This window comes from Pelagibius marinus (assembly GCF_014925385.1).
Classification (GTDB): domain Bacteria; phylum Pseudomonadota; class Alphaproteobacteria; order Kiloniellales; family Kiloniellaceae; genus Pelagibius; species Pelagibius marinus.
Genome location: NZ_JACSDK010000001.1, coordinates 168921 through 613934 on the forward strand (window position 1 = coordinate 168921; position 445014 = coordinate 613934).

Below are 445014 nucleotides of genomic sequence, written 5' to 3' on the forward strand. Positions count from 1 at the left end.
GCAGGCCGCCGCCGACGGCTACAAGGCGGTGCGCCAGATCGGCAACGCGGCCATGGCGGCCGCGGCCATTTCCCTCGCCGTCCTGGGCCTGGCCTTCGCGCGCCGCCGCATCGCACCTTCCCTGCGCGCGCGCAACCTGGTCGAGCGCACCGTCTCGGTGCTGATGATCCTCGCCTCGACCATCGCCATCCTGACCACCATCGGCATCGTCTTGTCGCTGGCCTTCGAGGCCTGGCGCTTCTTCGCCCGCGTGCCGATCACCGAGTTCCTCTTCGGCCTGAGCTGGAGCCCGCAGACCGCCCTGCGCGAGGACCAGGTCGGCTCCTCCGGTGCTTTCGGGGCGGTCCCCCTCTTCGCCGGCACCCTGATGATCACCTTCATCGCCATGTGCGTGGCGGTGCCCATTGGCCTCTTCTCGGCCATCTACATGTCGGAATACGCATCGCCGAAGATACGCGCCACGGTGAAGCCGATGCTGGAGATCCTGGCCGGCGTGCCCACCGTGGTCTACGGCTTCTTCGCCGCCCTGACCGTCGCGCCCTTCATCCGCAACAGCGGCGAGGCCATCGGCCTCGACGTCTCCTCGGAATCGGCGCTGGCCGCCGGCGCGGTCATGGGCATCATGATCATCCCCTTCGTTTCCTCCTTGAGCGACGACGTGATGAACGCGGTGCCGCGTTCCCTGCGCGACGGCGCCTACGCCCTGGGCGCCACGCGCTCTGAAACCATTAAGCAGGTGGTCTTTCCGGCCGCCCTGCCGGGCATCGTCGGCAGCGTTCTGCTGGCCATGAGCCGCGCCATCGGCGAGACCATGATCGTGGTCATGGCCGCCGGCCTGGCCGCCAATCTCACCGCCAACCCCCTGGAGGCGGTAACCACGGTGACCGTGCAGATCGTGACGCTGCTGGTCGGCGACCAGGAGTTCGACAGCGCCAAGACCCTGGCGGCCTTCGCGCTGGGCCTGCTGCTTTTCGCCGTCACCCTGGCGCTGAACGTCGTCGCGCTGCACGTGGTCCGGAGGTATCGAGAAAAATATGACTGAGAGTACGATCCCCACCACGACCCTGCGCCGTGTCGACCTTTCGGAGGCGCGCCTGAAGCGGCGCTACGCCGCCGAGCGGCGCTTCCGCCTCTACGGCATCGCGGCCATCGTCACGGCGCTGGGCATCCTGGGCCTGCTGATCGGCACCATCGTGGCGAACGGCTACACGGCCTTCCAGCAGACCTACGTGGCGATCCCCGTTTACCTCGACGCCCAGGCCATCGACCCGCAGGGCAGCCGCGACGCCGAGACCCTGCGCAGAGCCGACTACCAGAGCCTGGTGAAGCAGTCGCTGCGCGACCTCTTTCCGGAGGTCACGGGACGGCGCGACAAGATCAAGCTCTATGGCCTGGTCTCCAACGCCGCCGGCGACGACGTGCGCGACCAGGTGATGGACGATCCCTCGATGATCGGCACGACGCAGACGCTGTGGATGCGTTCCTCCGACGACATCGACAGCCTGATCAAGGGCGCCATCGACCGCCGCCTGCCCGAGGACGACCGCCGGGTGAAGGACAATGAGATCGGCTGGATCGAGACCTTGGAGGCGCAGGGCAACGTCGAGCTGCGCTTCAACAAGGCTTTCTTCACCTCCGGCGACTCGCGTGAGCCGGAGCAGGCGGGCATCTGGGGCGCCGCGGTCGGTTCCGCCTACACCCTGATGATCACCCTGCTGCTGAGCTTCCCCATCGGCGTCCTCTCGGCGGTCTACCTGGAGGAGTTCGCGCCCAAGAACCGCCTGACCGACCTGATCGAGGTCAACATCAACAACCTGGCCGCGGTACCCTCGATCATCTTCGGCCTGCTCGGCCTGGCGGTCTTTCTCGGCACCTTCGGCCTGCCGCGCTCGGCCCCGCTGGTCGGCGGCATGGTACTGGCGCTGATGACCCTGCCGACCATCATCATTGCCGCGCGCGCCGCCCTGAAGGCCGTGCCGCCGTCGATCCGCGAAGCGGCGCTGGGCATCGGCGCCTCGCCGCTGCAGGTGGTCACCCACCACGTGCTGCCGCTGGCGCTGCCCGGCGTCATGACCGGCACCATCATCGGCATGGCCCAGGCGCTGGGCGAGACCGCGCCGCTGCTGATGATCGGCATGGTCGCCTTCATCGTCGACGTGCCCGGCGGCGTCACCGACCCGGCGACGGTGCTGCCGGTGCAGATCTACCTCTGGGCGGATTCCCCGGAGCGCGCCTTCGTCGAGAAGACCAACGGCGCCATCATGGTGCTGCTGGCTTTCCTCATCGTCATGAACGCCCTGGCCGTTCTGCTGCGCAAGCGCTTCGAGCGCCAGTGGTAAGGGAGACCGTTATGGAAGCAGTCCTCGAATCCGAAGCGCCGCGCGGCGCCCTGCGCAACACGGCGAAGATGACCGCGCGCGGCGTGTCGGTCTACTACGGCGACACCAAGGCCCTGAAGGACGTCGACCTGGACATCGGCGAGAACCAGGTGACTTCGCTGATCGGCCCCTCGGGCTGCGGCAAGTCGACCTTCCTGCGCTGCCTGAACCGCATGAACGACGTCATCGACATCTGCCGCGTCGAAGGCGACATCACCCTGGACGACATCGACATCTACCGCAGCGGGCTGGACGTGGTGCAGCTGCGCGCGCGCGTCGGCATGGTGTTCCAGAAGCCGAACCCTTTTCCGAAGTCGATCTACGACAACATCGCCTATGGCCCGCGCCTGCACGGCATCGCCGAAAGCAAGGCGGAGCTGGACGACATCGTCGAGCTGAGCCTGACCAAGGCCGGCCTCTGGGACGAGGTGAAGGACCGCCTGCTGGGGCCGGGCACGGGCCTGTCCGGCGGCCAGCAGCAGCGTCTCTGCATCGCCCGCGCCATCGCCGTGAACCCCGAGGTTATCCTGATGGACGAGCCTTGCTCGGCCTTGGACCCCATCGCGACGGCAAAGATCGAAGAGCTGATCGACGAGCTGCGGCAGAACTTCACCATCGTCATCGTCACCCACTCCATGCAGCAGGCCGCGCGCGTCTCTCAGCGCACCGCCTTCTTCCACCTGGGTGTCCTGGTCGAGGTCGGGGAGACGGAGCAGTTGTTCACCAACCCGCGCGACGAGCGCACCCAGGGTTACATCACCGGCCGCTTCGGCTGATCCGGCCCTGCAACGCAAAAGGTCCGAAGGACAGGCAAGCATGAACAGCGATCACATCGTCAAATCCTTTGACGAGGAACTGCAGCAGCTCAATGCCGTGGTGCTGCGCATGGGCGGCGTCGCCGAGGCGCAGCTGGCCGGCGCCATCGATGCCCTGGTGCGCCGCGATTCCGACCTGGCACAAAAGGTCGTGGCCAGCGACGAGGCCATCGACGAGATGGACCTGGAGCTGGACGAGAACGCGGTGCGCACCCTGGCGCTGCGCCAGCCCATGGCCAACGACCTGCGTGAAGTGATCTCGGCGCTGAAGATCTCCAGCGACCTGGAGCGCATCGGCGACTACGCCAAGAACGTCGCCAAGCGCGCCCAGGCGCTCAACCAGCTGGCGCCGCACGAAGCAACGCGCTCCATCCCGCGCATGGCCAAGCTGGTGCAGGCGATCATCAAGGACGTGCTGGACGCCTACGCCAACCACGACCCCAACCGCGCGCTGGACGTCTGGCACCGCGACGAGGAAGTGGACGAGATGTACACGGCGCTGTTCCGCGAGCTCCTGACCTATATGATGGAGGACCCGCGCAACATCACGCCCTGCACGCATTTGCTGTTCATCGCCAAGAACATCGAGCGCATCGGCGATCATGCGACTAACATTGCCGAGACAACGCACTATCTGACGACTGGAAAGCGCATCCAGGGCGGCCGTCCGAAAAGCGATCTTTCCAGTTTCCAGGTCGTGAACCCGGAAGATGCGCAAGAAGGCGGCACGGAGGATAAGGAGGGCGCGTGAGACCTCTTGTTCTGATCGTCGAGGACCAGGAAGCCCTGGTCACGATGCTGCGATACAACCTTGAAGGCGCGGGCTTCCGCGTGAATACCGCGGGCGACGGCGAGGAGGCCCTGGTGGCCGCTGCCGAAGAGGTGCCGGACCTGATCCTGCTGGACTGGATGCTGCCGCTGATGTCGGGCATCGAGGTCTGCCGCCAGCTGCGCAACAAGCCCGAAACCAAGCCCGTGCCGATCATCATGCTGACCGCGCGCGGCGAGGAGACCGACAAGCTGCGCGGCCTGGACAGCGGCTGCGACGACTACATCACCAAGCCCTTCTCACCGGCCGAGCTTATCGCGCGCATCAACGCGGTGCTGCGCCGGAGCAAGCCGGAGCTCAGCAGCGAGATGCTGACCTTCGAGGACCTGGCCATGGACCTGGCGGCCCATCGCGTGAAGCGCAACGGGCAGGACATCCACCTGGGCCCGACGGAGTTCCGCCTGCTGCGCCACCTGATGCAGCACCCGGGGCGCGTCTTCACCCGCGAGCAGTTGCTCGATTCCGTCTGGGGCCGCGACGTCTACGTGGAGCCGCGCACCGTCGACGTGCACATCCGCCGCCTGCGCAAGGCCCTGAACCAGAGCGGCGAGGAAGACCTCATCCGCACCGTGCGCTCGGCCGGCTACTCCCTCGACCGTCCCAGCGCCTAGGCGCATCTCATCCGGTCGACGGCCTGTCCCGGCCGTGGCGGCCTTGCAGACCGGCAAGGGGTCGTCGAGAGGAATAAATGTGCTGCGGGCGACCATTTGCCGCCCTCGGATATGAGGATCGCTGAGCGAGACTGGGCGTCAGACAAGGGAGTGACGCCCATGCCCTCAGCTGATCTGCTGATCCCCTTCTTCCTGGCATCCGCCGTTTTCGCCTGCCTGCCCGGTTCGTCCATGCTCTATGCGGTGGCGCGGACCCTCGCCTCCGGACGGAAAGTCGGATGGGCTTCGGCGCTTGGATTCCACGTTGCCGGCCTCGGCCATACCGCTGCAGCCGCCCTCGGCGTTTCGGCGCTTCTCGTTCTGCTGCCCACGCTCTTTACGGTGATGAAGTTCGCCGGTGCGGCCTATCTGATCTGGCTCGGCCTCAGATATCTAAAAGGCGCTCCGCCGAGAAGTCCGGCATCTTGCAAGCCGCCTGTGGCGACGGCGCGGCGTGCGCTCCGCGACAGCGTGATCGTGGAAGCCATGAACCCGAAGTCGGCGCTCTTCTTCTTTGCATTCCTGCCGCAGTTCACGGACCCGGCGGCGACATTCCCCATCTGGCTGCAGATCGTCGTTTTGGGAATCATCGTCAACGGGATGTTCAGCCTGACCGATGCCATCCTGATCGAGATGTCTCATGCGCTCGCGTCCCGGCTGCGCGCTTCGGCACGCCTCCTTCGGGTGCTTCAAAAGCTCGGCGGGGGACTGCTCATTGCTCTGGGAATAAACCTGGCCCTGGCGAGAAATCCCTAGCCGGGGCCGCTCAGTCGGAGGCGAGCGCGCCGCGCAGCCGCCGGCGCACGTGGACGATGCCGTCCTCCCGCCGCCCGCGCTCGAAGCCCAGGTCGTCGCAGAGCGCCAGCATGCGGGCGTTGTCGGCCAGGACGTCGCCCCAGATCTCGCCGATGCCGCGCTTCACCGCGTAGTCCATGATGCGCTCCATCAGCGCGCGGCCCAGGCCCCGGCCCTTGGCGTCGGAGCGGATGGTGATGGCGAACTCGGCGCGCTGGTTGTCGGGATCGGCGACCAGGCGCACCACGCCCAGGCCGCCGCGCTCCTCGCCTTCGGCGGGGAAGGCGGCCAGCGCCATTTCCCGGTTGTAGTCGAGCTGGGTGAGGCGCGCGGCCATGGCCGGCGACATCTCGCGCATCTGCGCGAAGAAGCGCATGCGCACGTCCTCCGGGTCCATGCGCCGAAAGCCCTCGCGCAGGGCCTCGGCGTCGTCGGGGCGCAGCGGGCGCAGGAAGATCCGCTGACCGCCGGGCAGGGTAAAGCTCTGCTCCAGCGCCTTGGGATAGGGGCGGATCGCCAGGCGGGCGGCGCCGTTCGGCTTTCCGGCTTCTGCAGCATCAAGGCGGATGCGCGCATCCAGGGCGATGACGCCCTCGCTGTCGGCCAGCAGGGGGTTGATGTCGACCTCGGTGATCTCGGCCACGTCGATGATGAGCTGCGACAGGCGGATGAGGCAGGCGGCGATCTGCTGCCGGTCGGCGGGCGGTCGGTCGCGGTAGCCCTGCAGCAGCTTGTCGACCCGGGTCTGCTGCATCATCGCCTCGGCCAGCACCGGGTCCAGCGGCGGCAGGGCGAGCGCCTTGTCCTTGATCACCTCCACGGCGGTGCCGCCCTGGCCGAACAGCATCACCGGGCCGAACTGCGCGTCGTTGACCACGCCGAGGATCAGCTCCTCGGCCCGGGGGCGGCGGCACATGGCCTGCACCGTGAAGCCCTGCAGGCGCGCCTCGGGCGCCGCCTTGGCGATGCGCTTCAGCATGGCCTCCGCCGCCTGTTCCACCGCCTCGGCGCCTTCCAGGTCCAGCGCCACGCCGCCCAGGTCGCTCTTGTGGGTGATGTCGCGCGACAGGATCTTCAGCGCCACCGGGCCGCCGGTCCGCGCGGCGGCTTCGCCGGCTTCCTGCGGCGTCGCCACCACCTCGGCCAGCAGTGCCGGGATGCCGTAGGCGGCCAGCACCTGCTTGGCCTCGGCCTCGTTCAGCCACTCGCGGCCCTCGCCGATCGCCGCGGCGACGAGGCGGCGCACCAGGGCGGTGTCCGGCGCCGCGCTCTCCGGCACCGAGGGCGGCACCCGCATCAGCAGCGACTGGGCATGGCGGTAGCGCTCCAGGTGCATGAAGGCGCGCACCGCCTGCTCCGGCGTCGGGTAGTGGGGCAGGTGGTGTTCGGTGAAGAGCCGCCGCGCCTCGCCCACCGCCTGCTCGCCGACCCAGGCGGCGAAGACCGGGCGGTGGTGGTTCTTCTCGTTCTCGGCCTGGGCCTCGATCACCGCCTCTGCCGCCTCGTTGGGATCGGCGATGGCGACCGGGCAGTGCATGGCGAGCACGGCATCGGTGTTGGGGTCGTGCAGCAGGGCCTGCATGGCCGCCTTGTAGCGCGAGCCCGGGGCGTCGCCGATGATGTCGACCGGGTTGCCGCGGCTCCAGGTCGCGGGCAGGTGCTGGTCCAGCGCGGCGATGGTCTCCGGCGCCAGCTCGGCCAGCTTGCCGCCCTCCGCGATCAGGGCGTCGGTGGCGAGCACGCCCAGGCCGCCGCCGTTGGTGAGGATGGCGAGGCGGGAATCGCCGCTGCGCGTGGAACTGACCGCCGCGTAGTTGGCCAGCGTCTCCGCCGCGTCGAACAGCTCCTCCAGGGAATAGACGCGCAGCATGCCGGCGCGCGCGAAGACCGCGTCGTAGACCGCGTCGGCCCCGGCCAGCGCCCCGGTGTGGGAGGCCGCCGCCTTGGCGCCCTCGGCGAAGCGGCCGCCCTTGATGACGATGACCGGCTTGTTGCGCGCGGCGATGCGCGCCGCCGACATGAACTTGCGGGCGTGATCGATGGATTCCACGTAGAGCAGGATCGACTTGGTCTCCGGGTCCATGGCCAGGTAGTCGAGCAGGTCGCCGAAGTCCACGTCGGCCTTGTCGCCCAGGGAGACGATCTTGGAAAAGCCGATGCCGCGCGGCGTCGCCCAGTCCAGCATGGCCGTCACCATGGCGCCGGACTGGGTCACGAAGGCGAGGCCGCCGGCCAGCGGTGCGATGTGGCTGAAGCTGGCGTTGATGCCCAGGCCCGGCACCATCATGCCCAGGCAGTTGGGCCCGACGATGCGCAGCAGGTGGGGCCGCGCCGCGTCCAGCATCTGCTGGCGCAGCCCGGCGCCGCCGCTGTCCCCGCCCTCGCCGAAGCCGGCGGTGATGACCACGGCGGCGCGGGTGCCGCGGGCGGCGAAGTCGGCGATAAGCTGGGGCACGCTGTCCGGCGGGGTGGCGATGATCGCCAGGTCCGGCGCCAGCGGCAGGGCCTCCACCGAGGGGTAGGCCAGCACCCCTTCCAGGCTCTCGTGCTTGCGGTGCAGGGGCAGGATCGGCCCCTCGAAGCCGCCGTGGAAGAGGTTGCGCGCCAGCACCGCCCCCAGGGAACCGTCGCGCCGGCTGCCGCCCACCAGGGCGATGGAGCGCGGCTTGAAGAGGGCGTCGAGATTGCGGATCGTCACCGGCGGCTGTCCCTGAAACCCGTTCGAGAACAAAGCATTACCTTGACCCTCAGCCTACCACGCCGGGATGACGGCACGATGATCTGGATCAGCCGGGGCGCGGGTCAGCGGCCAAGCTCTTTGCGGTAGGCCGCCTCGGCTTCCGCCCCGAAGGTGCAGAAGACCACCTTGTCGATGGCCTCGTCTTCGGCCAGGAAGTCGCGCACCGTCGCCACGGCGATCTGCGTCGCCCGCTCCAGGGGGAAGGCGTAGACGCCGGTGGAGATGGCCGGAAAGGCGACCGAGCGCGCGCCGATCTGCTTGGCGATCTTCAAGGAGGTGCGGTAGCAGGAGGCCAGCAGGCCGTCCTCGTTCTGCTTGCCGCCGTGCCACACCGGACCGACGGTGTGGATCACGAACTTCGCCTTCAGCTCATAGCCGTCGGTCGCGACCGCGTCGCCGGTCTTGCAGCCGCCGATCTTCGCGCAGGCCTCGCGCAGGTTGCGACCCGCCGCGCGGTGGATCGCGCCGCAGACGCCGCCGCCCGGCCTGAGCTGAGCGTTGGCCGCGTTCACGATGGCGTCGACATCCAGCTTGGTGATGTCGCCGGGGTGGATTTCGATCCGGTCTTCAGTCGCTTTGCTCATGTACCGCCTCGCGGACTGCCGAAGGGAGACGTTCCTTCTGCCGCTGATGGTACATGAGAAAGAGCACGAGCAAAATCGCCGGGATGCCGAGGACCGATGCGTAGATGAAGAAGAAGACGTAGCCCTCGGCATCGACGACAGCGCCGGAGAAGCCTGCGACCATCTTGCCGAAGAGCGTGAAGAGCGAGGAGAAGAGGGCGTACTGCGTTGCAGAGTAGTGCCGGTTGGTCAGGCTCGACAGATAGGCGATGAAGGCGGTGCCGGCGATGCCGGCCGAGAGGTTGTCCGCCGATATGGTCCAGGCAAGCATCCAGATGTCCTTGCCATGAACCGCCAGGTAGGCAAAGAGCAGGTTCGTGCTCGCCACCAGGATCGCGCCGAGCAGGAGGATTCGCATGATGCCGTAGCGGGCCACCAGGATCCCGCCAACCAGAACGCCGCCGATGCTGACGAAGAAGCCGAAGGTCTTGCTGACGTTGGCGATATCAAAATAGGTGAAGCCCAAGTCGTCATAGAAGACATTCGCCATCACGCCCATGGTGATGTCACTCAGCCGGTAGACGGAGATGAAAGCCAGGATGATCAGGGCGAACTTGCCGTTGCGCTCGAAGAAATCCTGGAAAGGGCAAATCACGGCGCCATAGAACCAGCCCAAGAGGCGGCGCTGGCGCTCGGGCAGATGCTGCCGGCCTGTCATGAAGGCCACCACGTGCTCTTCCTGCAGGATAGAACCCGCGGTTCGGCTTGATTCAGGTTCGCGAATGATAAGAACCGTTGCCATGCCGACCAGCATCAGTGCCGCCATGACCGTGTAGGAAACCTGCCAGGACCAGATCCCCGCGACGTAGAGCGCGCCGGCGCCGGCGGCGAGGAGGCCGATGCGATAGCCGAGCTGATAGGTCGCGGCCATGCCGCCCTGCAGGTCGTCCGGCGCCGCTTCGATTCGGTAGGCGTCAAGCGCCACGTCCTGCGTGGCCGAGCAAAAAGCGACCCAGAGTGCGGCAAGGGCAACGCAGACGACCCAGACGCGGTCCGGCGAGACCACGTTTATGAGCTCGGTGTCCGGCATCACGATCGCAATCGCCTGCAGATTGATGAGGGTGATGGCGAGCAGACCGATCATGATGCCCAGCTGTCCGGCCAACATCCAGCTGCGCCGCTTGCCGAGCAGCCGTGTCAGCACCGGAACGGGCAGGTGGTCGATCACCGGCGCCCAAAGCACCTTGATAGAGAAAGTAATGCCCACCCAGGCGAAGAAACCGACAGTGGTTCGGCTCACGCCTGCGTCACGCAGCCAGAGCGACAGGGTGGTGAAAAGCAGCAGAAAGGGCAGACCGGCGGAGAAGCCGAGGAACAGCATCCCGATGATGCGCGGGTGCCGGTAGATTGCAAAAGCTTCCGACCAGGAACGCCGGGCAGCCTTTACGCCTTGATCTGCTGCCTCAGACGGCATCCTTCAGCCGGCTCTCCTTCTTGCGCGCGTGCGGGTCGAGCAGGCGCTTGCGCAGGCGGATCGACTTGGGCGTCACCTCCACCAGTTCGTCGTCGGCAATATAGGCCAAAGCCTGCTCCAGCGACATGACGCGCGGCGGGGTGAGGCGCACGGCCTCGTCCTTGCCGGAGGCGCGCATATTGGTGAGCTGCTTGGCCTTCATCGGATTGACTTCCAGGTCGTTGCCCCGGCTGTGCTCGCCGATCACCATGCCTTCGTAGACCGGCTTGCCCGGGTCGATGAAGATCTCGCCGCGCTCCTCCAGGTTCCACAGGGCATAGGGCACGGCCTTGCCGGTGCCGTTGGAGATCAAGACGCCGTTGCGCCGGCCCTGGATCGGGCCCTTGTAGGGGGCGTAGCTGTGGAACACGCGGTTCATGATGCCGGTGCCGCGGGTGTCGGTCAGGAACTCGCCGTGGTAACCGATGAGGCCGCGCGCCGGCGCCAGGAAGGTGACGCGCGTCTTGCCGCCGCCCGAGGGGCGCATGTCGATCAGCTCCGCCTTGCGCAGGCCCATTTTCTCGACCACCACGCCGGAGTAGTCGTCATCGACGTCGACCTGCACCTCCTCGATCGGCTCCAGGCGCTGGCCGGTCTCCGGATCGTTGCGGAACAGCACGCGCGGGCGCGAGATCGACAGCTCGAAGCCCTCGCGGCGCATGGTCTCGATGAGCACGCCGAGCTGCAGTTCGCCGCGCCCGGCCACCTCGAAGGCGTCCTTGTCCTCGGTCTCGGTGATGCGGATGGCGACGTTGCCCTCCGCCTCGCGCAGCAGCCGGTCGCGGATCATGCGGGAGGTGACCTTGTCGCCTTCCTGGCCGGCCAGGGGCGAGTCGTTCACCGAGAAGGTCATGGCCAGGGTCGGCGGGTCGATGGGCTGCGATTCCAGGGCTTCGGGAAATTCCGGCGCGGCGATGGTGTCGGCCACCGTCGCCTCGGCCAGGCCGGCGATGGCGACGATGTCGCCCGCCGCCGCTTCCTCCACCGGCTCGCGCTTCAGGCCGTCGAAGGACAGCAGCTTGGTCAGCCGCCCGCCGGCCAACACCTTGCCGTCGCGGCGCATCACCTTCACCGGCATGTTGAGCTTGGCGGTGCCGCTGTAGACACGCCCGGTCAGGATGCGGCCCAGGAAGTTGTCGGCCTCCAGCGTCGTCGCCAGCATGGCGAAGGGCGCGTCGGGGTCGGCCACCGGCGGCTGCACGTGCTTGACGATGAGGTCGAAGAGCTGGTGCAGGTCCTTGCGCTCCTCCTCCAGGTCCTCGACCGCCCAGCCCTGCTTGGCCGAGGCGAAGAGAGTCGGGAAGTCGAGCTGCTCGTCGGAGGCCTCCAGCGCCACGAAGAGGTCGAAGACCTGGTCGTGCACCCAATGCGGGCGGGCGTCGGGCTTGTCGGCCTTGTTGACCACCACGATGGGCTTCAGGCCGCGGGCCAGCGCCTTGGCGGTGACGAACTTGGTCTGCGGCATGGGACCTTCGGCCGCGTCGACCAGCAGCAGCACGCCGTCGACCATGGAGAGGATGCGCTCCACCTCGCCGCCGAAGTCGGCGTGGCCGGGGGTGTCGACGATGTTGATCTTCACGTCGCCCCAGGTGACCGCCGTGCACTTGGCGAGGATGGTGATGCCGCGCTCACGCTCCAGGTCGTTGGAGTCCATCGCCCGCTCGGTCACCTGCTGGTTCGTGCGATAGGTGCCGGACTGCTTCAGCAGTTCGTCGACCAGGGTGGTCTTGCCGTGGTCGACGTGGGCGATGATCGCAATATTGCGAATGTTACTGGCCTGAACCGTCATGCTGTCGTTCTGCTTTCTGGATAGAGGATCGGCTGAAGGGGCCTCATGCCCGCTTCGCCTGTGCCGGCCCGAGCTGCGCGGCCACCAGGTCCGCGAGGGTCTGCTCCGGGCGCGCGCCGACGTGGGAAATCACTTCGGCGGCGGCGAGGGCGCCGATGCGCCCGCTGTCATATAGGGATTGGGCGTTGGTGATGCCATAAAGGAAGCCGGCGGCGAAGAGGTCGCCGGCGCCGGTGGTGTCCACCACCTGTTTCACCGGGGCGGCGTCGACCACGTGGACTTCCTCGCCCGAGACGATGACCGCGCCCTTCTCGCTGCGGGTCAGGGCGGCCACGTCGCAGTGAGCGCGCACGCATTGCAGGGCGGCGTCGAAGTCGGCGGCGTCGTAGAGGCTGCAGACCTCTTCCTCGTTGGCGAAGACGATGTCCACGTGCTTTTCCATGAAATCCTTCAGCTCGTCCTTGTAGCGGTTGACGAGGAAGGGGTCGGAGAGGGTGAGGGAGATCTTGCGCCCGGCGCCATGGGCCAGCCGCGCGGCCTTGAGGAAGGCCGCCTTGGCCGAGGGCGAGTCCCAGAGATAGCCCTCCATATAGGTGACGGCGGCGGCCTCCACCTGGGCCTCGATCACATCGTCGGGGCCGAATTCCACGGCCGCGCCCAGGAAGGTGTTCATGGAGCGGTGGGCGTCGGGGGTCACCAGGATCATGGAGCGCCCGGTGGCCGGCCCGGTGGTGGCATGCGCCACGTCGAAGGCAACGCCGGCCGCCCGGATGTCATGGGTGAAGATGGCGCCCAGCTGGTCGTCGCGCACCTTGCCCAGGAAGGCCGCCCGGCCGCCCAGGGAGGCGATGCCGGTGGCGGTATTGCCGGCCGAGCCGCCGGAGACTTCCACCGCCGGGCCCATGGCGTCGTAGAGCTGCAGGGCGCGCGGCTCGTCGATCAGCGTCATGCTGCCCTTGGGAATCCCGTGGGTTTCCAGGAAGGAGTCTTCGGCCTTGGCGAGAACGTCCACCAGGGCATTGCCGATGGCCACGACGTCGAGGGTCTGTGCAGTCATGAAAAACCGTGTGTCTTAAGTGGTGCCGTGGAGCGCAAAGCCGCCGCCCCGGGAAATGCCTTACGGGGGAGTGGCGGTCTCCGGCAGGCACCGTCCTCGGGCCCGCTCCGCCCTCTCAGGGGCCGCTTCGCATACCTACTAAATCGCGCGAAGACCCTGGCGACGCGGCCCCTTTTAGCCGTGAAGGGCGCCGGCGGCAAGCCCGACGCACCTTGTAGGGGGCTCCAAGGAGGGTTAAATACCTCCATCATGTTCAAATCGCTCTCCCGCGCTTTCAGCCAAGCCTTCGATCCGGCCTTCCGCCGGGTGTTCAACCGTTCCCTGCTGTATTCGGCTGTCACCTTCGTGGTGGTCTGGCTGGCCTCCTGGTTCGCCCTGGACTGGGCCGGGGAGTGGCTGATTGCCTGGGTCCGCGACTGGGCCGGCGAGGGCTTCTGGCTCGGCGTCATGGAATGGCTGGTCGACATCGCCGCCATCGGCGCCATCGCCATCGCCTCTTTCTTCCTGTTTCCCGCGGTCATGGTCTCGATCATGGCGATGCTGCTGGACGACATCGCCCAGGCCGTGGAGCGCCGCTACTACCCGGAGCTGGCGCCGGCGCGCGAACAGCCGCTCAGCGAAGCGCTGCTCGGCAACGTCATTTTCGTCCTGGTAACGTTAATACTTAATTTACTCGTCCTGCCCCTTTACTTGATTCTGATTTGGATACCGCCGCTCAACCTAGTGCTGTTCTACCTGTTGAACGGCTATCTGCTGGGGCGGGAGTACTTCGAGATGGTGGCCGTCCGGCGCCTCGACCTGGCGGCGACCAAGCGGCTGCGGCGCAATAACCGGGGTCGCGTGATCCTGGCGGGGGCGGTCATCACCTTCCTGCTGACCATTCCCCTGGTCAACCTGATCACGCCGATCATCGCCACCGCCTTCATGCTGCACGTTTTCGAGGACCTGCGCCGGCGGGCCGCCTGACGATCCCGGGTGACCGCCAGGCGGCGCCACCAGGCTTAACAGGCGCCAACCATATCGTAAGGGTTGAGCCTTAGACTGCGGGATCAAAGCCGGGCGGCCCAGTTTCCAGGGGGGCGCCAGGGGCCGCCAGAAGCTGGCGGGGCAACCGGAAAGGACAGTTTATGTTTGGCAAACGCAAAGGTCCCACCTCTCCCAGCGAACCTGCCGGGCCGCAACTGGCGGACGCGGGCGCTCAGCCGGGAGGCGAGGAAGCCCTGGCGCGGCCCCAAACCGTGACGCCCACCGTCAAGTCCACGCCCCTGGGCGCCAACACCGCCGCCAGCGCCGGCAGCGCCCCCGCGGGCAGTGCTTCCAGCGGCGTCACCGCCGGCAAGGCCGCCACGCGGCGCCCGGAAGGACGCCTGCCCAGCGGCGTCGAGGGGCGCAAGCTGGTGGTCGGCCGCGAAATCTGCCTGGCCGGCGAGATCAAGACCTGCGAGAAGCTGGTGGTCGAGGGCAAGGTGGAAGCCGACCTCAGCGACAGCCACAGCCTGGAAATCAGCGAGCCCGGCCTGTTCAAGGGCAACGCCACGGTCGAGGACTGCGAGGTCAGCGGCACCTTCGAGGGCGAGCTGACCGTCACCGGCACCCTGGCCATCACCCCGACCGGGCGGGTCAGCGGCAAGATCCGCTATGCCGAGCTGGAAATGGCGCGCGGCGCGCGGCTTTCCGGCGACATCGACAGCCTGGACGGCGCCGCCCGTGATGGCCGCCCGGCGCGCGGTGAAGGCCCGAAGCTGGCCCACGCCAACGATCCCGAAAGCAAGAGCCGCCTCGGCTGAGCCCCCCGGGCTGAAACATCTACAGCGACGGAAAGTTCCATGAGCCGCCTGCTGCGTTCCTCCGCCTTTTTGCTGATCACCGCCCTGGCGGTGAGCGCCTGCCAGACCGCGCGCAACGAACCGCCCCAGACCACAGCGACTCCCTCCGCCACGCCCGCGCCCGAACCGGCCGCCACGCCGGCGAGCCCGATGGCGCCGGCGCCCGCGCCGCAGGTGACGCTGCGGGCCCCGGAGCCGCCGATCAACGACGATCCCGGGCAGTTCATGGGCCTGGACCGCGGCGGCGTTGCGGCCCTGCTGGGCGACCCGGCGCTGATCCGCCGCGAGGAGCCGGCCGAGATCTGGCAGTATGTCACCTCGGGCTGCGTCGTCGATGTGGTGCTCTACGCGGCCGGCCAGCGCTATGCCGTGTCCTACCTGGAGGCCCGCGACGAGACCTCCGCCGCCGTGCAGGAGGTGCGCCCCTGCCTCAACAAGCTGCTGCGCGCCCGCCAGTCCGCGCCGGTGAGCTAAGGCCGAGCGACACCTCCCCCTCACCCAGCTCCGCCTGAGCGCGATCTTCGATCTCGCTAAGGCTTCACAACCCTCTCCCGCCAAGGGAGAGGGTTTGTTGTTTTGCCCTCTCCCCTGGTGGGAGAGGGAGGGGCCCGCGAAGCGGGAGGGTGAGGGGGGGGAGCCGTCTAAGCCTTGCGCACTGCCGCCTTGCGCGCTTTCGCCGGCTTCTTGGGCGCCGGCTTCCTTTTCGTTGTCTTCTTCGCCGCCCTCTTCTTCGGGGCCGGCGCCTCCAGGGTGGTCTTGCCCTTGAAGGCGCAGAGGTCGTTCACCACGCAGGCAAAGCAGTCGGGCTTGCGCGCCTTGCAGACATAGCGTCCATGCAGGATCAGCCAGTGGTGGGCGTGCAGCTTGCGGTTCTCCGGCACCACCTTCTCCAGCTTCTGCTCCACCGCCAGCGGCGTCTTGCCGGGGGCGAGACCGGTGCGGTTGGAAACCCGGAAGATGTGGGTGTCGACGGCGATGGTCGGCTCGCCGAAGGCAATATTCATCACCACGTTGGCGGTCTTGCGCCCGACGCCGGGCAGCTTCTCCAAAGCGTCGCGGTCGGCCGGCACCTCGCCGCCGTGCTCGGCGATCAGCATCTGGGACAGGGCGATGACATTCTTGGCCTTGGAATTGAACAGGCCGATGGTCTTGATGTAGTCCTTCAGACCCGCCTCGCCGAGTTCCAGCATCTGCTCGGGCGTGGTGACCTTCTTGAACAGGGGCCCCGTCGCCTTGTTGACCCCCACATCGGTGGCCTGGGCCGAGAGCACCACGGCCACCAGCAGGGTGTAGGAATTCACGTATTCCAGCTCGCCCTTGGGCTCCGGCAGGGCCGCGGCGAGACGGTCGAAGAAGGTGACAATATCGGCTTTTTTCATGGCCCGGCGAGTGTAGCCAGATATGCCGGGAAGGGAAGATGCTATGCTTCTTCAATCGTTTTCAAGCCGCAGGTGGACGCGCAATACTTCGCAATAGCTCAGTGATGGGTTTTGAAATGCCGAACGGAAAACCTGGTGATCATCCATTTACCGATATCGTTGTCCACGGGCGGGACGTCTATTCACCCAAAGCAGCAGAGTTGGTGCGGGAGATCGCCAATTTGGCAGATGACAAACAGCGGCGAGCTCTCGCAGATCTTCTGTTTTCTGAGTTCAACGAGTTTTATGATCCTGACGTTGAAAAGCTTGAGCGTTTCCTTACTGACATGCGGAACAAGCTGCTCGAGGAAGCCCGAGAACGCGGTTTCGAGGTATAGCTCCCGAGAGGCCGCGAGCGCATTTGAAGCAGCTCCGGCCTTTGTCTATATTGATTAGATGACCGCCATCTGCAGACCCGCGCCCGTCGATCCGGCCCGGCTCGGCCCCGAAGGCAAGCTGCTGCCCGAGGCCCGGGACAAGACGCTGTTCGACGCCGAGCTGCGCCCACACCGCAGCCTCTCGCCGCGCGGCTTCCTGCTGCTTATGGCCGGCGTCTGCGCCATCAGCTTCACCGGCGGCCTGGCCTTCTATCTGGCCGGGGCTTGGCCGGTGGTCGGCTTCCTGGGCGCCGACGCGCTGCTGATCTACCTGGCCTTCAAGATCAACTACCGCAGCGGCCGGCTGGTGGAGACCCTGCACCTGACGCCCCGGACCCTGACCGTGCGGCGCATCTGGCCCGGCGGGCGCAGCCGCAGCTGGGAGTTCCAGCCCGCCTGGCTGCAGGTCGACCTAGCCGACCCGCCGCGCCACGACAGCCCGCTGGTGCTGCGCTCCCACGGGCGCAGCCTTTCTATCGGCAGCTTCCTGACCAAGGAGGAGCGCGCCGAGGTGGCCGAGGCTCTGCGCGCGGCCCTCGTGCGCGCCCGCGCCGCCTGTAAGCCCGCCTGAGCAAGTTTTTCGCCTCGCCCTTCGAGACGCGGGCCTTATGGCCCGCTCCTCAGGGTGAGGCTCATTGGATAAATTGACCTCATGCTGAGGAGCCCCGAAGGGGCGTCTCAAAGCACGAGGTCAACTGCGCTTCAGTCCGCCAGCCCCAGCACGTCGCGCATGGAATAGAGCCCCGGGTGGCGGCCGCGCCCCCAGAGGGCGGCCTTCAGCGCGCCCTTGGCGAAGATCTCGCGGCTGCCTGCCTTGTGGCTCAGCTCCAGGCGCTCGCCCTCGGTGGCGAAGATCACCGCGTGCTCGCCCGGCACGTCGCCGCCGCGCAGGGTGGCGAAGCCGATCTCGCCGCGCGGACGCGCGCCGACCTGGCCGTCGCGCGCCTTGCAGGCCACGTCGTCCAGGTTCACGCCGCGCCCGGCGGCGGCGGCCTGCCCCAGCATCAGCGCCGTGCCCGAGGGCGAGTCCACCTTGTGGCGGTGGTGCATCTCCACGATCTCGATGTCGTAGTCCGCGTCGAGGGCCTTGGCCACCTGCTCGGTGAGGATCTGCAGCAGGTTCACCCCCAGGCTCATGTTGGCGGACTGGATGACCACGGTCTGGATCGCCGCCTGCTCGACGACCGCCTGGTCCTCGGGCGCCAGGCCGGTGGTGCCGACCACGTAGACCACCTCCGCCTGGGCGGCCAGCCCGGCATGGCGGCGGGTCGCCTCCGGCGTCGTAAAGTCGATCACCGCGTCGGCCTGGGCGAAGAGCTCCACCGGGTCGTCGGTGACGGTGACGCCCAGCGGCTCGACACCGATCAGGCCGCCGATGTCGGCGCCGATGGCCGGGCTGCCCGGCTGGTCGCTGCCGCCGGCGACGACGCAGCCCTCGGTGGCGTGGATGGTCGCCAGGTTCATGCGGCCCATGCGGCCGGCGCAGCCGACCACGGCCACGCGATAGGGGGGGTTCATTTCGCCTCTCCCGAGGAAATCTCTTACGCGGCAGCCGGTTTAGCACGGCTCACGCCCGGGACAAAGGCGCCAGGGTACTCTTGACGGCGGGGGCCGGGCGATGGCTTGCTCGCCCCTCCAGCGGTTTAGCCCGAGAGAGTCCCCGCCATGCCCGCGCCCAGTTTCGATTCCGACGGTTTCGTCCGGCTCTGGCCGACGACCCTGCTGCGCCGCAGTCTGCCAAGCCACGACCTGGCCAATGCGGAGCTGCTGCGCCTGGTGACGGAGATGGAGGCCGGGAAGACCGGCGAGGGAAAGCAGGACTTCACCACCGACTACCGCTCCGGCAACATCCTGACCGTCGACAACCCGGCCATCGGCTGGCTGCGCGACTGCATCAACAAGACCATCATCGACTACCTGAAGCAGGCCGGACTGACCTACCCGGTGAACTGGGGCCTGCAGGGCTGGGCCAACGTGAACCGGCGCGGCGACTACCACGACCCGCACAACCATCCCCACGCCTATCTGAGCGGCACTTACTACGTGGCGGTGCCGCCGGGCAGGGAGGCGCCGCCGGAGAACCGGCCGGACCTGCGCCCCGGCGCCATCACCTTCTACGACCCGCGCGGCTTCGCCAACATGACGGCGATCCGCGGCGACCGGCAGATCGAGGCCGAGTTCACCCACCGCCCGCAGGCCGGCGACCTGCTGCTGTGGCCGGCCTTCCTGATGCACTTCGTCCACCCCAACCTCTCCGATGAGAAGCGGGTCAGCATCTCCTTCAACGCCACCCTGAAGTGGTCGGACGACTACCTGCCACGCCAGGGTTAGCGCAGGGGCAATGCAATGCGGCGTGGCCGCCTCAGGGGATTGGCGGCGAGACCGCCTCGATGGCGCGCTTCTGCGCGGCAATGCGGAACTGTGCATTGGCCGCGCCGTAGCCGCTATAGCCGCCCTGCCGCTCGACGACTTCGAAGAAGAAACCTTCGCCGTAGTGCGGGCTGTAGAGCTGGAAGTATTCGCCGTGGTTGTCGCGGTCGTAGAGGATGTTGCCTGCCCGCAAACGGTTGATAAGCGCCCCGTCCAGCGCGAAGCGGGCCTCCAGGTCGTCGTAGTAGTTGGAGGGAATCTCCAGGGGCGTGAAGCCGCCTTCCGCCAGGCGCGCCGCCGTGGCGAAAATGTCGTTGCTGCGAAAGGCGATGTGCTGCACCGCCGAACCGAAGCTTTCGGTGATGAAGCGCCCGGCCAGGGTACGGCGGTTTTCGGCCCCGTTCAGAGTGATCCGGAGCGAGCCCTCGGCGTTCTCAATGACCTGGCTGCGCACCAGGCCGGCGGGGTCGACCACGTCGACCATCGGGGTCTTATGGGTGGCGAAGATCGAGGTATAGAAGAGCAGCCAAGTTAGCATCTCCTCATAGTTCATGGTCTGGGCCAGGTGATCGACGGAAAGAAGCCCCGCTTCCCCGCCGGCTTCTTCGGCGGTCGGATCGAACTCGATCTCCCAGACGCGGGAGAGTTCGCTGCGGTCGTCGAGGAAATAAATCACGCCGCCGCCGACCCCGCGGATCGCCGGGATCTTCAGCTCGCCCGGGCCGACCGGTTGCTCGAAGAGGTCAGCGCCCAGGGCACGGGCCCGCTCCACGGTTGCCTGCGCGTCCTCCACCTTCAGTCCGACGGCGCAGACCGTGGTGCCGTGCACCAGGTAGGAGGAATGGGCGAAGCCCTCGCGTTCGGTATTGATGACGATATTGATTTTGCCCTGCCGCCAGACCTCGACGTCCTTGGAGATATGCCTGCCGGCGCGCCGGAAGCCGAGGTGACGCAGCTGTGCCGCGAGTTCCCCCGCCTCGCGCTCGTCGGCGGCGAATTCCAGGAATTCGATGCCGGTGACCGGAACACGATCGGGCATAGCGGGCACCGAAAGGGCGATGCCGGGCTCCTGGCGCGAGACCTGGTCCATCAGGTAGAGCAGGGAGCGGTGGCCATCCACGGAAATGGTCTTGGGCGAGCCGCCGCGGAACTGGTCGTTGAAAATCTCGAGAGAAACCACGCCGTCGTAGCCGGTCGCCGCCACCGCACGCATGAAGCCGATGACATCCAGATCGCCTTCGCCGGGCATGTTGCGGAAGTGCCGGCTCCAGTAGAGCGGATCCATGTCGATCAGCGGGGCGTCGGCGAGCTGCACGAAGAAGATTCGGTCACCGGGAATCGCGCGGATGCTGTTGAGATCGACTTTGCGGGCGAGGGTATGGAAGGAATCCAGAATCAGGCCGACGTTGGGGTGGTCGGCGCGGCGCACGATTTCCCAGGCATCGCGGTGATCGTTGACGTGACGCCCCCAAGCCAGAGCCTCGTAGCCGACGCGCAGGCCGCGCTTGGCGGCACGCTCGCCCAATTCGGCGAAGTCCGCCGCGGCACGGTCAATGCCACCCAGCGACAGCGGCGAGACGTTGGAACAGACGAGCATAAGGTCGGTGCCCAGCTCCTCCATCAGGTCGAACTTGCGCTCGGCCCGATCAAAGGTGCGGCTGCGCTGCGGTTCCGGCATACCTTCGAAATCGCGGAAGGGCTGGAACAGCACAATCTCCAGACCATAGTCGCGAACCAGCTGCCCGATCTCCCGCGGTGAGCCGGCGGAGGCCAGGAAGTCGTTCTCGAAGATTTCAATGCCGTTGAAGCCCGCCGCGGCAATGGCCGAGAGCTTCTCTTCAAGGTCGCCGCTGATCGATACGGTTGCGATTGCCGTCTTCATAGGGATGCCACCTCCGCACTGGCGCTGTCGCCGGACCACAGCCCCAGGTGCCGCATCTGAAACGGCAGCTGCGCGTCCGCCATGTCGTTGCCGGTCTGGATGGTCAGGCCGCTCTCGGCCGCCCGCTGCAGCAGCGGAGTCATCACCGGCTTGGTGACCACGTCGGCGACGATGCCGCCGGAACACAACCACGCTGGATCGAAAGGCAAGGGATCGTCCGGACGCATGCCGAGAGGCGAGGCATTGACGGCAAGGTCGAAGCCGGCCTCATGCTTCGCCAGGCTCAGCGCTGGAAACGTGCCGGCCAACAGCGCCGCTGCTTTCGCGCGCCGTGCGGCATCCGGCTCCAGCAGGGTGAGACCGGCGACACCCGCTTCGGCCAGCGCCGCCGCGATGGCGAGACCGGCCCCACCCCCGGCCCCGGCCAGCAGCACCGAAGCACCCTTGAGTTTGATGCCCTTCGTCTGCAAGGCGGCGACGAACGCCAGGCCGTCGGTCATGTCGCCGCTCAGTCGGCCGTCGGGTCTGCGGCGGACGATGTTCACCGCACCCACCTGGCGCGCCCGTGCGGTCACTTCGTCCATCGCATGAAAAGCCGCCTGCTTATGGGGGACCGTCACCGAACAGCCGCCGCAGTTGCCCCAGCCGCGCAGGCTGGCGAAGAACGCCTCGACGGCCGCCGGAACGATATCGGCCGGGAACATTGCCGCGTCCACCCCTTGCGCCGAGAACCAGGCGTTGATTGCCGGCGGCGTGCGCACCTGGGCGACAGGGTGGCCTATGAGCGGGTAGCAGATCGTCGTTCCGCTGATCGTCATACCTGGGCGGCATCCGGCCGTTTCGCGAAGAGCCGGGCCTTGGCCCAGGGGCCCAACGGCGTCTGCGACAGCAGCATGAAAATGAAGAAAACCGTCAACACCAGCGAGATCGGGTGGGAGACGAAGTCCCAGAGGAAGAGGCCGATGTCGCTCTGGGCGCCGATCATCGCGCGGCGGTAGTTGGCGTCCATCATCGGCCCCAGGATCACGCCCAGGATCACCGGGCCGACCTGGAAGCCGTAGATCTTCATGAAGTAGCCGACCACGCCGAAGCCCAGCATCCAGTAGATATGGGCCGGGTTGTTCTGGATCGCGTAGGTGCCGACGGCGGAGAGCACGACGATCAGCGGAAAGAGGATGGCCTTGGGACACTCGACGATCTTAGCGAAGAGGCGGATGCCGGTAAGCCCGAAGATCAGCAGAAAGATGTTGGCCAGCACCAGGTTGCCGACGGTAAACCAGAACAGGTGCGGCGTTTCCACCAGCAGCAGCGGACCCGGCTTCAGGCCATGGATGAAGAGGGCGCCGATGATCACCGCGGTGACCGCGTCGCCGGGAATGCCGAGTGTCAGCATGGGGATGAAGGCGCCGCCGACCGCCGCGTTGTTCGCCGCCTCCGGCGCGACTAGGCCCTCCTTGCAGCCTTGGCCGAAGGGCACCTCCGGCCTCTTGGTCGACCGCTTGGCATGATCGTAGGCCAGCAGCGCGGCAATGTCGCCGCCGGTGCCGGGCAGGGCACCGATGATGGTGCCGATGCCCGAAGCACGCATCGCTAAGCCAAAGTACCGCTTCACGTCGGCGGGATGCGGGATGATACGCTCGACCTTTTGCTTGATCGCGGGCACATGAAGGCTGTGCAGCTGGACCAGCGCCTCGGCAACGCCGAAGAAGCCGATCATCGCGGCCACGTAAGGGATGCCGCCCATCAGTGTGATCGAGCCGAAGGTGAAGCGGCCCTCCGCCGTCATGGGATCGAGCCCGACCATGCCGATGAGCACACCCAGCGCGCCGGCAAAGACGCCCCTGGCGAAACTCTCGCCGGACAGCGTGCCGACCAGCAGGATACCGATAAGGCCCAGCAGCAGGTAGTCGCGCGAATTGAACTGCAGTGCGAAGCTGGAGATCACCGGCGCGAAGAGCGCCAGCGCCAGGATGCCGATGAAACCGCCGAAGACCGACATCACGGTGGTCAGGCCGATTGCCTCGCCGGCCTCGCCGCGCTGGGCCATGGGGTAGCCTTCCAGGGCGGTGGCGATGGCGCTGGGCGCGCCGGGGATGTTGAGGAGGATCGCCGTACGCGAGCCGCCGTAGACGCCACCCATGAAGATACCGGCAATCAGCGCCAGGGCCTCGTTGACCTCCCACTTGAAAGTGAAGGAGATGAGAATTGAGACGGCCATGGTGACCGAGAGCCCCGGAATCGCGCCGACATAGATGCCGGCGAAAGTCCCGGCGCCGGTCAGAAACAGCAGCCAGGGATCGAACCAGGAGATCGAGAGGTTGGCCAGCGCGTCGGTCATCTCAGAACACCCCTTGCAGCAGGCTGCCTTGGGGCAGCACCACCTGGAAGACGACGCGGAAGATCACATAAATCGCTCCCAGGGAGACGGCCGTCAGCAGCAGCGAGACAAGAAAGCTGCGCCGCCAGAGATAGGCGAAGGAGACGAAGAGGAAGCAGCCGGAGCTGGCGGTGAAGCCCAGCCAGGGCATGGCCACCAGGTAGACGAGAATAAGCGCCAGCATGGCCGCGTGGCGCAGCGGCGTCACTTCGCGCAGGAAACGGCCGAGCAGCGCTGCGGCGCCGCCTTCGGATCCCCGTCGACCGGCGGTGCGCATAAGGATGACGAGCGCGGCGAGCACCATGGTGCCGGAAGCCAACATCGGAAAGACGCCGGCGGTGGTGAGGCCGCTGAAACCGGAAATCTCATAAGCCTGCCAGAAAGCGGCAAGACTGAAGGCCAAAAGCACTACAGCAAAGACCAATTCGCCTGGCCGCCGTGAGGAGCCGCTCTGCATGACGCGCTTCTCCGCTCTCACTCTGATGCCGGAGCCGGCCCCCGAGGCGAGGGGGCCGGCTCTCTCGGCCCCGTCAGGGACGGGGAATGCCCAGGCTCTCCGGGCTGACCTTGGCCGCGCCGGTATCCTGCAGCGCCCAGGCGGTGACCTGCTGCCACTTCGTCAGGAACGCCTCCGCCTCGTCGCCGGAGATGTTCATCACGACGTTGCCGCGGTTCCCCATCAGGGTTTGGAACTCCGCGCTCTTCGCCGCCGTGGCGAAAGCGGAAACCAGCTTCGACTTCACGTCGTCCGGCACGTCCTTTTTCACGAAGACGCCGTAGAAGGGACCCCAGGGCAGGAACTTCGCCATCGAGGGCACCGCGTCGGTGATCGCCGGCACGCCGGGCAGGGAGTCCACCGGCTCGCCGTTCACCACCGCCAGGGCGCGCATCTTGCCGGCCTTGATGTGCTCGGCCGCCGCAGAGATCCCGGCGGGCATGAAGGCGACCTCGCCGCCCAGCATCGCGGTGAGTCCCGGCCCTTCACCGTCGAAGGGGATCGGGATCACGTCGAAGGGAATGGCGTTCTTCACCAGCGCGCCGACCGTGCTGGGCAGGCCGCCCGGCCCGGTGGAGCCCATCTTCACCTGGCCGGGATTGGCCTTGATGTCGGCCAGCAGATCTTCCATCGACTGGTACTTGGAGTCCGCCGGGACGACGATGACCGCCACGCCACGGCCCAGGATGTTGACCGGGTAGAAGGCTGAGTAGTCCAGCTGGGAAACACCCATCACCGGGTGAAGCTGCGGGTTCTCCGCACCGTAGAGGAAGGTATAGCCGTCGGCCGGAGCCGCGTTCACATAGGCGGTGGAGATTGCGCCGGCACCGCCGGACTTGTTCAGCACCACGATGGGCTTGCCGAGCGCTTCTTCGGCAGCCGGGTTGACCGCCCGCGCAACGGTGTCGGTGGCGCCGCCGGCGCCCCACATGACGACGCCCAGGACTTCACGTTCGGGATAGTCGGCCGCCAGGGCCAGGCTGGACGCAGCCATGCCAGCCGCAAGGGTGAGCGCAGCAAGCGCTCCGAAAAGCTTACAGGTCATGTTTTCCTCCCAGTGGCGGCTTCGCCGCCCTATTCGTTGACCGGCTCCATGGGAAAGGATCCCGGTGCGCCAGCGCGGCTCCAATGAGAGTCAGCGCCATCTGAGCGTCCATAGATGGCAAACATCTGAAATTAACTCAAATACCAAAATATCACCAAAACATACCATTATGTTATAGATGTTCTGCCGTCGGCGGTCCCCCCCTGGCCATCTCTGCCTTCAAAAACGCCACGAACCGTTCGGCAAAGCCCGAGAGCTCCACGTCCTTGCGCACGGCCACGTAGGTTTCGAAATCAGTCTGCGCGCGGATCGGCAGCACTGCCACCCCTGAAACGCCGTCGCCATCTTCCTGCTGTTCAAGGACGTCGGCGATGGTAAAGCTGTCGATGACGGCGATCCCCAGGTTCTGCTTGACCAGTTGCACCACCGTGGTGCCGAAGCGGGCGCGGATACCGATGTCGTAGTCGAGGCCGTGTTCGTCGAAGATCCGCGCCATGATCGCACCATAGGGATCCTTGGGATCGATGCCGATGAGGGGATGCTGCACGATGTCCGCCGGCGTGACCGAATCCAACTTGGCCAGCGCGCTTTCGCGCCCGGCGATGCAGACCAGGCGGCCGGTCGCCAAGGGCAGAAAATCGATGGAGGGGTGGTCGAAGCGATAACTCATGCAGACCAGCTCTCCGCGGTCCAGCATCAGGAAATCGATCGCCTCCTCGATCTTCAGCAGTTCGATGTTCAAGCGGATGTCCGGAAAGAGCCGCTTGAGGGTTGCCGTGGCCCGCGGAACCATCACATGGGCAATGCTGGGTACCGAGCCGATGGAGAGTTCGACGTCCTGGCCGCGGCCGAGCTGCGTCAAGGCGAACTGCAGGTCATTGAGCTTCTTGTGCACCTCCTGCAACTGCGTGAAGACGCCGAGCGCCTCAGGCGTCGGTACGAAACGACCGCCCTGGCGCATGAAGAGCTTTATGCCGAGGACCGAGTCCAGATGCTTGATGGTGCGGCTGACACCGGGCTGCGAGACGTTCAGCAGCCGCGCTGCACCGGCGATGGACCCGCTGACCATGACCGCGCGAATGACCTCGATCTGCCTCAACGTCAGGGATTTCTCCAAGGGCATGCGGTATCCGGCTCCTCCCTCGCCCCCTGCTGCCGCGTGTCCTGCGGTCTCCGGCGGCCTTGGCGCCATGGTAAGGGGGCAACGGCAGGAGGGACAAGAATGCGGCGTGGTACGCAGCTCGCAGCTTGGTCCGGCGAGCAGACCAAGTATATGAAAAAGCAGGCATTGTCGCCTCAATGTCGGCTAGACTGGCCGGCAGGCGCCCCGGACGAAAGGAAGCCCCCTTCAGTGGACAAGATCGAGCCTGGACTGACCGGCCACGCGGAGATGGTGGTGGGGACGAGCGACACCGCGCCGCGCATCGGCTCGGGCCGCATCGCCGTGCTGGCGACACCCAAGATGATCACCCTGATCGAGGAGGCCGCGCTGGCCGCGATCGAGCACCTGCTGCCCGAGGGCAAGCAGTCGCTGGGCACGCACCTGGACGTGACGCACATCGCGGCGACGCCGGTCGGCATGACGGTGAAGGCAGAGGCCAAACTGATCGAGGTCGACGGCCGCAAGCTGCTCTTCGCCGTCGAGGCGCGCGACGAGATGGACCTGATCGGCGAGGGCAAGCACGAGCGCGTCGTCGTCACCGGCGCGTCCTTCCAGAAGCGCGTTGATGAAAAGGCGAAACGCTGAAGGCTGAATTGGTCAAACATTTGCTTGCCTCCCCAAGGCTGGCTGGGTCGCCTAGAGTGGCGTTCAGGATCGATTGAGTGATGAGTGCCAACGAAGTCATGGGTCCCAGGTGCGAGGCTTGCCGCACGGAGGTCGCGATGGTCCTTGTGGGAGACGACGACCCTTCGCAGCCGTATCGCCTATGCGCAGGGTGCAGCAAGAGACTCAGGCAGAAAGCGTTGCGCCCGCTTGAGTGGTTCAATCTTGCCGCCATTCACGGTCAGTGGAAATACCTGCTGCACGACGACTTCTATGACGAACAAGGAACTGCCCTTCAGTCAGAGGCATCCGAGCACTCTGCGGTTGGACCTCCCGCCCCTTCTCTCGCTCTCGCTGCCAGATCACTCGAGCGATTAGTTGACTACTGCGTGACGCGCTGGTGGGTTGATGCAGAGGTCTATGAAGAGTTTGCGGCGTTTGCCAGTGAGGCCATTCTCAAAGAGCTTGAGCGCCGAACCGAAGTCCGTAACTGGCAGGTATTGAGTACATGCCTCGGTATTTGCGCCAACGCCCTTGGAAATCATGCTGGAGAATGGGTGCGATGCAAGTTTGGGCGAGCAACCGAAGAGGGCATCTTATCTGCTTGGGCCAAAGCAGCTGCTAGTTGCCTGCCCCATCCAGAGGGTCTGCATATGGCAATGCAAGCGCTCGGAAAGCTCAATAATCGAGACCTGCGGGAGCAGAAGATGGCGCTGATGTGGTTTCGATCTCCTGATGTCTTGGACTGGATTGAGGCCCATGTGCCAAGCACGAACATTTCTGAGGATTGGGGCCGCCTGGCCGCACTCTCGGCTCTTGAGTGGAGCAGGGCGCAGAAATGGCTGGAGCGCGGCAGACCTTTGAGTCTGGTTACAATCGACGCGCTTTCTGAGTTCATCCCACGGCCCGGCCAGGCGCCTATCATTGGTCAACTGGCGCCGGCTTTGCAGGGCTGCGATGTCAGATCAGAGATCGGCCAAGAGCTCCGACGCTATATGACCGTGGATGACGTGCCTCGGGTTACTCGGAAATGCAGCTTTATCATTGAGCAGCTTGGTCAACTGCGATTGGCATGAAACAGCCAGTTCCCGATCTCAGTCCGTTAGGTCTTCCCAGAATTCCTTCACGCGGCTGAAGAAGCCGGAAGACTCGGGCGAGGTGTCGCGGCCTTCGCCGGCCTCGTCGAATTCCTTCAGCAGTTCCTTCTGGCGCTTGGTCATGTTGACCGGCGTCTCCACCCCGACCTCTACGTACATGTCGCCCACGGCCTTGGAGCGCAGCACCGGCATGCCCTTGCCCTTGAGGCGGAACTGCTGGTTGGTCTGGGTGCCGGCGGGCACGGTGATCTTGGCGCGGCCGCCGGAGATGGTCGGCACCTCCACCGCGCCGCCCAGCGCCGCCGTGGTCATGGGCAACGGCACGCGGCAGTAAATGTTGGCGCCGTCGCGCTGAAACAGGCGATGGGGCGCCACCGAGAGGAAGATGTAGAGGTCGCCCGGCGGCGCGCCGCGCATCCCGGCCTCGCCCTCGCCGGCGAGACGGATGCGGGTGCCGTCCTCGACGCCCTCGGGGATGTTCACCTGCAGCGACTTCTCGCGGTGTACGCGCCCGGCGCCTTCGCAGGAGCGGCAGGGTTTGTCGATCACCTGGCCCGCTCCCTGGCAGGCGGGGCAGGTGCGCTCGATGGTGAAGAAGCCCTGCTGGGCGCGCACGCGCCCGTTGCCGCTGCAGGTCTGGCAGGAGACCGGCTGGGCGCCGCCTTCCGCGCCGGTACCGCTGCAATCGTCGCAGGTGACCGAGGTCGGCACGCGGATCTGTGCGGTCTTGCCGTGGAAAGCGTCCTCCAGCGAGATTTCCATGTTGTAGCGCAGGTCGGCGCCGCGCGCCGCGGCGTTGCCGCGCCGTCCGCCCATGAGGTCGCCGAACATCTCGTCGAAGATGTCGGCGAAGCCGCCGGCGGAGAAACCGCCGAAGCCGGCGGCGCCCGGATGCCCGCCGCCGCCATTGGTGAAAGCCTCGGAACCGAAACGGTCGTAGGTCGCCCGCTTCTCCGAGTCCTTCAGGATCTCGTAGGCCTCGTTGATTTCCTTGAACTTCGCTTCGGCCTCGGCGTCGCCCGGATTGCGGTCCGGGTGATACTGCATGGCCAGCTTACGGTAGGCGGACTTCAGCGCGCCGGCATCGGCATCGCGCGCCACGCCCAGTGTTTCGTAATAGTCTTTCACGGCTTCGTCTGCTGCCCCCACAGCTCGGGTCGCACGCTAGGCCTCCGGCATCGGTCACCGACAAAGCAAAGGCCGGACAGGGAGGGGCGCAAGGAGCGCAGCGGTCGCCTCTGTCCGGCCTGCTTTGTCATAGCCGGCGCTCTTTAGGCCTGACCCTTCTTGTCGTCGTCGACTTCTTCGAAGTCGGCGTCGACGACCGTGTCGTCGCCCTCGGCGGTCTCCCTCTCGCCGGCCGCGTCGCCGCCGGCACCGGCAGCCTCGCCGCTGGCCTCGCCGGCGTCGCCCTGCTCGTAGAGGGCCTGGCCGATCTTCATGGAGACTTCCTGCAGGGCCTGCATCTTGGCGTTGATCGCCTCGATGTCGTCGCCTTCGGCCGCGGTCTTCAACTCGGCGATCGCCGCCTCGGCCGTGGTCTTGTCGGCCTCGGCGACCTTGTCGCCGGCCTCGGCAAGCGTCTTCTCGGTGGCGTGGATCAGCGATTCCGCATGGTTCTTCGCTTCCACCAGCGCGCGCCGTTCCTTGTCCTTCTCGGCATTGGCCTCGGCGTCCTTGACCATGTTCTCGATCTCGTCGTCGCTGAGACCGCCGGAGGCCTGGATGCGGATCGTCTGCTCCTTGCCGGTCGCCTTGTCCTTGGCGCCGACGTTGACGATGCCGTTGGCGTCGATGTCGAAGGTGACCTCGATCTGCGGCACGCCGCGCGGCGCGGAGGGAATGCCGACCAGGTCGAACTGGCCCAGCAGCTTGTTGTCGGCCGCCATCTCGCGTTCACCCTGGAAGACCCGGATGGTCACCGCCTGCTGGTTGTCCTCGGCGGTGGAGAAGACCTGGCTCTTCTTGGTGGGGATGGTGGTGTTGCGGTCGATCAGCTTGGTCATCACGCCGCCCAGGGTCTCGATGCCCAGGGACAGCGGCGTCACGTCCAGCAGCAGCACGTCCTTGACGTCGCCCTTCAGGACACCGCCCTGGATCGCCGCGCCGATGGCCACCACTTCGTCGGGGTTCACGCCACGGTGCGGGTCCTTGCCGAAGAAGCTCTTCACCGTCTCATAGACCTTCGGCATGCGGGTCATGCCGCCGACCATGATGATGTCCTGGATCTCGCCCGGCGAGACGCCGGCGTCCTTCAGGGCGGACTTCACCGGGCCCATGGTGCGGGCGACCAGGTCCTCGACCAGGGATTCCAGCTTGGCGCGGGAGAGCTTGATGTTCAGGTGCTTCGGCCCGGAGGCGTCGGCGGTGATGAAGGGCAGGTTGATCTCGGTCTGGTTGGCCGAGGACAGTTCGATCTTGGCCTTCTCCGCCTCTTCCTTCAGGCGCTGCAGGGCCAGCTTGTCCTGGCGCAGGTCGATGCCCTGCTCGTTTTTGAACTGGTCGGCCAGGTAGTCGATGATGCGCGCATCGAAGTCCTCACCACCCAGGAAGGTGTCGCCGTTGGTCGACTTCACCTCGAAGACGCCGTCGCCGATCTCCAGGACCGAAACGTCGAAGGTGCCGCCACCCAGGTCGTAGACCACGATGGTGCCGGAGCCCTTCTTGTCCAGGCCGTAAGCCAGCGCCGCGGCGGTCGGCTCGTTGATGATGCGCAGCACGTCCAGGCCGGCGATCTTGCCGGCGTCCTTGGTGGCCTGGCGCTGGGAGTCGTTGAAGTAGGCCGGCACGGTGATCACCGCCTCGGTGACCGTCTCGCCCAGGAAGCTCTCCGCCGTCTCCTTCATCTTCTGCAGGATGAAGGCGGAAATCTGGCTGGGGCTGTATTCCTTGCTCTGCCCTTCGACCCAGGCGTCGCCGTCGTGATTGATGATCTTGTAGGGGACGAGGCCCATGTCCTTCTTCGTCATGGGGTCGTCGAAGCGCCGTCCGATCAGGCGCTTGATGGCGAACAGCGTGTTCTCCGGATTGGTCACCGCCTGGCGCTTGGCCGGCTGGCCGACGAGGCGCTCGTCGGAGTCCGTCAGGGCGACCATCGACGGCGTCGTGCGCGCGCCCTCGGCATTTTCGATGACCTTGGCGTCCTTGCCATCCATGACCGCGACACAGGAGTTCGTCGTGCCGAGGTCGATACCGATTACCTTACTCATCTTTGCTCCTCACTTCGATCAGCAGACCCCTTGGACAGCCCGCTGCAACGGCACCGCCCGGCGGATCCCCGCCAATGAGAGTTCATGACCATGGGTTCTGGGCTTATATAAGCAGCCGGCGCCCCGCTGCAAGTCGCAATGGGGGCAGATTTCGGGCCCTAAAGCCCTGTTTTTGAGGGTTAAGGGGCTCCCGGCGCCCGCGCAGAGGCAACGAAAGCAGAACCTATGGCAGACCCCCCGGAAAACCGCCCTTCTCCCCAGGGGCCCCGGCCGGACCCCCGGCAAGACCCCCTCTACCGCATGATCCTGGCGGTTCTGGCCGCCAGCGTGATCGTCGGGGCGCTCGTCACCCTGACCGGCGAGAGCCTTTTCGGCAGCCGCGCCCTGGCCAACGCGGGCCTGGGCATGGCGGTGCTCTGCCTGGTGCTGTACTGGGTTTTCCGCCTGCTGGGCCGCCGCGCCGCGCGCCGGCGGGAGGACGGGCGGGACTGAGCCGCAATGACCGAAACCGATTTGGCCGAAGGTTTTCGCTACCTGCCGGGCTACCTCGGGCCCGAGGCCCAGGCCGCCCTGGTGGCCGAGCTGCGCGCCCTGCTGGCCGAGGCGCCGCTCTACCGCCCGACCATGCCCAAGAGCGGACGGCCCTTTTCGGTGCGCATGACCAACGCCGGCAGCCACGGCTGGCTCTCCGACAGGCAAGGCTACCGCTACGCGCCGCGCCACCCGCAGACCGGGCGGCCCTGGCCGGCGATCCCGGCGGTGATGGAGCGGATCTGGGCCGAGGTGGCGGACTATCCCGCCGGGCCCGAGTGCTGCCTGATCAACTTCTACGCCCCCGAGGCCCGCATGGGCCTGCACCGGGACCAGGACGAGGAGACCTTCGAGGCTCCGGTGGTCTCCCTCTCCCTGGGCGATTCCGCGGTTTTCCGCCTGGGCGGGCCGACACGGCACGGGCCGACCCGCTCCCTGAAGCTTCATTCCGGTGACGTAATGATCCTCAGCGGCCCGGCCCGCCTGGCCTACCACGGCATCGACCGAGTGCTGGGCGGCTCCAGCCGCCTGTTGCCGGATGGCGGGCGGATCAACCTCACCCTGCGCCGGGTCACGCGCCCGGCGGGGGAGTGAAGCCTGGGCTCTAGGCCGAGGTGTCGACGGTGCCGCCGGGCTCGGCGTCCCCCTCCGGCGCGCCGTTCGACCCACTGCTCGACTTGGCCCCGCCCTTGGAGATACCGACCCGGGCCGGGCGCAGCAGGCGGTCGTGCAGGCGGTAGCCGGCCTGGATCACCTGAACCACGGTGCCGGCGGGCTTGTCCGGGTCCTCGACCTCGAACATGGCTTCGTGCAGGTGCGGATCCAGCTTCTCGCCCAGGGGCTCGATCACCCGGATGTTGTGGCGTTCGAAGACGGTCTGCAGCTCCTTCTGGGTCATCTCGACGCCGAGGCGCAGGTTCTTCACCGCCTCGTTCTGCTCGGCCAGCTCGGCCGGCACGCTCTCCAGCGCGCGCTGCAGGTTGTCGGCGACGCCCAGCAGGTCCTTCACCACCGCGGCGGCGGCGTACTTCACGCCGTCCTCGCGCTCGCGCTGGGCGCGGCGGCGCACGTTCTCCGTCTCCGCCATGGCGCGCAGCAGCTGGTCCTTCAACGAGGCGACCTCGCCTTCCAGCACCGTCACCGGGTCTTCGTCCGGCGACAGGTCGTGGGCGTGCTTGACGTTGGAGAGATCGACCAGCGGCTCGTCACTGACATCGACGGGGCTGCTGTCCGCCGGGCTGTCGGCGGCGGTCGTTTGATCTTCGGCCTCGGGGCCGGTTTCCTGGTCCTGCTTCTTATCCTGAGCCATCACGGGACGGCTGCTCCTTTCCAAACTTACGCTTCTCGTTCTTTGGGGCGATCGCGACGCGGCGGGGGCTTAGCCGACCAGCCGGCCGATCAACTTGGCGGTGTAGTCGACCATGGGAATGATGCGGGCATAGTCGATGCGCGTCGGGCCGATGACGCCGATGGCGCCGACGACCTTCTGCTGCGAGTTGCTGTAGGGCGCGATGACCATCGAGCAGCCGGCCAGGCCGAAGAGCTCGTTTTCCGCGCCGATGAAGATCTGCACGCCTTCCGCGCCGCCGGTCAGGTCCAGCAGCCGGATGAGGGCGTCCTTGGTTTCGAGCATGGCGAAGAGCTGGCGGATGCGCTCCAGGTCCTCCAGCGCGTTCACATCCTCCAGCAGCTGCGACTGGCCGCGCAGGATGAGCGCGCCGCTCTTGCCGCCCTGACTGCCGCCCCAGCTCGCCAGGCCGCGTTCGATGACCCGCGAGGTGAGCTGATCCAATTCGGCGCGCTGCTGATCCAGCTCCTTCAGGATGTCCGAATGCGCCTCTTCCAGGGTGCGGCCGGTCAGGCGCGCGGAGAGGTAGTTGCTGGCCTCCACCAGGGAGGAAGCGGGCAGGCCCGCCGGCACGTCGATGATGCGGTTCTCGACCACGCCGGAGACGGTGATCAGCACCACCAGGGCGCGCCCGGGTCCGAGGGAGACGAACTCGATGTGCTTCAGCGGGTCGCTGAGCTTGGGCGCCACCACCAGCCCGGCGCAGCGCGACAGGCCGGAGATGGTCTCCGAAGCCTCTTCCAGCACCTCGGAGAGCGAGCGGCCCTCGGCGGCCACCTGGCCTTCGATATGCGCGCGCTCGTCCTGGGTCAGGTTGCCGATCTCCAGGAGGCCGTCGACGAAGAGGCGCAGGCCCATGTCGGTGGGCAGCCGCCCGGCGGAGGTATGCGGCGCGAAGAGCAGGCCGAGGTCCTCCAGGTCCGCCATGACGTTGCGGATGGTCGCCGGCGACAGCCCCAGGCCGAGGCTGCGCGAGAGCGTGCGCGAGCCGACGGGGGCGCCGGTATCCACGTAGGCGTCCACGATGTGCCGCAGGACCTCGCGCGAACGGTCGTTCAGGCCCTGGAGGGCTGCGGCTTTGGCGGCGGCGTCGAGCGGTTTGGTCATTGCCTTCGGAATGTAGTGAGGCCCCGGGCGGGGGTCAACGCGGGCCGCAAGGCGCGAAATCGCCGGCCGGCCGCCCGCCCAACTGGACGATGCCGGCCGCATGGTCTAGCTTGCGCGCCGCTGGAGGGCCCAATCCGACCGCCGAACGGCGCTCCCGCAGCCCAAATCCCGCCGCAAACGCCCCGGAAGGGGCCCCAAAGAGGTAGATTTCATGCGTCCTTCCGGCCGTAGCGTCGACCAACTCCGCCCCATCGTGCTGGAGACCAACGTCAACAAGTACGCCGAGGGTTCCTGCCTGGCGCGCTTCGGCGACACCCACGTGCTCTGCACCGCCTCCATCGAGGAATCCATTCCGCCCTGGCTGCGCAATTCCGGGCGCGGCTGGGTCACCGCCGAATACGGCATGCTGCCGCGTTCCACCGGCAGCCGTACCGACCGCGAGGCCGCGCGCGGCAAGCAGAGCGGCCGCACCCAGGAGATCCAGCGCCTGATCGGCCGCTCCCTGCGCGCCGTCACCGACCTGACCGCCTTCGGCGAGCGCCAGGTGCGCATCGACTGCGACGTCATCCAGGCCGACGGCGGCACCCGCACCGCCGCCATCACCGGCGGCTACGTGGCCCTGCACCTGGCCTTCCAGCACCTGAAGGAGATCGGCGCCATCGAAAAGCTGCCCTTCACCGACCAGGTCGCCGCCGTGTCCTGCGGCATCTTCGAGGGCCAGGAAGTGCTGGACCTGGACTACGCCGAGGACTCCACCGCCCAGGCCGACGCCAACTTCGTGCTGACCGCCGCGGGCGGCGTGGTCGAGGTGCAGGGCACCGCCGAGGACCTGCCCTTCAGCCGCCAGCAGTTCGAGGAGCTGCTGAACCTGGCCGAAAAGGGCGTGAAGGAGCTCTGCGACCACCAGGCCAAGGCCCTGGGCCTGGCCTGAACCGGAAGGGCCAAAGAGAGAGGCCCGAGAGAGGAGAAGATGTCCCCGCGCCCTTTTCAACCCGGCGACAAGCTGGTGCTGGCAACCCACAACAAGGGCAAGTACCGCGAGAACGCCGCCCTCCTGGCGCCCTTCCGCCTGGAGGTGCTCTCGGCCGGCGACCTGGGCCTGCCGGAGCCGGAGGAGACCGGCTCGACCTTCCAGGAAAACGCGGTGCTGAAGGCCCGCGCCGCCTGCGAAGCCACCGGCCTGCCGGCCATCGCCGACGATTCCGGCCTGGAAGTGCCGGCCTTGAACGGCCAGCCGGGCATCTACACCGCGCGCTGGGCCGGGCCCGGCCGCGACTTTTTTGTCGCCATGAAGCGGGTGCACGAGGAACTGGGCGACAACCTCGACCGCCGCGGCTTCTTCTGCTGCAACCTTTCGGTCGCCTGGCCGGACGGCGCGACGGCATCCTACGAGGGTCGCGTGGAAGGGACACTGGTCTGGCCGATCCGCGGCGAGCGCGGCTTCGGCTTCGACCCCATGTTCCAGCCCCAGGGCTTCGACATCACCTTCGGCGAGATGGACCCGGACAAAAAGGAACGGATGAGCCACCGCGCCCGGGCCTTCGCCCAGCTCGCCGAGGCCCTGCTGGAAAAGGCCTGAGAGCATGACGGGCGCCCCAGCGGTCACGCGGCCGGAAACCGGCGCGCAGGGGGAAGCCGGCTTCGGCATCTACCTGCACTGGCCCTTCTGCCGGTCCAAGTGCCCCTACTGCGACTTCAACAGCCATGTGCGCGAGGCCGTGGACCAGGACCGCTGGCGGGCCGCCCTGCTGGCCGACCTGGCGCACGCGGCGGAAAAGAGCGGGCCGCGCGAGGTCACCTCGGTCTTCTTCGGCGGCGGCACCCCCTCGCTGATGCCGCCGGAGACCGTGGCCGCGCTGATCGAGAAGATCGACGCGCTCTGGGGCCTCGCCCCCGGCACCGAGATCACTCTGGAAGCCAACCCGACCTCGGCGGAGGCGGAGAGCTTCGCCGGCTTCGCGCGCGCCGGGGTCAACCGCCTGTCGCTGGGCGTGCAGGCGCTGGGCGACGAAGCCCTGAAGTTCCTCGGCCGCCAGCATACGGCCGCCGAGGCGCTGGGCGCCCTGGAACTGGCGCGCGCCGCCTTTCCGCGCATCTCCTTCGACCTGATCTATGCCCGGCCCGGCCAGAGCCTGGCGGCCTGGCAGGCGGAGCTGGCCGAGGCCCTGGCCCTGGGGCCGGAGCACATCTCGCTCTACCAGCTGACCATCGAGGAGGGCACGGTCTTCCACGGCGCCTGGCGGCGCGGCGAGCTGCGCCTGCCGGAGGAAGAGGCGGCGGCGGCGCTGTTCGAGGCCACCGCTGGGCAGCTGGAAGACGCCGGGCTGCCGGCCTACGAGATCTCCAACCACGCCCGCCCCGGCGCGCAGTGCCGCCACAACCTGACCTACTGGCGCTACGGCGACTACGTCGGCGTCGGTCCCGGCGCCCACGGCCGCCTGACCTTCGGCGGCACCAAGCAGGCGACGCGCGAGCACCGCGCCCCGGAAGCCTGGCTCGACCTGGTGGAGCGCCAGGGCCACGGCTGGCGCCAGGTCGAGGCGGTCACGCCCGAGCAGCGCCTGGCCGAGATGGTGATGATGGGCCTGCGCCTGACCGAGGGCATCTCCCGTGCCGCCCTGGCGCGCGAACTGCAAGGCGCGCCGGAAGAGCTGCTGCCGGTCGAGCGGCTGCAGCGGCTGAGCGGGGAGGGCTATCTGGAGGTCGACGAGACCGGACTGCGCGCCACCGCCGCCGGGCGGCAACGCCTCGACGCCCTGCTGGGCTACCTGCTGGCTTAAGTTTCTCTAGTTGATGCCGGCGGGGAAGGAGCGCGGCGCGGGATCGCGCTCGACGAAGCCGGCCTGCCGGATTTCCAGCACCGCCAGGCCGCGCTGCACCGTGCCGCCGGGCAGGAAGCGGAAGATGCCGTCGATGCCGGCAAAGCCCAGCGCCTGGGTGATGGTCTCCGCCGTGTAGGGCAGGAAGGAACCGCCGGCGCCGGTGCGCTGCTCCAGGACGGCGGCCAGCGCCACGGCGTCGTAGCCCAGCGAAGCGACGCGCGGCGGCGTGTTGCCGAAGCTGTCCTCGTAGCGCTTGCGGAAGGTGTTCCACAGGGCCGGCGGCGGCGCCGGGAACCAGCCGCCCTGCAGCGTCGGCTCCCTGAGCAGCGTCGGGTCCTCCCACAGCGCGGTGCCGAGGAAGCGCACCTCCGCCGGGTCCACGTCGTAGTAGGCCAGCAGCGGCGCCACGGAGAGCAACTGCTGGCCGCTGGCCGGCAGCAGGATGGCGTCGAAGGGCAGCAGGCCGACCGTCTCCACACCCTGCAGGCGCTGCAGCGCGCGCTGCGCCGCCTCGTCGCTGCGCCCTTCCAGGTCGCGGCGCTGCGCCTCGGCGGCGGCGCGGCGCTGGTTGAAGTCGGCCAGGACCTGGACCTCGGCGGAGACGTCGGTCGCGCGCGGGTCGTAGTAGACCACGCGGCTGAGCTCGACGCCGTTGCGGAACACCGCTTCCTGCAGGGCGCGGACCACCACGTTGCCGTATTCGTTCTCCGGCGCCAGCACGGCGAAGCGGCGCAGGCCCTGGGCGACGGCGTAGTCGATCACCCGGTTGACCTGGGTGCTGGGCGTCACGCCCATGACGAAGGTCTCGGGACCCGCGATGGCGGTGTTGTTGGAGAAGGTGATCATCGGCACCGCGGCGGCGGCGGCCACCGGCTTCACCGCCTCGGCGGAGGTGGAGAACAGCGGCCCGAGGATCAGCTCGGCGCCTTCATCCAGGGCCGCCTGGGCGGCCGCGGCGGCGCCTTGGGGCGTGCCGCCGGTGTCCCGGATCACCAGGGCGAAGCGGTCGCCGGCCAGATCGAAGAGGGCCAGCTGGGCGGCATTCAAGATGGCCTGGCCGACGTCGGCGCGCGCGCCGCTCAAGGGCAGCAGCAGCCCGACCTTCACCTGCTGGTGGCCGATGACTTCTTCCTCGGCCACCTCGGGCAGGGTCTCTTCGGGCAGGTCGCCGGTCTCCGCGGCCTGCGGGACCTCGGGCACGCTCGGCGGTTGCGCCTGCGGCTCCGGCGTGGGTACGCTGGGCGAGGCGCAAGCGGCCAGCGTGAGGGCCAGCCCTGCCACAAGCAAAGACCGCCACCCCAGAAACCCAACAGCTTTCGGCGCGAAGCCCCGGTGCGGCCCTGATGTCAGCAAAACCAAAGAACCATCCATCCGTCACGGAGAGCGCTGAGCCTAGCGAGGCGGGAGAGCGAAGTAAACCGCCGCAGGGCGCCCAGGATTCCGCAAATTTGGGGCGGAAAGAAGGCGCCGAACCCGGCACTCGAGCACGCCTGGCCGCCGGGCTCTACCTGGTGGCGACGCCGATCGGCAACCTGGGTGACATCAGCCGCCGCGCCTTGGAGGTGTTGCGCCGCGCCGACCGCATCGCCTGCGAGGACACCCGGGTCACCCGCAAGTTGCTGAGCGCCGAGGGCATCGCCACGGCGGTCACCACCTATCACGACCACAGCGGCGCGCGCGATCGCCGCCGCCTGCTGGACGGCGTGGCCGCGGGCGAGGCCGTCGCCCTGGTCTCCGACGCCGGCACGCCGCTGGTCTCCGACCCCGGCTTCAAGCTGGTGCGCGAGGCCATCGCCGAGGGCCTGGCCGTCACCGCGCTGCCCGGCCCCTCGGCGCCGCTGGTGGCGCTGCTGCTCTCCGGCCTGCCCAGCGACCGCTTCTTCTTCGGCGGCTTCCTGCCGCCCAAGAGCGCCGCGAGGCGCGAGGCGCTGCAGGGCCTGCGCGACCTGGACGCCAGCCTGATCTTTTTCGAGGGCGCCTCGCGGGTAGCATCCTGCCTGGCGGACATGGCCGCGGTGCTGGGCCCGCGCGAAGCGGCGGTGGCGCGTGAGCTGACCAAGCTGCACGAGGAGGTGCGGCGCGGGCCGCTGGCGGAACTGGCGGCGCACTACGGCGAGGCCGGGCCGCCGCGCGGCGAGATCGTCATCGTCGTCGGCCCGCCGGCGAAAGGCGCGGCCGAGGAGGGCTTCGACCTGGACGCCGCCCTCACCGACGCCCTCACCCACGCCAGCCTGCGCGACGCCGCCGCCACGGTGGCCGCGGCCAGCGGCCTGCCCAGGCGCCAGGTCTACGCCCGGGCCCTCCAGTTGGCAAAGGGCGGCGGGGAAGACCCGGAAGGGGAAGGTGGGGAGTCATGACCCAGGCCGCCCGCCGTCGCGCCTTGGTGCGGGGCCGGCGCGCCGAGCGTATCGCCGCCTGGTGGCTGCGCCTGCAGGGCTACCGTATCCTGGAGCGGGGCTTCCGCGTGCCGGTGGGGGAGATCGACCTCATCGCGCGGCGCGGCGGCACCCTGGCCGTCATCGAGGTGAAGCGCCGGGCCAGGCTGGCGGAGGCCGGGGAAGCGATCCGCCGGCGCCAGCAGCGCCGGGTCGTCCACGCCGCCCAGGCCTACCTGCAGCGCCACCCGGAATTGTCGAGGCTGCAGCTGCGCTTCGACGCCTTGCTGCTGGTGCCGCGGCGCCTGCCGCACCATATCAAGGACGCCTGGAAGGCCGACAGCTTCTTGCTATAAGGCGCGGGCAGTCTTTAGAACGCTCTTTCAACCCGACGCCGGGCGCCCGCGCCCTGGGTCCGGCGTCTGCTTCGGAGTTTCCCGACATACGAGGTTGCCGTCCTTCATGAGATTTCGCCTTTCCTTCCTCACCCTTCTTGCCCTGCTGGCGCTTCTCGCCGCGGGCGGCTGCAGCTTCTGGGGCGCGGCCGCCGGCGGCGCCGCGGCCGGTGTCACGGCGGCGCAGAAGGAAAAAGGGTTCCGGCGCAGCATTACCGACACCGAGATCCGCATTGCCATCAACGACCTTTGGCTGCAAGCCGACGAGGAGGTATTCCGCAAGGTGAACCTTCAGGTGCAGGAAGGCCGGGTGCTGCTGAGCGGCAACGTGCGCCGGCCCGAGCAGCGCATCGAGGCGTTGCGCCTGGCCTGGCAGGCGCCGGGGGTGCGCGAGGTGATCAACGAGATCGAGATCAACGACACCTCGACCCTGGCCGACGCCGCCCGCGACACCTGGATCACGACGGAATTGGAGACTACCCTGCTGTTCGACCAGGACGTTTCCTCCATCGATTATTCCGTCGAAACCGTGAACCAGGTGGTCTACCTCATGGGCGTGGCGCAGTCGCAAGCCGAACTGGACCGGGTGGTCGGCCACGCCAAGGACATTTCCTACGTGCGCCGCGTCGTCAGCTATGTCCTGCTGAAGGACGACCCGGCGCGGCCTTCGTGACGCCTTCTTTCGTGAACCAGAACAGCGAGCCTCAAGCCCCCTCATGAGTTGGTCGAGCGCAAGCAACCGCCGGGACCTGGAAAGCCGCCTGCGCCGCATCGGCGGCCAGGAGGATGCGGAGATCGACATCGCCCAGGCCGCGTTGCTGCTGGCGGCACTGGACCGGCCGCAGCTGGGCCTGGAGCGCTACTACCATCACCTGTCGCTACTGGAGCGCGACGTCGCCGATATGGCGGCCAAGGAAGGCGCGGAGACCTCGCTGGAGCAGCGCGTGGCGGTGCTGAACGCGGTGCTGGTCGACCGCTACGGCTACCAGGGCGACAGCGAGACCTACGACGACCTGATGAACGCCAACCTGATGCGCGTCATCGACCGCCGCCGCGGCCTGCCGGTTGCGCTCGGCATCCTCTACCTGCACGCGGCGCGCGCCCAGGGCTGGGAAATCTACGGCCTCAACTTCCCGGGCCGCTTCCTGCTGCGCCTCGACCTGGGCGGGCAGCGCCTCATCATCGACCCCTTCAACGGCGGCGAGACGCGCGACGCCGCGGCGCTGCGCTCCATGCTGAAGGCCATGGCCGGCAGCACCGCCGAGCTGAAGCCCGAGCACACCGCGCCGGTCGAAACCCGTGACATCCTTCTGCGCCTGCAGAACAACATCAAGCTGCGCCTCATCCAGGAAGAGCGTTCGGGCGACGCCCTGGAGGTGGTCGAGTCCATGCTGATGATCGCCCCCGACCGGGGGGAGCTGTGGCGCGAGGCGGGGATCCTGCACTCCCACTTCGACAACATGCGTGCAGCCATCATGGCCTTCGAGCATTATCTGGAACTGTCCGGGCCGGAGCCGGGCCGCGAGGAAATCGCCGAACTGCTGGCGCAGCTTCGCACGCAGCTCAACTGACCCCCACGAGACACGACACGGGAACAAAGCAATGAGTCTGGCGGTCGCCATTCAGATGGACCCCATCGAGGCCATCGACATCGAGGGGGACAGCACCTTCGTCCTGGCGCTGGAGGCGCAGCGCCGCGGCCACGGCCTCTATCACTACCTGCCGCAGCATCTGAGCCTGAAGGACAGCCGTATCTACGCGCAGATGCAGCCGCTGGAGGTGCGCCGCGAGAAGGGCAACCACTTCTCCCTGGGCAGCCCGCAGAGCGTCGACCTGGCGGCCATGGACGTGGTGCTGATGCGCCAGGACCCGCCCTTCGACATGTCCTACATCACCGCCACGCACCTGCTGGAGCACGTGCACCCGGAGACCCTGGTGGTGAACGATCCCGTGCAGGTGCGCAACGCGCCGGAGAAGCTCTTCGTCACCCACTTCCCCGAGCTCATGCCGCCGACGCTGATCACCAGCGACAAGCGCGAGGTCGTCGCCTTCCGCGCCGAGCACCAGGACATCATCGTGAAGCCGCTGTTCGGCAACGGCGGGGCCGGCGTCTTCCACCTCGGCCCCGAGGACGAGAACCTGAACGCACTGCTGGAGCTCTTCACCGACCTCTATCGCGAGCCCATCATCGTGCAGCGCTACCTGCCCGAGGTGCGCCAGGGCGACAAGCGCATCATCCTGATCGACGGCCACCCGGCCGGCGCCATCAACCGGGTGCCGCCCCAGGGCGAGGCGCGTTCCAACATGCATGCCGGCGGCCGCGCGGAGCCGGCCAAGCTGACGGGCCGCGAGATGGAGATCTGCGAGGCCATCGGCCCGACCCTGCAGGAGCGCGGCCTGATCTTCGTCGGCATCGACGTCATCGGCGACTACATGACCGAGATCAACGTCACCTCGCCGACCGGCCTGCAGGAAATCAACCGCTTCGACGACGCCTGCCTGGAAGCGCAGATCTGGGACGTCATCGAGCGCCGCTACGGCGCCGGCCACACCGCGCCGAGCGCGTGAGGCGGCGCGGGCGCCGCTCACCCCCACCCTGACCCTCCCCCATCAAGGGGGAGGGGGTGATTTGTTGAAGCTGCCCAAGATCAGTTCCTCCCCCCTTGATGGGGGGAGGTTAGGAGGGGGGTGAACCCCCGCAGCCTACTTCCCGGCTTCTTCTTCCTCGCCGTTGAGGCCGTGCAGCGTTTCCTTGGTGCGCGCCTGCACCGGCGCCCAGCAGGACTGCTGGATGCGCGCGAACATGGCGATCAGCTTGCTGGTCTCCTCGGCGTACTGTTCGGCGGCGCGCTGGGCGAAGGAGCATTGCTTCTCGAACAGCTCCTCCGGCGACGTGGCGCGGGCGAAGTCCTCGGCCACCTCCATGTCCTGGCGCAGCCGGTCGCCGGCGAAGGTCATCATCTCCTGGCTGACCTCGGCCATGCCCGCCAGCACGGCCTCGCCGGCGCTCATCACCGCCGAGACGTTCTCGCCGTTCTTGCCGACCAGGGCCTCGTAGGCGGTGTCGCGGTAGCGCTCGGCGATAATCTGGCCCGGGCTCTCGACGGGTGCCTTCTTCGCAGCGCTCTCGGGCGCGGCTTTCGCAGCGGCCTTCTTCGGCGCCGTCTTGGCGGGCGCGGCTTTCTTGGTGGTGGTGGGTTCGTTCGGGGTAGGGGTGCTGGCCATCTCGAGCAGTCTCCTGCTTCCATAGGGTTGCGCTGGGCCGGCGCGGCGCGCCGGTCCACTCTGGTCCCCCCAGAAATTTAAGAAAAATCCCAAACCGCGGCTGCGTTCCGCCGCTTTGGCCCTGCCGGCAAGCTGCGGTACCCCCTGCGGGCGACCGCACGGCAAAGGCGAGGCGCGGAACTCCCCAACAGCCGTATCACTGCGGACGCTAACATAGTCCCGCCTAGGTTAACCATAATTGATCTGTGACAGTTTGGCGGAGAATCGCAGGAGATTTTTCCGCTGCCCGGGCGCCAGGAGGAAATCCCTTTGGCCGCGCGGCGGCTTCTACCTATGATTGACCATCCCGCCCCTTTCCAGAACCTTGGGGAAGCCGGCGCGGCCGACAGGAAACCAGCGAAAGAGGCCCGCCTTCGCCATGGGATGGTCGAAATGTCCGGACAAGATCGTCCCATGATGAAACGCGGCTTCGACATTGTCGGGATTCTCGCCCTCGCAGCCCTGCTGGCCGGGTGCGACAACACTCCGCCATCGGATCAACAGATGATCGATCTGTTTAAGGCTCAAAGGTCTGCTTTCGAGGAAATCCGCATGAGGATTTGCGAGAAGACCCGCCGCGACGGATTGGAAGCAGACATAGGTTCCGCTCAAGAGATCCTGCGCTCTCAGGTGGTCATGATGGACCCGGAGTGGTCCCGCCCAATGGTCAGTGATGCAGAGCGGGGCCGATATTACGCCCTGTTCGAGCAGATCGACGCCAAGGGAGTGCAAGCGGTAGTCGACGCAAACAACCACTGTGAAGTGTCGATCGAATATTGGAGTGTCGGTTGGGCCGGAGACGCCGACTACAAGAAGTTCGTGTTTGGGGCGCCTCAACATCGGGAGCAAATCGTCGATTCGCTGGATGACGCTCAGATGGGGACTGAGATCGTATTCTATCGACGCCGGCTGGAAGCGGGGTGGTGGCTGGCCCTGCAGCATTGGCCATGACCGCCCGCATCACCACTGTCGCCTTCGCCGGGGTCGAGGTCCTGGACATCGACGTGCAGGTGCAGATGGGCAGCGGCCTGCCGGCCTTCACCGTCGTCGGCCTGCCCGACAAGGCGGTGGCCGAAAGCCGCGAGCGGGTGCGCGCGGCGCTGACCGCCCTGGGCCTCGCCCTGCCGCCCAAGCGCATCACCGTGAACCTGGCCCCCGCCGACCTGCAGAAGGAAGGCAGCCACTTCGACCTGCCTATCGCCCTCGGCCTCTTGACCGCCATGGGCGTGCTGCCCGGCGACGAGCTGGCCGGCTACACGGCGCTGGGCGAGCTCTCTCTCGACGCCCGCATCTCCCCGGTCGCCGGGGTGCTGCCCGCGGCGATCCACGCCCTGACCCGCGAGCGTGGTCTGATCTGCCCGGCCGCCCAGGGCGGCGAGGCGGCCTGGGCCGAGGGGCTGGAGGTCCTGGCCCCGGCCTCGCTGCTGGCCCTGGTGAACCACTTCAAGGGCAGCCAGGTGCTGACGCCCCCGAAGCCCGCCCTGCAGGAAGTCGAGCCGGGCGGCCCGGACCTGAAGGACATCAAGGGGCAGGAGAGCGCCAAGCGGGCGCTCGAGATCGCGGCCGCCGGCGGCCACAACCTGCTGATGGCCGGGCCCCCGGGGGCCGGCAAGTCGATGCTGGCCGCGCGCCTGCCCGGCATCCTGCCGCCGCTCTCGCCCGCCGAGGCGCTGGAAGTCTCGATGATCCATTCCGTCGCCGGAAGTCTCACCGGCGGCAAGCTGCTGCGCCAGCGCCCCTTCCGCGACCCGCACCACTCGGCCTCCCTACCGGCGCTGGCCGGCGGCGGTCTGCGCGCCAAGCCGGGGGAGATTTCGCTCGCCCACCTGGGTGTGCTCTTCCTCGACGAGCTGCCGGAGTTCCAGCGCGGCGCCCTGGAAGCCCTGCGCCAGCCGCTGGAGGCGGGCCGCGTCTCCGTCGCCCGCGCCAACGCGCACGTCACCTATCCGGCGCGCGTGCAGCTGGTCGCCGCCATGAACCCCTGCCGCTGCGGCTACCTGGACGACCCCTCGCGCGCCTGCGCCCGCGCGCCGCGCTGCGCCGCCGACTACCAGGCCAAGATCTCCGGCCCGCTGTTCGACCGCATCGACCTACACGTGGACGTGCCGGCGGTCTCAGCCTCCGACCTCTCGCTGCCGCCGGCGGCGGAGGATTCCAGCGTGGTCGCCGCGCGCGTCGCCGCCGCCCGCGCCCGCCAGAGCGCGCGCTTTGCCGCCCTGCCGGAAGAGAACCGCCCGCGCAGCAATGCCGAGGCCGACGGCCGGCTGCTGGAGGAGGTCGCCGCGCCCGACGCCGAGGGCCGCAAGCTGCTGACCCAGGCCGCCGAAGCGCTGAAGCTCTCCGCCCGCGGCTACCACCGCGTCCTGCGCGTCGCCCGCACCCTGGCGGACCTGGAAGGGGTCGAGAATGTCCGCCGCCCGCAGATCGCCGAGGCGCTGACCTACCGGCGCACGCTGCCGGGGCGGTGAGGTCGTAGCTGCGGCTCTCACGCCCGAACAACCCGAACCGTCCGGCATGACAAAGCCGGCCAGGCGGCGCAGAATTGGCGCCGAGGCCGGAGCGGGGCCATCCGCGACACCCGCGCAACGGAGGCCGCCATGAAATTCCTTATGCTATGCCTCGTCGCCGCCCTGGTCGTCGGCGGCATCCTCTATCACGCTGAAATCGAGGCGTACGTCGCCGACCTCGCCGACGCCTCTTCCGACGCCGGCAGCGGGTCCTCGGTCACGGGGGCGATGAAGAACCTGGGCGAGGCGGCCAGCGGCGCCATGAACAAGGCCAGCGACGCCCTCAGCCGCTAGGCAAATTTCGGAGCGGTTCAAACCTTTCGAGAGTGCGCATTTTGGCGGCCGGCGACAGGAAGCGCGCAGAGCGCCGAGGCGCTGATCTATCGCCGGACGCTGCCGGGACACCGGCCTGCCGTCAGGGCTTGTCAGTCTCTTTTGCTTCTTCCTCTGCCAAGCGGCGAAGCTTCCGGCGCAGGAAAACCTTGCGCACTTCGCTCTTCAGCCATTCTTCCTCCGAGAGGAGCAGAGCCGACTTCTCGATGAGATAGAGATTGAAGCTCAACAGGGCGGCGAAAAAGGCGAGGAAAAGGGCCATGCCGAATTTGCCTTTGCCGAGAGCATACAAAACCAACAACAGCATGATCGCGATGGCACCACTGTTGGCAAAGCGGGCGATCAATTTCAGATATTTCGGCATAGATCCCTTCCTGCTCGCTCGGTCGACGCAGACTGCGGCAATCTTACATCAACACGCGCTATCAGGGAGTCAAAGCCGGGCTATGACCGCATCGCGCTTGCCGTCATTGAGCACCCGCTCTGCCGGGGCGGTCCTAGTTCAGAATCTCGAAGGCCACGATCAGCCGCGAGATCTCGCCGTCGCCGTCCTGCAGCGGCATGACGACGCCTTCCCAGCTCATGCGGCGGCTGTCGGCAGTCAGGAGTTCCTCGATGAGAACCACCGGCTGTTTGGAGAGGGTGGCGCGGGTGAAGACTTCCCGCACAAAGCCGCGGTATTCGGGATTGGGGTAGTCCTCGATGGAGCGGCCCGTCAGGTCGCGGCCGACGTAGGTTGCACCGTTGGCCGAGTGAACCCGGAAGACGAAATCGAGCGGATCCCTTTCCACAGCAACTAGGTTGAGGTTTCCCACGGCAGGGCGGTAATCGAGGATGTCGAAGTCGTCGGCATCGGGCAGACGGTCCGGGCCGCCGCATTTTTCCTGCCAGATCGCGAAAGTTTCCCTGAGGCGCGGAGAGTTCAGTTCGTCGACGCGCCGCGAAGGAATCTTGACGGGGCCGTCCGCGCCTTCTGAGCGCGCCAACCTCATATCCCCGCCCGTCGGTCCCTTGTCGCCTGGTCGCGGCATCGTGCCATCCCGTCCAGTCCCCAACACCGCAACTTTGTCGCCGCGCAGCGCGGCAGGCAACCGGCGCGACGGCCATTCAGCCCTCAAATGCGGAGAATCCAACCGCAGCGGGAAACCCTGTGCCGATCTTTCGATGAACCAGAGAGTCCGCCAGACGGGTCGAAGGCGATTGCGGCGCCTTCCGTTCCGCGCTATGGGCATCCCATGGACACGCCCGGGACCCTGACCGACATCACCCTTCAGCTCGTCGACCTGGACGAGACCTTCGAGCTGCGCCGCGCGGTGCTGCGGCCCTGGCTGACGCCGGCCGAGGCGGCGGCGACCTATGCCGGAGCGGGGGAGCATTTCCATGTCGGCGCGCTGCAGGGCGGCCCCCAGGGAAAACGTCTGGTCAGCACCGCCGGCTTCATGGCCGAGGCGCAGCCGGACTACGCGGAGGACTTCGGCCCCGAACCTTGGCGGCTGCGCGGCATGGCCAGCGATCCCGCCGTGCAGGGCCGGGGCCTGGGCGGCCGGGTGCTGGAGTTCGGCATTGCCGAGCTGGCGCGGCGGCTGGCGGCGCGCGGCGAGGACAGCGCCGTCGTGTGGTGCAACGGGCGCACGGGCGCGCAGACCTTCTACGAACGCCACGGCTTCCGGCCCATCGGCGCGCTCTTCGAGACGCCGGGCACCGGGCCGCACTACGTCTTCTGGCGGCGGGTCGCCGCGCGGTCTTCTGGCGGAACCTAAAGGCGCGGCAGCGCAGCAACCACGTCGTCACCCTCGGGCTTGACCCGAGGGTCCATGGTGCCACCACCCGGTCGCGGGCCAATGGATGCTCGGATCAAGCCCGAGCATGACAAGTGGTGTCAAAGCCCTTCGAGGAAATCCTGCAGCAGTCCGTTGAAGGCTTCCGGCTGTTCCAGGTTGGGCAGGTGGGCGGTGCCGGGGATGACGCTGCCGGTTGCCTGGGGCATGGCCTGCACCAGATGGACGCAGCGCTGCTGAATGTGCGGGAAGTCGCCGTCGCCCCAGACCACCTGGGCCGTCATCTGCAGATCGGCAAGGCGGGAGTGGGCCACCGGAAAGGCGGCGGGGTTGGTCTCGCGCCCCGGGTCCTCGGCATAGAGCGCGGTGGCGTTCATCGTCAGGAAGAGATCGCGGACCGCGCCGCCGACGCGGCCTTCCTCGCTGCCCGGGCCGTCGAGCCACATCCAGGCTTCCAGCAGGTTCAGGCGCTCGAGGTCTTCGTCCTCTTCGGCTTCCTCCATCAGTTCCAGCAGCGCCTCGACCGGCGGCGGGAAGTCCTCCGGCGAGGGCGCGCCGGTCACCGCCGGCGCGACCAGGAAGAGCGCCGCCACGCGATCCGGATGGGTCAGCGCAAAGTCGATGGCGATGCGCCCGCCCTGGGAACAGCCGACCAGTGCGGCCTTGGCGATGTCGCGTTCGTCCAGCACCGCCAGCAGGTCGTCGACCTGGGAGAAGATCTCGGCGCCGTAGCGCGTCTCACCGAAGCCGCGGCGATCGTAGGCGACGGCACGATGCGACCCGGCGAGCGCGGCGAGCTGCGCCTCCCACATGCGCCTGTCGGCGACACCGGCATGCAGGAAGACCACCGCCGGACCGGCGGCACCGTCGGCTTCAACACCTGCCAGCGTGGCTTTGCCGCTGGCGACCCGGAAATCCGTCAAGAGATGTGCCTTTGCTGCGGCCGATGCGTCCATGCGAGCGGCCTCACACCCGCGGCGGCTTGATCATGCGGCCGAGCGGCTGGCCGCCGAAGAGATGGAGGTGGAAGTGCGGCACCTCCTGGTGGCCGTGCGCGCCGGTGTTGGCGAGGATGCGGTAGCCGTCGCCGTTGAGGCCCAGGTCCTTGGCGATCTTGCCGGCGGCGCGGAAGAAGCCGGTGATCTCCGCCTCGCTCGCCTGCTCCGAGAAGTCCGCGAAGGAAACATAGGCCCCCTTGGGGATGACCAGCACGTGGACCTTGGTCTGCGGCTGGATGTCGTGAAAGGCCAGGACGTGGTCGTCCTCGTAGACCTTGTTGCAGGGAATCTCGCCGCGCAGGATCTTCGCGAAGATGTTGTTGTCGTCGTAGGCCATGACGCTTCTCCCCTTATCTCGTCGCGCGCTTCAATCTTTAGAGCGCGCGGCCTTCTCGGCAATACCGGAAGTGCCCTGGCGCGCTTCCAGCGCCGCCCAGACCTCGCCCGGCGTGACGCCGCTGGCCGCCCAGAGCACCAGCAGGTGATACAGCAGGTCGGCGGACTCGCCGACCACGCCGTCCTTGTTCCCCTGCGCGCCCTCGATGATGGTCTCCACCGCTTCCTCGCCGACCTTCTGACAGATCTTGGCCGGGCCGCGGTGCAGCAGCTTCGCGGTGTAGGAGCTTTCCGGGTCGGCGCCGCGGCGGCTTTCGATCACCTGATAGAGGCTGTCGAGAAGCGCGCCGTTGAGAATTTCCTTGGACATGATTCCGACTTTCTCTAGGCGACCTGCTGTTCGACCGGGCGCACGGGCAGGCCGTGCGCGGCGAGGCAGGCTTTGGCTTCGGCGATGGAATAGGTGCCGAAGTGGAAGATGGAAGCGGCCAGCACGGCGGAGGCATGGCCTTCGATGACGCCCTCGGCCAGGTGCTCCAGGGTGCCGACGCCGCCGGAGGCGATGACCGGCACCGGCACCGCGTCGGAGACCGCGCGGGTCAGCGGCAGGTTATAGCCTTCCTTGGTGCCGTCGCGGTCCATGGAGGTCAGCAGGATCTCGCCGGCGCCCAGCGCGCACATGCGCCGCGACCATTCCACCGCATCGATGCCGGTTTCCTTGCGCCCGCCGTGGGTGAAGATCTCGAACTTGTCGGGGCCGACCGACTTGGCGTCGACCGCGACGACGATGCACTGGCTGCCGAACTTTTCCGCCGCCTCGCGCACGAAGTCCGGATTGTGCACGGCGGCGGTGTTGATGGAGACCTTGTCGGCGCCGGCCAGGAGCAGCTGGCGGATGTCCTCCAGCTTGCGCACGCCGCCGCCGACGGTCAGCGGCATGAAGCAGTGCTCCGCCGTGCGCCGCACCACGTCCAGCAGGATGCCGCGGTCTTCGTGGCTGGCGGTGATGTCGAGAAAGCAGAGCTCGTCGGCGCCGGCGGCGTCGTAGACCTGGGCCTGCTCGACCGGATCGCCGGCGTCCACCAGGTCGACGAAGTTCACGCCCTTGACCACGCGGCCGTCCTTCACGTCCAGGCAGGGGATGACGCGCACGGTGAGCATCACGCGGCTCCTGAAGGTTCTTTGGCCAGAAGGGCCAGCGCCGAGGCCGGGTCGATACGGCCGTCGTAGATCGCGCGGCCCGAGATCACGCCCTCGATGCCCGAGTCCTCGATGGCGAGGAAGGCGGCGAGGTCGTCCAGCGAGGCGACGCCGCCCGAGGCGATGACCGGTGTCTCCAGCGCCTCGGCAAGGGCGCGGGTCGCTTCCACGTTGGCGCCCTGCAGCGCGCCGTCGCGCTCGATGTCAGTGTAGACGATGGCCGCGGCGCCGGCGTCCTCGAAGCGGCGCGCGAGTTCCAGGGCCTCGATCTCGCTGACCTCGGCCCAGCCTTCGGTCGCGACCCTGCCGCCGCGCGCGTCGATGCCCAGCACCACCCGGCCGGGGAAGGCGCGGCAGGCCTCGCGCACCAGGTCCGGGTTCTTCACCGCCACGGTGCCCAGGATGACGCGCCTGAGGCCGAGATCCAGCCAACGCTCGATGGTCGCCATGTCGCGGATGCCGCCGCCCAGCTGCGCGGGGATGGCGACGGCCTTGAGGATCGCCTCCACCGCCGGCGCGTTGACCGGTCGGCCCTCGAAGGCGCCGTTCAGGTCGACCAGGTGCAGCCACTGGAAGCCGGCTTCGACGAAGCTCTCCGCCTGCGCCGCCGGGTCGTCGTTGAAGACCGTGGCGCTTTCCATCTCGCCGCGCAGCAGGCGCACGGCCTGGCCGTCCTTCAGGTCGATGGCGGGGAAGAGGATCATTGCTCGTCGTCCTAGGCGTCTTGTGGAGCCGTCCCTTCAGGGAGGGCGCCGTTGCCGTGCAGGTCCTTGTAGTAATAGTAGCCGGTGACCCAACGGTCCTCGACCCAGGCGTAGTGGGGGTGGGTGCCCCAACGCACGAAGCCGGCTTCCTCGACCACCTCGATGGCACGGGCCTGGGTCTCGCGCACGTCCAGGTTCAGCACGCGCAGGCCATTGGCGCGGGCGGCTTCCTCCACCCGGGCGACCAGCGCCGGGGCGAGGCCGTGGCCGCGCGCCCAGGGTGCCACGAAGAAAGTGGTGAGCTGGCCGGTCAGGCTCTGGGCCTCGTTGTTGCGCGGCGGGCGCACCAGCTGGGCCGAGCCGGCGATGGTGCCGTCCAGGCGGCCGACGAAGAGCTCGCGCTCCGGCACCAGCAGCACGCCCTGCCAGTAGGCCTCCATGGTCTGGCGCGGCGGCGGGGTCAGCCAGCCGAAGCCGCCGCCGTGCTGGATCGCCGCGTCGGCCGCATCGCAGAGGTCGTGCAGGTCCGGCCCGTGGAAACCGGTCAAGCGATCCATGGTGATGGTTGCGCTCGAATCGTTCACGGTCATGGACGCCACCTCAAGAAGTTTGCAAGCAGCCGGAGTCCCACGCTTTGGCTTTTCTCCGGGTGGAACTGGGTTCCGGCCAGGTTGTCGTGCGCGACCATGGCGGTCACCGGCCCGCCGTAGTCGACGCTGGCCAGCAACTGGGCCTCGTGGGTCGGGCGCAGGTGATAGCTGTGCACGAAGTACACATAGGGGGTCTCCCCGAAGCCTGCTACCAGGGGATGAGTTTTGTCACGCAGGTTCAGCGCGTTCCAGCCCATGTGCGGCACTTTCAGCGGCGCTTCCGCCTCCGATCCCCCTGTAGCCGACTGGGGGGCAGGGTCGAGGGCCACCACGTCGCCGGGGATCCAGCCGAAGCCCCGGTGCTCGCCGTGCTCCAGCCCGCGCGTCGCCATGAGCTGCATGCCCACGCAGATGCCGAGGAAAGGGTGCGCCCTGTGGAGCACCATCTCCTCCAGCGCTTCCACCATGCCCGGCACCGCATGGAGACCGCGCCGGCAGTCGGCGAAGGCGCCGACGCCCGGCAGCACCACCCTGTCGGCGCGGCGCACGGCCTCGGGGTCGTCGGTCACCAGTACCGGGCCGCCGCCCGCCTCAACGGCGGCGCGCTCCAGGGACTTGGCGGCCGAGCGCAGATTGCCCGAGCCATAGTCGATGATCGCAACGGTCATTGAGAGACCTTCTTGATTCTTGCGTTTGGCGATCCGGGGCGGCCGCCCCAAGCGGGGGCCGCCCCATCAAGGGGATCGTCTAGAGGGAACCCTTGGTCGAAGGCACGGCATCGGCCTTGCGGGGGTCGATCTGGATGGCCTCGCGCAGCGCGCGGGCCAGGGCCTTGAAGCAGGATTCGACGATATGATGGTTGTTGGTGCCGTAGAGGTTCTCCACGTGCAGCGTCAAACCGGCGTTCTGGGCGAAGGCCTGGAACCACTCCTTGAACAGCTCGGTATCCATGGTGCCGAGCTTGTCGCGGTTGAAGCCCACCTTCCAGATCAGGTAGGGCCGGTTGGAGGCGTCCAGCGCCACCCGGGTCAGCGTCTCGTCCATGGGGATGAGGGCCGAGCCGTAGCGCCAGATGCCCTTGCGCTCGCCCAGCGCCTGGGAGAAGGCCTGGCCCAGGGCGATGCCGCTGTCCTCGGTGGTGTGGTGATAGTCGATATGCAGGTCGCCCTCGGCCTTCAGCGTGATGTCGATCAGGCTGTGGCGGGAGAGCTGTTCGAGCATGTGATCGAGGAAACCGATGCCGGTCGAGACCTCGTAGGTGCCCGTTCCGTCCAGGTCGATCGTGGCGGTAATCCTGGTTTCCTGGGTATTTCGCTCAATGGTTGCCCGGCGCATATCGTTCCGACCGCCCGAAAGCGGGTCCTTTGGCTGACAGGTCTTTTAACGAAGGCGCCGTTTTATCAGGAAGGGCGGGGGGATGCCAGCGCCGATGACGCCCCGGTCACGGCCCGGTCATACAGGGGGAAAAGCCCCCGATTCCGGTGCTCCGGCGGGGGCCCCGGCCAGAAATCCGCCTTGACCCGGCCGCCCGTTTCGCCCATCTGACAGTCCATGTCAGAGAATTCCCCTCCCCAGTGGCACGGCACTACGATCCTCTCGGTCCGCAAGGGCGACAAGGTGGTGGTGGCCGGCGACGGCCAGGTCAGCTTCGGCGACACGGTCATGAAGTCCAACGCCCGCAAGGTCCGCCCCCTGGGCAAGGGCAACGTGATCGCCGGCTTCGCCGGGGCCACGGCCGACGCCTTCACCCTCTTCGAGCGCCTGGAAGCCAAGCTGGAGACCTATCCCCACCAGCTGACCCGGGCCTGCGTGGAGCTGGCCAAGGACTGGCGCACCGACCGCTACCTGCGCCGCCTGGAAGCCATGATGGCGGTGGCCGACGGCACCACCTCGCTGGTGCTGACCGGCAACGGCGACGTGCTGGAGCCCGAAGACGGCCTGATCGGCATCGGCTCGGGCGGGTCTTTCGCGCTGGCGGCGGCCCGCGCCCTGATCGACATCGACGACCTGGACGCCGAGGCCATCGCCCGCAAGGCCATGAGGATCGCCGGCGACATCTGCATCTATACGAACGAAAACATCACCATCGAGAGCCTGCCCAGCACCGCTGTCCCCGGCAGCGGCACGTCAGAGGCCTGAGGCTCGGAGCACCATGACCGAAAGTACGTCCACGACTTCTTCTTCCTTTTTCACCCCGCGCGAGATCGTTTCGGAGCTGGATCGATTCATCGTCGGGCAGAACGACGCCAAGCGCGCGGTGGCCATCGCCCTGCGTAACCGCTGGCGCCGCCAGCAGCTGCCCGAGGAGCTGCGTGAGGAGGTGCTGCCCAAGAACATCCTGATGATCGGCCCGACCGGCGTCGGCAAGACCGAGATCGCGCGCCGCCTGGCAAAGCTGGCCCAGGCGCCCTTCATCAAGGTCGAGGCCACCAAGTTCACCGAGGTCGGCTACGTCGGCCGCGATGTCGAGCAGATCATCCGCGACCTGACCGAGGCCTCCATCCACATGACCCGCGAGCGCCAGCGCCAGCAGGTCAAGGCCCAGGCCGAACTGCACGCCGAGGAACGCGTGCTCGACGCCCTGGTCGGCGAGAACGCCAGCCCCGACACGCGCCAGAAGTTCCGCGCCATGCTGCGCCAGGGCGAGCTGGACGACAAAGAAGTCGAGGTCGACGTACAGGACAGCGCCGGCATGCAGCTGCCCACCATGGAGATCCCCGGCATGCCCGGCGCCTCCATGGGCATGCTCAATCTGGGCGACATCTTCGGCAAGGCCATGGGCGGGCGCACCAAGAAGCGCCGCATGAAAGTGGGCGAGTCCTACGACGTGCTGATCGCCGAGGAGAGCGACAAGCTGCTGGACGAGGAGTCCGTCATCAGCGGCGCCATCTCTTCGGTCGAGCAGAACGGCATCGTCTTCCTGGACGAGATCGACAAGATCACCGCGCGCGCCGAACGCAGCGGCGCCGACGTCTCGCGCGAGGGCGTGCAGCGCGACCTGCTGCCGCTGATCGAAGGCACGACGGTGGCGACTAAGCACGGGCCGGTGTGCACCGACCACGTGCTGTTCATCGCTTCGGGCGCCTTCCACATGGCCAAGCCCTCGGACATGCTGGCCGAGCTGCAGGGCCGCCTGCCGATCCGCGTGGAGCTGGACGCGCTGACCCGCGACGACTTCAAGCGCATCCTCACCGAGCCGGAGAACAGCCTGATCCGCCAGTACAAGGCGCTGATGGAGACCGAGGAGGTGACCCTCGACTTCGCCGAGGAGGCCATCGACGCCCTGGCCGATCTCTCCGCCGAGATCAATTCCTCGGTGGAGAACATCGGCGCGCGGCGCCTGCACACGGTTCTGGAAAAGCTGCTGGAGGAGATCTCCTTCACCGCCACCGACCGCGGCGGCGAGACCATCCTCATCGACGCCGAGATGGTGCGCAGCCGTGTCGGCGAGCTGGCCAAGAACGCCGACCTCTCCAAGTTCATCCTCTAAGATCGCGCCGCCGAGGGAGCCGTCCTACGGCAACCGGAACTCGACTTCTTCGGTGATGGTCGGCGGATTGGCCTTCCAGGCCGACGGCCCCCTGCTGAAGAGGCGATCGGCGGTCTGGCCGATCAGCATCATGTCGATGGCCAGGCCGTCGCCGGCCAGCGGCATGAAGAGGCGGCTGATGCTGCGCGGCCCCTCGATCTCCGTGTAGGCATAGGCGCTGCGGCTGTAGAGCGCGCCGGGCCCCGCCGCGCCGCGCCGGAACAAGGCGCTGATGTGGTCGCGGTAGATGCCCTCGGGCAGTTCCTCGTGCTGCAGCTTGCCGGTGGGATCGACGCCGATGGCGACGTCGTCGCCGATCAGGCGGAAGCGGAAAAAGCGTCCATCCTGCAAGACGTCGACGATCATGACATAGGGCAGCAGCGGACCGAGCTCGGCGGTGTCGATATCATCGCCCGCCGGCCAGGACCGGCCGTTGCGCTTGTCGTGCCAGTAGAGATAGAGGTCGCGCAGATGCGGTTCGGGAATCCTGCTGGCGTCACCGGGGCGGGTCATAGGGAGCCTCAGTCCTCCCCGCCGTCGCCGTCGGTCTTCATGAGCGCGTCGCGCCGGCTGCCCGACGGGTCGACCTGCTCGAGCAGCCGGTCGAGCGCCGCCTCGTCCATCGCCGAAACCCGCTCGGCCAGCAGGTTGGCCAGCAAGGTCGCCTTGGCGCTGAGGCCTGCGGTGTCCACCACCACGCGCGGATGCGACAGGTCGGCGAGCTGCTGCAGTTCCTCCGCCTCGTCCCAGATGATGCCGAGGAACTGGCAGACCCGGTGCACGAAGCGGCGGCTCGGCTTGCCGCGGCGGCCGTGCTCCATGGCGGAGAGGTAGGCCGGCGAGACCTGCAGGCCGGCGGCCATGTCCTTCAGCGCCAGGCCGCGGGCGGCGCGGATGGCGCGCAACTTTTCCCCGAACGGCGTCATCTAAGGTTCCGACTCGTCATAGAGGCCGTGGGCCTGGTGCCACTCGGCCAGTGATTCTTCCGGATACTCGGCATAGCGGTTGGTGCTCTTGGCCTCGGGCGGCAGCTTCACCCAGGAGGGCTTGGAATCCAGCATGATGAAGACGCTCTCCGGCGCCGCCGGCAGGGGCGTGTCGATGGCCGAGGCAAAGGGGTGCACCAGCTCCGGCCAGCGTGGATCGTAGGCATAGAGCGCCGAACCGCAGTGCTTGCAGAAATGGCGGCGCGCCGGGCTGACCTCGTCCGGCCCGGCCCCGCCGGCGCCGCGCGCCTGGTAGACCGTGACGTGCTCCTCGCCCTCGACCTTCAGGGTCGCGAAGACCCCCGAGAGGTTGATGGCGTAGCCGCCCCCGCCCGCCGTCTTGCGGCAGATCGAGCAGTAGCAGCGCATGTAGGGCACCGCGGCGCGTGAGAACACGGAGAACGTGACGGCGCCGCAGTGACAGGATCCTTTCAGGTGCGGCATGGCAGACCCCGCTGTCACCCAGACGAAACTGTCTGGCGCATAACCGGATCGGAGTTTAGCGGGTTCCGCGGCGGAAGGCGATTCCTCGTTGCGGCGCGCAAAAGTGCCGCCGCCCCCGAAAGATCAGCGCCGGCGGCGCAGCAGGACGTAGAGGGCCCCGGTGCCCCCGTGCTTCTGCTGGGCGTAGTCGAAGGACAGCACCCGCGCCCGGTTCGGCGTCTCGTTCAGCCAGCGCGGCACGTTGGCGCGCAAGACGCCGCCTTCCTCCTTGTGCAGGCCCTTGCCGGTGACGATGAGGACGCAGCGCTTGCCGGCCGCCTGACAGTCGGCCAGAAAAACCTCCAGGCGGCGGTGCGCCTCGGCCTGGCGCAGGCCGTGCAGGTCCAGGGTGGCCTCGATGGGCAGCTTGCCGCGGCTGAGGCGCTCGGCCTTGCGGCGGTCGATGTCGGCGCGGCTGCCGTGGGTCAACTCCGGCTGCGGGCGGGGACGGGGCGAGGGCGCGGCGGGCACCGGATGGGTCGCGGCGGTACCGGTGGCGCGGCGTTTCTTTGGCGCGGCCTGGGGCTCGCCGGCCTGGGCCGCCGCCGGGTCGTGCAGCAACTCCGCGGCGCGGGAGTAGAGCCGGTCGCGCCCACTCAGCGGCTTGATCTGGCCGGCCATGTGATCCCAGAGGCGCCGGTCCTCGGGCGAGAGAACCGGGTCCTTTCGCTTGCCGCTCATCGCCCCTCCGCCATCACCTCGCGCCGTCCCGCCTCAGCCCGCGGCGGTGTCGCGGTCGTCCACCAGCAGCACGTGCAGGCGGCGCGGCCCGTGCGCGCCCAGCAGGATGGTCTGCTCGATGTCGCCGGTGCGCGAGGGGCCGGTGATCATGTTGACCGCGCGCGGCATCTTGCCCGGCCCGACCTCTTGGCGCAGCCGCACCCAGGCCTCCTCGTAGGTGCCGGTCACCTGCGAGGCGCGCAGCACCACGACGTGGTTCTCCGGCAGGAAGTTGAGGGTGACCGGGGCCTCGGGACCGGAGGCCATCATCAGCGTGCCGGTCTCGGCGATGCCGGCGAAGGCGCCGGTGACCGAGGTGGCGTCCTCGGCCGCGGCGATGCCCTCGGCGATTTCCAGCAGCGGCTGGCCGTCCCAGGGCAGCTGGCGCAGATCGTCGCGCGGGGCCATGCGGACCTGCGGCGGCAGGTTCTCGTTCTTCAGGTAGTCGGCGACCGCCTGCGGCACCTGGGCCTCGCTGTCGAGACGCACCACCGTCGCCGAGAGTTCCTTCAGCATGCTCTCCATCATGTCGAGCTGTTCGGCGTGCGAGACCTGCGCGCGCTGCGGCACCAGGTTGGCATGCGGCGCGCCGAGACGCTGCTCCAGCTCGGCCCGCGTCGCCTCATCCGGCTGCTCGCGGCGCAGGGAGCGGCGCACCGCGGCCAGGATCTGCTGCTTGGAACTGCTCATGATGCGGACTTGCCTTTCGCCTGGCTTTCCTGGCGCTCGGCCCAGAGCTGCTGAAAGGTCTTGCCCTCAGGCGCCGGGAAGTCGCGGTGCTTGGTCCAGCCGCGCGCCAGCGGCAGGGCGTCGAAGCGTCCGCGCGCGCGCCCGAAACGGGCCAGCAGGCGCGCCTGCCAGCCGGTGACGAAGTGGTAGAGCTTCGGCCGGCGCGCGAGGAAGGCCCAGAGGCCGAGGCCGATCCGCACCGCGGGCGGCGAGAGGTGGCGCTCGAACTCGCGCTCGCGCCAGTGGCGCATCATCTTCGGCAGGGGGATGCGCATGGGGCAGACGGCCTCGCAGCGTCCGCAGAAGGTGGAGGCGTTGGGCAGGTGTCCGGCCTCGTCGACGCCGATCAGGTTGGGCGTCAGCACCGAGCCCATGGGTCCGGGATAGACCCAGCCGTAGGCGTGGCCGCCGACCGCGTGATAGACCGGGCAGTGGTTCATGCAGGCGCCGCAGCGGATGCAGCGCAGCATGTCCTGGAAGTCGCCGCCCAGCATGTTGGAGCGCCCGTTGTCGAGCAGGATGACGTGGTACTCCTCCGGCCCGTCCAGGTCTTCCGGGCGGCGCGGCCCGGTCGACAGCGTGGTGTAGGAGGAGAACTCCTGGCCCGTCGCCGAGCGCGCCAGCACGCGCAGGATGGTGGTGGCGTCCTCCAGGTTGGGGACGACCTTCTCCAGGCTGGCGACCACGATGTGGACCCGCGGCAGGGTCTGGGTCAGATCGCCGTTGCCCTCGTTGGTGACGATGATCGAGGTGCCGGTCTCGGCCACCAGGAAGTTGGCGCCGGTGATGCCGACGTCGGCTTCCAGGAAGCGGCGGCGCAGCATCTGCCGCGCCTCGGCGACCAGCTGCACCGGCTCGCTGAGCTGGCGTTCGGAAGGCAGCTCCTGGTGATGGTGGCGGAAGTCGGCCTCGACCTGCTCCTTGGTCAGATGCACCGCCGGCGCGATGATGTGGCTCGGCGGCTCCTTCCTCAGCTGGATGATGTATTCGCCGAGGTCGGTCTCGACGACGTCCAGCCCGGCGTCCTCCATGGCCTGGTTGAGGGCGATCTCCTCGGAGATCATCGACTTGCCCTTGGTCACCACCTTGGCGTCGACGCGCCGGCAGATGTCGAGCACCGCCTTCACCGCATCCTCGGCGGTGGCCGTCCAGTGCACCTCGCCGCCGCTGGCCGTCACTTTCTCCTCGTAGCGTTCCAGGTAGAAGTCCAGGTTGGCCAGGGTGTGGTTCTTGATGTCGCGCGCCTCATCGCGCAGGGCATCGAACTCCGGCAGGCGGGCGCGGGCCTTGGCGCGCTTGTCGATGAAGCCGCTCTTCACGTGCTTCATCGCCTTCTGCAGCGTCTGGTTGGCGAGCGCCGCGCGGGCGTTGTCCTTGAAGGCGTGGGAGGTGCTCTGCATGGCGCTCAGTCGCTCCCCCCGCTGGCCGCTTCACCTATGGCAGGCTGATCGGTCATGTCGGCCAGCACCTCGGCCACGTGGCGCACCTCCACCTCCGCGCCGCGGCGCTGCAGCTTGCCGGCCATGTTCATGAGGCAGCCCAGATCGCCGGCCAGCAGGGTTCCGGCGCCACTGGCCATGATGTTGTCGGTCTTGGCCGTCACGATCTTGTTGGAGATGTCCGGATACTTCACGCAGAAGGCGCCGCCGAAACCGCAGCAGACGTCGTGCTCCACCATCTCGGTCAGCTCCACCCCGGGAATGGAGCCCAGCAGCTTGCGCGGCTGGTCCTGCACGCCGAGCTCGCGCAGGCCGGCGCAGGAATCGTGGTAGGTGACCTTGCCCTCGAACCGGGAGTCCACCGTGGTCATGCCGCGCACATCGGTCAGGAAGGAGACCAGCTCGTAAGTACGCCCGGCCAGGTCCTCGGCCGCCGCCTGCATCTGCGGATCGTCCTCGAAGAGGGTGGGGTAGTGCTCGCGGATCATGCCCGCGCAGGAGCCCGAGGGCGCCACCACGTAGTCGAAGCCCTTGAAGGCCTGGATGGTCTGTTCGGCGAGCGCCCGGGTGTCGGCCCGGTCGCCGGAATTGTAGGCCGGCTGGCCGCAGCAGGTCTGCGCCTGCGGCACCTCCACAGTGCAGCCCGCCTGTTCCAGCAGCTTCACGGCCGCAAAACCGACTGAGGGCCGCATCAGGTCCACCAGACAGGTCACGAAAAGTCCGACGCGCGGTTGCCCCTCGGCCATGGATGATCCTCCCAGATCCCGCCCTTATCGCTTTCGGGGATAATGGTATTACCACTTGGGAAAAGCAAGCGGCGGGAGAGCTTTAGGCACCCCGCAGGAAAGGTCAGCGGGAAACCGACTGCGGCGGCCGGGCCGGGTCGAAGGTCTTCATGATGCCGGAAATGCCGGGATAGTCCGCCAGCGCCTGCCGGGCTGCGGACGCGTCCTGCTGGTAGTTGATCCCCCGGAGGCTGTCGATGTAGCCCCACTTCACGAACTCGAAGTGCCCGATGTAGAGGATTTCTCCCGGCGAGACCGTAAAGAGGTAATTACCACGCGCCACCTCCGCCGCTGGATCGATATGAATGCGGGGATCGACGGTGAAATGCCAGGACTGCCCGCGGCCCCGGTAGTCCTTCTGCCCTTCTTTGGAGCGGACGAAGGTTGTCATCAGATGGGGAAATCCGGCCCCGATCAACGCATAGGCGCCGGGATCGACCTCCAGGACCGACACCTTCGGCGTCACGTAGGCGGGCTCTTCGGTGAACGCGCTGGCCACGATTGAGGTCTCAAAGGTCGCACCATCGGGAACCAGGCGCTCGGTGGCGGGGTCGTATTCCAACCAGAAGGTCGAGAAACTCCTACCGGCCCTGATCTCCTCCTGCTGCTCTTGGGTCACGCTGGTGCCCAGGATCACGATGGCCTTGTCGCTCGTGGCATCGAATGTCAGCGAGTGGGAGACACCGGGGGCGCCGCTGCAGCCCGACACCAAGGCGCCGGCAACCGCCAGCGCCGCCAGCCCGCGCCAAAAAGATCTCATGCCCAACCCCCATCAGGATCTGTCCGACATCACTTCGCGCAGCAAGCCGGAGCGGCCCCTTCGCGCGGAATACGATCTTTTTAGCGGCCCGCTCGTCCTTTTGGCTAGGCGCAATGCGCGCGGCTCGTTCAAGAAGGCGGGGGAATTCGCGCGGAAGGCGCGTCAGCTCGCGGTCTCGCGGCGCTCGGCGACGGCCTTGGGCAGGAAGAGGTAGTAGCTGCCCTTCTGCTTCATGCGCCCGGCCTCGGCCAGGGCCTCGTCGCCGGAGCCCCAGAAGAAGTCGCCGCGCACCGCGCCCTTGATGGCGCTGCCCACGTCCTGGGCCACCATGAGGCGCCGCAGCGGCCTGTCGGTCGCCGGCCAGGTGGTATCCAGCCACAGCGGCACGCCCAGCGGCAGCAGGGCGGAGTCCACCGCCAGGCTGCGCCCGGGGGTAAGCGCCACGCCCTGGGCGCCGATCGGCCCCTCACCGGTGATTTCGCGGAAGAAGATGTAGCGGGCGTTACGCTGCATGACCTCCTCGGCCTTCTGCGGATGGGCGCGCAGCCAGTCGCGGATCTTCTGCATGGAGGCGCTCTTGCGGTCGATCACCCCTTCGTCGATCAGCGCCCGGCCGATGGCGTAGAAGGGATGGCCGTTGGAGCCGGCGAAGCCGACCCGCGTCACCCGGCCGTCGGGGAAGACCACCCGGCCCGAGCCCTGCACGTGGAGGAAGAAGGCGTCCACCGGATCACCCGCCCAGACCAGCTCCAGCCCGCGGTCGGCCAGCGCGCCGGCATCGATCTCCTTGCGGGTCAGGTAGGGCACCAGGCGGCCGTCCTGGACCCGGCCGACCAGCTTCTCGCCGCGCAGGTCGGCGCGGAAGAGGGCGAGGTCGACGGTCACCAGGTCATCGGGGACCCGGTAAAGCGGTGTCGCCCCGGGGGCGTCGGGCCCGGCGGCGGCTTTCAATTCGGCTTCGTAATAACCGGTGAAGAGGCCCTCTCGCGCGCCCGCGTTGGAGACGGCGAAGGGCCGGAAATGCTGCTCCAGCGCGGCCCGCAGCGCCGCGTCATCGCCCGCCGTGATCTGGCCCAGGGCGTCGCAGGGCACGCGCCAGTCCGCCACGCTGCCGGCCAGGGCATCGGGTCCCACCGCGCGGTCATCGGGCTGAGCGAGCAGGCGCCCGCAGGAGCGGGTCAGCGCCGGCAGGGCCGCCGCCAGATCGTCCTCCTCCCAGCCGGGCAGGGCCGCGAAGTCCACCGGCTCCAGCAGCAGGGCGGGTTCGGCCGGCGGCAGCTCGGCCTCGGCCTTGGGGGGTTCGGGAGGCTCCTTCGGGGGCGCGGGCTCCTCGCCGCCGCAGGCCGCCAATAGCAGCCCCGCGAGCAGCAAGGCGCCGGCCAGCGGCGCGGCTTTCATTCCGGTCCCGATGCGGCCCATCGGGAAGGGCTCAATTGGGGCTGCGCGTGGCAACCAGCGCCCAGTTGGGGTCGCGGCTGCGGGTATTGCGGGCGAAGGTCCAGATGTCGGTGACCTTGGCGACGTGGTTGGGGTCGCCATCGACGATGCGGCCCTCGGCGTCGCGGGTCACGTTGACCTGCTCGGATACGAACTTCACGGTCACGAAGGCCGTCTTCTGCTGCATTTCGGCTTCGATGATCTCGGCCGAGGTGATGCCGATCAGCGTGGTCTCAAGGGTTTCCTTGTTCTCCTCGCGCTCCTTGATGGCGCCGGCGAAGTCGTCGTAGACCTCGTTGGCCAGCAGCGGGCGCAGGGTCTTCACGTCGGCCTGGGCGAAGGCGCCGACGATCATCTCGAAGGCGGCGCGCGCACCGCCGACGAACTCGCGCGGATCGAAATTGCGGTCGGCGAGCCTGATCTGGGTGATGCCGGCAGCCAGGGGGCTGTCGGCGATCTCTTCCTCCAGCGCCTCGGCCTCTTCCGGCGGGGCCTCGAAGACCTCGTCCTCGGCCAGGGGCCGGCCGGCCCCCCGCTCCCCCGCCCGATCGGGAAGCTGGATGACTTTATCGTCGCCGCTCTCGCCTTTGCGGTCCTCTGCCTGGGTGAAAGGATCATAGTCCGGTCGCTTCTCGTGACCGGTCCTCTTACCCAACACCGAGCGGAGCTTGAGGATAAAAAAGGCTGCGACCGCAGCGAGAATGACTATTTCTATGAAAGTGCCGTCGCTCATCCGTTCACATTCGTTGAGGCGCCCCCACTTATGGTACGCCGGGGCGGGCACTGGCGCGAGCTGGCTGGCGTTACCGCCGGGTGATGCGCATTATGTAGGTAATTGGTAGGGAAAGAGCAAGCATGGCCCTTATTCTCCTGGCCCTCTTTATCGGCCTGCCGCTGCTGGAAGTGGCGGTTTTCATCCAGGTCGGCGGGGCCATCGGTGTCTGGCCGACCATTGCCGCCACCATCGCCACGGCCTTGGCGGGCTCCCTGCTGCTGCGCGCCCAGGGCCTGGCCACGCTGATGCGCGCCCGCGCCCAGATGGACCAGGGCCAGCTGCCGGCCCGCGAGATGTTCGAGGGCGTCTGCCTGGTGCTGGCCGGCGCCCTGCTGCTGGTGCCGGGCTTCGTCACCGACGTGGTCGGTCTGCTTTTGTTCATCCCGCCTTTGCGCGAATTGCTGCGCCTGATGATCGCCCGCTACGTCGACGCCAAGGCCGCCCGCGGGGAGGCCCGGGTCTTTGTCGACGGCGTCGAGGTGCGGCCGGGCGGTCAGCAAAGGGGCGGTCGGGGGCGCGGCCCGGTGATCGACGGCGACTACCAGGACCTCTCGCCGGATGACGACAAAGGCGACGACGACGACCAGAACGGCCCGGATCTCAGGAGAATCGGCCGGTGATCCTGGTGCGTCATGGTCAGTCCCACTTCAACGTCCACTTCGCCAAGAGCCGTATCGACCCCGGCATCGTCGATCCGCGCCTGACCGAGGAGGGCGAGCGCCAGGCCCGCGAAGCCGGCGAAAGCCTGGCGGACTGCGGTATCCGGCGCATCGTCGCCAGCCCCTACTGGCGCACCCTGCACACCGCGGAGATCATCGCCGAGGCCCTGGGCCTGCCGGTCGATATCGACCCCCGGGTGCGCGAGCGCTATTCCTACACCTGCGACATCGGCAGCCAGCGCGCCGAATTGGCCCGCCGCTGGCCGCATTTCAGCTTTGGCGACCTGGCGGAACGCTGGTGGCCGCAGCAAGAGGAGAGCGAAGCCGCCCTGGCCGAGCGCTGCCGCGGCTTTCGCGACAGCCATGTCACCGAGGACAGCTGGGACGGCCTGCTGGTGGTGAGCCACTGGGGCTTCATCCGCGGATTGACCGGCCAGGCGGTGGGCAACGGCGCCGCCCTGCGTTTCGATCCGGTGGCCGGGGCCGCCGTGCCGGCCTTCTGAGGCCGCCGCCGGAAGTTGTCAGCCGCCGTTGTCTCGCCCCGTTGTCACCCCGGGCGATACGTGATAGCCAAGCCGCCTCGCGATCAAAGGAGCCGGATATGGCCGAAGAAGCCGCTCAGCCGCAGCTGACCATCAACACCCAGTACGTGAAGGATCACTCCTTCGAGAACCCCAATGCGCCGGGCATCTACGGCAGCATGCGAAACGGCAAGCCGGACATCAACGTCAGCGTCGACGTGACGCCGACGCATCTGCAGGACCAGGTCTACGAGGTGGTGCTGTCGCTGCGCGCCGAGGCCAAGATCGGCGAGACCGCGGCCTTTCTGGTGGAACTGGACTACGCGGCGGTGGTCAGCCTGGGCGCCGACCTGACCGAGCAGCTGCGCGAGCACCTGATCATGATCGAGGTGCCGCGCCACCTCTTCCCCTTCGCCCGCGCGATCCTGGCCGACGACACCCGCGACGGCGGCTTCCCGCCGCTGATGATGGGCCCGATCGACTTCGCCCAGCTCTACATGAGCCGCACGCAGGGCAGGGCCGCCAGCGAAGGCGCCGCCGAAGAAACTTCCGGCGAAGAGAGCTCCGTCAACGGGGCCAACGGCCAGGGTTAAGTCCCGCAATCCGGCGCTCAGACGCCACGCGGGGGATCTGCGCTCAAGCGCGCCAGAGCGGGTCGCTCAGCTTTTCCAGCATGGTCTCGTGGGCGGCCTTTTCCTCGGCGCTGGCCGCGTGGGGCCGCGGCGGCCGCACCTCGCGGTCGACCGGGGCGGCGGCGCGGGCCGTCTTGCGTTGGCTTTCCAGCACCAGGCCCGGCTGGCGGCCGCCGCGCAGTTCCAGGTAAACCTCCGCCAGCAGCTCGCAGTCCAGCAGCGCGCCGTGAAAGGTGCGCGCCGAGTTGTCGATCTCGAAGCGGCGGCAGAGCGCATCCAGGTTCACCTGGGCGCCGGGAAAGCGCTCGCGCGCCAGGGCCACGGTGTCGATGGCCCGCTCCATGGGAAGACGCTCCAGACCGGCGCTTTTCAGCTCGGCATTGAGGAACTTCATGTCGAAGCTGGCGTTGTGGATCACCAGCTTGGCGTCGCCAATGAAGTCGAGAAAGCTCTGGGCGACCTCGGGAAAGACCGGCTTGTCTTTCAGGAACTCCTCGCTGAGGCCGTGAATGCGCTCGGCCTCCGCCGGTATGTCGCGTTCCGGGTTGATGTATTCGCGGAAGGTGCGCCCGGTCGGGATGTGGTGCAGCAGCTCGAGGCCCGCGATCTCGACGATGCGGTGGCCGGCCGCCGGATCGAGGCCGGTGGTTTCGGTATCGAGAACGATCTCACGCATGGTGCTTTCCCCGACGGTTGGCAGTGGGGCGGATGGCGATGGGGCGGCGGCGCTGGGCCTCTTGCCGCAGCAGTGTGACGATGGCCGCGAGCTGGCGCAAGCTGTGGCCCTTGGTAAGACCGGTCTGCACCACGAAGTTGGCGCGCCGGCGCTTTTCCGCATCGGGCATCTGGTGGGCGAGAATGGCCTGCATCTTCGCCTCGGTCATACCCGGGCGCGAGAGCACGCGGGCGCGCTGCACCGCCGCCGGCGCCGAAACCACGATGACCGCATCGCAGAGCGCATCGCCGCCGGTTTCGAACAGCAGGGGGATGTCGAGCACCGCCAGCGGCAGATGCCGGCGCGCCTGCCTGGCGAGGAAAGCCCGCGCCTCGGCGCGGACCAGGGGATGCAGAATGGCTTCCAGCCGCTTCAGTTCGGCGTCGTCGCCCAGCACCTTGGCGCCCAGTAGGCCGCGGTCGATCGCACCGTCCTTCTCGACGCCGGGAAAGGCCGCCGCCACCTTCTTCACCGCAGCGCCGCCCCGCGCCATCAGGCGATGCACCGCCGCGTCGGCGTCGTGCACCGGCAGGCCGAGGCGCCGCAGCGCGGCCGCGGCCGTCGTCTTGCCCATGCCGATGGAACCGGTGAGGCCGACGACGAGCATGGCGGTCTAGTCTCCGCTCAACACGTAGGCGCGCAGCTGCGGCGTCACCTGCGGGTCGGTGCCGAACCAGGCGGCAAAGCAGGGCCGGCCCTGGTGCAGCAGCATGCCGAGACCGTCGACGGCGGTGCAGCCCTTGGCGCGGGCCTCGGCCAGCAGCGCCGTCTCCAGCGGGCTGTAGACCAGGTCGGCGACCACCGCGCCGGCTTCCAGGTCGCCAAGGGACATCTCGAGCGCGGGCTGGCCGCTCATCCCCAGGCTGGTGGAGTTGACCAGCAGTCCGGCGCCGTCCAGGGCGGCGCAGCGCTCCTCCCAGGCGCAGACGGTGACCGCATTGCCGAGATCGGCCGCCAGGCCTTCAGCACGCTCGCGGTTGCGGTTGCAGAGACGCAGCTCGGGCACCCCGGCGTCGAGCAGCCCCACGGCCACGGCCCGCGCGCCGCCGCCGGCGCCCAGCAGGACCGCCGGCGCCCGGGTTGCGTCATAGCCGGGCGCGCCCGCTTTCAGGTTCTCCATGAAGCCGAAAGAGTCCGTATTGGTACCGCTGATCTTCTCGCCGTCGAAAGTCAGCAGGTTGACCGCGCCGATGCGCCGCGCGATGTCGTCCACTTCGTCGCAGAGCCCCAGCACCGTCTGCTTGTGCGGGATGGTGACATTGACGCCGCGCAGGCCGGCGGCGGCGAGGCCGCGCACCGCCACCTCCACCCTGGCGGGCTGCACCGGCAGCGGCACATAGGCGCCGTCTATGCCGTGCTCGGCCAGCCAGTAGCCGTGCAGCCGCGGCGAGCGCGAATGGGAGACCGGCCAGCCGATGAGGCCCGCGACCTTGGCTTTGCCGGAAAGGGGAGGAAGCGAGACGGTCATGACGGCAGGGCCTTGTTCAGCCTGAGGAAGTCGAGCAGCGGCAGCAGCGGCAGGCCCAGCACTGTGAAGAAGTCGCCCTCGACCTTGTTGAAGAGCTGCGCGCCCAGGCCCTCAAGCTCATAGCCGCCGACGCTGGCGGTGACCACCGGGCCCGCGGCCTCGAGGTAGGCGTCGATGAAGGCGTCGCTCAAAGCGCGCATGGTGAGCTGCGCCGCGGCGTTGTGGTGCCACATGCGGCTGCCGTTGCGCACCACGCAGACGGCGGTCCAAAGGGTGTGGGTCTTGCCGCTCAAGGCGCGCAGCTGAGCGGCGGCGTGATCGCGGTCCGGCGGCTTGTCGAACCAGACATCGTTGCAGGAAAGCATCTGATCGGCGCCGATGACCAGCGCGCCGGAGTACTTCGCCGCGACGCGCTGCGCCTTCAGCTCGGCCAGGGTCTCGGCCACCTGGGCCGGAGTCGCGCCCTCGGCCTTCAGGGAAGCCTTTACGCCTTCCTCGTCCACCGCGGCGGCCTGGCAATGCATCTCCAGCCCGGCGGCCCGCAGCATCCGCGCGCGCGCGGCGCTGGCCGAGGCCAGCACCAGCGGCGGCGGCGCGGGGGCCATGAGGGCGCCCGGAAGTCCCGCTGCCTCGGCCATCACGCCTCCGCGCCGACGTGCTTGGCGTAGTAGTTCATGATGGTCGCCGCGGTTTCCTCGATCGAGCGGCGGGTGACGTCGATCAACGGCCAGCCGTGCTCGACGCAGAAGCGCCTGGCCTGGGCGATTTCCTGGCGCACGGCCTCCAGGTTCACGTAATCGGTTTCCTGGCGGTCGTCCGTCAGCATGCGCAGGCGGTTTTGGCGCACCTGCACCAGGCTGGCGGCGTCCTTGGTAAGACCGACGATGAGCGGCCCCTTGGCGCGCAGCAATTCCTCGGGCATGGGGCAGCCGGGCACCACCGGCACGTTGGCCGCCTTGATGCCTCGGTTGGCAAGGTACATGCAGGTCGGCGTCTTCGAGGTGCGCGACACGCCGACCAGGATGATGTCGGCCTTGTCGATGTCGCTGCAGTGCTGGCCGTCGTCGTGGGCCAGGGCGTAGGTCATGGCGTCCATGCGGCTGAAATATTCCGCATCGAGGACATGCTGCAGCCCCGGGGTGCCGCGGATCTCGACCCCGAAGTAATTGGCCAGGGCGTGGATCACCGGGTCCAGCACCGGAATGCAGGGCAGGCCCAGCGAGGCGCAGCAGGAGGTGAGCTGGTCGCGCAACTCACGGTTCACCATGGTATAGAGCACCGGACCGGGATTGGACTCGATGCCCTGCAGCACCTTGGTCATCATCCCGCGGGTACGCACCAGGCTCCAGACATGCTCGATGGGCTCGACACCGCCGAACTGCACCAGGCAGGCGCGCGCCACGGAGTTGATGGTCTCGCCCGTCGCATCGGAGACCAGGTGCAGGTGATGGCTCGTCATGCAGGCGACTCCGCCCGGCGGCGATCCCCGCCGCCGCACCGGAAGGGCTGTGCATGAATCGCCCCGACTGTGCGAATAACGGGGACAAGCCGCCCCTCGGCCTGCATCGAGAAAAAAGCCCTCACCTCAGCCTCGCAATGCTCCAGAACCTTCTTTCGTTCCGGACAGTTTCGCCCCACAGGCCGAACCGCTTCGGGATAGAACACCCGCCCCTCGACCTTTTCCCCGTTATCCCCTGCCTGCGGATTTGGCGCAAGGCGTGGGATCACCCTGGTTTTTACCACCCTTCGCCCACAGATAGAGGAGGCAAGAGCGCGTTTGCGGATGACTCGCGGGATAACCCGAAGGTCATCGGCAATCCCCAGGATTCACAGGGATCAACAGCAATCACAAAAAGCTTTTTAATAATTCTTTTAGGAAGAAGGGGGGTTTGCTCGGCCCACGGAAAAGTCCATCTTGTCGGACCTTGAGACCTCCTGAAACGTTCAGGCAGCGACCCGGAAAACAGATCTTCCTTCGATGACCCAGAGCCCCGAAACCCTTCCGCTTCCCGAAAAAGCCATGCTGCGCGCCCTGAAGGGCGAGACCCTGGCACGCCCGCCGGTGTGGCTGATGCGCCAGGCCGGGCGCTACCTGCCGGAGTATCGGGAACTGCGGGCCCGGGCCGAGGGCTTTCTCGATCTCTGCTACACGCCGGACTACGCGGTGGAGGTGACCCTGCAGCCGATCCGTCGCTACGGCTTCGATGCGGCGATCCTGTTCTCCGACATCCTGGTGGTGCCCCACGCCCTGGGCCAGAAGGTGTGGTTCGAGGAAGGCGTCGGGCCGCGGCTCGAGGCGCTGGAAAGGGCTGAGGACCTCGACCGGCTGGACCGCGCCGCCCTGCACGATCGCCTGGCCCCGGTCTATGAGACCGTCGGACGTCTGAGCCGGGAACTGCCGGCCGAGACCACGCTGATCGGCTTTGCCGGAGCGCCCTGGACCGTCGCCAGCTACATGCTGGAAGGCGGGTCCAGCAAGGACTTCGCCGCCGGCAAGCGTTGGGCCTATGGCGATCCCGCGGCCATGCAGCGGCTCATCGACCTGCTGGTGGCCGCCACCGGCGACTACCTCATCGCCCAGATCGATGCCGGTGCCGAGGCGTTGCAGATCTTTGATTCCTGGGCCGGGGTCTGGCCGGAGGCGCATCTGCGGCGCTGGTGCCTGGAGCCGGCCAAGGCGCTGGTGAAGCGCTTGAAGACCGAGCGGCCGGGCGTGCCGGTGATCCTCTTTCCGCGCGGCGCCGGGGTGCTGTACGAGACCTATGCCGCCGAGAGCGGCGCCGACGCTCTGGGCCTGGACACCACTGTGCCGCTGGCCTGGGCGCGCGAAACGCTGCAGTCGAAGGTCTGTCTGCAGGGCAATCTCGATCCTCTTCTGCTGGTCGCCGGCGGCGAGAGCCTGCGCAGCGGCGTCGACACGATCCTGCGGGAGCTTGGCGGCGGCCCCTTCGTTTTCAACCTGGGCCACGGCATCGTGCCGCAGACGCCGCCGGAGCATGTCGCCCGGTTGATGGAGCAGCTTCACGCCTGGCCTGGCGCGGGAGGCGGTGCGGGATGAGCAAGACGGCCGTTGTGCTGTTCAACCTCGGCGGGCCCGATCGCCGGGAAGCGGTGCAGCCCTTCCTCTTCAATCTCTTCTTCGATCCGGCGATCATTCGTCTGCCGCTGCCCCTGCGCTGGCTGCTGGCAAAGGTCATTTCGAAGAAGCGGGCGCCGCTGGCCGAGGAGATTTATCAGGAGATGGGGGGCGGCTCGCCTCTGCTGCCCAATACCGAAGCGCAGGCGGCGGCCCTGACCAAGGTCCTGCGCGAGCGCGGTCTGGGCGATGTGCAGGTCTTCATCGCCATGCGCTACTGGCGCCCACGGGCGTCGGAAACGGCCAGGCAGGTGGCCGCCTTCGCGCCGGACCAGGTGATCCTGCTGCCGCTCTATCCGCAGTATTCGACCACCACCTCGGCCTCCTCTCTGAAGGAATGGGAGAGTGAGGCGAGGGTGGCGGGTCTGACGGCGCCGAGCCGCAGCGTCTGCTGCTACCCGCAGGACGCCGGTTTCGTGGAGGCGACGGTGGTGCGTCTGCGCGAGGCCCTGCGCGAGGCCGGCCAGGATAAGCCGCCGCGGGTGCTGTTCTCCGCCCACGGCCTGCCCAGGAAGATCGTCGACCAGGGCGATCCCTACCAGTGGCAGGTGGAGCAGAGCGTCGCCGCGGTGGTGCGCCGGCTGGGCGAGGTGAACCTGGACTACCAGATCTGCTACCAGAGCCGCGTCGGCCCCCTGGAGTGGATCGGTCCGCCCACCGACGAGGAGATCGAGAAGGCGGCGCGCGAAGGGCGGACGATCGTCGTGGTGCCCATCGCCTTTGTTTCCGAGCATTCGGAAACCCTGGTGGAGTTGGACATCGAATACCGGAAGCTGGCGGAAAACGCCGGGGCGGCAGGCTATCTGCGGGTGCCGACGGTGATGGCCGACGCGCCCTTTATCGAAGGCCTGGCCGAGCTTGTGGTGGCCGCCGCCGGGGGGGAGCGGGCCATCTGTTCCCAGGCCGGCGACCGCATCTGCCCGGCGGAGTGGCGCGGCTGCCCCCAAACGGCGGGCGCCTGAGAAGAAAAACGAAGGGTATCAAGGTGTTATGGCGGGGTTTCTGGGCGAAGCCTATCTCTGGGTCAAGGCGGCGCACATCCTGGCGGTGATCGCCTGGATGGCCGGTTTCCTCTACTTGCCGCGGCTCTTCGTTTACCACTGCCGGGCCGAGCCCGGCTCGGTCCAGTCCGAGACTTTCAAGGTGATGGAGCGCCGCCTGCTGCGCGGCATCATGAACCCCTCGATGATCCTGGCCTGGATCCTGGGGCTGGCGCTGATGGTGAACATCGAGGCCTGGCAAGGAGGCTGGTTCCACGCCAAGGCGACGATGCTGGTGGTCCTGACCGTGCTGCACATGATGGCGGCGCGCTGGCGCAAGGACTTCGCGGCCGACGCCAACCGGCATTCCGAGCGCTTCTACCGCATCATGAACGAGGTGCCGGCGGTCCTCATGGTCGGCATCGTGATCATGGCGGTGGTGAAGCCGTTCTAGCGGCTCCGGCCGCGGCCCGCCGCCCGCACCGCTGCTGATCGGGCGCCGATCGGGGCCCAGGCCGCTTGACTTCGGGCGCGCCTTGCATTAACGGTCTGGAATCTTCTGAACCTTGCCGTCCGGCAAAGTGCGTCCCATATATGGTTAACGAATAGGTAACCAGCCAAGCGTAGGCTGCAGTTTACATACCTCCCCCGCGTTGCGGTTTTAATCCCGCATTCCTGGCACCTTCTCCAGCAGCATGCGCTCTGGTCCAGGCCCGATCCAAAATCTTCCCCTTTCCGACTAATGCGAGCACAGGCGTAAGCGCCCATGAACCTTCAAGAACTGAAAGCCAAGAGTCCGGCCGATCTCTTGGCCTTTGCCGAGGAACTGGAAATCGAGAACGCGAGCACCCTGCGCAAGCAGGACATGATGTTCGCGATCCTGAAGCACCTGGCCGACAACGACCAGCCGATCTACGGCGGCGGGGTGCTGGAAATCCTGCAGGACGGCTTCGGCTTCCTGCGCTCGCCGGAATCGAACTACCTGGCAGGGCCGGACGACATCTACGTGAGCCCCAGCCAGGTGCGCCGCTTCGGCCTGCGCACCGGCGACACGGTGGAAGGGCAGATCCGCTCGCCCAAGGACGGCGAGCGCTACTTCGCCCTGCTGAAGGTCAGCCAGATCAACTTCGATCCGCCGGAGAACTCGCGCCACCGCATCAACTTCGACAACCTGACGCCGCTGTATCCGGACGACCGCATCAAGCTGGAAGTCGAGGACCCGACCATCAAGGACCTGACGCCGCGGGTCATCGACCTGACGGCGCCGATCGGCAAGGGCCAGCGCGCCCTCATCGTCGCGCCGCCGCGCACCGGCAAGACGATGATCCTGCAGAACATCGCCCAGTCCATCGCCAAGAACCATCCGGAGATCTTCCTCATCGTGCTGCTCATCGACGAGCGCCCCGAGGAAGTGACCGACATGGACCGCTCGGTCCAGGGCGAGGTGGTGAGTTCCACCTTCGACGAGCCGGCCCAGCGCCACGTGCAGGTCGCCGAGATGGTGATCGAAAAGGCCAAGCGCCTGGTCGAGCACAAGAAGGACGTGGTGATCCTGCTGGACTCCATCACCCGCCTGGCCCGCGCCTACAACACCGTGGTGCCGTCCTCGGGCAAGGTGCTGACCGGTGGTGTCGACGCCAACGCCCTGCAGCGTCCGAAGCGCTTCTTCGGCGCCGCGCGCAACATCGAGGAAGGCGGTTCGCTGACCATCATCGCCACCGCGCTGATCGATACCGGCAGCCGCATGGACGAGGTCATCTTCGAAGAGTTCAAGGGCACCGGTAACAGCGAAATCGTCCTCGACCGCAAGCTGGCCGACAAGCGCACCTTCCCGGCCATCGACATCGGCAAGTCCGGCACCCGTAAGGAAGAGCTGCTGGTGGACAAGGGCACCCTGTCGAAGATGTGGGTGCTGCGCCGCATCCTCATGCCGATGGGCGTTACGGACTCCATCGACTTCCTGGTCGACAAGCTGAAGCACCAGAAGACCAACCAGGACTTCTTCGATTCCATGAATCAGTAAGCCTGGGAATCAGTAGTCCGCGAAAAGATCGCGCGCAAAGAAAACCCGGAGCGGATCTCTCGCTCCGGGTTTTTTCTTGTCCTGGTGAGGCAGGATGCGGATCAGTCGCCGGGCTGCGGGCCGTCGTAGCCTTCGATGATGACGAGGTCGCTTTCCGAAGCGTTCTGCCGGAACCCCATCGCCTTCTGATAGGCCGGCGAGCGGTAGCAGGCCAGTGCCGCGTCGTAGCTGGGGAACTCGATCACCACGTTGCGGCTGCGCGACCCGCCTTCGACGGTTTCGAACTGCCCGGCGCGCACCAGGAAGCGCGCGCCGTATTCCTTGAAGGCTTCCGCGTTGGCGGCGACGTACTTCTTGTAGGCCTCCGCGTCCTGCACGTCGACGCGCGCCACCCAATATCCCTTGGCCATGTCCTTTTCCTTCTTGGCTACGGCAACAGCACGGTGGAGCCGGTGGTCTTGCGCGCTTCCAGATCGCGGTGCGCCTGGGCGGTTTCGCTCAAGGGGTAGGTCTGGTTCACCTCGATCTTCACCTTGCCGGAGGCCACCTTGTCGAAGAGCGCCGCGGCCGAGGCCTCCAGCTCCTCGCGCTTGGCGTTGTAGACCATGAGCGAGGGCCGCGTGAGATAGAGGCAGCCCTTCTTGGCCAGCACCTGCGGATCGAGCGGCGGCACCGGGCCCGAAGCCGCGCCGAAGAGCACCATCATGCCGCGCGGCCTGAGGCAGTCGAGCGAGCCGTCGAAGGTGTCCTTGCCGACCGAGTCATAGACGACAGGCACGCCGGCGCCGTCGGTCAGTTCCTTCACCCGCTCGACGAAGTTTTCGCTGCGGTAGTTGATGGTGTGGTGGCAGCCGTGCGCCTTGGCGAGCTCGGCTTTCTCTTCCGAGCCCACGGTGCCAATGACGGTGGCGCCGATGCTGTTCAGCCATTGGCAGGCGATGAGGCCGACGCCGCCGGCGGCGGCGTGGAACAGCACCGAGTCGCCCTTCGACACCTTGAAGGTGCGCTGCACGAGATACTCGACGGTCATGCCCTGCAGCATCATGGCCGCGGCAGTCTGGTCGTCGATGCTGTCGGGCAGCTTCACCAGGCGGTGCCAGGGCATGATCCGCGCCTCGGCATAGGCGCCCGGCGGCAGGTCGGCATAGGCGACGCGGTCGCCGGGCTTGAAGGCCGCAACGCCGTCACCGACCGCCTCCACCACGCCCATGCCTTCCATGCCGATGGCCGCGGGGTAGTCCAGCGGGTAGGCGCCCATGCGGTGGTAGACGTCGATGTAGTTGAGTCCGCAGGCCTTCTGCTGCAGCAGCACCTCTCCTGGCCCGGGGGCCGGCACCTCCACGTCTTCGTACTTGAGGACTTCGGGGCCGCCTGGTTCGTGAATGCGGATTGCCTTGGCCATTACGCGAGATGCTCCTTGAAGAAACTGATCGTGCGGCCATTGGCGAGAGTCGCCGCCGCCCGGTTGTAGTGTTGACCGCCGCGGCGCGCGAAGGCGTGGTCCTGGCCGTTGTAGACATGGACGGTGACGTCGGCGTGAGACGCCAGGGTGTCTTTCACCGTGGCGATTTCCTCGGCCGAGGAGAACTGGTCCTGCTCGGCTATGTGCAGCATCAGCGGCTTGGTGATGTTGCCGGCCTCGCCCAGCAGGTCGCCCAGGCCGACGCCGTAGTAGCCCACGTTGGCGTCGGCATCGGAGCGCGTGGCCATGAGGAAGGCGATCTTGCCGCCCAGGCAGTAGCCGACGGAGCCGACCTTGCCGTTGCAGGCGTCATGGACGCGCAGCGCCGCCAGTGTCGCCTTCATGTCCTCGATGCCCTTGTCGACGTTGAACAGACCGAAGAGCTCGAAGGCTCGGTCCCATTCCGCCTGCGTCTTGTCGGTGATGTCGATGCCGGGTTGGATGCGCCAGAAAAGATCGGGGCAGACGGCGACGAAGCCCTGGCTGGCGAGCCAGTCGCAGGTTTCGCGCATGACCTGATTGACGCCGAAGATCTCCTGGGCGACGACGACGCCCGGCGCCGCGTCCAACTGCCTGGGCACAGCTAGATAGGCGTTGAAGCTGCCGTCCGGCACTCTGATGGTGAGTTCAGCCATGACCTTCCCCTTGTTTGCTTCCCAAGTCCTGCATTTCCCTTGGCCGGTCGGGGCGCGCGGGCTTCCCGCCAGCCGTATTGCGAACTTTGCCTTAGCCTAGCCGAAAGCCGGCGCCCGCGCAGCGGCAGCGCGGGGGCTATAGCGGCAGGGCGTGCTGCAGCGGCCAGGCGCCTTCCAGGGTCAGCAGGAAGGCCTTGGTCTCGGGACCCTTGCCGCCGGAGAAACCGCCGAGCTGACGGTCGGCGGCGAGCACGCGGTGGCAGGGGATGAAGATCGGAATGGGATTGGCCCCGCAGGCGGTGCCGACGGCGCGCGCGATGCCGCCGGTCGCCTGCGCCAGATCGCCGTAGGACTTTGTCTGGCCGTAAGGGATGGCCAGCATTTCGCGCCACACCGCGCGCTGGAACTCGCTGCCGCGCGGCTTCAGCGGCAGGTCGAAATCGCGGCGCCCGCCGGCGAAGTACTCGCGCAATTGCTGCGCAGCATTTTGCAGCAGGGGCGTCGCATTATTTTCATGCTGCGATGCAGCAATACGCCCCGAGGCATCCCATGTGACGGCGATGATGGCGCCGTTTTCCTCGGTGAGGGTCACCGGGCCGGTCTCGGTCTCGACGGTGAGGCGCTGGCGGGTCATAGCGGATTTTCGCGCGGAGCGAGGGCCGCGGCAAGGGCGCCGGGATCGGTGAGCGGCAGGGAGCAGCTCGGGCCGTGGCAGACGTAGGCGGTGGCTTTCCCGTCGACCTGGCCCTTGCCGGCGGCGGGGTGATCCGCCGGCAGGCTCTCACCCGGGGCCAGCACCTGGAGCACCCGGTTGGGCAGGCAACGCTCGGTGACGGTTTTCACCAGGGCTGCGGTCTCCGGTGCGCCGCCGTCGCCGACGACGACGACCTGCACCGCGCTCTCAAGGATTTCGGCGCCGTTCAGGAGGCTGGCCAGGGGGAAGAAGTTGCGCAGCAACTCGCCCGAAAAGGCAGTGACCAGGGCCTCGGCCCGCTCCCGGTAGGCCGCCTTGCCGGTCAGGTAGAAGAGCCGCGCCAGCACCGCCAGGATTGTTCCGTTGCCGGAAGGAGTGGCGTTGTCGTAGACCGTCTTGGTGCGGACGATGAGATCCGAGGCGTCGTCGGCGGTGAGGAAGTAGCCGCCCTGTTCGGCGTCCCAGTAGTGGCGGTCCAGGGTTTCACACCAGGCCTCGGCCTGTTCCAGGTAGGCGGCCTTGCCGGTCGCCTCATAGAGGGCGACGGCGGCGCCGGCCATGTTGGCGTAGTCGTCCAGGGTCGCCGGGTGCTTCAACTGGCCGTGGCGCCAGGCGTGGTGGAGCCGATCGCCGCGGACCATTTCCCGAGTGACGAAAGCGAAGGCGGTCTCGGCCGCTGCCAGCCAGGCGGGCTCGCCGAAGACCGGCGCCGCTTCGGCCAGGGCGGTGATCATGAGGCCGTTCCAATCGGCCAGCACCTTGTCGTCCCAGCCGGGCCAGACCCGCTTGCTGCGCGCGGCCAGCAGCTTTTCGCGGGCGGCGGCAAGCCGGGCCTCGGTCGCGGCGTCGGCCGGCTCCGGCGCGGCCGAGCGGTTGAGGATGGTCTTGCCTTCCCAGTTGCCGCCGGGGCGCACATCGTAGTGCTGCATGAAGAGTGTCGCCTCGGCGCCCAGCAGGGCGTCGATTTCCTCGGCGCTCCAGACGTAGAACCTGCCTTCCTCGCCCTCGCTGTCGGCGTCCAGGGTCGCGGCGAAGGCGCCGCAGGGCCGGCTCCCGCTGCCGTCGGCATCGGCGATCATCTCGCGCAGCACCCAGGCGACAGTCTCGCGCGCCCGCTGCTCGTAGAGGGGCTTGCGCGTGTCCTGCCACAGCCAGGTCAGCACCTCGAGCAGTTGGGCGTTGTCGTAGAGCATCTTCTCGAAGTGCGGCACCAGCCAGTAAGCGTCCACGGCATAGCGGGCGAAGCCGCCGCCCAGGTGGTCGTAGATACCGCCCTGGGCCATCCTGGTCATGGTCAGTTCCACCGCTTCACGCAGGGCCGTGTCGCCGCTGCGCTTCCAGGCGCGCCACAGCAGTTTCAGGATGTTGGGCTGCGGGAATTTCGGGGCGCCGCCGATGCCGCCGTTGGCCTGGTCGATCTCGCCCAGCAGGCGCTGGGCCACCTGGTCGAGGGCGGAGAGCGGCACGGCCTCGCCGCGCTGGTTCTGCGACAGCTTGCCCAGCGCGTCCTTCAGCGCGGTGGTGTTCTTTTCGATGCGCGCCTTGTCGTTGGCGTAGATCTCCGCCACCGCCTTCAGCACCTGCGGGAAGCCCGGGCGGCCGTAGCGCGGCTCCGGCGGGAAGTAGGTGCCGCCCCAGAAGGGTTCGCCCTCGGGGGTCAGGAACATGGTGAGCGGCCAGCCGCCGTGCTCGCCCAGCAGCGCCAGGGCGGACTGGTAGATGCTGTCGACGTCCGGGCGCTCTTCGCGGTCGACCTTGATGTTGACGAAGAGCTCGTTCATCAGCTGGGCGATGTCCGGGTCTTCGAAGCACTCGTGCGCCATGACGTGGCACCAGTGGCAGGCGGCGTAGCCGACGGAGAGCAGGACCGGCTTGTTGGCGGCGCGGGCCTCGGCGAAGGCTGCGTCTCCCCAGGCCTGCCAGGCGACGGGGTTGTCGCGGTGCTGCAGCAGGTAGGGGCTGGTTTCCGCCCCGAGCCGGTTGCCGGGGGATGCGGGGGTCTCGGTCGGCGGGGTCTGCGGGGCGTCGGCCTCGGCCATCTGCGGGTCTGTCCCTCTGTCGGCGCTGCATCGGCGCTGCGCACTGGCGCGGCGCGGAAAAAAGCAGCCGCCCCCCGGGGCGTGGTCGTGGCTGGGGATTGCGGCGGCTGGTGGCTGGCATGTAGTCTCAGGTTTTCTATTTGGGCCGTAGGTCCTTGTTGGCTCAACCATAAATGCTGAATGGGTTTGTCTTGGCGGGACGCGGCGGGGACCGTCCGCGGGAGCGCCGGCCACAGAGTGCCGCTCCGATGATCTTTTGCAGGGAAGGGCGACGGCGATGAAGATTCACATCGATATAGAATGCACGCCGGAGGAGGCCCGCGCCTTTCTGGGGCTGCCGGACGTGGCGCCCATGCAGGAGGCGCTGATGGCCGAGCTGCAGAAGCGGATGATGGCCAACATGCAGGCCATGGAGCCGGAACAGCTGTTCAAGACCTGGCTGCCCGCCGGCCTGCAGGGCTGGGAGCAGCTGCAGAAGGCCTTCTGGGCCCAGATGTCAAGCGGGGCATCCGGGAAAACCGAGGAAAAACAATAGGGTATGGATGATTCCGTGAAAGAGGAGGGCTTGCGACAGGACGTCGGAGAAAGCCCCGGCGGCGATCCGGCACCCTATTTCCGCTGCCATGTCTTCTGTTGCATGAACGAGCGCCCGCCGGGCCACGAGCGCGGCTGCTGCAAGGAGAAAGGTGCCGTGCGCCTGCGCAACTACCTGAAGGCGCGGGCCAAGGAGCTGGGTCTGGAAGGGCTGCGCATCAACCAGTCCGGCTGCCTGGACCGCTGCGAGCTCGGCCCGGTCATGGTGATCTACCCTGAAGGGGTCTGGTACCACTACCGCAGCATCGAAGACGCCGAGGAGATCCTGCAGACCCATCTGGTCGAGGGCGGCCGGGTGGAACGTTTGATGTTGAAGCCCGGCGACGAGACGCCGCCGGGCGATTAGCGCCCGCGGCGCGCCTGACGCCCCGGGGCGCAGAGGCCCTCCAGAGGCCCCAATGTCATGACCGACGACACCATTTTCGCCCCCTCCACGGCCCCGGGCCGCGCGGGCGTCGCGGTGATCCGCATTTCCGGCGCCCAAGCCGGCGCCGCCCTGCGCGCCCTGGCCGGCGATCCTCTGCCGGCGCCGCGCCGCGCCGTCCTGCGGCGCATCGGCGACCCGGCCTCGGGCGGCGCCATCGACCACGGGCTGCTGCTGTGGTTTCCCGGGCCGCGCAGTTTCACGGGCGAGGACCTGGGCGAGTTGCAGCTGCACGGCGGGCGCGCCGTCATCGCCGCGGCGCTCGAGGCCCTGGCGGCGCTGCCGGGGCTGCGCCCGGCCGAGGCCGGGGAGTTCACCCGCCGCGCCTTCGACAACGGCAAGCTGGACTTGAGCGCTGTCGAGGGACTGGCTGACCTCATCGACGCGGAAACCGAGGCCCAGCGCCGCCAGGCCCTGCGCCAGATGGAAGGCGGCCTGGCGCGGCGCACCGGCGACTGGGCGGCGCGCCTGACCCGGGTGCTGGCCCATTTTGAGGCGGCCATCGACTTCGTCGAGGAGGAACTGCCCGAGGACCTGGGGGAAGCGGCCCTGGCCGAGGCGGAGGCCGTGGCGGGCGAGATCGCCGCGGCCCTGGACGACCGCCACCGCGGCGAGCGGCTGCGCGAGGGTCTCTCGGCGGTGATCCTCGGCGCGCCCAACGCAGGCAAGTCGTCGCTGCTGAACGCCCTGGCGCGGCGCGACGTGGCCATCGTTTCGGAGACCGCGGGCACCACCCGCGACATCGTCGAGGTGCACCTGGACCTGGGCGGCTACCCAGTGACGCTGGCCGATACCGCGGGACTGCGCGCCCTGGAGAAGGCCGACGACCCGCAAGCCGCCATCGAGCGGGCGGGCATGGCGCGGGCCCGCGAGCGCGCCGAGCGCGCGGATATCAAGCTGCTGCTGGTCGATCTGGAAGCGGCGCTCTCCGACGAAACGGCGCTGGACGGGGTCGCCGCCCTGCACGACACGCGCTCCCTGGTATTGCTGAACAAGGCTGATCTCTGCGAGGCGGCGGCGGTGCAAGACCTGGCCCGCCAGATCGGCGATTGGGATCCCATTGCCGTGTCGGCCAGGACCGGCGCTGGCCTCGATCAGGTGCTGGACCGCCTGGTGGAGTTGGCGGGCGAGAGCTTCGGCGGTGCCGAGGCGGCGGCGGGGATCACCCGTCACCGCCACCGTCGCGCGCTGGAGGACTGCCGCGACGCCGTGGCGCGGGCGCGGTCGGCGGAGCTGCCGGAGTTGGTGGCCGAGGAATTGCGCCTGTCGCTGCGCGCCCTGGGCCGGGTGTCCGGGCGGGTCGACGTGGAAGACCTACTAGATATTGTGTTCGCGGACTTCTGTATCGGCAAGTAGTAGGGGGTCCTACTAGATGTTTCACGTGAAACATTGAGGGCACCGACTGGCTGTATGGCGCGCCTGGCCGGCTATTCCGTCCTTGATCGGGCCCGGCGGCTTGCTATAACCCGCGGCAACGTGAGGATGGCCGGATATGGCTCAGACCAAGACTTTTGAGGTGATCGTCGTGGGTGGCGGGCACGCCGGCTGTGAGGCCGCGGCGGCCGCGGCGCGCCTGGGCGCGCGCACGGCCCTGGTCACCCACCGCCGCGACAGCATCGGCGTCATGTCCTGCAATCCCGCCATCGGTGGTCTCGGCAAGGGCCACCTGGTGCGGGAGGTCGACGCCCTGGACGGCGTCATGGGCCGGGTGGCCGACGCCGCCGGCATCCAGTTCCGCCTGCTCAACGCCAGCAAAGGCCCGGCGGTGCGCGGACCGCGCGCCCAGGCCGACCGGGCGCTGTACCGCGCGGCCATGCAGGATCTGCTCGCCGAGCAGCCGGGCCTGACCATCGTCGAGGCGGCGGTGGAGGACCTGGTGATCGACGCGGGCGGGACCTGCTGCGGCGTGGTGACGGCGGCGGGCGAGACCCTGGCCGCCGGCGCCGTGGTTTTGACCACCGGCACTTTCCTGCGTGGACTCATTCATATCGGCGAGGAGCGGATCCCCGCCGGGCGGGTCGGGGAGGCGCCGGCGGTCGGGCTGGCCGCGACTCTGGCGCGGGCCGGCTTCGCCCTCGGCCGCTTGAAGACCGGAACCCCGCCGCGCCTGGACGGCCGCAGCATCGACTACGCGGGCTTGACCGAGCAGCCGGGCGATCCGGAGCCCGAGCCCTTTTCCAGCCTGACCACGTCGATCACCCAGCCACAGGTGAGCTGCCACATCACCTATACGACCGAAGCCGGGCATGCGCTGATTCGCGACAACCTGGACCGGGCGCCGCTCTATTCTGGCCAGATCGAGAGTGTCGGGCCGCGCTACTGCCCCTCCATCGAGGACAAGGTGGTACGCTTCGCCGAGCGCGGCCAGCACCAGATCTTCCTGGAGCCGGAAGGGCTGGACGATCCGACGGTCTATCCCAACGGTATTTCGACCTCGCTGCCCAAGGATGTGCAGCTGGCGTTGCTGAAAACCATTCCGGGCCTTGAGACCGCGGTGATGCTGCAGCCGGGCTACGCCATCGAATACGATTATGTCGATCCGCGCGAACTGAAGGTCTCCCTGGAGACCCGGCGTCTGCCGGGGCTGTTCCTGGCCGGCCAGATCAACGGCACCACCGGCTACGAGGAGGCGGCGGCGCAGGGCCTGATCGCCGGGCTGAACGCGGCGCTGCGGGCGGGCGGCGCGGCAGCGCCTTTCGTGGTCGACCGCTCGGAAGCCTATATCGGCGTGCTCATCGACGACCTCGTGACCCGCGGCGTCAGCGAGCCCTACCGCATGTTCACCAGCCGCGCCGAATACCGCCTGCGCCTGCGCGCCGACAATGCCGACCAGCGCCTGACCGGCCGGGGCCTTGCCCTGGGCTGCGTCGGCCCGGCCCGGCGCAGGGCCTTCGAGACCCGGATGGCGGCGCTGGAGGCCGGGCGGGCCCTGGCGGAAACCCTCACGGCGACGCCCAACAGCCTGGCGGCCGCCGGGATCGCCATCAACCAGGACGGCGTGCGGCGCAGCGCCTTCGAGCTGCTGCGCTATCCGGCGCTGGATCTGGCGCGCCTGGCGGAGATCTGGCCGGAGCTGCGGGGCCTGGAACCGGCGGTGGCCCGCCAGATCGAGATCGAGGGCCGCTACCAGGGCTACATGGCCCGCCAGGAGGCCGACATCCGCGCCTTCCGGAAGGACGAGGCGCTGGAACTGCCGGCCGGATTGGACTACGCGGCCGTGGGCGGCCTCTCCAACGAGGTTAGGCAGCTGTTAACCAAAAGCCGCCCGGCAACCCTGGGGGCCGCGGCGCGGATCCCCGGCGTGACCCCCGCCGCGGTCATGGCGCTGCTGCGCCATGTCAAGAAGCGCGGCTCCAGGGCCGGAGAGGCGGCAGGCGGCGGCGCGCCGTCACACCCCTCGGCGGCCTGAGGGCAGGGGATGTCCGCAGCCAAGGCCGGCGCGGCTGCGCCGATGACGCCAGAAGAGTTTCAGGCCCGGCTCGCTGTTTCACGTGAAACACTGGACAAGTTTCTCGAGTATGCGGCCCTTCTCACCAAGTGGAATGCCGCCATCAACCTGGTGAGCCCCAAGTCGCTGGAGGATCTCTGGCGCCGCCACTTCCTGGACTCCGCCCAACTGCGTGCCTATCTGCCGGACGCGCCGAAATCCGCCGAGCGGGTGATCCTGGACGTCGGCGCGGGGGCCGGATTTCCCGGCATGGTTCTGGCACTGCTGGGCTGCGGCCGGGTCCATCTGGTGGAAGCCGACCAGCGCAAGGCCCAGTTCCTGCGGGAAGTGGCGCGCGTCACCGGCGCGCCGGTGGAGATTCATCCGCTGCGGGTCGAAAGCCCGGCCCTGGCGGCGGCGCTGCCCGCCGCCGATGTGGTGACCTGCCGTGCCTTCGCCCCCTTGCCGCGGCTCCTGGCCCTGACGGAGCGGTTTTTGGTGGCGAAAGATGGGGATAAAGCGGCTGTCGGGCTGTTTATGAAGGGCCGCCGGGTCGATGAAGAATTGACCGAGGCAGGCAAAAAGTGGAGACTGCAGCTAGACCGCTTTGAGAGCGAGACGGATCCTGAAGGCTCAATCTTGCGTCTCAGACTTCTATCTCTTGGGGATGGAGCGTCTTGAACCTACAACATATTGAAGCAACACCGGAGCGCGGGACGATCCCGCCGGCTCCGGCCGTGACCCGTGTCCTCGCCGTGGCCAACCAGAAGGGCGGCGTCGGCAAGACCACGACGACGGTCAACCTGGCGACGGCCCTGGCCGCCTGCGGCAAGCAGGTCCTGATCATCGACCTGGATCCGCAGGGCAACGCCAGCACCGGCCTGGGGGTGACGAGCGAGAAGCGCGGCCACAGCGTCTACCAGGTGCTGCTCGACGAGATGCCGATCAGCCAGGCGGTCACCAGGACCCTGGTGCCGGGCATGGACATCGTGCCTTCCGGCGTCGACCTGTCGGGGGCCGAGCTGGAGCTGATCGACGTGCCGCAGCGCGAGTACCGTCTGCGCAACGCGATCCAGGCGATCCGCGGCAAGTACGACTTCGTGCTCATCGACTGCCCGCCGGCCCTGGGGCTGCTGACCCTCAACGCCCTGGTGGGGGCGGACTCGGTGCTGGTGCCGCTGCAGGCGGAGTTCTACGCCCTGGAAGGCCTCAGCCATCTGATGCGGACCATCGACCGGGTGCGCCGCGGCCTCAACCAGGCTCTGACGCTGCAGGGCGTGGTGCTGACCATGTTTGACCGCCGCAACAACCTTTGCGAAATGGTCGCCGCCGACGTGCGCGACTACCTGGGCGACCGGGTCTACCAGACCATGATCCCCCGCAACGTGCGGGTTTCCGAGGCGCCTTCCCACGGCAAGCCGGTGCTGCTGTACGATATGCGCTGCGCCGGCGCCCAGGCGTACATCCGCCTGGCGCGGGAGATTCTGCAGCGGGAGAACGATCTGGCCGGCGAACCGGCCCTGGCGTCCTAGGCTGGGAAAACCTAGGCCGAACAAAGGGTTATTTGTTCCGCTATCGGAACAACTACAAAGGTGTCGTGACGGGCTGAAGGGGCCCTTCCGCAGGCACCGTAAGGCTGCAAGATCCCGGACGGCATCCTGATGCCGGGAAGAGAGCCGGGATAGGGAAGAACGTGACATGACTGACGGGCCATCATCGGATCACGCCAAGCGTACCAACCTGGGCCGCGGCCTGGCCGCCCTCTTCGGTGAAGAAGAAGAGGACTACGCCTCGCTCGACAAGGTGCGGTCCACCAAGTCCGTGCCCGTCGAGCACCTGCGCCCGGGCCGCTTTCAGCCGCGCCACCATTTCGACGAAGCGGCGGTCAACGCCCTGGCCGAATCCATCAAGGCCCAGGGCATCCTCCAGCCCATCCTGGTGCGCCGCCTGGCGGACCGGCCGAACGAATTCGAGATCGTCGCCGGCGAGCGGCGCTGGCGCGCGGCCCAGATCGCCAAGCTGCACGAGGTTCCGGTGCTCATCCGCGACCTTTCGGACGCGGAATCCCTTGAGCTGGCGATCGTCGAGAATGTCCAGCGGCAAGACCTGACCCCATTGGAAGAGGCCGAGGGCTACAAGCGCCTGATCGACGAGTTTCAGCACACCCAGGAAGACCTAGCCCGCACCCTGGGCAAGAGCCGCAGCCACATCGCCAATACCCTGCGTCTGCTGGGCCTGCCGGAAGGGGTGAAGCTGCTCCTCGACGAAGGCAAGCTGACGGCCGGCCATGCCCGCACCCTCATCGGCTGCGAGGGGGCCGAGGAGCTGGCGCAGAAGATCATCAGCCGCGGGCTCAACGTGCGTCAGGCGGAAAAGCTGGTGCAGAACACCAAGGCGGCGCCGGCCGGGGCCAAGCCGGCGAAGCTGGCCGATGCCGACAAAGCCAAGGACACCGACACCCTGGCGCTGGAGCGCGATCTCACCGCGTTGCTCGGCCTCAAGGTCAGCATCAATTTCCAGGGCAACGGCGGCTCGCTCACCATCCACTACCGCACCCTCGAACAGCTGGACGACGTACTGCATCGGCTGAACCAGATGCCGCCGCCCGGAGCCTGATCAGCGTAAACAGCCGTTTGTCGAATCCGACTTAGCCGGCGCGCCGCCGCCGGCCGGGCGCGTTGGCCGCAATCTCCAGGAGCGCGCGCGACACCAGGGTTTCGGCCGGCGCCCCCGTGCGTTTGCAGGCGGCCTCCGCTTCGAGCAGCTTGTCCATGGCGCGCACCAGGTGCGCCGGCCGCCAGGCCTCGGCCTGGGCCTTGAAGGCGCCGGCCGTCTTCCAGAACACCGGCGGGCGCAGCCGTTTCATGGCGTCTTCCACCGAGCCGACGGCGCCGGCCACCGCGTGGACCCGCTGGAAATGCCGGGCCACGCCGCGCAGCAGGCTGATCGGGGAATTCCCTTCCGTAAAGCTGCGCGTCAGCGCCCGTTCCAAGGCCGGCAGGTTCCCGCCAGCGGTCGCCAGCGCAACGTCTTCCAGGCTCAACAGCGCAGAATCGCCAACACAGGTCTCGGCATCCTCCAGTGTCACCTCGCCGGCCTCGGGGCCTTTGAACAGCAGGACCTTTTCCAGCTCGCGGCGGGTCAGCGCCCGGTCGCCGCCCAGCTGCGTCGCCAAGAAGCCGACAGCCTCGCGGCTGATCCCGACCCCCGCCTCGGCAAAGAACTCCCGCACCACCGCCTCCAGGCCGCGGCCGTCGTCGTGGTAGCAGGCCAAAGCGGCGGCCTTCTTGTCGCCCTCGAACAGCTTGCGCAGGCTGGAGCGCGCCGGCAGGTCATCGGCCTCGATGACCACGAAGGCTTCGCCCGGAGAGTCCGCCAGGAAATCCTTCACCACCGAAGTGATCCTGTCGCCGGCCTCGCGTACGCGTACGAAGCGGCGTCCGCCACCGAACACCAAGGCGGCGGCCTCGTCAGCCAGCCGCGCGGGATCATCGGCCAACTGCCCGCCGGTCAGCTCGCTGACGGCAAAAGGATCGGAAGGGTCTTCGACGGTCTTGGCCAGCAACGCGGCGCTGCGTTCGCGGCGCAGGCCCGCATCGGGCCCGTACAGCAGGACAGCGCGTACTGCCGGGTCGGGCGACCGGACAAAGCTTTCGGCCTGCTTGGCGTTGAGCTTCACCGTCGCCGCTCCCCGCGTTCAGGTCCTGGTGAAGTAAATCGACAGGCGGGTCTGGATGTCGTCGGCGACTTCCCGCAGAGCACGCTCCCGCGCGTCGTCTTCCGACACCGTGGTGGCATAAGGATTTTCCAGGATGTCGTAGCTGGTCGTCGAGGTGGAGCGTCCGGAAAAGAGCGGCGCGCCGCTGCTGAAGTCGACCAGCGAAAACTGGGCGTTGATCCGCAGGTTGGCGCGGGTCGCCGTCTCGTCGCGACGCACGCCCAACTCGCTCAGCTTTTCGGTGATCTGCACTCGCAGGCGATAACTCGGCGCCGCCGGCTGACCCTGGGGATTGAGCCGGTCGCGCAGGAAGTTGTGCATCTGCTGACCGACCCGGTCGCGCAGCGGCTCGACGCGCACCGCCGAGAGATCGGCGGCAACCGAAGACCCGCTGTCCTGCCGTTGGTGCAGCGGCTGGAATCCACAGGCGCCGAGCCCGCCAAGCGCTAGCGTCGCAAGGCCTCCCAAGCCCAAACGGCAAACAGTTCTTCTAGACCACGACATTGACGATCCGGTTCTTCACCACAATGATCTTGCGCGCCGACTTGCCGTCCATGGCCCGCTGCACCGCAGGCTCGGCCAGGGCTGCGGACTTGGCCTCGTCCTCCGCCGCGTCGACCGACAGGCTGATGGTAGCACGTTTCTTGCCGTTCACCTGAACCGCCAATGTGGCTTTTTCGTCGCTGACCAGGGACGCATCGGCGCTGGGCCAGGCGACATCGACCAGGTAGCCCTCGTGCCCGAGCTGCTCCCAAAGCTCTTCGGCCAGGTGCGGCATCATCGGGCCGATCAGGCGCACCACCAACTCCAGGCCTTCGCGCAAAGCCCAGAGGCTTCCGGCGTCGCTCGCCTTAAAGGCGCCCAGGCTGTTGGCCAGTTCGTAGATCCGCGCCACCGCACGGTTGAAGCGGAACTGCTCCAGGTCGTCGCCGCAGGCATCGACCGTCTTGTGCACCCTGCGGCGCAGCTCGACCGCGGAGTCGGAGAGGTCGCCCGGCTGGGGCGCGCCGGCCGGCGGCAGGCTCTCCAGGTTTTCGTCGACCAGGCGCCACAGTCGCTGGGTGAAGCGCCAGGCGCCCTCGACGCCGGCGTCGGTCCACTCCATGTCGCGCTCGGGCGGCGAGTCCGAAATCATGAACCAGCGCGCGGTATCGGCGCCGTAGGTGCTGATGATGGCTTCCGGGTCGACCACATTGCGCATCGACTTGCTCATCTTCACCGCACGGCCGACGCTGACCGGATTCTTTGTCTCCACGTGAACGGCCTTGCCTTCGCCGGTCTTCTCGACCTCCTCGGGGAAAAGCCACTTGCCGTCGCCGTCCTTGTAGGTCTCGTGGCAGACCATGCCCTGGGTGAACAGTCCGGCGAAGGGCTCGGCCACGCCGACGTAGCCGACTTCGGCCAGGGCGCGGGTGAAGAAGCGGGCATAGAGCAGGTGCAGGATGGCATGCTCGATGCCGCCGATGTACTGGTCGACCGGCAGCCAGTAGTCCACGGCGCCCCGGTCCATGGGTCCCTCGGCACGCGGGCTGCAGAAGCGCGCGAAGTACCAGGAGGAATCCACGAAGGTGTCCATGGTGTCGGTGTCGCGCTCGGCCTTGCCGCCGCAGGATGGGCAGGTCGTATGTTTCCAAGTCGGGTGATGCACCAGCGGATTGCCCGGCCGGTCGAAGGTCACGTCATCGGGCAGGCTGACCGGCAGGTCCTCGGCCGGCACGGCCTGCGGGCCGCAGCCGGCGCAGTGGATCACCGGGATCGGGCAGCCCCAATAGCGCTGGCGCGAGATGCCCCAGTCACGCAGGCGGTACTGGATGGTGCCTTCGCCGTCGCCCTGCGCCGCCAGCTTGTCGATGGCCGCGCGCTTGGCCTCGGTCACGCCGAGGCCGTCCAGGAAGCCGGAGTTGAAGGCCTTGCCGTCGCCGGTGAAGGCTTCGTCGCCCACGTCGAAAGTGGCCGGATCGGCCTCGGGCGGCAACACCACCGGGATCACCGGCAGCTTGTACTTGCGCGCGAAGTCCAGGTCGCGCTGGTCGTGCGCCGGGCAGCCGAAGATGGCCCCGGTGCCGTACTCCATCAGCACGAAGTTGGCGATGTAGACCGGCAGCTGCAAATCGGCCACGAAGGGATGCTGCACCGTCAGGCCGGTGTCGAAGCCCTGCTTCTCGGCGGTCTCGATGGCTTCCTCGCTGGTGCCCAGGCGGTTGCACTCGGCGATGAAGGCGGCGGCCTCCGCAGAGGTCTCGGCGATCTCCGTGGCCAGCGGATGGTTTGCCGCGATGGCGCAGAAGGAGGCGCCGAACAGCGTGTCCGGGCGGGTGGTGAAGACCGTCAGGCGGTCGTCACGGCCCCCGGACTGATTGGTGATCTCGAAATGGATGGTCGCGCCCTCGGAGCGGCCGATCCAGTTGCGCTGCATCAAGCGCACCTTCTCCGGCCAGCGGTCCAGCTCGTCCAGCGCGGCCAGCAGCTCGTCGGAAAAGGCGGTGATCTTGAAGAACCACTGCGACAGTTTGCGCCGCTCGATGGGCGCGCCCGAACGCCAGCCCTTGCCGTCGATGACCTGCTCGTTGGCCAGAACGGTCTGGTCGACGGGATCCCAGTTGACCGAGGACTCCTTGCGATAGACCAGGTCCTTCTTCATCATCTCGACGAAGAGGCGCTGCTGCTGGGCGTAGTAGCCGGGATGGCAGGTCGCGATCTCGCGGTCCCAGTCCAGGGAGAGGCCCATCAGCTTCAGCTGGTCGCGCATGGTCGCGATGTTGTCGTAGGTCCAGCTCGCCGGGTGCACGCCGCGTTCCATGGCCGCGTTTTCCGCCGGCAGACCGAAGGCGTCCCACCCCATGGGATGAAGGACGTTGAAGCCCTTGGCCTTCTTGTAGCGGGCCACCACGTCGCCGATGGTGTAGTTGCGTACGTGGCCCATGTGGATCTTGCCGGAGGGGTAGGGGAACATCTCCAGGACGTAGTATTTTTCCCGGGAGGGATCCTCCTCGACGGCGAAGCAGCGCGCCTCTTCCCAGCGCTTCTGCCACTTCTCCTCGGTTTCCTTGGCGTTGTAACGGCTCATTTCAGGTCATGAACTTGGGGGGCGGCGATCGCCCCCTGGAAGCTGACACGCGCAAAACGCCTCGGCGCGGACGTCAGCGAAGGGTGGGATGAGGGGCCCCGGCGCGGGCCGTCACGGGCGCGCGCCGGGCGGTGGTCCTACTGAAGCGAGGCGATGCGCAGCTGGCGCGCCCGCGTCAGGATGGCGTTCTCGATGTCGGTCGGGGTCTGCTGTTCGACCGAGGCGTCGATCCAGCTGCCGTTCTGCGGATCACGCAGCTGGCGGAAGACCGCCGCCCGCACCCCGTCGGCGCGCAGATCGCGGCCCAGGATGTAGACGTTGATCTTGAAGCGCTCGTTGGTGGACTCCGGCGGTGAAAACCAGTCGGTGATGATCACCCCGCCGAAGGGATCCGCCGAGGCGAGCGGCATGAAGGAGACCGTATCCAGGGAAGCGCGCCACAGATAGGAGTTAACACCTATCCCGGAATCGCCACCGCTGGCGTCCGGCCGGTCGGCATCGTTGTTGATGCCGATCCGGTCGTTGCCGAGGAGCGACCCGTTGGTCTCCTCGTACTTTTCCGCCGTTTCGTCGCGATATTTGGCCTCGCCGCCAAGGCCGCAGCCGGCGACGGTCAGCGCCAGGCCCAGCGTCAGCCAGCGCCAGGCGGCGGTTTTCTTGCCAAGGGTCGTGCCAAAGGCCGTCGGTTTCATCGCTTCCATGTCCCTGCGTGCTGCAAAGAGCGGCCCGCCCGCGCTGGTGAACGCCGGCAGCCGCAAAGTCTCCTTCGAGTAGATATCATAGGGCCCAGAGGCGGGCAAAAAAGAAATAGCGCTAGGCTCTTGGCCGCCTGGGCGGCCCGGCAGGGCGGAAGCGGACTTCATGGGCGCCCGCCCGGCGGCTGCGCAAAAGAATGGGGCGGCACCCGAAGGCGCCGCCCCATCAAACGACGGTATGTCGCTACAGCAGTCTTAGAAGGAGAGCTTCAGACCGCTGGTAACCGCAACGATGTCGTTGTCGTCGCCGTTGACGTCTTCCTCACCGATATAACCGGTCAGGAAGACGCTCACGCCCGGCGCCAGGTTGTAGCCGACGTTGGCAGAACCACCCAGCAGGTCGGTGTCGGAATCGTCATCCTCGGAGTAGATGCCGTTGATGGAGAAGTTCCACGGGCCGGTCGCATAACCGATACCGAGGTCAACCGCCCAGCCTTCGCCGCCGTTGCCGTCAGCGTCGTCCCAGATCACACCACTGGCGATGGTGAAGCCGGAGAAGCTGATGGCAGCGCCACCGCCGATGCCATAGACATCGTCTTCCGGCTCCGCATCAGCCGAGCCGAAACCGGCAACCAGGCCGAGTTCGACGCCGATGCCGTTGAACTCGCCGTCGTAGCCGGCGCCGACACCGATGTGATCATGGATGCCGCTGTCATCCGCGGCATGGAAGGAATTGCCGTCGTTGCCGTCAGCGGTGTCCGGCGTGTAGCTGATGCCGGCGCTGAAGCCGTTGAAGTTCGGCGTGGTGTAGGTGATCTTCGTGGCGTCCGAGCTGTCGACGCCATTGGCGAAGTCGACAGAGGTGCGGGTGTTGCCGCTGAACGCCCGCTGCAGGAAGTTCGAAGTCGGGTTGCCGACGCCGCCGTAATCAACGCCGGAGTTCGAGCCGTTGACCATGAAGGTGTCTTCGGCGCCGTCGTTGTTGCCGAACTCGAGCTTGCCGAAGCCGCCCGACGCCCAGATGCTGTTTTCGTCGACGTTGTTGCTCTCACCGGAGTCAGCTTCGAACTCGACCCGGAAACCGAAGGTGATGCCGTTGTCGGCCATGATCGAGCCGTTGACGTGCACCTCAGTGTTGGTCGAGAAAGCGAAGCCCCGATCCGACGAGTCGAGGTCAGAGTCACCACCCGAAGCCATGAACTGCTGGAATGCAGACAGTTCAAGCTCCTGAGCGGCAGCAGGGCTGGCCACCAGGACCGCGGCCCCGACAATGGCGCTGCTAGCCATCAAAACGTTTTTCATCCGAAAAGCTCCAAATACGGTGTCTATTGTGGGTACCCCAAGCCACGGGATGCCTTGTTGGTACTAGTCTGGGCGGCGGATCGCAAGGCTTGGCAACGGTGTTAAGTTGTTTTTCCGACACACTGTGTTTTTCCAGCAACAGTGAGCGTTTTGGCCGCTAAGCCAAAGACTTCGCCGCAACGGCTACGGTCCTGATGTAGAGAGGTTCTACGCCTTAAGCGTTCTTTTTGACCTAGAGAACACGCTTAATGCGCGAATTCTAAACACCTCGTTAACCTTCGATGCCGAGTCCCTTGCATCGTTGGGCACATTTGCCTAGAGGGAGAGCGGCGGGCCGGTCACGTGTCGGGGGCGGTCGGCGACTCTCAGGCCTCCGTCAAGGGGCCGGCACCGGCAGCCCGTTGCTCGCATTACTGATCAAGGCTCGAGACACATCATGTCAGGTATCCTCTGGCTCGCCTCTTATCCGAAGTCCGGAAACACCTGGATGCGGGTCTTCCTGGCGAATCTGATCCTCAACGAGCCCGAGCCTCTGGCGCTGAAGCGTATCAACGAGGTCTGTTCCAGCGAACCCAACGAGGTCTGGTTCAAGTCGCTGACCTCGAAGCCGGTCAGCGAGCTGAGCGAAAAGAAGGTCGCGGCCCTGCGCACCAAGGCCCAGGAGCACGCGGTGCGCCTGAATAAGAACATCATCCCAATGAAGACTCACAGCTTCTGCGGCAAGGACTACGGCTATCCGACGATCTCGGTGAAGGCCACCATCGGGGTGATCTACATAATCCGCGATCCGCGCGACGTGGTGATCTCGGCCGCCGACCACTATGGCCTCACCATCGATCAAGCGATCGAGATGATGAACGACAAGAAGACGCGCGGAAAAGGCATGCCCGGAAACACGGTCCACGAGCGCATGAGCAGCTGGTCGGAGCATGTGAAGTCATGGACCGCCTGGAAGCACACGCCGCTGCAGGTGTTGCGCTACGAGGACCTGCTGGCCGAGCCGCTGGCGCACTTCGGCGGCGTCGCCCGAAAGCTGGGCATCACCGACGACGAGGCACGCATCAAGCGCGCCGTGGAATTCTCCTCCTTCAAGACCCTGCAGGCCCAGGAGGCCGAAACCGGTTTCATCGAGAAGTCGGTGAACAGCGAACGTTTCTTCCGCTCCGGACGGGCCGGGGGCTGGCGCGACAAGCTGAGCGCCCGCCAGATGGCTGCCATCGAACGGGACCATGCGGTGCAGATGCGCCGCTTCGGCTACCTGCCGCCGGAAGCGGCGCGGAAGAAGGCGTCCTGACGTGCCCGGCATTCTCTGGCTGGCTTCCTACCCGAAATCGGGCAACACCTGGATGCGGGCCTTTCTCGCCAATCTGATCCTCGATGCGCCGGAGCCTTTGCCGCTCAAGCATATCGGGGAGGCCTGCCCCAGCGAACCCTCGGAGATCTGGTTCGAACCCTTCGCCGACAAACCCGTGGCCGAGCTGACGGCCAAGGAGATCGCCCCCCTGCGCACCCGCGCCCAGGAACGCGTCGTCAGTCTCAACAAGAACGTCGTGCCGATGAAGACCCACAGCTATCTGGGCGAGGACTTCGGCTACCCGATCTTCTCCATGAAGGCGACCTATGGGGCGGTCTACATCATCCGCGATCCCCGCGACGTCGCGGTCTCGGCCGCCGATCACTTCGGCAAGACCCTGGATGAGATGATCGCCTACATGGACGACGCGCTGGCCACCTGCGCGCCCATGGCCGGGCAAATCGTCCACGAGCTGCAAAGCAGCTGGTCCAACCATGTCGAATCCTGGACCAAGTGGAACCACCCCCGGATATTTGTCGTGCGTTACGAGGATCTGCTGGTGGATCCTCTGGACCAGTTCGGCCGCATCGCAGAACGCTTCGGCATCAGCAAGGACCGCGCCAGGATCGAGAAGGCCGTGGAGTTCTCTTCGTTCAAGCAACTGCAGCAGCTCGAGGAAGACCAGGGCTTCGTCGAGCGCTCGATCCATAGCGAGAGGTTCTTTCGCAGCGGCCGCTCGGGCGGCTGGCAGGAAAAGCTGACGCCGGCACAGGCACGTAAGATCGAAAGCGACCATGCAGTCCAAATGAAGCGTTTCGGCTATCTTTAAGCCCCACCATCGTTTAGCCCCCGCCTTTGGGGCCGGGACAACGGAACAGCGATCTATGGCAGAGTCCCTGCACAGCGATATTGCCGGCAATCTGGCCGAGGTGCGCGCGCGCATCGCCGCGGCGGCGCAGGAGGCCGGGCGCGACCCCCGGGCGGTGACGCTGGTGGCCGTCAGCAAGGTGCATCCCGCGGCGGCGGTCGAGGCGGCCCTGGCCGCCGGTCAGACGGTCTTCGGCGAGAACCGGGTGCAGGAGGCGCAGGGCAAGTTTCCGGCCCTCAAGGCCGCCCATCCGGACTTGCGGCTGCATCTCATCGGCCCCCTGCAGACCAACAAGGTGAAAGACGCCCTGGCGCTGTTCGACGTCATCGAGACGGTGGACCGCCCGAAGCTGGCCCGCGCGCTTGCCAAGGAGGCGGCCAAGCGGGGCGCCGCGCCGGCCTGCTACATCCAGGTCAACACCGGCGAGGAGCCGCAGAAGGCCGGCATTCCTCCGGGCGAGGCCGACGCTTTCATCGCCGAGTGCCGCGACCTCGGCCTCGACCTGCGCGGGCTGATGTGCATCCCGCCGGTCGAGGAAGAACCGTCGCTGCACTTTGCCTTCCTGCGCGAGATCGCCCAGCGCAACGGCCTGGAGGGCCTCTCCATGGGCATGAGCGGCGACTACGAAACGGCGGTGCGCTTCGGCGCCACCCTGGTGCGGGTCGGCACCGGCATCTTCGGCGCCCGTCCCGTACAGGCCTGAGCTCTCTGCTTCGCCTGTCCTAGTCGCAGAAGCGGAAGATGCAGTCGTCCTGGGTGACCGGATTGCGGCGCGGCATCAGCTTGCGCCCCAAGAGGCCGACGAACTTCGAAAAGCCTTCCCCGCTGATGTCCGGGCTTACGCCGGGCGAGCCTTCGGCATAGGCGACGGCCTTGGTGCCGCGGCATACCCCCGCGAGGGTCCGCGTCGCGTCCTTGTCGCCCGCGCCGCGCGCCGCTTCCACGGCGGCGCTGCTCATCTCCGCCTTGCAGAGGCCCTGGCCGTTGAAGGCCTTGGGAACGCCGTAGGCGATGCGCAGGACATAGGCGGGCCGCTCCACGTCTGCGGGATTGCCGCTGTAGTGGCGCGGCATCCACGAAGGGCCGTGGTTGCGCAGCCCCTGAACACTGGCGGCGGTCACGGCTTCCTGCGCCAGGTTCGGCGCCGGGGCGCCATAGGTCTCCACCAGCAGCGGGCCGCTGGCGGCGAGGCTGGACGGCACGTAGCCCGCGGTGAAGTTGGTGAAGTAGACGGTGCCGCCGCCCGATCCCGTCGCGGCGCAGGCCGCCAGGCCGAACAGGCCTGCCGCGGCCAGGCTGCGCGGCATCGTCAAACGGCGGGGTTTTCCGGCGGCGCTGTGTTCTGCCTGCTGTTGCTGCATGGCTCGGCCTCCTGGTTGCCTAGGCCTGATATCTGGTACTTACGCAGCCCGCAGGCAATTGGTGCCATTATTCTGCCGCAAAATGGGCTGCGGCAAAGCCGCGCGCTGCCCCGGACGATGGCCCTCAGGGCGCCAGCACATGCACGGCGCTGCCGGGTCCGGCGGCTTGCAGCACCTCCCGCAGATCGGGCAGCGCCAGGGCCACGCAGCCCTCGGTGGGGCCGTAGTCGTCGCGCGCCACGTGCAGGAAGATGGCGCTGCCGGCCCCGGGCACCACGGGGGCGTCGTTGTGACCCAGCACCACGACCACGTCGTAGAGCCCGTCCTCCCGGGTCATGCGTTCGTGACTGGCGGCATAGGGCAGGCGCACCGGCCGGTTATAGGCCGGGTCCGCCGGGTCGTCGCACCAGCCGTCGTCGGGGCCGATGGCCGTGCAGTCGAAGCAGGTCTCCGGCTTCGCCAGCCGGTCGGCGCGGTAGAGCACGCGGCGGATCGGCCAGCGTCCGACCGGCGTGACCCCATCGCCCTCGCGCTTGTCCAGGGCGATGGCGCCGCGCCCGATGGCGCAGCGCAGGCGCCGTTCGCCCCACTGCGCAAGCGCTTCGCCGTCTTTCAGGCAAACCACCAAGTCGAGGGGAGGGGATGAAGACGAAACCGGCATGGCGACCAGACTAGCGCTCCCCGGCGCGCAGCGGCCAGCGCTTATCGCTCAGCGGCGGTCCCGGGGACGGGCGCGGGAAATAGGCTCAGGAGCCGGCGGCGGGCACCGCGGGGTCGAAGCGCCAGGGGTCGTCGGGATTGGGGTCGGCGTGCCACTGGGCCTTGTCGGCGCGGTCATCGGTTTCGCTGGCGCCGGCCTGCCGGCTCATCCTGCGGTACTTGTCCAGGCCGTTCATCATGCGCTGGGCGATGTCCGCGTCCGACGCGTCCTGCGCCAGGATCAGCGGATGCGCGGCTGCGCCCTCGCCGCTGGCGCCCTTGCCGCTGGCGTCGGCAGCCGCCCTGTCAGCCGCTGGAGCGGGCGGCTGGGATCGTGGCGGCAACGGATAGGACTTCATGGCGGCGCCGCGCCGGGGCAAGGGCAGGGCCTCGGCCTGGCTGCCGTCCGGCGGCAGGGCCGGGCCCGCCGCCGGGGTGCGTCTCAGATCGTTGAACAGCGCGTTCAAGGCGTCCTGCCCGGTCAGCATGCCGGTCATGGCGGGATCCTCCGCCGGTGGCAGTCCGGCGGGACCTGCCGCTTGGCCCGGGGCGTGGCTTGGGGTCCCGGCCATCGCGGCGGCGGCGACGGGCGTGGAGCCCGCTGCGGTGGTGAGAGGCGCCCCGGCGGGGATCACCAGGTCGGGTTCGGGGCCGGCGGCAGGACCGGCCTGGCCGTTGGAGCCGGCGGCCAGGGGATCCAGGTTGCCGGGCGCCTCGCCGCCCGCGAACTGCGGCTCGGCGGTGTCCTCCTCGCCGGTGAAGAAAGCGATCACGCTTTCCCCGAGGTCTTCGCCGGCGACCTCTTCGTAAAAGGCGTTGGCGGCGGCGGCGATGAAGCCGGAGGGGCCGCCGAACAGGGTGTCGCCCAGGATGCGGGCGTGCGCGCTGATCTCGTCGCCGGTGATCTCGCGGTAGAGCGTGGAGACGAGGGGGATATGCTGCAGCGGATTGATGATGTCGAGGAAGTCGTCGAAGGTGAACTCGCCGTCGCTCTGCCCGTCAAAGCCGAGCTCGCGCTGGCGCGCGGTCAGCGGCTGCGGGTTGCGATAATCGCCAACGAATTCCAAGTCGACCATAGATCCTCCAGCCGTTTCAGCAGCAAGAAGCGGGCCAGAGGTCGGAACGTATGTTTATCAAGGGGTTAGATGAAACGCTCTCGCGCCGGGGGCAGCTTCTGCCCGGCGCGAACGGCCCGGCGGCGGGCGAGAATTGCCGCCCTTGCTGCCCTGTTCCACCTAGAACAGGTGGCCGAAACGCGCCGCCTTGGTGGCCAGGTAGAAGTCGTTGTGGGCGTTGGAGGGGAAGCTGTGCTCGACGCGCTCCTCGACCGCGATGCCGAAGCGCGCCAGCGCGGCGACCTTCTGCGGGTTGTTGGTCATGAGGCGCACCTTGCGGAAGCCCAGATGGTGCAGCATCTGGGCGGCCGGCAGGTAGACCCGCTCGTCCGCGTCGAAGCCGAGCTGCTCGTTGGCGTCCAGGGTGTCGGCGCCGCCGTCCTGCAGGGTGTAGGCGCGCAGCTTGTTGACCAGGCCGATGCCGCGGCCTTCCTGCATCAGGTACAGCACGATGCCGGCGCCGGCCTCGGCCATGGCCTGGATGGCGCCGCGCAGCTGGTCGCCGCAGTCGCAGCGCAGCGAACCCAGCAGATCGCCGGTGAAGCACTCCGAATGCAGGCGCAGCAGCACCGGCTCGTCGGCCTTGGGCTCGCCGACGATGATCGCCAGGTGCTCCATACCGCCGTCGTCGGGGCGGAAGGCGACGATGCGGGCCTGCTCGGCGCCGGCCAGGGGCACCGCGGCATTGGCGACCTGGGTCAGCCCGCGCGCGGCGGCGTAGCGGTATTCGGCGACATTGGCGGCGGAGACCGCCATGAGGTCACGGGCGTCGGCCCAGGCGACGGGGCTCTGCACCGGTTGTTTCGGCAAGGGGGCCAGCAGCGCGGCGGGCAGCAGGCGGGCCAGCTTGGTCAGCTCCACCGCGGCGACGTCGAGGCCCGCCGGCGCGGCGACGACCTGGCGCGGCTGCAGGGCGCTGTCCTGCGGGCTGGTCGGGTCGGCCAGCGCGCGGATGCTCTCGGCCTGCTGCTCCTCCAGGGCCAGCGCCATCACGCCACCGCTGGCGATCAGGCCCTCGGCTTCCGGCAGGCCCAAGGCCTGGGCGCGGCGCGCAGTCAGCAGCAGCATCGGCTCGGTGCCGGTCAGCTTGGCGAGCGCCGCCAGACCCTCCGGGGTCGCTTCTTCGGCCGCCTGCACCAGGGCGCCCCCGCCGGACCAGTCGTGCAGCACCACGCTGGCGCCGCGGCGCAGCTCGGCGAGCGCGCGCTCGACCGTCTGAAGGACGGCGGCATCAGGGGATTTCGGGTGCTTGGCGGGTTGCTGCATCGCTCGGCCAGGGTCTCAATAGTCACTTTACGGGCCGGGCGGCGCTGTGTCACGGTGGCGCCCGCCCGGACGTCCCCGAACCCTGAAAAGGGGGGGCGGGACGCCGTTCCACGCAACACATAAGTGCCGCCGCCGGAAAACGCCAGCGTTTCGGTGGCGGAACGATCGGGAGCGGCCCGCCACGGCTGACTGTCCGGCGAAAGTCAGGGAGAGGGCCCGGTGGATGGCAAGTGAGCAGAGCGGCGGCCCGGTGTTCCGTGACTACGACCAGGCGGCGTTGGACCGGGAGCTGAACCTGCGCGCCCGCTGGCCGGACCACCCGCAGTTCTTCGAACGCTGGGCGCGCGACAGCGGCGCCGTGCGCGACCGTCTCACCGCCCATCTCGACCTGGCTTACGGTGAGGATCCGGCCGAACGCCTGGATCTCTTTCCGGCGGAAGGCGGCAGGAACGCGCCGCTGCTGGCCTTCATTCACGGCGGCTACTGGCAGGCCCTGGACAAGGGCGACTACAGCTACATGGCGCCGGCCTTCGTCGAGACCGGCGTCGCCTTCGCCAGCCTGAACTACGGCCTGGCGCCGGACTGCAAGATCGGCGAGATGATCGACCAGACGCGCCGCGCCCTGGCCTGGCTCCACCGCCACGCGGGCGACTACGGCGTCGATCCGGCGCGCATCGTCGTGGCCGGCCACTCCGCCGGCGGTCACTTGGCCGCCATGGCGCTCTCCACCGACTGGCCGTCCTTCCAGGCCGGCCTGCCCGCCGGCCTGCTGGCCGGCGGCTGTTCGATCTCCGGCGTCTACGACCTGGAGCCCGTCCGGCTCAGCTATCACAACAAAGTCCTGCATATCGAGGCGCAAGAGACTCTATCCTGGAGCCCGCTGCACTGCCTGCCAGCCGCCGACCGGCCGGGTGGGGCGCCGCCGCTGCTGCTCGCCGTGGGTTCGGAGGAAACGAACGAGTTCCTGCGCCAGCACGCCGAATACGCCGCCGCCTGGCAGGCGCGCGGTCTACCCCTGGGCGAAGTGGATATGACCGGGCTGCATCACTTCACCGCTGTCGACGCCTTGGCGGACCGCCGGCACGCGCTTTATATTGCGGCGCAACAACTGCTCCACCGGGGGTTGCCTTGAACCCCGGGGGGAGCGGTGCTATCTGAGGAAATCACGGGTTTTGGGTGGGTTAGGGAATCGGACGTCGCAGATGACCGGCGCAAGCGGCAAGAAAATCCTTTTGATCGATGATGACGAGGCGCTTCGCCAATCATTGAGCGAGCAGCTGCGGCTGCACGAAGAGTTCGACACGGCCGAGGCGGCGACCGCCGCCGACGGCATGGAAAAGGCCAAGGCCGACTACTACGACCTGATCCTGCTGGACGTGGGCCTGCCCGATATGGACGGGCGCGAGGTCTGCCGCCTGATGCGGCGCGGCGGGGTGAAGTCGCCGATCATCATGCTGACCGCGGCGGAGTCCGACGCCGACACCATCCTGGCGCTGGACGCCGGCGCCAACGACTACGTGACCAAGCCCTTTCGGCTGGGCGTCCTGCTGGCGCGCATGCGCGCGCAGCTGCGCCAGCACGAGCAGAGCGAGGACGCGGTCTTCACCATCGGCCCCTACACGTTTCGCCCCAGCGCCAAGCTGCTGACCCACGGCGAGTCGAAGAAGAAAGTGCGGCTGACGGAGAAGGAAACCTCGATCCTGAAGTACCTCTACCGCAGCGGCGACGCGGTCGTCGGCCGCGACAAGCTGCTGGGCGAGGTCTGGGGCTACAACGCCGGGGTCACCACCCACACCCTGGAGACCCACGTCTACCGGCTGCGCCAGAAGATCGAAGAGGATCCCTCGGCGGCCGAAATCCTGGTCACCGAGCCCGGCGGATACCGACTGGTTCCCTGAGGCCTTTCGCGCCCGCCTGCTGGGCTAGCCGGCGGCGCTGAGCGCCGGGCGCAGCATGTGCGCCTCGACGCGGGGCACGATGAAAAGCAGCAGGGCACTGACCACCACCGCCAGGGTGGTGACGCCGGCGAAGAGCAGGCTGCCGGCCAGCCAGCCGCCACTCAGCTCCACCGCCAGGGCCAGCAGCAGCGGCCCGCCGAGCACTCCCAGGTTTCGTCCGGTCATGGCGACGCCGAAGGCGCGCGCGGTTTCGTTCGGGTTGGCCACCAGATGCGCCGACAGCGCGAAGAGGCAGGTCGGTGCGATGCCCGAGGTCACGCCGTAGACGACCAGCGAGGCCAGCCCGCTCCAGCCGCTCCCGGTCACCGGCAGCAGCCACCAGATCCCCGCCTGGATAACCACGGCGCCGAACAGGAGGTGCTGCGGCTTGCGGCCGCGCTGCATCAGGATGCCGGTGGTGACGTTGAAGACGCCGACCAGCACCACCGGAACGAGATAGCCGTAGAGCGCGCTGTCGACGGCCAGTCCCTGCACCTCCACCAGGTAGGCCGGCAGCCAGGTCATGTAGGCGAGATACTGCCCGGTCCACAGCATGAAGGTGCAGCCCACCAGCAGCAGGGAGAGCCATTGCGCGCGGGTCCAGGCCGGCGCCGGCGCGGCACCGGTGTCGGCGCGTCGGGTGGTGCCGCGCGGTCCGCTGCGCAGCATGATGAAGGTCCAGCCGACCAGCGCTGCGGCCAGCAGCAGGCAGACCCACCAGAGGCCCTGCCAGCCCGTGGTGTTCAGCGCCAGCGGGCCGATCAGGGTGGCGAGCAGCTGCCCGCTGGGCACCCAGGCGGCGATGAGCCCGATCACCAGAGCCCGATGTTGCGGCGCAGCATTGGCGGTTGCCAGCGCCGGGCCCGCCACCGCCAGGGTGGCGAAGGCGGCGCCTTCCAGGCCGCGGCCAATCAGCATCACGGTCCCGGATTCCGGCGCCAGCAGGCAGACGGCGGTGCCCAGCCCCATGACGGGCAGGGCCGCCATGACCAGCCGCAGCGCGCCGCGCCGCGCCACCAGGCGGCCGATGGGCACCGACAGCAGGATGCCGAAGACGGCGAAGATCGACATAAAGCCGCCGGCCAGCACCCGCCCGTAACTGTAGGTGTCCAGCAGAACGGGTAGGACAACCGGAAGCTTGAACTGGCTGAAGGCGGCGTAGACGACCAGGGCGAGCCCCAACACCACCAGGGCCGGCTGCGTGCGCTGCGGCTCGCTCACGCCAGGGGTCCCAGCGGGCCCCGTCGCGGGCCTCCCAGCGGCCTGGGCGGCGGCCGAAATTTCGTTGGGGCGTTCTCGATCAAAAGGTTAGAGTACCGCAATTACCACAAAGAATTTGACTGGCCGGCCGGGCATTCGGGCCTAGATTGTCAGGCTTTGATATAGAGTGTCGGGCCGAAGGGATACTGGCATTTTGCAGAACGGTTCTGATTTTTTCGTTCGCTTTTGGGGCACCCGCGGTTCGATCTCCTGTCCCGGCGACAGCTACTTGCGATACGGCGGGAATACCTCCTGCCTGGAAGTACGCTGCGGGGAAAAGCTGCTGATCTTCGACGCCGGCACGGGCCTGCGACCGCTGGGCAAGCAGCTCTGCGAAAACGGCGCGCTGGAAGCCGATATCTTCCTGACCCATACCCATCACGACCACATCGTCGGCCTGCCCTTCTTCGCGCCGCTGTTCGACAAGCGCAACCGCATCCGTCTCTGGGCCGGGCACCTGGTGCCGGAGCTGACCCTGCACGACGTCCTGGTGCAGTTCATGAACGCGCCGCTGTTTCCCGTGCCGCCGAAGATCTTCGCGGCCAACGTTTCCTTCCATGACTTCACAGCGGGCGACGTGCTGGAGCCGAAGCCCGGGGTGCGCCTCATCACCGCGCCGCTCAACCACCCCAACGGCGCCACCGGCTACCGCATCGACTTCGACGGCAAGTCGATCTGCTACGTCACCGACACCGAGCACGTCGAGGGCAAGCCGGACCGCAACATCCTGGAGCTGATCGACGGCGCCGACTTGGTGATCTACGACAGCACCTACACCGATGAAGAGTTCCCCAAGTACCGCAACTGGGGCCACTCCACCTGGCAGGAAGGAGTGCGCCTCTGCGACAAGGCGGGGGTCGAACGTCTGGTCATCTTCCATCATGACCCGGGCCACGACGATGCTTTCATGAACCAGGTCGCCAAGGAGGCGGCGGCCGCGCGGCCCGGCACGGTGGTGGCGCAGGAAGGCCTCGTTCTGCACCCGTGAGGGCCTGCCGCCGCCCGCCGGTCACGCAGAAGTGACGTGCAGGTGAGCGGCCGCCGCCGCCATATCCGGTTCAGCGCGGCGCCCCGGCCTCGGCTCCGGGCGCGCCGGCGGCGAGGGGCAAAGAGGACAGCGGCATGTTGAGCTGGTGGCGCAAGGATCCGGAGGCCGGCCTGCCGGAGCGGGTGCGCGCAGCGGTCCGTGCCCAGGAGGACGCGACGGAGCGTCTCATCTCCTGGGTGCAGCTCGCCGTCGTGCTGACCTTCGGCACGCTTTACTTCGTCTCACCGAAACCGGAAGAGCTGGACTTCGCGCCGGTGCCCTGGGCGCTCGGCATCTATCTGGTGCTGACCCTGCTGCGCGCCGCCTGGGCGCATCTCGGCCGCCTGCCGGACTGGGCGCTGGCCGCGTCGGTCTTCGTCGACATCACCTTGCTGATGGTGCTGATCTGGTCGTTCCACATCCAGTACATGCAGCCGCCCTCGTTCTATCTCAAGGCGCCGACGCTGCTCTACGTCTTCATCTTCATCGCGCTGCGGGCGCTGCGCTTCGACGCGCGCTTCGTCGTGCTCGCCGGGCTGCTCGCCGCGCTCGGCTGGGGCGCGCTTATCGCCTACGTGGTCTATGCCGATCCCGCCGACACCATGATCACCCGCGACTACGTCGCCTACCTCACCTCCAACACGGTGCTGCTGGGCGCGGAGTTCGATAAGATCATCTCTATCCTCGTGGTCACCGCTCTCATCGCCGTGGCGCTCTATCGGGCGAAGGGGCTGCTGGTGCGTGCCACGGCGGAAGGCAGCGCGGCGCGCGAGCTGTCGCGCTTCTTCGCGCCGGAGATCGCAGAGCGCATAACCGGCGCCGAAGACCGGATACGCGCCGGCAGCGGCGAGATGCGCGACGCGGCGATTCTCAATCTCGACATGCGCGGCTTCACGCGCCTGGCTGCCGACGCGCCGCCGGAAGAGGTCATGCAGCTGCTGCACGAATACCAGCAACGCATGGTGCCGGTGATCCAGCGCCACGGCGGCAGCATCGACAAGTTCCTCGGCGACGGCATCCTGGCGACCTTCGGCGCCGCGCAACCTTCGGACAGCTATGCCGCCGATGCGCTGCGCGCGCTGGAGGAGATCGTCGCCGTCGCGGCAGATTGGCAGGCCGACTGCGAAGCGCAGGGGCGCTACTGCCCGCAGGTCAACGGCGCCGTGGCCACCGGCCCGATCCTGTTCGGCGCCGTCGGCGACGACACCCGCCTGGAATACACCGTCATCGGCGAGGCGGTGAACCTCTCGGCCAAGCTGGAAAAGCACAACAAGGAACTGGGCGTGCGCGCGCTCTGCGACCGCGCCAGCTACGACAAGGCGATTGCCCAGGGCTATGCGCCGGCGGCCGACAAGCCGCGCGCCGCGGCGGTCGAGGTGGCCGGGGTCGACACGCCGCTCGATCTCGTGATCATCGCGCCCTAAAGGCGCCGGGTGATCATCGCGCCCTAAAGGCGCCGGGTGATCATCGCGCCGTAAAGGCGCCGGCGATCATCGCGCCCTAGGGAGAGCTACTTGTAGGGGTCGGCGGCGTCGCGCAGACCGTCACCCAGGAAGTTGAAGGCCAGCACCACCAGGAACAGCGGCACCACCGGCAACAGCAGCCAGGGAAAGACCGCGACCACGGTGATGTCCTGCGCCTCGTTCAGCACCACGCCCCAGGAGGTGACCGGCGCGCGCAGGCCGATGCCCAGGTACGACAGCGCCGTCTCGCCGAGGATCGCCGTGGGAATCGACAGGGTGACCGAGGCGATCAGGTGGCTGGTGAAGCTGGGCAGCAGGTGGCGTCCGATGATGCGCGCCGGCGAGGCGCCCATCAGCTGCGCGGCGGTGGTGAAGTCCTCCTCGCGCAGCGAGAGAATCTTGGCGCGCACGGCGCGGGCGAGGCCCGGCCATTCCAGGAAGCCGATGATGATGGAGATGCCGGCGAAGACGCCGATGGGACTCCAGGTCACCGGCAGCAGCGCCGAGAGGGTCATGAACAGCGGGATCTCCGGAAAGGAGCGGATGATCTCGATGGAGCGCAGGGTAAGGGCGTCGATGAATCCGCCGAAGTAGCCCGCGGCCCCGCCGATGACGACGCCGAGCACGAAAGAGATGGCAACGGCGATGAGGCCGATGGTGAGTGAGATGCGCGCGCCGTAGATGATGCGGCTCATCATGTCGCGGCCCAGCCGGTCGGTGCCGAAGAGGAAGGCGGTGCCGCGCTCGGCGGGGCAAAAGAGGTGCAGGTCGGCGTCGACCTGGCCCCAGAACTTGTAGGGGTCGCCGCGGCAGAAGAAGCGCAGGGGCTGCACCTTGTCGGGGTTCGGTTTGTAGACGCGCTGCAGGTTCTCCATGTCCATCTCGGTATCGAAGCCGTAGACGAAGGGGCCGATGAATTCCCCCTCATGGAAGAAGTGCAGCGTCTGGGGCGGCGCAAAGATGTGCTGAATGTCGCGGCTGTGAAGGTTGTAGGGCGCGACGAACTCGCAGATGACGACGCTGGCATAGACCAGCAGCAGAAACACGCCCGACCACAGGGCAACACGGTGGCGGCAGAAGCGCCACCACATGATGCGCCACTCGCTGGCCCGGTAGTAACGCTCCTGTTGCGGGGTAAGCTTCTCGACCTCGTAGGGATCGAAAGGCCCGTCGTTGACGTAGTGATCCAGGCGCTCGCCGGGCAGCAGGTCGCGGTCGCTCATTTCGTCGCTCCCTCGCCCAGGCGGATGCGCGGATCGAGCATCGCCAGCAGGACGTCGGAAATGAAGACGCCGATCACCACCAGTACCGCCTCGAACATCAGGAAGGCGCCGGCCAGGAACATGTCCTGACTCTGCAGCGAACGCAGCAGCAGCGGCCCGTTGGTCGGCAGGTCCATGACGATGGAGACCAGCGCCGCGCCAGAAATGACGGCCGGCAGGATCTGGCCGATGTCGGAGATGAAGTGGTTCAGCGACATGCGCAGCGGGTACTTCACGATCGCCTTCACCGGCGAGAGGCCCTTGGCGCGCGCCGTCACGACGTATTGCTTCTGCAGCTCGTCCAGCATGTTGGCGCGCAAACGCCGGATCATGGCCGCGGTGCCGGAGGTGCCGATGACGATCATCGGAATCCACAGGTGGCTGATCACCGAGCCCACCTTCTCCAGGGACCAGGGCGCATCGAGGTACTTGGGGTCCATCAGTCCGCCGATCGACAGGTCGAACCAGACGTTGGCGTAGTAGAGCAACACCAGGGCGAAGAGGAAGTTCGGCATGGCCAGGCCGAAGTAGCCGATGAAGGTCGCCGCGTAGTCGCCGATAGAGTACTGCCGCACCGCCGAGTAGATGCCGATGGGAAAGGAGACAACGTAGGTGAACAGCGTGGTGGAGAGGGCCAGCAGGGCGGTGAACCAGAAGCGGTCGCCGATCACCTCCACCACCGGCAGCTCGAACTCGAAGGAGTAGCCGAGGTCGCCGTGCAGCAGCCCGAAGAGCCAGACCCAGTACTGTTCGATCATCGGTTTGTCGAGACCGTACTGCTGGCGCAGGAACGCGATGCGCGCCGGGTCGACGTTCTCGCCCTGGGCCTGCATCTCGCCGATCAGGGTCTCCAGGTAGTCGCCGGGGGGCAGCTGGATGATGACGAAGACCACCAGGCTGATCACCAGCAGGGTCGGGATCATCACCAGAAGGCGTCGGGCGAAATAGCTCAGCATGGGATCAGACTTCGGCCTTCTGGGTTGCTGCGGTTGAGGACGATATCTGCGCGTAGCACCGGGTCAGTTCCTCGGCGGCGTTCTCGTGCGCCCGCACGAAGTGGCCCTCGCCCAGCTCGATCATGGTGAGGCGGCTTTCCCCGCTGATGCGGAAGGGCTCAGGCCAGGCCCCGGGTTCCGAGGCGCGGCCCTGCAGCAGCGCGGTGAGGTCGAGGCGCTGGTCCAGGCTCGGCTCGGGCACCGCCGCCAGCAGCGCCTTGGTATAGGGATGGATCGGCGCGCGAAACAGCTGCGCGCGCGGCGCCACTTCCACCAGGCGGCCGCAGCACATCACCGCGATGCGGTCGGCGATGTAGTCGACCACGGCCAGGTTGTGGCTGATGAAGATATAGGTCAGGCCCAGGTCGCGCTGCAGGTCCTTCAGCAGGTTCAGCACCTGGGCCTGGATCGACACGTCCAGGGCGGAGACCGGCTCGTCGCAGATCACCAGCTGCGGGTGCAGGGCGAGCGCGCGGGCGATGCCGATGCGCTGGCGCTGGCCGCCGGAGAAGCTGTGCGGGTAGCGCCGGATGTGGTTGCGGTTGAGGCCGACGACCCCCATCAGCTCCTCGACGATCTGGCGGCGCTCGGCCGCCGTGCCGACGCCGTGGATCAGCAGCGGCTCGGCCAGGATGTCGCCGACCGTCATGCGTGGATTGAGGGAGGAGAAGGGGTCCTGGAAGACGAACTGGATCTTGCGGCGGAAGGCCATCAGGTCGTCGCCCTCCAGCTTCAGCACGTCGGTCTCGCCGCCGCTCTCCTTGTCCATGTAGGTAATGCTGCCGCTGTCGGGCTTCAGCGCGCGCATGATCATCTTGGACAAGGTGGTCTTGCCGCAGCCGCTCTCGCCAACCAGGCCCAGGCACTCGCCGCGCCGGACCGTGAAGCTGACGTCGTCGACCGCCAGCAGGCTGCCAGCCTTGTCGTTGTTGAAAAGGCCGGCCTTGCGGATGGTGAAGTTCTTGCTGACGTGCTCGACCTTCAGCAGGGTGCCGCCGCCTTGGTTGTCGTGCGCCTTGGCCTTGCCCAGGAAGGCGCTGTCGTCGCGCTGCCTGATTTCGCGGATCGGCACCAGGCGCTCGCCGGGCTTCATGTGGAAGCGCGGCACCGCGCGCAGCAGCGCCTGGAGGTAGGGGTGCTTGGGTTCGTGGAAGATGTCTTCCAGAGCGCCGCTCTCCATGACCTCGCCGTGGTACATCACCACGACCTCGTCGGCGACGTTGGCCACCACGCCCAGGTCGTGGGTGATGATCAGCACCGCCATGCCCAGCTCGGCCTGCAGGTCCTTGATCAGTTTCAGGATCTGCGCCTGGATGGTGACGTCCAGCGCGGTGGTCGGCTCGTCGGCGATCAGCAGCGCCGGGCGGCAGACCAGGGCCATGGCGATCATGGCGCGCTGGCGCAGGCCGCCGGACAGCTCGAAGGGGTAGGTCTTCAACGCCTTGTCGGGATCCGGGAAGCCGACCAGGCGCAGCATCTCCGTTGCCAGGGCGCGGCCCTCGGCGTCGCTGACCCGGCGGTGCAGCTGCAGGGCCTCGCAGATCTGGTTGCCGACGGTGTGCACCGGCGACAGCGAGGTCATGGGCTCCTGGAAGATGATGGAAATGCGTCCGCCGCGGATCGCCCGCATTTCGGCGCTGTCGGGGTGCAGCGCGGCGATGTCGATCATGGTCTCGGCGCGGTCGGCGGCCAGAACCGGATCGTGGAACAGAATGCGTCCGGCGTCGATGCGCGCCGTGCGGGGCAGGATGCCCATAATCGCCTGGCTGACCACGGACTTGCCGGAGCCCGACTCGCCTACCAGGGCGACGGTCCGGCCGGCGGGCACCCGGAAGCTGACGCCGCGCACTGCCTCGAGCCGGCCTTCCGGCAGATCGAAGCTGATCCGCAGATCTCTTATACGCAGCAGATCCCGCACCCTCGTTCCCCGTTCCCCGTCAATCTCGCCTGTTCTACCTGTAGCTTCTTATATGTCTGCGCAGCGTTTATAGGACGTTTGGCGGGGAATCGCACCCGTCTGGTGATCCGCCGGTGCCGTCCCCCCTGCCGCCGGCCGCTCCGTCGCCTTCCCCGCCGGCCGGATCGATGCCCAGTTCGATGAGGTTGCTGCTGGTCGCCGGGTCCAGCGCGAGGCCCCGCGACCGCATGGCCATGGCGGCCTGCCCGGCCAGCCAGTCGAAGCCATCGATGGAGGATTCGAAGGTCATGGCGATGCCACCGCCCTTCAGCGTCAACTGCATGAAACCGCTGCCCGACGGCCGCCATTTGCTGCGCCGCGCGCCAAAATAGCGCAGTTTCATGGCCTCGATCCGGCTCCAGGGCATGACCTTGGTGGTGACCCCGCGGCAGGCGATCTCGTCGCCGGTGACCGCCACCCGCAGCTTGTGGCGCAGGGCCGTGCGCAGGCCGAAAACGGCGAAAAGCGCCGCGATGGAGCCGAAAATGGCAAGCACGGCCGGGGATGGCGGCACAGCCAGCAGCACCCCGAAGCCGACGAAGAGCCCGGCGGCGCTGCGCAGGTAGTCGCCGTAGAGGGCCCGCGGCGGATAGCGGAACAGCTTCATCTGGCCTCCTCCCGCGCGAAAACGGTCGCCGCCGGCAGCAGGCGCACGGCGCGGTGGCCGGCGAGGCGGGCCAGCAGCTCGCCCAGGAAATCCCAGGCCGCGCCGTCGTGGACCAGGTGGTGGCTGAGGATGCCGCTCGGCTCGCCCGGGTCGGCCCTGCCCTGCCGCTTGGCGGCCAGGTGCCCGTTCAGCAGGCCCAGCGCGGCCTCGGTGCCCAGAAAGCGGCGCTCGGGCCGCCACTGCATGATGTCCAGGTGGCAGTTTACCTGGGGCACGCCAGGGGCCGCCTCGGCGGCGGCGCGGGCCCGGTAGGTGGAAAGCCCGGTAAAGCCGAGGCCCGGCAGGCGCGGCAGCAGCGCCGCGGCGATGCGGTTCCACGGCGGCACCAGAACCGGCAGGAAGCGCCGCCCGAAGCGGGCCGCCAGGCCCTCTTGCCCGCGGCGCAGTTCGTCCAGCACCGCCGGCCGCCGCTGCGGGTCGATCAACTCGCACTTCTTGGCGCCCGGTTCGCCAAGGCTGCCGGCGTTGTTGGCGTGGGCGAAGCCGTGCTGCAGGACGGCCGTCTGCGCGTCCTGGCCGTCCAGCAGATCGGCCAGGGCGTCTTCCGCCGTGGCCGGGATCACCGCCAGGGCCAGGGGCGCGGCCCGGGCGGCGGCCAGGTCGAGCAGCCGCTCCAGCGCCGGCGAGGGGGCGGCCGCATCGTCGTCGCGCCACCAGATCCGCGCCTCGCGCCCGGCCGCCGCCCAGGCGTCCAGCTCCGCCTCCAGGGCCGCCCAGGCTCCGGCCGTTCCCTTCCCTGGCGCCGGCGTCCTCATCAGGCGGCCTCCTTCATCCGCGAGACAAGGTGGCGGGCGGTTTCCTCGGCGCCGTCCAGGCGGAAGGGGGTCTTTCCGTGCGCGCCGCCCTGGGGCAGCGCCTTGGCGATGCCGGCGGCCAGGCTTTCCGGGGACAGGCCGTCCTCGGCAACGACGGTGATCAGGTCGTTCTCCGCCAGCATCCGGGCGCGCTGAAGCTGCTCGGTCTCGGTGCCGCCGGCGAAGGGCACGATCACCGCGGGCACGCCGCTGGCCAGGACCTCCATCAGGGTATTGTAGCCGCCCTGGCTGATCGACAGCCGGGCCCGGCTCAACAGGGCGACGAAGTCGGGCCGCGCCCGCTCCACGGTGACGCCTTCCGGGGCCGTCTCGGCGATGGCCCGGAATTCCGCTTCGGGCAGGTTGGGACCGATCAGCAGGCGCCAGGGCGCCGCGGCCAGGGGCGACAGCGCGCGCGCCGCCAGGGCGGTGCGCAGCAGCGCCGCGCCGACGGCGCCGCCGCCGGTCGACACGACGACCTCGCCGCGCCCCGTGGTGTCGTCCGCGCGGCGCGCGGCGGCGACGGCCCGGCCGGCTTCGGTCACATAGCCGGTGTAGTGCAGGCGCCGGGCAAGCGCGTCGCATTCCGGGAAGCTGTCCTCCAAGCGGAAGAAGCGCGGGTCGCCGTGCATGTAGACGATGTCGAACTGCCGGGTGAAGCGGTCGATCATCCAGGCGGCCTTCTCCGCGCTTTCCGGCCGGACGACGACGTCGCGCAGGGAGCAGGCGATGAGCGCCGGCGGGCTGTCGGCGCGTGCCGCCTCGATCAGGGGGTCGAGTTCGAAGCGCATCTTGCGGCGGCCGAAGGGATAGAGCTCCGTCATCACGACCCTTGGGCGGCAACGCCGGTAGACCTCCAGCAGCAGCGCGCGCCGCCGCGCCTTCCAGGCCTCGTCGATGGGCCGGCCGTGCTCGTCCAGGATGACGGCGAAGCTTTCATCCTGGGCGCGCGCCGGGGGCAGCTGCACCACCTCGACGTCCTCCAGGCCCAGACCGCCGACCGGCAGGCCGCCGGTGACGAAGACCACCTTCAGCCCGGCGCGCCGGAAGGCGCGGGCCAGCACCGCGGCGCGGCGGACATGCCCGATGCCGAGCAGATGCTGCACGTAGAGCAGGACGTCGACTCGTTCGGGGGCGCGTTCGGTCATGAGGCCTGTAGGGGCATGTTGAGGGTGTCGATTGCGGGCTGGCCGCCGGCGGCCAGGGTAAAGGCCTGGGCGCAACCGTCGCGCAGTTTCACCGGCGGCTTGGCGCGCATGTCCCAGCCTGAGGCCAGGGCGTAGACCGCGCGGATCACGCCCTTGTGGGTCACCGCGACGACGGTGCCTGCGCTCCCGGTGGTCTCTTGGGCCAGCTTCGTCAGCAAGGGCCGCAGCCGCTGCTGCACGTCGCGCGGGCTCTCGCCGCCGGGCGGGCGGAAGTCCAGGCCGCGGGCCTCGTTGTCGGCCATGTCGGGCCCCAGCTCATCGCGCAGCTCGGCCAGACTGCGCCCTTCCCAGGCGCCCCAGTCGGTCTCGATCAGCAGCGGTTCGCTGTCCACCGGCGCGCCGCGCAGGATCTCGGCGGTGTCGCGCGCGCGGGTCAGCGGGCTGCAGATCCAGCGGGCGCCCGCGGCCTCGGGCGGCAGCCGCCAGCTTTCCACCGCGGCGCGGCCGGCCGGCGACAGCGGCGGGTCGCTGCGCCCCTGGATGCGCCCGGCCTCGTTCCAGGCGGTCGCCCCGTGGCGGATCAGCAGCAGGCGGCTCAAGGGTTGCTCGCTTCGTCCAGGATGGCGCTGAGGCGCTTGGCGGCGGCGGTCAGGCTGTGCTGCTCGGCGATCACCCTGGGGGCGGCCCCGCCCATGGCGATGCGGCTCGCTTTCTGGGACAGCATTTCGCGCACGCTGGCGGCGAAGGTGGCCAGGCCCGGATCGGCCAGGTAGCCGGTGACGCCTTCGGCCACCACGTTCTCGACGCCCGGGCTGCGCCCGGCGACCACGGGGATGCCCGCGGCCTGCGCCTCCAGCAGGGCCATGCCAAAGGCCTCGTTCACGGCCGGCCAGACCAGCAGGTCGCAGGCGGCATAGAGCGGCGGCATGACCTCCGGCTGGACAAGGCCCAGGAAGCGCACCCGCCCCGGCATCGCCCAGGTGAAGGCCTGGACCACGGCGTCGTAGGCCTGGCCCTCCCCGGCCACCACAAGCTGCCAGGGAATATCGGGAATGGCGCGCAGCGCCTGGGCCAGGATCTGGTAGGACTTCAGCTTGTCGCCCGGGCGCATCATGGCCGCGGCCAGCAGCCAGGGAAGTTCCGGGTCCAGGTGCTGCTCGCTGGCCAGCACCGCCCGGTAGTCGTCGCGCAGCGGCCGCACCGCGTCGAAGGGGGCGGTATCGATGAAGGGCTTCAGCGGGCGCACCTTGGCCTGATCGGGGATCAGCTTGGCGTCCAGGGGGTTGAGGGTGATCACCGCCGCGGCCTGCTCCAGGGCCGCCAGCACCGCCTTGTGGCCCACCGCCCAGGGGCCTTCGGCCCGCTTGTAGGCGACCGAGGCCTCGGCCACCACGTAGGGGATCTTCAGGGCCTTGGCCACCTTGGGGCCGATCCAGTCCGGCGCCTTGTAGTAGAGGTGATAGGTGAACCACAGCTGCGGGCGGCGGCGCGCCGGCAGCTTCTTGTAGCGGCGGATCAGGCGGTCGGCGAGCTTCGTGCCCAGCGCCTGCAGACGCGCCTGGCGGCTGCTGTCCCCCTCGCCCTCGCGGCTGCGCAGGCGGCTGGCCAGCTCCACGTCGTGGCCGGCCTGCTCCAGCGCCTGGAGGAACATGCGCGCCATCTTCCGGTCACCCGACGGGTTGGGGTGGGTCGGCGGCTTCAAGGGGGCGTAAAACGCGATGCGCATGGTGGTCCGGGGTAAAATTTCGTCGCTACGCTGCGGGTTACTCGGCGGCCTCGCGCCCGAGGGGCGGCGGCAGAAGTTCCGCCAGGCAGTCGATGCCGCTCTTCATATCAAAGTCCGCCCGGATGCGCTGCTGTCCCGCATCTCCCAACCGGCGCCGCTCGGCCGGCGCGGCGATCAGGCGGGCCAGCGCGGCGGCCAGCGCCGCCGGGTCCTCGGGCGGCACCAGGGCGCCGCTGGCCCCGTCCTCGATCAGCTCGGGGATGGCCGCGACCCGGGTGGCCAGGCAGGCCAGGGCCTGACTCTGGGCCTCCATCAGCACGTTGGGCAGGCCGTCGCGGTCGCCGTCGCGGGCGATGCGGCTGGCCAGGACGAAGAGGTCGGCCGCGCGGTACTGCGCCAGGATTTCCGTCTGCGCCTGGCTGCCCATCCAGGTGATGCGGCCGGCTAGGCCCAAGGCGGCCGCCTGGCGTTCCAGCGCCCCGCGCAGCGGACCGCCGCCGATGTGGGTCAGCCGCCAGTTCAGGGCCTCCGGCAGTTCGGCCAGGGCCTGCAGCAGCACATCGTAGCCTTTCTTTTCCACCGCCCGGCCCACCGAGAGCAGGCGCACCGGCTGTGCCGGGTCGCTCCCGTCCCGCAGATCCCCGGCGCGTGGCGCGGCGGCGAAGCGGGCGAGGTCCAGGCCGTGGTAGAGCAGGCGGACGCGCCCCGGCCCGGGGTCCGCTTGGGGCGCCAGGGCGCGCAGGTGATCGGCCCCGAAACGGGTGCAGGTTACCAGCCATTCGGCCTCGGCCAGCTTCTCGCGCTTTTCCCACGCCGGGATGGTCCAGATGTCCTTGGCGTGGGCGGAGACGCTCCAGGGCAGGCCGGTCATCAGGGCGGTATAGCGCGCCACCGAGGCGGGGGTGTGCAGGAAATGGGCGTAGAGCCAGGTGACCTCCGCCGGCAGTTCGGCGGCCAGCACGCAGGCCTGGCCGAAACGGCGCGGGCGGTTCGGCGTCCGGTCGCGCCACAGGTCGCGCAGGAAGGCGCGCCGCGCCGCCGCGTAGCCGGGCAGGCGCCGGGCCCGCCACCAGCCGCGCAGCACGCGCAGCGGTTCCTGGTAGAGATATTCCGGCAGATAGCTGACCGGGGCGCGGATCTCGTCGTGCACCGGGTGGCGCTTGCGGTCGGTGGGATGGCGCATGGAAACGAGGCGCAGCGTGAAGCCACGGCGCTCCAGGGCCAGGATCTCCTGGGCGATGAAAGTCTCCGACAGGCGCGGGTAGCCCTTGAGGACCACGGCCACGGCGCCCGGGTCTTGCTGGGCCCGGCCAACCGGCCTGTTGCGTTCCTCGGTCATTTCGGCGGGCACGAAGGCTGCAGTCACAGCCGTCCCTTGCTCGGGGCTTCGGCGACGCTCAGCTTGCTGGCGCCGTGTTCCAGCCAGTATTCGGCCAGGCGCACGACGTTCTCCGGACCGTCCAGCAGCCCCGGCACCACCACTTCCGACGGCTGGCGCTGCTGCGGCAGGTTGCGCAGCGCCGTGGCCATAAGGTGGGGGTTGCGGGCGCCGTCGTCGCGCAGCATGCGCACCAGGCCCAGGTCCTGCGCGCGCGATGCGCGGATGTGCTGTTCCATGCGCGGCTTGGTGCGCGGAATCACCAGGGCGCGCTTGTCGAAGGACAAAACCTCGCAGAAGGTGTTGTAGCCGCCCATGCAGACCACGCCGATGGCACGGTCCATCAGGCTTTCCAGATGGGTCTCGAAGGTCACGGTCTCGACGTTGTTCAGCTGCGCTGCGCGCGCCTGGAAGCTGCTCTGGGCTTCGCCGTTCATGAAGGGTCCGAGCACCAGCAGCGCCGGGTGGGGCAACTGGGGGTCGCTTTCATAGGCGCTCAGCACCCAGTCGATGATGGCCTCGCCGTCGCCGCCGCCGCCGACGGTGACCAGCAGGAAGGGATCCTCGATCTTCTCCAGCACCAGATGGGAATGGACCTTCGGCAGCCGGCGCCGGAGGTAGCCGGTGTAGGTCATCTTCTTGCGAACGGAATCCGGCAGGTCGATGCCTTCCAGGGGATCGCAGATCTGCGGCAGCCCATAGACCCAGATGTCGTCGAAGTAGCGCTGCAGGGCCGGGACCACCTGCTTGCGCTCCCACTCCGGCGCCAGCAGGCCGGGCTCGTCCATCACGTCACGCAGGCCCAGCACGCAGGGCGTGCCGCGCTCGCGCAGCATGGCCAGCGTGCCCTCCACCTCGCCGCGCAGGCCCAGCGGCTCCTTGTCGACGATGAACAGGTCGGGGTCGAAGGCCTCTGCGGTGTGCTCGATGATCGAGGCCCGCATGGCCATGGTCTGCTCGACGTCGATGTGCAGCGCCAGCGAGGTATAGTCGCCGTTGCGCAGCTTGATCACCCCCGGCACCCGCACGAAGTCGACGCGGGAGCGGAAATCGAAGGATCCGATGATCGGCGAGCCGGAGAGGATGAGCACCGAAAGCGAGCGCTGCGCCTCCGCCAGGGTATGGGCGATTTCGCGGCAGCGCCGCAGGTGGCCCAGACCGAAGCTGTCGTGGCTGTAAATAAGGACACGCTTGCCTTTTCGGCTGTCCTGCATGCCGCAGTCTCCCTTTTCGCGGTCTGCCGGCGCGACTATGGCACAGGGGCGCGCGGGCCGGAAGAGCGCTCTGGCGCGCCCGATTCAGGGGGTCGGAAGCGGCCTCCGGCCTCCCATGCGGGTTTCAGAATGTTTCATTTCCGGCGGATCATGCACTAAGTTGCGAAGATCGCAGGTCTGGCGGAGTCCGCAAGGGCGGGCCGCGCCGCCGCCCGGCAACGAGGGCCCATGGAACCGAACATTTTCAAGTACGTATGGCGCCACAGCCGGGCCGAGCAGTTGGTGATCCTGCTGCTGGTGGTGGTTTCGCTGCCCTTCTACTACTTCTCCCTCAATCTGCCTAAGCAGATCGTCAATGAGGGCATCCAGGGCCAGGGCTTCGAATCCCCGGGGTCGACCCAACCGATCTTCCGCTTCGACCTGCCCTACGGCGAAGAACTCTTCGGCGCTCCGGTCACCCTCTTCGACGGCATCGACCTGGTGCAGCGGGACATGCTGCTGGCGCTCAGCTTCTCCTTCCTGGCGCTGGTCTGCGTCAACGGCATGTTCAAGCTGGTGATCAACACCCGCAAGGGGCGCATGGGCGAACGCCTGCTGCGCCGTCTGCGCTTCGAGCTTGCCGACCGCATCCTGCGCTTTCCGCTGCTGCACCTGAAGCGCGTGAAACCGTCTGAAATGGCCACCATGATCAAGGACGAGGTGGAGCCGCTGGGCGGCTTCATCGGCGACGCCTTCGCGACGCCCCTGTTCCTCGGCGGCCAGGCGGCCACGGCCATGCTGTTCATCATGGTGCAGTCGTTCTGGCTGGGTCTGGTGGCGGCGGGCGTGGTGATGTTCCAGTCTTTCCTCATCCCGCGGCTGCGCCGGCGCATCCTGGTGCTCGGCCGCGAGCGTCAGCTCACCGCGCGCCAGCTTGCCGGGCGCATCGGCGAGATCATTGACGGCGGCGTCGAGGTCCAGGCCAACGACGCCAGCAACTTCGAGCGCGCCGACCTGGTCTCGCGCCTCGGGCACATCTACAAGATCCGCTACGAGATCTATCAGAGGAAGTTCTTCGTCAAATTCCTCAACAACCTGCTGGCCCAGATGACGCCCTTTGTGTTCTACGCCGGCGGCGGCCTGCTCGCGATCTCCGGCCACCTGGACATCGGCGCCCTGGTGGCGGTGATCGCCGCCTACAAGGACCTGCCCTCGCCGATCAAGGAACTCATCGACTGGGACCAGCAGCGCCTCGACGTACAGATCAAGTACGAGCAGGTGATCGGCCAGTTCCAGCCGCCGCAGCTCATTGACGCGGCCCTGCAGTCACCGGACAACGAGCCCGGCCCGCCGCTGGCGGGGGAAATCACCGCCTCCGCCCTGACGCTTCTCGACGAGACCGACCAGCCGCTGCTGCGCGCCGTCAACTTCACCGTCGGCGTCACCCAGCACGTAGCCGTCGTCGGCCCCAGCGGCAGCGGCACCGAGCAGCTCAGCTACATGCTCTCCGGCCTGGTCTGGCCCAGCTCCGGCAGCCTGCGCATCGACGGCCGTGACATCGAGCGGCTGCCCGCGGCGGTGACCGGCCGGCGCATGGCCTATGTGGGCCCCAGCGCCTATCACTTCCCGGGCTCGCTGCGCGACAATCTGCTCTACGGCCTGAAGCACCGGCCGGTGCGCCCGGCCGAGTCCGATCAGGCGGCCGGCCACGACTTCCTCGCCGAGGCCAAGCGCGCCGGCAATCCGGACCTCGACATCAACGCCGACTGGATCGACTACGCCGCGGCGGGCGCCGAGGGTCCGCAGGACATCAACGCGCGCCTGCTGGACGTGCTCGACGTCGTCGACCTGAAAAGCGACGCCTACCGCTTCGGGCTGACCGGCACCATTGATCCCGAACGCAGCCCCGAAGTGGTCGAGGGCGTCCTCATGGCCCGCGCCGCGTTGATCGAACGCCTGACGTCCGGCGGCAACGACGACCTCGTCGTGCGCTTCGAGGCCGACAGCTACAACGGCAACGCCAGCGTCGCCGAGAACCTGCTGTTCGGCACGCCGCGGGTGCCGGAGTTCGCCTCCAAGGCGCTGGCCCAGAACGGCACCGTCGCCGCCGTGCTGCGCGAGGCCGAACTGACGGAGGCCTTCGTCGGCATGGGCGTCACCATTGCCAAGACCATGGTCGAGATTTTCGCGGACCTGCCGCCGGGCCACCCCTTCTTCGAACAGTTCAGCTTCATCAGCGACGACGACCTGCCGGAGTTTCGCACCATCATCACGCGGGTCGAAAGCGCCGGTGTCGAGGCCCTCGACGAGGCAGCGCGCAAGCTGCTGCTCGGCTTGCCCTTCAACTACGTCGAGGCGCGCCACCGCCTGGGTCTGGTCGACGAGGCCATGGCCGAACGTCTGGTCGCCGCGCGCCACCGCCTGGCCGAGCGCCTGGAGCGGGACCTGCCCGATGCCGTTGAGTTTTACCGCGCCGACGCCTACAACGCGGCCGCCTCGCTGCAGGACAACATCCTCTTCGGGCGTCTCGCCTTCGGCCAGGCCGGCGCCGAGCAGATCATCGGCGACACCCTGGCCGAGGTGCTGGACGACCTGGGCCTGCGCGAAACGGTGATCGAGGCCGGGCTGGACTACAACGTCGGCCTGGGCGGCGGCCGTCTCAGCGCCATCCAGCGCCAGAAGCTGGCCCTGGCCCGGGCGCTGCTGAAGCGCCCCGATCTGCTGATCATCAACGGGGCGACCGCGGCCATGGACGGCGCCGGACAGCAGCGCCTGGTCGAGCGCATTCTCGACCTGCGCGAGGGACAGGGCGTCATCTGGGTGCTGCAACGCCCTGAGCTGGCGTCGCTTTTTGACACCATCCTCGTCATGCGCGACGGTCGCCTGGTCGAGCAGGGCAGCTACGGTGAGCTGACCAAGAGTGAATCGGCCTTCAAGGACCTGGTCGCAGCGGAATAGGCGAGGACACAGCAACAAGGCCGCCTCTTGCCTGCGGTGGCCGCAATAGCAGGGCCCCAGGGTTCGAACAAAAGGGTCCGCAAACAGGGAAGGCACGAGGGAGCAGGAAATGAGCATCGACCAAGAAGTGGAGATCCTGCGGCGCATACCGATTTTCGCGAAGATCGACCCGCCGAAGCTGAAGCTGATGGCCTTCGCCAGTGAGCGGGTGACCTACAAGCCGGGGCAGACGCTGTTCAAGCAGGGCGAAAGGGGGGACGCGGCCTTCATTGTCCTGCACGGCACGGCCGATGTACTGATCAACGCGGCCAACGGCCCGCTGCGCGTCGCCTCCCTCTCGGAAAACGAGATCATCGGCGAGATCGCCATTCTCTGCGATATCCCGCGCACTGCCACGGTTCAGGCGGCGACCGAGCTGACGACCTTGAGGATCACGGCCGAGCTTTTCTTCCGCATGATCATGGATTTCCCCGAAATGGGGGTCGAGGTGATGCGCGTGCTGGCGCACCGCCTGGAGCAGACCACCGCCCAACTGCGCGAAGTGCAGGCGGCGCGGTGAGCCGCCTGGACAGTTTTCTGCGCCGTCTCCAGGCGCAGCGGGACTGCCTCAACGTCGCCGTCGCCATGATCGCCAAGGTGCCGGGCCCGATCTTCGAGCTCGGCCTGGGCAACGGGCGGACCTACGATCACCTGCGCGAGGCCTGCCCGCGGCGGGAAATCTTCGTCTTCGAGCGCCAGGTCTCCGCTCACCCGGACTGCATTCCCGATGCGGCGCACTTGCTGAAGGGCGATGTCGGCAAGAGCCTGGCGGCGGCGCAGCAGCGCTTTGCCGGAACAGTGGCCCTGGCGCATGCCGATCTGGGCAGCGGCAATCCGCCGCGCGATGCCGAGACCGCGGCGATGATCTCCGCCCGCCTGCCGGCCGTGATGGCGCCCGGGGGCGTGATCATTTCGGATCAGGAACTAACTTTGCCCCAGGCCGAGATCCTGCCGCTGCCGCCGGGCGTACAGGCAGGGCGCTACTTCATGTACCTCTGGCCGAAAACGGCGGATTAGCCGTACGTACGGTCCCCGGTCGCGAGATCATTTCAGGTCCAAAACGACCGGGACATGGTCGGAGGGCTTCTCCCAGCTCCGCGTTTCCCGCACGATCTCCAGCGATTTCAAGCGCTTCTTCAGGGGCGGCGTCACCAGGACGTGGTCCAGCCGCCAGCCGTAGTTCTTGGCGACCGACTGGGCGAAGCGGTAGCCCCACCAGGTGTAGAGCGGTTCCGGTTCCGGAACGAAATACCGGGCGACGTCGATCAGCTCCCCGGAGGCCCACAGCCGGGCCATGTGCTCTACCTCGACCGGCGTATGCCCGACGTTCCGGCGCAGACGCTTGTGGTTCCAGACGTCATGCTCCAGGGGCGCGACGTTCAGGTCGCCGACGATGACCGCCTTGCGCTCGGCCAGCTTGTCCTTCTTGGCCCAGGCCGCCATCTCGCTGAGGAACTGGAGCTTGTGGGCGAACTTGTCATTCTGATCCGGGTCCGGAACGTCCCCGCCGGCGGGGACATAGAAATTGTGCAGCTCGATGCCGCCGACGGAGACGGCGGCGTGGCGGCAGTCGTCGCGGTCGCACCAGACCTCCTTGCGCGGCGTGGTAATGCGCCGGCGCGACAGGATCGCCACCCCGTTGTAGCCCTTCTGGCCGTGGATCACGGCGTGGGGAAAGCCGATGTCCTGCACCTTTTCCAGCGGGAAATCCTCGGTCTGCACCTTGATCTCCTGCAGGCAGAGCACATCGGGCTCGTGGCGCTCGCAGAAGCGCGCCAGGTGGTCCAGGCGCTGGCGGACCGAGTTGACATTCCAGGTGGCGATGCGAAGGGGCATGAGGGACTCCAAGGCGGGCAGGCGATAACGTTCCGTATACGGAATAAGTGAGGCAATTCGTTCCGCAACAGGAATGACGGCGCTTTTCCGGGCGCCAGGGCGGCCGGCCAAGGTAGTGCTTTTGCGCCGGGGTTTGAAGTCGGCGGCGGCTGCTTGGGCGGGGAAAACGGGGAAAAAGGGGCCCGGAGACGGTGGAACGCCCGGTCGGGGGGGATCCGGGCGCTCCATTTCTCCGCGGAGAAGCGAAAGGAAGGCAGGGGAATGCATCCTTCCGCAGTGGCCGGCGCCTTTGCGGCGCCAGCTGTTAGCTCTAATTTAGGTGTGTTTGCCGGCTTTACAATCTTACTTCTGCATGGCGGCGGCCGAATTTCTGCATGGCAGCCGGGAAAACCGCAAAACCCGCAAATCCCCATGAAACTTGCGGCTCCGGCCGGGCAAACGGGCGGCCGGGCATGGGTTTTCGCGGCTTTTGCCGCAAGCGATCAGGCCTGCCCCAGGGCCGCCAGCGGAAAAACGTCGTCGGAAGGCCGGCCCGCGGCCCGGGCCCGCGCCGCGGCGCCGAAGGCCTCGAAAAGCTGGCGCGAGAAGGGGTTCTCCCAGGCCTTGTATTCAGGATGCCACTGCACGCCCAGCGCAAAGGCCTTGGCGTCCTTCACGCTGACCGCCTCGGGCGTGCCGTCCTCGGCCTCGGCCTCGATGACCAGCCGCTCGGCGATGCGGTCCAGCGCCTGCCAGTGCAGGGAGTTGACCATCAGCTCGCCCTCGACGCCGGCCGCCTTGGCCAGGGCCGCGAAGGGGCCGCCTTCGCGCAGCTTCACCGGATGGCGCGGCCCGTACTGCACGTCCAGCTCGGGGTGCTGCGGGCGGCGGTGATCCATGCGCCCCTCCAACTCGTGGACCCGCGCGTGCAGGGTGCCGCCCAGGGCCACGTTCAGTTCCTGAAAGCCGCGGCAGATCACCAGCAGGGGCACGCCTTCCTCGATGGCCAGACGGATCAACGCCAGGCTGGTGGAGTCGCGCGCCGGATCGAAGGGCTCGGCCTCCGGGGTCTCCACCTTGCCGTAGTGGCTGGGGTGCACGTTCGAGGGGCTGCCGGTCATCATCACGCCGTCCAGGCTCTGCACCAGGCGGCGCAGCTCCAGCAGCTCTCCACCCAGCGAGGGGATCATCAGCGGGGCGACGCCGGCGGAGATGGCCAGGGCGCGGACGTATTTGTCACCGACGGTGTGGAACGGCTGGCCGTCGACGTCGCGCACGCAGGCCGGAACGCCGACCAGCGGCAGGGGAGAGGCTTTTGTCATGCCGGTCTAGGTAGCGCCGCGCGCGGGACCTGACAAGCGTGGAGGCCGGGGGGCAGGGTTGCGTCCCGGCCGCCAAGCCGCCCGCGCGGGCCCGGAAGGCCGGTGCGGCGCCCGGGCGTTTCCGCCTCCTCCAAACATTTTTGAACCTTCGGCCCCGGGGCGGCGACAACCTTCCATAACAGGCAATTTCGCCGCGCAAAATCAACCAGAGGAAAATTCAATGCGTATCGTGACCCTGCTGATGATGGGGGCCATCGCCCTGTCTTCCGCCGTCGACGCTTCGGCCCAGACCCGCATGAAACCCAGCCAGCCGACCCCGCCGGCGCGCGCCCTGCCGAAACAGGCTCCGGCCCCAACCCCTCTGCCGCAGGACGTGGCGCCGCTCAAGTCGGACCTGGTGGTTGTCGACCACATGAAGTCCGGACCCACCAAGGTTCTGCTCCGCATCGAGAATCACGGCGCGGGACCGGCTCCGGCGAGCACCCTGTGGATCCGCAACGAGCAGAACCTCGGCGCTCACTCCTACCAGGTCGGCATGATTCCGGCGGGCCACGGCAAGTGGGTCGAGGCGGAAGTCTGGCCCCAGGTGAAGGCGGGCGACCTGTTCTTGGTCGTCGCCGACTTCACCAAGAAGGTCGTTGAGACCAACGAAAACAACAACAGGTACCGTTTCACCTGGTAGGCCGCTTCCTCAAGCCATCCATGCCGAAAAGCAGCGCGGCACCCCGTCCCCGGGGTGCCGCTTTCCGGCCGGCGGCCTGGGCCATTCCCCGCCGCTCCAAACCCGCAGAAAACTGCGATTTCCACAGTTGAAAAGGATTTTGAACCCCTTACCGGCTTCCTGCGACTAACCTCCTGAAACCCGCAATTCTCGCCGCTTCACGCCAATCCGGAGGAAAACCCCATGCGATCCGCGACCCTGGCCCTGATGGCCGCCCTTGCCGTGAGTTCCGCCGCCCTGGCGACCGCTGAGGATGCTTCGGCCCAGACCCGACTCAAGCCCGGCCAGCAGGTGCAGCCGATCCCGACGCCGACCCTGAAGAAAAAAGCGCCGCCGGAGGCCAAGCCGGACATCGTCATCACCCAGGCCGAGAAGACCGGGCCGGACAGCTTCCGCTTCTTCATCGAGAACCACGGCACCAAGGACTTCATGACCTGCGGCGTGCAGATCGAGAACAAGACCAGCGGCGGCGCCGGCATCATGACGGTGCGCGGCCTGCAGGCGGGCGGCAGCGGCTGGCGCGAGGCGAAGATCTGGCCCAACGTGAAGGCTGGCGACAAGTTCGATCTCTACGCCGACTACGGCAACAAGATCGCCGAGACCAACGAGACCAATAACGCCTTCAGCTTCAACTGGTAGCCTCGCCGGAGGTTCCTTCCCAAGCCACTTTGATCCGAAAAGCAAAAAACGGCCCCTCCGCAAAAGGAGGGGCCGTTTCGCTGTCCTTGGCGCGCCGGAAGGCGGCCTACTGGTCCTGGTTCCTACCGCCCTGCCAGACCTCCAGGTCGCCGGTCTTGAACAGGTCGGGATCGACTTCCACGCCGAAGACGGGGTTGACCAGCGACACCTGGGTCTCGATGCCCTGGGGGTCGGTGATCTCCCACTTCCTGAGGCTCAAGGGGTCGTCACTGAAGATCAGCGTCACCGCGCCGCTGTCGGGCGTCTCGGCGTCGCGCAGCGTGAGGCGCAGGGTGCCGAGCGCTTCCTCGATGGCGACGACCTCGACGTTTTCGTCGAGGCGAACCTTTTCGCGGATCAGGAACCACAGCGGCGTTTCCCACAGCGGCAGGAAGGTCGCCTCCTTCAGCTCCTTATCGTAATAGAGCAGCGACAGGCCGTTGGCGATCATCAGCACCGGCGTGGGCGGGTCGTAATCGAAGCGCAGGTGTCCGGGCCGGTCCAGGTAGACCTCCCCTTCGGCGTAGGCGCCGTTGGAGGAGACCTGCACGAAGCGCGCCTGCATGGTCTGGATCTCGTTGAGGTAGCGCTCGACCCGGGTCACCGCGGCGACATCGTCGGGCGACAGCGAGGCGGTCTGCGCGCGACTGTCGGCAAGACCGGCCGGGGCGGCGCCCAGCAGCAGGACCGTGGCGCCCAGCGCGCCCAGCAGGCGCCGGCGCAGGCTCGTCCGGGTTCGGGTCATGCGTCGCCGCCGCCCGGCGGCAGCACTTCGCGTTTACCCACGTGGTTCGCTGCGGAGATCAAGCCTTCGGCCTCCATGCGTTCGATGATCCGGGCGGCGCGGTTGTAGCCGATCTGCAGGTGACGCTGCACGAAGCTGGTCGACGCCTTGCGATGCTGCAATACCACTTGTACGGCGCGGTCGTAGAGGTCATCCCCGCTGCTCTCGCCGCCCGGGCCGACGCCACCGCCGCCACCGTCGAGATCCAGCTCGCCTTCGTCGGTGATGGCTTCGATGTAGGAAGGCTCCCCCTGCTTTTTCAAGAAGGCGACCACGTCTTCCACTTCCTGGTCGGTGACCAGCGGCCCATGCACGCGCAGGATGCGCCCGCCCTGGGCCATGTAGAGCATGTCGCCCTGGCCCAGCAGCTGCTCGGCGCCCTGCTCGCCCAGGATGGTGCGGCTGTCGATCTTGGAGGTGACGTGGAAGGAGATGCGCGTCGGGAAGTTGGCCTTGATGGTGCCGGTGATGACGTCCACCGAGGGGCGCTGGGTGGCGACGATCAGGTGGATGCCCGCCGCCCGCGCCATCTGCGCCAGACGCTGGATCGCGGCCTCGACATCCTTGCCGGCGACCAGCATGAGGTCGGCCAGCTCGTCGACCACCACCACGATCAGCGGTAGCGGCTCCAGGTCGAAGGGCTCCTCCTCGTGGATCGGCTGGCCGGTTTCCGGGTCGAAGCCGGTCTGCACCTTGCGGGTCAGCACCTCGCCCTTGCGGCGCGCCTCTTCGACGCGGGCGTTGTAACCCTCCAGGTTGCGCACGCCCAGGCGCGACATGGCGCGGTAGCGCTCCTCCATCTCGCGCACCGTCCACTTCAGCGCCACCACCGCCTTCTTGGCCTCGGTCACCACCGGGGCCAGCAGGTGCGGGATGCCGTCGTAGACGGAAAGCTCCAGCATCTTGGGGTCGACCATGATGAACTTGCAGCGGTCAGGGCCCAGGCGATAGAGCAGCGACAGGATCATGGCGTTGATCGCCACCGACTTGCCCGAGCCGGTGGTGCCGGCGACCAGCAGGTGCGGCATGCGCGCCAGGTCGACCAGCGAGGGATTGCCGCCGATGTCCTTGCCCAGGACCAGCGGCAGCTTGCCGTTGTTTTTCTCGTAGTCCTCGGCGGCCAGCAGTTCGCGCAGGTAGACGGTCTCGCGCTTGGCGTTGGGCAGCTCGATGCCGATGACGCTGTCGCCCGGCACCACGGCGACGCGCACCGAGACCGCGCTCATGGAACGGGCGATATCGTCGGCCAGGCCGATCACGCGACTGGTCTTGGTGCCCGGCGCGGGCTCCAGCTCGTAGCGCGTGACGACCGGGCCCGGGCGCACCTTCACGATCTCGCCGCGCACGCCGAAGTCCTCCAGCACCGTCTCCAGCAGGCGGGCGTTCTTCTCCAGGGCGTCACGGTTCAGGCTTTCGCCCTTGCCCGCGCCCTTGGGCAGGTCCAGCAAGGTCAGCGGCGGCGTCTCGTAGACGCCGGTCGCGCCCAGGTCGAGGCGGCCCTGCGCGGCGGTCCTGGCGCGCTTGCCGGGCCGGGTCTTCTGGCGCGGGGCGGCGACCAGCTCGGCCTCTTCCTCGTCGTCCTCGGCGCGCGCGGCCGCCCGGCGCAGGGCGGGGGCCAACTCGTCGCCGTCATCCTCCTCCAGGTCCTCGTCCAGAACCGGCTCCAGGCGCTGGCGCCTTGCGGCGGCGCGCGCCTCGCCGGGCTCGACCGGGTTCTGGCGCTCCACGACGCTGATGATGCCGCGGCGCGCCCCGCCGAAGACCCAGGCGACGCCGCCGCGCAGCACGCGCCATTCGCCGGCGGTGAGGCCCAGGGCGAAGAACAGCGCGGCGAGGCCGAGTGGAAAGGCGACAAGGGCCAGCAGCCAGACCGGCAGATCGCTGAGGCTCTGCGTCTGACCCAGCACCAGGTCGCCGACGAAGCCGCCGAGCTTGTTGTCCAGCGGCCAGCTGGCCGGGCGCGGGAAGGATTCCAGCGCCATGGCCAGCAGGATGAGGCCGGCGGGAAAGGCGGCCAGGCGCCACCACCAGCGTGTCGGCAGCTGGCGCTCGCGCAACAGGCGCCAGCCCCAGGCGAAGAGCACCAGCGGCGCCAGCAGGGCGGCCATGCCGAGGGATTGCATCATGACGTCGGCGCTGTAGGAGCCGAGGACGCCCAGCGGATTGCTCACCGCGACGCCGGTGGAATCGTTCCACGAAGGGTCCTGCGGATTGTAAGTCAGGCAGGCGATCAGCAGCGCGAAGGCGAGGACCGCCAGCAGGCCGCCGCCCAGTTCGATGGCGCGCTTTTTGAAGAACTCATTGGTGCCGCTGGGCAGCAGCGTGGTGCGTCCCTCGCGGGTCGAGCTGTTGGAGCGCAGGACCATGACCTAGCCCTCCGCCGCCGCGACCTGCGGCGCGGCGCTCACCGCCGCGTCGTCGTCGCCCACGTCATCGCCAAGCACCTGCACGATGCGGTTGAGGCCTTCCTCGGTGGTCGCGGCGTCATAGACCAGGGCGACGCGGATGTAGCGCGCCCCGGGATTGACGCCGTCGGGTCCCGGCTCGCTCATGTAGCCGCCGGGCACCACGCGCACGCCGGCTTCGCGCCACAGCTTCAAGGCCGCGGCTTCGCCGTCGCCGACGTCGAGCCACAGGAAGAAGCCGCCGTCGGGTTTGCGGAAGCCGAAGCGGTTGCCGAGGATGCGCGCGGCCAGTTCGAAGTTGCGGCGGTAGTAGTCGCGGTTGGCCTCGACGTGCGCCTCCTCGCGCCACAGCCGGGTGCCGGCGGCGAGGATCGGCAGCGACACCCCGGCACCGCCGACGCGCAGGGCGGCGTCCAGTTTGTCGATCAGGGCAGCGTCGCCGGCGGCGAAGCCGCAGCGCAGGCCCGGCGCGGAGGACCGCTTGGAGAGGGAATGGAAGGCCAGGACATGGTCCAGGGCGCCGCCGCTCTCGGCGATGACCTCCAGAACCCCCGCCGGCGGCGTCGTGTCGTAGATCTCCGCGTAGCACTCGTCGAAGCCGACGATGAAGTCGTGGCGGCGGGCCAGCGCGACGAGGCGGGCCAGGTAGGCGCGGTCGGCGGCCGCGCCCTGCGGGTTGGCCGGGGAGTTCAGGAAGCAGAAGACCGCGCGGTCCAGCACCGCGGGATCGAGCGCGCCGTAGTTCGGCATGAAGCCGGTCGCGGCGGTCGCCGGCACGAAGACCGGCTCGGCGCCCATGGCCACGGCCGCGCCGGCGTAGACGTGGTAGAAGGGGTTGGGCATGAGGATGACCGGCGGTGCGCCGTCCCCCTTGCCCTCGACCGCGTGTTCCTGCACCGCCGAGACCACCGCGAAGAACAGGCCCTCACGGCTGCCCGGCAGCGGCAGGACGTGGCGCTGCGGATCGATCATGCCCTGGGGCAGGCCGTAGCGGCGGGTCAGCCAGTCGGCGCAGGCGCCGTTGTATGCCGCGGTGCCGCGCGGCGGCGGATAGCTCGACCACTTCGCCGCGGCGCCGACGATCTCCTCGGTCACGAAGGCCGGGGGCTGGTTCTTCGGCTCGCCGATCGACAGCAGGATCGGCGTGTCGTGGCCGGCCGGATGGGCATCCAGCAGGCGGCTCAGCCTGGCGAAGGGGTGGAAGGCTTGAAAGCTGCGGCGTTCGGGCAAGACGGCTCGGTTCCGAATGGTTTCCTGGAATTGCTCCCGGGAGTTCTCCCCCGGGGGTTCCTCCCGGCGGGCCCATCGTCGGCGTCGGTCACCCCCCGCCGAAACCGGCGGTGATGACCATGGCGGTGCGGCGCTGCTTCGCGCGGCGGTACAAAACGCAAACGACTCCGGCGGATTCTATCTGCGCCGCCGGGGCGCGACAAGCCTTGGCCCAAGGCGTCCCGGGCGGCGGCAGGGGCAAGGCTAGGGGCGAAATGTGGCAGAAAAAGAGGCCCCAAAAATAAGACCCCAAAAAAGAGGCCCCAAAAAAGAGGCCTGGGAGCGATGGCTCCCAGGCCCAGTCTTGGCAGAGGATAATCGTGTTCCTGGAGGAGCTCGATTATCAGGTGGGTTTCGGAGAAACCCGGTCAGAGGGAAATCCCTCTAGAGCGATTGCGACCCGTGGCCGAACTCGGGATAGGCTTCCATCCCCAGTTCCGCCTTGTCGAGACCCATCTCTTCGGCTTCCTCGTCGACGCGCAGGCCGACGGTGTACTTCAGGACGAGCCAGACGATGGCGCTGGTCACGATCATGAAGATGCCGACCGCGACGATGCCGATGACCTGCGTCACCAGGCTGCCGCCGCCGAAGATGCCGACCGCCAGGGTGCCCCAGATGCCGGCCACCAGGTGGGCGGAGATGGCGCCGACCACGTCGTCGATCTTCAGCTTGTCGATCAGCGGCACGGCGAAGACCACCAGCGCGCCACCGATGCCGCCGACGATGATCGACAGGAAGTGGTTCTGCAGGTCCGGACCGGCGGTGATCGCGACCAGGCCGCCGATGGCACCGTTGAGGGCCATGGTCAGGTCGATCTTCTTGTAGATCAGCTGGGTCAGGATCATCGCGGCCACCACGCCGGCGCAGGCCGCCATGTTGGTGTTCACGTAGACGATGGCCATGGCCGAGGCGTCGAGGGCCGAGCCCAGGGCGAGCTGTGAGCCGCCGTTGAAGCCGAACCAGCCGAGCCACAGGATGAAGGTGCCCAGGGTGGCCAGCGGCAGGTTGGCGCCCGGCATGGGGTGCACGGAGCCGTCGGCGCCGAACTTGCCCTTACGCGGGCCCAGGATGATGGCGCCCACCAGGGCCGCCCAGCCGCCCACGGAGTGGACGATGGTCGAGCCGGCGAAGTCGGAGAAGCCCATCTCGCTGAGCCAGCCGCCACCCCAGGTCCAGGCGCCCTGGATCGGGTAGAGGAAGGCGGTCAGGATGACCACGAAGATCATGAAGGGCCAGTACTTGATGCGCTCGGCCAGGGTGCCCGAGACGATCGAGGCGGCCGTGGCGACGAAGACCATCTGGAAGAACCAGTCGGACATCACCGAGTAGCCGTTGTCGGTCACCGCGGCGATCAGCTCCGGCGTCGCCTCGTCGGCGCCCAGCAGCGCCAGTTCAGCCGAGCTCGTGTTGTAGAGCAGGCTGAAGGAGCCGATGTAGCCCGAAACGTCGACGTACATCAGGTTGTAGCCGATGACGTAGTAGCAGATGCCGGCGACCGAATAGAGCGCGATGTTCTTCAGGCAGATGGTCGCGGTGTTCTTGGTGCGCACCAGGCCGGATTCCAGCATGGCGAAGCCGGCGGCCATCCACATGACCAGGAAGCCGGATACCAGGAACGCAAAGGTGTTGAAGACGAAAGCCGTCTCTGCGGAGACCTCCGCGCGGGCCGGCGCGCTGGCGACCAGCACAGCTGCGGCGGCGAGGCCCGCGAGGCCAAGCTTGCGGCCGAAAGAAGTGCCCATAACTCTCATTTCCCTAAATCCCTTCTACAGAGCCTCAGCATTGGTCTCGCCGGTGCGGATGCGCACGGCGTGGCCAACGTCGAGAACAAAGATTTTTCCATCCCCGATCCGGCCGGTGTTGGCCGAATTCTGAATGGTCTCCACCACCTGCCCGACGGCGTCGTCGGACACGGCAACCTCGATTTTCACCTTGGGAAGAAAGTTCACCGAGTACTCCGCGCCGCGGTAGATCTCGGTCTGGCCCTTCTGTCGGCCATAGCCTTTCACTTCACTGACCGTGAGGCCCTCGATCCCAATTCCCGTGAGTGCTTCTCTCACATCATCCAGCTTGAACGGCTTGATGATGGCCATAACCATCTTCATGCGCCGGTATCCCCTCTTCCTCTGTCGCACCGGTGTTTTCCAGACGGTCCCCGGTGCAGTTGAGCCGCCTGCCGGACAAAGTCCGGAACGCTATGCCGCCGCCCGAAAACGCCGGCACTTGGCCTCACAGAGTCAAGAAGCGTGCCAAGTCGCATCGTCTGCATAAAAACGACTGGATTCCGCCATTTCGGCTGCGTCGCCGACGGCCGGCTGCTCAAAAGGAGATCGTTTGCGTGCGCCTATTTTTTAGGCAGGAGTTAAGGGTTGTCTAAAAATTGTGCACCGCGATACGACAGATTCGGAAAGCCCGCGGCGCCGGGCCGTCGCCCTGCGGCAAGCGGCGTCTGGACAAGCCCGGCTGGCGGCGTAAAGCTGCGGAATCGGCGGAAAAGGAAGGAATTCATGGCACAGGACGAGGCAGCCCCGAAAACAGGGTCGCGGGACGCGGAAGTGCTGGTCGCAGGGGGCGGCATGGTGGGCCTGGCCTTCGCCGTGGCCCTGGCCGAGGCCGGGCTGGAGGTCGTGGTGGTCGACCACATGGATCCGGCGCAGTTCCGTGAGGAGGCCTTCGACGGCCGCTCCTCGGCCATCGCCCGGGGCTCGCAGCAGGCCCTGGAGGTGTTGGGGCTGTGGCAGGACATGCTGCCGGCGGCCGCGCCGATCCTCGACATCCGCATCTCCGACGGGCGTTTAGGCACCTTGCGGCGCGGCGGCGCCTCGGCGCTGCACCTGCACTTCGCCAGCGAGGACGTGGCGCAGGATACGCCGGAGGCGGGGGCTGCCCCCCGGCCGCTGGGCTACATCGTCGAGAACACGGCGATCCGGCGCGCCGGCCTGGACAGGGTGCGTGACTTGAAGACCCTCGATTTCCGCGCGCCCGCGCAGCTCGCCGGGGTGACGCGCGGTTCGGGCGGCGTCGAGGCGCGCCTGGCCGACGGTTCGGTGATCAAGGCGCGCCTGCTGGTCGCCGCCGACGGGCGCCGCTCGGCCCAGCGCGAGGCGGCGGGCATCAAGGTGATGGAGATCGACTACGGCCAGACCGCCATCGTCGCCACCGTCGCCCACAGCCGGCCGCACCACGGCGTGGCGCACGAGCATTTCCTGCCTTCGGGTCCCTTCGCCCTGCTGCCGATGACCGATGCCCCCGGCGAAAGGAAAGAGGGCGAGAAGGGCGAGACGGTACACCGCTCCTCCCTGGTGTGGACGGAGAAACGCCACCTGGTGGCGGCCATGATGGCGGTCGACGACGCGGCCTTCGCCGCGGAGCTGCAGCGCCGCTTCGGCGACTCCCTGGGCCGGCTTTCGCTGTGGGGCGGGCGGCGCTGGTCCTATCCGTTGTCGCTGCTGCACGCCGAACGCTACATCGACACGCGCCTGGCGCTGATCGGCGACGCGGCGCACGGTATCCACCCCATCGCCGGGCAGGGCCTGAACCTGGGTCTGCGCGACGTGGCGGCGCTGGCGGAGTGCATCGTCGATGCCCGCCGCCTGGGCCTCGACATCGGCAGCGCCACGGTGCTGGAGCGCTATCAGCGCTGGCGGCGCTTCGACAACATGGCGCTCATCGCCGCGACCGATTCCCTCAACCGGCTGTTCTCCAACGACCTGCCGCCGGTGCGTCTGCTGCGCGACCTGGGCCTCGCCGCGGTGAACCGCGTGCCGCCGCTGAAGCGCTTCTTCATGCGCCACGCCATGGGCCTGGTCGGCGATCTGCCGCGTCTGGTAAAGGGCGAAGCGCTTTAGTCAAAGAAAGTCAAGGGCGGGGAAGGTCAAGGGCGGGACGTTCTAGATCTCCCGGCCCAGCAGCGCCTCTTCCAGGGGGAAGGTCGACAGCAGTTCCGCGCCGTTCCCGGTGATCAGCACCTGCTGCTCCAGTTTGACACCCTCGTGGCCGCCTTCCTCGCCGATGTAACTCTCGACGCAGACCGCCATGCCGGCCTCGAAGACACCGTCATAGCCGGCGGCGTCGTAGTCCTGCAGGTAGACCACGGCGGGATACTCGTCGCAGAGGCCGACGCCGTGCACCACGACGGAATAGCGGTTGGCAGCGCAGCTTGCCGGCAGCTTCCAGGCGCGCTCGGCCAGCTCGCGGTAGCCGAGGCCGGGTTTCAGGAGTTCCATGTTGAACTGGATCTGCTCGGCGGCCAGGCGGTAGAGGCGGCGCTGCTCGTGGCTCGCCTTGCCGTCGCCGCAGAGGAAGGCGCGCGAGACGTCGGCGCAGTAGCCGTAGGGGCCGATCATGTCACTGTCGAAGCTGACCATGTCGCCGGCTTCGATGATCCCCTCGCCGCATTCGTGGAACCAGGGATTGCTGCGCCCACCGGCGGCCAGCAGCCGGGTCTCGATCCACTCGCCGCCCTCAGCGGCGTTCACCTGGTTCAGGATCGACCACAGCGCGTTCTCGCTCATGCCGGGGACGAGGGCTTCGCGCATCGCGCCCATGGCCCGGGCGCAGACGGCGACCGAGGCGCGCAGGCAGGCGATTTCTTCCGGCCCTTTCAGGCGGCGCGCGCGCTCCAGCACTTCCTGGCCGTCGAAGACCTCGATGCCCTCGGCCCGCAGCGCGGCTATGCCGCGGAAGTCGCACTTGTCGACGGCGAGGCGCCGGTTGCCGGCGCCGTGGCGGGCGACCAGGTCGGCGATCTCCGCCGCCCAGCGCCCGGCGAGTTCCGCGCCCCGCTCGCCGGCGGCGAAGTAGTGCCAGGCCACGGCGGGGCGCACCTCGGCAATCACCTCGTTGCCGGCGGAGAGGTGGCTGCAGTTGTGAAAGTCGAAGAGCACCAGCGGCCCTTCGGCGGGCACGAAGACATAGCGCACCGCGTTGTGCAGGCACCACACCGCCATGTTGCGGGAGTCGCAGGCGTAGCGGACGTTGATGGGGTCGTAGAGCAGGGCGCCGGCGTAGTCGCGTGCCGTCAGCTCATCGCGCAGCCGCGCCAGGCGCCAGGCGCGCAGCGCCGGCAGGTCGATCTCACGGTCTGCGAGACGTTCGGAATTGAGGCTGTCGGGCGCCATGGCACGGCCTCCCCTTGACTGATGCGGCGCTTCAGCTTCGCATGTCTTGGGGGCAAGCCGTCTTGCCGCCCCGCGACACGGGGCAGGGCGGAATTACGCTAGCGATCGGGTTTGCGTCGGGCGTTAGGGATCGCGGCTGAGGCCCTTGGCGGCCAGGTTCTCGAGATAGGCCTGCCAGAGGGCGTCCTGGTCGCGGCCCAGGCGGTAGAGGTACTGCCAGGAGAAGATGCCGCTGTCGTGCAGGTCGTCGAACTTGATGCGCACCGCGTAGTTGCCCACCGGCACGATCTCCATGATGCCGACGTGGCGGCGTCCGGCGACGGTCTGCTTCTGGCCGGGCCCGTGGCCCTGCACCTCGGCCGAGGGGCTCTCGACGCGCAGCAGTTCGGCCGGATAGGTGAAGCTCTCGCCGCTGTCGAAGGCGACGTGCAGCGTCTTGTCCCCGGCGCTGTAGCGGATCTCCGTCGGCCAGTGCTCGGTGTCGAAGCCCTGGGCGGACTCTTCCTGCAGGACCTTGCCTCCAGACGCCGAATTGTCAGTCATCGATCTGGCGGGCCTCGTCGACCAGCATGATCGGGATGCCGTCGCGGATCGGGTAGGCGAGATGCGCCTGGCGGCTGATCAGTTCCTGCGCCTCGGCATCGTAGTCCAGCGGCCCCTTGGTCAGCGGGCAGACCAGAATTTCCAGCAGCTTGGGATCGACGGTGTGGGTCATGGGCTTGTCCTGACGCCCCCTTCGGGGGCCTTGGGGTCAGTGGTGCTTGCTCTCGGTCGCGCCGTCGTGGTCGTGGGTGGCCATTTCCATGATGGCGGTCAGCGCCTCGGCGCGCTCGGTGAGCGTCATGGATTCCAAGAGCGCCTGCTTCTCCGGCGCGCCCAGCGGGCAGATCATCGCCAGCGAGGTCACCAGGCGCTCGTCGCTGGTCTGCTCGATGGCTTCCCAGTCGCCTTCGATGGAGTTGGCCTCGAAGTAGGCGTTCAGCACCTTCACCAGGCGCTCTCGGTCGATCTCGCCCTTGTCCTCGCTCATGTCCTCGGCGAAGCGCGTGTAGTCCGGCTCCACCAGGCGATAGCTGCCGGACGGCAGCTCGCGCGTCACGTCGAAGCGGATGAGGCCCGACAGCGTCACCAGGTAGCGACCGTCGTCGGTTTCGTTGAAGGAGGTCACGCGCCCGACGCAGCCGGTCTCGTAGACCTTCGGCGTCTCCTCGTCGCGGCACTCCTCGCAAGGCTGGATCATGCCGATCAGCCGGTTGCTCGCCATGGCGTCGTCGAACATCGCCAGGTAGCGCGGCTCGAAGATATTGAGCGGCAGGCGCCCGCCGGGCAGCAGCAGCACGCCTTCCAGCGGGAAGATCGGTAGGACCTTCGGCAGGTCTTCGAAAGCAGGATCGAAGGCGGTGCGGCTCATGAGAACATCTGGCTATGCCAACCGGGGTCAGGCGAACAGCAGGGAGGACAGTTGCCGCCGGGTCTCGATGGTCAGCGGATCGGTCGGCCCCCAGGCCTCGAAGAAGGTGACCAGCTGCTTGCGCGCGCCTTCCTCGTTCCAGTTGCGGTCGCGGCGGATGATCTCCAGCAGCTCGTCGGCGGCGGCCTGGCGCTGGTTGGCACCGTGCAGGGCCATGGCCAGGTCGAAGCGTGCCTGGTGATCGTTGTGGTCGGCGGCGACCTTTTCCATCAGCTGCGGGATCTCGCCGGCATCGGCGGCCTGTTCCTGCAGGTTGATCTGCGCGGCGACCGAGGCGAAGGCGGGATCGGCGCGCATCTTGTCGTCCAGGCCCTCGTAGACCTCCCGCGCGGTGTCGAGATCGTCCTTGGCCAGGTAGCAGGCGATCAGCCCGGCCAGGGCCGCGGCATTCTCCGCGTCGTGCTGCAGCACCTGGCTGTAGATGGCTGCGGCGGTGTCGGCATCGCCGGCTTCCAGCGCCCCCTGGGCCTGCTCGAGGGCCTGCTCGATGGGGCTCGGCCCCTGGCCCGCGGCACCGGCCTGGCGCAGCCGCTCGACGAAGGCCTTGATCTCGCTTTCCGGCTGCGCGCCCTGGAAGCCGTCGACCGGCTGGCCCTGGAAGAAGGCGTAGACCGTGGGGATCGACTGGATGCGCAGCTGGGCGGCGAGCTGCTGGTTCTCGTCGACGTTGATCTTGACCATGCGCACGGCGCCGCCGGCTGCCTTCACCGCGTTTTCCAGCATCGGGCCAAGCTGCTTGCAGGGGCCGCACCAGGGCGCCCAGAAGTCGACGATCACCGGCACCGTCATGGAGGCGTCGATGACGTCGTGAGCGAAAGCCTGCTGGTCGCTGTCCTTGATGGCGTCGGCGCCGGCCTGTCCTGCGCCCCCGGGGCCGCCAGGGCCGTTGGGTCCGCCGATGATCGGTTCCATACCTATGTTCCGTTCTGACTGCTGAATTTACGTCCCGCCGCCGGGGTTTCCGGCCGCCGTGGACAGTTCCACACCATAAATGGCGGCTTTCGGGTCCGAGGGCAAGCCCACCCGCCCCAAAGGGGCCGTTTCCCGGGGCCTTTCGGGCCTAGCCGGCGGCGCCCATGTCCAGCATCTGGGGGGCGTGGCCCTCGGCTTCCAGGAAGCGGACCAGGTTCTCGGGCGAGACCGCGGTGGTCATGGTGTTGACCAGGGGGTGGCAGTTCACCGGCCCGCCGTCCATGACGCCCGTGTCCAGCACCATGGTGACCTCGTGGTTCTTGTCGTTGATCACCGCGAAGGGGGTTACCGAGCCCGGCAGCACGCCCAGGTAGGTCATCAGGCGCTCGGCGCTGCCGAAGGAGAAGCGTCCGGCCTCCAGGCGCTGGCCCAGGGCCTTCAGGTCGACCTCGCGGTCCTCCAGGCAGGTGACCAGCCACATCCTGCCCTTCTTGTTGCGCAGGAAGAGGTTCTTGATGTGGGAGCCGGGCAGCTCGCCGCGCAGGGCCTTGGCCTCCTCCACCGTGAAGACCGGCGGGTGGGTCACGGTCTGGGCGGTGATGCCCAGCTCTTCCAGGCGCGCCAGCAGCGCCTCGGGCGAGGTCGGCAGGGTGGCCTCAGCGCTCTCAGTCTCGGACATGATCGTCTACCTTTTCCGGTGCTTTTTCCAGAACCCCTTCGCAGCCTGGGGCCGTAGCAGACTGGCGGCGGTTTGTCACCCTGCCGGGCGCGATTCGGGCCGCTCTGGAGCCGGTTTTCCCTCTATTTTCCGGGCTTTTAAGTCTTGAGTAGCACTCAGCGCCTAGTCTGGTCCCCGGCCCTTCCCGGGGTGGCTTCCGGCCGCCTCAATGAGGGGCTTGCAAAGTCCTCAGAAAGCGGGTATCCACCCGCTCTCCGGTGCGGGCGTAGCTCAGGGGTAGAGCACAACCTTGCCAAGGTTGGGGTCGTGAGTTCGAATCTCATCGCCCGCTCCAATTTCCCGCCTTTGGGCGGGGTAAGTGCAGAAAAGGCGGCCTTCGGGCCGCCTTTTGCGTTTCTGATTTCCGTGCTTGAGAAGCCGCCGCCGACCGATTCGCCCCGTCCTTCCACAAGCCTTGAGCCCCTGCTGGATACATAGGAAGACGTTCTCTTGCCCGCAGGGGCGAGCAGCAAGCCCGGGGGTTTCTGGAGTGCATGCCGGATCAACCGGCCGAGAGTGAATCAAGGCGGGGCCGATGCTAAGCTGCCGTAAGAATGGGGTCGGTACCGCCGATTGGGTGCGCCGACGGCGATCTGGCCTGACTTGATGGCAAAATGAGCAACGCGTTCCAGATTTGGCGGATCTCGCGCGAGTCGCAAAACCCATCGCTGACCATTTGTCCGGTGAAAGAGCTTTCGAACCAGCGATGAAAAATGAAAACTTGCCGGCGCTGCGATACGTGCTTTCCGCAGGCAGAACGGGCACCGTTTTTCTCGAGCGGCTGATGAACCGCCAGTTTGCCGGGACGGTTACCGCGGCCCATGAGCCCGCCGAGACCCGCTATCAGATGATGCTGGGTAATCTTCGCAACGACTGGGGCCTCGGCGGAGGCCTTCTCAAGTGGCTGTTCGAGCGCGCGCGGACCGCGCGTGTTGATGAAGCCGGCGGCGTCTACGTCGAGATCAATCCCTTTCTCTGCGCGATTACCGACCTCTTGCCGCAGCAGGGCCGGCCGCTGAGGGTCGTGCATGTGGTCCGCGACCCCGCGAGCTGGGCACGCTCGATAGCCACATTCAAGGCCTCAGACCGCTATCGCGCGGTCATCGACTGGCTCCCCTTTGCACGGCCTTACCCTTCACCGCGGCCCGCCGGCTGGAGAGCATGCAGCGACTACGAACGCGCTCTGTGGCGCTGGAACTGGTGCAATCAGCGGATCCACAACCTGCGCGCCCAGACGACCAGCTTCGCACTCGTGCGCTATGAAGACCTTTTCTCCCAAGATGAAGCGGTCCGCGCCGTCGCGTTTCAAGCCATTTCAGATTGCCTCGACTTGCCCGGTCTGCTGGAAGCGGGACCCGCCGACTTGAACAACAAGGAAAACCCCTACGCATGGGTCGGTCAGCCCGGTGACCGGCAAGCGGCTGGGCGGATTTGCGGCGTTCTGGCGCGTCAGTGCGGCTATGATTATTAACAGGCGCAAGCTGCTCCTGGCGGGGCTGATCAGTGCGGGCGCCCTCGCCTTGTTGCTGCATCTGGCGGACTTCACCTTTCTCGATCTCGAGCGGCGAAATCTCCCTTGGCTCGCGGGGCTTCTTTGCGCACACCTGGTGATGATCACCGGCAGGGGAATTCTGCTGCGCACCCTGGCACCGAGGGTCGATCGCGCCGGGCAGCTGTGCTGGGTTCAACTTGCCGCACGTCACCAAGCTGTTTTCACCCTGGCTCCAAGCGGGTTCGGCGATCTCGGCTTTCCGCTCCTGGCCAAGCACATCACGGGGCTGGCCGGTAGCACCGCATTGCGGATCATCGCGCAGTGCCGGCTGCGCGATACGATAGCCCTGGCGGCGATCGGACTCCTGGGCGTTGTCCTCATCGGTATCCCCGTTGGTTTCGGGTGGCCGGTCATCCTATTCACCCTTCCGCTGATCTGGTTCGCCGACGAGCTGGCGGTGATTTTCCTGCGTGTCGTCACCTTGGCTGTCCCGAAGAGCCGGATCGCAACCTTTCTCCGCGAGGCGGCGCGCCAGGAAGACGTATCCCTTCGGGATCGCATGGTGCGGACCCTTCTGGTCGCGCTGGTGTGGAGCGCCGCGCTCGCCGGGGTCATGGCGGCTTTTCGTGTCCTCGGACTGCCGATCGGGCTGGGAGAGGCGATGCTCTTTATCGCCGCGGTAAACTTGGCCGGTGCCTTGGCGATCTCTATCGCGGGCCTCGGTGTTACCGAGGCAGGCGCCACCGCCGCGCTGGTCGCTGTCGGCATCAAGCTTGATGAGGCGGCATCCATCGCCTTGCTTGTCCGTCCGCTGCTGCTTGTTTCGGTCGTTCTGTCAAGCCTTGCTCTGGACTTGTCGATCGCAGCGATCAGGGTGCGGCGGAACGCCGGCGCTTCCACGCCGTGATTCGAAACAGCGGAATACCAAAGGGCACAGTTCGCTGCCGAACCCTCTGAAGATGACGGGCGGCATCGCGCTCTATGTCAAAGATCGTCGTAAGATGGTAGTCGCCTTGAAAGCCGGCAACGCGGCGACCTAAACGGTAAAACGCGTTTTCGGTGGGACCTGAGAGTATGAGAGTGCCGTCTGGAGCCAGGCGCTCGGCCAGCGCAGCTAAGAGATCGGCATAGTCTTCATTGTGTTCCAGAGAATCGATGGCGAATACGGCATCGTACCCGCCCTTGGGCGCCTCCTCCAGAGTCACGCGGTGGGCGCGCTCGTTGTTCGCGAGCAGGTAGTTGGCCGCGGCGGCGTCCTGTTCCACGAAATCATAGTCGCCGGCGAACTTCAGGAGATGTGATAGCTCGCCGACAGACGACCCGAAGTCCAGGACGCGGCGGCAGTCGGGTACGAATTGTGCCGCCAGCTCGGCTGCAACGAACAGCCTCTGCCAGCTCACGAAGGCGGCAAGGAAGTTTGAGTGCAGATAGGAGGGAACGCAGGACTCTTCCCATTCAGCGAAATTCTTCTCTACGTCGATGGCATGGCGCAGGACGCGCCGGCGTTCGCGGATGTGGGAAAGCATGGACGTCATGATCTCTCCGACCCGTCATGATCATCTGTTGCCAAGGTCTTGAAGCGGTTGATGCGGGGGTGGATCGGAGTTCGCGGCGTACGGGCGACATCGTGATGGGAAAAAGCCAGCAAGAGCTGAAAGCCAAGCAACAGGGGCGTGACGCTCAGCATCACCGTCCCCGTGGTCGCAGGCTCTCCAGAGCGTGCACTTTCCATCCAGGTGAGCGCCCCGAACATCGCTCCCGAAAAGCACAGCGCCGCTCCGCCCAGTAGGTAGAGCGAGGCGATGTCGAAGCCTCTCAGGAAGTAGTTGTAAAAGAGACGCTTCGTAAAATTGCGCAGATGCAGGAAGGGAAAGGTAATCAGCGAATGCCCGATATTCAGGTGGCTGTCTTCGTTGCCGTAACGGGTCTCGATCGGCTGCTCGATGACTCTGGCGCCAAAGGAATTGAGCCTGAAGAGCATGTCGGACTCGAAGAAGTATCTTTCATGCAGTTTTTGCAGCGGCAGGATGGCCGCCACATCGGCGTGTATGGCGGTGAATCCGTTCGTCGGATCGGAAACGTTCCAATAGCCCGAAGAAACCCGCGACATCAGAGTCAGCCCTGCATTGCCGAACAACCGGAGACCGGGCATGGCGCGGACCCGTTCTATGTCGAAGAAGCGATTGCCCTTAACGTAGTCGGCCTCGCCGCTCAGGATCGGGGCGGCCATGGCGGGAATGAATGCGGGGTTCATCTGATTGTCGCTGTCCAGCTTAACGATCACCCGTGCACCTTTCTCGATCGCACGGAGGTAGCCGGAAATCGTCGCCGCACCAACACCTCTGTTTTTCTCATGGCGAAGGACCTCGACACGCTTCTCCTGCGAGGCCAGTTTGCGCAGGACGTCGATCTGGTTGTCTCCGCTGGCGTCATCGACACAGATGATTGCGCCGACCTCTCCAGGCACAGCCCTGACGACCTCTTCGATCGTTCCCGCGCTGTAATAGCAGGGGATGACGACGGCGATGTCGGCGCCCTTGTTTCCCTGATCCGCTTCGCTCATCGCCTATTCCTTCTTGCGCCTGAATGCAGCGAACCCCTTCGGCGCGGAGGGTAGCTGCTCATAGTTGCGCCAGGTCGCTTCGAATGCCGCCTGCTCCAGATAGAAATCCAGGAAGTCGAATCTGCTGCTGCCGATCGCGTGACGGAAGTCCTGCTCGTCGACCAGCACGAGGTCCGGTGCCAAGGCCAGGTCGCGCTGCAGGGCTTCACGCGCTTTCTTCTCCGCAAAAGCCAGGGTTGCGGGATCGGTATCTCCTCCTGACTCTCTCAGACGAACCACGGCGGGCAGGAATATCGCACTGTTGCTTGCCGAAGCCCAGGTCCGCTCGGCGTAGAGCGCTGTGGGAAAGCCCGGGTAGGGATGAGTCGAAATGGCGAGAAATGAACCGTCTTCCGGTACGTTCGCCTTCACGAAAGAGATTACCGAATGAATTTGCTGACCGAATTTTCCGTCCTCGGAGCGGGCCTTGAGTCTGAAGATCGATTCCGCCATGTCCTGTGTCAGGAAGATGGTCACCAGGCCGATGGCCAGGAACTTCCAAGGCTTGCCCAGGCCGGGAATTCCGATGACGGCGGCAATCGCCAGCAGAGCATAGGCCGGGTAGACATGGTAAGTGTAGTACTTCGCCTGCAATGCGGCAGCGCCGAAGAACCCGATTGCTGCCAAGACCAGCACAACGCCGCGCGGCGAGGGGTTGAAGCGCAGCACGATCAAGGCAGCTAAAGCCGGCAGAGCGAACTTCTCGGCAATCGGCATCGCAAGGCCGCCGAGCGACCGCGCAAAAGCCCAGTACACGCGCGAGATGTCCGGTGCTACCTCGAACAACCAGGGCCCTGCCAGCACAAACAGAGCGATCGCATAGGCGACGATGGCGAGGATGGCGCCCAGCGCTTCCGGGCGAAACAGGTTCGACAGCGACCGCGTGCGCCACCACAAGGCTGCTTCCAGCAGGAGAGGCACGAGGACGAAATAGGGCTTGAAAGCGACGCCGACAGCGGCGGCCGCGCCCAGGACGAGGGCCCCGATGGGAGTGATCGGCCGTCCCTCCATGCGGTGGGCGACGGCAAAGAGGTAGGGAAGTAAAAGCAGGACCGCCAGGTGCTCGCGTTGGCCGAAATCCCTGTCGACTGCGACGGCCAGAAGGTAGACACCGAGCACCACGAAAAGCGCCTGCTCAGCTAGGGACGCACCCTGGCGGGCGAGGAAGCGGTTCGACACGATGAGCGCAGCGCCGATGCCCAGCGTGACCAGCAGGCGGAAGCAGGGAATAACCGGAAGCCCTGAAAAGTCGGAGAGCAGGTTGGGGATCATGGAGATCCACCAGATCAGTGGTGGATTGGCGGTGATGATGTCCTGCCCGAACTCCGCGCCGCCCAGCATCAGATCCGATGAATAGAGGATCCAGCCGACGTCGTGGTTCAGATAGACTGACGCCTGCCCCAGCAGGCCGGCGGCGAGAACAGCCGTCGGCAGCGCGATGAAAACGATGAGCCGCACTGGTTTCTGCAGGTTTTGTGAGTCCTCCGTAGTCCCTTGCAAGAAACGCTCCTGCCCTGATCGTGGTCCAAGCGGCCGGCGGCGTGGCTTCCGCAGCGCACAGACAAAGCATCATACATTACCGACTCCGGCGTTTACGAAATATGAGTTGATTGCGCCGCCTGGCGGTAGCGGTCCAGCCTGTCGGTTGCTCAGCAATCATTGCGGTGAATGCAAAAAAGGCGGCCTTCGGGCCGCCTTTTGCGTTTCCGGGTGATCTCCGGGCCGGGGCTCAGGGCGCTTCATCGGCTTCGGCGAAGGCGGCGAATTCCTCGCGCAGCCAGGCCTCGAACTTCTGCACCTTGGCGGTCTTGGGGCGCTGCGCCGAGGTCACCAGCCAGTAGGCGTAGCCGGTCTTGTGGCGGCCGGGAAAGGGCGCCACCAGCTGGCCCTCGGCGAGGGCGTAGGCGGCCAGGGTCGGCCAGGCCAGGAAAACGCCCTGTCCGGCGATGGCCGCCTGCAGGCAGAGGCCGGCGTCCGAGTAGAGCGATCCCTCGGTCAGCTCCAGGCCGCTCAGCCCTTCCGGCGCCAGCCAGGCCTCCCAGGTGAACATGGCGCCGCGGTCGCGCAGCACCGGGATGCTGGCCAGGTCCTCGGGCCGCGTCAGGGTCTCGGCAAGCGCCGGGCTGCACAGGGGAAACACCACCTGGTCCAGCAGGTGCGCCGCCGTGACGCCGGGCCAGCCGCCGCTGCCGATCCGCACCGCCAGGTCGATGTCGGCATGGTCCAGGTCGACCAGCCCGGTGGAGGCGTCGATCCGCAGCCTCAGTTCGGGCGCCCGTTCGGTGAAGCGGCTGAGGCGCGGGACCAGCCACTTGGCGGCCAGGATCGGCGGCACCGAGACGGTCAGGGTGTTGGCCGTTTCGTCGCGGCCGAGGGCCGCCGCCGCGGCCAGATGGCGAAAGCCCTCCTGCAGGTGCGCCAGCACCTGGCGGCCGAAGGCGGTCGGCTCTAGGCCCTTGGGGCCGCGGACGAAGACGGCCTGGCCCAGCTGGGCCTCGGCCTTCAGCACCTGATGGCTGACCGCGCCCAGGGATACGCCCAGCTCCTCGGCGGCCGCGGTCAGGCTGCCCAGGCGGCCGGCGGCCTCCACCGCCCGAAGCGCGTTGAGATACAGGCGCGACAGCTCACTCATATAGAAAATTTATATGAGTTCAGGCAAAAACGGCAGTGAAATAGGTATGAGCCTATTTCAAAATTATAGGCATGGTTTGGAGCATTCAGATCCCCTGGCTGCCTTGGCCCGGCCTCCCCCGGCGGCCGCGGCACGCCCGGCGGCCGGCCGGCGGGGCGGGGGGCGCCGCCCGGCGGGGGGGGCCGCTCTCGGCCCCCGGCCCCCCTGGGGGCGTGCCGGGGGAGCTGGACGACCTGCCCATCGACCCCCGTGCGCTGGCCGACGAGTAGGTATATTGTCTCTACCTAGACGGTGTGGCGCAGGTGGAAGGACTTGGGCCGGGTCAGCATCTCGTAGCCGACCTGCGACAGGGTGGCGCCGCGCCCGGTGTCCTTCACGCCGGTCCAGGCCAGCATGGGGTCCAGGTAGTCGGCGCGGTTCATGAAGACGGTGCCGGTCTCGACCTCGCCGCCGATGGCCTCGGCCGCGGCCAGGTCCCGGGTCCAGATCGAGGCGGTGAGGCCATAGGCGGAGTCGTTCATCAGGCGCACCGCCTCCTCGTCGCCCGAGACCTTCATGATGCCGACCACCGGGCCGAAGCTCTCCTCGGTCATGACCGACATGTCGTGGGTGACGCCGGTCAGCACCTGCGGGGCCAGGTAGGGCGTGTCCGGCTTGTCGGCGGGGAAGTCCTTGGGGTCCAGGTGGGCGGTGGCGCCGGCCTGCACGGCGGCGGCGATCTGGCCGCGCACGAAGTCGGCGGCGGAGGTCTTCACCATCGGCCCCAGGGTGGTCTCCGGGTCCAGCGGGTCGCCCAGCACGTAGCCGCGGGTCAGCTCGACGAACTTCTCGACGAAGGGGTCGAAGAGGCTGTCGTGCACGTAGACGCGCTCGATGCCGCAGCAGGATTGGCCGGAATTGAAGAAGGCGCCGTCCATGATGTTCTCGGCGGCGAAGTCGATGTCGGCGTCGGCGCGCACATAGGCCGGGTCCTTGCCGCCCAGCTCCAGCCCGACGCCGATGAACTGCCCGGCGGCGGCCTGCTCGATCACCTTGCCGGCCTCGACCGAGCCGGTGAAGTTCACCTGGTCGGCCAGCCGCGCGGCGATGATCTTGCCCACCTGGCCGTGGCTGAGGCAGAGGTTGGTGAAGAGGCCCTCGGGCAGGCCCGCCTTGTCGGCCGCCTGCTGGAAGCGCTCGCCCACCAGCAGGGTCTGGGCGGCGTGCTTCAGCACCACGGCGTTGCCGGCCATCAGCGCCGGGACGATGGAGTTCACCGCCGTCAGGTAGGGGAAGTTCCAGGGCGCGATGGTCAGCACCACGCCCAGGGGCTCGCGCTTGATGTAGCGCTTGAAGCCGTCCTTGGGGTCGGGGACCACCGGGGCGAGGGACTGCTCGGCGATGCCGATCATGCCGCGGGCGCGCTCCTCGAAGCCGCCCAGCTCGCCGGCGCCGAACTTCACCGGACGGCCCATCTGCCAGGCCAGCTCCGGGATGATGTCGTCCTTCAACGCCAGCATGGCGTCGGTCAGCGCGCTGCAGTAGCGCGCGCGCTCGGCGATGGGCAGGCGCGCCCAGTCGCGCTGGACCAGGCGGGCGCGCGCGAAGACCGCCTCCACCTGGTCGTCGCCGGCCACCGGGCGGCGGGCGTATTCGCTGTTGTCGACGGGGGAAATGCAGATGGTCTCGGTCACGGTGGAACTCCCAGAACAACCCCTGTTGGGAACTCGGCTGCCCGGAAACGTTCTCCGGGGCCGTCCCTCTCTTCATGATGCGGCGGTTCGATAGCACGACTTGACCCGCTTTTGCATCGCTCACGCGACGCAGGGCGGCTATGCGTTCAGCTACTCAATCGAAACGGAAGGCCGAGAGCGCGACTTCCATGACCCGGTCGGTGAAGTCGCGCCGCCCGGGGCCGCCGGCGCCGGCCGCCACCATGAGGGGAAGCAGGTGCTCCTCCTGCCCGCGCGGGTGGGACTGCAGGCCGCCCGGCGCCTCGGCCCAGGCGTCCAGCGCTTGTGCGCGGGCCGCCGGATCGGCGGCGTTTGCCGTCAGCCAGGCGTCGAAGCTCTGCGAAGGCGCGGTAAAGCGCGGATCGCCGTAGCCGCGCATGTTGTGGAAGCTCATGCCGGAGCCGAGGATCAGCACGCCCGCCTCGCGCAGGGGGGCCAGGGCGCGCCCGGCGGCCAAGTGCGCGGCCGGGTCCAGGTCGGCGCGCAGCGACAGCGCCACCACCGGCACATCGGCCTCGGGGAAGACCAGCTTCAGCGGAATGAAGACGCCGTGGTCGAAGCCGCGCCTGGCGTCTTCGGCGGCGGGCAGCCCCGCGTCCTGTAGCAGCGCGGCGACCCGCGCGGCCAGCGCCGGGTCGCCCGGGGCCGGATAGGTCAGCTGGTAGGTGTGCGGCGGAAAGCCGTAGTAGTCGAAGATCAGCTCCGGCGCGGCGGCGCTGGTGACGGTGAAGGTGGGCGCCAGCCAGTGGGCGGAAACCACCAGCACCGCCTTGGGGCGCGCCGGCAGTCCGGCGGCGAGGCCGCGCAGGTAGGCGGCCATGCGGTCCCAGGCGTCGGGCGGCGTCCAGTCCATGAAGAAGCAGGGGCCGGCGCCGTGCGGCAGGAAGAAGCTGGGCAGTGGTGGGGCGGTGTCTTGCGGCATGGGGCCTCGCGCGGCGGGAAGACTTCAAGATATAGGCGCGGGCGCGGCAATTGCCATGCCGGCCCCGTTCCACCTCTCAAGGTCGTTTGACACGCCCATTTGACAGGCGGGGGCAAAGCATCGGACAAAGAAGGACCCCTTTCCCGCCGAGAGGTCATGTCATGTCCCAGTCACGCCTGCCGCTCTGGCAGCGTCTTCTCATCACGGTTCTGGTGATGCTGGCGGCGAGCTATATCGCCGGCCTGATCTGGAACGCCGTCTTCGGCTTCGCCCTGCCGCCCTATGTCGCCGGGGTCATCGGCGGCTTGAGTGCGATCCCGGTTTGGGACCTGCTGCAGCGTATCCGCCCGAACGGCTGAGCCTTAGGGACCTAAGCCGCCTCGACCGTCTCCAGGATGGCGTCGCGCACCGCTGTGACGCGCTCGCGCAGCTGGCCGAGCTCACGGGCGCTGCATTGCGTGGCGGCCAGGACCGACTTCGGCACCTGCTTCGCCTTCTCGCGCAGCCGCCGTCCCTTCGGGGTCAGGCGGATGGTGACCTGCCGCTCGTCCTCGCGGCTGCGCTCGCGGCGCAGCAGTTCCGCGGTCTCCATGCGCTTGAGCAGCGGCGTCAGGGTGCTGGATTCCAGCATCAGCTGGGCGCCCAGGCTGCCGACGCTGCGGGCGTCCTCTTCCCACAAGGCCAGCAGGACCAGGTACTGCGGGTAGGTCACGCCCAGGCGGTCCAGCAGCGGCTTGTAGGCGCGGTTCAGCGCGTGCGCCGTCGAATAGACGGCGAAGCAGAACTGCTCGTCCAGCCCCAGGGAGTCGGTCTTCTTCGCGGCCATGAGTCGTCTCCGAGAATCCATTCTTCTCCTCAAATATATGCGCCAATAGATCGCGCGCAAGCTAATCGCGCAGAAAATACATGTTGCTTATCAGGGTGTTGCGAAAAAGTTGGATTATGCCTATTGCACGATTAGATCGCGCACGACATATATTCTGCATCCCAAGGCGGAATGGCTCCGCCGGAAAGGCAGAACAGGAGTACGCGAGATGAAGGTTCTCTACACGACCGAAGCCAGCGCCACCGGGGGCCGTACCGGCTCCGCCGCGACCAGCGACGGCGCTTTTTCCGTTGCCCTGACGACGCCGAAGGAGCTCGGCGGCCCGGGCGGCGAGGGCAACAATCCCGAGCAGCTCTTCGCCGCCGGCTACTCGGCCTGCTTCCTGGGCGCGGTGAAGTTCGTCGGCGCCCAGAAGAAGGTGAAGATCGCCGAGGACAGCAAGGTGACCGCCACGGTCGGCATCGGTCCGCGCGACGACGGCGAGGGCTTCGGCCTGGATGTCGCCCTCGCGGTCAGCCTGCCGGGCCTGGAGCGTGACGTCGCCCAGGCGGTGGTCGACCAGGCGCATATCGTCTGCCCCTACTCCCACGCCACCCGCAACGGCCTGGATGTGCGCGTGACCCTGGTTTAAGGCCGCAAGGCCCCCTAAGTAAGGAATGACAGACAGACGCAAGGCCGGGGCGCGGCAGGAACCCGTTCCGGCTTTTGCGTCACTTGCCGTTACCTGAAGGGAGGACTGCGCGATGGCCGAAACCGTTCTCATCGTCGGCGCCGGGGCGGGGCTCAGTGCCTCGGTGGCGCGGCGCTTCGCCAAGGATGGGGCGCAGATCGCCCTGGCGGCGCGCAATACCGACAAGCTGGCCGACCTGGCCGGGGAGCTGGGGGCCGGGGTCTATCCCTGCGACGTCACGGAGCGGGCGGCCGTTGATGCCATGGTGGGCGCGGTGACCCGGGACCTGGGCGTGCCGGACGTGGTGCTGTTCAACGCTTCGGGCCGCCAGCGCGGCCCCTTCACCGAGCTGGACCCCGAGGCGGTCAAGCAGGCCCTGCTGGTGTCCTGCTACGGCGGCTACCTGCTCTGCAATGCCGTGGTGCCGGCCATGCTGGAGCGCGGCAGCGGTACCATCCTGCTGACCGGCGCCTCGGCCAGCGTAAAGGGCTATCCGCGCTCGGCGCCCTTCGCCATGGGCAAGTTCGGCCTGCGCGGCCTGGCCCAGTCCCTGGCCCGCGAGCTGCAGCCCGAAGGGATTCACGTCGCCCACTTCGTCATCGACGGCGGTATCCGCTCGGCGGCGCGCCCCGACGACGGCCGCGACGCCCTGCTGGATCCCGACGCCATCGCCGAGACCTATTTCCAGGTCGCCCGCCAGCACCGCTCGGCCTGGACCTGGGAGGTGGAGCTGCGCCCCTGGGTCGAGAGCTTCTAGCCCCACCTCTCCATTCAGTCTTCAGGCGGTGAAGCCCCCGCCCCTAGGCGGTGAAGCCCCCGCCCCTAGGCGGTGAAGCCGTTGTGGATGGCTTCCAGCTTGTTGCCGAAGGGATCGCGCACGAAGGCGGCATAGACGTCGGCCTTGGGATAGCCCGGGCGCGGGCCCGGCGCGCCCTCGTCGCTGCCGCCGTTGTCGAGCGCGGCCTTGGAGAAGGCGTCGACCGCCTCGCGGCTGGCGGCGGCAAAGCAGATGTGGGTGCCATTGCCGGCGCTGGCCGCCTGCTTGTCGAAAGGCAGGATGATGACGAACTGCGGCACGCTGGTGCCGTAGGCGGCAAGCCCGTCCAGGGCGGCCAGGCAGTCGCAGCCCAGCGCCTTCATCACCGGGTCGTAGAACTTGCGGGCGGTTGCGATGTCGGGCACGCCGACGCTGGCATGATCGATCAGGGTCATGGTCGTTTTCCTATATTGAAAGGGAACAAGGGTCAGGGCGCGACGACGATCTCGCCGCGCATCATGGGGTGGAAGGCGCAGAGGTAGGCGAAGTTCCCGGCGGCGCCGAAGCTGGCGCGAAAGCTTGCCTGCCTGGCAAGCTCACCGCTGTCCCAGGCGCCGTCCACGTCGCTGGCGGTATGCGGGGCGAGATCCAGGTTCACCCACTCGACGCTGTCGCCGGGGCGCACCTCCAGGCGCTGCGGCCGGAAGGCGAAGTCCTCGATGATCACGCGGTGCAGCCTGGGCGCCCCGCCGCCGGCGGCGCCGGAAGAGCCCGGAAGCCCCCCCGACACCGGCCCGGCGACCAGCAGGGCCAGCAACGCCGTGACGGCGATGCGCGCCATGGTTCAGCCGCAGTTCAGCGAGGCGACCATGCCCTCGGCATGGCCTTCGTGGACCTTGAAGGTCACCAGGGCGTCGGACAGCAGGTCCTTCAGCTCCGGCACCGTGGCCTGGGGAATGAAGCTGCCTTCAACGGTCTGGTTGACGACCTGGTGATAGCCCAGCTCGTTGGTCGCGTAGGCGCAGTCGAAGGCCTGCCCCTTGAGGGCGACCAGCTCGGCGCGCTTCTGCCCGGCGCCCTTGACCAGAGCGCGGCTCAGGTCGTTGTCCTGGGGCGTCACCTTCAGCTTGGTGATCAGCGCCACGGCCTCGTCGTTCACCGCGCTGTGGTCGCGGATCATGGTGGCGGCGAAGTCGCGCACCGTCTCGTTCTCCGACAGGGCCAGCGCCAGGTGCGCATAGCGGATATCCAGGTTGCCGGCGGTGTAGGCGCTGTGGGCAATCTCCAGGTCGTTCATGGCTTTTTCGTCGGCCGAGGCGCAGCCCGCGGCGGCGACGGAGAGCACAGCGACGGTGGTAAGAAGCAATCTGCGGGGCATCTGTCTTTCCTTTTCTTGGGATAAGGGGATGCCTTGCCCGCCGCGCGGTCGGCGGCGCGCGGGGCGGGCGGTCCCCCCCCCCTGTCTGTTGAGACTCGGAAGTCAATTCCTGCCGACAGGGCGAAGCTGGGCCCGGAGGGACGATCAATCAATCTAGGCAGGAGAATGCGGGACTAGCGGCAGCTTGTTCGGGACGATCTGCAAAGAATCGCCGGTCTATGACCTCAGGCGCTGCGGCGCCGGTAGGCGGAGGGCGCGACCCCGAACTTGCCGGTGAAGGCCCGGCTGAAAGCCGCCGGCGACTTGTAGCCGGTCTGGCTGGCGACCTGCTGCACGCTGCTGGCGGGGCTGCGCTCCAGCAGCGCCAGGGCTTTCTGCAGACGCCAGTCGGCCAGGTAGGCCATGGGCCCCTGGCCGACCAGGGCGCTGAAGCGTTCGGCGAAACGGCTGCGCGACATGCCGACCTCGCCGGCCAGGCGGTCGACGGTCCAGGTCTCGCCCGGCTGCGCGTGGATCAGCTGCAGGGCGCGGCCGACCTGGCGGTCCCGGAAGGCCTCGACGAGGCGCTTCAGCTCCTCGCACTGCTCGACGCCGATCCGCAGCACCTCGATGAAGACGATCTCCGACAGGCGCGTGACCGCGGCGGTGCTGCCGATTTCCTCGGCGAACATGCGGCGCGCCACCAGGCGCAGCACCTCGTCCAGCCAGGGCTCGCGCGCCCGCATGGCCGCGGTGACCACCAGGGCCTCCGGCAGGGCGCGCAGCAGCGGGTGGTCGGCGGCGGCGCGGAAGGTGAAGTGGCCGCAGATCAGCTGGGTCGAGGCCTGCGGGTCGCCGTGCCCGACGACCAGCGCGCCCTCGCCGTCATAGCCGCTGTCCTTCAGGACGGTCTCCAGGTCGCTGGCATGGCGCCCGGCGCTGTCGGCCAGCACGTGGCTGCGCCCGCCCGGGATCAGGATCAGGTCGCCGGGGTTGAGCTCCAGCGCGGCGCCGGAGGCGAGGCGGACGTGGCAGCTTCCCTGGACCACCAGGTGAAAGCGCGCGGCCTGCGCATAGTCGGGCACGGCGATGGCCCAGGGGGCCGAGCAGTCGGTGCGGAAGTAGAGCGCGCCCTTCAGCTCCAGGGTGTCGAGGATATCGTTCAGAACGTCCATAGCGGCGGTGATCCCGGCCAATTCTTTGCGCCGCGTCCTGTCAGGAAGGACGCCAGCACATGAATTTAGGGCGTTCAGCGGGATTGGAAAGGGCGGGGTATCAGCGGGCTTCCCTGACCCGGGTCGTGCGGGCGGCGGACTTCTTGGGCGCCGGCTGGCGCTCCGGGCGGGCGCCGGCGCGCGGCTGGGTGCTGGCGCGGGCGCAGAGATGGAAGCCCAGATCGACGACCTTCTCCTCCGGCGGCTCGCCGGCGATGGTCTGGGCGATCATGTCCATGGCGGTGACGCCCATTTCATAGCGCTCGGTCGCCATGCTGGTGATCGGCGGCTCCGCCGCCGCCGACATCTCGAAGTCGTTGAAGCCGGCGATGGCCAGGCGCTCCGGCACCGCGATGCCCATGCGCTGGCATTCGAAGAGCGCGCCCAGGGCGACATCGTCGTTGTTGCAGAACACGGCGTCGATATCCGGGCGCTGCGCCACGATCTCGCGCAGCAGCTCGCAGCCGACGCGGACCGAGGAGGGCGCCTTGGTCTGGACGACGAGGCTGTCGTCGTCCAGGCCGTGCTCGGCCATGACGGCGCGGTAGCCGGCCATGCGGCGGTTGCTGCGCGGGTCCAGGCGGGCGGCCAGACAGGCGATGCGGCGGTAGCCCGCCTCCAGCAGGTGCTCGGTCATGGCCCGCCCGGCGGCGGGCTGGTCGAGGCCCACCATCATGTCGAAGGGATCGGGCCCCAGCTCCATGATCTGCACGATGGGCAGCTTCGCGGCGCGCAGCATCTCGGCCGCCGCCGCCGTCTGGTCAATGCCGGCCAGGATCAGGCCCGCCGGCGACTGACTGAGGAACAGGCGGATCAGGCGTTCCTCTTCCTGGGGCGAATAGCGGGTATTGGCGAACTGGACCTGCAGGTCGGTCTTCTCGGCGCGGTCGTGGATGCCGCGCAGCACATCGGCGAAGACGGAGTTGGTCAGCGAAGGGATGATCACGCCGACCACGTTCGTGCGCGCCGAGGCCAGGGCCCGGGCATGCAGGTCGGGGACATAGTCGAGGGCCTGCACCGCCGCGGCGATGCGCTTGCGCAGCGGCTCGGAGACGCGGGCCGGCTCACGCAGGGCGCGCGAGACGGTGATCGGGCTGACCCCCGCTTCCGCGGCCACGTCGGCAATTGTCGTACGGCCCTTTTTGCGTCGTGTCATGCGTACCCCTTGGTCAATCCCCCTGGTCATGGCGCCGCATTCCACCACTTTCCGCCAGGAAAGGCCAAATTGCTAGCGCTATCACGAATCTTCTTTCGGTTGGCTGTTCTGCGCGGCTGCTTCCGGCGGTCCCGGTGAGCGCTGCGGCGGGTGGCCACGGCGGGTTTTCCACCGGCCGTTCCGGCCGCCCCGCTTTCGGCCCTTAGATTTCGGTGCAGGAATGGTTTAGCGTGTGATTCAGGTGGTTTGCGTCGCCGCCGCGAGAGTCGGCGCCGCCGCCGCCCGGCAGAGTCACAGCATCACCGGCTAAGCAGACAGTCCATAAACTGCGGCAGGGGGAGAACGTCATGGCAGGCAAGAGCGCGCAAGCGCGGTCCCGACTCATCAGCCAGGTCGCGCAGGCGGTGGGCAAGCGCCTCAGCGCGGCCAAGGCCAAGCGCGCGGAAGTCTTCGTGCGGCAGTTCTATGCGAACGTGCCGCCCAGCGACCTGCGCGGCGAGTCGGCCGAAAACCTCGCCGGCGGCGCGCTGGCACTGTGGGACAGCCTGCAGCAGCGCCCGCCCGGCAAGGCCAGCGTGCGCGCTTACAACCCCGATCCGGAAACCGACGGCTGGGAGTCGTCGCACAGCATCATCGAGATCATCAACGACGATATGCCCTTTCTGGTCGACTCGGTGACGGCGGAGATCAACCGCAACGATGTCGAGGTTCGGCTGGTCATTCACCCCGTCGTCTCTCTGCGCCGCGACGCCAAGGGCAAGTTGCTGGAACTGATCGATCCCAAGTCCAAGGAGGCGGCGAAGCCCAAAGCCGGCGCCCCGGAGATGATCGGCGAATCGGCAATGCAGATCCAGATCACCGAGCAGCCGGACAAGCGCCTGAGTGAGATCGCCAAGCGCATCGAATCGGTCCTGCGCGACGTGCGCGCCTCGGTCGAGGACTGGAAGACCATGCGCGAGCGCTGTCGCGAGGTGATCAAGGAACTGGAGACCAAGCCGCCGGTGCTGCCGGTCGCGGAGATCGCCGAGGGCCTGGAGTTCCTCAGATGGCTGGACGACGACCATTTCACCTACCTGGGCTATCGCGAGATCAGTTTCGAAGGCCGCGGCGGCAACGCGGTCACCAAGATCCACAAGGCGCGCGGCCTCGGCGTGCTGAGGGATTCTGAGGTGCGCGTCTTCGATGGCCTGCGCAATCTCGGCAAGCTGCCGCCGGATGTGCGCGACTTCGTACGCCAGCCCCAACTGCTGCGCATCACCAAGGGCAACCACCGCGCCACGGTGCACCGCTCCGTGCCTCTGGACACCATCGCGGTGAAGACCTTCGACGCCAAGGGCAGCGTCACGGGTGAGCGTCTCTTCGTCGGCCTCTTCACCTCCATGGCCTACTCGCGCTCGCCGAGCGACATTCCAATGCTGCGCCAGAAGGTCGAAGCCGTCCTGCAGCTCTCCGGCTTCTCGCCGCGCAGCCATGACGGCAAGGCGCTGACGCACATCCTGGAGAACTATCCGCGCGACGAGCTGTTCCAGATCTCCGTCGAGGAGCTGCACCAGATCTCCGTCGGGGTGCTGCACCTGCAGGAGCGTCAGCGCACGGCGCTCTTCGTGCGCCACGATCCTTTCGAGCGCTTCGTCTCCTGCATGGTCTACGTGCCGCGCGACCGTTACGACACCACCCTGCGGCGCAAGATCCAGATCCTCCTGGCCGAGGCCTACGACGGCACCTGCACCAACTTCTCCGCCCAGATGAGCGACGAGGCACTGGCCCGCCTGCACGTCACCATCAGAACAAATCCGGGGAAGATTCCCGCGGTCAAGCTGCCGCAGCTCGAGGCCCGGCTGGAGGAAGCCTCGCGCTCCTGGTCCGACCTTCTGGAGGATGCCATGGTCGCGGCGCTCGGCGAGCAGCGCGGCATCCGGACCTGCAGACGCTTCGAGCGGGCCTTCCCGCCCAGCTATCAGCGCGACTTCGCCGCCGAGGTCGCGGTAGAGGACATCGGCCACATCGAAAAGGCGATCGCCGAGAACGATCTCTCGATGTACCTCTACCGTCCCGCCGGCGCGCCCCCGCAGGTGCTGCACTTCAAGATCTACGTGCTCGACGAGCCGGTGCCGCTCTCCGACATCCTGCCGATGCTCGAGAACATGGGACTCAAGGTCATCGGCGAGGTGCCCTACGACATCGAGCTCGGCGACCGCAAGGGACCCATCTGGATCCACGACTTCGACATGGTCAGCGATGGCGGGGTGTCCATCGACCTGGAGGCTGTGCGCGACGCTTTCCACGAAGCCTTCGCGCGCATCTGGCATGGCCACATGGAGAATGACGGCTTCAACAAGCTGGTGCTGCACGCCGGGCTGACGGCGCGCGAGGTCATCGTCCTGCGCGCCTACTGCAAGTACCTGCGCCAGGCGCGCATTCCCTTCAGCCAGGACTACATGGAGGCGACGCTGGCCGGCAATGCGAAGCTGGCGCGCAACCTGGTCGACCTCTTCCTGGCGCGCTTCGATCCGGCCAAGGCCAAGGACTCGGCCCGGCTCGGCAAGAAGCTGGTGGCCGAGATCAACGCGCAGCTCGACCAGGTCTCCAACCTGGACGAGGACCGCATCATCCGCCGCTACCTGAACCTCATACTCTCGACCCTGCGCACCAACTTCTTCCAGCCCGCCGAAGACGGCAGCGAGAAGACCTACTGCTCCTTCAAGTTCGACTCGCGAAACATCGAGGAACTGCCGCAGCCCCAGCCGCTGCGCGAGATCTTCGTCTACAGCCCGGCGGTGGAGGGCGTGCACCTGCGCTTCGGCATGGTCGCGCGCGGCGGCCTGCGCTGGTCCGACCGACCGGAGGACTTCCGCACGGAAGTGCTGGGCCTGGTCAAGGCGCAGCAGGTTAAGAACACGGTCATCGTGCCGGTGGGCTCCAAGGGCGGTTTCGTCATGAAGCAACCGCCGCCGGCGGAGGCCGGGCGCGATGCCTTTCTCGCCGCAGGCATCGAATGCTACAAGACCTTCATCCGCGGCCTGCTGGACATCACCGACAATCTGAAGCGTGGCCGCGTGGTGCCGCCGAAGAAGGTCACGCGCTACGACGGCGACGATCCTTACCTGGTGGTCGCCGCCGACAAGGGAACGGCGACCTTTTCCGACATCGCCAACGGCGTTTCCGCGGATTACGGTTTCTGGCTGGACGACGCCTTCGCCTCCGGCGGCTCGGCCGGCTATGACCATAAGAAGATGGGCATCACCGCGCGCGGCGCCTGGGAATCGGTGAAGCGCCACTTCCGCGAACTGGGCAAGGACTGCCAGAAAGAAGACTTCACCTGTATCGGCTGCGGCGACATGTCGGGCGACGTCTTCGGCAACGGCATGCTGCTGTCCAAGCACATCCTGCTGATCGGCGCCTTCAACCACATGCACATCTTCGTTGACCCGACGCCTGATCCGGCGCGCAGCTGGCAGGAGCGTGACCGCCTCTTCAAGCTGCCGCGCTCGGCCTGGACCGACTACAACCCGGAACTGATCTCCAATGGCGGCGGCATTTTCGAGCGCAGCGCCAAGTCCATCAAGGTTACGCCGGAGATGAAGAGCGTTTTCGGCATCACCAAGGACAGCGTCACTCCCAACGAGCTGATCCAGTCCATGCTGCTGTCGGAGGTCGAACTGCTTTGGTTCGGTGGCATCGGCACCTACATCAAGGCCGGCGAGGAGAGCAACCTCGACGTCGGCGACCGCGCCAACGACGCGCTGCGAGTCAACGGCAAGCAGGTGCGCGCCAAGGTGATCGGCGAGGGCGCCAACCTGGGCGTCACCCAGCTGGGCCGCATCGAGTACGGCGGCGCCGGCGGGCGCTGCAACACCGACTTCATCGACAACTCCGCCGGCGTCGACTGTTCCGACCACGAGGTCAACATCAAGATCCTGCTGGGCGACGTGGAGCAGGCGGGCGACATGACCCGCAAGCAGCGCGACAAGCTGCTGGAGAAGATGACCGACGAGGTCGGCGAGCAGTGCCTGCGCGACAACTACCTGCAGAGCCAGGCGATCACCGTCACCCATCAGCTCGGCGGGCACCTGCTGGACCGCTTCGCCCGCTTCATGCGGGCGCTGGAAAAGGACGGGCTGCTGAACCGCCGCATCGAGTACCTGCCCGACGACGAGGAGGTGCTGGAGCGCATGAAGCGCGGCGAGGGCCTGACCCGGGCGGAGGTCGCGGTGCTGCTGTCCTACTCCAAGCTGGTGCTCTACGACGACCTGCTGAGGTCCGATCTGCCGGACGACGTCTACTTCGCCGCCGACCTGGAAACCTATTTCCCCAAACCGCTGCGCGAGCCCTACGCCAAGCAGATCGAGCGCCATCGACTGAAGCGCGAGATCGTGGTGACGGTGGTCAGCAACGACGTGGTCAACCGCGTCGGCATCAACTTCGTGCACGAGGTGCGCGAGAAGACCGGCATGCCGCCCGAAGAGGTGGTGAAGGCCTACATCATCGCCCGCGAGATCTTCGGCATGCGCGATATCTGGGCGCAGATCGAGGCGCTGGACAACAAGGCGCCGGCCCTGGTGCAGTCGCGCATGCTGGTTGAATGCGGCCGCCTGATCGAGCGCGAGACCGTGTGGTTCCTGCGCGAGATGGGAATGCCCCTCGACATCGCCGCGGAAGTCGACCGCTTTGGCGAAGGTATCGCCACCCTCGTCGGGCGTCTCGAATCCCTGCTCTCCAAGACGGACCTCGCGCTGCTCGACCAGCGCCAGAACCAGCTCGTCGAACAGGGGGCGCCGCAGGCCCTGGCGCGCCGTGTCGCCAGCCTGGCGATGCTGGCGCCGGTCTGCGACGTGGTGCGCATCGCCGCCACCCTGAAGCTGCCGGTGGAAAAGGTCGCAGAGGCCTACTTCACCATCGGCGACCGCTTCGGCTTCGACTGGCTGCGCCGCTCGGCCGGGTCGCTGCCCACCGACACCGCCTGGGACAAGCTGGCGGTCTCGGCCATTATCGACGACTTCTACGGTCACCAGAGCGAGTTGACCACGCGGGTGCTGAACGGCAGCGGCGCCGGAAAAGGTGGCGCCAAGGGCAAGGCCAGGGCGGCGGCGACCGACAGGATCATCGCCGCCTGGTCTGAAGGCCGCGCGCCGCTGGTGACGCGCACCGATCAGCTTCTGGAGGAGCTGAAGTCCTCCGGCACGCCGGACTTCGCGATGCTGGCGGTGGCCAACCGCCAGCTCAAGTCGATGGTGTCGGGCTAGCGGCGCGGCGACTTGTTCGGTCGCGCTTTGTCGCGGCAGGCGGGGAGGTTTCAGATGGTTTCCGCTGCGCCAGCCTCCTCGCTTCAGGAGCCCGGTCCGCCCGCCAGCCAAGGGGGCTGGCAGGGGCGCCGCGGCGCCGCCGTCGCCTGGTGCCTCTATGACTGGGCCAATTCTTCCTACCCGACGGTGATCATCACCTTCGTCACCGCCGCCTACTTCACCCGCGCCGTCGCCGAAACGCCGGAGATCGGCACCGGGCAGTGGGGCCTCATGCTTTCGCTGTCGGGGATCGTGCTCGCGGTCATGGCGCCGATCTTCGGTGCCATCGCCGACCAGGGCGGCGGGCGCAAGCCCTGGATCGCCGTCTTCTCGCTGGTCGCCGTGGTCTGTGCGGCGGGGTTGTGGTGGATCGAGCCCGACCCGCGCTTCGTGCTGCCGGCTCTGCTGCTGGTCGCCGTCGGCAACACGGCCTTCGAGTTCGGCCATGTCTTCTACAATGCCATGCTGCCGGAGATCGCGCCGAAGAGTCACCTGGGGCGGCTGTCCGGCTGGGCCGGCGGGCTGGGCTATGTCGGCGGCATCGCCTGCCTGGCGGCCAGCCTCTTTCTTTTCGTGCTGCCGGAGGTGCCCATCTTCGGCCTCGACAAGACGCGGGCCGAGGAGGTGCGCATCACCGGCCCCTTCGTCGGCCTGTGGTTCGCCGTCTTCGCCCTGCCGCTCTTCGCCGTGGTGCGCGAGCGCGCGCGGCCCTTCAAGACGGGGCGCGCGGTGCGCGACGGCCTGGCCAGCCTGTGGCGCACCCTGAAGCTGCTGCCCGAGCAGCGCCAGACCGGGCGCTTCCTTCTGGCGCGCATGCTCTACACCGACGGGCTCAACACCCTCTTCGCCTTCGGCGGCATCTATGCCGCCGGCAGTTTCGGCATGAGCTTCGAGGATATCCTGATCTTCGGCATCCTGCTGAACGTCACCGCCGGCCTCGGCGCCTTCGCCTTTGCCTGGATCGACGACCTGGTGGGCGCCAAGTTCACCATCCTCTTTTCGGTGGCGGCGCTGGTGCTGTTGGGCGGCGCCATCCTGCTGGTCGAAAGCCAGTTCTGGTTCTACGTCCTGGGCTGCGGCATCGGCGCCTTCATCGGCCCGGCGCAGACCGCCAGCCGTTCCTTCATGGCGCGCATCGCCCCGCCGCAGCTGCACGCCGAGTTCTTCGGGCTCTATGCGCTCTCCGGCAAGGTGACGGCCTTCCTCGGCCCGGCGCTGGTCGGCTGGGTCACGGTCTGGGCCGACAGCCAGCGCGTCGGCATGGCGATGATCCTGCTGTTCTTCCTGGCCGGGCTGGCGCTCATGTGGGGAATCCGCGATCCCCAGCGGCCGGCGTCCTAGCTGCTTGTTTCAGCAGCAGGGCTGGCGCCTGCCGGAAAGGCGCAGGCCGCGCAGGCTGCAGCCGCCCACCAGGTGGCGGAAGACCCGGCGGAAGCCGTCGCGCAGGGCCTCGCCCTGCAGGCGGCGGCCACGGGCGACCAGGCGCTCGATGTCCCGGCGGGTGACCTCTGCGCGCGCGAGCGATGCGGCGCAACCGCGCGGCGGGAAGGCCAGGACGCGCGCCGGGCCGTCGGGAGTTTGTGTGTGGGGGCGGGGGATCATGGCTCGGACCTCCTTGAAAGCCGCCGGCAAGGCCGCCGGCCGGCTGTGGACAGGTTCTGAAGGTAGGCCCATTCCTATGAATTGATAATTCAGCCCACTAGAATATCATCTGTTCCAGATTGGCATTAATGGGGCGACCATGGACACCCTCGAAGGGCTGCCGGTTTTTGTGCGCGTGGTGCGGGAAGGCAGCTTCTCCGCGGCGGCGCGGGTGCTGGAGCAGACCCCCTCGGCGGTCAGCAAGCAGATCGGCCGCCTGGAGGACCGCCTGGCGGTGCGCCTCTTCAACCGCACCACCCGACGCCTCAGCCTGACCGAGGAAGGCGCCGCCTTCTATGAGCGCGCGAGCCGCATCCTCGCCGACCTGCAAGACGCCGCCGAGTGCGTCTCCAGCCTGAAGGCGGTGCCGCGCGGGCGGCTGCGGGTCACCCTGCCGACGGCCTACGGCATCCTGCACCTGCTGCCGGCCCTGCCCGACTACATGGCCCGCCACCCGGAAGTGACCCTGGAGATCGATCTCAACGACCGCTTCGTGAACATGATCGAGGAGGGCTTCGATCTCGCCCTGCGCGTCGGCGACCTGGAGGATTCGAGCCTCATCGGCCGCCGCCTGGCGGCCAACCGGCGGGTGCTGGCCGCGGCGCCGGCCTACCTCGCCGGCCGCCCGGCGCCCGAGCGCCCGGAGGATCTCGCCAACCACGACTGCCTCGTCTACACCTACCGCGCCCAGCGCCACGACTGGCACCTGGTCGACGAGGCGGGCAACGAAAGCCTCGTCTCCGTGGCCGGCAACCTGGAGACCAACAATCCGATGATGCTGCGCGAGGCGGCCCTCTCGGATCTGGGGGTGGTGCTGCTGCCGCTGTGGATCATCGGGCCGGACCTCAAGGCCGGACGCCTGGAGCGCATCCTGCCGACGCACCACTGGCCCGACAGCGCCATCCATGCGGTCTACCCGCCGGGGCGGCACCTCTCCGCCAAGGTACGCAGCTTCGTCGATTTCCTGGTCGAGCGCTTCGCCGAGTAAGCGGCGGCGCCGGGGGGCGCCGGGGCCGGGCGGTCAGATGGGGCCGGCGGAGGGCGCTTCGCTGTACTTCCTCACCGCGCGCTCGATGTCCTGCAGCAACTCGGCGCCGACCTTGCCGCCGTCGCCGCGCACCTGCTTGTTGAAGACCACGCGCAGGGCATCGATGTGCGCTTCGATCAGTTTCAGGCGGTTGTCGGTGACCTTGCCGCGGGTATCCAGCGTCGCGTCGTAGAGCGACTTGCCGAAGGAGGTGATGAGCGGATAGTCGAAGATGCCGCCTTGGCCGCGCAGCTCGTGGGCGATCTGGTTGATGTTGACGATGTGCTGCTTGGGCTCTTCCTCTTGCTTCACCAGCGCCTTGTAGGACCGCGCCATGGTGTCGAGGTAGTTCTTCACCCAGACGGCGTAGTCGCCGACCATCTCCTGGATGCGGTTCTCGGCCGCCTGGATGACCAGCGGGTCGAAGTCGATCTGCCCGCGCAGCGCGTTGGGACCCAGCTTGTCGCGCAGGCGATTGGCCGGGCGGAAGTAGATGGCGCGCACGTCGTCGCGCAGGGTGCGGATGTTGGAGCGGGCGTGGACCACCTGGATCTGCGAGGCCTCGGTGACGCGGCGGTTCTTTTCCGGCTGGCTGTAGTCGTCGGCGTAGCTCCAGCTCGTCGGCCGGTCCTGCCGGCGGCGGTCGGGGCCGAAGTAGCCGGGGGCCAGCACGTACTGGCGCGGGTTCTTGATGACCTCGACGATGCGGTCGCCCAGGCTCTTGGCTGAGAAGGGCTTGGCCAGGAACTCCGACACGCCGGCGTCGCGCGCCGCTTCGACGATCTGCTGGTCGGCGGCGCCGGAGACCATGACGAAGGGCACGAAGCGGTCGGGCGCCTGCTTGCTGGTGCGGATCCAGCGCAGGAAGAGAGCGCCGTCCACTTCCTCCATCACGAAGTCGGAGAGAATGATGTCGATGGTGGCGAAGCCGGCGCTGACGGGATTGCGGCGGCTCTCGCTCAGCGCCTCGATGGCGGCGGTGGCCGAAGACCGGGCGACGATGTTGCTGATGCCGAGCATGCGCAGGGTGGAGACGACGAGGTTGCGCATGAAGGTGTTGTCGTCCACCACCAGGATGGTGATGTTGTCCCAATTCAGCTTCAGCATGGTGATCCTGGGTCTTGCGGCATGGACTATTCAACAGGGAAGAAAAGCGGATCCCGGGCACTGGCACGCGCCGCATACCACATGGAATGATTTGGCGAAGCGGCGCAGCGCGTTGATTCGACGGCGCTATTCATCGCGCCGCGAACCTATGCCAAATATATGAAGATTTGCCTACAATTTGTAGGTGCTTATGCGGCCGCTATTGCCGTAATTGGTGAGAAGACGCCGTACCGGACTTTGCGGCGCGGAGGGACCGCTTCGTCAGCCGTGCGCTTTGGGCTTGCGGGGTTCGCTGTATTTCTTCACCGCGGTCTCGATGTCCCTCAGCAGGGCCGCGCCGACCTCGCCGCCGCTGCCCCGGATCTGATTGGTGAAGACCAGCCGGATGGCGTCGATGTGCGCCTCCAGCAGCATCAGCCGGTTCTCGGTGATCGTGACGCTGCTGTCCGAGGTGGCCTCGTAAAGCGTCTTGCCGAAGGCGGTGATCAGCGGATAGTCGAAGATGCCGCCCTGGCCGCGCAGCTCGTGGGCCACGGTGTTGATGGTCACCAGGTGCTTGTGGCTCGCACCTTCCTTCCTGGAGAGGGCGCGGTAGGCTTGCTGGATCTGGTCGACGTAGCGCTTCACCCAGAGCGAGTAGTCGCCGACCAGTTCCTGGACCTTGGACTCGGCCGCCTGGACCACCAGGGGGTCGAAGTCGATCTGGCCGCGCAGCGCGTTGGGCCCCAGCTTGTCGCGCAGGCGGTTGGCCGGCCTGAAGTAGATGGCGCGCACGTCGTCACGCAGCGTGCGGACGTTGGAGAAGGCATGGACGACCTGGATTTCCGACGCCTTGGTCACACGTCGGTCCTTGCCGTCGTGGCCGGAGGCGCCAGCGCCGGCGCCCCACAGCGCCGGGCGGTCCTGGCGCCGCCGGTCCGGACCGAAGTAGCCCGGGGCCAGGACGAACTGCCTGGGGTTCTTGATCACCTCCAGGACGCGGTCGCTCAGCGACTTGGCCGAGAAGGGCTTGGCCAGAAACTCCGTCAGGCCGGCGTCGCGAGCGGTCTCCACGGCCCCCTGGTCGGCCGCGCCGGACACCATCACGAAGGGCACGAAGCGGTCCGGCGCATCCTTGCTGGTGCGGATCCAGCGCAGGAACAGCAGTCCGTCCACCTGCGCCATGACGAAGTCGGAAAAAATGATGTCTATGCTGCCGATGCCCGCGCTGACCGGATCCTTGCGGCTGAGCTTCAGCCGGTCGATCGCGTCGCGGGCGTTGCCCATGTCGGTGACGTTGGTCAGGCCCAGGATGCGCAGGGTGGAGACGATGAGGTTGCGGATGAAGGCGTTGTCATCGACGACCAGGACGTTGATGTTGTCCCACTTCAATTTCGGCATGGCAGGTGCTGGCGACTCGAGGCTGGCTGAGACAGGCGGCGGGGGTGCCGAGGACTCAGTCTTTATTTGGGTTCGTTGGCGCGATGCTAGCGGCGAACCCTGAACATCAGCCTAAAGCCTGCCACAAAGCCGCAGGGATTGCTCTCGGGTATATCGATCTAGTGGCGGAAGTGGCGCATGCCGGTGAAGACCATCGCCAGGCCGGCCTCGTCGGCGGCGGCGATAACTTCTTCGTCGCGCATGGAGCCCCCCGGTTGAATCACCGCCGTGGCGCCGGCTTCGACCGCGGCCAGCAGACCGTCGGCAAAGGGGAAGAAGGCGTCGGAAGCGACCACCGATCCCTCGGTTTTCGGTGTCTGGCCCTCGGGCGCGGCCTCGCGCGCCTTCCAGGCGGCGATGCGCGAGGAGTCGACGCGGCTCATCTGGCCCGCGCCGACGCCGACGGTGGCGCCGTCGCGCACATAGACGATGGCGTTCGACTTCACGTGCTTGGCAACGCGGAAGGCGAAAATCATGTCGGTCAATTCGCGCTCGCTCGGCTGGCGCTTGGTGACGACCTTCAGCGCCGCCGGGTCGAGGCGCCCGTTGTCGCGGCTCTGGGCCAGGAAGCCGCCGGCCAGCGGCATGGTCACCATGCCCGGCTCGGAGGGATCGGGCAGGGCGCCGGTGACCAGCACGCGCAGGTTCTTCTTCGACGCCAGCACCGCCTTGGCGGCCTCGTCGACCTCCGGGGCGATGACCACCTCGGCGAAGAGCTTGGCGACCTCCTCGGCGGTGGCGGCGTCGAGGCTGCGGTTGACGGCGATGATGCCGCCGAAGGCGCTGACCGGATCGCAGGCCAGGGCCTCGGCATAGGCCGCGGACAGGCTGTCGCGGCTGGCCACGCCGCAGGGGTTGGCGTGCTTGATGATGGCCACGGTCGGCGCCTCGAACTCGGCGACCAGCTCGAAGGCGGCGTTGGTGTCGTTCAGGTTGTTGTAGCTCAGCTCCTTGCCCTGCAGCTGAGTGGCGCTGACCACGCCGGGGCGCGCCGGGCCGGCGGCGTAGGCGGCGGCCTGCTGGTGCGGATTCTCGCCGTAGCGCAGCTCCTGCGTCTTGCGCCCGGCCAGGGTCAGGCGGTCGGGAAAGGTCTCGCCCTGCTCCTTCGCCAGCCAGCCGGCGATCATGGCGTCGTAGGCGGCGGTGTGGCTGAAGGCGGTCTTGGCCAGGCGGCGGCGCAGGGTCGCGCTCACCGCACCGCCGTTGGCGCTCATCTCCGCCTCGACCGCGCCGTAGTCGGCCGGGTCGGTGATGATGGTGACGAAGTCATGGTTCTTGGCCGAGGCACGCACCATGGCCGGACCGCCGATGTCGATGTTCTCGACGCAGGTGTCGTAGTCGGCGCCGGAGGCCAGCGTCGCCTCGAAGGGGTAGAGGTTGGAGACCACCATGTCGATGCCGGCGATGGCGTGCTCCTGCATGGCGGCGAGGTGGCCCTCGTCGTCGCGGCGCGCCAGGATGCCGCCGTGGATCTTGGGGTGCAGGGTCTTCACCCGCCCGCCCATGATTTCCGGGAAGCCGGTATGGGCCGCCACTTCCACCACCGCCACGCCGGCTTCCGCCAGCGCCTTGGCGGAACCGCCGGTCGACAGGATCTCGACCCCCTGGCCGGCCAGGAAGCGGCCGAAATCGGCCAGGCCCGTCTTGTCGGAGACCGAAATGAGCGCGCGCTTGATCGGCGTGGGCGTGTCGACAGGCATAGGTAGGCAGCTCCCCTGCAGGCGGTTGTCCTAGACGGTGGACCGAACGTCGGTTCGGAGTGGTATGGAACGAATGCCGCGGTTAGTAAGTGGCGCGGCCGGAATGGTCAAGTGCGGGGGTCAGGCGCCGGCGGCGGCGCTGCGCCGATCGGCCGCGCGATCGCCGCGAAACTCCGGCACCAGGCGCTGCAGCAGGCGCAGCGCCTCTTCGCGTTCGCCCTGTTCGACCAGGCCGCCAAGCTCGTCCAGGTTGCGGCTCAACACCTCGATGTCGGCGGTGCGCGGGGCGGCCAGGTGCAGGCCGGGATGGCTGGTCGGCATCAGCGCCTCGCCGCCGTGGAACAGTTCCTCGTGCAGCTTCTCGCCGGGGCGCAGGCCGGTGAAGCGGATCTCCACGTCCTTGTCGGGCTTCAGGCCCGCCAGGCGGATCATCTGGCGTGCCAGGTCGACGATCTTCACCGGGTCGCCCATGTCCAGCACGTAGATGCGCCCGGCCTCCTGCGGCGGCGTCTCGGTCCCCAGCGCCGAGGCCTGCAGCACCAGCTCCACCGCCTCGCGGATGGTCATGAAGTAGCGCGTCATCTCCGGATGGGTGACGGTCAGTGGCCCGCCGCCGGCGAGCTGGCGCTGGAACAGCGGCACCACGGAGCCGGTGGAGCCCAGCACGTTGCCGAAGCGCACGGTGACGAAGCGGCAGCCGCCATTCGACGGATCAGCGCCCGACGCGCCGCCGCCGGTCTGGCGCAGCAGGTCGAGGGCCTGGCAATAGCTCTCGGCCAGGCGCTTGCTGGCCCCCATGACGTTGGGCGGGTTGACCGCCTTGTCGGTGGAGATCAGTACCATGGCGGCGACGCCGCCGCGCCGGCAGGCGTCGGCCACGTTGCGGGTGCCCAGCACGTTGGTGTGCAGGCCCTCCAGGGGGTTGAACTCCACCATGGGCACGTGCTTCAGGGCCGCGGCGTGGAACACCAGATCCGGCTTGGCCTCGGCGAAGAGGCGCGCGACGCGCCCGCGGTCGCGCACGTCGCCGATCAGCGCCAGGCGCGGCACTTCGGCGAAGCGCTCGCTCAGCTCCATGTCGATAGAATAGAGGTTGAACTCGGAGGCGTCGAAGAGGGTGAGCTGCGCCGGCGCGAAGGCGGCGATCTGGCGCGCGAGTTCGGCGCCGATGGAGCCGCCGGCGCCGGTCACCAGCACCCGGCGCCCCTCGACCAGCCGCTGCATGGCCGGGCGGTCCAGCTTGGTCTGGGTGCGGCCCAGCAGGTCCTCGATGGCGATGGGGCGGATCTGCAGGCGCTCTTCCACGCCGCCGCTGAAGTCGGTCAGGCGCGGCAGGCGGGCGACGGTGGCCCCCTGGCTGTCGGCCAGCTCCAGCAGGTAGTCGACCTCGTCGCGCTCCAGCGGCTTGGTGAGGATCAGGCGCTGCGGCTTGCGCTCGCGCCCGGCCAGGCGCTGGAAGACCTCCGGCAGGTCGCTCAGTTGGCCCAGCACCGGCACGCCGTGGATCTTGCGGCCGATGCGCGTGCTCTTCTCGTCGATGGCGCCCAGCACCTCGAAGGCGCCGTCGCGGTCGCGCGCCATTTCGCGGATGAAGGTCTCTGCGGGGTCGCCGGCGCCGATCAGCAGCACCGGTACGCGGCGGTGGCGGTCGCGCTCCAGCAGGTGGCGGAAGCCCTGGTCCTTGAATACCCGGTACAGCATGCGCGGCGCACCAAGCAGGAAGATCAGCACGAACCAGCTGATCACCAGCCAGGAGCGCGGCAGGCTGTCCAGGCGGGTGACCAGGAAGGTCACCGGCAGGAAGACCGCCAGCGACAGGCTGACCGCCTTGATGATCGCCACCAGGTCGTTCATCGAGGCGTAGCGCCAGACGCCGCGGTACAGCCCCGTGGTCAGGAAGACCAGGCCGCAGACGGCCGTGAACAGCAGCATCGACGGCCACAGGGTGGTCATCAGCGAGGTCCAGGCTTCATTCCCCAGGCGCAGCAGAAGCGCGATCATGAAGGCCGCCGCCGCCATCGCCAGGTCGTGCAGGAAGGCGACGAGCTGGCGCGAGAATTTGGAGGAGCCCAACTTCATGCTTTCAGGTCCAGAACCTCATGTTTTCCGGCTGATATGGCGGGACCGGCCCGACCGAATTTCACGTCCTCGAAACTTACGCCCGCGGCGCCGGGGGCCTCTGCCGGGCCAGCATAAACAGAAGGAAAATAACCGCAAGCAAGGCAAGTCCCAGGGCGATCCAGGGCGCGGCGGGGTTCGTGCTGCCCGCGGCGTAGAGCGCCAGGACGACCAGCAGCGCGTTGCACAGCAGGATGCGCGCGGCCACCGCGGCGTGGCTGAAGCCGCGCTGCACCGCGCGCTGGTAGAAATGCTCGCGGTGCGCCCTCCAGATCTTTTCTCGCCGCAGCGCCCGCCTGCCCAGGGTCCAGGTCGCGTCGGCCAGGTAGTAGAGCGGCAGGATCAGGGCCACGGACCACTGCCCGGCCGCGGCGGCGAGGATCAGCAGCCAGCCGAGCAGGTAGCCCAACGGCACCGAGCCGACGTCGCCCAGGAAGATGCGCGAGGGTGCCCAGTTCCAGTAGAGGAACCCCAGGGCCGCGGCGGCCAGCGCCGCACCCAGGAAGGCCTCGGGGGCCGGCAGCATCAGCAGCAGGGCGACCGCGGCCAGGCCGCCGCCGATGCTGGCGGTCTCCACCGCGGCGATGCCGTCGATGCCGTCCATGAAGTTGAAGAGGTTGACGAACCACAGCCAGGCCAGGGCGGTCAGTAGGCGGTCGGCGGGCAGCGGCAGCAGCCCCTGAAACACGAGCTGGTCGGGTGCGAGGGCCCAGAGGCCGAAGACCACGGCGGCGACCTGGATGCCGAAGCGCAGGCTGGCAGGCTGTGACTTCAGATCGTCCGCCCAGGAGACGGCGGCCAGCACCACCGCCCCGGCGACCGCGTGCCAGAAGGCGACCCCGGCCGTCTCCGTGGCCAGGCCGGCGACGATCCAGGCCGCGAGGGCGACGGGGACCACCGCCAGCCCGCCGCCGCGCGGCTTCGGGCGGTCATGGCTGCTGCGGTGATTGGGTTCGTCGAAGATCCGCCATCGTAAGAGGAGACGCAGTACCGCGCCGCTGGCCGCCCAACTTGCCAGCGCCGTCAGCAAAGTCGCCAGGATCAGCCATTGAAGGCCGGCGGCGAAGTGCGACGTTTGCTCGGTGAACATCTCAGCGGGCGCTTTCCAGGCGCTGCAGGGCCCACTTCACCGTGGTCTCGCCGTCGCTGAGGCTGCCGCTGAGGACGATCTGCTGGCTGCGCCGCACCTGGCCCGGCTGGCCCAGATAGACGCTGGGCTCCAGGCTGAGCGCGGCGCCGGCGCTGCGCAGGCGCCAGCCGCCGCCCTTGGGCAGGCGCAGGACCACAGAACGGCCGTCCTGGGCCGCCATGGCCTGGACTTCCGGGTGCAGGTGGAAACGGACAGCGAAGTCGCGCGGCGCGCTGCGCTTTTGTGCGTCGTCGCCTTCGCGGCTCAGGCGGTCCTCGCCGCGCAGGTCGTCGCCGTTGGCCGAGAGATAGAGCCGGCGGTGGTGGGTCAGGCCGAACAGTGGCTGGTAGCCGTCGTGGCTGGCCTCCAGCCAGATGCTGCCCTGGTCCTCGTCGCGCCGGCAGGTGACGTTGGCGCGGCGCGCGCCGAAGCCGCCGCCGGCGAAGACCTCGGAGGAGTTGGTATCCTCGACGGTGACGGTGGAATGGGCGGCGGTGCTGCGCTGGGCCGCGCCCCAGTCTCCGGCGCCGCCCGCCCCGAAGCTTCCCGCCTGGGCGCCGCAGTTGACGATCAGGCGCTCGCGCCCGACCGACATCTCCAGGCTCAGGGTGCCGGCATGGGCCTGGGCGTCGTAGCCCGGCGGCGGCGGGCGGCCGCTGTCCAGCAGCACCAGGCTGCGCCCGGCCTGCAGGCGCTGGAAGCCGCTGGCCGGGGCGCTCTGCAGCGGTCCCTTGCCGCTGGCCGCGCGCTGCAGCACCAGGCCGATCTGCAGGTCCTCGCCCTCGTTGGCGCCGTTGAAGAGGGCCAGGCCGCCGTCGCCGTGCTGCAGCAGGCGCAGCATGGCGGCCATCCCCTCGATGCGCAGGCCGAGATCGCTGGGCACTTCGCGGCCGGCGGCCAGCAGGGCGGCGCGCAGGTCGATGCAGTCGCGCAGGACCGACAGCAGCAGCGCTGGGTTGCGCTCGCGCTGGCCGCCGTCGTTCAGGATCTGCGCTTCCAGCGCCTCGGTCAGCAGCGCCAGGCCGCGGCTCAGCCAGGGCCCGCCCTCGGGCAGGCAGAGCCCGGCCATGCAGAGGCCCTTGGCGGCGGTCACCAGGCCGGCGCCGCTGAGGCCCGCCGGCAGAACGGCGGCCAGGTGGCGGGCCTGCCGCGCGGCGGCGGTCAGAAGGCGCTGGCGGAACTCCACGTCGGCGCTGGCGGCGAAGAACTCGTATTGGCCGAGCCAGTGGGCCAGGCGGCTGCCGGTCACCACCGGGTGCCAGGCGACCGGCGCCCAGGCGCGGTTGGCTTCGATCCAGTCGGCCACCAGGGTACGGGCCTTGCGCCGGGCGTTGTCGCCGCCGGCGGCGCGCAGGTCGCGCAGCCAGGAAAAGCCGTGCAGCACCTCCAGCCAAGCGCGCTCCACCCCCACCGGATTCCACAGCGGCGCGGGTTTGGTCAGGCTGCGGCCCAGGAAGTGGAAGCTGTCGTCCAGGATGGCGCCGCCGCGCTGGGCGTTGCCGGGCCAGGGGTCCGGCGGCACCAGGGCCGCCGTGGCCGGCGGGTTGCCGCGCCAGTGCCAGGGCATCTGCGGCAGGGCGAAGAGCGGGCGTTTCAGCTGGTAGGAGAGGCGCCCCAGCGCCAGGTCGCGGGGCAGGGCGCTCCAGGCTTTGAGGCGTTCCAGGCTGCCGCCCGGCCCGCCACTGCGCCGCCCGCTGCGGCGCTTTCCCGCCTTGCGTTCGGGAGTCTTGCGGTCAGGGGCCTTACGGCTCGCCATGAGGCTTTCGCCCGGACTCACCCCAGTCCTCTCATGCCAGTCCTCTCATGCCAGGCTTCGCGTGGTTTTCCGCGGCACCGCCGCCCGCCTTCAGCCTTCGCCGCGCAGCCGCCGGATGTTGCCGGCATAGGCCTGGGGCCCGCCCTTGAAGGTGGCGCTGCCGGCCACCAGAACGTCCGCGCCCGCGGAGATGGCCTGGGGCGCGGTCTCGGCGTTGATGCCGCCGTCGACCTCCAGGTCGATGTCGCGGCCGCTGTCGTCGATCTTGCGGCGCAGGGCCTCGATCTTCGCCAGGCTGCTCGGGATGAAGCTCTGGCCGCCGAAGCCGGGATTGACGCTCATGCAGAGGATCAGGTCGACGTCGCCGATGATGGGGTCGACCACCTCGGCCGGCGTGCCGGGATTGAGGGAAACACCCGCCTTCTTGCCCAGGCTCTTGATGAACTGCAGGGTGCGGTGCACGTGGGGGCCGGCCTCCGGGTGCACGGTGATGATATCGGCGCCGGCCTTGGCGAAGGCCTCGATGTAGGGATCGATGGGCGAGATCATCAGGTGCACGTCGAAGGTCTTGTCGGTGTAGGGCCGCAGCGCCGCGACCATGTCGGGACCCAGCGTGATGTTCGGCACGAAATGCCCGTCCATGACGTCGACGTGGATGTAGTCGGCGCCGGCCTCGGCGACGGCGCTGACTTCCTCGCCCATGCGGGCGAAGTCGGCGGCCAGGATGGAAGGCGCGATCCGGACGGCTTGCTGCATGGGGCGCGGTTTCCGCTTCGTTTCGAATTGATGCCGGTTACCGCCTCTAGGTATCAGCAAGAATCGGCCCCCGCAAGCTGAAGGCCCCGCCGTCCCCCTTTCGACACCGCACCAAGCCAGGGGAACGCTCCGGCCGGCAATCCGGCACAAAAGGGGTAACTGACGAGGCGCCGGACCTTCCGAGCCCCTTTCACGAAGAAATTTGCTACCCTGGCGTTCTGGCACCCTTGGGGGAGGGTAGAGACCATGATCGAATCCAGGTACAGGGACGGCTCGGATCGCGGGCGCCCACAGCGTCTCCTTGCCACTGTGTTGGCCGGACTTTTCCTGGCTTTGGCGCCGCTCGGCGCGCTTGCCAACCAGGAAAAGGAAAACAAGGACAAGGACACCCAGTCGCGTCACGAACTGCAGGATCTGGCGCACATCCCGCTGACCCTCAGCGGTGGCATCCGGGAAGATATCCATAACGTCATCGTCATCCAGACCCGCTTCATCACCGTCAAGCAGACCCGCTTCGGCATCGACAGCGATAACCTGGACCGGGCCAACGTCAGCGAGGTGCCGCTGCTGGGCAGCCTCTTCGAGAAGCCGCTGCGGGGCGCGGACCTGACCGACGCCAACCGCGTCGGCGCCGTTTACAGCACCGGCAACGGCGGCCTCGTGGCCTTTGTCGACGACGGCGTCGCTGTCGATGAAAGTGGCATCAGCGTCGTCAACGCGAAATTCCGCTACACCCTCACCGGCCCCGCGCAGGCGGCCCAGGCGGGGCAGCTCGACCTCGGGGAGCTCGGCAAGCTGACCTCGGTGGGGCAGGCCGTCACCGGCCAGGCACCGGAGGGAACGACGATCGTGCTGCGGGGCCTCACGACCACCTCGGTGCCGCCGGTGGAGGACAAGGTTCCGGTGCTGGGCGATGTGCCGGTGCTGCGGCAGTTCTTTCGTGGCAGCGTCCACAGCTTCAAAGACGATCTGATTTTCTTCGTCCGTCCTTCGATCATCGCCGGCGACGGGGCGGATTGACGGGCGGCCTGTCGTTTCAGGTTTTTTTGGGAGAGAGACCTCAAACCATGATCAAGCGAAATCTTCTGGTGGCTCTCCTGGCGGCCACCCTCGTGCTGCAGGGCGCCGCCGGCGCCTGGGCGACCAATAAGGACAAAGACCGCGAAGAGGACCGCGACGGCCAATCGCGCTATGAGCTGGCGCCCCTGGCCTACCTGCCGCTGGTCTTCGCCGGCGCCGCGCAGGAGCGCATCGCCAAGATGTACTTCCTGATGCAGACCGCGAGCTACCTGGTCGAAATGACGACGGGGGTGAAGGCCACCAGCCAGAACCGCGTCAGCCTCGGCGGGCTGTTCGGCGGTGTCTTTGCCAAGACCTATTCGGCGGAGGACTTCATCGAGTCGCTGGAAGTCGGTACCGTCTACCGCGCCGGTGACGGGCTGCTCGCGGTGGCGATGGAAGGCGACGAGGTGCTGTCGGACCACAAGGTCATCGTGTTCAACGGCGACTACCAGTACGACCCGAAGGCCCTGCCGTCGCTGCAGCAGGTCGAACCCGCACAGCTGCAGAAACTGCAGGCCTATTCGCTGATGGTGGAACTGGCCCATCACACTTTGACGACGCCGTTGGTGAACGTGATAGCCAGGCTGAACCACGTGAGTGCCGACCAGCTGACAGGCACCCCGGACCTGACCCCGGCGCATGAGACGGAGATCCCCGTCCTGCGTAAACTGATTGTCGGCAAGGTCTATCGCGGTCCCGACAACACCCTGCTGGTGGTCATCCCGCCGGCCATTGTGCAGGACCGCTAGGCTCAAACGCGGCGCAGGCGGCAGGCGTAGAAACCGTCGAGGCCGCCCTTATCCGCCCAGTGGCAGGGCAGGGTCCGCAGGTCGCCCTCCGGCGTGATCGCGGCTTCCAATCCCGGCAGCTCGGCGGGCGTGACCGCGACGCGCTCGACCGGCGCCGCTGACGCCAGCAGGGCGGCGATGCGCTCCGGCCCTTCCTCGGGCTGCAGGGAGCAGACGGCATAGACCAGCAGGCCGCCGGGCTTCACCATCTTCACCGCCTGGGCCAGCAGCTTGTCCTGGGCCTTGGTCAGCCCGGTGACGTCCCGGCCGCCCTTCAGCCAGGCGATGTCCGGGTGGCGGCGCAGGGTGCCGGTGGCCGAGCAGGGCGCATCCAGCAGCACCGCGTCGGCCGCTTCAGGCGGCTGCCAGGTCGCGGCGTCGGCGCTCACCGTGGCGGCGCCCAGCTTCAGGCGCTGTAGATTCTCCTGCAGGCGCTTCAGTCGGCCCTCGGCGCGCTCCACCGCGATGACCTCGGCACCGGATGCCGCGAGCTGCGCGGTCTTGCCGCCCGGCGCAGCGCAGAGGTCGATGACCGACTTGCCGGCAATGTCGCCCAGCAGGTGCGCGGGCAGGGCGGCGGCGGCGTCCTGCACCCACCAGACGCCCTCGGCGTAGCCGGGCAGGCGGGCCACGTCGCCCTGGCCGGCGGTGAGACGCAGGCTGCCCGTCGGCAGGACCGTCGCCTCCAGCTTTTCCGCCCAGGCTTCCGGGTTTTCCTTGCAGGTCAGGTCCAGCGGCGGCTCGCCCAGGTGCGCTTCGGCGATGGCCCGCGCCGCGGTCTCGCCGTAGGCGGCGGACCAGGGCTCCCACAGCCAGTCGGGGGTGTTGAGCCTCGCGGCGTCCTGCGCGGCGACGATCTCCCTGCCCTCGCGCGACAGGCGGCGCAACACCGCGTTCAAGAGGCCGCGCTGCCCGGCCAGGCGCGGGCCCTTGGCCAGGTCCAGGGTGGTGCTGACCGCCGCGTGGGGCGGCGTCTCCAGGAACAGCAGCTGCGTCGCGCCCAGGCGCAGCAGGTGCTGCAGCATCACGTCCTTGGCCTTGATCGGCCGGTCGAGGCAGTGGGCCAGAGCGGCGTCGATCTGGCCCAAACGGCGCAGTGTCGTCGCCAGCAGCAGCCGGGCGAAGGCGCGGTCGCGCGCCTCCAGCTTGGCGATATAGGGGTTGGCGGCCAGGGCCTCGTCCAGCGGGCGGCCCTGGTCCAGCACCTCGCGCAGCAGGGCCAGCGCGGTCTTGCGGGCGTTCAGCCCCCGGACGTCGAGGTTCCCGGTGGCGGGACGCTTGGGGTTTTCGGTCATGGCGCTAGGCTGTAAGGCCTCGCTCCCGTAACTGCAAGCTTCTGCGGGCGATCAGCTCCCCCTCTTCACCCCCAGGGGCGCGGATCAACCCCAGGGCCGGGGCCGGGCGGCCTGGCCCATCTCGGCGGCCAGCGCGCGCAGGCGGGCGATGCGGTTCTCGGTGCGCGGGTGGGTGGTGAAGAGGCCGTCCACGTTGTGGGCGTGCAGCGGGTTGATGATGAACATATGCGCCGTCGCCGGATTGCCCTCGGCGGTGCGGTTGTCGATGCCGCGCGCGGCGCGGTCGATCTTGTCCAGGGCCGAGGCCAGCCACAGCGGTTGGCCGCAGATCTCGGCGCCGGCGCGGTCGGCGGCGTACTCGCGGGTGCGCGAGATCGCCATCTGCACCAGGGCGGCGGCCAGCGGCGCCAGGATCATGATCAGGATGGCGCCGAAGATGCCCAGCGGGTTGTTGCGGTTGCCGCCGAAGAAGAGGCCGAAGTTGGCCAGCATGGAGATCGCGCCGGCGATGGTCGCGGTGATGGTCATGGTCAGGGTATCGCGGTTCTTCACGTGCGCCAGCTCGTGCGCCATGACGCCGGCCAGCTCCTCGGCGCTCAGCCGCTTCAGCAGGCCGCTGGTGGCGGCGACGGCCGCGTTCTCCGGATTGCGCCCGGTGGCGAAGGCGTTGGGCTGCGGGTCGTCGATGATGTAGACCCGCGGCATGGGCAGGCCGGCGTTGTCGGCCAGCTGCTCGACGATGCCGTAGTAGCTGGGGGCGCTCGCCCGGTCGACCTGGCGCGCGCGGTACATGCGCAGCACCATCTTGTCGGCGTTCCAGTAGGCGAAGGCGTTCATGGCGACGGCGACCAGCAGGGCGATCACCATGCCGCCGGTGCCGCCCAAGAGGAAGCCGACGGCCAGGAACAGGCCGGTCATGGCCGCCATCAGAAGTCCGGTGCGCAAGCTGTTCATAGTCGTGAAATCCGGGGATTCCCAGGGGGTTGACGTTGTTTTGCGTCCTTCAGGTAGGCGGTGGCGGGGGGTGCTTCAAGACTTGGCGGCGGGCGCCGGGAGTGCCATATAAGGGCCCATGAGCCAAAGCCCGAGCCAGAAGTTCACCGCCCGCCAGCCCAAGCCGCGCCAGGCGCCCGTGGAACCCCTGCAGGAAGCGCAGAAGGACGCGGGCAAGGACGCGGCGAAAGCCGACAGCAAGAAGCCGGCCGACAAGCCCAAGGAGCTGGGCGGCCCCAGCGGGCCGGAGCCGACGCGCTACGGCGACTGGGAGCGCAAGGGCATCTGCGTCGACTTCTAGGTCCCCTAGGGCCTCGGCGTCCCTCCTCAGCTTTTCTTTTCAAGATTGACCAGCGCCACGCCGCCGGCCGTTACCACCATGCCGGTCAGCGCCAGCGGGCCGAAGGTCTCCCCGAAGACCTGCCAGGCGACGAGTGCGGTCACCGGCGGCACCAGGAAGAACAGGCTGGAGACGCGGGCCGCCTCGCCGCGCTTGATCAGCCAGTACAGCAGCATCACCGCGCCCAGCGACAGCACCAGGGTCAGCCACCCCAGGGCGAAGACGAACTCGCCGCTCCAGGTTATTTGCCCTTCTTCGAAGATCAGCACGCCGAGGCCGCAGGCCAGGCCCGCGGCGGCGTACTGGATGACCGAGCCGCTGCGCAGCGGCACCGTGCCGCAGAAGCGCTTCTGGTAGATGGTCGCCGCGGTGATGCCGCAGAGCGCCAGCAGGCAGAGCGCCACGCCGCCCAGGGTGCCGTAGCCGGCGTCCAGCTTGCGCCAGACCACCAGGGTGACGCCGACGATAGCGAGCAGCAGGCCCAGCCACTGCCGCCGCGTGACCTTTTCGCCCAGCAACGGGCCGACCAGGGCGGCGACCAGCACCGGCTGGGTGCCGACGATGAGCGCCGAGACCCCGGCCTCCACGCCCAGGGAGATGGCGGTGAAGACGCCGCCCAAGTAGACCGCGTGCAGCAGCACCCCGGCGACGCAGAGGTGCAGGGTCTGCGCGAGGCTGCGCGGCCAGGGCGCGCGGGTTGCCAGCGCCAGGCAGAGCAGCAGCAGGGTCGCCAGCGCAAAGCGCAGGGCCAGGAAGGTCAGCGGTTCGGCGTCGGGCAGGCCGAGCTTCGCGCCGACGAAGCCGGTGCTCCACAGCACGACGAAGAGCCCGGAAGCGCCGAGGCCGCGCAGTTCGCCACGCGATCCGCCCGGCCCGGGGCGCTTGCCCGCCGTGGTCAGGGGATCTGTCTGGGCTTCCTCGGTCATACCCGCTGATAGTCGCTTGGCTCCACAGCGGCAAACGCGCTTCCCGCATGGGAGGGTCCCGCTCCCGCAAGCGGTGGGGTCCCCCTCACCCAGCTGCGGCTAGGTTCGCTTGCGCTCACCAAGCCTTCGCACCCCTCTCCCACCAGGGGAGAGGGAATCAACTCAGCGGGTCCGCTATCGTACCCTCTCCCCTCCGTGGGAGAGGGTTGTGCAGCCTTAGCGAGATCGAAGATCGAGTTTAGGCGAAGCTGGGTGAGGGGGATTTTGGTTTCCCGACGTCGCTTACCCGATGCGGATCAGTCCCAGGTTCTCCGGCTGGGCGATCCCGGCCTTGAGGTCCGGGTTGTCGAGCGGCGCACCGATGACCGTAGCGGTCGGCACCACGCCGGCCCAGACGTCGAGTCCCAGGTCCTCCGGGGCGTCGTTGGCGCCGCCGTCGCGCAGCTTGGCGGCGACTTCCTCCAGCTTCAGGGAGACCACGGTGGTGGCCTTCAGCTCCTGCGCCGTGGGCGGCTTCAGCTCGGGCCAGCGGCCGGGCACGATGCGCTCCATCATGTCCTCCAGGGCCGCCAGCTTCTCCCGCGGGTCCTCGACCAGCTCGGCGGGTCCGAAGGCCATGACCGAGCGGTAGTTCACCGAGGTGTGGAAGCCGGAGCGCGCCAGCACCAGGCCATCCATCAGCGCCACCGTGAAGCAGACCCGCGGGCGGGTCTTCAGGTGACGCAGCATTTTGCTGGCCGAGGAGCCGTGCCAGTAGACGCGGTCATCCTTGCGCCAATAGGCGGTCGGCGTCACGTAGGGCTGGCCGTCGATGACGTAGCCGACGTGGCACAGCAGGCCGGCGTCGAGGATGGCGTGGACCGTCTCGCGGTCGTAGCGGGCGCGCTCCTGGGCCCGCTTGATGCGGCTGTGGTCAGTCGGCGGGAAGTCGAGGCCGGGCGTCGTCATGATCTGGTCCGGGGCCGTTTTTTCGGTGGCACGGCGGGCAAGCTAGGACCATAGTGGTTCGATAGAAAGAACCGCTTCTTAGTTTTTCTAGGTACCACTTCAGGACCCTGCCATGACTGCCCGTCCGGCCTCCGCTCTCGGGGCGGGGCCGCCCCTCCCCGGCCGCCGCCGCACGCCGCTGCTGTCCCTGGCGCTGGACCGGGGTTCGGCCACCGCCCTGCAGCAGCAGCTCTACGACCAGCTGCGCGAGGTGATCCTCGCCGGCGGCCTGGCGCCGGGCAGCCGCCTGCCGTCCAGCCGCGCCCTGGCGGCGGAGCTCGGTTGTTCGCGCAACACCGTGGTCACCGCCTTCGACCAGCTCTTGAGCGAGGGCTACCTGGAAGGCCAGGCGGGCTCCGGCACCTTCGTCAGCCGGGTGCTGCCGGAGGATCTGCTGGGCCTGGCCCCGGCGCGCCCAGGGCAGAAAGAGGGCAAGGCCGCGCGGGAGACGACCGATCCCAAAACCCTGCTCTCGGCGCGCGGGCAGGCCCTCACCGCCCTGCGCCGCCGCCGCCACGGGCCGGAGCGCGCCTTCCTGCCGGGCATTCCGGAGACGATGGAGTTCCCCTTCGACATCTGGACGCGGCTGCACAGCCGCCTCTGGCGCCATCCCTCGGCCAGCCTGCTGCGCCTCGGCACGCCGGCCGGCCTGCAGACCCTGCGCGAGGCCATCGCCCGTTACCTGGCCACCTTCCGCGGCATGACCTGCGACTGGCGCCAGGTGATCGTCACCACGGGCGCGCAGCAGGCGCTCGACATGATGATCCAGCTGCTGCTGGAGCCGGGCGACAGGGTGTGGATCGAGGAGCCCGGCTATCCCGGCATCCGCGGCCCGCTGATCGCCGCCGCCGCTGATCCGGTGCCGCTGCCCCTGGACGGCGAAGGCCTGATGGTTTCGCAAGGGCGCCGCCGCGCGCCGTCGGCCCGCGCGGCCATCGTCACCCCGACCCACCACTATCCCCTGGGCACCACCATGTCGCTGGCCCGCCGGCTGGAGCTGCTGGAGTGGGCGCGCGAGGCCGGGGCCTGGATCCTGGAGGACGACTACGACAGCGAGTACCGCTACGCCGGGCGGCCCCTGGCCTCTCTCTGGAGTCTCGCGGCGGGGCGTGAAGAGGCGGCGCGGGTGATCTATGTCGGCTCCTTTTCCAAGGTGCTCTTTCCCTCAATCCGCATCGGCTACCTCGTGGTGCCGGAGAGTCTCATCGACGCGGCCAGCGCCGCGCAGAGCGCGCTGGGCACCCAGCCGACGGCGGTGCTGCAGCCGGTGCTGGCCGCCTTCATCGAAGAAGGGCACTTCGCCACCCACGTGCGACGCATGCGCCGCCTCTATGCCGCGCGCCAGGCGGCGCTGGTGGCGGCGGCGGAACGCCACCTCGCCGGACTGCTGGAAGTGCCTGCCGACGACGCGGGCCTGCACCTCATGGCCTGGCTCGCACCGGAACTGGCCGCGCGGCTCGACGATCGGGCCGTGACCGAGACGGCGGCCGAAGCGGGTGTCGCGATATCGCCGCTCAGCGACTACTTCATGGGGAAACCGGATAGGCAGGGCCTGCTGCTCGGCTACGCCGCGGTGCCGGAAGACGAGATTGAAATCGGCGCAAGGCGGCTGGGCGAAGCGCTGCGGGCTTCGCGCTAGCTCAGATCGTGCCGATCGCGCGCTTGGAGAGTTCGTGGCGGTAGGCGTCGCGGTCGTCGACGGTCTTCAGCTGGGCGAGGAAAGCCAGCAGCACTTCCTCCGGCGGCAGTTCACCGCAGAGAAAGACCTCGACGATGGTGTCCACCGAGTCATCGGCCGCGGGGACGCTGGCGTAGTCGACCAGCAGGTAGCCGATGCGCGCGACGAAGCAGCGGTCGAAGTAGGGGTCCTCTCCGATGAAGGCGTAGAAGCCTTGCGTGTGCCGGTCGCCGTTCTGGAAGCGGTAGGCGGGGCCGAGGTCCAGCGCGGCGCTGCGCGGCGCCGAGAGGTCGTCGGCAAAGGCCTCGAAGAAGCCCTGGTGGCGCAGGCTGCGCGAGGTGTTGGCGCTGAAGTGGCCGAAAATGACGCGCGAGGTACGGATGAAGCCCTTCACGTCGTGGAACGCGTAGATGTTCTCGAAAACCTGGCCCTCGCTGACGCGCTCGCGCACGGCGCTGATCTCCAGCGGGCTGTCCAGCGGCAGGGTCAGGTCGGTCTCCGCCAGGTCGATGGCCTCGGATTCCTGCGGGAAGTTGATCGGCCGGCCGCTGCCGTCGTCCTCGGGCTCTGTGGCGCAGGCGGCCAGGACCAGAAGCGCGGCCAGCGCCACCGCCCCGCCGGTCCTCTGAATTGTGATCCCTGCGCCACGCCGTTGCGCCATGACTTTGTGCTCTCTCCCTGAAGACGGACCGTGAGGTTAGCAAAGCCGCGGCCGGCTGAGAACGGCCTGGGAGGTCAACAAAGCAAAAGCCGGCCCCCGCGTGAGGGGCCGGCTTTCCTTCGTGCCGCCATGGCGGAGGCGGTCAGCTTCGGTTCATGCGGTTGTTGATCAGGTCGTCGACCACGCCGGGGTCGGCCAGCGTCGAGGTGTCGCCCAGGTTCGAATAGTCGTTCTCGGCGATCTTGCGCAGGATGCGGCGCATGATCTTGCCGGAGCGCGTCTTCGGCAGGCCCGGCGCCCACTGGATCAGGTCCGGCGAGGCGATGGGGCCGATCTCCTTGCGCACCCACTGCACCAGTTCCTTGCGCAGGTCGTCGGTCGGCTCCTCGCCAGCGTTCAGGGTGACGTAGGCGTAGATGCCCTGGCCCTTGATGTCGTGCGGGTAGCCGACCACGGCGGACTCGGCGACCTTCGCATGGGCCACCAGGGCGCTCTCCACTTCGGCGGTGCCCATGCGGTGGCCGGAGACGTTGATGACGTCGTCGACGCGCCCGGTGATCCAGTAGTAACCGTCGGCGTCGCGCCGGCAGCCGTCACCGGTGAAGTACTTGCCGGCATAGGTGGAGAAGTAGGTTTGCACGAAACGCTCGTGGTCGCCGTAGACCGTGCGCATCTGGCCCGGCCAGGAATCGGCGATGCAGAGGTTGCCTTCGGTGGCGCCTTCCAGGTGCTTGCCGTCGGCGTCCACGATGACCGGACGCACGCCGAAGAAGGGGCGCGTGGCCGAGCCGGGCTTCAGCGGCGTGGCGCCGGGCAGCGGCGTGATCAGGATGCCGCCGGTCTCGGTCTGCCACCAGGTGTCGACGATGGGGCAGCGCCCGTCGCCGACCACATTGTAGTACCACAGCCAGGCTTCCGGATTGATCGGCTCACCGACCGAGCCCAGCAGGCGCAGCGAGGAACGCTTGGTCTTCTTCACCGGGTCTTCGCCTTCGCGCATCAGGGCGCGGATCGCCGTCGGCGCGGTGTAGAAGATGGTGACCTTGTGCTTGTCGCAGACTTCCCAGAAGCGCGACGCATCGGGGTAGTTCGGCACGCCTTCGAACATCAGCGTGGTGGCGCCGTTGGCCAGCGGGCCGTAGACGATGTAGCTGTGCCCGGTGACCCAGCCGACGTCGGCGGTACACCAGTAGACGTCACCGTCGTGGTAGTCGAAGACGTACTGGTGGGTCATGGCGGCGTAGACCGTGTAGCCGCCGGTGGTGTGCAGGACGCCCTTGGGCTTCCCCGTCGACCCGGAGGTGTAGAGGATGAACAGCGGCGTCTCCGCTTCCAGTTCCTCGGCCGGGCAGTTGTCGTCGGCGGCGGCGCAGGCCTCGTGGTACCAGACGTCGCGGCCGTCTTCCCAGCCGATGCTGCCGCCGGTGCGGCGCACGACGAAGACGGTGTCGACGCCGGGGCATTCCTTCAGGGCCTCGTCGCAGTTTTTCTTCAGCGGCACCTTGCGGCCGCCGCGCAGGCCCTCGTCGGCGGTGATGACGCAGTTGGACTCGCAGTCCTGGATGCGCCCGGCCAGGGCGTCGGGCGAGAAGCCGCCGAAGACGACGGAATGGATGGCGCCGATGCGCGCGCAGGCCAGCATGGCGTAGGCCGCTTCGGGGATCATCGGCATGTAGATGGTGACCCGGTCGCCCTTCTTGACGCCGCGCGCCTTCATCGCGTTGGCCAGGCGGCAGACGTTCTCGAAAAGCTCGCCGTAGCTGATGTGCTTGTGCTCGGAGGGGCTGTCACCCTCCCAGATGATGGCGGTCTCGTCCTTCTTGGCGGGCAGGTGCCGGTCGATGCAGTTGTAGCAGGCGTTGGTCGTGCCGTCGGCGAACCACTTGATGGAGACGTCGCCGGGGCCGAAGTTGATGTCCTTCACCTGGGTGAAGGGTTTGAACCAGTGGATGCGCTTGCCGTGCTCCCCCCAGAAGGCCTCCGGATCGGCGATCGACTGCTCATAGAGCTTGAAATAGCCCGCTTCGTCGCACCAGGCGTTCTCCGCCATTTCTGCGGGCACGGGGAATACTGAGTTTTCGGACATGGAACGACCGGCCTCCCTGCTAGGTTCATAAGACTGGACGGCCTGCTGCCCTTCTGCCGTCTTCTTGGACTTGTCGCGATTATTTCCGCAACGGCCCCTGAAAACAAGGCTTTGCAAGTTCCGGCCTAGGTTCGACTTTGGTAGCGTTCGCGCCGGTTATGGGGCTTTAGGCAGTGGTTTCAGGCCCTGGAAGCACAGCAGCCCGTCGGCCTCGCGGCTGATCTCGGCCGGCTGCAGCCCGGCGCCCAGGCAGGGGCCCATCAGGCAATGGCCGTCCTCCAGCCGGAATTCCGCGCCGTGGGTGGCGCAGAGGATGTTGCCGCTGGCCTCGCTGACGAAACGGCCGCCGGAGCCGTCGAAGCCGCCCCAATCCAGCGGCGTGCCCTGGTGCGGGCAGGCGTTCACGTAGGCGTAGGCGGCCTCGCCCTCGCGCACCACAAAGAGGGACAGGGCCTCTGACCCTTCGCCAATCTCGAAGCCGCGGCCCTCGCCGTCCTCGATCTCGTCGAGGCGGCAGAGCGCGGTGCCGGCGAGGGGGTGGGTCATTGGGGCGGGTGGGTCATCGGGGAGGGTGGGTCACGGGAAGGGCGGCCTACTTCTGGGGGGTCTTGCCCATCTTGCAGATCAGCGCCCACTCCGCCTTGCCGACCGGCAGCACGGAAAGGCGCGACTGGCGCACCAGGGCCAGGTCCTGCAGGCGCGGCTCGGCCTTGATCTGCGCCAGGGTCACCGGCTCGACGAAGGGGCGCACCGCCTTCACGTCGACCATGCCGAAGCGCCCGCTCTCGTCGGTCGGGTCGGGATGGTAAAGCTTCACCACCTCGACGATGCCGACGATCTGCTTCTCGTTCACCGAGTGATAGAAGAAGGCGAGGTCGCCCAGCTCCATGGCCTTCATGTTGTTCGAGGCCTGGTAGTTGCGCACCCCGTCCCAGCCGGTGGTCTTGGCCTTCACCTGGTCGTCCCAGGACCAGGTGCCCGGCTCCGACTTCACAAGCCAGTAGGCCATCAGGGCAGCACCTTCTTGTAGGCCTTGATCTCGACCTTGTCGAAGAGGCCGGCCTTGGCGTAAGGGTCGCCGGCGGCGAAGGCCTCGGCCTCGGCGCGGTCGGCGGCCTCGATCACCAGCAGGCTGCCCAGCACCGCGTCGCCGGCGTCGCTGGTCATGGGCCCGGCGATGACGATCTGCTCCAGCTTGCTGTTCAGGTATTCGAGGTGGGCTGGGCGGTTGTCGGCCCGGACCTGGCCGTGCCCGGCTTTGTCGACGCAATAAAGAACGAAATTCATGGCAGGCTCTCCCCGGATCGCCGGAAGGTGTGATGTTGAACCGCGGGGCTCGCGGCGGCGCGCGACACTATGCCGAAAAGCCCTCGGCCTTGAAAGGGCGGGCCAGCAGGGCGGCGATGGTCTCGTCCAGCGCGGCGCCGTGGTTGACCACCGCGTCGACCGCCGCGCAGATCGGCATCTCGACATTGAAGGTCCGGGCCATGGCCAGGGTCGCGGCGGCGGTGAAACGGCCTTCGACCACGCCGCGGCTGGCCGCCGTCGCGCTCGCCACGTCGGCGCCCTGGCCCAAGGCGACGCCGAAGCTGTAGTTGCGCGACTGCGTCGCCGTGCAGGTCAGCGTCAGGTCGCCCAGGCCGGCCAGGCCCATCAGGGTTTCCGGCTTGCCGCCGCGCGCCAGCACCAGGCGTGACATCTCGGCCAGGCCACGGGTGATGAGCGCGGCGCGCGCGTTGTCGCCCAGCTGCCGCCCGGCGACGATGCCGCAGGCGATGGCCAGCACGTTCTTCACCGCGCCGGCGATCTCGGCGCCCAGCGGATCGTCGGAAAGGTAGGGCCGGAAGCTGCGGCTGCCCAGCGTCACCACCAGGCGCGCGGCGAGGTCCCGGTCCTCGCTGGCCAGGGTGACGGCAGTGGGCAGGCCGCGCGCCACCTCGGCGGCGAAGGTCGGGCCGGAGAGCACCGCCAGCGGCCGGCCGGGCAGCGCCTCGGCGGCGACTTCGGTCATCAGCAGGTTGGTCTCCGCCTCGATGCCCTTGGCGCAGAGCACCAGCGGCACGTCGGCGTCCAGCACGCCGGCCAGATCCCCGGCCACCTTGCGCAGTGCCTGGGCCGGCACCACCAGCAGGCAAAGCCGGGCCGTCGCCAGGTCGGCCAGATCGCCGGTCGCCTCGATGTCCTCGGAGAGGGCGATGCCCGGCAGGTAGCTGGGATTCTCGTGGCGCGCGTTGATACCGGCGACCAGGTCCTTGTCGCGCCCCCACAGCAGCACCTTGTGATTCGCGCGGCAGCAGACGTGGGCGAGGCCGCTGCCCCAGGCGCCGGCGCCCACGACGGCGATGGTCAGCGCTGCGTCAGCCCCACCCATCTCAACCACCTGCGCTCAGGCTTTCCAGCGGCCAGCGCGGGCGCGCCGCGAAGTCGAGGGGGTCGACAAGGCCAAGACCGAGGCGTTCGACCCCGGCCCAGGCGATCATCGCCGCGTTGTCGGTGCAGAGCTTCGGCGGCGGCGCCACCAGGCGGCTGCCGGCCGTGGCGGCGACGCTCTCCAGGCGCGCGCGCAGGCTGCGGTTGGCGGCGACGCCGCCGGCCACCACCAGCGGCCCCGGGGTGCCGTAGTCCTTTTCGAAGAGCGCCAGCGCCTTGGCGCAGCGCTCGGCCAGGATGTCGCCGGCCGCGGCCTGGAAGGAGGCGGCGAGATCGGCGCGCGTCTGATCGTGCCCGCCGTCGTCCCCGGCCCCGGCCAGCACCCCGGCCCCGGCAAGTACCCCGGCCTTGTCGGCGGCGTGGCGCACGGCGGTCTTCAGGCCGGAAAAGGAGAAGTCGAGCCCGGGCCGGCCCAGCATGGGGCGCGGCAGGTCGAAGGCCGCGGGGTCGCCCTTGGACGCTGCCTGCTCCACCGCCGGGCCGCCGGGGTAGCCGAGGCCCAGCAGCTTCGCGGTCTTGTCGAAGGCCTCGCCCAGGGCGTCGTCGATGGTGCCGCCCAGTCGGCGGTAGCGTCCGACGCCCTCCACCGCCAGCAGCTGGCAATGGCCGCCGGAGACCAGCAGCAGCAGGTAGGGGAAGTCGATCGCGTCGCTGAGGCGCACGCTCAGTGCATGGCCCTCCAGGTGGTTCACCGCCAGGAAGGGCTTCTCCCAGGCCAGCGCGATGGCCTTGGCGGTCATGACCCCGACGAAGACGCCGCCGATGAGGCCCGGTCCCGCCGTGGCGGCGATGCCGTCCAGTTCGGCATAGGTCAGGCCGGCCCCGGCCATGGCCTCCCCGACCAGGCGGTCGATGTGGTCCATGTGGCTGCGCGCGGCGATCTCCGGCACCACGCCGCCGTAGGGGCGGTGCTCGTCCAGCTGCGAGAGCACCAGGTCGGAGCAGATCTTCCCGGCGCCGCTCACCACCGCCGCGGCGGTCTCGTCGCAGGAGGTCTCGATGCCCAGGACAACCAGTTCTTCGGACGGCTTCGTCATGGCGCCGGACATTACTGCCTCGGCGACCGATTGGCTATCTTCGCAAGCGCGGCGGTTTTCTTCGCCGCGCGCTTGCTCTAAAGCTACGGGCTATGACTGATACACCGCTTTTGCGCCTCGGCACCCGGGGCTCGCCGCTGGCCCTGGCCCAGGCCCACGAGGTGCGCCGACGCCTGGGCGAAGCGCAGCCCGAGCTGGCCGGCGAGGACGCCGTCGCCATCGTCGTCATCAAGACCACCGGCGACAAGATCCAGGACCGCGCCCTCTCGGAGATCGGCGGCAAGGGCCTCTTCACCAAGGAGATCGAGGAAGCCCTGCTGGCGCAGGAGATCGACGCGGCGGTGCACTCCATGAAGGACGTGCCGACCTGGCTGCCCGAGGGGCTGGTGGTCGAGCACCTGCTGCCGCGCGAGGACGTGCGCGATGCCTTCTTCTCGCCGCACGGCCCGCGGCTTTCCGACCTGCCCCAGGGCGCGGTGGTGGGCAGCGCCTCGCTGCGCCGCCAGGCGCAGATCCTCGCCGCGCGTCCCGACCTGAAGGTGGTGAACTTCCGCGGCAACGTGGCGACGCGCCTGCGCAAGCTGGCCGCGGGCGAGGTCGACGCGACGCTGCTCGCCGTGGCGGGGCTGAAACGCCTGGGCGAGGGCGACAAGATCACCGGCGCGCTGGAGCCGGAAGAAATGCTGCCGGCGGTGGGCCAGGGCGCCATCGGCCTGGAGATCCGCGCCGATGATGCGCGCACGCGGGCCTGGCTCGATGCCATCTCCTGCGCCGAGACCGTGGCGCGGGTGACGGCGGAGCGCGCGCTGCTGGCGGAGCTGGACGGCTCCTGCAAGACGCCCATCGCCGGCCTGGCGGAGTTGACCGAAGGCGGCAGGACCCTGCGCCTGCGCGGCCTCGTCGCCCTGCCCGACGGCACCAAGGTGCACGCCGCGGAGATCAGCGGCCCCGTGGAAACGGCCGCCGCCCTCGGCAGGGAGCTGGGCGCGCAGTTGAAGGCCGCCGGGGGACCTGAGTTCTTCGCCGCCATCACCGGACACTGAGGGAGCCCATGCGCGTGCTCGTCACCCGGCCGCGCGAGGATGCCGCTTCCCTGGCGGCGGCGCTGGAAGCGCGCGGCCACGAAGCGCTGCTGGAGCCGCTGCTCACCATCACCCCGCGCGACACCGTCGACTGGCCGCAGTGCCACGCCGCCGCGCAGGCGCTGCTTGTCACCAGCGCCAACGGCGCGCGCGCCTTCGCGCGGCTCGACGCGCGCCGCGACATTCCGGTCTTCGCCGTGGGCGACGCCAGCGCCACGGCCTGCCGCGAGCTGGGCTTCGGGCGGGTCACCTCGGCGGCGGGCGACGTCGGGGATCTGGCGGCCCTGGTGGCGGAAAAGCTCGATCCGGCGGCGGGGCCACTGCTGCATCCCGCCGCCGGCAAGCCGGCCGGCGATCTGCAGGGGGCGCTGGCGGCGGCGGGTTTCACGGTGCTGCGCGCGGTGCTCTACGACGCCCGGCCGGCGGCGGCCCTCAGCGCGGCCTGTACCTCTTCTCTCAACGACGGGTTGATCGATGTCGTTACATTTTTCTCGCCACGCACGGCGGCCGCCTTTGTTAGCTTGGTTGAGGCGGCGGATTTGTCGCACACCTGCCGCGCGGTGACGGCACTCTGCCTCAGCGAGGCCGTGGCGGCGCGGATTTCGGGGCTTTCCTGGAGCCGCACCGTGGTTGCGGAACGGCCTGAACAGGACGCTTTGCTGGCGGCCCTCGATACCCTGGCGGGCGACAGGGCGTCGCAGGTATAATTTTGCGCTGCAACGTACGCGCCGGAAGCGTACAAAGGGGCGTACGACCCCGCGTTTCGGAAGCAGGCGGCGGGGCGCCATCAAAGGGAAGGTACAACGCGCGGGAACCATGACGGCATCCGACGGCAAGGACACGGACAAGAACACCACGGAACAGCAGCCCGAAGCGGCGGAAGCGCCGGCGCTGGTCATTATCGAGGCCTTCGGCGGCATCCGCCCCATGGCCAAGCACTTGGGTCTGGCGGTCTCGACCGTACAGGGTTGGAAGGAGCGCAGCGCCATCCCCGCCAACCGGCACGACCAGATCCGCGCCGCCGCGCAGAAGAACTCCATCAACATCGATCCCGCGGTGTTGCGGGCCTCGGCGCCCAGCGACGGCGCCCCCGCGCAGCCGCAGGTGATCGAAGGAAAGGCAACCTCAGTGGCCGATAAAGATTCCGCTGACAAGAAGACCGGCGACAAGAAGTCCGAGAAAGCGCCCGACAAGGCCGCCGATAAGGCCGCCGATAAGGCCCCTGATAAAGCCGGCGACAAGCCGGGCGGCAAGCCGGAGGCCAAGACGGGCGGCATGTCCGCGGCCTCGGCGGCCTCGAAGTCCGAGGCCCGCAAGGCCGACGCGGCGGCCAAGGCCCCGGCGGCGCAGCGCCGCAGCGGTTTCCTGCCGGGCCTCGTCCTGGGCGTGGTGCTCGCCGCCGGCGTGGCCGCGGCGACGGTCTACACCCGGCCCTACTGGATCGGCTTCATCGACGGCGCGGACGGCGCTCAGGCCGAGGCGACAACGGCGGCCCTGGCCGGGGTGGAAACCCGCCTGGACGAATTGCAGGCGGCCATGCCGGCGGACAATTCGGCCGCGCTCTCCGGGCTCAGCGAACGCCTGGCCACGCTGGAAGCCGCGGTTTCCCAGGGCGGCGGCCAGGACCCCGACACCCGCGCGGCGCTGGAATCCCTCAACGCCCAGATGGCGCGCCTGAGCGACCGGCTGGAGGCTTTGGAGCAGGAGCTCTCGGCCCTGCGCAGCCTGGCCGGCACGCCCTCGCCCGAACTGTCGAGCCGGCTCACCAGCGAGGCCCAGCGCCTCGACGAGCTGCTGAGCGCGCAGTCCGAGCTGGCCAAGCGCTTGACCGAGACCGAGGACGCGCTCACCGCGGCGGAGGCGGCGCGCGAAGGGGCGCCCGGCAGCCGCGAGACCTTGATGCTGCTGGCCATGCTGCAGCTGCGCGACGCGCTGCGCGGCTCCGGCCCCTACGACCAGCCGCTTGCCATGCTGCAGAACCTGGCCGGCGAGGACCCGGCCCTGATCCCGGTCATCGAGCCCCTGGAACGCCGTGCTTCGGCGGGCCTGCCCAGCCTTCTGGACCTGCAGGCCAGCTTCCCCGATGTGGCCCGCCGCATCGCCGCCATCGAGGTGGGCAAAGAGGGCGAAGGCTGGTCGGCGGGCGTGCTGCGCCGCATGGCCGAGGCGGTGAACCTCAGGCCCGTGGGGCTGGTCGAAGGCGCCGCGCCGACGGCGGTGGCCGCGCGCGCCGAGGTGAAGCTGAACGACGGCGATCTGGCCGGCGCCCTGGCCGAACTGGACGGGCTGGACGGCGCGGCGGCGGAAGCGGCGGCCAACTGGCGCGCCGAGGCCGAGGCGCGCCTGGCGGCGGACCGTGCGGTCAGTACGCTGGGCGCCCTGGTGTCCGAGCGCTTCTCCACCCTGGCGGGCGGCTGAGCCATGCGCCGCGCCCTTGTCTTCGCGGTCCTCGCCGCCGCCGCCATCTTCGCCGCCTACTGGCTGGCGCAGAACCCCGGGCACGTGACCATCGAGTGGCTTGGCTACCGCCTGGAGCCGCCGATCACCTTTCTGGTCATCGTCGCCATCGTCTTTTCCGCCGCCGTCATCCTGCTCTACCGGATCATCCGCGGCATTCTCGGCACCCCCGGGCGCATCGGCCAGGCGCTGTCCGCGGGCCGGCGCAAGCGCGGCTACAAGGCGCTGAGCCAGGGCATGGTCGCGGTGGCCGCCGGCGACGCAAGCGAGGCCGCGCGCTGGTCGCGCAAGGCCGACGAGCTGCTGGAGGACCCGCCCATCACCCTGCTGCTCTCCGCCCAGGCGGCGCAGCTGGGCGGCGACGAGAAGGCGGCCGAGAAGTATTTCAACGCCATGCTGGAAAAGCCGGAGACGCGCTTCCTCGGCCTGCGCGGCCTGCTCATGCAGGCGCTGCGCGAGGGCGACAACGAGCGCGCCCTCGGCTACGTGCGCCAGGCTCACGCCCTGCGGCCCAAGACGCCCTGGGTGGTGACCAACCTCTTCGAGCTGAGCGAGCGCACCGGCGACCTGGACGGCGCCGCCCGGGCGCTGAAGCAGGCGGTGAAGATCAAGGTCATGGACAAGGCCGAGGCCGCGCACAAGGAGGCGGTCATCACCCTGGCCAAGGCCCATCGCCTGCTGGCCGAGGGCCAGAAGGAAGAGGCTTTCACCCAGTCACGCCACGCCGACAAGGCCGATCCGGACCTGCTGGCCGCGGCGCTGCTGCACGCGCGCCTGGCCGTGGAGCGCAAGGCCTGGCGCGAGGCGGGCAAGGTGGTCGAGCGTTCCTGGCCGCGCACGCCCAGCGCCGAACTGGCCGCGATCTACCGCGACGCCGCGCCCGAGGCCAAGCCCCTGGAGCAGGTGAAGCGCTTCACCAAGCTGGCCGCCCTGAACCCCAAGCACCGCGAAAGCCACCTGGCGCTGGCCGAGGCCAACCTGGAGGCCGAGCTGTGGGGCGAGGCGCGGCGCCATCTCGGCGAGCTGGTGAAGCTGGCGGGCGAGGACCCGCCGCGCGCCCAGGTCTGCCGCCTCATGGCGCGCCTGGAGGAGGCCGAACACAAGGACACCGCCACCGCGCGGCGCTGGCTGGAGCGCGCCGCCGCGGCGCCGCCCGACCCGGCCTGGGTCTGTGGCTCCTGCGGCGCCGTGGCCACGGACTGGAGCGCCGACTGCGGGGCCTGCGGCAGCTTCGACAGCCTCAGCTGGCGGGTGCCGCGCCATGTCGGGCCGGTCAGCCTGGGCGGGGGCGAGATGCTGCAGATCGCCGCCAAGGCGGAACCGAAGGGCGCTGCTGCCCGGCCGGCAACCCCGGCGGCCGCTACGCCGGCGGCGGGTTTGCCGGCAGTGACGCCGCTGCCGGGCCCGCCGGACCGGGTGAAGCCCGCCGAGCCCAAGTCGGGCGGCGACGGTTCCGCCCCGGCGGCGCCGAAGCCGGCGCCCGAGGAGGAGGACGACGACGATTCCGAGGCGGCGGCGGTGGAGAGTTACCTGCCGCCCCGCCGCTAATGGTGTGAATCCGATCTATCTCAAAGGAATAGAGCAGATTCTCAGGGCCGGTGGAGCGCCTTCGGCGATTCCAGCCGACCCTGATCTGCTCTAGACAGGCAGTCGGCCGCTTGTCCGGCGCTTTGCGGCCCCCATATTGACCGCATATTGACTGGGGCCGTTAACCCTGGCTTAAGGCGGAAGCCTTAGCTAAAGAGGGGTTCCGGCAAGAGTTGTCGGGACTTGCGTGACAAGCGGCTTCGCCGTAATGTCCGCGCCCAGGAACCGCCGGGTTTTCAACCTGGCCGCAGTGCCGCCTTAGCTCAGCTGGTAGAGCATCGCATTCGTAATGCGAGGGTCGGGTGTTCAAGTCACCCAGGCGGCACCATTCCTCCTCTCCCCTTCCCGATTCCTTCACCAGGCTCACGAAACGCTTTTGTCGCAACCGCGGCGAAGCTTGTTCGCGCTTTCGGTGATCCGCAGGGGTGCGCCGGCCCGCTGCCTGTCACAGGCTGGGGCAATGCTGGGCGAATGCTACCGCAGTTTACCACTTGTAGTGGTTCTCCGTGTTAACCGGTCGTGAGTCGGGTGTTTGTGCGGTGCAGCGCAGCACCCGAACACCATGACGCCACGCAGGAAGCGGGAGCCACTCCATGTCCATCGTCATCAACGCCCGGGGCGTGCCGCTGAGCCATAGCGCCGCCTCGCTCTACCACTTCTCCGCCACCGATGCCGGCCCGCTGCTGGAAGGCACGGGCAGCCACGACTCCTTCTGGGGCGACAGCCGCGTCACCGTGACCCTGCTCGGCGGTGCGGGCGACGACATCTATCACCTCTACAGCACCGGCAACCGCGCCCGGGAGGAACCCGGCGAGGGCATCGACACGGTGGTGACCTGGATGGACTACCGCCTGCCGGCGAACATCGAGAACCTGACGGTGACCGGCAGCTACCGTCACGCCTTCGGCAACGCGCTCGACAACATCATCACCGGCGGCGACGGACGCCAGACCCTGGACGGGCGCGGCGGCGACGACGTGCTGATCGGCGGCGCGGGCAGCGACGTCTTCTCGGTGACCGCGGGCAACGGCAGCGATCTCATCGTCGATTTCTCGGGCGAGGACGTGCTGCGTCTCTTCGGCACGGGCTTCACCGCCTTCGACGAGGTCGCGGCGCGCTTTACCCAGCAAGGCGACGACGCGGTGCTCGACCTGGGCGGCGGCGAGATCCTGGTGCTGGCCGACACAGCGGTGGCGGACATCGCGGCGGATCAGGTGGCGCTGGAGATCGACCTCTCCGGCCTCACCGAAACTTTCAGCGAGGACTTCGACAGCCTCTCCCTGTGGGACGGCCAGGACGGCATCTGGGAGTCCAACTTCTGGTGGGGCGCGGAGAACGGCTCGGCCCTGGACAGCCAGCTCAACTGGTACATCGACACGGACTACGCCGCGACCCGGGCGGCCGACCCCTTCTCCATCGATGCCGGCGTGCTGACCATCACCGCAGCCGAGACGCCGGAAGAGTTGAAGGCTGAGGTCGAGGGTCATGCCTATACCTCCGGCCTGCTCACCACCTACAACAGCTTCGCCCAGACTTACGGCTACTTCGAGATCCGCGCCGACATGCCCGAAGGCAAGGGCCTCTGGCCGGCCTTCTGGCTGCTGCCCGCGGACGGCAACTGGCCGCCCGAACTGGACGTGATCGAGACCATTGGCCAGGACCCGGAGCGCCTGATCCTCACCGCCCACTCCCAGGCCGACGGCACGCACGACATCGAGACCCACTACGCCGAGGTCGCCGATACCGAGGGCTTCCACCGCTACGGCCTGCTGTGGACCGAAGAGGAGCTGGTCTGGACCTATGACGGCGTCGAGGTGGCGCGCGGCGAGACGCCGGCCGACCTGCACGCGCCCATGTACCTGCTGGTGAACCTGGGCGTCGGCGGCATCGCCGGGGCGCCGGGCGCGGCCCTGGAGGAGGGCGCCGAGATGAAGGTCGACTACATCCGCGCCTACGCCCTGGATGGGCCGGCCAACCCCGGTGACGACACCCTGACCGGCAGCAGCGGCGCCGACACCCTGCGGGGCGGGGCCGGGGACGACGACCTGCGCGCCCTGGCCGGCGACGACCTGCTGTTCGGCGGCAGCGGTGACGACAGCCTCAACGGCGGCGCCGGCTTCGACAGCCTGGACGGCGGCAGCGGCAGCGACACGGTGGACTACGCCGCGGCGCGCCTCGCCCTCAGCGTCGACCTGCTGCAGGAAACCGCGGTCTTCGGCGGCGGCCTGGAGGTGCTGGTCTCGATCGAGAACGTGCGGGGCGGCAGCGGCGCCGACACCCTGAGCGGCGGCAACGGTGCCAACGCACTCTACGGCGGGGCGGGCGGCGACAACCTGAACGGTCGCGGCGGCGACGACCTGCTGGACGGCGGCTGGGGCGCGGACTTTTTCTTTTTCAGCGGGCTGGACCTGCCCGGCGGCGACGGCCAAGACACCATCGCCGGTTTCGAATCGGGGCAAGACCGCCTGGGCTTCGCGGACGTCACCGATGCCGACGGCGATGGCGACCGGGACCTCGACGACCTGCTGGCCGCGGTCTCCGAAGTCACCGACGGCGGCGCGGGCGGCGACGTGGTGGTGAGCTTCGGCAACGGCGCCTCGATCACCTTCGCCGGTCTCGGCAGCGGCGCCGTCGAGACGCTCACCGACCTGGTGGACGATCCCGCCGGCCAGCTCCGCGTCTGCTAGCTAGAGCCAGTCCTCCATCCGCGCCTTGTAGTCCGCGTCGCGGGTCAGGCGTCTCATCAGCTCCGGCGCGGCGACGCCCTGCAGGTCCTTGGGCGCGGTGCCCTCGCGCAGCGCCTTCAGGGTGTCGTAGACCGCCTGCACCGCGGCCATGAAGGGCGCGTGGCTCTGCAGGCAGATCCTGACGCCCATGGAGGAGAGGTAGTCGAGGTCCATGATCTCCGGCCCGGCGCCGCCCAGCATCAGCGGCAGCTTCACCGCATTGCGCAAGGTCTCCAGCTGGGCCTTGGTCTTCACGCCGACCAGGAAGATGGCGTCGACCCCCGCGGCCTCGTAGGCGGCGATGCGCCTTGCGGCGTCCTCGGTGTCGGTGACCGAGGCCGCCGAGGTGCGCCCGAAGATCATCAGCTCGGGGTCGCGCCGTCCGGCCAGCGCCGCGCGCATCTTGCCGGCGCCTTCCTCGATGGAGATGAGCTGCGTCTTGCCCAGCGTGCCGAAAGGCTGCGGCAGCGCCGTGTCTTCGATCGACAGCCCGGCGACGCCGGCGGCCTCCAGCTCCTCCACCGTGCGGGTGACGTTCAGGGCGTTGCCGTAGCCGTGGTCGGCGTCGACCATCAGCGGCAGCTCGGCCGCCCGGTTGATGCGGTAGGCCTGCCCGGCGAACTCGCTGAGCGTGAGGACGATGAGGTCGGGCGCGCCCAGAACCGTCAGCGAGGCGACGGAGCCGGCGAACATGCCGGCCTCGAAGCCCAGTTCCTCGGCGATGCGCGCCGAGAGCGGGTCGAAGACGGAGCCGGGGTGGATGCAGCGGTCTCCGGCAAAAAGGGCGCGAAAGGCCTCGCGGCGCTTGCTCCAGCGCATGGGCGGTCTCCCTGTTTGTGGCGTGCCAGCGGTCTTTGGCTGCTTGGGCCGGGATTAAAGCATGAAGCGGCGGCCTTGCGGCACCCCCGTAACACCTCTGTTATTTTGCGCCGGGGCGCGGCGGGTGCTTAAATGCGCTGCGCAGTTTCGCGCCGCGCTTCTTTTGGGGGGATCGAAGAGGAACCATGGCTTTCAGACCCACGAAAGCATCGCTCTCGCTGGCCGGCCTGCTGGCCGTGGCTTTGCTTGGCGGTCTGGGCGCCTGCACGGCGCCCGGCGGCCAGTACGACAAGATGATGGCCGAGCGCGAGGTCGTCGGGGCCACGCGCGATTCCTTCACCATCTGCCACGGCCACGCGTGCCGCCTGCGCTCGCGCCTCGGCCTTACCGAGCTGGAGTGGGATCCGGTGGCGGATCTCTTCGCGGAGCCGGCGGCCAGCGCCGCCATTGAGCGTGGCCGCATCGCCACGGCCATCGGCATCATCGAGGCGGCGGTGGGTCCCAAGGCCGGTACGTCCAATGACCGCGGCGGCACGTTCAACGCCTTGAGCGGCAATGACCAGTTCGACTGTGTCGACGAGACCACCAACACCTCGGTCTACCTGACGCTGTTGGCCAAGGCCGGCTATCTGAAGTGGCACAAGCTCGAGGGCTGGGCCGGGCGCGGCGTCCTGTTCGACGGGGCCTGGCCGCACCAGTCCGCTGTCATCGTGGAACTGAAAAGCGACGAACCCTATGCCGTCGACAGCTGGTTCGAGGACAACGGCCGCGCCGCCCATGTGGTGCCGCTGGCGGACTGGCGCGCCGGCTGGAGTCCGCCGGGCTTCAGCGACAATCTGCTGTGAAGCGGTGGGTTTTCGGCGCCGACCCCTGTGAAGGCGATTGAGAGAGTCCGGCCCCGTGACGCTCGCGTCGGCGCAGCGGCGGGCTCCCCGGGGTTCCGGGCTGGTTCAAGGCAGAGGACCGGGTAACACCTCTGTTATTTTGCGCCCTCTTCCGGGTGATGCTTAAATGTGCCGCGATGTCCGGGTTTTTGGGGGGGAGTCCAGCTTTGGGGATCCGACAAGTTTTGCTGCCGGCCGGCTTGGCGCTGCTGCTTGGCGCCTGCACGTCCACCGGAGGGGGCAAGTACGATGAGATGATGGCAGAGCGCGGCGTGGCCGGGGCCAGCCGCGATGCCTTCATCGTCTGCCACGGCCACGGCTGCCGCCTGCGCGCCCAGCTCGACTTCTCCGAGCAGGAGTGGGCCCCGGTGGCGGACCTCTTCGCCGAGCCGGCGGAGAGCGCCGCCGTTGAGCGCGAGCGGATCGGCGCGGCCATCGGCCTGATCGAAGCCGCGGCGGGCCGCCGGGCCGGCACCTCCAGAGATGTCGGCGGCACGCTGAACGCCTTCGGGGTTGCAGGGGGCGGCAAGACGGGCTTCGACGGCCAGTTCGACTGCTACGACGAGACCACCAATACCTCAACCTACCTGACGCTGCTGGCGGAAGCCGGCTATCTGAAATGGCACAGGATCGACGGCTGGGCCAAGCGTGGCTCGCTGATCGGCAGCGACGGCTGGCCGCACCAGACCGCCGTCATCGTCGAGCTGCAGAGCCAACGGGCCTATGCGGTGGACAGCTGGTTCGAGGACAACGGCCACGCCGCCTACATGGTGCCGCTGGAGGAGTGGTACGCGGGCTGGGTCCCGCCCGGCTTTACCGACAGCCCGTTCTAGAGTCCTGGGTCACCGGCCCCGGCCCCTGGGCGACGCGAACGATCGGATCTACAGCCCGCTTTCGACGATGCTGACGGTGCCGACGCTGTTGTCGCGGCGCAGCGGCATGATCTCCTGATACTCCGGAGAATTGTAGAAGCGCTCGGCGGCGGCCTTGTCCGGGAACTCCAGCACGATCATGCGCGGCCGGTCGGTTTCGCCCTCGACGCTGGTGATGGTGTCGCCGCGCACCAGCATGCGGCCGCCGTAGGCCTCGATGACGGAGGGCGCGGCTCGGCGATAGGCCTCGAAGCCCTCGCAGTCCGTCACGTTGAATTGCGCGATCACGTAGGCCGTCATGCGCCGGCTGCTCCGCTGTATAAATGGTCAGGTCCTGAAATCCACCTCCAGTATCCTTGCTTGGCGGCGCAAGGTCCATCACCGAAAGGTGCAAGAAGCCGCACCACCCCAGCCCAAGGGTTGTGCGCACGCCGCTGCGGCATCCTGGCGGCGGGCAGCGATAGCGGCGCCGTCTCGATCGTGGTTCAATGCGCCCAACAGCGCGGACACCGATCCGCGGCGGTAGAAACAGTGTTATCGGGAGGGAGCGACTATGCGGCTTCAGGGAAAGGTGGCCGTGGTCACCGGTGCCGGTTCGGGCTTCGGCGCGGGCATCGCGCGGTTCTTCGCGGCCGAGGGCGGGCGCGTGGTGCTGGCCGACATCGACGGCGCAGCGGCGGAGGCGGTGGCGGCGGAGATCGACCGGGCCGGCGGCGCGGCCATCGGCCTCAAGGCGGACGTGACCGACAAGGCCGACGTGGCGACCATGATGCGCGCCGCGCTGGATACCTACGGGCGCCTCGACGTGCTGGTGAACAACGCCGGCATCTCCCACAAGAACAAGCCGATGACCGAGGTGAGCGAAGAGGAGTTCGACCACATCTACGCGGTCAACGTGAAGGCCATCTACCTGGCGGCGCTGGAGGCCATTCCCCTGCTGCGCGCCCAGGGCGGCGGCTGCATCATCAACACCAGCTCGACGGCGGCGATCCGCCCGCGCCCGGGCCTCACGGTCTACAACTCCTCCAAGGGGGCGGTGAACGTGCTCACCAAGTCCATGGCGGTGGAGCTGGCGCCCGACCGGATCCGCGTCAACGCCATTTGCCCGGTGATCGGAGAGACGGCGCTGATGGAAACCTTCATGGGCGTGCCCGACTCGCCGGAGAACCGCAAGAAGTTCGAGGCCACGATCCCGCTGGGGCGCTTCTCCACACCCAAGGACATCGCCCACGCCGCCGCCTTCCTGGCTTCCGACGAAGCGGCGTTCCTCACCGGCGTCTGCCTGGAGGTCGACGGCGGGCGCTGCATCTGAGCCCTTCGCGCAAGCAGGCATAGCAAAAGGCCCGGAACTTTCGTTCCGGGCCTTTCGTGTTTCGCCTGTGCGCTTTCGGCGGCGCTTAGTTGCGGTTGCCGAAGAGCTGCAGCAGGAAGAGGAACAGGTTGAGGAAGTCGAGGTAGAGGCGCAGGGCGCCCATGATCGACTTCTTGGTCGCGACCTCGCCGCTGTCGGCGGCGTAGTACATGTTCTTGATCTGCTGCGTGTCGTAGGCCGTCAGGCCGGCGAAGATCAGCACGCCGACGACGGAGATCACCCACTGCATCGCCGGCGACTGCAGGAAGAAGTTCACCACCATGGCGATGATGATGCCGATCAGGCCCATCATCAGGAAGCTGCCCATGCCGGACAGATCTTTCTTCGTGGTGTAACCCACCAGGCTGAGGCCGGCGAAAGCACCCGCGGTGATGAAGAAGATCTTGGTGATCGAGGGAAGGCTGTAGGACAGGAAGATCGACGACAGGGACAGACCCATCGCCGCGGCGAACAGCCAGAAGGTGATCTGTGCCGCCGAGGCCGACATCTTGTGGACGCGCGCCGAGAGGAAGAACACGAAGCCAAGCGGGGCCAGCATCACGACCCACGCCAGCGGTGTGCCGAAAATCATCTGCTGAAGCGCGGCGCTGGTCGAGGTCAGATAGGCCAATACGCCGGTGATGACCATGGCCACGGTCATGTAGTTGTACACGCCCAGCATGTACTTGCGCAGGCCCTCATCGTATTCGCCGGCGCGCGCCTGCGTCTGAGACTGCGACATGTATCTGCGGTCACCGAGTGCCATCAGAAAACCCTTTCATTCGTAGGCGCGGTCATCGGGCCGCGCCAACCCAGAGAACTCGTCACTAATATTGGCAGGCGGGGAGGCCGAATCAACCCTATTTTCGCATGGCTTCTGCGTAAATTTTGCTGCGAATTCAAGCCGCTAAACCACAGCCTTCGCTTGTGGTTTGGGGCCTATTCGTTGCGTAGCAGGGGCGCGGCCTTCTGGCCCAGGGCGCGCCAGGTGCCGGCGAAGCCGAAGCCCACGGTGATGGCGGTGGCCAGCAGGGCGGTGGTGATCACCGCGCCGGGCAGGAAGACGAAGTCGGCGCGCATCACCTCGGTCAGCACCAGGAAGGCCGCCAGGGTGCCGACGGCCGCGGCGATGGCGGCGGTGACCAGGCCCAGCAGGCCGTATTCCAGCAGGAAGGTCTGGGCGACGCTGCGCCGCGTCGCGCCCAGCACCTTCAGCACCACGGCGTCGTAGACCCGCCGGTGGTGCCCGGCGGCGACGGCCCCGGCCAGCACCAGCACACCGGCCACCAGGGCCACGGCGGCGATGGCGCGCACGGCGATGGCGATCTGGCCGATCAACTCGCCGACCTGCTCCAGGGCCTCCTTCACGCGGATCGAGGAGACGTTGATGAAGCGGTCGGTGACGGCGATCTCCAGCGCGTCCTCGGCCTCGGCGTCGGCCTTCACCGTGGCGATGTGGCTCTGCGGCGCCTGCTCCAGCAGGCCGGGCGAGAAGATCATCACGAAGTTCATGGAAAGGCTCGCCCAGTCGACCTCGCGCAGGTTGGCGATGGTGACCTCCACGTCGCGGCCCAGGATGTTGATGGTCAGGGTGTCGCCGGGGCCGATGCCCAGCGCCCGGCCGACCTCGTCGTGCAGGGAGACCAGCGGCTTGCCGTCGTAGTCGGACGGCCACCAGTCGCCGGCGGTGATCCGGTCGATCTCGCGCGGTTCGCGCATCCAGGTCAGGCCGCGGTCGCCGCGGAACACCCACTTCACGTCGCCGGGAATTTCCAGCTCGGACGGCGGCACGCCGTTCACCGCGGCGATGCGCCCGCGCAGCATCGGCATCTGCTGCAGCTCGTGGACGCCGGGAAAGCCGGCGACCAGGGCGTTGAAGTCGCTGACCTGGTCGGGCTGGATGTCGATGAAGTAGAAGCCGGGCGCCTCCTCCGGCAGGCTCTGGCGCACCTGGCGCGAGAGATTGCCTTCGATCAGCGCGATGGCGACCAGCACGGTGAGGCCGAGGCCGAGCGACATGACCACCGAGCCGGTGGGTGCGCCGGGGCGGTGCAGGTTGGCGAGCGCCAGGCGCAGGCCGGGCCGGCGCGGGCGCGGCAGGCGGCGGGCCAGGGTCATGATGCCCAGCGCCGCCAGGCGGAACAGCAGCAAAGCGGCGACGGCGCCGATGACGAAGTAGACCGCCAGGCGCTGGTCGGCGGCGGTGAGGATGGCCAGGCCCGCCAAGAGGCCGCCGAAGATGGCCAGCGCCGCCAGCGTGCCGGCGGTGACGCGGGCGGAGGCCGGGCTCACCTCGTCGCGGAACAGGCTGGCGGCGGCGACGCTCTGCGCCCGCGCCAGCGGCCACAGCGAAAAGGTCACGGCGGTCAGCAGGCCGAAGGCGGCGGCGGTGACCAGCGGCAGCGGGTAGAGGCCGAGCTCGGCCTCCCAGCCCAGGGTGTCGCCGATCACGCCGGCGGCGATGTAGGTGGAGGCCGCGCCCAGGGCCAGGCCGATCACGGTGCCGACCAGGGCGAGGGCCAGGATCTGTGCCATGTAGACCTGGAAGATCAGGCGGCCGGGGGCGCCCAGGCACTTCAGCGTGGCGATGGTCGCGGTCTTGCCGTCCAGGTAGCTGCGCACCGCGTTGCCGACGCCGACGCCGCCGACCAGCAGCGCGGTGAGCCCGACCAGCGTCAGGAAGAGGGTCAGGCGGTTGATGAAGCGGCCGATGCCGGGGGCCGCCTCGGTGGTGTCGCGGATGCGCCAGCCGGCCTCCGGGAAGGTTTCGCCCAGGGCGGCGCGCATGGCCGTGGCGCTCACCCCTTGATCGAGGCGCAGGCGGTAGTGGTGCTGGATCAGGCTGCCCGGCTGCACCAGCCCGGTGTCGGCCAGGCTGTCATGGGCCACCATGAAGGTGGGCCCCAAGGTGAAGGCGCGCGAGGTGCGGTCGGGCTCGCGCTCCAGCACGCCGGCGACGCGGTAGTCGATGTCGCCGACCCGCACCAGGGCGCCGGGCGCGACCTCCAGGCGGCGCAGCAGGCTGCGGTCGATCACCGCGCCCCAATGACCGTCTTCTTGTTTGGCCAGGGCCGCGTCGAGGTCGTCGGGCAGGCCCGGCGTCGGAGACATCTCGACGGCGCCGAACAGCGGATAGAGGTTGTCGACGGCGCGCAGCTCGACCAGCACCCGGCGTGAGTCTTCCGACTGGCCGCGGGCCATGGCGCGCATCTCGGCGACGCGCGAGACGTCGGCGCGGCCCTCCATGAAGGCCTGCTGCTCGGGGCTGGCCGCCACGTGGGTGAGGCGCAGATCCATGTCGCCGCCCAGCAGGATGCGCCCGTCGCGCTTCAGGCCCGCCAGCATGGACTCGGAGACGGAGCCGACGCCGGCGATGGCGGTGACGCCAAGGGTGAGGCAGGCAAGGAAGATGCGGAAGCCCTTGAGGCCGCCGCGCAGCTCGCGCCGCGCCAGGCGCAGGGCCAAGGGCCAAGGACTCTGCCGGGGCACGGCCGCGCCGGCGGCGCCGCTTTCGGCCGCGGTGGTCACAGCGAGGCGCCGCCGTTGCTCTCGTCGCCGACGATGAGGCCGTCGAGCAGCTTCACCGAGCGGGCGCAGCGCCCGGCCAGTTGCGGATCATGGGTGATCAGCACCAGGGTGGTGCCGTGCTCGGCCTGCAGGCGGAACAGCAGCTCGATGATCTGCTGGCCGGTCTCGCCGTCCAGGTTGCCGGTCGGCTCGTCGGCCAGCAGCAGGTCGGGGCCGGCTGCGAAGGCGCGGGCCAGCGCGGTGCGCTGCTGCTCGCCGCCGGAGAGCTGGCCCGGGTAGTGGGTCAGGCGGTGGCCCAGGCCGACCGCCTCCAGGCACTCGGCGGCGCGCTCGAAGGCATCGGCGCGGCCGGCGAACTCCAGGGGAATGGCGACGTTCTCCAGCGCCGTCATGGTCGGCACCAGGTGGAAGTCCTGGAACACGATGCCCACGGAGTCGCGGCGGAAGCGGGCCAGCGAATCCTCGTCCAGGCCGTTGAAGCGGGTGCCGCCGACCGTGACCGCGCCTTTGCTGGCGCGCTCCAGACCGGCGATGATCATCATCATGGAGGACTTGCCGGAGCCCGAGGGCCCGACCACGCTCACCGTCTCGCCGCGCCCGACGCTGAGGTCCAGGCCGCGCAGGATGTGCACCGGCCCGGCGGCCGAGGGCAGGGTGAGTTCCACTCCTTCCAGGGCAATCATGGCGTTTTCAGGGTCGGGCTGCGGGGCCGCCGTGGCATCTGGGGGGACTGCTGGGGAGGCGGGAGAGGAATCGCTCAGGCTCATGGTCACTTCCAAAAGACGGCCTTGATGCCATATGGCCCGATTGCCGGGAATTTCAACGCGTTGCGGCCCCTTTGCCCGGCCTTCGCGGCCGGCGCCGCCGTCGGCGCGGAAGGGGGCGGCGGCGGCGGGCGGCTTGATCCGCAGGCGCTGAGGCCTTACCTCTTGAAAAGACAGGATTCCTCCAGCAAGTCCCCGCGAACCCCCGGGACTGGAGGCGGTGATCTCCGTGACAGGGAGCAGAATGCGTTTTCCCCGACAGACCGCTTGCTTTCGAACGATCGGCCGGGTGCTCGCCGTGCTGGCCGTGCTGGTTACCGGCGGCGCGGCCGCGGCGGAGGAGCCGCTGCGCCTCATGGCCTACGGTGACAGCCTGACCCACGGCTACGGCCTGGCGGCGGGCGAGACCTTTCCGGAGCAGCTGGAGGCCGCGCTCAAGGCCGAGGGCCTGGACGTGGAGGTGATGAACGCCGGCAACTCCGGCGACACCACCGCCGGCGGCCTTGCCCGGCTCGACTGGGCGCTGGCCGACGACCCCGACGCGGTGATCCTGGAACTGGGCGCCAACGACGGCCTGCGCGGCCTCGACCCGCAGGCGACCTTCGACAACCTGGACGCCATCATGGCCCGTTTCACCGAGGAGGGACTGCCGGTGCTCATCGCCGGGATGCTGGCGCCGCCCAACCTGGGCCGCGAATACGGCGAGGCCTTCAATGCGGTCTATCCGCGCCTGGCCAAGAAATACGACGCGCCCTTCTACCCCTTCTTCCTGGACGGCGTGGCGATGGAACCGTCCTTGAACCAATCCGACGGCATCCACCCCAACGCCGAGGGCGTGGCGGAGATCGTCGCACGCATCAAGCCGCACGTGGTGCGGCTGCTCGAAGCCCGCGATCTGGCCGAACGGCCGGACGCCGGCAACTGAGGCGCCGCGCATGGTCACGACCTCTCCCCTGGAAAGCGGCGCCCAGCGCGCGGGACGCTACAAGGCGGCCCACGCGGCACTGGAGGAGTCCGAGGAAGCCTCGCCGGGCGCCTGGGGCTCCCTGGTGAAGGGGTGTCTGGAGGCCCTGGGCGAGCTGCCGGAGGGCGCCAACCTGGGTTTCGTCTACGCCACCGACTCGCTGTCGGAGAGCCTGGGCAGCATCGTCACCTTCCTGCGTGAGCGCAGCGGCATCCAGCACTGGATCGGCACCGTCGGCGAGGGGGTGGTGGCCAACGGCGTGGAGTTCTACGACCGCCCGGCCCTTTCCCTGCTGGTGGCGGCGCTGCCTGAGGAAGGCTTCCGCACCTTCGCGCCGGTCACCGCCGCCGCGCAGAGCGGCGGCCTGGAAGGCTTCTCGCGCGTCCACGGCACCTGGATCACGCAGCACCGGCCGATGCTGGGCGTGGTGCACGGCGACCCGCGCAACCCCGCGGTCTCCGAGATCGTCGAGGGCCTGGCCGAGACGACCTCGTCCTTCCTGGTCGGCGGCCTCACCGCCTCGACCGACGGCTTCCCGCAGGTCGCCGGCGACCTGGGCGAGGGCGGTGTTTCCGGCGTGCTCTTCAGTTCCGAGCAGATGGTCGTCACCGGTCTTTCCCAGGGCTGCACGCCGATCGGCGGCGAGCACGAGGTGACGTCGGTGAAAGGTCCCGGCGTCGTCAGCGCCCTCGACGGCCGGCCGGCGCTCGACGTGCTGCGCGAGGACATCGGCGAGCTGCTGGCCCGCGACCTGCGCCGCATCGGCGGCTACATCTTCGCCGCCCTGCCGATCGCCGGCAGCGACACCGGCGACTACCTGGTGCGCAACCTCATCGGCCTCGACCTCGACCGCGGCTTGCTGCAGGTCGGCGCGGAACTGCAGCCGGGCGATCGCCTGGGCTTCTGCCGGCGCGACCACCAGACCGCGCGCGCCGACCTGAAACGCATGCTGGAGGATCTGCGCGAACGCGCCGGCGGCGCGCCGCGCGGGGCGCTCTATTTCTCCTGCGTGGCGCGCGGGCGGCATCTTTTCGGTCTGCATTCCGAGGAGCTGAGGTTGATCCGCGATACGTTCGGGGATATGCCGCTCACCGGCTTTTTCGCCAACGGCGAGATCAGCAACAACCGGCTCTACGGCTACACCGGCGTGCTCACGCTGCTGCTTTAGCGAAGTCTCTTTTTCGGCGCCGCCCTCGCGACGAGGTTTCGCGGCGCCGCCTTTTTGCCTGAAGGGGAATACCATGGAATACCGTCCGCTCGGCCACACCGGCATCAAGGTCAGCGCCATCTGCCTGGGCAGCATGACCTGGGGCGAGCAGAACAGCGAGGAAGAAGGCTTCGCGCAGATGGATTACGCCCTCGACCAGGGGGTGAACTTCATCGACGCCGCGGAGATGTATCCCATTGCCACGCGGGCGGAGACCTACGGCCGCACCGAGGAGATCATCGGCAACTGGATGGCCGCACGCGGCACCCGCGACAAGGTGATCGTCGCCACCAAGATCGTCGGCCCCAACCCCAAGCGCTTCCACTACATCCGCGGCGGCGAGACCCGCTTCAACAGGAAGCACATCACCGCCGCGGTGGAGACCAGCCTGAAGCGGCTGAAGACCGACTACATCGACCTCTACCAGCTGCACTGGCCCGACCGCGCCACCAACGACTTCGGCAGCCTGGCCTACACACATGAAGAAGGCGCCGAGGAGACGCCGGTGGAGGAAACCCTGGCGGCCCTGGACGAGGTGGTGAAGGCCGGCAAGGTGCGCCAGGTCGGCCTGTCCAACGAGAACCCCTGGGGCGCCATGCGCTTCCTCACCGGGGCGGAGCAGGGCAAGGGCCCGCGCATGGTCTCGGTGCAGAACCCCTACAGCCTGCTCAACCGCAGCTTCGAGACCCGCATGGCCGAGATCGCGATGCGCGAGAGCCTCGGCCTGCTGGCCTACGCCCCGCTGGCCGCCGGCACGCTGACCGGCAAGTACCTGGACGGCCAGTGGCCGAAAGGCGCACGCCGCACGCTCTGGCCGGACAACACCCGCTACCAGGGCCCGCAGGCCGACGCCGCCACGGCGGCCTATGTGAAGCTGGCCAGGGAGCGGGGGCTCGACCCGGCGGAGCTGGCGCTGGCCTTCGTGCTGTCGCAGCCCTTCCTCACCTCGGCCATCATCGGCGCCACGCAGATGGTGCAGTTGAAGACCAACATCGGGGCTGCCAAAGTGACCCTGGACGAGGAAACGCTGAAGGCCGTGGAGGCGATCCACAAGGTCTACACCTACCCCTGCCCCTGATCCCCGGCTTCACCAGCCTTTGCGTATGATTTCAGGGCCTTCGCGGCCCCTCCGATGACAGGTTCCTGCCCAGCCATGCGACTCTTCGTAGCCCTCTCCCTGCCCGATGATCTGCGCGACAGCCTCTCCGGCCTCGCCTGCGGCCTGCCGGGCGCGCGCTGGGTGGCGCCGGAGAACCTGCACCTCACCCTGCGCTTCATCGGCGAAGTGGACGGCGACGAGGCCGAGGACATCGACGCCGCGCTCTCCGGCATCCGCTGCCAGCGATTCCCGCTGACCCTGGCGGGGGTGGGGGACTTCGGCGGCGACCGCCGCCTGCGCTCGGTCTGGGTCGGGGTCGAGCCCAACGAGGTCCTGGAGCGCCTGCAGTCCAAGGTCGAGCAGGCGGTGCGCCGCGCCGGCCAGCCGCCGGAAAAACGCAAGTTCAAGCCGCACGTCACCCTGGCGCGCTTCAAGTCGCATCCCGGCGGGCGGCTGGAGGACTATTTCACCCAGCGCTCCCTGTTCCGCGCAGCCCCCTTCGAGGTGGCGGCCTTCACGCTCTATTCCAGCTACCTCTCCCACGAAGGGGCGATCTATTCGCCCGAAGCGGTCTATTCCTTGGAGTAGATCTTACGCGGTCGGGCCCAGAGGACCGGCGGGGGGCTGCACGGGCTTCGGCTTGCGGGTCTCGCGGTGCAGGATATAGAGGCCGCTGGCGACCAGGATGGCGGCGCCGGCCCAGACGTTCGGCGCCGGGATGTCGCGCCAGATGACCCAGCCGAAGATGACGCCCCAGACCAGCACCGTGTAGTCGAAAGGCGCGATGACCGCCGCCGGGGCATGGCGGTAGCCCTGGGTGATGAGCGACATGCCGGCGGTGCCGATGATCCCCATCAACATGAAGACGCCGAAGTCCGGCAGTCCCGGGGTCTGCCACTGGGCGGGCATCATCACCGCGGTGACCAGCACGGCCCCGACGCTGGGCCAGAACATGATGGCCGCGGTGGAGAGGTCGCGGGTCAGCCTGCGCCCCAGCAGCATGGAGACGGCATAGGCCAAGGCCGCGCCCAGGGGTAGCAGAGCCTCGATGCGGAAGCTGGAGGTGCCGGGCTGCACCACCACCACCACGCCCAGGAAGCCGACGATGACCGCGGCCCAGCGCCGCACGCCCACGTGCTCGCCCAGCACCGGCACCGACAACGAGGTGATGAACAGCGGCGCGGCGAAGGCGATGGCGAAAGCGTCAGCCAGGGGCATGTAGCGCAGGCCGGTGAAGAACAGGAAGGCGGCGGCGATGTTCAGCAGGCTGCGCAGGGTCAAGAGGACGGGCCGACGGGGCCTGAGGCTGGCCAGGCCGGCGCCGCTGAGGACCACGTAGGCGAAAACCGCCACCGCGCCGATGCCGTTGCGCACCAGCACCACCTGGCTGACGGCATAGCCCTCGCCCAGCAACTTGGCGCAGGTGTCCATGATCGACATGCCGAGCATGCCGACCACGGCGCAGCCGATGCCGAAGCCGATCCGCTCCTCGGCGGCGGCGCTGCTGGAAACGTTCGTCATCCTCCTACCTACCCGTAGCGGGTCAGGATGTCCTGCACCATTTGTGCATAGGGGGGTCCACAGATCTCTGTGTGCACCAGCAGCGGGAAGAGGTTGTAGACGTCGCGCCGGCCTTCGGCGTAGCCGGGCCGCAAGGGGCGCAGCTCGCGATAGCGGCGGTGAAAGGCGGCGCCGAAGGTCGACAGCAGCTCGATGTAGGCGATCTCCACCTCCGGGTCGGCGTAGTAGATTGCCGGGTCGATGAAGGCGGCGACGCGGCTTTCCCCATCTTTTCCTGGGCCGAACAGCACGTTGCCGCTCCACACGTCGCCGTGGACCAGGCCGGGGGCCGGCGGCTGGTCGATGAAGTTCTCGAGCTGCAGGCAGAAGCGCTCCAGCCGGCGGTGGGTTTCCGCCGGCAGGCGCCCGGATTCCCGCGCGATGAGGCCCATCACCAGCAGGCGCTGCTCGCGGTAGAAATCACACCAGTTCTCGGTCCAGGGATTGGGCTGCGGCAGGGCGCCGATCACCGTATCGCGCCCGAAGCCGAATTCCCGCGCGGTGATGCCGTGCAGCGCGGCGAGGCGCTCGGCGGCGTCGACCTCGGCGGCGGTGCCGCGCCCGGGCCCGTGCTCGACGTAGTCCATCAGCAGCAGCTCTTCGCTGACATGGCGTGTCGCGGGCACCGGCAGGGTGGTCTTCTCCGCCAGGTAGTCGAGCATGAAGCCTTCGATGGCCAGGCCGCCACTTGCCGCGACCTTGGCGACCAGCGGCGGGCGGTCCGCGAAGTCCAGGCGGTAGACCTCGGCGATGCAGCCGCCGATCAGCGGGGTGGCGTGCGTCGGCTCTGCGCCGCAGACCGCCGCCACCGCCGCGCCCAGGCTCATGACTTTTCCGACAGCTCTTTGCGCAGCCGGGCAACCCAGGCGGGCACCGCCGCCTCGATGACGTCGAGCATGGCCAGGTAGTCGGCATCGCCGCCGTAGTAGGGGTCGGCCACGTCGATGCCGGCTTCCGGCAGCACCTCCAGGAAGAGGCTCAGGCGGCTGATCGAGTCCGGCGGCTGCAGGGCGGTGAGGCTGCGCAGGTGGCCGCGGTCCATGGCCAAAATCAGGTCGAAGGTGGCGAAATCCTGTGTCGACAGCTCGCGCGCGCGCAAGGGCGACAGGTCATAGCCCCGCTTGGCGGCCAGGCGGACGGCCGGCTCGGAGGGCGGGTCGCCGACGTGGTAGTCGAAGGTGCCGGCGGAATCGACCGCTACCGCCTCGCCCAGCCCGGCGGCGGCCAGATGGTCGCGCAGGATGACCTCGGCCGAGGGCGAGCGGCAAATGTTGCCGGTGCAGACGGTGAGAATCTTGTAGGTCACGCGTCCTCCAACGCTGCTGGGCCGATGGCGCGCTCGGCGGTCACGACGATGTGGGTGTTTCCTGGGCCAGGGTTTCGTCTATCATCGCCCCTCACGTCACGCAACCGCGTGCCGCCACGCAATTCACCAAGAGGCCAGTGCCGTCGGACAGGTATGGAAAGCCGGCGTATCGTTATCCTGACAGGAGCGGGGATCTCCAAGGAATCCGGGCTCGACACTTTCCGCGACCCGGACGGGCTGTGGGCGCGCGTGCGCATCGAGGACGTGGCGACGCCGGAGGCCTTCGCCCGCGACCCCGACCGGGTTCACGCCTTCTACAACCACCGCCGCGCCGGCCTGCTGTCGGAGGACGTGCAGCCCAACGCGGCCCACGCCGCCCTGGCCCGCCTGGAGGCCGAATGGCCGGGCGAGGTGCTGCTGGTCACCCAGAACATCGACGACCTGCACGAGCGCGCCGGATCGAAGAACCTCATCCACATGCACGGCGAGCTCTTGAAGGCGCGCTGCCTGGTCTGCGGCGCGGCCAGCCCCTGGCGTGAGGACATGACCGGCGACAGCCTCTGCCCGGCCTGCGGGGTCGAGGGCGCGCTGCGCGTCAACGTGGTGTGGTTCGGCGAGATGCCTTTCGAGATGGACCGTATCTACGAGGCGCTGGCCGCCTGCGACCTCTTCATCTCCATCGGCACCTCCGGCAATGTCTATCCGGCGGCGGGTTTCGTCGCCGAGGCGCGGGCCAGCGGGCGGGCCCACACGGTGGAGCTGAACCTGGAGCCTTCGGAAGGCTCCTCGCTCTTCGCCGAGCGTCATCACGGCCCGGCCGGCGTCGAGGTGCCGGCCTACGTCGACAAGATCCTGAAAAATGGCTGGTAAAGCGCCCGAACGGGACCTGGAAGAGGTCGTCGCCGCGGCGCGCGCCTGCCGGATCTGCGAAGAACACCTGCCGCTGGGCCCGCGCCCGGTGTTGCGTGCGGCCTCCCCGGCGCGGCTCATGATCGTCGGCCAGGCGCCGGGTACCCGGGTGCACGAGACGGGCATCCCCTGGAACGACCGCTCCGGCGAGCGGCTGCGCGGCTGGCTGCGGATCCCCGGCGAGGCCTTCTACGACGAGGCCAGGGTGGCCATCGTGCCCATGGGCTTCTGCTATCCGGGCGTCGACGCCAAGGGCGGCGACAAGCCGCCGCGCCCGGAATGCGCGCCGCTGTGGCACGCGCCGCTGCGCGCCGGTCTGCCCAAGGTGGAGCTGACCCTGCTGGTCGGCATGTACGCGCAGAAGCACTACCTGGGCAAGCGCCGGCAGAAGACCCTCACCCAGACCGTGCGCCACTGGCGCGACTACCTGCCGGAATTTCTGCCGCTGCCGCACCCGAGCTGGCGCAACACCGCCTGGCTGAAGAAGAACCCCTGGTTCGAGAAGGAACTGCTGCCCGAGCTGCGCCGGCGGGTGAAGAAGCTGGTGACCTAGTCCTTCCGCGTCACCAGGTAGGCGCAGCGCCGGGCGCCGGCCAGGATGTGGTCGCTGCGCTCGACCTTGAAGTCGCCGCCCAGCACCTTGCGGAAGACCTCCAACTCCATGTTGCAGAGACCGGTGCAGGCCGCCGCGGCGGAGCAGACCGGGCAGTGGTTTTCTACCAGAAGGTAGCCGCCCTTGGCCTTCTGCACCTCGGCCATGTAGCCTTCGGCGGTGCGCATCTCGGCCAGCGCCTGCAGCTTCTTCGGCAGGCTCGGCTGCTTGTCGGTGCGCGCGCGGTAGCCGGCGGTCTGTTCCTTCGCGCGCAGCTGCAGCAGCTTGTCCAGGCCCTCCGCGCCGAAGGCCTGCTTCATGGCGTTGATCAGGCCGACGGTGAAATCCGCGTGGCCGTCGGGGAAAAAGCGGTCGGCGGCGGCGGTGAGCGCCCAGAGCTTGGCCGGGCGGCCCGTCCTCTTGTGGCCGGCAGGCCGCGCCTCGGCCTCGTGGGTCACCAGGCCCTCGGCCTCCAGGTCGTAGAGGTGCTGGCGCACCGCCATGGCGGAGACGCCCAGACGGCAGGCCAGGCTGGCGGCGTCCTGCGGGCCGTCCTGTTTCAGGCTGTCGATCAGGGCGCGGCGGCTGCGTTTTTCCGCCGGAACGGCGTTACGGTTGCTCATGGAGTCTTTCTAAAGTTTTTTCTTGAGAAACGCAAGACTCGGGTCTAGGGTGTTTTGAAAGAAAACACTTTCGAAAGTAGGTAGAGGAGATCGCCCCATGGCCCTGCCTCAGGAAAGCACCTCGTCGCTGGTCCACGTCGCGCCTCTGGAAGAACTGCTGGAGAAGGGACGTTACCTTTTCAAGGCCGGGGGCAAGCAGATCGCCGTCTTCGCCGGCGCGGACGGCGTCTACGCCTGCAACAACCGCTGCCCGCACGAGGGCTATCCCCTGATGGAAGGCAAGCTCGACCCTAATCCGAAAGGGGGCGGCTGCATCCTCACCTGCAACTGGCACAACTGGAAATTCGATCTGGCCGGTGGCGAGACCCTGGTGGGCGGCGACAAGCTGCGCCGCTACCCGGTGGAGATCATCGACGGCGAGGTCTGGATCGACATCGCCGATCCGCCGGCCGAGGAGGTGGCTGCCGCGGCGCTGAACAGCCTGCGCGACTCCTTCCGCCGCCACGAGTACGACCGCATGGCGCGCGAGATCTCCCGCCTGCAGAAGGCCGGCGCCGACCCGCTGGACGCGCTGCGCGCCGCCTTCACCTGGACGGCCGACCGCTTTGAATACGGCTGCAGCCACGCGCAAGGCGGCGCCGCCGACTGGCTGGCGATCCGCGACGACTACGCCGCCGGCGAGGCCGAGCGCCTGGTGCCGCTGGTGGAGATCGTCGGCCACCTGGCCTGGGACACGCTGCGCGAACCGGCCTATCCCTATCCGGAGGAAAGCCTGCCCTACGACGCCGAGGCCTTCGTCGCCGCCATCGAGGCGGAGGACGAAGCGGCCGCCGTCGCGCGCCTGCGCGGCGCGCTGAACGCCGGCCTGACCTTCCGCGACCTGGAGGGCCCCTTGGCCGCGGCGGCGCTGGCCCACTACCAGGACTTCGGCCATGCCGCCATCTACGTGCAGAAGACCGGTGAGCTCCTCGACCGCCTGGGCGCGGAGGCGGCCGAGCCGCTGCTGCTGAGCCTCGTGCGCTCCCTGGTCTATGCGACGCGCGAGGACCTGATCCCGGAGTTCCGCGCCTATGGGCCCGCGCTGGCGGCCTGGGACGGCGCGGGCAAGGAACCGGTCGCGGCGGAGGACCTGCTGGGCCTCCCGGTGCCCAAGGTGCTGGCGCGGGTCAATGCCTCCTCGGGCGACCGCCGCGCGCTCTACGACGCGCTGCTGGGCGCCGCCTGCTGGCAATTCCTGCACTTCGACATGGACATGATGTTCGCCACCGACAAGCCGGTGTCGAACAATGTGAACTGGCTCGACTTCACCCACGCCATTACCTTCGCCAACGCGGTGCGCACGCTCTGCGGCCGCACGCCCCGGCTCTGGCCGCAGGGCCTCTTGCAGATCGCCTGCTTCGTCGGCCGCAACGCCGGCTTCGTCGACAAGACCCTCGACGAGTCGCCCTGGCGGGTCGACGATCCGCAGGCGTTTCTCGATGCGGCGCTGAAGGGCGTGCTGGACCACGGCCGCTTCGAGTACATCGTCTCGATCCACCTAGTGAAGCTGCTCACGGCGGTGAAGGCCGAGGTGACGGCGGCGCCGGAAGCGCCCTGGGTGCCGGTGATGCTGGCGGCGGTGAACCGCTTCCTCAACGAACCTCTGCGGCGCAAGCACACGCTGCGCACGGCCAAGCAGGCCCTCGGCTTCGTCGCGGCGGAAGGATGAACGTCATGTGCATGAAGACCTCTGCCAGGAGTTTCCTCGCGCTGCTGCGCTCCGGCTTCTGCCTGCGCCTGCTGCGCAGCCGCCATCTGTTCCGCCGCCGGGGCTGCTGTCCCGCCGCGGCCTGACAGTGAAGCTTGGCGGCTGAAAGGGTGAGCGGTGCGCAGTGTGTCGAGAACCGTTAGAGGAACGATATTCCCAAACGAAAACGGCCCGCCGAAAGGCGGGCCGTCGTTCTCTGCACCGGGGATATGCGCTCAGACCGTGCGCTCGATACGGTCCATGTCGTCGTCGGAAAAGCCGAAGTGGTGGCCGATCTCGTGCACCAGCACGTGCTTGACCACCTCGGCCAGATCCTCGCCGCTGTCGCACCAGTAGTCCAGGATCGGGCGGCGGTAGAGATAGATCATGTCCAGGTCGTCGGGAACGTCCAGCGACGACTTGCGCTGCAGGTCGACGCCGCGGTAAAGGCCCAGCAGATCGAAGGGCGATTCGCAGTCCATCTCCTCCAGCGTGTCGTCGTCGGGGAAGTCGAGCACACGGATCACCACGTTGCCCAGCGCCTGGCGCAGCTCTTCCGGGATTTCGGCATAAGCCTCCCGGGCCAGCGCTTCCAAGTGCTGGGTTTCTGGCGGTGTCGTATGACGCCCGACATCGTGCATTTGTGCCATAACCGTTCCCAATTCGCGTCCTGTTAAAGGCCACCCTAGCGCGGCTTGACCGGGAGTCCAAGCAGAGTCAACTTCGGTTAACCTTACTTGAGTGATTTCGTTTTTCGGGAGGTCTTGATGGCGGAAAGGTTAAGTGACGAGGTCCGTACTGCCCTGCCGCAGGAGTTGCCCGGCTGGGCCCCGGTGGAGGGCCGGGATGCCCTAAAAAAGACATTCCAGTTCAAGACCTTCAACCAGGCCTGGGGCTTCATGAACAGGGTTGCTTTGGCGGCCGAGAAGCTCAACCACCACCCCGAGTGGTTCAATGTTTACAACCGGGTAGAGATCACCTTGACGACCCACGACTGCGACGGCCTCTCCGACCTCGACGTGAAGCTCGCCAAGCGTATCGACAAGTTCGCGGAGTGAGGCCGCCGTGCCCGATACCTAAACCGGCCGGTCGCCCAGCGCCGTGGTCCGGTGCATGATGCGGATCTGGTTTTCGTCGTAGTCGCGCACGGCGTAGTGCATGGCCGCGCGGTTGTCCCACATGATCACGTCCTTCTGGCGCCAGCGGTGGCGGTAGACGTTTTCCGGCCGGGTCGCTTGCGTGGCCAGGAAGTCGAGCAGCGGGCGGCTCTCCTCCGGGGTCATGCCCTCGAAGCACTGGGTGAACCAGGGATTGACGTAGAGCGCCAGCTTGCCGCTGCCCGGATGGGTACGCACCACCGGGTGGGAGACCGGGTCGGGCACCTGGGCGATGGCGTTGGCGTTGGTGTCGCCGGCGTTGTTGCGCGCGGCGAGGCCGGCGGCCGAGTGCAGCGCGCGCAAGGGCCGCAGTACCTCCTGCAGTTTCGGAGAGAGGTTCGCGTAGGCGGCGACCATGTTGCAGAACATGGTGTCGCCGTAGCCCTCGGGCACCTGCAGGCCGTAGAGCACGGAGCCCAGCGGCGGCGTCTCGTCGAAGGAGATGTCGCTGTGCCAGAAGTCGTTGCGCGGGCCGCGGTCGCCCGGCTTGTTCACCAGCACCAGCACTTCCGGCTGCTCCGGCAGGCCGGGGCGCGAGCGCAGGGGATGCTCTTCCACCGGACCGAAGCGCGCGGTGAAGGCGACCTGCTGGGCCGGTGTCCAGTCCTGCTCCGGAAAGACCAGCACGATGTGCTCGTGGAAGGCCGCCTCGATCTCGGCGAAAACCTCGTCGGAGAGGGGCTGCGAAAGGTCGATCCCGGCGATCTCGGCGCCCAGCGCGCCGCACAGCGGGCGCGGGGAGATGTGGGTGTAGGTCGATGACCCGCCCCGCGGCGCGGCTTCGCCCGGCATGGCTTCCTCCGAAAACTTTCTCGTTCCTTCCCGGAAGCTTAGCGCCTGAGGGGTGGGGGCGTGAAGCCCCCCTGCGCAAAAGCAAACCCTCTCCCACAAGGGGAGAGGGGAAATTCCCTCACTGCATGCGCATGGCGCCGTCCAGGCGGATGCTGTCCGCGTTCAGCATGGTGTTGTCGCAGATGTGCATGACCAGCTTGGCGTATTCGGCCGGATGGCCGAAGCGGTGCGGGAAGGGTACCTGGCCGGCCAGGTTGTCCTGCACTTCCTGGGGCATGTTCAGCAGCAGCGGCGTGCCGATCAGGCCCGGCGCGATGGTCAGCACGCGCACGCCGTTCTTGGCGAATTCGCGCGCCGCCGGCAGCATCATGCCCATGATGCCGGCCTTGGAGGCGGCATAGGCGACCTGGCCCAGCTGGCCCTCGACGGCGGCGATGGAGGCGGTGGAGATGATCACGCCGCGCTCGCCGTCCTCGTTCACCGGGTCGTTGCCCAGCATGTCGGCGGCGGCCAGGCGCAGCAGGTTGAAGCTGCCGATCAGGTTCACGCGGATGACCTGCTCGAAGTTCTCCAGCGGCATGGGGCCGTCGCGCCCGACGATGCGCTTGGCCGGGGCGATGCCGGCGCAGTTGACCAGCACGCGGCAGGGGCCGTGGGCGGCGCGGGCCTCGGCCACCGCGGCCTCCGCCGCCTCGGCGCTGCCCACGTCGCAGGTCAGGCCCAGGCCGCCGATCTCCTTGGCCACCTCTTCGACGGCCTCGACGTTCACGTCCAGCACCGTCACCTTGGCCCCGGCCGCCGCCAGGTGCCGGGCGGTCTCCGCGCCCAGGCCCGATCCGCCGCCGGTCACGATCGCTGCAAGCCCCTTCACGTCCATAACTGCGTTCCTCTCGTCTGTCCTGCCGCCCGCCCGCTCATGTCGCGGGGGTGGCGCTGTCCTGAAATTGCGGGGGGCTCTATAGCAGAGCGGCCCCGTCTTGACGAGAGAGGGGGAAGACGAGGGGGCCGGGAAGCGGCGCCTCAGCGGCGCAGCAGGCCGAGCCCGGCCCAGCCCAGGGCCAGCCAGCCGGCCATCATCAGGACGCCGCCCAGCGGCGCCGTGGGGTTGGTCAGCTCGGCGATCCCCAGCCCTTTGAGGTAGAGCGAGCCGCAGAACAGCGCCAAGCCGGCGACGAACAGCGCCCCGGCGATGCCGGCGCGCTTTGCGCTTGCCGGGTTCAGGCTGCCGATCAGGGCGGCCAGGCCGAGGGCCGGCAGGTGGGCCAGGTGGTAGCGCACCGCGACCTCGAAGACGCGCTGGTGGTCGGCGTCGGCAAAGGCGGTCCCGTGGCTGCCGTAGGCGCCCAGCGCCACGGCGGCGAGGCCCAGCAGGCCAAGCAGGATCCAGAGAACACGCATGGCCGGGAGCTTAGCGGCCCGCCCCGGCGGCGTCTGCGGTCAAGTTGTCGCGGCGGAAGCGGCCGCGCAAGGCGCTCAATCCGGCTCGCCCGGCTCATCGCTCCAGTCCAGATCCTCGATGCCCGGCTCCGCCGCCAGCAGCTCGCCCAGGGCCTCCATCAGCGGGGCCGCGTGCTCCGGCACCGCCTTCCTCTGGCCGAAGAGGCCGCGGCCCTTGGGCTCCAGGAAGCAGACCCAGCTGTCGTTGCTGCTCTCCTCGTTGCCGCAGCACAGCCAGTACTCCTCGCCCGCCTCGGTGATGTACTCCAGGAACCAGCCCCAGTCCTCGAAGTTGGGGTAGGAGGTGATGACCCCCCGTCCGGCCAGCTCCCGCGACAGCCAGTAGGCCAGCTCGGCGCCGTAGCGTCCGGGATTGACCTGGCAGTCCTCCGGCAGGTAGGGGCGGAAACGCTCGGAACGGAAGGTGACTTCCGTCTTCATGGGCGGCCTCCTTGGGGAATTGGGTCCGGGCGGCCAGTCTAGCGCGGATCGGCCGCCGCCCGTGCCCTCATTTCCGGTGTCATTTCCAGTACTTCAGCGCCGCCTCGGCGATCTCCCCCAGTTCGCCCTCGCCGCGGAAGGCCTCCAGGAAGGCCGCCACCGCCCGGCGCTGGGCGGTATCGAAGAGGGCGAACTTGGAAACCGCGAAGTCGTGCAGCGGCGCCTCCGCTTCGCCGGGGTCGAAGGCGCGCAGGGTGGCTTCAGCCAGGTATTCCGGGCTCTCGGCGTGCTTGAGCGACCACACCATGAAGGCCGGCAGGTAGTAGCGGAAGCCCTCCGCGCTGAAGAAGGAGGGCGCGGCGTAGTTGCGCACCAGGAAGTCGCCCGGCAGGTCCTGCCAGCGCGGGGCGCCGTAGAACTCGGCGATGTCGTTGTCGTCCATGCAGCGTGGATGCAGCAGGGCGTCGTCGCCCGGCGGCGCCAGGTCGCCGAAGGCCGCCTCGATCTCCTCCACGGCGCTTTCGACGGCGTAAGGGTCGGGGGCCATGGGAGGGGCTCCGGGGGAGGCGAGAGAGGGCTGGTGACCCCGGCAGGATTCGAACCTGCGACCTACAGATTAGGAATCTGTCGCTCTATCCAACTGAGCTACGGGGCCAACTGATATATATCAACTAGTTATATGGCACAAGCCATGCGACGCTATGCGATCTAGACGACATATGGTCGACATAAGTCGGCAAGTCCACCATCGGTCATTCTGCCTTCAAATCCATAACTGCCAACCGTGACTGCCTCAAGAGGCTTTCTGCAGCCGCAGTTGATACCCATATCCTAGTGACGTAGGCGAGCCACATGTGGTCGAACATCGCAATTCCATTGGGACGAAAGAGCGAGGCCAAGACTTCGTAGGGGATTCTCAAGCTCCATGTGGTCAGCTATAACTTGTGCACCCGATTCGGAGCCTAAGATTGCATCTAGAACTCCCATTCGACCTAAAACCGCGTGTGCAATACCACCGAAACCCGCTGATTGAGGTGGTTTGTCAATTTCGGTTTCCGAAGCTGCTTCGCTTGGAGGCGGAGTTGCCGGCTGATTTTCAGGATAAAATTAAGCCGAAATTCCCCCTGCTAAAGGAAAATACGGGCTTCGAATTCGCCATGGCCGTCGGCGAGGAGTTTGCTTCTGCGCCTCCTGTGGCAAAGACGCAGGTGAGGTCGTACAACTTTTTCTCTTCAGACAAAGATTGGAATGTCGGCATCTCCAGCACTTCATTCTCGCTTACGTGCAAGAACTACAAGAGATGGGAAGAGTTTAAGGAGCATCTCGACTTAATCAGAGAGGCGTTCGTTTCTATCTACGGCCCTCCATACATCCAGCGCTGTGGTCTGAGATACATCAACGTGATTGATCCCGTTGATCTAGGATTGGAGCAGTCCAGTTTCTCGGAACTCATTTCGGCAGACCTAGTTGGCGACGGATACAAAGCGATGCTTGGGAGCGATAGCCTTCGTGAACTCAGTGGAAGCTATTCTATGTCGCTTAGTTCACGGGGTCATTTTTTTAGGGTTAGCTACGGCTTGGTCAAACATCCTAAAGAGCCGCGCAACGGATTCAAGATAGATAGCGACTTTTGGGTCGAGGGAGAATTGGAGCCAGCCAGCAATGACATCACAGAGTCCTTGGACGGATTTAATAGAGCGGCCGGAAGTCTATTCCAGCATTCAATCGAAGAGCACCTATTCGAAGCGTTGGGACCAAAGGCGCTCTCTTGAGAAAGAAACTTCGCCCCTGCCAATGGTGATCACGGCAGGTAGCTATGTCTTCGAGGTCGATAAGCCGGATGAGGAAGATTGGGCGATTGTTTGTCTCAGTCTTCCGACTACAGGGCATGTCCATCATCACATATTGCGGTGGCAGTCGTTCCCTCTTGATCCAGTTGATACCCATTCACTGATTGGACGGAGCCTCGAGTCAGAATTTGCTTGGATCCAAGGTTTTGGAAAAGATTTTGGGGCTGCTTCTTCAGTGCAGAGCCTCAAGAGGATGTTTGAGGAAGTTTCGAGTCTAATTGAGAGCAGCAAATTCGACCAGATTGATCGCATCCTTGGTATGGGTGAGCCCCGAGACTATACCATGGATTTTTCAACTGGATTGCTCCGCGCGACTTGTCAGTACCGCAACGTGCTGCCGAATTGGCAAAGGTGGTTTCTCAAAACCAAGGAATGCCTAATTGCCACCGGGCAAGATGCGGAATCAGAACTTGCGGGTTTAGACAGCTAGTTCTGGGCGATGGATATCTACTTATCCAAAAATGACAGCCCCACGAAAGGTGATCCATCAGCGGTAGGGTTCTACTACAGGGGCTCAGAAGTTGTTCACGTCGGCCTGCTCTATGTGGAAGACCAAGAGGAGGGGGCAAAGTTCCTCCATCTTCTGGACCATTTGACTCTGCGAACCGGAGTGCTTGGTGACGACAAGTTCTGGATCAAACTCGGAATCACCCCAAGCCAGATGCGCCAGCTCGCTGCGTTCTGTGCATTTGTGTCAGCTCGGAACTCAGATGGCATTCCGTATTCCATCTTCTACGACCAAAAGCGCGTGTATTTCAGTGACACTGGCGACTATATCGGATCTGACCTGGGGGAAGGCCTAACCTGCGCTACATTCGTAATGGCAATCTTTGAGACACTCAAAATTCCGCTGTTGGATACAGGGTTGTGGCCGGCAGACGCCACTGACGAAGACTGGCAGACTTGGATGATCACGGAAATGGCTAGGCGCTCCGTCGATCAGCCGCACGTGCAGAAAATGCTGTCCCATATTGGGGCCGCGAGATACCGACCAGCAGATGTGGTGATTGCGTCTTCGAAGAAGGCGAAGGACAGGCCCATGCCGCAAGCCGTTGTACGCAGGGCCTACGGAACGCTGTACAAACGAATTGAGCAGCTGACAACTTAAGCATCTTTGTCAGCAGTTTATGTCCCGAATATCGCGATCGTGACGTCAACCAACCACCTTCACGGCGTTGGAACTAAGGCAAATCACTCTATACTTAGCCGCAACAGAATCGAGACGCACGAACTTATCAGGGTATGGGAGTGTAAGAGCAGTGCAGACGCTCAGGGAAAACCATGATGATGCCGTTGGCCATGACGGCTACGATTACAGTTCTGAGTACCTGGAGGAATTTCAACATAGGCCACCTGGACCGCACCATCCATTTGTGAGCCAAGTACTTGGAAAATTCCACAAATGGGACGCGCTTGGCTTTTTCTACTGGCTCTACGATCTGTTTCCCGCAACGTGCTTGGAGTCACGTCAAGATGGAGGTCAACTCTCGGGCTGGTTCACAGGAAACATGCCCGGTCGGAAATTCCTCGAACATGTTCAAGAGATCAATCTCCCAATGGAAGAGGCGCTTCGGCATCTGCAGGTACTTGAACACTATGGAATCTTGTCAGTAGTTCGGAAGGGCGACGAGATTCTCCTTTTGGAGCTCCGATCTAGCCCAACAGATTGACGATTTGGAGCGGCTACGCAGAACTCTCGGCAACATCCGATAAGCTCCGAGAAACTAGAAGCCTTAGCTTAGAAGCGGCGGGCCACATCGTCGCATGACCCATTCCTACTAAGGCGGACCTGTGTGACGTAGGGGCAAAAAAAATGGGCCGCGCAATTCGCGGCCCTATTCGACAATTGCCATTACACAGTTACCGGTTTGACGCAGACCTGAATTCTATATCGAAACGAACCACTTTATCACCAAACGAGATACCACTATCGATCGACAACTCTTGTACAACTTTCTGTCGGGATACCAATTCGCCCTGCAGAGTTGGCCCAGAACATGTGGGGGCCACAGGCACTGGATACGTTCTTGTAAGTTCTTCGATTATCCTAAACACCAGATACAAAATAATTATCTGGCGAGACATTGGTTGGCCCTCACCGGGCGCATCCGCAACAGTGCGCAAAGCGCGCAGTGCCCGGTGTTGGTGACACGGTATCTGCACGGTGGGTGCAATTTTTGGCGTGACATACCAAAACTCCTTCTTTCTGTTGCTGGGGCCACACAACGCAGCCCCTCGTCCTTAAAGGTTGTCTAAGTGGCAGGCGTTAACAAGCCAACGCCGGCTCGAAAAACGAAGAATGAGCCAAAATCGCAAGCTTGTGTCCAAAGTACGGACCCCAAGGGTAATTACCTAAGAGAAGGACAGAGCATTTTGAAATTTCTTGGCATCTCTCACATCGGAATAATGGCGTGGTGGAAAAAGCCCCACACCACTCTGTTCAAGAAACCCCTCTGAAGTCGAACCTCAGATTTCCAGAATCCGTGCGATTCCAGTTCCCACTACAACAATGTTCATTATGCACTTGTTCTCGGAGTGCCAACAGGACGCACCACTGATCAGTATAATGGTTCAGAGGTGTGCATGGAGCGGATTGGATGACCCCTAGACAAGGTCTGGGTGAGCTGGGAGAGAAGCTCGTAGCAAAGGAATGCAGCTGCCCCAGGTGCAAGCGCGACAAGACGCTCACCAGGCTGCCAGCGAACTTCAAATGTGCAGATTTGATCTGCGACTTTTGTGGGTACCTCGCTCAGGTCAAGGCAACCAAACAGAGCGACCATGAAAGGGTGCCGCGACAAATTCCAGGAGCAGCATGGAGCGTCCAGAAAGAGCGCATGGATGCCGGAATCTACTTCCCCCTCTTTCTTGTTGTTGTCAACAAGGACGATCCGCGAGCCTACTCCATCTTCTATCTGGCGGCCGATCTGCAAACGTCGGAGATGTTCAAACCTCGTCGACCGCTATCAAAGACAGCCAAGCGCGCTGGTTGGCAGGGTTTCATGTACGATCTGACGTCTGTGCAATCGTCTTTTGTGCGATTGCGGTGGCTACACAAATGACGGCTGCGAAGTGCAGAGACAAGAACGATAACCATAATAGGGTGATCGTTAACAAGGTTGACGACATGCTCGTCAGAATCGAAAGGTGAGATGACGAGGGCCACTGATGATTCGCGACCTGCAGGAAAACACCAAGCACGCCGGCACCTTCACAGTCGCGCCCAACATCCAGCTGTATGGAGAGCTAACCCTTGCCGGGCCTAGGACGTCGCTGTTTGTCCGCAGCGACGACCGCTTCATTATACCGCCCGTGAAAGGCACCACAGTGACCGGGGAGCTGTACAATCTTGCCAAGGTAACTCTGGTCGATTGTCTTATTCCGCCGATTCCCAGCTCAGCTGGCAACCACGAAAAACATTATCATTATTCCAATATTTTTCCTCATTACGTGCTAGTTGGCCAGCACCATGTTGATCCTCACGAGCGGGATATAATCAAGGTAAGTTTCACGATCGATGACGCCTTTACGTTGTTCTACGATTTCGACACGTTTGGCCGTGTTGAAAAACCCGCCAAACTTATCAAGGAAGCTGTCGCACTGAGTGGGCTTGATGAAGCCGCAAGAGTTACCGGCGTCGAGCGAAAAGCAGAATTAGGTCCGCATCCGCAAATCGTCTATTTCACCGGGAAAGATTGCATATTCTCTGCCAACACCGAGCTTGGAATGGTTTCCGCTCATCACTGTCCCAGCTATGACTTTGGTGGCCCCCGCGGAATCGGCATCGAGAACAACATTCTACTTCAACTGAGCAACGACAATGGACTCACCTTTGATGAAGCGTTGTACTATGTGTGGACCATCAAGAGCTACCTGGATCTAGTGGTCGGTCGCGCTCAGAATCTTAGCGACATTTCGGTTTGTATCCGGGGCACCGATGAAGATGTGCCATCCCTGCACGTCTACCCGAGTTTGCGGCAAGACCACGATCGCAGCGACAAAATGAGAGAGCCACACCCTGCCGACATCCTAATCGATGCGGTGGAGGACAGCGCTTCGTTCTCTCGCATTATGGTCGATTGGATCGCTCGGCAACCGTCGTGGCGAGATGCTCGAGGACGCTTCTTTGCCTCCTTTTCCGACCAACGAACCTATAGTATTGACCGGCTTGTCCGAGCTGCGAACATGTTCGACATACTTCCAGCCGGGGCAGTGCCCGATTCTGTCGAGGTGCCTCTCGATCTTCAGTCCGCCGTAGTCAATAGCAAGCTTGAGTTCCGAGCCCTACCCCAGAGTCCGGAACGAGACAGCGTATTGAATGTCCTTGGACGTATTGGGAAGCCGAATTTAAAGCGGAAGGTGCGTCACCGGGCCGAGATGATACTTGAGAAGACCGGCGAGCGTTTCCCCGACCTGTTTACTGTGACGGATGAGGCGGTGAACTGCCGGAACCACTACGTGCATGGGAGTCGCTCGCGCATCAACTACGTCAACGAGCCCCGTGCTCGTTCTTTTCTCACGAACACTCTGGAGTTCGTCTTTGCGGCGTCGGACCTTATTCAATCCGGCTGGCAAATTGAGAAGTGGTGTCGAGACCGATCTGGTCAATCCCATCCATTTGGGATGTACCGGCACGGCTATCAAGAGAACCTGAGAAAGTTGCAGGCGCTACTAGGTTAGCCGAAGGCTTGGCGCGGATTACCACGGCGAGCGGTGATGAGGATGGTGTGACTAGTTCACGCCTGCCAACCAGGGCAGAAACGAGCGACAACGGAGCGATGGCGGTGGGAATGAGAACAACAAGAGGGTCTCGGTTCGGGACCGCATTGATTTTGCTAGCTATAGTCAATGCGACCCTCCACCCAGTAGCAATGGCACAGACGTTCCAAAACAGACTAGCTGGCTTGCATAGTGTAGTACTCAATATAGATGACGGGGTGAAGGATGGATGCTGGGGAAACCCACCCTCAACCAAGGGCCAAGTCGAACTAGAACTCCTCAGATCCAACTTATCAGTACGAGAATCCTCTTCTACCATCCTAACGCTGTCTGCGACTGGTTTTGAGATGAAGCGGCGGAACGGAGAAAGACTGGGCTATTGTGCTTTGGACTACGCTGTCCTTCTAGAGGACTGTGTAACCTATTCTCCATCATATGCACCTCAAACTTTAAAATTTGGATGTCTGACCGTATGGAGTTCAAGTGGTATCTTAGTAGTCTCCAAGGACGCCTCGCAAAGCGAACTCACCACGAGTCTGATAGAAGTGACCCGTGGTTTCTTGCTCGATCTGGAGAAAGATCGGCAGGGTATCTCCGCGGAATAAGAGGATCAATTCTTCTATCCCCGACAGCGCATAGTGTCTCTGGCCAGAGGTATGCAAAGTCGCCGAAGCGACAATTTTCTCGTCTTAGGCTGATTTCTTCCGCGCCGCTTTGAGGTTTTGTATCATCCGCAACCCAACCATCTGTTGCTCTATCGAGTGTCGATTTCCAATCAACGGACGTTATCTTTTGATTCTATCAATTCTTGAGGGGGTAGTGGTTTGCGCCTGGTTTCAGGATCGTCGGGCTCGCCTCCAAGCTGTACTTTAGAGATTTCACTTCCCGCACGGCCAATGAACAGGCTACCTGTTCGAACAGCTCTGGCCTAAACACACAGAGGTTTTGGCCATGCCCGACGCTGCTCCTGAACGACACTCCATCGAAGCCCTTCTGACGCAGGCACTCGGCAACAAGTTGGGTAATTGAGTAGCGGCTTGCTTCGCCAGGCACTACCGGCAGAGCCATAATCCGGTCTGTTGAGTAAATGAAGTGGAACAAGTCCAGCTCATGTTCATTCCCGGCGAACTGCATGATGTCCGCGTCGAACGTGGCAATTTTCAGTTCGACTAGGCTTTGGAATTCTCCGATAGATAGGAAATGGCCTGGGTGCGGACGGACTTCTGCTGCCGCGGTATCCGCGTCGGAGGCGAGGTAGAGAAAGGCAACGCCTGCGCGGTTCAAACGCCCCGCTGCCGCCAGCTGCGGTGGTGGCGCGCTGAGTTCTGCGCCGCTGAAGGGTTGTCTTACCACCCCGGAGCGCCACTCTCCAATCGAATGATCCGCGTAGCGCGCCGCAATGCCGATCCGTGCCCTAAAATACCGGGCTCCAGCTGGCATAGTGTGGGTTATTCGATCGGCAAACTCGTTGACGAGATCCCTCAATGCCGGCTCGACGTCGAAGTAGTTCTCCGTCGCAAGGCGGGCGCGGAGGGTAGCTAGAATCGGACTGATCCGGTCCTTCAAGGCGAACTGAATATTGCGATGGCCGTCCTCATCATGTCCCGCGTAGACGGAAATGCCTTCGTCCACCGGCGGATAGGGTTGTGCCGAGAACAAGTCGTACAAGAAGTCGCAACTGCGATCGGGTGATCGTGTACGGCCCGGCGCTGATTGATCCTCCAGAATCGGGTTCGGCTTTGCCAGCAAATCCTCCGGCTCGTCGTTACCCCCCCAGTGCCCGTTGTATTCATATTCGTTATAGTAGAACCGGATGAGCGCTTTGATCAGGTTGGTTAGGTCATTTTTGCGTTTGGGATCGCAGGCCCGATAGGCGTAGCCAACCTCTTGGCATATGCCGCAGATTGGCCCCTCCATGGCGTGGGCTTCTACGAATCGCTTGAGGCTCGGGTGTTTAGCGCAGTCGAGACACAGGGTCATTATTTCCAAGTCCGGATTTTCCGGATCGAAGGAATCATAGAGTCCGTGCACGGTCATTGTTCTTTCCACCACATCGCATCTTCGTAGTGCTTAGAGCGGGAATCGGATTCGTCACTCTACGTCATTCAATATCTGCCAAGATCCGATAAACTGAAGCTCTTCCAATCCCAACGCGCTTGGCGATCTCAGTAGGCCCAACCCCTTCCTGCTTCAAAGCCAAAACCTCGTCCGCTTTGGCCCTAGCTGTGGGTTTCCGTCCCTTGTACTTGCCCGCCGCTTTGGCTTTGGCAATCCCCTCCCGCTGTCGCTCCAGCATGATCTCTCGCTCGAACTCAGCGATACCCCCAAGAACTGTAAGCATCAGCTTGCCGGTGGGCGTGCTGGTGTCGATCCCCATGTTGAGGATGCGCAAGTTCGCTCCCTTGGTCTTTAGTTTCTCCATGATCGCCAGCAAATGAGCTACCGACCGGGCCAGGCGATCCAGCTTGGTCACCACCAGCGTGTCGCCTTCCCGGATGAAGTCCAGCGCCTGGCTGAGCTTCTCTCGCTTCTCCACGTCCACCGAAGACACCTGCTCGCTGAACAGCTTCTCGCAGCCGGCGGCTTTTAGATCCCTGACCTGGGCCTCGATGCTGGCCTTCTGGTCCAGGGTAGAGGTCCGCGCATATCCAATTTGCATGATTTAGTCCTTGAGAGTCTCACATACATTTTTAACTAAGTGAGACAAAATGTCTCAAAAGTCAATGGGGATTTGTGTGAGACTCCTTTGAGCGGTAACCGCTGCGACTCACTAGGGCAAGGTCTATTGGGACGGCTGAGCTGGTCACCGCCTTTGGGATTGCACAAATCTAGAGACCCCAAAGACACGACGACGTTGCTGACGGCATAGCCAGGCCGTGGCACTCCTAGTGCCGATTTCGACTGGCTGTGGTGCTTCAGAGGTCCGTTCAGAAACGACAACCGGACCTAGGCGTGCCACCTGCCCGAAGGCACCTTTTTACCCGGAGCGGTCTTTGCAATCACTTCATGGGCACAGAGAAATCCGGGCATGTTCGGCTGTAGGGTCGATCAGCCAAAAATTGTTTCCATTCGTCACGTGTTAAGTTGCGGCGCGCAATACGGCAGGCTCGGGCGCGCCAGTCCATATCCCATATCCGCACGTGGCCATCTGAGCCCGCGCTTGCGAGCATCGTGCCATCTGCGCTGAATGTTACGCTGAACACCCATTCATCCTTCTCGGCCTCAAGCCCACGCAGCGGCTCGCCCAGGCGCTTGCCTGTCGCCGTGTCCCATAGCCGCACTGTGCCATCCTCACCCGCGCTCGCCAATATCTCTCCATCTGCGCTGAACGCCACGCTAGACGCTCGGCCCCTATGCCCGCGCAGCGGCTCGCCCTGGGGTTCGCCCGTTGCCACGTCCCACAGCTGCAACGTCCCAGCCCCACCCGCGCTAGCCAACACCTTGCCATCCCTGCTGAACGCTACGCTGAATACCCCGCCTTCATGTCCGTACAGTGTCTCGACCAGGGGGGCACGCGTCACTGCGTCCCATAGGTGCACGTGGCCATCTGAGCCTGCGCTAGCCAGAATCTTGCCGTCCGCGCTGTACGCCACCTGGGAAACCCATCCAGCATCCCCGCTCGCAAATAGTGACTCGTCCAGGGGCTCACGCGTTCCCATGTCCCACATTTGGACCATGCCATCTCCACCTCCGCTCGCGAGCATCTTGCCGTCCGCGCTGAACGCAACGCTGGTGATCCATCGATACTCCCAGCCCCTGCGCTCATGCCCATGCAGCAGCTCGCCCTGGGGCTCGCCAGTCGCCACGTTCCATAGCCGCACCGCGCCATCTCCACCCGCGCTCGCCAGCACCGTGCCATCTGCGCTGAATGCAACGCTGAACACCCCATCTCCATGCCCATGCAGCAGCTCGCCCTGGGGCTCGCCCGTCGCCACGTTCCATAGCCGCACCTTGCCATCCTGACCTGCGCCCGCCAACACCTTGTCATCCGCGCTGAAAGCAACGCTGCCCACATGGCCCGTATACCCGCGCAGTGGCTCGCCCAGGGGTTCGTACATCGTCACATCCCATAGTCGCACCGTGCCATCTCCACCTCCGCTCGCGAGCATCTTGCTATCCGCGCTGAACGCCACTCCATACACAAATCCCTTATGCCCACCTAGTGGTTCACCCAGGGGCTCGCGAGTCGCCACGTCCCATAGTCGCACGTAGCCATCATTGCTTACGCCCGCCAGCATCTTGCCATCTGCGCTGAACGCAACACCATTCACCCACTCCTCGCTGCCACGCAGTGGTTCCCCCAGAGGCTCTCGCGTCGCCACGTTCCAAAGCTGCACCTTGCCATTGTCACCTGCGGTCGCCAGCATCTTGTCATCCGCGCTGAACGCAACGCTGAACACCGGACCTCCATGCCCGCGCAGTGGCCTACCTAAGGGCTCATGCGTCGCCGTGTTCCACAACAGCACTCTGCCGTCTGAGCCCGCGCTCGCCAGCACCTTGTCATCCGCGCTGAATGCAACGCTGGTCGCCCCTAAAACTCCTCTCCCCTCATGCCCACGTAGTGGTTCGCCCAGAGGCTCGCGCGTCGCCACATCCCATAACTGCACCTTGCCATCGCCACCTGCGCTCGCCAGCATGTGGCCATCCGCGCTGAACGCCACAGCTTTCACCCATCCTAAGGCTCCACCCGTATGATCGTGCAGTAGCTCGCCAAGGGGCTCGCGCGTCTCCACGTCCCATAGCTGCACCGTGCCATCTCCACCTGCGGTCGCCAGCATGTGGCCATCCGCGCTGAACGTCACGCCATACACCGAGTGTCCACTACCGGGCAATGGCTTGCCCAGGGGCTCTCCCGTTGCCGCATCCCACAGGCGCACCATGCCATCTGTGCCCGCGCTCGCTAGCATCTTGTCGACTGCGCTGAACGCCACGCTGGTCACCGCGTCCCCAGTCTCACTCGCGCGCATAACTCGCCGAGGAAAGGGCTTTTGTACGGGAACCATTTGCAGGACTCGAAGCAAATTTGCTCGCGCTTTTAGATTATAATTGGATTGGTTCTTTTGGGCCGCGAACAAACCCAAGCGGCTAAGAAAATTCTCTGGACGCTCACTGACCAAGACCGCTTGAGATGCTAGCAGTAGTGCCCGGTCAACAAAGCCATCAATCTCGCTTGGACGATCAGCAATCTGAAGCGCTTGGGCGGAGAGTTGACGACTCAGTGCAATGCGGGCTTGTCTATCCGCTTCAAGGTAAAGTCCCGCAATCCAGATAAATCCGAAAAACAAAGGAGAGACGAGTGCAGTGAGCTTTATCGGCTCCATATTGCGGGCGATGGTATTGAGGAATCCCTCGGCGATTGTTGGCGGCTTGCGAGAGTCGTATGGTTCAATCGCTGCCTGATCAGCAATCAATGGCAACCAGAATTCACACATCCAGTGATCGCTTGGCTGATCGTCGTGGTCCATGAAATAGCCGCGGTGCCCGAAATCATGGAATCGATTCCGGAATTCTTTGTTGTTGCCAGCGACAAATCCAACTCGCCCGGCCATTCCGGTACCAACCACACCGAGTTGAGTGAGAAGCAGGACCGTGTCCCTCGAGCCACAATCATTTACGACGCGCTTGACAGAGCCGTCCAGCTCCGCCCAACGGAACGTCGGCTTTAGGACAGACCCTGCCAAAATAATTGTGTGGATGTTTGGACGATTTTTTTTGGCCAATCCGCGCAGGGCCCAGCACAGCAAGTGAGTCCCGAAACTGTGCCCAATCAAGTCAATTCGATCCCAATTATCTTTTTGAACTTCACGGACTAAATCCTGCCTAAACCTTCGCACGGCAAACCAACGAAGGAATGGAATGATGAAAGCAATCATAGAGAAGTAGTCATACTTGTAGCTGTAGACTTCGATGTTATCGCGTCCAGATTTTCTGGCCACCAAACGCTCGAAACGATCTTGCCAATCGCCGTATGTACGAATTCCATGCACCGTAATTACTAAATGTTGACCAATTGTATTGGGCGTGTGTGCGTGGTCTCGACCTTCTGATTCAATGGCGGACATCCCACTTTCCCAGCGAGTAGTTGCTACCTATGGGAGAAAATATTCTGAGACGATAAGTTAAATGGCGTATGAAGTCGACTAGTTGGGCATCACAATTTCTGCTGGCAGTGGAATGCACCTTTTGGCACATCAGCGACATGGACGGCTCGCAGGCTGATTTCTGCATCCCACCCAGAAGCGGAAATCAGCCATCCACGGCTCTCTTGAGCAGATGCTCTAGACAGCTCAACGCCATCAACCTGCAGGCAGAAGCCATACCCCTCTAGAACGGCCTCAGAGACTCACAGAGAGGCCTCTAAGGCGGCAAGTAGGATGGGGTGCCACCAGCCCTGGAATGGCTCTCAATGACTCGGATATCGACTCTGAGGGGCATTTGGGTTTTAGGGGTAGGATTGAGGAGCGGAGACCCCCAGGCAGGGGCCACCAGGGTACTAGGGGATACTATGTACGAGCTCCCCATAAAATTTCGGAATTGAGAGCGTTAAGTACCCCTTCAAGGTCGATCAGGCTCGGTCCAGTCTTAGACTGGAAACTTGAGCAGCAATGAGCCTGACAAAACAGGGGCAGATTCTAAGCGTCTGTTTCAGACGGCTGGAAATCCACTATGAAGGTTCTCTCGTGCCCAATTTTTGAGGGTTCGTTAAAAACGACTATATGCCTGTTTCTAAAGAGTAATTCAGAAATCGATATTAGTTATGAGGGAGGCGTAGCCGACCGAGCATCCTCCCTTAAGAACCTTCCTACAAACCTTCTTACACAGATCCTTACAAACCTCCCTTACAGAGATCGCTGCAAAGATCCTCACACAAAGCATCTACACGAAGGTTCATACAACAAACACCTTCAGAAGAATAATTTATGCAGTGGTTTCAATGCTTAAGTCCCTATTCTCCCTCGTTTAAAGGCAAACCACTCATCAAGCCTTCGATTGTAGGAGGCATAAGGGCCTCTGGATCCATCCATTATCGTATCGAAGTCGTTGGAGAGCGTACCGTCCTTTGAAGAACAACCTGTCTTCTCATACTCCGCTCTCATATCCATCTTCTGCAGAAGACTCAGCTCTGTCAGCTTCACATTGATGGGCTGTCCGATCGTGTCCTCGAAGGCTTGCTTCATCACGTCTTCCAACTCGGAATATCCATAGTGCATCACAAAGCTGTCGTGAATCGGAAAACAGGGAATGTCCTTAGAGGCAAAATGCAAAAGCACCTTCTCAGCTATGTCTGAGTCTATTCGCTGGAGTCTCCTGCCAGCACCAGATCCGAACGCATGGGCAATCTCAGGGAGTGAAGAACTGACTTTCTTCAGCAGCTCCGAATAGGACATGCCTACCGTGGCTGCGTCATAGTCAGTTGGAGTCCGTATGTGGTTGTTCTCAGCATTGACCAGCGTGTTGAAGGCCCTCTTGACCCATGGCCGGTGACGAGGATCTAGGCCGATATCATATGGGTCTTCCGGAAACGGGAGCTTGGCTTCTGCATAAAGGATCGCCGGCTGAATAGCTGAATAGTCCTGCTCCACCGTTTCCTTGCCGTTGATGGTCAGGTAGGGCCGCAGCTCACTCGGTACACCTTGCCACCAACCCCCGTAGAACCGCCCCCCTTCCGAAAAGTGACCTTGATTGAAAACTCGATAAAGAGTCCTCCTGCTGAGATCCATCGGCAGATCCGCATCATCGTGCCAGCCTTTGCCCCTGCGCCCTCTGATTAGTCGCGCCTGCAAGTTTCTGAATTGGCTTTCGGTGAGGTCTAGGTCGACCCAATGGCGGATCAGAGTACGGTTTATCTTCGCCAGATTGGATTTGAACCTCTTAGTCTGAACGGTTTCCTTGAATGGCTTTGGCTGTTTGTCCTTGTCACGAAGCCGAACAACGTTGTGCTCTCCAGCTGTCGCAATGAAGCACAGCCTCAAGCCCGCATCTTGCTCAAGGCTCTGAGCTAGTTTCGGGGTGCCTCTGATCTTGGTGTTTTCCCCACTCCCTTTGGCCTGACTGTAGTAACCCGGTGCAACCTCGATTAGGTAGCCTAGGTGCGATCCCCCTAGGTACTTCAGGGCTGTCACAAAGGCATTGTAAGTCAATGTACGAGGCAGCCACTCTCGGTTGGTCGTGTACCAGTTTGCGTTCAGATTCACGCCCAAGCAGAGCCTGGTACTGGTGAGGCGAGCTACATACAGATCGATCAGCAGACTCTGAACCAGATTGCAAAGATCAGCTCGCTTACGTTTGCCACGTTTGTTGGCTCGAGAACCATCCTTTGATTCCAAAACCTCAATCTTAGACACTAACGTATCGATGAACTTGGATAGCTTCTTGGAATGGGCAACCTTCCAAGGATCGAAGGGGCGAGAGAGCATCAGCTAAAGTTGCCTATCTGAATTTGAGCCAACGGAAATATGTTTGGTTTGCAGATAGGCTAGATCCATCCGCTTCACCACCTGCAATTCAAACTTGGATACTAGGGAGTTGGATTCAGGGCTTTGCAGCCCACATCTCAATGACATACGTCACCACTAACGGAAAACGTGGTCATCCAACGTTTGAGAGCGAATTCAGTCGGACATCAATAGCCATCCGCACTTTGTCGATATACTCGATGACTGAATCAATCGCGTTAACTACAGATCGCAAATCGTCAACAGTAATCGGAACAGAAACAGGATCAATCTTTGCCTTGATCGGCGCCTTACCCGGCTCAGGTTGCCAGACTCCTTTGGTTAGTTGAAGGCAAGGTACGCGGTATCCCTGTTGTTTCAACCAGACTCCATGAGCCAACCGATTCCGATGGTCTGCTAGTTCATCAACGTGCTTTCTCAACTTCTTCCATTCCACGCGAACACCAAGCCGCTTCAACTGAACCAAGTCCTCGATCATCGTAAGGTAGTCAGTCACTCGAGGTTCACGAACAGAAAGCCTCCCTTCCTTAGGACTGATTCTCAGCAGGCTGTAGGCGATCTGCCGAAGTTGCCATTCGAGATATGACCAGCGTGTGACGATACGTCCGATCTCGGCACTGTGTTTGTTAGGTAAATCCTTGCGAACAGGCGAATTGGACATGTTCTACTTCCTAGTCAGTTTCCCACGCGTTCTCCTCAGCCCAAACCCTCATTGACTCGCAAACATCCTCTTCGGTCCAGAGCGAGCCAGGTCCGTGCAAACGCTCTGAGAACAGCCTAACCTGTATCTGGCTATCCTCAGGAACTACCTGAAGTCTCCCACTCCGAACCGAATCAAGACTCCGCTGCGTGTACAAAGCTTCATAGAAGTTCGCGACAGTCTGTAACTGCTCTGCCAAGCGCTGAGGCTCGATATAGGTTTCGGTGATGTCCTTGGTCTTGTGGTTCATCAGCCGCTTGATGTCGGGATAACCCATGGCGAGATAGTTCAACACGCTCGCGAAGGTGCGCCGAATGTCGTGCAGCGTGTAGTCAGGGATTTTCGCTACTTCGCATATGGTGTGCAGAGTCTTGCGAACATCGGTGAGTGGACCCTTGCCCTTCCGGTTTGGGAAGACGTAGCTTTCAAGGTACTTGTCACCTTTCCGCTGCTCATCCGGGAGTTCGCGAAATCGAGCAACAAACAGGGTCCAGACCAACGGAGTGAGCGGGAGCTTGTGTGGTTCGCGGTTCTTCGGATCGAGAATAGTCACCACATACTTGTCAAAGTCTATGTCGCGCCATCTTAGATGAGTGGCTTCACTCGCCCGGTAGCCATAGTGGAGCAACAGGACCAAGTAGTCCTTGGCTGTCACCTGTGACTTCCGAACCGGCTTGAACTCCACCAGCGTCTTGAGGAACTGGGGCAGCTCTCTCTCAACAGATATCGAAGAAGTTCGACGGTTCTTCCGGTAACCGATCTTAAGCGCGCTAACGATGTCGCAGGGATTGTCCGTAACGAGTCCTAGAGCCTTCGCATAGTTCATGATGCTTTTGAGGATACGAAGGCTGTTGTCTGTGTCTGCTGGCTTTGCTTTCCCGGCAACGTACCACTGCCGAACCTCATCCCGGTGAATGGTGCTGATCGGTCGATTCAGCCAGTCCTTGAACCTACGCTCGATCTGATAGCGATAGGCAGCCTTGGTGCTTTCCTTCAGCGGCCTGTCATGAAGGAAGTCCTCAAGAACCTTGGCTAGGGTGTGGCCCGCTGAGCCAGAGGTGTTGGCATGGTTGAGGTGCTTTGGATGGATACCGGCCTTGATGCTCAGCAGGAGCTTCTTGGCGATCTCTCTGGCCTCTTCAGCCTCGATCAACTCCACGTTCGCGAAGGACTTGGACACGGCCTGGCCGCTTCCGTTCAAATGTGCCTCGACCCGGTAGAGCTTCTTCCCTGTGGGATGAACCACAACGCCAAAGCCGGGCAACGCGGAATCCCGGTAGACGTACTTGGCCTTCTGCGGCTTCAGCCTCTTAATGAAGCTGTCTGTGAGCCTGGCGTGTGGCATTTACCCCCCATCAGTTGCTCTGAGATTAGGGCGACAAATGGACGACAGCCAAGCACAAAAATCATACTAGGCGACACTAGACGACAGTCCGAATGTGTACTAATGATCTGATAAATATGAGGAAGATAGATCGCTCAGTTAATTAGGAATCTGTCGCTCTATCCAACTGAGCTACGGGGCCAGCCGACGGGCGCGTTTCCGAGCTTTGGGGCCGGAAAACACCGTTCTTTGATAGGCCAAAGCGCCTGATTAGGCAATCCGGCCCTATTCGATGGCCTTATACCGCTCGGTCGCGGCGACCAGGGCGCGGCGGATGCCGGGCTCCATGGCCGAGTGGCCGGCGTCGGGGATGACCATGTAGTCGGCCTCGGGCCAGGCCTGGTGCAGGGCGTCGGCGGTGGTGATGGGGCAGACGATGTCGTAGCGGCCCTGGATGATGGTCGCCGGTATGTTGCGGATGCGGGTGATGCCCTTGATCAGCGCGCCTTCCTCCAGGAAGACGCCGTGCTTGAAGTAGTGCGCCTCGATGCGCGCCAGGCCGAGGGCGTGGCGCTCCTCGCCGAAGGCGGCCACGGTCTGCGGGCTGGGCAGCAGGGTCGAGCAGCTGCCCTCGTAGACGCTCCAGGCCCGCGCGGCGGGCAGGTGGACCTTGGGGTTGGGGTCGGTCAGCCGCTTCTCGTAGGCGGCCATGATGTCCTTGCGCTCGGACGGCGGGATGGCGGCGACGAAGTTGCGCCAGTGCTCCGGGTAGATGCGGCCCATGCCGTAGAGGAACCAGTCGATCTCCGCCTTGCCGCCCAGGAAGATGCCGCGCAGGATCAGCGCCGAGGTGCGCTCCGGGTGGGCCTGGGCGTAGGCCAGCGCCAGGGTCGAGCCCCAGGAGCCGCCGAAGACGTGCCAGCGCATGATGCCCAGGTGGTTGCGCAGCCGCTCCATGTCGGCGATGAGGTCCTGGGTGGTGTTGTTCTCCAGGGAACCCAGGGGCGTCGAGCGCCCGGCGCCGCGCTGGTCGAAGACCACAATCTTGTAGTGGCGCGGATCGAAGAAGCGGCGGTGGTCCGGCCCGGCCCCCGCCCCCGGTCCGCCGTGCAGGAAGACCACCGGGCGGCCTTCCGGGTTGCCGGAGACCTCCCAGTACATGGTGTGGTGGCCGTCCAGGTCGATCCGGCCCTCGGCGAAAGGCTCGGTGGGCGGAAACAGGTCCTGTGCAAGCATAGGGCGGGCTGGGTCCATGGGTCTTTCGGCTCCCCCTCCCTACCCTCATATCCCAGCGGCCCCGGGGCTGCCAACTCTTCTTCCGGCTTAGCGGGTTGCGCGCGGCGCTGTTAAACTCGCCGCCATGTCGCGCTTAGGTCCCGCCCTTCTGGCCCTCATTCTGCTGCTGCCGGCCCCGCTATTGGCGGCTTTGCAGGCCCGCGCGGAGATGCCGGCGGCCTTCTACAACGCCCTGGCGCCGGCCGCGGGCGGCGAGGTGGTGAACGTGGTCGACGGCGATACCCTCACCCTGCTGGACGGCCGGGAAATCCGCCTGGTCGGCATCCAGGCGCCGAAGCTGCCGCTGGGCCGCGCCGGCTTCAAGGCCTGGCCGCTGTCGCCGGAGGCGAAGGTTTTCCTGGAGGAACTGACCCTGGGCAAGACCCTCTCCCTGGGCTTCGGCGGGCGCCGCGGCGACCGCCACGGCCGGGTGCTGGCGCACCTCTTCGATGTCGAGGGCCGCTGGATCCAGGGCGAGATCCTGAAGGCCGGCCTGGCGCGGGTCTACAGCTTTTCCGACAACCGCGCGCTGATCGCCGAGATGCTGGCCCTGGAGCGCGAGGCGCGGGCGGCGAAGCGCGGCATCTGGGCCGATCCCTACTATGCGGTCCGCAGCGCCGAGGCCGCCGGGCGCTGGCTCGGCGGCTTCGAATTGGTGGAAGGCCGCGTCCTGGCGGTTGGCCGCGGCGGCGGCAATACCTACCTGAACTTCGGCGAGGACTGGCGGAACGACTTCACCGTCGCGCTGGACAACCGCGCGCGGCGGGTTTTCGAGGAAGCCGGGATCGACCTCGCGAGCTATGAAGGCAAGCGGATCCGCGTGCGCGGCTGGCTGAAGCAGCGCAACGGACCGATGATCAGCGTGACCCACCCGGAACAGATTGAAGAGCTGGAAGACCGATGATCGCTTTGCTCCGCACCCTCTTCTCGAAACTCGGCTTCTCGAAACTCGGCTTCTCGAATCTCGGCTTCTCGGAACTCGGCCTCTCGCAGCTTGGGCGGCTGCGCGGCCTGATCGCGGCGCTGCTGCTGCTGCCGCTGCTGGCGGCCTGCGCCACCGCGCCGGGCACCGGACGCACCATCTTCACCGGCGGCCTCTCCGAGGAGGGCGAGGCGGAGATGGGCCGCGAGCAGCATCCCAAGGTGGTCGCCGAGTACGGCGGCGCCTATGCCGACCCGGAATTGAACCGCTACGTCACCAGCGTCGGCAACTTCCTGGCCAAGACCTCCGAGCGCCCGGACCTCGACTACACCTTCACCATCCTCGACACCCCCATCGTCAACGCCTTCGCCCTGCCCGGCGGCTATGTCTACGTGACGCGCGGGCTGCTGGCCCTGGCCAACAGCGAGGCGGAGCTGGCCGGCGTGCTGGGCCACGAAATCGGCCACGTGACGGCGCGCCACACGGCGGAGCGCTACGGCCAGACCGTGGCCGCCAACGTCGCCGGCGTCGGCCTCGGCGTGCTGCTGGGCGGCGAGGCGGCGCAGGCCAGCAGCGCCGTGGGCGCGCTGGTGCTGCGCAGCTACTCGCGCGACCAGGAGTTCGAGTCGGATCTGCTGGGCGGGCGCTACCTGGCGCGCGCCGGCTACGACACCGCGGGCATGGCGGACTTCCTCAAGCAGCTGCAGGCGCACAGCCGGCTGGAGGCGGAGCTCGCCGGCCAGCCGGAAAAGGCCGACGCCTTCAACATCATGCAGACCCACCCGCGCACCGCCGACCGCATCGAGCGTGCCCTGGCGCAGTCCGGCGTGCAGCCCGTCGACGAGCCGCTGGTGGCGCGGAACCTCTACTTCAGCAAGATCGACGGCATGATCTACGGTGACAAGGCGGACGAGGGCTACATCCGCGGCCGCACCTTCGCCCATCCCAAGCTGAAGTTCGCCTTCGAGGTGCCGGAGGGCTTCCGCCTCTACAACCAGCCCCAGGCGGTCATCGCGCGCGACGGCGAGGGCAAGGCGGTGATCCAGTTCGACCGCGCGCCGAAGCCCTACGACGGTCCGATGACCGACTACCTGACCCGGGTCTGGGGCGCCGAGGTGAACCTCGGCGGCGTCGAGGCGCTTTCCATCAACGGCATGGCGGCGGCGACCGGCACGCTTTCCGGCAACGGCAGGGACTACCGCCTGCTGGCGGTGCGCTACGACAGCCGGTCCATCTACCGCTTCATCTTCCTCTCCGCCTCCGACCGCACGGCGGCGCTGAACCGGCCGTTCCGCGAGACCACCTACAGCTTCCGCAAGCTCTCCAACGCCGAGGCCGCCGCCCTGAAGCCGCGGCGCATCCGCATCTACCAGGCGCAGGCCAGCGACACGGCCTCGCGCATCGCCGCGCGCATGCCCTTCGGGTCGGAGAACCTGCAGCGCTTCCTGGTGCTCAACGGCCTCGGCCGGAACGCGACGCTTCAGGCCGGGCAGAAGGTCAAGATCGTCGTTGAATAGGCACCCTCACCCATGACCGAAGCAATACCCGGCGGCGCCGCCGACAGGACCAAGGCTCCGGAAGCGGCGGCGTGCCGCGGCTGGCGGCCGACCATCGCCGGGGTGCTGATCTCCGGCTTCGGCCTGCTGGTGCTGGTGGCGGTCTCGGCGGTGCTGCTGGTGGCCCTCGGCACGGCGCAGAAGAACACCGTCGCCCTGCTGCGCCAGACGGCGGACACCGCCGTCGCCGGGCTGATCGATCGCATCGACATCCACCTGGGCGCGGCGCGCGACCAAACGGAGTTCCTGGCCCGCATCGTCGATACCGGCGACGTCGATCCCGGTGACCGGGACCAGCTGGCCGACGCCATGCTGGGGGCGCTGGCCGCCGCGCCGCAGGTGACCGGGATCGGGTTTTTCGCGCAGGAAGGCTGGTCGCTGCGCGTCGGCCGCGACGCCGGCGGCACTCTGCGCCTCTTCGAGCAGGCGGAAGCCGATCCGGAGATCCGGCGGCTGGTTGAAGAGACGACGGCGGATTCCGGGACGCGCTGGGGCGGCGTCTTCTGGGTGCCCTCCCTGAAGCAGCCGCACCTGGCCGTGACCACGCCGGTGATCCGCCAGGGGCGCTACATCGGCGTCGTCTCCTCGGTGGTCTCGGTGCGGGCGCTGTCGCTCTTCGTCGACGACTACGCCCTGAAGACCGGTTTCCATCCCTTCATTCTCTACGGGCGTGACAGGGTGCTGGCGCATCCCAGCCTGATCGACGGCGGCCAGAGCCTGGGGCTTGGCTCGGAGAAGCCTCTGCCGGGCCTGGCGGAGCTGGGCGACCCCCAGCTCGCGGACATCTGGAACGACGACAAGAAGCCGATGGAGCTGCTGGAGGACTTCCGCGGCTCGCTGCTCGGCCACTGGCGCCCGCTGCCCGGTGACGAGGTCTACTATCTCTACCGGGTTATCGGCGGCTACGGCCCCCGGCAGCTCTACATGGGCATCTACGTCTTGGAGAGCGAGATCGATTCCTCGGAAACCGACCGCCTGGCGCTGGCGGGCTGGATCGGGCTGGCCATCCTGGTGCTCTCCCTGCTCACCGCCGTGGTGCTGGGCCGCAAGATCGCGCGGCCGGTGCGCGACCTGGCCGAAGCGGCGCGCGCGGTCAGCACCTTCGACTTCCGCCGCGTGCCGCAGGCCAAGGGCAGCGCCTTTCGCGAACTGGACAGCGCAGCCGGCGCCTTCAACGCCATGCTGTCCGGCCTACGCTGGTTCGAGACCTACGTGCCGCGCAGCCTGGTGCTGCGGCTCATCCAACTTGGCGAGGACGGCGTGCAGTCGGAGGAGCGCCCTGTCACGGTGATCTTCACCGATATCGTCGGCTTCACCGCCGCCAGCCAGAAGCTGACGCCGCGCGAAACCGCCGACTTCCTGAACCACCACTTCGGGCAGCTGGCCGCTGAGATCGAGGCGACCGGCGGCACGCTCGACAAGTATATCGGCGATTCGGTCATGGCCTTCTGGGGCGCACCGGACGACCAGCCGGACCACGCCGAGCGCGCCTGCCGGGCGGCGCTGGCCATCGACGCGGTGCTGGAAAGCGACAATCGTGCACGGGTGGCAAGGGGCCTGCCGCCGGTGCGCCTGCGCATCGGCATTCACTCCGGCCCGGCCATCGTCGGCAACATCGGCGCGCCGGGGCGGGTGAACTACACCCTGATCGGGGACACGGTGAACCTGGCCAACCGGCTGGAGGCCTTCGGCAAGGAGGTCGCTGCCGGCGCGCAGGCAGCCGTTATCCTGATCTCGGAAGCGACGCGCGCGCAGCTCGGCCCGGCCTGGCAGGTCGAGGACCTGGGCTCCCACCAGATGCGCGGGCGCGCCGGCGACATCGGCGTCTTCCGCCTGCGCGGCGAGGGGTGATCCCTAAAACTAGATTTCCGCGAAGAGGTCCGCGGGGCGGCCGACGCGCTCCAGCAGCAGGCCCTTCATCTTCTGCAGGGCGCGCTGTTCCAGTTGGCGCACCCGCTCCTTGCTGACGCCGAGGGCCTGGCCCAGTTCTTCCAGCGTCGCCGAATCGTCGCTCAGGCGCCGCAGGCGGATGATGGTCTGCTCGCGCTGGCTCAGTTCCAGGAGCGCCTGCTCGATCCACTCGTTGCGGGTCATCCCGTCGTGGATGGAGATCACCAGGTCTTCCGGATTGGCGCGCTCGTCGGTCAGTTGGTCCTGCCACTCGGTCTCGCCGTCCTCGCCGATGCGCACGTTCAGCGACTGGTCGGCGATGGAGAGGCGGCCTTCCATGTGGTTCACGTCGGCCAGCGGCACCGACAGCTCCTCGGCCACGGCCTGGCGGCCGTCGTCGTCGAAGGGCCGGCCCGAAGCTTCCTCGATGCGCGCGCGCAGGCGGCGGAAATTGAAGAACAGGGTCTTCTGCGACGCCGTGGTGCCGGTGCGCACGATCGACCAGTTGCGCAGGATGAAGTCCTGCATGGCCGAACGGATCCACCAGGAGGCATAGGTCGAAAAGCGCACGTTGCGCTCCGGCTCGAAGCGGCTGGCGGCCTGCAGCAGCCCCAGCGTCCCCTCCTGGATCAGGTCGCTCATCGGCAGACCGTAGTTGCGGAACTTGGCGGCCAGCGAGACCACCAGCCGCGTGTAGGCGCGGATCAGCTCCTGCAGGGAATCCGCGTCGCCGTCTTCGCGCCAGGAGCGGGCGAGGTGATATTCCCGGTCGCGGGAAAGCAGGGGCTCGGCCATGGACTGGCGGATGAACCGGGCCTGGGCCCGCTGAGCCTGCGAGTCTTCAAATTGAGGCATGCTTGCCATCTCCCAACCTGTGCTCGGCGAGGCTCCCGCGACGAGCCTTCCGGCAATTACCCGACCATTACACTAGGGGATACGCAGGGGGCTTGGCTATGGATCACCACACGGCTCGCGATTTGTTGAACTCATACACCCGGCAAGGTTGTGAATTCAGGCCCTCCGGCCGCGATGCCGGTTGCAGGATTCACATTGTCTTTCAGTAATTAAGCTTCGATCTGCTCGACCAGCTCGCCGTCCTCGGTGAAGCAGGCAGCCAGCAGCGGGCCGCCGAAGCCGCAGCCCGCGTCCACCGTGGCGGTGAATTCCCCCAGTTCCAGACCCGGGTGTTGTGGGCAGAAGCCGCGCACCACCCGTCGGTAGCCGCCGTAGGGCGCGGCGAGGCAGGAAAAACCGCTGCTGCCCCACCAGAAACTGTCCTTCTGCGCTTCCAGCGGCCGGTTGGGGTCCAGGCCGGCGTTGACGAACAGCAGGCCCCAGGGGGCGTTCGACGGGGGCGCACCTGCGGGGCCAGCGTCTTGGTCTTGGCCCGGCGGCGGGCTGTAGGCGGCGCGGCGCAGGCCGCCCAGCAGCTGCCAGTGGCCGGGGTGGTCCTGGATGCCCTGGCGCAGGGCGCTGGTCCAGCGGGTCAGCTGGCGCGGCCCGGCGGCGGCCTCGCGCAGGCCCTCGGTCGGGCTGAAGCCATAGGACTCCAGCGTGGCGGCGACGCCCTGGTCCAGCATCCATTGCAGCACCGCCCGGGGATCGGTGGCGAACTGCAGCTGCAGCAGCTTCTGCCACATCTCCTCCTGGCTGCCGCGCAGGTGCACGACATCGCAAGCGAAGGTGTCGGGGCGCGCCATGAAGAGGCCGCGGAAGCGCAGGAGGGCGTCTACGGTGGCGGCCACCGCCGGGCCGCGGCCGATCAGGTTGCCCAGGTAGACCAGGCGGTCGCCGTAGCGCAGGCGGCCGGTCAGCTCGCGGTGCAGGCGGCCCAGCGCCTCGGCCTCGCCATGAATGGAGGAGACCGCCCAGACGCGATGGGGACCGCCACGCCGGATGCTGCGCAGAATCGTGAACTTTTGCCGATCCCCCATAGCGTCGGCGCTCAATCCTCGAATAGTTGGCGACCCCGGCGGCAGAATCTCACGATTCGCCGGTTTTGTCGGGGACAATTTGCTGTGAAGGAGGGGGCGCCGGCGTCGCAGGCCCCTAAAAGAAACCGCCCTGCTCTTACGCGAAGAGCAGGGCGGTTGCTGAACAGGATCTCTGGTCGCGCTCAGGCGGCGAGCAGCTTTTCCAGCTTCAGGGCCGCGGCGTCCTCGTCGATCTTCTCGACGGCGGCCAGTTCGCGGGCCAGGCGGTCCAGGGCCGCCTGATACATCTGGCGCTCGCTGTAGGACTGGTCCGGCTGGTCGGCGCTGCGGTGCAGGTCGCGCACCACCTCGGCGATCGACACCGGGTCGCCGGAGTTGATCTTGGCTTCGTATTCCTGCGCGCGGCGGCTCCACATGGTGCGCTTGGCGCGGCTGCGACCCTTCAGGGTGGTCAGCGCGGTGTCCATCATCTTGCGGCTGGACAGCTTGCGCAGACCGGAATTGGCGGCCTTGTCCACGGGCACCCGCAGGGTCATGCGGTCCTTTTCGAACTTGATGACAATCAGGTCGAGGGTAATGTCACCGACTTCTTGCGTCTCGATCCCCAGCACGCGGCCAACGCCGTGGGTCGGGTAAACAACATAATCACCTTCACCGTATTCGCTCTTTGCCATGCTCCGCTCTCTCCAATCGGCATCTGGTTCGCCCGAGGCGTCCCCCTGTACGGAACGTCACACCCGACCGAATTGTCCTCAACGCCTGTCCGGGACCGTCGCATAGCGCGATGCGCTCACAACGCAATGCCAGGTCACCCATTGCCGCCGCCAAGTCCCGATCACCGGAGTACCCGATCCCCGGGGTACTTGGGGGCCTTCACTATTGTCCGCCCTCGACTTGGGCCTTTGGCGACCCTTGCGCAAGAGTGGGAGACGAAACGAACAACCGCGCCATCGGCCTCCCGACGGCGCGCTGCTGTCGCTCAAAATTTCATGTAACTAATTTATCACATTGACTGTGGAAAAACAACTACCGCAGCTGCGAAAGGCCGTTGTTTTCCTTGGAAACACTTGGCCTCAAAGGCGGCAAGGGCCGCGGTGGTTAATACCGCGACCCCGGCCATTTGATCCACAGGGATTAACCAAAGAATTTAATCCCAGCGCTACTGCGGCCCGACAGTCGGCCGCGGGCGCTCTTCTGCAGCCGTCAGCCGTCGGTATTGCCGGGCTTGTCCGAGAAGTACTTTTTGTACTTGTCCGCTTCCTCGCGGTACGTGTCGGCGTCGGCCGGCGCCTCGCCCTTGCGGGTGATGTTCGGCCACCTGTTGTCCGAGTAATCCCGGTTCAGTTCCAGCCAGGTCTCCGCCTGTGGATCGGTGTCGGGCACGATGGCCTCCGGCGGGCATTCCGGCTCACAGACGCCGCAGTCGATGCATTCGTCGGGGTGGATCACCAGCATGTTCTCGCCCTCGTAGAAGCAGTCCACGGGGCAGACCTCGACACAATCCATGTACTTGCACTTGATGCAGGCTTCGGTGACGACATAGGTCATCGACTTCACTCTCCTCATGCGGCCGCCCGGCGGCGGCAATCCAGCAGTTATCTCTCCGTGACGCCGCGGCCTTGGGGCGGTCGCTGGCTGGCTAGGGGGCGCGTCAGTCCTCCGGGCCGTGGCGGGCCAGCACGCGCTTGCGCGCCAGACCGCTGTCGCGGTCGCTGACGTGCAGCAGCCCGGCCAGGCGGCGCATCAGGCTCGCCTCCAGGTCATGCAGCTCGCCGTCGGCGTAGGCGACCTCCCACAGCATTTCCATCATCTCGATCCGCTCTTCCGCCGAGAAGGCGTTCTTGATCTCGCGGGTGAAGCCGAAGACCTCGACCGATTGCTCCACCTTATCGCGCGCCGCCTGCAGCAGCGTTTGGCTCTCCGCCGCGCTCAGGCCGAAGCGGCGCTCCACCAGCTCGGTGATCTTGGCCCGCTCCTCGGCGCCGAAGTCGGCGTCCATCTCGGCGGCTTCGACCAGCAAGGCGGCGGTCGCCAGCTGCAACCTGTCGGTCTGCCCGCCGGCCACGCCGCGCGCGTCAGGGCGGTCGCCCAGTAAAGCTTTCAGTCGCTCAAGCACGGCACTGGTTATCACCCCCCGGCAAGGTCTGCAACCCCAGGGAACTTGCGGTCTTTGGCCCTTGCCGGGCCCCCGGCGCCCTGGCATAGCTTGCCTCTCGTCGAAGGGTTGAAAGCATGTCGGACAACAGCATCCCGCCCCCAGAGAACGCCCGTGAGAACGCCCGTGAGAACTCCCGCGAGAAATCGGGTGATTTCTCCCCCGAGATGCGCCTGCACGCCCCGGCGACGCAGCGCAACCGCCTGCCCATCGCCCAGGCCCTGGCCGCCTGGCTGCCGCCGGAGGTCCAGGCCGGCGGGCGGGTGCTGGAGGTGGCCAGCGGCACCGGCGAGCACGCGCTCTACTTCGCGGCCTCCTTTCCCGGCATGACCTGGCAGCCGAGCGATCCCGAGCCCGTCCACCGGGCCAGCATCGCCGCCTACCGCGCCGACCATCTGGAGGCCGGCGGGCGCGACAACCTGGCGCCGCCGCTCGACCTCGATGCCACCCGGGAGGACTGGCTGGGGGCAACCTCGCCGCCGGACGGCCCCGTCGATGCGCCCTTTGATGCCGTCGTCTGCTGCAACATGATCCACATCGCCCCCTGGGCGGCGGCCGAGGGCCTCGTCGCCGGGGCGGCGCGGGTGCTGAAACCGGGCGGCGGCCTCTTCCTCTACGGGCCCTTCAAGCGCGGCGGCGCCCACACGGCGCCCTCGAACGAGGCCTTCGACGCCTCCCTGCGCGCCCAGAACCCGGCCTGGGGGGTGCGCGACCTTGAGGCGGTGGCCGAACTGGCGGCCAGGGCCGGCTTCGCCGCGCCCCAGGTCGCGGAACTGCCCGCCAACAACCTGGCGGTCTGGTTCGAGAAGCAGTAGCAACAGTCGTCATCGAGAAGGCGGTCCCACAAAAAGCGAAGTTGGCCCCGTGAGCACCCTGCAGCAAAGCGATCCCTACCCCCCTTCCTACTACCTGGCCACCGCCAGGGAATTGCACCCGGCCCCGCCGCTGGCGGGCGAGGTCACCTGCGACGTCTGTGTCGTCGGCGGCGGCTTCACCGGCATCGCCACGGCCCTGCACCTGGCCGAGCGCGGCTACAAGGTGGTGGTGCTGGAGGCCCAGCGCGTCGGCTGGGGCGCCTCCGGGCGCAACGGCGGCCAGCTCTCCGGCGGCCAGCGCGTCGATCCGGAGACCATGGAGAAGATCGTCGGCAAGGACCGCGCGCGCCTGCTGTGGGAGCTGGGCGAGGAATCGAAAAACCTGGTGAAGCAGCGCATCGCCCGGCATGGCATCGACTGCGATTTGAAGCCCGGCATCATCGGCGCCGGCATCAAGGGGTCCCATGCCCGCGAGATGCAGGATCACGCCCGCTTCCTGCGCGACGACTACGGCTATGAACACGTCCGCCCGCTGAGCCGGGAGGAGCTGCGCGCGCTGGTCGCCAGCGACCGCTATCACGGCGGCTACCTGGACAGCGACGCGGGGCACCTGCATCCGTTGAACTACGTGCTGGGCCTGGCCAGGGCGGCGCGCGAGGCCGGGGCGGTGATCCACGAGATGTCGCCGGCCCTGGAGATCGTCCGGCAGAACGGCAGGCCCGGGGTGCGCACGGCGGCGGGGCGGGTCTCCGCCGACTTCCTGGTGCTGGCCTGCAACGGCCACCTGGGCAACCTGGCGCCGCCGATTTCCTCGACCATCATGCCGATCAACAACTTCGTCATCGCCACGGCGCCGCTGGGCGAGGCGCGCGCCCGCGCGCTCATCGCCAACGGCGCGGCGGTGGCCGACAGCAAGTACGTGATCGACTACTACCGCCTCTCCGCGGACCACCGCCTGCTGTTCGGCGGCGGCGAGAGCTACCGCATGAGCTACCCCGAAGACATCGCCGGGCTGGTGCGCAGATGCATGCTGCGCGTCTTCCCGCAGTTGGAAGATGTCGCCGTCGACTACGCCTGGGGCGGCAAGGTGGCCATCACCATGAACCGCCTGCCGGCCTTCGGGCGGCTGGAGAAGGACATTCTCTACGCCCAGGGCTTCTCGGGGCAGGGCGTGGCGCTGACCACGCTGGCGGGCCAGGTGATCGCCGAGGCCGTCGCCGGCCAGGCCGAGCGCTTCGACGTCTTCGCCGAGATCCCGACGCCGCGCTTTCCCGGCGGCGCGCTGCTGCGCTGGCCGAGCCTGGTGGTCGGCATGCTCTACTACTCGCTGCTGGACAAGCTCTAGCGCCTTTGCCTCACAGCGCGCGGGCCATGATGTAGGCGCCCAGCGCCAGCAGGGCGGCGAAGAAGACCTTGCGGAACAGCGGCTCGGGCAGGCGGCGGCGCAGGCCCTGGCCCAGCGCCAGGCCGGCCAGGGCCGGCGCCAGCGCCGCGGCGGACAGCAGGCCCAGCTCGCCGCTCAGCAGGTTGTTACCGCTCAGCGCCAGGCCCAGGGCGATGGTGGAGGTGAGGAACAGCATCCCCATGGCCTGGATCAGCTGGTCGCGCGGCAGGCCGATGCCCTGCAGGAACAGCACGCCGGGCACCACGTAGGATCCCGTCATGCCGGTCAGCACGCCGTTCACCGCGCCGATCAGCGGGCCGGCCCAGCGGGCTTGCCTGGCGGTAAGACTCAAGTGCAGCCCGGCGAGGCTGACCAGCGCGTAGACGATCAGCACGACGCCCAGCAGGGCGGAGAGCCAGCGCAGCTCGACGCGCGTCAGCGCCAGGGCGCCAACGAAGATGAAGAGGCCGGCTGCCAGCAGAAAGGGCCAGATGCGGCGCAGCACCTGCGGCGCGCCGCCGCCGGCGAGTGCCTGCCAGATGTTGCTGACGAAGGCCGGCGCCAGCATCAGCGCCATGGCCTGCGGCACGCCGAAGGCGACGGCCAGCAGCGCCAGGGCGATCGTCGGCAGGCCGAAGCCGACCACGCCCTTCACGAAGCCGGCGAGCAGGAAGACGGCGGCGATGGCCGCCAGCGTGAGGGCGTCGAACATGCGTCATCCTAGGGGGACGCCGCTATATGGGGAAGCGAGGGCATCAGCTCTCGTCGCGCAGGCGATCGCTGCCCGGCATTGCGCAGGCGCACCCTATTCGGTGTCGCGCAAGCGCATCCTATTCGGTGTCGTGCAGGCGCATCCTATTCGGTGTCGCGCAAGCGCATCCTATTCGGTGTCGCGCAAGCGCTCCAGGGCACGGCGGTCGCGCTTGGTGGGGCGGCCGCTGCCGGGCTCGCGCGGGGCCGTGGCGAGCGCGTCGGGCGTTCCCTTGGGCAGGCGGCTTTCCGCTTCCGGCGGCTTCAGGTCCTCGTAGAGCGCCTGCGCCTCGCTGGCCGGGCCGCGGCGGGTCCCGAGGGCCAGCACCTTTATGACGCGGATGTGGCGCGCCTGGGGGAAGGTCAGCACGTCGCCGACCTTCACCTTGTAGTGAGCCTTGACTACGCCCTGGCCGGAGAGGCGCAGCTTGCCGGCCTGGCAGATCTGGGTGGCGAGGCTGCGGCTTTTGAAGAAGCGGGCCTGCCACAGCCACTTGTCGGCGCGCAGGCTGGCTTGACCGGGGCTCGCCTGGTTGGCGCTGTCCTGAGGGCTTCCCGCGTCGCTCATTCGCCGCCGAGCGAGAGTTGCTTGAGGATCGCGAAGGGCGAGTCGGCCATGCGCTTTTCTTCACGCCGGCGCGCTTCCTCCTGGCGCGCCTTGCGCGCCGCGATGGCCGCCTTGTCCAGCGGCTTGCCCTTGCCCTCCCCCTTGCGGGTGTCTTTGTCCCGGGGCCTGCCTTTGCCCTTGGGCCGGGCCTTGCCGCGCGCCTCGGCCGGGGCGGCGGTGTCGCCCTTGCCGCGCGCCTTGGGTTTCGCCTTCCGGCGGGCGGCGCTTTCCTTGCCCCCGTCCTTGCCCCCCTCCTTGCCCCTGTCCTTTCGGGGGCCCTTGCGGACGAAAGTGGTGACGCCGTCGCTGCTGCCGTGGCGGCGGTAGCCGAGCGCGAAGAGCAGCGCTTCCATATCGGCCTCGCCGCAGTCGGCGAGGGCGCAGAGGGCCGCATCGGCGGCGATGGGGACGTTCTTGCGTGCTTTCCGCTCGGCCCTGGGCTTCTCGACTTTCGGCGTCTCGTCCTCAGGCTTCCCGTCTGTCGGTTTCCCGGCTTCCGCTGTCTCGGCGGACTGCGCTTCCGGTTGCGGCACCGGAGATGCTTGCGCCACCACCGCAGCCTCGGCCGGGGCCGGCGCCGCGTCCTCCATCGGGGACGGGGCTGCCGCTTCCGCCGCCAGTTCAGGCGCCGCCTCGGACTCCACCTTCGCGGCTTCTGGCGTCTCGGCTTCAGGCTTCCCGGTTTCAGGCGTAAGGACGTCAGCCTTCGGGGCTTCGGGCTTCGCCGTCGCGCGCTTGTAGACCTCGCGCGACAGGCGCTCCAGCACGTCGGCGCGCACCGCCAGCGCCGGGCCGCTCTTGCGCGTGACCCGGCGGTAGCCGACGGCGTGGCAGAAGTCTTCCAGCTTCGGCACCCCGGCATAGGCCTCGCCCGGTCCGGCCGCCAGGTCGAAAGTCTTGGCGCCTTCCGGCGGCAGGGCGGGCAGGGGGCAGCCCTGGCGGATCGCCCAGAGCCGCGCGCGCAGCGCAAGCATGCGCGGCTGCTGCAGCTTCGGCAGGAACAGGCTGACCGCACCCAGGCGCACGCCCAGCGCCGACAGGGCCCTGCGGTCGGCCTTGGTCAGTGCCGCGAGCTGCTCCTTCAGCGGCCGGCGCGGCAGCGTGCCCAGGGCCTCGACCAGCTGGAACAGCAGGCCGCGCCCCGGCGCGGCCAGCTCGGCCGACTGCGCCGCGAAGAGCGGCTTCAACTGGTTGCGGATATGGCGGCTGAGCCAGGTGATGGCCCGCTTGCGCAGGCGCTCGCGGGCGGGGCCGTCCAGGAAGTCGCTGGCCAGCACCTCGATGCGGGGCGTCAGCACGGTGTCGCCGGCGGCCAGTCGCGCGAAGGGCACGCCGCGCCAGGCCAGCTTGTCCTCCACCAGGGTGAAGGCGCCGTCGTTGTCCTGCTCCAGCTGCTTGATGCGCCGGGGGATCTCGCCGGTCAGCGCGCGCCGCGCCGCGGTCAGCAGGGGCCGCGCGTCCTCGCCGGTCACCTCCTCGTCGGGCTGGAAGTCGAAGCCCTGCAGGCGGCCGACGAACTCGCCCTCCACCAGCACCTCGCCGCTCTTGCGCACCGCGCCGATCAGCTCGCCCTCGCCGCGCAGGCGGCGCACCAGCACCGCCGTGCGGCGGTCGACGAAGCGCTGGGTCAGGCGCTCGTGCAAAGCGTCGGAGAGCGAGTCCTCGATGGCGCGGGCGCGGCCCTGCCAGTGGTCGTTGTCCTCCAGCCAGTCGCCGCGGTGGGTGATGTAGGTCCAGGTGCGCACATGGGCGATGCGCTGGATCAGGTGGTCGATGTCGCCGTCGACGCGGTCCAGGCGCTGCAGCTGCCCGCCGACCCAGTCCTCGGGCAGGCGCAGGTCGTTGCGCATCAGGCGCGTATATATCTGGGACAGCAGCTGCGCGTGGTGGTCGGAGAGGATCTTGCGGAAGTCCGGCACCTGGCAGACCTCCCACAGCAGGGCCACGGAATCGGCCGAGGTGGCGAGCTGGGCGATCTCCGGATCGCGCGCCAGGGTGGAGAGGGCCAGCTGGTCCTCGGCGTTGCGCACCAGCAGCAGCTCCGGGCGCGGCGGGCGGCGCTCCAGGCTCTTCAGCAGGCTCGCCGGATCGCGGAAGTCCAGGTCGATGTTGCGCCAGTGCACGAAGGAGATGGGGTCGAAGCTGTGGTTCTCCACCGCCTCGACCAGCTCCTCGCTCAGGGGGCCGATCTCGCTGGTGGTGCCGAAGGTGCCGTCGCTCATGTGGCGTCCGGCGCGTCCGGCGATCTGGCCGATCTCCGGCGCGGTGAGGCGGCGCCGGCCGCGGCCGTCGAACTTGCGCAGGCGCGCGAAGGCGACGTGGTCCAGGTCCAGGTTCAGGCCCATGCCGATGGCGTCGGTGGCGACCAGGTAGTCGACCTCCCCGGCCTCGAAGAGGGCGACCTGGGCATTGCGGGTGCGTGGACTGAGCGCGCCCAGCACCACGGCGGTGCCGCCGCGCTGGAGGCGCAGCAGCTCGGCGGTGGCGTAGACCTCGGCGGCGGAGAAGGCGACCACGGCCGAGCGCGGCGGCAGCCGCGTCAGCTTCTGCGGGCCGGTGTAGCTGAGGGTGGAGAACCGCGGCCGGGTGACGAACTCGGCCTCCGGCACCAGCTTCTGCAGCACCGGGCGGATGGTCTCGGCGCCCAGGAACATGGTCTCGGCCAGCCCCCGGGCGTGCAGCAGGCGGTCGGTGAAGACGTGACCGCGCTCCGCATCGGCGCAGAGCTGGATCTCGTCGATCGCCAGGAAGGCGACCGGCCGGTCGACCGGCATGGACTCCACCGTGCAGCAGAAGTAGCGCGCGCCGGGGGGCAGAATTTTTTCCTCGCCGGTGACCAGCGCCACCTGGCTCTTGCCCTTGATCTGGACGATGCGGTCGTAGTTCTCGCGGGCGAGCAGGCGCAGGGGAAAGCCGATCATGCCGCTCGAATGCCCGAGCATGCGATCGATCGCCAGATAGGTTTTGCCGGTATTGGTGGGGCCGAGGACGGCGGTCACCCGGCCTTGCGCGAAGAGCGACATAACACCTCAGAGAATCGGGACTTTATCGCCCCATTGCAAGCCTTCCCTTGGGGATTCCTATGGCAGGCGCGTGACGATTTCGGGGCGTCTTCTTGGGAGCTTAGTCCTCGTCCCCATCCTCGTCCGGGGCGTCGTCCTCGGGCGGCGAGACCAGCGGCACGAAGGCGACCGGCAGGATGACCTCTTCGGCAAGGCTGCCGTCCTCGGCCTTTTCGATGCGCAGCAGGCGCTGGGTCGAGGTGAAGCGGAAGGCGCCGTCGGGCGGGCCCAGCGGGAGGATCATGCGCCCGCCGCGCTTCAGCTGGTCGACCAGGGCCGGGGGGATGGCCGTCGCCGCGGCGGTCACCAGGATGGCGTCGAAGGGCGCGGCCTCCGGCCAGCCTTTGGCGCCGTCGCCCTGGCGGCAGTGGACCTTTCCGTAGCCCAGCTCCTTCAGGCGCTTGGCGGATTCCTCGGCCAGCTCCGGCAGGGCCTCGATGGACCAGACCTCGCAGCCCAGCTCGGCCAGCACCGCCGCCTGGTAGCCGGAGCCGGTGCCGACCTCCAGCACCCGGCTGCCCGGCCCGACGTTCGCCTGGTCGGTCATGATGGCGACGATATAGGGCTGGGAGATGGTCTGGCCCAGGCCGATGGGCAGCGGCTGGTTCTCGTAGGCGTAGGCCTCCTCCATCATCGGCACGAAGGCGTGGCGCGGCGTGCGGGCCAGGGCCTCGTGGACCCGCGGGTCCAGCTTGTCCTTGCCCAGCCAGTGCGCGGTCTCTTCGACCTCCGCGTCGATGAGGCGCAGCATCTCCGCGCGCTCCTTGGCGCGATCCGCCGCTTTGCGGTCTTCCGCCATGGCGTCAGCTCCCCTTTCCGGCCCCTTTGCAGCCCCGACCGGGCGGCCAAGAGACTTGCAGTCAACATGGATTGCGCACATATGTCACGCGGTCCCGGCCCGTGCCTGGGGCGCGGCCATTCTACGCAGCAAGCGCCAAACGGACCCAAACGGACAGCAAGAGACGGACGCAAAGGTAATGGCGGAAGAACATCTTAGCTTTCAGGCCGAGGTCAGCCGGCTTCTCGATATCGTCGCCCACTCGCTCTATTCGGAGAAGGAGATCTTCCTCCGGGAGCTGATCTCCAACGCCTCGGACGCCTGCGACCGGCTGCGCCACGCGGCCCTCACCCAGTCCGACCTCTTGGGCGAGGACACCACCTTCAAGATCCGCCTCAAGGCCGATCCCGCCGCCAAGACGCTCACCGTCGCCGACAACGGCATCGGCATGAACCGCGAGGAATTGATCGAGAACCTCGGCACCATCGCGCGCTCGGGCACCGCCGCCTTCGTCCAGCAGCTGGAAAGCAAGCAGGAAGGCGCCAACTTGATCGGCCAGTTCGGCGTCGGCTTCTACTCGGCCTTCATGGTGGCCGAGAAGGTCGAGGTCTCGACGCGGCGCGCCGGCGAGGACCAGGGCTGGAAGTGGACCTCCGACGGCAAGGGCGAGTTCACCATCGTCGAGGACGACGCCGCCCCGGCGCGCGGCACCCGCATCGTCCTGCAGCTGCGCGAGGCGGAGGTGGAGTACCTCGACCCCTCACGCATCCGCCAGATCGTCGCCACTTACTCCGACCACATCGCCGTGCCGGTGGTGCTGGAATCGAAGAAGGAGGACGAGCCCGACGAGACCCTGAACGCCGCCTCGGCGCTGTGGACCCGGCCCAAGAACGAGATCACCGAGGAGCAGTACAAGGAGTTCTACCACCACGTCGGCCACACCTTCGACGAGCCCTGGCTGCGCCTGCACTTCAAGGCCGAGGGGGTGATGGAATACACCGGCCTGCTGTTCATTCCCTCGCAGAAGCCCTTCGACCTCTTTCATCCGGACCGCAAGCCCGGCGTGCGCCTCTACGTGAAGCGCGTCTTCATCACCGACGACTGCTCGGAGCTGCTGCCGCCCTACCTGCGCTTCCTGCGCGGCATCGTCGACACCGAGGACCTGCCGCTGAACGTCAGCCGCGAGCTGCTGCAGAACAACCCGCGCCTCGCCAAGATCCGCCAGGCCATCTGCAAGAAGGTGCTGGGCGAGCTGAAGAAGAAGGCGGAGAAGGCGCCGGAGGACTACGCCAAGTTCTGGGACACCTTCGGCGCGGTGTTGAAGGAAGGCCTCTACGAGGACGGCCAGCAGCGCGAGACGCTCCTGGAACTGGCGCGCTTCCGCTCCACCACCCGCGACGGGCTGGTGAGCCTCGCCGACTACGTGGCGGCGATGAAGCCGGGCCAGGAAGCGATCTTCACCATCACCGGCGACGACCCCGCGGCGCTGGCGAAGAGCCCGCAGCTGGAAGGCTTCGCCGCCAAGGGGATCGAGGTGCTGCTCCTGAGCGACCCGGTCGACGACTTCTGGCTCTCCACCGTGCCCGACTACGACGGCAAGCCCTTCAAGTCGGTGACCCGCGGCGGCGTCGACCTGGAGAAGATCGGCGAGGCGGAGAAGAAAGAGGGCGAGGAAGAACCGAAGGAAGAGGCCGACCCGACGGTCGATTCCCTCATCGCCTTCGTGAAGCTGACCCTGAAGGACACGGTGAAGGACGTGCGCGCCTCCAAGCGCCTGACCTCCAGCCCGGTCTGCCTGGTTGCCGACGACGGCGATCTCGACATGCACCTGGAGCGCCTGCTGAAGCAGCAGAACCAGCTCGACCACACCTCCTCGCGCATCCTGGAGATCAATCCCGACCATGCGCTGGTCAAGGCGCTGGCCGGGCAGGTCGGCAAGGATGGTGCGGGCCAGACGGTGGAGGACGCGGCCTGGCTGCTGCTCGACCAGGCGCGCATCATCGAGGGCGAGCCGCTGCCCGATGCGGCGGCCTTCTCGCAACGTCTCTGCAAGCTGGTGGAAAAGGGCCTGCTGGCGGGCTAACGGTGCGGCTGCCCGCCTCGCCCTTCGGGACGGTCCTTCGGACCTCCTCAGGGTGAGGCTCGTTTCTTCAGAGTGGTTGAGCTGCTCGCCTTATCCTGAGGAGGCTGCGGAGCGGCCGTCTCGAAGGATGAGTGTTCGGCGCCAGCCGTCAGGACGTCCCGTCCAGGTCGATCATCGCGGCGCCGATGACCGGCCCGCCGCGGCCCTGCTGCACGATGACGGCGCAGCCCCCGCGGCCCTCGGCGCGGGCGGCGGCCAGGTCCAGCGGGAAGCTCTTCTCTTCGCCGGTCCAGGTGCCCAGCGTCGTCAGCTCGCGCACCACGTTGCTGTTGGTCAGCGCGCGGCCGCTGTTCTCGCCGCGCGCCACCTGGGTCTTGTGGCTGTCGTCGAAGGTGACCAGCCACACCGTGGCGCCGCCGGCCGGCGCGGTCCCGGCGGAAAGCCGCACCTGGCCGCCGTCGGCCTCGTCCAGGGTCACGGTCAGCGGCGGTTCGGCCTTGGCGGACTCTTCGATGGCGCGGGCGACGGCGCGGCGCTTGCTGCCCACCACGTCGTGGCGCCCGTCCACCACGATCTGCGGCGTGTAGATGTAGCGCAGGCCCAGCTTGGCGGCGTAGTCGCGCTGGCGTTCTGTGTACTGCGCGGCGGCGAAGGGGTCCTTCCAGCCGATGTAGTCCCAGTAGTCGACGTGGAACGACAGGGCGAGGACGCCCGGCTGTGCGGCCAGCTCGCCCAGCAATTCGTCTGCCGGCGGGCAGGAGCTGCAGCCCTGGGAGGTGTAGAGCTCCACCACCACGGGGCGCTTCATCCCCGTGCCCTCGGCAAGTTGCAGCGGCTGCCTGTCCTCGGCGGCGGCGCGGCTTTCGCGGGCCGGCTCCGCCACCCAGAGGGCGAGGCCGGCTGCCGCGGCCAGGGCCAGGGCGCTCAAGGCGCTGAGTGCGGGGGTTCGGCGTGAAGAGGTTTGGCGGCTCATGGGTGAGGACGTTACGGAGTTCCACGATCACAGGCCAGTCACGTTCGGGTGACGCTCTGGTGAGAAGTTGATCGGAAGGAATTCCTGCGGAATTTTCGGTGGCGGCCCGCTGGAACCGCTGTCAGCGACGCAAAAAGAGCTCAACCGCCGCGCGTCACGCGAACCTCGACTTCCATGTCGATGAAGTCCTCGGCGGCGCCGAAGAAGGTGCCCTGCAGGGGCACCGCCTGGAAGGGCTCGCGCGCCACGGCGACGCGGATCAGGTTGGCGCCGCCGACCAGGCCGTTGGTGGGGTCGAACTCCACCCAACCGGCGCCGGGCAGGTAGACCTGCACCCAGGCGTGGGTGTCGCCGGCGCCCCGGATCTCGTTGCCGTACTCGCCGTTCCCCATCGCATCCTGCGCGGCGCCGCCGGGCAGGGTGTTGTCCAGCGCCGGGTCATAGAGGTAGCCGGAGACGAAGCGCGCGGCCAGGCCCAGGGCGCGCGCCGCCCCCATCATGAACATCGCCAGGTCGCGGCAGGTGCCGCTGCCCTTTTCCAGGGTTTCCACCGGGCTCTGGGTGCCCAGGGAATAGCGCCGGGTGTAGCTGAACTGCTCGTGGATCGCCTTGGTGATGTTGACCAGCAGGTCCTGGGTGCGCACCTGGCCGCCGCCGTTGAGGAAACCTCTCACCCAGGCGTCGATCTTGCGGTCCGGGTCCGGGTAGTCGCGCTCCACCGAGCGGCCCAGGTCCGGGATCTCCTCGGCCGGGTAGCTGAAGGGATAGGTCTGGGCATAGGGCTCGATGACGAACTCGGGGTTCTCCAGGCCGTAGTGCTCGATCACGATGCGGCTCCTGAAGCGCAGCTCCGCGGCCGGCTCCTCGAAGGAGGCGATGGCGATGGAGTTGGAGAAGACGTCGTGCATCCAGCGCACCTCCGCCCCCGGCGTGATGGTCAGGGCCGAGTCGGCGAGGCGCAGGTCGTGGCTGTCCCGCGGGCGGAACATCAGGCGATGCTCGCCGAAGCGCACCGGCTGCCGGTAGCGATAGACCGTCGTGTGAGTGACCGTCAGCAGATCCATATCGGCAGCGGGGCCATGGGGTTGGTTATCGGGTTGTCGCCTGGGGCATCGGGCGGCGGGGGCGGGAAAGCAGCGCGGCGATCCTAACGGAAAGCTGCAGGCTCCCTCAAGATGTTGTAGGACATGACAGAAACATTACTAACAATTGGTTTACGGCGCCTTGCGGGCGCCGATTTTGTCACCGCCCGGAACCGGGCGCACCTTCTTCTTCAGGATCCCATTTTTTTCAGGATTGCGGCGATGATCTATCTCCTGCGGCATGGCGAAACCGAATGGAACCGGCAGGGCCGTCTGCAGGGCCATGGCGATTCGCCGCTGACCGAGCGCGGCCTCTCCCAGGCCGTGGCCATGGGCGGGGCGCTGCGCCGGGCGATCGATGACTTCTCCGGCTTCACCCTGGTCGCCAGCCCCCTGGGCCGCACCCTGGCCACGGCGCGCTGCGTCGCGGCGGTCATCGGCAAGAACCCGGCGGAAATCATCGAGGAGCCGCGCCTCATGGAGCACGGCTTCGGCCACTGGGAGGGCGAGATCTATGACGAGGTGGAAGATCTCTACCCCGAGCAGTGGCAGGCGCGGGAGGCCGACAGGTGGCACTACCGGGTGCCCGGCGGGGAGAGCTATGCGCTGGTGGCCGAGCGCGTCGGCGCCTGGCTTGCCGAGCAGCCCGAGGACGCCCGGCTCATCGTCGTCAGCCACGGCCTCGCCGGCAAGGTGCTGCGCGGCCTCTACCTCGCCGCCACGCGCGAGGAGGTTCTCGCCATGGCGGAGCCGCAGGACGCGGTCTTCCGCCTGTTCCAGGGGAACGTCAGCCGCTTCGATGCGGCGGTGCCGGAAATGGAATAGGAGGAAGGGGGCCGGGGTGGCGCCGGCTCAGGCCGCCCCCACGGCGGTGTCGCCGAAAGTCATCCCGGCCCGCCGCAGGCCCTCGAAGAGCTGTTCCCTGTGGGCCGGATCGGTGTAGGGGTGCACGGCGCGCCAATAGCCCTCGGCATCGAGCGGGGCCACGGAGGCCAGGTCGCTGATCAGCGGCGCCGCCTCCTCGGTCCGGCCCAGCATGCCCAGGCTCGCGATCGCGACGACGAGATCAAGGAGCATGCGGCGAACCGCCAGCGCCCGCTCGGCGAAGTGCAAGGCTTCCTCATGGCTGCCGAGGTGGTAGTGGGCCAGGGCGATGTAGCTCATGAAAATGAAGATCAGGGGATCGTTGGGGCTGAGGCGAATTGCCCGCAGGAGGGGGTCGAGCGCTTCGTCGAAATGCCCGAGATAGACGCGCACCCAGCCGAGGGCGAGGTGGGCGAGGGCGAAATTAGGGTTCAGATCGATCGCCCGCTGGGCCGAGGCCAGGGCCTTGTGCAGTTCGCCCGCCATCAGCTCCCCCGCGAAACGCGCATAGTGGCAATAGGGGTCGCGCGGATCGAGCGCGACGGCCTGCTCCGCAAGCCGGGAGATCTCCGCACAGTCGGCCGTGACGTCGCGGCTCCAGCCGAAGATGCAGCGGCCGAAGTGCACGCGCGCCAGGGCCATGCAGCCGCGCGCGTACTTCGGGTCGATCTCGACGGCGCGACGCAGCCATTTCTCCGCCTCTGTGTAGTCTTCGGCGGTTGACTGATAGTGATGCCAGATGCCGCGTAAACAGCAGTCGAAGGCGTCGGGGTCGGCCTTGGCCTGCTGGATCATGCGGAGGCCTTCACCCATGAGGATCTCGGGCTCGATGGCGCCGACCACCTTCTCGGTGATCTCATCCTGGATCGCGAAGATGTCCTCGCAGCCACGGTCGTAGCGCTCGGCCCAGATATGGGCGCCGGTTTCCGCGTCGATGAGCTGCCCCGTCACCCGCACGCGCTGGCCCGCCTTGCGCACGCTGCCCTCCAGGACATAGCGGACCCCAAGGGAGCGGGCGATCTCCTTCACGTTGGCCGCGCGCCCCTTGTAGGCAAAGCTGGAATTGCGCGCGATCACGAAGAACCAGCGATAGCGGGAGAGGGCGGTGATGATGTCTTCGGTGATCCCGTCGGCGAAATACTCCTGCTCGGCTTCGCCGCTCATGTTGACGAAGGGCAGGACGGCGATGGAGGGCTTGTTCGGCAGCGCCAGCTCCCCGCCCAGCACGCCCGTCGCGCTGGGGTCGTCCGGATGCCAGTCGACGCGATAGACCTGCACCGGGCGGGGGATGTTCTTGAGGTCGCGTTCGCCCAGGTGGAAGACCGGGAAGTTGAGCTTGCCGACGATCTGGTCGTTCACCGCGCCGGAGATGCAGATGCCGCCCGGAGGCGCGACCTCCTGCAGGCGGGCTGCTACATTGACGCCGTCGCCCAGCAGGTCGTCGTCCTCGGCCATGACGTCGCCGAGGTTGATGCCGATACGGAACTGCATGCGCCGTTGCTGCGACAGGTCGGCATTGTGGCGATGGAGGGCGCGCTGGATGGCGACGGCCGTACGCACCGCCTGAACCGGGCTGGCGAACTCGGCGATGACACTGTCGCCCGCCGTCCCGAAGATGCGGCCGCTGTGCTCGGCAACGAGGCCGGCAATGGTTTCGCGATAGGCGCCCAGCGTCTGTGCCGTCGCCTCTTCGTCCTCCGCCATCAGCCGGCTGAAACCCGCGACGTCGGCGGCGAGAATCGTAGCGAGTTTCCGTTTCATGGTCCCAGCCGTCTCTGCAGCCAACACCCGCTTGCCTGATCCTACCTTCGCTCAGGACGGGAAAAAAACGGGAATCGCCGGAGGCCGGGTGAGGCGGCCCCGCCGACGCCCGCTGGGGTGGTGGCGGCAAACGGAACGGCCGCAGCCTTTCCGTGAAAAACGATCGGTGTCTTCGCTTGGGGCGGACGCGCCTCCGCGAGAGTCCCTGATGACTGCACCATCAGGTTGTATTTACTGTAACGCCTTCGTTGAAAAGGCGGGCCCAAAGGGAAGGTTAACCTCTAGAAAATAAGATCGTCGGTGGAGCACTAGGGTCAGCGGTACGCGCCAGGGCGATGTCGGATCAACGAAACCTCGAGGCCGCCGGGCAGCCCGGTCAAGGCCTCTCCGGACAATTGGAATTTCTAGGCGACTTGAGCGCGCGCCTGGCGGCGGCGGGTGATCCCGCCGCCCTGCTGAAGGCTGCCCTGGCGCGCGCGCCGCAGCCGGGCGGCAAGGCCTTCGCGCGGGTGCTGCGCGGCCTCTCCGACCTCGTCCTGGCCAACGCCGCGCTGCGCGAGCGCCTTGCCGAGCAGGTGCAGCTCAGCAGCAGCCTGGAGATGGCCGCGGACCTGCAGCAGAGCCTGCAGCCCCAGTGCACCGCCGGGCACCAGCCGATCTGGGGCGTCAACCTGCCGGCGCGCAAGCTCTCCGGGGACTTCTTCGATTTCTACCGCCTGGACGAGGCGCGCATCGCCTTCGCCCTGGGCGATGTCTCGGGCAAGGGACTGAACGCCGCCCTGCTGATGGCCAAGACCATCAGCCTCTTCCGCTGCCTCGGCAAGCGCATCGACGCGCCGGGCGAACTGCTCGAGGCCATCAATGCCGAGCTGTTCGAGACGGCGACGCGCGGCATGTTCGTGACCATGGTGGCCGGACACTACTGGCTCGCCAACGGCAAGGTCTGCCTGGCCAACGCCGGGCACCAGCCGCCGCTGCTGCGCCGGCGCGACCGCAGCTATGCCTCCTTCGAGGCCGCGGTGCCGCCGCTCGGCATGCTGCCGCAGAACCGGCCGCCCGAAGAGCACATCGACCTCGACGGCGGCGAGCTCTACGTCTTCTCCGACGGGCTCACCGAATACCGCTACGAGAGCGGCGAGGAGCTGGGCGTCGAAGGACTGATCCTGCTCATCGAATCCCTGGCCGAGGCGCCGCTGGCCCAGCGCCTGGAGGCGCTGCTCGCGACCCTGGACCAGGACGGCGGCTGGGAAGCCCGCGACGACCTGACGGTGCTGGCCATCGACGATGCCTGGGTGTCCGCGGAGGCCGGCGTCGAGGCGCCCGCCCTGCGGCAGGAGGCGCCATGAAGATCGCCGCCATCACCACGCCCGAGGCGGAATACCTGCTGGAGCTGCGCTTCCCCGCCCGCACCGACCGCATGGCCATGGTGCGCGACCTGGTGCGCAGCGCCGCGCGCTTCTGCGGCTTCGACGAGGCGGGCACCCACGACATCGTGCTGGCGGTGGGCGAGGCCTGTCAGAACGTCATCCTGCACGCCTACGAGGGCCGCGGCGACGGCCCCATCCTGCTCGACATCCTGCAGAACGCCGACAGCATCATCCTGCGGGTCACCGATTTCGGCCCGGCCGTCGCGCCCACGGCGGTGCAGCCGCGCGCGCTGCGCGACCTCCGGCCCGGCGGCCTCGGCACCTATTTCATCCAGAACCTGATGGACACCACGGACTTCGGACGCTCGCCCAGCGGCGTCGGCAACGTCCTGCAGATGTCCAAGAAAAAGGATCCCTCCAAATGAGCGAAGCGGTCCGTGAAGTGAACGGCAACCTGGTGGTGAGCCTCACCGGGGAGATCGACCTGGACCGCGCGCCGGAAGCGCGCCGTCTGCTGCTCGATTGCGTGAAGCGCAGCAAGGACGTCCTCGTCGACCTCTCGGCGGTGACCTACATCGACAGCTCCGGCATTGCCAGCCTGGTCGAGGCGTTGCAGTGGGCCAAGCAGCGCGGCACCGATCTCTGCCTCGTCGCGGTCAGCCCCCAGGCCTTGCGTGTCTTCGAGCTGGCGCGCCTCGACAAGGTCTTCGCGATCCACCCGGACCTCGACGCCGCCCTGGCGGGCGAGAACTAGGAGCGCGCGATGCAGCGGGTCGCAGAGGGTATCGGCAAGGGCGTCCTGCGCGGCGCGGAAGAGGTCGGCTTCGCCGGCGCGCTCTTCCTGGAAGCCGTGCTCTGGGCCGTCCTCGGCCCGACGCGCCGCCAGCCGGTGCGCCTCGCCGCGGTGGTCGCGCAGATGATGCAGATCGGCGTCGAGGCCCTGCCCATCGCCTCGGTGCTGGCCGCGACCATCGGCATGATGCTGGCGATCCAGAGCCTCTACAGCCTGGGCCTCTTCGGCGCCGAGTCCTTCGCCACGGTGGGTATCGCGCTTTCTGTGGTGCGGGAGTTCGCGCCGCTCATCGTCGGCATCCTGGTCGCCGGGCGCTCCGGCTCCGCCCTGGCGGCGCGCTTCAGCACCATGATGATCAACCAGGAGGTGGACGCACTGCGCGTGATCGGCATCTCGCCGGTCCGCTTCCTCATCGCGCCGGCGCTCTTCGCCATGATGATCATGGTGCCCTGCCTCACCATGTGGGCCAACATCGTTGCGCTCAGCGCCGCCGGCCTCTTTGTCACCGCGCAACTGGACATCAGCCTGGCCGCCTACTTCGCCGACGTGGTTGCCGCGCTCTCCGTCAACGACCTGGCGCACGGCCTGGGTAAGAGCGTGCTCTTCGCGGCGCTGGTGGCGCTGGTCTCGGCGGTCAACGGCGCCCTGGCCGACGGCGGGGCCGAGGGCGTCGGACGGCGCACGACCCGCGCCGTGGTGCAGTCCATCGCCGCGATCATCATGGTCGACATGATCTTCGCCTTCGTCGTGACCGCGGGATAGGCCCATGGCTGCCGTTGCTCAGGAAACCCCGACGCAGACGAGGACCGACGACGCGGTCGTCCGGATCCAGGGCCTGCAGGCGCACTACGGCGCCCGCCAGGTGCTGCACGACATCGAGCTCACGGTGGCGCCGGGGGAGATCATGGTGATCATGGGCGGCAGCGGCTCCGGCAAGTCGACCCTGCTGCGCCACCTTGTCGGCCTCATGCGCCCGACCGCCGGCAGCGTCGAGCTGCTGGGCGTGGACATCACCCGCGCGCCGGCCCTGGAAATGCAGCGCCTGCGGCGGCGCATCGGCGTCGCTTTCCAGGGCGGCGCGCTGTTCAGCTCGATGAACGTGCTGGACAACATCATGCTGCCGCTGCGCGAGCATACGCAGCTCGACCGCCAGACCATGGAGATCATGGCCCGCCTCAAGCTGGAGGTCGTGAACCTCGCCGGGGCGGAAGATCTGATGCCGGCCGAGCTGTCGGGCGGCATGGTCAAGCGCGCCGCCGTGGCGCGGGCCATCGTCATGGACCCGGCGCTGCTGTTCTTCGACGAGCCCTCGGCCGGGCTGGACCCGGCCGTCTCCTCGGCGCTGGACGACCTGATCCTGAAACTGCGCGAGGCCATGAACATGTCCATCGTCGTGGTCACCCACGAACTGGAAAGCGCCTTCAAGATCGCCGACCGCATCACGGTGCTGGACCAGGGCCGCATCCTCACGGTCGACGACGTCGCGGGCATTCGTCGCTCCGACAACGCGCGTATCCAGAACCTTCTCAACCGCCGTGCGGAAAACGCCGAAGTGGACGCCGAGACCTACCTGCGGCGGCTCACCGGCGAGGCGGCGCCTGCGGGCGACCCCCAAGCGGCCGGGACAAAGCAAGACGCGGGAGCGGTGTAGAACCATGCGACATCAGGGATTGAACTACGCCGCCGTCGGCGCCTTCGTCATCGCCATGCTGCTGGCGGCCATCGGCGCGACGGTGGCGCTCAGCGGCGGCACCGGATCGCGCGACCAGTACTCCCTCGTCTTCGACAACGTCGCCGACGTGAAGTTCGGCACCCAGGTGCGCTACGAGGGTTTCCCCGTGGGCCAGGTCGAGTCGATCGAGCCTATCGTCGAGGAGGGCGCCACGGTCTTCCTGCTCGAGATCTCGGTCGAGGAGGGCTTCGTCATCCCGACCGACAGCGTGGCGCGGATCCACAGCTCCCAGTTCCTCGGCGCCAAGACGGTCGAGATTCAGCGCGGCAGCGCCGAGACGGCGCTGCAGCCGGGCGCGCGCATGGCCTCGGCCCCGGCCGCCGACATGTTCGCGGCCATGGCCAGCGTCGCCGGCCAGGTCAACGAGCTGTCGCGCGACGGCCTGAAGCCGCTGCTCGACAGGATGACGGCCCTGGTGGACAACGCCAACCACCTGCTCGACGACGACGTGGCGCCGATGATCGGCTCGCTCAACGCCGTGGCCCAGGACACCCGCGGGCGCGTGCCGGAGATTACCGGCGAGCTGCTGGGCTTCATGCAGGAGCTCAACGTCACCCTGGGCTCGGTGCAGCAGCTGCTCTCGGAGCAGAATGTGGCCGGGGTGCAGCAGACGGTGGAGAACGTGAACACGGTCTCCCAGGACCTCGTCACCATCACCCAGACGGTTCAGGGCACCCTGGTCCAGCTCGACAGCATCGTCACCACGCTGGAAGACGTCGTCGACAAGAACCAGGGCAACGTCAATGCCGCCCTGGATGACACGCGCTACATCCTGCGCTCCATCGCCCAGAACATCGACAGCATCAATCACAACCTGGCGGGCACCTCCCGCAACATGAACGAGTTCAGCCGGCTGATCCGGCAGAACCCGAGCCTGCTGCTGGGCGGCACGGCGCCCGAGGAAGTGCGTGTCGAGACGCCCTCCACCAGCACCCGGTCCCGGAAGGAAAACCAATGAAGCGCCTTCTTCTTCTGGCTTGCGCCGCGCCGCTGCTGGCCGGCTGCCTCGGCTCGGCGCCGCCGGTGCCGCGCGACCACTACTACCGTCTGCTGGTGCCGACGCCCGAGCAGAGCGCCGGCGAGGCGCCGCTGCCGGGCATCATGACGGTGGAGCTGCTGCAGGCCGACGGCCTGCTGCGCGAGCGCCCGCTGCTGTACAGCGAAAGCGGCGAATCCTACGAGCTGCAGCAGCACAACTACCACTATTGGAACGACGCGCCGCCGCGCATGCTGCAGGACCAGATGGTGACCTATCTGCGGCGCAGCGGCGTCTCCCGTCAGGTGGTGACGCCCGACATGCGCATCCGCGCCGACTACCAGGTCAGCGGCAAGGTGCGCCGCCTCGAACGGCTGCTCGGCGGCGGCCCGCCCCGGGTTTTCGTGGAGATCGAGCTGGCCCTGCTGCGGCTGAGCGACGACCGGGTGCTGGTGGTGGAGACCTTCGGCGCCGAAGAAGCGGCCGCCGACGAGTCGGTCGATGCCGCCATCGTCGCCCTCAACCGCGCGACGGCGCAGATCTTCGACCGCTTCCTCTCGCAGGTCCGCTTCGCCGCCGGCCAGGTTACCGCCAAGCGCTAACGAGTCACCGGGAAGCTCTAGAATAGGGATTCCCGGCGCACAAAACGAGAAAAGGCTCCTGCCGCCGGCGGGGGCCTTTTCTCGTTTACGCCCTTCCCTTAACGAATCATTAACCTTATCTTACGTAAGCAGGCCGCACCCGCCATCACCGGCAATGTTCAGACTGCTCCCGCATTTCACCGGGACCACATATTGGGGAAAATGAGTATGACAGTGACGAAGACTCAACTGGCCGACGCCTACGCCAAGGCTCTGACCAAGGCACTCGGCGATCAGTGGGGCGAGTTCAGCCGCCGCGACGCCAGCAAGCTTCTCGACGCGCTCTGGCCGGTCATGTCGGATCTCGCGCTCAAGGACACCAAGAAGACGGTGCCGGGCAGCGTGCCGATGGGCCACCTCGGCCGCCTCAAGATGCGCTACAAGGCAGCCACCAAGGCGCGCAAGGGCACCAATCCCTTCACCGGCGAAGAGATGATGTTCAAGGCCAAGCCGGCGACCCTGCAGCCGCGCTTCACCGCCGGCAAGGCGCTGAAGGACGAGGCCGCCAAGCACTCCAAGAAGCTCAAGTAAGCTGCTGAAGCTTCCGGAGCCTTCCGGGTTCCAATGAAAAAGGCCCCTGCCGTCGGCAGGGGCCTTTCTCGTTTCGGCGCCCGTTTTTGGGACTCCGGTGAAGGCGGATTCTCCGGACGGCCGCGCGGCGGACAGCACTGCCGGTCTTCAGAGTATGGAGCGAACCACGGCGGCGATCTGATCGGTGGTGGGTTTCGGGCCTTGGCCGGTCGCGTGCATCAGGGCGATCCCGTCGACCAGTCCGGCGCAGGTGTCGATGGCGACGTCGTCCTTGCCCTCGGAGATGAGCCGCAGGAAGAATTCGATCGGCCGGCGCGCCGCCGCGGTCAGCTGTTCGCCGACGCCCTTCAGGTCGTCGCGGCGCGCGGCCGCCAGGGTCAGCTCCATCCGCGCCAGAAACAGGTGCCGCGAGTCTTCCGCATAGGCGATGACCTCCTCGGCGACATAGCTCACCGCCGCGTCCATGCCCTGCTTGGCGGCCCGCTCCGCAAAGCCGACCTGCAGCTCGTCGCAATCCTTCTCCAGGACCGTCGCAAGGTGCTGTGCCGCGGCGCTCAGCAAGCCCGCCTTCTTCGGAAAGTAGTAGGTGGAGGAACCCTGCGGCAGCCCCGCCGCCTCGTCGACCGCGCGATGGGTCACGCCTTCCAGGCCCCGGGTCGCGAGAAGTTCGACCACGGCATTCAAGATGGTTTCCCGGCGGTCGGGTTTTGGCGTTGACATCGGACCTCTACATTTGCAGAGTATTTTATACGATATGAAGAACTCTTTGCCTAGAGGACAGATTATCCCATGCCGCAGCCCGTTGCCCGCCTGAACCCGCCCCTCTTGCCGGACACTTCGGCTTTGGGCTACTCGCAGATCTCCGTTGCCGAAGCGGGACGCCTGGCCTTCATTTCCGGTCAGGTCGCCCTGCGGCCCGGCGGCGCGCCCCCGCCGGACAGCCTCGGCGAGCAGATGGAGATCGTGGCCGCCAACGCCCGGGCCGCTCTGGAGGCTCTCGGCGCGCGCCCGCAGGACATCGTCATGGCGCGGGTCTACGCCGTCGACCTGACGCCCGAGAGACTGGAGGAGGTCATGCCGCCCCTGCTGGCCGCCTTCGACGGCGCCCGGCCCAGTCTTACCGGTATCGGCGTTGCCGCCCTCGCCGCCCCGGACCTGCAGGTCGAAATGGAATTGACCGTCCGCCTGCCGGATTGAGTCTCCGGGCCTGATTGAAAAAGGCCCCCGCTTTCGCGAGGGCCTTTCTCGTTTCGGCTGATGCCTATGAAGGTCGGGCTTACGCCGCCTTCATCAGGTTGCGCAGGACGTAGTGCAGGATGCCGCCGTTCTTGTAGTACTCCACCTCGTCGGCGGTATCGATGCGGCAGAGCACCGGCACCTGCTCCGACGAGCCGTCGGGGCGGTGGATGGTGAGCGTCAGCTCCATGCGCGGCTTGATGCCCCCGGCCACGCCGGTGATGTCGAAGGTCTCCTCGCCGGTCAGCTTCAGGCTCTCGCGGCTGGCACCGCCGGTGAACTGCAGCGGCAGCACGCCCATGCCCACCAGGTTGGAGCGGTGGATGCGCTCGAAGCTCTCGACGATCACCGCCTTGATGCCCAAGAGGCGCGTGCCCTTGGCCGCCCAGTCGCGCGAGGAGCCGGTGCCGTACTCCTTGCCGCCGATGACCACCAGCGGCACGCCCTCCTCGGCGTACTTCATGGCCGCGTCGTAGATCGGCATGACCTCGCCGTCGGGCAGGTGCTTGGTGAAGCCGCCCTCGACGCCCGGCACCATCTCGTTCTTGATGCGGATGTTGGCGAAGGTGCCGCGCATCATGACCTGGTGGTTGCCGCGGCGCGCGCCGTAGGAGTTGAAGTCCAGCGGACGCACCTGGTGTTCCAGCAGGTAGTCGCCGGCCGGGCTCTCCTTCTTGATGGAGCCGGCCGGGGAGATGTGGTCGGTGGTGATGGAATCGGCCAGCTTGGCCAGCGCGCGGGCGCCGGTGATGTCGCCCACGGCCTCGGGCTCGGCCTTCATCTCCTCGAAGAACGGCGGGTACTGCACGTAAGTCGAGGAGGGGTTCCACATGTAGGTCATGCCGGTGCCGGTATCGATCTCACGCCACTCCGGCGGGCCCTCGAAGACGTTGGAATAGCGCGCCTTGAACATCTCCGGGGTCAGCACGTCGCCGATCACCTGGGCGATCTCCTGGTTGGAGGGCCAGATGTCCTTCAGGAAGACCGGGTTGCCGTCCTTGTCGTTGCCGATGGGGTCGTTCAGCAGATCGACCTTCAGCGAGCCGGCGATGGCGTAGGCGACCACCAGCGGCGGCGAGGCCAGGTAGTTCAGCTTCACCAGCGGGTGGACGCGGCCCTCGAAGTTGCGGTTGCCGGAGAGCACCGCGGCGACCGAGAGGTTGCCCTTGTCGATGGCGTCCTGGACCGGCGCGTCCAGCGGGCCGGAGTTGCCGATGCAGGTGGTGCAGCCGTAGCCCACCAGCTCGAAGCCCAGGGCGTCGAGGTGCTCCTGCAGGCCGGCGGCCACCAGGTAGTCGGTCACCACCTGGCTGCCCGGCGCCAGGGAGGTCTTCACCCAGGGCTTGCGGTTCAGGCCCTTCTCGTTGGCCTTCTTGGCCAAGAGGCCGGCGGCGACCAGCACCGCGGGGTTGGAGGTGTTGGTGCAGGAGGTGATGGCGGCGATCACCACGTCGGCCGGGTCCAGGGTCTCATCGCTGCCTTCCAGGGGCTGCGCGGTGCCGGTCCCCATGTCGTTCAGCGCGGCCTCGGCGGAGGCCTTCACGCCGGACAGCGGCACGCGGTCCTGCGGGCGCTTGGGACCGGCCAGGCTCGGCTCGACGCTGCCCAGGTCCAGCTCCAGGCTGTCGGTGAAGACCGGCTCGGGCGTATCGGCGTCGCGCCACATGCCCTGGGCCTTGGCGTAGGCCTCGACCAGGGCCACGCGCTCGGGGTCGCGGCTGGTGAAGGTCAGGTAGCGGATGGTCTCCTCGTCGATCGGGAAGATGCCGCAGGTGGCGCCGTATTCAGGGGCCATGTTGCCGATCGTCGCCTGGTCGGCCAGGCTCAGGTGGTCCAGGCCGTCGCCGTAGAACTCAACGAACTTGCCGACCACGCCCTTGGCGCGCAGCATCTGCACCACGGTCAGCACCAGGTCGGTGGCGGTGGTGCCTTCCTTCATCCGGCCGGTCAGCTTGAAGCCGATGACCTCGGGGATCAGCATGGAGACCGGCTGGCCCAGCATGGCCGCCTCGGCCTCGATGCCGCCGACGCCCCAGCCCAGGACGGAAAGGCCGTTGACCATGGTGGTGTGGCTGTCGGTGCCGACCAGGGTGTCCGGGTAGGCGACGGTCTTGCCGTCCTCGTCCTTGGTCCAGACCACCTGGGAGAGATATTCCAGGTTCACCTGGTGGCAGATGCCGGTGCCCGGCGGCACGACGCGGAAGTTGTCGAAGGCGCTCTGGCCCCAGCGCAGGAAGGAGTAGCGCTCGCCGTTGCGGTCGAACTCCATCGCCACGTTCTTCTTGAAGGCGTCGTCGCTGCCGTAGTTGTCGACCATGACCGAGTGGTCGATGACCAGGTCGACCGGCGACAGCGGATTGATCTTGCGCGGGTCGCCGCCCAGCTTGGTCAGCGCCTCGCGCATGGCGGCCAGGTCGACCACCGCGGGCACGCCGGTGAAGTCCTGCAGCAGCACGCGGGCCGGGCGGTAGGCGATCTCGCGGTCGGAGCGCTTGTCCTTCAGCCACTGGCCGATGGCGCGGATGTCGTCGACCGTGACGCTGCTGCCGTCCTCGTAGCGCAGCAGGTTTTCCAGCAGCACCTTCATGGAATAGGGCAGGCGCGAAACGTCGCCGATCTCGGAGGCCGCGGCCTCCAGGCTGTAGTAGCTGTAGGTCTTGCCCCCGACCTCGAGGTCGCGGCGGGTTTTCAGGGTGTCCTTGGAAGGCATGAGCATCTCTCCTTCGGTTGCGTTGGGCCGCCGGAAAACCTTCCTACCGTCTCCGCCCCTCCAGTGCATCGCGGGCAGGCAGCTGCGGCAGGTTCGGTACCGGCGTGCCCCGCGACCGGTTGCGACCGTCTCGCGGGAGCTCACGTTTGGGAATATGGGCGATAAAATACTCGCCGCCAGCGACTTGTCCATGCCGTTTTGCGGGGGGCAGGCCCCCTGGATTATCGCGGCTTGCGGGCGGAAAACGCCCCGGTTCCGGCTCCCCGGAGGTCAGCCCCCTTAACTCAGTGGAGGCGGGCCAGGAAGGCGGCGGCGGCCTCCAGCACCGCCGGGCGCTGCTCCAGGTGGGGCTGGTGGCCGCAGACGGGCAGGAAGACGGCCTCCACCGGGCCGGCGGCCCCGGCGGCAATGAGGTTGATCTGCGCGTCACTGCCGTAGTCGTCGTCCTCGCCCTGGATCGCCAGGACGGGGCAGGTGATGCGCGGCAGATCGGCGCGCAGCTCGCAGGCCGCGAAGCCCGGGCGCAGCCAGGTCTCGGTCCAGGCGCGCCACAGCTCCTCGGTGCCGTCGCCGTGGTAGCGGGCAAGGCGGCGGCGGATCTCCGGCGCGCGCGGGTCCTGGTCGGCGGCGCGGATGCCGGCCAGGGTCTCCTCCTCAACCATCACATGCGGGGCGAGTACGATGCAGCCGGCCACCTGCTCCGGAAAGGCGGCGGCATACATCAGCGCGATGGTGGCCCCGTCGCTGTGGCCGAAGAGGACCGGCCGGTCGATCCCCGCGGCGGCCAGCACCGCCGGCAGCACCGCCTCGGCCTCGTGGCGCAGGTAGTCGCCCGCCCGCGGCAGGCTGAGCGGCGAGGAACGGCCGTGGCCCTGGCGCTCGTAGACCAGGCCCGGCAGGCCGCTGGCGGCGGCCATATCCTCGGGAAAGCCCTTCCACTGGCCGATGGAGCCCAGGGCCTCGTGCAGGAAGACGAGGGTCGGCCCCACGCCGACGTTTCCGATGCGCCGGGCGGCCAGGCGCAGATCCCCTTCCGGAAAGGAGAGGTCGAGGAAGAAGTCTTCGCGCGAAGGAGAGGCGACGGTCTCGGATGGCATGGCCCGGCGAAGGTAGCCGGATTTCTAGAAGATGTCCTTGTTCTCGCGCACCTCGTCCTTGATGAAGTCGATGGTCTCGCGGATGCGGCGCAGGGCGGCGGTGTTTTCGTGGGAGACGATCCAGAAGGTGCGGACTAGTTGTATGCCGATGCTTCTCTATTCAAGAGCATGAATTCTTCCACCTTATGCAGCCACTTGTGGACGATCTCCGCTCGCGGCACGAAGCTCTTGTTGCGCTTCAAGAACCTACGGTGCACCAAGACTCTAGCGAGCTGTAAATTAAGTGGCCCCATTTTAATTTCTCCCAATCGAGGCGTTGCTCTGGCCGAATAGAGCTCAAAGAACTCTTGCTGAAACTGGCGGAGGAAAAGCATGTCGAACAGTCCAAACTCCACAACGCTCTGGGAGCGGAAAAACGCATTCAAATGCAGTTCGTTCTCGTGCAGAAGGAATGAGCCAGACACTAAGCAAGGAACGTAACCGGGTCGCTTTCGGTCCAGGATGTCATGAGGAGTGAATACTGAGAACACAAGGCCACCAGATGCGGGCTCTCGTTTCGCAATTTCGAGCAAGTTTTGTTTTTGATCAAACCCATCCTGCAAGAAATTCTCGATTCGCGAGATATAGCTTGGTTTAGTTGTGGTGCTTCGGCGTTCTTCGAATGCTTTCTTTGCACGCCTCTCTCCGAAATCTATGAGTTCTGGAAACTCTTCGCGGAGGAACTCACGCAAATTCAAAAGTCGGCTGATGGCGTTGTCCTGATATGGGATTGAGCACTGAAAAGGCGCTAGTTGCCAAGCACCATCATACCCCTGCCGCTCTTCACAGCATTGAAATGTCGCGTGATACAGGTAGGAAACTTCGTCTGATATTGGGGCATTATTCACATAGGCCTCCTATGGCGAAAAAGGCGACAACCTGTATTAGGAGAACCACTAAATAGTAAGTGAATGCCCATCGTAGCTGGTTGAGAGAGGCGCTCTTGTGGAGCTGTAGTGTTTGCAGGATGAAGACTTGCTCCAGGTCTTCACGAATTGATTTTTTAAGGTCAAAATTCTCGATCAACTTTTTGAAGAAACGCTCTCGCATCCCAACGATTTTGTGCACGAGTTCATCGTTGTTCATCGATTTCGGATTTATTTTTTCGGAGCCTAGGACGTAACGATAGAACCAGAACCTAACGTCGGAAATCAGTCTATAGGGTCGATCTGTATCTAATTCTTTATTGAACAAGAAAAGTATGATGAACAGTCCGATGGCAGTCGAACACGCAATTCCAATCAATATCCATTTCTCTAGATCGCTAAGCGCAGTGCCAAGGCGAAGTGCAATGCCGATGGATGTGAGGATAAAAATTGAGATGCTTACGTGCGTTTGTAGCACCCTGTACCTTTGATCCTCATACCAGTCGTGCCGATCGATTGCGTACTGAATAGCTTTGTGAATTTTTGCAATTAGACGATCAGGCGTATTCGCTTCGCTCTTTCCAATAACCTCGGATATCAAGCCCAATTCTAGCTCTTGCTCCAATCGAGTCGCTTCTTGCCGCGCAGTCTGCGGTATTGAATCGGGAGAACCGCTAAAGAATTTCTTGATAGGTCCTGTTGGTAGGAAGCGAGTGAGGAATACCAGAATGGCGGGCCCAGTTAGTGCCACTAAAACCAATGGCCATTTCATATCTTGAATGCCTCCTGACATTCCCAACAACCCGCCTCACAAAACAGTGGATTACGGATCGATTTGTGCGCGCAACCTTATAAACAATTGCAGCATGACGCTCGATATTACATCACGCGATGGTTTTGTTGGGTGAAGATTTACCCGTAATCAGGCTCAGAAGATGTCCTTGTTCGCGCGCACCTCGTCCTTCACGAACTCGATGGTCTCGCGAATGCGGCGCAGGGCCGCGGTGTTCTCGTGGGAGACGATCCAGAAGGTGCGGGTCAGGGAGAAGGTCTTGCGCAGCACCGGCTGCAGGCCGCTCTGCTGGCCGGCCAGGAAGTCGGGCAGGATGCAGACGCCGGCGCCGGCCAGGGTGGCGTTGAGCTGGGCGATGAGGTTGGAGCTGGAGATCTGCGGCACCACCTTGCGCCCGAAGTTGGGCATGTAGTCCAGCTTGGGGTCGAAGATCAGGTCGGCGATGTAGCCGATCATGGCGTGGTGGGTCAGGTCCTCCAGGCCGCGGATCGGCGGGTTCTCCTTCAGGTAGTCAGGCGCCGCGTAGAGCTGCAACCTGTAGTCTGTGAGCTTGGAGGCCAGCAGGCGCCCGGAGGTCGGCCGCGTCACCGCGATGGTCAGGTCGGCCTCGCGCTTGGCCAGGCTGAAGACCCGCGGCATGGCCACCAGCTGAAGTTCCAGCTTGGGGTGACGGCGCGCCAATTTGTGGATGCGCGGGGCCAGGAAGAAACTGCCGAAGCCGTCCGGCGCGCCCAGGCGCACCACGCCCTCCAGCGACTCGTCGCGGCCCTGCACCTGGGCCTGGGCCTGCAGGGTGGTGGTCTCCATGGCCTCGGCCGAGGGCAGCAGGCGCTGGCCCACCTCGGTCAGGCTGTAGCCCTTGGGATTGCGGTCGAAAAGCTGGGCGTCCAGATCGGTCTCCAGGGCGCGGATGCGGCGCGCCACTGTGGCGTTGTCGACCTTCAGGCCCTTGGCCGCGGTGGTCAGCTGCCCGGTGCGCGCCACCGCGAGAAAGAACTTCAAATCGTCCCAGCGCATCGCTTCGCTTTCTGATAGGCTTTGCGTTCTTGCAGCCATGCTCGCCGCATCCTTGCAAAAATGCAAAATGAAAATGACAAAATGGCGGTTTAGGCGCATAGAAGAATGTACTACGCAAAACAGCCATTATTTTAGCGGGTCAAGCGATCCCGGGTGAACAAAGCCTGGGCGTCCGGAACAGGGCGCGGGAAAGCCGGTCGCAGCGCAGTCGGGAGGACAGTCAAGGTGCAGGAACTCACACACTTCATCGGTGGCAAGCACGTCAAGGGGACGAGCGGACGCACGGCCGAGGTGTTCAATCCCGCGACCGGCGAGGCCGAGAAGCTGGTGCCGCTGGCCAGTGACGAGGAGATGGCCGCCGCCGTCGCCAACGCCAAGGAAGCGCAGCCGGCCTGGGCCGCGGTGAACCCGCAGCGCCGCGCGCGGGTGCTGATGAAGTTCGTCGACCTGCTCCACCGCGACATGGACAAGCTGGCCGAGGCGCTGTCGCGCGAGCACGGCAAGACCTTCCCCGACGCCAAGGGCGACGTCATCCGCGGCCTGGAGGTCGCCGAGTTCTGCTTCGGCGTGCCGCACCACCTGAAGGGCGAGTACACCGGCAACGCCGGCCCCGGCATCGACATCTACTCGGTGCGCCAGCCGCTGGGCGTGGTGGCCGGCATCACGCCGTTCAACTTCCCGGCCATGATCCCGATGTGGAAGTTCTGCCCGGCCATCGCCGCGGGCAACGCCTTCATCCTGAAGCCGTCGGAGCGCGATCCCTCGGTGCCGCTGATGCTGGCCGAGCTGATGATGGAGGCGGGCCTGCCCGCCGGCATTCTGAACGTGGTCAACGGCGACAAGGGCGCGGTCGACGCCATCCTCGACCACCCCGATATACAGGCCGTGGGCTTCGTCGGCTCGACGCCGATCGCCGAGTACGTCTATACCCGCGGCTGCGCCAACGGAAAGCGCGTGCAGTGCTTCGGCGGCGCCAAGAACCACATGATCGTCATGCCCGACGCCGACCTGGACCAGACGGTCGACGCCCTGATCGGCGCCGGCTACGGCGCGGCGGGCGAGCGCTGCATGGCCATCTCGGTGGCCGTGCCGGTGGGCGAGAAGACCGCCGATGCCCTGATGGAGCGCCTCATCCCGCGGGTCGAGAGCCTGAAGATCGGCCCCTACACCGCCGGCGACGACGTCGACATGGGCCCGCTGGTCACCGCCGCCGCGCGCGACCGGGTCAAGGGCCTGGTCGACAGCGGCGTGGCCCAGGGCGCCGAGTTGGCCGTCGACGGCCGCGACTTCACCATGCAGGGCTACGAGAACGGCTTCTTCGTCGGCGGCTGCCTCTTCGACAAGGTGACCACCGACATGGACATCTACAAGGAAGAGATCTTCGGCCCCGTGCTCTCGGTGGTGCGCGCCAAGGCCTACGACGACGCCTTGGACATGACGATGACCAATCCCTACGGCAACGGCACGGCGATCTTCACCCGCGACGGCGACACGGCGCGCGACTTCTGCGACCGCGTCAATGTCGGCATGGTCGGTGTCAACGTGCCGATTCCGGTGCCGCTGGCCTACTACACCTTCGGCGGCTGGAAGGCCTCCGGCTTCGGCGACCTGAACCAGCACGGCCCCGACGGCTTCCGCTTCTACACGCGGACCAAGACGGTGACCTCGCGCTGGCCCTCGGGCGTCAAGGAAGGGGCGGAGTTCTCGATCCCCACCATGAAGTAGGGCCCGCCGCCAAAGCAGGACGCTGAGGAAGTTTCGACGCAGACGGTTACAGGAGGGGGAGGTATCTCGGGAGCCAAGGACCCCGCGCGTTCTGGGAGGACGCGCCGGCAACCCGGCCCTAGAGTATTGATTTCTCGGTCAAAGACCGAATAGATTTTCACAGCTTTCCGGGCGGGAAAACCCGCTACAACACCAACGAAAACCGGAAGGCAATGAGGGAGGCCCGGCTACGTGATGGCACCACCATCAGAGCTGTGCGCGCCATTCGCGTCCCGTCGGGATGCCGAGGCGACGTTTGCGCAGCGCAATGGCAGACCGTTGTTCCGACGGAGCGCCAGACCATGAGCTCGACCCGGAACACTGCAGGCTTGCCGCCGGCGGAGATCGACACCTTTCCCAAGCTGCTGGAGTATCAGCGCAGGACGCGGCCCCAACGGCCGGCGATCCGCGAGAAGGACTTCGGCATCTGGCAGACCTATTCCTGGGGCCGGGTGGCCGAGGAGATCCGCGACCTCGCCGCCGGGCTCTTCAGCCTGGGTGTCCAGCGCGGCGACAAGGTCGCCATCGTCGGCGATAACCGACCCCGCCTCTACTGGACCATGACCGCGGTGCAGGCCATCGGCGCCGTGCCGGTGCCGCTGTACCAGGATTCCGTGGCCGAGGAGATGACTTATGTCCTCGAACATGCGGAGGCGCGCTTTGCCGTGGTCGAGGACCAGGAGCAGGTCGACAAGCTGATGGAAGTGATGGAGCGCTGCCCGCGCCTGGAACAGATCGTCTACGACGAGTCGCGCGGCATGCGCCACTACACGCAGTCCTTCCTGCACCACTTCGATGCGGTCCAGTCCGAGGGCCGCGACTACAACAAGATCCACCCCGATTTCTATGACGAGGAGATCGCCAAGGCCAAAGGCGACGACCCGGCCATCATCCTCTATACCTCCGGCACCACCGGCAAGCCGAAGGGGGTGATCCTCAGCTTCGACAACGTGATCAAGACGGCGGCCAACGGCGTGAAGCTGGAGCAGCTGACGGCCGACGAAGAGACCATGGCCTACCTGCCCATGGCCTGGGTCGGCGACCACATCTTCTCCTACGGACAGAGCTACGTCGCCGGCTTCTGCGTCGCCTGCCCGGAATCCAGCGCCACGGTGATGCAGGACCTGCGCGAACTGGGGCCGACATACTTCTTCGCCCCGCCGCGCATCTTCGAGAACATCCTGACCACGGTGATGATCCGCATGGAGGACGCCAGCTGGATCAAGCGCCGGGTGTTTCACTACTTCATGGATCTCGCGCGGCGTTGCGGCACGCGCATTCTGGACCGGAAGCCGGTGAGCGCCAGCGACCGCCTGCTCTACGTCCTGGGCAACCTGCTGGTTTACGGGCCCTTGAAGAACACCCTGGGCTTCACGCGCATCCGCCTGGCCTATACCGCGGGCGAGGCCATCGGGCCCGACATCTTCGATTTCTACCGTTCGATCGGCGTGAACCTGAAGCAGCTCTACGGCTCGACCGAGGCCAGCGTCTTCATCGCTATCCAGCCCGACGGCGAGATCGAAGCCGACACGGTCGGCAAGCCGGCCATCGACGTGGAAATCAAGATCGCCGACAACGGCGAGGTGATGTTCCGCAGCCCCGGCGTCTTCGTCGAATACTTCAAGAACCCGGAGGCCACGGCCGAGACCAAGACGCCGGACGGCTGGGTGCACACCGGCGATGCCGGTTTCTTTGACGACAACGGCCATCTGAAGATCATCGACCGCGCCAAGGACGTGGGCCGCCTCAACGACGGCGGGCTCTTCGCGCCGAAGTACGTGGAGAACAAGCTGAAGTTCTTCCCCGACATCAAGGAGGCGGTGGCCTTCGGCCACGAGCGCGACTTCTGCGCCGCCCTCATCAACATCGACCTGGTGGCCGTCGGCAGCTGGGCGGAGCGCAACAACGTGGCCTACGGCAGCTACCAGGAACTAGCCGCCCACCCGCAGGTGATCGAGACCATCAAGGGCCACATCGAGCAGGTCAACCGCGACCTCGCCGCGGACCCGCGGCTGGCGAGCAGCCAGATCCGCCGCTTCCTGGTGCTGCACAAGGAGCTCGATGCCGATGACGGCGAACTGACGCGCACCCGCAAGGTGCGCCGCAGCTTCATCGCCGAGCGCTATCTGCCGTTGATCGACGCGCTCTACTCCGGCGTCGATCACGCCTACATCGAGACCGAGGTCACCTTCGAGGACGGCCGCAAGGGCATGATCAAGGCCGACCTGCAGATCGTCGACGTCGAGACTGCGCCGACGGCGCCGGCCATGAAGAAAGCGAGCTGACGGTGTACGGCGACAAGCATATCGGCGACACGCTGCTGAAGGTCGACAACATCACGCTGGCCTTCGGCGGCGTGAAGGCGCTGACCGACATCTCCTTCGAGATCCGCGAGCACGAGATCCTGGCGATCATCGGCCCCAACGGCGCCGGCAAGACCTCGATGCTGAACGTGATCAACGGCTTCTATCATCCCCAGCAGGGCCGCATCATGTTCCGCGGCGCCGAGCGCAAGGCCATGCGCCCGCACCTGGCGGCCAAGCAGGGCATCGCGCGCACTTTCCAGAACGTGGCGCTGTTCAAGGGCATGTCGACGCTCGACAACATCATGACCGGGCGTGTCCTGAAGATGAAGAGCAACCTCTTCCAACAGGCCATCTACTGGGGCGCCAACCAGCGCGAGGAGATCGAGCATCGCGAGGTCGTCGAGAAGATCATCGACTTCCTGGAGATCGAGGCGATCCGCAAGACCCCGGTGGGGCGCCTGCCCTACGGCCTGCAGAAGCGCGTCGAGCTGGCCCGGGCGCTGGCCATGGAGCCGGACCTGCTGCTGCTCGACGAGCCCATGGCCGGCATGAACGTGGAGGAGAAGGAGGACATGTGCCGCTTCATCCTCGACGTGAACGACGAGTTCGGCACCACCATCGCCCTCATCGAGCACGACATGGGCGTGGTCATGGACATCTCCGACCGGGTGGTGGTGCTCGACTACGGCCGCAAGCTGGCTGACGGCTCGCCCGACGAGGTGCGCGCCAACCAGGACGTCATCGATGCCTATCTCGGCGTCAGTCACTAGGAGATCAGGGTGATGAACGCCACCGCCACACGCTTCGGAATCTGGATGGCCTTGGTGCCGCTGCTCATCGCGATCCTCGGCCTCGGCCTGCAGGGCCTGGCCATCATCGACACCTCGCTGTTCTTCACCTGGGGCTACTTCCTGGAAGTGCTGATCGCCGGGCTGCTGCAGGGGGTCCTTTATTCGCTGGTGGCGCTCGGCTTTGTGCTGATCTTCAAGGCCTCGGGCATCTTCAATTTCGCCCAGGGCTCCATGGTGCTCTTCGCCGCGCTGACCATGGTCGGCTTCATCGAGATGGGACTGCACTGGACCCTGGCTTTCATCCTGGCCGCCGGGGTCATGGTGGTGCTGGCCATCGTCATCGAAAAGGTGGTGCTGCGCCCCATGGTGAACCAGCCGCACATCATCCTCTTCATGGCCACCATCGGTATCTTCTATTTTCTCGACGGCTTCGGGCAGACACTCTGGGGGTCGGACGTGAAGGTGCTGGACATCGGCATTCCCAAGGATCCGATGTTCGTTCTGCCGAACGTCTTCGAGGGCGGCATCCTGATCAATTCCTTCGACCTGGTGGCCGCCCTGGTGGGCGCCGTCCTGGTCGCGGTGCTGGCGGTCTTCTTCCAGTACACCCGCGTCGGGCGCGCCCTGCGCGCGGTGGCCGACGACCACCAGGCGGCGCTGTCGGTCGGTATCCCGCTGAAGACCATCTGGGCCATCGTCTGGTCGGTGGCCGGCATCGTGGCGCTGGTCGCGGGCATCATGTGGGGCTCCAAGGCCGGGGTGCAGTTCTCCCTGGCGCTGATCGCGCTGAAGGCCCTGCCGGTGCTGATCCTCGGCGGCTTCACCTCGATCCCCGGGGCCATCGTCGGCGGCCTCATCATCGGCGCCGGCGAGCAGGTGGCGGAGGTCTTCCTCGGCCCCCTGGTGGGCGGCGCGCTGCAGGACTGGTTCGCCTATATGCTGGCGCTGGGCTTCCTGCTGTTTCGGCCGCAGGGCCTGTTCGGCGAAAAGATCATCGAGCGGATTTAGAGACCATGTTCTATCGCGAAGCCGGACAGTTCAAAACCAGCTACAGCGCCGACCAGGCGATCTTTCCGATCCGCCAGGACCGCCTGGGCCTGCTGCTGCTCGGCCTCGTCGCCGTCTTCGCGGTGCCGGCGCTGGCCAACAACTATTTCCTGGAGACCATCTTCGTCCCCTTCCTGGTCTTCGCCATGGCGGCCCTGGGGCTCAACCTGCTGACCGGCTACTGCGGCCAGCTTTCGCTCGGCACCGGCGGTTTCATGGCCTGCGGCGCCTTCTTCTCCTTCAAGCTGGCCACAGCCTTTCCCGAGCTGCACATCGTCGTGGTCTTCCTGCTGGCCGGCCTGGGTACCGCCGGCGTCGGCGTGCTCTTCGGGCTGCCCAGCCTGCGCATCAAGGGCTTCTACCTGGCCGTCGCCACCCTGGCGGCGCAGTTCTTCCTGGTCTGGATGTTCAACAAGTTTAACTGGTGGACGAACTACAGCCCCTCCGGCGTCATCTCGGCGCCGCCGCGTGAGATCATTCCCGGCTTCTTCGTCACCGGCAACGAGGCCAGCCCGGCGGCCAAGTACGTCTTCCTGCTGATCTTCGTGGCCGTTCTGGCGCTGATCGCCAAGAACCTGGTGCGCAGCCGCACCGGACGCTCCTGGATGGCGATCCGCGACATGGATATCGCCGCGGAGATCATCGGCATCCGTCCGCTCTGGGCCAAGCTCTCCGCCTTCGCCGTCAGCTCCTTCTACATCGGCATCTCGGGCGCGCTCTGGGCCTTCGTCTACACCGGCTCGGTGGAGGCGCTGGCCTTCCAGATCGACCGCTCCTTCCAGGTGCTCTTCATGGTGATCATCGGGGGGCTGGGCTCGATCCTCGGCTCCTTCCTCGGCGCGGCCTTCATCGTGCTGCTGCCGATCCTCTTGAACAACGCGCCGGCGGCGCTGGGCATCCCTCTCAAGGTGGAGCTGATTTCGCACCTGGAGTTCATGATCTTCGGCGCGCTCATCATCTTCTTCCTGATCGTCGAGCCGCACGGCCTGGCCCGGCTGTGGCAGATCGGCAAGGAGAAGCTGCGGCTCTGGCCGTTCCCGTACTGACCATGCCCCCGCCCGGCCGCTGGCCAGCGGCAGGGGGCGATGCTAGCCTAGGACCGAATAACCAAGCCCTTGGAAAGGGGCAAAAAACCGGGAGGAACTTAGGATGAAGTTTAAGAAATTTGGCCTCGCCGCAGTTGGCGCGGCGATGTTGGCGGGCTCGCTTGTCCTGCCGGGACTGGCGGCCGCGCAGGAACAGTTCGTGCCGCTGCTGGTCTACCGCACCGGCCCCTATGCGCCGAACGGCATTCCCATCGCCGACGGTTTCAACGACTACATGCAGCTCATCAACACGCGTGATGGCGGCATCAACGGCATCAAGTATGCCTGGGAAGAGTGCGAGACCCAGTACAACAACGACCGTGGCGTCGAGTGCTACGAGCGCCTGAAGGGCAACGGCCCGACCGGCGCCAGCGTCGTGAACCCCTATTCGACCGGCATCACCTATGCGCTGATCGACCGCGCCACCAACGACAAGGTGCCGGTGCTCTCCATGGGCTACGGCCGCGCCGACGCCTCCGACGGCCGGGTTTTCCCCTACGTCTTCACCATGCCGATCACCTACTGGGCCGGCGCCGACGTGATGGTGCAGTACGCCAAGAAGGAATCGGGCGGCAGCCTGAAGGGCAAGAAGATCGCCCTGGTCTATCACGACTCCGCCTACGGCAAGGAGCCGATCGCGACCCTGGAGCGCCTGGCCAAGGAAGAGGGCTACCAGTTCTCGACCTATCCGGTCGCCCACCCGGGCCTGGAGCAGAAGGCGACCTGGCTGCAGATCGGCCGCCAGCTGCGGCCCGACTGGGTCTTCATGTGGGGCTGGGGCGTGATGAACTCGACGGCCATTAAGGAGGCCGCCGCCGTCGGCTTCCCGATGGAGAAGTTCATCGGCATCTGGTGGTCCGGTGCCGAGGCCGACGTGACCCCGGCCGGCGCTGCGGCCAAGGGCTACAAGTCCTTGAACATCACCGGCGTCGGCACCTCCGCGCCGATTTTCGCGGACATCGAGAAAATGCACGCCGACGGCAACGGCATCGCCGACAAGGCCAACATCGGCACGGTGCTCTACAACCGCGCCCTGGTGAACGCCTTCCTCTATACCGAGGCGATCCGCGTCGCCCAGGGCGAGTTCGGCGTCAAGTCGCTGACCGGCGAGCAGGTGCAGTGGGGCATGGAGCACCTCAACGTGACCCAGGCCGCGATCGACAAGGCCGGCATGACCGGTCTGCTCAGCCCGGTGAAGATCACCTGCGCCGATCACGAGGGCGGCGGCTCCGCCCTGGTGCAGCAGTGGGACGGCGCCAAGTGGCAGGCGATCACGGACTTCATCTCGCCGAACCGCGACGCCCTGCGGCCGGCCTATGAGGAGTCGGCCGCCCAGTACGCCAAGGAGAAGGGCATCACGCCGCGCAGCTGCAGCTGACCCGGCGGGATTCCCCGAACCCCCCGGAAACCTGTGGGGGACTTCGAGGCAAGGGGGCGGTCCAGCGGACCGCCCCCGCGCCCCGGAGAATTTCACTCTCTAGAGATTGCCTGAAGCCATGAGCGAAGCCGCCAGCCTGACCAGCGAAGCCCCGCAAAGCGCCCCCGCCGCGTCGATCCTCTCGGTGAACAACATCGAGGTGATCTACGACCACGTCATCCTGGTGCTGAAGGGCGTTTCCCTGGAGGTGCCCCAGGGCGGCATTGTGGCCCTTCTGGGCGCCAACGGCGCCGGCAAGACGACGACCCTGAAGGCGATCTCCAACCTGTTGCGCGCCGAGCGCGGCGAGGTCACCAAGGGCTCCATCGAGTTCGAGGGCCGGCGCGTCGACGCGCTGACCCCCAACGACCTGGTGAAGTCCGGCGTGGTGCAGGTCATGGAAGGCCGCCACTGCTTCGAACACCTGACCATCGAAGAGAACCTGCTCACCGGCGCCTACACACGCAGCGACGGACGCGGCGCGGTGCAGGCCGACCTGGAGATGGTCTACAGCTATTTCCCGCGCCTGAAGGAACGGCGCGGCTCCATGGCCGGCTACACCTCCGGCGGCGAGCAGCAGATGTGCGCCATCGGCCGCGCGCTGATGAGCCGCCCCAAGATGATCCTGCTCGACGAGCCCTCCATGGGCCTGGCCCCGCAGCTTGTCGAGGGCATCTTCGAGACGGTGAAGCGGCTGAACGAGGCGGAGGGCGTGTCCTTCCTGCTGGCCGAGCAGAACACCAACGTGGCGCTGCGCTACGCGCGCTACGGCTACATACTGGAAAGCGGCCGCGTGGTGCTGGACGGCGACGCGGAGAAACTGCGCGAGAACGAGGACGTGAAGGAGTTCTACCTCGGCCTCTCCGCCAGCGGGCGCAAGTCCTACCGCGACGTCAAGCACTACAAGCGGCGCAAGCGCTGGCTATAGGTTTGCCGCTTTGCGGTTCCAGCGGGCCGGCGCCGGGTATTCCGTAAGGAATAGGAAATCATGGACTACTACGACGACTTAGAAACCCGCGCGCCAGAGGCGCGCGAGGCGGCGCTGCTGGCGGCGCTGCCGGCGCAGATCGCCCAGGCCAAGGAAAAGGCGCCGGGCTACGCCGAGATCCTGGCCCGGGTCGATGCCGCCGCGGTGACCAGCCGCGCGGCGCTGGCGGAACTGCCGGTCACCCGCAAGACCGACCTCATGGACCGCCAGGCGGCAGCGCCGCCCTTCGGCGGGCTGTCGGCGGTAGCGGTCGGGGAGGCCGCGCACCTCTTCGCCTCGCCGGGGCCGATCTATGAGTTCGACACTGCGCGGGCCGGCTTCTGGCGCCTGGAGCGCGCTCTCTTCGCCGCCGGCTTTCGCCCCGGCGACGTGGTGCACAACTGCTTTGCCTACCACCTGACGCCGGGCGGCTGGATGATGGACGGCGCGGCGCGCAGCCTGGGCTGCGCGGTCGTGCCCGGCGGCGTCGGCAACTCCGAGCAGCAGGTGCAGGCCATCGCCCACTTCCGGCCCTCCGGCTACACCGGCACGCCGGACTTCCTGAAGGTGCTGCTCGACAAGGGGCAGGAATTGGGCGTCGACTGCAGTTCCATCACCCGGGCGCTGGTCTCCGGCGGCGCGCTCTTCCCGCAGCTGCGCCAGGCCTACGCCGAGCGCGGCGTCGCGGTGCTGCAGTGCTACGCCACCGCCGACCTGGGCCTCATCGCCTACGAGTCGGAAGCCCGCGAGGGCATGATCCTGGACGAACAGATCATCGTCGAGATTCTGCGTCCGGGCACCGGCGATCCCCTGCCCGAGGGCGAGGTGGGCGAGGTGGTGGTGACCACCCTCAATCCCGACTACCCGCTGATCCGCTTCGCCACCGGCGATCTCTCGGCCCTGCTGCCGGGGGCCAGTCCCTGCGGGCGCACGGCGCCGCGCATCAAGGGCTGGATGGGGCGCGCCGACCAGGCGACCAAGGTGAAGGGCATGTTCGTGCAGCCCGCCCAGGTGGCCGCGGTGCTGAAGCGCCACGGCGAGATCGCCCGCGCCCGCCTGGTGGTGACCCGCCAGGGCGACAGCGACGCCATGACCCTCCAATGTGAGGTGGCGGGCAAGGATGACAGCCTGGCCGCGGCGATTGCGGCGAGCCTGCAGGATGCCTGCAAGCTGAAGGGCGCGGTGGAACTGGTCGCGCCCGACAGCCTGCCCAACGACGGCAAGGTCATCGACGACCAGCGCAGCTACGACTGATCCGGACCCGCGGGCTCACGCGCCGGTGGGGGCGTGCTCGCGGCAGGACACGTGAAAGCTGGACAGCGGGCGGCCGCGTGCCTCGATGACGATGTCCTTCTGGCTGCCGATGAACTCCCAGACGGGATGGCGCAGCGCCGGGCAGATGGCGGAGAAGAAGGCGGGCTTGGCGCGCCCCGGCAGGGCCCTTTCGTAGGCCCAGAGGCGGTCGGAGAGCCCGACGATGACAAGGACGTTGTCGTCGTCGGCGGTCACGGAGTCCAGCCGCCAGCCGGCCGGCAGGCCCTCGTAGGCGAAATAGGCCTCCACCGCTTTCACGCCCCTGTCGGACGCCCCGCCGCTCTGCGCCGCCGCGCCGGGGTCTTGGGCTCCGGGGTTTTGGGCTTCGGGGCCTTGGGCTTCGGGGGACGCGGCGCAGGCCGTCAGCAGCAGGCCGGCCAGCAGGCCTGCGAAGGGGCGGAGAATGCTCATGGGGCGAGTTTAGCCAGGGCGACCCCCGCCGTGAAGCCGCAGAAAGCCCCGGAGCGCCGCAGAATCGCGTTGGGCGAAAAATCACAATATCGCCGCATTTGCGGCCAGATGCCGACACCTTCGCTGCCTACCTTGATACTCACGGAGACTTCCCCTCTCTGTAGAGGAGCCCAGCCTGCCTCAATAGATGCCCCGAAATGGCTGGTACTAAGGGGGCGGCCGACTGCCCCGACCAAGCGCGGCCGCCCCGACTTTCTCCGGAGACGTTTTTCTTCGGAAAGCTCCAACTACGGGCGGTCGCGTACCCCAAGCCAAGCGGGACCGCCCGCATTTTTTTCCAAATTCACTGTCGTGAAACCGCCGCCCGCGCGCCGGGATGCCGCTTTGCGTCAATCTGCGCCGGGCGGCCGAAACCGAAGGTTTGGCGCGTCAGGCGGCGGCGCCTTCCGCGTTGTGTCGCGCGACGATGCGGTGGGCGGGCAGGCGCAGGGTCACGGTGGTGCCCTTGCCCAGCTCGCTCTGCAGGTCCAGGGTGCCGCCGTGCAGCTCGGCCAGGGCCTTGGCCAGCGGCAGGCCCAGGCCGGTGCCCTTGGCCTCCTGCTCCGGCAGGCTGCCGACCTGGCCGAAGACGGCGAGGGCCTGGGGAATGTCCTCGCGCGCGATGCCGACGCCGTTGTCGACCGCCTGGAACACGAAGCCGCTGCCCTCGGTGGCCCAGCAGCGCAGCATCACGGTGCCGCCTTCGGGCGTGAACTTGATGGCGTTGGCCAGCAGGTTCACCAGGATCTGCGTCAGCCGCCGCTTGTCGGCCTTGATCGCCGGCAGTTCGTCGGGGCAGTCGAACTTCAAGGACACGCCGGCTTCCTGCGGGCGTCCGTTCAGCAGGACCTCGACGCCCGCGACCAGCGATGCCGGCTCGATCACGTCTTCGTGCAGCGTCTCGCGACCGGACTCGACCTTCGAGAGGTCGAGGATGTCGTTGATGATGCCCAGCAGGTGCTGGCCCGACTGGCGGATGTCGGTGGCGTAGTCGCTGTATTTCAGGTTGCCGATGGGGCCCATGGATTGGTGCTCGATCATCTCGGCGAAGCCGATGATGGCGCTCAGCGGGGTGCGCAGCTCGTGGCTCATGCACGCCAGGAAGGCCGACTTCGCCTGGTTGGCCCGGTCCGCGCGCAGGGCCTTTTCGCTGGCCTGGCGCAGGCCGGCCAGCGCCTCGTCGAGCTGGTCCTGCAGGGTCCGGCCGTTTTGTTCGGCCTGGAGACCGCCTGCGGCGGCGTCGCCGGTGGCAAGGGAGGCCGCCAGGGCTTCCAGGCGCGCGCCCTGGCGCAGCGAGAACAGGAACTGAAGGGCCAGCAGGGCGGCGATAACCAGGCCGAGAGCGGCGCCGCCGATCAGCAGCCAACCGGGCAGCAGGATGGTCTCGGCGCCGTCAATCATGACACTTCGTCCGTTCCTAGGCCGGTTGCTCGCCGAGGTCGCCGAGGCTCACCTTGGGGGCGTCGTCGCGGCCGCGCATCCAGCCTTTCTGGAACTGGCTCTGGCTGACGATGCGCTCGTAGTTGTCGAGCATGGCGTCGATCTCCTGGCGATCGACGAGGTTGGTCTTGTAAACGAGATTGCGCAGGAAGCGGTTGAAGCGGCCTTCGTTCTGCATGTCCTGCTCCACGCAGGCATGAACCAGGCCGACCACGTAGCCGAAGCGGAAGATGGTCGGTTCCTCCTTCGCGAAGCCGGCGCTGTGGGTGCCGATGAAGGAGGCCAGCTCGTTGACCGTCGCCTGCTCGGCGGAGATCTCCTCCACCACCTGTGCGCCGCCGTCGGCGGCGCATTCCTCGGACAGGGCGCGCAGCTCCTTGATGGCTTTCTTGCGCCTTTCGGAGCCTTCGTCCGAGGATCCCTTGCGCGTCCAGAACTGCACGCGCTCCAGGATCTCGGTCATGGGCGCCGACTTCACCAGGTAGTCGTCGCCGCCGGCCTGCAGGCACTCCAGGATGGTGTCCGGGTTGTCGAGGGCGGAAAGGAAGAGGATGGGCGAGGGATGCAGGCCCTGCATCTTGCGGATCCGCGCGCAGGTCTCGATCCCGTCCAGGCGCGGCATCATGACGTCGAGGATGATGAGTTGCGGGTTGGAGACCTTGTGCAGCATGCCGATGGCTTTCTCGCCGTCGGCGACCTTCATGACGCTGAAGCCGGCCGATTCCAGCATGTCGGCATACATGCGCCGCAGGGTGTCGTTGTCTTCGGCCAGAATGATGGGTCTTGCCGACATCGCGAGGGCCTCTTGGGGCTGTTCTCAGGGCCTCCGCCCGGTTTCCGGGCAGGTCTACAGTCTGAGCCATTGTGGTTAAAATTCGGTATCAACCGGCGGAAGAAATTCTTATGTCTACGGTATCCGCTCCCGTGTGGTCGCCGAACCGGCGCCGCGTGCGGCTGGTGCGCCGCGGCGCCGATCTGCTATACCCCTGGCCTTGGTTATGTTTGCGTCCCGGGTCCTCGTCCGCGGCCCTCGGCGCGCCCTCCCGACGGTCCACCTATTTCGGTCCACCCACCCCATGGCGAACTTCGAAGGTCGATCCCTGCACTGCCGGCGCGGCGGCCGCGACGTCTTCGCCGAGCTTTCCTTCGCCCTGCCGCCCGGCGGGGCGCTGCTGCTGACCGGGCCCAACGGCTCGGGCAAGTCCAGCCTGCTGCGCCTCATGGCCGGCCTGCTGAAGCCGGCCGGCGGCGAGCTGCTGTGGGACGGCCAGGCGATCAGCGAGGCGCCGGAGGAGCACGCCGCGCGGCTGCACTACCTGGGCCACCTGGACGCGGTGAAGCCGGTCCTGAGCGTGGCCGAGAACCTGCGGTTCTGGGCCGATCTCAGGGGGTCGGCGGCAAGCGACCGGAACACCACCCTCGACGCGGCGCTGGAGCGTTTCGCCCTCACCGAGCTGGCCGCGGTGCCGGGCCGCCTGCTCTCCGCCGGCCAGCGCCGCCGCCTGGCGCTGGCCCGCCTCGTCGCCGCGCCCGCCGACCTCTGGCTGCTGGACGAACCCTCGGTGGGTCTCGACCACGCCTCGGTGGAGCGCCTGGCCGCGGCCATCGCCGGGCACCGCGCCGCGGGCGGCCGGGTGGTGGTGGCGACCCACACCGCGCTGCACCTCACCGAGCCGCTGCGCCTTTCCCTGGACTCCCTGGCGCCGCCGCCCCTGCCGGAGATGGTGTGGTGAGAGGGAGGTCGTCGTGAGAGGCCTGGCGCTCCTCGTCGCCCGCGATCTGCGCCTGGCGCTGCGCCAGAGCGCCGACGCCTGGCTGGCGGTGCTGTTCTTCGTGCTGACCGCCGCGCTCTTCCCCTTCGGCGTCGGGCCGGAGCCCAACCTGCTGGCGCGCATCGCCCCGGGCATCATCTGGGTGGTGGCGCTGCTCGCCGTGCTGCTGTCGCTGGAGCGCCTCTTCCTCGCCGATTTCGAGGACGGCAGCCTGGAGCAGCTGCTGCTCTCCCCGCTGCCGCTGGAACTGGCGGTGCTGGGCAAGGTTCTGGCGCACTGGCTGACCACCGGGCTGCCGCTGATCGCCGCGGCGCCGCTGCTGGCCGTTCTCTTCCACATGGACCTCTCGGGTCTCGGCGTGCTGCTGCTGGCCATGCTGCTCGGCACGCCGACCCTCAGCCTGGTCGGCGCGGTGGGCGCGGCGCTGACCCTGGGGGCGCGGCGCGGCGGGGTGCTGATCCCGCTGCTGGTGCTGCCGCTCTACGTTCCGGCCCTGATCTTCGGGGTAGGAGCCACCGACGCGGCCCTCCTGGGCCTGACCGCGCGCCCGCACCTGCTGCTGCTGGGCGCGGTGCTGCTGGTCATGCTGGTGATCACCCCCCTGGCCGGGGCCGCCGCCTTGCGCCAGGCCATAGAATAAGCCTCTGAAATAAAACGCATAACGGGTTCTGGAATAAAATCCCACTTCGAGGCGTATTTTCAAGGAGCCGCCGGGGTTCCCGACGCTGGCATGACTTGGCTCAAGGCACTAAATAGACGGGGACTGTAGGATTAGTGCTTATGCATCGCTTCGCAAATCCGGCGCGCTTCACCCGTCTCGCCGACCGCATCCTGCCTTTCGCCGCCGTCGGCACGGTGGTGGCGCTGGGTGTCGGGTTTTATCTGGCGCTCTTCGTGGCCCCGGGCGACTACCAGCAGGGCGAAAGCGTGCGCATCATGTACGTCCACGTACCCTCGGCCTGGATGGCGATGTTCATCTATGTCGCCATCGCCGTGGCAAGCGCCGTGGCGCTGATCTGGCGCCATCCCCTGGCGGACCTAGCGGCCAAGGCCTCCTCGCCGGTCGGCGCCGGTTTCGCCTTTCTCACCCTGGTCACCGGCTCGCTCTGGGGCCGGCCCATGTGGGGCACCTGGTGGGAATGGGACGGACGCCTGACCTCGATGCTGATCCTGTTCTTCCTCTACCTCGGCCACATGGCGCTGCTGAACGCCTTCGAGGACAGCCAGCGCGGCTACCGCGCGGCGGCGATCCTGGCCCTGGTGGGGGTGGTGAACATCCCGATCATCAAGTTCTCGGTCGACTGGTGGTCGACCCTTCACCAGCCGGCCAGCGTCATGCGCCTGGACGGCCCGACCATTCACCCCTCGATGCTGTGGCCGCTGCTGATCGTGGCGGTGGGCTTCAAGCTTTACTACCTCACCGTCGTCCTGCTGCGCATCAAGAGCGAGCTGATCGCGGCGCGCCTGCGCGCCCTCGATCTGGCGACGGTGAAGGCGGCCGAGGTTCAGGGGCAGGCGGTGCAAGGCTAGGGCGCCGGGTCAGGAGGGAAGCTGCGCGATTCGGTCGCACTCACGCGAATATGACTGACGCTGCGGGGCCAAGCGCCTAGATTTGCGCTTCGACGGCCGCAGCCGGAAAGGGCGGCCCCCCGCGAGAAGGGCCGGGAAGGCCCCGAACGGGAGAGTGATGGAGGAAATTACGGCTTTTTTCGAGATGGGTGGCTATGCCGTCTACGTCTGGCCCTCGCTGGCCCTGACGGTGGTGATCATGGCCGGCCTGCTGATCGCGACCCTGCGCCAGCTGCGCAACCGGCAACGTCGGCTGGCGGAGCTGGAGGCGCGCGGCGTCCAGCGCCAGCGCCGCCAGCGTCCTGCCCCCGATCCCACGGCTCAGCCGGGCGCCGAAACCCGGGAGGCGCGGCCGTGACCCGCAAGCGCCGCCGCCTCTATATCGTCATTGCCGCGCTGCTGGTCTTCGGCGGCGCCACGGCCCTGGTGTTGACCGCCCTCGACGACAGCCTCGACCTGTTCCAGAGCCCCAGCCAGCTCATGGCCTCGCCGCCGCCGCCCGAGCGCGGCATCCGCCTGGGCGGTCTGGTGGAGGAGGGCACGGTGCTGAAGTCCACCGACGGGCTCAGCGTCTCCTTCCGCGTCACCGACGGCGCCCAGTCGGTGCCGGTCAGCTACAAGGGCATCCTGCCGGACCTTTTCCGCGAGGGGCAGGGCGTGATCACCGTCGGCAACATGGGCCCCGACGGCACCTTCGTTGCCCGCGAGGTGCTGGCCAAGCATGACGAGAACTACCTGCCGCGCGAAGTGGTCGACGCGCTGAAAGAATCGGGCCAGTGGCAGGGAGAGGCTACACAGTGATCATCGAGCTCGGCCACTTCGCACTCATCCTCGCCCTGGCCGCGGCCGTGATCCAGGGGACCCTGCCGATGATCGGCGCGGCGCGCGGCGATGCCGCCTGGATGGCGCTGGCGCGCCCGGCGGCCGTCGCCCAGCTCTTCCTGGTCGTCTTCGCCTTCTGCGCCCTGACCCAGGCCTACGTGACCTCCGACTTCTCGGTCCTGAACGTGGTGCAGAATTCGCACTCGGCCAAGCCGCTGCTCTACAAGATCACCGGCGTCTGGGGGAACCACGAAGGCTCCATGCTGCTGTGGATCCTGATCCTCGCGCTCTTCGGCTCGGCGGTCGCGGTCTTCGGCGGCAACCTGCCGCCCTCCCTGCGGGCGCGGGTGCTGGGCGTGCAGGCCTGGATCGGCATCGGCTTCATGGCCTTCACCCTCTTCACCTCCAACCCCTTCGAACGCATCTTCCCGGCACCGCTGAACGGCGAGGACCTGAACCCGCTGCTGCAGGACCCGGGCCTGGCCTTCCATCCGCCGATGCTCTACGCCGGCTACGTCGGCTTCTCCATGGCCTTCTCCTTCGCCATCGCGGCGCTGATCGAGGGCAAGGTGGACGCCGCCTGGGCGCGCTGGGTGCGGCCCTGGACGCTGCTCGCCTGGGCCTTCCTCACCGGCGGTATCGCGCTGGGCTCCTGGTGGGCCTACTACGAACTGGGCTGGGGCGGCTGGTGGTTCTGGGACCCGGTGGAGAACGTCTCCTTCATGCCCTGGCTGCTGGGCACGGCGCTGCTGCACTCCGCCATCGTGGTGGAGAAGCGCAACGCGCTGAAGACCTGGACCATCCTGCTGGCCATCCTCACCTTCTCGCTGTCGCTGATCGGCACCTTCATCGTGCGCTCGGGCGTCATCACCTCGGTGCACGCCTTCGCCAGCGATCCGGAGCGCGGCTTCTTCATCCTCATCCTGCTGGCCATCGCCATCGGCGGCTCGCTCACCCTCTTCGCGCTGCGCGCACCCTCGCTGAAGGCCGGCGGCCTCTTCGCGCCGATCAGCCGCGAGGGCGGCATGGTGATCAACAACCTCTTCCTCACCGCCGCCTGCGCCGCGGTCTTCCTGGGCACGCTCTACCCGCTGTTCCTGGAGGCGATCGACGGCTCCAAGGTCTCCGTCGGCCCGCCCTTCTTCAACGCCACCTTCGTGCCGCTGATGGTGCCGCTGGTCTTCCTCATGGCCGTGGGGCCCATGCTGCCGTGGAAGCGCGCCGACCTGGCCGGCGCGCTGGTGCGCCTGAAGGTCGCCGCCCTGGCCGCGCTGCTGGTGGCGGGGCTGACCTGGTACCTGCAGACCGGCGGGCCGATCCTGGCGGTGGCCGCCATGGGGCTTGCCGCCTGGCTGTTCATTGGCGCCCTGGTGGAATGGGCCGACCGGGTGAAGCTGTTCCGCGCGAGCCCGGGTGAGAGCTGGCGCCGCGCCCGCAACCTGCCGCGCGCCGCCCACGGCATGACCCTGGCCCACGCGGGCCTGGCCGTCGCCATGGCCGGGATGATCGGCTCCTCGGTGTGGAAGCAGGAGGTGGTGACCAACCTGAAGCCCGGCGAGAGCGTAGAGATCGCCGGCTACAGCCTGCTCTTCGAGGGCGTCGGCAAGCTGGAGGGGCCCAACTACAAGGCCGAGCGCGCGCGCTTCACAGTGACCCGCGGCGGTGAAGAGATCGCCCTCATGTTCCCGGAAAAGCGCGTCTACCAGGTGAAGGCCATGCCGACCACCGAGGCGGCGATCCGCACCACCTTTTTCTCCGACCTCTACGCGGTGATCGGCGACGCAGACGGCCAGGGCGGCTGGACCGTGCGCGTCTACCACGAGCCGCTGGTGCCCTGGATCTGGATCGGCTGCCTGGCCATGGTGGCCGGCGGCCTGACCTCGCTCAGCGACCGGCGCCTGCGCGTCGGCGCGCCGCACCGCCAGCACAAGTCCACCGCGCGCCCGGCCGCGGCCTAACCGACGGCGGATCATCATTCCATGGCCAAGCGTCTTCTCTTCCTGCTGCCGGTGCTCATCTTCCTGGTGGTGGCCGGCTATTTCCTCTGGGGCCTGGGGCCGGAGCGCGACCCGAAGAACATCCCCACCGTGATGATCGACAAGCCGACGCCGAGCTTCGACCTGGCGGCGGTGCCGGGCCTGGATGTGCCGGGCCTGGCCACGGCCGACCTGGCCAAGGGCGAGGTGGTGATGGTGAACTTCTTCGCCTCCTGGTGCGTACCCTGCCGCGCCGAGCACCCCTTCCTCACCGCCCTGACGGAGGAGACCGGGGTGCCGCTCTACGGCATCAATCACCGCGACAAGCCGGAGGACGCGGCCGCCTGGCTGGCCGAGCTGGGCAATCCCTATACGCGGATCGGCGCCGACCCCGGCCGCGCCGCCGTGGAATGGGGCGTCACCGGCGTGCCGGAGACCTTCATCGTCGACGGCCAAGGCCGCATCCGCTACCACCACCGCGGCCCCCTGGTGCCCGATGTGATCGAACGGCAGGTCAGGCCGCTGCTGGAGGAGCTGCGCTCGTGATCCGCCGCGGCCTGAAGCCTCTGCTCGTCGTCGGCGCGCTGTTGTTCGCGGGCGCCGCCTTCGCGGTGGAGCCGGACGAAATGCTCGACGATCCGGCGCTCGAGCAACGCGCCCGCGACCTCTCGGCGGAGATCCGCTGCGTCGTCTGCCAGAACGAGTCCATCGATTCCTCCAACGCCGAGATCGCGCGCGAGCTGCGCCTCCTGGTGCGCGAGCGCCTGGTCGCCGGCGACAGCGACCAGCAGGTGCTGGACTACCTGGTGGCGCGCTACGGCGACTACGTGCTGCTGCGCCCGCCGATGAAGCCCCAGACCTATCTGCTGTGGTTCGGCCCCTTTGTCGTGCTGCTGCTCGGCGCGCTGGGCGTCTTCGTCTACTTCCGCCAGCTGCGCGCCGCCCCGGCGCAGCCGCCGCGCCTCAGCGCCGAGGAGGAGGCGCGCCTCGCCCGCCTGCTCGATGAAGAGGACTCGGGTAAGGAATGATTTTCTGGATCCTCGCCGCCGTGATGGCCGCGCTGCTGGTCGTCGCGCTGCTCTGGCCGCTGCTGCGCCAAGGGGCCGCGGCGCCGGCGACCGCGGACTTCGACCGCGCGGTCTACCGCGACCAGCTCACCGAATTGGAGCAGGACCTGGAGCGCGGCCTCATCGGCAAGGAAGAGGCCGAAGCGGCGCGCCGCGAGATCGAGCGCCGCCTGCTGCAGACCGAGGGTATTGAGCATGACGGCACTTCACAGCCGGCGGCGGCCACGCGCCGGACTGCTTGGCGCCGCCTCGGCGCGGTGCTGATCATCGCCCTGCCGCCGGCGGCCGGCCTCGGCCTCTATCTGCAGCTCGGCACGCCGGATCTGCCGGGCCTGCCGCTGGCCGAGCGCGATCCCGGCGGCGCGCTGGAGGTCGGCCTGCTGGAAAAGCGCCTGCTCGAGCGCATCGCCGAGGTGCCGCAGGATATCGAGAGCCGGCTGATCCTGGCCCAGGTCTACGCCCGCACCGACCGCTTCGGCAAGGCCGCGGAGGTCTACCGCGCCGCCATCGCCGAGGTCGAGAAGCAGGGGCCGGTGCCCGGTGCCCTGCACGCCGCCCTGGGCGAGAGCCTGGTCGCCCTCGACCGGGGGCGCGTCGGGCGCGAGGCGCGCCTCGCCTTCGCCGCCGCCATCGAGGCCGATCCGGGCAACGCCCGTGCGCGCTACTACGCCGGCCTCGCCATGGCCCAGGACGGGCGGCTGGAGGGGGCCATCCAGGTCTGGAAGGGTCTCGCCGAGGACCTGCCGGCGGACTCGCCGATGATCGGACTGCTGCGCCAGCAGGTCGCCCAGGCGGCCAAGGAAGCGGGCATCGAGCCGCCGGTCATCGCCGCCCGGCCCCCGGCCTCAGCGGAATCTGCGCCCGGAACCGCGCCGGGCCCCTCGGCGGCCGATGTGGAGGCGGCCCGGGAGCTGTCGGCGGAGGAGCGCCAGGAGTTCATCCGCGCCATGGTCGCCCGCCTCGCCGATCGCCTGGCCGAGGACCCGGCGGATGCGGACGGCTGGCTGCGCCTGGCGCGCGCCCATCTGGTGCTGGGCGAGCCCGACAAGGCGAAAGAGGCGCTGGCCGCCGCCGAAACCCAGATCGCCGCCCTGCCGGAAGGCGCGGAGCGCACTGGCCTGACCGAACGCCTGGAAGGCCTGCGCCGGGAGCTGCCCTGAAGCCCCCTTTTTCGGTACCGCGGGCGGAATCCCGTTTTGTACCCCCAATCCCTTGAGATCAGCGGGTTTTCGGCCCGCCGCGCCACCTCCGGGCAACACGGTTTTGCTTGGCATCCACCAAGGCCTGCCGTACCGTCGGGATCAAAGCGCCAGCAATAGGCGCATCCCACAGGGGGTTTGAGCGGTTGGTTTTGGCGGAGCAGGAGACCGGGTCGGCTGTCGCTGCGGCGGCACTGATTGCGGAAGATATTCACAAGTCCTTCGGGGATCTTGAGGTCCTGAAGGGCGTCTCCCTGACTGCACGCGAAGGCGACGTGATCGCCATGCTGGGCTCCTCGGGCTCCGGCAAGAGCACCTTCCTGCGCTGCCTGAACCTGCTGGAGCGGCCTAACGCCGGGCGAATCATCGTCGCCGGCGAGGAGCTGCGCCTGAAGCCCGCCAAGCACGGCGGCGGCCTGGAAGCCGAGGACCGGGAACAGATCCGGCGCATCCGCGCGCGCCTCGCCATGGTGTTCCAGAGCTTCAATCTCTGGTCCCACATGACGGTGCTGCAGAACGTCATCGAGGCGCCGATCCACGTGCTGAAGCGGCCCAAGGCCGAGGCCATCGCCTACGCCGGCGAGATCCTGCAGAAGGTCGGCCTCTACGACCGCCGCGACTATTACCCCGCGCACCTTTCCGGCGGCCAGCAGCAGCGCGTCGCCATCGCGCGCGCGCTGGCCATGGACCCTGCGGTGCTGCTGTTCGACGAGCCGACCTCGGCCCTCGACCCGGAACTGGTGGGCGAGGTGCTGCGGGTGATCCGCCGCCTGGCGGAGGAGGGCCGCACCATGATCGTGGTCACCCACGAGATGGGCTTCGCGCGCGAGGTCTCCTGCGAGACGGTCTTCCTGCACGAAGGCCGTGTCGAGGAGCAGGGCCCGCCGGAGCAGGTCTTCACGAATCCGCGCTCGGCGCGCTTCAGACAGTTTCTGGAGGGCAACCTGAAATGACGGGCGACCCTGCATGCTTCGATCAAGACAGACTCACTATTGAAAATGTAAATGGAGGCATCTCGTGAAAAAGCTTTTCTCCGCGGTCTTCGTCGCCGCCTTGGCAATCGGGTCGTCCCTGGGCGCAGTCCAGGCCGACGCCAAGGAGTGGAAGAAGGTGCGCGTCGGCGTCGAAGGCGCCTATCCCCCGTTCAGCGAAGTGACGGCCGACGGCAAGCTGGTCGGCTTTGACATCGACATCGCCAATGCGCTCTGCGAGGAGATGAAGGTGGAGTGCGAGCTGGTCACCCAGGACTGGGACGGCATCATCCCGGCGCTGCTGGCGCGCAAGTACGACGCCATCATTGCTTCGATGTCGATCACTGAGGAGCGCAAGCAGAAGGTCGACTTCACCAGCAAGTACTACAACACCCCGGCCAAGTTCGTGCGCAAGAAGGGCTCGGGCATCGAGATCACCGAGGAAGGCCTGAAGGGCAAGACCGTGGGCGTGCAGCGCGCCACCATTCACGACAACTTCGTCACCGAGGTCTATGGCGACGAGGTCGAGGTCAAGCGCTACGGCACCCAGGACGAGGCCTACCTCGACATGGTTGCCGGCCGCATCGACCTGCTGCTGGCCGACTCGGTCGCCATGCAGGGCGGTTTCCTGGATACCGATGACGGCAAGGACTACGAATTCGTCGGTCCGGACTTCAGCGATCCGAAGTACTTCGGCGACGGCGCCGGCATCGCCCTGCGCAAGGACGATGACGACCTGCGCGAAATGCTGAACCAGGCCATCGAAGCCATCCGTGCCAACGGTAAATACAAGGCCATTCAGGACAAGTACTTCGACTTCGACGTCTACGGCAGCTAAGGCTTCCGGTGGACAGAGTCTGAGAAGACGCCACCGCCGGAAGTCCGGCGGTGGCGTTTTCGTTTCTCACAGCGACCCCAAAGCGACAGGCAGCCGGATAAGCCCAAGGCATGGAAGGTTTTGACAAACTCATAGAATACCTGCCTTCGCTTCTGGAAGGCGCCCTTGTCACTCTCGAGGTCGCCTTCGCCTCGCTTGCGATCGCCATCGTCCTCGGGCTGATCACCGCCAGCGTCAAGCTGTCGCGCTCGCGCGCCGGCCGCTTCGTCGCGGAAGTCTATACGACGGTGGTCCGCGGGGTTCCCGAGCTGGTGCTGATGCTGCTGATCTTCTTCGGCGGCCAGATCCAGGTGAACAACATCGGCGCCTACTTCGAGTGGGACTACATCGACGTCGATGCCTTCACCGCCGGTGTGCTCACCATCGGCTTCATCTACGGCGCCTATCTGGGGGAGACCTTCCGCGGCGCCTTCCTGGCGGTACCGGTCGGCTTGCTGGAAGCCGGTTACGCTTATGGCATGTCGGGCCTGCAGGTGTTCTTCCGCATCCTGGTGCCGCAGATGATGCGCCACGCCCTGCCGGGGCTCGGCAACAACTGGCTGGTCCTCATGAAGACCACAGCGCTGGTTTCGGTCATCGGCTTGCACGATCTGGTGCTGAAGGCCGGACAGGCCGGCGGCACGACGCGCCTGCCCTTCATTTTCTACCTCTTCGTGGCTTTCGCCTTTCTGGTCTTCACGACGATCTCCATCTGGGGTCTGAAGTGGCTGGAAAAGCGCTACAGCGTCGGCGTCAGGAGGGCGTGAGCAGATGGACTTCACGCCGATCCTCGAAAACTATCAGCTCTATCTCAAGGGCCTCTGGATCACGCTGCAGCTCGTGTCCCTCTCCCTTGTCATCGGCCTGGGCATGGCCGTGCCGCTGGCTATCCTGCGGACCTCCAGCAACCCGCTTGTCAACGCGCCGGTCTGGTCCTTCACTTATTTTTTCCGCGGCACGCCGCTGCTGGTGCAGATGTTCCTGCTCTACTACGGCCTCGGCCAGATGCAGTTCATGATCGAGCTCAGCCAGCAGCTCGATTTTCTGAAAGACGCCTACTGGTACGCGCTGGTCGCCTTTACCCTCAACACCGCGGCCTATACCACGGAGATCATCCGCGGCGCCATCGAAGGGACCGACTACGGTGAAGTCGAGGCGGCCAGGGCCTGCGGCATGTCGCGCTTTCAGACCTACACCCGCGTCATCCTGCCCAGCGCCTTTCGCCGCGCTTTGCCGGCCTATTCCAATGAAGTGATCTTCATGCTGCACGGCTCGGCCATCGCCAGTGTGATCACCATCATCGATCTGACCGGCGCGGCGCGCATCATCGCATCGCGCTACTACAACCCCTTCGAGGCCTTCATCGCGGTGGGCGCCGTCTACTTCTGCATCACCTTCACGCTGATCGGCGGCTTTAAGTTGCTGGAACGCCACTGGTTTGCCCACCTGCGCCCGCGCGAGGAAGTGAAAGCCAAGGGCAGGACGAAAGATAAGGCGCAGCAGGTGATCTGACGGGAGGGTTCAAATGCCGGAGTATCTCGCTCCTGGTGTCTACGTCGAGGAAATTCCAAGTGGCACGCGCCCGATCGAGAGTGTGGCGACGGCGCTGCCCGTCTTCATCGGCTATACCGAGACGGCCCGGGGCGCGCAGGGGGAAGACCTGACCGGCCGCGCCGTCGAGATCACCTCGATGCAGGACTACCAGGCGCGCTTCGGCAAGGCGCCGATCCATCCGGTGACGCTGACCGTCGAAAAGCGCATCGATGCGCGCGGCCGGCTGTTGGACGTCGAGGTCGACTGGCCGCGCCGGCGCAGCGTTCCACGCCACTTCATGAACTACGCGCTGCAGCTCTATTTCAGGAACGGCGGTGGGCGCTGCCTCATCTATTCGCTGGGCCGCTATGGTCGGGCAAGGGCGGACGACTTCCGCGCCGCGCTTACCGCTTTGGAAAAAGTCGAGGGTCCGACACTGCTGGTCCTTCCCGACGCCGTGAAGCTGGACGATGCGGACTACGCGGCGGTGCTGAAGGCGGCGCTGGACGCCTGCGCCAAAACGCGCGACCGCTTCACCATCGCCGAGGTCCCGGGCGCCGTGCCGGGCGGCAACGACGACCTGGCGGCGGTCGAGGCCGGCTTCCGCGACCGTCTCACCGGCCGTGGCCGGCGGTGGCAGTTTGGCGCCGCCTACTTTCCCTACCTGGAGAGCCGCCTGCCGCTGCGCACGGTCGAGGCCCAGGTGACGCTGAAGCGTTTCGATGTCGTCACCGTGGCCAAGGACGGCCGCGAGCGGCGGCGGCAGCGGGCCGGCGCGGCCGGGCGCCGTCTCAACGACCGCCGGCTCGCCCTGGCCCAGCGGGAGCCGGAGGTCTACAGCGCGCTTCGGAGGTTTCTCGGGAGAGCCTATGCCATCCTGCCGCCCTCGGGCGCCGTCGCCGGTCTCTACGTCCGGACCGATGCCACCCGCGGCGTCTGGAAGGCGCCGGCAGGCGCTGACGCGTTGGCCGGGGTGGGCGGCCCCGCGGTGGCGGTCGGCGACAGCTTCCAGGATGCGCTGAACGTCGATCCCGCCGGCGGCAAGTCGGTCAACGCGATCCGCAAGGCCGCCGGGCGGGGCACCCTGGTCTGGGGTGCCCGCACCCTGGCCGGCAACGACAACGAGTATCGCTACGTCAACGTCCGCCGCTTCTTCATCTTTCTCGAGCAGTCGATCGACAGGGGCACTCAATGGGCGGTCTTCGAGCCCAACGGGCCCGCGACCTGGGCGCGCGTGAAGGTGGCGATCGAGACCTTCCTCTACGGCCTATGGCGCCAGGGCGCCTTCCAGGGCGCTAAGCCGGAGGAGGCCTTCACCGTCGCCGTCGGCCTGGGCGAGACCATGACCCGGGACGACGTCCTCAAGGGGCGTCTCGTCGTCCAGGTCGGCGTGGCGCCGCTGCGCCCGGCCGAGTTCGTCATCCTGCGCTTTACCCACAAGGTCCGCGCGCCCTGAGATGACGCGGCCTGCTATTCGTCGAAGGTGGTCAGGATCGCGCCGTCCTCGGCGACGATGACCGCGAGCAGGCTGGCCGCCTCGGTGGCGCTGGCGTTGGCGCTGACCAGGTGGCTGCTGCCCGCGGGCTCGAAGAAGCTCTCGCCGGCCTTGTAGATTTTCTCCGGCCCGGTCGCCGAGCTCTGCGAGCGGATCTCCCCGGACAGCACGAAGGCGAAGACGCTGCCGGCATGGTGATGGACGGGCGAGCTGCCGCCCGGCGGGTAGGTCACGACCAGGGCGTTCAGCTTCTGGCCCGGAAGGTTGTTCAGTTCCTGCGCGGCCAGGGGCGCCACCTGGACGCCGGGGGCCTTCGGGGCCTCGCCCGCGGCCGGGTGCAGCACGGCGAAGGCCGGCAGGGCGACGAGGCTGGCCGCGGCGGCCCAGGTCAGGCTGCGCCGGCGGGATGTCGAGACGGGAGGGGTCATAACGGTCGGCTCCTGTGCTGGAGGGGTGCCCGCAGCGGTCGTTGCGGGCTCTCCAGAACCGACGAACGGCAGCGCCGGCCTGTGACATCGCCGCGGCGCAATGTCATGCCTGGCGGTCGGCTGGACAGACGCCGGGCGGGTCAGGCGATCGGCTTTCGGAAAGCGGGGGGAGTTGGTGGAGCTGAGGGGAATCGAACCCCTGACCTTCGCATTGCGAACGCGACGCTCTCCCATCTGAGCTACAGCCCCACAACTGGGCGCCGCGGCGGCAATTCGCCGGGCATGGGATGGTCCAAAGGCCGATTTGACGGAAAATCAACCTCGGGCGGGCGGATAATGTGGACAAGGCCCTGTCCTGTCAAGCGGCGCGTTAACCGCCCGATTCCCGGCTCTATCCGGGCCTTTTCCGGCGGTTTCGGCTGCTTGTCTCCGGCCCAAGCGCTGGGTAGGGTAGCGGCCACTGGTTTCCGAAGTCTTTCCGTCCTCCAGCCTAGGGGTAGAAAAGCCGGCCGATGATCATCCTGGATCCGCTTATCCGCATAATCAGCCTCGCGCTGACGATCTACGTTTACATGGTGATCGCCTCGGCGATCCTCTCCTGGCTGGTGCATTTCGGGGTGATCAACACCCGCAACCAGTTCGTCTCCATGGCCGGCGAGTTCCTTTGGCGCCTTACCGAGCCGGCGCTCAGGCCGATCCGCCGCTTCATGCCCAGTCTCGGCGGCATCGACATCTCGCCGATCATCCTCATCCTGATCATCTATTTCATCCAGATGGTGCTGGAGCGGATCTTGTTCGCGCTCTACCAAAGTGGGCTCTGAGGAGCCGGTCATTTCTGAGCCCGCCCGGGAGGGCCCCTTTCGCGAGGGGAAAGACTGCCTGCTGGTCGACCTGCGCCTGCAGCCGGGGGCCAGCCGGGCAAAGGTGGACGGGGTCGTGGTGCTGGACGACGGCGTGGCGGTCCTGAAGGTCAGGGTCACCGAGCCGCCGGAAGGCGGCAAGGCCAACGCGGCGCTGGTGAAGCTGCTGGCCAAGGCCTGGAAAATGCCGAAGTCGGCCTTGAGCCTGGTGGCCGGCCACACGGAGCGGCGCAAGACCCTGGCGGTGGATGGCGACCCGGCGGCGCTGCGGCGCGATCTGGAAAAATGGCTGGCCGGGTACGGCTGACGGCTCTGGGCTAGTCGGCGGCGCAATCGGAAGGGAGCCGGCCCGCCGGCTCGGGTGAACTGGCGCCGCTGAATACAGAAGCAGAGGGAGTATCCTATCGTGAGCAGCACTGCAGCCAGCGTTGACGAGATGGAAGGACGTGCAGCTCTGATCGACGGCAAGGCCTTCGCCGCGGACTTACGCGGGCGCGTCGCCGCCGCGGTCGAAACCTTGAAGGCCGAGCACGGGCTGACCCCGGGGCTCGCCGTGGTGCTGGTGGGCGAGGACCCGGCCAGCCAGGTCTACGTGCGCTCCAAGGGCAAGCAGACCCTCGAGGCCGGCATGAACTCCTTCGAGCACAAGCTCGACGCCTCGACCAGCCAGGAGACCCTGCTGGCCAAGGTGGCCGAGCTGAACGCCGATCCGGCGGTGCACGGCATTCTGGTGCAGCTCCCCCTGCCGCCGCAGATCGACACCCAGACGGTGCTCGCCGCCATCGATCCCGACAAGGACGTCGACGGTTTTCACGTGATCAATGCCGGGCGCCTGATGACCGGGGGCAAGGGGGCGGAAGCGCCGCTGGTGCCCTGCACGCCGCTGGGCTGCCTCATGCTGCTGAAGGATCGCCTGGGTGACCTCTCCGGCCTCAACGCCGTGGTGGTCGGCCGCTCCAACATCGTCGGCAAGCCCATGGCCCAGCTCCTCCTGGCCGAGAGCTGCACCGTGACCGTCGCTCACAGCCGCACCAAGGACCTGCCGGCGGTCTGCCGCGGCGCCGACATCCTGGTGGCCGCCGTCGGCCGGCCGGAGATGGTCAAGGGCGACTGGGTGAAGCCGGGGGCCACGGTGATCGACGTCGGCATCAACCGCATCGACGCGGAAGGCGGCAAGACCCGCCTGGTCGGCGACGTGGCTTTCGATGAGGCGGCGGCGGTGGCCGGCGCCATCACGCCCGTGCCCGGCGGCGTCGGCCCCATGACCATCGCGGTCTTGCTGGCCAACACCGTGACCGCCGCCTGCCGCCAGGCCGGCATCCCGGCGCCGGAGCTTTCCTAGGCGGGCAGCTTGCCGGACCTCGTGCTTCGAGACGCCCCTCCAAGTTCCTTGGCGGGGCTCCACAGCATGAGGCCACATACGCAAACACAGACCTCACCCTGAGGCGCGGTCCGCCAGGACCGCGTCTCGAAGGATGTGCCGCTGTCGCGTGGTGTGGCGTGCCTAGTCCTTCGGCAAGCCCAGGCGGATCAGGCCCTTGATGGGGGCGTGTGGGTCCTGCGGCTCGCCGCGGCGCAGGATGACGATCTTGCCGGCGCACGGCGTTCATGTAGCGCCGCCAGACGTCGGGTCGGCTGACTGTCCGCCGCCTAGGCCGGTCGGATTGTTGGCCAAATCTCTTCCGGAGCGCCCTCGGTGGTTGCGCGGCGCTGCCGGCGATTCTACCATCATATGGTCCGGCAGGGTCGCCGGGCGAACCGGGATGTACCCATGAAGATCGTCCTGACTGTTGTTCTCGATGCCTGTGCCGGGCAATCCGCATGAGAAAAAAAACGATCATTGCCGCAGCTGGCTTTGCTGTCTCTATCTGCGCCGCGGCGACGGTCGGTTTGACCATCCGCTACCCGGAAATGTCTACCGCTCAGTCAGCAGTCTACGTCGCGCAGCGTATTGGGACGCTGGTCGAGGCACGGCTGCTCATGAGCACACCCTACGATGCCGTCCGTCCGCTGGAGACGGAGCTCGCCAACGTCCGCCGGATCGCTCTCGACATTGAGCCGCAGCTGGACTCTATGGAGCCCCTTTCCGCAGCGCTTGCGTTGCGGGACATGGTCTATCGAAAGGTTCCTGTCCAGGCTCCGCCGGCAGGATTCGACTACTCCAACTTGGATCGTTCGGTATTTCTCGAACTGACAGATGAAAACTTCGGCGACATCTGTGGGGGACTCTCAATCGTCTACCTTACCTTGCTGAAGTCATTTGGCATCGAGGCCCGATACGTCGGCATGTTTAAAGAGGTCGTCAATGCTGCCGATCCTGTGACCTCACACGCTTCTGTGGAGGCCTTCATCGGTGGCCAATGGATCGCTCTGGACCCGACCTTCAACTTCTCCATCTGGGCAGAGGATGAACGCATTGGTTGGGAAGAGGCTCAAATCCGTGTATTGGCCGGCAAGTCGCTGACCTTCGCGAGCGATGGCTACGCCATCCTTCCTGGTCGATCAGTGTATGACTATTCTGACCCTCTACCCGAGACCATGAAGTTCATGATCTTCGCGCCGACGCCTCGAACCGAGCTGCGGACCCTGCCGGTGGAGTGGGGCGGGCGCATCGCCTATGCAAATGGCAAGCAGTTCGATCAGGGCAATAGTCTTACCCGCAACTCCGTCTATGTGAAGTTGGCGCAGTAGAGTGAAGATCTCCCCCTCCGATGATTGGGGGTGGTCAGGAGGCGACCGAGTGGCCGGCGCCCGCAGCGGCGACTACAGCTCCGCTACTTCGGCAAGCCCAGGCGGATCAGGCCCTTGATGGGGGCGTGTGGGTCCTGCGGCTCGCCGCGGCGCAGGATGACGATCTTGCCGGCGCGGGCCAGGTGCACGGCCTGCTGGCGCACGGCGTTCATGTAGCGCCGCCAGACGTCGGGCGGATCGCTCTTCTTGCGCCGGGTCTCGGCGAAGGCGCGGGCCACGTCATCGGGGCTCACCGTGTGGTCCGGGCCGCCGGCCTGCAGCAGCTCCAGGATCTTCAGGGCCACCGCGTCGGGCCTGGTCTCTTCGTTCTCTGTCATGGCGGCTGCTTAGCACGCCGCCGGGCGCAGGTAACGCCCTTTTCGGTGCGCATTTCCAGGCTGGACGGCGGCGCGGGCGCTGACCATATTGCGGGGGATGCTCGATGCCACGAACTCCATGGTTGCCGCCACCCTCGCTTTCGCCGGCGGCCACTTCCTGCTCTCCGCCAAACCGCTCCGCCCCCTTCTGGTGCAGCGCTTCGGTGCCCAGGGCTTTCGCCTTGTCTATTCCACCGTAATGGTCGGCGCCTTCATCTGGATGCTGCTGTCCTACCGCAGCGCGCCCTTCCTGGCGGTCTGGACCCCGGCCGCGGCTCTCGCCTGGGTGCCCCTGCTGGTCATGCCGTTCGCCGCCATCCTTCTGGTCGCCGGGCTGACCACGCCGGGGCCGACGCTGGTGGGCGGCGAGCGCTTTCTCGACGGCACCCCGGGCTCGCCCGCCGTCGGCATCCTCTCGATCACCCGCCACCCCTTTCTCTGGGGCACCGGGCTCTGGGCCCTGTCGCACCTGCTGGCCAACGGGGATTTCGCCTCCATGGTGCTGATGGGCGGCATCGCCGTGCTCAGCTTCGGCGGCATGCGCCACATCGACCAGCGCCGCGAAGCCAGCCTCGGCGCCGCCTGGGGGCCGATGAAGCTGACCACCAGCGTGCTGCCCTTCGCCGCCGCGCTGGGCGGGCGCAGCCCGGTCGACTGGCGCGGTATCGGCTGGTGGCGGCCGCTGCTGGGCCTGGCGGTCTATGCCGCCCTGCTGCACCTCCACAGCGGCCTCATCGGCGTCTCGCCGCTGCCGTTCTAGCGCCCCGCACGATCGCTGCCGGGCAATTTCCTACAAGGCCGGCCGGCGCGGATCGGCTAGACTGGATCCATGGCAATCGACCAGCAGACGGCCTACGCCCGCTCCGCCCAGGAGCGGCAGGGGCCCCGGAAAACCACCGCCGAGCCGCGGCGGGGCGCGGATTCCGTCTGCTTCTGGCGCGAGAAGCGTTTCGACGACCTGGAGTGCCTGAAGGCGCGCTTTTACCGCCACGCCTACGCCCCCCATGTGCACGACACCTTCGCGCTGGGCGTCATCGTCGCCGGGGCCGAGGCCTTCACCTACCGCGGCGCCCGCCACGTGGCGCCGGCCGGCAGCCTGGTGGCGGTCAATCCCGACGAGCTGCACGACGGCGCCCCGGCGGGCGAGGGCTTCGCCTACCGCATGCTCTACCCCTCGGTGGCGCTGGTGCAGGACATCGCCGACGAGCTGGACGACCGCCCGGCGGGCTTCCCCGCCTTCCGCGCAGCGGTGATGGACGATCCCGAGGCCGCCGCCCGCCTCGGCGAGGCGCACGCCCTCATGGAGGCCCATGTCCTGAGGGGCGCCCCCAAGCTGGCGGTCGACGAGGCCTTCACCACGGCGCTGACCCTCATGGTCCGCCGCCACAGTGTCAGCGAGCCGCGCGGCCGCCGCCTGGGGCAGGAGCCCGGGCCGATCCGCCGCGCCCGGCGCTTCATTGATGACCTGTATATGCAAGACCTGACCCTCGATGGCCTGGCCAGGATCGCCGGGCTCAGCCGCTATCATTTCCTGCGCGCCTTCCGCCGCGAGGTCGGGGTCACGCCGCACGCCTACCTGACCCACCGGCGCATCGCCGCGGCCAAGCTGTTCCTGGCCGGCGCCGAGCCGCTGAGCGAAGTGGCGCTGGCCTGCGGCTTCTATGACCAGAGCCACTTCTCGCGCGCCTTCAAAGGCTGCACCGGGCTGACCCCCGGCCAGTACCGCCGCGGCAGCCGCGCGGCGGCCTGAGCGGCGCCTGAGCCGCGCCTTCAGTCCAGAGAGAAACCCTTGCGGCGCACGAAGGCGCCGAAGCCGGCCCGCTCGGGCCTGGCGTACTGGCGCGCCTTGTCCTCCGACCAGCCGTAGGCCGGATCCTCGCCGAAGTCCTCGACGTGGCGCTGCTGGGCGTAGGGGCGCCGGCGGTCGTAGGCGGCGATGGCCGCCTCCAGCCCCGCTTCGCCGTAGCGGTTTTCGTGCAGGGTGACGGCGAGCGGCAGGCGCGGCGTCACCACCGGCGCGCGGGCCGGCCAGCCGACCGCCAGCCCGGCCACCGGGAAGACATGGTCCGGCAGCCCCAGCAGGCGGCTGACTTCGTCGGGGTCGTTGCGCAGGGCGCTGATCGGGCAGCAGCCCAGGCCCAGGGCCTCGGCGGCGGCCACATAGCCGGCCAGGGCGATGCCCGCGTCCACCGCGGCGTTGAAGAAGGCGTCCAGGTGGTCGTTGGCGAAGGGCCGGGCGCGGTAGTGGTGCAGCAGGCGCTGGCGCCGGTTGTTGCCGCAGAAGACCAGCAGCGCCGGCGCGCCCGCCGTCCAGGGCTGGTCGGCGAGCAGGGCATCGAGGGCCTCGCGCAGGCCCGGATCGGTGACCAGCACGATGTCGCGCTGCTGCAGGTCGCTCTTGGTCGGCGTCGCCAGGGCGATCGCGCTCAAGAGGCGCAGCAGCGCCGGGTCCACCGGCGCGCCGGAGAATTCCCGCACGGAGCCGCGCGCGGCCAGCCGCGCCAGGGTCTCCGCGGCCGGCGCGCCCAGGCCGGCGTCCAGATCGGCGGCGTCGGCGAAGCGCGCCGCCAGGGCCTCGCCCAGGTCCTGCAGGTGGTTCTCCTCGGCCATGACATCGTCCCCTCTTTCGGCGGCGCGCCATCCTAGCGCCGCCGGTCCGGGAGATCACGGCAGATCGGGGGAGGCTGCCCTAGACCAGGTGGCCGTGCTGGATCGGCGTGTTGCAGACCAGGAAGCGCTTCACCTCGCCGTGCTCGCCCAGCGGCAGGATCACGCGGTGCCAGTGGCTGGCGGTGATCTGCGGCGGCGCCATGTGCACCGTGTAGAGCGGGCAGGGCAGTGCGCGGACCGCCCGGTAGCAGGCGGCGAAGAAGGTCTGCACGGCCGAGGAGGTGGCGATGTCCCACACCGTCTTGCCGGTCATGTCGAAGCCGGCGACCTCGGCGATCTTGGTGCCGTAGAGCGCGTAGCGGAAGTCGTTCGACCCCGGACCGGCGTCGATCAGCATCAGGTAGCCGAGCGCGTGGCGCAGCCTGATGGGATCGATCTTTGTCACGTTGGGCACCCGGCTGACCTGCGGCAGTGTCTGCCAGTAGCGCAGGGTGAGGCGCAGTGCCTCCACCGGCAGGTCCGCCTCCGCCGGATCGCGGAGCAGCTTCAGGTCCTTGACCTCGAAGTTCAGCAACTCGGGGATCACGTGCTCGCCCCGGCCGTTGGCCAGGTACCCTTCGATCGCCTCGGCCACGCGCTCGACGGAGATTTCCGACATCACCATCTCTGCTGCGATCTCCCTAAGACGCGTGCTGCTGCAGTATGACCGTGATCCTAGCGAGCCTAACGTCTGCAAGGCGAAGTTCACAGGAGAACTATCGTGATAGATATTCGCTTTAAGGCTGAATGAGGCGCCGCGGCCGCGCGGCCGCAATTTCATGCAAGACCCTGGGACGCCCGGGGGGCCACCCTGGCGGCCTTTCGCATAGGACCCACGAGGCATGGCATGACGCGCAAGGACAGCGGCGGCGAGTTCACGGCCGGGGCGCTGACCATCCTGCCGCTGCTGGTGGCGGTGGTGGTCTACGGCCTGCTGTTCGGTACCCTGGCGGCGCAGAAGGGCCTCTCGCCGCTGGAGGTGGCGATCATGAGCGCCACGGTCTTCGCCGGGGCCTCGCAATTCGTGGCGGTGGAGATCTGGACCTCGCCGCCCGGCATCGTCCTCCTGGGGGCGACGGCGCTCATGGTCAACCTGCGCCACGTGCTGATGGGCGCGGCCCTGGCCCCCTTCTTGAAGGGCTGGAGCCGCGGCCAGATCTACGGCGGCCTGCACTTCATGGCGGACGAGAACTGGGCCTTCACCCTGAAGCGCGCGGCCCAGACACCGGTGACCCCGGCCTACTACCTGGGCCTCGCCCTGCCGCTCTATGTCGGCTGGATCGCCTGCACGACACTGGGGACGATCTTCGGCGGCGTGCTGCAGGACCCGGCGCGCTACGGCCTCGACTTCGCCTTCACCGCCGTCTTCCTGACCCTGCTGGTCAGCCTGTGGAAGGGCAAGCGCAGCGTCGCCCCCTGGCTGGCCAGCGCCCTGGCCGCCGTGGCCGGCCACGAACTGCTGCCGGGGGTCTGGTACATCGCTCTCGGCGGGCTGGCCGGCAGCCTGGTCGGCGCCTTCATGGGCCCGCCGGCCTTGCCCGCGAAGTACCGCGAGACGGCGAAGGAGGGCGGCAATGCAGCTTGATCCCGTCTCCCTGGCGGCCATCCTGGCCATGGCGGCCTCGACCTACTTCACGCGCATCTTCGGCTACTGGCTGGTGCGCCGCACCACCGTCGGCGGGCGCATGGCCAGCGCCCTGGAGGCGGTGCCGGGCGCCATCCTCACCGCCATCATCGCGCCCATGGCCTTCGCCACCGGACCGGCGGAGAGCGGCGCCGCCCTCATCACCGTGCTGCTGGCGCTGCGCCTGCCGCTGATCGTCGCGGTGGCCGGCGGCTGCCTGGCGGTGGTCGCGCTGCGGGCGCTGCTGGCTTAGGGTAAAAATTCCTGCAGCAACCCCAGGGTTAGGGGCGACAGGGGCTTTGCGGCCATGTTAGGCTTGCGCCCGAGACCAAGCCCTTTCATTGCGAACTTGTTTGATTTGGGAGCAACCATGGCTACCAATGCTGAAATTGCTGCGCGCCTGCTGCGTGACGCAGCCGGCTTCTTCCGTTCCGTGGGTGAGCAGAACCCGCCCCTGAAGGAGCACATGGACAACAACGCCCAGGCCTTCGAGGTCATGGCGCAGCGGGTCGAGATCGACCCCACGGGCGAGGCCAACTTCGGCCAGCCGGCCCCCGAGGGCGGCGACGCCCCCCAGGAGTAGCCGTCCCTTTTTCGAGGTTTCGAGGCTCTAGCGCTTCTGGCGGTTCAAGAGGCGCAGGCGCAGGGCGTTCAGCTTGATGAAGCCGGCCGCGTCGCGCTGGTCGTAGACCGAGTCCTCCTCGAAGGTGACGTGCTCCATGGAGTAGAGCGAGTCGTCCGACTTGCGGCCCTCCACGATGACGTTGCCCTTGTAGAGCTTCAGACGCACCGAGCCGTTGACCTTCTCCTGGCTCCTGTCGATCAGCGCCTGCAGCATCTCGCGCTCGGGTGACCACCAGAAGCCGTTGTAGATCAGCTCCGCATAGCGCGGCATCAGCTCGTCCTTCAGGTGGGCGGCGCCGCGGTCGAGCGTGATCGACTCCATGGCCCGGTGGGCGGTCAGCAGGATGGTGCCGCCCGGGGTCTCGTAGACGCCGCGGCTCTTCATGCCGACGAAGCGGTTCTCCACCAGGTCCAGGCGGCCGATGCCGTTGTCGCCGGCCAGCTTGTTGAGGCGGGTCAGCAGGGCGGCGGGCGACAGCTTCTCGCCGTCGACGGCGACGGGGTCGCCCTTCTCGAAATCGATGGTGATGACGGTCGGCCGGTCCGGCGCGTCCTCCGGCGAGACGCTGCGCGAGAAGACGTACTCCTCCGGCGCATCCCAGGGATCCTCCAGCACCTTCCCTTCGGCGGAGATGTGCAGCAGGTTGGCGTCGACCGAGAAGGGCGCCTCGCCGCGCTTGTCCTTGGCGATGGGGATCTGGTGCTTCTCGGCGAAGTCGATCAGCTTGGTGCGGCTGTTCAGGTCCCACTCGCGCCAGGGCGCGATGACGTGGATGTCCGGGTTGAGGGCGTAGTAGCCGAGCTCGAAGCGCACCTGGTCGTTGCCCTTGCCGGTGGCGCCGTGGCAGACGGCGTCGGCCCCGGTCTCGCGGGCGATCTCGATCTGGCGCTTGGAGATCAGCGGCCGGGCGATGGAGGTGCCCAGCAGGTAGACGCCCTCGTAGACCGCGTTGGCGCGGAACATGGGGAAGACGTAGTCGCGCACGAAGACCTCGCGCAGGTCCTCGATGTAGATGTTCTCGGGCTTGATGCCCAGCATCTCGGCCTTCTTGCGCGCCGGCTCCAGCTCCTCGCCCTGGCCCAGGTCGGCGGTGAAGGTCACCACCTCGCAGTTGTAGGTGGTCTGCAGCCATTTCAGGATGACGGAGGTATCGAGGCCGCCGGAGTAGGCGAGCACGACTTTCTTGATCTCGGACATGCGAAGCAGGGTCCCGTGGTCGGAAGAAACGCAGCCGGCGCTAGCCGGAATTCTTAATTTCACTGGCCGCAGGGCGGCCCGGCGCGGAGTATAGGCATAGCAAGGCAGGCGGCAAGACGTAAGCCGCCGCGCGCCCGTCAGGCAGATGCCGGCCAGGAGGACGGAAGAGGGCCAGGACGCCCGCCATAGTTTGAGATTTCCGGGCTAAGGAGGCAGCCGTGGCCATTCCCCCTTGGAACATCTACTCGACCGGCGCCGACAAGGCCTGGGCCCTGCTGCCCCGGACCGCGGCGGGAAAGATCCGCTGGGGACGCACCCGCGTCGCCCACCTGGACACCGGCTACACCCACCACGAGGTCTTCTTTCCACAAGGCGCCGGCGGGCCCAGCGCCATCATCCTGGCCGCTGAGGGCCGCGACTTCCTGAACCCGCGCCGGCGCAGCGCCGAAGATCCCCTGAAGAAGAACGATCTCCAGATCCCCGGCCACGGCACCCGCTCGGGCAGCGCGCTTTCAGCCGACAACGACAAGCTGAAGGGGGTGGCGCCGGGCCTGCCGCTGGTGCCTTTCCGCGTCACCAACACCAGCCTGGTCACGGGCGAGGTCGCCAAGGCCATCGGCAAGGCGATCAACCACGTGGTCGCGAACAGGGTCGCCCCGGTGGTCAGCATCTCGCTCGGCTTTCCCCTGGCCCTCGACGAAGACATGGGCCGCGCGGTCGACCGCGCCTACGACGCCGGGGGGGTCGGGGTGGGGGCGGCCGGCCAGGTCATCGACCGGGTCACCTATCCGGGCAAGCACCGCCGCACCATCTGCGCCGCCGGCATCCGCAACCGCCGCCGCCGCTATTCCCTCTACCAGAAATACGATCACTACGGCCGCATCGACGCCTGGGCGCCGGCCGACCCGATCCAGGTCGCCCGCTTCCCCCCGGAGGACAAATACGGCAAGAGCGACGGCACCACCTATGCCGCGGTCCACGTCGCGGGGGCGGCGGCCATGTGGATCCTGAAGCACGGCGCCGCCCTGCGGCAGGCCTATCCCCAGCCCTGGCAGCGCATCGAGGCCTTCCGCATGCTGTTGACGGCCAGCGGCAGGTCCCTGCCGATCCTGGACAAGCTGGCGACCAACGCGGCCAGGCGCCTGGACATCGAGGCGCTGCTGAAGGCGCCGCTGCCGGACAAGTCGCTGCTGCGCTACGAAACCGACTTCGCCGCGGACGACCGCCTGTAGCGGCGGGCGCGGTGGCTACTCGAAGACCTCGGCGACGTTCGCCTGTTTGATTTCCGCCGGCCATTCGACGAAGGCGAAGACCCAGATCATGACGATGTTCACCAGGGGGATCAGCATCAGCAGCGACCACCAGCCGGAAAATCCCGCCTTGCGGCTGATGCGCCCGCAGGTCCAGAGGATGAGCGCGATGAAGACGAGCGCGATGAACAGTCCCACGAGGCCTCCGATAGCGTCCGGGTCCATGCTCATTGCCGCGACTCCAGCGGTGTCGTGTTGGGCCAGCGTGCGAAGGCCAGGATCAGCGCCACGATGACCTGGCCCAGCGGCAGGAAGACCAGCAAGGAGAGGGGGGCCGGAAGTCCGGCGCGCGCGAAGATGCGCCACAGCGGGTAAAGGAAGAGGACCGCTATGACGATGACACTGATGATGAGTCCCAAGATGCCCTCCTAGGTTTTGTTTGGCCGTCGCGGGCCTGCGTAGCGGGAATCCTAGTCGGGTAGCTGTGGTCTGCCAAGGCTGCGCGGGTCGCGCTTCCGGGAAGCGGAGTTCGATGTAGGGGTGGGGTCGGCCGCGGCCGGATCAGGCCTGGGCGCCGGCGGCGCGCTCGGACTTCTTCTTGCGCTCGGAGGAGGATTTCAACTGGCCGCAGGCGGCCAGGATGTCCTCGCCGCGCGTCGCGCGCACGGGAGAGGAGATGTGCGCGGCGGAGAGGATATCGGCGAAGCGCGTGATGGTCGCCTTGTTCGAGCACTCGAAGAAGCTGCCCGGCCAGGGATTGAAGGGAATGAGGTTCACCTTGGCGGGGATGCCCTTCAGCAGCCTGATGAGGCGGCGCGCGTCGTCCTCGCTGTCGTTCACGCCCTTCAGCATAACGTATTCGAAGGTGATGCGCCGGGCGTTGTTGGTGCCGGGGTAGTTGCGGCAGGCGTCCAGCAGCATCTTCAGCGGATACTTCTTGTTGATCGGCATGATCATGTCGCGCACCTCGTCGCTGGTCGCGTGCAGCGACACCGCCAGGTTCACGTCGAGCTCGCGCCCGCAGCGTTCCATCTCCGGCACCACGCCGGAGGTGGACAGCGTGATCTTGCGCTTGGAGACGGAGAGGCCTTCCTGGTCCATGGCGATCTTCATCGCCGTGGCCACGTTCTCGTAGTTGTACAGCGGCTCGCCCATGCCCATGAGCACGATGTTGGTGATCTGGCGGCCCTCGGCCGGGGACGGCCACTCGCCCAGGCCGTCGCGCGCCACCATGATCTGGCCGACGATCTCGGCCGGCGAGAGGTTGCGCACCAGGCGCTGGGTGCCGGTGTGGCAGAACTTGCAGGTCAGGGTGCAGCCGACCTGGCTGGAGACGCAGAGCGTGCCGCGGTCTTCCTCGGGAATGTAGACGGTCTCCACCTCCTGGCCGTCGGCCAGGCGCAGCAGCCACTTGCGGGTGCCGTCCTTGGAGACCTGGACCACCGCCACCTCGGGCCGGCGCACCTCGTGGGTCTCGACCAGGCGGGCGCGGAAATCCTTGGCCAGGTTGGTCATCTCCGCGAAGTCGGTGACCCCGCGGTGATAGATCCAGTGCCACAGCTGCTTGGCGCGGAAGGGCTTTTCGCCCAGCGCGGCGAGCTCCGCCGCCAGCTGCTCGCGCGACAGCCCGACGAGGTTGCGTTTCCCGTCGTGGGCGGCCCCCCTGGCGTTCCCTGGGACTTCAGGGGGCGGGGCGAAGGCTTTGGCGTGCTGGCTCATGGGGCGTTAGATAGGCCCTCCGCAAGGTTAAAACCAGCCCTTTGCGCCGCGGCGGTCTCCCTGAGGAGCCCGGGGGGGCGGGCCCCGCCTAGAGGCCGCAGGCCTGGCTGATCGCCTGGTAGGCCCGGGTGAAGCCGGACAGCGAGTAGGTGTCCTTGGTGTTGTTGCCCCGCGACGAGGTGCCCTGGACGACCATGGTGCTGCCCTTGATCATGGCCTGCACCAGCTTTTTGTCGGTGTCCTTGTCCACCGTCCAGGCGGATTCCCCCTCGGTGAAGAGGCGCAGCTTCATGGTCCCGATCTGCACTTCCACCGGCGCCCCCTCCTTATAAGGGTAGCCGGCCTGGATGCTGACCTCGTCGACCCGGTTCTCGCCGGGGCGGTGGGTCACCATGGCGTGGATCTCGCCACGCTTGCTGTAGGTTCCCTCGGCCTTGGTGGGCTCGCTGGCCATGAAGCAGATCGGCTTGCCTTCATCCAGATACTTGAAGGCGCTCCAGTCGGAGAAATCGCCGAGTCGCTCGATCGACTGGGCCTGGGCCCCGCCGGTCGGCAGGATGGCCAAGAGCGCGCCGGCGACAAGCAGGGGCGCGAGCAGGTATGTAAGATGTCTTGGCAGCATGGTCCGCGGTGATGGGATGTTATTCTTGAGCATGGCGGATATTATAGGACTGGGGGGGTGTGCCGCCACCCCTGCGTTAGGGGGCCCTTGATTTTGCCGTATTACCGCTTTTGCGCCGCCGGAGGGCGCCGCAGCGCCGGCTCCGGCAAGCCCGGCAAGCGGACAGGTCCGGAGGAGTAGAATGTCCGCCGCTTCCCGAAAGAGCGACGACCCGCCGGACCCGGCGCGGCTCTCCCGCCTGGTGGTCGCCGTCGGCGAAAACCGCGATCGTGCGGCCTTTGCCGAGTTGTTCGGCCATTTCGCGCCGCGCATCAAGACCTATCTCCTGAAGCAGGGCGCCGAGGCGGGGCAGGCCGAGGAAATGGCGCAGGAGGCCATGATCATGGTATGGCGGCGGGCCGAGAGCTTCGATCCGGCGAAGTCCGCGGCCAGCACCTGGATCTTCACCATCGCGCGCAACAAGCGAATCGACGCGCTGCGCCGCGAGCGGCGGCCGGACTACGATCCCGCGGACCCCACGCTGCCCCCCGCCCTGGTGCCCGCGGCCCCGGCGGCGGCGGATCGCGCGGCGGAACTGACGCAGCAGGCAGAACGTCTGGCCGAGGCCATCAGGGCCTTGCCCGAAGAACAGGCGGAGTTGGTCAGGATGGCCTATTTCGAGGACAAGGCGCACGGACAGATCGCCAGCGAGACCGAACTGCCGCTGGGCACCGTGAAGTCGCGGCTGCGCCTGGCCCTGGCGCGCCTGCGCAAAGCCCTTAACGCCGGCGGGAGGGAAGACGCATGAGCGCCGCGCACGCCCGCCCGCGCCACCACTTCGACGAGGCGCTGCTGATCGACTATGCCGCCGGCAACCTGCCGGAGACGCTGTCGATCCTGGTGGCAACCCACCTGTCGCTCTGCCCGGCCTGCCGGGCGGCGGTGGCCGACGCCGAGGCCGTCGGCGGCGCGCTGCTGGAAGCGCTGGCGCCGGAAGCCCTGGCGCCGGAGGCCCTCGACAGGGTGCTGGCCCGGCTCGATGACGAGGCGCCGGAGGAAGACGCTCCCGAAGCGCCCGGCGCCGGCGGCTTGCCGGCGCCCCTGCGGGCCTATCTGGGCGACGATCTCAAGGTCCTGGACTGGCAGCAGCTGGCGCCGGGTGTCGACAAGGTGCCGCTCACGCCCCTCTCGAATATCCCCTGGCGCCCGGAGGAAGCGGTCTGCCTGGTGCGCCTCCAGCCCGGCGCCGTGGCGCCGCGCCATGGCCACACGGGCAACGAAGTGACGGTGATCGTCCGGGGCGGTTTGGCCGACGGCAGCGGCGACTACGAGCTGGGCGATGCCTTGATCGTCGACGCCGGCGTCACCCATGCCCCGGTCGGGCTGCCCGGCGAGCCCTGCCTCTGCCTGGTCTACCTGGAAGCGCCGCTGCTGCCGATCGGCGACGATCACGTGGCGAGCATTTAGCCGGCTCCATGAGGCAGCTGCCCAAAGCAATTCCTCGAAAGTGCTTTGTGCTCGGCCTGGTGGTGGGGGTCGCCCTCTCGGGGGCTTGGCTCGTGGACGTCTTGGCGTGCCTTCTCCAAGAATGCTACGAAGACGACGCGGCCAGGCGGGCGGCAGCGCTTGTCGGAGACACCTTAGTCATGGCTTACGCGGTCTTGACCCTGGTCGCAGTTTTTCTGCCCGCCCTCCGCCTGCACCGGGCGTTCGCGATGCCAGTTGCCGCGGCCATTCCGTCTCTAGCGGTTGCGGCCGGGTTCACCTTCTTTCTCGTCGATCCGAAGATTGACAGCGCTACGGGAATTCTGGCGCTTGGACTTTGGTTCGCCGGACCATGGTTTGTTGCAGTTTTGATAGGCTTGGCGGTCTGGCCGAAGGCAAACGTCGGTGCGGCAGCCGTCGATATGACCTGCTTCGACTAGAGTCGCCGTCAGCCGTCTTTCTTGGTGCGGATGACCTGGGCGCCCTGCACGTGCTCGGGCAGGGGCTCGGGCCTGGCGCGCGGGTTGACGGCGCGGCGCGCGAAGCGGCCCTGGCTGATCAGGCGGTCGTACATGACGATGGCCCCGGCGGTGCCGACGTTGACGCAGAACTTGGTCGGGATCTTCACCAGGTGGTCGCAGCGCGCCTGCAGCTCCGTCGACAGGCTGCCGCGCTCCGGCCCCAGCACGTAGGCCGCGGCCTGGGGGTGGAAGAAGGAGGGCAGCTCCACCGCGTCCTCGGTCAGCTCCACCCCCACCAGGGCGCAGCCGCGCGGCAGCAGCAGCTCCTCCACCGAGTCGAAGGTGTAGAGCGGCAGGTGCTTGGCCGCGTCGGAGGTGTCGGAGAGCTTCACCTCCTGGGCGTTGAAGGCCGGCTGGATGGTGAAGAAGAAGCTGGCCCCGAAGGCGTGGGCGGAGCGCATCAGGGCGCCCAGGTTCATGGGCTTGCTGATCCGCTCGGCGCCGATGGCAAAGAATCCTCGCATGGCGGGAGAACTTGCATGGCCAGGGCTGGGGAGGCAAGCTGCTTCGCCGCTTCCGGCACCCCCCGATTTTCGCGATTTTCAAGTCATGTCTTCTGAACCCCCTTCGCCCGACCAAGCCGCCGCCAACCCTCTGCTCGTGGAGGTGACCCGCGGCACGCAGGTGGAGAGCCGCCACCGCGCCGCCCTGGCCGTGGTCGATACCGCGGGCAAGGTGGTGCTGGCCGCCGGCGACCACGAGCGCCCGGTCTACGCCCGCTCCGCCATCAAGTCGCTGCAGGCCATTGCCCTGGTGGAAAGCGGCGCCGCCGATGCCTTCGACGTCTCGGAGCCCGAGCTGGCGCTGGCCTGCGCCAGCCACAGCGGCGAGCCGCGCCACGTGGAGACAACTACGGCCTGGCTGGCGCGCCTCGGGCTGAGCGCCCACGACCTGGAGTGCGGCCCGCAGCTGCCGGGCTACGAACCGGCGCTGATCAAGCTGCTGGCCTCCGGCGGCACGGCGACCCGGGCGCACAACAACTGCTCGGGCAAGCACAGCGGCTTCCTGACCCTGGCGAAACATCTGGGCGTGCCGACCCGGGGCTACGTGAACTACGAGCACCCGGTGCAGCAGCGCATCCTCGGCGTGCTGGAGTCCATGACCGGCCTCGACCTGGGCGATGCACCGCGCGGCATCGACGGCTGCGGCATCCCGGTGGTCGGCATTCCGCTGGGCAACATGGCGCTTGCCATGGCGCGCCTCGGTGCGCCCGACGACCAGCCGGAGGCGCGCCAGGCGGCCTGCGCACGGCTGCGCAAGGCGGTGGCGGCGCATCCCTTCATGGTCGCCGGGACCGGGCGCTTCGACACCCGGGTGATGGAGCTGACCGGGGAAAAGGCGCTGACCAAGACCGGCGCCGAGGGCGTCTACTGCGCCGCCTTCCCGGAACTGGGCCTGGGCGCGGCCATCAAGGTGGACGACGGCGCCGGGCGCGCGGCGGAGATTCTCATGGGCCGCCTGCTCAGCCACTTCGGGATTCTGGACGCGGCCCAGGCCACCGCTCTGGGCGGCCTCTTCACCGAGCCGGTGCTGAACCGCGCCGGCCTTACCGTCGGTGAGGTCCGTCCCGCCGCGACCATTCCCTTCTAGTCCAAAACCTGCCATCCGAGTTGAGGTGCAAGCGACATGCGAGCCATGACCTGCCGCGCCTGGGGCGGCCCTGAAACCCTGACCCTGGAAGACAGGCCCTTGCCGGAGCCGGGCCCCGACCAGGTGCTGATCGACGTCGCCGCCGCCGGGGTCAACTTCGCCGACACCCTGATGATCGCCGGCAAGTACCAGGAGAAACCGGACTTCCCCTTCTCGCCGGGCCTGGAGATCGCGGGGCGCCTGCGCGCCCTGGGCGCCAACGTCAGCGGCCTGCAGGAAGGCCAGCGGGTCATGGCGCTGACCGACTTCGGCGGCTACGCCGAGGCGGCGCTGGCGCGCGCCGGCGACGTCTACGCAATTCCCGAGAGCCTGGACGCCGAGCGCTTCGGCTGGGCCGAGGCCGCCGGCTTTCCCATCACCTACGGCACCGCGCACTGCGCCCTGCGCTGGCACGCCGACCTGCAGCCCGGCGAGGTTCTGCTGGTGCACGGCGCGGCCGGCGGCGTCGGCCTCGCCGCCGTGGAAATCGGCAAGGCCATCGGCGCGACGGTCATCGCCACCGCGGGCGGAGCGGACAAGCTGGCGGTGGCGCGCAGGCACGGCGCCGACCACCTGATCGACTACCGCGAAGAGGAGATCCGCGAGCGGGTGAAGGAGATCACCGCCGGTAAGGGCGCGGACGTGGTCTTCGATCCGGTCGGCGGCGACGTCTTCGACGCCTCCCTGCGCTGCATCGCCTGGTCGGGGCGCCTGCTGGTCATTGGCTTCGCCGCCGGGCGGGTGCCGCAGATCCCGGCCAACATCCTGCTGGTGAAGAACGTGGCGGTCATGGGGGTCTACTGGGGCTCCTACCGCAAGCACGCGCCGGAGCGCCTGGCCGAGGAATTCCGCGAGCTGTTCCACTGGGTCGAGACGGGCCTTCTGAAGCCACATGTTTCACATATGCTTGACCTCACGCAGGCCGCCGAGGCCATGGCATTGCTGCTGGAACGGCGCTCCACCGGCAAGGTGGTCCTGACCACCGGCGCGGCCTAATATCCAGGACTTCGGGACTTCCCTTTCTGAGGGATTGAGCGAGAGCGCCGGCCGGCCCGCGCGGCGCGCGTCCTTCCCGTCATTGACGAAGCCATGACCGACAACGTTCGCGACCAGTACGAAGCCTATCCCTACCCCTCGCGCGACCCGGCCGAGGAAGCCAAGCGCCTCGTCGTCGGGTCGCCGAGCAACCTGCTGGAAGTGAACCACTACCTCTTCGGCGGGCGGCGCGACTTCGCCCGGCCCTTCCGCGCCCTGGTGGCCGGCGGCGGCACCGGCGACGCCACCATCATGCTGGCCCAGCAGCTCGCCGATGCGGCCGGGCCGGGGGGTACGGCAGGGGAGGTGGTCTACCTGGATCTCTCGACGGCCTCGCGGGGGATCGCCGAGGCGCGCGCGGCCGCGCGCAAGCTCACCAACGTCCGCTTCGTCACCGGTTCCCTGCTCGACCTCGCCAGGCTGGATCTGGGGACCTTCGACTACATCGACTGCTGCGGCGTGCTGCACCACCTGGCCGAGCCCGAGGCGGGCCTGGCGGTACTGACCGATGCGCTGGCCCCCGACGGCGGCATGGGTCTCATGGTCTACGGCACCTACGGGCGCAGCGGCGTCTATGCCCTGCAGGACGTGCTGCGCAAGCTGACCGGCGGTCTGCCGCTGGCCGCGCAGGTGAGCTACGCCCGCCGCCTGCTGAATAGCCTGCCGGCGACCAACCTCTTCGCGCGCAACCCGGTGCTGCGTGACCACAGCGGCAGTGACGCCGAACTGGTCGACCTGCTGCTGCACACCCAGGACCGTTCCTATACGGTGGAGCAGATCGCCGAGCTGGTGCGCGGCGCGGGCCTCAATCTCATTTCCTTCATCGAGCCGCTGCGCTACGAGCCCGCCACCTACATGAAGGACCCGGTGCTGCTGCGCCAGCTCGCCGGCCTCTCGCCCGAAGGCCGTGCCGCCGTCGCCGAGAAGCTGGCCGGCAACATGAAGACCCACGTCTTCTATGTCTCCAAGCGCCCGCCCGCCGATACCCTGGCCTGGCCGGAAGGGCCGGAGGCCATCCCCTGCCTGCGCGTGCTCGACGGCGCGCAGCTCGCCAAGGCGGTGCAGCGCGATCTGCTGCTGAAGGGGGAGTTCGACGGCCTGGCGCTGAAGTTTCCCTTGCCGCGCCTGGCCACCGCGGTGCTGCCCTGGATCGACGGCAAAACCACCCTGGGCGAAATCCAGGGTGCCTTGCAGAACCTCGACCCGCGCCAGGACTGGGACCACTTCAAGGCCCAGTTCGACCAGCTCTACCAGGTGCTGGGCGGCCTCAACCACCTGCTGATCCGCTACGCGCCGGAGTGACCCCGGGCGCCTGTTCGCGGGACCCGGAAATGCAAAGGGCGGCTCACCGGGAGCCGCCCTTTATGTCGTGGCCGTCAGGCCTGCCGCCGGTTGACCCGTAGCGGAACGGGGATCTGACGTAGTCAGCTTGCGCCGTGCTCCAGACCGATGTCGCGCAGCAGGCGACGATCCAGATGGCGAGTGGCCTGAGCCAGCTTCTGGGCCTTGCGCTCGGCCACATAGGCGTCACGCAGGTCGAGAACGAAGTCGTAGGCGGCGATGAAGGCGCGGCCCGCCAGGTCCACGACCGCCTGGCCGGGCATGTAAGGACGAGCCGTGTAGATCATGTTGGCCATGGTCCTGTCTCCTTTGCTTTGGCGGTCCGCTTCGGCGTGGCTGGAAGCCAACGCTCTGCCCGGGCCACCGGTTGTCCCAATCTCTTGAGGGGGAGATAGGCCTTTATTTGAACAGAGACAAATGCCGCCTGATCAGGAGAACTATGCGGCGATCGCATAGCTCGAATTCATATTAACTTAATAATTTCAAATAGTTGTCGCGTTTAGGACAAAACGGGTCGGAGGCGTTCCAATGCCTCACCTAAACGCCGCGGGGAGCCTGCGAAGCAGAGCCGCAGGTGCCCCTCGCCGCCTGGTCCGAAGGCCGATCCGGGGGCCAGGCCGACCCCGGTTTCGGTCAAAATCCGCTTGGCGAAGGCCAGGCTGTCGTCGATCCCCTCGACCCGGAAGAAGCAGTAGAAGGACCCGGCCGGGCGGACCAGGCTGACCCGGGGCAGGGCGGCCAGCCCCTGGAAGACCAGCTCGGCGGCCTGGCCGCAGCGCGCCACCAGGGCCTCGACGAAGGGCTCGCCCTCGCCGAGGGCCGCCAGGCAGCCGTGCTGCAGGAAGCTCTGCCCGCCGGAGGTGTTGTACTCGATGAGGTTGCCGAGGACCGGGCCCAGGGCGGCGGGGTGGACCAGCCAGCCCTGGCGCCAGCCGGTCATGCACCAGGCCTTGGAGAAGGAGTTGACCACCACCAGCGGGTCCTCGGGCGCGGCGAGCTGCAGGAAGGAGGGCGCGACCCCGGTGGGAAAGCGCGCCGGGTCGAAGACGAAGCGGTGGTAGACCTCGTCGGCGATCAGCCAGATGCCGCGCCGGCGGCAGAACTCGAGGATGGCCTGCTGCTCGGCCTCGCTGATCACCCAGCCCGTGGGGTTGGAGGGGGAGACCAGGAAGATGGCGGCGGTCTTGTCGTCGCAGGCTTCGAAGAGGCGCTCCAGGTCCAGCGCCACGCCGCCTTCGGGCAGCACGGTCATGGGCACGGTCTTCACCTCGCCGCCGGCGATCTGCGCGGCGGAGAGCACGTTGGGCCAGACCGGCGTCGGCGCCACCAGGTTGGCCCCGGCGGTCAGCACCGCCTGCAGGGTCAGCATGATGGCGTTCATGCCCGAGGAGGTGACGGTCACCCGCTCCTCCGCGACGGCGGCGCCGAAGTGGCGCGCCAGGTAGCCGGTGAGCGCCCGGCGCAGCGCGGGCAGGCCGCGCTTGGGGGTGTAGTAGGTGTGGCCTTCCTTCAGGGCGCGGCTCGCCGCCTCGCTGATGAAGGCCGGCGTCGGCTCGTCGCCCTCGCCGACGTAGAGCGCGATGAGGTCGTCGATCTCGAAGCCCATCTGCCAGACCTCGACGATCTTCGAGGGCTCCAGCGCCGCCGCCACAGGATTAAGCGACGGCCGGGAGGGAAGGTCGCTCAAGCGGTGAGCTCCGGCAGTTCGTGGTAAAGGTCGAGGGCTTCCGGGTTGGCCAGCGCTTCCTTGTTCTTCACCTGGCGGCCGTGCACCACATCGCGCACCGCCAGCTCGACGATCTTGCCGCTCTTGGTGCGCGGGATGTCGGAGACCTGCACCACCTTGGCCGGCACATGGCGCGGCGTGCAGCCGTTGCGGATCTGCGTCTTGATGCGCTTGGTCAGATCCTCGTCCAGGGCGATACCCGGACGCAGCTTCACGAAGAGCACGACGCGCACGTCGTCTTCCCAGTCCTGGCCGATGACGATGGACTCCTCGACCTCCTCCAGCTTCTCGACCTGGCGGTAGATCTCCGCCGTGCCGATGCGCACGCCGCCGGGGTTCAAGGTGGCGTCGGAACGGCCGTAGACGATGATGCCCTGGTGTTCGGTCAGTTCCACGAAGTCGCCGTGGTGCCAGATGTTGGGATAGGTCTCGAAGTAGGCGGCGCGGTAGCGCGCGCCGTCGGGATCGTTCCAGAAGCCGATGGGCATGCAGGGGAAGGGCTTCACGCAGACCAGCTCGCCCTTCTCGCCGGTGACCGGCTTGCCGTTGTCGTCATAGACCTCGACCGCCATGCCCAGGCAGCGGCGCTGGATCTCGCCGCGCCACACCGGGCCGATGGGATTGCCGCCGACGAAGCAGGAGATGATGTCGGTGCCGCCGGCGATCGACGACAGGCAGATGTCGTCCTTGATGTGCCGGTAGACGTAGTCGAAGCCTTCGGGCACCAGCGGCGAGCCGGTGGAGGTCAGCAGCTTCAGGCTGGACAGGTCGTGGGTCGACTTGGGGTCGAGCCCGGCCTTGTTGAGGGCGTCGATGTATTTCGCCGAGGTGCCGAAGAGGGTCATCTTTTCGGCGTCGGCAAAGTCGAAGAGGATGTTGCCGTCGGGCGCGAAGGGCGAACCGTCGTAGAGCAGCAGAGTCGCCTCGCAGGCCAGGCCGGAAACCAGCCAGTTCCACATCATCCAGCCGCAGGTGGTGAAGTAGAAGACGCGGGCGCCCGGCTTCACGTCGCACAGCAGCATGTGTTCCTTCAGGTGCTGCAGCAGAGTGCCGCCGATGCCGTGCACGATGCACTTCGGCTTCCCCGTGGTGCCGCTGGAGAACATGATGTACAGCGGCGCGTTGAAGGGCATGCGCGTGAAGGCGATCTCGCCGGCCGGGTAGGGCGCGATGAAGTCTTCCAGGGTGACCGCCCGGTCGATAGAAGAGACGTCGGGTTCGGCCTCGATGTAGGGCACCACGACGATCTTGGTGAGGCTCGGCAGCTGGGCCGTGAACTCGGCGATGCGCGGACGCGAGTCGATGGTCTTGCCGTTGTAGTAGTAGCCGTCGGGGCAGAACAGCACCTTGGGCTCGATCTGGCCGAAGCGGTCCAGCACGCCCTGCACGCCGAAGTCCGGCGAGCAGGAGGACCACACCGCGCCCAGCGAGGTGGTCGCCAGCATGGCGATGATGGTCTCCGGCATGTTCGGCATGAAGCCGGCGACCCGGTCACCGGGGCCGACGCCCTCGGCGGCCAGCGCTTGCGCCGTGCGGGAGACCCGCTCGTAGAGCTCCCGGTGGGAGAGGCGGCGCTTGACCTTGTCCTCGCCCCAGAACACCAGGGCGTCGCTGTCGTCGCCGGGGTTGTTTGTGGGGCGGCGCAGCAGGTTCTCGGCGAAGTTGATCCTGGCTTCCGGGAAGAACGCCGCGCCGGGCATCTTGTCGGCGTCGGTCACGACCGGGCCGCGTTCGGGGTCGGCGATGACCCCGCAGAAGTCCCAGACCGCGGACCAGAAGCCCTCCAGGTCGCCGACCGACCACTCGTAGAGGTCGTCATAGCCGGTGAAGTCCAGGCCCTGGTCCTGCTTCAGCCACGCCATGAAGGCGGTCAGGTTGGCTTCGGCGACCCGCGCATCGGAAGGCTGCCACAGGGGGCTGGTTTTCTGGGGTCCGGTCATCTTGCGCTCCCTCGTTGCCCCCGGATTTTCGCCCTTCGGGCGCCGGGAGTCTTCATTGGCGGGCGTCAGTATGGCCAAGCGCCCGGGAACGATCCAGCGATCGCCCGCGATGCCGCCCGGCCGGGCTGCAACCCTCGTAGTGTTCGCTCCTGGTTTATGGTGCACTGCAGCAATTTGCAAGCGCATCATGGTGGTGTCGGGAGGCTGAGAGGAGCCTGCGGCGGTCCGGCGCCCCGGCAGGGCCGCATGGCTGTTCTGCAGGCCTGGGGGTGGTGGCGATTTCGGACAGACCCTAAAATGGCCGGCGAATGTCCTCCTCACGATCCTTCCTCCAGCGCGGCCGCCCGCTCTCCGCGCCGCTGCAGGGCGCGGTCTACATGATCGCGGCCGCCTTTCTCTTTGCCACCATGAACGGGGCCATCCGCCTGCTGGGCGACGGCGTCGCCTCGGGGGGCGCGGGGGGCATGCATCCCTTTCAGATCGCCTTCTTCCGCAACCTCTTCGCGCTCAGCTTCATGCTGCCCTGGCTGGCGCGCAACGGCCGCGCCGGGCTGCGGACGGAGCGCCTGAAGACGCACCTCTGGCGCGCCGTCTTCGGCCTCAGCGCCATGCTGTGCTGGTTTTCCGCCGTGGCCTACCTGCCGCTGGCCGAAGCGGTGGCGCTGAACTTCACCGTGCCTTTCTTCGCCACCGCCGGCGCGGCGCTGGTCCTGGGCGAGGTGGTGCGCGCCCGGCGCTGGACCGCCACGGCGATCGGCTTTCTTGGGGTGCTCATCATCGTGCGGCCGGGCTTTGCCGAGATCACGCCGCTGATGGCTCTGCCGGTGGTCGCCGCCTGCTTCATGGCCTGCTCGGTGCTCTTCGTGAAGTCGCTGTCGCGCACCGATGCGCCGGTGACCATCGTGCTCTACATGAACCTGCTGCTGACACCGCTTTCCCTGGGCCCGGCGCTCTTCGTGTGGCGCTGGCCGACCCTGGCGGAACTGGGCCTCGGTGCCGTCATCGGCGCCTGCGCGGTGACGGCGCACATCTTCTTCACACGCGCCTTCTCCCGCTGCGACGCCTCGGCGATCATGCCCTTCGACTACGCGCGCCTGCCTTTCGTCGCGGCCATCGGCTACTTCCTCTTCCGCGAGGTGCCGGACGCCTGGACCTGGGTCGGCGCCGCGGTCATCGCCGGCGCGGCCATCTACATCGCCCAGCGCGAGGCGCGGGTGGCGCGCGAGCGCCCGACGCTCAGGGCCGGCGCCGAATCGGTGCAGAACCGCCCATGACTTCCCGGCGCAGATTCTCGGGCGCCGCCGCCGCGGCGCGGGTCACCGGCGCCTGGCTGCGGCTGTCGCCCAACCACCGCGGCGCCCTGTGGATGATCGCCGCCAGCCTGGGCTTCACCATCAACTCGGCCATGGTGAAGACCTTGGTGGGGGAGGGGCTCGATGTCTTCCAGATCGCCTTCGCCCGGGCGCTCTTCTCCTTCGCCCTGGTGCTGCCCTTCCTGCTGCGGGCCGGGCCCAGCGCGCTGCGCACCCGTCATCCCGGCCTGCACGGCATCCGCGCCTTCGCCGGCGCCGCCGCCATGGTCTGCGGCTTCTATGCCGTCGGGCAGCTGCCGCTGGCCGACTTCACGGCGCTGAGCTTCACCCAGCCGCTCTTCGTCACCCTGCTGGCGGTGCTGATCCTGGGCGAGGTGGTGCGCTGGCGGCGCTGGCTGGCCACGGCGGTCGGTTTCATCGGCGTGCTCATCATGGTGCGGCCGGGCGCGGCGACCTTCGACCCGGCGGCCCTCGTCGCCCTGGCCTCGGTGCTCGGCATCGCCGTCGCGGTGACCATGGTGAAGCGCCTGCCGGAGGGCGAAAGCCACGCCACCATGCTGGCTTACTTCTGCCTCATGTCGCTGGCGATCACCGTCCTGCCGGCGCTGATCTACTGGACGCCGCCAACCCTGGAACAGTGGGGCCTGCTGGCCGCGGTCGGCTCCCTGGGCGTGGGCTCCCAGGCCATGATCATCCGCGCCTACCGGGCGGGCGAGGCCAGCTTCGTCGCGCCCTTCGACTACCTGAAGCTGATCCTCGCCGGCCTCATCGGCTTCTTCTTCTTCTCGGAACTGCCGGGGCCCTGGACCCTGGTCGGCGCGGCGGTCATCGTCGGCGCTGCCTTCTACATCGCCCACCGCGAGGCGGCCCTGACGGGCGTGCGGACGGCGGCCCGGCGCAAACCGCTGCCGCCGCCGGCCACCTGAGGCACGGCCAGGCGATCATCCGCGAGAAGGATTCAGGTCTCCGCGCCGCTCTCCGGCTCGCGGCTCTGCGATACAGGGGCCGGCGGGCGCAGGCCCAGGTCGCTCAGGCGGCGGCGGGCGGCGCTGCGGTGGCGCTCCTTGATGTTGCCGGAGACGATCCGCAGGGTGGCGAAGAGCACCGTGGCGTCGTCGGTGAAGCCCAGGCCGGCGATAAAGTCGGGGATCATGTCGCTGGGCACCACGAAGTAGGCCAGGGCGGCCAGCAGCATGGCCTTTACCGGGCGCGGCGTGCGCGGGTCGAAGGCGCAGTAGTAGGCGCTGACCGCTTCCTCCAGGAAGGGCAGCTGTCCGAAGGAGCGCCGCAGCTTCACCCAGAAGCCCTTTTCCACCTTGGCCGCGTTGCGCTGCATGACGCGGGGATCCTGGTTTTTCGGATCTTCCGGCGCGGTGTAGGGCACGAGCTCGCGCCCTCTGCGAGGGGTCGTCATGGAGAAAATATGGGGGCTCCATCACGGGTTAACAAGCCGCAGGTCCCCGCCCCGGCTGGTCCGAAGGGGCCCGATGGTGTATGTGAGGCCCTGGCGAATCGAGAGGACGCGATGCTGGAAAATGCGCCGCCGCTGCTGCGGAACTTCTGGTACCTGGCCCTGCCGGGCAAGGACCTGCCGCGCGGCGACACGGCCAACCTGACCCTGCTGGGGGAGCCGGTCCTGATCTGCCGTGGCGACGACGGCGCGGTTTTCGCGCTGCGCGACATCTGTCCGCACCGGGGCATCCCGCTGTCCTACGGCAGCTTCGACGGTGCCGAGGTGGCCTGCTGCTATCACGGCTGGCGCTTCGGCGCCGACGGCCGCTGCAGGGAGATCCCCTCGCTGACGCCCGGTCAGGAAATGGACGTGAGCCGCATCCGCTGCGGCGCCTATCCCTGCCGCGAGGTGCAGGGCAACATCTGGGTCTACCTGCCGGAGAAGTCGGCACGCCTGCCGCAGGCGGACATCGAAGACCTGCCGGCGCCGCCCGAACTGCCGAACTTCGGCGACAGCGCGCCGCAGGTCTCGATCTCCCAGGTCTTCGACTGCTCCGCCGACACCGCGGCCTTCGGCCTCATGGACCCGACCCACGCGGCCTTCGTGCATACCTCCTGGTGGTGGAAGAAGAACGCCACCAAGCTGCGCCTGAAGGAAAAGCACTTCGAGCCGGCGCCGCTGGGCTGGCGCATGAAGCGCCACGCGCTGCCGCCGCAGAACCGGGTCTATCACGTGCTCGGCAAGGGCGTGACCACCGAGATCACCTATTCTCTGCCGGGCCTGCGCGTCGAGCTGATCGACGGCGACAAGCACCGCGCCGCGGGCCTGACCGCCATCACGCCGATCAACGACAGCCGGACCGTGGTGCATCAGGCGCTCTACTGGACGCTGCCCTGGACGGCGCCCCTGAAGCCGCTGGCGCGCTATCTCGCCAACGTCTTCCTGACCCAGGACCGCCGCGTGGTCGACATGCAGCAGGAGGGCCTGGCGCACAATCCCAGCCTCATGCTGATCGACGACGCCGACACCCAGGCCAAGTGGTTCTACCGCCTGAAGCGCGAATGGCTGCGTGCCGCCGAGGAAGGCCGCCCCTTCGAGAACCCCATCAAGGAATGCACCCTGCGCTGGCGCAGTTGAGTGCCATGTCGTCGTTCCATCACCGGTGGCCTTGTGTGGGTCACAAACGCCGTTGTCGTCCCGGGGCTTGTCCCCGGGACCCATTGCCGTCAGCGGCCGGCGATGGCCCGCCGGATTTATGTCGACGAGGTTGATGGGGCATTGGGTCCCGGCAACGAGTGCCGGGACGACAGTCTCGGGGGTGGCAAGGGCTAGACAAGATGCGCTGACGACCGCCGGAATCGCTTGCGGTTGCCCGGCCGGTCTTCTCTCAGGACGAACGCATTCCAACATCCACATAGCGGCCTTCGACCAGGGCCGGGACGGCGGCGCTGACGTCTTCCTGGGCGGCCAGCTCGACGTCGTCGGGAAATCCGGCGGCGATCAGCTCCTGCCCGGAGCGGCTGGCGCGCAGGGTGGCGGGGATCTCGTCTTTCAGTTCCCGGTAGGCGGCCCTGGCGGCCCTTGCCTCGGGCGAAAGCGCGCCGTCGAGCCGCGCGATGACGGCGCCGGCGCCCAGCAGGTCCTCGATGGCCGGGCGCAGGGCGCCGCCGGGCCAGTGCTCGCCGCCGGCGATCACGGCAATGCGCTCCCCGGCCTGCTGCAGCGCCGCGGCCACGGCCGTGGCGTTGCGCAGGCTGGCGGCGAAGGCGCGCTTCTGCCCCACCATGGCCGAGAGCGCCGAGCCGTTGGGCGAGGGCAGCAGCAGGCGCGTGCCGGCCGCGAGGTGCTGCAGGGAAGCCGGTGACAGGCTCGGCCCGCCCGCAGCCTCGGCGCGCGGCTTGGCCAGCAACGCATCGCCTTGCCGGGCCGCCTCGTCCGCCCCGTACCTTTCCAGCGGGAAGGGCAGCACCTCGGCGCCGCGGGCGACGGCCACGTCGACGGAGGTGGTGAAGCAGAGCACGTCGAGGATGACGAAGACATCGCAGCTGTCGAGCAGCGCCGCCAGGCCGGCGCGGCCCCAGGCGAAGTCGATCTGCGGAGCGGTCATTGGACGTCCTCTGCGCTGCGTGGTGTTGCCTGGAAGTGCGGCAGCGGCACTTTCGAACATTTGCGCCGGGCCGTCCATGCCTCTTGCGGCCGGTGTGGGTCAGCCGGCCAGGGCCGCGCGGTGGCGATCGAGATGGGCCAGCAGGCGGTCGCGAACCAGGCGGACGCGCGGGTATTGCCGCACCCGCTCGGCGGTCAGCACGTGGAGCGGCAGCCGCCCCAGCTGCGAGCCGGGAAACCAGGCTTCAAGCTGCGCGGAGGCGTCGCCCATCAGGCTGGGCAGAAGCGTGACGCCGAGGCCCCGCTCGGCGGCGGCCTTGCGCAGGGCTGCGCTGTTGCTGCGCAGGACCACCTCCGCTTCCCGGGCGCCGCGGCTGAGCCAGCGCTGCGGCGCCACGTGTCCGCTGGTGTCGTCAAAGCCGATGAGGCGCTGCCCCGCGAAACGTTCGGGAGTCTCGGCGCGGCCGTAGCGTTCTTCATAGGCCGCTGCCGCGTAGACCCCAAAGCCGATGTCGAAGCTCGCCTCGTTCGCGAAGTCCTTGGCGATGACCGGGTCGAAGCGCAGGGCCAGGTCGCTTTCGCGGCGCGACAGCCCGGCGGCGGGCATGGCGGTCACGATCTCGACCGCGAGGCCGCGATGGCGCGACAGCAGGTCGGGCAGCAGGGTCTCGGCCAGCCAGACGGCGAGGAATTCCGGCGCGGTGAGGCGCACTTCCCCGGCCACCTGGACATGGCGCTGGGCGACCGACTGGTGGGCCGCGAAGATCTCGCTTTCCACGGCCTCGGCCTGGCGCAGCAGCAGTTGCCCCTTCTCGGACAGGCGGTAGCCGCCGCGGCGCTGGTCGAAGAGACGGGTGCCGAGGTCGCCTTCGAGGCTTTCCAGGTGGCGCCAGACGGTGGCCGGGGCCTTGCCGAGCTGGCGCGCGGCCACGGCCAGGTTGCCGCTGCGGGCCAGCGCCAGAAAATAGCGCAGATGCTCCCAGTTCTCCTGCATGGCCAGGAGGTTCCATTGCAAAAATGAAATATCTCTAGAATATAATTTTATTTCTGTTGCATGAAAAGCCTGACATAGACTGCGCGCCATCACGCCGCCAGAGGGCGGCCCCACTGCCCGTTGTCTGCCGCGAGGAGACCGATGTCCTGGCCAAGTAGTTTCATTCCCAGCGGCTTCCCAAGCGCCATCCGCTGCCTCGAGCCCCACAGGGAGGCCTTCCGCGCCTATCGCCTGAGCGGCAAGGGCTGTGACGTCTATTTCGCCACCTATGAGGCCGGCACGCGGATCGCGGCGCATTCCCACGCGACGGAGCGCCACGGCCTGATCACGCGCGGCGAGCTGATCCTGATCGTCGGCGACTGGGAAACCCGCTTTCCGGCGGGCAGCTGGTACCATATCCGGGCGGGCCAGGAGCACGCCGCGCGCTTCGAGGTCGAGACCGAGGAGATCAAGCTGGCCTTCGCCTGAGGCGCCGCGCGCAAAAAAAAGAAGCGGCCCGCAAGGGGCCGCTTCGCTCGAAGGGGTTCGGGGTGCCGGGATCAGCCGTTGACCGCCTGCTCCCAGGAGGCGTCGGGGGGCGCTTCGCCCTCGTCCGTGCTCTCGGCCTCGGCGGCAGCCTCCGGCGCCTCGTCGGCCAGGGAGGCCTTGCGCTGGGCCTCGGCCTTCTCCAGTTCGCGCGCCAGGTCGCCGACCCGGCGGATGATCTCCTTCACCGTCGGGGCGCCCTCGTCGCCTTCGCCCTCCGCCTCGGGCTCGGACTCCCCGGTTTGGGCGGCCTCGGGCTCGCCTTCCGCCATTTCGACCGTTTCGGCCTCAAGGGCCTCGGAGGCCTCGGTTTCGGCGGTTTCGGCTTCCATCACCTCAGGTTCGGCCATCTCGGGCTCGGTCATTTCAGGCTCGGCCATCTCGGGCTCGGCCATCTCCGGTTCAGCCATCTCGGCGCCGTCGCTTTCGGCTTCGTCGGTTTCGGCCAGGGCCACGGGGTCGTCCTCGAAGGCTACGTCCTCCATCGCCGCTTCCGGGGTGGTCTCGAAGGGCTCGGCGGGATCCGCCTCGGCCATCGCGGCCATGTCGTCTTCGCCGGCCATGTCGTCTTCACCGGCCATGTCGCCGGCGTCTTCCGTGACCGCTTCCTCCATGAGCGCCTCGGCGGCGGCCTCCTCGGACATCATCTCCTCGGCGGCCATCTCCTCGGCGGCCATGTCTTCTTCGGCGGCCATGTCTTCCGCCGCGGGCTCCTCGGCGGGGGCCTCCCCGGCCACCTCGATCATCTCCGCCGCCGCGGCTTCCTCTTCGGGCGCCGCCTCGATGATCAGCGGGGCTTCGACCTCCTCGCCGGCCGGCTCTTCCGGCTCCACCACGGTGTCCAGGATGGGGGCGTCCAGGGACGAGGTTTCCGCCACTTCGGCCGCCTCGGCCGCGGCGTCGCCGGCCCCGGCGTTCGCGACCCCTGGGTTCTCAACCAGCGCGCTGACGCGCGATTCCAGGTTCTGCAGGGTTTCGGTGAAGGTCTTCTGCTCGATCGACTGCAGCACCGAGTGCAGCATGCTGCGCAGCTCCTCGTTCTCCTGGGAGAGGCGCTGGTTTTCGGCGATCTGGCTTTCGATCTCGCTGCGCGCCGCGGCGAGCTGCGCCTCGATCGTCTCGATCAGGCCGATCACGCGCTCGCTGTAGTGACGCTGCTGTTCATCCATCAGGCCGAACCGCTCTTCGGCCGCTTCGACTCGCTCACGCAGGTCGTTGATTTCAGTCATGTCCTGGGGAACCCCTTAACTGGTGACCCCCCGAGCCTGCCAGGAAAAGGTAAGCTTTTTCCTAATGGCAACCTTTCATTTACCACGGGTGTTAAGCTCCCTGGACGCGCGGCAAACGCGCGCCAGGGGGGAGGACGGAAAGGGGCGTTTCAGGAGGTGCGGCGTGCGCGCCGGGCGGCCTTGTCGCCCTCGACCAGTGTCCATTCGACCAGCTGGCGCAGCACCTTGCCCAGGGCCTCGTCGAAGGCGTCGATGATCACCGGCAGGCTGTCGGTCTCGGCGGTCACCTGGCTCTGGAAGGATTCCGAGGCGACGATGGTGCGCCGGGGCATCTGCACCAGCTTGGCGTTGATGCCGACCCAGGCCTCCGGCAGGCCGCCGTTGTAGTAGATCACTTCCAGTTCGCGCAGCTCCGACTTGAGGATGAAGTCGGCGCGCAGGCCCACGGATTCACGCCCGATGGAGACGATCTTGTCGGAGTTCTCGAAGGACTCGATCATCAGGGTCTGGATCATGACCGGCGCGCGGTCGGCCCAGCCGGAGCGGGCATAGTATTCCAGCTGCGTCGGGCGGCGCTGCAGGGCGATGCGGGTGGTGTTGAGCCCGGCGTTGGCCACCGGCGTCTCCAGGATCAGCTGCCAGTCCGCCCGTGGCAGGTCGCCGCGGAAGGTGCTCTTGGGGGTCAGTCGGAAGAGCTCCGGCGGCGGCCCCTGGCCCGGCACCGGCAGGCTGCAGCCCGGCGCCAGGGCCACCACGGGCAGTGCCGCGGCGGCGCGCAGCAGGCTGCGCCGCCCCCAGCCGGGCCGCCGGGGAACGCTGGAATCCAGCTCGCTCAAGGGGGTGTCCGCTTTATTGTCCGCCATAGCCTTGCTGTGCCTCATAGCCTTGCTGCTGATCTCCGAAGATGAAACGGGCGGGGTCGCGCTGCACCTCGGTGGTGACACGGTTCAGCACGACGATCAGGTCCCGGGCCTCGGTCAGCAGATTCGTCAGTTCGTAGAGTCCGGTGTTCGAGAAGTCGCGAATCGGCTCGCGGTTCTCGGCGATCATGGCCTCCAGCTCGCTGGTCGCGCCGCTCAGGTTCTTGGCGGTCACCTGCAGGCTGGCGATGAGGCCGCGGGCGTCCTCGGCCGTCAGGGCGACCTCGCGGTCGATGCCGCCGGCCATGTCCTCGAAGGCGGCCATGGTGGTGTCGGCGCGCTCGGTCAGGCGGGTGACGTTGCTGTCCAGCGAGGCGGCCATGGTCTCCAGGTTGCCTGTGGCGTCGCGCAGGTTCGCCATGGTCAGCGAGGCGTCCTCAATCAGCTGATCGATGTTGTCGCGGTTCTCGGCGATGGCGCCGGTGACCGCAGTCAGGTTGACGATCAGCTGTTCGACGTTCTTCAGATTGCGCTCGCTGAGCAGGGCCTGGGCGCGCAGCAGCAGGATGTTGACGTTCTCCAGAATCTCCGGCGCGTCCTCGAGTACCCGCTCGAAGGAGGAGGTGCCGGCCGGAATCTCCGCGACCTTGCGGCCCGCCGGCGGCTCCAGCGGCGGCGCGCTGGCCGAGCCGCCGGTCAGCTGCACGTAGCGCCCGCCGGTCAGGCCTTCCAGTTCCAGGGTCGCCTTGCTGTCGCTGCGTATCGGGGTGCGTTTCTGCACCTCGATGGTGACGCGGATGGCGGTCGGGCGATCGGGGTCCAGGTCGACGGAGATGACCTCGCCGACGCGCACGCCGCTGTAGCGCACCGCGCTGCCTTCCTTCAATCCCGTCACCGTCGATTCGAAGACGATGTCGTAGCGGGCGAACTCCTGCTCGAACTGGAACTTGGCGAGCCACAGCACGAAGCCGAGCAGCCCGAAGGCCAGCAGCAGCACGAAGAAGCCGACCATGATGTAGTTGGCGCGTGTCTCCATGACCTATCCCGGGATGCTCCTTCTATGCCCCTGGTTCGGGCGGCAGTTGTTCCGGCGCCGCGATTTCGCCGGCGCGCCCTTCGCTTTTTGCGGCGCTGTTTGCCGCGGCGCGCCCGCGCGGGCCGCCGAAATACTCCTGAATCCAGGGGTCCGGCTCGCGCATCAGTTCGTCGATGGTGCCCACCTTAACACGTTTGTCCACCAGGACAGACACCCGGTCGCAGATGGCGTAGAGCGAGTCCAGGTCGTGGGTGACCATGACCACGGTGAGACCCAGCGCGCGCTGCAGGTCGCCGATCAGGCTGTCGAAGTTGGCCGCGCCGATGGGGTCCAGACCGGCCGTCGGTTCGTCCAGGAACAGGATGTCGGCGTCCAGGGCCAGGGCGCGCGCCAGGCCGGCGCGCTTGCGCATGCCGCCGGAAAGCTCCGCCGGGAACTTGTGGGCCGCGTCGGGCGGCAGGCCGACCATGGCGATCTTCACCTCGATCAGTTCCTGGCGCAGGGCCGGCGGCAGGTCACTATGCTCCTTCATTGGCACTTCAATGTTCTGCGCCACGGTGAGGGAGGAGAAGAGGGCCCCGTCCTGGAACAGCACGCCCCAGCGCGACTGCATGGCGCGCCATTGACTGGACGACAGCGCGGCGACGTCTTCGCCGAACAGCACGATGCGCCCCGCGCGCGGCTTGTTCAGTCCGATAATGGTGCGGACCAGCACAGATTTGCCGGTGCCCGAGCCGCCGACCACGCCCATGACTTCGCCGGCGCGAACGGAGAAGTCCAGGTTGTCGTGGATCACCGTGGTGCCGAACTGCGTGCGCAGGCCGGTGACCTGGAGCACCTCCTCGCCGCGGCGGATGCGTCCGGAGCCGATCATATCCGGGCTGATCTGGCCGCTGCCGTTCGTTGTCGTCACGCCGCTGCCGGGGTCGCTCATCATCAGATCCCGATGACCGAGAAGAAGATCGACAAGAGGGCGTCGAGCACGATGACCAGGAAGATCGCCTCGACCACGGCACGGGTGGTCTGACGGCCGACGGACTCGGCGCTGCGCGAAACCTTCAGGCCCTCGTAGCAACCGATCATGCCGATGATGAAGGCGAAGAGCGGCGCCTTGATGATGCCGATCCAGAAGGTCCAGAGGGTGACCGCGTCGCTGAGCTGGCGGGCGAACTGAAAGAAGGAGATGTCCAGCACCACGGTCGCCATGACCGCGCCGCCCAGCAGGCCCATGAGGTCGGCGTAGAAGGTCAGTAGCGGCAGCACCAGCACCAGGGCGAAGACCCGCGGCATGACCAGCACTTCCATGGGGTCGAGCCCCAGGGTCTGCATGGCGTCGACCTCCTCGTTCACCTTCATGGTGCCGATCTGCGCGGTGAAGGAGGAGCCGGAGCGCCCGGCGACGATGATCGCGGTGAGCAGGATGCCCATCTCGCGCAGCACGCCGATGGCGACCAGGTTGACGGTGAAGATCTGCGCCCCGAAGCGCGCCAGCTGGTCGGCGCCCTGGTAGGCCAGCACCACGCCGACCAGGAAGGAGATCAGCCCGACGATGGGCAGGGCGTTGAGGCCCGTCTGCTCCATGTGGGCGATCAGCGGGGTAAGGCGGATGCGCCAGGGCATCAGCAACGAGCGCAGGAAGACGGTGACGGTCAGGCCCAGGAAGGACAGCAGCTCGGTGCCCTCACGCGCGATACGTACGGTCTCCCGCCCCAGGCGCAGGGTGACGGCGATGATCGGGTTGTCCGGTCGGGGCGGCGGCGGCAGCTCGACGTGCTTCTTGGCGATGGTGCCGAGCAGGGTCTCGATGGCCGGCGAGCTGCCGACCAGGGAGACTTCGGCGCCGCGCCGCTTCAGGTCGTCCAGGGTGCGGTCCAGCACCCAGGCACCGGCGCTGTCGATGGCGCTGCAGGCGCTCAAGTCGACGACGGCCAGGCGCGCGCCCTGCAGGTCCAGGGCGCGCAGCGCGTTGTCGTGGCGCGCCAGTTCCTGCGTTGTCCACTGGCCGGCGAACTCCAGGCGCAGGGTCTCGCCCTCGCGCCGCTGGTTCAGCGCAGAGGCCGGCCCGCTGCCGAGGCCCAGGTCCTCGGCGGCGCTCACGTCGCTCTCTGCCGGCTGTCGTGCGGCATTCCGGCTACCCCCTCATCGCCGTTTTGCTTGGCATATCATAGCTTAAGAGGCTGGATTGTCTCCTGCTTATGAGTAATCCCACACCGCCCCGCAGTTTCAGGCGCAGGCGACCGTGGCGTCATGGCGGACCGGGAAGTTCACCGAATTGGCGATAAAGCAGGTGGCGTGGGCCTCCTCATGCAGGGCTTCGGCCCGCTCGAGATCACTGCCGGGCGCCAGGGTCACCCTGGGGTGCAGCACCACCTCGGTGAAGCGCCCGCCGCGGCCTTCCTGCTGCATGGTGCCGGCGGCCTCGTCCGCGTAGGCGACGACTTCCAGCCCTTCCAGGGCCGCCAGCGCCAGGTAGGACAGCATGTGGCAGGACGAGAGCGCCACCAACAGCAGGTCCTCGGGATTGTGCAGCTTGGGGTCGCCGCGAAAGGCCGGGTCGGCCGAGCCGGTCAGGGAGGGCTTGCCCTCGAAGTCGGCGCGGTACTCGCGCGAATAGCTCTTGTAGTCGGCAGTGCCGCCGGCGGCGGCGCCGGTCCAGGTCAGCTTTGCCTGGTAGTGGTGATCCTTGGGGTGGGGCATCGGGGCGTTTCCTTCTTTACGCGACGCTGCTCATTGGGCGGCCAACTGCGCCGCCGCGGCGGTCATCTCCCGGTTCCAGGCGTTGGCCCGGCGGATCTCGGCGCGTTCGGACAGCAGGGCGCGGGCGACCGGCGCCGTGCCGGCCTTGACCGCCGCGTCGATCAACAGCTGCTCAAAGAGGTCGCGCTGGGCGTGGCTGCCGCCCAGGCGCCTCAGCGCCGGGCGGTGCGGCAGCAGGGTCTCCACCGCCTCGCCGTAGCGTCCGGCGGCGTGGGCCAGGATGGCCTCGCCCAGCGGCAGGCCGATGTCGCGGGCGACGCCCTCTTCCGTACCGTCTCCCCCCGCGAACTGGGCCAAGCTGTCCAGCAGGCCCTTGGCCTCGGCCGTGCGGCCCTTGGCGGCCAGCGCCATGATGTAGTGGGCGTCGGCGAAGATCAGCATGTGGCCGCGGCCCAGGGCCGCCGCCTTGTCGGCCAGCTCGTCCCAGCGCGCCCCCACCTCGACGCCGCGCTGCTGCAGGCGCCACAGCAGGGCGACGGCGTTGGAGATGTCGAGGTACTCCTCGGAGAGGTCGGCGCGCACCTTGGTGTCGTAGTGCGCCAGCACCTCCTCGACCCGGCCCTGGTCCAGCAGGAAGAGACAGCGGTGCCAGTAGACGTGGTAGGCGAAGTTGTTGCAGCCGTCCCAGGCGGGCTCCAGCCCGTCGATCCAGGGCGCGCCTTCCCCGGCGCGGTCCTGCATCTCCATGACGTGGGCGACGGCGTGGGCGGCCCAGATGTCGACGGGGTTGAGTTCTACGGCGGCCCGCCCGGCGGCCTCCGCGGCGGCGTAGTCGCCGCACTCTTCCAGGGCGAAGGCCTTCAGGCCCAGCACGTAGCCGTAGCCCGGCACGCCGTCGTCCCAGGCGTAGAAGGGCCGGGTGACCGAGCCGCGCATGGCCGGGGCATCGCCCAGGTAGAAGTGCAGGTACTGCGCCAGCTTCAACGCCAAGATGTCGTGCGGATGGTCGATCAGGATGGCGTCGTAGCAGGCCGCGGCGGCCCGCATGTCGCCGCCCAGCCAAGTGTCCAGCGCCGTCAGATGGTCCGTCTCGCGCGTCGTCAGTCCGTTCTCCGTGCCGGCCGCCGTGGCCTCGGCCAGGGCCTTGGCGGCGCGGGCGGCGAGGTCGCGTTTGGCGAAGAGCAGCAGGAAGCAGCCTTTCAGGCAGTGCGCCATCGGCATGCCCGGGTCCAGGGTCAGGGTTTCCTTCAGCCGGTCGCCGGTGGCCAGTTGAAAACTCAGATAGGCTTCCACCGTGGCGTCAAAGGCCCGCATCGCCTCGGCGCTGGCCGCGGTCTGCGGCAATCCCCTGATGTCGTGCTGCATGGTCTTTCCTGTCCCGGCGTCCTCGGCGGCGCTCACTCTAGGCCAAGACGGGGAGTCGCGTCGATTCTGTGCTTTCGGGGAAGGGTGCTAAGCTTCCCCGCAAGAACAACGATGAAGGGGAGGAACACCGTGGTTACGCCCTTGGCAAAGACGACGGAGCAGCCCCGCAAGTTCAACACCGCCGACATCGGCGCGCTGGCGCACCTCTACCGGGCTGAGGTCTACCGCAGCACGATCTGGCGCACCCGCCTGGACAACACGACCAACTGGTCGGTGGTGACCCTGGGCATCGCTCTGTCCATCACCTTCTCCTCCAAGGAGGCTTCGCCGGTGCCGCTGGTCCTGGTCGGCATCCTGGTGACCCTCTTCCTGATCCTGGAGGCCCGGCGCTACCGCTACTTCAACGTCTGGCGGGCGCGGGCGCGCTGGATGGAGACGCATTTCTACGCCCCCATGCTGCGCGAAGGCGACCTGCACACCGAGGAAGGCTGGCAGGACACCCTGGCGGCCGACTACCTGAAACCGCACTACCACATCACCTTCCTGCGCGCGGTGGGACGGCGCCTGCGCCGCAACTACGTCTGGATCCTGCTGATCCAGACCGTCGCCTACTCGGGCAAGATCGTTATCCATCCCGCCCCGGTCTCCGGCCTCGCCGAGCTGGTCGAGCGCGCGGCGATCGGGCCGCTGCCCGGTGAGTTCATGCTGGTCTGCGGGGTGCTCTACAACGCCGCCTGGATCGGCACCGCCCTGGTGACACTGCACCTGGACAAGATCAGCCACCGCGATTCCAAGGAGACCGCGGCGATGGGCTGAGCGGCCACCGCCGTGCCGCCGCCGCGGATCCGCGACAGCCATGCGTCTTGCGATTCTCAGCACCACCAAGCTGCCGAAGTTCCTGGGCGACGGCCACCCCGACGAGGCCTCTCTCTTCGCCGAGGACGACGTGCTGATCGGGGCGCTGGCCGCACGGGACGTGGCGGCCGAGCGCGTGCCCTGGCGCCGCGCGGACGACTGGAGCGCCTTCGACCTGGTGCTCGTGCGCAGCACCTGGGACTACATCGATGATCTTTCCGGCTACCTGAAGGTTCTGGAGGCCATCGCGGGCAGCGGCTGCCGCCTCGTCAATTCCCTCGAAACCATCAGATGGAACTTCGACAAGCGCTACCTGATCGAGCTGCAGGCGGCGGGCCTGCCGGTGGTGCCGACGGTGCTGTTGCCGCCCGGGGCCGATGTCTTCTCCTGCGCGGCGCACCTGGGTGACGCGCCGCTGGGCTACGTGCTGAAGCCGACGGTCGGCGTCGGCGGCTTCGGGACCCGGCGCTGCGCCGATGCGCAAGCGGTGGCGGCGGCCCTGGCCGAAGAGGCGGCGTCCCCGCAGATTCTCCAGCCCTTCCTCGAGGCCATCGCGACGGAAGGCGAGTGGTCCTTCGTCTTCGGCGGCGGCCGCTTTCTCTACGCGGCGCAGAAGACGCCCCGGGCCGGCGACTACCGGGTCCAGGTCATGTACGGGGCCGTAACCCGGGGGCGGGCGCCGGCGCCCGAAGACCTGGCCGCCGCCGAGGCCTGTTACCAGGCCCTGCCGGTGGCCGCAGAACTGGCGCGCATCGACATGGTGCGCCGGCCCGACGGCGGCCTTGCCCTCATGGAGGCGGAGCTGATCGAGCCGCAGCTCTACTTCTTCGACGTGCCGGAGGCCGCCGGGCTGGTGGCGGAGGCGGTGCTGTCCCTGTCCTAAAGGGCAACGGCCCCCGCCCCGTGGAGCGCCAGGCCGGTCAGCGCGGCGGCGGCCAGCAGGATCCCCGTCCCGACTTTGAAGCGGAACACCGCGAGCAGCGCCGCGGCGGCCAGGGCCGCGGCCGCCCAGTCGATGGAGGCGGGCTCGGGCAGGGTCAGGTCCAGGCCGAAGCCCTGGAAACGCCAGACCTCGCGGAAGACGACGTGCAGGGCGAACCACAGGGCCAGGTTCAGGATGACGCCGACCACGGCGGCGGTGATCGCGGTCAGCGCCGCCGACAGCGCCGGGTTGCCGCGCAGGCGCTCGATGTAGGGCGCGCCCAGGAAGATCCACAGGAAGCAGGGCGCGAAGGTGACCCAGGTGGTCAAGAGCCCGCCCAGGACCCCGGCGGCCAGCGGCGTCAGGGCGCCGGGATCGCGGAAGGCGCCCATGAAGCCGACGAACTGGGTCACCATGATCAGCGGTCCGGGCGTGGTCTCCGCCATGCCGAGCCCGTCCAGCATCTCGCCGGGCGCCAGCCAGCCGTAGGTGTCGACCGCCGCCTGGGCGACGTAGGCCAGCACGGCATAGGCCCCGCCGAAGGTGACCACCGCCATCTGGCTGAAGAACAGCGCGATGTCGCTGAACACGTTGTCCGGCCCCAGCAGCGCGAGCAGCGCGGCGGTCGGCGCCAGCCAGAGGAACAGCAGCAGCGCCGCGACCCGCAGGGTGCGCCGGCGCGTCGGCCGCGCGTGGTCCGGCACCTCCACGCCCAGGATGGTCGCGGCGTCGTCCACATGGCTGCTGCCGACGGCGCCGTGGCCACCGCCCCCGGCAAAGGCCCTGTGACCGCTCAACGCGCCCAGGGCGCCGATCAGGCCGGCGGTCAGGATAATGAGGGGGAAGGGCACGGCGAAGCCGAAGATGGCGACGAAGGAGGCCGCGGCCAGCGTCACCATGGCGGCGTTCTTCAGGGCCCGCCGGCCGATGCGCACCACCGCCTGCAGCACGATGGCGAGCACCGCCGCCTTGAGGCCGAAGAACAGCGCGGCCACCGCGCCGAGGTTGCCATAGAGCGCGTAGATCACGCTGAGCCCCATGATGGCGACCATGCCCGGCAGCACGAAGAGCAGGCCGGCCACCATGCCGCCGGCGGTGCGGTGCAGCAGCCAGCCGATGTAGACGGCAAGCTGCTGGGCCTCCGGGCCGGGCAGCAGCATGCAGAAGTTCAGCGCGTGCAGGAAGCGCGCCTCGCCCAGCCAGCGCTTCTCCTCCACCAGGATGCGGTGCATCACCGCGATCTGGCCGGCCGGCCCGCCGAAGCTCAGCAGCGCCACGCGGCCCCAGACCGCGACGGCCTCGCCGAAGCTGGGCCAGGCGCGGCCGTCAGCCCCCAGGCGCTCCGCTTCCACGGCTGTCGTGCTACTGGGCATCGCGGATCTCCTGCACGGCGCGCGGCCGGCCTTGGGTCTCGCCCGCCGCGTCGCGGGCCCATAGGTAGAAGGCATCGTAGAGTGCCATGGCGGCGTCGAGCTGCGCCAGGTCGTCCGCGTGGCGGCGTGACAGGCCCAGGCAGGCGGCGCGCAGTCCGGCGGACTCCGCCGCCAGCTCCGGCCGTCCGGTGTCGGCGCCGCGCACCACGGTGGCGAGGCGATCCAGCGCCGGGGTGGCGAGGCCGAGCTCCTCGACCAGGGTGTCGAAGGTGCAGCGCTCGCCGCGGTGGCCCCAGAAGGCGCCGTCGATGTCGAAGGCCGCGGCGCCGAAGCGCTCGGCCACCGCCGCCACTTCCGAGGCCGCGACGTAGAGGAAGACAGCGCTGGGATCGACGAAGCGGCGGATCAGCCAGGGGCAGGCCAGGCGGTCGACCTTGGGTCTCGCGCGGGTGACCCAGAGGGTGCGGCCCTGCGCGTCGCGCGGCGGCAGGTGGTCCTGCGCCACCAGCGGCAGGCCGGCGGAGATCCAGCCCTGGAAGCCGCCTTCCAGCACCATCGCCCGGGCGCCGCTGTGCCGCAGCCAGGCGGCGGCGCCCTGGCTGATCTTCAGGCCGCGCTCGCAGTAGACGACGACCTCCTCGCCCGCAAATTCGGCGGCCCAGTCGGCGGCGGCGAGGCCGGGACGGTTGAGGGCCGCGGGAACCCGGCGGGGGTCGGCGGCGAGGTCTTCCTCGATGCGCGCATCGATGATGCGCGGCGCGCCGGCGCTGCCGAGGCGGTCGAAAAGCTCTTGAGGTGGTATCAGTGTCTGGTCAGGCATGCGCGTTCCTTCCTTGAACAGGATGAGAACGCGATTCTTGGGCAAATGCCTGACGGGGAGATCGCGGACCCCCGAGGGCCGGGATTAAAACGCCAGTTGCGACTTAATGTCAAGTGAAGCTTCAGCGCCAGTAGACCAGGGCGTCTTGCAATTCGCGCGCATGGCAGGCCGCGGCCTCGGGGCCCTGGTCCGGGCCCGCGTAGCGCCCCAGCTCGTTCAGCAGCTGGAAGAAGCCGCGGCCCGGGATGCCGTCGCCCGCGGCATTCTTCTGGGCCCGGCTGACCGCCAGGGCCGCCAGCAGCGGGCGTCCGGCGGCGTGGTCGTCGCGCACCAGGGCCTCCAGCAGTTCTGTCAGGCGGTGGATGGCATGGGGGCCGGGAAAGGCGACGCGCCAGGCCAGGTCCTGGTAGGTGACCGTCTCGCCGGCTTTCGCGCAGGCCGCCAGCTCGCGGCGCAGGGCGGCGGTCAGGGTCTCGTCTTCGTCGGTCGGGGCGCTCATTCCCGGCAGGCTCCTTCAGGCTTTTCCTTCTGTGGCAAAACTGCCAAGTAGGGGCAAGCCTCTTCTTTGCCATTCGTTCTTCACCGCGGGGCGGGACCTTCTTCTTTTGCGCAGCTTCGATGTCATTATTCTCGGCGCCGGGGCCGCCGGCCTCATGGCGGCCATCGAGGCGGGGCGGCGCGGCCGCTCGGTGCTGGTGATCGAGAAGGCGAAGAAGCCGGCGGAGAAGATCCGCATCTCCGGCGGCGGGCGCTGCAACTTTACCAACCTCAACTGCGTTCCGGCGAACTACCTGTCGAACAATCCGCGCTTCTGCGTCTCGGCGCTGAAGCGCTACACGCAGCGGGACTTCCTCGCCCGGGTCGAGGCCGCGGGCATCGCCTGGCACGAGAAGACGCTGGGGCAGCTGTTCTGCGACGGCTCCTCGCAGCAGATCATCGACCTGCTGCTGGACGACTGCGCGGCGGCCGGCGTCGAGCTGCGGACGGAGACGACGGTGACAGAAGTCGAGAAGCGGGAGGCGCGCTTTCACGTCGCGACGGACAGGGGTGACTTCGACGGTGAGTCCCTGGTGGTGGCCACCGGCGGGCCGTCGATCCCGAAGATGGGCGCGACCGGTTTCGCCTACGAACTGGCGCGGCAATTCGGTTTGAAGGTAGTGCCGCCGCGGCCGGCGCTGGTGCCCTTCACCTTCGATCCGCTGGTGCTGGAGAAACTGAAACCCCTGAGCGGCGTCTCCACCGAGGCCGCGGTGTCCTGCGGCAAGACGCGTTTCCGCGAAGCGCTGCTCTTCACCCACCGGGGCCTCAGCGGTCCGGCGATCCTGCAGATCTCCTCCTACTGGCAGCCGGGGCAGGAAGTCGTCATCGACCTGCTGCCGGGGCGTGACGCCTTCGAAGAGCTGCGCCAGGCGCGCAGCGAGAAGCCGAAGCTGGAATTGCACAACGTCCTGGCGGAACTGCTCCCGCGCCGCCTCGCGCAGATGATCTGCGAAGAGAGTGGAATCGACGGAAGACTCGCCGACCTCTCCGACAAAAAGCTGCGCGGCGTGGCGGAGCTGCTGAACCGCTGGCACCTCAAGCCCGGCGGCACCGAGGGCTACCGCACGGCGGAGGTGACGGCCGGCGGGGTCGACACCGACGGGATCTCGTCCAAGACCTTCGAGGCCAAGAAGGTGCCCGGCCTCTACTTCATCGGCGAGTGCCTGGACGTCACCGGCTGGCTCGGCGGCTACAATTTCCAGTGGGCCTGGTCCTCCGGCCACGCGGCGGGGCAGGTGGTCTGAGTCGAGGGCTCTGGTCTCATCTCGGCATCGGGCCGCCAGAAAACAAGCGCTTGTTATCCTCAAACAAGGTCAACAGCGTTCGTGTGACCGCTCGCGCGCAGGGCCGAAGGCTGAGATCATCGCTGGTCACGAGCCACTGAACATGGCCAAGTTCTTCTATCGGATCTGAGCATTGCACCAGGCGGGAATCAGAGGTTCCGATGAAACAGGGCAGAACACACAGCCCTAAACCGGCGCGAACAGCCTCATAAACGGCTTGTGGTGTGTCGCATGTCAAGGAAGCGCGCTCTCCAACCTGCTCGCGCAGCCAGTCGGATGACCTGCCCGTCCCACCGGCCGCAGAAGAAAGGACCCAGTCACATCTGTCGTATCGTTCACTGCACAATGCTGCGGGATGATCCCGCACATATGACTCTGCCCCATACACGGCAAAACCGACCGGTCCGATCTTCTTTCGTCTGAGCCCACGCTGTTCGGGTGTCTTGTTGCGAACTGCGATATCAGCTTCATGCTTCAGCAAATTGAGGAATTTCGCGCCACTGAGCAGGACAATTCTCGGGCTGCCCTTCGCCCGGGAGAGAAAGGACGCCTGTCTCGCCAGGAACACGCTTGTCCAGTTCCCCGCCGCGATCCTGACAACCGGCCGGGGATCGAGATTGCTGCGCCACGCCTGGATCGATCTTGCGTGATCCTCCATGCCCTCAACCCGCTGAAGCAGAGCGCGCCCTGCTTCCGTCAAGGCCATGCCCGAATAGCGTCGATCGAATAAGGCAACGCCGAGGCCGGCTTCCAATTCGCTTATTCGCCTGCTGAGCGTCGGCGGGCTTGATCCGCAACTCCGGGCCGCCTGGCTGAGGCTGTCACACCGCGCCACCGCCAGAAACAGGCGGAGATCATCCCAATCGAGTGTTTCATATTTAGAATTCATATTTCGATGATGCTCATCATCTTTGTTGTGCGCAGGGTATAGTGTGGAGAAACACAGAATATTGAACGAGAAATCGTGGCGTTCATGGATTCTGAATCTGGAACATATCTGATCACCCTTGCCGCGATCAAACTTGGAAATGAAAGCAAGCTGGATGACTGCAAAACACGTTGTGATCGTTACTTTTGAGCCAGAGGCGGGGTCTGCCGATGAGTTTCATCGGCTGATGCAGTCCGTGAAAGCGGATCTGCCCAAAGTGAAAGGCTGCGACAGCGTACTGGTGCTGCGGCATGGTTCTGCAGAGACGCAGTACACGCTCGTCGAGGAATGGCAGGACGCGGCCCTGCATAGTGCGCACCTAGAGCGCATGGTGTCTTCTGGCGCATGGGCCAAGCTTGAGGCGCTGCTCAGCGCCCCGCCGTGCTCCGATTTCTACGTGCCCCTGTAGTCGACGCATCACGCCCGGCGGCAACAATTTCCAGTGGGCCTGGTTGTCGGACCGGCCGCTGGTGTGATGGCGACCGCACTTGTAATCCAGCGTTCTTGGCTTCATCCTCGGGCGTCGGTCGAAGCGCCAAGGACCAAGCGTCATGGAGCCTTTCACCTTCACCTGCCCCTGCTGCGGCGAGGAGATCACCGGGCTGCCCGACGTCGGCTACGATGCGCCCGCCTACTATCCGGGCGCGCCGGAAGAAGCGGAGACGCAGCAAGCCACGCTGACCTCCGATCTCTGCACCATCGCCGGCGAGGACTTCTTCATACGCGCGCTCTGCCTGGTGCCGATCCAGGGCAGCGACCAGGAATTCGGCTGGGGGGTCTGGGTCTCCCTGTCGAAGGAGAACTTCCAGCGCTACTCGGAAAGCTACGGCGATCCCGACCAGTCGAAGATCGGCCCGATGTTCGGCTGGTTCTCCAACAGGCTGCCGGGCTATCCCGACACCCTCAGCCTGCAGACCACGGTGGTGCCGCAGGACAACAACCAGCGCCCCCTGGTCTACATCAACGAAGTGCACCAGGATCACCCGCTCTTTGCCGAGCAGCGTGAAGGCATGCCGCAGGACAAGCTGGCAAAGCTCTACGCGGAGCACCTCTGCCACCGTTCCGGCTCGGCCTGATCCCGTCTAAGACCTTAGCTGCATTGACTTTATGATCGGGCGCGGCCGCCGTGGCGCTGCGGGCCGCGCGCACCCGGCGCGACCTTGGGCCGCAGAGAGATCATCCCCTTGCCGCTTGCCCGCGGCGCGGCTTTTGGCGAAACTCCGGCCCGCTCAACAGACCAAAGAACCGCCGCTTCAAGGCGCGCCGCCCTGTCAATCTCCTGGCAATTTCAGCGAGGCCCCCCTATGCCGAAGTTCAAGACCCTTGACGACCTGGATGTTGCCGGCAAGACCGTGCTGGTCCGTGTCGACTTCAACGTGCCCATGGCCGAGGGCAAGGTAAGCGACGCGACGCGCATCGAGCGCGCGGCGCCGACCATCAGGGACCTGACGGCCAAGGGGGCGAAGGTCTTGCTGCTCTCTCACTTCGGCCGGCCCAAGGGCAAGCCGAACCCGGAGATGTCGCTGAAGCCGCTGGTGACCGCCGTCTCCCAGGTGCTGGGCCAGGAGGTCGCCTTCGCCGAGGACTGCATCGGTGCCCCCGCCGAGGCGGTGGCCAAGGGGTTGAAGGACGGCGGCGTCGCCCTGCTGGAGAACCTGCGCTTCCACGGCGGCGAGGAGGCCAACGACCCGGACTTCGCCAAGGCGCTGGCGGCGCTGGGCGATGCCTACGTGAGCGACGCCTTCTCGGCGGCGCACCGCGCCCATGCCTCGACGGAAGGCGTGGCGCGCCTGCTGCCGGCGGCGGCGGGACGCCTCATGCAGGCGGAGCTGGAGCACCTGGCCGCGGCGCTGGAAAAGCCGAAGCGGCCGGTGGCGGCCATCGTCGGCGGCGCCAAGATCTCCACCAAGCTCGACTTGTTGGGCAACCTGGTGGCCAAGGTCGACATGCTGGTGATCGGCGGCGGCATGGCCAACACCTTCCTCAACGCCGTCGGCGTCGACGTCGGCAAGTCGCTCTGCGAGCACGACCTGGCGGAGACGGCGAAGGAGATCCTCGGCAAGGCCAAGGCCGCCGGCTGCGACGTGGTGCTGCCGACCGACGCGGTGGTGGCGAGCGAGTTCAAGGCCGGCGCGGCCAACGAGACGGTCTCGGTGAAGGCCGTACCGTCCGACAAGATGATCCTCGACTGCGGCCCGGCGACGGCCGAGCACCTGGCGCGGCGTCTCACCGACTGCGCGACCCTGGTGTGGAACGGCCCGCTCGGCGCCTTCGAGATCCCGCCCTTCGATGCGGCGACCAATTCCGTGGCCCAGGCGGCGGCGCAGCTGACCAGGGACGGCAAGCTGCTGACCGTGGCCGGCGGCGGCGACACCGTGGCGGCGCTGGCCCATGCCGGGGTGATCGACGACTTCTCCTACGTCTCGACCGCGGGCGGCGCCTTCCTGGAATGGCTGGAAGGCAAGACCCTGCCCGGCGTGAAGGTGCTGGAGGACGCCTAGGAGGTTCCAGACGCTAAATCATCGGCGGCAAGATCAGGCAGCGCACACCCTTCACTCTGTAGGAGTAGCCGCCTGCCGTTGACCGCCACTTCGGACAGACCCAAGCCCGGCCGTCCGGGATGTTTTGCTGCAGCACGTGGCGGTGCGGCGCCGCGAACCAGCGCCCCCAGATCTGCACCTTGAACTCGTTGTCCGGCGACAACTTCAAGGCGCCCGGTTGCACCGGATAGCAGTCATTCTTGTCGCAGCATTTCTCGGCGTCCAGGTTCCGAAGGCCTCTGAGCCAGTCGTTGGACGGATCTCCATCCGCAAAGGTGTCGTGGGCCCGGACCTGAGCCGTTCCGAGCGTCAGCAGGAGCGCCAGGAAAAGGCCGATCAAGCGGGCGGCGGTTGCAAAGGGAAGGCGGTTTCGCCGACCGATCGCCGGTTCTGTCGTCAACGCAGGCATGTGATCCTCCCAAAAGCTTCCGCAGCAGGCTGTGCCGTAAGAAAGACAAGCTTGGGTCATGTCCGTCGCGATCCGCGTCACGCGGACGTCTCGAAGGCGTCGCCGCCGCCCCGCCGGCGAATCTTTTGACGTGACGATGGTGGTTCCCGCCCACTAAGCTTGGCTCTACGTTGGGAGCCAGCCATGGCCCACTTCCTGCAGCTTTTCGGCGAGTTTCAGCTGACACGCGAAAACGGAGAGCCGGTTGCGCTCTCCTGGCGAGGGCAGGCGTTGCTCGCCTATCTCTCGGTTGTGTCCCGCCCCGTCCCTCGACAGGTTCTGGCCGAGATGCTGAACCCGGGGGGTGACGAGCAGGAAGCGCGCAAGGCCCTTCGTCAGACCGTGTACCTCTGCCGCAAGGCGCTGGCCGACGGCGAAGCGATCCGGGCCGACGAATGCGGCCTCACCTTGAGCAAAGACTGCCTGATGGCCGATGTGCGGCTGTTCGGGAACGCCATCGACCGCCGCGACAATGAGTCGCTGAATGCGGCGACCGAGCTGTATCGCGGGCCCTTCCTCGAGGGCTTCCGGCCGCCCACAGCGGCATTCGAAGACTGGCTTATTGCCCGTCGCGCCGAGTTCCTCGAGCAAGTGCTCGACGCCATGTTGAGCCTCGCAGCGTCACAGGCTGCGGCCGGACGACACAGCCTTGCCCTCGAACATGCGCGCCGGGCGCTGCACATCGATTCTTTGCGGGAGGATGCTCACCGCGAGGTCATGCGGTGTCTCGGGGCCATGAATCAGCGCAGCAGCGCTCTGCGCCAATACGAGACGTTGCGAAGTCTTCTTGCCGCAGAGCTTGACGTGGTGCCGGAGCCCGAGACGGAAGCGTTGCGGGAGTTAATCGCGCGCGGCAAGGAAGCCGGCGCGCGCTCGGACGACATGGCTGCGCCAGAGCGCGGTACAGGCAATGGGGCGGCTGGCCGGACGGTATTCAGGCCGATCCGCACGCGCAATCGGGGATGGGCTGCGGCCGCTTTTGCGGCGGCGCTCTTGCTTGTGTCGTTCAGTACGGCCTTCTGGTTTCTCGACCGGCAGCGGCCTCCCGCCAGCGACTTGCCGTCGGTCGCCGTCTTGCGGTTCGACAACGTGAGCGACGACCCGGCGCAGGACTATCTCGAGCGCGGCGTGGTCGAAGAGATAACGGCGATGCTGGCGACTCACCCTGGCCTGCGCGTCGTGGCGCGTGCGAAAAGCCTCTCCTATGACAGTGCGATCAACGCCGGGCGTCTGGGCGAAGAGCTGGGGGCTCAGTATCTTCTTGAAGGTGCCGTGCAGAGGTTCGGCGAGGCGGTTCACATTACGGCGCAATTGATCGAGTCCGAAACTGGCCAGCACGTCTGGGCAAGGCGCTTCGAGGAACAGGGGGCCGACCTCGCTACCTTGCAGCAGCAGATCGCAAGCAGAGTCTACGAGTCGCTTGTCGGGTTCACCGGTGCCATCGAGCGCCACGAGCAATGGCAGGCCTGGGCAAAGCCGCCGTCCAGCCTGCGGGAGAAGGACTATCTGCTGCGCGGCGAGCAGTTCTATTTCCAGTTCACTTACGAGGCACACACGCGCGCGCGGGAAATCTGGCGGGAAGGCCTGGCGAAGTTCCCGGATTCGGCGGGCCTGCGCCGCGCTCTCGCCGCCAGCTACCGCCACGCCGCCGAAGCCGGCTGGAGCGAGGACCCCGAGCAGGATCTTGCGAAGGCCTGGCAGATGGGTCGGGAAGCTTCTCTCGCGCCGCAGACCTCCCGCTTCGACAATTGGCTCAATCATTGGATGATGGCCAAGCTCGCTCAGTGGTGTAAGGGGGACTACGAGCTTTCCCTCGCCGAAGCCAAGGCCGCTGTTGAGTTGGTGCCTTATGATGCGACTTCGCGGGCGGACCTCGCCGAACTCCTGGCCAACTCCGGCAGGACCGGCGACGCGATCGAGTGGCTGCAGCAGGCAATGCGCCTCGATCCGAAAGGACCGGACTGGTACAAGGCCAACCTGGCCTGGGCCTACTATCTGGCCGGGCGGCATGAGGATGCCCAGGCGGAGCTTCGCAAGCTCAGCAAGCCAAGACACCTGCTGTCGGCCGCCGTGAGTGTCAGGCTCGGCAATCTTCCGGACGCGCGTGCATCCATCGTGGCTTTGCTGCAAACGCGAGCCGACTACACGATCACCGACGCGGCGCGACGGCCCCTGGTAGAGCCTCTCAAGCACTCCTGGCTCGAAGATCTCCGCGCGGCGGGGCTGCCAGATCAAGTGCCGCAATAGACAACCGATGTCTGCAGGTCGCGGGCGCCGCCGGCGGCGCCTTCCTGGAATGGCTGGAAGGCAAGGCCCTGCCCGGCGTGAAGGCGCTGGAGGACGCGGCTTAGGCCAAGCTCGGCCAGGCGCGCCGTTGCCTTGGACCGGCCTTCCGTGACAAACCAGCAGCTGCATCGGAACAATCGGATTGGGGAACCGATCCGATTGGTCTGACCAAGCTTATCCCGGAAAAGCTCTTTGATATCTGCCGCTTCCGGGCTGCGCCGACACGCGGAGTGACGCTTGCCGGACCACCTGTGCGGATCAAATCCGCGGCCGACGGGGTATCTCGCGGCGCGTTGCCCTCTTCAAGATGCAACAGCGACTCAACTTAACCTCTGGTTTCGTCTATGTTGATTGAGTCGCGTGCGCGCTGTCACCAGCAAGAGACATCCGGGGGAGGCGTTCTTGGGAAGCGGATCCGTGCGGACGACCTGGAAGTGCGCGATCGGTGCCCGCGCGGTTGCCGTCGTGCTGACGGTTTTTGTCGGTCTTTCCCTGCCGTCGACGAAAGCCCTTGCCGAGCCGCCCCCCGAATTGACGGTCCTCGCCGCGGATCTGCTGCGCGATCTCGACGATCACTTGGCGGCGGTTCCGGAAGAAGAAATTCCACAGGCCGTGCGTGAGGCCGCGCTGGCGATACTGCAGCGCGAAGACGCCTTCTCATGGCCCTTCACGCCGCTCGTTCCGAGAATATCGGGCGGCATGGAGGTTCTTGCGGCCGCCGGCCTCGCGGGCAGGGCAAGAGACATGGCTGCGGCGGAGAGCGCGCAGGTGCAGAAGGCCCTCGATGCCGCTGTCGTGGACAGAGACATGGCCGCGGCGGCAACGATCCTCTCCGGGATCGGCGGCGGCGCCGCACCCAACAGCGAGGCTCTCGGCGCCGTCCTTACGGTGGTGTTTCAAGGGATCATGGATCCCCGGACCTGGCCGCAGATCGAAACCCGCCACGAGTACGCCAGCCAATCCGGACCCCAAAGGATCCTTCTCGAATGGGACCGGGAGGCGCGCAGCTTCCGGCTGAGGATCAGCAACCTCCTGCCTGAAAAGGCGCCCGGCACCTGGTTTGAAGTCGAGGGGCCCGTCGGCGTGAAGCTGGCCGAAAATCCGGTTTGGTTCGAGGCGACCGTCCTTACACCGCGACGAACTTTCCGGCATGGCGTCGACGGCGAGGCCGGCGTCTCACAGGTCGCGGAGGCGGAAGCCCCCGCCGCCGCGCCTGGCGGTCTTGAGGACGAGATTGCGCGCCTCAAGGAAGAGATCATGTTCGCGTCCTGTGGTTTCGGAACGATCTGGAAGAATACGCAGACCGGGGAGCTGGTCTGCAAGACCGGCGGCCGTCCCCCGGATGGGCCCTTCGTATTCCACGACACATACGAGCCTGAAGCGGACGCAGAAGCGAAGAATGCAAGGCTGCGAGAGGAGCTTGCGGCGCTTGAGGACAGGCTCGCAGGGCAGGACCAGACCTCCCCGCCGGCCGACGGCCCGGACTGTGCAGCGCGGGCTTCCACCTTCGCCACGTCAGGTCCGGTCGTCTCTGCGGATCCACAGGGCATAATTCGGGTCCGCTGCGGCAACATCCTGAATTTCGGCAGCCACGTCGAAGTCGATGTAGCCATACCTGCCGACGCCTTCGTGACCAGCGATCCGAACTACAGCGGCAACGGCAGTTATCACAAACTCATGGTTCGTTCCGCGGCGCGCCTGCTGAGGGGTGACGGCGTGATGGCGCGCGGCGGCATCGACAGCTTCGATCTGGCCGATCCGACCGGCCGGGTCGATCTTGGTGTCCTGCCGCCCGGCTTCTACCGGCTCAGCGTGGTGGCGTGGAAGGAGGAACTGGCACAGGCCTGGCTGTTGGTGACCGTCGACCAGCGCCCCGGTGCCTTGCGCCTGGCCGGTGACCGGCCGCCTTCGGCCGGCCGGCCTTTCGACGTGATCTTCGACGCCCCGAAGATTGCGCGCGCAGCGACCCAAGCGGAGCTGCCAAGGTACGAGCTGGAAGTGATCCCGATCGGCCAGGATGGCAGAGGCCACAAGCAAAGCCGCGGGGTCGAACGGGAGTTCGATGCGGCGCCGGGGCAATCCATCCGCATCGACCCCTGGATGGTTCGCCCGGGCGCGAACCTGGTCCGGCTGCTGCTCAATTCCGGAGACGGCCGCTATGTGCTCGACACGCTGGCGCTCGAGCTGGGCGGTCAGGAGGATCTGCGCGCGCCCGTTCATTTCGCGCTGAACGGTGAGACCGATCCGGAGAATTCCGGCCTGACGGTCTTCGAGGGCAAGCGGCAGACGGTCGAGTTCGGGCTCGGCGGCCCCCTTGCCCTTGTCGGCGGCAAGGCGACATTCCGGGTCTACCGCCTCGAAGCGCCGCTGCTCAGCGGGTCGGGGGGGCGCCAGCGCGTCTTCGTCCTGCCCGCCGGCGCCCATCCGGGAGAGATCGTCGATGAGCGGCCGCCGCAAGCGCTGAAAGACCTGCAGGTCTGGGACGTCGCGACACCGCTGCCGCCGGGGCACTACGCCGCCGGGGTCGAGCTCAGTGCGTCGACGCAGATGTTCATGCTCCATTTCGACGTCCGGCCTGCCGAGGGCCGCGCCCGGCTGGTGCTCGACGGAGGCAATAGATTCGCCGTCGGCCAGGATGTCGTTGCCCGGATCGCCCATGCGGACGCGCAGGGCGACCTCGCCCTTCGCCTCTATCGGCTCGGCGGCTATGTGCCGGGCTGTGCCATCGAGAGGGAGCGGCTCGTGACCCCCAACGACACGCCGATCGAGCAGCTGCGCAATGAGAGCGGTGGTCTGTCGGGATACCGGATCGGGTCGCTGGACCCCGGCCTCTACCTGCTGCGAATGGTCCACAGCACCAGGACGGGCGAAGCCATCGTCGACGAAGACGGCTTCGAAGTCGTCTCCGGCCAGGCTGGAACGCCGGAAGACCGGGCGGAAGCCCGGCGCAATCCCTGGCCGCCCTTCGGCGGTTCCCTGGACGGGGTCGACTGCGCCGCTGTCGCCATCGAGGAGGAAGAGATCAAGCTGCGCCTTGTCCGCCTGGAAAGCGGCGAGTTCCAGGCGGTGGAGGGGCCCGCGGAGTACGGCAAGCCCTACTACCTCGAGGGGCGGCTTGAGAACGAGGCGCGGCAGAGGAGTTATCTGGCCGAGGTCGGCGCACCGGATGGCACGCCGGAAGACGTTCGACTCTACAAAGTCGAAGGTCAGCCTAATGTCCTGCGCAGTGAGATCATCTACTTCCTGTGGGACGCGTCAGCGGAGGAGGCGCCCGATGCGGATCGCTGACATCGTGCTGCTGGGGGCGCTCGGATGGCTGCTCGCGACCTCCTCTGTCGCCGCGCAGGAAGCAGACGCGGCGCAGTGGAACGGCCGCTGGCAGACCCAGTATGTCGACGACCTGCTCGGTCCCGTTCACGGCCGTGCGCGGATTGACGTCGAGGCGCAGGCCGCCGAGGTCATCTACAGGCACCCGAAAACGGGCGCCGAGCACCGGCTGGTTTCGACCCTCTTCGAACGGCAGGGCAGCGATCTGAAAATCGTGCTTTCCGGGCAGAGCCCCGCCTTCGCCGCCGCCGACGGCCGCAACTACCCGGTGACCGACATCGTCGTCCCCGAAACCTCGGCCACCGCCACCGCTGCGATCGGCAACAGCAGCCTGACTGTCCCGCTCGCCCCGCGCCGGCCTTCGGATGAGGCCGAGGTCACGCTGGAGCTGACACTGGCCGACCTCCAGACGCTGCGCGGCAGCTGGCATTACCGGGCCGATCCGCTGACCCGCAGGGCGCACGACGGCCTCGGCCGTATCGGCATCTTCGAGACGCTGTCGGATGGCGGCGGCCGGCAGTCGGGCGGTGAGATCTGGACCCGACCGGTGCCGCAGATCGTCACCGCTTTCGCGCTCGATCCGCAGACCGGGTGGAACCGGGATCTGGTGGAACCCTTAAATCCGCACCCCTTCCAGGATGACCGCCACCGGCGGGAACAGGATCGCCGCTTTGTCGTGATTGCCGGTTACGAACTGCCGGCGGTTGGAAGCGATCCCGTCGACTTTGTCTCGCTCGAACCCTCCATCGCCTATGGCCGGGTGATCGACCCGGACAGCACCTTCAAGTCGGTTCCCGGTCACCTTGAGCCTTTCGTTGACGCGCGGGCGAAAACGGCCGAACGCCTCGAAGCCGACCTGGGCCGCGAAGACGCGAAGAAGCTGGCGGCTTCGCTCGACTATCTGATCGTCGAAGCAACGCTGCGCGACGGCATCACGCCGGGCATGCAGCGCTTCGCGTTGAACGGAACGGCTTCGGGCTGGACGCTCGCCTTCGGCAACAACGGCGCGCAGATCCGCTTCGTCCGGCCGATCGATCCTGCGGCGGTTCCCGACCGGCGGCTCGACAGTTTCGACGTGGTCATCAAAAATCCCGATCAGACGGTCTCTCGCGCGCGCATTCGGGTCGAGGCCAGCGCCTTGACCGCTGAAGACGGTGTGGCCGCCGCTACGGCGCTCACCGTTCGCCCGGGCGAAAGCCTGGAGGGGGATCTGTCGAGTGCCGAGTTTTTTGTCCTGACGCCGGACACCAGGGAGCGATTTGCGCGCCTGGGCCTGAGCTTCCTGCGCGGCGGTGAGGTGAACTCAACGGGCCGGCCGCAAGTCGTGACGGCCGGTAGTTTCCGTGGCGCATACGGCACCTTGACGATCGACGTGGAAGGGAACTTCACCTACACAGCCGATCCTCTGCGCTGGCTCAGTACCGGCTACGAGCCGACAGAGAGGCTCTTCGCGCCGGAGGTCGTACGTGTCGCGCTGCGCAGTGATCTGGTCCTCCCCCGCGAGAAGATCGACATAACGCTCGGCCACGGCGCCGAGATCCTGCAGTTCGCCGGCAGGCGCACGCTCCCGGTTATGCGCGATGCCAAAGATCCGCACCTCTATCTCAGCGCCCCGATCTACCTGCCGCCGGCCGGCACCGGCAGCGGCGCAGCGCCGCCGCCGGGCACGACGGTGCTGCCGGCCGCAATCGGGGAAGGTGACAGGCTCTTCGCCGCCATTGCCGATCCGGGGCTGATCTCTGTCCCGCCGGCGCCGGCCGCGGCGCGGGTTTACACGACGCCGGGGCGGATGGAGAACGGACAGAGCTATCTCTGGAAGGACCACTTGAAGGCGGCGCATGCCTGCTACGACGACCTCGGCGAGATCGACTGGGACGGGTCGGATTTCGATTTTGTCGCTACCCTGGAAGAGGACCTCCATTTTGAATGGTGGAAGGTCCTCTCGCTCGTCACCACGCTGTTCGCCTCCGAGACCCTGGAAACGAATTTCCAACTGGGTGATCACGCCGCGCTTCTGATGCTGCGGCACGTCTTTGTGACCCAGGCCGAGGCGAGGATAAAAGAATACCGCCGCCTGGCAGAGGCCGACCGCTACGAGGTCGCCGCCTTCTGGATCGCGACGAACCCCTACCGATGGGGCTCGGCGGGTGGCGGCCACCCGCTGAACAGCCTGCGGCTCGGCATCGAGGTTCCGATGCAGGATGGATCGTCGGGGCCCTTTGGATTCACTTATTTCGACAACTCCTCTTCCGGAGGGCTTCTCAGGATCGACGATCCGAAGAAGGTGCCGATCTGGATCGTGGCGGCGACGCGCAGCGCGCTCGGGTCCTATGCCGAAACGATCCGCGAGAGCCTCGCAACCGCCGACGAAACGGACGCTTGCGACGTCAGGGAACTGGTCGAGCTGGTCGGCGCGCATTTCGACAATGTCGAAGCGCAGCTGCGCCCCCGTCTGATGCGGTTGTCGGGGGATGCGCCGCTGCGCTGGGAGCCGGACTATCACGGCAGGCTCCGGATCCGGCAGGTCGCGAGTAAGCTCTGGCAGATGCGCGCGCATCAGCGTCTGTCGGAGGAAGATACCCAGCAGGCGCTGCAGTATATCTCCATCGCCACCCTGCCGGCCGGGGCTGCGGGGGCGACGGCCACGGTGATTCTTGCCGGATTCAACGCGGCCGCCTATGCCGCCACCGAGGTGCCGAAATACCTGGAGAGCCAGGAAGAGATCGCCTTTGCGCGCGGCGCCGCCGATGTGCTCGGCCTCACGCGGCTCGAGACCGCCGTAGCCAGGGAGTACAGCGGAACCGACCTGGCGATCGGGTTTCTTGTCACCCTGGGCGGCGATGTCGCGAGCGGCGACATGCTCGTCTTTCTCAAGTCGAGCGCCAAGCGCGTCGCCGATGCCGGGCAAGCCGTGCTCAAGGCGCGGCTGGCGTCGCCCCGCGCAGCCGTGGCGAATGCGTTCCGCAGGCTGCGCGCCGGCCCTCGCTACCGCGCGGTTCGGCGCGGCGCGGCCATCGTGAATGCCGCCGACTTCGACCTGGACAGCTTCCTTCTGCATGGCCATCCGCGGGACGCGGCCGACGTGGCGGAGTTTCTGTCCTATGCCCTGCGGCGCGAATCCTCCGGCGCGGCGCTGGAGCCCGTGCAGCTAGCGGCGCTCGAGCGGTTCAGGGCCGCGCGGGACCAGGCCGCCGGTTTGGCGGACACGGCGTTCACCGGCGAACTTCGGGCGCTTGCGGATGTCGAGGCTGTACGGCCCGACCTGCGCCGGCTGGTCCGGGAAGCGCGTGGAGTGGTCGAAACGGCGCTGGCCGCGGGCGGGCGGCGCCGCGCCGAGGCGCTCGCCTTGCTGCGCTTTTCGCCGCAGAGTACGGGGGAGGCCTTCCAGGCCGCGCTCGAGGCTCGCCTGGCGCGCGTCCGCCAGCCGCTCGGCGAAGCGTTCTATGACATGGCCGATCCGGGCAACCGGGCGGTCGCCGGACTGCTGGAGGACAACGGCTGGGCTGTCGCCGTCACGCCGCGCGAAAGCGGCGGGCATCATGTGAAGATCGCCGCGCCGGGGGGCTACGAGGATGCGCTTCTGCGCGGCTTCGATCCCGAGACGGGCGTGCTCGATTTCGTCAGCGGTTACCGGGACAACATTCCCGGCCATATCGATATCGGCCTGCCGGTGCCGCTTTCCGAGAAAGGCGTGCCGGCATTCCTCTTCGCGCAGCTGCGGTTCATGCAGGAGATGGGAATCGGCTATGCCGGCCAGGGCGGCAATCTGCTGCGCCGGCTCGACATGGGATGGGTCCTGAACGCGCGGACCAACGCGCAGCTCACCTGGTTCCGCAACACCTACCATCCCGGCAGAAGTTTCGCCGATCTGCAGGCCGAGGGACTCCTTGACGATTTCATCCTGCAGACCCGCTCCGTCGAATACGCGAGCAGCCTGATCGAACAATCGGGCTATCGGGTCAAGGCGGCCCGCTTTGCCTTTTTCGGCGAGCCCGGCCGGCTCTGGCCTCTGGGAAAGAGGTTCCGGGTCGGCGCGGAGGGGGAGACTTGGGAAGCCTTCATGCGCCGCTATGGACTCGGCCAAACCGACCCCGGTCCGCCCGGCATCCGCATCGAAATCGACGTCGAGCCCAATCCTGCGGCAGTCGGCGGCCGTGAAACGTCTCTTGAGACCGCCCGGCTGAACCTCGAGATGCCGCCGGAGGCCACGCAGCGGCTCGACCTGGAAGTGCCCGGCCCGGACCAGGTGGAATCGCCCGCCGCCGTCCGCCCGCCGGGCGAAAAGGGGGCAGCGCCGATCCCCGACGACTTTTCGGATACGCTGCCGCCGCCCGCGGCGGGCGAGTTCGACACGACCATCATCGAGCGAGCACCGCTTGCCCCGAATGATGAAATCGAGCGGATGCGCGCGATGGCGATGCACGACCTCGGCAATCAGGTGCCGGGCGCCGCCGAGCGGCTGGCCTTGATCCAGGACGCGGAGGCGGCCTTGGGCCGGGGCAGCGCCGCGGAGCGGCAGTTTGGGCTGAGTGCTGCCCGGATGATGAGCGAGCTCGGTGTGCCCGAAGTGCGCGCGCTGCAGTACGCGGGGTTGCACCACCGGGCTGTCGATACGTCGGAACTTGCCGCCGGCGTCTTTCGGGGTCAGTTGGTCGCCGAAGCGATCCTCTACTCGGGGACGCGGCCGGTCCGGCTTGAGCGGTTCATGGCGGCCACCGGGTTGACGCAGAGCGCGGCCCAGCTGGCGGTCGAAGAAGCGGCAAGCCGGATGGGCCTGGCGGTCCTGCCCGGGGAAATCCGCCCGGCAAGCCTCTATCCGCCGGCACTCAGGTAGAACCCGGGGCCCATGGGAAAGCAGTCAGGTGCAGGGCATTGTGCACAGCCCTTCGAACGCTGGGGCGCACTTGCGCAAACAACGCTGGGGGTGATTTCCGCCCGGCAGGATGCGGCCTGACGACGGGGCCTAGCCCAGTCGCGTGGTGAGGATCTTGAGCCCCGCCGCGCCGAAGGCGAGAGCGAAGACCGCCTCGAACCAGCGGCGCAGTTTCGCGTAGCCCGCGGTCATCGGCGGGCTGGAGAACAAGAGCGCGTAGCCGTGGAAGACGAGGACGCTCTGCAGGCCAATGGCGGCGATGATGAGCGCGAGGGACGCCGGCGAAGTGTTCGCCGGGACAGCGACCGAGTAGAGCGCGCCGAAGAAGAGGATCGCCTTGGGATTGGTCAGGTGCAGCAGCAGGCCGCGGCGGTAGGCGGCGCGGAGCGTTGGCACCTTGATCTTCGCCGCCGCCGGCGCGTCGGGCCTCAGCGCGGCGCGCGCCGACTTCACCGCCAGAAACAGCAGATAGCCCGCGCCGATGTAGCGCATCATCTCGAAGGCCCAGGCGTTTGCCAGCATGACGACGCTGAGGCCCGCCGCCGCAGCGATCGACCAGGTGAGTGAGCCGGTGGTGACGCCGGCGGCCAGGGCAAGTCCATAAGGTCGCCCGGAGGCCATGGAAGTGCCGGCAATGGCCAGCGTCGCCGGACCGGGGCTGCCCGTCGCGATCAGCGCGGCGAGCAGAATGAGGGGCAGGTTCACGTCAGCGATCATCGGCTGAAAGTGCCACGTTCTTGCGGGGCGGTTCAACCGGATAGCGGCTGCGGCCCCGGTATGTCCGGCGGCTAGTCGAGCACCGCCACCGCATCGACTTCGAAGAGCATGCCGTCGAGGGCGAGGCGCGGCACGGGCACCAGCGTCTGCGCCGGCAGGGCCGCGCCGAAGGTCCGCTTCACGGCTTCGGTCATCACGCCGAGCTTGGAGGGGTCGTAGTCGACGACATAAGTCGTGATCTTCGTCACCTGACCGGGCTTTGCGCCCACGGCGTCGAGGGCACGGCGCAGGTTGGCGTAGGCCTGTTCGACCTGGTCGGCAAAGCGCGGCGACAGCGCGCCGTCCTTGTCCTCGCCGCCCTGGCCGGCGATGTAGGCGATACGGCTGCCGCCCGTGGCGACGACCGCGTGGCTGTAGCCGTTCGGCGCCGGGTCGTAAAGCTCCGGGGGATTAACGATGGTGCAGGCGCTTTTCATCATCATGGGGCTCCTTCGTCCTCGGGATATGCGTCTGATACCCCCATGACGATCGGGCGCCCCCGTTCGTGACGCCTTCCGGAATGCGCGGTTTTGGGATTACCAGGTAGCGCGGCCGTCACCCGATGGCGCGCATGGCCTTCATGTTCTGGATCAGCTCGGCCACGGCGGCTTCGGTCATCTCGGGGAACTGGGTCTTCAGCGCCGCGGCGCTCACCGTGTCGCGGCTCATGATGAAGCTGACCTGGCTGGCGATGTCGCCCGGCACCTCGACGTGCTGCTTGCCGTCGGTGAGGATCGGCCGGCCGTTCTGCTGCACCACGCGCACCTTCTTGCTGACGCGGTAGTTCTCGCCCTCACTCGCCGCCTGGGGCGCCGGCGCGCAGGGGATCTTCACCCGGCTCTCCAGGTCGTAGCTCTTGAATTCGTAGGGCCAGGACTCGACCGCCTGGGCGGCGGAGGTCAGCGCGGCCTTGGAAGACAGGATGGCCTCGACCTTCTTGCCCATCTTCTTCAAGAGCTTTTCCAGGGTCTTGCCGTCGGCCTTGTGCGGCAGGTCGGCGCGCAGTTCCGGGTCCTGCACCGCGGCTTCCCAGATGATGGCCAGCAGGTCCAGCGGCTTGGGCAGGGTGACGCCGAAGGCGATGTGCAGGGCGCCGTTCTCGGAGGCCAGCGCGTCGTGGTAGAGGCCGCGCGGAATGTAGAGCAGGTCGCCCGGCTGCATCAGCACCTGCTCGGCCACCTTGCCGGCGCGGCGTTCGCGCTCGGCGTCGCCGAAGTTGAAGCTCGGGTGGTTGATCGGCGTGTCCTCGCGGCTCTCGTAGATGTTCCAGACCTTCTCGCCGTTGCAGTGCACGGCGAAGACCTCGTGCACGTCGCAGTGCGGGCCGAAGGCCTGGTGCTGCGACATGGAGAAATAGAGATTGGCCTGGCTTCTGCCGCCGGTGGCTTCCTGCAGCTCGTTGGCGAGCTGGCGCACGCCCGGCGCCAGGGCATCGATGTCGTTGAGGATCACCGAGGCGCCTTTGCCGATCCAGTCCTGCACCTTGTCCGGGTCGGGACGCAGGGCCTCGCCGCCCAGGGCCAGCGCTTTGGCGCAGTACTCGGGCACCGGCACCGGGTTGCGGTCGACGAAGAGCTTCAGGGTCTGCGGCGACCACACGGAGGTCATGGACATGAGGGAGTTGAGGCCGCCCAGGGTCATGATCGCCGCCGTGCGCTCCGGCGTGCCCTTCACGTGCAGGTGCTTCTTGCCGAAGGTGTCCCGGAAGAAGGTCTCCGCGTCGATCGGCGCGAGCAGGCTGTCGAGAAGAGAGGTCATGGCACTGTGCCGTGCATTGCCGTGGGGGCCCGGATCGTCCCCTTGGGTATAGGGCGCGGCCCGGCCCGGCGCAAGGCCCCCAGGGTTCGCAAGGGGGCCCGGGGAGGAGGGGCTAGAAGAAGCCGCGGCCCCAGCTCATCAGCACCAGGGCACCGGCCCCGGCGGCCACGCCCAGGCCGATGTTGCGCCGGGTGAGGAAGAAGATCGCGAGCGCGATGACCGCCGCGGCGATGCGGTCCGGCGAGGCGGCCTCGGCCAGGGGGCCGTTGGGCAGCAGGATCATGCGGGCGATGAGTCCGGCCAGCAGGGCGTAGGCGACGCAGGCCACCCACTCGAAGAGGCGGCTGGCGGTGTCGATGCGCCCGGAGAGCGCGACGCCCAGGGCGCGCCAGAAATAGGTCACCAGCGCGCCGACGGTCATCAGCATCAGGGCCCAAAGGGGCGCGCTCATGGCTTCCGCCTCAGGCATGGCCGCCGCCTTTCGTCTTGGAGGGCAGCAGGAGATCGGCGCCAAAGGCGAGGCTGCCGGCCAGAACCCCGGTGATCAGCAGGCCCCAGTCGGCGGAGACCAGGTGCAGCGGCGGGCCCAGCAGGGCGCCGATCACCAGCGCCAGCATGCGCGCGCGGTGGCGGGCGTCGGCGACGAAGACCAGCATGAAGTAGATGGGGTTGAGGAAGACCAGGCCCAGGGTGACGAAGCCCGGCAGTCCGCCGGCCAGGTAGTAGCCGGTGGCGGTGGTGACCAGGCACATGGACCACAAGGTGGTGCCGAAGCCGGCGAAGTAGGGCAGGCGCTGGTTCTCCGGCAGGCTCGGACAAAGCCGCATGGCCGCGGCCCAGGCGGTCACCGCGACGAAGTGGGAGACGGCGTAGTAGCGCCAGCGCGGCGTGCCCGGCGCGCGCAGGTAAGGCATGAGGGTGACGGTCATGGGCAGCAGGCGCGCGTTGGTCATGGCCACCGCCGCGGCCACCACGAAGAGCGAGGAGCCCAGGCTGTAGAGCTCGATCACCACGATCTGGCCGGGCAGGGCCCAGCCTGTGAAGGTGGAGAAAAGCCCCAGCCAGACATCGAGCCCGGCGCCCTCGACCAGCGAGCCGAAGCCCAGGTAGGACGAGCCCAGTACCAGCATGGGTACACCGATGCTGTCGCGCAGGCCGGCCAACGCGGCCTCGCGCGGCGAGGCGAAGCGCCGTGCGGGGGGCATCGCGGCCGCGGTGGAGGAGGAGTCCGAAGGAGGCATCGCGTTCAAGGCTAGCCGTCGCGCCGGGCGGCGGCCAAGACCCAATGCGGCAAGGCAGCCATGCGGCAAGCTGGCGGCTTGCGCGTAGCAGGCGGCGCTCTGTGGGAAGCTGGAGGGGTTTAGATCACGCGGTTCGCGGGCAGGGCGACGATGGCCGTGGTGCCGACGCCGGGCTGGCTTTCCAGCCTCAGGTGCCCGCCGTGCAGCTTCACGAAGCCGTCGGACAGCGGCAGGCCCAGGCCGGTACCCTCGAACTGGCGGCTGAGGCGGCTGTCGACCTGCTCGAAGGGGGCGAAGGCGCGGGGAATGTCCTCCGCCGCAATGCCGATGCCGGTGTCGCTGACCTCGAAAATGAAGCTGCCGTCGGGCGCCAGGTGCGCGGCCAGGGTAACGCTGCCGTCTTCGGGCGTGAACTTGATGGCGTTGGACATGAGGTTCAGCAGTACCTGCTTCAGCTTGCGCTCGTCGGCTCTCAGGCGCGGCAGGTCTTCCGGCAGCTGGGTGGCGAGCGTCAGCTCGGCGCGCTTGGCGCGCTCGGCGACTAGGCGTTCCACGGCGCTGACGATGTCGTAGGGGTCGACCTCCTCATCGCGCAGCTCATGGGCGCCGGCCTCGATCTTGGCGACGTCCAGGATGTCGTTGATCAGCGTCAGCAGGTGCTGGGCGCTTTCGTGGATGTCGGCGGCGTAGCTCTTGTACTGGGTGCTGCCCAGCGGTCCCAGCAGCTCGCTTTCCATGATCTCGGAGAAGCCGATGACGGCGTTCAGCGGGGTGCGCAGCTCGTGGCTCATGTTGGCCAGGAACTCGGTCTTGGCGCGGTTGGCCAGCTCGGCGCTTTCCTTGGCGCTGATCAGGGCGTCTTCGCGCTGGCGCAGGGCGGTGATGTTCTCCGCCGTGCCGCGGTAGCCGAGGAAGTTGCCGCTGTCCGGGCAGTAGACCGGCAGGCCGTTGAGGCGGAACAGCAAGGCCTCGCCGTTGCGGTGCTTGACCTCGATCTCGATGTCGCGGAAGGGCGTGTGGCGTTCGCTGGTGGCCAGGGACAGCAGCTTGGGCGTGCGCTCCTGGGGCAGGTCGTTCAGCGAGCGGCCGATGATCTCGCGCGGGTGATAGCCCAGCGCGTCGTGCACGCGCGGCGAGACGAAGGTCAGGATCAGCTCCCGGTCGGTCTCCCACACCCAGTCGGAAACCAGCCGCGTGGTGTCGTCCAGGCGCGTGGTGGCCTGCACCAGGGCGGTGGCCGTGGCCTTCAGTTTGGTGGTCGGCTCGTAGACCAGGGCGGTGGCCCGCATGCCGCCGTCGGCGCCGCGGATCGGGCGGCGCTTGGCGCGGTAGTACTCGGTGCGCCCTTCAATGATCAGCTTGTGTTCCTGGCTGACCGCGATGGGCGTGCTGTCGCCGCTCTGCGGCATCAGGCCCAGGGTCGACTGGCTCGGCAGGGCATCGGCCGCGGCCAGGGCCTCGGCGATCTTGTGATAGCCCTTGTTCGCGTAAAGCATCTGCCCGTCGGCGTCCAGGATGCAGGTCGGCGGCCCTTCCTCCAGCAGCTCGCGCTGCAGGACCACCAGCAGCTCCTCGAGCTCCTGGCTGTGGCCGGCCGTGTCCATCGCCGCGGTCTTGGGCAGGGATACCGTCTTCGGTGCCCCGCCGGACTCGGCGTTGCGCGCCACCATCTTGGGTTTGCCTACATCCGTGGTCACCGGTCCAGCTTAACCCCTGCCTTGCTTGACGACAGTACGTCGCACCTTGTTCATCTCCAGATCCTGCACGGCGGCCTGGAAGCCCGGGTCACGCTGCCAGGAGCGCAGAACATGCTGAGCGTCTTCGCGCTTGGTCCTGTCGAACAGCCGTGTCGCCCGCGCCAGGTCGCCCGGCGAGGTCTTCTGCCCACCGGAGCCGGCGCTGCGGCTCAACAGGAAAAGCGTTGCGAAATCCTGCTTCGAAACCCCCAAAGCCAGGCAGGCGATGGCCAGGCCCTCGCCGCCGGGGCCGTAGAGTACCTCAGCACGCCTCGGCATGGAAATCTTGGTCCATTCCTCGAAAAGAGCCTCGAAGAGGGGCACCTGCCCCTGACGCAGCGTCTTGACGAGCAGCGCGGCATTGACCGGGCGTTCGGCCGCCATGGAGCGGGCCAGCTCGGCGGCGGTCTTCTCCATGTTGTCGCCACCGCCGTTGCCGTTGCGCGACTCTTCCACCGTTTCCTGCACACTGCTTTCCAGAGCGTCGTCCAGGTCGGTGGGATGAATGTCGTAGTTCTGCAGGATCTCGTTGCGCAGGCTGGCGGCGACCACCCAGTAGAGCCGGCCCGCCAGCTCGGCGGTCAGGTCCTGGCGGCGCACCAGCGGTTCCTGATAGGTGTCGATGTGCTCGGCCTGCTCGGCCAGATAGGCCAGCGTGGCCTTGGAGATGCGCGCGCTGTGGTTTTCCAGCAGGGCGGTAATGACGTCACTGTCCTGGGTGTTCACGAGCTCGTCGGAGACGGCCTCGCTGAGGTCGCGGCGCCGCGCGATGGCGATCTGATGCTGGCGGCTGCGGTGCTGGATGATGCGGATCAGCTCTTCGTCCGACAGCAGGGTGGAGCGCAGCAGCACCGGCTGGGCGACGGCGAAGTCGTCGTTGGCCAGGGCGACGATCAGGGCGTGGGGGGCGGCCGCGTTGCGGGACAGGCGCTCGGCCAGACGCTGGCGGATCGGGACTTCGAACTCGTGGATCAGCTTGTCGAGGATGTCGAACATCAGGTCGCGTTCCTGATCGCTCAACATGTGCTCGCGCTCGAGGGAAAGCTGCGCGATGCGCGTCGTCAGCTGTTCGCGACCCTCGATCGACTTGTCCAGCGCAAGCTGCAACAGAGAATGAAGATCTTGATCCTGATCGTTCATTCAGCCCTTCCCGATATCCCCGGTCGCCCTGCCCAACCTTTGCGGGGCCCTCACCACGAGCACCCCCACCTGCGGCCCGGCGCTGTTTTTTTTCTGCCGGGTCTCAATATCGATTCGGACAAGACGACCGCTCCCCTGCAAGAAATAATAAATTAAGGTAAAAACAATGTGAAGGTTGATCTTTATTTCTTCTAGCTGCTTGCCTTGGAAAGCTCGAAGTAATCACCCTGTTGCCAGGAATTAGGCCTCTACGAATGTTACGACCTAGTGACCTGCACCCTTTCCACCGTCTGTCGGCGTCGCTAACGTCGCCTGTGGTGTTCGAAAACATTCATGAATTTCAAACAGTTATGTACAGCGCTCGAATCCTCGCCGGGGTGCCGGCCAGGGGCGGGGCGGTCGGCGGGGGGCGACCTCCGTCGCTTAGCTAGTGTGATTAAGTAGAATGAAGAATTGATTATGAACTCTACTATAACGGGTACTCGGAGAGCGGGTAGGGATTTACCCGGCTTTAACCGGGCAGCGAAAATACTGGGATCATGTCTATCGGATCCTGCTCCTCCTCCTCGCCGTTCTCCCTGGCGACGTTGAAGACCCTGGGCCTCGATTCGCCGGGCGCCTCCGCGGCCGGCGGGACGGCCCCTGCGGCCGGCGCCACGGCGGCCCCGGCAGGCGATGCCGTGACCGGCGCGGCCGGCGGCGCGCCGCTGGAGAAGTCGGCGGTGGAGCCGGCGGCGGCCTTCGACGGCGCCAGCCCCGGCCGCGACCCCGGCCGCGACCCAGGCCGCGACTTGGGGGTCGCCAAGGATATCCCGCGCGGCAGCTTCCTCGACCTCAAGGTCTGATCCTCTTTCCCTGTCCTTCCGCTTCCTTGTCGTGCCGCCTGCGCTGCGCCACAGTAGCGCCATGGGCGCTTCCGACGATCTGAAGAAGGACCCCGCCGGCGGCGGCGACGCGCCCGCTGCGCGCTTCGAGCGGCGGGTGCCGGAAGGCGACGACCGCACGCGCCTGGTCTGTTCCGACTGCGGCTTCGTCAACTACGAGAACCCCAAGATCGTCGTCGGCTCGGTCGCCGCCTGGGAGGACAGGATCCTGCTGTGCCGCCGCGCCATAGAGCCGCGGCGCGGCTTCTGGACCCTGCCGGCGGGCTATCTGGAGCTGCACGAGGAGGCGGCCGAAGGCGCGCGCCGCGAAGCCTGGGAGGAGGCCCGCGCCCGCCTGGAGATCGACCAGCTGCTGGCGGTCTACTCGATCCCGCGGATCTCCCAGATCCAGCTCATCTTCCGGGCGCGCCTGGCAACGCCGGAGGTGGCGGCAGGGCCGGAGACCCTGGAGCTGGACCTCTTCGACTGGAAGGCAATTCCCTGGGACCAGCTCGCCTTTCCCTCGGTACGCTGGGCGCTCGAGGACTATCGCGCAGTGCGCGACCAGCCGGTCTTCGCGCCGCGCGGCAACCCCCCGGGGGAGGACGGCGGGCTCAGCCACCCCTAGCCGCGCCGCTTCGCGAAGGGGGAGTGAAAGGAGGCCGTGCCGTGAAGATCTGCAAGGCTTGGTTCGGGCCGATTGTCTTGGGCCTGCTGCTGCAGGGCGCGCCCGCCAGGGCCGCCGATCCGCTTTTCGCGCACGAGCGGCCGCGCTATCGCAGCGGCGCCGAGCTGCTGGAAGACTGCAACTCAACCGAGCCCGTGGCCCGGGCGCGCTGCGCCGGCTACGTCATGGCGGTGGCCGACATGCTGGGCGGCGCCTCGGCGCGGATCGACGGTCTGCAGGCCTGTCTCAAGGGCAACGAAAGCCTGGAGGAGTTGGTGGAGGTGGTGCGCCGGCACCTGGAGGCCAACCCGGCGCGCGCGGTGCTGAAGGGCGACGGCGCGGTGGCCTATGCCCTGTCGATCTACCGGCCCTGCGCGGAGACCGACGCCACCTTCGAGGAACGGCTGCTCGACCGCTGAACTTGCCGCAAGCCGCAAGAGGCAGGCGCGCGCGATCACCCTTCCGCGGTGGCGCCCAGGTCGCCTTCGAAGAGGGCGCGCTGGTGACGCAGCCGGTCGTAGAGCAGGTCAAGCAGGACGCGGATGCGCGCGGTGCGCTGCAGGTCCGGGTGGGTCAGCAGCCAAAGTTCGGTGTTGAGTTCGGGTGGCGGCGGGGCGACGCGCTGCAATCCTTCATCGCTGTCGCCCAGGAAGCAGGGAAGCAGCCCCAGGCCGAGTCCGGCGCGTACGGCGCTGGCTTGGTTGAGCAGGGAGTTGGAGCGGTAGGCGATGGCATGGCGGTCCGTGTTGTCGTTCAGCCAGCGCACCCAAAGTGGCGGCCCGGCACCTTCCTCCCAGGCAACCCAGCGCTGATCGGCCCAGCGCTTTCCGGCCGCTGCGCTGGCGGCGGCGTAGACGGCGCTGGCCACCTTGGCGATGCGGCGCCCGGCCAGGGTCTCCGGCGGGCGCCGCGTGGGCCGCACGGCGATGTCGGCCTCACGGCGGGTCAGGTTCAGCATGCGGTTGTCGACGATGAGTTCCACCGTGATATCCGGGTAGCGCTGGCTGAAGGTCTTCAGGACCGGCAACACGATCACCTCGGCGAGGTCGTCCGGCGCGGTCAGCCGCAGCGAGCCGGTCAACCGCAGGTCCTGGCCGCTGAGCCGGCGCTCCAGCGCCTCCACCTCGGCCTCGACCCGCTCGGCGGTGCGCAGCAGGTCCTCGCCGGCGGTGGTGGTGACGTAGTTGCCGCCCTGGCGCTCGAAGAGGCGGGTGCCGAGGCGCGCCTCGATGGTGCCCAGGCGCCGGAACACCGTGGAGTGGTTGACCCTCAGGCGCCGGGCCGCGCCGGCCAGGGTGCCTTCGCGGGCGATGGCCAGCAGGGTGCGCAGGTCGCCGGTGATGTCGGGGGTGGGGCTCATGGGCGCCGGGCTCCGCGGGCGGGCGTTTGCGTAGATGCAATAGAATTTTGCGTTCATCGATGATCGACTTGCGTGAAAGCAAAACATATCTCTCTCCGCACCACAAGACGCCGCGATCCACCCCCAGCGGACGTCGCGCGAAGAGGAGAAGCATCATGATCGATAGCAAAACCGCGCCTTACGCCGCCCTGGTCCTGCGGATCGCCCTGGGCGTCATGTTCCTGGCCCACAGCCTCTACCTGAAGGTCATTGTCTTTACCGTGCCCGGCACCGTCGGCTTCTACGAGTCCATCGGCCTGCCCGGGGTCTTCGCCTACCTGACCATCCTGGCGGAGGTCGCCGGCGGCATCGCCCTGATCCTCGGCATCCAGGTGCGCCTGGTCGCGCTCGGCGTGCTGCCGGTCCTGGTCGGTGCCGTCTGGTTCCACGCCGGCAACGGCTGGGTCTTTTCCAACGAGGGCGGCGGCTGGGAATACCCGCTGTTCCTGATCGTCGCGGTCGCCGTGCAGGCCCTGCTGGGCGCCGGCGCCTACGCGGTCAACGTTCCGCTGACGGCAGCCCAGCGCGCGGCGCGCAGGGCGGTGGCCTGACGCGGCGTTCCGAGACAAACGTCCCCTTGTCCCAAGCGGGAACACCCTAAGTCGCACACCTGGGGCCGCGTGCTGCCACCCCCCTGCTTCCCCCAAGCATCGGCAGTACGCGGCCTTTCTTTTTAGGGAGGTCCTAGAACATGAAAGCCCTGATCAACGGCGCCTGGCATTCCCCGGTCGAGGACCGCGCCGCCTACGACGCCGCCCGCGCCGCCCAGCCGGACGATCTTTTCCATCACTGGGTCAACGCCGATCCGGCGGCGGCCTTTCCCGCCGCGCGCGGGCGCTATCACCTCTACGTCTCCTACGCCTGCCCCTTCGCCCACCGCACCATCCTCTACCGCGCGCTGCTGGGCCTGGAAGAAGTGCTGCCGATGTGGGTGGCGCATCCGCGCTGGAGCGGCCCCGACGGCTGGACCTTCACGCCCGATCCCTGCTTTCCCGAGGTGACGACGGACGGCGCGAACGGGGTCAAGGCGCTGTGGCAGCTTTACGTGAAGGCGGCGCCGGACTTCACCGGCAAGGTGACGGTGCCGGTGCTGTGGGACAGCGAGACCCGGACCATCGTCAGCACGGAATCCGCCGACATCATGCGCATGCTGGACCTCGGCTTCGCCGGCCTGCGCGAAAACGACACGACGTTCTATCCGGCGCGCCTGCGCGACGACATCGACGCCCTGGGCGGCTTCATCCGCCGCAAGGTGAACGGCGGCGTCTACAAGGCCGGCTTCGCCGCCGACCAGAGTTCATTCGACGCCGCGGTCGCGGAGTTCTTCGCCGCCCTGGACCACCTGGAAGGACTGTTCGACGACGGCCGGCCCTACCTGCTGGGCAAGTGCGCCACCGAGGCCGACTGGCTGCTGTTCCCGACGCTGGTGCGCCTGGATGCGGTCTACGCCGGGGCCTTGAAGGTGAACCTCAAGAGCCTGTCGGACTATCCGAAGCTGCAGGCGCACACGCAGCGCCTCTACGACTGGCCCGGCGCCGCCGCGACGGTGAAGCTGAACCACGTGAAGCGCCACTACTACGACGACCTGGGCGTCACCAACCCCGCGCTGATCCCGCCGGGCCCCAAGACGCCGTTCGAGGCGGCGGCGTAAGGCGGACCGTTACCTCGCCCTTCGAGACGCGAACCGCGCGGTCCGCTCCTCAGGGTGAGGTAACTCCATGTCAGAAATTGACCTCATGCTGAGGAGCGCGCGGCAGCGCGCGTCTCGAAGCACGAGGTCAATCGCTCGTTGGGGCGCGGTTACTCGTCCAGGCGGCGAAGCCGCTTATCCGACGCGGCGCGCCGTCAGGGTGTAGATACGCGGTTCCGGATCGCTTTCGTGGGGCACCAGCCGGTAGCGGATCTCCAAAACCTTGGCATCTTCCGGCACTGAATACTCGACGAGTGAGTAACCGAGGCCATCCGGTGTGAACTGGCCAAAAAGCAGGGAATCCGATCTGACTTTATAAATGAAGGTGCCGCCCTGTGCGGTGACCGGCTCTACGTTCAAATAATCCAGTAAGACGTATGAGGGTTTGCCGGCGACGAGGCGACCGTCGGCCAGAATCTCGACAACTTCGATTGCCCAGATTGGATCGACGTAAAGCACGTCGCCGGGTTCCGTCAGCACCGGCAGCGGCAGGATCGTATCCTGGTAACCGAGCAAAGTCTCTGCGGTCGACAGGTCGTCGCCCGGAGACCCGCCCTCTTGAGCACTGGCACAAGCAGTCAGCAAGGCTATCAGTGCGATGACGGTGATGGTGAGGAATCTCAAGGTGGGCGCCCCAAAGATGTCAGTGCCGATCTGGCATGACTACCTTGCATCAAAGGACGCCTGCGTCAAAGGCCGCGCTTGGCTTACTTGTTCTGATCCAGCCCCACCAGGGCGCGGGCGAAGTCGCGGGCGGTGAAGGGGCGGAAGTCCTCGGCGCCTTCACCGACGCCGATCACGTGGACCGGCAGGCCGAACTTCTCGGCCAGGGCGACGAGCACGCCGCCGCGCGCCGAGCCGTCCAGCTTGGTGACCACCAGGCCGGTGACCTCGACCAGCTCCTTGAAGGTGCCGACCTGGGTCAGGGCGTTCTGGCCGGTGGTGGCGTCGAGCACCAGCACCACGTGATGGGGCGCCTGGGGCTCGACCTTCTTGATGACGCGCGCGATCTTCTGCAGCTCGGCCATCAACTCGGCCTTGTTGTGCAGACGCCCGGCGGTGTCGATCAGCAGCAGGTCGTCGCCGGCGGCCTTGGCCTGCTCGACCGCCTCGAAGGCGAGGCCCGCCGCATCGGCGCCCTGCTTGCCGGCGACCACGGCGCAGCCGCTGCGCTCGCCCCAGATCTTCAATTGCTCGATGGCGGCGGCGCGGAAGGTGTCGCCGGCGGCCAGGCGCACGGACAATCCTTCGCGGCGGTAGTGGGTCGCCAGCTTGCCGATGGTGGTCGTCTTGCCCGAGCCGTTGACGCCGACCACGAGGACCACGTTGGGCTTCTTCGCCGGATCGAGCGCCAGGGGCCGGGCCACCGGCTCGAGGATGCCGGCAATGTCCTCGGCCAGGGCCTCGCGCACCTCCTCGGGATCGACGTCCTTGTCGAAGCGGGTCTTGGCCAGGTTGGCGGTCAGCCGCGCCGCCGTGGTCACGCCCAGGTCGGCGGTGATGAGCAGTTCTTCCAGCTCCTCCAGCGCCTGGTCGTCCAGCTTGCGCTTGGTGAAGATGCCGGAGATGCCGTCGCCCAGCTTGGAGGACGAACGGGTCAGCCCGGCTTTCAGGCGCTGGAACCAGCCGCCCTTTTTCTCTTGGGTGGTATCACTCACGCTGCGGGGGACAGTTTCTGTTGCAGGGGAACCGCGAGCAGGTTGTCGCCCTCGCGCCCGGTAATGGTGACCTCGATGACGGCGCCGATCTCGGCACTGTCCAGCAGCAGCGGCGCGAAGGTCTCGCTGCGGCCGAGGAAACGCCCGTCGGCTTCCTGCTTTTCGATGAGGACGGCGGCCGTCCGCCCGATCTGTGACTCGAGGAAGCGGTCCAGCGCCGCTTCGCCCGCCGCCCGCAGCCGCGCCGCGCGTTCCTTGCGCACGGCCATGGGCAGCTGCGGCATCTTTGCCGCCGGGGTGCCCTTGCGCGCCGAATAGGGAAAGACGTGCAGGTAGGTGAGCCCGCAGTCCTCGACCAGCTTCAGAGTGTTCGCGAACATCTCTTCCGTCTCGGTCGGGAAGCCGGCGATGAGGTCGGCGCCGAAGACCACGTCGGGACGCAGCGCCCGCAGCTCTTCGCAAAGCGCCACGGCTTCGGCGCGCGAATGGCGGCGCTTCATGCGCTTCAGGATCATGTCGTCGCCGGCCTGCAGCGAGAGGTGCAGGTGCGGCATGAGGCGCGGCTCCTCGGCGACCAGGCGCTTGAGGTCCGGGTCCAGCTCGATGGCGTCGATCGAGGAGAGGCGCAGGCGCTTCAGCCCCGGCACCTGGGCCAGCAGGCGGCGGACCATCTGGCCAAGCTTCGGGGTGCCCGGCAGGTCGCCGCCGTAGGAGGTGACGTCGACGCCGGTCAGCACCACCTCGGCGGTGCCCTGGTCGACGAGATTGCGCACCTGGCGCACCACCTCGCCCAGCGGCACCGAGCGGCTGTTGCCGCGCCCGTAGGGGATGATGCAGAAGGTGCAGCGGTGGTCGCAGCCCTGCTGCACCTGCACGAAGGCGCGGGTGCGCTCGGCGAAGCCGTCGATCAGCTGCGGCGCCGTCTCGGTGACGGCCATGATGTCGTTGACCGCGACGCGCGGGGCGTCTTCCTCGAGGAAGCTTTCGGCCTTCAGCTTTTCCTCGTTGCCGATGACCCGGTCGACTTCCGTCATGGCGGCGAAGCCCGCGGGGTCGATCTGCGCGGCGCAGCCGGTGACGATGATGCGCGCTTCCGGGTTTTCGCGCCTTGCCTTGCGGATCGCCTGGCGCGCCTGGCGCTCGGCCTCGCCGGTCACGGCGCAGGTGTTCACGATGATCGCGTCGGTGAGGCCCGCCGCCTCGGCGTGGCCGCGCATGACCTCCGACTCATAGGCGTTGAGGCGGCAGCCGAAAGTGAGGATGCGGGGCGAAGTCACGCCGAGAACTCCCCGTTCAGCACGCCGTGAAAGGAGGTCGCCACCGGCCCGGTCATCTCCACGTGGCCGTTCTCCAGCCAGTGGACGCTGAGCGGCCCGCCGGTCAGCACCACTTCCACCTTGCGGCCGGTGAGCCCGCGGCGCGCGGCGGCCACGGCGGCGGCGCAGGCGCCGGTGCCGCAGGCGCGGGTCTCGCCGACGCCGCGCTCCCAGACGCGCAGGCGCAGCCTGTTCTCTCCGATGACTTCGGCGGCGCCGATGTTGGCGCGCTCGGGGAAGAGGGGATGGTGCTCCAGGGCCGGGCCCAGTTCCGCCAGCGGCAGCTTCTCCACGTCCTCGACGAAGAAGACCGCGTGGGGGTTCCCCATGTTGACGCCCACCGGGTCGGCTAGGGGGCCGTTGTCGATGCCCAGGTGCAGGGTGTCGCGTTCTTCGGCCAGGGGAATGTCCTGCCAGCCGAGCCGCGCCTCGCCCATGTCCACCGTGACCCGCCCCGCGCCGGCCGCCTTGGCCCGCAGCAGGCCGGCAGAGGTCTCGATGGTGATCGCCTCGCGCCCCAGCTCGCCCATGACCAGGGCGGCGACGCAGCGCGTGCCGTTCCCGCAGGCCCCGACCTCGCCGCCGTCGTGATTGCGGATACGCATGAAGACGTCGGCGCCGGCGCCCGTCGGCGGCTCCAGGATGAGAAGCTGGTCGCAGCCCACGCCTTCGCGCCGGTCGGCGATGGCCTGGGCCAAAGCGTCCGTCAGCGGAAAGGGCTCGGTCCGGGCGTCCACGACCACGAAGTCGTTGCCCAGCCCGTGCATCTTGATGAAGGGGCGGCTGCTCATAGCGGGGTTATATGGCCGCGGGGGCCGATAAGTCCAGGGAGACCGGCGCGGGGCTGCCCTGTGCGCCTTGCCCCAAAACCGCCACGGTCCCGCCCTCATGCGGCGCTTTTTTGCCCCCAGGATGACGTTCTGCGCGCGGGCAGGGGGTCCGCGCCCCGACCCCTGGGGGAAAACGCGATCATGAAACGTCTGATTTCGCTGGCCCTGACGGCCGGCCTCACCGTCCTGCTGGCGGCCTGCGGCAACACTGTCCAGACCACCTCCGGCAGCCGCTACCTGGAAGGCTACGGCAGCGCCTCTGCGCCGGCGGCCGCTTCGCAACCCGGCGCCGCGCCCGCCGCCTATTCCGGGCCCGCCGGGACCGTGGACGCCGAGATCGCCGCCGCGGCGAACATCGAGCCGCAGCTGCGCTTTCCCGCCCGCCTCGGCCTGGCGCGCATCGACCACGGCGGCCTGGTGCCCGTTCCCGCCGCCGAGGCGGCAGCCTGGCAAGGCCTGGCCGAGAGTCTGGGCAGCGGCTACGGCGAGTTCGTGCCGATCTCACCGCTGATCGCCGCCCTGGCCACGCCGGACGAGCGGGCGGTCGTGGGGCATGACGGAACCCGGACCTACCGCAGCGGCCTGTCGGAGACAGTGCGGCGTATCCGCCTCGGCGCGGCGCGCCTGCACGTCGATGCGGTGCTGATTTACGAGACCTTCGGACGCTCGGAGGAGAGCAGCAACCCGCTGGGGCTGACCAAGCTGGCCCTCATCGGCTTCTTCCTGCCGACCGAGAACGTCGAGGCCGAGGGCTTTGCCCAGGCGGTCCTGGTCGACGTGCGCAACGGCTACACCTACGGCACCGCCTCGGCCGTCGCGGAGAAGCCGAGCCACCGCCTGACGACCGTCAGCGACAGCTACGACGCCCATGACTCGGCGCGCCGCGAGGCAGAGGCCCGCGCCGTCGCCGCGCTCACCGGCGAGGTGGAGGTCATGGTCCGCGACCTGCGCCTGGCGCTGGCCGAACAGAGAGCGGCACCGCAGAACACGCAATAGAACACGCAATAGAGTGCAGCGGGCAGGGGCCGGGGCGGCCCGCTGCCTGCCGCACATTGCGCCCGGCATGGTGTCCTAACGGAAAAGTTGTTCCCGGCGCGGGCTGCTCTACGGAAGCGATTCACGGGAGAATTTGGGGCTTTTGCTCCATCAAGGGGCAATAAAGTGGCCTTATCCTTTTGGATTAGCGGGTAAAAATCGTGTGATTCATGTTGATTTCCGGCGCTAGTCAATCTAGGTGTTAACGCGGTGACGGACATGGAAGGTCAGAAGCCGCAGGCTCGGTACATCGCTTAAGGCTCTTGGCCTACCCCGGTGAACTTCCGTCCCTGAGTCTTCCCCGACATCCTTGTGCCTTCACCCGGCCCGGGCGGCAATGTCCCGGGACGTACTACGTTGAAGTTCGAAGGAAGACCCAGACCATGATCACGGGAACCGTGAAGTTTTTTAACACCACCAAGGGCTTTGGTTTCATCGCGCCCGAGGACGGCTCCAAGGACGTTTTCGTCCACATCTCCGCCGTCGAGCGTTCGGGCATGGGCCCGCTGGTCGAAGGCCAGAAGGTGAGCTTCGAAGTCCAGGCCGACCCGCGCGGCCCCAAGGCGGTGAACATCCAGGCCGCTGACTAAGCTCCAGAGCCGAAAGTCCCGAAAAGACCGAAAAGCTTTTCGATCCGGCCGCCCAGGTAAGGGCGGCCGTTTTCGTTTCCGGGGCCTGCGCCCCGGCGGGCCAGGCAAGGGCGGCCGTTTTCGTTTCCGGGGCCTGCGCCCCGGCGGGCTAGGCAAGGGCGGCCGTTTTCGTTTCCGGGGATCCGGGTTTTAGCCGGATTCCCGGGCTTGACCTGGGCCGCCCGGCCCCTTAAGTTCCGCGCCATTCAGGCCAAGGTGACTTGACCGGCTCAAAGCCCCATATGCTTGGGGCGGCCCCGCCAGTCCGCGAGATTCGCGCACTGGCGCGAAGCGCGTTTGCCTGCTGAAGAAAGAGATTAGGACCGATCCGACCCGATGTTCGATAGCCTTCAAGAACGGCTTTCAGGCGTCCTCGACAAGCTGACGCGCCGCGGCGCGCTCAGCGAGGCGGACGTCACGGCCGCCCTGCGCGAGGTGCGCGTGGCCCTGCTGGAGGCCGACGTCGCCCTGCCGGTGGTGAAGGACTTCGTCGAGGGCGTGCGCGAGAAGGCGGTCGGCCAGGAGGTCCTGCGCTCGGTCACCCCGGGCCAGATGGTGGTCAAGATCGTCCACGACCACCTGGTCGAGACCCTGGGCAGCGAGAGCGTCGGCATCGACCTGCGCGCCACCCCGCCGGTCGGCATCATGCTGGTCGGCCTGCAAGGCTCCGGTAAGACCACCAGCTGCGCCAAGATCGCCAAGCGCCTGCAGGAGCGTGAGAAGAAGAAGGTCCTCATGGCCTCCCTCGACGTGCGCCGCCCGGCCGCGCAGGAGCAGCTGAAGGTGCTGGGCGAGCAGGCCCTGGTCGCCACCCTGCCCATCGTGCCCGGCGAGCCGCCGGTGGCCATCGCCAGGCGCGCCATGCAGACCGGCGCCCTGGAAGGCTACGACGTGGTCATGCTGGACACCGCCGGGCGCCTGGCCATCGACGAGGAGCTGATGGCCGAGGTGGCGGCGGTGCGCGATGCCGCCAAGCCGCACGAGAGCCTGCTGGTCGCCGACGCGATGACGGGCCAGGACGCGGTCACCGTGGCCAGCGCCTTCAAGGAGCGGGTCGACCTCACGGGTATCGTGCTGACCCGCGTCGACGGCGACGCGCGCGGCGGCGCGGCGCTGTCCATGCGCGCGGTCACCGGCTGCCCCATCAAGCTGATCGGTGTCGGCGAAAAGCTCGACGCCCTGGAGGGCTTCCACCCGGACCGCGTGGCCTCGCGCATCCTCGGCATGGGCGACGTGGTCTCACTGGTCGAGAAGGCGGCCGAGACCATCGAGGCCGAAGAAGCCGAGAAGCTGGCCAAGAAGCTGCAGAAGGGCACCTTCGACCTGGACGACTTCGCCAAGCAGCTGCAGCAGATGCAGAAGATGGGCGGCCTCTCCAGCATGATGGGCATGCTGCCGGGCATGAACTCGGCGCAGATGCAGCAGATCAAGAACGCCAAGCTGGACGACGGCATGGTCAAGCGTCAGCTGGCGGTGCTGTCCTCCATGACACCCAAGGAGCGCCAGAAGCCGGAGATCATCAAGGCCTCGCGCAAGCAGCGCATCGCCGCCGGCTCGGGCACCACGGTGCAGGAAGTGAACAAGCTGCTGAAGCAGCACAAGGATGCGACCCGCGTGATGAAGCGGGTCCAGAAGATGGGCAAGAAGGGCATGATGCGCGGCGGGCTTGGCGGCCTGATGGGCGGCGGAAATCCCTTCGGTTGATGCCTGAAAATTTCTCACGAAACACAAAGTCGATCCGACCAGAAAGCGAGTAACAGAGAATGTCCCTGAAGATCCGTTTGTCCCGCGGCGGCGCCAAGAAGCGCCCCTACTACCGCATCGTCGTCGCCGACTCGCGCAGCCCGCGCGACGGCCGCTTCATCGAGCGCATCGGTTCCTACAACCCGATGCTGGCCAAGGACCACCCGGACCGCATCGTGCTGAACACCGAGCGCGCCAAGCACTGGCTGTCGGTCGGCGCCACGCCGAGCGACCGCGTGACCCGCTTCCTGGCTGCCGCCGACCTGGGTCCGGCGCGCCGCGTGCCGAAGCAGACCAAGAAGCACCTGCCGGGCCAGAAGGCGCAGGAGCGTGCGGCCGAGGCCGAAGAGGCCAAGAAGGCGGCCGAGGAAGCCGCCAAGGCCGAGGCCGAGGCGCCGGCTGAAGAGGCGCCCGCCGAGGAAGCCCCCGCCGAGGAAGCTGCCGCGGAAGAGGCCCCGGCTGAGGAAGCCGCGGCTGAAGAGGAAGCCAAGGCCGAGTAACGGCCGGCCTCCGGAGGCGCTGCCCCATGGTCGAAGGCCCTGCGTCGAGAGACTGGGTTTGCCTCGGGGTCATGGTCGGCGCGCACGGCGTGCGCGGCCTGGTGAAGGTGAAGTCCTTCACCGAAACCCCCGCGGACGTGGCGGCCTACGGCCCGGTCAGCGACAAGAGCGGCAGGCGCCGCTGGACGCTGCAGGTGACCGGCCCGGCCCCCGGCAAGCGCGACGTGGTGCTGGCGAAGCTCGAGGGCGTGAGCGACCGCGACGCGGCCCAGGCCCTGCATGGCACCGAGCTCTATGTCGCGCGCTCGGCCCTGCCGGCGCTGGCGGAAGAGGAGACCTTCTACCACGCCGACCTGATCGGCCTCAGGGTCGAGGACCCGGAAGGCCGGGAACTGGGCAAGGTGGCGGCGGTGGAGAACTACGGCGCCGGCGACTTCCTGGAGGTCGAGCGGCCGGACGGGAAGCTGCTGCTGCTGGCCTTTACCCGGGCCGTGGTGCCGGAGGTCGATGTCGCCGGCGGGCGCCTGGTGGCGCTGCCGCCGGCGGAGATCGAGGTGCCGCCGGAAGGGGCGCGGCCGGAAGACTAGGGGTGGGCGATATTTAACTCACTAGGGGTTAATTTCGCCGGCCGAAAAGTGCCCTGTGGGGCCGTGGAAAGGCTGGACAAACCTTGTCCCGGGCGTCATAAAGCGCGGCTTCGGCGGTGCTTGGCGCCAGCCGGGAGATTGTCGGGCCGGAAGAGTGGTTGCGAGGTCCCATGGCTGCATGGCGCTCGGTGGTCCTGACGATTTTCCCGGAGATGTTTCCGGGGCCCCTGGGGCAGAGCCTCGCGGGCAAGGCCCTGGAGGGCGGGATCTGGTCGCTCGACGTCCTGGACATCCGGGATTTCGCGCGCGATAAACACCGCAGCGTCGACGATGCCCCCTTCGGGGGCGGCGCCGGCATGGTGATGCGCCCGGACGTGGTGGATACGGCCCTGGCCGCCGCCGCGCAGAAGTGGGCGCAGGAAGACAGTTCGGATGACCAGGCGACGGTCAAGAAGGCGCCGGTCATCTACCTCTCGCCCCGGGGGCGCCTGCTGACGCAGGACCTGGTGCGGGATTTGGCAGCGGGGCCGGGTGTCACCTTGCTCTGTGGCCGCTACGAGGGGGTCGATGAAAGGGTCCTGGAGGCCCGCGACGTCCTGGAGGTTTCCGTCGGCGACTACATCCTGTCCGGCGGCGAACCGGCGGCCCTGGTGTTGATGGACGCGGTCGTCCGTCTGCTGCCAGGCGTTATGGGGAACGTGACCAGCCCGGACGAGGAATCGTTCGGGGAGCAGGGTTTTGAGGGGCTGCTGGAGTATCCCCTCTACACGCGGCCAGCCGAGTGGCAGGGCCGTACGGTGCCGGAGGTGCTGACCTCCGGGCATCACGAGAAAGTCCGCCGGTGGCGTCAGGCCCAGGCGGAGGAGATTACCAGGACGCGCCGCCCGGACCTCTGGGCGCGCTACACGAAGGGCCGGGGCTGACGCGCCGGCGACAGTAAGGATAGAGAGTCATGAACCTCATCGAACAGATCGAGAGCGAGCAGGTTGGCAAGCTGACTGCCGAGGGCGAGCCGCCGGCCTTTGCTCCGGGTGACACCCTGCGGGTCAACGTGAAGGTTGTCGAAGGCACGCGCGAGCGTATCCAGGCTTTCGAGGGCGTCTGCATCGCGCGCCGCAACCGCGGCCTGAACTCGGCCTTCACCGTGCGCAAGCTGTCCTACGGCGAAGGCGTCGAGCGCGTCTTCCCGCTCTACAGCCCGCGCATCGATTCCATCGAGGTGGTGCGCCGCGGCGACGTGCGCCGCGCCAAGCTGTACTACCTGCGTGGCCGCACCGGTAAGGCGGCGCGTATCCGCGAGCAGACCACCGGCCACAGCGGCAAGCTGGATGCCGCGGCGCGCGAAGAGGCCGCCCAGGTCAAGGCCGAGAAGAGCAAGGTCTCCAAGGCCGAGAAGGCCGCCAAGGCCGAGGGCTAAGACGGTCCGGCCGGGCGCCCGCGGCATCGCCGGGCGCCGGCTCAAGAAGTCCTTCGGGGGGGCCTGCCCGCCTGCTTCTCAAGAGCAGGCCGGCGGGCCCTCTGCGTTTTCAGGCCCTTTCTCGAAGGGGCGCGAAGGGGCCCGTTTTCGAATGGGACCCATGCGGTTCGGGCCCTTTTCTGGCCGGGGTCCGGGCGCTATGCTCCGGCCCCCTACGTTGAGGCCGAACAAGAAGAACAGCCGAGCCGCCCCCGGGAACGGGCAAGCGGGCCGGAAAACTGAGTAAGGAACGAGAGAGATGTCCGCGCCGCGTACGCTTTTTGACAAGATCTGGGACAGCCATCTGGTCGACCGCCAGGACGACGGCACCTGTCTGATCTACATCGACCGTCACCTGGTCCACGAGGTCACCTCGCCCCAGGCCTTCGAGGGGCTGCGCCTGGCCGGGCGCAAGGTGCGCCATCCCGAGGCGACGCTGGCGGTACCGGACCACAACGTGCCGACGACCGACCGCTCCAAGGGCATCGCCGACGAGGAGAGCCGCATCCAGGTGGAGACCCTGGAGAAGAACTGCGCCGACTTCGGCGTGCCGATCTTCGACATGAACGACCACCGCCAGGGCATCGTCCACATCATCGGCCCGGAGCAGGGCTTCACCCTGCCGGGCATGACCATCGTCTGTGGCGACAGCCACACCGCGACCCACGGCGCCTTCGGCGCGCTGGCCTTCGGCATCGGCACCTCAGAGGTGGAGCACGTCCTGGCCACCCAGACGCTGATCCAGTCGCCGGCAAAGAACATGCGCATCACCGTCGACGGCGCCCTGCCGGTCGGCGTCACCGCCAAGGACCTGATCCTCGCCATCATCGGCAAGATCGGCACCGCCGGCGGCACCGGCCACGTCATCGAGTACGCCGGCCAGGCGATCCGCGACCTCTCCATGGAAGGCCGCATGACGGTCTGCAACATGTCGATCGAGGGCGGCGCGCGCGCCGGGCTCATCGCGCCGGACGAGACGACGTTCGACTACATCAAGGGCCGCCCCATGGCCCCCAAGGCCGGCACCTTCGAGCAGGCGGTGACCTACTGGCGCTCGCTGCCTTCCGACGAGGGCGCGCGCTACGACAAGGAAGTCACCCTGGCCGTCGCCGAGATCGACCCGCAGGTCACCTGGGGCACCAGCCCCGAGGACGTGGTGGCGGTTACCGGGCGCGTGCCCAACCCGGAGACGGCGCGCGACGAGGCCAAGCGCCAGGCCATGATCCGCTCCCTGGAGTACATGGGCCTGGAGGCCGACATGGCGGTCACCGATATCAAGGTCGACAAGGTCTTCGTCGGCTCCTGCACCAACGGGCGCATCGAGGACCTGCGCGAGGCCGCGGCCGTCGCCAGGGGCCGCAAGGTGGCCGAGGGCGTGCAGGCGATGATCGTGCCGGGCTCCGGCCTGGTGAAGGAGCAGGCCGAGCAGGAAGGCCTGGACCGGATCTTCCTGGAAGCCGGCTTCGAATGGCGCGAGCCGGGCTGCTCCATGTGCCTGGCGATGAACGCCGACCGGCTACAGCCGGGCGAGCGCTGCGCCTCGACCTCCAACCGCAACTTCGAGGGCCGCCAGGGCCGCGGCGGGCGCACCCACCTGGTGAGCCCCGGCATGGCCGCGGCGGCGGCGGTGAAGGGCCACCTCACCGACGTGCGGGACCTGTAACTGGAGGGTCCGGCGCTGCGCCGGCAAGGACGGCCATGACCGACTTCCTGCTGGCCAACGAAGCCACACTGCGGATCGCCCTTTTCCTGGGGGTGCTGGGAATCCTGGCGTTGGCCGAAGCGGCGCGGCCGCGCCGCCGGCGCGAGATTCCGCGCCTGCTGCGCTGGTCCGGCAACCTCGGCATCGTCGTCCTCGACAGCCTGCTCCTGCGCCTCGTCTTTCCGGTCGTCGCCGTCGGCCTCGCCCTGACGGCCGAGGCGCGCGGCTGGGGGCTCTTCAACGTCTTCGACGTTCCGGGCTGGCTCGCCTTCATCGCCTCGGTGGTGCTGCTGGACCTCGCCATTTATCTGCAGCACGTGATGTTCCACGCCGTGCCGGTGCTGTGGCGGCTGCACCGCATGCACCACGCGGACCTGGAATTCGACGTCACCACGGGGCTGCGTTTCCATCCGGTCGAGATCCTGCTGTCCATGGGCATCAAGCTCGCGGTCGTCGCGGTGCTGGGGCCGCCGGCCGTGGCCGTGCTGGTGTTCGAGGTGCTGTTGAACGCGACGGCGATGTTCAATCATTCGAACCTCAAGCTGCCCCTGGCGCTCGACCGGGTGCTGCGCTGGGTCGTCGTGACGCCGGACATGCACCGCGTGCACCATTCCATCCACCCGAACGAGACCAACAGCAACTTCGGCTTCAATCTGCCCTGGTGGGACCGCCTCTTCGGCACCTATACGGCCCAGCCCCGCGACGGTCACGAGGCCATGACCATCGGCATCGAGCAGTTCCGTACGCGGCGAGACCTCTGGCTCGATCGCATGCTGATCCAGCCGCTGATGGGCCCGGCCAGCGGCTATCCCATCAACCGGCGCGAGGACTAGGCCCGCTCAGGGGGCTCTCGCGGGGCCACGCTTCAGGCCTCTCTCCCGATCCGGCCGGGAGCGGTCTCTGCGTACTAATCCCAATGAGCCAAGCTTTCGCGGCTATTTGCGCCTTCAGGTTGCCGATGCCGGGCTGGAACGCGGCGGGCTGCTGTGGTCCTATAGGCCGCGATGCATTTCGTCGTTCGGCCGCCTGCGGCGCCTGAACGGAAGGACCTGCGGACGAAAGGGAACGAGTGATCATGCTGCGTCAGGCTGCGTGGGTTTTCTCCTTGGTAGTGATGGTTCTGGCCGCCGGCGCCGTAACCCTGGCGCCGCGCCCCGCGGCTGCCGAGGCGCTGCCGCTGGCTCTGTCCGAGGAACTGAACAGCGGCATCGCCGCCGCCGGCACCGACGACGAGGTCCAGACCCTGACGGTGCTGGAGCGCTTCTACCGGGCAAGGGCGCACCGTCCGCTTTGGGTGCTGGACGCCGCCGCCGGGCCGCGCGCGGAAAAGCTCTCCAACCTGCTGATCGCCGCCGATCTGGACGGCCTCGATCCGGCCGACTACCGCGCCGGGCAGGTGAAGGCGCTGCTGGGCGCCACGGCGCCGGAGGACCTCGCCCGGCTGGAAGTGATGCTGAGCCTCGGGCTGGTGCGCTACGCCGCCGACCTGGGCCAAGGCCGCACCACGCCGCATGTCGCCGATCCCGAGCTCTTCGTCTTCCGCGAGGAGGTGCAGAAGGCCGACGTGCTGACGGCGGCCTCCGAGGCCAGTGATCTCGACAACTTCGTCGCGGCCTACCGGCCGCAGACCGTGCGTTACGACCGCCAGAAGGTGGCGCTGGCCGAATATCGCGCCCTGGCGCTGCAGGGCGGCTGGCAGCCGATCCCCGAAGGCGACACCCTGAAGCCGGAGATGACCGACCCGCGCGTCGGCCTGCTGCGCGAGCGCCTGCGCCTGGTCGGCGACCTGAAGCCGCAGAACGACCTGGCGGCCAACGGCGGCGATCCGAACTTCTACGACGCGCAGATGGAAACCGCCGTCAAGTGGATGCAGTACCGCCACGGCCTGGCCCAGGACGGCGCGGTCGGGCCGAAGACCCTGGCCGAGCTCAACGTGCCGGTCGAAAAGCGCATTGAGCAGATGATCCTGAACCTGGAACGGCGGCGCTGGATGCCCGATGATCTGGGCCAGCGTCACATCTTCGTCAATCTGGCCGACTTCCAGCTGAAGCTGGTCGACGAGCCGAAGACGCTGTTCGACACTGCCGTGGTGGTTGGCAAGCCCTACCAGAAAACGCCGGTGTTCAGCGGCACCATGACCTACGTGGAGATCAATCCCTTCTGGAACGTGCCGCCCTCCATCGCGCGCAAGGAGATGCTGCCGAAGATCCAGCAGGACGTCTCCTACCTGTCGCAGAACAACTACGTGCTGTTCAGCGACTGGAGCAGCGGCGCCACGGTAATCGATCCGCAGAGCATCGACTGGTCGCAGGTCAGCAGGGCGAGCTTCCCCTACAAGATCCGCCAGGACTCCGGCGACGGCAATGCGCTGGGCCGGGTGAAGTTCATGTTCCCCAACCGCTTCAACATCTACCTGCACGACACCCCGGCCAAGTCGCTGTTCAACAAGCCGCAGCGCACCTTCAGCCACGGCTGCATCCGCGTTCAGGACCCCAACCGCCTGGCCGAGCTGGTGCTGAGCAAGGAGGAGGGCTGGTCGCGCGAACGTATCGAGGCAGTAATCGCCTCGGGGGAGCGCACCATCGTGTCCCTGAAGCAACCGCTGCCGGTGCACATCGTCTATCTGACCTCCTGGGTCAACAAAGACGGCAGCGTGCACTTCCGCGACGACGTCTACGAGCGTGATACGGCCCTGGCCCGGGCGCTTTTGGGCGCGCGCGCCGGGACCCTGCGCTGATCCGGCTGCCAGAGCCGCCGCCGGCGTTAACTATTTCCCGGCTTATCGCCTTATTATCGCCGAATTGCTTGGGTTTACTGCCCCGGTAGAACGTCTGCCCGGGCCAGGAAATCCGCGGCTTTTCGACCGCGCGTTGCCTCGCAGCGGCAAATTGTGTAATTCGTTAATGCTCCGTTCGTGATTGTGGGCGCAATCTGAGGGCGGAGAACAAACCGGACCCGCTGAAAAGAGGACCTGAGGCGGCATGGATCTGAAGGCTCATCCTTCCCTGACGGGCGGCGTGGCGACGCGCCGCCAATTCGTCAGTGGCGCTGCGGCGGGGGCCGCGGCCCTGGTCACCACCACCCTGATCCCCGATCTGGCCTTTGCGGCCAGAACCGACCTGCCGGGCACGCGCAGCCTCGGCTTCCGCAACCTGCACACCGGCGAGGAGGAGGGCGCGACCTACGTGCGCGACGGCATCCTCCAGCCCGAGGGGCTGCAGAGGCTGAACCACGCGCTGCGCGACTGGCGCACCGGGGAGGTCTGGCAGATGGATCCCCAGCTGCTGGACCTGCTCTACGCCCTGCGCCGGCGCCTCGACAGCCAGGCCCCCTTCGAGCTCATCTCCGGCTACCGCTCGCCCAAGACCAACGCCAAGCTCGCCTCCAACAGCAACGGCGTGGCCAAGCGCTCCCTCCACATGCGCGGCATGGCGACGGACATCCGCCTGCCCGAAAGGGACCTCTTGGCCCTGCACAAGACGGCGCGGGCCATGCAGGTCGGCGGCGTCGGCCTGTACAGCAAGTCGGGCTTCGTCCACGTGGACACCGGCCGGGTGCGCTACTGGGGCTCCTGAGGCCCCGCCACACCTAGGACTTTTCGCCTAGCAGGCGTCTTTCCGGCCCTCCCGCCAGACCATTCCTTCTGTTTGCCGCAGCCATGCGCAGCAAGGTTTTGACCTTTGCGCCGGATTTCCTATGATCCGCCTCCGGCGTTCCGGCACAGGCCGGGCGCCGCCCAAGGAGATGCGGATCGATGGAAAAGTTCACCACCCTCACCGGGGTCGCGGCCCCCTTGCCCCTGGTCAATATCGACACCGATATGATCATCCCGAAGCAGTTCCTGAAGACGGTGCAGCGCACCGGGCTTTCCAAGGGGCTGTTCTACGAGATGCGCTTCGACGAGAACGGCAAGCCGAAGGACGGCTTCGTCCTCGACCAGCCGGCCTACGAGAACACCCAGATCCTGGTGGCCGGGGAGAACTTCGGCTGCGGCTCCAGCCGCGAGCACGCGCCCTGGGCGCTGCTGGACGCCGGCATCCGCTGCGTCATCGCCCCCAGCTTCGCCGACATCTTCTACAACAACTGCTTCAAGAACGGCATCCTGCCCATCGCCCTGCCGCAGGAGCAGGTGGACCTGCTGATGGACGACGCCTCGCGCGGCGCCAACGCCATCGTCACCGTCGACCTGGAGAAGCAGGAGATCACCGGGCCCGACGGCGGCACCATCAAGTTCGACATCGATCCCTTCCGTAAGCACTGCCTGCTGAACGGCCTGGACGATATCGGCCTGACGCTGGAGAAGGCCGACAAGATCGAGACCTTCGAGCAAAGCCGCAAGACGGCCCAGCCCTGGGCCTGAGGGGTCCGACGGTAACGGCGGCCGGGCCTCCGGCCGCTTCTTCTCTGCGGCCCCTTCCGGGCCGGCACTCAAGTTCCACGGCCGCAAGCGCCGGCAGACGTTAGGAAGGAGACGCGAACGATGGCGTCCAACAAGAAGCTTTTGATCCTGGCCGGCGACGGCATCGGCCCCGAGGCCATGACCCAGGTGCGCCGGGTCGTCGACTGGATGGACAAGCGCCGCTCGGTCGGCTTCGACATCGACGAGGGCCTGGTCGGCGGCGCCGCCATCGACGCCGAGGGCGCGCCGGTCAGCGACGCCACGGTGGAAAAGGCGATGAACTCCGACGCCGTGCTGCTGGGCGCCGTCGGCGGGCCGAAGTGGGACGACCTGCCCTTCGCCCAGAAGCCGGAGCGTGGCCTTCTGCGCCTGCGCAAGGATATGGTGCTCTTCGCCAACCTGCGCCCCGCGCTCTGCTTCGACGCCCTGGTCGACGCCTCGGCGCTGAAGCCGGAACTGGTCTCCGGCCTCGACATCATGATCGTCCGCGAACTGACCGGCGGCATCTACTTCGGCGAGCCGCGCGGCATCGAGGAGCTGCCCGACGGCACCCGCCGCGGCATCAACACCCAGGTCTACACCACGCCCGAGATCCAGCGCGTCGCCCGCGTCGCCTTCGACCTGGCCAAGAAGCGCGGCAACCGCCTCTGTTCGGTGGAGAAGGCCAACGTCATGGAATCCGGCGTGCTGTGGCGCGAGGAAGTGACCAAGCTGGGCGCCGCCGAGTTCCCGGAGGTCGAGCTGAGCCACATGTACGCCGACAACTGCGCCATGCAGCTGGTGCGCAACCCCAAGCAGTTCGACGTCATCGTCACCGACAACCTCTTCGGCGACATCCTGTCCGACGCCGCGGCCATGCTGACCGGCTCGCTGGGCATGCTGCCTTCGGCCTCGCTGGGCGATATGGACGCCCAGGGCCGCCGCATGGCGCTCTACGAGCCGGTGCACGGCTCGGCCCCGGACATCGCCGGCCAGAACAAGGCCAATCCGCTGGCCACCCTGCTCAGCTTCGCCATGATGCTGCGCTACTCCTTCGACCTGGGCGACGACGCCGACTTGATCGAGCAGGCGGTCCAGGACGTGCTGGCCGCGGGCAAGCGCACCGGCGATATCGCCCAGCCGGGCCAGCCCGTGGTCTCCACCAGCGAGATGGGCGACGCAATCCTGGCGGCTCTCGACAAGCGGGCGGCCTGAAAGCCGCGGATTCCGGGGGCGGAGAGCCGCTTCGGCAGGCCGGGGCGGGGCGGCGTCACGAATCCGTCAATTGACGGACCAGGGAAGGCCGACTAAAGTCCTCAGCTAACCGAAGCTCCGGTGGGAGATTGTGCAATGAAGAAGACCCTTACCGCCCTGATGGTCGCGGCTGGTGTCGTTGGTTTCGCGGGGGCCGCTGTCGCGGGCTGCGCGGGCCATCTGCAATCCGTTCAGAGCACCTCCAAACCGATCGTTACCGCAGACGCCGAGCAGTCCACCCCGGTGACCACCACCACGACCGAGACTGCTCCGAACTAGGCGCGAGACCCCATGGACGTTACGAAAGGCCGTCCCTCTGGGCGGCCTTTCTCCTTAGGGGGCTTTCCAGACGGGCTACAAACGGGCGAAAACGACGGAAGCTTATTCGCGGTCCTTGCGGCGCGCTGGCTCGCCGCGACTTGCGGGCGGGCCGCCCGCCAACCATGTGAAGAGCATCCGGAAGTCGCTGATGAAGGACCACCAGGGGTGGGTGAAGGTGGCCGGGCGGTTGCGCTCGACGAAGGCGTGGCCGATCCAGGCGAAGGCGTAGCCGCAGACCAGCGCCGCCACCGCCAGCCGCCAGTCGCCCCGGGCGACGGCCCCGGCCAGCAGGAAAAGGCCGAGGCAGGTTCCGGTGTAGTGCAGGGCGCGGGTCGCCGCGCGGCGGTGTTCGCCTAGATAGCGCGGCCAGAACTCGCGGTAACTGCCGGAGCGGACGGAAGAGCTTCGAGTCATCTCGGGGCCAGGAATTTGAGAGCCGGCTGATGCCGGGAAGCATAACAGACTGACGATGCGAAAGGCACGGATAGGTAAGAGGACATGGGATACAAGGTAGCAGTAGTGGGCGCCACGGGCGCCGTCGGCCGCGAAATGTTGAAGACGCTGGCCGAACGCAAGTTCCCCATCGACGACATCGTGGCGCTGGCCTCCGAACGCTCGGTCGGCAGCGAGGTCTCCTTCGGCGAGGACGATACGGTCAAGGTGCAGAACCTGTCGACCTACGACTTCAAGGGCACCGACCTGGTGTTCTCCTCGCCGGGCGCCAAGATCTCCGCCGAGTACTCGCCCAAGGCGGGCAAGGCCGGGGCCGTCGTCATCGACAACACCTCGCAGTTCCGCATGGACCCGGACGTGCCGCTGGTGGTGCCGGAGGTGAACCCCCAGGCGCTGGCCGGCTATGCCAAGAAGAACATCATCGCCAACCCGAACTGCTCGACCATCCAGATGATGGTGGCGCTGAAGCCGCTGCATGATCTCGCCAAGATCAAGCGCGTGGTGGTGGCCACCTACCAGTCGGTCTCCGGTGCCGGCAAGGACGGCATGGACGAGCTGTTCAACCAGACCCGCGGCATCTACGTGAACGAGCCGGTCAAGCCCGAGCAGTTCACCAAGCAGATCGCCTTCAACGTCATCCCCCACATCGACGTCTTCATGGACGACGGCTCCACCAAGGAAGAGTGGAAGATGGTGGTGGAGACCAAGAAGATCCTCGACCCCGCGATCAAGGTGCATGCCACCTGCGTGCGCGTGCCGGTCTTCGTCGGCCATGCCGAGGCGATCAACATCGAGTTCGAGAACCCCATCGACGAGGTTGCGGCCCGCAAGGCGTTGAGCGCGCAGCCCGGCTGCATCGTCGTCGACCACCGCGCCGATGAAGGCTATGTCACGCCGCAGGAGTCCGCCGGCGAAGACGGCGTCTACGTCAGCCGCGTGCGCAGCGACCCCACGGTGGAAAACGGCCTGTCGATCTGGGTGGTCTCCGACAACCTGCGCAAGGGCGCCGCGCTCAACGCGGTGCAGATCGGCGAGACCCTGGTGAACAACTATATGAAGGTGCCGGCCTAAGCCGGAAAAGCCGCCGGGCGCGCAGGCGCTGCGTGCCCGGTGCCCCTCTGCGGAACGAATTTCATGACTTTCGAGGCCTGGTCGGTTTTCCTGGCGGCCGCGGTGCTGCTGTGCCTTTCGCCCGGCGCCAACAACCTCATGGCGCTGACCAACGGCCTGCGCTACGGCGTCCTTGCGTCGCTGGTCGCGGTCGGCGGGCGCATCGCCGCCTTCGCGGTGATGATCGCGATCACGGCCGTCGGCCTGGGCGCGGTCCTGGCCGCCTCCGAACTGGCCTTCCAGGTCATCAAGTGGGCGGGCGTCGCCTATCTGGCCTATCTGGGCGTCAAGGCGCTGCGCAGCCGCGGCGAGGCTTCCTTCGACGGCGAAGCCGCTGTGAAGGCGCAGTCGCTGGGCGAGCTCGCGCGCAAGGAGTTCCTGGTCGCCGTCGGCAATCCCAAGGCGATCCTCATCTTCACCGCGATCTTCCCGCAGTTCCTGGTGCCGGGCGAGCCGGCCCTGCCGCAGTTCGCGGTCATGGGCGCGACCTTCCTGGTCGGCGAGGTCTTCGCCGCCCTGGTCTACGTCGTCTCCGGCAAGTGCTTCGCGCCGCTGCTGCGCGACCGCGCGAGCTGGATGAACCGCATCACCGGCGGCCTGCTGCTGGCCGCCGCCGGCCTGCTTGCCGCCGCCAGCCGCCGGGCGTAGCACCGGAACCGACATCTTTCCCAGGCCAAATGCGGTCTTCACAGCCGCTTGAGAACGGACTGCCGTCCCATCTTCGTCGGATGAGAATGCCTAGATTCAAACTACGGGCCGATTGAACGGCTCCGTCGTGAATCCATTCTCAGGCGATAGAGGAGGACGCCATGCTGAGACTCCTGAACAAGCTCGCGGCGCGGGTGCGTGCGGGTCTTGCCGCGATCCTGCTGGCGGCAGGCTGCATCCTGGCCGTGACATCCGTGGCCCAGGGCCAAGGACCTCCGGGCGTCTGTCATCCGCGCGACCATCTGTTGAACTGGCTGCGCGACAACTTCGGTGAGGTCCCCGTCGGCTTCGGTCTGGCCGACGGCAAGGTGCTCGAGCTGCTGGCCTCCAAGGACGGCCTGACCTGGACCATCATCATGACCTGGCCAAACGGCAGGTCCTGCGTGATGACCGGCGGCGAGGCCTGGCGCAGGCTTCCGCTGCCCCCGAAAGGGCCGGCAGTCTAGATCCCCGTTCGATGGCCGCCACGCCCTGCCCGGCCGGAGTGAGGGCCGGCAAGAGCAACCGCCTCCAGGCGGACGCGGACAAATCGATCTAGGGAATAGCGTAGATGCTGATGTTCTCGGTGACGCCGCGCAAGGTGGCGTCGTGCGCCAGGGGCTTGACCCCCTGTCCGGCCAGGAAGCTGGAGGCCAGCGGATCGTCCAGCACCGCGCCGGTGGTGAAGATCTCCCGCGAGGTGGCGAGGTGCTGGACGCGTGAGGCGATGTTCACGGTCTGCCCGAAATAGTCCTGCCGTTCGTTCAGGTTGACGGCGATGCAGGGGCCTTCGTGGATGCCGATCTTCAACAGCAGGTCTTCGCTGCCGCGTTCGCTGTTCAGCTGGCGCATGGCCTCACGCATCCGCAGGGCCGCGGCGATGGCCCGGTCGGGCGTGGGGAAGGTCGCCATGACCGCATCGCCGATTGTCTTGACCACGGCGCCCGCTTCCGCCGCCACGATCCCATTGAGCACGCCGAAATGCGTGCGCACCAGGTCGAAGGCCGCCAGGTCGCCGACCCGTTCGTAGAGTTCCGTCGAGCCCCTGAGGTCGGTGAACAGGAAGGTGAGACTGGTAATCTTCAAGCGCTGGTCCACGTCCAGCGCATCGGTTTGGTAGATGTCCCGGAAGGTCTGGTTGGACAGCAGCCGCTTGGCCGTGAGGAAGGGCCGGCGCTGCTTCATCATGTCGTGCAGGGCGTCGTTGGCGATGCAGACGCTGGGCAGGGTCCGCACCTCCGTATGGTTCTCCACCGAAATGCGCAGCGGACCGGGTCGCAGGTCCAGCGCTTCGTGGTGGCGGTGCTTGCGGTCGAAGACCAGCGTCAGGGTCTGCCGCTCCGTCGTCGCTTCGCCCTTCACGTCCAGGAACTGCGCTGCGTGGGTGACCGGCTCGAAGACGATGACGAAGGCTTCCGGCAGATGCAGGGAGAGAATGGCCTTCTCGCCGGCCGGCAGTTCCAGGTCTTCAATCAGGAACTCTTTCACCCGGGATTCGAGGTCGCCCTCCGGCAGATCGATGCCCGAGCCCCAATAGATCTGCCGGAAATATTCGATCGGCGGCAGCTGGTCCGGATTGTGCGCGGCTATGCGGCGCGTGCGCGGATTGACCGTGAAGGTGACCTCGACCATTTCGTCGAGCGTCGGTTCGTAGCCCGCGGCGCAGAGGGCACAGGTGTATTCATCGCTGCGCACGGATTTCAAAGAGGCGCCCGCATCGAGGACGCCGCCGCAGCCCGGGCAGAGCACGTTCCACGACAAATCGAAGAGGCCGAGGCGGCAGGCGTGCAGGAAGGCGGCGATGGTCTGCTCGTCGTCGAACCCTTCCCCCGCCGCGAAGGCCAGCACGTTCACGCGGCAGAGCTTGTGGTCCGGCGCTTCCTTGATGAGCCGCTCAATCGCTTCGACAATTTCCGGTTGCGCCGACTCGCGGAGCACACCGAAGAGAGTTTGCGCCGCGTCCATAGTCAATAATCATTGCGCCGAATCGCGCTCGGCGCCAGTCAATTCAAGAGGCGCGCCCCGCCATCCTGCCTCTTGGCGCGCGCCCCCGCAGGGGCTATTTGTCTGCTATGGCCAAGAAAAACCCGCTGAAGCTCAACGCTCTGCAATTGAAGACCCTGACGCTGCTGCAGCAGCTGGCGCGCAGCCCCGACCACGCCCAGCCGGGCGAGGAGGAGGGCAGCATCTTCGTCTCCAACTTTCCCGCGGCCCACGGCGATCACTTCCATGTCGGCGACGCCGTGGTGCTGGCGCGCGACGCCAGCGGCCTCGCCAATCCCAACGTCTTCGCGGTGCTGGAACGCAAGGGTCTCCTGCGCTCCATGTTTCCCCTGGGCGCGATGCTGACCGCCGAGGCCCTGGCCTACGACACCGGCCTGGCCGACAAGGTGCTGCACCGTTCCGATCACTAGGGCCCTTTGCCGTTCTGCCGAAAGAAGTCTGCGCATGAAACCCATCGCCATTTCCGTCCTGACCGTCTGCGGTGTCGAGGAGCTGCCGGAGCACGCGGCAAGCAAGGTGACCCATGTGTTGACACTGATCGATCCGGGCTGGCCGGACATCGAGGCCTTCGACACCTTCGACGACCATCACCGCAAGATCATGCGCTTCCACGACATCATCGACCCGGCCGAGGGCAAGGTCATGCCGACGCCCGAGCACGTCGCCGAAATCCTGGAGTTCGGGGAGGAACTGGCGGCCTCGCGCGAGGCGCGGGAGGACGGGCACCTGCTGGTCCATTGCTACATGGGGGTGTCGCGCTCCACCGCGGCCATGCTGTCGCTGCTGGCGCAGGTGCATCCCGAGGAGTCGGAAGAGCGCCTCTTCGAGCGCCTTCAGGAAATCCGTCCCCGGGCCTGGCCGAACTCCCTGATGGTCGGCTACGCCGACGAACAGCTGGGCCGTGGCGGCCGCCTGGTGGAGGCGCTGAAGCGGCACTACGGCTGGCAGCTGAAGCGTGATCCGCGCTTTTATGACTGGATGGATCAGCTCGGCCGCCAGCGCGAAATCGACATGGCCGTCGGTTGATTTCTCGATCGCCGCGGTGACCGCTTGTCACCCGCTTTCTACGGTCTGCCGGGCCGCCGTTCCGGGCTATACTCCCCGCCGGGTGGCTGAAGCCCTTTTCGGTTTCTCACAAAGCGGGAGACGGCGATGTCCGGTCCGTTTATCGCAAAGAGCTTCTTCCTTGTGGGCCTCTTCACGCTGCTGGCGTCGCCGACGTTGGCCGACGCCATCGACGGCGACTGGTGCTCCACCACCGAGGCGGCGCACTTCAGCATCGACGGCCCCGGCATCATCACCCCGGCGGGCACGGCGACCATCGGCGACTACCGGCGTCACACCTTTACCTATGAGGTGCCGGAGGGCGACCCCGGCGCCGGGCAGATCATCGACATGCGTCAGTTGAACGAGGAGGAGATCCTGGTCTCCGTCGACGGCGGCGAGCCCGTGCTGTGGGTGCGCTGCCAGGTCGTCAGTTGAGTCAGAGCGCTTCGGCGCTGAAGCGCCGGCGCGGGGCTTCCAGGCGGTCCTGGGCGGCGACGAACTGCAGCTCTTCCTCGCCGGCCTCCAGGGTGGTCTCCAGGATCTCGAAGATCGCCGAAGCGGCCCGGCCCAGCGCCTCGGGCAGCGATCCGGTTTTCAGATAGAAGCCGAGGAAGAGGGCGGCCACCGCGTCGCCGGCGCCGTTGGGCGTGATCGGCAAGCGCGGACAGGCGACCCGCCAGACGCCTTGCGCGCTCACCGCCAGCATGGCCACTTCGTCCTCTCCCGCATCCAGGCTGGTCACCAGCACCACCTTCGGGCCCTGACCCTGCACGGACGCCAGCAGGCTTTCGGCGGCGGCGCGGATCCCGGCCAGGTCTTGAGGTTTCTGTCCGGCCAGGATCTCCAGCTCGAAGAGGTTGGGGGTCACGATGTCGGTGGCGGGCAGGGCCTTGCCGGTCATGAACTCCGGCACGTCCTGGCGCACGAAGAGGCCCTTGCCGTGGTCGCCCATTACCGGGTCGCAGGCCCAGATCGCCCGGGGGTTGGCGGCGCGGATGCGGGTCGCGGCATCAAGGATCACCTCCCCCAGGGCCGGGTCGCCCACGTAGCCGGTCAGGAGCGCGTCGCAGCGGGCCAGCGCCCCGCGCGCTTCCAGGCCGTCGACCAGCCGGGCGATGTCCCCGGCGGCGAAGACCTGTCCCTCGAAGTCCGGGTAGCCGGTGTGGTTGGAGAACTGCACTGTGTGGACCGGCCAGACCTCGATCCCCAGGCGCTGCAGCGCGAAGACCGCCGCCGAGTTGCCGACGTGGCCGTAGGCGACGTGGGACTGGATGGAAATCACGTTCATCGGGAGGCGTTGCCTGCTTTCCGGCGGTTTTTGGGGGTTCCGGCGGGCGGCAGCTTGCCACAGGCGGGCCATCGTTTATAGTCGCCCCCGCGTTCGCAGGTGCGGAAAAACGCGCCTGCGGGCGGCCGAACAAGACCACGCAGGGAGATTCCGCTCATGACCGCCGCCCGTCCGCGCCGTTCCGTCCTCTACATGCCCGGCTCCAACGCCCGCGCCCTGGAAAAGGGCCGCAGCCTGCCGGCCGACGGCCTGATCCTCGACCTGGAGGACGCCGTGGCGCCCGACGCCAAGGAGACCGCGCGCGAGCAGATCGTCGCCGCGCTGAAGGAAGGCGGCTACGGCAAGCGCGAGATCGCGGTGCGGGTGAACCCGCTGGACAGCCCCTGGGGCAAGGACGACGTGAAGGCCATGGCGACCTCCGGCGCCGACGCCATCCTGCTGCCGAAGGTCGAGACCGCGGCCATGATCCACGAGCTGGAAAAGCTGATGGACGCGGCCGGCGCGCCCCAGTCCATGGGCATCCAGTGCATGATGGAGACGCCGCTCGGCATGCTGAACGCCCAGGAGGTGGCCGGCGCCTCCAAGCGCATCACCTGCCTGGTCATGGGCACCTCCGACCTGGTGAAGGACCTGCAGGCCGCGCACACGCCCGAACGCCTGCCGGTGCTGACCAGCCTCGGCCTCTGCATCCTGGCGGCGCGCGCCTACGGCATCGCCATCACCGATGGCGTGCACCTGGACCTTTCCGACGAGGAGGGCTTTGCCGCCTCCTGCCGCCAGGGCAAGGAGCTGGGCTTCGACGGCAAGACGCTGATCCACCCCAAGACCATCGCCGCGGCCAACGAGGTCTTCGCGCCCTCCCAGGCGGAGATCGACTGGTCGCACAAAATCATCGCCGCTCATGCCGAGGCGACCGCCGAGGGCAAGGGCGTCGTCGTCGTCGACGGCAAGCTGATCGAGAACCTGCACGTGGAAAGCGCCCAGCGCCTGGTCGCGCTGTCCGAAGCAATCAAAGAACTCGAAGCGGCCGCCTGAAGATGTCCAAGAACAATCCCAAAAACAACCTGGGCAACCACTTCGAGGACTTCCGCCTCGGCCAGGTGCTGAAGCACGCCACGCCGCGCACGGTGACGGCGGGCGACCAGGCGCTCTACACGGCGCTCTACGGCGGGCGCTTCGCGCTGCAGTCCTCCGACGCCTTCGCACGAGATTGCGGCTTGCCGCAGGCGCCCGTCGACGACCTGCTGGCCTTCCACGTGGTCTTCGGCAAGACGGTGCCCGACGTGTCGCTGAACGCCGTCGCCAACCTGGGCTACGCCGACGGCCGCTTTCTGGCTCCGGTCTATCCGGGCGACACCCTGTCGAGCGAGAGCGAGGTGGTGGGCCTGAAGGAGAACTCCAACGGCAAGACCGGCGTGGTCTACGTGCGCAGCCGCGGCGTGAACCAGCGCGGTGAGGCGGTGATGGAGTACACGCGCTGGGTCATGGTGCGCAAAGGCGACGAGAACGCGCCGGCGCCCGACGCGGTGGTGCCGGAACTGCCGGCGGCCGTGGCGCCCGAAAACCTCGTGGTGCCCGAGGGGCTCGACTTCTCCAAGTTCGATATGGCGGCGGCGGGCAGCCCGCACCGCTGGGGCGACTACGCGGTCGGCGAGAAGATCGACCACGGCGACGCCATGACCATCGAGGAGGCCGAGCACCAGCTCGCCACCCGGCTCTACCAGAACACCGCGCGTGTCCACTTCAACCAGCACGTCGAAAGCCAGGGCCGCTTCGGCCGGCGCATCGTCTACGGCGGCCACGTCATCTCGCTGGCCCGCGGGTTGACCTTCAACGGCCTGGGCAACGCGGTGAAGATCGCCGCCATCAACGCCGGCACCCACGCCGCGCCCAGCTTCGGCGGCGACACCATCTACGCCTGGTCGGAAGTGCTGGACAGGCTGGAGGTACCGGGGCGCAGCGACCTCGGCGCCCTGCGCCTGCGCACGGTGGCCACCAAGGACCGCCATTGCGCCGACTTCCCTTTGAAGGCGGCCGGCGAGGACGGCAAGCTGCGCTACGACCCGGCGGTGGTGCTGGACCTGGACTACACGGTGCTGCTGCCGCGATGATCGGCGCCGCTTCCCCCTCACCCTCCTGCTTCGCGGGTCCCTCCCTCTCCCCGCGGGGGAGAGGGTTGCGCAGCCTTGGCGAGGAACGAGCCTAGGCGTAGCTGGGTGAGGGGGTGATTGCCCGCCACATCTGGTGCGATTTCGGGTCGCGACCACAAAATTTGGTTGAAACGGCAGAATCGCTGCTGTAATGAGTGAGGCGCCGGGTGCAGCGGGGGAGACCCCCGTTGCGGCGTACCCCGGAAGAGAGGGCACTACCCGACGCCTCAAGAGCTGGATCCAGCTCAGCGTGATTGCTGCGGCGAGTGGCCTCTTGATCAGAATTCGCGCGCGGATACCGGGCCTGGCGTGACCGATAAAGCGCAGCGAGATCGCTGACCTCCCCGAAGGGAGCGAACCCACCCGGGCGGGCCGTTCGGCGCCTCCAGTTCCGACTTCCGACGAGCGACCTAGCTTTCCCTAAGAGGCAGAGCCTCTGCGGGGCAGCTCGGGCGTATCCGGCGCGCGGTTGGGATCCCGGGGGATCTTTCTCCGCACGGGGCGGCTGCGCGAAGCACACCTCCCGTCCTCGGGTCTCCGAAAGACCGCCGCTGGCGCGGCTGCCTTCCGGGCCTGGTCGGCACCCTTGCGGGTACCTTCCTTGGCCGATGAGACCGTCCTGCAGCTTCGCGAGGAAACTGCGTGGTCCCGGACTGGCGGGCGCCCCGACACGGGGAAGGGACGCCGCCATCGCCGGAAAGTGCAGGGTCGAAGGACGACCGGCACCTCCCATCCGAAACCCGGGATCTGCAGGGCAACCCGGCTTCCGGTGCCGGACGGGCAACTCCCGAAGAAGCATTCCGTCCCCGGATCGCGGACCGGCGCGTCCCCACCGAGCTATCGGGATCCCCGAAGGGACCGCCGCAGCCGGCTGATCTCCGGCCCGAGGGCCGCTGCACCTCACGGATTGTCCGATCCGAAAACCGGACCCTCCGGAGGCCGGGAGGAACCGAAGCTCCTCCGAGACCGCTGTATCTCCTTCGGACCGAGGACCCGAAAGTCCTTGGCCCTCCGAGTTACACCTCCGTGGAGCCGAAGCTCTTGGAGAGGGCCGCACCCGCCGTTTTCCGACGCTTTCACGTGCAAGAAGATGCTCGCCCGAATAGCAGAGAGCGACAACAGAAAATTACCGACGAGTCCCAGAATCTTGTGCATAGTTTCGTCCGAACTGCACAAATCCTTCACATCTTGCCCACAGCTCTATCCACAGCCCGCCGCCGGCCGGTTTCCCTGTGGCATTGCGGTACGCTGGGGAGTCTTCGCCGAAAGGTTGGGCGGAGCGGGGATATTTCTCGGGAATCAGGGGGGGCGTCGGGCGGGCTTCCGGCGCGGTCCGGGGCCCCGGACCGGGGCCTCGCGTTGACTTATGTTGCGCTGCGGTCTAAATCACACGCCAACGATAAAACTAAGTCGCTGTTGAGCGTTCCCCTCTAGACTGCGTCTGTCCGACGCGGAGCCTCAAGCAGTCCGGCAGAAGAAACAGGCACAGAGCAAGCGCATGATCTCGTCCAATCGGCCCCTTTCGCCGCATCTGCAGGTGTACCGCCCGCAGATCACCTCGACACTTTCGATCCTGCACCGGCTGACCGGCATCGCGCTGGCCGCCGGCACCCTGCTGCTGACCTACTGGCTGGTGGCCGCCGCTTCGGGGCCGGAGGCCTTCGCCACCGCCCAGGGCCTGATCGGCTCCTTCATCGGGCGGCTGCTGCTCTTCGGCTGGAGCATCGCGCTCTTCTACCACCTCTGCAACGGCATCCGGCACCTGGTCTGGGACGCCGGCTACGGCTTCGAGATCGAGGCGGCGACGCGCAGCGGCTGGATGGTGGTCGGCGCTTCGGTGGTGTTGACCCTGGCGACCTGGGCGCTGGGCTACGCCATGATGGGGGGAGCCTGAGCCCATGAACGATCAATCCAACCTGCGCTCGCCCCTGGGCCGCGTGCGCGGCCTCGGCTCGGCCAAGGACGGTACCCATCACTGGTGGGCGCAGCGCCTCACCGCGCTGGCCCTCATTCCGCTGACCATCTGGTTCGTCGGCGCGGTGGTCAGCCTGATCGGCGCCGACCACGCGGCGGTCGCCGCCTGGATCGCCTCGCCCGTGGTCGCCGGCCTGCTGATCCTGCTGATCGTCGCGACCTTCTATCACGCGGCGCTGGGCCTGCAGGTGGTTATCGAGGACTACGTGCACGGCGAGGGCGCGAAGATCGCCCTGCTGCTCTTCGTCAAGGCGCTGACCATCGTGCTCAGCCTCTCGGCCGTACTCTCGGTCCTGACCCTGCTTTTCACCCGCGCGTAAGGCCTACACCATGACCAAGTCCTATGAGGTAATCGATCACACCTATGACGTGGTGGTGGTGGGCGCCGGCGGCGCCGGTCTGCGCGCGACCCTGGGCCTGGCCGAGGCCGGCTTGAAGACTGCCTGCATCTCCAAGGTCTTTCCGACGCGCAGCCACACCGTGGCGGCGCAGGGCGGCGTCTCCGCCTCGCTCGGCAACATGGGCGAGGACGACTGGCGCTGGCACATGTACGACACGGTCAAGGGCTCCGACTGGCTGGGCGACCAGGACGCCATCGAGTACATGGTGCGCGAGGCGGTGCCGGCGATCCTGGAGCTCGAACACTACGGCATGCCGTTCAGCCGCACCGAGGACGGCAAGATCTACCAGCGCCCCTTCGGCGGCATGACCACCCACTTCGGCGAGGGCATCGCCCAGCGCACCTGCGCGGCGGCCGACCGCACCGGCCACGCCATGCTGCACACGCTCTACCAGCAGAGCCTGCGCCAGCACGCCGAGTTCTACATCGAGTACTTCGCCCTCGACCTGATCATGGAAGACGGCGTCTGCCGCGGCGTCATGGCCTGGAACCTGGACGACGGCACCATCCACCGCTTCCGCGCGCAGATGGTGATCATGGCGACGGGCGGCTACGGGCGCATCTACTTCTCCTGCACCGGGGCCCACACCCAGACCGGCGACGGCAACGCCATGGTGCTGCGGGCCGGCCTGCCGCTGCAGGACATGGAGTTCGTGCAGTTCCACCCCACCGGCATCTATGGCGCCGGCTGCCTGATCACCGAGGGCGCGCGCGGCGAGGGCGGCTATCTCACCAACTCCGAGGGCGAGCGCTTCATGGAGCGCTACGCCCCTTCGGCCAAGGATCTGGCCAGCCGCGACGTGGTCTCCCGCGCCATGACCATGGAAATCCGCGACGGCCGCGGCGTCGGCGCGCAGAAGGACCACATCCACCTGCACCTGGAGCACCTGGCGCCCGAGCTGCTGCACCAGCGCCTGCCGGGCATCTCGGAATCGGCGCGCATCTTCGCCGGCGTCGACGTGACCAAGGAGCCGATCCCCGTCCTGCCGACCTGCCACTACAACATGGGCGGCATCCCGGCGCTCTACAGCGGCGAGGCGGTGACCCTGAAGGACGGCAACCCCGACAGCGTGGTGCCGGGCCTCATGGCCATCGGCGAGGCGGCTTGCGTCTCGGTGCACGGCGCCAACCGGCTGGGTTCCAACTCGCTGCTGGACCTGGTGGTCTTCGGGCGCTCCGCCGCGCGGCGCTGCGCCGAGATCCTCACCCCCGGCGAGAAGCAGGCGCCGCTGCAGACCGGCGCCGGCGACGAGGCGCTGGACCGCTTCGACCGCCTGCGCCACGCCGACGGCGAGGTCCCCACCTCGGCGCTGCGCGAGGAAATGCAGCGCGCCATGCAGGACCACGCCGCGGTGTTCCGCACCGGCGAGTCGCTGGCCGAGGGCGCGGAAAAGCTGAAGGCCGCCTGGGCCAAGCGCGGCGACGTGAAGGTCAGCGACCGCACCCTGATCTGGAACTCCGACCTGGTCGAGACCCTGGAGCTCGACAACCTGATGTTCCAGGCCAAGGTGACCATGGAGTCGGCGGGCAACCGCCTGGAAAGCCGCGGCGCCCACGCCCGCGAGGACTATCCGGACCGCGACGACGTGAACTGGATGAAGCACACCCTGGTGTGGTGCGGCGAGAATGGCGAGGTGCGCTTCGGCGACCGGCCGGTCCACCTCAACACCCTGACCAACGAAGTGCAGACCTTCCCGCCCAAGGCGCGAGTCTACTAAGAGAACCCGCGAGAGAAAGAGTCCGATGGTCGAGTTCGCCCTACCCGCCAATTCCAAGATCGGCGCCGGCAAGTCCTGGCCCAAGCCGGAGGCCGCCAAGAACACCAAGACCTTCCGCGTCTACCGCTGGAATCCGGACGACGGCGAGAACCCGAGTGTCGACACCTTCGAGGTGGACCTCGACAACTGCGGGCCGATGGTTCTCGACGCGCTGATCAAGATCAAGAACGAGATCGATCCGACGCTGACCTTCCGGCGTTCCTGCCGCGAGGGCGTCTGCGGCTCCTGCGCCATGAACATCGACGGCACCAACACCCTGGCCTGCACCAAGTACCTGAACGAGGTGGACGGCGAGGTGAAGGTCTATCCCCTGCCGCACATGCCGGTGGTGAAGGACCTGGTGCCGGACCTGACCCACGTCTACGCGCAGTACGCCTCCATCGAGCCCTGGCTGAAGGCCGAGACCCCGGCGCCGGAGCGCGAACGCCTGCAGAGCCCGGAGGAGCGCGAGAGGCTGGACGGCCTGTGGGAATGCATCCTCTGCTTCTCCTGCTCGACCTCCTGCCCCAGCTACTGGTGGAACGGCGACCGCTATCTCGGCCCCGCCATCCTGCTGCAGGCCTACCGCTGGATCGCCGACAGCCGCGACGAGGCGACCGGCGAGCGGCTCGACCAGCTGGAAGACCCCTTCCGGCTGTACCGCTGCCACACCATCATGAACTGCACCAAGACCTGCCCGAAGAGCCTCAATCCGGCGAAAGCCATCGCCGAGATCAAGAAGCTCATGGTCGAGCGCCGGGGCTGAGCCCGGCGCCACGCGCTGGTTTTCCTCAGCGGCGTGTTTTACATCTAGGGGATGTCGCGCAGAACCATTTTTGCCGTGGTGCTGGCCGGGGCAACCGGCGTTGTGGCGGCTGCTGCCGCTGGTGCTGCGTACCTTGGGCCGATGTTTGGTGTCCTGGCGGTCTTGCCCGAGGTCTACGTCATCGCGATCGCGCTGGCCGCCATCGTTCCCTTGATCTATCGCCGGCTGCCCGGTGCGCGCGGCGCGGTGCTGGCTCTTTTCTTCCCGACTCTGGCGCCGCTTCTGCTCTACGCGCTTCACAGCGGATTGAAGGATTGGACCGTCGTCCTGGGGCTCAGCTTTGCCTATGCCCTCGGGACTATCGTGGTTTTCCGTCTGGTGATGGGCGGCGATCGTGGCGTTGCGGAAAGCTGACCGCTATTCTCCCGCGATGACTCCCAGGACCGCTCTCGCCCTGCTGCTGGCCGGCATCGTCGGCATGGTCGCCTACGCGCTGGCCGCCGCGCTCCTTGTCGATTCTGCCCAATTGAGTCTCCTGGCGAAGCCGGCGTTCTATCTCGTCGGCATCTTCTTCGTCCTGCCGGCCCCCGTCGTCTACCGCTTCCTGCCGGATGCCCGGGGCGCCGCCCTGGCGCTGGCGCTGATGACTCTGATGCCGGCCCTGGCCTCCAAGCTCGGCGGTGAGACCATGCTGGCCTGGCACGTCCTCTTGGCGCTGACCTTCGTCTACGCGCTGACGGCGCTGGTGGTCTACCGCCTGGTGGCGGGCGCCCCCAAAGCGGCAAGGGCGCCGGGTGGTCCGCCGGCGGAGGACTAGACTGGCCCTTTCGCCGTGTCGCGCCGCCGCCTAAGCTCGGCCGCCGCTTAGCTGTGACGGATGACTTCCCATGTACGTTCCCGAGGCTTTCCGCCTGGACGACCCTCAGCGCATTGCCGCGGTCGTTCGGGCCCACGACTTCGCCCTGCTGGTGACCGCTGCCGACGGCGTGCCCCAGGCGACCCACCTGCCGTTCATGTATGACCCGGAGGCCGGCGAGCACGGGACCCTGCTGGCGCACATGGCGCGGCCCAATCCGCAGTGGCGCGACTTCGAGAAACTGGCGGCGGCGGGGCGGGAGGCCCTGGTGATCTTCCAGGGTCCGCACAGCTACATCTCGCCGACCTGGTACGGCGAGGGGCCGCCCAACGTGCCGACCTGGAACTACGTCGCGGTACACGCCTACGGCCTGCCCAAGGTGATCGAGGAACCGGAGCGGGTGCGCGCGCTGCTCGACCGCCTGGTGGCGACCCAGGAGGCCGGGCTCGATCCCGCCTGGTCCACCGCCGGGCTGACGGAGAAGTATGTGGCCGGGATGCAGCGCGGCCTGGTCGCCTTTGAAATTCCCGTGAGCCGGCTGGAAGCCAAGGCCAAGCTCAGCCAGAATAAGACGGCGGCGCAGCTCGCCGCCGCCACGGCGGTGCTGGAAGCGGCGGAGGCGCCGCTGGTGCGGCAGACCGGCGCCTGGATGCGCCGGGCGCTGGAGGACAAGGGATAGCGGGAGCCCCATGACGCGGAAGCCGGAAGAGATCTCCAAGTCGAAACCGCGCCTTTCCGGCGGCTCGCGCTTCTGGATCGCCTTCACCCTGCTGATGCTGGCCGCCGGCCTCGCCATGGTGATCTTCCCCCGGACGCCGCCGCCGCAAACCGCGCTGGAAGTCGAGGCCTTCGACCTGCAGGGCCACCGCGGCGCGCGCGGCCTGATGCCGGAGAACAGCCTGCCGGCTTTCGAGAAAGCCCTGGCCCTGGGCGTCACCACGCTGGAGCTGGACACGGTGATGACCGCCGACGGCGTCGTCGTGGTGCATCACGACCGCCGCCTCTCGCCGCCGCGCACCCGCGACGCGACGGGCGCCTGGATCGCCGAAGACGATCCCCCGGCGATCGTCTCGCTGACCGCCGCCGAGCTCGCCGCCTACGACATCGGCAGCGCCAGGCCGGGCAGCCGCGTGGCGGAGCGCTACCCGGCGCAGGCGCGTCTCGACGGCCTGCGCATTCCGGCCCTGGCCGCGGTGCTGGCCCGCGCCGAGGCGCTGACCGGCGGGACCATCCGCTACAACATCGAAACCAAGATCTCGCCCGAAGCCCCGGCAGAGTCTCCCGACCCGGAAACCTTCGCCAAGGCCCTCGTGGCCGTGCTTAAGGACAGGGGCGTCGCCTCCCGCGCGGCGGTGCAGTCCTTCGACTGGCGCACGCTGCAGGTGGTGCAGGAGGAAGCGCCGGAGATCGCGACGGTTTACCTGACGGCGGAGCAGGACTGGCTCGACAACCTGGGGCGCGGCGATCCCGCGCCCTCGCCCTGGCTGGGCGATCTCGACATCGACTGGGCCGAGGTGACTCTGCCGCAGGCGATCACCCGCGCCGGCGGCGCCGTCTGGTCGCCCTACTACCGCGACCTCACCGTGGCGGACCTGAAGGAGGCGAAGAAGCTGGGCCTGCGCGTCGTGGTCTGGACGGTGAACGACCCCGCCGACATGGCCTCGCTCATCGACCTCGGTGTCGACGGCATCATCACCGACTACCCCGACCGCGCCCGCCAGGTGATGACGGAAAAGGGCCTGGCCCTGCCGCCCGCGTTTGCCGGGGAGTAGTTTGGGGTTAGACTCCCTGGAAGGTTGTTCTCGGGGGATTCTTCTTTCTGATGCGTGTTCTGCTGACCGGCGCCAACGGTTTCATCGGCGCCCATCTGACCGCTGCGTTGATCGCCGCGGGCCATGAGGTCGTCGCCGCGGTGCGCAACCCGGCGGCGTTGGCGGCACGCTTTCCCGACATCGACACCGTCGCCGCCGACCTGAACCGCGACATCACGCCGGCGGACTGGCGGCCGCGCCTGGCCGGCGTCGACGCGGTCATCAACTGTGCCGGCGTGTTGCAGGGCGGCCGCGGCCAGGACATGACGGCGATCCACCACCTGGCCCCGGCGGCGCTCTTCGACGCCTGCGTCGCGGCGGGCGTGAAGCGGGTGCTCCAGATCTCCGCCATCAGCGCCGACGACGAGGCCGGCACCGAATACGCCCGCACCAAGAAGCAGGGCGACGATCACCTGCGCGCGCTGGATCTCGACTGGGTGGTGCTGCGCCCCTCGCTGATCTACGGCGAGGGCGCCTACGGCGGCACCGCCATGCTGCGCGCCCTGGCGGTCTTCCCCTTCGTCACCCCGCTGGTGGGCCGGGGCGGGCAGGCCTTCCGGCCGCTGCACGTGGAGGACCTGGCCCGCACGGTGCTGGAGTGCCTCACGCGGGACGACCTGGCGCGGCGCACGCTGGAGCCGGTGGGCCCGAAGGTCGAGACCGTGAAGGGGATTGTCGCCCGCTACCGCGCCTGGCTGGGCCGCCCGCCGGCGCGCCCGCTGCACATCCCCCTGGCGCTCATCCGCCTGTTGTGCCGCCTGGGCGACCTCCTGGGGCGCGGTCCGCTCACCACCACTTCGCTGAAGCAGATCGAATACGGCAACGTCGGCCAGGAGACCGGCTTCATCGAGACCATCGGCTTCCGGCCGGCGACCCTGGCCGAGAGCCTGCAGCGCCGCCCGGCCCAGACCCAGGACCTCTGGCACGCGCGCTTCTACCTGCTGCGCCCGCTGGTGCGGGCGGTGCTGGTGCTGCTGTGGCTCATTTCGGGCCTGCTCGGTTTGTGGATGCTGCGGAGCTTCGCGGTGCCGCTGCTGAACGCCGCCGGTTTTCCGCCAGTCCTGGCCACCGCCACGGCGCTGGGCACGGCGCTGCTGGACCTGGCCATCGCGGGCCTGCTCGCCGCGAACTGGCGACCGCGCCTGACCGCTGCCGTGCAGCTCACGGTGATCGCCGGCTACACCCTTGCGCTCACCGTCTTCGCGCCGCACCTCTGGGGCGATCCCTTCGGACCGCTGCTGAAGAATCTACCGATCCTCGTGTTGGTCCTGGTGCAGATGGTGCTGGCGGAGGAGCGCTGATGGAGCCTTACCTGCCCGATACCTACCTCGTCGCCAGGGGCCTGCACATCGTCAGCGCCATCGTGCTGTACGGCGTCGGGCTGGGCACCGCCTTCCACATGTATACCGCCTGCTGCAGCGCCGACGTTGCGGGCATTGCCCGGGTGACCCGCCAGGTGGTGCTGGCCGACTGGCTGTTCACGACGCCGACGGCGGTGCTGCAGCCGGCGAGCGGCCTCTGGCTGGTCCACCTTACCGGCTACGGCTACGCCGAGCCCTGGCTCATCGTCAGCTACCTGCTCTACGGCATTGCCGGCGTCGCCTGGCTGGTGGTGGTGGCGCTGCAGATCGACATGGCGAGGCTGGCGGCGCTGGCCTTGCGCAACAACAGCGGGCTGCCCGAGGCCTTCCTCGGCCGCTTCCGGCTCTGGGTGCGGCTCGGCTGGGTCGGTTTCGGCTGCCTCGCCGGCGTCATCGTCCTGATGGTGGCCAAGCCGGCGCTCTGGTGAGCGCCGGGCTGGGGTTTCAGCCCAGCTTGATCTCGCCGTCGATGTCGTGGCTGAGGTCCAGGCCCTCGATGGAGAGCACGGCCTTCACCTTCAGGGTCTCGGAGCCCTTCAGCTTGCCGCCCTCCAGGGCCGCGCGCACGGCGTTCTCGATCTCGCGCTGGGAGGTCACGCCGACCTTCTTCAGGAACTTGCGCAGCTCCATGTTGAAGACTTCTTCGTCCATTCTCCGCCTCTCTTTTGCTTGGGCCGCCAGAATTTGCTTGGTCCCCGGGGGCCGCTTTGGCTCCCTAGATAGCGGGCGGAACGCTTGTTGGAAAGGGTTTCCATTCCTGAAGGGCGCTTGCCGCGCGGGTGACGCGGCAGAGGGCCGGGGCAGGCCAAGGCCCGGTAGAGGCGCCCAGAAGCAAGCCCGCCGCCGCGGGATGGCGCCGTTTCTTGCCGCGATGGTTGAGATCGCCGCCGAATATGACAGCCTTGCCGCGAGAGCGGCGGCGCTGTGCAGGTTTGTCTTCCTGAAAGTGCATTTTTTTCGACGTGTGGCAAAACCCACCGCACCTTTCCCGCGACCAAGGGATAGTGACACCCGAAGTTCGGAACCATCCGAACGCTCCGCCGCCGGCCTCTTGTCCACCTGCCGCGCCGGAGTCGAGGAAGAGGAGGCGCAAGCCATGCGCAAGATCATGTCATCCCGCGACGTCCGCCGCCGCTTCGCGGCCCGCGCTGCGATCCCGGCCGCCTTCCTGTCCCTGGCCGCCGCCATGGCGTTCAGCGGCCAGGCGACTGCCGCCCAGCCTTCCACCTGTGGCGCGCGCGAGGCGGTGCTGGACCGGCTGTCTTCGCGCTACGACGAACAGCCCGTCAGCCGCGGCGTCACCGCCACCGGCAGTCTGCTGGAGATCCTGGCCAGCCCCGCCGGGACCTGGACGATCATCGTCACCATTCCCAACGGCCCGACCTGCCTGGTCAGCTCCGGCGAAGGCTGGAGCGACGTTCCGCTGCAGGTGGCGGAGGATCCGGCCGTCTGAGGCGGCCTAGGCCGCGGTCTCGAAGGCCGTGATCGAGCGGGCCAGGCCGTCGTAGAGGTCCAGCATGCAGGTCCGCCAGTTGCGCAGCGCTTCCTCCTCGGCGCCCAGCAGATCGACATCGCAGACCGAGCGCGCCAACTGGAATTCCCCGAAGACGAGATAGTCGGCATAGGCGGGACGCTCCCCGCAGAGGAAGGGCGTCTCGGCCAAGCGCTGACGCAGCGGCTCCAGCACCGGGTGCAGGGCCTCCAGCAGCGCCGGGCGGCGCACCGCGAGCTGCTCCATGGTCATCCCGAACTTCGCCTCCCGGGTCCGGCGGTAGTAGCTGCGGTCCTCGGGCAGCGCCAGGGCCAGCACATAGGGCGCCAGGACCGGCGCCAGAGCCCGCTGCAGGCTGTGATCCACCCAGTGATTGACGAGGCGTGACAGGGCCCGGCCGCCGGGCCCGTCGAAGAGGCTGGGCGCTTCCGGATAGTTGTCTTCCAGATGGCAGGCGATGGCCCAGCTGTCGTGGATCACCGTCGCGCCGTCGACCAGCACCGGCACCCGGGACTGGCCGCTGAAGGCGACCTCGTCGCTTTCGGTGAACTTAATCGCACGGAGCTCCGGCGCCAGTCCCTTATGGGCCAGCGCCAGGCGGGCGCGCCAGCAGAAGGGGCTGGGGCGCCGGTCGTCGGCGCAGAGACGCTCGTAGAGAAGCAGAGCCATGGAACACCCTTGTCAGTGACCTCGCGGGGCGCAGGATGGCGCTTCCTGTTGTCGTTGCCAACCAATTGACAGTAAACGGCAAGTTTTTGTGAATGCCAACGAGGGAGGTTATTTGACAGCTTGCGGCGCTGATGTGATTAACTACAAGGCATCGATCTGGGGATTGAAGTTGAGGGGGGGGCAGACGAATGGGGCGCTGGATCTTCCTGTTACTTTGCGTGTTGCCTTTTACCGGCCAGCCGGCCTTCGCACAGGACTCGGACGGCGGGTTTTATATTGGCGCCCGCGCGATCGGTTCTTTCGCTAGTGTCGACGACGTCAATGGCGGGGGCTTTACCGGATCGACGCGGGTCCAGAACGATACGGACACTGTGGCCGGGGTCGCCGGGATCGTCGGCTACCGCTGGGCGGACCTGCCCCTGCGCACCGAGGTCGAAGGGGGCTACCGCTTCCGCTTCGACTTCGACGTCCAGGACCAGGGCGCGCCGGTGGTCGACTACGAGACCAATCTCGAAACCGCAACGGTGCTCTTTAACGCCGTGCTGGAATGGCGCAACGAGTCGAACTTCACGCCCTTCATCGGCGGTAGCATCGGTTGGGCGCGGAACACGAGCGAGACGATGCGGGTCGTCATCCCGGGCGGGCCCTCCACCACGCAGGACAACGACGAGGACAATCTGGCCTGGGGCGTCATGGCCGGGGTGGATTGGGAGTTCATCGACCACTGGTCGGCAGGGCTGGCCTATCGCTACCTGGATCTGGGCGAGGTCGATTCCGGCAGCTTCTCGGGCGGGGACAGCCTCGGCGCCGACGACTTCACCTCGCACGACGTGATGTTGACGGTCAGCTATCGCTTCTGACGCCTCGCTGGCGCGATTGTCGGCTGACAAAGCGGCGGTTGTCGCCGCTTTCGGGGGCGGGCTATGCTGGCGGCGCTCGCGGCGTTCGTCTGCGCCGCGGCCCTCAAACCTGCCACAGCCACTCGAGCCCGCGGAAAGCGCCCCCCGCCCATGCGCAACTCGCCCCTGTTCAACCTGGGTCTCTACGGCGCCACGGTGCTGTTCTGGGGGACCACCTGGATCGCCATGAAGTACCAGGTGGGGCCGGTGGCACCGGAATTGTCGGTCGCCTACCGCTTCACCCTCGCCACCGCCGTGGTCTTCCTCTGGGCGCGCCTCGCGCGCCAGCGCTTCGGTTTCGGCCTGCGCGTCCATCTGCTGCTGGCGGCCATGGGACTCTGCATGTTCTCCTTCAACTTCTACTTCTTTTACCGGGCCGCGGCCTCGGTCACCTCGGGGCTGCTGGCGGTGGTCTTCTCCATGACCGTGGTGTTGAACATCATCAACGGCCGCCTGCTGCTCGGCCGCCGCGCCGCGCCGCGCACCCTGGTCGCCGCGGCTCTCGGGGTCGCCGGTATCGTCGTGCTGTTCTGGCCGGAGGTCAGCCGCTTCGACCTCGCCGACGACGGCAGCCTCGGCCTGCTGCTGGCGCTGACCGGGACGCTGTGCTTCTCGCTCGGCAACATCGCCTCGGCGCGCGCCCAGATGCTGGGCCTGCCGGTGCTGTCCTGCAACGCCTGGGGCATGGCCTACGGCGCCCTCGCCATGTACGCGGTGGCGCTTGTCGGCGGCGCGCCCTTCGTGCTCGACAGCGCGACGTCCTACCTGATCGGCCTGCTCTACCTGACGCTCTGCGGCTCGGTCCTGGCCTTCGGCGCCTACCTCACCCTGCTGGGGCGCATCGGCGCCGATCGCGCGGCCTACGCCACGGTGCTCTTCCCGCTGGTCGCCCTGGCCATCTCCACCGTGGTGGAAGACTATGTCTGGACGCCCGCGGCGCTGGCCGGCGTCGCCCTGGTGCTGGCGGGCAACCTGCTGGTGCTGCTGCGCCCGCGCGGGGCCAGCCCGCAGGTCGCCGCCGAATAAGGGAGAGAGACTGCGATGGCTGAAACGCTGTTGGTGACCGGCGGCGGCCGGGGCATCGGCGCCGCGGTGGCGCGCCTGGGCGCGGCGGCCGGCTATACCGTCTGCGTCAACTACCGCAGCAACGCCGTCGCGGCCGAAGCGGTGGTCGCGGAGATCGAGCGGGACGGCGGCCAGGCGGTGGCGCTGCAGGCCGACGTTGCGCGCGAGGAAGAAGTGGAAAAGCTTTTCGCCGCCATCGACGCGGAGCTGCCGCCGCTCACGGCCCTGGTGAACAATGCGGGCATCACCGGGCATGTCAGCAAACTGGAAGAGGCTTCCACACAGACCCTGCGCGACGTCATCGAGCTGAACGTGCTGGGCGTCATCTGGTGCTGCCAGGCGGCGGTCCGGCGCATGGCCCGGCGTCACGGCGGGCTGGGCGGGGCCATCGTCAACATCTCCTCCGGCGCCGCGACCCTGGGCAGCCCCGACACCTTCGTCTGGTACGCCGCCTCCAAGGCCGCGGTGGACACGCTGACCCTCGGCCTGGCGCTGGAGAACGCGCGCGACGACCTGCGCGTCAACGCCGTGGCGCCCGGCCTGATCCGCACCGACCTGCACGTCGACTCCGGCATGCCCGACCGCCTGGAGACCATGCCGCCGCAGACGCCCATGGGCCGCCCGGGCGAGCCGGAGGAGATCGCAGAGGCGGTGCTCTGGCTGCTTAGCGAGAAGGCCTCCTTCACCAACGGCGCCGTCCTGCGGGTCACGGGCGGGCGCTAGGGCCGGGCGCTGAGGCCGGCTCTTTCCCTGCCGGCGGCTTTGGCTTAAACATCGCCGCCATGGGGCAGGGTGCAAAACCAGAATCGGACAAGCCTGAAGGGCCGCTGGCGGCCTACCGCGCGCTGCGCCGCGAGGGCGCGCTGCACCACGACGCCGGCCAGTTGCTGGCGGCCGAGAAGCTGCAATCCCTGCACAACGCCCTGCGCGGCTACCAGCCGGCCGGCGGGGGCGGCGGCTGGAAGGCACGCCTGGGCCTGGCCCGCCGCCGCGAGGAGCCGCCACAGGGCCTCTACATCTTCGGCAACGTCGGCACCGGCAAGTCCATGCTGATGGACATCTTCTTCGAGACCGCGCCCTTGGAGAAGAAGCGCCGGGTGCACTTCCATGCCTTCATGCAGGAGGTTCAGGACCGCCTGCACGCCTGGCGCCAGGACCCGGCCAACAAGGACAAGGGGGACCCGCTGCCGGTGATCGCCGAGGCGCTGGCCGGAGAGGCCTGGCTGCTGTGCTTCGACGAGTTCCACGTGGTCAACATCGCCGACGCCATGATCCTGGGGCGCCTTTTCGAGACCCTCTTCGCCGCCGGCGTGGTGGTGGTCGCAACCTCCAACTGGCCGCCGAACCGGCTCTACGAGGGCGGCCTGCAGCGCGAGCGCTTCGAGCCCTTCATCGATCTGGTGAAGCAACGCCTGGACGTGCTGGAGCTGGACAGCGGCGTCGACTACCGCCTCAAGCGCCTGAAGGACATCACCGCCTACCACGCGCCCCTGGGACCGCGCGCCGAGGCGGCCCTGGACAAGGCCTTTGCCGAGCTGACGGAGGGGGCCGAGCCGGCGCCCGACACCCTGATCTACAAGGGCCGCGAGATCCCGGTGCCGCTGGCCGCGCGGGGGGTGGCGCGCTTTTCCTTCGCCGAGCTCTGCGAGAAACCGCTGGGGCCGGGCGACTACCTGGCCATCGCCGGGCTGTTCCACACGGTGGTGCTGTCGGGCGTGCCGCAGCTCTCGGCGGAAAAGCGCAACGAGGCGCGGCGCTTCATGATCCTGATCGACGCCCTCTACGAGCACCGGGTGAAGCTGGTGGTCTCCGCCGAGGCGCCGCCGGAGCGCCTCTACCCCGCCGGCGACGGCGCGGTGGAGTTCCAGCGCACGGTCAGCCGCCTGCAGGAGATGCGCTCGGCCGACTACATCGGCAAGGCGCACATGACGTGAGGGAGGCGATTTTGCCGCCCGGGGATTTCGCAGGTGCAAATTCCTGGCCCTGTCACCTTGCGACGGCTGCTGAATCGCGCTAGGAAACCCGGCGATGCCGCAGCGCAACGAAAAACCGTGCCCCGCGGTGTCCAAAAGGTTCTTTGGGGAGCCCTCGGAAGGCTTCCTTGTCTCGACCGCTCACACCGATGGGGGAAACGAAAAACATGGCTCGCAACAAGATCGCGCTGGTCGGCGCCGGGAATATCGGCGGTACCCTGGCGTTGCTCGCCGGCTTGAAGGAACTGGGTGACGTCGTCCTCTTCGACATCATCGACGGCGTGCCCCAGGGCAAGGCGCTGGATCTGGCCGAGTCGACCCCGGTCGAGGCCTACGACGCGAAGTTCGCCGGCGCCAGCAGCTATGCCGCGATCAAGGGCGCCGACGTGGTCATCGTCACCGCCGGCGTCGCCCGCAAGCCGGGCATGAGCCGCGACGACCTGCTGGCCATCAACATCAAGGTGATGAACGCGGTCGGCGAGGGCATTCGGAAGAACTGCCCCAACGCCTTCGTGATCTGCATCACCAACCCGCTCGACGCCATGGTCTGGGTGCTGCAGCAGGCCAGCGGCCTGCCCGCCCACAAGGTGGTCGGCATGGCCGGCGTGCTGGACTCGGCGCGCTTCCGCTACTTCCTGGCCGAGGAGATGAACGTCTCCGTGGAGGACGTCAGCGCCTTCGTGCTGGGCGGCCACGGCGACACCATGGTGCCGATGCCGCGCTACTCCACCGTCGCCGGCGTTCCCCTGCCGGACCTCATCAAGATGGGCTGGCTGAAGAAGGACCGCCTGGACCAGATCGTCCAGCGCACCCGTGACGGCGGCGCCGAGATCGTCGGCCTGCTGAAGACCGGCTCGGCCTTCTACGCCCCGGCCTCCTCGGCCATCCTCATGGCCGAGTCCTACCTGAAGGACAAGAAGCGGGTGCTGCCCTGCGCCGCCTACCTGACCGGCCAGTACGGCATCAAGAACCTCTACGTCGGCGTGCCGGTGGTCCTGGGCGCCAAGGGCGTGGAGCGCATCGTCGAGCTGGATCTCAACAAGAGCGAGCAGAAGATGCTCGCCAAGTCGGTCGGCGCCGTCTCCGGCCTGGTCGACACCTGCAAGAGCATGATGAAGGCGGCCGGCGGCAAGGCCGGCGCCAAGAAGTCGTCAACTAAAAAGACCAGTAAGAAGACAGCGAAGAAGAAGTAGTTAGGAATCAAGCGGTCTTTCGCGACTGGATTAAAATAAAGCCCGGAACTGGGCCGAATTTCGGACCGAAAAACGGCACTTTTCAAGGCTTTCGCCTGGTTGCGCTGAGGGTGCGGGGTGGTAAGGTAGCGCGGGTCCCGGACAACGCTCGAACATAGCGATCCCGGCGGTTACGCCGGCCCGACAGAGATGTCGGAGGATTGCGGAGATGACGGCGCGGGTTTCACGCAAATACATGAACAACACTTGGGAATGCCCTGTCCGGTATGCCTGATCTTCACCAACCAAACTGAAGCGACGGTCAATGAACATCCACGAGTACCAGGCCAAGAGCCTGTTGGCGAAGTACGGTGTAGCCGTGCCCCGGGGGGCGGTTGCTTTTACGCCTGAGGAAGCCGAGAGCGCGGCGAACGAACTGGGCGGCTCCCTCTGGGTCGTGAAATCCCAGATCCATGCAGGCGGCCGCGGCGCCGGGCGTTTCCAGGACGATCCCGAGGGACCGGGCGGCGTGCGCGTCGTGAAGTCCGTTGCGGAGGTCAAGGACAATGCGGGCAAGATGCTGGGCCACACGCTGGTCACCAAGCAGACCGGCCCCGCGGGCAAGGAGGTCAAGCGCCTCTACATCGAGGAAGGCTGCGACATCGCGCGCGAGCTCTACCTCGGCATGCTGATCGACCGGGCGACCAGCCGGGTGACCCTCATGGCCTCCACCGAAGGCGGCATGGAGATCGAAGAGGTCGCGGCGGCCCATCCGGAGAAGATCCTGAAGCTGGCCATCGACCCGGCCACCGGCTTCATGCCCTTCCACGGCCGCAAGATCGCCTTCGGCCTGGGCCTGGAGGGCAAGCAGGTCTCGGCGGCGGTGAAGTTCATGATGGCCATGTACAACGCCTTCCTGGCGCTCGACGCCTCGATCGTCGAGATCAACCCGCTGGTGGTCACCGGCGCCGGCGAGGTCATCGCCCTCGACGCCAAGATGAACTTCGACGACAACGCGCTGTTCCGCCACAAGGACGTGGCCGAGATGCGCGACGAGGACGAAGAAGACGCCATGGAGCTGGAGGCCGCCAAGCACGAGTTGAACTACATCAAGCTCGACGGGCAGGTCGGCTGCATGGTCAACGGTGCGGGCCTGGCCATGGCCACCATGGACATCATCAAGCTGTACGGCAGCGAGCCGGCCAACTTCCTGGACGTCGGCGGCGGCGCCACCAAGGAGCGGGTCACCGCGGCCTTCAAGATCATCCTCTCCGATCCCAACGTGGAGGGCATCCTGGTCAACATCTTCGGCGGCATCATGCGTTGTGACGTGATCGCCGAAGGCGTCGTCGCGGCGGCCAAGGAGGTGGCGCTGCACGTGCCGCTGGTGGTGCGTCTTGAAGGAACCAACGTGGAATTGGGCAAGAAGATCCTGGCCGAGTCCGGCCTGCCGATCGTCTCTGCCGACAATCTGGCCGATGCCGCCGAAAAGGTGGTCAAGGCCGTGCGGGAGGCTGCCTAATGTCTGTGATGGTCGACAAGAACACCAAGGTCATCTGCCAGGGTTTCACCGGCGCGCAGGGCACCTTCCACTCCGAGCAGGCGATCGCCTACGGCACCAAGATGGTCGGCGGCGTGACCCCCGGCAAGGGCGGCTCCACCCACCTGGACCTGCCGGTTTTCGACACGGTCGCGGAAGCGGTTGAAAAGACCGGTGCGAGTGCTAGCGTTATCTACGTGCCGCCGCCCTTCGCGGGCGACGCCATCCTGGAAGCCATCGACGCCGAGGTAGATCTTATTGTCTGCATCACCGAAGGCATCCCCGTGCTCGACATGGTGAAGGTGAAGCGCGCCCTCGCCGGGTCCTCCTCGCGCCTGATCGGGCCGAATTGCCCGGGTATCATCACCCCGGACGAGTGCAAGATCGGCATCATGCCGGGCCACATCCACTCGGCCGGCAAGATCGGCGTGGTCTCGCGCTCCGGTACGCTTACCTATGAAGCCGTGGCCCAGACCACGGCCGCCGGCCTGGGGCAGACCACCTGTGTGGGCATCGGCGGCGACCCGGTGAACGGCACTAATTTCATCGATTGCCTCGACGCCTTCCTTGCCGATCCCAAGACCGAAGGTATCATCATGATCGGCGAAATCGGCGGAACCGCCGAGGAAGAGGCCGCGGAATTCTACCGGGCGTCAAAGGTTAAGAAACCAATCTGTGGTTTCATCGCCGGTGTTACGGCGCCTCCGGGCCGCCGGATGGGCCATGCCGGGGCGATCATCGCCGGCGGCAAGGGCGGTGCCGGCGACAAGATCGAGGCGCTTAAATCGGCCGGTTTCCTGGTGGCGGATTCGCCGGCCAGTCTAGGTTCGACCATGCTGCAAGCCATGGGGTAGCAGCGCGACACGCGGAAGGCGGCCTGGGGTCGGGGTTGCCCGGCCCAGGCCGGGAAAGGCTATGACGATCTATTCGGAATCCCAGGCGGCGGTGCTTGCGGATCTCTACCATAAGTACATCCAGGATCCCGGATCGTTGGATGACCAATGGAAGAGCTTCTTCGCAGACCTGGATGACGAAGCCAAAGCGGTCATCGAAAAATTGAACGGCGGCGCCCCCGGCGCCGCCGAAGCCGTTGCTGCGGTCGCCGCTCCGGCGACCGCCTTCGCGGCGGGGGCCGCCCGGGCCGACGTCAATGACAACAGTGTTCGCGCCGCGACCCTGGATTCGATCCGCGCCCTGATGCTGATCCGCGCCTACCGCGTGCGCGGCCACCTGGAGGCTAATCTCGATCCCCTGGGCCTGAAGAAGATCGACCCCCATCCGGAGCTCGATCCGCGCAGCTACGGCTTCACCGAGGCGGACATGGACCGCCCGATCTTCATCGACAACGTGCTGGGGCTGGAAACCGCCACCCTGCGCAAGATCGTCGAAGTGGTGCGTGCCACCTACTGCGGGTCCATCGGCGTGGAGTTCATGCACATCCAGGACCCGGCCCAGAAGGCCTGGATCCAGGAGCGCATCGAATCGATCCGCAACCAGCCGGACTTCACCGTCAACGGCAAGCGCGCCATCCTGGAGCGCCTGACCGCGGCCGAGGCTTTCGAGCAGTTCCTCAACAAGAAGTACACCGGCACCAAGCGTTTCGGCCTGGACGGCGGAGAGTCGATGATCCCGGCGCTGGAGCAGATCCTCAAGCGCGGCGGCCAATTGGGCCTGAAAGAGGTGGTCATCGGCATGCCCCACCGCGGGCGCCTCAACGTGCTGGCCAACTTCATGGGCAAGCCGTTCCAGGCGATCTTCTCGGAGTTCGAGGGCGGCGCGGCCCACCCCGAGGACGTCGGCGGCTCCGGTGATGTGAAGTACCACCTGGGCACCTCCTCGGACCGCGAGTTCGACGGCAACAAAATCCATCTTTCGCTGACCGCCAATCCATCTCACCTGGAGGCGGTCAACCCTGTGGTGGTCGGCAAGGTTCGCGCCAAGCAGGAGCAGGGCAAGTACAAGGACCGCAGCGAGGTCATGGCGCTGCTGATGCACGGCGACGCGGCCTTCGCCGGCCAGGGCCTGGTGCCGGAGACCCTCGATCTTTCCGAGCTGAAGGGCTACCGCATCGGCGGTACGATCCACTTCATCGTCAATAACCAGATCGGCTTCACCACCAACCCGATCAACTCGCGCTCCGGGCCCTACTGCTCGGACGTGGCGAAGATCATCCAGGCGCCGATCTTCCACGTGAACGGCGACGATCCGGAAGCCGTGACCCATGTCGCGCGCATCGCCACGGAGTTCCGCCAGACGTTCCACAAGGACGTCATCATCGACATGTTCTGCTACCGCCGCTTCGGCCACAACGAGGGCGACGAGCCCGCGTTCACCCAGCCGCTGATGTACAAGGCGATCGGCAAGCACCACACGGTGCGCCAGATCTACGGCCAGAAGCTGGCCCAGGAGAACACCTGCACCGAAGAAGAGGTGCAGGGCCTGTTCGGCGAGTGGAACGACCGTCTGGAGCAGGACTTCCAGACCGCCAAGTCTTACAAGCCCAACAAGGCCGACTGGCTGGAAGGCGCCTGGACCGGCCTGGACGTGGCGCGCGGCTTCGATCCGCGGCGCGGCAAGACCGCCGTGGCCACGGAGGTCCTGAAGAAGGTCGGTCTGGGCCTGACCAAGGTGCCCGCCGACTTCAACCTGAACCGCAAGATCCAACGCCAGCTCGACGCCAAGCGCAAAATGATCGAGACCGGCAAGGACATCGACTGGGCGCTGGCAGAGGCGCTGGCCTTCGGCACCCTGCTGGTGGAGGGCCATCCTGTGCGCCTGTCGGGCCAGGACAGCAACCGGGGCACCTTCTCCCATCGCCATGCCGCGCTGATCGACCAGAAGACGGAAGCGACCTACAAGCCGCTGGCCCACCTCAGCGACGACCAGGCGCGGCTGGAAATCGTCGACTCGCCGCTCAGTGAGCTGGCGGTGCTGGGCTTCGAGTACGGCTATTCACTGGCGGAGCCGCGCGCCCTGACCATATGGGAAGCGCAGTTCGGCGACTTCTCCAACGGCGCGCAGATCATCATCGACCAGTTCATCGCCTCGGGCGAGTCCAAGTGGCTGCGACTCTCCGGCGTGGTTATGCTGCTGCCGCACGGTTACGAGGGGCAGGGGCCGGAGCATTCCTCGGCGCGCATCGAGCGTTATCTGCAGCTCTGCGCCGAGGACAACCTGCAGGTCGTGAACTGCACCACGCCGGCCAATTTTTTCCACGTGCTGCGCCGCCAGCTGCACCGCGAGTTCCGCAAGCCGCTGATCGTCTTCACGCCGAAGTCGCTGCTGCGCCACAAGCGCTGCGTCTCCGACCTGGAGTCTTTCGGGCCGGGCAGCTGCTTCCACCGGGTGCTCTACTGCGACAACCTGCCGAGCGAGCCCAAGGACGCCAAGCAGGTGGTGCTCTGCTCCGGCAAGGTCTACTACGACCTGCTGGAGGAGCGCGAGAAGCGCGGTATCAAGGACATCCACTTCCTGCGCATGGAGCAGCTCTACCCCTTCCCGGTGGACGCCCTGGCCCAGGAGCTGGAGCCCTACAAGCACTGCGACCTGGTGTGGTGCCAGGAAGAGCCCCGCAACATGGGACCCTGGGCCTTCGTCTCCTCCTTCATCGAGGAGGTGGCCGAGGACATCGGCTTCGAGAAGCCGCGCCCGCGCTACGCCGGGCGGCCCTCGGCGGCCTCGCCGGCGACCGGGTCCCACAAGCGCCACGTCGAAGAGCAGGCCGCGCTGCTTGACGATGCCCTCACGCTGGGTAAGAAGCGCATGGGCCGCATCGAATCGCGCAAGGTGCAGACCGAGGCGCGTACCCGGATTGGGAGCAAGGGTCAGGCCGCTGAGTAATCGCGACCTTACGAAAGAGCGCCTGCCCGAGAGAGCGAGAAAGTAATGGCAACAGATATCGTGGTGCCCACCCTGGGCGAATCGGTCAGCGAGGCGACGGTCGCCCAATGGCTGAAGCAGCCGGGTGACGCCGTCGCCGTCGACGAACCCATCGTCGAGCTTGAAACCGACAAGGTGACCCTGGAGGTGAACGCCTCGACCGCCGGCGTGCTGGCCGAGGTGATCGCCGGGGAGGGCGAGAACGTCGAGGTCGGCGCCCTGCTGGGCCGCATCGGCGAAGGCGAGGGCGCGGCGCCCCCTCCCCAGGAGAAAGCGTCGGCGGCGGACGCGCCCAAGGCCGCGGCCCCTAAGGAAGAACCCAAGCCGGCCGCCCCTGCCCCTGCCGCGGGGGGCGGCAACGGCCAGGCCATGGACCTGGTGGTGCCCACCCTGGGCGAGTCGGTCAGCGAGGCGACGGTCGCCAAGTGGCTGAAGCAGCCGGGCGAGGCCGCCGCTGCCGACGAGCCCCTCGTCGAGCTGGAAACCGACAAGGTGACCCTGGAGGTCAACGCCCCGGCCGCCGGCGCGCTGCAGTCCATCGCCGCCGAGGAAGGCGCGACCGTGGAGGTCGGCGCCCTGCTCGGCGTCTTCTCCGCCGGCGCGGCTGCGCCCGCCGCCAAGACCGCAGCGCCCAAGTCCGCAGCGCCCAAGTCCGAAGCGCCCAAGTCCGAAGCGCCCAAGGCCGCGGCGCCCGCCGCCGGTGAGGCCAAGAAGCTCGATCCCGCCGCCGCGCCGCGCACCGGCGGCAAGATCACCAAGGCCGACCTCATGGCCTTCCTGGAAGGCGCGGCGGTCGGCGACCTCGGCCCCGCCGTGCGCAAGCTGGTGGAGGAGAACAACCTCGACCCGGCGGTGATCCCGGCGAGCGGCAAGGACGGCCGCCTGACCAAGGAAGACGTGATCAATTTCCTGGAGGGCAAGACCCAGCCGCTGGCGGCGCCGGCCCCGGCTCAAGCCAAGGCGCCGGCAGTTGCACCTGCAGCCCCCGCGCCCGCTGCGCCGGCGGCCCCTGCAGCTTCGGGCGTCAAGCGCGAGGAGCGGGTGCGCATGCCCAAGCTGCGCCAGACCATCGCGCGCCGTCTGAAGGAGGCGCAGAACACCGCGGCCATGCTCACCACCTTCAACGAGTGTGACATGAGCGCGGTCATGGCCCTGCGCAGCCAGTACAAGGACGCCTTCGAGAAGAAGCACGGCGTGAAGCTCGGCTTTTCCTCCTTCTTCACCAAGGCGGTGGTCGGCGCGCTGCAGGAACTGCCGGCGGTCAACGCGCGCATCGACGGCGACGAGATCGTCTACAACCACTACTACGACATCGGCATGGCGGTCTCCACGCCCAACGGCCTGATGGTGCCGGTGGTGCGCGACTGCGATCAGAAGTCCTTCGCCGAGATCGAGAAGTCGCTGGGCGAGCTGGCCGCCAAAGGCCGCGAGGGCAAGATCTCCATGGACGAGATGACCGGCGGCACCTTCACCATCACCAACGGCGGTGTCTTCGGCTCCATGATGTCGACGCCGATCCTCAACATGCCGCAGTCCGCCATCCTGGGTCTGCACAAGATCCAGCAGCGCCCGGTGGCGGTGGACGGCAAGGTCGAGATCCGCCCGATGATGTACCTGGCGCTGTCCTACGATCACCGCATCATCGACGGCCGCGAGGCCGTCACCTTCCTGGTGCGCGTCAAGGAAGCCATCGAGGATCCGCAGCGCCTGCTGATCGGCATGTAATGGCCGACGACGGCGGCGCGAACGACGATGACAGCCTCAGCGGGTCGGAGAGCCGGCGCCTGGAGCGTCTGCTCGACCGCCAGGGCGAGGCCGACTACGAGCTGGACCTGACCGGCCTGGACCTGGCCCACGCCGTCGCCTCCGTCGACCGCATGGTGGAGCGTCAGCGCTTCCGCGACGTCGGCCGCTCGGTGCTGCTGCGCATCGACCCGGCGACCCCGGACAGCGGCGAAACCCTCTTCGGCCGCCTCGGCCGCCACCTGCTGGACCTGAAGCGCCGCGGCCTGGTCGCCACCCTGGCCCCGCTCGATCCCGCCAAGGGCGCCGGCTTCAACCTCACCCTGCCGGCGGGCAAGGAATCCGGGTCGCCCGAAGACGACGCGGGGCCGCGGCTCAACTGAGCCGCGGGTTCACTTTTCCGGAAAGCCGGCCTTGCGCATGCCCTCCCAGTAGGCGGGTGTGCTGTCGTGCAGGGAGGGTGGCAGGCTCTGGCGCATGAACTCGATGGTCACCCCGGGATAGTGACGCAGGAACTGGTTCATGGCCTCGGCGGACTTCTCCTTGTTGCCCAACTGCGCGTGGTAGGCCGCCAGCATGCGGTAGGCCCAGGTCACGCCGGGCCCCTCGCGTAGCCCCTGCTCGACCAGCCCTATCGCCTTTTCGTAGTGGCCTTGTTCCGCCTCGGCAATGGACAGGCCGAAATGCATGTTGAAGGTAAAGGGGTCGAAGGGGCTGAGGGCCAGCGCCCGCTTGTAGTTGGCGGTGGCGCTCGCGAAGTCCTTTGCGAAGAGCCTTTGCCAGCCCGCGCGCATCCAGCCCCAGGCGTTGTTGGGGTCGAGGGCGAGACTGCGCTCGATGAAGCCCTCGGCGCGCGCCAGATCCGAGGTGGTCATGCCGTAGGCGGCGCCGATGGCGGCCAGGGCCGTGGCGTGGTCCTGCACTTTCAGGGCGGCCTGCTCGGCCGCCGCGACGGCCTGAGCACGTTCGCGCGCCGGGTCGTCGGTCCAGAGGTAGCAAGCCTGCTGGGCATGGCACCAGGCTTTGAACGCGAGGGCCACGCCATAGTCCGGATCGCGCTCCAGCGCCCTGTCGAAGAGCTTCAGGGCCGTCAGATTGTCTTCCTTGCGGTGGGCCCAGAAGTGCGGCAGGGCCTGCAGCATCAGGTCGTAGGCCTGCAGGTCCTCCGGCGGTGTCTGTTTTGCCCGTTCGATCTCCGAGGCGCGGATCGAGGGGTTGATGGCGCCGGCCACCTGGGAGGCGATGCGGTCCTGCAGGTCGAAGAGCTCCGAGCGGTTGTCCTCGTAGCGCTCCGACCACAGCTGCCGGCCGCTTTCCGTCTCCACCAGCTGCACGGTGATGCGCACCCGCTCGCCGCCGCGCCGCACGGTGCCTTCCACGGCATAGTCCACGCCCAGGTCGCGGCCGACCTCGCGCACGTCGACGAAGCGGCCCTTGTAGCTGTAGGCCGACTGGCGGGCGATAACGAAGAAATCCTTGATGCGCGACAGCGCGGAAGTGATCTCCTCCACCACGCCATCGGCGAAGAAGTCGCCCTCCTGGCCGCCCAGATCGTCGAAGGGCATGACCACCACACTCGGCTGGCCGTGGCGGTCGCTGGCGGCCTTGGCCGCGGCGGGTTCGGCGGGCGCCTCCGGCGCCGTCTGCCCGCCGGGACCTGCCGGCGGCGGAGCCCCATCGTCGAGCAGCGCCAGGGTGCGGGCCTCCGGCTCGACCCCCAGGTCGCGCAGGACCGCCTCGGCGCAGCGCTCCAGCTGGCGCCGGGCGGCGTTGGGCTGGCCCTCGGCCAGGCGCAGGCGGATGAGGGCGCGGTGGGCGGCTTCGGCCGCCGGGTCCTTGGCCAGCAGCCGGTTCGCCAGAGCCTCGCAGGCGGCCTGCTCGCTCTTTGACAGTCCGGCCTCTTCGCTCAAGCGCTCGGCGAGCTCCAGCGCCTCCTGGCGCAGCTGCGCGCGCTGTGCGGCCACGAGGTGCTCCAGGGATCCGCTGAGCGGGATGCCCTCCAGCAGCTCGCCGCTGTAGAGGCCAGCGGCCTCTGCCAGGGCGCCGCGCCCGCCCCCCCGTGCCAAGGCCTCGAAGCGGTGCAGGTCGATGAGTTCCGCCCCGCCGCTCAGCTTCACCGTGTCCTGTTCGGTTTCCACAGCGGCGCCGTCCAGCACCGCCGGCAAGGCCTTGCGGATCGCGGTCAGGGCCTGGCGCAGGCTGGACTTGCCCTGGCCTTCGGCGCGCTCCGGCCAGATCCACTCCGCCAGGGCGTCGCGGGTCGCGCCCTTGTCGCCCAGCAGCGCCAGGACTGCCAGGACCAGGGCGGTCTTGCGGGTCGGCAGGGTAACGGCGTCGCCGGACGGGGCGGTGACAGTGATGCCGCCGAAGAGGGCTAAGGGCATGCGCGAGACCTTTGCAGATCCGGACTGGGGCGGCTGTTCAGGCTGATTTTACGCATATTTCACGCTGCGGCCATGATTTTTCATCGGCCTTTCGCGCCGTGCAGCCCTTCCCTGAAACGCCTGGGGCCGATCTTTGGGCCAGTTCTTGAAACGTCGCCGAGAAGCACCGTCCCCGAACCCGGAGAGATCCCCATGACCAGCACCGCGATCCACGCCCCCAGCCCCTGCCGGCCGGCCACGCCGACCACGATCTCCGACTACCTGCTGCGCTACCTGCGCCGCGCGGGCACCCGGCGCGCCCTGGCCGGACTGACCCCGGAACAGCGGCGCGACGTCGGGATCGGCCCGGCCGAGGGCCCGGTCTACCAGGATGACCCCCGCACCATGATCCGCCTGATGTCCCTGCGCTGAGCCGGCACCCCTTCCGGCCACCTGCCTGACTGCCGGGGCGCGCGCTTGAAGGCGCGCGTTCCGCGCTTCTATCTCTTCCGCATCGCCCGCTCCGCCGAAGCCGCCTCACTGGCGAATGGCTGGCCTGCTTGCTGCAGTCTTGTTCCCCCGGGGCTGCTGCGGCATGTTGGGCGGAAATTCAGACCTCTTGTAGCGCGCCCGAGGAAGAGAAAATCATGAGCGACAAGCAGTACGACCTGGTGGTGATCGGCGGCGGTCCCGGCGGCTACGTGGCCGCGATCCGCGCCGCGCAGCTCGGCATGAAGACGGCCTGCGTCGAGGGGCGCGGGGCGCTGGGCGGCACCTGCCTCAATGTCGGCTGCATCCCCTCCAAGGCGCTGCTGCAGTCTTCCGAGAAGTACGCCGACGCGGCCAAGCACTTCGCCGAGCACGGCATCAAGGTGGAGGGCCTGGGCCTCGACGTCGCGGCGATGATGGAACGCAAGGACAAGGTCGTGCGGGGCTTGACCGGCGGCATCGAGCTGCTGTTCAAGAAGAACAAGGTCGACTACGTGAAGGGCTGGGGCTCGATCCCCGCCGTGGGCAGCGTCAAGGTGAAGCTGGCCGACGGCGGCGAGGAGACCCTCGCGGCCAAGAAGATCCTCATCGCCACCGGCTCCGAGTCCACGCCGCTGCCCGGTGTCGACACCGACGAGAAGCAGGTCGTCACCTCCACCGGCGCACTGGCGCTCGACAAGGTGCCGGGCCAGATGGTGGTGATCGGCGCCGGCGTCATCGGCCTGGAGATGGGCTCGGTATGGTCGCGCCTCGGTGCCGAGGTGACGGTGGTGGAATTCCTCGACCGCATTCTGCCCGGCATGGACGGCGACATCGCCAAGCAGACCCAGCGCATCCTCGGCAAGCAGGGCCTGAAGTTCAAGCTGGGCACCAAGGTGACCGGCGCCAAGAACGGTAAGGCCGGCGTGACGCTGACGCTGGAACCGGCCAAGGGCGGCGACGCCGAAGAGCTGAAGGCCGACGTGGTGCTGGTGGCCATCGGGCGGCGGCCTTTCACCGAGGGACTGGGCCTGCAGGAACTGGGCGTCGCCATGGACAACCGCGGTGTCATCCAGGTCGACGGGAACTACCAGACCTCGGTCGAGGGCATCTACGCCATCGGCGACTGCGTGCCCGGCCCCATGCTGGCGCATAAGGCCGAGGAGGACGGCGTGGTCGCGGTCGAGCGCATGACCGGCCAGAAGAGCCACCTCGACTACAACCTGGTGCCGGGCGTGGTCTACACCTGGCCGGAGGTCGCCGGCGTCGGCAAGACCGAGGAGCAGCTGAAGGAAGCCGGCATCGACTACAAGGTCGGCAAGTTCTCCTTCATGGCCAACAGCCGCGCCCGCGCAGTGGGCGACACCGACGGCGTGGTCAAGGTGCTGGCCGACAAGCGCACGGACAAGGTGCTGGGCGTGCACATCGTCGGCCCGCTGGCCGGCGACATCCTGGCCGAGTGCGTCACCATCATGGAGTTCGGCGGCTCGGCGGAGGACATCGCCCGCACCTGCCACTCGCATCCCTCCATGGGCGAAGCGGTGAAGGAAGCCGCGCTGGCCGCCGACGGCCGCGCCATCCACTCCTGACGCGGCGGGCGCGGCCGGGCCCTAGGAATATCTGCGCCGGCGCTTGACTTGCCCGGCCGCCGCGACAGCTCACTTATGTTGGCTGCCGGACAGGAAGGGCGCGATCCATGGCACGCAATGCTTTCATGCGCGACTGGGATCCGGAGGGCACGCGCCTTCCGATCAAGCTGGACTCCACCTCCAACGGTGAGTTTGCGCCGGTGCCGCTGGATGCCACCAACCGGCTGGCGAACCGTCTTGCCCAAGAAGCCGCGGGGGAGAACGCCAGGCGGCGCGGACTCGGCCGCCGCAGCTTCATGGTCTCCGCCTGCGGTGCCGCCAGCACCCTGCTCGCCCACAACAGGGCCAACGCCGCCGCCGGCCGGACCGGCGGCTTTTTCGAACTGGAGGAGGTCGCCGCCGTCGATCCGGAGGCCGCCGCCGAGGGCCTGGAGGGCCGTGAGTTCGTCTTCGACGTCCAGGGGCATTTCGTCGGCCAGCACGGCCTGGGACGTACAGGGCTGGGCGACGCACAGCAGTTCATCAAGGACATCTTCCTCGATTCCGACACCGACATGATGGTGTTGTCCTTCATTCCCTCGCGCCGGGAAAAGGAACTGCTGACCATCCAGGAGGCCGACGAAGCGCGGCGCATCATCGACGAGATGGAGGGCACCAAGCGATTGCTGATCCATGGCCGCGCCAATCCGAACCAGGAGGGCGACCTGGAGGGCATGGACGAACTGGCAGAGAAGTGGGGCGTGGTCGCCTGGAAGTGCTACACCCAGTGGGGGCCGGACGGTCGCGGCTTCTTTCTGCACGATGAGGACACCGGCCTCAAAATGATCGAGAAGGCGCGCGCGCTGGGGGTGAAGAACATCTGCGTGCACAAGGGGCTGCCTTTCGGGCAGAAGTCGTACCGCCACTCCCTAGCCAGCGACGTCGGCATCGTCGCCAGGATGTTTCCGGACGTGAATTTCCTGATCTACCACTCGGGCTTCATCGCCGGCCAGAAGGAGGGACCCTACGACCCGGGCCGCGGCGAGGGCGTTGACGAGCTTATCCGCTCGGTGGAGGAGAACGGGGTCGCGCGCAACAGCAACGTCTACGCGGAGCTGGGCAGCACCTGGCGCTATGCCTTGCGGGATCCAGAAATGGCGGCGCACATCATCGGCAAGCTGGTCAGGCACATCGGCGAGAAGAACGTGCTCTATGGTTCCGACTGCATCTGGTACGGCTCGCCCCAGGACCAGATTCAGGCTTTACGCAGTTTCCAGATCTCCGAAGAGTTCCAGGAGAGATACGGCTATCCGAAGATGACCCCGGAGTTGCGCGCCCGTATCTTCGGCCTCAACGCGACCCGACCCTACGGCATCGACGTGGAAGAAGCGCTGCGGCGCGCCCGTCGCGATGCTATCGAGCGCCGCCGCAGCGCCTATCGCCAGCAGCCGAATCCGCACTACCTCACCTTTGGGCCCAGGACGCGGCGTGCCTTTCTCGCCAACCTCAGGGCACGCGGCGGCTCGCCGGTTTGAGCTGCCGGAGATATTGCCGCGTCTCGAACCGTTCTGCTCTTGCTCTGCTGGCCGTTCCGCAGCCCGCTCCCTGACCGATGGGCCGCGCGTTCCGTCAGGGTGTCTTCGTTGCACGACGGTAGGCGCCGGGCCCGATGCCGAAGGCCGCCTTGTAGCGCCGGGTGAAGGAGGGCAGGGAGGCATAGCCGCAGCGCGCGGCGATCTCCTGCGTCGACAGACCGCTCTCGCGCAGCAGGCGCCGGGCCTTCATCAGCCGCCAGCGGGTCAGGTAGGCGATGGGCGCCAGGCCGACGCGCCGGGCGAAGGCCGCGGCGAAGCGCGCCCGCGACATGCCCGCCAGCCTCGCCAGCTCCCCCACTGTCCAGTCCCGCGCCGCCTCGCGGTGCATGGCCGCCAGCGCTTTGGAGAGCTGCGGGTCGGCCAGGGCGGCGAGGTAGCCGGGCGCGGTTTCCGGTTCGGCGCCGCTCTGGCGCAGGGCCTGGATGAAGAGGACTTCCAGCAGGCGGCTGAGGATGGCCTGCATGCCCTCGCCGGCCAACTCGCTTTCCAGGCCCAGCAGGCGCAGCGCCGCCAGCGTCCAGGGCGCGGCCCCCAGGTCCTGCGGGCGCAGCACCATCATCGCCGGCAGGCTGGCGATCACCGGATGCTCGATGTCCTCGTCGAACTGACAGAAACCGCACAGCAGCTCCACCCGCCCGGCGCCCGCGCCGTGGCGCAGCAGGCCGGAGTCGTCCGGCGGCGCGGCGGCCAGCAGCTCGGCCAGGGGCAGCGCCGGGCGCGCCGGGTCGTCGGCCAGGACGTGGGCGCTGCCGTTGGGCAGGATCGCCAGGTCGCCTTCGCCCAGCTGCAGGGGCGTCTCCGCCGCCGGGCTGCGCAGCCAGCAGCTGCCGCGCCGCAGGTAGTGGAAGCGCACCAGCCGCCGCTCGGCCGGCACCTCCACCGCGAAGGGCCCGGCCAGGTCGGCGCGGAAATAGAGGTCGCTGGTCAGGCGCAGGCTGGCAAAGACCTCACTCAGCAGGTCTGGTTTATCCACTTGTCCTCCCTTTGAGACGATTGGATAAGAAAGCCGGACCGGTGAACAGTTACGCAGGCGCCGCCTTGGGGCAAGCTTCGCGTTCCCCTGCCGCGGAGTGCGCGCTTCCGATGACCTTTCCCCTGACCTCGGATCTGCTGTTGGCCCTGGCCGGCTTCGCCTTCGTCACCTCGGTCTCGCCGGGCCCGGGCAACTTCCTGCTGCTGGCCTCCGGCGCCAACTTCGGCTTCCGCCGTACGCTGCCGCTGGTGCTCGGCATCAGCGCCGGCTTCCTCACCATGGTCTTCCTAGTCGGCATGGGGCTGGGGCCGCTGCTGCAGCGCTTCCCGGCGGTCTACGGGGCGCTGAAGATCGCCTGCATCGCCTATGTGCTGTGGCTGGCCTGGAAGATCGCCACCTCTTCGCCGAAGCTGGGCGAGGCAGAGGAGAGCGCGGCGCGGCCCTTCGGATTTTTCCAGGCGGCGCTGCTGCAGTGGCTGAACCCCAAGGCCTGGGCCGTGGCGCTGATCGTCACCGTTTCCTACGCGGCGCCGGCGCCCGGGGCCGCGACGGCCGACACCGCGGCCAGCCTGCTGCTGGTGATCTTCTTCTTCGCGCTGGTGAACCTGCCCAGCATCAGCCTCTGGGCCGCCTCCGGCATGGCCCTGCGCCGCCTGCTGAACGAGCCACGGCGGCTGCGCCGCTTCAATCTGGTGATGGCGTTGCTGCTGGTGCTTTCCATGGCGCCGGTGGTGCTGACGCTGTCCGGCTGAGCCCCTCGGCCGGGCCCTCTAGTCCACCCAACTGAGGGCCGGCTGGATGCCGATCAGTTCCGGCAGTTCGGCCATGTTCTCGAAGGTCTGGGCGCCGGCGGCCGTCAGGGCGTCGGCGTCGGTCTCGGCGGTGTAGGCCAGCACCCGCATGCCGGCGGCGACGGCGGCGGTGACGCCCAGCAGGCTGTCCTCCACCACCACGCAGTTCTCCGGCACCTGGCCCATCTGCTCGGCGGCATAGAGAAAGAGGTCCGGTTCCGGCTTGCCGTGCGCCACCATGGTGGCCGAGAAGAGGTTGTCGCCGAAACAGGCCTTCAGCCCGGTCAGGCCCAGCGTCAGGTTCATCTTCTCCAGGCTGCCGGAGGAGGCGACGCAGACCGGCGTCTCGCTGGCGCGGATCGCCTCGACCGCCGCCGCGGCGCCGGGCACCGCCGTCAACTCGCGGCGCAGGGCCTCGTTGCGCCGCGCCTCGAAGTCATCCTTCCAGCCCGGCGGCAGCGGCGCGCCGCGCCACTGCTCCACCGTGTCGATGACCCGCTGAAGGGCGCCGCCGACAAAGCGCGCGCGGCACTCTTCATAGGTCATGGGAACACCGGCGGCCGTGATGGCTTCGGCCATGATGCGGTTGGAGATGGCTTCGCTGTCGACGAGAACGCCATCGCAATCAAAGATAACAAGTGCGGGGGTCATGGCGCGGAGTATAACAGCCCTCACGGCCCTGCGGGGCGGGCAATTGGGGAATCTTTTTTTGCCGGCGCCCTTCGGCGGCGGCTCAGCCGGGAACAGATGACGCAAGCAAGCGACAGGCGCGGCGGGGCGCGCGGTTGGGTCCTGGTGGCGCTGCTCTGCGCCACCCAGGTGCTGGGCATGTTGAACAACGCCGCCTTCCCGGCGCTGATCCCGGTGTTGCAACCGCTGTGGGGGCTGAGCGGCGCGGAGGCGGGCTGGATCAGCGGCATCTACTACGCCGGCTATGCGGCGGCGGTGCCGCTGCTGGTCACCGTGACCGACCGGCTGGACGCGCGCCGGGTCTACCTCGCCTCCTGCCTGCTGGGCGGGCTGGCCGCGCTGGGCTTCGCCTTCCTGGCCCAGGGCCTGTGGACGGCCATGGCCTTCCGGGTGCTGGGCGGGATCGGCCTGGCCGGCACCTACATGGTGGGCCTGAAGCTCCTCTCCGATCGCCTGGACGAAGGCCGCCGGCCGCGCGCGGTGGCGGTCTACACCGCCTTCTTCGGCATCGGCGCCAGCCTGTCGGTGCTGGTGGCCGGCGAGGCCGAGGTCCTGGCCGGCTGGCCCGCCGCCTTCTACTCCGCCGCCTTCGGCTCCTTCCTCGCCTTCGCGCTGGTCGCCGCCTTCGTGCGCCCGTTGCCGCTGAAGCCCGCGCCACCACGCCGGGAAGGTCTCTTCGACTTCCGCCCGGTGCTGCGCAACCGCGCGGCGCTGGCCTACACCCTGGGCTACGCGGCGCACATCTGGGAACTTTTCGGCTTCCGCGCCTGGCTGGTCGCCTTCCTGGTCTTTGTCTTCGCGCAGCAGCCGGCCCTGGCCGCCGGGCCCTGGACGCCGACCCAGGTGGCGACGGTGATCCTGCTGCTCGGCATGCCGGCCTCGATCCTCGGCAACGAGATCGCCACGGCCTTCGGGCGGCGGCGCGCCATCGCCGGCTTCATGATCGCCTCCGGCGCCATCTCCCTGGTGATCGGTTTCCTGGCCGCAGCGCCGCTTTGGCTGCTGGGCGCGCTGCTGGTGATCTACGGCTGCGTTATCATGGCCGACTCCGGCGCGCTCACCGCCGGCACGGTGATCGCCGCCACGCCGGAACGCCGCGGCGCCACCATGGCGCTGCATTCCCTGCTCGGCTTCGGCAGCGGCTTCGTCGCGCCGCTGGCCTTCGGCGTGGTGCTGGACCTCTTCGGCGGCAGCGGCGCGGGCCTGGCCTGGGGCCTCGCCTTCGCCCTGATGGGCCTCGGCGTGCTCACCGGCCCGCTGATCCTGGCGCTGCTGGGACGCCGCGGCGGAGCGTAAAGCAGCCGGCCCCGCCACGCTTGCCTCAATCGCGGCGGCAAAGGCCCTGCAATCGCCTTGTTGTCGCCGGTCCTTCTCCCATCTCGCCACTTAGAAGGCATACCGCAACAAGCGGGAGGGCCTTTGCTTTGGAGAAGAAATCCGTTTTGCCGTTCGCCGCTGCGGGTGGCCTCGGCACCAAGGTCGTGATCATCATCGTGGCCGGACTGGTGCTGCTCATTCCTCTGCACCTGGTGCTGGGGGTGATCCAGGAGCGAGCCGAGCGGGCGCAGGAAGTCACCCGGGAGATCGCCGGCAAGTGGTCGGGGCCGCAGACGCTGCGCGGCCCCCTTTTGCTGTTGCCTGCCGATCGCGTCAATCCCAACAATCCACAGGGCGGTCCGATGCAGCGGACCTATGTGCTGCTGCCCGACTCTTTCACCGCGACGGCCGAGACGGCGACAGAAACCCGTTCGCGCGGCATCTTCGATGCGGAGATCTACACGGCGAAGCTCCGCCTTTCCGGCAGCTTTTCTGAAGCCTCCTTCGAGCGGGTTCCTGTTGACGATGGTTGGCGCCTGCGGCCGGACCTGGCAACGCTGGTCCTTGGGCTCGGCGACCCCGGCGGTGTGCAGGAGGACGTCTCTCTGGACTGGGGCGGCCAGGCCGTCGACGCGGAACCAGGGGTGCCCGCAGGCTTTCTCAATCTTGAAGGCCTGCACTGGCCGGTTCAGGCTTTCGCCGGAAGAGGCGAGGATGCCTTCGAGGTGCAGATGACTCTGCGCGGCAGTGCGGCCCTGTCGCTCTTGCCGGTCGGCCGGCAGAACAATCTGAAGATCGCCGGCAATTGGCGGTCGCCCTCCTTTGACGGCAGCGCCCTGCCGCAAGCGCAAGAGGTCGGCGGACCCGGATTCAGCGCCGAATGGCGTGTCTCGCATCTCTCCCACACCCTGCCGCAACGCTGGAGCAGCTTCGATCCGCCACCGTCCGATTGGCAAGACGCGGTGGTCGGGGTGATGTTCCTCGATCCGGTCGACTTCTACCGCCTCAGCGAACGCAGCGTGAAGTATGGCGCCTTGTTCATCGCGCTGACCTTTCTGGTGCTGTTTCTCTTCGAGGTGCTGCTCGGCGTGGCGATCCATCCTGTGCAGTACCTGCTGGTCGGCGCGGCGTTGGTGCTGTTCTTCCTCAATCTGGTCGCCTTTGCGGAGGTTGTCGGCTTCGCGGCGGCCTACATGCTCTCGGCGACTGTCGTGGCGGGAATCATCAGCCTCTATGCCGCCGCCATCCTGAAGCGCTGGCGCCGCGCCGGTCTGCTGTTCTCCGTCACCGCGGCGCTCTACGGGCTGCTGTTCCTGGTCCTGCGCATGGAGGAGGCCGCGCTCCTGTCGGGCAGCCTGGTGCTGCTGGCGGCCCTGGCGCTGACCATGTACGCGACGCGGAATATCGACTGGTCCGGCTTCGCAAGGGTCCCGGCGCCGCCACCCGGCAGAGCGGGCGGCAAGGCGGAAGACGCCCCGGCATAAAGGAAGCGGCCGCCCGGTCATCGCCGGGCGGCCACTCTTTTCGGAAATCGGGAAAGCCCTGCGGGCTCAGTTGCCGGTCAGAACGTCCCTCAACACGTCGACGACGACGCGCGTGGCGTTCTCGACCAGCACCACGTCGGTGCCGACGATCTCGTAGCCGTAACCGTCGCGCTGCGGCAGCTGGCGGTGCAGGCCGTCGGGCAGGGCCTGCTTGGCGATGCCCGGGGGCATGGTGCCGCCACGGGCGATCTTCTTGCGGATGCCCGGGGGCAGTTCCTTCACCTTGCCGGCGGCCTTGGGGTTCTCGCCGAAATAGTTGCGGATGATCTTCTTCTCGTCGTCGTCGAGGATGGCGCCGAGCACGCCGGCGGTCACGCCTTCGACGACGTCTTCGGTCGCCATGCCGTCGTTGGGCTTGCCGGGATTGCCGTTGCCCTTGCCCTTGCCGTTGCTCTTGCCCTGGGCCAGCGCGGGACCGGAGGCGGCGAGCAGCAGGACGAGGACGGCTGCCAGGATACGGACCATGGGGCGATCTCTCCTTGTTGATCTACCTACTGATTTTTGTCGGTTCTGAACCTTATACGGTTCATCTGGCCGAAACGTGTAAATTGCCGGGCCGTTTTCCCAAAAGAGCAGGTTTTTTCAACCTAATGGCACAATTCTATGCCAAGCTTCCCCTATACGACGAGAGCTGATTTTGCATGGAACTTGAGACGTCGCGGCTGTTGCTGCGCCCGCCGCGGTTGGCGGATGTGCCGGCGCTTTTCTTGTTTCTAGGCGATGCCGAAGCGATGCGCCACACCCACGTCGACCGCTCGCTGCGCCAGTGCCGGCGCCGCATCGCGATCCACGAGCGGCGCCGGCGCCGCGATGGCTGCGCGCCCTGGACCGTGATCGACAAGGCCGACGGCCGCACCGTCGGCTGGGGCGGGCTCTATGAAGATCCCTTCGATCCCGGCTGGGGAATAGAGGTTGGCTACAGCTTCCATCCCGACGTTTGGGGACGGGGCTATGCCAGCGAGCTGGTCGCAGCTTCTGTCCGCATCGCCGACGACGTCCTGCAGTTGGCGGAGGTCCGGGCTTTCGCCCGGCCCGAGAACACGGCCTCCTGCCGCATTCTCGCGAAGTTCGGTTTCCAGGAGGTGCGCTTCGTCCCGGAGATGGAGCGCTGGCTCTTTCAGCGCCGGTGCGGCGGCGCCTAGCGTTTTTGCGCCCGCGGATGGGCGCGGTCGTAGACCTCCAGCAGGCCGGCCACGTTGACCTCGGTATAGCGCTGGGTGGAGGCCAGCGAGGCGTGGCCCAGCAGTTCCTGGATGGCGCGCAGGTCGCCGCCGCCGGCCAGGAGGTGGGTCGCGAAGGAGTGGCGCAGGGCGTGCGGCGTCGCGCTTTCCGGCAGGCCGAGCAGCAGGCGCAGGTCGCGCATCCTCTGCTGCACCTGGCGGGGCCCCAGCGGGCCGCCGCGCTTGCCGAGAAACAGCGGCGAATCGTTCTCCTGCGCGTAGGGGCAGGCGGCCAGGTAGTCGGTGACGGCCTCGCGCACGACGGGCAGCAGCGGCACCATGCGCTGCTTGTTGCCCTTGCCGGTGACCAGCAGGGAGTCCTGCCCGGGCTTCGGCGCCATGGCGCGGGTCAGGCCCAGCGCCTCGCCGATGCGCAGGCCGCAGCCGTAGAGCAGCAGCAGCACCGCGCAGTCGCGCTTGCCGACCCAGTCGTCGTCGCTCAACTCGGCCACCGTGGCGATGGCCTCCTCGGCCTCGGCGGCGGTCAGCGCCTTGGGCACGGCTTTCGGCACCTTGGGTGTACGCAGCACGGCCAGCGCCGTGTTCTCCGCCAGGCCGCGCCGCTTCAGCCAGCCGAAGAAGCCGCGCAGGCTGGACAGCGCCCGGGCGGTGGAGCTGCGCTGCAGGCCGGCGCCGGCGCGCGCGGCCAGCCAGGCGCGGAAATCGCCGGTGGTGAGGCGCGCGAGGTCGGCCAGCGCCGGCGCCTGGCCCAGGTGTTCCATCGTGAAGGCAAGGAAGTGGGCGAGGTCGCGCTGGTAGGCCAGACAGGTGTGGGGCGAGGCGCGCTTTTCTTCCCGCAGCCAGGCCTGCCAGTCGCGGAGCGCCGCCCGCAGATCGGGGGCGGCGGCGGTCAGGGTATCCCCCGACAGTGCCCCTGGGTTCAGCTTTCGCTCGGCAGGTGCAGCCATTTGCGGAAGGTAACCTCCAGCACGTGCGAGAGGAAGGAGAGCAGCTCCGTGCCCTGGCCGGCGTGGAAGGCGCCGCTCTGGCGCGAGCCCAGCGCCAGCAGCGCCGGCGGCGTGTTGTCGCTGATCCTCAGGCGGATCAGCGCGTCGGAGCACACCAGCCCGGCGGCGCCGTCGAAGATCGCCGGGTCGCCGGCGATGTCCTCGCGCAGCAGCAGGTTGCCGCTCGGCCCCAGCAGGGCGTCGACGCTGCCCGTCTCCAGGCAGTAGACGCCGGCGGTGGGTTTCCAGGTGACTCCCTCGGCGGCCTGCTCGACGCCGATGGTCACCACGTCCAGGTCCAGGATCACCGCCAGGTCGGTGGTGATGGTCTCGACGAACTCCTCGAAGCTGCGCGCACGTAAGAGCGCCAGGATGGCCTCATGCACGCGGCTCTGGGTGGCCAGGTTGCTGCGCCCGGTGGCGACAAGGTCGTCGCGCAGCTGCACCATGTCGCTCAGCTCACCGCGCAGGCGCTCGACCATGAACTGCTGCAGGTCGACGACACCGGCGCCGCGGTCGCGCGCCGGCGGCGTCAGCACGTCCAGCAGGTCCGGGTGCTCGGCCAGGAATTCGGGATGGCGGCGCAGGTAGGCGGCCACCTGGTCGCCGGAGACCGGCTGCATCAGCGCCCCGCCGGACTTGTTTCCGGACTTGCCGCCTTCGGCGGCGTCCTTGGCGGGCGCGTTCTTGGGGACTTCTTTTTCGGGCAATTCTTTTTCAGGCACTGCGGCGCTCGTCCTTGCCCAGGATGCTCTGGCCGGTCTTGGCCCAGTCGGCGAGGAAGTCGTTCAGTCCCTTGTCGGTCAGCGGATGCTTATACATGGCGCGCAGCACCGCCGGCGGGATGGTGGCGACGTCGGCGCCCATCTTCGCCGATTCGATCACGTGGCCGACGTGGCGCACGGAGGCGACCAGCACCTCGGTGTGGAACTCGGGATAGGCGTTGTAGATCTCGACGATCTCGGCGATGAGCTGCAGGCCGTCGGCGCCGGTGTCGTCCAGGCGGCCGACGAAGGGCGAGATGAAGGCGGCGCCCGCCTTGGCGGCAAGGATCGCCTGGGCGGCGGAGAAGCAGAGCGTCACATTGACCTTGATGCCGTCGTCGCTCAGCGCCTTGCAGGTCTTCAGGCCGTCGACCGTCAGCGGCACCTTGACCGCGATGTTGTCGGCCAGCTTGGCCAGAGTGTGGCCCTCGCTCAGCATGTTCTCGAAATCGGTGGCCGTGACCTCGGCGCTGACCGGGCCGGGAACCACCTCGCAGATCTCCTTCAACACGTCGAAGAAGTCACGGCCGCTCTTGGCGACCAGCGAGGGGTTGGTGGTGATGCCGTCGACCAGACCGGTCTGGGCCAGGTCGCGGATCTCCGCGATGTCGGCGGTGTCGATGAAGAATTTCATGCTGCCAGGTCTGTCCTTCCTGCCTCTATGGCCCTGCCGGTCCGCTGCGCGGCAAGGGACGTGCCCAAAACTCACACGGACGTTCAGGGCGCCGCAGCCGGGCGTTGGCCCTCCCTCTCGGCGTCGCTAGAGTGTAGCGGATGCCAGACCGCCATGCCAGCACTGCCACCCTGCCGCTCGACCTTGTTTCCGAAGGCGAACAGGCGCGCCGCGTCGCGGTCCTGCTGCCGCTGCCGCTGACCGGTCCCTACGACTATCTGGTGCCGCCGGAGCTGGCCGAGGAAACGCCGGTGGAAGCGGGCAGCGTCGTGCGCGTACCGCTGGGCCAGCGCGAGCTGGCCGGCGTGGTCTGGGACCAGCCGCTGGACGACTCGCCCGCCGAGGCCAAGGAAGTGCCGCTGGAAAAGCTGCGTCCTATCCTCGAGGTTTTTCCCGTGCCGCCGCTGACCGAGGTGGCGCGCCGCTTCCTCGCCTGGGTCGCCGACTACACCCTGGCCGCGCCGGGGGCCGTGTTGCGCATGGCGCTGTCCTCGCCCTCGGCCCTGGAGCCGCCGCGCCCGGTCACTCTCTATAGAAGGGACGAGGCGGTATCGGCGGAGGGGCTGCGCCTCACCCCGGCGCGCAAGCGCGTGCTGGCGGAGCTGGAGGACGGACCCGCCCGCACTTTGGCCGAGCTGGCGCAGGCCGCCGGCGTCGGTACCTCGGTGGTCAAGGGCCTGGCCGAGGCCGGGCTGCTGGAAGTGGTGGAGCTGATCCAGGAGCCGGCCTTCGCAGCGCCCGACCCGGCGCGCCCGGGCCCGGCGCTCTCCGGGCAGCAGGCCGAGGCCGCGGACGCCCTGCGCCGGACGGTGAAGGAAGGGGCCTTCTGCGTCACCCTGCTGGACGGCGTCACCGGCTCGGGCAAGACCGAGGTCTACTTCGAGGCCATCGCCGAGGCCCTGGCCGCCGGACGCCAGGCCCTGGTCCTGCTGCCGGAGATCGCGCTTTCCGCACAGTGGCTGGAGCGCTTCGAGCGGCGTTTCGGCGTCGCCCCGGCGCTGTGGCACTCCGATCTCACCTCGGCGCAGCGCCGCGCCACCTGGCGCGCCATCGCCCAGAGCAACGCCCCGGTGGTGGTGGGCGCGCGCTCGGCCCTCTTCCTGCCCTATCCGGATCTCGGCCTGCTGGTGATCGACGAGGAGCACGAAAGCGCCTTCAAGCAGGAGGACGGGGTCACCTACCACGCCCGCGACATGGCGGTGGTGCGCGCGCAACTGGGCGAGATCCCGGCGGTGCTGGTCTCGGCCACGCCGTCGCTGGAGTCGCTGAACAATGTGCGCAAGGGGCGCTACCGCGCGCTGCACCTGCCCGAGCGCCACGGCGGCGCGGTGCTGCCGGAGGTGACCCTGGTCGACCTGCGCGAGGACAAGCCGGCGAAGCTGGAGGGGCTGGGGCCGGGCTGGCTGTCGAACGCGCTCAGGCAGGCCATCGCCGAGACCCTGGCCGCCGGGGAGCAGGTGCTGCTGTTCCTCAATCGCAGGGGCTATGCGCCGCTCACCCTCTGCCGCGCCTGCGGCCACCGCCTGCAGTGTCCCAACTGCACCGCCTGGCTGGTCGAGCACCGCCTGGCCGGGCGCCTGCAGTGCCACCACTGCGGCCATGCCTCGCGCCTGCCGCCGGCCTGCCCGGACTGCGGCGCCGAGGGCAGCCTGACCGCCTGCGGGCCGGGGGTCGAGCGTCTGGCCGAGGAGGTGTCAGCGCTGTTCCCCGAGGCGCGCCAGGGGATGATGACCAGCGACACCCTCTCCGGGCCGGAGGCGGCGGCGGAGTTGGTGCGGGCGGTGCAGGACCGCGAGGTGGACCTGCTGATCGGCACCCAGATCGTCGCCAAGGGCCACCACTTCCCGCACCTGACGCTGGTCGGCGTGGTCGATGCCGACCTCGGCCTCTACGGCGGCGACCTGCGCGCGGCCGAGCGCACCTATCAGCTGCTTCACCAGGTGGCCGGGCGGGCCGGGCGCGCCGAGCACCGCGGCCGGGTCTTCCTGCAGACGGCCGAGCCGGAGCATCCGGTGATGCAGGCCCTGGCGGCGGGAGAGCGCGATCCCTTCTTCGAGGCCGAGGCGGCGGCGCGCCGGGACGCCGGCCTGCCGCCCTTCGGCCGCCTGGCCGCCCTGGTGCTCTCCGGCCCCGACGCCCGCCAGGTCGACGAGGTGGCGCGCGCCCTCGCCCGGGCCGCGCCCCGGGGAGAGAGCGGCAGCGAGGGGGTGACGATTCTGGGTCCGGCGCCGGCGCCGCTGGCGGTGCTGCGCGGCCGCCACCGCCGCCGTTTCCTGGTCAAGGCGCCGCGCGGCTGCCGCCTGCAGGCGCTGCTGCGCCGCTGGCTGGGCCAGGTGAAGCTGCCGAATGCCGTGCGCCTGCAGGTGGATATTGACCCTTACAGTTTCCTCTGAGGTTGGTCGAAACAGCCCCTGGACGCGGCGGCGGCGCCCGGCCTGTGCGCAGGCGGTTGAAAGTGATGAAAAAAGCGGCAGATTCGACCCCGAATCAGGGGGCGGCGGCGGCCGGGTCGAGGGGCGGCGGAAGCCCCGCGCGAAGCCCCGGAAACCGCTGGCGAGAAAGTGGCAAAAAGACGCTCCCACCCGCCTTGCAACACCCAGGCTCCTATGATACCAAACGCGCGCTCGTGGGCGGGTCCACCGCCCTGTGTAAGGCCCGGATGTCTTTGTTTCATCTGATAACGGGCCAGCCGCGCGGGCAGGGGTAAACCCAGGGCGTCAACAAGGACTTCGAGGACATCGGGCTTGGCTGGTGATATCACGAGCATGAGCGACCTGGCGGGGCGCTATGCCTCCGCGTTGCTCGATCTAGCCGACGAGCAGAAGGCGCTGGACCAGGTCGCGGACGACCTGAAGGCGCTGCGTTCGTTGATTGCCGAAAGCGAAGATCTGCGCCGGCTGCTCGACAGCCCGGTCTTTTCTCGTGAGGAACAGCGCAAGGCCATGACCGCGCTGATGGAGAAGATCGGAACCGGGGAGCTGACCCGCCATTTCGTGCTGGTGGTGGCCGATAACCACCGTCTCTTCGCGCTGCCGGCAATGATCGAGGCCTACCTTGCCGAGCTGGCGCAGCGCCGTGGCGAGATCACCGCCGAGGTGACCGCCGCCCGCAACCTCTCCGACGCGCAGCAGGCCGCCCTCCTGGAGGCCCTGCGCAGCTCCGTCGGCAGCAAGGTTCAGCTTGATCTTAAGGTCGATCCGGCGCTGATCGGCGGTCTCGTCGTCAAGGTCGGCAGCCGCATGATCGACTCTTCGCTGCGTAGCAAATTGCAAAGACTTCAACTCGCCATGAAAGGGGTCGGATGATGGACATCCGCGCCGCGGAAATTTCCGCCATTCTGAAAGACCAGATCGAAAACTTCGGCAACGAGGCGGATGTCGCCGAGGTGGGCCAGGTGCTCTCGGTCGGTGACGGCGTGGCCCGTATCTACGGCCTCGACAACGTGCAGGCCGGTGAGATGGTCGAATTCCCCGGCGGCATCAAGGGCATGGCGCTGAACCTGGAAGTCGACAACGTCGGCGTCGTGATCTTCGGTGAAGACCGCGGCATTAAGGAAGGCGACACGGTCAAGCGGACCGGCGAGATCGTCGACGTGCCGGTGGGCCGCGGCCTGCTGGGCCGCGTGGTCGACGCGCTGGGCAACCCGATCGACGGCAAGGGCCCGATCGAGAGCACCGAGCGGCGCCGCGTCGAGGTCAAGGCCCCGGGCATCATCCCGCGCAAGTCGGTCCACGAGCCGATGCAGACCGGCCTGAAGGCCATCGACGCGCTGATCCCGATCGGCCGCGGCCAGCGCGAGCTGATCATCGGCGACCGCCAGACCGGCAAGACCGCCATCGCGCTCGACACCATCATCAATCAGAAGCCGATCAACCAGGGCGACGACGAGTCGAAGAAGCTGTACTGCATCTACGTCGCCATCGGCCAGAAGCGCTCCAGCGTCGCCAAGTTCGTGAAGATCCTGGAGGACAACGGCGCCCTGGAATACTCCATCGTCGTGGCCGCCACGGCTTCCGAGCCGGCGCCGCTGCAGTTCCTGGCGCCCTACACCGGCTGCACCATGGGCGAGTTCTTCCGCGACAGCGGCACCCACGCGGTCATCATCTACGACGATCTGTCGAAGCAGGCCGTGTCCTACCGCCAGATGTCGCTGCTGCTGCGCCGCCCGCCGGGCCGCGAAGCCTATCCGGGCGACGTCTTCTACCTGCACTCCCGCCTGCTGGAGCGCGCGGCGAAGATGGGCGACGATGCCGGCAACGGCAGCCTGACAGCCCTGCCGGTCATCGAAACCCAGGCCGGCGACGTCTCGGCCTACATTCCGACCAACGTGATCTCGATCACCGACGGCCAGATCTTCCTGGAAACCGGCCTCTTCTATAAGGGCATCCGCCCGGCGCTGAACGTCGGCCTCTCAGTCAGCCGTGTGGGCTCGGCCGCGCAGATCAAGGCCATGAAGCAGGTCGCCGGCACCATTAAGCTGGAGCTGGCGCAGTACCGCGAGATGGAGGCCTTCTCGCAGTTCGCCTCCGACCTCGACGCGGCGACCCAGCGCCTGCTGGCGCGCGGTTCGCGCCTGACCGAGCTGCTGAAGCAGCCGCAGTACTCGCCGCTGGCGGTCGAGGAGCAGGTGGCGGTGATCTTCGCCGGCGTGCGCGGTTACCTCGACAAGATCCCGGTCACCAAGGTGACCGCTTTCGAGGCGCAGCTGCTCGCCAAGCTGCGGGCTGAGGGCACCGACATCCTCTCGGCCATCCGCGACGAGCAGGTCATCTCTGATGCGACGGAAGAGAAGCTGAAGACCTTCCTCGACAGCTTCACGAAGACTTTCGCGGCCTGATTCGAAGACGACGGGCGAACGACTTTAAGAAAGCCGGAGCGGGGCACGGCGGATGCCGAATCTCAAAGACCTGAAGGTGCGGATCGACAGCGTCAAGTCGACGCGTAAGATCACTTCCGCCATGAAGATGGTGGCGGCGGCCAAGCTGCGCCGCGCCCAGGAGCAGGCCGAAGCGTCGCGCCCCTATGCCCAGCGCATGGAGCGGATGCTGGGCTCACTGGCGGCGGCCGCGGCCGGGCAGGCCGGCGCGCCGAAGCTGCTGGCCGGTTCGGGCAGCGACGACACGCACCTCATTCTGGTGGCGACGGCTGACCGCGGTCTCTGCGGCGGCTTCAACACCTCCATCGTGCGTGAGGCGCGGCGGATGATCCGCAGTCTGCTGGACGACGGCAAGACGGTGAAGATCCTCTGCGTCGGCCGCAAGGGCCGCGACCAGCTGCGCCGCGACTACGGCCAGATGATCGTCGAGACCATAGAGGACGTGGCCAAGCCGTCGCTCAGCTTCGACAAGGCCTCGGCCATCGGCGAGCGCGTCGTCTCGATGTTCGAGGCCGGCGAGTTCGACGTCTGCACCATGATCTACGCGGAGTTCCGCTCCGCGATCTCGCAGATCGTCACGCCGCAGCAGCTCATCCCCTTCGCGCCGCCCAAGGCCGAGGAAGGGGAAGAGGAGACCGGCGCAGGCTCAAATGGGGGCCTGGAGGGTGCGGTCTACGAGTACGAGCCGGGCGAGGAGGAGATCCTCTCCGCGCTTCTGCCGACCAACATCTCCATCCAGGTCTTCAAGGGCCTGCTGGAGAACGCGGCGAGCGAACACGGTGCGCGCATGACCGCCATGGACAATGCGACGCGCAACGCCGGCGAGATGATCAACAACCTGACGCTGATCTATAACCGCACGCGTCAGGCCGCGATTACCGGCGAACTGATCGAGATTATTTCCGCTAAGGAAGCGATGTAACGGTGGATGGCGGGCCGCCCGACCGGCGGCCGGCACCAAGGAGCAAGAATATGGCAGCAAACCTCGTTGGCAAAGTTACCCAGGTGATGGGCCCGGTGGTGGACGTACAGTTCGCCGGCGACCTGCCGCCGATCCTGAATGCGCTTGAGACGACCAACGACGGCAAGCGTCTGATTCTCGAGATCGGCCAGCACCTGGGCGAGAACATCGTGCGCACCATTGCCATGGATGCGACCGAGGGCCTGGTGCGCGGCCAGGAGGTGACCGACACCGGCGCCCCGATCACCGTGCCGGTCGGCCCGGAGATGCTGGGCCGCATCATCAACGTGATCGGCGAGCCGATCGACGAGCGCGGGCCGGTCAACGCCTCGCACCACGCGGCGATCCACCGCGAGGCGCCGGAGTTCGCCGAGCAGTCCACCGAAGCCGAGATGCTGGTCACCGGCATCAAGGTCGTCGATCTGCTGGCCCCTTACGCCCGTGGCGGTAAGATCGGCCTCTTCGGCGGCGCCGGCGTGGGCAAGACGGTGCTGATCCAGGAGCTGATCAACAACGTCGCCAAGACCCACGGCGGCTACTCGGTCTTCGCCGGCGTCGGCGAGCGGACCCGCGAGGGCAACGACCTCTATCACGAAATGATCGAATCGAAGGTCATCAACCTGGACGGCGACTCCAAGGTGGCGCTGGTCTTCGGCCAGATGAACGAGCCGCCGGGTGCGCGTGCCCGCGTGGCGCTGACCGGTCTGTCCCAGGCGGAATACTTCCGCGACGAGGAAGGCCAGGACGTGCTGTTCTTCGTGGACAACATCTTCCGCTTCACCCAGGCGGGCTCCGAGGTCTCGGCGCTGCTGGGCCGCATTCCCTCTGCGGTGGGCTATCAGCCGACGCTGGCCACCGACATGGGCACCCTGCAGGAGCGCATCACCACCACCAAGAAGGGCTCGATCACCTCGGTGCAGGCCATTTACGTGCCGGCCGACGACCTGACCGACCCGGCGCCTGCCACCTCCTTCTCGCACTTGGATGCGACCACGGTGCTGTCGCGTCAGATCGCCGAGCTGGGCATCTACCCGGCCGTCGATCCGCTCGACTCCACCAGCCGTATTCTCGACCCCCAGGTCGTCGGCGAGGAGCACTACCAGGTGGCGCGCGAGGTGCAGCGCATTCTGCAGAGCTACAAGGCCCTGCAGGACATCATCGCGATCCTGGGCATGGACGAGCTTTCCGAAGAGGACAAGCTGACCGTGGCCCGCGCGCGTAAGATCCAGCGCTTCATGTCGCAGCCCTTCGACGTTGCCGAGGTCTTCACCGGCTCGCCGGGCGTGCAGGTTTCCATCGAGGACACCGTGCGCGGCTTCAAGGGCATCTGCGAAGGCGAGTACGACCACCTGCCGGAGGCGGCCTTCTACATGGTCGGCGCAATCGAGCAGGCCGTCGAGAAGGCCCGCAAGCTGGCGGCGGAAGCGGCCTAAGGGCCTCTCCGCCAGGACTTGATAACGAACGGACGGCGCAAAGATGGCCGAAGGTAAAGTCGCATTCGAACTGGTCTCCCCGGAGCGCCTGCTGCTCTCCCAGGAGGTCGACATGGTCGTGGTGCCGGGCGAGGAGGGCGATTTCGGCGTCCTCGAGCGGCACTCGCCGATGATTTCGACCCTGCGCCCCGGCGTCATCCAGGTGCATGACGGCGGCAGCGTGGCGGAGCGGATCTTCGTGGCCGGCGGCTTTGCCGAGGTCACCCCGGCGCGCTGCACCGTTCTGGCCGAGGAGGCCCTGCCGGTCGGCGAGATCGACCGGGCGGCGGCCGAACAGCGCCTCTCGGACGCCAAGGACGACCTGATCGACGCCAAGGACGACGCCGAGAAGGCTTCGGCCGAGCGCCAGATCAAGATCGCCGAGGAGTTGCTGCGGGCGACCGGCTGACCGCCGGCGCCCGAAGCCTCCCGACATTCCCCGCCCGATTCGTTTAGCTTCTGTCCGGAAACTTCCGGGCGGGAAAGCCGTTGTCCTTCAGGGGCCTGCGCCCTGTTTTTTGGGAAGCCGTTGATTCGGCAGATTCTTCTAGATAGTCTGCGGTTTCGCAAAACCGTCACAGAAGCGGTTGTGCAAGAGAATCCTTGGGGATTGCCCGCGGCTTGAACCACAAGCACTTCGACGTAATTCGTTTGAACCACTTCGTTTGGCGGGACGTTTGCGATGACCGGCGGTCACTGGACCTTAGACGACATTCCCTGGGATAAGTTCGATCCGGGCAAGGCCGATCCTGAGCTGGTGAAGATCGTCAAGGCGGCCAGCATGGTCGAATACAACGGCGCCGACTACGCCACCTACCTGTGCAACGTGTTTCCGGACGACGCCGAGTTCCAAGCGGCGGCCGATGCCTGGGCCCTGGAGGAGATCCAGCACGGTGAGGCGCTGGCGCGCTGGGCCAAGCTGGCCGACGACAGCTTCAATTTCGACGAGAGCTTCGGGCGCTTTCGCGACGGCTACAAGATCGCCGTCGATTCGGAATCCTCGATCCGCGGCTCACGCTCGGGCGAGCTGGTGGCGCGCTGCATCGTCGAGGTCGGGACCTCCTCCTACTATGCCTCCATCGGCGCGACCACCCAGGAGCCGGTGCTGCGTGAGGTCTGCCGCCGCATCGCCGCCGACGAGCTGCGTCACTACAGGCTGTTCTACACCTTCCTGCGCCGCTACCTGGAGCGGGAGAACATCGGCAAGTGGAAGCGCCTTGCCGTGGCGCTGGGCCGCATCGGCGAGAGCGAGGACGACGAGCTGGCCTACGCTTTCTACGCCGCCAACGAGAACCCGGCGACGCCTTACGACCGCAAGACCTACGGCCGCGCCTACATGAAGCGGGCCATGGCCTGCTACCGCGAGCCCCAGGTGCGCCGCGCCGTGGCGATGATCTTCAAGGCCGCAGGCCTCAACCCCCAGGGCCGCACCGCTGACCTGGCCGCCCGCGCCGCCTTCGGCTTCATCCGCTGGCGCGGCCGCAAGCTGGCCGCGGCCTAGCGGCGCTTCTTTCCTGATTGATGGCGTATCGCCGGGCGCTGGCGAGCTCCAGGCCCGTTGCGAGCCTGGTTAGTTTCGCCCCAGCAGGTCGCGGAATTCGCTGACTACCGCGCGGTAGGTGTCGCGCTTGAAGGGGATGACGAGGCCCGGCGCGTCTTCCAGCTCCACCCAGCGCCAGGCGTCGAACTCCGGGTGCTCGGTCGCCAGGTCGATATCGGAGTCCTGCCCCAGGAACCGCAGGGCGAACCAGCGCTGCTTCTGGCCCCGGTACTTGCCTTTCCACACCTTTCCGACCAGGTGGTCGGGCAGATCGTAGTGCAGCCACTGGCGGCTCTCGGCGATGATCTCGGCCTTGTCGGTGCCGATCTCCTCTTCCATCTCGCGCAGCACCGCCGCTTCGGGCGTCTCGCCCTTGTCGATGCCGCCCTGGGGCATCTGCCAGATGTTGTCGCCTTCCTTGGCGGTGTCGATGCGCCGGCCGACGAAGACCTTGTCCTCGCTGTTCAGCAGCAGCATCCCGACACAGGGCCGGTAAGGCAGCTTGGCGATCTCCTTGGGGCTCAGCATGGGGCTTCTTTGGACGGTTTTCTCAGGGGACGGTTTTCTCAGGGTGCTTTCTGCTGATCGGCCAGGGCGGAGATGGGCGCGATGACGAAACCGCGCGCGGTCAGTTCCGTCGCCCAGTCGGCCAGGCGCTCCAGGGTGACCGGATAGGGCTGGGCCATCGCCACGGCGTAGCCGTCGGTCAGCGCGATACGCTCGATCTGCGCCAGGCGGGCGTCGATGGCGACCCGGCTGGCCTGGCGCTCGTCGATGGAGCGGTTGTTGATGGCGCGCGGCAGGCCCAGTTCGGCGGCCACCGCGGGTACCACCGACTCTTCCGTGGTGCGGCGGTCCAGGAAGATCAGGCCGCGCGCCTTCACGTCCTGCAGGATCGGCTCCATGGCGCTGCGCGAGGCGGTGAAGCGCGAGCCCAGGGTGCCGGCGACGCCGACGTAGGCGCTGCCGCGGCTCAGCACCCAGTCCAGCCGGTCCAGGTTCTCCTCGGGACTGAGCTTGATCAGCAGACCCTGGGGGCCGGGATCCTCGTTGGGGAAGGTTGCCGGCTCCATCGGCAGGTCGAGCATGACCTCGTGGCCGCGCGAGCGCGCCAGGGCGATCCAGCGCTCAAGCCCGCGGGCATAGGGACTGAAGGAGAGCGTGATCGCCGGCGGCAGCTTGTTGATGGCCGCCTCGGTGGCGCTGTCGGAGACGCCGAGGCCGGTCAGCACCACGGCAATGCGCGGGCGCGTGTCGGCCATGTTGAAGGGTTGGCGGTAGCGTTCCCAATAGGGCAGCTGCTCCGGCGCCGGCGGGATGACCGGAATCGCGACGACCTGCTCGGTGTCAGGCGCTTCCGGGGCAGGCTCCGCGCCGGCGGGCGCTTCTTTGGCTGTTTCCTTTTCCGGGGGCGTCTCGCCGTGGGCCGCGGCGGCCGGCGCCTCCGCGGGCTCTTCGACAGCGGCTGGGGCGGGTGCCTCGGGTGTCGTTTCCGGGGCCGTCTCTGGACCCGGAGGGCTCTCCTCTTCGGCCATGGCCCCCGCGGGCGGCGCCGGTTTCGGCAGCGGCAGGGCCGCCGTTGCGGCAGGCGTCTCCCCGGCTTCTTCCTTAGGGGCCTCTTCCTGTGGGGCCGCCGCCGGTGTTTCCCCGGATGCTTCCTCCGGCATCCCTGGAACCGTCTCGGCGGCCGGTTCCGGGGTGGCCTCGGTCATGGCTTCCGGCGCCCCCTCCGGCATCTCCGCGGTCTCCGGCGCGACCGCTTCGGGCGGGGCGACCACGGCCTTCGGCAGCGGCAGGGCGAGGGTCACCGGTTCCGTACGGGGGACGACCGGTGGGGGCTGCAGCAAGGCAAGGGCCAGGGCACCGCCGAGGGCCGCCAGGACGACGAACCAGGCGGTGATCAGCAAGCCGCGGTTGGCGAGAAAGCCGCCCAAGGCCTGCCGTTCTTAGGCCGGGTGCCGCAGGCGCCCGCCGCACGGGCGGCCCGGGCGCATGCGGCATCCCTGCCGTCGCGAAGCTGTGTGACGACGTGGCGTCATCGAAATGGTACCGGCCCTCTTTGCGGTGCGACTCCGCACCGAATCAACGTGTCGTGACCACCCTTTTAGTTCACGACCCGCTGATTATAAAGGGCCAGGCCCCGCAGCAGGTCGAAGGCGCGAGCCAGCTGGAAGTCCTTCTGCGTCGAATCCGAAAGCGCATGGGTGTCTTGCGGCTCCTCGCCGTCGGGGCTCTCGCCGACGCCGTTTTCCTCGTTGGGATTGGCCAGCGCGCCGGGCAGGTCCGCTTCGCGGCGGCCGGGACGCGCGGCCTCGGCCTGCTCCACGGTGGCCTGCTCGACCAGGATGTCCGGATCGATGCCGAGGGCCTGGATCGAGCGGCCCGAGGGTGTGAAGTAGCGCGCCGTGGTCAGGCGCATGGCGCCGTTCGGGCCCAGCGGAATGATGGTTTGCACGGAGCCCTTCCCGAAGGAGCGGGTGCCCATGATGATGGCGCGGCGATGGTCCTGCAGGGCGCCGGCCACGATCTCGGAGGCCGAGGCGGAGCCGCCGTTGATCAGCACAACGACAGGCAGGTCGTCGGCCAGGTCGCCCGGCGTGGCGTTGAAGCGCTGGGAATCCTCGGCCACGCGGCCGCGCGTCGAGACGATTTCGCCCTGCTCGATGAAGGCGTCGGACACCTCGATCGCCTGGTCCAGCAGTCCGCCCGGGTTGTTGCGCAGGTCGACGATATAGCCGCGCAGATCGCCGCCGACCTCGGCCTTGATCTCGGTGAAGGCCTTCTCCAGGCCGGGCATGGTCTGCTGGTTGAAGGTGGTGATGCGGATGTAGCCCACGTTGTCCTCGACGCGGTTACGCACCGACTGGATCTTGATGACGTCGCGGGTGATCGTCAGGTCGAAGGGTTCTTCGTTCTCGCGGCGGATGGTCACCGTCAGGTCGGTGTTCACCGGCCCGCGCATTTTCTCGACCGCCTCGTTCAGCGTCAGGCCCAGGATCGGCTCACCGTCCAGGTGGGTAATGAAGTCGCCGGGCTGCACGCCTGCCTTCGCGGCGGGCGTGTCGTCGATCGGCGAGACCACCTTGACGAAGCCGTTCTCCATGGTGACCTCGATGCCCAGGCCGCCGAACTCGCCCTTGGTCTGCACCCGCATGTCGCCGAAGGACTCGGCGTTGAGGTAGCTGGAGTGCGGATCCAGGGTGGAGAGCATGCCTTGGATGGCGTACTCGATGAGCTGCTGGTCGGTGACTTCCTCGACGTAGTCGGCGCGCACGCGCTCAAAGACGTCGCTGAACAGTTTGAGTTGCCGGTAGGTGTCGGACGAGTTGTCCTGCGCCGTCGAAAACTGCGGCACAGCGATCATGAGGGCGGCAACAATGGCCGCGATCTGGAATTTGCGCATTAACCTCGCACCTTGTCGTCGTTTGTCGCCAACCAGGGGAGCGGATTGATGGCCTGCCCTGTACGGCGGAGTTCCAAGTAAAGCTCCGGATTGCTGCCGGCCGCGTCGCCCATCTGCGCGACCGGCTCCCCGGCCAATACCCACTGCCCGACCACGGCGTCGATCCGATCGAAACCGGCCAATATCGTATGATATCGCCCGCCATGGTCGATGATCAAGATAAGCCCATAACCGCGGAACGGTCCGGCATAGGCGATTTTCCCGTCAAAAGGCGCCACCACCTGGGCTCCCGGGCGCGCGCTGATGGAAATCCCCTTGTCGGTGGCCCCCGGGGTGTCGCTTTCCTGCCCGTAAAGCCGCACGACCCTGCCACGCACGGGCACCGTCAGGCTTGCCCGGGCGTCGGGAAAGGGGCGCAGCGAGGGCGGGCGGGTCAGCCGGGCGACTTGGGGATTGTCCTGTTCAACTTGCCGTGAGGCGGCTGCGGCGGCCTCGCGCGCCTTCTGCGCCTCGGCGGCGGCCCTGGCGGCGGCTTCGGCCTGCTGCTGCTCCAGGGCTTTGCGGCGGGCGGCCTCCTGCTCCACGGCGCGGCGCAGCTGCTCCTGGCGGCGATGCTCGGCGGCCAGGCGGCGTTCCTCGGCGGCGCGGGCCTCGGCCTCCAGGCGCTCGGTCAGCTCGCGCAGGTCGCGGGCCTCCTTGACCAGCTTGGCGATGCGGTCCTGGGCGGCGCTGCGCTCGGCCTCCGCGGTTTCCTGCAGTTCGGACTTGCGGTCCAGCAGCGCCGCCAGGCGGTCGCGCTCGGTGCCCAGGGAGGCGGCGGCGGCGGCCAGGTCGTCGCGCTCGATGGCGATGCGCGCGCGCAGCACCGCCAGGTCGCCCAGTTCGGCGCGCAGGGCGGTGGCCTGATCCTCCAGCTTGGGGATGGCGACGCGCAGCAGCAGGGCGGCGCGGGCGGATTCGATGGGCGCCTCGCTGCGCGCCAGGGCGGCCTCCGGCGGCTGCAGGGCCAGGCGTTGCAGCGCGCCCAGGGTGCGTCCCAGCTGTTCGCGGCGTTTGGCCAGGTCCGCCGCCTTGGACTCTTCTTCGGCCCGCAGCGCCGTCAGGGTCTGCTCGGCCGCGGTCATCTCGCCTTCCAGGTCCTGGGCGCGCTTGGCGGCGGCGATGGACCTGGCGCGCAACTCCTCGACCTCGGCGCCCAGGGCTTCGGCCTCGGCGGCCAGCTTCTCGGCCCGCGCCTTGTCCTCGGCCAGGGAGCGCTCCAGCTCCTTCAGGCTCTGGTTCTTTTCCTGGGCGGCGGCGGGAAACGCCGGGCCCAGGCCGATCGACAGCAGCAGGGCGCCGGCCAGGGCCCGGTTGAGGGGAAGTCGCTGGGCGCGCGTGGCCAAAGCTATTCCGCGGCCGCCTCGCCGCGCGCCGCGCCGCGGCCGATGAGGCTGTGGCCGGTCATGGCGTCGGGGCGGGGCAGGCCCATGAGGTCCAGCAGCGTCGGTGCGATGTCGGCCAGCCGCCCGTCGGAGAGGTCGTGGGCGCGCGCCGGGCCGTTGACCAGCAGCAGCGGCACCTTGTTCATGGTGTGGGCGGTGTGCGCCTGGCCGGTCTTTTCGTCGCTCATCTGCTCGGCGTTGCCGTGGTCGGCGGTCAGCAGGATGCAGCCGCCGGCTTCCCGTACCGCCTCGGACAGGCGGCCGACGCAGGTATCGACGGTGGCCACGGCCTTCATGGCGGCGGCCAGATCGCCGGTATGGCCCACCATGTCGCCGTTGGCGTAGTTGACCACGATCAGGTCGAAGCTGCCGGCGGCGATGGCCGCGACCAGCCTGTCGGTCACCTCCGGCGCCGACATCTCCGGCTGCAGGTCGTAGGTGGCGACGTCGGGCGAGGGCACCAGGATGCGTTCCTCGCCCTCGAAGACCTCTTCGCGCCCGCCGTTGAAGAAGAAGGTGACGTGGGCGTACTTCTCGGTCTCGGCGATGCGCAGCTGCTTCTTGCCGGCCGCGGCGACGAGCTCGCCCAGGGTCTGGGTCAGCTCCAGCGGCGGGTAGAGCGTGGTGAGGAAGGCGTTCAGCTCGAGCGAATATTCCACCATGCCGACGGCCGCGGCGAAGTCCGGCCGCGCGGCGTTGTCGAAGCCGTCGAAGCCCGGGTCGAGCAGCGCCTGCAGGATCTCGCGCGCGCGGTCGGCGCGGAAGTTGGCCATGAAGAGGCCGTCGCCGTCCTTCATGCCGGTGTAGTCGCCGACCACGCTGGGCAGCACGAACTCGTCGGAGGTGTCGGCGGCGTAGCTCTGCTCGACGGCGGCCAGGGGATCGGCGGCCCGCTCGCCCTCGGCCTTCACCAGGGCGGCGAAGGCCTTCTCGACGCGGGCCCAGCGCTTGTCGCGGTCCATGGCGTAGTAGCGCCCGGAGATAGTCGCGAGGCGCGCCTTGGGCGCCTTCCTCTGGAAATCCTTCAGGTAGTCGAGGGCGCTGCGCGGCGGGGTGTCGCGGCCATCCAGGAAGGCGTGCACGGCGACCGGCACGCCGGCCTCGGCCAGGGTTTCGGCCAGGTAGGCAATCTGGTCCTGGTGGGAGTGCACGCCGCCGGGCGACAGCAGGCCCATGACGTGGGCGGTGCCGCCGGATTTCTTCAGCTTGGCGATGGCCTCGGTCAGGACCGGGTTCTTGGCGAAGCTGCCGTCGGCGACGGCGGCGTCGATGCGCGGCAGGTCCTGCATGACCACGCGCCCGGCGCCCAGGTTCATGTGGCCGACCTCGGAGTTGCCCATCTGGCCGCTGGGCAAGCCGACCTCGCCTTCCGAGGCGTCGACCAGGGCGTGCGGCTCTTCTTTGAACAGGCGATCCAGGTTCGGCGTCGGCCCCTCGCAGATGGCGTTGTTCTCGCAGCTTTCGCGATGGCCCCAGCCGTCCAGGATGCACAGCACAACGGGGCGCGGCTTATCGGGATGGGCGGTCGTGTCGGTCATGGCGTTACTCTGACGGCTCTATTGTCTCGTTCGATCCCCGGCAAGGCTCAATCCCGGTGGTAAGGATGTCCGGCGAGGATGCTCTCGGCGCGGAACAGCTGCTCGGCCAGCAGGCCCCGCACCAACATATGGGGCCAGGTCATACGCCCCAAGGAAAGAATGACGTCGGCGGCCTGGCGTGCGGCCGGAGAGAGTCCGTCGGCGCCGCCGATCATGAAAGCCAGGTCCGCCACCCCTTCGTCCTGCCAGCGCCCCAGCAGGGCGGCGAAATCGCGGCTGGTCATCTCTTTGCCGCCCTCGTCCAGGGCGATGACCTTGGCGCCCCGCGGCAGCGCCGCCAGCAGCAGCTCGCCTTCCTGCTCCTTCAGCGCCTCGGCCGGCAGGGGCCGGCGTTCCTCGACTTCCTTCAGGGTGATCCGCCAGCGCAATCGCGCGGCGTAAAGCTCGTAAAGCTCCTTCGTGGCGCCGGCCTTGTTCCGGCCGACTGCCGCCAGGGTAATTCGCATCGATCCACCCGCACCGCCGACGCTCTGGGGCTGCCCGGGTTTCAGGCAGTCCGCTTGGCGCGGCCCGTCAGTTGCCCGCGAGGGTCAGTTAACGGTCGCGTCCAGCTCCGCTTCGCCGCCGGCCGGCGCCAGGTTCGCGCCCCACATCTTTTCCAGATTGTAGAAGCTGCGTACTTCCGGCCGAAACAGGTGGACGATCACGTCACCGCCGTCGATCAGCACCCAGTCGCAGCGCGCCTGGCCTTCCGCGGCGACGCCGTGGACGCCTTCGGCCTTCAGCTTCTCGCGCAGATGGTCGGCCATGGCGCCGACCTGCCGGGCCGAGCGGCCGGAGGCGATCACCATGAAGTCTGCGATGCTGGATTTGTCGGCGAGTTCGATGACGACGATGTCGTCCGCCTTGTCGTCTTCCAGGGACGACTCAACTACGGAAAGCAGGCGCCGGCTGTGGGCGAGAGCGTCCTGCAGATCGGCCCGGGGGGCCTTGGTCTTTTGGAGTATGACCCTAAATCTCCTCTTTGTGGTCGCCAAGGGCCGGTCGCCCGCCGGTTAACCCTGCAACGGCGTTCGGGCCCTGATTTCGGTCGCTGACTGGGGGTTCAAGCGGCAACGTATGAAAGCCCAAGCCGGCGGCCTTGCCTCCGCCAGGTGCCGCGCCGAGCTGTCATTCAGCCGGTACCGGGCAAAAGCGCGCGCCGCCTTACCTGACAGCGCCCTTAAAGAATAGGAGGGGCGGTCGAAAACCGCAACGGGTAGGCTATTAAAGATTTGTGGCCAGTCCTGCCATTTATGAACTTGAATCAAGTTATCTGCGCCCATGAGCCAGACGAAGTTCACCCGCGGCAGCAGGTGGGTCAGGGCACGCAGGGTATCGGCCGTATAGGCGCTGCCCAGGCGGGTCTCCAGACCGGTCACCAGGATACGGGGGTCGTCGGCGGCTTCCCGCGCCCGGGCCAGGCGCTCGGCCAGGGGGGCCATCTCCTCGGGCGACTTCAGGGGGTTCTGCGGCGAGACCAGCCACCACACCCGGTCGAGGCCGAGGCGGGTCAGCGCCTCGTGGGAGATCTCCCGGTGCCCGGCGTGGGCCGGGTTGAAGGAGCCGCCCAGGAGGCCGACGCGCGTGCCCGGCGGCGGCACCTGGCCTGCCAGCTCGGCGCCCAGTTCGGCCCGGGTCAGCCCGGGGAGCGGCGCGGTCATGGCTTTTCGACGTCCGGTTTCATGGCGCCTGGATCAGAAACCAGCCGACCGCCGGAGACAAGCCATAATGAAACCCGGTCTAAACCGCGGTTTCCTCGGGCAGGCGGCCTTCTTCCACCGCGTGGCAGGCCACCGTCACGCCCTCGGCCGCCAGCATCGCCGGACGCTCCGTGCGGCAGCGCTCGTTGGCGTAGGGGCAGCGCGGGTTGAAGGCGCAGCCGCCCGGCGGGTTCAGCGGCGAGGGCAGTTCGCCCGAGAGCTTGATGCGCTGGCGCTTCTGGGTCGGGTCCGCCTTGGGCGTGGCCGAGAGCAGGGCCTGGGTGTAGGGGTGCCGCGGCCTGGCGAAGACCGCGTCGCGCGGGCCCTGCTCCACCGGGCGGCCGAGGTACATGACGATGACCTCGTCGGCGATGTGGCGCACCACCGAGAGGTCGTGGGAGATGAAGAGGTAGGCCAGGTCGAACTCTTCCTGCAGGTCGGCCAGCAGGTTCAGGACCTGCGCCTGGATCGACACGTCCAGCGCCGAGACCGGCTCGTCCAGCACCACGATGTCCGGGTTCAGCATCAGCGCACGGGCGATGGCGATGCGCTGACGCTGGCCGCCGGAGAACATGTGCGGGTAGCGCTCGTAGTGTTCCGGGCGCAGGCCGACACGGGCCATCATGGCTTCCGCCGCCTCGCGGCGCTCGGCCGCCGACATCTTCCGGTTGATGAGCAGCGGCTCCTCCAGGATGGTGCCGATCTTCTGGCGCGGGTTGAGCGAGCCGTAGGGGTCCTGGAAGACGATCTGCACGGACTGGCGCAGCTTGCGTTGGGTCTCGCCCTTGGCCTCGGTGACATCGGCGTCGCCGAGCACGAGGTTCCCCGCGGTCGGCCGCTCGATCAGGGTGACCAGGCGCGCCAGGGTCGACTTGCCGCAGCCGGACTCGCCGACCACCGCCAGGGTCTTGCCGGCGGTCAGCGAAAAACCGACGCCGTCCAGCGCCTTCAATGTCGCCGCGCCGGAGAACATCCCGCCGCCCACCTTGTAGTGGCGGGCCAGGTCGCGGGCCTCGAGCACGCGGCGCCCAGTGGGCCGGCCGCTCATGCGTCTTCTCCCTGGTGTTCGGGGTGACCTTGCGGCACGCCGCGGCTCAGCGGGTAGTGGCACAGCGCGCCTCTGTTCAGGACCGGAACCTCTTGGCGGCAGCGCTCCGTGGCGAAGCCGCAGCGCGGGTTGAAGAGGCAGCCGCCGGGGCGGTCGAGCTGGCCCGGTACCACGCCGGCGATCGACGGCAGGCGCTTGGAGGTGGCGCGCTCCGGCAGGGCGGCCAGCAGGGCGGCCGTATAGGGATGGTGCGGGTCGTCGAAGAGGCTCTCGACAGGCTGCTTTTCCACCTGCTGGCCGGCGTACTGCACGGTGACGCGCTCGGCGGTCTCGGCCACCACGCCCAGGTCGTGGGTGATCAGCACCAGGGCCATGTCGCGTTCGCGCTGCAGCTCGACCAGCAGCTCCAGGATCTGCGCCTGGATGGTGACGTCCAGGGCTGTGGTCGGCTCGTCGGCGATCAGCAGGCGCGGGTTGCAGGCGATGGCGATGGCGATCATCACGCGCTGGTTCATGCCGCCGGACATCTGGTGCGGGAAGGCCGAAAGCCGCGTCTCCGGCGCCGGGATGCCGACCAACTCCAGCAGCTCGATGGCGCGGCGGCGGTGCTCGGCGCGCGACCCGCCCAGGTGGGTCTTCAGCGACTCGGTGATCTGGAAGCCGACGGTGAAGCAGGGGTTCAGCGAGGTCATGGGCTCCTGGAAGATCATCGCCATGTCCTTGCCGATGATCTTGCGCCGCTCCCGGGGCGCCATGGTCAAGAGGTCACGGCCGTCGAAGGCCAGGCAGTCGGCGGTCACCTTGGCGGTCCAGGGCAGCAGGCCCATGAGCGCCAGCATGGAGACCGACTTGCCCGAGCCGGACTCGCCGACGATGGCGACCAGCTCGCCCTTGGCGATGTCCAGGTCGACGGAATCGACGGCGCGGAACAGGCCGTGGGCGGTCTGGAAGTCGACCGAGAGGTTGCGGATCTCGAGTAGGCTCATGGCAGGCTCATGACCGTTTCAACTTCGGGTCCAGCGCGTCGCGCAGCCCGTCCCCGAAGAGGTTGATGGCAA

Annotated in this window: 437 protein-coding genes, 4 tRNA genes and 2 pseudogenes (2 of these 443 running past the window's edge); 222 read left to right on the forward strand and 221 right to left on the reverse strand. The window is 67.6% G+C overall.

The features are described 5' to 3' along the window. From pstC to H7X47_RS00805, 6 genes are all read left to right on the forward strand, one after another. Positions 1 to 1042 carry the 3' portion of a phosphate ABC transporter permease subunit PstC gene (pstC, locus tag H7X47_RS00780; RefSeq protein ID WP_193366704.1) on the forward strand. Its footprint begins 341 nt before the window's first position, so 1042 of the gene's 1383 nt are visible here — the last part of the coding sequence; the start codon falls outside the window, past its left edge; it ends in the stop codon at positions 1040 to 1042. Further along, the gene (gene pstA, locus H7X47_RS00785) at positions 1035 to 2339 is read left to right on the forward strand and encodes a phosphate ABC transporter permease PstA (RefSeq protein ID WP_193366705.1); all 1305 of its coding nucleotides are present in this window, start codon (positions 1035 to 1037) and stop codon (positions 2337 to 2339) included. The genes pstC and pstA overlap by 8 nt, the downstream gene beginning before the upstream one ends. Before the next feature lie 11 nt (positions 2340 to 2350). Continuing rightward, on the forward strand, positions 2351 to 3154 hold the full coding sequence (pstB, locus tag H7X47_RS00790) for a phosphate ABC transporter ATP-binding protein PstB (protein WP_193366706.1): 804 nt from the start codon (positions 2351 to 2353) through the stop codon (positions 3152 to 3154). A gap of 40 nt (positions 3155 to 3194) precedes the next feature. Next, positions 3195 to 3944, forward strand: coding sequence for a phosphate signaling complex protein PhoU (phoU, locus tag H7X47_RS00795; protein ID WP_193366707.1), 750 nt, complete (start codon positions 3195 to 3197; stop codon positions 3942 to 3944). Next, positions 3941 to 4633: a phosphate regulon transcriptional regulator PhoB gene (gene phoB, locus H7X47_RS00800; RefSeq protein WP_193366708.1), complete on the forward strand. Its 693-nt coding sequence runs from the start codon at positions 3941 to 3943 to the stop codon at positions 4631 to 4633. Before phoU ends, phoB begins: the two co-directional genes overlap by 4 nt. Positions 4634 to 4792: 159 nt before the next feature. Next, positions 4793 to 5428 (forward strand): LysE family translocator, encoded by a 636-nt coding sequence (locus H7X47_RS00805; RefSeq protein ID WP_193366709.1) that lies wholly within the window; start codon positions 4793 to 4795, stop codon positions 5426 to 5428. Between the two features lie 10 nt (positions 5429 to 5438). Here H7X47_RS00805 and H7X47_RS00810 read toward each other — a convergent pair whose 3' ends face one another. The 5 genes from H7X47_RS00810 to H7X47_RS00830 all read right to left on the reverse strand — a co-directional run bounded on the left by H7X47_RS00810 (position 5439) and on the right by H7X47_RS00830 (position 13129). Beyond that, complete coding sequence (locus tag H7X47_RS00810) at positions 5439 to 8165, reverse strand: bifunctional acetate--CoA ligase family protein/GNAT family N-acetyltransferase (RefSeq protein ID WP_193366710.1); 2727 nt, start codon at positions 8163 to 8165, stop codon at positions 5439 to 5441. A 104-nt stretch (positions 8166 to 8269) separates the two neighbouring features. Then, positions 8270 to 8791: an O-acetyl-ADP-ribose deacetylase gene (locus tag H7X47_RS00815; protein ID WP_193366711.1), complete on the reverse strand. Its 522-nt coding sequence runs from the start codon at positions 8789 to 8791 to the stop codon at positions 8270 to 8272. Continuing rightward, positions 8775 to 10151 carry an AmpG family muropeptide MFS transporter gene (locus H7X47_RS00820; protein ID WP_193366712.1) on the reverse strand — a complete coding sequence of 459 codons (1377 nt, stop codon included), beginning with the start codon at positions 10149 to 10151 and terminating at the stop codon, positions 8775 to 8777. The genes H7X47_RS00815 and H7X47_RS00820 overlap by 17 nt, the downstream gene beginning before the upstream one ends. An 82-nt stretch (positions 10152 to 10233) precedes the next feature. Further along, a complete protein-coding gene (gene typA, locus H7X47_RS00825; protein WP_193366713.1) occupies positions 10234 to 12072 on the reverse strand; it encodes a translational GTPase TypA in 1839 nt (612 codons plus the stop codon). 43 nt (positions 12073 to 12115) lie between these two features. Then, the gene (locus H7X47_RS00830; protein WP_193366714.1) at positions 12116 to 13129 is read right to left on the reverse strand and encodes an adenosine kinase; all 1014 of its coding nucleotides are present in this window, start codon (positions 13127 to 13129) and stop codon (positions 12116 to 12118) included. Between the two features lie 249 nt (positions 13130 to 13378). Here H7X47_RS00830 and H7X47_RS00835 point away from each other — a divergent pair, with 249 nt between their 5' ends. The 3 genes from H7X47_RS00835 (at position 13379) to H7X47_RS00845 (ending at position 15429) form a co-directional block, all read left to right on the forward strand. Then, positions 13379 to 14095, forward strand: coding sequence for an EI24 domain-containing protein (locus H7X47_RS00835; protein WP_193366715.1), 717 nt, complete (start codon positions 13379 to 13381; stop codon positions 14093 to 14095). A 161-nt stretch (positions 14096 to 14256) separates the two neighbouring features. Further along, entirely contained in the window at positions 14257 to 14916 is a 660-nt protein-coding gene (locus H7X47_RS00840; RefSeq protein WP_193366716.1) for a bactofilin family protein, read from the forward strand. Positions 14917 to 14955: 39 nt separating this feature from the next. Next, the gene (locus H7X47_RS00845; protein ID WP_193366717.1) at positions 14956 to 15429 is read left to right on the forward strand and encodes a hypothetical protein; all 474 of its coding nucleotides are present in this window, start codon (positions 14956 to 14958) and stop codon (positions 15427 to 15429) included. A gap of 167 nt (positions 15430 to 15596) precedes the next feature. On the opposite strand, the gene nth is transcribed toward H7X47_RS00845, so the two are convergent. Further along, the gene (gene nth, locus H7X47_RS00850) at positions 15597 to 16334 is read right to left on the reverse strand and encodes an endonuclease III (RefSeq protein WP_193366718.1); all 738 of its coding nucleotides are present in this window, start codon (positions 16332 to 16334) and stop codon (positions 15597 to 15599) included. Between the two features lie 38 nt (positions 16335 to 16372). On the opposite strand from nth, the gene H7X47_RS00855 reads away from it, so the two are divergent. Both H7X47_RS00855 and H7X47_RS00860 read left to right on the forward strand, forming a co-directional pair. Next, complete coding sequence (locus tag H7X47_RS00855; protein ID WP_193366719.1) at positions 16373 to 16711, forward strand: hypothetical protein; 339 nt, start codon at positions 16373 to 16375, stop codon at positions 16709 to 16711. Positions 16712 to 16769: 58 nt separating this feature from the next. Further along, positions 16770 to 17321, forward strand: a complete 552-nt coding sequence (locus H7X47_RS00860; RefSeq protein ID WP_193366720.1) for a DUF2244 domain-containing protein — start codon at positions 16770 to 16772, stop codon at positions 17319 to 17321. A gap of 131 nt (positions 17322 to 17452) precedes the next feature. On the opposite strand, the gene dapB is transcribed toward H7X47_RS00860, so the two are convergent. Further along, positions 17453 to 18268, reverse strand: coding sequence for a 4-hydroxy-tetrahydrodipicolinate reductase (gene dapB / locus H7X47_RS00865; RefSeq protein WP_193366721.1), 816 nt, complete (start codon positions 18266 to 18268; stop codon positions 17453 to 17455). A gap of 147 nt (positions 18269 to 18415) precedes the next feature. On the opposite strand from dapB, the gene H7X47_RS00870 reads away from it, so the two are divergent. Beyond that, positions 18416 to 19081, forward strand: a complete 666-nt coding sequence (locus H7X47_RS00870) for a 2OG-Fe(II) oxygenase family protein (RefSeq protein WP_193366722.1) — start codon at positions 18416 to 18418, stop codon at positions 19079 to 19081. Between the two features lie 31 nt (positions 19082 to 19112). On the opposite strand, the gene H7X47_RS00875 is transcribed toward H7X47_RS00870, so the two are convergent. The 6 genes from H7X47_RS00875 to H7X47_RS00900 form a co-directional block, all read right to left on the reverse strand. Next, complete coding sequence (locus H7X47_RS00875) at positions 19113 to 21002, reverse strand: bifunctional sugar phosphate isomerase/epimerase/4-hydroxyphenylpyruvate dioxygenase family protein (RefSeq protein ID WP_193366723.1); 1890 nt, start codon at positions 21000 to 21002, stop codon at positions 19113 to 19115. Continuing rightward, the gene (locus H7X47_RS00880) at positions 20999 to 21820 is read right to left on the reverse strand and encodes a shikimate dehydrogenase family protein (protein WP_193366724.1); all 822 of its coding nucleotides are present in this window, start codon (positions 21818 to 21820) and stop codon (positions 20999 to 21001) included. Before H7X47_RS00880 ends, H7X47_RS00875 begins: the two co-directional genes overlap by 4 nt. Continuing rightward, the gene (locus tag H7X47_RS00885) at positions 21817 to 23340 is read right to left on the reverse strand and encodes a tripartite tricarboxylate transporter permease (RefSeq protein ID WP_193366725.1); all 1524 of its coding nucleotides are present in this window, start codon (positions 23338 to 23340) and stop codon (positions 21817 to 21819) included. The genes H7X47_RS00880 and H7X47_RS00885 overlap by 4 nt, the downstream gene beginning before the upstream one ends. 1 nt (position 23341) lies before the next feature. Continuing rightward, positions 23342 to 23836: a tripartite tricarboxylate transporter TctB family protein gene (locus tag H7X47_RS00890; RefSeq protein WP_193366726.1), complete on the reverse strand. Its 495-nt coding sequence runs from the start codon at positions 23834 to 23836 to the stop codon at positions 23342 to 23344. Positions 23837 to 23909: 73 nt separating this feature from the next. Then, a complete protein-coding gene (locus H7X47_RS00895) occupies positions 23910 to 24920 on the reverse strand; it encodes a tripartite tricarboxylate transporter substrate binding protein (protein WP_193366727.1) in 1011 nt (336 codons plus the stop codon). Between the two features lie 172 nt (positions 24921 to 25092). After that, positions 25093 to 26043 carry a LysR family transcriptional regulator gene (locus tag H7X47_RS00900; RefSeq protein ID WP_193366728.1) on the reverse strand — a complete coding sequence of 317 codons (951 nt, stop codon included), beginning with the start codon at positions 26041 to 26043 and terminating at the stop codon, positions 25093 to 25095. Positions 26044 to 26271: 228 nt separating this feature from the next. Here H7X47_RS00900 and H7X47_RS00905 point away from each other — a divergent pair, with 228 nt between their 5' ends. Together H7X47_RS00905 and H7X47_RS00910 are read left to right on the forward strand one after the other, a co-directional pair. Beyond that, positions 26272 to 26667 (forward strand): thioesterase family protein, encoded by a 396-nt coding sequence (locus tag H7X47_RS00905; protein ID WP_319633501.1) that lies wholly within the window; start codon positions 26272 to 26274, stop codon positions 26665 to 26667. A gap of 218 nt (positions 26668 to 26885) precedes the next feature. Beyond that, the gene (locus H7X47_RS00910; RefSeq protein ID WP_193366729.1) at positions 26886 to 27761 is read left to right on the forward strand and encodes a hypothetical protein; all 876 of its coding nucleotides are present in this window, start codon (positions 26886 to 26888) and stop codon (positions 27759 to 27761) included. An 18-nt stretch (positions 27762 to 27779) separates the two neighbouring features. Here the strand turns inward: H7X47_RS00910 and dnaJ are convergent, their stop codons facing one another. Together dnaJ and dnaK are read right to left on the reverse strand one after the other, a co-directional pair. After that, on the reverse strand, positions 27780 to 28910 hold the full coding sequence (gene dnaJ, locus H7X47_RS00915) for a molecular chaperone DnaJ (RefSeq protein ID WP_319633502.1): 1131 nt from the start codon (positions 28908 to 28910) through the stop codon (positions 27780 to 27782). A gap of 143 nt (positions 28911 to 29053) precedes the next feature. Further along, complete coding sequence (dnaK, locus tag H7X47_RS00920) at positions 29054 to 30991, reverse strand: molecular chaperone DnaK (protein WP_193366731.1); 1938 nt, start codon at positions 30989 to 30991, stop codon at positions 29054 to 29056. A 300-nt stretch (positions 30992 to 31291) separates the two neighbouring features. Between dnaK and H7X47_RS00925 the strand changes: the two genes are divergently transcribed. Together H7X47_RS00925 and H7X47_RS00930 are read left to right on the forward strand one after the other, a co-directional pair. After that, positions 31292 to 31483 carry a hypothetical protein gene (locus tag H7X47_RS00925; RefSeq protein WP_193366732.1) on the forward strand — a complete coding sequence of 64 codons (192 nt, stop codon included), beginning with the start codon at positions 31292 to 31294 and terminating at the stop codon, positions 31481 to 31483. A gap of 6 nt (positions 31484 to 31489) precedes the next feature. Then, the gene (locus H7X47_RS00930) at positions 31490 to 32116 is read left to right on the forward strand and encodes an alpha-ketoglutarate-dependent dioxygenase AlkB family protein (protein ID WP_193366733.1); all 627 of its coding nucleotides are present in this window, start codon (positions 31490 to 31492) and stop codon (positions 32114 to 32116) included. A 10-nt stretch (positions 32117 to 32126) separates the two neighbouring features. Here H7X47_RS00930 and grpE read toward each other — a convergent pair whose 3' ends face one another. Continuing rightward, a complete protein-coding gene (gene grpE / locus H7X47_RS00935) occupies positions 32127 to 32831 on the reverse strand; it encodes a nucleotide exchange factor GrpE (RefSeq protein ID WP_193366734.1) in 705 nt (234 codons plus the stop codon). 69 nt (positions 32832 to 32900) lie between these two features. Beyond that, complete coding sequence (gene hrcA / locus H7X47_RS00940; RefSeq protein WP_193366735.1) at positions 32901 to 33977, reverse strand: heat-inducible transcriptional repressor HrcA; 1077 nt, start codon at positions 33975 to 33977, stop codon at positions 32901 to 32903. A gap of 211 nt (positions 33978 to 34188) precedes the next feature. Between hrcA and rph the strand changes: the two genes are divergently transcribed. From rph to hemW, 3 genes are read left to right on the forward strand one after another with little or no spacing between them, the layout of a single operon-like run. Beyond that, entirely contained in the window at positions 34189 to 34908 is a 720-nt protein-coding gene (gene rph, locus H7X47_RS00945; protein ID WP_193366736.1) for a ribonuclease PH, read from the forward strand. A 39-nt stretch (positions 34909 to 34947) separates the two neighbouring features. Next, on the forward strand, positions 34948 to 35556 hold the full coding sequence (gene rdgB / locus H7X47_RS00950) for an RdgB/HAM1 family non-canonical purine NTP pyrophosphatase (RefSeq protein ID WP_193366737.1): 609 nt from the start codon (positions 34948 to 34950) through the stop codon (positions 35554 to 35556). 4 nt (positions 35557 to 35560) lie between these two features. Beyond that, a complete protein-coding gene (gene hemW / locus H7X47_RS00955) occupies positions 35561 to 36757 on the forward strand; it encodes a radical SAM family heme chaperone HemW (protein WP_193366738.1) in 1197 nt (398 codons plus the stop codon). Positions 36758 to 36763: 6 nt separating this feature from the next. Here hemW and H7X47_RS00960 read toward each other — a convergent pair whose 3' ends face one another. Beyond that, positions 36764 to 38080, reverse strand: coding sequence for a penicillin-binding protein activator (locus H7X47_RS00960; RefSeq protein ID WP_193366739.1), 1317 nt, complete (start codon positions 38078 to 38080; stop codon positions 36764 to 36766). Positions 38081 to 38247: 167 nt separating this feature from the next. Between H7X47_RS00960 and rsmI the strand changes: the two genes are divergently transcribed. The 5 genes from rsmI (at position 38248) to gshB (ending at position 42137) form a co-directional block, all read left to right on the forward strand. Continuing rightward, positions 38248 to 39156 carry a 16S rRNA (cytidine(1402)-2'-O)-methyltransferase gene (gene rsmI, locus H7X47_RS00965; RefSeq protein WP_227010103.1) on the forward strand — a complete coding sequence of 303 codons (909 nt, stop codon included), beginning with the start codon at positions 38248 to 38250 and terminating at the stop codon, positions 39154 to 39156. After that, entirely contained in the window at positions 39153 to 39530 is a 378-nt protein-coding gene (locus H7X47_RS00970; RefSeq protein ID WP_193366741.1) for a YraN family protein, read from the forward strand. The genes rsmI and H7X47_RS00970 overlap by 4 nt, the downstream gene beginning before the upstream one ends. A gap of 106 nt (positions 39531 to 39636) precedes the next feature. Then, positions 39637 to 40242 (forward strand): BON domain-containing protein, encoded by a 606-nt coding sequence (locus H7X47_RS00975; RefSeq protein ID WP_193366742.1) that lies wholly within the window; start codon positions 39637 to 39639, stop codon positions 40240 to 40242. 43 nt (positions 40243 to 40285) lie between these two features. Beyond that, complete coding sequence (locus H7X47_RS00980; protein WP_193366743.1) at positions 40286 to 41140, forward strand: SirB1 family protein; 855 nt, start codon at positions 40286 to 40288, stop codon at positions 41138 to 41140. Between the two features lie 31 nt (positions 41141 to 41171). After that, complete coding sequence (gene gshB, locus H7X47_RS00985; protein WP_193366744.1) at positions 41172 to 42137, forward strand: glutathione synthase; 966 nt, start codon at positions 41172 to 41174, stop codon at positions 42135 to 42137. Positions 42138 to 42272: 135 nt separating this feature from the next. Here the strand turns inward: gshB and H7X47_RS00990 are convergent, their stop codons facing one another. Then, positions 42273 to 42794: a phasin family protein gene (locus tag H7X47_RS00990; protein ID WP_193366745.1), complete on the reverse strand. Its 522-nt coding sequence runs from the start codon at positions 42792 to 42794 to the stop codon at positions 42273 to 42275. Between the two features lie 333 nt (positions 42795 to 43127). Here H7X47_RS00990 and H7X47_RS00995 point away from each other — a divergent pair, with 333 nt between their 5' ends. The 3 genes from H7X47_RS00995 (at position 43128) to H7X47_RS01005 (ending at position 45634) form a co-directional block, all read left to right on the forward strand. Then, positions 43128 to 43784: a hypothetical protein gene (locus tag H7X47_RS00995; protein ID WP_193366746.1), complete on the forward strand. Its 657-nt coding sequence runs from the start codon at positions 43128 to 43130 to the stop codon at positions 43782 to 43784. Continuing rightward, a complete protein-coding gene (locus H7X47_RS01000) occupies positions 43781 to 45301 on the forward strand; it encodes a YifB family Mg chelatase-like AAA ATPase (protein WP_193366747.1) in 1521 nt (506 codons plus the stop codon). The genes H7X47_RS00995 and H7X47_RS01000 overlap by 4 nt, the downstream gene beginning before the upstream one ends. Positions 45302 to 45430: 129 nt before the next feature. Next, entirely contained in the window at positions 45431 to 45634 is a 204-nt protein-coding gene (locus H7X47_RS01005) for a hypothetical protein (RefSeq protein ID WP_193366748.1), read from the forward strand. Between the two features lie 121 nt (positions 45635 to 45755). Here H7X47_RS01005 and H7X47_RS01010 read toward each other — a convergent pair whose 3' ends face one another. Together H7X47_RS01010 and H7X47_RS01015 are read right to left on the reverse strand one after the other, a co-directional pair. After that, positions 45756 to 46037, reverse strand: a complete 282-nt coding sequence (locus tag H7X47_RS01010; RefSeq protein WP_193366749.1) for a hypothetical protein — start codon at positions 46035 to 46037, stop codon at positions 45756 to 45758. Positions 46038 to 46170: 133 nt separating this feature from the next. Further along, positions 46171 to 46659 carry a PAS domain-containing protein gene (locus tag H7X47_RS01015; RefSeq protein WP_193366750.1) on the reverse strand — a complete coding sequence of 163 codons (489 nt, stop codon included), beginning with the start codon at positions 46657 to 46659 and terminating at the stop codon, positions 46171 to 46173. Positions 46660 to 46908: 249 nt separating this feature from the next. On the opposite strand from H7X47_RS01015, the gene H7X47_RS01020 reads away from it, so the two are divergent. After that, positions 46909 to 47433, forward strand: coding sequence for a GNAT family N-acetyltransferase (locus H7X47_RS01020; RefSeq protein WP_193366751.1), 525 nt, complete (start codon positions 46909 to 46911; stop codon positions 47431 to 47433). A gap of 119 nt (positions 47434 to 47552) precedes the next feature. Here the strand turns inward: H7X47_RS01020 and H7X47_RS01025 are convergent, their stop codons facing one another. The 8 genes from H7X47_RS01025 to hisB all read right to left on the reverse strand — a co-directional run bounded on the left by H7X47_RS01025 (position 47553) and on the right by hisB (position 52614). Continuing rightward, a complete protein-coding gene (locus H7X47_RS01025) occupies positions 47553 to 48407 on the reverse strand; it encodes an alpha/beta fold hydrolase (protein ID WP_193366752.1) in 855 nt (284 codons plus the stop codon). Positions 48408 to 48417: 10 nt separating this feature from the next. Beyond that, a complete protein-coding gene (locus H7X47_RS01030) occupies positions 48418 to 48786 on the reverse strand; it encodes a histidine triad nucleotide-binding protein (RefSeq protein ID WP_193366753.1) in 369 nt (122 codons plus the stop codon). A 30-nt stretch (positions 48787 to 48816) separates the two neighbouring features. After that, on the reverse strand, positions 48817 to 49155 hold the full coding sequence (locus H7X47_RS01035) for a phosphoribosyl-ATP diphosphatase (RefSeq protein WP_193366754.1): 339 nt from the start codon (positions 49153 to 49155) through the stop codon (positions 48817 to 48819). Between the two features lie 14 nt (positions 49156 to 49169). Next, positions 49170 to 49946 (reverse strand): imidazole glycerol phosphate synthase subunit HisF, encoded by a 777-nt coding sequence (gene hisF, locus H7X47_RS01040; RefSeq protein WP_193366755.1) that lies wholly within the window; start codon positions 49944 to 49946, stop codon positions 49170 to 49172. Then, positions 49946 to 50689 (reverse strand): 1-(5-phosphoribosyl)-5-[(5-phosphoribosylamino)methylideneamino]imidazole-4-carboxamide isomerase, encoded by a 744-nt coding sequence (gene hisA / locus H7X47_RS01045; RefSeq protein WP_193366756.1) that lies wholly within the window; start codon positions 50687 to 50689, stop codon positions 49946 to 49948. The genes hisF and hisA overlap by 1 nt, the downstream gene beginning before the upstream one ends. Positions 50690 to 50700: 11 nt before the next feature. After that, positions 50701 to 51279: a GNAT family N-acetyltransferase gene (locus tag H7X47_RS01050; protein WP_193366757.1), complete on the reverse strand. Its 579-nt coding sequence runs from the start codon at positions 51277 to 51279 to the stop codon at positions 50701 to 50703. Further along, entirely contained in the window at positions 51276 to 51947 is a 672-nt protein-coding gene (hisH, locus tag H7X47_RS01055) for an imidazole glycerol phosphate synthase subunit HisH (RefSeq protein WP_193366758.1), read from the reverse strand. Before hisH ends, H7X47_RS01050 begins: the two co-directional genes overlap by 4 nt. Positions 51948 to 52026: 79 nt before the next feature. Continuing rightward, positions 52027 to 52614 carry an imidazoleglycerol-phosphate dehydratase HisB gene (gene hisB / locus H7X47_RS01060; protein ID WP_193366759.1) on the reverse strand — a complete coding sequence of 196 codons (588 nt, stop codon included), beginning with the start codon at positions 52612 to 52614 and terminating at the stop codon, positions 52027 to 52029. Between the two features lie 216 nt (positions 52615 to 52830). On the opposite strand from hisB, the gene hslV reads away from it, so the two are divergent. Beyond that, positions 52831 to 53418, forward strand: coding sequence for an ATP-dependent protease subunit HslV (hslV, locus tag H7X47_RS01065; protein WP_193366760.1), 588 nt, complete (start codon positions 52831 to 52833; stop codon positions 53416 to 53418). Positions 53419 to 53431: 13 nt separating this feature from the next. Continuing rightward, complete coding sequence (hslU, locus tag H7X47_RS01070) at positions 53432 to 54769, forward strand: ATP-dependent protease ATPase subunit HslU (protein WP_193366761.1); 1338 nt, start codon at positions 53432 to 53434, stop codon at positions 54767 to 54769. 24 nt (positions 54770 to 54793) lie between these two features. On the opposite strand, the gene H7X47_RS01075 is transcribed toward hslU, so the two are convergent. From H7X47_RS01075 to H7X47_RS01120, 10 genes are all read right to left on the reverse strand, one after another. Next, positions 54794 to 55321: a PAS domain-containing protein gene (locus H7X47_RS01075; RefSeq protein ID WP_193366762.1), complete on the reverse strand. Its 528-nt coding sequence runs from the start codon at positions 55319 to 55321 to the stop codon at positions 54794 to 54796. A gap of 8 nt (positions 55322 to 55329) precedes the next feature. Then, positions 55330 to 55734: a helix-turn-helix domain-containing protein gene (locus H7X47_RS01080; RefSeq protein ID WP_193366763.1), complete on the reverse strand. Its 405-nt coding sequence runs from the start codon at positions 55732 to 55734 to the stop codon at positions 55330 to 55332. After that, the gene (locus H7X47_RS01085; protein WP_193366764.1) at positions 55735 to 56238 is read right to left on the reverse strand and encodes a GFA family protein; all 504 of its coding nucleotides are present in this window, start codon (positions 56236 to 56238) and stop codon (positions 55735 to 55737) included. Between the two features lie 123 nt (positions 56239 to 56361). Beyond that, complete coding sequence (locus tag H7X47_RS01090) at positions 56362 to 56958, reverse strand: Smr/MutS family protein (protein ID WP_193366765.1); 597 nt, start codon at positions 56956 to 56958, stop codon at positions 56362 to 56364. Positions 56959 to 56991: 33 nt separating this feature from the next. Then, complete coding sequence (locus H7X47_RS01095; RefSeq protein ID WP_193366766.1) at positions 56992 to 57687, reverse strand: LutC/YkgG family protein; 696 nt, start codon at positions 57685 to 57687, stop codon at positions 56992 to 56994. Continuing rightward, entirely contained in the window at positions 57684 to 59126 is a 1443-nt protein-coding gene (locus H7X47_RS01100) for a LutB/LldF family L-lactate oxidation iron-sulfur protein (protein WP_193366767.1), read from the reverse strand. Before H7X47_RS01100 ends, H7X47_RS01095 begins: the two co-directional genes overlap by 4 nt. A gap of 5 nt (positions 59127 to 59131) precedes the next feature. Further along, positions 59132 to 59911, reverse strand: a complete 780-nt coding sequence (locus H7X47_RS01105; RefSeq protein ID WP_193366768.1) for a (Fe-S)-binding protein — start codon at positions 59909 to 59911, stop codon at positions 59132 to 59134. 103 nt (positions 59912 to 60014) lie between these two features. Further along, a complete protein-coding gene (locus H7X47_RS01110) occupies positions 60015 to 60710 on the reverse strand; it encodes a hypothetical protein (RefSeq protein ID WP_193366769.1) in 696 nt (231 codons plus the stop codon). A gap of 162 nt (positions 60711 to 60872) precedes the next feature. Then, positions 60873 to 62108 (reverse strand): murein transglycosylase A, encoded by a 1236-nt coding sequence (mltA, locus tag H7X47_RS01115; protein ID WP_193366770.1) that lies wholly within the window; start codon positions 62106 to 62108, stop codon positions 60873 to 60875. Between the two features lie 31 nt (positions 62109 to 62139). Next, positions 62140 to 62805 (reverse strand): Tim44/TimA family putative adaptor protein, encoded by a 666-nt coding sequence (locus H7X47_RS01120; RefSeq protein ID WP_437126521.1) that lies wholly within the window; start codon positions 62803 to 62805, stop codon positions 62140 to 62142. 197 nt (positions 62806 to 63002) lie between these two features. On the opposite strand from H7X47_RS01120, the gene H7X47_RS01125 reads away from it, so the two are divergent. The 3 genes from H7X47_RS01125 (at position 63003) to secB (ending at position 64695) form a co-directional block, all read left to right on the forward strand. Continuing rightward, positions 63003 to 63542 carry an FxsA family protein gene (locus H7X47_RS01125; protein ID WP_193366772.1) on the forward strand — a complete coding sequence of 180 codons (540 nt, stop codon included), beginning with the start codon at positions 63003 to 63005 and terminating at the stop codon, positions 63540 to 63542. Beyond that, positions 63539 to 64084 (forward strand): histidine phosphatase family protein, encoded by a 546-nt coding sequence (locus tag H7X47_RS01130; RefSeq protein ID WP_193366773.1) that lies wholly within the window; start codon positions 63539 to 63541, stop codon positions 64082 to 64084. Before H7X47_RS01125 ends, H7X47_RS01130 begins: the two co-directional genes overlap by 4 nt. Positions 64085 to 64182: 98 nt before the next feature. Further along, positions 64183 to 64695 (forward strand): protein-export chaperone SecB, encoded by a 513-nt coding sequence (gene secB, locus H7X47_RS01135; protein ID WP_193366774.1) that lies wholly within the window; start codon positions 64183 to 64185, stop codon positions 64693 to 64695. A gap of 43 nt (positions 64696 to 64738) precedes the next feature. On the opposite strand, the gene dnaQ is transcribed toward secB, so the two are convergent. Genes dnaQ through H7X47_RS01160 form a run of 5 tightly spaced genes read right to left on the reverse strand, consistent with a single transcriptional unit; the run spans position 64739 to position 68376 of the window. Further along, positions 64739 to 65410, reverse strand: a complete 672-nt coding sequence (gene dnaQ / locus H7X47_RS01140) for a DNA polymerase III subunit epsilon (protein WP_193366775.1) — start codon at positions 65408 to 65410, stop codon at positions 64739 to 64741. Further along, positions 65403 to 66056: a dephospho-CoA kinase gene (gene coaE, locus H7X47_RS01145; RefSeq protein WP_193366776.1), complete on the reverse strand. Its 654-nt coding sequence runs from the start codon at positions 66054 to 66056 to the stop codon at positions 65403 to 65405. The genes dnaQ and coaE overlap by 8 nt, the downstream gene beginning before the upstream one ends. A gap of 6 nt (positions 66057 to 66062) precedes the next feature. Next, positions 66063 to 66917: a shikimate dehydrogenase gene (locus tag H7X47_RS01150; RefSeq protein WP_193366777.1), complete on the reverse strand. Its 855-nt coding sequence runs from the start codon at positions 66915 to 66917 to the stop codon at positions 66063 to 66065. After that, complete coding sequence (locus H7X47_RS01155) at positions 66914 to 67555, reverse strand: Maf family protein (RefSeq protein WP_227010104.1); 642 nt, start codon at positions 67553 to 67555, stop codon at positions 66914 to 66916. The genes H7X47_RS01150 and H7X47_RS01155 overlap by 4 nt, the downstream gene beginning before the upstream one ends. Continuing rightward, positions 67555 to 68376 carry a pyruvate, water dikinase regulatory protein gene (locus tag H7X47_RS01160; protein WP_193366778.1) on the reverse strand — a complete coding sequence of 274 codons (822 nt, stop codon included), beginning with the start codon at positions 68374 to 68376 and terminating at the stop codon, positions 67555 to 67557. Before H7X47_RS01160 ends, H7X47_RS01155 begins: the two co-directional genes overlap by 1 nt. A 519-nt stretch (positions 68377 to 68895) precedes the next feature. Between H7X47_RS01160 and hemE the strand changes: the two genes are divergently transcribed. From hemE to rho, 4 genes are all read left to right on the forward strand, one after another. After that, positions 68896 to 69975: a uroporphyrinogen decarboxylase gene (gene hemE, locus H7X47_RS01165; RefSeq protein ID WP_227010105.1), complete on the forward strand. Its 1080-nt coding sequence runs from the start codon at positions 68896 to 68898 to the stop codon at positions 69973 to 69975. Continuing rightward, the gene (gene hemH / locus H7X47_RS01170; RefSeq protein WP_193366779.1) at positions 69972 to 71015 is read left to right on the forward strand and encodes a ferrochelatase; all 1044 of its coding nucleotides are present in this window, start codon (positions 69972 to 69974) and stop codon (positions 71013 to 71015) included. The genes hemE and hemH overlap by 4 nt, the downstream gene beginning before the upstream one ends. Positions 71016 to 71043: 28 nt before the next feature. After that, positions 71044 to 71487 (forward strand): protoporphyrinogen oxidase HemJ, encoded by a 444-nt coding sequence (gene hemJ, locus H7X47_RS01175; protein ID WP_193366780.1) that lies wholly within the window; start codon positions 71044 to 71046, stop codon positions 71485 to 71487. A 312-nt stretch (positions 71488 to 71799) separates the two neighbouring features. Further along, positions 71800 to 73056, forward strand: a complete 1257-nt coding sequence (gene rho / locus H7X47_RS01180; RefSeq protein WP_193366781.1) for a transcription termination factor Rho — start codon at positions 71800 to 71802, stop codon at positions 73054 to 73056. Positions 73057 to 73157: 101 nt separating this feature from the next. Here the strand turns inward: rho and H7X47_RS01185 are convergent, their stop codons facing one another. From H7X47_RS01185 to H7X47_RS01205, 5 genes are all read right to left on the reverse strand, one after another. After that, positions 73158 to 73466: a DUF1330 domain-containing protein gene (locus H7X47_RS01185; protein WP_193366782.1), complete on the reverse strand. Its 309-nt coding sequence runs from the start codon at positions 73464 to 73466 to the stop codon at positions 73158 to 73160. 17 nt (positions 73467 to 73483) lie between these two features. Further along, on the reverse strand, positions 73484 to 74458 hold the full coding sequence (locus H7X47_RS01190) for a quinone oxidoreductase family protein (protein ID WP_193366783.1): 975 nt from the start codon (positions 74456 to 74458) through the stop codon (positions 73484 to 73486). After that, entirely contained in the window at positions 74458 to 75153 is a 696-nt protein-coding gene (locus H7X47_RS01195; RefSeq protein WP_193366784.1) for a dienelactone hydrolase family protein, read from the reverse strand. The genes H7X47_RS01190 and H7X47_RS01195 overlap by 1 nt, the downstream gene beginning before the upstream one ends. A gap of 136 nt (positions 75154 to 75289) precedes the next feature. Continuing rightward, positions 75290 to 75787: a methylated-DNA--[protein]-cysteine S-methyltransferase gene (locus H7X47_RS01200; protein ID WP_193366785.1), complete on the reverse strand. Its 498-nt coding sequence runs from the start codon at positions 75785 to 75787 to the stop codon at positions 75290 to 75292. After that, on the reverse strand, positions 75784 to 77886 hold the full coding sequence (locus tag H7X47_RS01205; protein ID WP_193366786.1) for a thioredoxin domain-containing protein: 2103 nt from the start codon (positions 77884 to 77886) through the stop codon (positions 75784 to 75786). The genes H7X47_RS01200 and H7X47_RS01205 overlap by 4 nt, the downstream gene beginning before the upstream one ends. A gap of 277 nt (positions 77887 to 78163) precedes the next feature. On the opposite strand from H7X47_RS01205, the gene H7X47_RS01210 reads away from it, so the two are divergent. The 7 genes from H7X47_RS01210 to H7X47_RS01240 all read left to right on the forward strand — a co-directional run bounded on the left by H7X47_RS01210 (position 78164) and on the right by H7X47_RS01240 (position 84947). Further along, entirely contained in the window at positions 78164 to 78421 is a 258-nt protein-coding gene (locus H7X47_RS01210) for a DUF6489 family protein (protein WP_193366787.1), read from the forward strand. 3 nt (positions 78422 to 78424) lie between these two features. Next, positions 78425 to 78826 (forward strand): (2Fe-2S) ferredoxin domain-containing protein, encoded by a 402-nt coding sequence (locus tag H7X47_RS01215; RefSeq protein ID WP_227010106.1) that lies wholly within the window; start codon positions 78425 to 78427, stop codon positions 78824 to 78826. 57 nt (positions 78827 to 78883) lie between these two features. Continuing rightward, a complete protein-coding gene (mnmE, locus tag H7X47_RS01220; RefSeq protein WP_193366788.1) occupies positions 78884 to 80260 on the forward strand; it encodes a tRNA uridine-5-carboxymethylaminomethyl(34) synthesis GTPase MnmE in 1377 nt (458 codons plus the stop codon). A gap of 136 nt (positions 80261 to 80396) precedes the next feature. Next, positions 80397 to 82313 carry a tRNA uridine-5-carboxymethylaminomethyl(34) synthesis enzyme MnmG gene (mnmG, locus tag H7X47_RS01225; protein WP_193366789.1) on the forward strand — a complete coding sequence of 639 codons (1917 nt, stop codon included), beginning with the start codon at positions 80397 to 80399 and terminating at the stop codon, positions 82311 to 82313. 42 nt (positions 82314 to 82355) lie between these two features. Then, complete coding sequence (gene rsmG / locus H7X47_RS01230; RefSeq protein ID WP_193367503.1) at positions 82356 to 83012, forward strand: 16S rRNA (guanine(527)-N(7))-methyltransferase RsmG; 657 nt, start codon at positions 82356 to 82358, stop codon at positions 83010 to 83012. A 38-nt stretch (positions 83013 to 83050) separates the two neighbouring features. After that, positions 83051 to 83863, forward strand: a complete 813-nt coding sequence (locus H7X47_RS01235) for a ParA family protein (protein ID WP_322096454.1) — start codon at positions 83051 to 83053, stop codon at positions 83861 to 83863. 166 nt (positions 83864 to 84029) lie between these two features. Further along, the gene (locus tag H7X47_RS01240; protein WP_193366790.1) at positions 84030 to 84947 is read left to right on the forward strand and encodes a ParB/RepB/Spo0J family partition protein; all 918 of its coding nucleotides are present in this window, start codon (positions 84030 to 84032) and stop codon (positions 84945 to 84947) included. Between the two features lie 31 nt (positions 84948 to 84978). On the opposite strand, the gene holA is transcribed toward H7X47_RS01240, so the two are convergent. The 5 genes from holA to H7X47_RS01265 form a co-directional block, all read right to left on the reverse strand. Further along, the gene (gene holA, locus H7X47_RS01245) at positions 84979 to 86010 is read right to left on the reverse strand and encodes a DNA polymerase III subunit delta (RefSeq protein WP_193366791.1); all 1032 of its coding nucleotides are present in this window, start codon (positions 86008 to 86010) and stop codon (positions 84979 to 84981) included. A gap of 18 nt (positions 86011 to 86028) precedes the next feature. Then, positions 86029 to 86523: an LPS assembly lipoprotein LptE gene (lptE, locus tag H7X47_RS01250; protein WP_193366792.1), complete on the reverse strand. Its 495-nt coding sequence runs from the start codon at positions 86521 to 86523 to the stop codon at positions 86029 to 86031. A gap of 16 nt (positions 86524 to 86539) precedes the next feature. Continuing rightward, a complete protein-coding gene (gene leuS, locus H7X47_RS01255; RefSeq protein WP_193366793.1) occupies positions 86540 to 89116 on the reverse strand; it encodes a leucine--tRNA ligase in 2577 nt (858 codons plus the stop codon). Between the two features lie 137 nt (positions 89117 to 89253). After that, entirely contained in the window at positions 89254 to 89808 is a 555-nt protein-coding gene (locus H7X47_RS01260) for a DUF3576 domain-containing protein (RefSeq protein WP_193366794.1), read from the reverse strand. Positions 89809 to 90066: 258 nt separating this feature from the next. Further along, a complete protein-coding gene (locus H7X47_RS01265; RefSeq protein WP_193366795.1) occupies positions 90067 to 91098 on the reverse strand; it encodes a porin in 1032 nt (343 codons plus the stop codon). Positions 91099 to 91549: 451 nt separating this feature from the next. Here H7X47_RS01265 and H7X47_RS01270 point away from each other — a divergent pair, with 451 nt between their 5' ends. The 3 genes from H7X47_RS01270 to H7X47_RS01280 are packed head-to-tail and all read left to right on the forward strand — an operon-like array spanning position 91550 to position 93978. Continuing rightward, on the forward strand, positions 91550 to 92407 hold the full coding sequence (locus H7X47_RS01270) for a sulfotransferase domain-containing protein (protein WP_193366796.1): 858 nt from the start codon (positions 91550 to 91552) through the stop codon (positions 92405 to 92407). Between the two features lies 1 nt (position 92408). Beyond that, a complete protein-coding gene (locus H7X47_RS01275; RefSeq protein ID WP_193366797.1) occupies positions 92409 to 93236 on the forward strand; it encodes a sulfotransferase domain-containing protein in 828 nt (275 codons plus the stop codon). 55 nt (positions 93237 to 93291) lie between these two features. Beyond that, positions 93292 to 93978 (forward strand): YggS family pyridoxal phosphate-dependent enzyme, encoded by a 687-nt coding sequence (locus H7X47_RS01280; protein ID WP_193366798.1) that lies wholly within the window; start codon positions 93292 to 93294, stop codon positions 93976 to 93978. 19 nt (positions 93979 to 93997) lie between these two features. Here the strand turns inward: H7X47_RS01280 and H7X47_RS01285 are convergent, their stop codons facing one another. The 4 genes from H7X47_RS01285 to ribA all read right to left on the reverse strand — a co-directional run bounded on the left by H7X47_RS01285 (position 93998) and on the right by ribA (position 97716). Next, on the reverse strand, positions 93998 to 94636 hold the full coding sequence (locus H7X47_RS01285; protein WP_193366799.1) for a hypothetical protein: 639 nt from the start codon (positions 94634 to 94636) through the stop codon (positions 93998 to 94000). Between the two features lie 124 nt (positions 94637 to 94760). Further along, positions 94761 to 95297 (reverse strand): L,D-transpeptidase family protein, encoded by a 537-nt coding sequence (locus tag H7X47_RS01290; RefSeq protein WP_193366800.1) that lies wholly within the window; start codon positions 95295 to 95297, stop codon positions 94761 to 94763. 85 nt (positions 95298 to 95382) lie between these two features. Next, positions 95383 to 96411, reverse strand: a complete 1029-nt coding sequence (locus tag H7X47_RS01295; RefSeq protein ID WP_193366801.1) for a hypothetical protein — start codon at positions 96409 to 96411, stop codon at positions 95383 to 95385. A 159-nt stretch (positions 96412 to 96570) separates the two neighbouring features. Continuing rightward, positions 96571 to 97716, reverse strand: a complete 1146-nt coding sequence (ribA, locus tag H7X47_RS01300; RefSeq protein WP_193366802.1) for a GTP cyclohydrolase II — start codon at positions 97714 to 97716, stop codon at positions 96571 to 96573. Between the two features lie 223 nt (positions 97717 to 97939). Between ribA and H7X47_RS01305 the strand changes: the two genes are divergently transcribed. Beyond that, positions 97940 to 98848 carry an alpha/beta hydrolase gene (locus tag H7X47_RS01305; RefSeq protein ID WP_193366803.1) on the forward strand — a complete coding sequence of 303 codons (909 nt, stop codon included), beginning with the start codon at positions 97940 to 97942 and terminating at the stop codon, positions 98846 to 98848. Between the two features lie 70 nt (positions 98849 to 98918). Further along, a complete protein-coding gene (locus H7X47_RS01310; protein WP_193366804.1) occupies positions 98919 to 99614 on the forward strand; it encodes a response regulator transcription factor in 696 nt (231 codons plus the stop codon). Between the two features lie 24 nt (positions 99615 to 99638). Here H7X47_RS01310 and H7X47_RS01315 read toward each other — a convergent pair whose 3' ends face one another. After that, positions 99639 to 100874 (reverse strand): MFS transporter, encoded by a 1236-nt coding sequence (locus H7X47_RS01315; RefSeq protein WP_193366805.1) that lies wholly within the window; start codon positions 100872 to 100874, stop codon positions 99639 to 99641. A 268-nt stretch (positions 100875 to 101142) separates the two neighbouring features. Here H7X47_RS01315 and H7X47_RS01320 point away from each other — a divergent pair, with 268 nt between their 5' ends. Next, positions 101143 to 101901: an MBL fold metallo-hydrolase gene (locus H7X47_RS01320; protein WP_227010110.1), complete on the forward strand. Its 759-nt coding sequence runs from the start codon at positions 101143 to 101145 to the stop codon at positions 101899 to 101901. 134 nt (positions 101902 to 102035) lie between these two features. Then, positions 102036 to 103364 (forward strand): adenylate/guanylate cyclase domain-containing protein, encoded by a 1329-nt coding sequence (locus H7X47_RS01325; protein WP_193366807.1) that lies wholly within the window; start codon positions 102036 to 102038, stop codon positions 103362 to 103364. An 86-nt stretch (positions 103365 to 103450) separates the two neighbouring features. On the opposite strand, the gene H7X47_RS01330 is transcribed toward H7X47_RS01325, so the two are convergent. The 10 genes from H7X47_RS01330 to H7X47_RS01375 form a co-directional block, all read right to left on the reverse strand. Further along, a complete protein-coding gene (locus tag H7X47_RS01330) occupies positions 103451 to 104626 on the reverse strand; it encodes an ABC transporter permease (RefSeq protein WP_193366808.1) in 1176 nt (391 codons plus the stop codon). Beyond that, positions 104623 to 105621: an ABC transporter permease gene (locus H7X47_RS01335; protein ID WP_193366809.1), complete on the reverse strand. Its 999-nt coding sequence runs from the start codon at positions 105619 to 105621 to the stop codon at positions 104623 to 104625. Before H7X47_RS01335 ends, H7X47_RS01330 begins: the two co-directional genes overlap by 4 nt. Before the next feature lie 4 nt (positions 105622 to 105625). Beyond that, complete coding sequence (locus H7X47_RS01340; RefSeq protein WP_193366810.1) at positions 105626 to 107578, reverse strand: ABC transporter ATP-binding protein; 1953 nt, start codon at positions 107576 to 107578, stop codon at positions 105626 to 105628. 67 nt (positions 107579 to 107645) lie between these two features. Next, positions 107646 to 108224, reverse strand: coding sequence for a hypothetical protein (locus H7X47_RS01345; protein ID WP_193366811.1), 579 nt, complete (start codon positions 108222 to 108224; stop codon positions 107646 to 107648). Beyond that, positions 108221 to 109039, reverse strand: coding sequence for a polysaccharide deacetylase family protein (locus H7X47_RS01350; RefSeq protein WP_193366812.1), 819 nt, complete (start codon positions 109037 to 109039; stop codon positions 108221 to 108223). The genes H7X47_RS01345 and H7X47_RS01350 overlap by 4 nt, the downstream gene beginning before the upstream one ends. Further along, positions 109039 to 110226, reverse strand: coding sequence for a glycosyltransferase family protein (locus H7X47_RS01355; RefSeq protein ID WP_193366813.1), 1188 nt, complete (start codon positions 110224 to 110226; stop codon positions 109039 to 109041). The genes H7X47_RS01350 and H7X47_RS01355 overlap by 1 nt, the downstream gene beginning before the upstream one ends. Then, on the reverse strand, positions 110223 to 110825 hold the full coding sequence (locus tag H7X47_RS01360) for a histidine phosphatase family protein (protein WP_193366814.1): 603 nt from the start codon (positions 110823 to 110825) through the stop codon (positions 110223 to 110225). The genes H7X47_RS01355 and H7X47_RS01360 overlap by 4 nt, the downstream gene beginning before the upstream one ends. After that, the gene (locus tag H7X47_RS01365; RefSeq protein ID WP_193366815.1) at positions 110822 to 111952 is read right to left on the reverse strand and encodes a glycosyltransferase family 4 protein; all 1131 of its coding nucleotides are present in this window, start codon (positions 111950 to 111952) and stop codon (positions 110822 to 110824) included. Before H7X47_RS01365 ends, H7X47_RS01360 begins: the two co-directional genes overlap by 4 nt. A gap of 37 nt (positions 111953 to 111989) precedes the next feature. Next, positions 111990 to 113291 (reverse strand): glycosyltransferase, encoded by a 1302-nt coding sequence (locus tag H7X47_RS01370; RefSeq protein WP_193367505.1) that lies wholly within the window; start codon positions 113289 to 113291, stop codon positions 111990 to 111992. 23 nt (positions 113292 to 113314) lie between these two features. Further along, positions 113315 to 114544 carry a glycosyltransferase family protein gene (locus tag H7X47_RS01375; protein WP_193366816.1) on the reverse strand — a complete coding sequence of 410 codons (1230 nt, stop codon included), beginning with the start codon at positions 114542 to 114544 and terminating at the stop codon, positions 113315 to 113317. Positions 114545 to 114772: 228 nt separating this feature from the next. Here H7X47_RS01375 and H7X47_RS01380 point away from each other — a divergent pair, with 228 nt between their 5' ends. The 3 genes from H7X47_RS01380 to H7X47_RS01390 all read left to right on the forward strand — a co-directional run bounded on the left by H7X47_RS01380 (position 114773) and on the right by H7X47_RS01390 (position 118537). Further along, on the forward strand, positions 114773 to 117481 hold the full coding sequence (locus tag H7X47_RS01380) for an ATP-binding cassette domain-containing protein (protein ID WP_193366817.1): 2709 nt from the start codon (positions 114773 to 114775) through the stop codon (positions 117479 to 117481). A gap of 109 nt (positions 117482 to 117590) precedes the next feature. Continuing rightward, on the forward strand, positions 117591 to 118040 hold the full coding sequence (locus H7X47_RS01385) for a cyclic nucleotide-binding domain-containing protein (protein WP_193366818.1): 450 nt from the start codon (positions 117591 to 117593) through the stop codon (positions 118038 to 118040). Next, complete coding sequence (locus tag H7X47_RS01390; protein WP_193366819.1) at positions 118037 to 118537, forward strand: class I SAM-dependent methyltransferase; 501 nt, start codon at positions 118037 to 118039, stop codon at positions 118535 to 118537. Before H7X47_RS01385 ends, H7X47_RS01390 begins: the two co-directional genes overlap by 4 nt. Before the next feature lie 27 nt (positions 118538 to 118564). Here H7X47_RS01390 and xth read toward each other — a convergent pair whose 3' ends face one another. Next, positions 118565 to 119356: an exodeoxyribonuclease III gene (gene xth, locus H7X47_RS01395; protein ID WP_193366820.1), complete on the reverse strand. Its 792-nt coding sequence runs from the start codon at positions 119354 to 119356 to the stop codon at positions 118565 to 118567. A 482-nt stretch (positions 119357 to 119838) separates the two neighbouring features. Continuing rightward, positions 119839 to 120657 carry a gamma-glutamyl-gamma-aminobutyrate hydrolase family protein gene (locus H7X47_RS01400; RefSeq protein WP_193366821.1) on the reverse strand — a complete coding sequence of 273 codons (819 nt, stop codon included), beginning with the start codon at positions 120655 to 120657 and terminating at the stop codon, positions 119839 to 119841. A 220-nt stretch (positions 120658 to 120877) separates the two neighbouring features. Between H7X47_RS01400 and H7X47_RS01405 the strand changes: the two genes are divergently transcribed. Continuing rightward, a complete protein-coding gene (locus H7X47_RS01405; protein WP_193366822.1) occupies positions 120878 to 121339 on the forward strand; it encodes a CARDB domain-containing protein in 462 nt (153 codons plus the stop codon). A gap of 222 nt (positions 121340 to 121561) precedes the next feature. Further along, positions 121562 to 122017, forward strand: a complete 456-nt coding sequence (locus H7X47_RS01410; RefSeq protein WP_193366823.1) for a CARDB domain-containing protein — start codon at positions 121562 to 121564, stop codon at positions 122015 to 122017. A gap of 106 nt (positions 122018 to 122123) precedes the next feature. Here the strand turns inward: H7X47_RS01410 and H7X47_RS01415 are convergent, their stop codons facing one another. The 5 genes from H7X47_RS01415 to H7X47_RS01435 form a co-directional block, all read right to left on the reverse strand. Next, on the reverse strand, positions 122124 to 122801 hold the full coding sequence (locus H7X47_RS01415; protein WP_193366824.1) for a LolA family protein: 678 nt from the start codon (positions 122799 to 122801) through the stop codon (positions 122124 to 122126). Then, a complete protein-coding gene (locus H7X47_RS01420) occupies positions 122798 to 125206 on the reverse strand; it encodes a DNA translocase FtsK (protein WP_193366825.1) in 2409 nt (802 codons plus the stop codon). Before H7X47_RS01420 ends, H7X47_RS01415 begins: the two co-directional genes overlap by 4 nt. A gap of 3 nt (positions 125207 to 125209) precedes the next feature. Then, on the reverse strand, positions 125210 to 126475 hold the full coding sequence (locus tag H7X47_RS01425) for an aminotransferase class I/II-fold pyridoxal phosphate-dependent enzyme (RefSeq protein WP_227010111.1): 1266 nt from the start codon (positions 126473 to 126475) through the stop codon (positions 125210 to 125212). Between the two features lie 423 nt (positions 126476 to 126898). Further along, positions 126899 to 128257: an ammonium transporter gene (gene amt, locus H7X47_RS01430; protein ID WP_227010112.1), complete on the reverse strand. Its 1359-nt coding sequence runs from the start codon at positions 128255 to 128257 to the stop codon at positions 126899 to 126901. Positions 128258 to 128281: 24 nt separating this feature from the next. Next, positions 128282 to 128620, reverse strand: coding sequence for a P-II family nitrogen regulator (locus H7X47_RS01435; RefSeq protein WP_193366827.1), 339 nt, complete (start codon positions 128618 to 128620; stop codon positions 128282 to 128284). Between the two features lie 402 nt (positions 128621 to 129022). On the opposite strand from H7X47_RS01435, the gene H7X47_RS01440 reads away from it, so the two are divergent. Beyond that, complete coding sequence (locus tag H7X47_RS01440) at positions 129023 to 130363, forward strand: UbiH/UbiF/VisC/COQ6 family ubiquinone biosynthesis hydroxylase (protein ID WP_193366828.1); 1341 nt, start codon at positions 129023 to 129025, stop codon at positions 130361 to 130363. Between the two features lie 42 nt (positions 130364 to 130405). On the opposite strand, the gene H7X47_RS01445 is transcribed toward H7X47_RS01440, so the two are convergent. The 6 genes from H7X47_RS01445 to H7X47_RS01470 form a co-directional block, all read right to left on the reverse strand. Continuing rightward, the gene (locus tag H7X47_RS01445) at positions 130406 to 131635 is read right to left on the reverse strand and encodes a M24 family metallopeptidase (RefSeq protein ID WP_193366829.1); all 1230 of its coding nucleotides are present in this window, start codon (positions 131633 to 131635) and stop codon (positions 130406 to 130408) included. Between the two features lie 123 nt (positions 131636 to 131758). Beyond that, positions 131759 to 132178: a gamma-butyrobetaine hydroxylase family protein gene (locus H7X47_RS01450; RefSeq protein ID WP_193366830.1), complete on the reverse strand. Its 420-nt coding sequence runs from the start codon at positions 132176 to 132178 to the stop codon at positions 131759 to 131761. After that, positions 132171 to 132350, reverse strand: a complete 180-nt coding sequence (locus tag H7X47_RS01455; protein WP_193366831.1) for a Trm112 family protein — start codon at positions 132348 to 132350, stop codon at positions 132171 to 132173. Before H7X47_RS01455 ends, H7X47_RS01450 begins: the two co-directional genes overlap by 8 nt. Before the next feature lie 36 nt (positions 132351 to 132386). Continuing rightward, entirely contained in the window at positions 132387 to 133046 is a 660-nt protein-coding gene (locus H7X47_RS01460) for an LON peptidase substrate-binding domain-containing protein (RefSeq protein ID WP_193366832.1), read from the reverse strand. Positions 133047 to 133073: 27 nt separating this feature from the next. After that, on the reverse strand, positions 133074 to 134018 hold the full coding sequence (trxA, locus tag H7X47_RS01465; RefSeq protein WP_193366833.1) for a thioredoxin: 945 nt from the start codon (positions 134016 to 134018) through the stop codon (positions 133074 to 133076). Positions 134019 to 134166: 148 nt separating this feature from the next. Then, entirely contained in the window at positions 134167 to 134697 is a 531-nt protein-coding gene (locus H7X47_RS01470; RefSeq protein WP_193366834.1) for a prolyl-tRNA synthetase associated domain-containing protein, read from the reverse strand. A gap of 259 nt (positions 134698 to 134956) precedes the next feature. Between H7X47_RS01470 and H7X47_RS01475 the strand changes: the two genes are divergently transcribed. The 3 genes from H7X47_RS01475 (at position 134957) to H7X47_RS01485 (ending at position 137135) form a co-directional block, all read left to right on the forward strand. Beyond that, positions 134957 to 135031, forward strand: a tRNA-Gly gene (locus H7X47_RS01475). 411 nt (positions 135032 to 135442) lie between these two features. Next, positions 135443 to 136207 carry a hypothetical protein gene (locus H7X47_RS01480; RefSeq protein WP_193366835.1) on the forward strand — a complete coding sequence of 255 codons (765 nt, stop codon included), beginning with the start codon at positions 135443 to 135445 and terminating at the stop codon, positions 136205 to 136207. Continuing rightward, positions 136143 to 137135 (forward strand): lysylphosphatidylglycerol synthase domain-containing protein, encoded by a 993-nt coding sequence (locus tag H7X47_RS01485; protein ID WP_193366836.1) that lies wholly within the window; start codon positions 136143 to 136145, stop codon positions 137133 to 137135. Before H7X47_RS01480 ends, H7X47_RS01485 begins: the two co-directional genes overlap by 65 nt. Here H7X47_RS01485 and H7X47_RS01490 read toward each other — a convergent pair. The 6 genes from H7X47_RS01490 to H7X47_RS01515 all read right to left on the reverse strand — a co-directional run bounded on the left by H7X47_RS01490 (position 137098) and on the right by H7X47_RS01515 (position 144096). Beyond that, positions 137098 to 137763, reverse strand: coding sequence for a methyltransferase domain-containing protein (locus H7X47_RS01490; RefSeq protein WP_193366837.1), 666 nt, complete (start codon positions 137761 to 137763; stop codon positions 137098 to 137100). The genes H7X47_RS01485 and H7X47_RS01490 overlap by 38 nt on opposite strands. Beyond that, positions 137760 to 138791 carry a glycosyltransferase family 2 protein gene (locus H7X47_RS01495; RefSeq protein WP_193366838.1) on the reverse strand — a complete coding sequence of 344 codons (1032 nt, stop codon included), beginning with the start codon at positions 138789 to 138791 and terminating at the stop codon, positions 137760 to 137762. Before H7X47_RS01495 ends, H7X47_RS01490 begins: the two co-directional genes overlap by 4 nt. 3 nt (positions 138792 to 138794) lie before the next feature. Further along, entirely contained in the window at positions 138795 to 140288 is a 1494-nt protein-coding gene (locus H7X47_RS01500; protein ID WP_193366839.1) for a hypothetical protein, read from the reverse strand. A gap of 271 nt (positions 140289 to 140559) precedes the next feature. Then, a complete protein-coding gene (locus tag H7X47_RS01505; protein WP_193366840.1) occupies positions 140560 to 141462 on the reverse strand; it encodes a LysR substrate-binding domain-containing protein in 903 nt (300 codons plus the stop codon). Between the two features lie 284 nt (positions 141463 to 141746). Continuing rightward, positions 141747 to 143135, reverse strand: coding sequence for an aldehyde dehydrogenase family protein (locus H7X47_RS01510; RefSeq protein ID WP_193366841.1), 1389 nt, complete (start codon positions 143133 to 143135; stop codon positions 141747 to 141749). Positions 143136 to 143289: 154 nt separating this feature from the next. After that, positions 143290 to 144096, reverse strand: coding sequence for a DODA-type extradiol aromatic ring-opening family dioxygenase (locus tag H7X47_RS01515; RefSeq protein ID WP_193366842.1), 807 nt, complete (start codon positions 144094 to 144096; stop codon positions 143290 to 143292). Positions 144097 to 144257: 161 nt separating this feature from the next. On the opposite strand from H7X47_RS01515, the gene H7X47_RS01520 reads away from it, so the two are divergent. Further along, a complete protein-coding gene (locus H7X47_RS01520; RefSeq protein ID WP_193366843.1) occupies positions 144258 to 144455 on the forward strand; it encodes a DUF1129 domain-containing protein in 198 nt (65 codons plus the stop codon). Positions 144456 to 144466: 11 nt separating this feature from the next. On the opposite strand, the gene H7X47_RS01525 is transcribed toward H7X47_RS01520, so the two are convergent. Further along, a complete protein-coding gene (locus H7X47_RS01525) occupies positions 144467 to 144922 on the reverse strand; it encodes a MarR family winged helix-turn-helix transcriptional regulator (protein ID WP_227010113.1) in 456 nt (151 codons plus the stop codon). 208 nt (positions 144923 to 145130) lie between these two features. Between H7X47_RS01525 and H7X47_RS01530 the strand changes: the two genes are divergently transcribed. Further along, a complete protein-coding gene (locus tag H7X47_RS01530) occupies positions 145131 to 145553 on the forward strand; it encodes an organic hydroperoxide resistance protein (protein WP_193366845.1) in 423 nt (140 codons plus the stop codon). Between the two features lie 112 nt (positions 145554 to 145665). Then, positions 145666 to 146349, forward strand: coding sequence for an SDR family NAD(P)-dependent oxidoreductase (locus H7X47_RS01535; protein WP_193366846.1), 684 nt, complete (start codon positions 145666 to 145668; stop codon positions 146347 to 146349). Between the two features lie 65 nt (positions 146350 to 146414). Here H7X47_RS01535 and H7X47_RS01540 read toward each other — a convergent pair whose 3' ends face one another. The 5 genes from H7X47_RS01540 to gntR form a co-directional block, all read right to left on the reverse strand. Continuing rightward, on the reverse strand, positions 146415 to 146804 hold the full coding sequence (locus tag H7X47_RS01540) for a VOC family protein (RefSeq protein ID WP_193366847.1): 390 nt from the start codon (positions 146802 to 146804) through the stop codon (positions 146415 to 146417). A 32-nt stretch (positions 146805 to 146836) separates the two neighbouring features. Further along, a complete protein-coding gene (locus H7X47_RS01545; RefSeq protein ID WP_193366848.1) occupies positions 146837 to 147190 on the reverse strand; it encodes a cupredoxin domain-containing protein in 354 nt (117 codons plus the stop codon). Positions 147191 to 147193: 3 nt separating this feature from the next. Beyond that, positions 147194 to 147727: a DUF4142 domain-containing protein gene (locus H7X47_RS01550; RefSeq protein ID WP_193366849.1), complete on the reverse strand. Its 534-nt coding sequence runs from the start codon at positions 147725 to 147727 to the stop codon at positions 147194 to 147196. A 224-nt stretch (positions 147728 to 147951) separates the two neighbouring features. Next, on the reverse strand, positions 147952 to 148881 hold the full coding sequence (locus H7X47_RS01555; RefSeq protein ID WP_193366850.1) for an AraC family transcriptional regulator: 930 nt from the start codon (positions 148879 to 148881) through the stop codon (positions 147952 to 147954). Between the two features lie 100 nt (positions 148882 to 148981). Further along, positions 148982 to 150076 (reverse strand): HTH-type transcriptional regulator GntR, encoded by a 1095-nt coding sequence (gene gntR, locus H7X47_RS01560; protein WP_193366851.1) that lies wholly within the window; start codon positions 150074 to 150076, stop codon positions 148982 to 148984. A gap of 347 nt (positions 150077 to 150423) precedes the next feature. Between gntR and H7X47_RS01565 the strand changes: the two genes are divergently transcribed. After that, on the forward strand, positions 150424 to 155319 hold the full coding sequence (locus H7X47_RS01565; protein WP_193366852.1) for an NAD-glutamate dehydrogenase: 4896 nt from the start codon (positions 150424 to 150426) through the stop codon (positions 155317 to 155319). Between the two features lie 54 nt (positions 155320 to 155373). After that, positions 155374 to 156699, forward strand: a complete 1326-nt coding sequence (locus H7X47_RS01570; protein ID WP_193366853.1) for an MFS transporter — start codon at positions 155374 to 155376, stop codon at positions 156697 to 156699. A 9-nt stretch (positions 156700 to 156708) separates the two neighbouring features. Here H7X47_RS01570 and H7X47_RS01575 read toward each other — a convergent pair whose 3' ends face one another. Beyond that, entirely contained in the window at positions 156709 to 156960 is a 252-nt protein-coding gene (locus H7X47_RS01575; protein ID WP_193366854.1) for a hypothetical protein, read from the reverse strand. 139 nt (positions 156961 to 157099) lie between these two features. Between H7X47_RS01575 and H7X47_RS01580 the strand changes: the two genes are divergently transcribed. Further along, complete coding sequence (locus H7X47_RS01580) at positions 157100 to 157987, forward strand: LysR family transcriptional regulator (protein WP_193366855.1); 888 nt, start codon at positions 157100 to 157102, stop codon at positions 157985 to 157987. Positions 157988 to 158020: 33 nt separating this feature from the next. Here the strand turns inward: H7X47_RS01580 and H7X47_RS01585 are convergent, their stop codons facing one another. The 7 genes from H7X47_RS01585 to rpe form a co-directional block, all read right to left on the reverse strand. Then, positions 158021 to 159133, reverse strand: a complete 1113-nt coding sequence (locus H7X47_RS01585) for a response regulator (protein ID WP_193366856.1) — start codon at positions 159131 to 159133, stop codon at positions 158021 to 158023. Positions 159134 to 159394: 261 nt separating this feature from the next. After that, a complete protein-coding gene (locus H7X47_RS01590) occupies positions 159395 to 160513 on the reverse strand; it encodes a response regulator (RefSeq protein ID WP_193366857.1) in 1119 nt (372 codons plus the stop codon). A gap of 158 nt (positions 160514 to 160671) precedes the next feature. Beyond that, positions 160672 to 162252: a bifunctional phosphoribosylaminoimidazolecarboxamide formyltransferase/IMP cyclohydrolase gene (purH, locus tag H7X47_RS01595; protein WP_193366858.1), complete on the reverse strand. Its 1581-nt coding sequence runs from the start codon at positions 162250 to 162252 to the stop codon at positions 160672 to 160674. Between the two features lie 120 nt (positions 162253 to 162372). Then, positions 162373 to 164331: a polysaccharide biosynthesis protein gene (locus tag H7X47_RS01600; protein ID WP_193366859.1), complete on the reverse strand. Its 1959-nt coding sequence runs from the start codon at positions 164329 to 164331 to the stop codon at positions 162373 to 162375. Between the two features lie 76 nt (positions 164332 to 164407). Continuing rightward, positions 164408 to 165460 carry an MraY family glycosyltransferase gene (locus tag H7X47_RS01605; protein WP_193366860.1) on the reverse strand — a complete coding sequence of 351 codons (1053 nt, stop codon included), beginning with the start codon at positions 165458 to 165460 and terminating at the stop codon, positions 164408 to 164410. A 1-nt stretch (position 165461) separates the two neighbouring features. Continuing rightward, a complete protein-coding gene (locus H7X47_RS01610; RefSeq protein WP_193366861.1) occupies positions 165462 to 167255 on the reverse strand; it encodes a heparinase II/III family protein in 1794 nt (597 codons plus the stop codon). 90 nt (positions 167256 to 167345) lie between these two features. Beyond that, positions 167346 to 168011 carry a ribulose-phosphate 3-epimerase gene (gene rpe / locus H7X47_RS01615; RefSeq protein ID WP_193366862.1) on the reverse strand — a complete coding sequence of 222 codons (666 nt, stop codon included), beginning with the start codon at positions 168009 to 168011 and terminating at the stop codon, positions 167346 to 167348. Between the two features lie 246 nt (positions 168012 to 168257). On the opposite strand from rpe, the gene H7X47_RS01620 reads away from it, so the two are divergent. Continuing rightward, positions 168258 to 169031, forward strand: a complete 774-nt coding sequence (locus H7X47_RS01620; RefSeq protein ID WP_193366863.1) for a secretin GspD/PilQ domain-containing protein — start codon at positions 168258 to 168260, stop codon at positions 169029 to 169031. Between the two features lie 47 nt (positions 169032 to 169078). After that, positions 169079 to 169822, forward strand: a complete 744-nt coding sequence (locus tag H7X47_RS01625; protein WP_193366864.1) for a hypothetical protein — start codon at positions 169079 to 169081, stop codon at positions 169820 to 169822. 2 nt (positions 169823 to 169824) lie between these two features. Here the strand turns inward: H7X47_RS01625 and H7X47_RS01630 are convergent, their stop codons facing one another. Further along, positions 169825 to 171156 (reverse strand): RsmB/NOP family class I SAM-dependent RNA methyltransferase, encoded by a 1332-nt coding sequence (locus H7X47_RS01630; protein WP_193366865.1) that lies wholly within the window; start codon positions 171154 to 171156, stop codon positions 169825 to 169827. 84 nt (positions 171157 to 171240) lie between these two features. Further along, the gene (gene htpX, locus H7X47_RS01635; RefSeq protein ID WP_193366866.1) at positions 171241 to 172110 is read right to left on the reverse strand and encodes a zinc metalloprotease HtpX; all 870 of its coding nucleotides are present in this window, start codon (positions 172108 to 172110) and stop codon (positions 171241 to 171243) included. 118 nt (positions 172111 to 172228) lie between these two features. Here htpX and H7X47_RS01640 point away from each other — a divergent pair, with 118 nt between their 5' ends. Further along, positions 172229 to 172450: a DUF1674 domain-containing protein gene (locus H7X47_RS01640; RefSeq protein ID WP_193366867.1), complete on the forward strand. Its 222-nt coding sequence runs from the start codon at positions 172229 to 172231 to the stop codon at positions 172448 to 172450. Positions 172451 to 172476: 26 nt separating this feature from the next. On the opposite strand, the gene H7X47_RS01645 is transcribed toward H7X47_RS01640, so the two are convergent. Together H7X47_RS01645 and H7X47_RS01650 are read right to left on the reverse strand one after the other, a co-directional pair. Further along, positions 172477 to 173415 carry a DMT family transporter gene (locus tag H7X47_RS01645; protein ID WP_193366868.1) on the reverse strand — a complete coding sequence of 313 codons (939 nt, stop codon included), beginning with the start codon at positions 173413 to 173415 and terminating at the stop codon, positions 172477 to 172479. Positions 173416 to 173697: 282 nt separating this feature from the next. Further along, a complete protein-coding gene (locus H7X47_RS01650; protein WP_193366869.1) occupies positions 173698 to 174363 on the reverse strand; it encodes a pyridoxamine 5'-phosphate oxidase family protein in 666 nt (221 codons plus the stop codon). Positions 174364 to 174475: 112 nt separating this feature from the next. On the opposite strand from H7X47_RS01650, the gene pdxR reads away from it, so the two are divergent. After that, positions 174476 to 176041, forward strand: coding sequence for a MocR-like pyridoxine biosynthesis transcription factor PdxR (pdxR, locus tag H7X47_RS01655; RefSeq protein ID WP_193366870.1), 1566 nt, complete (start codon positions 174476 to 174478; stop codon positions 176039 to 176041). Position 176042: 1 nt separating this feature from the next. Here pdxR and H7X47_RS01660 read toward each other — a convergent pair whose 3' ends face one another. From H7X47_RS01660 to tsaD, 7 genes are all read right to left on the reverse strand, one after another. After that, positions 176043 to 176741, reverse strand: coding sequence for a hypothetical protein (locus tag H7X47_RS01660; protein ID WP_193366871.1), 699 nt, complete (start codon positions 176739 to 176741; stop codon positions 176043 to 176045). A 142-nt stretch (positions 176742 to 176883) separates the two neighbouring features. Next, positions 176884 to 178827, reverse strand: a complete 1944-nt coding sequence (gene acs, locus H7X47_RS01665; protein ID WP_193366872.1) for an acetate--CoA ligase — start codon at positions 178825 to 178827, stop codon at positions 176884 to 176886. Positions 178828 to 178983: 156 nt separating this feature from the next. Further along, positions 178984 to 179373, reverse strand: coding sequence for a Rieske (2Fe-2S) protein (locus tag H7X47_RS01670; RefSeq protein WP_193366873.1), 390 nt, complete (start codon positions 179371 to 179373; stop codon positions 178984 to 178986). A gap of 46 nt (positions 179374 to 179419) precedes the next feature. Continuing rightward, a complete protein-coding gene (locus H7X47_RS01675; RefSeq protein WP_193366874.1) occupies positions 179420 to 179836 on the reverse strand; it encodes an EVE domain-containing protein in 417 nt (138 codons plus the stop codon). After that, positions 179836 to 180114: a YciI family protein gene (locus H7X47_RS01680; protein ID WP_193366875.1), complete on the reverse strand. Its 279-nt coding sequence runs from the start codon at positions 180112 to 180114 to the stop codon at positions 179836 to 179838. The genes H7X47_RS01675 and H7X47_RS01680 overlap by 1 nt, the downstream gene beginning before the upstream one ends. A gap of 67 nt (positions 180115 to 180181) precedes the next feature. Next, a complete protein-coding gene (locus tag H7X47_RS01685; RefSeq protein ID WP_193366876.1) occupies positions 180182 to 181198 on the reverse strand; it encodes an NAD(P)H-dependent glycerol-3-phosphate dehydrogenase in 1017 nt (338 codons plus the stop codon). 1 nt (position 181199) lies between these two features. Next, on the reverse strand, positions 181200 to 182273 hold the full coding sequence (gene tsaD, locus H7X47_RS01690) for a tRNA (adenosine(37)-N6)-threonylcarbamoyltransferase complex transferase subunit TsaD (RefSeq protein WP_193367507.1): 1074 nt from the start codon (positions 182271 to 182273) through the stop codon (positions 181200 to 181202). Between the two features lie 113 nt (positions 182274 to 182386). Here tsaD and hemC point away from each other — a divergent pair, with 113 nt between their 5' ends. The 6 genes from hemC to eglC all read left to right on the forward strand — a co-directional run bounded on the left by hemC (position 182387) and on the right by eglC (position 190107). Continuing rightward, entirely contained in the window at positions 182387 to 183337 is a 951-nt protein-coding gene (gene hemC / locus H7X47_RS01695) for a hydroxymethylbilane synthase (protein ID WP_193366877.1), read from the forward strand. Positions 183338 to 183345: 8 nt separating this feature from the next. After that, positions 183346 to 184083 carry a uroporphyrinogen-III synthase gene (locus tag H7X47_RS01700; RefSeq protein ID WP_193366878.1) on the forward strand — a complete coding sequence of 246 codons (738 nt, stop codon included), beginning with the start codon at positions 183346 to 183348 and terminating at the stop codon, positions 184081 to 184083. Positions 184084 to 184192: 109 nt separating this feature from the next. Beyond that, on the forward strand, positions 184193 to 185794 hold the full coding sequence (locus H7X47_RS01705; RefSeq protein ID WP_193366879.1) for a COG4223 family protein: 1602 nt from the start codon (positions 184193 to 184195) through the stop codon (positions 185792 to 185794). Between the two features lie 3 nt (positions 185795 to 185797). Further along, a complete protein-coding gene (locus H7X47_RS01710; RefSeq protein WP_193366880.1) occupies positions 185798 to 187381 on the forward strand; it encodes a heme biosynthesis protein HemY in 1584 nt (527 codons plus the stop codon). A 291-nt stretch (positions 187382 to 187672) separates the two neighbouring features. Further along, positions 187673 to 187748: transfer RNA gene (locus tag H7X47_RS01715), tRNA-Thr, on the forward strand. Positions 187749 to 188013: 265 nt separating this feature from the next. Then, entirely contained in the window at positions 188014 to 190107 is a 2094-nt protein-coding gene (gene eglC, locus H7X47_RS01720; RefSeq protein WP_193366881.1) for an endo-1,3-1,4-beta-glycanase EglC, read from the forward strand. Here eglC and H7X47_RS01725 read toward each other — a convergent pair whose 3' ends face one another. After that, complete coding sequence (locus H7X47_RS01725; RefSeq protein WP_193366882.1) at positions 190108 to 190965, reverse strand: isocitrate lyase/PEP mutase family protein; 858 nt, start codon at positions 190963 to 190965, stop codon at positions 190108 to 190110. 185 nt (positions 190966 to 191150) lie between these two features. Here H7X47_RS01725 and H7X47_RS01730 point away from each other — a divergent pair, with 185 nt between their 5' ends. Together H7X47_RS01730 and H7X47_RS01735 are read left to right on the forward strand one after the other, a co-directional pair. Next, positions 191151 to 191810, forward strand: coding sequence for a hypothetical protein (locus H7X47_RS01730; RefSeq protein ID WP_193366883.1), 660 nt, complete (start codon positions 191151 to 191153; stop codon positions 191808 to 191810). 206 nt (positions 191811 to 192016) lie between these two features. Beyond that, complete coding sequence (locus H7X47_RS01735; protein WP_193366884.1) at positions 192017 to 192682, forward strand: hypothetical protein; 666 nt, start codon at positions 192017 to 192019, stop codon at positions 192680 to 192682. Between the two features lie 48 nt (positions 192683 to 192730). Here the strand turns inward: H7X47_RS01735 and H7X47_RS01740 are convergent, their stop codons facing one another. Continuing rightward, positions 192731 to 193021, reverse strand: coding sequence for a DUF1330 domain-containing protein (locus H7X47_RS01740; protein ID WP_193366885.1), 291 nt, complete (start codon positions 193019 to 193021; stop codon positions 192731 to 192733). A 253-nt stretch (positions 193022 to 193274) separates the two neighbouring features. Between H7X47_RS01740 and H7X47_RS01745 the strand changes: the two genes are divergently transcribed. Further along, positions 193275 to 194033, forward strand: coding sequence for a glucose 1-dehydrogenase (locus H7X47_RS01745; RefSeq protein WP_193366886.1), 759 nt, complete (start codon positions 193275 to 193277; stop codon positions 194031 to 194033). 85 nt (positions 194034 to 194118) lie between these two features. Here the strand turns inward: H7X47_RS01745 and H7X47_RS01750 are convergent, their stop codons facing one another. The 3 genes from H7X47_RS01750 to H7X47_RS01760 form a co-directional block, all read right to left on the reverse strand. Further along, positions 194119 to 194838, reverse strand: coding sequence for a Bax inhibitor-1/YccA family protein (locus H7X47_RS01750; RefSeq protein WP_193366887.1), 720 nt, complete (start codon positions 194836 to 194838; stop codon positions 194119 to 194121). A gap of 173 nt (positions 194839 to 195011) precedes the next feature. Then, the gene (locus H7X47_RS01755; protein ID WP_319633503.1) at positions 195012 to 197600 is read right to left on the reverse strand and encodes an ABC transporter permease; all 2589 of its coding nucleotides are present in this window, start codon (positions 197598 to 197600) and stop codon (positions 195012 to 195014) included. Next, entirely contained in the window at positions 197597 to 198283 is a 687-nt protein-coding gene (locus H7X47_RS01760; RefSeq protein ID WP_193367509.1) for an ABC transporter ATP-binding protein, read from the reverse strand. Before H7X47_RS01760 ends, H7X47_RS01755 begins: the two co-directional genes overlap by 4 nt. 325 nt (positions 198284 to 198608) lie before the next feature. On the opposite strand from H7X47_RS01760, the gene H7X47_RS01765 reads away from it, so the two are divergent. From H7X47_RS01765 to thpR, 4 genes are all read left to right on the forward strand, one after another. After that, positions 198609 to 199289, forward strand: a complete 681-nt coding sequence (locus tag H7X47_RS01765; protein WP_193366888.1) for an arylesterase — start codon at positions 198609 to 198611, stop codon at positions 199287 to 199289. A 10-nt stretch (positions 199290 to 199299) separates the two neighbouring features. After that, positions 199300 to 200496, forward strand: coding sequence for an FIST signal transduction protein (locus tag H7X47_RS01770; RefSeq protein ID WP_193366889.1), 1197 nt, complete (start codon positions 199300 to 199302; stop codon positions 200494 to 200496). A 73-nt stretch (positions 200497 to 200569) separates the two neighbouring features. Next, positions 200570 to 201613, forward strand: coding sequence for an NADP(H)-dependent aldo-keto reductase (locus H7X47_RS01775; RefSeq protein ID WP_193366890.1), 1044 nt, complete (start codon positions 200570 to 200572; stop codon positions 201611 to 201613). Between the two features lie 75 nt (positions 201614 to 201688). Beyond that, entirely contained in the window at positions 201689 to 202222 is a 534-nt protein-coding gene (gene thpR / locus H7X47_RS01780; protein ID WP_193366891.1) for an RNA 2',3'-cyclic phosphodiesterase, read from the forward strand. A 3-nt stretch (positions 202223 to 202225) separates the two neighbouring features. Here the strand turns inward: thpR and H7X47_RS01785 are convergent, their stop codons facing one another. Genes H7X47_RS01785 through H7X47_RS01795 form a run of 3 tightly spaced genes read right to left on the reverse strand, consistent with a single transcriptional unit; the run spans position 202226 to position 204500 of the window. Beyond that, entirely contained in the window at positions 202226 to 203155 is a 930-nt protein-coding gene (locus H7X47_RS01785) for a DMT family transporter (protein WP_193366892.1), read from the reverse strand. An 8-nt stretch (positions 203156 to 203163) separates the two neighbouring features. Then, positions 203164 to 204021, reverse strand: coding sequence for a fructosamine kinase family protein (locus H7X47_RS01790; RefSeq protein WP_193366893.1), 858 nt, complete (start codon positions 204019 to 204021; stop codon positions 203164 to 203166). Beyond that, on the reverse strand, positions 204018 to 204500 hold the full coding sequence (locus H7X47_RS01795; RefSeq protein ID WP_193366894.1) for a low molecular weight protein-tyrosine-phosphatase: 483 nt from the start codon (positions 204498 to 204500) through the stop codon (positions 204018 to 204020). Before H7X47_RS01795 ends, H7X47_RS01790 begins: the two co-directional genes overlap by 4 nt. A 153-nt stretch (positions 204501 to 204653) precedes the next feature. Here H7X47_RS01795 and cobB point away from each other — a divergent pair, with 153 nt between their 5' ends. Together cobB and H7X47_RS01805 are read left to right on the forward strand one after the other, a co-directional pair. Further along, positions 204654 to 205370, forward strand: a complete 717-nt coding sequence (gene cobB / locus H7X47_RS01800; RefSeq protein WP_264373060.1) for a Sir2 family NAD+-dependent deacetylase — start codon at positions 204654 to 204656, stop codon at positions 205368 to 205370. After that, positions 205360 to 205962: a uracil-DNA glycosylase family protein gene (locus tag H7X47_RS01805; RefSeq protein ID WP_193366896.1), complete on the forward strand. Its 603-nt coding sequence runs from the start codon at positions 205360 to 205362 to the stop codon at positions 205960 to 205962. The genes cobB and H7X47_RS01805 overlap by 11 nt, the downstream gene beginning before the upstream one ends. Here the strand turns inward: H7X47_RS01805 and H7X47_RS01810 are convergent. After that, positions 205959 to 206624 (reverse strand): helix-turn-helix transcriptional regulator, encoded by a 666-nt coding sequence (locus tag H7X47_RS01810; RefSeq protein ID WP_193366897.1) that lies wholly within the window; start codon positions 206622 to 206624, stop codon positions 205959 to 205961. The two genes, H7X47_RS01805 and H7X47_RS01810, sit on opposite strands and share 4 nt — an antisense overlap. A 97-nt stretch (positions 206625 to 206721) precedes the next feature. On the opposite strand from H7X47_RS01810, the gene H7X47_RS01815 reads away from it, so the two are divergent. Further along, positions 206722 to 208332: a Rieske (2Fe-2S) protein gene (locus tag H7X47_RS01815; protein WP_193366898.1), complete on the forward strand. Its 1611-nt coding sequence runs from the start codon at positions 206722 to 206724 to the stop codon at positions 208330 to 208332. A gap of 254 nt (positions 208333 to 208586) precedes the next feature. On the opposite strand, the gene H7X47_RS01820 is transcribed toward H7X47_RS01815, so the two are convergent. Continuing rightward, complete coding sequence (locus H7X47_RS01820) at positions 208587 to 208991, reverse strand: metallopeptidase family protein (protein WP_193367510.1); 405 nt, start codon at positions 208989 to 208991, stop codon at positions 208587 to 208589. Positions 208992 to 209117: 126 nt separating this feature from the next. On the opposite strand from H7X47_RS01820, the gene H7X47_RS01825 reads away from it, so the two are divergent. Then, a complete protein-coding gene (locus H7X47_RS01825; protein WP_193366899.1) occupies positions 209118 to 209408 on the forward strand; it encodes a 4a-hydroxytetrahydrobiopterin dehydratase in 291 nt (96 codons plus the stop codon). A gap of 18 nt (positions 209409 to 209426) precedes the next feature. Here the strand turns inward: H7X47_RS01825 and H7X47_RS01830 are convergent, their stop codons facing one another. From H7X47_RS01830 to H7X47_RS01855, 6 genes are all read right to left on the reverse strand, one after another. Continuing rightward, positions 209427 to 210299: a TauD/TfdA dioxygenase family protein gene (locus tag H7X47_RS01830; RefSeq protein ID WP_193366900.1), complete on the reverse strand. Its 873-nt coding sequence runs from the start codon at positions 210297 to 210299 to the stop codon at positions 209427 to 209429. A gap of 118 nt (positions 210300 to 210417) precedes the next feature. Further along, the gene (locus H7X47_RS01835; protein WP_193366901.1) at positions 210418 to 211176 is read right to left on the reverse strand and encodes an SDR family NAD(P)-dependent oxidoreductase; all 759 of its coding nucleotides are present in this window, start codon (positions 211174 to 211176) and stop codon (positions 210418 to 210420) included. A 143-nt stretch (positions 211177 to 211319) separates the two neighbouring features. Beyond that, positions 211320 to 211697, reverse strand: coding sequence for a DUF423 domain-containing protein (locus tag H7X47_RS01840; RefSeq protein ID WP_193366902.1), 378 nt, complete (start codon positions 211695 to 211697; stop codon positions 211320 to 211322). A 75-nt stretch (positions 211698 to 211772) separates the two neighbouring features. After that, complete coding sequence (locus tag H7X47_RS01845; protein ID WP_193366903.1) at positions 211773 to 212177, reverse strand: hypothetical protein; 405 nt, start codon at positions 212175 to 212177, stop codon at positions 211773 to 211775. A 79-nt stretch (positions 212178 to 212256) separates the two neighbouring features. Further along, on the reverse strand, positions 212257 to 212724 hold the full coding sequence (locus H7X47_RS01850; protein ID WP_193366904.1) for a DUF6714 family protein: 468 nt from the start codon (positions 212722 to 212724) through the stop codon (positions 212257 to 212259). Positions 212725 to 212755: 31 nt separating this feature from the next. Continuing rightward, positions 212756 to 212832, reverse strand: a tRNA-Arg gene (locus tag H7X47_RS01855). A gap of 349 nt (positions 212833 to 213181) precedes the next feature. Here H7X47_RS01855 and H7X47_RS01860 point away from each other — a divergent pair. The 6 genes from H7X47_RS01860 to H7X47_RS01885 all read left to right on the forward strand — a co-directional run bounded on the left by H7X47_RS01860 (position 213182) and on the right by H7X47_RS01885 (position 218704). Beyond that, entirely contained in the window at positions 213182 to 213949 is a 768-nt protein-coding gene (locus H7X47_RS01860; RefSeq protein WP_319633538.1) for a TIGR04255 family protein, read from the forward strand. Between the two features lie 22 nt (positions 213950 to 213971). Then, positions 213972 to 214457: a hypothetical protein gene (locus H7X47_RS01865; protein WP_193366906.1), complete on the forward strand. Its 486-nt coding sequence runs from the start codon at positions 213972 to 213974 to the stop codon at positions 214455 to 214457. Between the two features lie 9 nt (positions 214458 to 214466). After that, on the forward strand, positions 214467 to 215135 hold the full coding sequence (locus H7X47_RS01870; protein WP_193366907.1) for a hypothetical protein: 669 nt from the start codon (positions 214467 to 214469) through the stop codon (positions 215133 to 215135). 151 nt (positions 215136 to 215286) lie between these two features. Next, on the forward strand, positions 215287 to 215697 hold the full coding sequence (locus H7X47_RS01875) for a hypothetical protein (RefSeq protein ID WP_193366908.1): 411 nt from the start codon (positions 215287 to 215289) through the stop codon (positions 215695 to 215697). A gap of 927 nt (positions 215698 to 216624) precedes the next feature. Continuing rightward, on the forward strand, positions 216625 to 217086 hold the full coding sequence (locus H7X47_RS01880; RefSeq protein WP_193366909.1) for a DpnI domain-containing protein: 462 nt from the start codon (positions 216625 to 216627) through the stop codon (positions 217084 to 217086). Between the two features lie 106 nt (positions 217087 to 217192). Then, the gene (locus H7X47_RS01885; RefSeq protein WP_193366910.1) at positions 217193 to 218704 is read left to right on the forward strand and encodes an ApeA N-terminal domain 1-containing protein; all 1512 of its coding nucleotides are present in this window, start codon (positions 217193 to 217195) and stop codon (positions 218702 to 218704) included. A gap of 840 nt (positions 218705 to 219544) precedes the next feature. On the opposite strand, the gene H7X47_RS01890 is transcribed toward H7X47_RS01885, so the two are convergent. From H7X47_RS01890 to pip, 7 genes are all read right to left on the reverse strand, one after another. Further along, positions 219545 to 220780 carry an RES family NAD+ phosphorylase gene (locus H7X47_RS01890; RefSeq protein ID WP_193366911.1) on the reverse strand — a complete coding sequence of 412 codons (1236 nt, stop codon included), beginning with the start codon at positions 220778 to 220780 and terminating at the stop codon, positions 219545 to 219547. A 64-nt stretch (positions 220781 to 220844) separates the two neighbouring features. Continuing rightward, positions 220845 to 221402: a recombinase family protein gene (locus H7X47_RS01895; RefSeq protein WP_193366912.1), complete on the reverse strand. Its 558-nt coding sequence runs from the start codon at positions 221400 to 221402 to the stop codon at positions 220845 to 220847. A gap of 340 nt (positions 221403 to 221742) precedes the next feature. After that, the gene (locus H7X47_RS01900; RefSeq protein WP_193366913.1) at positions 221743 to 224805 is read right to left on the reverse strand and encodes a WD40 repeat domain-containing protein; all 3063 of its coding nucleotides are present in this window, start codon (positions 224803 to 224805) and stop codon (positions 221743 to 221745) included. 876 nt (positions 224806 to 225681) lie between these two features. Beyond that, positions 225682 to 227160: a hypothetical protein gene (locus H7X47_RS01905; protein WP_193366914.1), complete on the reverse strand. Its 1479-nt coding sequence runs from the start codon at positions 227158 to 227160 to the stop codon at positions 225682 to 225684. 172 nt (positions 227161 to 227332) lie between these two features. Beyond that, positions 227333 to 227860 carry a hypothetical protein gene (locus H7X47_RS01910; RefSeq protein WP_193366915.1) on the reverse strand — a complete coding sequence of 176 codons (528 nt, stop codon included), beginning with the start codon at positions 227858 to 227860 and terminating at the stop codon, positions 227333 to 227335. Between the two features lie 10 nt (positions 227861 to 227870). Then, positions 227871 to 229244: a tyrosine-type recombinase/integrase gene (locus H7X47_RS01915; protein ID WP_193366916.1), complete on the reverse strand. Its 1374-nt coding sequence runs from the start codon at positions 229242 to 229244 to the stop codon at positions 227871 to 227873. 264 nt (positions 229245 to 229508) lie between these two features. After that, the gene (pip, locus tag H7X47_RS01920) at positions 229509 to 230459 is read right to left on the reverse strand and encodes a prolyl aminopeptidase (protein WP_193366917.1); all 951 of its coding nucleotides are present in this window, start codon (positions 230457 to 230459) and stop codon (positions 229509 to 229511) included. A gap of 124 nt (positions 230460 to 230583) precedes the next feature. On the opposite strand from pip, the gene H7X47_RS01925 reads away from it, so the two are divergent. From H7X47_RS01925 to H7X47_RS01935, 3 genes are read left to right on the forward strand one after another with little or no spacing between them, the layout of a single operon-like run. Then, positions 230584 to 231402 carry a thermonuclease family protein gene (locus H7X47_RS01925; RefSeq protein ID WP_227010116.1) on the forward strand — a complete coding sequence of 273 codons (819 nt, stop codon included), beginning with the start codon at positions 230584 to 230586 and terminating at the stop codon, positions 231400 to 231402. Then, positions 231399 to 232937: a M48 family metalloprotease gene (locus H7X47_RS01930; RefSeq protein ID WP_193366918.1), complete on the forward strand. Its 1539-nt coding sequence runs from the start codon at positions 231399 to 231401 to the stop codon at positions 232935 to 232937. Before H7X47_RS01925 ends, H7X47_RS01930 begins: the two co-directional genes overlap by 4 nt. A 12-nt stretch (positions 232938 to 232949) precedes the next feature. After that, positions 232950 to 234827, forward strand: coding sequence for an adenylate/guanylate cyclase domain-containing protein (locus H7X47_RS01935; protein WP_193366919.1), 1878 nt, complete (start codon positions 232950 to 232952; stop codon positions 234825 to 234827). Between the two features lie 9 nt (positions 234828 to 234836). Here H7X47_RS01935 and H7X47_RS01940 read toward each other — a convergent pair whose 3' ends face one another. The 5 genes from H7X47_RS01940 to H7X47_RS01960 form a co-directional block, all read right to left on the reverse strand. Further along, positions 234837 to 235721: an RNA polymerase factor sigma-32 gene (locus tag H7X47_RS01940; RefSeq protein WP_193366920.1), complete on the reverse strand. Its 885-nt coding sequence runs from the start codon at positions 235719 to 235721 to the stop codon at positions 234837 to 234839. Positions 235722 to 235930: 209 nt separating this feature from the next. Beyond that, positions 235931 to 236800, reverse strand: a complete 870-nt coding sequence (locus H7X47_RS01945; RefSeq protein WP_193366921.1) for a hypothetical protein — start codon at positions 236798 to 236800, stop codon at positions 235931 to 235933. A 182-nt stretch (positions 236801 to 236982) separates the two neighbouring features. Further along, positions 236983 to 237474: a CarD family transcriptional regulator gene (locus H7X47_RS01950; RefSeq protein ID WP_193366922.1), complete on the reverse strand. Its 492-nt coding sequence runs from the start codon at positions 237472 to 237474 to the stop codon at positions 236983 to 236985. Between the two features lie 529 nt (positions 237475 to 238003). Beyond that, a complete protein-coding gene (gene fdxA / locus H7X47_RS01955; RefSeq protein ID WP_193366923.1) occupies positions 238004 to 238348 on the reverse strand; it encodes a ferredoxin FdxA in 345 nt (114 codons plus the stop codon). 103 nt (positions 238349 to 238451) lie between these two features. Then, a complete protein-coding gene (locus H7X47_RS01960; RefSeq protein ID WP_319633504.1) occupies positions 238452 to 238916 on the reverse strand; it encodes a tellurite resistance TerB family protein in 465 nt (154 codons plus the stop codon). A gap of 116 nt (positions 238917 to 239032) precedes the next feature. On the opposite strand from H7X47_RS01960, the gene H7X47_RS01965 reads away from it, so the two are divergent. After that, positions 239033 to 239770: a DUF938 domain-containing protein gene (locus H7X47_RS01965; protein ID WP_193366925.1), complete on the forward strand. Its 738-nt coding sequence runs from the start codon at positions 239033 to 239035 to the stop codon at positions 239768 to 239770. Positions 239771 to 239819: 49 nt separating this feature from the next. After that, positions 239820 to 241115 (forward strand): NAD(P)/FAD-dependent oxidoreductase, encoded by a 1296-nt coding sequence (locus H7X47_RS01970; protein WP_193366926.1) that lies wholly within the window; start codon positions 239820 to 239822, stop codon positions 241113 to 241115. Between the two features lie 10 nt (positions 241116 to 241125). Here the strand turns inward: H7X47_RS01970 and H7X47_RS01975 are convergent, their stop codons facing one another. The 4 genes from H7X47_RS01975 to H7X47_RS01990 all read right to left on the reverse strand — a co-directional run bounded on the left by H7X47_RS01975 (position 241126) and on the right by H7X47_RS01990 (position 246372). Further along, positions 241126 to 241866, reverse strand: coding sequence for a sulfite exporter TauE/SafE family protein (locus tag H7X47_RS01975; protein WP_193366927.1), 741 nt, complete (start codon positions 241864 to 241866; stop codon positions 241126 to 241128). 168 nt (positions 241867 to 242034) lie between these two features. Further along, the gene (locus H7X47_RS01980) at positions 242035 to 242472 is read right to left on the reverse strand and encodes an RNA-binding S4 domain-containing protein (protein WP_193366928.1); all 438 of its coding nucleotides are present in this window, start codon (positions 242470 to 242472) and stop codon (positions 242035 to 242037) included. Beyond that, a complete protein-coding gene (locus H7X47_RS01985) occupies positions 242469 to 245534 on the reverse strand; it encodes a helicase-related protein (protein ID WP_193366929.1) in 3066 nt (1021 codons plus the stop codon). Before H7X47_RS01985 ends, H7X47_RS01980 begins: the two co-directional genes overlap by 4 nt. A gap of 100 nt (positions 245535 to 245634) precedes the next feature. Beyond that, positions 245635 to 246372 carry a protein-L-isoaspartate(D-aspartate) O-methyltransferase gene (locus H7X47_RS01990; RefSeq protein ID WP_193366930.1) on the reverse strand — a complete coding sequence of 246 codons (738 nt, stop codon included), beginning with the start codon at positions 246370 to 246372 and terminating at the stop codon, positions 245635 to 245637. A gap of 178 nt (positions 246373 to 246550) precedes the next feature. Here H7X47_RS01990 and htpG point away from each other — a divergent pair, with 178 nt between their 5' ends. Then, the gene (htpG, locus tag H7X47_RS01995; protein WP_193366931.1) at positions 246551 to 248434 is read left to right on the forward strand and encodes a molecular chaperone HtpG; all 1884 of its coding nucleotides are present in this window, start codon (positions 246551 to 246553) and stop codon (positions 248432 to 248434) included. 148 nt (positions 248435 to 248582) lie between these two features. Here htpG and H7X47_RS02000 read toward each other — a convergent pair whose 3' ends face one another. Continuing rightward, the gene (locus H7X47_RS02000; RefSeq protein WP_193366932.1) at positions 248583 to 249407 is read right to left on the reverse strand and encodes a DUF1223 domain-containing protein; all 825 of its coding nucleotides are present in this window, start codon (positions 249405 to 249407) and stop codon (positions 248583 to 248585) included. A gap of 140 nt (positions 249408 to 249547) precedes the next feature. After that, a complete protein-coding gene (locus H7X47_RS02005; protein ID WP_193366933.1) occupies positions 249548 to 250471 on the reverse strand; it encodes a transglutaminase family protein in 924 nt (307 codons plus the stop codon). Between the two features lie 240 nt (positions 250472 to 250711). Between H7X47_RS02005 and H7X47_RS02010 the strand changes: the two genes are divergently transcribed. Then, entirely contained in the window at positions 250712 to 251314 is a 603-nt protein-coding gene (locus tag H7X47_RS02010; protein WP_193366934.1) for a histidine phosphatase family protein, read from the forward strand. A gap of 27 nt (positions 251315 to 251341) precedes the next feature. On the opposite strand, the gene H7X47_RS02015 is transcribed toward H7X47_RS02010, so the two are convergent. Further along, positions 251342 to 253114, reverse strand: a complete 1773-nt coding sequence (locus H7X47_RS02015; RefSeq protein WP_193366935.1) for an adenylate/guanylate cyclase domain-containing protein — start codon at positions 253112 to 253114, stop codon at positions 251342 to 251344. A 413-nt stretch (positions 253115 to 253527) separates the two neighbouring features. Between H7X47_RS02015 and H7X47_RS02020 the strand changes: the two genes are divergently transcribed. The 8 genes from H7X47_RS02020 to H7X47_RS02055 all read left to right on the forward strand — a co-directional run bounded on the left by H7X47_RS02020 (position 253528) and on the right by H7X47_RS02055 (position 259154). Beyond that, complete coding sequence (locus H7X47_RS02020) at positions 253528 to 254460, forward strand: PP2C family protein-serine/threonine phosphatase (RefSeq protein WP_193366936.1); 933 nt, start codon at positions 253528 to 253530, stop codon at positions 254458 to 254460. Next, a complete protein-coding gene (locus H7X47_RS02025) occupies positions 254457 to 254906 on the forward strand; it encodes an ATP-binding protein (RefSeq protein WP_193366937.1) in 450 nt (149 codons plus the stop codon). The genes H7X47_RS02020 and H7X47_RS02025 overlap by 4 nt, the downstream gene beginning before the upstream one ends. Then, on the forward strand, positions 254903 to 255235 hold the full coding sequence (locus H7X47_RS02030) for an STAS domain-containing protein (RefSeq protein WP_193366938.1): 333 nt from the start codon (positions 254903 to 254905) through the stop codon (positions 255233 to 255235). The genes H7X47_RS02025 and H7X47_RS02030 overlap by 4 nt, the downstream gene beginning before the upstream one ends. A gap of 9 nt (positions 255236 to 255244) precedes the next feature. After that, positions 255245 to 256036 (forward strand): MlaE family ABC transporter permease, encoded by a 792-nt coding sequence (locus tag H7X47_RS02035; RefSeq protein ID WP_193366939.1) that lies wholly within the window; start codon positions 255245 to 255247, stop codon positions 256034 to 256036. A 4-nt stretch (positions 256037 to 256040) separates the two neighbouring features. Beyond that, a complete protein-coding gene (locus H7X47_RS02040) occupies positions 256041 to 256925 on the forward strand; it encodes an ABC transporter ATP-binding protein (RefSeq protein ID WP_193366940.1) in 885 nt (294 codons plus the stop codon). Positions 256926 to 256929: 4 nt separating this feature from the next. After that, on the forward strand, positions 256930 to 257964 hold the full coding sequence (locus H7X47_RS02045; RefSeq protein ID WP_193366941.1) for an MlaD family protein: 1035 nt from the start codon (positions 256930 to 256932) through the stop codon (positions 257962 to 257964). Next, complete coding sequence (locus H7X47_RS02050; RefSeq protein WP_193366942.1) at positions 257961 to 258584, forward strand: ABC-type transport auxiliary lipoprotein family protein; 624 nt, start codon at positions 257961 to 257963, stop codon at positions 258582 to 258584. Before H7X47_RS02045 ends, H7X47_RS02050 begins: the two co-directional genes overlap by 4 nt. Before the next feature lie 207 nt (positions 258585 to 258791). After that, positions 258792 to 259154, forward strand: a complete 363-nt coding sequence (locus H7X47_RS02055; RefSeq protein ID WP_319633505.1) for an HU family DNA-binding protein — start codon at positions 258792 to 258794, stop codon at positions 259152 to 259154. 147 nt (positions 259155 to 259301) lie between these two features. Here the strand turns inward: H7X47_RS02055 and H7X47_RS02060 are convergent, their stop codons facing one another. Next, a complete protein-coding gene (locus tag H7X47_RS02060; protein ID WP_193366944.1) occupies positions 259302 to 259874 on the reverse strand; it encodes a TetR/AcrR family transcriptional regulator in 573 nt (190 codons plus the stop codon). A gap of 69 nt (positions 259875 to 259943) precedes the next feature. Between H7X47_RS02060 and H7X47_RS02065 the strand changes: the two genes are divergently transcribed. Then, positions 259944 to 260351, forward strand: a complete 408-nt coding sequence (locus tag H7X47_RS02065) for a RidA family protein (RefSeq protein WP_193366945.1) — start codon at positions 259944 to 259946, stop codon at positions 260349 to 260351. Between the two features lie 79 nt (positions 260352 to 260430). Here the strand turns inward: H7X47_RS02065 and acnA are convergent, their stop codons facing one another. The 5 genes from acnA to H7X47_RS02090 form a co-directional block, all read right to left on the reverse strand. Further along, positions 260431 to 263106, reverse strand: a complete 2676-nt coding sequence (gene acnA / locus H7X47_RS02070; RefSeq protein WP_437126526.1) for an aconitate hydratase AcnA — start codon at positions 263104 to 263106, stop codon at positions 260431 to 260433. A gap of 278 nt (positions 263107 to 263384) precedes the next feature. Then, entirely contained in the window at positions 263385 to 264197 is an 813-nt protein-coding gene (locus H7X47_RS02075) for an alpha/beta fold hydrolase (protein WP_193366947.1), read from the reverse strand. A 134-nt stretch (positions 264198 to 264331) separates the two neighbouring features. Next, positions 264332 to 265084 (reverse strand): thymidylate synthase family protein, encoded by a 753-nt coding sequence (locus H7X47_RS02080; RefSeq protein WP_193366948.1) that lies wholly within the window; start codon positions 265082 to 265084, stop codon positions 264332 to 264334. Beyond that, complete coding sequence (locus H7X47_RS02085) at positions 265077 to 265874, reverse strand: hypothetical protein (RefSeq protein ID WP_193366949.1); 798 nt, start codon at positions 265872 to 265874, stop codon at positions 265077 to 265079. The genes H7X47_RS02080 and H7X47_RS02085 overlap by 8 nt, the downstream gene beginning before the upstream one ends. 156 nt (positions 265875 to 266030) lie before the next feature. After that, a complete protein-coding gene (locus tag H7X47_RS02090; protein WP_193366950.1) occupies positions 266031 to 266912 on the reverse strand; it encodes a LysR family transcriptional regulator in 882 nt (293 codons plus the stop codon). 225 nt (positions 266913 to 267137) lie between these two features. Here H7X47_RS02090 and H7X47_RS02095 point away from each other — a divergent pair, with 225 nt between their 5' ends. The 8 genes from H7X47_RS02095 to H7X47_RS02130 all read left to right on the forward strand — a co-directional run bounded on the left by H7X47_RS02095 (position 267138) and on the right by H7X47_RS02130 (position 277543). Continuing rightward, positions 267138 to 268637, forward strand: a complete 1500-nt coding sequence (locus H7X47_RS02095; protein WP_193366951.1) for a CoA-acylating methylmalonate-semialdehyde dehydrogenase — start codon at positions 267138 to 267140, stop codon at positions 268635 to 268637. Between the two features lie 341 nt (positions 268638 to 268978). Beyond that, complete coding sequence (locus H7X47_RS02100; RefSeq protein WP_193366952.1) at positions 268979 to 270961, forward strand: AMP-binding protein; 1983 nt, start codon at positions 268979 to 268981, stop codon at positions 270959 to 270961. 2 nt (positions 270962 to 270963) lie between these two features. Further along, positions 270964 to 271752, forward strand: a complete 789-nt coding sequence (locus H7X47_RS02105; protein WP_319633506.1) for an ABC transporter ATP-binding protein — start codon at positions 270964 to 270966, stop codon at positions 271750 to 271752. Positions 271753 to 271764: 12 nt separating this feature from the next. After that, positions 271765 to 272781 carry a branched-chain amino acid ABC transporter permease gene (locus H7X47_RS02110; RefSeq protein ID WP_227010117.1) on the forward strand — a complete coding sequence of 339 codons (1017 nt, stop codon included), beginning with the start codon at positions 271765 to 271767 and terminating at the stop codon, positions 272779 to 272781. Positions 272782 to 272786: 5 nt separating this feature from the next. Beyond that, on the forward strand, positions 272787 to 273866 hold the full coding sequence (locus H7X47_RS02115; RefSeq protein WP_193366953.1) for a branched-chain amino acid ABC transporter permease: 1080 nt from the start codon (positions 272787 to 272789) through the stop codon (positions 273864 to 273866). Positions 273867 to 273969: 103 nt separating this feature from the next. Next, on the forward strand, positions 273970 to 275283 hold the full coding sequence (locus H7X47_RS02120; protein WP_193366954.1) for an ABC transporter substrate-binding protein: 1314 nt from the start codon (positions 273970 to 273972) through the stop codon (positions 275281 to 275283). A gap of 118 nt (positions 275284 to 275401) precedes the next feature. Continuing rightward, entirely contained in the window at positions 275402 to 276250 is an 849-nt protein-coding gene (locus H7X47_RS02125; protein ID WP_193366955.1) for an ABC transporter ATP-binding protein, read from the forward strand. Positions 276251 to 276310: 60 nt separating this feature from the next. After that, positions 276311 to 277543: a phenylacetate--CoA ligase family protein gene (locus H7X47_RS02130; RefSeq protein WP_193366956.1), complete on the forward strand. Its 1233-nt coding sequence runs from the start codon at positions 276311 to 276313 to the stop codon at positions 277541 to 277543. A gap of 15 nt (positions 277544 to 277558) precedes the next feature. Here the strand turns inward: H7X47_RS02130 and H7X47_RS02135 are convergent, their stop codons facing one another. The 3 genes from H7X47_RS02135 to H7X47_RS02145 all read right to left on the reverse strand — a co-directional run bounded on the left by H7X47_RS02135 (position 277559) and on the right by H7X47_RS02145 (position 280286). Beyond that, positions 277559 to 278014, reverse strand: coding sequence for a hypothetical protein (locus H7X47_RS02135; protein WP_193366957.1), 456 nt, complete (start codon positions 278012 to 278014; stop codon positions 277559 to 277561). 429 nt (positions 278015 to 278443) lie between these two features. Continuing rightward, positions 278444 to 279454: a sensor histidine kinase gene (locus H7X47_RS02140; protein ID WP_193366958.1), complete on the reverse strand. Its 1011-nt coding sequence runs from the start codon at positions 279452 to 279454 to the stop codon at positions 278444 to 278446. Between the two features lie 16 nt (positions 279455 to 279470). Beyond that, positions 279471 to 280286 carry a response regulator gene (locus H7X47_RS02145; protein WP_193366959.1) on the reverse strand — a complete coding sequence of 272 codons (816 nt, stop codon included), beginning with the start codon at positions 280284 to 280286 and terminating at the stop codon, positions 279471 to 279473. A gap of 283 nt (positions 280287 to 280569) precedes the next feature. On the opposite strand from H7X47_RS02145, the gene ccmA reads away from it, so the two are divergent. From ccmA to H7X47_RS02215, 14 genes are all read left to right on the forward strand, one after another. Beyond that, positions 280570 to 281226 (forward strand): heme ABC exporter ATP-binding protein CcmA, encoded by a 657-nt coding sequence (gene ccmA / locus H7X47_RS02150; protein WP_193366960.1) that lies wholly within the window; start codon positions 280570 to 280572, stop codon positions 281224 to 281226. Between the two features lie 13 nt (positions 281227 to 281239). Further along, positions 281240 to 281905: a heme exporter protein CcmB gene (gene ccmB / locus H7X47_RS02155; protein ID WP_193366961.1), complete on the forward strand. Its 666-nt coding sequence runs from the start codon at positions 281240 to 281242 to the stop codon at positions 281903 to 281905. A 140-nt stretch (positions 281906 to 282045) separates the two neighbouring features. Beyond that, positions 282046 to 282795 carry a heme ABC transporter permease gene (locus tag H7X47_RS02160; RefSeq protein WP_193366962.1) on the forward strand — a complete coding sequence of 250 codons (750 nt, stop codon included), beginning with the start codon at positions 282046 to 282048 and terminating at the stop codon, positions 282793 to 282795. 157 nt (positions 282796 to 282952) lie between these two features. After that, on the forward strand, positions 282953 to 283192 hold the full coding sequence (ccmD, locus tag H7X47_RS02165; RefSeq protein ID WP_227010118.1) for a heme exporter protein CcmD: 240 nt from the start codon (positions 282953 to 282955) through the stop codon (positions 283190 to 283192). Next, complete coding sequence (gene ccmE / locus H7X47_RS02170; RefSeq protein WP_193366963.1) at positions 283189 to 283635, forward strand: cytochrome c maturation protein CcmE; 447 nt, start codon at positions 283189 to 283191, stop codon at positions 283633 to 283635. The genes ccmD and ccmE overlap by 4 nt, the downstream gene beginning before the upstream one ends. Next, complete coding sequence (locus tag H7X47_RS02175) at positions 283632 to 285614, forward strand: heme lyase CcmF/NrfE family subunit (protein WP_193366964.1); 1983 nt, start codon at positions 283632 to 283634, stop codon at positions 285612 to 285614. Before ccmE ends, H7X47_RS02175 begins: the two co-directional genes overlap by 4 nt. A 21-nt stretch (positions 285615 to 285635) precedes the next feature. Next, positions 285636 to 286178 carry a DsbE family thiol:disulfide interchange protein gene (locus H7X47_RS02180; protein ID WP_193366965.1) on the forward strand — a complete coding sequence of 181 codons (543 nt, stop codon included), beginning with the start codon at positions 285636 to 285638 and terminating at the stop codon, positions 286176 to 286178. Beyond that, a complete protein-coding gene (locus tag H7X47_RS02185; protein ID WP_193366966.1) occupies positions 286175 to 286660 on the forward strand; it encodes a cytochrome c-type biogenesis protein in 486 nt (161 codons plus the stop codon). Before H7X47_RS02180 ends, H7X47_RS02185 begins: the two co-directional genes overlap by 4 nt. After that, on the forward strand, positions 286657 to 287859 hold the full coding sequence (ccmI, locus tag H7X47_RS26045) for a c-type cytochrome biogenesis protein CcmI (protein WP_193366967.1): 1203 nt from the start codon (positions 286657 to 286659) through the stop codon (positions 287857 to 287859). Before H7X47_RS02185 ends, ccmI begins: the two co-directional genes overlap by 4 nt. Positions 287860 to 288044: 185 nt before the next feature. Next, entirely contained in the window at positions 288045 to 288851 is an 807-nt protein-coding gene (locus H7X47_RS02195) for an ABC transporter ATP-binding protein (RefSeq protein WP_319633507.1), read from the forward strand. 64 nt (positions 288852 to 288915) lie between these two features. After that, complete coding sequence (locus H7X47_RS02200; protein ID WP_193366968.1) at positions 288916 to 289707, forward strand: ABC transporter substrate-binding protein; 792 nt, start codon at positions 288916 to 288918, stop codon at positions 289705 to 289707. A gap of 110 nt (positions 289708 to 289817) precedes the next feature. After that, positions 289818 to 290513, forward strand: coding sequence for an ABC transporter permease (locus tag H7X47_RS02205; RefSeq protein WP_193366969.1), 696 nt, complete (start codon positions 289818 to 289820; stop codon positions 290511 to 290513). 4 nt (positions 290514 to 290517) lie between these two features. Further along, on the forward strand, positions 290518 to 291258 hold the full coding sequence (locus tag H7X47_RS02210) for an ABC transporter permease (protein WP_193366970.1): 741 nt from the start codon (positions 290518 to 290520) through the stop codon (positions 291256 to 291258). Positions 291259 to 291271: 13 nt separating this feature from the next. Continuing rightward, a complete protein-coding gene (locus tag H7X47_RS02215; protein WP_193366971.1) occupies positions 291272 to 292735 on the forward strand; it encodes a phage tail sheath family protein in 1464 nt (487 codons plus the stop codon). A gap of 14 nt (positions 292736 to 292749) precedes the next feature. Here the strand turns inward: H7X47_RS02215 and H7X47_RS02220 are convergent, their stop codons facing one another. After that, complete coding sequence (locus tag H7X47_RS02220; protein ID WP_193366972.1) at positions 292750 to 293202, reverse strand: cupin domain-containing protein; 453 nt, start codon at positions 293200 to 293202, stop codon at positions 292750 to 292752. A gap of 173 nt (positions 293203 to 293375) precedes the next feature. Further along, a tRNA-Ala gene (locus H7X47_RS02225) sits at positions 293376 to 293451 on the reverse strand. A 263-nt stretch (positions 293452 to 293714) separates the two neighbouring features. Between H7X47_RS02225 and H7X47_RS02230 the strand changes: the two genes are divergently transcribed. The 4 genes from H7X47_RS02230 (at position 293715) to H7X47_RS02245 (ending at position 296753) form a co-directional block, all read left to right on the forward strand. Further along, the gene (locus H7X47_RS02230; protein WP_322096441.1) at positions 293715 to 294023 is read left to right on the forward strand and encodes a YggT family protein; all 309 of its coding nucleotides are present in this window, start codon (positions 293715 to 293717) and stop codon (positions 294021 to 294023) included. Beyond that, on the forward strand, positions 294013 to 294369 hold the full coding sequence (locus tag H7X47_RS02235; protein WP_319633508.1) for a DUF167 domain-containing protein: 357 nt from the start codon (positions 294013 to 294015) through the stop codon (positions 294367 to 294369). Before H7X47_RS02230 ends, H7X47_RS02235 begins: the two co-directional genes overlap by 11 nt. A gap of 129 nt (positions 294370 to 294498) precedes the next feature. Beyond that, positions 294499 to 295404, forward strand: coding sequence for a bifunctional methylenetetrahydrofolate dehydrogenase/methenyltetrahydrofolate cyclohydrolase FolD (gene folD / locus H7X47_RS02240; RefSeq protein ID WP_193367518.1), 906 nt, complete (start codon positions 294499 to 294501; stop codon positions 295402 to 295404). A gap of 479 nt (positions 295405 to 295883) precedes the next feature. Continuing rightward, complete coding sequence (locus H7X47_RS02245; RefSeq protein WP_193366973.1) at positions 295884 to 296753, forward strand: transglutaminase domain-containing protein; 870 nt, start codon at positions 295884 to 295886, stop codon at positions 296751 to 296753. An 83-nt stretch (positions 296754 to 296836) separates the two neighbouring features. On the opposite strand, the gene H7X47_RS02250 is transcribed toward H7X47_RS02245, so the two are convergent. Beyond that, positions 296837 to 297130 (reverse strand): DUF3253 domain-containing protein, encoded by a 294-nt coding sequence (locus H7X47_RS02250; protein ID WP_193366974.1) that lies wholly within the window; start codon positions 297128 to 297130, stop codon positions 296837 to 296839. A gap of 97 nt (positions 297131 to 297227) precedes the next feature. Here H7X47_RS02250 and H7X47_RS02255 point away from each other — a divergent pair, with 97 nt between their 5' ends. Together H7X47_RS02255 and H7X47_RS02260 are read left to right on the forward strand one after the other, a co-directional pair. Next, positions 297228 to 297929 (forward strand): NnrU family protein, encoded by a 702-nt coding sequence (locus tag H7X47_RS02255; RefSeq protein ID WP_193366975.1) that lies wholly within the window; start codon positions 297228 to 297230, stop codon positions 297927 to 297929. A 69-nt stretch (positions 297930 to 297998) separates the two neighbouring features. After that, a complete protein-coding gene (locus H7X47_RS02260) occupies positions 297999 to 298919 on the forward strand; it encodes an AraC family transcriptional regulator (RefSeq protein WP_193366976.1) in 921 nt (306 codons plus the stop codon). A gap of 20 nt (positions 298920 to 298939) precedes the next feature. On the opposite strand, the gene H7X47_RS02265 is transcribed toward H7X47_RS02260, so the two are convergent. Continuing rightward, on the reverse strand, positions 298940 to 299779 hold the full coding sequence (locus H7X47_RS02265; RefSeq protein WP_193366977.1) for a nitroreductase family protein: 840 nt from the start codon (positions 299777 to 299779) through the stop codon (positions 298940 to 298942). 79 nt (positions 299780 to 299858) lie between these two features. Next, positions 299859 to 300443 (reverse strand): PAS domain-containing protein, encoded by a 585-nt coding sequence (locus tag H7X47_RS02270; protein ID WP_193366978.1) that lies wholly within the window; start codon positions 300441 to 300443, stop codon positions 299859 to 299861. Positions 300444 to 300665: 222 nt separating this feature from the next. On the opposite strand from H7X47_RS02270, the gene H7X47_RS02275 reads away from it, so the two are divergent. The 3 genes from H7X47_RS02275 to H7X47_RS02285 all read left to right on the forward strand — a co-directional run bounded on the left by H7X47_RS02275 (position 300666) and on the right by H7X47_RS02285 (position 302025). Beyond that, on the forward strand, positions 300666 to 301403 hold the full coding sequence (locus H7X47_RS02275) for an AzlC family ABC transporter permease (protein ID WP_193366979.1): 738 nt from the start codon (positions 300666 to 300668) through the stop codon (positions 301401 to 301403). Beyond that, the gene (locus H7X47_RS02280; protein WP_193366980.1) at positions 301393 to 301695 is read left to right on the forward strand and encodes an AzlD family protein; all 303 of its coding nucleotides are present in this window, start codon (positions 301393 to 301395) and stop codon (positions 301693 to 301695) included. Before H7X47_RS02275 ends, H7X47_RS02280 begins: the two co-directional genes overlap by 11 nt. 117 nt (positions 301696 to 301812) lie before the next feature. Next, entirely contained in the window at positions 301813 to 302025 is a 213-nt protein-coding gene (locus tag H7X47_RS02285) for a hypothetical protein (protein ID WP_193366981.1), read from the forward strand. 27 nt (positions 302026 to 302052) lie between these two features. Here the strand turns inward: H7X47_RS02285 and H7X47_RS02290 are convergent, their stop codons facing one another. Next, entirely contained in the window at positions 302053 to 303264 is a 1212-nt protein-coding gene (locus H7X47_RS02290; protein WP_193366982.1) for an argininosuccinate synthase, read from the reverse strand. A 218-nt stretch (positions 303265 to 303482) separates the two neighbouring features. On the opposite strand from H7X47_RS02290, the gene H7X47_RS02295 reads away from it, so the two are divergent. Continuing rightward, on the forward strand, positions 303483 to 304496 hold the full coding sequence (locus H7X47_RS02295) for a S8/S53 family peptidase (RefSeq protein ID WP_193366983.1): 1014 nt from the start codon (positions 303483 to 303485) through the stop codon (positions 304494 to 304496). A gap of 15 nt (positions 304497 to 304511) precedes the next feature. On the opposite strand, the gene H7X47_RS02300 is transcribed toward H7X47_RS02295, so the two are convergent. The 4 genes from H7X47_RS02300 to H7X47_RS02315 form a co-directional block, all read right to left on the reverse strand. Further along, the gene (locus tag H7X47_RS02300) at positions 304512 to 304745 is read right to left on the reverse strand and encodes a DUF805 domain-containing protein (protein WP_227010119.1); all 234 of its coding nucleotides are present in this window, start codon (positions 304743 to 304745) and stop codon (positions 304512 to 304514) included. After that, positions 304742 to 304933: a hypothetical protein gene (locus tag H7X47_RS02305; RefSeq protein ID WP_193366984.1), complete on the reverse strand. Its 192-nt coding sequence runs from the start codon at positions 304931 to 304933 to the stop codon at positions 304742 to 304744. The genes H7X47_RS02300 and H7X47_RS02305 overlap by 4 nt, the downstream gene beginning before the upstream one ends. A gap of 142 nt (positions 304934 to 305075) precedes the next feature. Further along, complete coding sequence (gene rlmN, locus H7X47_RS02310) at positions 305076 to 306233, reverse strand: dual-specificity RNA methyltransferase RlmN (RefSeq protein ID WP_193366985.1); 1158 nt, start codon at positions 306231 to 306233, stop codon at positions 305076 to 305078. 88 nt (positions 306234 to 306321) lie between these two features. Continuing rightward, positions 306322 to 306888, reverse strand: coding sequence for an invasion associated locus B family protein (locus H7X47_RS02315; RefSeq protein WP_227010120.1), 567 nt, complete (start codon positions 306886 to 306888; stop codon positions 306322 to 306324). Positions 306889 to 307036: 148 nt separating this feature from the next. On the opposite strand from H7X47_RS02315, the gene H7X47_RS02320 reads away from it, so the two are divergent. The 3 genes from H7X47_RS02320 to H7X47_RS02330 all read left to right on the forward strand — a co-directional run bounded on the left by H7X47_RS02320 (position 307037) and on the right by H7X47_RS02330 (position 308759). Next, a complete protein-coding gene (locus tag H7X47_RS02320; protein ID WP_193366986.1) occupies positions 307037 to 307642 on the forward strand; it encodes a sigma-70 family RNA polymerase sigma factor in 606 nt (201 codons plus the stop codon). Further along, positions 307639 to 308301, forward strand: coding sequence for a ChrR family anti-sigma-E factor (locus H7X47_RS02325; protein ID WP_193366987.1), 663 nt, complete (start codon positions 307639 to 307641; stop codon positions 308299 to 308301). The genes H7X47_RS02320 and H7X47_RS02325 overlap by 4 nt, the downstream gene beginning before the upstream one ends. A 179-nt stretch (positions 308302 to 308480) precedes the next feature. Then, positions 308481 to 308759 (forward strand): hypothetical protein, encoded by a 279-nt coding sequence (locus tag H7X47_RS02330; RefSeq protein WP_193366988.1) that lies wholly within the window; start codon positions 308481 to 308483, stop codon positions 308757 to 308759. A gap of 8 nt (positions 308760 to 308767) precedes the next feature. On the opposite strand, the gene H7X47_RS02335 is transcribed toward H7X47_RS02330, so the two are convergent. Further along, entirely contained in the window at positions 308768 to 309304 is a 537-nt protein-coding gene (locus H7X47_RS02335) for an RNA methyltransferase (RefSeq protein WP_193366989.1), read from the reverse strand. An 85-nt stretch (positions 309305 to 309389) separates the two neighbouring features. On the opposite strand from H7X47_RS02335, the gene H7X47_RS02340 reads away from it, so the two are divergent. The 3 genes from H7X47_RS02340 to H7X47_RS02350 all read left to right on the forward strand — a co-directional run bounded on the left by H7X47_RS02340 (position 309390) and on the right by H7X47_RS02350 (position 312806). Then, complete coding sequence (locus tag H7X47_RS02340) at positions 309390 to 310430, forward strand: asparaginase (protein WP_193366990.1); 1041 nt, start codon at positions 309390 to 309392, stop codon at positions 310428 to 310430. Positions 310431 to 310466: 36 nt separating this feature from the next. Next, positions 310467 to 311465: an NADPH:quinone oxidoreductase family protein gene (locus H7X47_RS02345; RefSeq protein ID WP_193366991.1), complete on the forward strand. Its 999-nt coding sequence runs from the start codon at positions 310467 to 310469 to the stop codon at positions 311463 to 311465. Between the two features lie 93 nt (positions 311466 to 311558). Continuing rightward, entirely contained in the window at positions 311559 to 312806 is a 1248-nt protein-coding gene (locus H7X47_RS02350; protein ID WP_193366992.1) for a class I SAM-dependent methyltransferase, read from the forward strand. Positions 312807 to 312928: 122 nt separating this feature from the next. Here the strand turns inward: H7X47_RS02350 and H7X47_RS02355 are convergent, their stop codons facing one another. From H7X47_RS02355 to H7X47_RS02365, 3 genes are all read right to left on the reverse strand, one after another. Beyond that, positions 312929 to 313141 (reverse strand): hypothetical protein, encoded by a 213-nt coding sequence (locus H7X47_RS02355; RefSeq protein WP_193366993.1) that lies wholly within the window; start codon positions 313139 to 313141, stop codon positions 312929 to 312931. A gap of 203 nt (positions 313142 to 313344) precedes the next feature. Beyond that, entirely contained in the window at positions 313345 to 314532 is a 1188-nt protein-coding gene (locus H7X47_RS02360; RefSeq protein WP_193366994.1) for a pyridoxal phosphate-dependent aminotransferase, read from the reverse strand. After that, positions 314529 to 316511 (reverse strand): acetoacetate--CoA ligase, encoded by a 1983-nt coding sequence (locus H7X47_RS02365; protein WP_193366995.1) that lies wholly within the window; start codon positions 316509 to 316511, stop codon positions 314529 to 314531. Before H7X47_RS02365 ends, H7X47_RS02360 begins: the two co-directional genes overlap by 4 nt. 308 nt (positions 316512 to 316819) lie before the next feature. Here H7X47_RS02365 and H7X47_RS02370 point away from each other — a divergent pair, with 308 nt between their 5' ends. Both H7X47_RS02370 and H7X47_RS02375 read left to right on the forward strand, forming a co-directional pair. Then, on the forward strand, positions 316820 to 317785 hold the full coding sequence (locus tag H7X47_RS02370; protein WP_193366996.1) for a DMT family transporter: 966 nt from the start codon (positions 316820 to 316822) through the stop codon (positions 317783 to 317785). Beyond that, positions 317782 to 318750: a DMT family transporter gene (locus H7X47_RS02375; RefSeq protein ID WP_193366997.1), complete on the forward strand. Its 969-nt coding sequence runs from the start codon at positions 317782 to 317784 to the stop codon at positions 318748 to 318750. The genes H7X47_RS02370 and H7X47_RS02375 overlap by 4 nt, the downstream gene beginning before the upstream one ends. 32 nt (positions 318751 to 318782) lie before the next feature. On the opposite strand, the gene H7X47_RS02380 is transcribed toward H7X47_RS02375, so the two are convergent. Beyond that, the gene (locus tag H7X47_RS02380) at positions 318783 to 319238 is read right to left on the reverse strand and encodes a YkvA family protein (protein WP_227010121.1); all 456 of its coding nucleotides are present in this window, start codon (positions 319236 to 319238) and stop codon (positions 318783 to 318785) included. Positions 319239 to 319349: 111 nt separating this feature from the next. On the opposite strand from H7X47_RS02380, the gene H7X47_RS02385 reads away from it, so the two are divergent. Continuing rightward, the gene (locus H7X47_RS02385) at positions 319350 to 320414 is read left to right on the forward strand and encodes a Rieske 2Fe-2S domain-containing protein (protein ID WP_193366998.1); all 1065 of its coding nucleotides are present in this window, start codon (positions 319350 to 319352) and stop codon (positions 320412 to 320414) included. 250 nt (positions 320415 to 320664) lie between these two features. Here H7X47_RS02385 and H7X47_RS02390 read toward each other — a convergent pair whose 3' ends face one another. Both H7X47_RS02390 and H7X47_RS02395 read right to left on the reverse strand, forming a co-directional pair. Further along, positions 320665 to 321384 carry a 2-phosphosulfolactate phosphatase gene (locus H7X47_RS02390; RefSeq protein WP_193366999.1) on the reverse strand — a complete coding sequence of 240 codons (720 nt, stop codon included), beginning with the start codon at positions 321382 to 321384 and terminating at the stop codon, positions 320665 to 320667. 99 nt (positions 321385 to 321483) lie between these two features. Further along, positions 321484 to 322398, reverse strand: a complete 915-nt coding sequence (locus tag H7X47_RS02395) for a LysR family transcriptional regulator (RefSeq protein WP_193367000.1) — start codon at positions 322396 to 322398, stop codon at positions 321484 to 321486. 120 nt (positions 322399 to 322518) lie between these two features. Here H7X47_RS02395 and H7X47_RS02400 point away from each other — a divergent pair, with 120 nt between their 5' ends. Further along, on the forward strand, positions 322519 to 322845 hold the full coding sequence (locus H7X47_RS02400) for a cupin domain-containing protein (protein WP_193367001.1): 327 nt from the start codon (positions 322519 to 322521) through the stop codon (positions 322843 to 322845). 71 nt (positions 322846 to 322916) lie between these two features. On the opposite strand, the gene H7X47_RS02405 is transcribed toward H7X47_RS02400, so the two are convergent. The 7 genes from H7X47_RS02405 to H7X47_RS02435 form a co-directional block, all read right to left on the reverse strand. Next, entirely contained in the window at positions 322917 to 324131 is a 1215-nt protein-coding gene (locus H7X47_RS02405; protein ID WP_193367002.1) for a hypothetical protein, read from the reverse strand. 149 nt (positions 324132 to 324280) lie between these two features. Next, on the reverse strand, positions 324281 to 324994 hold the full coding sequence (locus tag H7X47_RS02410; RefSeq protein WP_193367003.1) for an ABC-type transport auxiliary lipoprotein family protein: 714 nt from the start codon (positions 324992 to 324994) through the stop codon (positions 324281 to 324283). Next, entirely contained in the window at positions 324981 to 326027 is a 1047-nt protein-coding gene (locus H7X47_RS02415; protein ID WP_193367004.1) for an MlaD family protein, read from the reverse strand. Before H7X47_RS02415 ends, H7X47_RS02410 begins: the two co-directional genes overlap by 14 nt. Positions 326028 to 326049: 22 nt before the next feature. Beyond that, positions 326050 to 326964 carry an ABC transporter ATP-binding protein gene (locus tag H7X47_RS02420; RefSeq protein WP_193367005.1) on the reverse strand — a complete coding sequence of 305 codons (915 nt, stop codon included), beginning with the start codon at positions 326962 to 326964 and terminating at the stop codon, positions 326050 to 326052. After that, on the reverse strand, positions 326964 to 328124 hold the full coding sequence (locus H7X47_RS02425; protein WP_319633509.1) for an MlaE family lipid ABC transporter permease subunit: 1161 nt from the start codon (positions 328122 to 328124) through the stop codon (positions 326964 to 326966). Before H7X47_RS02425 ends, H7X47_RS02420 begins: the two co-directional genes overlap by 1 nt. Before the next feature lie 126 nt (positions 328125 to 328250). After that, on the reverse strand, positions 328251 to 328724 hold the full coding sequence (locus H7X47_RS02430; protein ID WP_193367006.1) for an OsmC family protein: 474 nt from the start codon (positions 328722 to 328724) through the stop codon (positions 328251 to 328253). A 30-nt stretch (positions 328725 to 328754) separates the two neighbouring features. Then, positions 328755 to 330089 carry a tetratricopeptide repeat protein gene (locus tag H7X47_RS02435; RefSeq protein ID WP_193367007.1) on the reverse strand — a complete coding sequence of 445 codons (1335 nt, stop codon included), beginning with the start codon at positions 330087 to 330089 and terminating at the stop codon, positions 328755 to 328757. Positions 330090 to 330218: 129 nt separating this feature from the next. Between H7X47_RS02435 and H7X47_RS02440 the strand changes: the two genes are divergently transcribed. Further along, on the forward strand, positions 330219 to 330905 hold the full coding sequence (locus H7X47_RS02440) for a DUF2270 domain-containing protein (protein WP_319633510.1): 687 nt from the start codon (positions 330219 to 330221) through the stop codon (positions 330903 to 330905). A 40-nt stretch (positions 330906 to 330945) separates the two neighbouring features. Continuing rightward, positions 330946 to 331827, forward strand: a complete 882-nt coding sequence (locus tag H7X47_RS02445; protein ID WP_193367009.1) for an ATP-grasp domain-containing protein — start codon at positions 330946 to 330948, stop codon at positions 331825 to 331827. Here the strand turns inward: H7X47_RS02445 and chrA are convergent. From chrA to H7X47_RS02460, 3 genes are all read right to left on the reverse strand, one after another. Continuing rightward, positions 331824 to 333239: a chromate efflux transporter gene (chrA, locus tag H7X47_RS02450; protein ID WP_193367010.1), complete on the reverse strand. Its 1416-nt coding sequence runs from the start codon at positions 333237 to 333239 to the stop codon at positions 331824 to 331826. The genes H7X47_RS02445 and chrA overlap by 4 nt on opposite strands. Further along, complete coding sequence (locus tag H7X47_RS02455) at positions 333229 to 334059, reverse strand: chromate resistance protein ChrB domain-containing protein (protein ID WP_193367011.1); 831 nt, start codon at positions 334057 to 334059, stop codon at positions 333229 to 333231. Before H7X47_RS02455 ends, chrA begins: the two co-directional genes overlap by 11 nt. A gap of 121 nt (positions 334060 to 334180) precedes the next feature. After that, a complete protein-coding gene (locus tag H7X47_RS02460; protein WP_193367012.1) occupies positions 334181 to 334558 on the reverse strand; it encodes a hypothetical protein in 378 nt (125 codons plus the stop codon). Between the two features lie 106 nt (positions 334559 to 334664). Here H7X47_RS02460 and H7X47_RS02465 point away from each other — a divergent pair, with 106 nt between their 5' ends. Further along, entirely contained in the window at positions 334665 to 335843 is a 1179-nt protein-coding gene (locus H7X47_RS02465; protein ID WP_193367013.1) for a BaiN/RdsA family NAD(P)/FAD-dependent oxidoreductase, read from the forward strand. A gap of 16 nt (positions 335844 to 335859) precedes the next feature. On the opposite strand, the gene H7X47_RS02470 is transcribed toward H7X47_RS02465, so the two are convergent. Beyond that, positions 335860 to 336771, reverse strand: a complete 912-nt coding sequence (locus tag H7X47_RS02470; RefSeq protein WP_193367014.1) for a LysR family transcriptional regulator — start codon at positions 336769 to 336771, stop codon at positions 335860 to 335862. Positions 336772 to 336925: 154 nt separating this feature from the next. On the opposite strand from H7X47_RS02470, the gene H7X47_RS02475 reads away from it, so the two are divergent. From H7X47_RS02475 to H7X47_RS02485, 3 genes are all read left to right on the forward strand, one after another. Then, positions 336926 to 337219 carry a putative quinol monooxygenase gene (locus H7X47_RS02475; RefSeq protein ID WP_193367015.1) on the forward strand — a complete coding sequence of 98 codons (294 nt, stop codon included), beginning with the start codon at positions 336926 to 336928 and terminating at the stop codon, positions 337217 to 337219. 142 nt (positions 337220 to 337361) lie between these two features. Further along, on the forward strand, positions 337362 to 337886 hold the full coding sequence (locus tag H7X47_RS02480) for a DUF2199 domain-containing protein (protein WP_193367016.1): 525 nt from the start codon (positions 337362 to 337364) through the stop codon (positions 337884 to 337886). A 228-nt stretch (positions 337887 to 338114) separates the two neighbouring features. Further along, positions 338115 to 339311 (forward strand): phosphoglycerate kinase, encoded by a 1197-nt coding sequence (locus H7X47_RS02485; protein ID WP_193367017.1) that lies wholly within the window; start codon positions 338115 to 338117, stop codon positions 339309 to 339311. A gap of 13 nt (positions 339312 to 339324) precedes the next feature. Here the strand turns inward: H7X47_RS02485 and H7X47_RS02490 are convergent, their stop codons facing one another. Beyond that, the gene (locus tag H7X47_RS02490; protein WP_193367018.1) at positions 339325 to 339759 is read right to left on the reverse strand and encodes a hypothetical protein; all 435 of its coding nucleotides are present in this window, start codon (positions 339757 to 339759) and stop codon (positions 339325 to 339327) included. A 183-nt stretch (positions 339760 to 339942) separates the two neighbouring features. Here H7X47_RS02490 and H7X47_RS02495 point away from each other — a divergent pair, with 183 nt between their 5' ends. From H7X47_RS02495 to H7X47_RS02505, 3 genes are all read left to right on the forward strand, one after another. Further along, positions 339943 to 342045 (forward strand): BTAD domain-containing putative transcriptional regulator, encoded by a 2103-nt coding sequence (locus tag H7X47_RS02495; RefSeq protein ID WP_193367019.1) that lies wholly within the window; start codon positions 339943 to 339945, stop codon positions 342043 to 342045. A 456-nt stretch (positions 342046 to 342501) separates the two neighbouring features. Continuing rightward, on the forward strand, positions 342502 to 345372 hold the full coding sequence (locus H7X47_RS02500; protein WP_193367020.1) for a hypothetical protein: 2871 nt from the start codon (positions 342502 to 342504) through the stop codon (positions 345370 to 345372). After that, positions 345359 to 350245, forward strand: coding sequence for a hypothetical protein (locus H7X47_RS02505; RefSeq protein WP_193367021.1), 4887 nt, complete (start codon positions 345359 to 345361; stop codon positions 350243 to 350245). Before H7X47_RS02500 ends, H7X47_RS02505 begins: the two co-directional genes overlap by 14 nt. Before the next feature lie 129 nt (positions 350246 to 350374). Here the strand turns inward: H7X47_RS02505 and H7X47_RS02510 are convergent, their stop codons facing one another. The 7 genes from H7X47_RS02510 to H7X47_RS02540 form a co-directional block, all read right to left on the reverse strand. Then, the gene (locus H7X47_RS02510; protein ID WP_193367022.1) at positions 350375 to 351001 is read right to left on the reverse strand and encodes a LysE family transporter; all 627 of its coding nucleotides are present in this window, start codon (positions 350999 to 351001) and stop codon (positions 350375 to 350377) included. A gap of 71 nt (positions 351002 to 351072) precedes the next feature. Beyond that, entirely contained in the window at positions 351073 to 351483 is a 411-nt protein-coding gene (locus tag H7X47_RS02515) for a RidA family protein (protein ID WP_193367023.1), read from the reverse strand. Between the two features lie 112 nt (positions 351484 to 351595). Further along, on the reverse strand, positions 351596 to 352798 hold the full coding sequence (locus tag H7X47_RS02520) for a JmjC domain-containing protein (protein ID WP_193367024.1): 1203 nt from the start codon (positions 352796 to 352798) through the stop codon (positions 351596 to 351598). A 112-nt stretch (positions 352799 to 352910) separates the two neighbouring features. Further along, positions 352911 to 353249 (reverse strand): AzlD domain-containing protein, encoded by a 339-nt coding sequence (locus H7X47_RS02525; RefSeq protein WP_227010122.1) that lies wholly within the window; start codon positions 353247 to 353249, stop codon positions 352911 to 352913. A 10-nt stretch (positions 353250 to 353259) separates the two neighbouring features. Further along, positions 353260 to 354039, reverse strand: a complete 780-nt coding sequence (locus H7X47_RS02530) for an AzlC family ABC transporter permease (protein ID WP_193367523.1) — start codon at positions 354037 to 354039, stop codon at positions 353260 to 353262. 119 nt (positions 354040 to 354158) lie between these two features. Continuing rightward, positions 354159 to 355736, reverse strand: coding sequence for a PAS domain-containing sensor histidine kinase (locus tag H7X47_RS02535; RefSeq protein WP_193367026.1), 1578 nt, complete (start codon positions 355734 to 355736; stop codon positions 354159 to 354161). Positions 355737 to 355745: 9 nt separating this feature from the next. Next, entirely contained in the window at positions 355746 to 356915 is a 1170-nt protein-coding gene (locus H7X47_RS02540) for a DUF2336 domain-containing protein (RefSeq protein WP_193367027.1), read from the reverse strand. 539 nt (positions 356916 to 357454) lie between these two features. On the opposite strand from H7X47_RS02540, the gene H7X47_RS02545 reads away from it, so the two are divergent. The 3 genes from H7X47_RS02545 to H7X47_RS02555 all read left to right on the forward strand — a co-directional run bounded on the left by H7X47_RS02545 (position 357455) and on the right by H7X47_RS02555 (position 358864). Next, positions 357455 to 357760 carry a hypothetical protein gene (locus tag H7X47_RS02545; RefSeq protein ID WP_193367028.1) on the forward strand — a complete coding sequence of 102 codons (306 nt, stop codon included), beginning with the start codon at positions 357455 to 357457 and terminating at the stop codon, positions 357758 to 357760. A 61-nt stretch (positions 357761 to 357821) separates the two neighbouring features. Beyond that, positions 357822 to 358406 (forward strand): NUDIX hydrolase, encoded by a 585-nt coding sequence (locus H7X47_RS02550; protein WP_193367029.1) that lies wholly within the window; start codon positions 357822 to 357824, stop codon positions 358404 to 358406. Between the two features lie 41 nt (positions 358407 to 358447). Continuing rightward, on the forward strand, positions 358448 to 358864 hold the full coding sequence (locus H7X47_RS02555; RefSeq protein ID WP_193367030.1) for a Rap1a/Tai family immunity protein: 417 nt from the start codon (positions 358448 to 358450) through the stop codon (positions 358862 to 358864). A gap of 35 nt (positions 358865 to 358899) precedes the next feature. Here H7X47_RS02555 and H7X47_RS02560 read toward each other — a convergent pair whose 3' ends face one another. Continuing rightward, entirely contained in the window at positions 358900 to 359805 is a 906-nt protein-coding gene (locus H7X47_RS02560) for a LysR family transcriptional regulator (RefSeq protein WP_193367031.1), read from the reverse strand. A 155-nt stretch (positions 359806 to 359960) separates the two neighbouring features. On the opposite strand from H7X47_RS02560, the gene H7X47_RS02565 reads away from it, so the two are divergent. Both H7X47_RS02565 and H7X47_RS02570 read left to right on the forward strand, forming a co-directional pair. Beyond that, positions 359961 to 360395, forward strand: a complete 435-nt coding sequence (locus tag H7X47_RS02565) for a DoxX family protein (protein ID WP_193367032.1) — start codon at positions 359961 to 359963, stop codon at positions 360393 to 360395. A gap of 140 nt (positions 360396 to 360535) precedes the next feature. Beyond that, entirely contained in the window at positions 360536 to 361495 is a 960-nt protein-coding gene (locus H7X47_RS02570; protein ID WP_193367033.1) for a glutathione S-transferase C-terminal domain-containing protein, read from the forward strand. 174 nt (positions 361496 to 361669) lie between these two features. On the opposite strand, the gene H7X47_RS02575 is transcribed toward H7X47_RS02570, so the two are convergent. The 4 genes from H7X47_RS02575 to dapF form a co-directional block, all read right to left on the reverse strand. Next, positions 361670 to 362158 carry a hypothetical protein gene (locus tag H7X47_RS02575; RefSeq protein ID WP_193367034.1) on the reverse strand — a complete coding sequence of 163 codons (489 nt, stop codon included), beginning with the start codon at positions 362156 to 362158 and terminating at the stop codon, positions 361670 to 361672. A gap of 83 nt (positions 362159 to 362241) precedes the next feature. After that, positions 362242 to 363192: a signal recognition particle-docking protein FtsY gene (ftsY, locus tag H7X47_RS02580; RefSeq protein WP_319633511.1), complete on the reverse strand. Its 951-nt coding sequence runs from the start codon at positions 363190 to 363192 to the stop codon at positions 362242 to 362244. Continuing rightward, positions 363189 to 364469, reverse strand: a complete 1281-nt coding sequence (mtaB, locus tag H7X47_RS25690) for a tRNA (N(6)-L-threonylcarbamoyladenosine(37)-C(2))-methylthiotransferase MtaB (RefSeq protein ID WP_322096442.1) — start codon at positions 364467 to 364469, stop codon at positions 363189 to 363191. The genes ftsY and mtaB overlap by 4 nt, the downstream gene beginning before the upstream one ends. Continuing rightward, positions 364466 to 365299 carry a diaminopimelate epimerase gene (dapF, locus tag H7X47_RS02585; protein ID WP_193367035.1) on the reverse strand — a complete coding sequence of 278 codons (834 nt, stop codon included), beginning with the start codon at positions 365297 to 365299 and terminating at the stop codon, positions 364466 to 364468. Before dapF ends, mtaB begins: the two co-directional genes overlap by 4 nt. 180 nt (positions 365300 to 365479) lie before the next feature. On the opposite strand from dapF, the gene H7X47_RS02590 reads away from it, so the two are divergent. The 14 genes and pseudogenes from H7X47_RS02590 (at position 365480) to H7X47_RS02655 (ending at position 378901) form a co-directional block, all read left to right on the forward strand. After that, positions 365480 to 366334, forward strand: coding sequence for a hypothetical protein (locus tag H7X47_RS02590; protein WP_193367036.1), 855 nt, complete (start codon positions 365480 to 365482; stop codon positions 366332 to 366334). A gap of 422 nt (positions 366335 to 366756) precedes the next feature. Continuing rightward, positions 366757 to 366963, forward strand: a complete 207-nt coding sequence (locus H7X47_RS02595) for a cold-shock protein (protein WP_193367037.1) — start codon at positions 366757 to 366759, stop codon at positions 366961 to 366963. Positions 366964 to 367338: 375 nt separating this feature from the next. Further along, positions 367339 to 368706, forward strand: coding sequence for a signal recognition particle protein (ffh, locus tag H7X47_RS02600; protein WP_193367038.1), 1368 nt, complete (start codon positions 367339 to 367341; stop codon positions 368704 to 368706). Positions 368707 to 368765: 59 nt separating this feature from the next. Beyond that, positions 368766 to 369131: pseudogene (rpsP, locus tag H7X47_RS02605) on the forward strand (30S ribosomal protein S16); the annotation flags it as partial. A gap of 140 nt (positions 369132 to 369271) precedes the next feature. Continuing rightward, positions 369272 to 369832, forward strand: coding sequence for a ribosome maturation factor RimM (gene rimM / locus H7X47_RS02610; RefSeq protein ID WP_193367040.1), 561 nt, complete (start codon positions 369272 to 369274; stop codon positions 369830 to 369832). Between the two features lie 170 nt (positions 369833 to 370002). Then, the gene (trmD, locus tag H7X47_RS02615; RefSeq protein ID WP_193367041.1) at positions 370003 to 370755 is read left to right on the forward strand and encodes a tRNA (guanosine(37)-N1)-methyltransferase TrmD; all 753 of its coding nucleotides are present in this window, start codon (positions 370003 to 370005) and stop codon (positions 370753 to 370755) included. A gap of 29 nt (positions 370756 to 370784) precedes the next feature. Next, entirely contained in the window at positions 370785 to 371249 is a 465-nt protein-coding gene (gene rplS, locus H7X47_RS02620) for a 50S ribosomal protein L19 (protein ID WP_227010123.1), read from the forward strand. Positions 371250 to 371547: 298 nt separating this feature from the next. After that, complete coding sequence (gene leuC, locus H7X47_RS02625; protein WP_193367042.1) at positions 371548 to 372951, forward strand: 3-isopropylmalate dehydratase large subunit; 1404 nt, start codon at positions 371548 to 371550, stop codon at positions 372949 to 372951. Between the two features lie 35 nt (positions 372952 to 372986). After that, positions 372987 to 373823, forward strand: coding sequence for a sterol desaturase family protein (locus H7X47_RS02630; RefSeq protein ID WP_193367043.1), 837 nt, complete (start codon positions 372987 to 372989; stop codon positions 373821 to 373823). A 242-nt stretch (positions 373824 to 374065) separates the two neighbouring features. Further along, positions 374066 to 375727, forward strand: a complete 1662-nt coding sequence (locus tag H7X47_RS02635) for a L,D-transpeptidase family protein (protein ID WP_193367044.1) — start codon at positions 374066 to 374068, stop codon at positions 375725 to 375727. Between the two features lie 244 nt (positions 375728 to 375971). After that, positions 375972 to 376565 (forward strand): peptidoglycan L,D-endopeptidase MepK, encoded by a 594-nt coding sequence (gene mepK / locus H7X47_RS02640; RefSeq protein ID WP_193367045.1) that lies wholly within the window; start codon positions 375972 to 375974, stop codon positions 376563 to 376565. Between the two features lie 179 nt (positions 376566 to 376744). After that, entirely contained in the window at positions 376745 to 377350 is a 606-nt protein-coding gene (leuD, locus tag H7X47_RS02645; protein WP_193367046.1) for a 3-isopropylmalate dehydratase small subunit, read from the forward strand. Between the two features lie 120 nt (positions 377351 to 377470). Then, positions 377471 to 378583: a 3-isopropylmalate dehydrogenase gene (gene leuB, locus H7X47_RS02650; RefSeq protein WP_193367047.1), complete on the forward strand. Its 1113-nt coding sequence runs from the start codon at positions 377471 to 377473 to the stop codon at positions 378581 to 378583. A 135-nt stretch (positions 378584 to 378718) separates the two neighbouring features. After that, complete coding sequence (locus tag H7X47_RS02655) at positions 378719 to 378901, forward strand: hypothetical protein (RefSeq protein WP_193367048.1); 183 nt, start codon at positions 378719 to 378721, stop codon at positions 378899 to 378901. 102 nt (positions 378902 to 379003) lie between these two features. On the opposite strand, the gene H7X47_RS02660 is transcribed toward H7X47_RS02655, so the two are convergent. Further along, positions 379004 to 379357 (reverse strand): Mpo1-like protein, encoded by a 354-nt coding sequence (locus H7X47_RS02660; protein WP_193367049.1) that lies wholly within the window; start codon positions 379355 to 379357, stop codon positions 379004 to 379006. Positions 379358 to 379441: 84 nt separating this feature from the next. Here H7X47_RS02660 and H7X47_RS02665 point away from each other — a divergent pair, with 84 nt between their 5' ends. The 3 genes from H7X47_RS02665 (at position 379442) to H7X47_RS02675 (ending at position 381660) form a co-directional block, all read left to right on the forward strand. Next, a complete protein-coding gene (locus H7X47_RS02665; protein ID WP_193367050.1) occupies positions 379442 to 380467 on the forward strand; it encodes an aspartate-semialdehyde dehydrogenase in 1026 nt (341 codons plus the stop codon). A 63-nt stretch (positions 380468 to 380530) separates the two neighbouring features. Next, positions 380531 to 381154, forward strand: a complete 624-nt coding sequence (locus H7X47_RS02670; RefSeq protein WP_193367051.1) for a LysE family translocator — start codon at positions 380531 to 380533, stop codon at positions 381152 to 381154. Positions 381155 to 381315: 161 nt separating this feature from the next. Then, positions 381316 to 381660, forward strand: a complete 345-nt coding sequence (locus H7X47_RS02675) for a hypothetical protein (RefSeq protein ID WP_193367052.1) — start codon at positions 381316 to 381318, stop codon at positions 381658 to 381660. Positions 381661 to 381748: 88 nt separating this feature from the next. On the opposite strand, the gene H7X47_RS02680 is transcribed toward H7X47_RS02675, so the two are convergent. Next, positions 381749 to 383158 (reverse strand): adenylate/guanylate cyclase domain-containing protein, encoded by a 1410-nt coding sequence (locus H7X47_RS02680; protein ID WP_193367053.1) that lies wholly within the window; start codon positions 383156 to 383158, stop codon positions 381749 to 381751. 107 nt (positions 383159 to 383265) lie between these two features. Between H7X47_RS02680 and H7X47_RS02685 the strand changes: the two genes are divergently transcribed. From H7X47_RS02685 to H7X47_RS02695, 3 genes are all read left to right on the forward strand, one after another. Next, on the forward strand, positions 383266 to 383607 hold the full coding sequence (locus H7X47_RS02685; protein WP_193367054.1) for a hypothetical protein: 342 nt from the start codon (positions 383266 to 383268) through the stop codon (positions 383605 to 383607). A 34-nt stretch (positions 383608 to 383641) separates the two neighbouring features. Then, positions 383642 to 384223: a tyrosine phosphatase family protein gene (locus H7X47_RS02690; RefSeq protein ID WP_193367055.1), complete on the forward strand. Its 582-nt coding sequence runs from the start codon at positions 383642 to 383644 to the stop codon at positions 384221 to 384223. 126 nt (positions 384224 to 384349) lie between these two features. Further along, the gene (locus tag H7X47_RS02695) at positions 384350 to 384679 is read left to right on the forward strand and encodes a hypothetical protein (protein WP_193367056.1); all 330 of its coding nucleotides are present in this window, start codon (positions 384350 to 384352) and stop codon (positions 384677 to 384679) included. A 1-nt stretch (position 384680) separates the two neighbouring features. Here H7X47_RS02695 and pdxY read toward each other — a convergent pair whose 3' ends face one another. Then, positions 384681 to 385532, reverse strand: coding sequence for a pyridoxal kinase PdxY (gene pdxY / locus H7X47_RS02700; RefSeq protein ID WP_193367057.1), 852 nt, complete (start codon positions 385530 to 385532; stop codon positions 384681 to 384683). A gap of 156 nt (positions 385533 to 385688) precedes the next feature. Here pdxY and H7X47_RS02705 point away from each other — a divergent pair, with 156 nt between their 5' ends. The 12 genes from H7X47_RS02705 (at position 385689) to H7X47_RS02760 (ending at position 397035) form a co-directional block, all read left to right on the forward strand. Further along, a complete protein-coding gene (locus H7X47_RS02705) occupies positions 385689 to 386567 on the forward strand; it encodes an HpcH/HpaI aldolase/citrate lyase family protein (RefSeq protein WP_193367058.1) in 879 nt (292 codons plus the stop codon). A 2-nt stretch (positions 386568 to 386569) separates the two neighbouring features. Beyond that, positions 386570 to 387643, forward strand: coding sequence for a MaoC family dehydratase (locus H7X47_RS02710; protein WP_193367059.1), 1074 nt, complete (start codon positions 386570 to 386572; stop codon positions 387641 to 387643). 1537 nt (positions 387644 to 389180) lie between these two features. Beyond that, a complete protein-coding gene (gene sdhC / locus H7X47_RS02715; RefSeq protein WP_193367060.1) occupies positions 389181 to 389576 on the forward strand; it encodes a succinate dehydrogenase, cytochrome b556 subunit in 396 nt (131 codons plus the stop codon). Between the two features lie 4 nt (positions 389577 to 389580). Next, a complete protein-coding gene (gene sdhD, locus H7X47_RS02720; protein ID WP_193367061.1) occupies positions 389581 to 389976 on the forward strand; it encodes a succinate dehydrogenase, hydrophobic membrane anchor protein in 396 nt (131 codons plus the stop codon). A gap of 10 nt (positions 389977 to 389986) precedes the next feature. Next, a complete protein-coding gene (sdhA, locus tag H7X47_RS02725) occupies positions 389987 to 391774 on the forward strand; it encodes a succinate dehydrogenase flavoprotein subunit (RefSeq protein WP_193367062.1) in 1788 nt (595 codons plus the stop codon). 25 nt (positions 391775 to 391799) lie between these two features. Then, the gene (locus H7X47_RS02730; RefSeq protein WP_193367063.1) at positions 391800 to 392579 is read left to right on the forward strand and encodes a succinate dehydrogenase iron-sulfur subunit; all 780 of its coding nucleotides are present in this window, start codon (positions 391800 to 391802) and stop codon (positions 392577 to 392579) included. Between the two features lie 51 nt (positions 392580 to 392630). After that, positions 392631 to 392993 (forward strand): hypothetical protein, encoded by a 363-nt coding sequence (locus H7X47_RS02735; RefSeq protein ID WP_193367064.1) that lies wholly within the window; start codon positions 392631 to 392633, stop codon positions 392991 to 392993. Positions 392994 to 393009: 16 nt separating this feature from the next. Continuing rightward, positions 393010 to 393396 (forward strand): hypothetical protein, encoded by a 387-nt coding sequence (locus H7X47_RS02740; RefSeq protein ID WP_193367065.1) that lies wholly within the window; start codon positions 393010 to 393012, stop codon positions 393394 to 393396. Between the two features lie 70 nt (positions 393397 to 393466). Beyond that, positions 393467 to 394114, forward strand: a complete 648-nt coding sequence (locus H7X47_RS02745; protein ID WP_193367066.1) for an FMN-binding negative transcriptional regulator — start codon at positions 393467 to 393469, stop codon at positions 394112 to 394114. A 10-nt stretch (positions 394115 to 394124) separates the two neighbouring features. Then, positions 394125 to 395207, forward strand: a complete 1083-nt coding sequence (locus H7X47_RS02750; RefSeq protein WP_227010124.1) for a glycerophosphodiester phosphodiesterase — start codon at positions 394125 to 394127, stop codon at positions 395205 to 395207. 50 nt (positions 395208 to 395257) lie between these two features. Continuing rightward, positions 395258 to 396547 carry an NAD(P)H-binding protein gene (locus H7X47_RS02755; RefSeq protein ID WP_193367067.1) on the forward strand — a complete coding sequence of 430 codons (1290 nt, stop codon included), beginning with the start codon at positions 395258 to 395260 and terminating at the stop codon, positions 396545 to 396547. Next, positions 396547 to 397035, forward strand: coding sequence for a DUF2269 family protein (locus H7X47_RS02760; RefSeq protein WP_193367068.1), 489 nt, complete (start codon positions 396547 to 396549; stop codon positions 397033 to 397035). Before H7X47_RS02755 ends, H7X47_RS02760 begins: the two co-directional genes overlap by 1 nt. 16 nt (positions 397036 to 397051) lie before the next feature. On the opposite strand, the gene H7X47_RS02765 is transcribed toward H7X47_RS02760, so the two are convergent. Further along, the gene (locus H7X47_RS02765; protein WP_193367069.1) at positions 397052 to 397258 is read right to left on the reverse strand and encodes a DUF6494 family protein; all 207 of its coding nucleotides are present in this window, start codon (positions 397256 to 397258) and stop codon (positions 397052 to 397054) included. A gap of 445 nt (positions 397259 to 397703) precedes the next feature. On the opposite strand from H7X47_RS02765, the gene H7X47_RS02770 reads away from it, so the two are divergent. Next, positions 397704 to 398060 (forward strand): hypothetical protein, encoded by a 357-nt coding sequence (locus H7X47_RS02770; protein WP_193367070.1) that lies wholly within the window; start codon positions 397704 to 397706, stop codon positions 398058 to 398060. A gap of 6 nt (positions 398061 to 398066) precedes the next feature. On the opposite strand, the gene H7X47_RS02775 is transcribed toward H7X47_RS02770, so the two are convergent. After that, on the reverse strand, positions 398067 to 398768 hold the full coding sequence (locus H7X47_RS02775; RefSeq protein ID WP_193367071.1) for a glutathione S-transferase N-terminal domain-containing protein: 702 nt from the start codon (positions 398766 to 398768) through the stop codon (positions 398067 to 398069). 188 nt (positions 398769 to 398956) lie between these two features. On the opposite strand from H7X47_RS02775, the gene H7X47_RS02780 reads away from it, so the two are divergent. From H7X47_RS02780 to H7X47_RS02825, 10 genes and pseudogenes are all read left to right on the forward strand, one after another. Continuing rightward, positions 398957 to 399628: an outer membrane protein gene (locus H7X47_RS02780; RefSeq protein ID WP_193367072.1), complete on the forward strand. Its 672-nt coding sequence runs from the start codon at positions 398957 to 398959 to the stop codon at positions 399626 to 399628. A 150-nt stretch (positions 399629 to 399778) separates the two neighbouring features. Continuing rightward, complete coding sequence (locus tag H7X47_RS02785; RefSeq protein ID WP_193367073.1) at positions 399779 to 400693, forward strand: DMT family transporter; 915 nt, start codon at positions 399779 to 399781, stop codon at positions 400691 to 400693. A gap of 15 nt (positions 400694 to 400708) precedes the next feature. Beyond that, positions 400709 to 401455 carry an SDR family oxidoreductase gene (locus tag H7X47_RS02790; RefSeq protein WP_193367074.1) on the forward strand — a complete coding sequence of 249 codons (747 nt, stop codon included), beginning with the start codon at positions 400709 to 400711 and terminating at the stop codon, positions 401453 to 401455. Between the two features lie 59 nt (positions 401456 to 401514). Then, positions 401515 to 402666, forward strand: a complete 1152-nt coding sequence (gene zapE, locus H7X47_RS02795) for a cell division protein ZapE (protein WP_193367075.1) — start codon at positions 401515 to 401517, stop codon at positions 402664 to 402666. Positions 402667 to 402872: 206 nt separating this feature from the next. Then, positions 402873 to 403820: pseudogene (gene mdh / locus H7X47_RS02800) on the forward strand (malate dehydrogenase); the annotation flags it as partial. A gap of 382 nt (positions 403821 to 404202) precedes the next feature. Next, positions 404203 to 405399, forward strand: coding sequence for an ADP-forming succinate--CoA ligase subunit beta (gene sucC, locus H7X47_RS02805; RefSeq protein WP_193367077.1), 1197 nt, complete (start codon positions 404203 to 404205; stop codon positions 405397 to 405399). After that, positions 405399 to 406271 (forward strand): succinate--CoA ligase subunit alpha, encoded by an 873-nt coding sequence (gene sucD / locus H7X47_RS02810; protein WP_193367078.1) that lies wholly within the window; start codon positions 405399 to 405401, stop codon positions 406269 to 406271. Before sucC ends, sucD begins: the two co-directional genes overlap by 1 nt. A 61-nt stretch (positions 406272 to 406332) precedes the next feature. Further along, complete coding sequence (locus H7X47_RS02815; protein ID WP_193367079.1) at positions 406333 to 409257, forward strand: 2-oxoglutarate dehydrogenase E1 component; 2925 nt, start codon at positions 406333 to 406335, stop codon at positions 409255 to 409257. A 45-nt stretch (positions 409258 to 409302) separates the two neighbouring features. Continuing rightward, a complete protein-coding gene (gene odhB / locus H7X47_RS02820) occupies positions 409303 to 411021 on the forward strand; it encodes a 2-oxoglutarate dehydrogenase complex dihydrolipoyllysine-residue succinyltransferase (protein WP_193367080.1) in 1719 nt (572 codons plus the stop codon). Beyond that, a complete protein-coding gene (locus H7X47_RS02825) occupies positions 411021 to 411422 on the forward strand; it encodes a hypothetical protein (RefSeq protein ID WP_227010125.1) in 402 nt (133 codons plus the stop codon). The genes odhB and H7X47_RS02825 overlap by 1 nt, the downstream gene beginning before the upstream one ends. 9 nt (positions 411423 to 411431) lie before the next feature. Here H7X47_RS02825 and H7X47_RS02830 read toward each other — a convergent pair whose 3' ends face one another. Further along, positions 411432 to 413423 (reverse strand): BTAD domain-containing putative transcriptional regulator, encoded by a 1992-nt coding sequence (locus H7X47_RS02830; RefSeq protein ID WP_193367081.1) that lies wholly within the window; start codon positions 413421 to 413423, stop codon positions 411432 to 411434. 192 nt (positions 413424 to 413615) lie between these two features. Between H7X47_RS02830 and H7X47_RS02835 the strand changes: the two genes are divergently transcribed. The 3 genes from H7X47_RS02835 (at position 413616) to H7X47_RS02845 (ending at position 416973) form a co-directional block, all read left to right on the forward strand. Next, a complete protein-coding gene (locus H7X47_RS02835) occupies positions 413616 to 413834 on the forward strand; it encodes a YjiS-like domain-containing protein (RefSeq protein ID WP_193367082.1) in 219 nt (72 codons plus the stop codon). 215 nt (positions 413835 to 414049) lie between these two features. Further along, positions 414050 to 415459 carry a dihydrolipoyl dehydrogenase gene (gene lpdA, locus H7X47_RS02840; RefSeq protein WP_193367083.1) on the forward strand — a complete coding sequence of 470 codons (1410 nt, stop codon included), beginning with the start codon at positions 414050 to 414052 and terminating at the stop codon, positions 415457 to 415459. Positions 415460 to 415566: 107 nt separating this feature from the next. Then, positions 415567 to 416973, forward strand: coding sequence for an amidohydrolase family protein (locus H7X47_RS02845; RefSeq protein WP_227010126.1), 1407 nt, complete (start codon positions 415567 to 415569; stop codon positions 416971 to 416973). A gap of 94 nt (positions 416974 to 417067) precedes the next feature. Here H7X47_RS02845 and H7X47_RS02850 read toward each other — a convergent pair whose 3' ends face one another. After that, on the reverse strand, positions 417068 to 418006 hold the full coding sequence (locus H7X47_RS02850; protein ID WP_193367084.1) for an AraC family transcriptional regulator: 939 nt from the start codon (positions 418004 to 418006) through the stop codon (positions 417068 to 417070). Positions 418007 to 418116: 110 nt separating this feature from the next. On the opposite strand from H7X47_RS02850, the gene H7X47_RS02855 reads away from it, so the two are divergent. Next, positions 418117 to 418758 carry a LysE family translocator gene (locus H7X47_RS02855; protein ID WP_193367085.1) on the forward strand — a complete coding sequence of 214 codons (642 nt, stop codon included), beginning with the start codon at positions 418117 to 418119 and terminating at the stop codon, positions 418756 to 418758. A gap of 18 nt (positions 418759 to 418776) precedes the next feature. Here the strand turns inward: H7X47_RS02855 and H7X47_RS02860 are convergent, their stop codons facing one another. After that, complete coding sequence (locus H7X47_RS02860; protein WP_193367086.1) at positions 418777 to 419448, reverse strand: HAD family hydrolase; 672 nt, start codon at positions 419446 to 419448, stop codon at positions 418777 to 418779. A gap of 96 nt (positions 419449 to 419544) precedes the next feature. On the opposite strand from H7X47_RS02860, the gene H7X47_RS02865 reads away from it, so the two are divergent. Beyond that, the gene (locus tag H7X47_RS02865; RefSeq protein WP_193367087.1) at positions 419545 to 420783 is read left to right on the forward strand and encodes an MFS transporter; all 1239 of its coding nucleotides are present in this window, start codon (positions 419545 to 419547) and stop codon (positions 420781 to 420783) included. Between the two features lie 146 nt (positions 420784 to 420929). Beyond that, positions 420930 to 422288 carry a cell envelope integrity protein CreD gene (gene creD / locus H7X47_RS02870; protein ID WP_193367088.1) on the forward strand — a complete coding sequence of 453 codons (1359 nt, stop codon included), beginning with the start codon at positions 420930 to 420932 and terminating at the stop codon, positions 422286 to 422288. 66 nt (positions 422289 to 422354) lie between these two features. Here the strand turns inward: creD and H7X47_RS02875 are convergent, their stop codons facing one another. Beyond that, positions 422355 to 422813, reverse strand: coding sequence for an anti-virulence regulator CigR family protein (locus H7X47_RS02875; RefSeq protein WP_193367089.1), 459 nt, complete (start codon positions 422811 to 422813; stop codon positions 422355 to 422357). Between the two features lie 176 nt (positions 422814 to 422989). Here H7X47_RS02875 and H7X47_RS02880 point away from each other — a divergent pair, with 176 nt between their 5' ends. After that, positions 422990 to 423490 (forward strand): GNAT family N-acetyltransferase, encoded by a 501-nt coding sequence (locus H7X47_RS02880; RefSeq protein WP_193367090.1) that lies wholly within the window; start codon positions 422990 to 422992, stop codon positions 423488 to 423490. Here H7X47_RS02880 and H7X47_RS02885 read toward each other — a convergent pair. Genes H7X47_RS02885 through fsa form a run of 3 tightly spaced genes read right to left on the reverse strand, consistent with a single transcriptional unit; the run spans position 423487 to position 425913 of the window. Continuing rightward, a complete protein-coding gene (locus H7X47_RS02885) occupies positions 423487 to 424476 on the reverse strand; it encodes a tyrosine recombinase XerC (RefSeq protein WP_193367091.1) in 990 nt (329 codons plus the stop codon). The two genes, H7X47_RS02880 and H7X47_RS02885, sit on opposite strands and share 4 nt — an antisense overlap. Further along, on the reverse strand, positions 424449 to 425225 hold the full coding sequence (locus H7X47_RS02890; RefSeq protein WP_227010127.1) for a DUF484 family protein: 777 nt from the start codon (positions 425223 to 425225) through the stop codon (positions 424449 to 424451). Before H7X47_RS02890 ends, H7X47_RS02885 begins: the two co-directional genes overlap by 28 nt. A gap of 7 nt (positions 425226 to 425232) precedes the next feature. Next, a complete protein-coding gene (fsa, locus tag H7X47_RS02895; protein WP_193367092.1) occupies positions 425233 to 425913 on the reverse strand; it encodes a fructose-6-phosphate aldolase in 681 nt (226 codons plus the stop codon). Between the two features lie 140 nt (positions 425914 to 426053). Here fsa and H7X47_RS02900 point away from each other — a divergent pair, with 140 nt between their 5' ends. From H7X47_RS02900 to H7X47_RS02930, 7 genes are all read left to right on the forward strand, one after another. Next, a complete protein-coding gene (locus tag H7X47_RS02900) occupies positions 426054 to 428345 on the forward strand; it encodes a primosomal protein N' (RefSeq protein ID WP_193367093.1) in 2292 nt (763 codons plus the stop codon). Positions 428346 to 428696: 351 nt separating this feature from the next. Further along, a complete protein-coding gene (locus H7X47_RS02905; RefSeq protein WP_193367094.1) occupies positions 428697 to 429257 on the forward strand; it encodes a F0F1 ATP synthase subunit delta in 561 nt (186 codons plus the stop codon). Further along, positions 429257 to 430789 (forward strand): F0F1 ATP synthase subunit alpha, encoded by a 1533-nt coding sequence (atpA, locus tag H7X47_RS02910; RefSeq protein ID WP_193367530.1) that lies wholly within the window; start codon positions 429257 to 429259, stop codon positions 430787 to 430789. The genes H7X47_RS02905 and atpA overlap by 1 nt, the downstream gene beginning before the upstream one ends. Positions 430790 to 430841: 52 nt before the next feature. Next, a complete protein-coding gene (locus tag H7X47_RS02915) occupies positions 430842 to 431750 on the forward strand; it encodes a F0F1 ATP synthase subunit gamma (protein WP_193367095.1) in 909 nt (302 codons plus the stop codon). Between the two features lie 50 nt (positions 431751 to 431800). Then, the gene (gene atpD / locus H7X47_RS02920; RefSeq protein WP_193367096.1) at positions 431801 to 433222 is read left to right on the forward strand and encodes a F0F1 ATP synthase subunit beta; all 1422 of its coding nucleotides are present in this window, start codon (positions 431801 to 431803) and stop codon (positions 433220 to 433222) included. Between the two features lie 43 nt (positions 433223 to 433265). Next, positions 433266 to 433670: a F0F1 ATP synthase subunit epsilon gene (locus H7X47_RS02925; RefSeq protein WP_193367097.1), complete on the forward strand. Its 405-nt coding sequence runs from the start codon at positions 433266 to 433268 to the stop codon at positions 433668 to 433670. A gap of 273 nt (positions 433671 to 433943) precedes the next feature. Continuing rightward, positions 433944 to 434762 carry a ferritin-like domain-containing protein gene (locus H7X47_RS02930; RefSeq protein ID WP_193367098.1) on the forward strand — a complete coding sequence of 273 codons (819 nt, stop codon included), beginning with the start codon at positions 433944 to 433946 and terminating at the stop codon, positions 434760 to 434762. A 69-nt stretch (positions 434763 to 434831) separates the two neighbouring features. Here the strand turns inward: H7X47_RS02930 and H7X47_RS02935 are convergent, their stop codons facing one another. The 11 genes from H7X47_RS02935 to H7X47_RS26415 form a co-directional block, all read right to left on the reverse strand. After that, a complete protein-coding gene (locus H7X47_RS02935; RefSeq protein ID WP_193367099.1) occupies positions 434832 to 435329 on the reverse strand; it encodes an RNA pyrophosphohydrolase in 498 nt (165 codons plus the stop codon). Positions 435330 to 435367: 38 nt separating this feature from the next. Beyond that, positions 435368 to 436735: a divergent polysaccharide deacetylase family protein gene (locus H7X47_RS02940; protein ID WP_193367100.1), complete on the reverse strand. Its 1368-nt coding sequence runs from the start codon at positions 436733 to 436735 to the stop codon at positions 435368 to 435370. Between the two features lie 170 nt (positions 436736 to 436905). Further along, positions 436906 to 438204, reverse strand: a complete 1299-nt coding sequence (locus H7X47_RS02945; protein ID WP_193367101.1) for a S41 family peptidase — start codon at positions 438202 to 438204, stop codon at positions 436906 to 436908. Continuing rightward, a complete protein-coding gene (locus H7X47_RS02950; RefSeq protein ID WP_193367102.1) occupies positions 438204 to 439589 on the reverse strand; it encodes a murein hydrolase activator EnvC family protein in 1386 nt (461 codons plus the stop codon). Before H7X47_RS02950 ends, H7X47_RS02945 begins: the two co-directional genes overlap by 1 nt. 2 nt (positions 439590 to 439591) lie before the next feature. Further along, positions 439592 to 441166, reverse strand: coding sequence for a 2,3-bisphosphoglycerate-independent phosphoglycerate mutase (gpmI, locus tag H7X47_RS02955; RefSeq protein WP_193367103.1), 1575 nt, complete (start codon positions 441164 to 441166; stop codon positions 439592 to 439594). 47 nt (positions 441167 to 441213) lie between these two features. After that, positions 441214 to 441672: a 23S rRNA (pseudouridine(1915)-N(3))-methyltransferase RlmH gene (gene rlmH, locus H7X47_RS02960; RefSeq protein ID WP_193367104.1), complete on the reverse strand. Its 459-nt coding sequence runs from the start codon at positions 441670 to 441672 to the stop codon at positions 441214 to 441216. Positions 441673 to 441756: 84 nt separating this feature from the next. After that, the gene (rsfS, locus tag H7X47_RS02965) at positions 441757 to 442203 is read right to left on the reverse strand and encodes a ribosome silencing factor (RefSeq protein ID WP_322096443.1); all 447 of its coding nucleotides are present in this window, start codon (positions 442201 to 442203) and stop codon (positions 441757 to 441759) included. Between the two features lie 18 nt (positions 442204 to 442221). Continuing rightward, positions 442222 to 442869 carry a nicotinate-nucleotide adenylyltransferase gene (locus H7X47_RS02970; protein WP_193367105.1) on the reverse strand — a complete coding sequence of 216 codons (648 nt, stop codon included), beginning with the start codon at positions 442867 to 442869 and terminating at the stop codon, positions 442222 to 442224. A gap of 79 nt (positions 442870 to 442948) precedes the next feature. Further along, complete coding sequence (locus H7X47_RS02975; protein ID WP_193367106.1) at positions 442949 to 443956, reverse strand: dipeptide ABC transporter ATP-binding protein; 1008 nt, start codon at positions 443954 to 443956, stop codon at positions 442949 to 442951. Then, positions 443953 to 444942, reverse strand: coding sequence for an ABC transporter ATP-binding protein (locus H7X47_RS02980; RefSeq protein WP_193367107.1), 990 nt, complete (start codon positions 444940 to 444942; stop codon positions 443953 to 443955). The genes H7X47_RS02975 and H7X47_RS02980 overlap by 4 nt, the downstream gene beginning before the upstream one ends. Before the next feature lie 7 nt (positions 444943 to 444949). Further along, positions 444950 to 445014, reverse strand: partial view of a hypothetical protein gene (locus H7X47_RS26415; protein ID WP_322096444.1) — the 3' portion only. It continues 82 nt past the right edge of the window; the window shows 65 of its 147 coding nt (coding positions 83-147); its start codon lies beyond the right edge, outside the window; it ends in the stop codon at positions 444950 to 444952.

Coding starts and splice junctions, on each gene's coding strand:
- pstA (WP_193366705.1), top strand. CDS start 1,035: ATGACTGAGAGTACGATCCCCACCACGACCCTGCGCCGTGTCGACCTT.
- pstB (WP_193366706.1), top strand. CDS start 2,351: ATGGAAGCAGTCCTCGAATCCGAAGCGCCGCGCGGCGCCCTGCGCAAC.
- phoU (WP_193366707.1), top strand. CDS start 3,195: ATGAACAGCGATCACATCGTCAAATCCTTTGACGAGGAACTGCAGCAG.
- H7X47_RS00805 (WP_193366709.1), top strand. CDS start 4,793: ATGCCCTCAGCTGATCTGCTGATCCCCTTCTTCCTGGCATCCGCCGTT.
- H7X47_RS00815 (WP_193366711.1), bottom strand. CDS start 8,791: ATGAGCAAAGCGACTGAAGACCGGATCGAAATCCACCCCGGCGACATC.
- H7X47_RS00820 (WP_193366712.1), bottom strand. CDS start 10,151: ATGCTGTTCCTCGGCTTCTCCGCCGGTCTGCCCTTTCTGCTGCTTTTC.
- typA (WP_193366713.1), bottom strand. CDS start 12,072: ATGACGGTTCAGGCCAGTAACATTCGCAATATTGCGATCATCGCCCAC.
- H7X47_RS00830 (WP_193366714.1), bottom strand. CDS start 13,129: ATGACTGCACAGACCCTCGACGTCGTGGCCATCGGCAATGCCCTGGTG.
- H7X47_RS00835 (WP_193366715.1), top strand. CDS start 13,379: ATGTTCAAATCGCTCTCCCGCGCTTTCAGCCAAGCCTTCGATCCGGCC.
- H7X47_RS00840 (WP_193366716.1), top strand. CDS start 14,257: ATGTTTGGCAAACGCAAAGGTCCCACCTCTCCCAGCGAACCTGCCGGG.
- H7X47_RS00845 (WP_193366717.1), top strand. CDS start 14,956: ATGAGCCGCCTGCTGCGTTCCTCCGCCTTTTTGCTGATCACCGCCCTG.
- nth (WP_193366718.1), bottom strand. CDS start 16,334: ATGAAAAAAGCCGATATTGTCACCTTCTTCGACCGTCTCGCCGCGGCC.
- H7X47_RS00855 (WP_193366719.1), top strand. CDS start 16,373: ATGCTATGCTTCTTCAATCGTTTTCAAGCCGCAGGTGGACGCGCAATA.
- H7X47_RS00860 (WP_193366720.1), top strand. CDS start 16,770: ATGACCGCCATCTGCAGACCCGCGCCCGTCGATCCGGCCCGGCTCGGC.
- dapB (WP_193366721.1), bottom strand. CDS start 18,268: ATGAACCCCCCCTATCGCGTGGCCGTGGTCGGCTGCGCCGGCCGCATG.
- H7X47_RS00870 (WP_193366722.1), top strand. CDS start 18,416: ATGCCCGCGCCCAGTTTCGATTCCGACGGTTTCGTCCGGCTCTGGCCG.
- H7X47_RS00875 (WP_193366723.1), bottom strand. CDS start 21,002: ATGAAGACGGCAATCGCAACCGTATCGATCAGCGGCGACCTTGAAGAG.
- H7X47_RS00880 (WP_193366724.1), bottom strand. CDS start 21,820: ATGACGATCAGCGGAACGACGATCTGCTACCCGCTCATAGGCCACCCT.
- H7X47_RS00885 (WP_193366725.1), bottom strand. CDS start 23,340: ATGACCGACGCGCTGGCCAACCTCTCGATCTCCTGGTTCGATCCCTGG.
- H7X47_RS00890 (WP_193366726.1), bottom strand. CDS start 23,836: ATGCAGAGCGGCTCCTCACGGCGGCCAGGCGAATTGGTCTTTGCTGTA.
- H7X47_RS00895 (WP_193366727.1), bottom strand. CDS start 24,920: ATGACCTGTAAGCTTTTCGGAGCGCTTGCTGCGCTCACCCTTGCGGCT.
- H7X47_RS00900 (WP_193366728.1), bottom strand. CDS start 26,043: ATGCCCTTGGAGAAATCCCTGACGTTGAGGCAGATCGAGGTCATTCGC.
- dnaK (WP_193366731.1), bottom strand. CDS start 30,991: ATGAGTAAGGTAATCGGTATCGACCTCGGCACGACGAACTCCTGTGTC.
- H7X47_RS00925 (WP_193366732.1), top strand. CDS start 31,292: ATGATCCTGGCGGTTCTGGCCGCCAGCGTGATCGTCGGGGCGCTCGTC.
- H7X47_RS00930 (WP_193366733.1), top strand. CDS start 31,490: ATGACCGAAACCGATTTGGCCGAAGGTTTTCGCTACCTGCCGGGCTAC.
- grpE (WP_193366734.1), bottom strand. CDS start 32,831: ATGGCTCAGGATAAGAAGCAGGACCAGGAAACCGGCCCCGAGGCCGAA.
- hrcA (WP_193366735.1), bottom strand. CDS start 33,977: ATGACCAAACCGCTCGACGCCGCCGCCAAAGCCGCAGCCCTCCAGGGC.
- rph (WP_193366736.1), top strand. CDS start 34,189: ATGCGTCCTTCCGGCCGTAGCGTCGACCAACTCCGCCCCATCGTGCTG.
- rdgB (WP_193366737.1), top strand. CDS start 34,948: ATGTCCCCGCGCCCTTTTCAACCCGGCGACAAGCTGGTGCTGGCAACC.
- hemW (WP_193366738.1), top strand. CDS start 35,561: ATGACGGGCGCCCCAGCGGTCACGCGGCCGGAAACCGGCGCGCAGGGG.
- H7X47_RS00970 (WP_193366741.1), top strand. CDS start 39,153: ATGACCCAGGCCGCCCGCCGTCGCGCCTTGGTGCGGGGCCGGCGCGCC.
- H7X47_RS00975 (WP_193366742.1), top strand. CDS start 39,637: ATGAGATTTCGCCTTTCCTTCCTCACCCTTCTTGCCCTGCTGGCGCTT.
- H7X47_RS00980 (WP_193366743.1), top strand. CDS start 40,286: ATGAGTTGGTCGAGCGCAAGCAACCGCCGGGACCTGGAAAGCCGCCTG.
- gshB (WP_193366744.1), top strand. CDS start 41,172: ATGAGTCTGGCGGTCGCCATTCAGATGGACCCCATCGAGGCCATCGAC.
- H7X47_RS00990 (WP_193366745.1), bottom strand. CDS start 42,794: ATGGCCAGCACCCCTACCCCGAACGAACCCACCACCACCAAGAAAGCC.
- H7X47_RS00995 (WP_193366746.1), top strand. CDS start 43,128: ATGATTGACCATCCCGCCCCTTTCCAGAACCTTGGGGAAGCCGGCGCG.
- H7X47_RS01000 (WP_193366747.1), top strand. CDS start 43,781: ATGACCGCCCGCATCACCACTGTCGCCTTCGCCGGGGTCGAGGTCCTG.
- H7X47_RS01005 (WP_193366748.1), top strand. CDS start 45,431: ATGAAATTCCTTATGCTATGCCTCGTCGCCGCCCTGGTCGTCGGCGGC.
- H7X47_RS01010 (WP_193366749.1), bottom strand. CDS start 46,037: ATGCCGAAATATCTGAAATTGATCGCCCGCTTTGCCAACAGTGGTGCC.
- H7X47_RS01020 (WP_193366751.1), top strand. CDS start 46,909: ATGGACACGCCCGGGACCCTGACCGACATCACCCTTCAGCTCGTCGAC.
- H7X47_RS01025 (WP_193366752.1), bottom strand. CDS start 48,407: ATGGACGCATCGGCCGCAGCAAAGGCACATCTCTTGACGGATTTCCGG.
- H7X47_RS01030 (WP_193366753.1), bottom strand. CDS start 48,786: ATGGCCTACGACGACAACAACATCTTCGCGAAGATCCTGCGCGGCGAG.
- H7X47_RS01035 (WP_193366754.1), bottom strand. CDS start 49,155: ATGTCCAAGGAAATTCTCAACGGCGCGCTTCTCGACAGCCTCTATCAG.
- hisF (WP_193366755.1), bottom strand. CDS start 49,946: ATGCTCACCGTGCGCGTCATCCCCTGCCTGGACGTGAAGGACGGCCGC.
- hisA (WP_193366756.1), bottom strand. CDS start 50,689: ATGATCCTCTTCCCCGCCATCGACCTGAAGGACGGCCAGGCCGTGCGC.
- H7X47_RS01050 (WP_193366757.1), bottom strand. CDS start 51,279: ATGACCGTGAACGATTCGAGCGCAACCATCACCATGGATCGCTTGACC.
- hisH (WP_193366758.1), bottom strand. CDS start 51,947: ATGACCGTTGCGATCATCGACTATGGCTCGGGCAATCTGCGCTCGGCC.
- hisB (WP_193366759.1), bottom strand. CDS start 52,614: ATGCGCCGGGCAACCATTGAGCGAAATACCCAGGAAACCAGGATTACC.
- hslV (WP_193366760.1), top strand. CDS start 52,831: ATGTCAGAGAATTCCCCTCCCCAGTGGCACGGCACTACGATCCTCTCG.
- hslU (WP_193366761.1), top strand. CDS start 53,432: ATGACCGAAAGTACGTCCACGACTTCTTCTTCCTTTTTCACCCCGCGC.
- H7X47_RS01075 (WP_193366762.1), bottom strand. CDS start 55,321: ATGACCCGCCCCGGTGACGCCAGCAGGATTCCCGAACCGCATCTGCGC.
- H7X47_RS01080 (WP_193366763.1), bottom strand. CDS start 55,734: ATGACGCCGTTCGGGGAAAAGTTGCGCGCCATCCGCGCCGCCCGCGGC.
- H7X47_RS01085 (WP_193366764.1), bottom strand. CDS start 56,238: ATGCCGCACCTGAAAGGATCCTGTCACTGCGGCGCCGTCACGTTCTCC.
- H7X47_RS01090 (WP_193366765.1), bottom strand. CDS start 56,958: ATGAGCGGCAAGCGAAAGGACCCGGTTCTCTCGCCCGAGGACCGGCGC.
- H7X47_RS01095 (WP_193366766.1), bottom strand. CDS start 57,687: ATGAGCAGTTCCAAGCAGCAGATCCTGGCCGCGGTGCGCCGCTCCCTG.
- H7X47_RS01100 (WP_193366767.1), bottom strand. CDS start 59,126: ATGCAGAGCACCTCCCACGCCTTCAAGGACAACGCCCGCGCGGCGCTC.
- H7X47_RS01105 (WP_193366768.1), bottom strand. CDS start 59,911: ATGGCCGAGGGGCAACCGCGCGTCGGACTTTTCGTGACCTGTCTGGTG.
- H7X47_RS01110 (WP_193366769.1), bottom strand. CDS start 60,710: ATGAGATCTTTTTGGCGCGGGCTGGCGGCGCTGGCGGTTGCCGGCGCC.
- mltA (WP_193366770.1), bottom strand. CDS start 62,108: ATGAAAGCCGCGCCGCTGGCCGGCGCCTTGCTGCTCGCGGGGCTGCTA.
- H7X47_RS01125 (WP_193366772.1), top strand. CDS start 63,003: ATGGCCCTTATTCTCCTGGCCCTCTTTATCGGCCTGCCGCTGCTGGAA.
- secB (WP_193366774.1), top strand. CDS start 64,183: ATGGCCGAAGAAGCCGCTCAGCCGCAGCTGACCATCAACACCCAGTAC.
- dnaQ (WP_193366775.1), bottom strand. CDS start 65,410: ATGCGTGAGATCGTTCTCGATACCGAAACCACCGGCCTCGATCCGGCG.
- coaE (WP_193366776.1), bottom strand. CDS start 66,056: ATGCTCGTCGTCGGCCTCACCGGTTCCATCGGCATGGGCAAGACGACG.
- H7X47_RS01150 (WP_193366777.1), bottom strand. CDS start 66,917: ATGACCGTCTCGCTTCCTCCCCTTTCCGGCAAAGCCAAGGTCGCGGGC.
- H7X47_RS01155 (WP_227010104.1), bottom strand. CDS start 67,555: ATGGCCGAGGCAGCGGGACTTCCGGGCGCCCTCATGGCCCCCGCGCCG.
- H7X47_RS01160 (WP_193366778.1), bottom strand. CDS start 68,376: ATGACGAGCCATCACCTGCACCTGGTCTCCGATGCGACGGGCGAGACC.
- hemE (WP_227010105.1), top strand. CDS start 68,896: ATGACCCAGAGCCCCGAAACCCTTCCGCTTCCCGAAAAAGCCATGCTG.
- hemH (WP_193366779.1), top strand. CDS start 69,972: ATGAGCAAGACGGCCGTTGTGCTGTTCAACCTCGGCGGGCCCGATCGC.
- hemJ (WP_193366780.1), top strand. CDS start 71,044: ATGGCGGGGTTTCTGGGCGAAGCCTATCTCTGGGTCAAGGCGGCGCAC.
- rho (WP_193366781.1), top strand. CDS start 71,800: ATGAACCTTCAAGAACTGAAAGCCAAGAGTCCGGCCGATCTCTTGGCC.
- H7X47_RS01185 (WP_193366782.1), bottom strand. CDS start 73,466: ATGGCCAAGGGATATTGGGTGGCGCGCGTCGACGTGCAGGACGCGGAG.
- H7X47_RS01190 (WP_193366783.1), bottom strand. CDS start 74,458: ATGGCCAAGGCAATCCGCATTCACGAACCAGGCGGCCCCGAAGTCCTC.
- H7X47_RS01195 (WP_193366784.1), bottom strand. CDS start 75,153: ATGGCTGAACTCACCATCAGAGTGCCGGACGGCAGCTTCAACGCCTAT.
- H7X47_RS01200 (WP_193366785.1), bottom strand. CDS start 75,787: ATGACCCGCCAGCGCCTCACCGTCGAGACCGAGACCGGCCCGGTGACC.
- H7X47_RS01205 (WP_193366786.1), bottom strand. CDS start 77,886: ATGGCCGAGGCCGACGCCCCGCAGACCCCGCCGACCGAGACCCCCGCA.
- H7X47_RS01210 (WP_193366787.1), top strand. CDS start 78,164: ATGAAGATTCACATCGATATAGAATGCACGCCGGAGGAGGCCCGCGCC.
- H7X47_RS01215 (WP_227010106.1), top strand. CDS start 78,425: ATGGATGATTCCGTGAAAGAGGAGGGCTTGCGACAGGACGTCGGAGAA.
- mnmE (WP_193366788.1), top strand. CDS start 78,884: ATGACCGACGACACCATTTTCGCCCCCTCCACGGCCCCGGGCCGCGCG.
- mnmG (WP_193366789.1), top strand. CDS start 80,397: ATGGCTCAGACCAAGACTTTTGAGGTGATCGTCGTGGGTGGCGGGCAC.
- rsmG (WP_193367503.1), top strand. CDS start 82,356: ATGACGCCAGAAGAGTTTCAGGCCCGGCTCGCTGTTTCACGTGAAACA.
- H7X47_RS01240 (WP_193366790.1), top strand. CDS start 84,030: ATGACTGACGGGCCATCATCGGATCACGCCAAGCGTACCAACCTGGGC.
- leuS (WP_193366793.1), bottom strand. CDS start 89,116: ATGAGCCGTTACAACGCCAAGGAAACCGAGGAGAAGTGGCAGAAGCGC.
- H7X47_RS01260 (WP_193366794.1), bottom strand. CDS start 89,808: ATGAAACCGACGGCCTTTGGCACGACCCTTGGCAAGAAAACCGCCGCC.
- H7X47_RS01265 (WP_193366795.1), bottom strand. CDS start 91,098: ATGGCTAGCAGCGCCATTGTCGGGGCCGCGGTCCTGGTGGCCAGCCCT.
- H7X47_RS01270 (WP_193366796.1), top strand. CDS start 91,550: ATGTCAGGTATCCTCTGGCTCGCCTCTTATCCGAAGTCCGGAAACACC.
- H7X47_RS01280 (WP_193366798.1), top strand. CDS start 93,292: ATGGCAGAGTCCCTGCACAGCGATATTGCCGGCAATCTGGCCGAGGTG.
- H7X47_RS01285 (WP_193366799.1), bottom strand. CDS start 94,636: ATGCAGCAACAGCAGGCAGAACACAGCGCCGCCGGAAAACCCCGCCGT.
- H7X47_RS01290 (WP_193366800.1), bottom strand. CDS start 95,297: ATGCCGGTTTCGTCTTCATCCCCTCCCCTCGACTTGGTGGTTTGCCTG.
- H7X47_RS01295 (WP_193366801.1), bottom strand. CDS start 96,411: ATGGTCGACTTGGAATTCGTTGGCGATTATCGCAACCCGCAGCCGCTG.
- ribA (WP_193366802.1), bottom strand. CDS start 97,716: ATGCAGCAACCCGCCAAGCACCCGAAATCCCCTGATGCCGCCGTCCTT.
- H7X47_RS01305 (WP_193366803.1), top strand. CDS start 97,940: ATGGCAAGTGAGCAGAGCGGCGGCCCGGTGTTCCGTGACTACGACCAG.
- H7X47_RS01310 (WP_193366804.1), top strand. CDS start 98,919: ATGACCGGCGCAAGCGGCAAGAAAATCCTTTTGATCGATGATGACGAG.
- H7X47_RS01325 (WP_193366807.1), top strand. CDS start 102,036: ATGTTGAGCTGGTGGCGCAAGGATCCGGAGGCCGGCCTGCCGGAGCGG.
- H7X47_RS01330 (WP_193366808.1), bottom strand. CDS start 104,626: ATGAGCGACCGCGACCTGCTGCCCGGCGAGCGCCTGGATCACTACGTC.
- H7X47_RS01335 (WP_193366809.1), bottom strand. CDS start 105,621: ATGCTGAGCTATTTCGCCCGACGCCTTCTGGTGATGATCCCGACCCTG.
- H7X47_RS01345 (WP_193366811.1), bottom strand. CDS start 108,224: ATGAAGCTGTTCCGCTATCCGCCGCGGGCCCTCTACGGCGACTACCTG.
- H7X47_RS01350 (WP_193366812.1), bottom strand. CDS start 109,039: ATGAGGACGCCGGCGCCAGGGAAGGGAACGGCCGGAGCCTGGGCGGCC.
- H7X47_RS01355 (WP_193366813.1), bottom strand. CDS start 110,226: ATGACCGAACGCGCCCCCGAACGAGTCGACGTCCTGCTCTACGTGCAG.
- H7X47_RS01365 (WP_193366815.1), bottom strand. CDS start 111,952: ATGCGCATCGCGTTTTACGCCCCCTTGAAGCCGCCGACCCACCCCAAC.
- H7X47_RS01370 (WP_193367505.1), bottom strand. CDS start 113,291: ATGACCGAGGAACGCAACAGGCCGGTTGGCCGGGCCCAGCAAGACCCG.
- H7X47_RS01375 (WP_193366816.1), bottom strand. CDS start 114,544: ATGCAGGACAGCCGAAAAGGCAAGCGTGTCCTTATTTACAGCCACGAC.
- H7X47_RS01380 (WP_193366817.1), top strand. CDS start 114,773: ATGGAACCGAACATTTTCAAGTACGTATGGCGCCACAGCCGGGCCGAG.
- H7X47_RS01385 (WP_193366818.1), top strand. CDS start 117,591: ATGAGCATCGACCAAGAAGTGGAGATCCTGCGGCGCATACCGATTTTC.
- xth (WP_193366820.1), bottom strand. CDS start 119,356: ATGCCCCTTCGCATCGCCACCTGGAATGTCAACTCGGTCCGCCAGCGC.
- H7X47_RS01400 (WP_193366821.1), bottom strand. CDS start 120,657: ATGACAAAAGCCTCTCCCCTGCCGCTGGTCGGCGTTCCGGCCTGCGTG.
- H7X47_RS01405 (WP_193366822.1), top strand. CDS start 120,878: ATGCGTATCGTGACCCTGCTGATGATGGGGGCCATCGCCCTGTCTTCC.
- H7X47_RS01410 (WP_193366823.1), top strand. CDS start 121,562: ATGCGATCCGCGACCCTGGCCCTGATGGCCGCCCTTGCCGTGAGTTCC.
- H7X47_RS01415 (WP_193366824.1), bottom strand. CDS start 122,801: ATGACCCGAACCCGGACGAGCCTGCGCCGGCGCCTGCTGGGCGCGCTG.
- H7X47_RS01420 (WP_193366825.1), bottom strand. CDS start 125,206: ATGGTCCTGCGCTCCAACAGCTCGACCCGCGAGGGACGCACCACGCTG.
- amt (WP_227010112.1), bottom strand. CDS start 128,257: ATGGGCACTTCTTTCGGCCGCAAGCTTGGCCTCGCGGGCCTCGCCGCC.
- H7X47_RS01435 (WP_193366827.1), bottom strand. CDS start 128,620: ATGAAGATGGTTATGGCCATCATCAAGCCGTTCAAGCTGGATGATGTG.
- H7X47_RS01440 (WP_193366828.1), top strand. CDS start 129,023: ATGGCACAGGACGAGGCAGCCCCGAAAACAGGGTCGCGGGACGCGGAA.
- H7X47_RS01445 (WP_193366829.1), bottom strand. CDS start 131,635: ATGGCGCCCGACAGCCTCAATTCCGAACGTCTCGCAGACCGTGAGATC.
- H7X47_RS01450 (WP_193366830.1), bottom strand. CDS start 132,178: ATGACTGACAATTCGGCGTCTGGAGGCAAGGTCCTGCAGGAAGAGTCC.
- H7X47_RS01455 (WP_193366831.1), bottom strand. CDS start 132,350: ATGACCCACACCGTCGATCCCAAGCTGCTGGAAATTCTGGTCTGCCCG.
- H7X47_RS01460 (WP_193366832.1), bottom strand. CDS start 133,046: ATGAGCCGCACCGCCTTCGATCCTGCTTTCGAAGACCTGCCGAAGGTC.
- trxA (WP_193366833.1), bottom strand. CDS start 134,018: ATGGAACCGATCATCGGCGGACCCAACGGCCCTGGCGGCCCCGGGGGC.
- H7X47_RS01470 (WP_193366834.1), bottom strand. CDS start 134,697: ATGTCCGAGACTGAGAGCGCTGAGGCCACCCTGCCGACCTCGCCCGAG.
- H7X47_RS01480 (WP_193366835.1), top strand. CDS start 135,443: ATGAAAAATGAAAACTTGCCGGCGCTGCGATACGTGCTTTCCGCAGGC.
- H7X47_RS01490 (WP_193366837.1), bottom strand. CDS start 137,763: ATGACGTCCATGCTTTCCCACATCCGCGAACGCCGGCGCGTCCTGCGC.
- H7X47_RS01495 (WP_193366838.1), bottom strand. CDS start 138,791: ATGAGCGAAGCGGATCAGGGAAACAAGGGCGCCGACATCGCCGTCGTC.
- H7X47_RS01505 (WP_193366840.1), bottom strand. CDS start 141,462: ATGAGTGAGCTGTCGCGCCTGTATCTCAACGCGCTTCGGGCGGTGGAG.
- H7X47_RS01515 (WP_193366842.1), bottom strand. CDS start 144,096: ATGCCGCAAGACACCGCCCCACCACTGCCCAGCTTCTTCCTGCCGCAC.
- H7X47_RS01520 (WP_193366843.1), top strand. CDS start 144,258: ATGTCCCAGTCACGCCTGCCGCTCTGGCAGCGTCTTCTCATCACGGTT.
- H7X47_RS01525 (WP_227010113.1), bottom strand. CDS start 144,922: ATGGCCGCGAAGAAGACCGACTCCCTGGGGCTGGACGAGCAGTTCTGC.
- H7X47_RS01530 (WP_193366845.1), top strand. CDS start 145,131: ATGAAGGTTCTCTACACGACCGAAGCCAGCGCCACCGGGGGCCGTACC.
- H7X47_RS01535 (WP_193366846.1), top strand. CDS start 145,666: ATGGCCGAAACCGTTCTCATCGTCGGCGCCGGGGCGGGGCTCAGTGCC.
- H7X47_RS01540 (WP_193366847.1), bottom strand. CDS start 146,804: ATGACCCTGATCGATCATGCCAGCGTCGGCGTGCCCGACATCGCAACC.
- H7X47_RS01545 (WP_193366848.1), bottom strand. CDS start 147,190: ATGGCGCGCATCGCCGTCACGGCGTTGCTGGCCCTGCTGGTCGCCGGG.
- H7X47_RS01550 (WP_193366849.1), bottom strand. CDS start 147,727: ATGCCCCGCAGATTGCTTCTTACCACCGTCGCTGTGCTCTCCGTCGCC.
- H7X47_RS01555 (WP_193366850.1), bottom strand. CDS start 148,881: ATGGACGTTCTGAACGATATCCTCGACACCCTGGAGCTGAAGGGCGCG.
- gntR (WP_193366851.1), bottom strand. CDS start 150,076: ATGACACGACGCAAAAAGGGCCGTACGACAATTGCCGACGTGGCCGCG.
- H7X47_RS01565 (WP_193366852.1), top strand. CDS start 150,424: ATGGCAGGCAAGAGCGCGCAAGCGCGGTCCCGACTCATCAGCCAGGTC.
- H7X47_RS01570 (WP_193366853.1), top strand. CDS start 155,374: ATGGTTTCCGCTGCGCCAGCCTCCTCGCTTCAGGAGCCCGGTCCGCCC.
- H7X47_RS01575 (WP_193366854.1), bottom strand. CDS start 156,960: ATGATCCCCCGCCCCCACACACAAACTCCCGACGGCCCGGCGCGCGTC.
- H7X47_RS01580 (WP_193366855.1), top strand. CDS start 157,100: ATGGACACCCTCGAAGGGCTGCCGGTTTTTGTGCGCGTGGTGCGGGAA.
- H7X47_RS01585 (WP_193366856.1), bottom strand. CDS start 159,133: ATGCTGAAGCTGAATTGGGACAACATCACCATCCTGGTGGTGGACGAC.
- H7X47_RS01590 (WP_193366857.1), bottom strand. CDS start 160,513: ATGCCGAAATTGAAGTGGGACAACATCAACGTCCTGGTCGTCGATGAC.
- purH (WP_193366858.1), bottom strand. CDS start 162,252: ATGCCTGTCGACACGCCCACGCCGATCAAGCGCGCGCTCATTTCGGTC.
- H7X47_RS01600 (WP_193366859.1), bottom strand. CDS start 164,331: ATGAAGTTGGGCTCCTCCAAATTCTCGCGCCAGCTCGTCGCCTTCCTG.
- H7X47_RS01605 (WP_193366860.1), bottom strand. CDS start 165,460: ATGTTCACCGAGCAAACGTCGCACTTCGCCGCCGGCCTTCAATGGCTG.
- H7X47_RS01610 (WP_193366861.1), bottom strand. CDS start 167,255: ATGGCGAGCCGTAAGGCCCCTGACCGCAAGACTCCCGAACGCAAGGCG.
- rpe (WP_193366862.1), bottom strand. CDS start 168,011: ATGCAGCAAGCCGTCCGGATCGCGCCTTCCATCCTGGCCGCCGACTTC.
- H7X47_RS01620 (WP_193366863.1), top strand. CDS start 168,258: ATGATCGAATCCAGGTACAGGGACGGCTCGGATCGCGGGCGCCCACAG.
- H7X47_RS01625 (WP_193366864.1), top strand. CDS start 169,079: ATGATCAAGCGAAATCTTCTGGTGGCTCTCCTGGCGGCCACCCTCGTG.
- H7X47_RS01630 (WP_193366865.1), bottom strand. CDS start 171,156: ATGACCGAAAACCCCAAGCGTCCCGCCACCGGGAACCTCGACGTCCGG.
- htpX (WP_193366866.1), bottom strand. CDS start 172,110: ATGAACAGCTTGCGCACCGGACTTCTGATGGCGGCCATGACCGGCCTG.
- H7X47_RS01640 (WP_193366867.1), top strand. CDS start 172,229: ATGAGCCAAAGCCCGAGCCAGAAGTTCACCGCCCGCCAGCCCAAGCCG.
- H7X47_RS01645 (WP_193366868.1), bottom strand. CDS start 173,415: ATGACCGAGGAAGCCCAGACAGATCCCCTGACCACGGCGGGCAAGCGC.
- H7X47_RS01650 (WP_193366869.1), bottom strand. CDS start 174,363: ATGACGACGCCCGGCCTCGACTTCCCGCCGACTGACCACAGCCGCATC.
- pdxR (WP_193366870.1), top strand. CDS start 174,476: ATGACTGCCCGTCCGGCCTCCGCTCTCGGGGCGGGGCCGCCCCTCCCC.
- H7X47_RS01660 (WP_193366871.1), bottom strand. CDS start 176,741: ATGGCGCAACGGCGTGGCGCAGGGATCACAATTCAGAGGACCGGCGGG.
- acs (WP_193366872.1), bottom strand. CDS start 178,827: ATGTCCGAAAACTCAGTATTCCCCGTGCCCGCAGAAATGGCGGAGAAC.
- H7X47_RS01670 (WP_193366873.1), bottom strand. CDS start 179,373: ATGACCCACCCCCTCGCCGGCACCGCGCTCTGCCGCCTCGACGAGATC.
- H7X47_RS01675 (WP_193366874.1), bottom strand. CDS start 179,836: ATGGCCTACTGGCTTGTGAAGTCGGAGCCGGGCACCTGGTCCTGGGAC.
- H7X47_RS01680 (WP_193366875.1), bottom strand. CDS start 180,114: ATGAATTTCGTTCTTTATTGCGTCGACAAAGCCGGGCACGGCCAGGTC.
- H7X47_RS01685 (WP_193366876.1), bottom strand. CDS start 181,198: ATGGGTGGGGCTGACGCAGCGCTGACCATCGCCGTCGTGGGCGCCGGC.
- hemC (WP_193366877.1), top strand. CDS start 182,387: ATGACTGATACACCGCTTTTGCGCCTCGGCACCCGGGGCTCGCCGCTG.
- H7X47_RS01700 (WP_193366878.1), top strand. CDS start 183,346: ATGCGCGTGCTCGTCACCCGGCCGCGCGAGGATGCCGCTTCCCTGGCG.
- H7X47_RS01705 (WP_193366879.1), top strand. CDS start 184,193: ATGACGGCATCCGACGGCAAGGACACGGACAAGAACACCACGGAACAG.
- H7X47_RS01710 (WP_193366880.1), top strand. CDS start 185,798: ATGCGCCGCGCCCTTGTCTTCGCGGTCCTCGCCGCCGCCGCCATCTTC.
- eglC (WP_193366881.1), top strand. CDS start 188,014: ATGTCCATCGTCATCAACGCCCGGGGCGTGCCGCTGAGCCATAGCGCC.
- H7X47_RS01725 (WP_193366882.1), bottom strand. CDS start 190,965: ATGCGCTGGAGCAAGCGCCGCGAGGCCTTTCGCGCCCTTTTTGCCGGA.
- H7X47_RS01730 (WP_193366883.1), top strand. CDS start 191,151: ATGGCTTTCAGACCCACGAAAGCATCGCTCTCGCTGGCCGGCCTGCTG.
- H7X47_RS01740 (WP_193366885.1), bottom strand. CDS start 193,021: ATGACGGCCTACGTGATCGCGCAATTCAACGTGACGGACTGCGAGGGC.
- H7X47_RS01745 (WP_193366886.1), top strand. CDS start 193,275: ATGCGGCTTCAGGGAAAGGTGGCCGTGGTCACCGGTGCCGGTTCGGGC.
- H7X47_RS01750 (WP_193366887.1), bottom strand. CDS start 194,838: ATGGCACTCGGTGACCGCAGATACATGTCGCAGTCTCAGACGCAGGCG.
- H7X47_RS01760 (WP_193367509.1), bottom strand. CDS start 198,283: ATGATTGCCCTGGAAGGAGTGGAACTCACCCTGCCCTCGGCCGCCGGG.
- H7X47_RS01765 (WP_193366888.1), top strand. CDS start 198,609: ATGCGTTTTCCCCGACAGACCGCTTGCTTTCGAACGATCGGCCGGGTG.
- H7X47_RS01770 (WP_193366889.1), top strand. CDS start 199,300: ATGGTCACGACCTCTCCCCTGGAAAGCGGCGCCCAGCGCGCGGGACGC.
- H7X47_RS01775 (WP_193366890.1), top strand. CDS start 200,570: ATGGAATACCGTCCGCTCGGCCACACCGGCATCAAGGTCAGCGCCATC.
- thpR (WP_193366891.1), top strand. CDS start 201,689: ATGCGACTCTTCGTAGCCCTCTCCCTGCCCGATGATCTGCGCGACAGC.
- H7X47_RS01785 (WP_193366892.1), bottom strand. CDS start 203,155: ATGACGAACGTTTCCAGCAGCGCCGCCGCCGAGGAGCGGATCGGCTTC.
- H7X47_RS01790 (WP_193366893.1), bottom strand. CDS start 204,021: ATGAGCCTGGGCGCGGCGGTGGCGGCGGTCTGCGGCGCAGAGCCGACG.
- cobB (WP_264373060.1), top strand. CDS start 204,654: ATGGAAAGCCGGCGTATCGTTATCCTGACAGGAGCGGGGATCTCCAAG.
- H7X47_RS01805 (WP_193366896.1), top strand. CDS start 205,360: ATGGCTGGTAAAGCGCCCGAACGGGACCTGGAAGAGGTCGTCGCCGCG.
- H7X47_RS01810 (WP_193366897.1), bottom strand. CDS start 206,624: ATGAGCAACCGTAACGCCGTTCCGGCGGAAAAACGCAGCCGCCGCGCC.
- H7X47_RS01815 (WP_193366898.1), top strand. CDS start 206,722: ATGGCCCTGCCTCAGGAAAGCACCTCGTCGCTGGTCCACGTCGCGCCT.
- H7X47_RS01820 (WP_193367510.1), bottom strand. CDS start 208,991: ATGCACGATGTCGGGCGTCATACGACACCGCCAGAAACCCAGCACTTG.
- H7X47_RS01825 (WP_193366899.1), top strand. CDS start 209,118: ATGGCGGAAAGGTTAAGTGACGAGGTCCGTACTGCCCTGCCGCAGGAG.
- H7X47_RS01830 (WP_193366900.1), bottom strand. CDS start 210,299: ATGCCGGGCGAAGCCGCGCCGCGGGGCGGGTCATCGACCTACACCCAC.
- H7X47_RS01835 (WP_193366901.1), bottom strand. CDS start 211,176: ATGGACGTGAAGGGGCTTGCAGCGATCGTGACCGGCGGCGGATCGGGC.
- H7X47_RS01840 (WP_193366902.1), bottom strand. CDS start 211,697: ATGCGTGTTCTCTGGATCCTGCTTGGCCTGCTGGGCCTCGCCGCCGTG.
- H7X47_RS01845 (WP_193366903.1), bottom strand. CDS start 212,177: ATGAAGACGGAAGTCACCTTCCGTTCCGAGCGTTTCCGCCCCTACCTG.
- H7X47_RS01850 (WP_193366904.1), bottom strand. CDS start 212,724: ATGGCCCCCGACCCTTACGCCGTCGAAAGCGCCGTGGAGGAGATCGAG.
- H7X47_RS01865 (WP_193366906.1), top strand. CDS start 213,972: ATGGTGATCACGGCAGGTAGCTATGTCTTCGAGGTCGATAAGCCGGAT.
- H7X47_RS01870 (WP_193366907.1), top strand. CDS start 214,467: ATGGATATCTACTTATCCAAAAATGACAGCCCCACGAAAGGTGATCCA.
- H7X47_RS01880 (WP_193366909.1), top strand. CDS start 216,625: ATGACCCCTAGACAAGGTCTGGGTGAGCTGGGAGAGAAGCTCGTAGCA.
- H7X47_RS01885 (WP_193366910.1), top strand. CDS start 217,193: ATGATTCGCGACCTGCAGGAAAACACCAAGCACGCCGGCACCTTCACA.
- H7X47_RS01890 (WP_193366911.1), bottom strand. CDS start 220,780: ATGACCGTGCACGGACTCTATGATTCCTTCGATCCGGAAAATCCGGAC.
- H7X47_RS01895 (WP_193366912.1), bottom strand. CDS start 221,402: ATGCAAATTGGATATGCGCGGACCTCTACCCTGGACCAGAAGGCCAGC.
- H7X47_RS01900 (WP_193366913.1), bottom strand. CDS start 224,805: ATGTCCGCCATTGAATCAGAAGGTCGAGACCACGCACACACGCCCAAT.
- H7X47_RS01905 (WP_193366914.1), bottom strand. CDS start 227,160: ATGCTCTCTCGCCCCTTCGATCCTTGGAAGGTTGCCCATTCCAAGAAG.
- H7X47_RS01910 (WP_193366915.1), bottom strand. CDS start 227,860: ATGTCCAATTCGCCTGTTCGCAAGGATTTACCTAACAAACACAGTGCC.
- H7X47_RS01915 (WP_193366916.1), bottom strand. CDS start 229,244: ATGCCACACGCCAGGCTCACAGACAGCTTCATTAAGAGGCTGAAGCCG.
- pip (WP_193366917.1), bottom strand. CDS start 230,459: ATGCTTGCACAGGACCTGTTTCCGCCCACCGAGCCTTTCGCCGAGGGC.
- H7X47_RS01925 (WP_227010116.1), top strand. CDS start 230,584: ATGTCGCGCTTAGGTCCCGCCCTTCTGGCCCTCATTCTGCTGCTGCCG.
- H7X47_RS01930 (WP_193366918.1), top strand. CDS start 231,399: ATGATCGCTTTGCTCCGCACCCTCTTCTCGAAACTCGGCTTCTCGAAA.
- H7X47_RS01935 (WP_193366919.1), top strand. CDS start 232,950: ATGACCGAAGCAATACCCGGCGGCGCCGCCGACAGGACCAAGGCTCCG.
- H7X47_RS01940 (WP_193366920.1), bottom strand. CDS start 235,721: ATGCCTCAATTTGAAGACTCGCAGGCTCAGCGGGCCCAGGCCCGGTTC.
- H7X47_RS01945 (WP_193366921.1), bottom strand. CDS start 236,800: ATGGGGGATCGGCAAAAGTTCACGATTCTGCGCAGCATCCGGCGTGGC.
- H7X47_RS01950 (WP_193366922.1), bottom strand. CDS start 237,474: ATGGCAAAGAGCGAATACGGTGAAGGTGATTATGTTGTTTACCCGACC.
- fdxA (WP_193366923.1), bottom strand. CDS start 238,348: ATGACCTATGTCGTCACCGAAGCCTGCATCAAGTGCAAGTACATGGAT.
- H7X47_RS01965 (WP_193366925.1), top strand. CDS start 239,033: ATGTCGGACAACAGCATCCCGCCCCCAGAGAACGCCCGTGAGAACGCC.
- H7X47_RS01975 (WP_193366927.1), bottom strand. CDS start 241,866: ATGTTCGACGCCCTCACGCTGGCGGCCATCGCCGCCGTCTTCCTGCTC.
- H7X47_RS01980 (WP_193366928.1), bottom strand. CDS start 242,472: ATGAGCGACGCGGGAAGCCCTCAGGACAGCGCCAACCAGGCGAGCCCC.
- H7X47_RS01985 (WP_193366929.1), bottom strand. CDS start 245,534: ATGTCGCTCTTCGCGCAAGGCCGGGTGACCGCCGTCCTCGGCCCCACC.
- H7X47_RS01990 (WP_193366930.1), bottom strand. CDS start 246,372: ATGGCGGAAGACCGCAAAGCGGCGGATCGCGCCAAGGAGCGCGCGGAG.
- htpG (WP_193366931.1), top strand. CDS start 246,551: ATGGCGGAAGAACATCTTAGCTTTCAGGCCGAGGTCAGCCGGCTTCTC.
- H7X47_RS02000 (WP_193366932.1), bottom strand. CDS start 249,407: ATGAGCCGCCAAACCTCTTCACGCCGAACCCCCGCACTCAGCGCCTTG.
- H7X47_RS02005 (WP_193366933.1), bottom strand. CDS start 250,471: ATGGATCTGCTGACGGTCACTCACACGACGGTCTATCGCTACCGGCAG.
- H7X47_RS02010 (WP_193366934.1), top strand. CDS start 250,712: ATGATCTATCTCCTGCGGCATGGCGAAACCGAATGGAACCGGCAGGGC.
- H7X47_RS02015 (WP_193366935.1), bottom strand. CDS start 253,114: ATGAAACGGAAACTCGCTACGATTCTCGCCGCCGACGTCGCGGGTTTC.
- H7X47_RS02025 (WP_193366937.1), top strand. CDS start 254,457: ATGAAGATCGCCGCCATCACCACGCCCGAGGCGGAATACCTGCTGGAG.
- H7X47_RS02030 (WP_193366938.1), top strand. CDS start 254,903: ATGAGCGAAGCGGTCCGTGAAGTGAACGGCAACCTGGTGGTGAGCCTC.
- H7X47_RS02035 (WP_193366939.1), top strand. CDS start 255,245: ATGCAGCGGGTCGCAGAGGGTATCGGCAAGGGCGTCCTGCGCGGCGCG.
- H7X47_RS02040 (WP_193366940.1), top strand. CDS start 256,041: ATGGCTGCCGTTGCTCAGGAAACCCCGACGCAGACGAGGACCGACGAC.
- H7X47_RS02045 (WP_193366941.1), top strand. CDS start 256,930: ATGCGACATCAGGGATTGAACTACGCCGCCGTCGGCGCCTTCGTCATC.
- H7X47_RS02050 (WP_193366942.1), top strand. CDS start 257,961: ATGAAGCGCCTTCTTCTTCTGGCTTGCGCCGCGCCGCTGCTGGCCGGC.
- H7X47_RS02055 (WP_319633505.1), top strand. CDS start 258,792: ATGACAGTGACGAAGACTCAACTGGCCGACGCCTACGCCAAGGCTCTG.
- H7X47_RS02060 (WP_193366944.1), bottom strand. CDS start 259,874: ATGTCAACGCCAAAACCCGACCGCCGGGAAACCATCTTGAATGCCGTG.
- H7X47_RS02065 (WP_193366945.1), top strand. CDS start 259,944: ATGCCGCAGCCCGTTGCCCGCCTGAACCCGCCCCTCTTGCCGGACACT.
- acnA (WP_437126526.1), bottom strand. CDS start 263,106: ATGCTCATGCCTTCCAAGGACACCCTGAAAACCCGCCGCGACCTCGAG.
- H7X47_RS02075 (WP_193366947.1), bottom strand. CDS start 264,197: ATGCCATCCGAGACCGTCGCCTCTCCTTCGCGCGAAGACTTCTTCCTC.
- H7X47_RS02085 (WP_193366949.1), bottom strand. CDS start 265,874: ATGAAATGGCCATTGGTTTTAGTGGCACTAACTGGGCCCGCCATTCTG.
- H7X47_RS02090 (WP_193366950.1), bottom strand. CDS start 266,912: ATGCGCTGGGACGATTTGAAGTTCTTTCTCGCGGTGGCGCGCACCGGG.
- H7X47_RS02100 (WP_193366952.1), top strand. CDS start 268,979: ATGAGCTCGACCCGGAACACTGCAGGCTTGCCGCCGGCGGAGATCGAC.
- H7X47_RS02110 (WP_227010117.1), top strand. CDS start 271,765: ATGAACGCCACCGCCACACGCTTCGGAATCTGGATGGCCTTGGTGCCG.
- H7X47_RS02115 (WP_193366953.1), top strand. CDS start 272,787: ATGTTCTATCGCGAAGCCGGACAGTTCAAAACCAGCTACAGCGCCGAC.
- H7X47_RS02120 (WP_193366954.1), top strand. CDS start 273,970: ATGAAGTTTAAGAAATTTGGCCTCGCCGCAGTTGGCGCGGCGATGTTG.
- H7X47_RS02125 (WP_193366955.1), top strand. CDS start 275,402: ATGAGCGAAGCCGCCAGCCTGACCAGCGAAGCCCCGCAAAGCGCCCCC.
- H7X47_RS02130 (WP_193366956.1), top strand. CDS start 276,311: ATGGACTACTACGACGACTTAGAAACCCGCGCGCCAGAGGCGCGCGAG.
- H7X47_RS02135 (WP_193366957.1), bottom strand. CDS start 278,014: ATGAGCATTCTCCGCCCCTTCGCAGGCCTGCTGGCCGGCCTGCTGCTG.
- H7X47_RS02140 (WP_193366958.1), bottom strand. CDS start 279,454: ATGATTGACGGCGCCGAGACCATCCTGCTGCCCGGTTGGCTGCTGATC.
- H7X47_RS02145 (WP_193366959.1), bottom strand. CDS start 280,286: ATGTCGGCAAGACCCATCATTCTGGCCGAAGACAACGACACCCTGCGG.
- ccmA (WP_193366960.1), top strand. CDS start 280,570: ATGGCGAACTTCGAAGGTCGATCCCTGCACTGCCGGCGCGGCGGCCGC.
- H7X47_RS02160 (WP_193366962.1), top strand. CDS start 282,046: ATGCATCGCTTCGCAAATCCGGCGCGCTTCACCCGTCTCGCCGACCGC.
- ccmD (WP_227010118.1), top strand. CDS start 282,953: ATGGAGGAAATTACGGCTTTTTTCGAGATGGGTGGCTATGCCGTCTAC.
- H7X47_RS02180 (WP_193366965.1), top strand. CDS start 285,636: ATGGCCAAGCGTCTTCTCTTCCTGCTGCCGGTGCTCATCTTCCTGGTG.
- ccmI (WP_193366967.1), top strand. CDS start 286,657: ATGATTTTCTGGATCCTCGCCGCCGTGATGGCCGCGCTGCTGGTCGTC.
- H7X47_RS02205 (WP_193366969.1), top strand. CDS start 289,818: ATGGAAGGTTTTGACAAACTCATAGAATACCTGCCTTCGCTTCTGGAA.
- H7X47_RS02210 (WP_193366970.1), top strand. CDS start 290,518: ATGGACTTCACGCCGATCCTCGAAAACTATCAGCTCTATCTCAAGGGC.
- H7X47_RS02215 (WP_193366971.1), top strand. CDS start 291,272: ATGCCGGAGTATCTCGCTCCTGGTGTCTACGTCGAGGAAATTCCAAGT.
- H7X47_RS02220 (WP_193366972.1), bottom strand. CDS start 293,202: ATGACCCCTCCCGTCTCGACATCCCGCCGGCGCAGCCTGACCTGGGCC.
- H7X47_RS02230 (WP_322096441.1), top strand. CDS start 293,715: ATGATCATCCTGGATCCGCTTATCCGCATAATCAGCCTCGCGCTGACG.
- folD (WP_193367518.1), top strand. CDS start 294,499: ATGGAAGGACGTGCAGCTCTGATCGACGGCAAGGCCTTCGCCGCGGAC.
- H7X47_RS02245 (WP_193366973.1), top strand. CDS start 295,884: ATGAGAAAAAAAACGATCATTGCCGCAGCTGGCTTTGCTGTCTCTATC.
- H7X47_RS02250 (WP_193366974.1), bottom strand. CDS start 297,130: ATGACAGAGAACGAAGAGACCAGGCCCGACGCGGTGGCCCTGAAGATC.
- H7X47_RS02255 (WP_193366975.1), top strand. CDS start 297,228: ATGCTCGATGCCACGAACTCCATGGTTGCCGCCACCCTCGCTTTCGCC.
- H7X47_RS02260 (WP_193366976.1), top strand. CDS start 297,999: ATGGCAATCGACCAGCAGACGGCCTACGCCCGCTCCGCCCAGGAGCGG.
- H7X47_RS02265 (WP_193366977.1), bottom strand. CDS start 299,779: ATGGCCGAGGAGAACCACCTGCAGGACCTGGGCGAGGCCCTGGCGGCG.
- H7X47_RS02270 (WP_193366978.1), bottom strand. CDS start 300,443: ATGGTGATGTCGGAAATCTCCGTCGAGCGCGTGGCCGAGGCGATCGAA.
- H7X47_RS02275 (WP_193366979.1), top strand. CDS start 300,666: ATGACGCGCAAGGACAGCGGCGGCGAGTTCACGGCCGGGGCGCTGACC.
- H7X47_RS02280 (WP_193366980.1), top strand. CDS start 301,393: ATGCAGCTTGATCCCGTCTCCCTGGCGGCCATCCTGGCCATGGCGGCC.
- H7X47_RS02285 (WP_193366981.1), top strand. CDS start 301,813: ATGGCTACCAATGCTGAAATTGCTGCGCGCCTGCTGCGTGACGCAGCC.
- H7X47_RS02290 (WP_193366982.1), bottom strand. CDS start 303,264: ATGTCCGAGATCAAGAAAGTCGTGCTCGCCTACTCCGGCGGCCTCGAT.
- H7X47_RS02300 (WP_227010119.1), bottom strand. CDS start 304,745: ATGAGCATGGACCCGGACGCTATCGGAGGCCTCGTGGGACTGTTCATC.
- rlmN (WP_193366985.1), bottom strand. CDS start 306,233: ATGAGCCAGCACGCCAAAGCCTTCGCCCCGCCCCCTGAAGTCCCAGGG.
- H7X47_RS02315 (WP_227010120.1), bottom strand. CDS start 306,888: ATGCTCAAGAATAACATCCCATCACCGCGGACCATGCTGCCAAGACAT.
- H7X47_RS02320 (WP_193366986.1), top strand. CDS start 307,037: ATGTCCGCCGCTTCCCGAAAGAGCGACGACCCGCCGGACCCGGCGCGG.
- H7X47_RS02325 (WP_193366987.1), top strand. CDS start 307,639: ATGAGCGCCGCGCACGCCCGCCCGCGCCACCACTTCGACGAGGCGCTG.
- H7X47_RS02330 (WP_193366988.1), top strand. CDS start 308,481: ATGGCTTACGCGGTCTTGACCCTGGTCGCAGTTTTTCTGCCCGCCCTC.
- H7X47_RS02335 (WP_193366989.1), bottom strand. CDS start 309,304: ATGCGAGGATTCTTTGCCATCGGCGCCGAGCGGATCAGCAAGCCCATG.
- H7X47_RS02340 (WP_193366990.1), top strand. CDS start 309,390: ATGTCTTCTGAACCCCCTTCGCCCGACCAAGCCGCCGCCAACCCTCTG.
- H7X47_RS02345 (WP_193366991.1), top strand. CDS start 310,467: ATGCGAGCCATGACCTGCCGCGCCTGGGGCGGCCCTGAAACCCTGACC.
- H7X47_RS02350 (WP_193366992.1), top strand. CDS start 311,559: ATGACCGACAACGTTCGCGACCAGTACGAAGCCTATCCCTACCCCTCG.
- H7X47_RS02355 (WP_193366993.1), bottom strand. CDS start 313,141: ATGGCCAACATGATCTACACGGCTCGTCCTTACATGCCCGGCCAGGCG.
- H7X47_RS02365 (WP_193366995.1), bottom strand. CDS start 316,511: ATGACCGGACCCCAGAAAACCAGCCCCCTGTGGCAGCCTTCCGATGCG.
- H7X47_RS02370 (WP_193366996.1), top strand. CDS start 316,820: ATGTCCTCCTCACGATCCTTCCTCCAGCGCGGCCGCCCGCTCTCCGCG.
- H7X47_RS02375 (WP_193366997.1), top strand. CDS start 317,782: ATGACTTCCCGGCGCAGATTCTCGGGCGCCGCCGCCGCGGCGCGGGTC.
- H7X47_RS02380 (WP_227010121.1), bottom strand. CDS start 319,238: ATGACGACCCCTCGCAGAGGGCGCGAGCTCGTGCCCTACACCGCGCCG.
- H7X47_RS02385 (WP_193366998.1), top strand. CDS start 319,350: ATGCTGGAAAATGCGCCGCCGCTGCTGCGGAACTTCTGGTACCTGGCC.
- H7X47_RS02390 (WP_193366999.1), bottom strand. CDS start 321,384: ATGACCGCTCCGCAGATCGACTTCGCCTGGGGCCGCGCCGGCCTGGCG.
- H7X47_RS02400 (WP_193367001.1), top strand. CDS start 322,519: ATGTCCTGGCCAAGTAGTTTCATTCCCAGCGGCTTCCCAAGCGCCATC.
- H7X47_RS02405 (WP_193367002.1), bottom strand. CDS start 324,131: ATGACTGAAATCAACGACCTGCGTGAGCGAGTCGAAGCGGCCGAAGAG.
- H7X47_RS02410 (WP_193367003.1), bottom strand. CDS start 324,994: ATGGCGGACAATAAAGCGGACACCCCCTTGAGCGAGCTGGATTCCAGC.
- H7X47_RS02415 (WP_193367004.1), bottom strand. CDS start 326,027: ATGGAGACACGCGCCAACTACATCATGGTCGGCTTCTTCGTGCTGCTG.
- H7X47_RS02420 (WP_193367005.1), bottom strand. CDS start 326,964: ATGATGAGCGACCCCGGCAGCGGCGTGACGACAACGAACGGCAGCGGC.
- H7X47_RS02430 (WP_193367006.1), bottom strand. CDS start 328,724: ATGCCCCACCCCAAGGATCACCACTACCAGGCAAAGCTGACCTGGACC.
- H7X47_RS02435 (WP_193367007.1), bottom strand. CDS start 330,089: ATGCAGCACGACATCAGGGGATTGCCGCAGACCGCGGCCAGCGCCGAG.
- H7X47_RS02445 (WP_193367009.1), top strand. CDS start 330,946: ATGCGTCTTGCGATTCTCAGCACCACCAAGCTGCCGAAGTTCCTGGGC.
- chrA (WP_193367010.1), bottom strand. CDS start 333,239: ATGCCCAGTAGCACGACAGCCGTGGAAGCGGAGCGCCTGGGGGCTGAC.
- H7X47_RS02455 (WP_193367011.1), bottom strand. CDS start 334,059: ATGCCTGACCAGACACTGATACCACCTCAAGAGCTTTTCGACCGCCTC.
- H7X47_RS02460 (WP_193367012.1), bottom strand. CDS start 334,558: ATGAGCGCCCCGACCGACGAAGACGAGACCCTGACCGCCGCCCTGCGC.
- H7X47_RS02470 (WP_193367014.1), bottom strand. CDS start 336,771: ATGAATTCTAAATATGAAACACTCGATTGGGATGATCTCCGCCTGTTT.
- H7X47_RS02475 (WP_193367015.1), top strand. CDS start 336,926: ATGACTGCAAAACACGTTGTGATCGTTACTTTTGAGCCAGAGGCGGGG.
- H7X47_RS02480 (WP_193367016.1), top strand. CDS start 337,362: ATGGAGCCTTTCACCTTCACCTGCCCCTGCTGCGGCGAGGAGATCACC.
- H7X47_RS02485 (WP_193367017.1), top strand. CDS start 338,115: ATGCCGAAGTTCAAGACCCTTGACGACCTGGATGTTGCCGGCAAGACC.
- H7X47_RS02490 (WP_193367018.1), bottom strand. CDS start 339,759: ATGCCTGCGTTGACGACAGAACCGGCGATCGGTCGGCGAAACCGCCTT.
- H7X47_RS02495 (WP_193367019.1), top strand. CDS start 339,943: ATGGCCCACTTCCTGCAGCTTTTCGGCGAGTTTCAGCTGACACGCGAA.
- H7X47_RS02505 (WP_193367021.1), top strand. CDS start 345,359: ATGCGGATCGCTGACATCGTGCTGCTGGGGGCGCTCGGATGGCTGCTC.
- H7X47_RS02510 (WP_193367022.1), bottom strand. CDS start 351,001: ATGATCGCTGACGTGAACCTGCCCCTCATTCTGCTCGCCGCGCTGATC.
- H7X47_RS02515 (WP_193367023.1), bottom strand. CDS start 351,483: ATGATGATGAAAAGCGCCTGCACCATCGTTAATCCCCCGGAGCTTTAC.
- H7X47_RS02520 (WP_193367024.1), bottom strand. CDS start 352,798: ATGACCTCTCTTCTCGACAGCCTGCTCGCGCCGATCGACGCGGAGACC.
- H7X47_RS02525 (WP_227010122.1), bottom strand. CDS start 353,249: ATGAGCGCGCCCCTTTGGGCCCTGATGCTGATGACCGTCGGCGCGCTG.
- H7X47_RS02530 (WP_193367523.1), bottom strand. CDS start 354,039: ATGCCTCCTTCGGACTCCTCCTCCACCGCGGCCGCGATGCCCCCCGCA.
- H7X47_RS02540 (WP_193367027.1), bottom strand. CDS start 356,915: ATGAACGATCAGGATCAAGATCTTCATTCTCTGTTGCAGCTTGCGCTG.
- H7X47_RS02545 (WP_193367028.1), top strand. CDS start 357,455: ATGTCTATCGGATCCTGCTCCTCCTCCTCGCCGTTCTCCCTGGCGACG.
- H7X47_RS02550 (WP_193367029.1), top strand. CDS start 357,822: ATGGGCGCTTCCGACGATCTGAAGAAGGACCCCGCCGGCGGCGGCGAC.
- H7X47_RS02560 (WP_193367031.1), bottom strand. CDS start 359,805: ATGAGCCCCACCCCCGACATCACCGGCGACCTGCGCACCCTGCTGGCC.
- H7X47_RS02565 (WP_193367032.1), top strand. CDS start 359,961: ATGATCGATAGCAAAACCGCGCCTTACGCCGCCCTGGTCCTGCGGATC.
- H7X47_RS02570 (WP_193367033.1), top strand. CDS start 360,536: ATGAAAGCCCTGATCAACGGCGCCTGGCATTCCCCGGTCGAGGACCGC.
- dapF (WP_193367035.1), bottom strand. CDS start 365,299: ATGAGCAGCCGCCCCTTCATCAAGATGCACGGGCTGGGCAACGACTTC.
- H7X47_RS02590 (WP_193367036.1), top strand. CDS start 365,480: ATGAAACGTCTGATTTCGCTGGCCCTGACGGCCGGCCTCACCGTCCTG.
- H7X47_RS02595 (WP_193367037.1), top strand. CDS start 366,757: ATGATCACGGGAACCGTGAAGTTTTTTAACACCACCAAGGGCTTTGGT.
- ffh (WP_193367038.1), top strand. CDS start 367,339: ATGTTCGATAGCCTTCAAGAACGGCTTTCAGGCGTCCTCGACAAGCTG.
- rimM (WP_193367040.1), top strand. CDS start 369,272: ATGGTCGAAGGCCCTGCGTCGAGAGACTGGGTTTGCCTCGGGGTCATG.
- trmD (WP_193367041.1), top strand. CDS start 370,003: ATGGCTGCATGGCGCTCGGTGGTCCTGACGATTTTCCCGGAGATGTTT.
- rplS (WP_227010123.1), top strand. CDS start 370,785: ATGAACCTCATCGAACAGATCGAGAGCGAGCAGGTTGGCAAGCTGACT.
- leuC (WP_193367042.1), top strand. CDS start 371,548: ATGTCCGCGCCGCGTACGCTTTTTGACAAGATCTGGGACAGCCATCTG.
- H7X47_RS02630 (WP_193367043.1), top strand. CDS start 372,987: ATGACCGACTTCCTGCTGGCCAACGAAGCCACACTGCGGATCGCCCTT.
- H7X47_RS02635 (WP_193367044.1), top strand. CDS start 374,066: ATGCTGCGTCAGGCTGCGTGGGTTTTCTCCTTGGTAGTGATGGTTCTG.
- mepK (WP_193367045.1), top strand. CDS start 375,972: ATGGATCTGAAGGCTCATCCTTCCCTGACGGGCGGCGTGGCGACGCGC.
- leuD (WP_193367046.1), top strand. CDS start 376,745: ATGGAAAAGTTCACCACCCTCACCGGGGTCGCGGCCCCCTTGCCCCTG.
- leuB (WP_193367047.1), top strand. CDS start 377,471: ATGGCGTCCAACAAGAAGCTTTTGATCCTGGCCGGCGACGGCATCGGC.
- H7X47_RS02655 (WP_193367048.1), top strand. CDS start 378,719: ATGAAGAAGACCCTTACCGCCCTGATGGTCGCGGCTGGTGTCGTTGGT.
- H7X47_RS02660 (WP_193367049.1), bottom strand. CDS start 379,357: ATGACTCGAAGCTCTTCCGTCCGCTCCGGCAGTTACCGCGAGTTCTGG.
- H7X47_RS02665 (WP_193367050.1), top strand. CDS start 379,442: ATGGGATACAAGGTAGCAGTAGTGGGCGCCACGGGCGCCGTCGGCCGC.
- H7X47_RS02670 (WP_193367051.1), top strand. CDS start 380,531: ATGACTTTCGAGGCCTGGTCGGTTTTCCTGGCGGCCGCGGTGCTGCTG.
- H7X47_RS02675 (WP_193367052.1), top strand. CDS start 381,316: ATGCTGAGACTCCTGAACAAGCTCGCGGCGCGGGTGCGTGCGGGTCTT.
- H7X47_RS02680 (WP_193367053.1), bottom strand. CDS start 383,158: ATGGACGCGGCGCAAACTCTCTTCGGTGTGCTCCGCGAGTCGGCGCAA.
- H7X47_RS02685 (WP_193367054.1), top strand. CDS start 383,266: ATGGCCAAGAAAAACCCGCTGAAGCTCAACGCTCTGCAATTGAAGACC.
- H7X47_RS02690 (WP_193367055.1), top strand. CDS start 383,642: ATGAAACCCATCGCCATTTCCGTCCTGACCGTCTGCGGTGTCGAGGAG.
- H7X47_RS02695 (WP_193367056.1), top strand. CDS start 384,350: ATGTCCGGTCCGTTTATCGCAAAGAGCTTCTTCCTTGTGGGCCTCTTC.
- pdxY (WP_193367057.1), bottom strand. CDS start 385,532: ATGAACGTGATTTCCATCCAGTCCCACGTCGCCTACGGCCACGTCGGC.
- H7X47_RS02705 (WP_193367058.1), top strand. CDS start 385,689: ATGACCGCCGCCCGTCCGCGCCGTTCCGTCCTCTACATGCCCGGCTCC.
- H7X47_RS02710 (WP_193367059.1), top strand. CDS start 386,570: ATGTCCAAGAACAATCCCAAAAACAACCTGGGCAACCACTTCGAGGAC.
- sdhC (WP_193367060.1), top strand. CDS start 389,181: ATGATCTCGTCCAATCGGCCCCTTTCGCCGCATCTGCAGGTGTACCGC.
- sdhD (WP_193367061.1), top strand. CDS start 389,581: ATGAACGATCAATCCAACCTGCGCTCGCCCCTGGGCCGCGTGCGCGGC.
- sdhA (WP_193367062.1), top strand. CDS start 389,987: ATGACCAAGTCCTATGAGGTAATCGATCACACCTATGACGTGGTGGTG.
- H7X47_RS02730 (WP_193367063.1), top strand. CDS start 391,800: ATGGTCGAGTTCGCCCTACCCGCCAATTCCAAGATCGGCGCCGGCAAG.
- H7X47_RS02735 (WP_193367064.1), top strand. CDS start 392,631: ATGTCGCGCAGAACCATTTTTGCCGTGGTGCTGGCCGGGGCAACCGGC.
- H7X47_RS02740 (WP_193367065.1), top strand. CDS start 393,010: ATGACTCCCAGGACCGCTCTCGCCCTGCTGCTGGCCGGCATCGTCGGC.
- H7X47_RS02745 (WP_193367066.1), top strand. CDS start 393,467: ATGTACGTTCCCGAGGCTTTCCGCCTGGACGACCCTCAGCGCATTGCC.
- H7X47_RS02750 (WP_227010124.1), top strand. CDS start 394,125: ATGACGCGGAAGCCGGAAGAGATCTCCAAGTCGAAACCGCGCCTTTCC.
- H7X47_RS02755 (WP_193367067.1), top strand. CDS start 395,258: ATGCGTGTTCTGCTGACCGGCGCCAACGGTTTCATCGGCGCCCATCTG.
- H7X47_RS02760 (WP_193367068.1), top strand. CDS start 396,547: ATGGAGCCTTACCTGCCCGATACCTACCTCGTCGCCAGGGGCCTGCAC.
- H7X47_RS02765 (WP_193367069.1), bottom strand. CDS start 397,258: ATGGACGAAGAAGTCTTCAACATGGAGCTGCGCAAGTTCCTGAAGAAG.
- H7X47_RS02770 (WP_193367070.1), top strand. CDS start 397,704: ATGCGCAAGATCATGTCATCCCGCGACGTCCGCCGCCGCTTCGCGGCC.
- H7X47_RS02775 (WP_193367071.1), bottom strand. CDS start 398,768: ATGGCTCTGCTTCTCTACGAGCGTCTCTGCGCCGACGACCGGCGCCCC.
- H7X47_RS02780 (WP_193367072.1), top strand. CDS start 398,957: ATGGGGCGCTGGATCTTCCTGTTACTTTGCGTGTTGCCTTTTACCGGC.
- H7X47_RS02785 (WP_193367073.1), top strand. CDS start 399,779: ATGCGCAACTCGCCCCTGTTCAACCTGGGTCTCTACGGCGCCACGGTG.
- H7X47_RS02790 (WP_193367074.1), top strand. CDS start 400,709: ATGGCTGAAACGCTGTTGGTGACCGGCGGCGGCCGGGGCATCGGCGCC.
- zapE (WP_193367075.1), top strand. CDS start 401,515: ATGGGGCAGGGTGCAAAACCAGAATCGGACAAGCCTGAAGGGCCGCTG.
- sucC (WP_193367077.1), top strand. CDS start 404,203: ATGAACATCCACGAGTACCAGGCCAAGAGCCTGTTGGCGAAGTACGGT.
- sucD (WP_193367078.1), top strand. CDS start 405,399: ATGTCTGTGATGGTCGACAAGAACACCAAGGTCATCTGCCAGGGTTTC.
- H7X47_RS02815 (WP_193367079.1), top strand. CDS start 406,333: ATGACGATCTATTCGGAATCCCAGGCGGCGGTGCTTGCGGATCTCTAC.
- odhB (WP_193367080.1), top strand. CDS start 409,303: ATGGCAACAGATATCGTGGTGCCCACCCTGGGCGAATCGGTCAGCGAG.
- H7X47_RS02825 (WP_227010125.1), top strand. CDS start 411,021: ATGGCCGACGACGGCGGCGCGAACGACGATGACAGCCTCAGCGGGTCG.
- H7X47_RS02830 (WP_193367081.1), bottom strand. CDS start 413,423: ATGCCCTTAGCCCTCTTCGGCGGCATCACTGTCACCGCCCCGTCCGGC.
- H7X47_RS02835 (WP_193367082.1), top strand. CDS start 413,616: ATGACCAGCACCGCGATCCACGCCCCCAGCCCCTGCCGGCCGGCCACG.
- lpdA (WP_193367083.1), top strand. CDS start 414,050: ATGAGCGACAAGCAGTACGACCTGGTGGTGATCGGCGGCGGTCCCGGC.
- H7X47_RS02845 (WP_227010126.1), top strand. CDS start 415,567: ATGGCACGCAATGCTTTCATGCGCGACTGGGATCCGGAGGGCACGCGC.
- H7X47_RS02855 (WP_193367085.1), top strand. CDS start 418,117: ATGACCTTTCCCCTGACCTCGGATCTGCTGTTGGCCCTGGCCGGCTTC.
- H7X47_RS02860 (WP_193367086.1), bottom strand. CDS start 419,448: ATGACCCCCGCACTTGTTATCTTTGATTGCGATGGCGTTCTCGTCGAC.
- H7X47_RS02865 (WP_193367087.1), top strand. CDS start 419,545: ATGACGCAAGCAAGCGACAGGCGCGGCGGGGCGCGCGGTTGGGTCCTG.
- H7X47_RS02875 (WP_193367089.1), bottom strand. CDS start 422,813: ATGGTCCGTATCCTGGCAGCCGTCCTCGTCCTGCTGCTCGCCGCCTCC.
- H7X47_RS02880 (WP_193367090.1), top strand. CDS start 422,990: ATGGAACTTGAGACGTCGCGGCTGTTGCTGCGCCCGCCGCGGTTGGCG.
- H7X47_RS02885 (WP_193367091.1), bottom strand. CDS start 424,476: ATGGCTGCACCTGCCGAGCGAAAGCTGAACCCAGGGGCACTGTCGGGG.
- fsa (WP_193367092.1), bottom strand. CDS start 425,913: ATGAAATTCTTCATCGACACCGCCGACATCGCGGAGATCCGCGACCTG.
- H7X47_RS02900 (WP_193367093.1), top strand. CDS start 426,054: ATGCCAGACCGCCATGCCAGCACTGCCACCCTGCCGCTCGACCTTGTT.
- atpA (WP_193367530.1), top strand. CDS start 429,257: ATGGACATCCGCGCCGCGGAAATTTCCGCCATTCTGAAAGACCAGATC.
- H7X47_RS02915 (WP_193367095.1), top strand. CDS start 430,842: ATGCCGAATCTCAAAGACCTGAAGGTGCGGATCGACAGCGTCAAGTCG.
- atpD (WP_193367096.1), top strand. CDS start 431,801: ATGGCAGCAAACCTCGTTGGCAAAGTTACCCAGGTGATGGGCCCGGTG.
- H7X47_RS02925 (WP_193367097.1), top strand. CDS start 433,266: ATGGCCGAAGGTAAAGTCGCATTCGAACTGGTCTCCCCGGAGCGCCTG.
- H7X47_RS02930 (WP_193367098.1), top strand. CDS start 433,944: ATGACCGGCGGTCACTGGACCTTAGACGACATTCCCTGGGATAAGTTC.
- H7X47_RS02935 (WP_193367099.1), bottom strand. CDS start 435,329: ATGCTGAGCCCCAAGGAGATCGCCAAGCTGCCTTACCGGCCCTGTGTC.
- H7X47_RS02945 (WP_193367101.1), bottom strand. CDS start 438,204: ATGCGCAAATTCCAGATCGCGGCCATTGTTGCCGCCCTCATGATCGCT.
- gpmI (WP_193367103.1), bottom strand. CDS start 441,166: ATGACCGACACGACCGCCCATCCCGATAAGCCGCGCCCCGTTGTGCTG.
- rlmH (WP_193367104.1), bottom strand. CDS start 441,672: ATGCGAATTACCCTGGCGGCAGTCGGCCGGAACAAGGCCGGCGCCACG.
- H7X47_RS02970 (WP_193367105.1), bottom strand. CDS start 442,869: ATGACCGCGCCGCTCCCCGGGCTGACCCGGGCCGAACTGGGCGCCGAG.
- H7X47_RS02975 (WP_193367106.1), bottom strand. CDS start 443,956: ATGAGCGGCCGGCCCACTGGGCGCCGCGTGCTCGAGGCCCGCGACCTG.
- H7X47_RS02980 (WP_193367107.1), bottom strand. CDS start 444,942: ATGAGCCTACTCGAGATCCGCAACCTCTCGGTCGACTTCCAGACCGCC.